Origin of the sequence: Tistrella mobilis (assembly GCF_041468085.1) — a bacterium.
Classification (GTDB): Bacteria; Pseudomonadota; Alphaproteobacteria; order Tistrellales; family Tistrellaceae; genus Tistrella; species Tistrella mobilis_A.
Genome location: NZ_CP121017.1, coordinates 3,657,501 through 4,117,500 on the forward strand (window position 1 = coordinate 3,657,501; position 460,000 = coordinate 4,117,500).

General features: G+C 67.7%; 400 protein-coding genes, 1 tRNA gene, 2 pseudogenes and 2 riboswitches (1 of these 405 running past the window's edge). Of the genes and pseudogenes, 185 read left to right on the top strand and 218 right to left on the bottom strand.

Annotated features, from left to right (window positions below; all coding sequences use genetic code 11):
• The first annotated feature begins 503 nt into the window (after positions 1-503).
• Entirely contained in the window at positions 504-929 is a 426-nt protein-coding gene (locus tag P7L68_RS22065) for a hypothetical protein (protein ID WP_372001689.1), read from the top strand.
• A gap of 122 nt (positions 930-1,051) precedes the next feature.
• Entirely contained in the window at positions 1,052-1,606 is a 555-nt protein-coding gene (locus P7L68_RS22070) for a DUF924 family protein (protein WP_372006922.1), read from the top strand.
• A 26-nt stretch (positions 1,607-1,632) separates the two neighbouring features.
• Here P7L68_RS22070 and P7L68_RS22075 read toward each other — a convergent pair whose 3' ends face one another.
• The 5 genes from P7L68_RS22075 to miaA form a co-directional block, all read right to left on the bottom strand.
• Positions 1,633-2,658, bottom strand: coding sequence for a YihY/virulence factor BrkB family protein (locus P7L68_RS22075; protein WP_372001691.1), 1,026 nt, complete (start codon positions 2,656-2,658; stop codon positions 1,633-1,635).
• A gap of 198 nt (positions 2,659-2,856) precedes the next feature.
• Positions 2,857-3,873, bottom strand: coding sequence for a ketol-acid reductoisomerase (ilvC, locus tag P7L68_RS22080; RefSeq protein WP_372001692.1), 1,017 nt, complete (start codon positions 3,871-3,873; stop codon positions 2,857-2,859).
• 173 nt (positions 3,874-4,046) lie between these two features.
• Positions 4,047-4,583 carry an acetolactate synthase small subunit gene (ilvN, locus tag P7L68_RS22085; protein ID WP_372001694.1) on the bottom strand — a complete coding sequence of 179 codons (537 nt, stop codon included), beginning with the start codon at positions 4,581-4,583 and terminating at the stop codon, positions 4,047-4,049.
• A gap of 134 nt (positions 4,584-4,717) precedes the next feature.
• Complete coding sequence (locus P7L68_RS22090; protein WP_372001696.1) at positions 4,718-6,469, bottom strand: acetolactate synthase 3 large subunit; 1,752 nt, start codon at positions 6,467-6,469, stop codon at positions 4,718-4,720.
• Positions 6,470-6,709: 240 nt separating this feature from the next.
• Positions 6,710-7,678 (bottom strand): tRNA (adenosine(37)-N6)-dimethylallyltransferase MiaA, encoded by a 969-nt coding sequence (miaA, locus tag P7L68_RS22095; protein ID WP_372001698.1) that lies wholly within the window; start codon positions 7,676-7,678, stop codon positions 6,710-6,712.
• 62 nt (positions 7,679-7,740) lie between these two features.
• Between miaA and serB the strand changes: the two genes are divergently transcribed.
• Positions 7,741-8,667, top strand: coding sequence for a phosphoserine phosphatase SerB (serB, locus tag P7L68_RS22100; RefSeq protein WP_372001700.1), 927 nt, complete (start codon positions 7,741-7,743; stop codon positions 8,665-8,667).
• Between the two features lie 88 nt (positions 8,668-8,755).
• Here the strand turns inward: serB and P7L68_RS22105 are convergent, their stop codons facing one another.
• Both P7L68_RS22105 and P7L68_RS22110 read right to left on the bottom strand, forming a co-directional pair.
• Positions 8,756-10,228 (bottom strand): DegQ family serine endoprotease, encoded by a 1,473-nt coding sequence (locus P7L68_RS22105; protein ID WP_372001701.1) that lies wholly within the window; start codon positions 10,226-10,228, stop codon positions 8,756-8,758.
• Positions 10,229-10,319: 91 nt separating this feature from the next.
• Positions 10,320-10,505: a DUF2065 domain-containing protein gene (locus P7L68_RS22110; protein ID WP_372001702.1), complete on the bottom strand. Its 186-nt coding sequence runs from the start codon at positions 10,503-10,505 to the stop codon at positions 10,320-10,322.
• 170 nt (positions 10,506-10,675) lie between these two features.
• Between P7L68_RS22110 and P7L68_RS22115 the strand changes: the two genes are divergently transcribed.
• Positions 10,676-11,686, top strand: coding sequence for an aldo/keto reductase (locus tag P7L68_RS22115; RefSeq protein ID WP_372001704.1), 1,011 nt, complete (start codon positions 10,676-10,678; stop codon positions 11,684-11,686).
• Between the two features lie 102 nt (positions 11,687-11,788).
• On the opposite strand, the gene hflC is transcribed toward P7L68_RS22115, so the two are convergent.
• Both hflC and hflK read right to left on the bottom strand, forming a co-directional pair.
• Positions 11,789-12,691, bottom strand: a complete 903-nt coding sequence (hflC, locus tag P7L68_RS22120; protein ID WP_372001706.1) for a protease modulator HflC — start codon at positions 12,689-12,691, stop codon at positions 11,789-11,791.
• 18 nt (positions 12,692-12,709) lie between these two features.
• Positions 12,710-13,906, bottom strand: a complete 1,197-nt coding sequence (hflK, locus tag P7L68_RS22125) for an FtsH protease activity modulator HflK (RefSeq protein ID WP_372001708.1) — start codon at positions 13,904-13,906, stop codon at positions 12,710-12,712.
• Between the two features lie 333 nt (positions 13,907-14,239).
• On the opposite strand from hflK, the gene P7L68_RS22130 reads away from it, so the two are divergent.
• Positions 14,240-15,412 carry an Mrp/NBP35 family ATP-binding protein gene (locus P7L68_RS22130; RefSeq protein ID WP_372001710.1) on the top strand — a complete coding sequence of 391 codons (1,173 nt, stop codon included), beginning with the start codon at positions 14,240-14,242 and terminating at the stop codon, positions 15,410-15,412.
• Between the two features lie 66 nt (positions 15,413-15,478).
• Here the strand turns inward: P7L68_RS22130 and P7L68_RS22135 are convergent, their stop codons facing one another.
• Entirely contained in the window at positions 15,479-16,828 is a 1,350-nt protein-coding gene (locus tag P7L68_RS22135; RefSeq protein ID WP_372001712.1) for an acyl-CoA thioesterase, read from the bottom strand.
• A 693-nt stretch (positions 16,829-17,521) separates the two neighbouring features.
• On the opposite strand from P7L68_RS22135, the gene P7L68_RS22140 reads away from it, so the two are divergent.
• From P7L68_RS22140 to P7L68_RS22185, 10 genes are all read left to right on the top strand, one after another.
• On the top strand, positions 17,522-17,860 hold the full coding sequence (locus P7L68_RS22140) for an Mpo1-like protein (RefSeq protein ID WP_372001714.1): 339 nt from the start codon (positions 17,522-17,524) through the stop codon (positions 17,858-17,860).
• Positions 17,861-18,070: 210 nt separating this feature from the next.
• Positions 18,071-18,586, top strand: coding sequence for an RNA polymerase sigma factor (locus tag P7L68_RS22145; protein WP_372001716.1), 516 nt, complete (start codon positions 18,071-18,073; stop codon positions 18,584-18,586).
• A 91-nt stretch (positions 18,587-18,677) separates the two neighbouring features.
• Positions 18,678-19,661 (top strand): FecR domain-containing protein, encoded by a 984-nt coding sequence (locus tag P7L68_RS22150; RefSeq protein WP_372001718.1) that lies wholly within the window; start codon positions 18,678-18,680, stop codon positions 19,659-19,661.
• A gap of 108 nt (positions 19,662-19,769) precedes the next feature.
• Entirely contained in the window at positions 19,770-22,268 is a 2,499-nt protein-coding gene (locus P7L68_RS22155) for a TonB-dependent siderophore receptor (RefSeq protein ID WP_372001720.1), read from the top strand.
• Positions 22,269-22,270: 2 nt separating this feature from the next.
• Positions 22,271-23,161, top strand: coding sequence for an ABC transporter substrate-binding protein (locus P7L68_RS22160; RefSeq protein WP_372006923.1), 891 nt, complete (start codon positions 22,271-22,273; stop codon positions 23,159-23,161).
• Positions 23,158-25,137, top strand: coding sequence for a Fe(3+)-hydroxamate ABC transporter permease FhuB (gene fhuB / locus P7L68_RS22165; RefSeq protein ID WP_372001722.1), 1,980 nt, complete (start codon positions 23,158-23,160; stop codon positions 25,135-25,137). The genes P7L68_RS22160 and fhuB overlap by 4 nt, the downstream gene beginning before the upstream one ends.
• The gene (locus P7L68_RS22170; RefSeq protein WP_372001724.1) at positions 25,134-25,892 is read left to right on the top strand and encodes a siderophore-interacting protein; all 759 of its coding nucleotides are present in this window, start codon (positions 25,134-25,136) and stop codon (positions 25,890-25,892) included. Before fhuB ends, P7L68_RS22170 begins: the two co-directional genes overlap by 4 nt.
• Positions 25,889-27,529 (top strand): cyclic peptide export ABC transporter, encoded by a 1,641-nt coding sequence (locus tag P7L68_RS22175; RefSeq protein ID WP_372001726.1) that lies wholly within the window; start codon positions 25,889-25,891, stop codon positions 27,527-27,529. Before P7L68_RS22170 ends, P7L68_RS22175 begins: the two co-directional genes overlap by 4 nt.
• Positions 27,529-28,311 (top strand): ABC transporter ATP-binding protein, encoded by a 783-nt coding sequence (locus P7L68_RS22180; protein WP_372001727.1) that lies wholly within the window; start codon positions 27,529-27,531, stop codon positions 28,309-28,311. Before P7L68_RS22175 ends, P7L68_RS22180 begins: the two co-directional genes overlap by 1 nt.
• A gap of 44 nt (positions 28,312-28,355) precedes the next feature.
• A complete protein-coding gene (locus P7L68_RS22185; protein ID WP_372001728.1) occupies positions 28,356-28,715 on the top strand; it encodes a bleomycin resistance protein in 360 nt (119 codons plus the stop codon).
• On the opposite strand, the gene P7L68_RS22190 is transcribed toward P7L68_RS22185, so the two are convergent.
• From P7L68_RS22190 to P7L68_RS22205, 4 genes are all read right to left on the bottom strand, one after another.
• Positions 28,716-29,987, bottom strand: a complete 1,272-nt coding sequence (locus P7L68_RS22190) for an NAD(P)/FAD-dependent oxidoreductase (RefSeq protein ID WP_372001729.1) — start codon at positions 29,985-29,987, stop codon at positions 28,716-28,718. It abuts the gene before it with no gap.
• 31 nt (positions 29,988-30,018) lie between these two features.
• Complete coding sequence (locus tag P7L68_RS22195) at positions 30,019-30,750, bottom strand: amino acid ABC transporter ATP-binding protein (RefSeq protein ID WP_372001731.1); 732 nt, start codon at positions 30,748-30,750, stop codon at positions 30,019-30,021.
• Positions 30,747-31,403, bottom strand: coding sequence for an amino acid ABC transporter permease (locus P7L68_RS22200; RefSeq protein WP_372001733.1), 657 nt, complete (start codon positions 31,401-31,403; stop codon positions 30,747-30,749). The genes P7L68_RS22195 and P7L68_RS22200 overlap by 4 nt, the downstream gene beginning before the upstream one ends.
• Before the next feature lie 125 nt (positions 31,404-31,528).
• A complete protein-coding gene (locus P7L68_RS22205) occupies positions 31,529-32,275 on the bottom strand; it encodes an ABC transporter substrate-binding protein (RefSeq protein ID WP_372001735.1) in 747 nt (248 codons plus the stop codon).
• 357 nt (positions 32,276-32,632) lie between these two features.
• Here P7L68_RS22205 and P7L68_RS22210 point away from each other — a divergent pair, with 357 nt between their 5' ends.
• The 3 genes from P7L68_RS22210 to P7L68_RS22220 all read left to right on the top strand — a co-directional run bounded on the left by P7L68_RS22210 (position 32,633) and on the right by P7L68_RS22220 (position 35,413).
• Positions 32,633-33,265 (top strand): helix-turn-helix domain-containing protein, encoded by a 633-nt coding sequence (locus P7L68_RS22210; protein ID WP_372001737.1) that lies wholly within the window; start codon positions 32,633-32,635, stop codon positions 33,263-33,265.
• Positions 33,266-33,358: 93 nt separating this feature from the next.
• Entirely contained in the window at positions 33,359-34,237 is an 879-nt protein-coding gene (locus P7L68_RS22215) for a CoA ester lyase (RefSeq protein ID WP_372001739.1), read from the top strand.
• A 300-nt stretch (positions 34,238-34,537) separates the two neighbouring features.
• Entirely contained in the window at positions 34,538-35,413 is an 876-nt protein-coding gene (locus tag P7L68_RS22220) for a DMT family transporter (RefSeq protein WP_372001740.1), read from the top strand.
• On the opposite strand, the gene P7L68_RS22225 is transcribed toward P7L68_RS22220, so the two are convergent.
• From P7L68_RS22225 to P7L68_RS22235, 3 genes are read right to left on the bottom strand one after another with little or no spacing between them, the layout of a single operon-like run.
• Complete coding sequence (locus tag P7L68_RS22225) at positions 35,389-36,819, bottom strand: FGGY family carbohydrate kinase (RefSeq protein WP_372001742.1); 1,431 nt, start codon at positions 36,817-36,819, stop codon at positions 35,389-35,391. The two genes, P7L68_RS22220 and P7L68_RS22225, sit on opposite strands and share 25 nt — an antisense overlap.
• Positions 36,816-38,066, bottom strand: a complete 1,251-nt coding sequence (locus P7L68_RS22230) for an NAD(P)/FAD-dependent oxidoreductase (RefSeq protein ID WP_372001744.1) — start codon at positions 38,064-38,066, stop codon at positions 36,816-36,818. Before P7L68_RS22230 ends, P7L68_RS22225 begins: the two co-directional genes overlap by 4 nt.
• Complete coding sequence (locus P7L68_RS22235; protein WP_372001746.1) at positions 38,063-39,511, bottom strand: NAD(P)/FAD-dependent oxidoreductase; 1,449 nt, start codon at positions 39,509-39,511, stop codon at positions 38,063-38,065. The genes P7L68_RS22230 and P7L68_RS22235 overlap by 4 nt, the downstream gene beginning before the upstream one ends.
• A 168-nt stretch (positions 39,512-39,679) precedes the next feature.
• On the opposite strand from P7L68_RS22235, the gene P7L68_RS22240 reads away from it, so the two are divergent.
• A complete protein-coding gene (locus tag P7L68_RS22240; RefSeq protein WP_372001748.1) occupies positions 39,680-40,435 on the top strand; it encodes a DeoR/GlpR family DNA-binding transcription regulator in 756 nt (251 codons plus the stop codon).
• A gap of 68 nt (positions 40,436-40,503) precedes the next feature.
• A complete protein-coding gene (locus P7L68_RS22245) occupies positions 40,504-41,016 on the top strand; it encodes a TRAP transporter small permease subunit (protein WP_372001750.1) in 513 nt (170 codons plus the stop codon).
• A 29-nt stretch (positions 41,017-41,045) separates the two neighbouring features.
• On the opposite strand, the gene P7L68_RS22250 is transcribed toward P7L68_RS22245, so the two are convergent.
• Positions 41,046-42,278: an IS110 family transposase gene (locus P7L68_RS22250; RefSeq protein WP_372000016.1), complete on the bottom strand. Its 1,233-nt coding sequence runs from the start codon at positions 42,276-42,278 to the stop codon at positions 41,046-41,048.
• Positions 42,279-42,460: 182 nt separating this feature from the next.
• Between P7L68_RS22250 and P7L68_RS22255 the strand changes: the two genes are divergently transcribed.
• Positions 42,461-43,798, top strand: a complete 1,338-nt coding sequence (locus P7L68_RS22255; protein ID WP_372001752.1) for a TRAP transporter large permease subunit — start codon at positions 42,461-42,463, stop codon at positions 43,796-43,798.
• Positions 43,799-43,874: 76 nt separating this feature from the next.
• Positions 43,875-44,963 (top strand): TRAP transporter substrate-binding protein, encoded by a 1,089-nt coding sequence (locus P7L68_RS22260; RefSeq protein WP_372001754.1) that lies wholly within the window; start codon positions 43,875-43,877, stop codon positions 44,961-44,963.
• A 39-nt stretch (positions 44,964-45,002) separates the two neighbouring features.
• On the opposite strand, the gene P7L68_RS22265 is transcribed toward P7L68_RS22260, so the two are convergent.
• From P7L68_RS22265 to P7L68_RS22285, 5 genes are all read right to left on the bottom strand, one after another.
• A complete protein-coding gene (locus P7L68_RS22265; protein WP_372001756.1) occupies positions 45,003-45,824 on the bottom strand; it encodes an ABC transporter permease in 822 nt (273 codons plus the stop codon).
• Positions 45,825-45,925: 101 nt separating this feature from the next.
• On the bottom strand, positions 45,926-47,023 hold the full coding sequence (locus tag P7L68_RS22270) for an extracellular solute-binding protein (protein WP_372006925.1): 1,098 nt from the start codon (positions 47,021-47,023) through the stop codon (positions 45,926-45,928).
• Positions 47,024-47,099: 76 nt separating this feature from the next.
• Positions 47,100-48,149 (bottom strand): ABC transporter ATP-binding protein, encoded by a 1,050-nt coding sequence (locus tag P7L68_RS22275; RefSeq protein ID WP_372001757.1) that lies wholly within the window; start codon positions 48,147-48,149, stop codon positions 47,100-47,102.
• 4 nt (positions 48,150-48,153) lie between these two features.
• Positions 48,154-48,936 carry an ABC transporter permease gene (locus tag P7L68_RS22280; RefSeq protein ID WP_372001759.1) on the bottom strand — a complete coding sequence of 261 codons (783 nt, stop codon included), beginning with the start codon at positions 48,934-48,936 and terminating at the stop codon, positions 48,154-48,156.
• 170 nt (positions 48,937-49,106) lie between these two features.
• On the bottom strand, positions 49,107-49,751 hold the full coding sequence (locus tag P7L68_RS22285; protein WP_372001762.1) for a DNA-binding protein: 645 nt from the start codon (positions 49,749-49,751) through the stop codon (positions 49,107-49,109).
• 100 nt (positions 49,752-49,851) lie between these two features.
• On the opposite strand from P7L68_RS22285, the gene P7L68_RS22290 reads away from it, so the two are divergent.
• Entirely contained in the window at positions 49,852-50,682 is an 831-nt protein-coding gene (locus P7L68_RS22290) for a DeoR/GlpR family DNA-binding transcription regulator (RefSeq protein ID WP_372001764.1), read from the top strand.
• Positions 50,683-50,705: 23 nt separating this feature from the next.
• Here the strand turns inward: P7L68_RS22290 and P7L68_RS22295 are convergent, their stop codons facing one another.
• Complete coding sequence (locus P7L68_RS22295) at positions 50,706-51,521, bottom strand: thioesterase family protein (protein ID WP_372001766.1); 816 nt, start codon at positions 51,519-51,521, stop codon at positions 50,706-50,708.
• A gap of 318 nt (positions 51,522-51,839) precedes the next feature.
• On the opposite strand from P7L68_RS22295, the gene P7L68_RS22300 reads away from it, so the two are divergent.
• Positions 51,840-52,478 carry a TetR/AcrR family transcriptional regulator gene (locus tag P7L68_RS22300; protein WP_372001768.1) on the top strand — a complete coding sequence of 213 codons (639 nt, stop codon included), beginning with the start codon at positions 51,840-51,842 and terminating at the stop codon, positions 52,476-52,478.
• Positions 52,479-52,560: 82 nt separating this feature from the next.
• Positions 52,561-54,054: a class I adenylate-forming enzyme family protein gene (locus tag P7L68_RS22305; protein ID WP_372001770.1), complete on the top strand. Its 1,494-nt coding sequence runs from the start codon at positions 52,561-52,563 to the stop codon at positions 54,052-54,054.
• Between the two features lie 372 nt (positions 54,055-54,426).
• Here P7L68_RS22305 and P7L68_RS22310 read toward each other — a convergent pair whose 3' ends face one another.
• Genes P7L68_RS22310 through queE form a run of 4 tightly spaced genes read right to left on the bottom strand, consistent with a single transcriptional unit; the run spans position 54,427 to position 56,717 of the window.
• Positions 54,427-54,927 (bottom strand): TrmH family RNA methyltransferase, encoded by a 501-nt coding sequence (locus P7L68_RS22310; protein WP_372001772.1) that lies wholly within the window; start codon positions 54,925-54,927, stop codon positions 54,427-54,429.
• A gap of 31 nt (positions 54,928-54,958) precedes the next feature.
• Positions 54,959-55,702: a 7-cyano-7-deazaguanine synthase QueC gene (gene queC / locus P7L68_RS22315; protein WP_372001774.1), complete on the bottom strand. Its 744-nt coding sequence runs from the start codon at positions 55,700-55,702 to the stop codon at positions 54,959-54,961.
• Positions 55,699-56,085, bottom strand: coding sequence for a 6-pyruvoyl tetrahydropterin synthase family protein (locus P7L68_RS22320; protein WP_372001776.1), 387 nt, complete (start codon positions 56,083-56,085; stop codon positions 55,699-55,701). Before P7L68_RS22320 ends, queC begins: the two co-directional genes overlap by 4 nt.
• Positions 56,085-56,717, bottom strand: a complete 633-nt coding sequence (queE, locus tag P7L68_RS22325; protein WP_372001778.1) for a 7-carboxy-7-deazaguanine synthase — start codon at positions 56,715-56,717, stop codon at positions 56,085-56,087. The genes P7L68_RS22320 and queE overlap by 1 nt, the downstream gene beginning before the upstream one ends.
• Before the next feature lie 363 nt (positions 56,718-57,080).
• On the opposite strand from queE, the gene P7L68_RS22330 reads away from it, so the two are divergent.
• Both P7L68_RS22330 and P7L68_RS22335 read left to right on the top strand, forming a co-directional pair.
• On the top strand, positions 57,081-58,133 hold the full coding sequence (locus tag P7L68_RS22330; RefSeq protein ID WP_372006926.1) for a methionine ABC transporter ATP-binding protein: 1,053 nt from the start codon (positions 57,081-57,083) through the stop codon (positions 58,131-58,133).
• On the top strand, positions 58,117-58,800 hold the full coding sequence (locus P7L68_RS22335; RefSeq protein ID WP_062764631.1) for a methionine ABC transporter permease: 684 nt from the start codon (positions 58,117-58,119) through the stop codon (positions 58,798-58,800). Before P7L68_RS22330 ends, P7L68_RS22335 begins: the two co-directional genes overlap by 17 nt.
• A gap of 85 nt (positions 58,801-58,885) precedes the next feature.
• On the opposite strand, the gene P7L68_RS22340 is transcribed toward P7L68_RS22335, so the two are convergent.
• From P7L68_RS22340 to gatC, 6 genes are all read right to left on the bottom strand, one after another.
• Positions 58,886-59,158: a type II toxin-antitoxin system HicB family antitoxin gene (locus P7L68_RS22340; RefSeq protein ID WP_372001781.1), complete on the bottom strand. Its 273-nt coding sequence runs from the start codon at positions 59,156-59,158 to the stop codon at positions 58,886-58,888.
• Between the two features lie 395 nt (positions 59,159-59,553).
• Positions 59,554-60,063 (bottom strand): copper chaperone PCu(A)C, encoded by a 510-nt coding sequence (locus P7L68_RS22345; RefSeq protein ID WP_372001783.1) that lies wholly within the window; start codon positions 60,061-60,063, stop codon positions 59,554-59,556.
• 54 nt (positions 60,064-60,117) lie between these two features.
• A complete protein-coding gene (locus P7L68_RS22350; RefSeq protein WP_372001785.1) occupies positions 60,118-60,513 on the bottom strand; it encodes a hypothetical protein in 396 nt (131 codons plus the stop codon).
• 171 nt (positions 60,514-60,684) lie between these two features.
• The gene (gatB, locus tag P7L68_RS22355; RefSeq protein WP_372001787.1) at positions 60,685-62,136 is read right to left on the bottom strand and encodes an Asp-tRNA(Asn)/Glu-tRNA(Gln) amidotransferase subunit GatB; all 1,452 of its coding nucleotides are present in this window, start codon (positions 62,134-62,136) and stop codon (positions 60,685-60,687) included.
• On the bottom strand, positions 62,133-63,626 hold the full coding sequence (gene gatA / locus P7L68_RS22360) for an Asp-tRNA(Asn)/Glu-tRNA(Gln) amidotransferase subunit GatA (protein WP_372001788.1): 1,494 nt from the start codon (positions 63,624-63,626) through the stop codon (positions 62,133-62,135). The genes gatB and gatA overlap by 4 nt, the downstream gene beginning before the upstream one ends.
• A gap of 5 nt (positions 63,627-63,631) precedes the next feature.
• Positions 63,632-63,919 (bottom strand): Asp-tRNA(Asn)/Glu-tRNA(Gln) amidotransferase subunit GatC, encoded by a 288-nt coding sequence (gene gatC, locus P7L68_RS22365; protein WP_014748549.1) that lies wholly within the window; start codon positions 63,917-63,919, stop codon positions 63,632-63,634.
• Between the two features lie 215 nt (positions 63,920-64,134).
• Between gatC and ruvX the strand changes: the two genes are divergently transcribed.
• Both ruvX and P7L68_RS22375 read left to right on the top strand, forming a co-directional pair.
• Positions 64,135-64,743, top strand: coding sequence for a Holliday junction resolvase RuvX (gene ruvX, locus P7L68_RS22370; protein WP_372001790.1), 609 nt, complete (start codon positions 64,135-64,137; stop codon positions 64,741-64,743).
• Between the two features lie 142 nt (positions 64,744-64,885).
• The gene (locus tag P7L68_RS22375) at positions 64,886-66,916 is read left to right on the top strand and encodes an ATP-binding protein (RefSeq protein WP_372001791.1); all 2,031 of its coding nucleotides are present in this window, start codon (positions 64,886-64,888) and stop codon (positions 66,914-66,916) included.
• A 207-nt stretch (positions 66,917-67,123) separates the two neighbouring features.
• Here P7L68_RS22375 and P7L68_RS22380 read toward each other — a convergent pair whose 3' ends face one another.
• The 19 genes from P7L68_RS22380 to P7L68_RS22470 all read right to left on the bottom strand — a co-directional run bounded on the left by P7L68_RS22380 (position 67,124) and on the right by P7L68_RS22470 (position 92,351).
• On the bottom strand, positions 67,124-68,041 hold the full coding sequence (locus P7L68_RS22380) for a phytanoyl-CoA dioxygenase family protein (protein WP_372001793.1): 918 nt from the start codon (positions 68,039-68,041) through the stop codon (positions 67,124-67,126).
• Positions 68,042-68,152: 111 nt separating this feature from the next.
• Positions 68,153-69,433, bottom strand: a complete 1,281-nt coding sequence (locus P7L68_RS22385) for a polysaccharide pyruvyl transferase family protein (RefSeq protein ID WP_372001795.1) — start codon at positions 69,431-69,433, stop codon at positions 68,153-68,155.
• 132 nt (positions 69,434-69,565) lie between these two features.
• Positions 69,566-70,447, bottom strand: a complete 882-nt coding sequence (locus tag P7L68_RS22390) for a glycosyltransferase family 52 (RefSeq protein ID WP_372001797.1) — start codon at positions 70,445-70,447, stop codon at positions 69,566-69,568.
• A gap of 160 nt (positions 70,448-70,607) precedes the next feature.
• Positions 70,608-71,864 carry a hypothetical protein gene (locus P7L68_RS22395; RefSeq protein WP_372001799.1) on the bottom strand — a complete coding sequence of 419 codons (1,257 nt, stop codon included), beginning with the start codon at positions 71,862-71,864 and terminating at the stop codon, positions 70,608-70,610.
• 18 nt (positions 71,865-71,882) lie between these two features.
• A complete protein-coding gene (locus P7L68_RS22400) occupies positions 71,883-73,295 on the bottom strand; it encodes a hypothetical protein (protein ID WP_372001801.1) in 1,413 nt (470 codons plus the stop codon).
• Positions 73,292-74,089, bottom strand: coding sequence for a hypothetical protein (locus tag P7L68_RS22405; protein WP_372001803.1), 798 nt, complete (start codon positions 74,087-74,089; stop codon positions 73,292-73,294). Before P7L68_RS22405 ends, P7L68_RS22400 begins: the two co-directional genes overlap by 4 nt.
• 47 nt (positions 74,090-74,136) lie before the next feature.
• Complete coding sequence (locus tag P7L68_RS22410; RefSeq protein ID WP_372001805.1) at positions 74,137-75,558, bottom strand: mannose-1-phosphate guanylyltransferase/mannose-6-phosphate isomerase; 1,422 nt, start codon at positions 75,556-75,558, stop codon at positions 74,137-74,139.
• 95 nt (positions 75,559-75,653) lie between these two features.
• On the bottom strand, positions 75,654-77,906 hold the full coding sequence (locus tag P7L68_RS22415) for an N-acetylneuraminate synthase family protein (RefSeq protein ID WP_372001807.1): 2,253 nt from the start codon (positions 77,904-77,906) through the stop codon (positions 75,654-75,656).
• A gap of 115 nt (positions 77,907-78,021) precedes the next feature.
• Entirely contained in the window at positions 78,022-78,699 is a 678-nt protein-coding gene (locus P7L68_RS22420) for a cytidylyltransferase domain-containing protein (RefSeq protein ID WP_372001809.1), read from the bottom strand.
• A gap of 77 nt (positions 78,700-78,776) precedes the next feature.
• Positions 78,777-79,802 (bottom strand): glycosyltransferase family 2 protein, encoded by a 1,026-nt coding sequence (locus tag P7L68_RS22425; protein ID WP_372001810.1) that lies wholly within the window; start codon positions 79,800-79,802, stop codon positions 78,777-78,779.
• Positions 79,803-79,807: 5 nt separating this feature from the next.
• Complete coding sequence (locus tag P7L68_RS22430) at positions 79,808-80,806, bottom strand: NAD-dependent epimerase/dehydratase family protein (RefSeq protein WP_372001812.1); 999 nt, start codon at positions 80,804-80,806, stop codon at positions 79,808-79,810.
• 10 nt (positions 80,807-80,816) lie between these two features.
• Entirely contained in the window at positions 80,817-81,362 is a 546-nt protein-coding gene (gene rfbC / locus P7L68_RS22435) for a dTDP-4-dehydrorhamnose 3,5-epimerase (protein WP_372001814.1), read from the bottom strand.
• Positions 81,359-82,459, bottom strand: a complete 1,101-nt coding sequence (gene rfbG / locus P7L68_RS22440) for a CDP-glucose 4,6-dehydratase (protein WP_372001816.1) — start codon at positions 82,457-82,459, stop codon at positions 81,359-81,361. Before rfbG ends, rfbC begins: the two co-directional genes overlap by 4 nt.
• A 102-nt stretch (positions 82,460-82,561) precedes the next feature.
• The gene (gene rfbF / locus P7L68_RS22445) at positions 82,562-83,359 is read right to left on the bottom strand and encodes a glucose-1-phosphate cytidylyltransferase (protein ID WP_062769514.1); all 798 of its coding nucleotides are present in this window, start codon (positions 83,357-83,359) and stop codon (positions 82,562-82,564) included.
• Between the two features lie 293 nt (positions 83,360-83,652).
• Positions 83,653-86,190, bottom strand: a complete 2,538-nt coding sequence (locus P7L68_RS22450) for a YjbH domain-containing protein (protein ID WP_372001818.1) — start codon at positions 86,188-86,190, stop codon at positions 83,653-83,655.
• Between the two features lie 36 nt (positions 86,191-86,226).
• Positions 86,227-88,932 (bottom strand): SLBB domain-containing protein, encoded by a 2,706-nt coding sequence (locus P7L68_RS22455; protein WP_372001820.1) that lies wholly within the window; start codon positions 88,930-88,932, stop codon positions 86,227-86,229.
• 214 nt (positions 88,933-89,146) lie between these two features.
• Entirely contained in the window at positions 89,147-90,499 is a 1,353-nt protein-coding gene (locus P7L68_RS22460; protein ID WP_372001822.1) for a nucleotide sugar dehydrogenase, read from the bottom strand.
• 5 nt (positions 90,500-90,504) lie between these two features.
• Positions 90,505-91,491 (bottom strand): NAD-dependent epimerase/dehydratase family protein, encoded by a 987-nt coding sequence (locus tag P7L68_RS22465; protein WP_372001824.1) that lies wholly within the window; start codon positions 91,489-91,491, stop codon positions 90,505-90,507.
• Positions 91,492-91,667: 176 nt separating this feature from the next.
• On the bottom strand, positions 91,668-92,351 hold the full coding sequence (locus P7L68_RS22470) for a sugar transferase (protein WP_372001826.1): 684 nt from the start codon (positions 92,349-92,351) through the stop codon (positions 91,668-91,670).
• 431 nt (positions 92,352-92,782) lie between these two features.
• Between P7L68_RS22470 and P7L68_RS22475 the strand changes: the two genes are divergently transcribed.
• The 8 genes from P7L68_RS22475 to P7L68_RS22510 all read left to right on the top strand — a co-directional run bounded on the left by P7L68_RS22475 (position 92,783) and on the right by P7L68_RS22510 (position 100,865).
• A complete protein-coding gene (locus P7L68_RS22475) occupies positions 92,783-93,637 on the top strand; it encodes an NAD-dependent epimerase/dehydratase family protein (protein WP_372001828.1) in 855 nt (284 codons plus the stop codon).
• Positions 93,637-94,659, top strand: a complete 1,023-nt coding sequence (locus P7L68_RS22480; RefSeq protein WP_372001831.1) for a dTDP-glucose 4,6-dehydratase — start codon at positions 93,637-93,639, stop codon at positions 94,657-94,659. The genes P7L68_RS22475 and P7L68_RS22480 overlap by 1 nt, the downstream gene beginning before the upstream one ends.
• Before the next feature lie 253 nt (positions 94,660-94,912).
• Entirely contained in the window at positions 94,913-95,959 is a 1,047-nt protein-coding gene (locus tag P7L68_RS22485; protein ID WP_372001833.1) for a sulfate ABC transporter substrate-binding protein, read from the top strand.
• 5 nt (positions 95,960-95,964) lie between these two features.
• Positions 95,965-96,813 carry a sulfate ABC transporter permease subunit CysT gene (gene cysT / locus P7L68_RS22490; protein ID WP_372001835.1) on the top strand — a complete coding sequence of 283 codons (849 nt, stop codon included), beginning with the start codon at positions 95,965-95,967 and terminating at the stop codon, positions 96,811-96,813.
• A 4-nt stretch (positions 96,814-96,817) separates the two neighbouring features.
• Complete coding sequence (cysW, locus tag P7L68_RS22495; RefSeq protein ID WP_372001837.1) at positions 96,818-97,672, top strand: sulfate ABC transporter permease subunit CysW; 855 nt, start codon at positions 96,818-96,820, stop codon at positions 97,670-97,672.
• Between the two features lie 204 nt (positions 97,673-97,876).
• The gene (locus tag P7L68_RS22500) at positions 97,877-98,935 is read left to right on the top strand and encodes a C4-dicarboxylate TRAP transporter substrate-binding protein (protein WP_372001839.1); all 1,059 of its coding nucleotides are present in this window, start codon (positions 97,877-97,879) and stop codon (positions 98,933-98,935) included.
• Between the two features lie 78 nt (positions 98,936-99,013).
• Positions 99,014-99,520, top strand: coding sequence for a TRAP transporter small permease (locus P7L68_RS22505; RefSeq protein WP_372001841.1), 507 nt, complete (start codon positions 99,014-99,016; stop codon positions 99,518-99,520).
• 4 nt (positions 99,521-99,524) lie between these two features.
• Positions 99,525-100,865: a TRAP transporter large permease gene (locus P7L68_RS22510; RefSeq protein ID WP_372001844.1), complete on the top strand. Its 1,341-nt coding sequence runs from the start codon at positions 99,525-99,527 to the stop codon at positions 100,863-100,865.
• A gap of 70 nt (positions 100,866-100,935) precedes the next feature.
• Here the strand turns inward: P7L68_RS22510 and P7L68_RS22515 are convergent, their stop codons facing one another.
• From P7L68_RS22515 to P7L68_RS22525, 3 genes are read right to left on the bottom strand one after another with little or no spacing between them, the layout of a single operon-like run.
• Complete coding sequence (locus P7L68_RS22515) at positions 100,936-101,739, bottom strand: enoyl-CoA hydratase/isomerase family protein (RefSeq protein ID WP_372001846.1); 804 nt, start codon at positions 101,737-101,739, stop codon at positions 100,936-100,938.
• A complete protein-coding gene (locus tag P7L68_RS22520; protein WP_372001848.1) occupies positions 101,736-103,319 on the bottom strand; it encodes a class I adenylate-forming enzyme family protein in 1,584 nt (527 codons plus the stop codon). Before P7L68_RS22520 ends, P7L68_RS22515 begins: the two co-directional genes overlap by 4 nt.
• Positions 103,316-104,467, bottom strand: coding sequence for an acyl-CoA dehydrogenase family protein (locus P7L68_RS22525; RefSeq protein WP_372001850.1), 1,152 nt, complete (start codon positions 104,465-104,467; stop codon positions 103,316-103,318). Before P7L68_RS22525 ends, P7L68_RS22520 begins: the two co-directional genes overlap by 4 nt.
• A gap of 168 nt (positions 104,468-104,635) precedes the next feature.
• On the opposite strand from P7L68_RS22525, the gene P7L68_RS22530 reads away from it, so the two are divergent.
• The 8 genes from P7L68_RS22530 (at position 104,636) to P7L68_RS22565 (ending at position 112,254) form a co-directional block, all read left to right on the top strand.
• Complete coding sequence (locus P7L68_RS22530) at positions 104,636-105,541, top strand: SDR family NAD(P)-dependent oxidoreductase (protein ID WP_372001853.1); 906 nt, start codon at positions 104,636-104,638, stop codon at positions 105,539-105,541.
• Positions 105,542-105,681: 140 nt separating this feature from the next.
• On the top strand, positions 105,682-106,131 hold the full coding sequence (locus P7L68_RS22535; protein WP_372001854.1) for a MarR family winged helix-turn-helix transcriptional regulator: 450 nt from the start codon (positions 105,682-105,684) through the stop codon (positions 106,129-106,131).
• 25 nt (positions 106,132-106,156) lie between these two features.
• Positions 106,157-107,305 (top strand): CaiB/BaiF CoA transferase family protein, encoded by a 1,149-nt coding sequence (locus P7L68_RS22540; RefSeq protein WP_372001855.1) that lies wholly within the window; start codon positions 106,157-106,159, stop codon positions 107,303-107,305.
• Positions 107,306-107,397: 92 nt separating this feature from the next.
• The gene (locus tag P7L68_RS22545; RefSeq protein WP_372001857.1) at positions 107,398-108,330 is read left to right on the top strand and encodes a MaoC/PaaZ C-terminal domain-containing protein; all 933 of its coding nucleotides are present in this window, start codon (positions 107,398-107,400) and stop codon (positions 108,328-108,330) included.
• Positions 108,327-108,746 carry a Zn-ribbon domain-containing OB-fold protein gene (locus tag P7L68_RS22550; RefSeq protein ID WP_372001859.1) on the top strand — a complete coding sequence of 140 codons (420 nt, stop codon included), beginning with the start codon at positions 108,327-108,329 and terminating at the stop codon, positions 108,744-108,746. The genes P7L68_RS22545 and P7L68_RS22550 overlap by 4 nt, the downstream gene beginning before the upstream one ends.
• Complete coding sequence (locus tag P7L68_RS22555) at positions 108,743-109,888, top strand: thiolase (RefSeq protein ID WP_372001861.1); 1,146 nt, start codon at positions 108,743-108,745, stop codon at positions 109,886-109,888. The genes P7L68_RS22550 and P7L68_RS22555 overlap by 4 nt, the downstream gene beginning before the upstream one ends.
• Positions 109,885-110,676 (top strand): SDR family oxidoreductase, encoded by a 792-nt coding sequence (locus tag P7L68_RS22560; RefSeq protein ID WP_372001863.1) that lies wholly within the window; start codon positions 109,885-109,887, stop codon positions 110,674-110,676. The genes P7L68_RS22555 and P7L68_RS22560 overlap by 4 nt, the downstream gene beginning before the upstream one ends.
• 36 nt (positions 110,677-110,712) lie before the next feature.
• Positions 110,713-112,254, top strand: a complete 1,542-nt coding sequence (locus tag P7L68_RS22565) for a class I adenylate-forming enzyme family protein (protein WP_372001865.1) — start codon at positions 110,713-110,715, stop codon at positions 112,252-112,254.
• Between the two features lie 74 nt (positions 112,255-112,328).
• On the opposite strand, the gene cysC is transcribed toward P7L68_RS22565, so the two are convergent.
• Positions 112,329-114,188: an adenylyl-sulfate kinase gene (cysC, locus tag P7L68_RS22570; protein ID WP_372006927.1), complete on the bottom strand. Its 1,860-nt coding sequence runs from the start codon at positions 114,186-114,188 to the stop codon at positions 112,329-112,331.
• Between the two features lie 91 nt (positions 114,189-114,279).
• Entirely contained in the window at positions 114,280-115,083 is an 804-nt protein-coding gene (cysD, locus tag P7L68_RS22575) for a sulfate adenylyltransferase subunit CysD (protein ID WP_296708070.1), read from the bottom strand.
• A gap of 283 nt (positions 115,084-115,366) precedes the next feature.
• On the opposite strand from cysD, the gene P7L68_RS22580 reads away from it, so the two are divergent.
• Positions 115,367-116,032: a YjbF family lipoprotein gene (locus P7L68_RS22580; RefSeq protein WP_372001867.1), complete on the top strand. Its 666-nt coding sequence runs from the start codon at positions 115,367-115,369 to the stop codon at positions 116,030-116,032.
• A gap of 90 nt (positions 116,033-116,122) precedes the next feature.
• Here P7L68_RS22580 and P7L68_RS22585 read toward each other — a convergent pair whose 3' ends face one another.
• On the bottom strand, positions 116,123-116,374 hold the full coding sequence (locus tag P7L68_RS22585) for a hypothetical protein (RefSeq protein ID WP_372001868.1): 252 nt from the start codon (positions 116,372-116,374) through the stop codon (positions 116,123-116,125).
• Between the two features lie 265 nt (positions 116,375-116,639).
• On the opposite strand from P7L68_RS22585, the gene rfaD reads away from it, so the two are divergent.
• Positions 116,640-117,626, top strand: coding sequence for an ADP-glyceromanno-heptose 6-epimerase (gene rfaD, locus P7L68_RS22590; RefSeq protein WP_372001869.1), 987 nt, complete (start codon positions 116,640-116,642; stop codon positions 117,624-117,626).
• An 8-nt stretch (positions 117,627-117,634) separates the two neighbouring features.
• On the opposite strand, the gene P7L68_RS22595 is transcribed toward rfaD, so the two are convergent.
• A complete protein-coding gene (locus P7L68_RS22595; RefSeq protein WP_372001871.1) occupies positions 117,635-118,048 on the bottom strand; it encodes a cupin domain-containing protein in 414 nt (137 codons plus the stop codon).
• A gap of 187 nt (positions 118,049-118,235) precedes the next feature.
• On the opposite strand from P7L68_RS22595, the gene P7L68_RS22600 reads away from it, so the two are divergent.
• Entirely contained in the window at positions 118,236-118,850 is a 615-nt protein-coding gene (locus P7L68_RS22600) for an SIS domain-containing protein (protein WP_372001873.1), read from the top strand.
• 40 nt (positions 118,851-118,890) lie between these two features.
• Positions 118,891-120,405 (top strand): D-glycero-beta-D-manno-heptose-7-phosphate kinase, encoded by a 1,515-nt coding sequence (rfaE1, locus tag P7L68_RS22605; protein WP_372001875.1) that lies wholly within the window; start codon positions 118,891-118,893, stop codon positions 120,403-120,405.
• Between the two features lie 4 nt (positions 120,406-120,409).
• On the opposite strand, the gene P7L68_RS22610 is transcribed toward rfaE1, so the two are convergent.
• Entirely contained in the window at positions 120,410-121,297 is an 888-nt protein-coding gene (locus tag P7L68_RS22610) for an alpha/beta hydrolase (protein WP_372001877.1), read from the bottom strand.
• Positions 121,298-121,465: 168 nt separating this feature from the next.
• Here P7L68_RS22610 and P7L68_RS22615 point away from each other — a divergent pair, with 168 nt between their 5' ends.
• The 9 genes from P7L68_RS22615 (at position 121,466) to P7L68_RS22655 (ending at position 130,151) form a co-directional block, all read left to right on the top strand.
• Positions 121,466-122,059: a DedA family protein gene (locus P7L68_RS22615; protein WP_372001879.1), complete on the top strand. Its 594-nt coding sequence runs from the start codon at positions 121,466-121,468 to the stop codon at positions 122,057-122,059.
• Positions 122,060-122,177: 118 nt separating this feature from the next.
• Positions 122,178-123,086 carry an alpha/beta fold hydrolase gene (locus P7L68_RS22620; RefSeq protein ID WP_372001882.1) on the top strand — a complete coding sequence of 303 codons (909 nt, stop codon included), beginning with the start codon at positions 122,178-122,180 and terminating at the stop codon, positions 123,084-123,086.
• A 221-nt stretch (positions 123,087-123,307) separates the two neighbouring features.
• Complete coding sequence (locus tag P7L68_RS22625; protein ID WP_372001884.1) at positions 123,308-124,303, top strand: BMP family protein; 996 nt, start codon at positions 123,308-123,310, stop codon at positions 124,301-124,303.
• 133 nt (positions 124,304-124,436) lie between these two features.
• The gene (locus P7L68_RS22630; RefSeq protein ID WP_372001886.1) at positions 124,437-126,047 is read left to right on the top strand and encodes an ABC transporter ATP-binding protein; all 1,611 of its coding nucleotides are present in this window, start codon (positions 124,437-124,439) and stop codon (positions 126,045-126,047) included.
• Positions 126,037-127,086, top strand: a complete 1,050-nt coding sequence (locus P7L68_RS22635) for an ABC transporter permease (RefSeq protein ID WP_372001888.1) — start codon at positions 126,037-126,039, stop codon at positions 127,084-127,086. Before P7L68_RS22630 ends, P7L68_RS22635 begins: the two co-directional genes overlap by 11 nt.
• A 19-nt stretch (positions 127,087-127,105) precedes the next feature.
• Positions 127,106-128,047 carry an ABC transporter permease gene (locus P7L68_RS22640; RefSeq protein ID WP_372001890.1) on the top strand — a complete coding sequence of 314 codons (942 nt, stop codon included), beginning with the start codon at positions 127,106-127,108 and terminating at the stop codon, positions 128,045-128,047.
• A 3-nt stretch (positions 128,048-128,050) separates the two neighbouring features.
• Positions 128,051-129,343 carry an amidohydrolase family protein gene (locus P7L68_RS22645; RefSeq protein WP_372001892.1) on the top strand — a complete coding sequence of 431 codons (1,293 nt, stop codon included), beginning with the start codon at positions 128,051-128,053 and terminating at the stop codon, positions 129,341-129,343.
• 116 nt (positions 129,344-129,459) lie between these two features.
• Positions 129,460-129,771, top strand: a complete 312-nt coding sequence (locus P7L68_RS22650; protein WP_014744190.1) for an AbrB/MazE/SpoVT family DNA-binding domain-containing protein — start codon at positions 129,460-129,462, stop codon at positions 129,769-129,771.
• The gene (locus P7L68_RS22655; RefSeq protein ID WP_372001894.1) at positions 129,768-130,151 is read left to right on the top strand and encodes a type II toxin-antitoxin system VapC family toxin; all 384 of its coding nucleotides are present in this window, start codon (positions 129,768-129,770) and stop codon (positions 130,149-130,151) included. Before P7L68_RS22650 ends, P7L68_RS22655 begins: the two co-directional genes overlap by 4 nt.
• A gap of 4 nt (positions 130,152-130,155) precedes the next feature.
• Here P7L68_RS22655 and P7L68_RS22660 read toward each other — a convergent pair whose 3' ends face one another.
• Both P7L68_RS22660 and P7L68_RS22665 read right to left on the bottom strand, forming a co-directional pair.
• Complete coding sequence (locus P7L68_RS22660; RefSeq protein ID WP_372001896.1) at positions 130,156-132,681, bottom strand: cation:proton antiporter; 2,526 nt, start codon at positions 132,679-132,681, stop codon at positions 130,156-130,158.
• Between the two features lie 116 nt (positions 132,682-132,797).
• Positions 132,798-133,379, bottom strand: coding sequence for a hypothetical protein (locus P7L68_RS22665; protein WP_372001898.1), 582 nt, complete (start codon positions 133,377-133,379; stop codon positions 132,798-132,800).
• A gap of 257 nt (positions 133,380-133,636) precedes the next feature.
• Here P7L68_RS22665 and P7L68_RS22670 point away from each other — a divergent pair, with 257 nt between their 5' ends.
• Positions 133,637-134,479 carry a class I SAM-dependent methyltransferase gene (locus tag P7L68_RS22670; RefSeq protein ID WP_372001900.1) on the top strand — a complete coding sequence of 281 codons (843 nt, stop codon included), beginning with the start codon at positions 133,637-133,639 and terminating at the stop codon, positions 134,477-134,479.
• 21 nt (positions 134,480-134,500) lie between these two features.
• Here P7L68_RS22670 and P7L68_RS22675 read toward each other — a convergent pair whose 3' ends face one another.
• The 4 genes from P7L68_RS22675 to P7L68_RS22690 form a co-directional block, all read right to left on the bottom strand.
• Positions 134,501-135,769 carry a TRAP transporter large permease gene (locus P7L68_RS22675; protein ID WP_372001902.1) on the bottom strand — a complete coding sequence of 423 codons (1,269 nt, stop codon included), beginning with the start codon at positions 135,767-135,769 and terminating at the stop codon, positions 134,501-134,503.
• Entirely contained in the window at positions 135,766-136,377 is a 612-nt protein-coding gene (locus tag P7L68_RS22680; RefSeq protein WP_372001903.1) for a TRAP transporter small permease, read from the bottom strand. Before P7L68_RS22680 ends, P7L68_RS22675 begins: the two co-directional genes overlap by 4 nt.
• A 29-nt stretch (positions 136,378-136,406) precedes the next feature.
• Positions 136,407-137,453: a TRAP transporter substrate-binding protein DctP gene (gene dctP / locus P7L68_RS22685; protein WP_372001906.1), complete on the bottom strand. Its 1,047-nt coding sequence runs from the start codon at positions 137,451-137,453 to the stop codon at positions 136,407-136,409.
• Positions 137,454-137,550: 97 nt separating this feature from the next.
• Complete coding sequence (locus tag P7L68_RS22690) at positions 137,551-138,258, bottom strand: GntR family transcriptional regulator (protein WP_014744182.1); 708 nt, start codon at positions 138,256-138,258, stop codon at positions 137,551-137,553.
• A gap of 116 nt (positions 138,259-138,374) precedes the next feature.
• On the opposite strand from P7L68_RS22690, the gene P7L68_RS22695 reads away from it, so the two are divergent.
• On the top strand, positions 138,375-139,454 hold the full coding sequence (locus P7L68_RS22695; RefSeq protein ID WP_372001908.1) for a malate/lactate/ureidoglycolate dehydrogenase: 1,080 nt from the start codon (positions 138,375-138,377) through the stop codon (positions 139,452-139,454).
• Here the strand turns inward: P7L68_RS22695 and P7L68_RS22700 are convergent.
• The 3 genes from P7L68_RS22700 to P7L68_RS22710 all read right to left on the bottom strand — a co-directional run bounded on the left by P7L68_RS22700 (position 139,445) and on the right by P7L68_RS22710 (position 140,522).
• Entirely contained in the window at positions 139,445-139,876 is a 432-nt protein-coding gene (locus P7L68_RS22700) for a hypothetical protein (RefSeq protein ID WP_372001910.1), read from the bottom strand. The two genes, P7L68_RS22695 and P7L68_RS22700, sit on opposite strands and share 10 nt — an antisense overlap.
• Positions 139,877-139,938: 62 nt before the next feature.
• The gene (locus P7L68_RS22705) at positions 139,939-140,286 is read right to left on the bottom strand and encodes a DUF6152 family protein (protein WP_372001911.1); all 348 of its coding nucleotides are present in this window, start codon (positions 140,284-140,286) and stop codon (positions 139,939-139,941) included.
• Between the two features lie 161 nt (positions 140,287-140,447).
• Positions 140,448-140,522: transfer RNA gene (locus P7L68_RS22710), tRNA-Val, on the bottom strand.
• Between the two features lie 318 nt (positions 140,523-140,840).
• Between P7L68_RS22710 and P7L68_RS22715 the strand changes: the two genes are divergently transcribed.
• The 4 genes from P7L68_RS22715 to P7L68_RS22730 all read left to right on the top strand — a co-directional run bounded on the left by P7L68_RS22715 (position 140,841) and on the right by P7L68_RS22730 (position 145,291).
• Positions 140,841-141,797, top strand: coding sequence for an N-formylglutamate amidohydrolase (locus tag P7L68_RS22715; protein ID WP_372001913.1), 957 nt, complete (start codon positions 140,841-140,843; stop codon positions 141,795-141,797).
• Positions 141,798-141,933: 136 nt separating this feature from the next.
• Positions 141,934-142,509: an N-acetyltransferase family protein gene (locus tag P7L68_RS22720; protein ID WP_372001914.1), complete on the top strand. Its 576-nt coding sequence runs from the start codon at positions 141,934-141,936 to the stop codon at positions 142,507-142,509.
• A 121-nt stretch (positions 142,510-142,630) separates the two neighbouring features.
• Positions 142,631-143,479: a phenylalanine 4-monooxygenase gene (gene phhA, locus P7L68_RS22725; protein WP_372001915.1), complete on the top strand. Its 849-nt coding sequence runs from the start codon at positions 142,631-142,633 to the stop codon at positions 143,477-143,479.
• 840 nt (positions 143,480-144,319) lie between these two features.
• Entirely contained in the window at positions 144,320-145,291 is a 972-nt protein-coding gene (locus P7L68_RS22730; RefSeq protein WP_372001917.1) for a transglycosylase SLT domain-containing protein, read from the top strand.
• A gap of 73 nt (positions 145,292-145,364) precedes the next feature.
• Here P7L68_RS22730 and rpoH read toward each other — a convergent pair whose 3' ends face one another.
• Positions 145,365-146,291, bottom strand: coding sequence for an RNA polymerase sigma factor RpoH (gene rpoH / locus P7L68_RS22735; RefSeq protein WP_372006928.1), 927 nt, complete (start codon positions 146,289-146,291; stop codon positions 145,365-145,367).
• A gap of 502 nt (positions 146,292-146,793) precedes the next feature.
• Between rpoH and P7L68_RS22740 the strand changes: the two genes are divergently transcribed.
• Positions 146,794-147,378, top strand: coding sequence for a helix-turn-helix domain-containing protein (locus tag P7L68_RS22740; RefSeq protein WP_372001919.1), 585 nt, complete (start codon positions 146,794-146,796; stop codon positions 147,376-147,378).
• Between the two features lie 10 nt (positions 147,379-147,388).
• Here P7L68_RS22740 and chrA read toward each other — a convergent pair whose 3' ends face one another.
• Positions 147,389-148,588, bottom strand: coding sequence for a chromate efflux transporter (chrA, locus tag P7L68_RS22745; protein WP_372001921.1), 1,200 nt, complete (start codon positions 148,586-148,588; stop codon positions 147,389-147,391).
• Between the two features lie 232 nt (positions 148,589-148,820).
• Between chrA and P7L68_RS22750 the strand changes: the two genes are divergently transcribed.
• On the top strand, positions 148,821-151,142 hold the full coding sequence (locus tag P7L68_RS22750; protein WP_372001923.1) for a xanthine dehydrogenase family protein molybdopterin-binding subunit: 2,322 nt from the start codon (positions 148,821-148,823) through the stop codon (positions 151,140-151,142).
• A gap of 79 nt (positions 151,143-151,221) precedes the next feature.
• Here the strand turns inward: P7L68_RS22750 and P7L68_RS22755 are convergent, their stop codons facing one another.
• The 4 genes from P7L68_RS22755 to P7L68_RS22770 all read right to left on the bottom strand — a co-directional run bounded on the left by P7L68_RS22755 (position 151,222) and on the right by P7L68_RS22770 (position 156,158).
• On the bottom strand, positions 151,222-151,803 hold the full coding sequence (locus P7L68_RS22755) for a YqaA family protein (protein WP_372001925.1): 582 nt from the start codon (positions 151,801-151,803) through the stop codon (positions 151,222-151,224).
• Between the two features lie 160 nt (positions 151,804-151,963).
• Positions 151,964-154,117 carry a methyl-accepting chemotaxis protein gene (locus tag P7L68_RS22760; protein ID WP_372001927.1) on the bottom strand — a complete coding sequence of 718 codons (2,154 nt, stop codon included), beginning with the start codon at positions 154,115-154,117 and terminating at the stop codon, positions 151,964-151,966.
• 281 nt (positions 154,118-154,398) lie between these two features.
• The gene (locus P7L68_RS22765; RefSeq protein WP_372006929.1) at positions 154,399-155,370 is read right to left on the bottom strand and encodes an NADPH:quinone oxidoreductase family protein; all 972 of its coding nucleotides are present in this window, start codon (positions 155,368-155,370) and stop codon (positions 154,399-154,401) included.
• A 59-nt stretch (positions 155,371-155,429) separates the two neighbouring features.
• Complete coding sequence (locus P7L68_RS22770; protein WP_372001928.1) at positions 155,430-156,158, bottom strand: TetR/AcrR family transcriptional regulator; 729 nt, start codon at positions 156,156-156,158, stop codon at positions 155,430-155,432.
• 358 nt (positions 156,159-156,516) lie between these two features.
• Between P7L68_RS22770 and P7L68_RS22775 the strand changes: the two genes are divergently transcribed.
• The 6 genes from P7L68_RS22775 to P7L68_RS22800 all read left to right on the top strand — a co-directional run bounded on the left by P7L68_RS22775 (position 156,517) and on the right by P7L68_RS22800 (position 161,753).
• Entirely contained in the window at positions 156,517-157,728 is a 1,212-nt protein-coding gene (locus P7L68_RS22775) for an acyl-CoA dehydrogenase (RefSeq protein WP_372001930.1), read from the top strand.
• Between the two features lie 310 nt (positions 157,729-158,038).
• Positions 158,039-158,332 carry a DUF4258 domain-containing protein gene (locus P7L68_RS22780; protein WP_296707991.1) on the top strand — a complete coding sequence of 98 codons (294 nt, stop codon included), beginning with the start codon at positions 158,039-158,041 and terminating at the stop codon, positions 158,330-158,332.
• An 81-nt stretch (positions 158,333-158,413) separates the two neighbouring features.
• Positions 158,414-158,872, top strand: coding sequence for a helix-turn-helix domain-containing protein (locus P7L68_RS22785; RefSeq protein ID WP_372001932.1), 459 nt, complete (start codon positions 158,414-158,416; stop codon positions 158,870-158,872).
• A 125-nt stretch (positions 158,873-158,997) separates the two neighbouring features.
• Positions 158,998-159,408, top strand: coding sequence for a hypothetical protein (locus tag P7L68_RS22790; protein WP_372001934.1), 411 nt, complete (start codon positions 158,998-159,000; stop codon positions 159,406-159,408).
• Positions 159,408-159,698, top strand: a complete 291-nt coding sequence (locus P7L68_RS22795) for a type II toxin-antitoxin system RelE/ParE family toxin (protein ID WP_372001935.1) — start codon at positions 159,408-159,410, stop codon at positions 159,696-159,698. The genes P7L68_RS22790 and P7L68_RS22795 overlap by 1 nt, the downstream gene beginning before the upstream one ends.
• 123 nt (positions 159,699-159,821) lie before the next feature.
• On the top strand, positions 159,822-161,753 hold the full coding sequence (locus tag P7L68_RS22800) for a PhoX family phosphatase (protein ID WP_372001937.1): 1,932 nt from the start codon (positions 159,822-159,824) through the stop codon (positions 161,751-161,753).
• Positions 161,754-161,852: 99 nt separating this feature from the next.
• Here the strand turns inward: P7L68_RS22800 and P7L68_RS22805 are convergent, their stop codons facing one another.
• The 3 genes from P7L68_RS22805 to P7L68_RS22815 form a co-directional block, all read right to left on the bottom strand.
• Positions 161,853-162,899, bottom strand: a complete 1,047-nt coding sequence (locus P7L68_RS22805) for a phosphotransferase (RefSeq protein ID WP_372001939.1) — start codon at positions 162,897-162,899, stop codon at positions 161,853-161,855.
• Between the two features lie 138 nt (positions 162,900-163,037).
• The gene (locus P7L68_RS22810; protein WP_372001941.1) at positions 163,038-163,814 is read right to left on the bottom strand and encodes an SDR family NAD(P)-dependent oxidoreductase; all 777 of its coding nucleotides are present in this window, start codon (positions 163,812-163,814) and stop codon (positions 163,038-163,040) included.
• Between the two features lie 69 nt (positions 163,815-163,883).
• Positions 163,884-164,660: a glucose 1-dehydrogenase gene (locus tag P7L68_RS22815; RefSeq protein ID WP_372001943.1), complete on the bottom strand. Its 777-nt coding sequence runs from the start codon at positions 164,658-164,660 to the stop codon at positions 163,884-163,886.
• A gap of 168 nt (positions 164,661-164,828) precedes the next feature.
• On the opposite strand from P7L68_RS22815, the gene surE reads away from it, so the two are divergent.
• Complete coding sequence (surE, locus tag P7L68_RS22820; RefSeq protein WP_372001945.1) at positions 164,829-165,635, top strand: 5'/3'-nucleotidase SurE; 807 nt, start codon at positions 164,829-164,831, stop codon at positions 165,633-165,635.
• Between the two features lie 227 nt (positions 165,636-165,862).
• Positions 165,863-167,518, top strand: a complete 1,656-nt coding sequence (locus tag P7L68_RS22825) for a 3-(methylthio)propionyl-CoA ligase (RefSeq protein WP_372001947.1) — start codon at positions 165,863-165,865, stop codon at positions 167,516-167,518.
• Between the two features lie 48 nt (positions 167,519-167,566).
• Here P7L68_RS22825 and P7L68_RS22830 read toward each other — a convergent pair whose 3' ends face one another.
• Positions 167,567-168,028 (bottom strand): MaoC family dehydratase, encoded by a 462-nt coding sequence (locus tag P7L68_RS22830; RefSeq protein WP_372001949.1) that lies wholly within the window; start codon positions 168,026-168,028, stop codon positions 167,567-167,569.
• 375 nt (positions 168,029-168,403) lie between these two features.
• On the opposite strand from P7L68_RS22830, the gene P7L68_RS22835 reads away from it, so the two are divergent.
• The 16 genes from P7L68_RS22835 to bfr all read left to right on the top strand — a co-directional run bounded on the left by P7L68_RS22835 (position 168,404) and on the right by bfr (position 187,134).
• The gene (locus tag P7L68_RS22835) at positions 168,404-169,669 is read left to right on the top strand and encodes a branched-chain amino acid ABC transporter substrate-binding protein (protein ID WP_372001951.1); all 1,266 of its coding nucleotides are present in this window, start codon (positions 168,404-168,406) and stop codon (positions 169,667-169,669) included.
• A 261-nt stretch (positions 169,670-169,930) separates the two neighbouring features.
• Entirely contained in the window at positions 169,931-170,881 is a 951-nt protein-coding gene (locus P7L68_RS22840; protein WP_372001953.1) for a branched-chain amino acid ABC transporter permease, read from the top strand.
• Entirely contained in the window at positions 170,878-172,197 is a 1,320-nt protein-coding gene (locus P7L68_RS22845) for a branched-chain amino acid ABC transporter permease (RefSeq protein WP_372001955.1), read from the top strand. Before P7L68_RS22840 ends, P7L68_RS22845 begins: the two co-directional genes overlap by 4 nt.
• On the top strand, positions 172,197-172,949 hold the full coding sequence (locus tag P7L68_RS22850) for an ABC transporter ATP-binding protein (protein ID WP_372001957.1): 753 nt from the start codon (positions 172,197-172,199) through the stop codon (positions 172,947-172,949). Before P7L68_RS22845 ends, P7L68_RS22850 begins: the two co-directional genes overlap by 1 nt.
• 5 nt (positions 172,950-172,954) lie before the next feature.
• Positions 172,955-173,650, top strand: coding sequence for an ABC transporter ATP-binding protein (locus tag P7L68_RS22855; RefSeq protein WP_372006930.1), 696 nt, complete (start codon positions 172,955-172,957; stop codon positions 173,648-173,650).
• 176 nt (positions 173,651-173,826) lie between these two features.
• Complete coding sequence (locus tag P7L68_RS22860) at positions 173,827-175,926, top strand: 3-hydroxyacyl-CoA dehydrogenase NAD-binding domain-containing protein (RefSeq protein WP_372001959.1); 2,100 nt, start codon at positions 173,827-173,829, stop codon at positions 175,924-175,926.
• A gap of 244 nt (positions 175,927-176,170) precedes the next feature.
• Positions 176,171-177,367 carry an acyl-CoA dehydrogenase family protein gene (locus P7L68_RS22865; RefSeq protein ID WP_372001961.1) on the top strand — a complete coding sequence of 399 codons (1,197 nt, stop codon included), beginning with the start codon at positions 176,171-176,173 and terminating at the stop codon, positions 177,365-177,367.
• A gap of 29 nt (positions 177,368-177,396) precedes the next feature.
• A complete protein-coding gene (locus tag P7L68_RS22870) occupies positions 177,397-178,545 on the top strand; it encodes an acyl-CoA dehydrogenase family protein (protein ID WP_372001963.1) in 1,149 nt (382 codons plus the stop codon).
• Positions 178,546-178,711: 166 nt separating this feature from the next.
• Positions 178,712-180,523: an acyl-CoA dehydrogenase gene (locus tag P7L68_RS22875; RefSeq protein ID WP_372001965.1), complete on the top strand. Its 1,812-nt coding sequence runs from the start codon at positions 178,712-178,714 to the stop codon at positions 180,521-180,523.
• A 59-nt stretch (positions 180,524-180,582) separates the two neighbouring features.
• Entirely contained in the window at positions 180,583-181,440 is an 858-nt protein-coding gene (locus P7L68_RS22880) for a 3-hydroxyacyl-CoA dehydrogenase family protein (RefSeq protein WP_372001967.1), read from the top strand.
• Positions 181,441-181,515: 75 nt separating this feature from the next.
• Positions 181,516-183,741: a YdbH domain-containing protein gene (locus tag P7L68_RS22885; RefSeq protein ID WP_372001969.1), complete on the top strand. Its 2,226-nt coding sequence runs from the start codon at positions 181,516-181,518 to the stop codon at positions 183,739-183,741.
• 32 nt (positions 183,742-183,773) lie between these two features.
• Entirely contained in the window at positions 183,774-183,968 is a 195-nt protein-coding gene (locus P7L68_RS22890) for a YnbE family lipoprotein (protein ID WP_372001971.1), read from the top strand.
• Positions 183,968-184,363: a YdbL family protein gene (locus tag P7L68_RS22895; protein WP_372001973.1), complete on the top strand. Its 396-nt coding sequence runs from the start codon at positions 183,968-183,970 to the stop codon at positions 184,361-184,363. Before P7L68_RS22890 ends, P7L68_RS22895 begins: the two co-directional genes overlap by 1 nt.
• Before the next feature lie 109 nt (positions 184,364-184,472).
• A complete protein-coding gene (locus P7L68_RS22900; protein ID WP_372001975.1) occupies positions 184,473-186,122 on the top strand; it encodes an acyl-CoA synthetase in 1,650 nt (549 codons plus the stop codon).
• A 107-nt stretch (positions 186,123-186,229) separates the two neighbouring features.
• The gene (locus tag P7L68_RS22905) at positions 186,230-186,439 is read left to right on the top strand and encodes a bacterioferritin-associated ferredoxin (RefSeq protein ID WP_372001976.1); all 210 of its coding nucleotides are present in this window, start codon (positions 186,230-186,232) and stop codon (positions 186,437-186,439) included.
• A 212-nt stretch (positions 186,440-186,651) separates the two neighbouring features.
• The gene (bfr, locus tag P7L68_RS22910; protein WP_296707934.1) at positions 186,652-187,134 is read left to right on the top strand and encodes a bacterioferritin; all 483 of its coding nucleotides are present in this window, start codon (positions 186,652-186,654) and stop codon (positions 187,132-187,134) included.
• Between the two features lie 159 nt (positions 187,135-187,293).
• Here the strand turns inward: bfr and P7L68_RS22915 are convergent, their stop codons facing one another.
• The 3 genes from P7L68_RS22915 to P7L68_RS22925 form a co-directional block, all read right to left on the bottom strand.
• On the bottom strand, positions 187,294-187,677 hold the full coding sequence (locus P7L68_RS22915; protein ID WP_372001978.1) for a hypothetical protein: 384 nt from the start codon (positions 187,675-187,677) through the stop codon (positions 187,294-187,296).
• A 168-nt stretch (positions 187,678-187,845) separates the two neighbouring features.
• Positions 187,846-190,107, bottom strand: a complete 2,262-nt coding sequence (locus P7L68_RS22920; RefSeq protein WP_372001980.1) for a methyl-accepting chemotaxis protein — start codon at positions 190,105-190,107, stop codon at positions 187,846-187,848.
• 156 nt (positions 190,108-190,263) lie between these two features.
• Positions 190,264-191,271 carry a nucleoside hydrolase gene (locus P7L68_RS22925; RefSeq protein ID WP_372001982.1) on the bottom strand — a complete coding sequence of 336 codons (1,008 nt, stop codon included), beginning with the start codon at positions 191,269-191,271 and terminating at the stop codon, positions 190,264-190,266.
• Positions 191,272-191,451: 180 nt separating this feature from the next.
• On the opposite strand from P7L68_RS22925, the gene P7L68_RS22930 reads away from it, so the two are divergent.
• The 6 genes from P7L68_RS22930 (at position 191,452) to P7L68_RS22955 (ending at position 196,474) form a co-directional block, all read left to right on the top strand.
• The gene (locus tag P7L68_RS22930; protein ID WP_372001983.1) at positions 191,452-192,672 is read left to right on the top strand and encodes an MFS transporter; all 1,221 of its coding nucleotides are present in this window, start codon (positions 191,452-191,454) and stop codon (positions 192,670-192,672) included.
• Between the two features lie 185 nt (positions 192,673-192,857).
• The gene (locus P7L68_RS22935) at positions 192,858-193,604 is read left to right on the top strand and encodes a methyltransferase domain-containing protein (protein WP_372001985.1); all 747 of its coding nucleotides are present in this window, start codon (positions 192,858-192,860) and stop codon (positions 193,602-193,604) included.
• Between the two features lie 5 nt (positions 193,605-193,609).
• Positions 193,610-194,410: an FkbM family methyltransferase gene (locus tag P7L68_RS22940; protein ID WP_372001987.1), complete on the top strand. Its 801-nt coding sequence runs from the start codon at positions 193,610-193,612 to the stop codon at positions 194,408-194,410.
• Positions 194,407-195,066 carry a LysE family translocator gene (locus P7L68_RS22945; RefSeq protein WP_372001989.1) on the top strand — a complete coding sequence of 220 codons (660 nt, stop codon included), beginning with the start codon at positions 194,407-194,409 and terminating at the stop codon, positions 195,064-195,066. The genes P7L68_RS22940 and P7L68_RS22945 overlap by 4 nt, the downstream gene beginning before the upstream one ends.
• Positions 195,063-195,647, top strand: a complete 585-nt coding sequence (locus tag P7L68_RS22950; protein ID WP_372001991.1) for a peroxiredoxin — start codon at positions 195,063-195,065, stop codon at positions 195,645-195,647. Before P7L68_RS22945 ends, P7L68_RS22950 begins: the two co-directional genes overlap by 4 nt.
• A 242-nt stretch (positions 195,648-195,889) precedes the next feature.
• A complete protein-coding gene (locus tag P7L68_RS22955; RefSeq protein ID WP_372001993.1) occupies positions 195,890-196,474 on the top strand; it encodes a TetR/AcrR family transcriptional regulator in 585 nt (194 codons plus the stop codon).
• Positions 196,475-196,480: 6 nt separating this feature from the next.
• Here the strand turns inward: P7L68_RS22955 and metA are convergent, their stop codons facing one another.
• Positions 196,481-197,422 (bottom strand): homoserine O-succinyltransferase, encoded by a 942-nt coding sequence (gene metA / locus P7L68_RS22960; protein WP_372001994.1) that lies wholly within the window; start codon positions 197,420-197,422, stop codon positions 196,481-196,483.
• Between the two features lie 40 nt (positions 197,423-197,462).
• A riboswitch (SAM-I-IV-variant riboswitch) is annotated at positions 197,463-197,583 on the bottom strand.
• Between the two features lie 78 nt (positions 197,584-197,661).
• On the bottom strand, positions 197,662-200,844 hold the full coding sequence (gene putA, locus P7L68_RS22965) for a bifunctional proline dehydrogenase/L-glutamate gamma-semialdehyde dehydrogenase PutA (RefSeq protein WP_372001996.1): 3,183 nt from the start codon (positions 200,842-200,844) through the stop codon (positions 197,662-197,664).
• Between the two features lie 181 nt (positions 200,845-201,025).
• Here putA and P7L68_RS22970 point away from each other — a divergent pair, with 181 nt between their 5' ends.
• The 19 genes from P7L68_RS22970 (at position 201,026) to P7L68_RS23060 (ending at position 222,077) form a co-directional block, all read left to right on the top strand.
• The gene (locus tag P7L68_RS22970) at positions 201,026-201,508 is read left to right on the top strand and encodes an Lrp/AsnC ligand binding domain-containing protein (protein WP_372001997.1); all 483 of its coding nucleotides are present in this window, start codon (positions 201,026-201,028) and stop codon (positions 201,506-201,508) included.
• 198 nt (positions 201,509-201,706) lie between these two features.
• Complete coding sequence (locus P7L68_RS22975) at positions 201,707-202,822, top strand: alkene reductase (RefSeq protein ID WP_372001999.1); 1,116 nt, start codon at positions 201,707-201,709, stop codon at positions 202,820-202,822.
• Positions 202,823-203,129: 307 nt separating this feature from the next.
• A complete protein-coding gene (locus P7L68_RS22980) occupies positions 203,130-204,608 on the top strand; it encodes an aldehyde dehydrogenase family protein (RefSeq protein ID WP_372002001.1) in 1,479 nt (492 codons plus the stop codon).
• Positions 204,609-204,653: 45 nt separating this feature from the next.
• A complete protein-coding gene (locus tag P7L68_RS22985) occupies positions 204,654-205,121 on the top strand; it encodes a RidA family protein (protein ID WP_014744123.1) in 468 nt (155 codons plus the stop codon).
• A gap of 75 nt (positions 205,122-205,196) precedes the next feature.
• Positions 205,197-206,921 carry a thiamine pyrophosphate-dependent enzyme gene (locus P7L68_RS22990; RefSeq protein ID WP_372002003.1) on the top strand — a complete coding sequence of 575 codons (1,725 nt, stop codon included), beginning with the start codon at positions 205,197-205,199 and terminating at the stop codon, positions 206,919-206,921.
• Between the two features lie 122 nt (positions 206,922-207,043).
• Positions 207,044-208,180: a DUF898 family protein gene (locus tag P7L68_RS22995; protein ID WP_372002005.1), complete on the top strand. Its 1,137-nt coding sequence runs from the start codon at positions 207,044-207,046 to the stop codon at positions 208,178-208,180.
• Between the two features lie 2 nt (positions 208,181-208,182).
• The gene (locus tag P7L68_RS23000; protein WP_372002006.1) at positions 208,183-209,331 is read left to right on the top strand and encodes a M48 family metallopeptidase; all 1,149 of its coding nucleotides are present in this window, start codon (positions 208,183-208,185) and stop codon (positions 209,329-209,331) included.
• Positions 209,332-209,551: 220 nt separating this feature from the next.
• The gene (locus P7L68_RS23005; RefSeq protein WP_372002008.1) at positions 209,552-210,370 is read left to right on the top strand and encodes an SDR family NAD(P)-dependent oxidoreductase; all 819 of its coding nucleotides are present in this window, start codon (positions 209,552-209,554) and stop codon (positions 210,368-210,370) included.
• Positions 210,367-211,743: a fatty acid--CoA ligase family protein gene (locus P7L68_RS23010; RefSeq protein WP_372002010.1), complete on the top strand. Its 1,377-nt coding sequence runs from the start codon at positions 210,367-210,369 to the stop codon at positions 211,741-211,743. Before P7L68_RS23005 ends, P7L68_RS23010 begins: the two co-directional genes overlap by 4 nt.
• Positions 211,740-212,447, top strand: coding sequence for an acetyltransferase (locus tag P7L68_RS23015; RefSeq protein ID WP_372002012.1), 708 nt, complete (start codon positions 211,740-211,742; stop codon positions 212,445-212,447). Before P7L68_RS23010 ends, P7L68_RS23015 begins: the two co-directional genes overlap by 4 nt.
• Positions 212,444-214,168, top strand: a complete 1,725-nt coding sequence (locus tag P7L68_RS23020; protein ID WP_372002014.1) for an NAD(P)/FAD-dependent oxidoreductase — start codon at positions 212,444-212,446, stop codon at positions 214,166-214,168. Before P7L68_RS23015 ends, P7L68_RS23020 begins: the two co-directional genes overlap by 4 nt.
• A 20-nt stretch (positions 214,169-214,188) precedes the next feature.
• Entirely contained in the window at positions 214,189-214,737 is a 549-nt protein-coding gene (locus tag P7L68_RS23025; RefSeq protein WP_372002015.1) for an RBBP9/YdeN family alpha/beta hydrolase, read from the top strand.
• A gap of 93 nt (positions 214,738-214,830) precedes the next feature.
• Positions 214,831-218,670: an amino acid adenylation domain-containing protein gene (locus P7L68_RS23030; protein WP_372002017.1), complete on the top strand. Its 3,840-nt coding sequence runs from the start codon at positions 214,831-214,833 to the stop codon at positions 218,668-218,670.
• A 42-nt stretch (positions 218,671-218,712) separates the two neighbouring features.
• Positions 218,713-219,048 (top strand): hypothetical protein, encoded by a 336-nt coding sequence (locus tag P7L68_RS23035; RefSeq protein ID WP_372002018.1) that lies wholly within the window; start codon positions 218,713-218,715, stop codon positions 219,046-219,048.
• Positions 219,045-219,443: a hypothetical protein gene (locus P7L68_RS23040; protein ID WP_372002020.1), complete on the top strand. Its 399-nt coding sequence runs from the start codon at positions 219,045-219,047 to the stop codon at positions 219,441-219,443. Before P7L68_RS23035 ends, P7L68_RS23040 begins: the two co-directional genes overlap by 4 nt.
• A 39-nt stretch (positions 219,444-219,482) precedes the next feature.
• Positions 219,483-220,655: a GNAT family N-acetyltransferase gene (locus P7L68_RS23045; protein ID WP_372002021.1), complete on the top strand. Its 1,173-nt coding sequence runs from the start codon at positions 219,483-219,485 to the stop codon at positions 220,653-220,655.
• Between the two features lie 113 nt (positions 220,656-220,768).
• Entirely contained in the window at positions 220,769-221,047 is a 279-nt protein-coding gene (locus P7L68_RS23050; RefSeq protein WP_372002023.1) for a hypothetical protein, read from the top strand.
• A gap of 18 nt (positions 221,048-221,065) precedes the next feature.
• Positions 221,066-221,335 carry a hypothetical protein gene (locus tag P7L68_RS23055; protein ID WP_372002025.1) on the top strand — a complete coding sequence of 90 codons (270 nt, stop codon included), beginning with the start codon at positions 221,066-221,068 and terminating at the stop codon, positions 221,333-221,335.
• Positions 221,336-221,408: 73 nt separating this feature from the next.
• Positions 221,409-222,077, top strand: coding sequence for a DUF6445 family protein (locus tag P7L68_RS23060; protein WP_372002027.1), 669 nt, complete (start codon positions 221,409-221,411; stop codon positions 222,075-222,077).
• Here the strand turns inward: P7L68_RS23060 and P7L68_RS23065 are convergent.
• The 5 genes from P7L68_RS23065 to P7L68_RS23085 all read right to left on the bottom strand — a co-directional run bounded on the left by P7L68_RS23065 (position 222,010) and on the right by P7L68_RS23085 (position 227,770).
• Positions 222,010-222,651: a hypothetical protein gene (locus tag P7L68_RS23065; protein ID WP_372002029.1), complete on the bottom strand. Its 642-nt coding sequence runs from the start codon at positions 222,649-222,651 to the stop codon at positions 222,010-222,012. The two genes, P7L68_RS23060 and P7L68_RS23065, sit on opposite strands and share 68 nt — an antisense overlap.
• Before the next feature lie 240 nt (positions 222,652-222,891).
• A complete protein-coding gene (gene clpA / locus P7L68_RS23070) occupies positions 222,892-225,303 on the bottom strand; it encodes an ATP-dependent Clp protease ATP-binding subunit ClpA (RefSeq protein ID WP_372002031.1) in 2,412 nt (803 codons plus the stop codon).
• Positions 225,303-225,647 (bottom strand): ATP-dependent Clp protease adapter ClpS, encoded by a 345-nt coding sequence (clpS, locus tag P7L68_RS23075; protein ID WP_014744106.1) that lies wholly within the window; start codon positions 225,645-225,647, stop codon positions 225,303-225,305. The genes clpA and clpS overlap by 1 nt, the downstream gene beginning before the upstream one ends.
• Before the next feature lie 278 nt (positions 225,648-225,925).
• Positions 225,926-226,780: a phasin family protein gene (locus P7L68_RS23080; RefSeq protein ID WP_372002032.1), complete on the bottom strand. Its 855-nt coding sequence runs from the start codon at positions 226,778-226,780 to the stop codon at positions 225,926-225,928.
• Positions 226,781-227,014: 234 nt separating this feature from the next.
• Complete coding sequence (locus P7L68_RS23085; RefSeq protein ID WP_372002034.1) at positions 227,015-227,770, bottom strand: hypothetical protein; 756 nt, start codon at positions 227,768-227,770, stop codon at positions 227,015-227,017.
• 377 nt (positions 227,771-228,147) lie between these two features.
• Between P7L68_RS23085 and P7L68_RS23090 the strand changes: the two genes are divergently transcribed.
• From P7L68_RS23090 to P7L68_RS23100, 3 genes are all read left to right on the top strand, one after another.
• Positions 228,148-229,728: a D-alanyl-D-alanine carboxypeptidase gene (locus P7L68_RS23090; protein ID WP_372002035.1), complete on the top strand. Its 1,581-nt coding sequence runs from the start codon at positions 228,148-228,150 to the stop codon at positions 229,726-229,728.
• A gap of 206 nt (positions 229,729-229,934) precedes the next feature.
• Positions 229,935-230,090, top strand: a complete 156-nt coding sequence (locus P7L68_RS23095; RefSeq protein ID WP_372002037.1) for a hypothetical protein — start codon at positions 229,935-229,937, stop codon at positions 230,088-230,090.
• A gap of 53 nt (positions 230,091-230,143) precedes the next feature.
• Entirely contained in the window at positions 230,144-231,163 is a 1,020-nt protein-coding gene (locus P7L68_RS23100; RefSeq protein ID WP_372002039.1) for a PfkB family carbohydrate kinase, read from the top strand.
• A gap of 16 nt (positions 231,164-231,179) precedes the next feature.
• Here P7L68_RS23100 and P7L68_RS23105 read toward each other — a convergent pair whose 3' ends face one another.
• Complete coding sequence (locus P7L68_RS23105; protein WP_372002041.1) at positions 231,180-232,604, bottom strand: methyl-accepting chemotaxis protein; 1,425 nt, start codon at positions 232,602-232,604, stop codon at positions 231,180-231,182.
• 294 nt (positions 232,605-232,898) lie between these two features.
• Between P7L68_RS23105 and P7L68_RS23110 the strand changes: the two genes are divergently transcribed.
• Entirely contained in the window at positions 232,899-233,579 is a 681-nt protein-coding gene (locus P7L68_RS23110) for a TerC family protein (RefSeq protein WP_372002042.1), read from the top strand.
• 86 nt (positions 233,580-233,665) lie between these two features.
• Here P7L68_RS23110 and pgmG read toward each other — a convergent pair whose 3' ends face one another.
• The 13 genes from pgmG to P7L68_RS23175 all read right to left on the bottom strand — a co-directional run bounded on the left by pgmG (position 233,666) and on the right by P7L68_RS23175 (position 247,440).
• A complete protein-coding gene (gene pgmG, locus P7L68_RS23115; RefSeq protein WP_372002044.1) occupies positions 233,666-235,075 on the bottom strand; it encodes a phosphoglucomutase/phosphomannomutase PgmG in 1,410 nt (469 codons plus the stop codon).
• 64 nt (positions 235,076-235,139) lie between these two features.
• A complete protein-coding gene (locus P7L68_RS23120) occupies positions 235,140-236,459 on the bottom strand; it encodes a UDP-glucose/GDP-mannose dehydrogenase family protein (protein WP_372002046.1) in 1,320 nt (439 codons plus the stop codon).
• Positions 236,460-236,558: 99 nt separating this feature from the next.
• Positions 236,559-237,458: a UTP--glucose-1-phosphate uridylyltransferase GalU gene (gene galU, locus P7L68_RS23125; protein WP_372002048.1), complete on the bottom strand. Its 900-nt coding sequence runs from the start codon at positions 237,456-237,458 to the stop codon at positions 236,559-236,561.
• A gap of 350 nt (positions 237,459-237,808) precedes the next feature.
• Positions 237,809-238,591, bottom strand: a complete 783-nt coding sequence (locus P7L68_RS23130) for a molecular chaperone DnaJ (protein ID WP_372002050.1) — start codon at positions 238,589-238,591, stop codon at positions 237,809-237,811.
• A gap of 21 nt (positions 238,592-238,612) precedes the next feature.
• Positions 238,613-239,341, bottom strand: a complete 729-nt coding sequence (locus tag P7L68_RS23135) for a VWA domain-containing protein (RefSeq protein ID WP_372002052.1) — start codon at positions 239,339-239,341, stop codon at positions 238,613-238,615.
• 109 nt (positions 239,342-239,450) lie between these two features.
• Positions 239,451-240,287 carry a division plane positioning ATPase MipZ gene (locus P7L68_RS23140; protein ID WP_014744093.1) on the bottom strand — a complete coding sequence of 279 codons (837 nt, stop codon included), beginning with the start codon at positions 240,285-240,287 and terminating at the stop codon, positions 239,451-239,453.
• An 848-nt stretch (positions 240,288-241,135) separates the two neighbouring features.
• Positions 241,136-241,891, bottom strand: a complete 756-nt coding sequence (locus tag P7L68_RS23145; protein ID WP_372002054.1) for a Phenylacetic acid catabolic protein — start codon at positions 241,889-241,891, stop codon at positions 241,136-241,138.
• 94 nt (positions 241,892-241,985) lie between these two features.
• On the bottom strand, positions 241,986-242,426 hold the full coding sequence (locus tag P7L68_RS23150) for a PaaI family thioesterase (protein WP_372002056.1): 441 nt from the start codon (positions 242,424-242,426) through the stop codon (positions 241,986-241,988).
• A 40-nt stretch (positions 242,427-242,466) separates the two neighbouring features.
• Positions 242,467-243,693, bottom strand: a complete 1,227-nt coding sequence (locus tag P7L68_RS23155) for a radical SAM protein (RefSeq protein WP_372002058.1) — start codon at positions 243,691-243,693, stop codon at positions 242,467-242,469.
• 466 nt (positions 243,694-244,159) lie between these two features.
• Positions 244,160-245,581 (bottom strand): amidase, encoded by a 1,422-nt coding sequence (locus P7L68_RS23160; RefSeq protein ID WP_372002059.1) that lies wholly within the window; start codon positions 245,579-245,581, stop codon positions 244,160-244,162.
• 89 nt (positions 245,582-245,670) lie between these two features.
• Complete coding sequence (locus P7L68_RS23165; protein ID WP_372002061.1) at positions 245,671-246,057, bottom strand: OsmC family protein; 387 nt, start codon at positions 246,055-246,057, stop codon at positions 245,671-245,673.
• Positions 246,058-246,180: 123 nt separating this feature from the next.
• Positions 246,181-246,972: an aldolase gene (locus P7L68_RS23170; RefSeq protein WP_372002062.1), complete on the bottom strand. Its 792-nt coding sequence runs from the start codon at positions 246,970-246,972 to the stop codon at positions 246,181-246,183.
• Positions 246,973-247,008: 36 nt separating this feature from the next.
• Positions 247,009-247,440 carry a SufE family protein gene (locus tag P7L68_RS23175; protein ID WP_298650616.1) on the bottom strand — a complete coding sequence of 144 codons (432 nt, stop codon included), beginning with the start codon at positions 247,438-247,440 and terminating at the stop codon, positions 247,009-247,011.
• Positions 247,441-247,642: 202 nt separating this feature from the next.
• Here P7L68_RS23175 and katG point away from each other — a divergent pair, with 202 nt between their 5' ends.
• From katG to P7L68_RS23190, 3 genes are all read left to right on the top strand, one after another.
• Entirely contained in the window at positions 247,643-249,796 is a 2,154-nt protein-coding gene (katG, locus tag P7L68_RS23180; RefSeq protein ID WP_372006931.1) for a catalase/peroxidase HPI, read from the top strand.
• Positions 249,797-249,889: 93 nt separating this feature from the next.
• The gene (locus tag P7L68_RS23185; RefSeq protein WP_372002064.1) at positions 249,890-250,237 is read left to right on the top strand and encodes a thermonuclease family protein; all 348 of its coding nucleotides are present in this window, start codon (positions 249,890-249,892) and stop codon (positions 250,235-250,237) included.
• Between the two features lie 41 nt (positions 250,238-250,278).
• Positions 250,279-251,097, top strand: coding sequence for an alpha/beta family hydrolase (locus P7L68_RS23190; protein WP_372002066.1), 819 nt, complete (start codon positions 250,279-250,281; stop codon positions 251,095-251,097).
• A 52-nt stretch (positions 251,098-251,149) separates the two neighbouring features.
• On the opposite strand, the gene P7L68_RS23195 is transcribed toward P7L68_RS23190, so the two are convergent.
• Complete coding sequence (locus P7L68_RS23195) at positions 251,150-251,554, bottom strand: type II toxin-antitoxin system VapC family toxin (protein ID WP_296714223.1); 405 nt, start codon at positions 251,552-251,554, stop codon at positions 251,150-251,152.
• Positions 251,555-251,800, bottom strand: coding sequence for an antitoxin (locus P7L68_RS23200; protein WP_296714221.1), 246 nt, complete (start codon positions 251,798-251,800; stop codon positions 251,555-251,557). It abuts the gene before it with no gap.
• Positions 251,801-252,089: 289 nt separating this feature from the next.
• On the opposite strand from P7L68_RS23200, the gene P7L68_RS23205 reads away from it, so the two are divergent.
• Complete coding sequence (locus P7L68_RS23205) at positions 252,090-253,691, top strand: peptide chain release factor 3 (RefSeq protein WP_372002068.1); 1,602 nt, start codon at positions 252,090-252,092, stop codon at positions 253,689-253,691.
• A gap of 177 nt (positions 253,692-253,868) precedes the next feature.
• On the opposite strand, the gene P7L68_RS23210 is transcribed toward P7L68_RS23205, so the two are convergent.
• The 7 genes from P7L68_RS23210 to P7L68_RS23240 form a co-directional block, all read right to left on the bottom strand.
• Complete coding sequence (locus tag P7L68_RS23210) at positions 253,869-254,456, bottom strand: AAA family ATPase (protein ID WP_372002070.1); 588 nt, start codon at positions 254,454-254,456, stop codon at positions 253,869-253,871.
• 113 nt (positions 254,457-254,569) lie between these two features.
• On the bottom strand, positions 254,570-256,342 hold the full coding sequence (locus tag P7L68_RS23215; RefSeq protein ID WP_372002072.1) for a thiamine pyrophosphate-binding protein: 1,773 nt from the start codon (positions 256,340-256,342) through the stop codon (positions 254,570-254,572).
• Between the two features lie 151 nt (positions 256,343-256,493).
• Positions 256,494-257,798, bottom strand: a complete 1,305-nt coding sequence (locus P7L68_RS23220; protein WP_372006932.1) for a TRAP transporter large permease — start codon at positions 257,796-257,798, stop codon at positions 256,494-256,496.
• A gap of 2 nt (positions 257,799-257,800) precedes the next feature.
• On the bottom strand, positions 257,801-258,412 hold the full coding sequence (locus tag P7L68_RS23225; RefSeq protein ID WP_372002074.1) for a TRAP transporter small permease: 612 nt from the start codon (positions 258,410-258,412) through the stop codon (positions 257,801-257,803).
• Between the two features lie 112 nt (positions 258,413-258,524).
• Positions 258,525-259,565: a DctP family TRAP transporter solute-binding subunit gene (locus P7L68_RS23230; RefSeq protein ID WP_372002075.1), complete on the bottom strand. Its 1,041-nt coding sequence runs from the start codon at positions 259,563-259,565 to the stop codon at positions 258,525-258,527.
• A gap of 164 nt (positions 259,566-259,729) precedes the next feature.
• Positions 259,730-260,704, bottom strand: a complete 975-nt coding sequence (locus P7L68_RS23235; protein ID WP_372002076.1) for an alpha-ketoacid dehydrogenase subunit beta — start codon at positions 260,702-260,704, stop codon at positions 259,730-259,732.
• Between the two features lie 5 nt (positions 260,705-260,709).
• The gene (locus P7L68_RS23240) at positions 260,710-261,741 is read right to left on the bottom strand and encodes a thiamine pyrophosphate-dependent dehydrogenase E1 component subunit alpha (protein ID WP_372002078.1); all 1,032 of its coding nucleotides are present in this window, start codon (positions 261,739-261,741) and stop codon (positions 260,710-260,712) included.
• 416 nt (positions 261,742-262,157) lie between these two features.
• On the opposite strand from P7L68_RS23240, the gene P7L68_RS23245 reads away from it, so the two are divergent.
• Positions 262,158-263,015: a hypothetical protein gene (locus P7L68_RS23245; protein ID WP_372002079.1), complete on the top strand. Its 858-nt coding sequence runs from the start codon at positions 262,158-262,160 to the stop codon at positions 263,013-263,015.
• Here the strand turns inward: P7L68_RS23245 and P7L68_RS23250 are convergent, their stop codons facing one another.
• The 6 genes and pseudogenes from P7L68_RS23250 to P7L68_RS23275 form a co-directional block, all read right to left on the bottom strand.
• Positions 263,016-264,698 carry a methyl-accepting chemotaxis protein gene (locus P7L68_RS23250; RefSeq protein WP_372002081.1) on the bottom strand — a complete coding sequence of 561 codons (1,683 nt, stop codon included), beginning with the start codon at positions 264,696-264,698 and terminating at the stop codon, positions 263,016-263,018.
• Between the two features lie 145 nt (positions 264,699-264,843).
• On the bottom strand, positions 264,844-266,454 hold the full coding sequence (locus tag P7L68_RS23255) for a class I adenylate-forming enzyme family protein (protein ID WP_372006933.1): 1,611 nt from the start codon (positions 266,452-266,454) through the stop codon (positions 264,844-264,846).
• 81 nt (positions 266,455-266,535) lie between these two features.
• A pseudogene (locus tag P7L68_RS23260) lies at positions 266,536-267,026 on the bottom strand (YcgN family cysteine cluster protein); the annotation flags it as partial.
• A complete protein-coding gene (locus P7L68_RS23265; RefSeq protein WP_372002083.1) occupies positions 267,026-267,463 on the bottom strand; it encodes an acyl-CoA thioesterase in 438 nt (145 codons plus the stop codon). The gene P7L68_RS23265 and the pseudogene P7L68_RS23260, both read right to left, overlap by 1 nt.
• Positions 267,460-268,161: a glutathione S-transferase family protein gene (locus P7L68_RS23270; RefSeq protein WP_372002085.1), complete on the bottom strand. Its 702-nt coding sequence runs from the start codon at positions 268,159-268,161 to the stop codon at positions 267,460-267,462. Before P7L68_RS23270 ends, P7L68_RS23265 begins: the two co-directional genes overlap by 4 nt.
• Before the next feature lies 1 nt (position 268,162).
• Positions 268,163-269,341, bottom strand: a complete 1,179-nt coding sequence (locus P7L68_RS23275) for an iron-containing alcohol dehydrogenase (RefSeq protein ID WP_372002086.1) — start codon at positions 269,339-269,341, stop codon at positions 268,163-268,165.
• A gap of 458 nt (positions 269,342-269,799) precedes the next feature.
• On the opposite strand from P7L68_RS23275, the gene P7L68_RS23280 reads away from it, so the two are divergent.
• Complete coding sequence (locus P7L68_RS23280; protein WP_372002088.1) at positions 269,800-273,408, top strand: indolepyruvate ferredoxin oxidoreductase family protein; 3,609 nt, start codon at positions 269,800-269,802, stop codon at positions 273,406-273,408.
• 133 nt (positions 273,409-273,541) lie between these two features.
• Here P7L68_RS23280 and P7L68_RS23285 read toward each other — a convergent pair whose 3' ends face one another.
• Entirely contained in the window at positions 273,542-273,952 is a 411-nt protein-coding gene (locus P7L68_RS23285; protein WP_372002090.1) for a GntR family transcriptional regulator, read from the bottom strand.
• 140 nt (positions 273,953-274,092) lie between these two features.
• Between P7L68_RS23285 and P7L68_RS23290 the strand changes: the two genes are divergently transcribed.
• Positions 274,093-274,884: a helix-turn-helix domain-containing protein gene (locus P7L68_RS23290; protein WP_372002091.1), complete on the top strand. Its 792-nt coding sequence runs from the start codon at positions 274,093-274,095 to the stop codon at positions 274,882-274,884.
• On the opposite strand, the gene P7L68_RS23295 is transcribed toward P7L68_RS23290, so the two are convergent.
• Together P7L68_RS23295 and P7L68_RS23300 are read right to left on the bottom strand one after the other, a co-directional pair.
• Positions 274,854-275,444, bottom strand: coding sequence for an intradiol ring-cleavage dioxygenase (locus P7L68_RS23295; protein WP_372002093.1), 591 nt, complete (start codon positions 275,442-275,444; stop codon positions 274,854-274,856). The genes P7L68_RS23290 and P7L68_RS23295 overlap by 31 nt on opposite strands.
• A 62-nt stretch (positions 275,445-275,506) precedes the next feature.
• Positions 275,507-276,409 carry a LysR family transcriptional regulator gene (locus P7L68_RS23300; RefSeq protein ID WP_372002095.1) on the bottom strand — a complete coding sequence of 301 codons (903 nt, stop codon included), beginning with the start codon at positions 276,407-276,409 and terminating at the stop codon, positions 275,507-275,509.
• A gap of 141 nt (positions 276,410-276,550) precedes the next feature.
• Here P7L68_RS23300 and P7L68_RS23305 point away from each other — a divergent pair, with 141 nt between their 5' ends.
• Positions 276,551-277,543 (top strand): quinone oxidoreductase, encoded by a 993-nt coding sequence (locus P7L68_RS23305; RefSeq protein WP_372002097.1) that lies wholly within the window; start codon positions 276,551-276,553, stop codon positions 277,541-277,543.
• 117 nt (positions 277,544-277,660) lie between these two features.
• Here P7L68_RS23305 and P7L68_RS23310 read toward each other — a convergent pair whose 3' ends face one another.
• Positions 277,661-278,506 carry a universal stress protein gene (locus tag P7L68_RS23310; protein ID WP_345958667.1) on the bottom strand — a complete coding sequence of 282 codons (846 nt, stop codon included), beginning with the start codon at positions 278,504-278,506 and terminating at the stop codon, positions 277,661-277,663.
• A 129-nt stretch (positions 278,507-278,635) separates the two neighbouring features.
• The gene (locus tag P7L68_RS23315; protein ID WP_372002100.1) at positions 278,636-280,816 is read right to left on the bottom strand and encodes a chorismate-binding protein; all 2,181 of its coding nucleotides are present in this window, start codon (positions 280,814-280,816) and stop codon (positions 278,636-278,638) included.
• A gap of 204 nt (positions 280,817-281,020) precedes the next feature.
• Between P7L68_RS23315 and P7L68_RS23320 the strand changes: the two genes are divergently transcribed.
• Together P7L68_RS23320 and P7L68_RS23325 are read left to right on the top strand one after the other, a co-directional pair.
• On the top strand, positions 281,021-282,277 hold the full coding sequence (locus P7L68_RS23320; RefSeq protein ID WP_372002102.1) for a thiolase family protein: 1,257 nt from the start codon (positions 281,021-281,023) through the stop codon (positions 282,275-282,277).
• Positions 282,278-282,459: 182 nt separating this feature from the next.
• A complete protein-coding gene (locus P7L68_RS23325; protein WP_372002104.1) occupies positions 282,460-282,924 on the top strand; it encodes an N-acetyltransferase family protein in 465 nt (154 codons plus the stop codon).
• A 28-nt stretch (positions 282,925-282,952) separates the two neighbouring features.
• On the opposite strand, the gene P7L68_RS23330 is transcribed toward P7L68_RS23325, so the two are convergent.
• The 3 genes from P7L68_RS23330 to P7L68_RS23340 all read right to left on the bottom strand — a co-directional run bounded on the left by P7L68_RS23330 (position 282,953) and on the right by P7L68_RS23340 (position 285,850).
• Complete coding sequence (locus P7L68_RS23330) at positions 282,953-283,597, bottom strand: alanyl-tRNA editing protein (protein WP_372002106.1); 645 nt, start codon at positions 283,595-283,597, stop codon at positions 282,953-282,955.
• Between the two features lie 64 nt (positions 283,598-283,661).
• A complete protein-coding gene (locus P7L68_RS23335) occupies positions 283,662-284,564 on the bottom strand; it encodes an enoyl-CoA hydratase/isomerase family protein (protein ID WP_372002108.1) in 903 nt (300 codons plus the stop codon).
• Positions 284,565-284,614: 50 nt separating this feature from the next.
• Positions 284,615-285,850, bottom strand: a complete 1,236-nt coding sequence (locus tag P7L68_RS23340) for a cytochrome P450 (RefSeq protein ID WP_372002109.1) — start codon at positions 285,848-285,850, stop codon at positions 284,615-284,617.
• Positions 285,851-286,100: 250 nt separating this feature from the next.
• Between P7L68_RS23340 and P7L68_RS23345 the strand changes: the two genes are divergently transcribed.
• Entirely contained in the window at positions 286,101-286,691 is a 591-nt protein-coding gene (locus P7L68_RS23345) for a TetR/AcrR family transcriptional regulator (RefSeq protein WP_372002111.1), read from the top strand.
• On the opposite strand, the gene P7L68_RS23350 is transcribed toward P7L68_RS23345, so the two are convergent.
• The 8 genes from P7L68_RS23350 to P7L68_RS23385 all read right to left on the bottom strand — a co-directional run bounded on the left by P7L68_RS23350 (position 286,669) and on the right by P7L68_RS23385 (position 295,889).
• Complete coding sequence (locus tag P7L68_RS23350; RefSeq protein ID WP_372002113.1) at positions 286,669-288,024, bottom strand: dihydroorotase; 1,356 nt, start codon at positions 288,022-288,024, stop codon at positions 286,669-286,671. The two genes, P7L68_RS23345 and P7L68_RS23350, sit on opposite strands and share 23 nt — an antisense overlap.
• A complete protein-coding gene (gene thrS / locus P7L68_RS23355; protein ID WP_372002115.1) occupies positions 288,021-290,000 on the bottom strand; it encodes a threonine--tRNA ligase in 1,980 nt (659 codons plus the stop codon). The genes P7L68_RS23350 and thrS overlap by 4 nt, the downstream gene beginning before the upstream one ends.
• A 6-nt stretch (positions 290,001-290,006) precedes the next feature.
• The gene (locus P7L68_RS23360; protein ID WP_372002117.1) at positions 290,007-290,567 is read right to left on the bottom strand and encodes a carbonate dehydratase; all 561 of its coding nucleotides are present in this window, start codon (positions 290,565-290,567) and stop codon (positions 290,007-290,009) included.
• A 7-nt stretch (positions 290,568-290,574) separates the two neighbouring features.
• Positions 290,575-291,819 (bottom strand): zinc metallochaperone GTPase ZigA, encoded by a 1,245-nt coding sequence (gene zigA / locus P7L68_RS23365; RefSeq protein WP_372002119.1) that lies wholly within the window; start codon positions 291,817-291,819, stop codon positions 290,575-290,577.
• Positions 291,820-292,019: 200 nt separating this feature from the next.
• On the bottom strand, positions 292,020-292,880 hold the full coding sequence (locus P7L68_RS23370) for a MaoC family dehydratase N-terminal domain-containing protein (RefSeq protein ID WP_372002121.1): 861 nt from the start codon (positions 292,878-292,880) through the stop codon (positions 292,020-292,022).
• The gene (locus P7L68_RS23375; protein WP_372002123.1) at positions 292,877-294,001 is read right to left on the bottom strand and encodes a CaiB/BaiF CoA transferase family protein; all 1,125 of its coding nucleotides are present in this window, start codon (positions 293,999-294,001) and stop codon (positions 292,877-292,879) included. The genes P7L68_RS23370 and P7L68_RS23375 overlap by 4 nt, the downstream gene beginning before the upstream one ends.
• A gap of 12 nt (positions 294,002-294,013) precedes the next feature.
• Entirely contained in the window at positions 294,014-295,177 is a 1,164-nt protein-coding gene (locus P7L68_RS23380) for an acyl-CoA dehydrogenase family protein (RefSeq protein WP_372002125.1), read from the bottom strand.
• A gap of 40 nt (positions 295,178-295,217) precedes the next feature.
• The gene (locus tag P7L68_RS23385; RefSeq protein WP_372002127.1) at positions 295,218-295,889 is read right to left on the bottom strand and encodes a TetR/AcrR family transcriptional regulator; all 672 of its coding nucleotides are present in this window, start codon (positions 295,887-295,889) and stop codon (positions 295,218-295,220) included.
• 139 nt (positions 295,890-296,028) lie between these two features.
• Here P7L68_RS23385 and P7L68_RS23390 point away from each other — a divergent pair, with 139 nt between their 5' ends.
• The 4 genes from P7L68_RS23390 (at position 296,029) to P7L68_RS23405 (ending at position 300,350) form a co-directional block, all read left to right on the top strand.
• Complete coding sequence (locus P7L68_RS23390; protein WP_372002129.1) at positions 296,029-297,006, top strand: NAD-dependent epimerase/dehydratase family protein; 978 nt, start codon at positions 296,029-296,031, stop codon at positions 297,004-297,006.
• Positions 296,993-298,339, top strand: a complete 1,347-nt coding sequence (locus tag P7L68_RS23395) for a flavin-containing monooxygenase (protein ID WP_372002131.1) — start codon at positions 296,993-296,995, stop codon at positions 298,337-298,339. The genes P7L68_RS23390 and P7L68_RS23395 overlap by 14 nt, the downstream gene beginning before the upstream one ends.
• A 287-nt stretch (positions 298,340-298,626) precedes the next feature.
• Positions 298,627-299,733, top strand: a complete 1,107-nt coding sequence (locus tag P7L68_RS23400) for an NAD(P)/FAD-dependent oxidoreductase (RefSeq protein WP_372002133.1) — start codon at positions 298,627-298,629, stop codon at positions 299,731-299,733.
• Positions 299,730-300,350 carry an alpha/beta hydrolase gene (locus P7L68_RS23405; RefSeq protein ID WP_372002135.1) on the top strand — a complete coding sequence of 207 codons (621 nt, stop codon included), beginning with the start codon at positions 299,730-299,732 and terminating at the stop codon, positions 300,348-300,350. Before P7L68_RS23400 ends, P7L68_RS23405 begins: the two co-directional genes overlap by 4 nt.
• A gap of 20 nt (positions 300,351-300,370) precedes the next feature.
• Here P7L68_RS23405 and ybaK read toward each other — a convergent pair whose 3' ends face one another.
• Positions 300,371-300,862: a Cys-tRNA(Pro) deacylase gene (ybaK, locus tag P7L68_RS23410; protein WP_372002137.1), complete on the bottom strand. Its 492-nt coding sequence runs from the start codon at positions 300,860-300,862 to the stop codon at positions 300,371-300,373.
• A 62-nt stretch (positions 300,863-300,924) separates the two neighbouring features.
• Positions 300,925-301,833 (bottom strand): LysR family transcriptional regulator, encoded by a 909-nt coding sequence (locus tag P7L68_RS23415; RefSeq protein ID WP_372002139.1) that lies wholly within the window; start codon positions 301,831-301,833, stop codon positions 300,925-300,927.
• Positions 301,834-301,972: 139 nt separating this feature from the next.
• Between P7L68_RS23415 and P7L68_RS23420 the strand changes: the two genes are divergently transcribed.
• Positions 301,973-303,157, top strand: coding sequence for an MFS transporter (locus tag P7L68_RS23420; protein WP_372002141.1), 1,185 nt, complete (start codon positions 301,973-301,975; stop codon positions 303,155-303,157).
• A gap of 23 nt (positions 303,158-303,180) precedes the next feature.
• On the opposite strand, the gene P7L68_RS23425 is transcribed toward P7L68_RS23420, so the two are convergent.
• The gene (locus P7L68_RS23425; RefSeq protein WP_372002142.1) at positions 303,181-304,812 is read right to left on the bottom strand and encodes a class I adenylate-forming enzyme family protein; all 1,632 of its coding nucleotides are present in this window, start codon (positions 304,810-304,812) and stop codon (positions 303,181-303,183) included.
• Positions 304,813-305,057: 245 nt separating this feature from the next.
• On the opposite strand from P7L68_RS23425, the gene P7L68_RS23430 reads away from it, so the two are divergent.
• Positions 305,058-306,287: an ABC transporter substrate-binding protein gene (locus P7L68_RS23430; protein ID WP_372006934.1), complete on the top strand. Its 1,230-nt coding sequence runs from the start codon at positions 305,058-305,060 to the stop codon at positions 306,285-306,287.
• A gap of 46 nt (positions 306,288-306,333) precedes the next feature.
• Here P7L68_RS23430 and P7L68_RS23435 read toward each other — a convergent pair whose 3' ends face one another.
• A complete protein-coding gene (locus P7L68_RS23435; protein ID WP_372002144.1) occupies positions 306,334-307,002 on the bottom strand; it encodes a nitroreductase family protein in 669 nt (222 codons plus the stop codon).
• A 157-nt stretch (positions 307,003-307,159) separates the two neighbouring features.
• On the opposite strand from P7L68_RS23435, the gene P7L68_RS23440 reads away from it, so the two are divergent.
• Positions 307,160-308,353 (top strand): acyl-CoA dehydrogenase, encoded by a 1,194-nt coding sequence (locus P7L68_RS23440; protein WP_372006935.1) that lies wholly within the window; start codon positions 307,160-307,162, stop codon positions 308,351-308,353.
• A gap of 5 nt (positions 308,354-308,358) precedes the next feature.
• Here the strand turns inward: P7L68_RS23440 and P7L68_RS23445 are convergent, their stop codons facing one another.
• The 5 genes from P7L68_RS23445 to P7L68_RS23465 form a co-directional block, all read right to left on the bottom strand.
• Positions 308,359-309,855, bottom strand: a complete 1,497-nt coding sequence (locus P7L68_RS23445; RefSeq protein ID WP_372002146.1) for a PAS domain S-box protein — start codon at positions 309,853-309,855, stop codon at positions 308,359-308,361.
• A 124-nt stretch (positions 309,856-309,979) separates the two neighbouring features.
• Positions 309,980-310,513, bottom strand: a complete 534-nt coding sequence (locus tag P7L68_RS23450; protein ID WP_372002148.1) for a TspO/MBR family protein — start codon at positions 310,511-310,513, stop codon at positions 309,980-309,982.
• Between the two features lie 42 nt (positions 310,514-310,555).
• Positions 310,556-311,137: a histidine phosphatase family protein gene (locus P7L68_RS23455; RefSeq protein ID WP_372002149.1), complete on the bottom strand. Its 582-nt coding sequence runs from the start codon at positions 311,135-311,137 to the stop codon at positions 310,556-310,558.
• A 144-nt stretch (positions 311,138-311,281) separates the two neighbouring features.
• Positions 311,282-312,403 (bottom strand): nickel/cobalt transporter, encoded by a 1,122-nt coding sequence (locus tag P7L68_RS23460; RefSeq protein ID WP_372002150.1) that lies wholly within the window; start codon positions 312,401-312,403, stop codon positions 311,282-311,284.
• Entirely contained in the window at positions 312,381-312,998 is a 618-nt protein-coding gene (locus P7L68_RS23465) for a DUF1007 family protein (RefSeq protein ID WP_372002152.1), read from the bottom strand. Before P7L68_RS23465 ends, P7L68_RS23460 begins: the two co-directional genes overlap by 23 nt.
• A gap of 348 nt (positions 312,999-313,346) precedes the next feature.
• Between P7L68_RS23465 and P7L68_RS23470 the strand changes: the two genes are divergently transcribed.
• Positions 313,347-314,000 (top strand): exopolysaccharide biosynthesis protein, encoded by a 654-nt coding sequence (locus P7L68_RS23470; protein ID WP_372002153.1) that lies wholly within the window; start codon positions 313,347-313,349, stop codon positions 313,998-314,000.
• Positions 314,001-314,010: 10 nt separating this feature from the next.
• Here the strand turns inward: P7L68_RS23470 and P7L68_RS23475 are convergent, their stop codons facing one another.
• Complete coding sequence (locus P7L68_RS23475; RefSeq protein WP_372002155.1) at positions 314,011-315,198, bottom strand: YbfB/YjiJ family MFS transporter; 1,188 nt, start codon at positions 315,196-315,198, stop codon at positions 314,011-314,013.
• A 273-nt stretch (positions 315,199-315,471) separates the two neighbouring features.
• Here P7L68_RS23475 and P7L68_RS23480 point away from each other — a divergent pair, with 273 nt between their 5' ends.
• From P7L68_RS23480 to P7L68_RS23515, 8 genes are all read left to right on the top strand, one after another.
• Positions 315,472-316,635: a transporter substrate-binding domain-containing protein gene (locus P7L68_RS23480; protein ID WP_372002156.1), complete on the top strand. Its 1,164-nt coding sequence runs from the start codon at positions 315,472-315,474 to the stop codon at positions 316,633-316,635.
• Between the two features lie 26 nt (positions 316,636-316,661).
• Positions 316,662-317,270 carry an ANTAR domain-containing response regulator gene (locus P7L68_RS23485; RefSeq protein WP_372002157.1) on the top strand — a complete coding sequence of 203 codons (609 nt, stop codon included), beginning with the start codon at positions 316,662-316,664 and terminating at the stop codon, positions 317,268-317,270.
• A gap of 449 nt (positions 317,271-317,719) precedes the next feature.
• The gene (locus P7L68_RS23490; RefSeq protein WP_372002158.1) at positions 317,720-318,973 is read left to right on the top strand and encodes a transporter substrate-binding domain-containing protein; all 1,254 of its coding nucleotides are present in this window, start codon (positions 317,720-317,722) and stop codon (positions 318,971-318,973) included.
• A 92-nt stretch (positions 318,974-319,065) separates the two neighbouring features.
• Complete coding sequence (gene urtB, locus P7L68_RS23495) at positions 319,066-319,959, top strand: urea ABC transporter permease subunit UrtB (protein WP_372002159.1); 894 nt, start codon at positions 319,066-319,068, stop codon at positions 319,957-319,959.
• A 9-nt stretch (positions 319,960-319,968) separates the two neighbouring features.
• Complete coding sequence (urtC, locus tag P7L68_RS23500; protein WP_372006936.1) at positions 319,969-321,081, top strand: urea ABC transporter permease subunit UrtC; 1,113 nt, start codon at positions 319,969-319,971, stop codon at positions 321,079-321,081.
• Positions 321,078-321,842, top strand: coding sequence for an urea ABC transporter ATP-binding protein UrtD (urtD, locus tag P7L68_RS23505; RefSeq protein ID WP_372002160.1), 765 nt, complete (start codon positions 321,078-321,080; stop codon positions 321,840-321,842). The genes urtC and urtD overlap by 4 nt, the downstream gene beginning before the upstream one ends.
• The gene (gene urtE / locus P7L68_RS23510; RefSeq protein WP_372002162.1) at positions 321,842-322,537 is read left to right on the top strand and encodes an urea ABC transporter ATP-binding subunit UrtE; all 696 of its coding nucleotides are present in this window, start codon (positions 321,842-321,844) and stop codon (positions 322,535-322,537) included. Before urtD ends, urtE begins: the two co-directional genes overlap by 1 nt.
• Positions 322,538-322,595: 58 nt before the next feature.
• A complete protein-coding gene (locus tag P7L68_RS23515; protein ID WP_372002164.1) occupies positions 322,596-324,323 on the top strand; it encodes a nitrilase-related carbon-nitrogen hydrolase in 1,728 nt (575 codons plus the stop codon).
• Positions 324,324-324,328: 5 nt separating this feature from the next.
• Here the strand turns inward: P7L68_RS23515 and P7L68_RS23520 are convergent, their stop codons facing one another.
• The 7 genes from P7L68_RS23520 to P7L68_RS23550 form a co-directional block, all read right to left on the bottom strand.
• Positions 324,329-325,663: a beta-ketoacyl synthase gene (locus tag P7L68_RS23520; RefSeq protein WP_372002167.1), complete on the bottom strand. Its 1,335-nt coding sequence runs from the start codon at positions 325,661-325,663 to the stop codon at positions 324,329-324,331.
• A gap of 17 nt (positions 325,664-325,680) precedes the next feature.
• Entirely contained in the window at positions 325,681-325,932 is a 252-nt protein-coding gene (locus tag P7L68_RS23525) for an acyl carrier protein (protein WP_372002169.1), read from the bottom strand.
• Positions 325,933-326,002: 70 nt separating this feature from the next.
• The gene (locus tag P7L68_RS23530; protein WP_296714097.1) at positions 326,003-326,437 is read right to left on the bottom strand and encodes a PaaI family thioesterase; all 435 of its coding nucleotides are present in this window, start codon (positions 326,435-326,437) and stop codon (positions 326,003-326,005) included.
• Between the two features lie 52 nt (positions 326,438-326,489).
• Complete coding sequence (locus P7L68_RS23535; protein WP_372002171.1) at positions 326,490-334,106, bottom strand: SDR family NAD(P)-dependent oxidoreductase; 7,617 nt, start codon at positions 334,104-334,106, stop codon at positions 326,490-326,492.
• Positions 334,103-335,893, bottom strand: coding sequence for an AMP-binding protein (locus P7L68_RS23540; RefSeq protein ID WP_372002173.1), 1,791 nt, complete (start codon positions 335,891-335,893; stop codon positions 334,103-334,105). Before P7L68_RS23540 ends, P7L68_RS23535 begins: the two co-directional genes overlap by 4 nt.
• A gap of 26 nt (positions 335,894-335,919) precedes the next feature.
• Positions 335,920-337,455 carry a radical SAM protein gene (locus tag P7L68_RS23545; RefSeq protein WP_372002175.1) on the bottom strand — a complete coding sequence of 512 codons (1,536 nt, stop codon included), beginning with the start codon at positions 337,453-337,455 and terminating at the stop codon, positions 335,920-335,922.
• Positions 337,456-337,569: 114 nt separating this feature from the next.
• The gene (locus P7L68_RS23550; RefSeq protein ID WP_014744003.1) at positions 337,570-338,919 is read right to left on the bottom strand and encodes a B12-binding domain-containing radical SAM protein; all 1,350 of its coding nucleotides are present in this window, start codon (positions 338,917-338,919) and stop codon (positions 337,570-337,572) included.
• 402 nt (positions 338,920-339,321) lie between these two features.
• On the opposite strand from P7L68_RS23550, the gene P7L68_RS23555 reads away from it, so the two are divergent.
• Complete coding sequence (locus P7L68_RS23555; protein WP_372002177.1) at positions 339,322-340,116, top strand: enoyl-CoA hydratase-related protein; 795 nt, start codon at positions 339,322-339,324, stop codon at positions 340,114-340,116.
• 2 nt (positions 340,117-340,118) lie between these two features.
• Here P7L68_RS23555 and P7L68_RS23560 read toward each other — a convergent pair whose 3' ends face one another.
• On the bottom strand, positions 340,119-340,670 hold the full coding sequence (locus tag P7L68_RS23560; protein ID WP_372002179.1) for a D-glycero-alpha-D-manno-heptose-1,7-bisphosphate 7-phosphatase: 552 nt from the start codon (positions 340,668-340,670) through the stop codon (positions 340,119-340,121).
• Between the two features lie 103 nt (positions 340,671-340,773).
• Positions 340,774-340,955: riboswitch (FMN riboswitch) on the top strand.
• 122 nt (positions 340,956-341,077) lie between these two features.
• Here P7L68_RS23560 and P7L68_RS23565 point away from each other — a divergent pair.
• Together P7L68_RS23565 and P7L68_RS23570 are read left to right on the top strand one after the other, a co-directional pair.
• The gene (locus tag P7L68_RS23565; RefSeq protein ID WP_372002181.1) at positions 341,078-341,644 is read left to right on the top strand and encodes a 6,7-dimethyl-8-ribityllumazine synthase; all 567 of its coding nucleotides are present in this window, start codon (positions 341,078-341,080) and stop codon (positions 341,642-341,644) included.
• Positions 341,645-341,700: 56 nt separating this feature from the next.
• Positions 341,701-342,105 (top strand): hypothetical protein, encoded by a 405-nt coding sequence (locus tag P7L68_RS23570; RefSeq protein ID WP_372002183.1) that lies wholly within the window; start codon positions 341,701-341,703, stop codon positions 342,103-342,105.
• A 3-nt stretch (positions 342,106-342,108) separates the two neighbouring features.
• On the opposite strand, the gene P7L68_RS23575 is transcribed toward P7L68_RS23570, so the two are convergent.
• Entirely contained in the window at positions 342,109-343,359 is a 1,251-nt protein-coding gene (locus P7L68_RS23575) for an MFS transporter (RefSeq protein ID WP_372002185.1), read from the bottom strand.
• A 239-nt stretch (positions 343,360-343,598) separates the two neighbouring features.
• Between P7L68_RS23575 and panC the strand changes: the two genes are divergently transcribed.
• The 3 genes from panC to P7L68_RS23590 all read left to right on the top strand — a co-directional run bounded on the left by panC (position 343,599) and on the right by P7L68_RS23590 (position 346,852).
• The gene (panC, locus tag P7L68_RS23580) at positions 343,599-344,501 is read left to right on the top strand and encodes a pantoate--beta-alanine ligase (protein WP_372002187.1); all 903 of its coding nucleotides are present in this window, start codon (positions 343,599-343,601) and stop codon (positions 344,499-344,501) included.
• A 149-nt stretch (positions 344,502-344,650) separates the two neighbouring features.
• Entirely contained in the window at positions 344,651-346,063 is a 1,413-nt protein-coding gene (locus P7L68_RS23585) for a hypothetical protein (protein WP_372002189.1), read from the top strand.
• Between the two features lie 81 nt (positions 346,064-346,144).
• The gene (locus P7L68_RS23590) at positions 346,145-346,852 is read left to right on the top strand and encodes an extensin family protein (protein WP_372002192.1); all 708 of its coding nucleotides are present in this window, start codon (positions 346,145-346,147) and stop codon (positions 346,850-346,852) included.
• Between the two features lie 7 nt (positions 346,853-346,859).
• On the opposite strand, the gene P7L68_RS23595 is transcribed toward P7L68_RS23590, so the two are convergent.
• Positions 346,860-347,408, bottom strand: coding sequence for a MarR family winged helix-turn-helix transcriptional regulator (locus P7L68_RS23595; protein ID WP_372002194.1), 549 nt, complete (start codon positions 347,406-347,408; stop codon positions 346,860-346,862).
• 189 nt (positions 347,409-347,597) lie between these two features.
• Here P7L68_RS23595 and P7L68_RS23600 point away from each other — a divergent pair, with 189 nt between their 5' ends.
• On the top strand, positions 347,598-348,827 hold the full coding sequence (locus P7L68_RS23600; RefSeq protein ID WP_372002195.1) for an ABC transporter substrate-binding protein: 1,230 nt from the start codon (positions 347,598-347,600) through the stop codon (positions 348,825-348,827).
• 58 nt (positions 348,828-348,885) lie between these two features.
• Positions 348,886-350,451 carry an AMP-binding protein gene (locus P7L68_RS23605; protein ID WP_372002196.1) on the top strand — a complete coding sequence of 522 codons (1,566 nt, stop codon included), beginning with the start codon at positions 348,886-348,888 and terminating at the stop codon, positions 350,449-350,451.
• Positions 350,452-350,455: 4 nt separating this feature from the next.
• Here P7L68_RS23605 and P7L68_RS23610 read toward each other — a convergent pair whose 3' ends face one another.
• From P7L68_RS23610 to P7L68_RS23620, 3 genes are read right to left on the bottom strand one after another with little or no spacing between them, the layout of a single operon-like run.
• Positions 350,456-351,883, bottom strand: coding sequence for a sensor histidine kinase (locus P7L68_RS23610; RefSeq protein WP_372002197.1), 1,428 nt, complete (start codon positions 351,881-351,883; stop codon positions 350,456-350,458).
• A complete protein-coding gene (locus P7L68_RS23615) occupies positions 351,880-352,545 on the bottom strand; it encodes a response regulator transcription factor (protein WP_372002198.1) in 666 nt (221 codons plus the stop codon). The genes P7L68_RS23610 and P7L68_RS23615 overlap by 4 nt, the downstream gene beginning before the upstream one ends.
• On the bottom strand, positions 352,542-352,919 hold the full coding sequence (locus P7L68_RS23620; RefSeq protein WP_372002199.1) for a PepSY domain-containing protein: 378 nt from the start codon (positions 352,917-352,919) through the stop codon (positions 352,542-352,544). Before P7L68_RS23620 ends, P7L68_RS23615 begins: the two co-directional genes overlap by 4 nt.
• 137 nt (positions 352,920-353,056) lie before the next feature.
• On the opposite strand from P7L68_RS23620, the gene P7L68_RS23625 reads away from it, so the two are divergent.
• Both P7L68_RS23625 and P7L68_RS23630 read left to right on the top strand, forming a co-directional pair.
• A complete protein-coding gene (locus P7L68_RS23625; RefSeq protein ID WP_372002201.1) occupies positions 353,057-353,908 on the top strand; it encodes a PepSY domain-containing protein in 852 nt (283 codons plus the stop codon).
• A gap of 54 nt (positions 353,909-353,962) precedes the next feature.
• Entirely contained in the window at positions 353,963-354,352 is a 390-nt protein-coding gene (locus P7L68_RS23630; RefSeq protein ID WP_372002203.1) for a hypothetical protein, read from the top strand.
• Between the two features lie 6 nt (positions 354,353-354,358).
• On the opposite strand, the gene P7L68_RS23635 is transcribed toward P7L68_RS23630, so the two are convergent.
• From P7L68_RS23635 to P7L68_RS23650, 4 genes are all read right to left on the bottom strand, one after another.
• On the bottom strand, positions 354,359-355,585 hold the full coding sequence (locus P7L68_RS23635; RefSeq protein WP_372002205.1) for an ABC transporter substrate-binding protein: 1,227 nt from the start codon (positions 355,583-355,585) through the stop codon (positions 354,359-354,361).
• A 154-nt stretch (positions 355,586-355,739) separates the two neighbouring features.
• Positions 355,740-356,096: a hypothetical protein gene (locus P7L68_RS23640; protein ID WP_372002207.1), complete on the bottom strand. Its 357-nt coding sequence runs from the start codon at positions 356,094-356,096 to the stop codon at positions 355,740-355,742.
• A complete protein-coding gene (locus P7L68_RS23645) occupies positions 356,093-357,010 on the bottom strand; it encodes an oxaloacetate decarboxylase (RefSeq protein WP_372002209.1) in 918 nt (305 codons plus the stop codon). The genes P7L68_RS23640 and P7L68_RS23645 overlap by 4 nt, the downstream gene beginning before the upstream one ends.
• Before the next feature lie 102 nt (positions 357,011-357,112).
• On the bottom strand, positions 357,113-358,264 hold the full coding sequence (locus P7L68_RS23650) for an alpha-hydroxy acid oxidase (RefSeq protein WP_372002211.1): 1,152 nt from the start codon (positions 358,262-358,264) through the stop codon (positions 357,113-357,115).
• A gap of 129 nt (positions 358,265-358,393) precedes the next feature.
• Between P7L68_RS23650 and P7L68_RS23655 the strand changes: the two genes are divergently transcribed.
• The gene (locus P7L68_RS23655; protein ID WP_372002212.1) at positions 358,394-359,170 is read left to right on the top strand and encodes an FCD domain-containing protein; all 777 of its coding nucleotides are present in this window, start codon (positions 358,394-358,396) and stop codon (positions 359,168-359,170) included.
• Positions 359,171-359,193: 23 nt separating this feature from the next.
• Here P7L68_RS23655 and P7L68_RS23660 read toward each other — a convergent pair whose 3' ends face one another.
• The 3 genes from P7L68_RS23660 to P7L68_RS23670 all read right to left on the bottom strand — a co-directional run bounded on the left by P7L68_RS23660 (position 359,194) and on the right by P7L68_RS23670 (position 361,337).
• A complete protein-coding gene (locus P7L68_RS23660) occupies positions 359,194-359,712 on the bottom strand; it encodes an arsenate reductase ArsC (protein WP_372002214.1) in 519 nt (172 codons plus the stop codon).
• A gap of 129 nt (positions 359,713-359,841) precedes the next feature.
• A complete protein-coding gene (locus P7L68_RS23665; protein WP_372002216.1) occupies positions 359,842-360,666 on the bottom strand; it encodes a DUF2272 domain-containing protein in 825 nt (274 codons plus the stop codon).
• A gap of 8 nt (positions 360,667-360,674) precedes the next feature.
• Positions 360,675-361,337: a murein L,D-transpeptidase family protein gene (locus tag P7L68_RS23670; RefSeq protein WP_372002218.1), complete on the bottom strand. Its 663-nt coding sequence runs from the start codon at positions 361,335-361,337 to the stop codon at positions 360,675-360,677.
• Between the two features lie 119 nt (positions 361,338-361,456).
• Between P7L68_RS23670 and P7L68_RS23675 the strand changes: the two genes are divergently transcribed.
• The 6 genes and pseudogenes from P7L68_RS23675 to P7L68_RS23700 form a co-directional block, all read left to right on the top strand.
• Positions 361,457-361,897, top strand: coding sequence for a group III truncated hemoglobin (locus P7L68_RS23675; RefSeq protein ID WP_372002220.1), 441 nt, complete (start codon positions 361,457-361,459; stop codon positions 361,895-361,897).
• Positions 361,898-362,032: 135 nt separating this feature from the next.
• The gene (locus P7L68_RS23680; RefSeq protein WP_372002222.1) at positions 362,033-362,383 is read left to right on the top strand and encodes a hypothetical protein; all 351 of its coding nucleotides are present in this window, start codon (positions 362,033-362,035) and stop codon (positions 362,381-362,383) included.
• Positions 362,384-362,647: 264 nt separating this feature from the next.
• Positions 362,648-363,601 carry a LysR substrate-binding domain-containing protein gene (locus P7L68_RS23685; RefSeq protein ID WP_372002224.1) on the top strand — a complete coding sequence of 318 codons (954 nt, stop codon included), beginning with the start codon at positions 362,648-362,650 and terminating at the stop codon, positions 363,599-363,601.
• A 39-nt stretch (positions 363,602-363,640) separates the two neighbouring features.
• Positions 363,641-364,315, top strand: coding sequence for a nitrile hydratase subunit alpha (gene nthA, locus P7L68_RS23690; protein WP_372002226.1), 675 nt, complete (start codon positions 363,641-363,643; stop codon positions 364,313-364,315).
• Positions 364,312-364,986, top strand: coding sequence for a nitrile hydratase subunit beta (gene nthB / locus P7L68_RS23695; RefSeq protein WP_372002228.1), 675 nt, complete (start codon positions 364,312-364,314; stop codon positions 364,984-364,986). Before nthA ends, nthB begins: the two co-directional genes overlap by 4 nt.
• Positions 364,987-365,093: 107 nt before the next feature.
• Positions 365,094-365,375: pseudogene (locus P7L68_RS23700) on the top strand (nitrile hydratase accessory protein); the annotation flags it as partial.
• 63 nt (positions 365,376-365,438) lie between these two features.
• Here P7L68_RS23700 and P7L68_RS23705 read toward each other — a convergent pair.
• From P7L68_RS23705 to glpD, 9 genes are all read right to left on the bottom strand, one after another.
• Positions 365,439-366,170, bottom strand: a complete 732-nt coding sequence (locus P7L68_RS23705; RefSeq protein WP_372002230.1) for a response regulator — start codon at positions 366,168-366,170, stop codon at positions 365,439-365,441.
• 21 nt (positions 366,171-366,191) lie between these two features.
• A complete protein-coding gene (locus P7L68_RS23710) occupies positions 366,192-368,933 on the bottom strand; it encodes a DUF4118 domain-containing protein (protein ID WP_372002232.1) in 2,742 nt (913 codons plus the stop codon).
• Positions 368,934-368,962: 29 nt separating this feature from the next.
• Positions 368,963-369,541 (bottom strand): potassium-transporting ATPase subunit KdpC, encoded by a 579-nt coding sequence (gene kdpC / locus P7L68_RS23715; protein ID WP_372006937.1) that lies wholly within the window; start codon positions 369,539-369,541, stop codon positions 368,963-368,965.
• A 29-nt stretch (positions 369,542-369,570) separates the two neighbouring features.
• The gene (gene kdpB, locus P7L68_RS23720) at positions 369,571-371,619 is read right to left on the bottom strand and encodes a potassium-transporting ATPase subunit KdpB (RefSeq protein ID WP_372002234.1); all 2,049 of its coding nucleotides are present in this window, start codon (positions 371,617-371,619) and stop codon (positions 369,571-369,573) included.
• Between the two features lie 14 nt (positions 371,620-371,633).
• Positions 371,634-373,334: a potassium-transporting ATPase subunit KdpA gene (gene kdpA, locus P7L68_RS23725; RefSeq protein ID WP_372002236.1), complete on the bottom strand. Its 1,701-nt coding sequence runs from the start codon at positions 373,332-373,334 to the stop codon at positions 371,634-371,636.
• 376 nt (positions 373,335-373,710) lie between these two features.
• The gene (locus tag P7L68_RS23730) at positions 373,711-374,352 is read right to left on the bottom strand and encodes a DUF6655 family protein (RefSeq protein ID WP_372002238.1); all 642 of its coding nucleotides are present in this window, start codon (positions 374,350-374,352) and stop codon (positions 373,711-373,713) included.
• A gap of 130 nt (positions 374,353-374,482) precedes the next feature.
• The gene (locus tag P7L68_RS23735) at positions 374,483-375,025 is read right to left on the bottom strand and encodes a tetratricopeptide repeat protein (RefSeq protein WP_372002239.1); all 543 of its coding nucleotides are present in this window, start codon (positions 375,023-375,025) and stop codon (positions 374,483-374,485) included.
• Positions 375,026-375,148: 123 nt separating this feature from the next.
• Entirely contained in the window at positions 375,149-376,693 is a 1,545-nt protein-coding gene (gene glpK / locus P7L68_RS23740; RefSeq protein ID WP_372002240.1) for a glycerol kinase GlpK, read from the bottom strand.
• A gap of 178 nt (positions 376,694-376,871) precedes the next feature.
• Positions 376,872-378,416: a glycerol-3-phosphate dehydrogenase gene (gene glpD / locus P7L68_RS23745; protein ID WP_372002241.1), complete on the bottom strand. Its 1,545-nt coding sequence runs from the start codon at positions 378,414-378,416 to the stop codon at positions 376,872-376,874.
• Between the two features lie 454 nt (positions 378,417-378,870).
• Here glpD and P7L68_RS23750 point away from each other — a divergent pair, with 454 nt between their 5' ends.
• The gene (locus tag P7L68_RS23750) at positions 378,871-379,500 is read left to right on the top strand and encodes a LysE/ArgO family amino acid transporter (RefSeq protein WP_372002243.1); all 630 of its coding nucleotides are present in this window, start codon (positions 378,871-378,873) and stop codon (positions 379,498-379,500) included.
• 114 nt (positions 379,501-379,614) lie between these two features.
• The gene (locus P7L68_RS23755; protein ID WP_372002245.1) at positions 379,615-380,532 is read left to right on the top strand and encodes a haloalkane dehalogenase; all 918 of its coding nucleotides are present in this window, start codon (positions 379,615-379,617) and stop codon (positions 380,530-380,532) included.
• Between the two features lie 32 nt (positions 380,533-380,564).
• On the opposite strand, the gene hemN is transcribed toward P7L68_RS23755, so the two are convergent.
• Positions 380,565-381,974 (bottom strand): oxygen-independent coproporphyrinogen III oxidase, encoded by a 1,410-nt coding sequence (gene hemN / locus P7L68_RS23760; RefSeq protein ID WP_372002246.1) that lies wholly within the window; start codon positions 381,972-381,974, stop codon positions 380,565-380,567.
• 303 nt (positions 381,975-382,277) lie between these two features.
• Here hemN and P7L68_RS23765 point away from each other — a divergent pair, with 303 nt between their 5' ends.
• Together P7L68_RS23765 and P7L68_RS23770 are read left to right on the top strand one after the other, a co-directional pair.
• Entirely contained in the window at positions 382,278-382,943 is a 666-nt protein-coding gene (locus P7L68_RS23765) for an OmpW family protein (RefSeq protein ID WP_372002248.1), read from the top strand.
• A gap of 398 nt (positions 382,944-383,341) precedes the next feature.
• A complete protein-coding gene (locus tag P7L68_RS23770) occupies positions 383,342-384,307 on the top strand; it encodes a helix-turn-helix domain-containing protein (protein WP_372002249.1) in 966 nt (321 codons plus the stop codon).
• 19 nt (positions 384,308-384,326) lie between these two features.
• On the opposite strand, the gene hisD is transcribed toward P7L68_RS23770, so the two are convergent.
• The 6 genes from hisD to P7L68_RS23800 form a co-directional block, all read right to left on the bottom strand.
• The gene (gene hisD / locus P7L68_RS23775) at positions 384,327-385,649 is read right to left on the bottom strand and encodes a histidinol dehydrogenase (protein WP_372002251.1); all 1,323 of its coding nucleotides are present in this window, start codon (positions 385,647-385,649) and stop codon (positions 384,327-384,329) included.
• Positions 385,650-385,678: 29 nt separating this feature from the next.
• Positions 385,679-386,491, bottom strand: a complete 813-nt coding sequence (locus P7L68_RS23780; protein WP_298643410.1) for an ABC transporter permease — start codon at positions 386,489-386,491, stop codon at positions 385,679-385,681.
• On the bottom strand, positions 386,488-387,468 hold the full coding sequence (locus P7L68_RS23785) for an ABC transporter permease (RefSeq protein WP_372002253.1): 981 nt from the start codon (positions 387,466-387,468) through the stop codon (positions 386,488-386,490). Before P7L68_RS23785 ends, P7L68_RS23780 begins: the two co-directional genes overlap by 4 nt.
• Positions 387,469-387,596: 128 nt before the next feature.
• A complete protein-coding gene (locus P7L68_RS23790) occupies positions 387,597-388,703 on the bottom strand; it encodes a PotD/PotF family extracellular solute-binding protein (protein WP_372006938.1) in 1,107 nt (368 codons plus the stop codon).
• 98 nt (positions 388,704-388,801) lie between these two features.
• On the bottom strand, positions 388,802-389,899 hold the full coding sequence (locus P7L68_RS23795) for an ABC transporter ATP-binding protein (protein ID WP_372006940.1): 1,098 nt from the start codon (positions 389,897-389,899) through the stop codon (positions 388,802-388,804).
• Between the two features lie 138 nt (positions 389,900-390,037).
• Positions 390,038-391,306, bottom strand: coding sequence for a hypothetical protein (locus P7L68_RS23800; RefSeq protein WP_372006941.1), 1,269 nt, complete (start codon positions 391,304-391,306; stop codon positions 390,038-390,040).
• A gap of 232 nt (positions 391,307-391,538) precedes the next feature.
• Here P7L68_RS23800 and P7L68_RS23805 point away from each other — a divergent pair, with 232 nt between their 5' ends.
• Positions 391,539-392,324, top strand: a complete 786-nt coding sequence (locus P7L68_RS23805) for an SDR family NAD(P)-dependent oxidoreductase (RefSeq protein WP_372002255.1) — start codon at positions 391,539-391,541, stop codon at positions 392,322-392,324.
• Here P7L68_RS23805 and P7L68_RS23810 read toward each other — a convergent pair.
• The 4 genes from P7L68_RS23810 to P7L68_RS23825 form a co-directional block, all read right to left on the bottom strand.
• Entirely contained in the window at positions 392,306-392,917 is a 612-nt protein-coding gene (locus P7L68_RS23810) for a TetR/AcrR family transcriptional regulator (RefSeq protein ID WP_372002257.1), read from the bottom strand. The genes P7L68_RS23805 and P7L68_RS23810 overlap by 19 nt on opposite strands.
• A 22-nt stretch (positions 392,918-392,939) precedes the next feature.
• Complete coding sequence (locus P7L68_RS23815; RefSeq protein WP_372002259.1) at positions 392,940-393,383, bottom strand: isoprenylcysteine carboxylmethyltransferase family protein; 444 nt, start codon at positions 393,381-393,383, stop codon at positions 392,940-392,942.
• 88 nt (positions 393,384-393,471) lie between these two features.
• Positions 393,472-395,811, bottom strand: coding sequence for an FdhF/YdeP family oxidoreductase (locus P7L68_RS23820; RefSeq protein ID WP_372002260.1), 2,340 nt, complete (start codon positions 395,809-395,811; stop codon positions 393,472-393,474).
• Between the two features lie 82 nt (positions 395,812-395,893).
• A complete protein-coding gene (locus P7L68_RS23825) occupies positions 395,894-396,535 on the bottom strand; it encodes a GntR family transcriptional regulator (protein WP_372002262.1) in 642 nt (213 codons plus the stop codon).
• A gap of 153 nt (positions 396,536-396,688) precedes the next feature.
• Here P7L68_RS23825 and bioB point away from each other — a divergent pair, with 153 nt between their 5' ends.
• From bioB to P7L68_RS23845, 4 genes are read left to right on the top strand one after another with little or no spacing between them, the layout of a single operon-like run.
• Complete coding sequence (gene bioB, locus P7L68_RS23830; protein WP_372002264.1) at positions 396,689-397,675, top strand: biotin synthase BioB; 987 nt, start codon at positions 396,689-396,691, stop codon at positions 397,673-397,675.
• The gene (locus P7L68_RS23835; protein WP_372002267.1) at positions 397,672-398,808 is read left to right on the top strand and encodes an 8-amino-7-oxononanoate synthase; all 1,137 of its coding nucleotides are present in this window, start codon (positions 397,672-397,674) and stop codon (positions 398,806-398,808) included. Before bioB ends, P7L68_RS23835 begins: the two co-directional genes overlap by 4 nt.
• Positions 398,805-399,443 (top strand): dethiobiotin synthase, encoded by a 639-nt coding sequence (gene bioD / locus P7L68_RS23840; RefSeq protein WP_372002268.1) that lies wholly within the window; start codon positions 398,805-398,807, stop codon positions 399,441-399,443. The genes P7L68_RS23835 and bioD overlap by 4 nt, the downstream gene beginning before the upstream one ends.
• Positions 399,440-400,774 carry an adenosylmethionine--8-amino-7-oxononanoate transaminase gene (locus P7L68_RS23845; RefSeq protein WP_372002270.1) on the top strand — a complete coding sequence of 445 codons (1,335 nt, stop codon included), beginning with the start codon at positions 399,440-399,442 and terminating at the stop codon, positions 400,772-400,774. Before bioD ends, P7L68_RS23845 begins: the two co-directional genes overlap by 4 nt.
• Here the strand turns inward: P7L68_RS23845 and P7L68_RS23850 are convergent.
• Positions 400,713-401,948, bottom strand: a complete 1,236-nt coding sequence (locus P7L68_RS23850) for an MFS transporter (RefSeq protein ID WP_372002271.1) — start codon at positions 401,946-401,948, stop codon at positions 400,713-400,715. The genes P7L68_RS23845 and P7L68_RS23850 overlap by 62 nt on opposite strands.
• Complete coding sequence (locus P7L68_RS23855; protein WP_372002273.1) at positions 401,948-404,017, bottom strand: TonB-dependent siderophore receptor; 2,070 nt, start codon at positions 404,015-404,017, stop codon at positions 401,948-401,950. The genes P7L68_RS23850 and P7L68_RS23855 overlap by 1 nt, the downstream gene beginning before the upstream one ends.
• 283 nt (positions 404,018-404,300) lie before the next feature.
• Between P7L68_RS23855 and P7L68_RS23860 the strand changes: the two genes are divergently transcribed.
• Positions 404,301-405,002, top strand: coding sequence for an isochorismatase family cysteine hydrolase (locus P7L68_RS23860; protein WP_372002274.1), 702 nt, complete (start codon positions 404,301-404,303; stop codon positions 405,000-405,002).
• Positions 405,003-405,045: 43 nt separating this feature from the next.
• On the opposite strand, the gene P7L68_RS23865 is transcribed toward P7L68_RS23860, so the two are convergent.
• From P7L68_RS23865 to ptsP, 3 genes are read right to left on the bottom strand one after another with little or no spacing between them, the layout of a single operon-like run.
• Entirely contained in the window at positions 405,046-406,821 is a 1,776-nt protein-coding gene (locus P7L68_RS23865; protein WP_372002276.1) for a fructose-specific PTS transporter subunit EIIC, read from the bottom strand.
• Between the two features lie 34 nt (positions 406,822-406,855).
• The gene (pfkB, locus tag P7L68_RS23870) at positions 406,856-407,836 is read right to left on the bottom strand and encodes a 1-phosphofructokinase (RefSeq protein WP_372002278.1); all 981 of its coding nucleotides are present in this window, start codon (positions 407,834-407,836) and stop codon (positions 406,856-406,858) included.
• On the bottom strand, positions 407,833-410,376 hold the full coding sequence (gene ptsP, locus P7L68_RS23875; RefSeq protein ID WP_372002279.1) for a phosphoenolpyruvate--protein phosphotransferase: 2,544 nt from the start codon (positions 410,374-410,376) through the stop codon (positions 407,833-407,835). Before ptsP ends, pfkB begins: the two co-directional genes overlap by 4 nt.
• 280 nt (positions 410,377-410,656) lie before the next feature.
• On the opposite strand from ptsP, the gene P7L68_RS23880 reads away from it, so the two are divergent.
• The 3 genes from P7L68_RS23880 to P7L68_RS23890 all read left to right on the top strand — a co-directional run bounded on the left by P7L68_RS23880 (position 410,657) and on the right by P7L68_RS23890 (position 413,378).
• Positions 410,657-411,667 carry a LacI family DNA-binding transcriptional regulator gene (locus P7L68_RS23880; RefSeq protein ID WP_372002281.1) on the top strand — a complete coding sequence of 337 codons (1,011 nt, stop codon included), beginning with the start codon at positions 410,657-410,659 and terminating at the stop codon, positions 411,665-411,667.
• A 72-nt stretch (positions 411,668-411,739) separates the two neighbouring features.
• Complete coding sequence (locus P7L68_RS23885; RefSeq protein ID WP_372002282.1) at positions 411,740-412,021, top strand: metal-sensing transcriptional repressor; 282 nt, start codon at positions 411,740-411,742, stop codon at positions 412,019-412,021.
• Positions 412,022-412,058: 37 nt separating this feature from the next.
• Positions 412,059-413,378, top strand: coding sequence for an MFS transporter (locus tag P7L68_RS23890; protein WP_372002284.1), 1,320 nt, complete (start codon positions 412,059-412,061; stop codon positions 413,376-413,378).
• A gap of 44 nt (positions 413,379-413,422) precedes the next feature.
• Here the strand turns inward: P7L68_RS23890 and P7L68_RS23895 are convergent, their stop codons facing one another.
• From P7L68_RS23895 to aceB, 3 genes are read right to left on the bottom strand one after another with little or no spacing between them, the layout of a single operon-like run.
• Positions 413,423-413,653: a hypothetical protein gene (locus P7L68_RS23895; RefSeq protein ID WP_372002285.1), complete on the bottom strand. Its 231-nt coding sequence runs from the start codon at positions 413,651-413,653 to the stop codon at positions 413,423-413,425.
• 13 nt (positions 413,654-413,666) lie between these two features.
• The gene (aceA, locus tag P7L68_RS23900) at positions 413,667-414,965 is read right to left on the bottom strand and encodes an isocitrate lyase (RefSeq protein WP_372002288.1); all 1,299 of its coding nucleotides are present in this window, start codon (positions 414,963-414,965) and stop codon (positions 413,667-413,669) included.
• A 40-nt stretch (positions 414,966-415,005) separates the two neighbouring features.
• On the bottom strand, positions 415,006-416,610 hold the full coding sequence (gene aceB / locus P7L68_RS23905) for a malate synthase A (protein ID WP_372006943.1): 1,605 nt from the start codon (positions 416,608-416,610) through the stop codon (positions 415,006-415,008).
• A gap of 145 nt (positions 416,611-416,755) precedes the next feature.
• Between aceB and P7L68_RS23910 the strand changes: the two genes are divergently transcribed.
• Positions 416,756-418,192: a short-chain fatty acyl-CoA regulator family protein gene (locus P7L68_RS23910; protein ID WP_372002290.1), complete on the top strand. Its 1,437-nt coding sequence runs from the start codon at positions 416,756-416,758 to the stop codon at positions 418,190-418,192.
• A 17-nt stretch (positions 418,193-418,209) separates the two neighbouring features.
• Here the strand turns inward: P7L68_RS23910 and P7L68_RS23915 are convergent, their stop codons facing one another.
• The 5 genes from P7L68_RS23915 to ppc all read right to left on the bottom strand — a co-directional run bounded on the left by P7L68_RS23915 (position 418,210) and on the right by ppc (position 426,335).
• Positions 418,210-418,566 (bottom strand): P-II family nitrogen regulator, encoded by a 357-nt coding sequence (locus tag P7L68_RS23915; protein ID WP_372002292.1) that lies wholly within the window; start codon positions 418,564-418,566, stop codon positions 418,210-418,212.
• A 36-nt stretch (positions 418,567-418,602) separates the two neighbouring features.
• Complete coding sequence (locus P7L68_RS23920) at positions 418,603-421,080, bottom strand: DUF2309 domain-containing protein (protein WP_372002294.1); 2,478 nt, start codon at positions 421,078-421,080, stop codon at positions 418,603-418,605.
• Entirely contained in the window at positions 421,073-422,545 is a 1,473-nt protein-coding gene (locus P7L68_RS23925; protein ID WP_372002296.1) for a proton-conducting transporter membrane subunit, read from the bottom strand. Before P7L68_RS23925 ends, P7L68_RS23920 begins: the two co-directional genes overlap by 8 nt.
• Positions 422,546-422,637: 92 nt before the next feature.
• A complete protein-coding gene (locus tag P7L68_RS23930; protein WP_372002298.1) occupies positions 422,638-423,537 on the bottom strand; it encodes a LysR family transcriptional regulator in 900 nt (299 codons plus the stop codon).
• Positions 423,538-423,557: 20 nt separating this feature from the next.
• The gene (gene ppc, locus P7L68_RS23935; protein ID WP_372006944.1) at positions 423,558-426,335 is read right to left on the bottom strand and encodes a phosphoenolpyruvate carboxylase; all 2,778 of its coding nucleotides are present in this window, start codon (positions 426,333-426,335) and stop codon (positions 423,558-423,560) included.
• A gap of 145 nt (positions 426,336-426,480) precedes the next feature.
• Here ppc and P7L68_RS23940 point away from each other — a divergent pair, with 145 nt between their 5' ends.
• Both P7L68_RS23940 and P7L68_RS23945 read left to right on the top strand, forming a co-directional pair.
• Positions 426,481-426,984, top strand: a complete 504-nt coding sequence (locus P7L68_RS23940) for a low molecular weight protein-tyrosine-phosphatase (RefSeq protein WP_372002300.1) — start codon at positions 426,481-426,483, stop codon at positions 426,982-426,984.
• 128 nt (positions 426,985-427,112) lie between these two features.
• Entirely contained in the window at positions 427,113-428,138 is a 1,026-nt protein-coding gene (locus tag P7L68_RS23945) for an aldo/keto reductase (protein WP_372002302.1), read from the top strand.
• A gap of 12 nt (positions 428,139-428,150) precedes the next feature.
• Here the strand turns inward: P7L68_RS23945 and P7L68_RS23950 are convergent, their stop codons facing one another.
• From P7L68_RS23950 to P7L68_RS23970, 5 genes are all read right to left on the bottom strand, one after another.
• On the bottom strand, positions 428,151-428,753 hold the full coding sequence (locus P7L68_RS23950) for a potassium channel family protein (RefSeq protein ID WP_372002303.1): 603 nt from the start codon (positions 428,751-428,753) through the stop codon (positions 428,151-428,153).
• A gap of 187 nt (positions 428,754-428,940) precedes the next feature.
• Positions 428,941-429,498, bottom strand: a complete 558-nt coding sequence (locus P7L68_RS23955; RefSeq protein ID WP_372002305.1) for a cytochrome b/b6 domain-containing protein — start codon at positions 429,496-429,498, stop codon at positions 428,941-428,943.
• Positions 429,499-429,501: 3 nt separating this feature from the next.
• On the bottom strand, positions 429,502-429,792 hold the full coding sequence (locus P7L68_RS23960) for a PepSY domain-containing protein (protein ID WP_372002307.1): 291 nt from the start codon (positions 429,790-429,792) through the stop codon (positions 429,502-429,504).
• Positions 429,793-429,944: 152 nt separating this feature from the next.
• Positions 429,945-431,930, bottom strand: coding sequence for an AsmA family protein (locus tag P7L68_RS23965; RefSeq protein ID WP_372002308.1), 1,986 nt, complete (start codon positions 431,928-431,930; stop codon positions 429,945-429,947).
• A 259-nt stretch (positions 431,931-432,189) separates the two neighbouring features.
• Entirely contained in the window at positions 432,190-433,035 is an 846-nt protein-coding gene (locus tag P7L68_RS23970) for an OmpA family protein (RefSeq protein ID WP_372002310.1), read from the bottom strand.
• A gap of 516 nt (positions 433,036-433,551) precedes the next feature.
• On the opposite strand from P7L68_RS23970, the gene P7L68_RS23975 reads away from it, so the two are divergent.
• Together P7L68_RS23975 and P7L68_RS23980 are read left to right on the top strand one after the other, a co-directional pair.
• On the top strand, positions 433,552-434,469 hold the full coding sequence (locus P7L68_RS23975; RefSeq protein ID WP_372002312.1) for a histone deacetylase: 918 nt from the start codon (positions 433,552-433,554) through the stop codon (positions 434,467-434,469).
• Complete coding sequence (locus P7L68_RS23980; protein ID WP_372002314.1) at positions 434,469-434,939, top strand: MmcB family DNA repair protein; 471 nt, start codon at positions 434,469-434,471, stop codon at positions 434,937-434,939. The genes P7L68_RS23975 and P7L68_RS23980 overlap by 1 nt, the downstream gene beginning before the upstream one ends.
• Before the next feature lie 7 nt (positions 434,940-434,946).
• On the opposite strand, the gene P7L68_RS23985 is transcribed toward P7L68_RS23980, so the two are convergent.
• From P7L68_RS23985 to P7L68_RS24005, 5 genes are all read right to left on the bottom strand, one after another.
• Entirely contained in the window at positions 434,947-435,588 is a 642-nt protein-coding gene (locus tag P7L68_RS23985) for a glutathione peroxidase (RefSeq protein ID WP_372002316.1), read from the bottom strand.
• 144 nt (positions 435,589-435,732) lie between these two features.
• Positions 435,733-438,189 (bottom strand): DNA translocase FtsK, encoded by a 2,457-nt coding sequence (locus P7L68_RS23990; RefSeq protein WP_372002318.1) that lies wholly within the window; start codon positions 438,187-438,189, stop codon positions 435,733-435,735.
• Positions 438,186-438,632, bottom strand: a complete 447-nt coding sequence (locus P7L68_RS23995) for a PAS domain-containing protein (protein WP_041604788.1) — start codon at positions 438,630-438,632, stop codon at positions 438,186-438,188. Before P7L68_RS23995 ends, P7L68_RS23990 begins: the two co-directional genes overlap by 4 nt.
• A 112-nt stretch (positions 438,633-438,744) precedes the next feature.
• On the bottom strand, positions 438,745-439,533 hold the full coding sequence (locus tag P7L68_RS24000; RefSeq protein ID WP_372002320.1) for an ABC transporter permease: 789 nt from the start codon (positions 439,531-439,533) through the stop codon (positions 438,745-438,747).
• A gap of 153 nt (positions 439,534-439,686) precedes the next feature.
• Positions 439,687-442,302 carry a mechanosensitive ion channel family protein gene (locus P7L68_RS24005; protein WP_372002322.1) on the bottom strand — a complete coding sequence of 872 codons (2,616 nt, stop codon included), beginning with the start codon at positions 442,300-442,302 and terminating at the stop codon, positions 439,687-439,689.
• A 354-nt stretch (positions 442,303-442,656) separates the two neighbouring features.
• On the opposite strand from P7L68_RS24005, the gene P7L68_RS24010 reads away from it, so the two are divergent.
• Both P7L68_RS24010 and P7L68_RS24015 read left to right on the top strand, forming a co-directional pair.
• Entirely contained in the window at positions 442,657-443,724 is a 1,068-nt protein-coding gene (locus tag P7L68_RS24010; RefSeq protein WP_372002325.1) for a TAXI family TRAP transporter solute-binding subunit, read from the top strand.
• A 134-nt stretch (positions 443,725-443,858) separates the two neighbouring features.
• Positions 443,859-445,820: a TRAP transporter permease gene (locus P7L68_RS24015; RefSeq protein WP_372002326.1), complete on the top strand. Its 1,962-nt coding sequence runs from the start codon at positions 443,859-443,861 to the stop codon at positions 445,818-445,820.
• A gap of 26 nt (positions 445,821-445,846) precedes the next feature.
• On the opposite strand, the gene P7L68_RS24020 is transcribed toward P7L68_RS24015, so the two are convergent.
• From P7L68_RS24020 to P7L68_RS24035, 4 genes are all read right to left on the bottom strand, one after another.
• Positions 445,847-447,160 carry an NAD(P)/FAD-dependent oxidoreductase gene (locus P7L68_RS24020; RefSeq protein WP_372002328.1) on the bottom strand — a complete coding sequence of 438 codons (1,314 nt, stop codon included), beginning with the start codon at positions 447,158-447,160 and terminating at the stop codon, positions 445,847-445,849.
• 122 nt (positions 447,161-447,282) lie between these two features.
• Positions 447,283-448,242 carry a DMT family transporter gene (locus tag P7L68_RS24025; protein WP_372002330.1) on the bottom strand — a complete coding sequence of 320 codons (960 nt, stop codon included), beginning with the start codon at positions 448,240-448,242 and terminating at the stop codon, positions 447,283-447,285.
• Between the two features lie 63 nt (positions 448,243-448,305).
• Positions 448,306-449,214, bottom strand: a complete 909-nt coding sequence (locus P7L68_RS24030) for a LysR family transcriptional regulator (RefSeq protein ID WP_372002332.1) — start codon at positions 449,212-449,214, stop codon at positions 448,306-448,308.
• Positions 449,211-450,107 carry a LysR substrate-binding domain-containing protein gene (locus P7L68_RS24035; RefSeq protein ID WP_372002334.1) on the bottom strand — a complete coding sequence of 299 codons (897 nt, stop codon included), beginning with the start codon at positions 450,105-450,107 and terminating at the stop codon, positions 449,211-449,213. Before P7L68_RS24035 ends, P7L68_RS24030 begins: the two co-directional genes overlap by 4 nt.
• 109 nt (positions 450,108-450,216) lie before the next feature.
• On the opposite strand from P7L68_RS24035, the gene P7L68_RS24040 reads away from it, so the two are divergent.
• Positions 450,217-450,900 (top strand): FMN-dependent NADH-azoreductase, encoded by a 684-nt coding sequence (locus tag P7L68_RS24040; protein WP_372002336.1) that lies wholly within the window; start codon positions 450,217-450,219, stop codon positions 450,898-450,900.
• Here the strand turns inward: P7L68_RS24040 and P7L68_RS24045 are convergent.
• The 4 genes from P7L68_RS24045 to P7L68_RS24060 all read right to left on the bottom strand — a co-directional run bounded on the left by P7L68_RS24045 (position 450,872) and on the right by P7L68_RS24060 (position 456,321).
• The gene (locus tag P7L68_RS24045) at positions 450,872-451,951 is read right to left on the bottom strand and encodes a PepSY-associated TM helix domain-containing protein (RefSeq protein WP_372002338.1); all 1,080 of its coding nucleotides are present in this window, start codon (positions 451,949-451,951) and stop codon (positions 450,872-450,874) included. The genes P7L68_RS24040 and P7L68_RS24045 overlap by 29 nt on opposite strands.
• Complete coding sequence (locus P7L68_RS24050) at positions 451,951-453,213, bottom strand: RhtX/FptX family siderophore transporter (RefSeq protein WP_372002340.1); 1,263 nt, start codon at positions 453,211-453,213, stop codon at positions 451,951-451,953. The genes P7L68_RS24045 and P7L68_RS24050 overlap by 1 nt, the downstream gene beginning before the upstream one ends.
• A gap of 4 nt (positions 453,214-453,217) precedes the next feature.
• Complete coding sequence (locus P7L68_RS24055; RefSeq protein WP_372002342.1) at positions 453,218-455,365, bottom strand: TonB-dependent siderophore receptor; 2,148 nt, start codon at positions 455,363-455,365, stop codon at positions 453,218-453,220.
• A gap of 143 nt (positions 455,366-455,508) precedes the next feature.
• Complete coding sequence (locus tag P7L68_RS24060) at positions 455,509-456,321, bottom strand: helix-turn-helix transcriptional regulator (protein ID WP_372002344.1); 813 nt, start codon at positions 456,319-456,321, stop codon at positions 455,509-455,511.
• 190 nt (positions 456,322-456,511) lie between these two features.
• Between P7L68_RS24060 and P7L68_RS24065 the strand changes: the two genes are divergently transcribed.
• Positions 456,512-457,897, top strand: coding sequence for a multicopper oxidase family protein (locus tag P7L68_RS24065; RefSeq protein ID WP_372002346.1), 1,386 nt, complete (start codon positions 456,512-456,514; stop codon positions 457,895-457,897).
• Between the two features lie 2 nt (positions 457,898-457,899).
• Here P7L68_RS24065 and P7L68_RS24070 read toward each other — a convergent pair whose 3' ends face one another.
• On the bottom strand, positions 457,900-458,679 hold the full coding sequence (locus P7L68_RS24070; protein WP_372002348.1) for a DeoR/GlpR family DNA-binding transcription regulator: 780 nt from the start codon (positions 458,677-458,679) through the stop codon (positions 457,900-457,902).
• Between the two features lie 107 nt (positions 458,680-458,786).
• Positions 458,787-460,000: the 3' end of an autotransporter domain-containing protein gene (locus P7L68_RS24075; protein WP_372002350.1), read on the bottom strand. Its footprint extends 2,146 nt past the window's final position; only the last 1,214 of its 3,360 coding nucleotides appear in the window; the start codon falls outside the window, past its right edge; its stop codon occupies positions 458,787-458,789.

A 460,000-nucleotide genomic window follows, 5' to 3' on the forward strand; every position in this document is an offset into this window, starting at 1 on the left:
CTTCGCTGCGTGATCACTCACACAACAAGGCCTCAACCGAAGTCGTCCCGGCATCTCTCTAGGCACAAGGTCATATCGAGATGCCAAGGCGCTCATCGGTCAGTCGTTCTTAAAGTCCTAAGATCGACGACCGCCGCCCTCGCATCCCTTCCGATCCGTTTCACAATGTCAAAGATCCGGCCGAGGCGTCTCCGCCCCAGGGCACCCTCAGGCGCCGGCTCATTTAAGAGCCTGTATTCTCTGGCTTTTCAGCCCCGCCGGCGCCGCGTCGTCCGCGGTGCCCGTCGGTGTGGGGCGGTTTATACGGGCCAACGCAGACCCTGGCAACACCTTTTTTGACGGTTTTTTTGACGGCGGACGATTCCGTCGGCAAGCCGTTGATCCGACACGAAAGATTCTTGAGCCGATCCCAGAGGCCTTTCGCCCCGATCCGGGTGGCGGCATCGCCGCGGATGCCGCAGGCTGGTTTTTTTGCCGTTCCCCCCTTCGGAAAGACCCGATCGATGACCATCGCCCCACCGGACGCTCCCATCCTCGAAACCGCCGGCTTCGATCTCTCCTGCTGGCCGGTCGTGCGCGGCCGCTCCCCCGCCGGCGAGCTTGCCATGGTCCAGGCCTGGATCGAGGCTCTCACCCTGATCCTGGACACCGGGCAGCGCTTCGCCGTGGTGATGGACATGCCAGGCACGATCACTGCCGACGCCGCCACACTGACCGAGGGCCGCAAGAGGGTGATCCTGTGGATGAAGCAGCGCCGCGAAGATCTCGCCGCGCGCTGCGGCGGGTTCGTCTATCTGCCGGCCGATCCGGCGGAGCTGGAGGATCTGGCAGCCAGGACCGCCCAGGTGGCGGCCGCCTTCCCCTTCCCGCTGCATGTGGCACCCGACGAAGCCGCGGCATTCGAGAGGGCGCGCAGCCTCACCCATTGATCCGGCCGGTAGTCGAGAGTTGAGCCCGGGCGGGTTTCGCGAGACCATGGATAACAGTCCCCCCTCCGGAGCCCGCCCCCATGCTCACCGACCTCGCCACGGCGCTGCGCGCCGAGGAAGCCATGATCGCCGACGGCGCCACGCTCGACCGGGTGCTCGATTTCTGGTTCGGAGAACTCGGGCCCGCCGACTGGTTCGGCGCGGGAGAACGCCTGGACGAGGTGATCGGCGACCGCTTCGGCCGGGTTCTGGCCGCTGCCCGCCGCGGCTGCTGTGCCCCCTGGCGCAGCACGCCCCGCGGCCGGCTGGCGGAGATCCTGGTGCTCGACCAGTTCTCCCGCCACATCCATCGCGGCACGCCGGACGCCTTCGCCGCCGACGGCATGGCACTCGCCCTGGCTCAGGAAGCGGTCGCCGGCGGCCACGACCTGAAGCTGACCGTCACCGAGCGGAAGTTCCTCTATCTGCCCTTCGAACATTCCGAAAGCCTGAGCGTGCATGTCCAGGCGGTGGCCCTGTTCACGGCCCTGGGCGATGCCGATGCGCTCGACTGGGAACGCCGCCATCTGGCGGTGCTGGAACGTTTCGGCCGCTACCCCCATCGCAACGAGGTGCTGGGCCGGATCTCGACGCCCGAGGAGCAGGTCTATCTGGAAGAGCCCGGGGCGGGCTTCTGACGGGTCTGCCGGCGCGAGGCGGGGGATCAGGGCAGCTTGCCCAGCGTGTCGGCGACATAGGCCCCACGCCGCCCCATCGGCTTGGGCCGGCCTTCGGTCGAGTCGCAGGCGGTCTGGTGTTCCAGCTCGGCATTCAGCTCGGCGCCGACCAGCACGATCATCACCGAGATCCAGATCCAGGTCATGAACACCACCACCGCCCCCAGCGGGCCATACATCCGGTCATAACCGGCGAGGTTCGCCACGTACCACGAGAAGGCCATCGAGGCGATCAGCCAGACCACGGCCGCCAGACAGCCGCCGGGGGTGACCCAGCGCCAGCGGGCGGTCCTGCGGCTGGGGGCATAGCGATAGAGCACACTGGTGCCCAGAACGACGATCGCCACCAGCAATGGCCAGCGGCCGATATCGAGCAGCCGTTCGGCCGAGGTGCCGGGCGGCAGCACATCCAGCACCACCGGCAGGATGGCGAGGGCCGCCAGCACCAGCGCCGTCGACAGGATGGCGGCCAGCGTGAAGCCCAGGGTGACCAGGGTGAAGAGCAGGAAGGAGCGCGACTGCCGCTCGCCATAGGCGACGTCGAGCGCATCGAACATCGCCTTCATGCCCTGATTGGCGCTCCAGAGGGCAATGGCGAGGCTGAACAGCGCCCCGAAGCCCAGCTGCCCCTGGGGCTGGCGGGACACCCGCATCATCTGTTCGGACATCAGCTGCACGGGGCCTGCGGGCAGCACATCGCCCAGCAGGGTCATATGCTCCACCACCGCCGCCGGATCGGCGAACAGGCCGTAGATCGAGATCAGCGCGGTGATGCCGGGGAAGATGGCGAGCAGGGTGTAGAAGGCGACCCCCGCCGCCACGGCCTCCACCCGATCCTCGATCACCTGCCGGACGGTGCGCCAGAGAACATCCTTCCAGCCGCGCACCGGCATCTCGCCCGGCCCGCGGGCATGGCGGCCACGGGCCTCGTGTTCGGCCGGCGCGCCATCCGGATCGAGCCGGTGTTCGGCCTGGCCGCGCAGCGTGCCCGTCCGGCCGTCCTCTGCCGTCATCCTCCGCCTCCCTTGCAGCACCGACCGGACAACCGGCAGAGCCGCAGCAGGTTCCGGTGCCGGAAACGCGGACGGGCGGCACCCCCCCGGGGAGTGCCGCCCGTCCGCATCCGGTCCCGAAGGATCAGATGCGCCAGATCAGGTCTTACCCGATCAGGTCTGGCCCGATCAGGTCTGGCCCGATCAGGTCTGGCCCGATCAGTTCTTCGTCTTGTCGACCAGGCGGTTGGCCGCGATCCAGGGCATCATGGCGCGCAGCTTCTCACCGACCTCTTCGATCTGGTGCTCGGCATTGCGACGGCGCATGGCCTTGAAGCTCGACTGACGGGCGGCGTTCTCCAGCACCCAGTCGCGGGTGAAGCGGCCACCCTGGATGTCCTCCAGGATCTTCTTCATCTCGGCCTTCACGGCCGGGGTGATCACCCGCGGGCCCGACACGTAGTCGCCATATTCGGCGGTGTTCGAGATCGAGTAGCGCATGTTGGCGATGCCGCCCTCATACATGAGGTCGACGATCAGCTTCATCTCGTGCAGGCACTCGAAATAGGCCATCTCGGGGGCATAACCCGCCTCGACCAGGGTCTCGAAGCCGGCGGTGATCAGATGGGTCACGCCGCCGCAGAGCACGGCCTGCTCACCGAACAGGTCGGTCTCGCACTCTTCCTTGAAGCTGGTCTCGATGATGCCGGCGCGGCCGGCACCCAGGCCGCAGGCATAGGAGAGCGCGGTCTCAAGCGCATTGCCCGACACGTCCTGCGCCACGGCGACCAGGCTCGGCACGCCGCCGCCCTTCAGGTATTCGCTGCGCACCGTATGGCCGGGACCCTTGGGCGCCACCATGAACACGTCGATATCGGCGCGCGGCTGGATCAGGCCGAAATGGATCGACAGGCCATGGGCGACGACGAGGGCGGCACCCTCCTTCAGGTTGTCGCGCAGATCCTGCTCGTAGAGGTCGGCATGCAGCTCGTCCGGGGTGAGCACCATCACCACATCGGCCAGCTTCGCGGCCTCGTCGGGGGTGTGGACGGTGAAGCCGGCGCCCTCGGCCTTGGCGCGGGTCGCGGAGCCCGCACGCAGGCCCACGATCACGTTGACGCCGCTGTCGCGGAGGTTCGCCGCATGGGCATGGCCCTGGCTGCCATAGCCGATGATCGCGACCGTCTTGGTCTTGATCAGGTTCAGGTCGGCATCGCGATCGTAGTAGACGCGCATGGTTCGGTTGCTTCCTCTGATGATGTCAATGGACGGCCTGTTCTGCATCCTGCCGCCCTTGACCTTGTCGTCGCACGCCTCGCGATCAATTTCGACCACGTACGACGCCATATGGACCTAAGGTGTCGAATGGTGGACCTCCGGCATCACCGGAGATCCGAAAGCAGGTCGGATCAGAAACGGCCCCGCTCGGAGGCGAGCGGCGCCGCTCCGCGCGACAGGGCCGCGATGCCGGTGCGCGCCACATCGGCAAGCCCCAGCGGCCGCATCAGATTGATGAAGGCCTCGATCTTTTCGGTCGAGCCGGTCATCTCGAAGATGAAGCTCTCATGGGTGCTGTCGACCACGCGGGCGCGGAAGATATCGGCGATGCGCAGCGACTCGACCCGGCGCTCCCCGGTGCAGGCGACCTTGACCAGCGCCAGTTCGCGGCCGACGAAGGGGCCGCTCTGGGTCAGGTCGGTCACCGCATGCACCGGCACCAGCCGGGTGAGCTGGGCCTTGATCTGCTCGATGATCATCGGCGTGCCCGAGGTCACGATGGTGATGCGCGAACGGGTGCGCGTCTCGTTCACCTCGGCGACGGTCAGGCTGTCGATATTGTAGCCGCGGCCCGAGAACAGGCCGATGACGCGGGCGAGCACGCCGCTTTCGTTGTCGACCAGCACCGAGATCGTGTGCTGGGTGATGGGTTCGTTCTTGATGACCATGGAAGCTGTCTCGCGCCTGGAGCGGATCTTGACCTGGACGGCAGGTCCGGCCGGAAGAAGGCCCGCGGGGGCCCGGCAGGCATGGCTTACGCCTGCCGGAAACCGGTACGGGCCGCTGCGATATCGCCGGCGGCTCAGACCAGTACCATGCCGTCCTCGCTCTTGCAGGCGTCCAGCTCCTGGCCGGGGCCGAGGATGATTTCGTGATGCGCGGCACCGGCCGGGATCATCGGATAGACGTTCTCGCCCTTGTCGACACGCACATCGACCACGACCGGGCCGTCATGGGCCAGCATCTCGCGGATCACGTCGTCCAGGTCGTCGGGCGAATGAGCGCGCAGGCCCTTGGCACCGAAGGCCTCGGCCAGCTTCACGAAATCGGGCAGCGCCGCCGAATAGCTTTCGGAGTAGCGGCCGCCATGGAACAGCTCCTGCCACTGGCGGACCATGCCCATCCATTCGTTGTTGAGGATGAACACCTTCACCGGCAGCCGGTGCTGGATCAGGCTCGACAGCTCCTGAATGTTCATCATCGTCGAGGCTTCGCCGGCGATGTCGATGACCAGCGCATCCGGATGCGCCACCTGCACGCCCATCGCCGCCGGCAGGCCGTAACCCATGGTGCCGAGACCGCCCGAGGTCATCCAGTGGTTCGGCTGATCGAAGCCGAAATGCTGGGCCGCCCACATCTGATGCTGGCCGACTTCGGTGGTGATATAGGGATTGCGGTCGCGGACCATCTCCCACAGCCGGCGGATGGCATATTGCGGCTTGATGATCTGGGCGCTGTTCTGGAAGCCCAGAGAATTCTGCGCCCGCCAGCCTGCGATCTTCTCCCACCAGGCGCCGATACGCGCGGGGTCATGCCCGGCCTTGCGACGATCCCACGCCTCCAGCAGGGCGCGGATGGTGTTGCCGGCATCGCCCACGATCGGCAGATCGACCGCGACGTTCTTGTTGATCGAAGACGGGTCGATATCGGCATGGATCTTGATGCTGTCGGGCGAGAAGCCGTCGAGCCGCCCGGTCACCCGGTCGTCGAAACGGGCGCCCAGATTGATCATCAGATCGCTGCCGTGCATCGCCAGATTGGCTTCCAGCGTGCCGTGCATGCCCAGCATGCCCAGCGACTGCCGGTCGCTTGCCGGATAGGCGCCAAGCCCCATCAGGGTCATGGTGATCGGGAAGCCGGTCGCACGGACCAGGCGGACCAGATTGTCGCAGGCCTCGGTGCCGGCATTGATCACGCCGCCGCCGACATAGAACACCGGGCGCTCGGCCTTCAGCATCAGATCGACCGCGCGCTCGATCGCCGCCTGGTCGGGCGTGACCTGGGGGCGGTAGGTCGGTGCCGGCAGGGCATCGGGGGCCGTATAGGCGGCCAGCGTGTTCAGCACGTCCTTGGGCAGGTCGATCACGACCGGGCCGGGCCGGCCCGAGCGCGCGACATGGAAGGCCTCGTGAACCTTCGCCGCCAGCACGTTCACGTCGCGGATCAGATAGTTGTGCTTGGTGCAGGGCCGGGTGATGCCGACGGTATCCGCCTCCTGGAAGGCGTCGTTGCCGATCATGTGGGTCGGCACCTGGCCGGTCAGACAGACGATCGGAATGCTGTCCATCAGCGCATCCGTCAGGCCGGTGACCGCATTGGTCGCCCCGGGGCCCGAGGTCACGAGTACCACGCCGACCTTGCCGGTCGAGCGCGCATACCCCTCCGCCGCATGGACCGCCGCCTGTTCGTGGCGGACCAGGTAATGACGCACGCTGTTCTGCTTGTAGAGCGCGTCATAGATCGGAAGTACCGCGCCACCGGGATAGCCGAAAATGACCTCCACACCCTGGTCGGCCAGGGCTTTGATCAGGATTTCCGCACCGGTGAACTGCATCGTTCGGTCGCTCCGCGTAACAACTGGTTCGGGGGGACATGCGCAGCGCAGGGCCCGCCCCTGCCCGGATCACCGGCGGGACATCCGCCGGCCTTCGCCGAAAAAGAACCGCCGGCGGACATCTCCGTCGGCGGGTTCCGCCCCTCACCTCGATGCGGGGCCCGGTCCGGCCCCGCCCATGGCATACGGGCAATGGGGGCGTCGACCGGTCTCTGATCCGAGCCTGTGGAACCTAGCGGCTCAATGACCCAGGGTCAACAGGAAGCGATCAATTTCCAAAAAGATTCTTGAACCCAAACATTCCGAATATTGCTCATGTGCGCCCAGGTTGATTTTTGCCTGGTTTCGTATCCAGGTCATCTGACGCTTGGCATATTGGCGGGTGGCGATGCGTCCCCGCTCCAGCATCTCGTCGCGCGAGACGTCCCCCGCCAGCCAGGCGGCGATCTCGGGCACGCCCACCGCCTTCATCAACGGCACCGCCTGCGGATCCAGGCCGCGGGCAAGGAACGCCGCCACCTCGTCGGCGGCCCCCATCTTCAGCATCGTCGCGAAGCGGCCGGCGATCGCCCGGTCGCGGGTTCCGGCATCCGGCATCAGCGCGATGGTGAAGATCGGGCCCGCATAGCCACCTGCGGGCGGATGGTCGCGCTGCCAGTCCGCCAGGCTGCGGCCGGTCGCACGCACCACCTCCAGCGCCCGGGCCAGACGCTGCGGGTCCGCCAGCCGCTGCGCCGCCTCGGGGTCGAGCGGTGCCAGCGCCGCCTTCAGTACCGGCACGCCGCCGGCCAAGCCCAGCGCGCGGACCTCGTCGCGCAGCGCCTGCGGGATCGCCGGCAGATCCGACAGCCCGTCGACAAGCGCGCGGATGTAAAGACCGGTCCCGCCGGTGATCAGCGGCAGGCGTCCGGCCCCGTGCGCAGCCGCAATTTCGGCCCGGGCCGCCGCCGCCCAATCGGCGGCCGACCACACGGCTTCGGCCGGCCGCACGCCGTAGAGCCGATGGGGGACGGCCGCCTCGTCGGCCTCGGACGGGCGGGCGGTCACGATCCGCAGATCGGCATAGACCTGCATGGCATCGGCATTGATCACCACGCCGTCCCGGGCCCGCGCAAGGTCGAGCGCCAGCTGCGACTTGCCCGAGGCGGTGGGGCCCATCACCACGATCAGGGGGCCGGCGCCGGCCGGGGCCGGATTGCTCCGCTGCATGCTTGCTCCTGCGCGGTCCCGCGCCTTTAATGCGCCCGGTGTTTGGATGAAGGGACGATCCCATGGGAACCGTGTTGACGCTGATCGGCGATCCCGTCAAGGCCGGCAGCGGCGAAACCGTGCTCGACCAGGGCACGATCGATCTGGTGCGCCGGGCGGTCGAGGCCGCGGGCCATGCCACGGGCACGGTCGCGGTGCTGCATGACGGCGTGGCCGTCGACATCGCGGTCGACGGCGAGGCCGCAGCGGTGCGCGATGCCGCGGAAGCCGCCCTCGCCGGCGCCCGGCTGCCGGTCGATGCGGCGGCACAGGCAGACGGCCCGGCGCGCCGCCGCCGGCTGCTGGTGTCCGACATGGACAGCACCATGATCACCTGCGAATGCATCGACGAACTGGCCGATTTCGCCGGGGTGAAGGCCGAGGTCTCGGCCGTGACCGAGCGGGCGATGCGCGGCGAGCTGGATTTCGCCGAAGCACTGACCGCCCGGGTTTCGACCCTGACCGGGCTCTCCGACGGCGTTCTGGCCCGCGCCTTCGGCGAGCGGGTGCGGCTGATGCCGGGGGCCCGCACCCTGGTTGCCACCATGCGCAGCCACGGCGCCCGCGCGGTGCTGGTCTCGGGCGGGTTCACCTATTTCACCGCCCGGGTGGCAGCGCTTTGCGGCTTCGACGACCATCGCGCCAATATCCTTGAAATCGAGGACGGGCGGCTGACCGGCCGGGTGATCCCGCCGATCCTGGGCGCCGATGCCAAGGTCGAGGCGCTGGATCACTATGCCGGGCTCTGGGCCGGCGGGCTCGGCGGCGCGCTGGCTGTGGGCGACGGCGCCAACGACCTGCCGATGATCGTACAGGCCGGCCTCGGCGTCGCCTATCACGCCAAGCCGCGGGTTGCAGCGGCAGCACCCGTGCGGATCAATCACGGCGATCTGACCGCCCTGCTCTACCTGCAGGGCTATGCCCGCGACGAATTCCTGATCGCCGACTGATCCATCGCCGGCATCCGACAGAAAGCCCCGCCCGGATTGCGCCGGGCGGGGCTTTTCTCGTCGGGGGATGGAGGGGGCCTGCGCGCCCTCAATCCTTCAGGCGGATCGCGACGAAGCGGCTGTCGTCGCCGGTGCGGACCAGCAGCAGCACCGATTTGCGGCCGGCATCGCGGGCTTCCTTGATCGCCGCCTCGATGTCGGCAACCTTCTCCACCTTGCGCTGACCGATATCGACGATCACGTCGCCCACGCGGATCGGCTTGTCGTCGGCCGGGCCGTTGGCGTCGATCTCGGTGATCACCACGCCGTTCACATCGGCGCCCAGGCCGAAGCGGTCGCGCACCGCGGCATCCGCCTGGGCGACGGTCAGACCCAGCGCCGCCATCTTGGTGCCGGTGCCCTGCGGCGCCTGATCCTGTCCGGGCTCCTCGGTCGCCTGGGCGACGTCGCTTTCGTCAAGCTCACCCACGGTGACCTTGACGTCGATCTTGCGGCCGTTGCGCCACACCTCGACCGGCACCGAGCGGTTGATCTCGGTCTCGGCGACGATGCGGGGCAGTTCACGCATCTCGGTGACGTCCTTGCCGTCGAAGCGCAGCACCACGTCGCCGACCTCGATCCCGGCCTTGGCGGCGGGGCTGTCGGGCATGACACGGGCAACCAGCGCACCGGTGGCCCGGTCGAGCGACAGGCTTTCGGCGATGTCGGGCGTGACCGGCTGGATCTGCACGCCCAGCCATCCGCGGCGGGTACGGCCGTATTCAACCAGCTGCTCGATCACCGGGCGGGCCAGTTCCGACGGCACGGCAAAGCCGATGCCGACCGAGCCGCCGGTGGGCGAAAAGATCGCGGTGTTGATGCCGATGACCTCGCCCGCCATGTTGAACATCGGGCCGCCCGAATTGCCGCGGTTGATGGCGGCATCGGTCTGCAGGAAGTCGTCGAAGGGGCCGACATTGATGTCGCGGGCCCTGGCCGAGATGATGCCGGCGGTGACCGAGCCGCCCAGGCCGAAGGGGTTGCCGACGGCGATCACCCAGTCACCCACCCGCGATTTCGCGCTGTCGCCCCAGGCGACCGCCGGCAGCGGCTTCGGCGACTTGACCCGGAGCACCGCCAGATCGGTCTTGGGATCGGTGCCGACCACTTCCGCCGGCAGTTCGGTGTTGTCGGTCAGGATCACCGAAATCTCGTCGGCATCCTTGATGACATGGTTGTTGGTCACGACCAGGCCGGCGGGGTCGATCACGAAACCGGATCCCAGTGCCGTCACCTTGCGGGTGCCGCCACCCGGGCCGCCCCGATCGCCGAAGAAGTCACGGAACAGGTCTTCAAAGGGCGATCCCGGGGGAAACTGGGGGATCGGGATCTGCGGGCCCTGCACTTCGACGCTCTGGGTGGTCGAGATGTTGACCACCGCCGGGGTCAGCTTCTCCACCAGATCGGCGAAGCTTTCGGGCGCCGGGCGCGCATCCGCCGGACCGGCACCGAGCGCCACACAGGTGGCGATGGTGAGCGCCGCCAGACCCGAGAAGATCCGGTGCGGAAGGGAAGCTGGCACGTGATTGTCTCCCTGATACGTTGCCGGCAGGCTACGAAGATCCGATGTAGGCTGGGGGCCGGGGTGGATCAAGCGCGGATGCACCCGAGCATCATCCGCGCAGCCACCATACGATGCCGACGCCGATGGCCGCGATCACCGCGCCGCCCACGCGGAGGCGGTCCTCCGGTTCGGCGAGCACCGCGACGATCATCCGCTTCATCCCCCGCGGAAACAATGCGTAGACGGCGCCCTCGAACACCAGCACGAGGCCGATGGCGGTGAGCAGGTCGTTCATGCCAGGCTCCTCGAGACAGTGGTCTGCGGGCGGAGTTGGACCACGGATGCGGCAGCGTCGTCGGCGGAACCGGTCGGCGGAGGCATGGTGGACAGTCCCTATCACCTGTAGCAAGCTTGCGCCCGCCCGGCAACGGGCGCAGTCCATGCCCATCCGTGACGGAGCATTTCATGCGATATCGGCGCCTCGGCCGGAGCGGCCTTCTGGTTTCGGAAATCTCGCTCGGCACCATGACCTTCGGCGCGCAGCTCGACGAGCGCACGGCCGTGCGGATCATGGCCGAAGCCTTCGAAGCCGGCGTGAACCTGTTCGATACCGCCGAAATGTATGCCGTGCCCCAGACGCCCGAGACCCAGGGCGCCAGCGAACGGATCCTCGGCGCCTTCCTGAAGACGGTGCCGCGCGACCGGGTGATCGTGGCAACCAAGGTCTCCGGCCCGGGCGACGGGCCGGGCCGCGGCATCGTCGGCCATATCCGCGGCGGGCTCTGTGCGCTCGACCGCTTCCACATCGAACGCGCGGTGGAGGAGAGCCTGAAACGGCTCGGCACCGATGTCATCGATCTCTACCAGACCCATTGGCCCGACCGCGTGACGCCGATGGACGAGCAGCTCGAAGCGCTCGACCGGCTGGTGCGGGCCGGCAAGGTCCGCTATCCCGGCGTCAGCAACGAAACGCCCTGGGGCCTCACCCGGCTCGCGGCACGGGCCGAAGCGCTCGGCACCGCGCGGATCGTGTCGCTGCAGAACGTCTACCACCTGCTGAAGCGGGTCTATGACGACGGCATGTCGGAAGTCTGCGTGAACGAGGGCATCGGCATGCTCGCCTTCTCGCCCATCGCCATGGGGGTTCTGACCGGCAAGTACGGTGCCGCCGGCGGTGCCGGCCCCGAGGACCGGCTCAACGCCTTCCCGCCGCGCTTCCAGGCCCGCTACGGCCATGCCCGCGCCATCACCGCCGCCGACCGCTATGTGGCCCTCGCCCGCGAGCACGGGCTGCACCCGGCGACGATGGCCGTCGCCTGGACCATCGGCCGCCCGGGCATCGCCTCGGCCCTGCCCGGCGTCTCCCGCCCCGACCAGCTGGCCCCGATCCTCGCCGCGGCCGATCTCGACCTTGCCCCCGACCTGCTCCAGGCGATCGAGACGGTGCATCGCGAGATGCCCAACCCGGTGGTGTGACGGCCCGCGATGCTCCCGAACGACCAACGGCCGCCCCGGTTGCCCGGGACGGCCGTTGGTTGGTTCGTCTTTAGGTCGTCTTCGCATGCGGCACGGGCCGGGTCAGTTGCCGGCAGCGGGCGTCCCGCCCGGCAGGCGGAGCTGGCCGTCGGCACCGAAATAACGGAAGAAGTCGCCTTCGGGCGTCAGCACCATGGTGGTGTCGGCATTGCCGAGCGCCGTCCGGTAGGCCTGAAGGCTGCGGTAGAAGTCGAAGAAGGCCGCGTCCTTGCCGAAGCTTTCGGCGAAGATCCGGCTGGCCTGGGCATCGCCTTCACCGCGGGCGATCTGCGCTTCGCGGCGCGCTTCCGCCAGCAGCACCGTGCGTTCGCGATCGGCGCGCGAGCGGATGCGCTGGGCAAGCTCGGCACCCTGGGCGCGGAGTTCGGTCGCCTCGCGTTCGCGTTCCGTGCGCATGCGGTTGAAGATCGCCTGGCTGTTGGCCTCGGGCAGATCCACGCGGCGCATGCGCACATCCAGAACCTCGATGCCGAAATTCTTGGCCTCGTTGTTCACGATGGCGGCCGTCTGGCTCATCAGCTGGGCGCGCTGACTGGTCAGCACGGTGCCGAGCGGCACCGAACCCAGCACGTTACGCAGGCTGGCGTTGACGATGCTGTCCAGCCGTGCCCTGACCACGGCCTCCGATCCGACCGCCTGATAGAAGCGCAGCGGATCGGTGATGCGGAAGCGGGCAAAGCTGTCGACCACCAGACGCTTCTGGTCGGATGCGATCAGCTCCTGGACGTCGGCATCGAAATCCAGCACGCGGTTGTCGTAATAGACCACGTTCTGGACGAAAGGCAGCTTGAAGTGCAGCCCGGGTTCCTGAACCACCTTGCGGGGTTCACCGAACTGCAGCACCAGCGCCTGTTCGGTCTGGTGGACGACATAGGTCGACGAAATGCCGACCACGGCGGCGGCGGCGACGACGATCGCACCGATGGTGAGAAGACCCTTCCTCATGGTTCAGCCTCCTCTCCGTCAGCGCGGCGTGGCCGTGCCGTTGCCCTGTGCCGCGGGTGCGGCACCGGACGACGACGACGACGACATGTCTGCACCTTCACCGGTGCGCGGGGCGGGTTCGCGGATCAGGCGGTCGAGCGGCAGATAGGGCACGACCGACTGGCCGCCGCCCTGCCCGCCGGCAACGCCCGGCTCGATCAGCACCTTGCTCATGCCGGCCATCACCTCCTCCATGGTCTCCAGATAGAGACGCCGGGCGGTGACGTCCTTGGATTCGTTATAGGCGGTCAGGATCGAGGTGAACCGTTCCGCCGAACCCTGGGCATCGGCCACGACCTGTTCGCGATAGGCCTGGGCTTCCTGGATCAGGCGCTCGGCCTCACCGCGGGCGCGGGGCAGGATGCTGTTGCGATAGGCTTCGGCCTCGTTCTGCAGGCGCTCCTGGTCGGCGCGGGCCGCCTGGACGTCGCGGAAGGCGTCGATCACCTGCTGCGGCGGATCGACCTTCTGCAGCTGAACCTGGGTGACCTCGACGCCCGACTTGTAGCTGTCGAGCGTGGCCTGCATCAGTTCGCGGGTCTGCTGCTCGATCCGGGCGCGGCCTTCGGTCAGCACGAACTGCAGCGGCGTCTGGCCGACCACTTCGCGCATCGCGCTTTCCGCGACCGACTTGATGGTGGTGTCGGGACGCTGGATCTCGAACAGATAGGCGCCCGCATCCTTGATCCGCCACAGCACCGTCACGTCGATGTCGATGATGTTCTCGTCGCCGGTCAGCATCAGGCTTTCGGCATTGACCTCGCGCACGCCTGCGGCCCGGCCGAAATCGGTCCCCGACCGGAAACCGATCTCCACACGGTTCACGCGGGTGACGGCGGGCTTGTAGACCTCGCCGACCGGCGCCGGCCAGTTGTAATGCAGGCCCGGCGTGGTGGTGTTCACCCACCGGCCGAAGACCAGCTCCACGCCCTGCTCGTCGGGCTGCACGCGATAGAAGCCGGTGCCGAGCCAGATTGCGACGCCGACGGCCGCAACCAGCGCGATCAGGCGGCCTCCGCCGCTGCCTCCGCCGCCGCCGGGCAGAACCCGGCGCATCTTTTCCTGGCTTCTGCGCAGCAGCTCATCCAGGTCCGGTGGCTGCGGTCCATTGGGGCCACGCCCCCATGGGCCCTGGGGCCCGCCACCCTGTCCACCGCCCGGCGTGTTCCACGGCATGCTTGACTGATCTCCGCTTCTTGTCGTGGTCGAACCCGTCGCGCGACGGACGGGCCTGCGACCATCGGTCGCGCCGCCGCCGGCGTGCCCGGCCATGCGATACCACTGCCGCATGTCCGGAAGTAAATGGGGGGAAGATCGACGTTACGCCACCCGCGCCGTTTCCGGCGCGCCTTGTCGGCACCACATGTGGCGCCGGACACGGAGTTGCGCTTATATCGCCGGTGCCGCCGGTTTCCCGTCGGCCGCCGCGACCCGGCGGATCTCCGAACCGCCGGCCGTCCAACTGCCCGATCCACGGGCTATATCGCAATGAACTCGGAGTTTTCAACCATGTCACGGACCGTCAGGGACCAGATTCTGTCGAGGCTCGCCGGGATACGGGATCCGGAGCGCGGCCGCGACGTGGTCGCCTCGGGCCGGATCTCGGGTCTGACCGTCGACGAGGCCGGCATCGCACGCATCATGGTCGAGACCACGCCCGACCGCGCATCCGCCACCGAGCCGCTCCGCCGCGAGATCGAACAGGCCGCCGCAGGCGTGGCCGGCGTCACCCGCGCCGCCGCAGTGCTCACCGCCGAACGTGCGCCGGAACGCGGCCCTGCCCGCGGCCCGGGCCAGGCGCCGCGGGGCGGGGCCGGCCATAGTCACAACCATGGTCATGGCCACAGCCACGCGCCCGCCGCCGGCCAGCGCCCCTCCGTGCCGGTGGTGCCGGGGGTGACCGCGATCATTGCCGTCGCCTCGGGCAAGGGCGGCGTCGGCAAGTCGACGCTGGCGGTCAACCTGGCGCTGGCACTCCAGGCCCGGGGGTTGAAGACCGGCATTCTGGACGCCGATGTCTACGGCCCCTCCATTCCGCGCATGCTGGGGCTTCAGGGCCGGCCCGACAGCCCCGACGGCAAGCGGATCACGCCCAAGATCGGCTGGGGGCTCAAGGCCATGTCGATCGGGCTGATGGTCGAGGAAGACACGCCGCTGATCTGGCGCGGGCCGATGGTTCAGGGTGCGCTCGACCAGTTCCTGCGCGAAACCGACTGGGCGCCGCTCGACGTGCTGGTGCTCGACATGCCGCCCGGCACCGGCGACGTGCAGCTCTCGATCGCCCAGCGCGTGCCGCTGGCAGGGGCCGTCATCGTCTCCACGCCTCAGGACATCGCCCTGCTGGATGCCCGCAAGGGGCTGGCCATGTTCCGCAAGGTCGAGGTGCCGATCCTGGGTCTGGTCGAGAATATGAGCTGGTTCACCTGCCCGCATTGCGGCGGGCGGTCCGACATCTTCGGCCATGGCGGGGCGCGCGACGAGGCGCTGAAGCTGGGCCTGCCTTTCCTGGGCGCCGTGCCTCTGGATCTCGACGTCCGGATCATGTCCGACGAGGGCCGGCCGGTGGTTGCCGTCGCCCCCGAAAGCGAGGCCGCCGCCCCCTATCACGCCATCGCCGCGGGCGTGGTCGAGAGCCTGGGCCGGATGCGCCGCGAACCGCCGCGGATCATCATCGAAGACTGATGCCGCAGACAGAACCGGCCCCGGCAGCGCTGCCGGGGCCGGTTTCGCATCGTAGAGATCGTACCGTCAGACGGCGGCGTCATCCTCGATCAGCAGCTCGCGCGCCCGTGCCGCCACATCGGCCGGCACCTGAGTGGCGCGGCGGCGTTCCAGATCCAGCATCACCGCGATCACGTCGATCTCAAGCAGCGGCGTCGCCTCTTCGCCCGGGCGGCTCAGCCGGTGGCGCAGCACCAGCACCTTGTCGCGCACCCCGGCGATCTGGCTGCGCAGGGTCAGCGCATCGCCATTGCGGGCCGGGCCCTCATAGCGGATGCGGTATTCGACCGCCGCGGTGCCGATCCGGTCGCGGCGGATCCGCTCGCCGCTCAACCCCACGCTGTCGAGGAGCTGGCCTGCCGCGCAGGACACGCGGTCGATCAGCGACTGCTCGCCGACCAGCCCGTGCTCGTCGCAGTGCCAGGGGTCGACCGAGCCGCGATAGGTTTCGAAACTGGTGCCCTGGCCCTCGGTGGGCCCGGGGCCGATATCGATGCCGCCCACGACCTCGGCCCCCAGCATCGCGGCAGTCTCCATCGTCGCGTCGTCGAAGGGGCGGAGCGAGCCGTCCCCGGCCAGGATCGGCCGCAGCACGTAATCGACCGAGGCCGAGAGGGTGCCGGTTTCCAGATTATGCAGTTCGTGGGTCACCGCGATCGCATCGGGGGCCACCATGGTCGGGCGCGAGGTCACCTGGAAGGCGTCACCCAGGCGCTGTTCGGCCTTGAAGCGGATGACGGAGCGCACCGGCTTCAGCACCACGCCCTCGGCAAGGCCCAGCCCCACACCCAGCAGCCGGCACGCCTGATCGAAGGCGGCGCCGTAGAACTGCACGTTCATGTGGCCCATGATGTCGCAATGGCGGTTGCCGACCACGCCGGCGCCTGCCGGCAGCGCATCGGCCGGGCCGGCACTTTCGATCGCCGCCTCGGCCAGACGCTCGGCGATGTCGTCGGGAAAGGCGGCATGAACGCCGTTCGCATCCTCGGGCACCACCTCGACGATGCCGCGGGCGAAAACATCGCCCATCAACGGATCCGAGAGCTCCGCGGCAAAGCCGATGCCCTCTTCGACCGGCACCGGGGTCAGCCCCACCCGCCAGGCCTCGCCGATCGCCGGCGCCCGCTCCACCTCGACGGCAGAGGCCAGGACCTTGAGCGACAGCCCCTGCTCCGCCATGGCATGGCGGCCGAAACCGGCCGCCGACAGCGCCACCACCACACCATCGGCGAAGCGGTCGGCGATCGCCGCGGCGCTCATCCGGCCGCGGGCATCGGCCTCGGCCGCCATCACCACACCGCGGCCGCCTTCGATCGCTTCGAAGCCGATATCCGCGCCGGCGACCATCTCCTCATCCGCCTGATCGTTCATCTGCATTCCTGGACGTCCTCCGGTCGTGCCTGCCGGTGCCGGACGGCCCGCCGGGGAGCGCGGACCGTCCGCCGGGCGCACGTTATGATCCCTCGGGGGGCCGGCGCCCGGGCGCCGCCCTCTCGGTTCGCAAAATGGCTCGACATGTGCAAAACCTGCCGGACCCGGCCACCCCACCCCGGGCGGCGGATCACGCGGCACACAGGATGGCACGCCACGGCAGGCGGGTTCCAGCCTTTCGCGCAGGGCCGCTGACAACTACCTGACAGGCGACGACCAGGTCAGGTCGCGGACAACGCCCGTTCGACCGCTTCCGGTTCAGGCTTTGCGTCTGCATCGGGAGGATTGTGTACGCAATAATCTGCCTCACTGGCCGTGCCGCAGGCATAGGCCAGAGCCTCCCTCGCCCCCTGAAGGATACGCGATCCTGCTTTCACATTTTCCTCCTGCGATAACGAGTTGCCCGGAGCGCGGCGTCACATCATCGGATCCATGATATCCCCATTTGTCCAACTGCGCCCCATGCACATCCCAATGCGGCCGGCCATGCGGTTCCGATCGTGAGGCACGTTCCCGGGAACCGGATGCCGCCCCCTCGGCAAGCCCGGCGCCCCATGGTAGAATGCGCCTCACGACCCGCGCGTCAGGGCCCCGTCAAGAAGCCGCCCGCCGCGCCGCGAGAGGGAGGTTCCGCAGCCCATGCCCGCCACCGATCAGCCGCGGCGCTATGCCGAGTTCTGGCCCTATTACCTGCGAGAACATGCCGATCCGCGCTGCCGGGCGCTGCATTACGCCGGCAGCACGGCGGCCCTGCTCTGCCTTCTGGCCCTGATCTTTACCGGATCCTGGTGGTGGCTGGCCGGCGCGCTCGTCTCGGGCTACGGCTTTGCCTGGATCGGGCATTTCTTCATCGAGAAGAACCGCCCCGCCACCTTCAGCTACCCGCTCTGGTCGCTGGCCAGCGACTGGCGGATGTACGGGCTGTGGCTGGCGGGGCGGCTTCGCCCGGAACTCCGCGGGGCCGGCCTGCCCGTCTGACCGCACCTGTCAGCATCTGACCGCACCTGTCACCGTCCGACCACACCCCATCGCCAAAGCCTCATCTGCGAATGCGACGCCTTCGCAATTGAACTATGACAGCCCGTCAGGGGCCGGCTATGCTGACCGGGCCGGGCGGATCTGCCCGTCTCCACCCCGCCGGGCCGCCATCGCGGCCCCGAGGATGCGCGCACGGGTAAGCCACCGCGGATGACCACCACCCTCACCGAGATCTTCCTGCACAGCCGGCAAAGGCTGATCCGGCGGGTGCGGCGCATCGTCTGGGATCCGCAGATCGCGGAAGACCTCGCCCAGGAGACCTATATCCGCGCCGCCCATGCCGCAGAAACCGGCACGGTGGAGCAGGTGGAGGCCTATCTCAATCGCACCGCCCGCAATCTGGCGCTGGATCATCTGCGCCGGCGGCAGACCCGGGCGGCGGTGGAACGGCCAGAGACAGCCGACCGGGACATCCGCGACATCGCCGACGATCAGCCGGCCGCCGACCACCGGCTGGCGGCACGGGAAGAGCTGGACCATGTCCGCGCCGCCCTGTCCGGCCTGCCCGAGCGTGCGCAGAAGGTTGTGGTGCTGGCGCGGATCGAGGGCTGGAGCAATGCCCGCATCGCCCGCCATCTCGACATCTCGGAACGCACGGTGTTCAACGATCTGAAACTCGCCCTCGGCCATTGCCGCGATGCCCTCGCGCGGCTGGAGCGAAAATGAAGCTGACCGCCGACGATCTTTTTTCCAGAATTGGGCCGCTCGAACGTCTCATCAAAAGGGACGGCGAAAGACGGCAGACTGGAACCCCCGCGTGAGACGAGATACCCCCTCCCCGGATGCGACCGGCGACAGCGACGACGACCCGGTGGTCGATCAGGCGCTCGACTGGTTTCTGACCCTGCGCGACGGCACCGCCGATGCCGCGACGCGGGCGGAATTCGCGCGCTGGCAGGCCCGGGATCCGCGCCATGCGGCCGAGTTCCGGCGGGTCACGGCCGCCTGGGGTGCCGAGAGTTTCGCAGCCGCCGTGCAGGAGCTGCCGGCCGCCGCAACCGCCGCCGCACCACATCGCCGGCCGATGCTGCGCCGGATGGCCGGCCTTGCCATGGCCGCCGGCTTTGCCGCCCTCGCCCTCTGGCAGGGGCCGGCGCTGATGATAAGGCTGGAGGCCGATCACCGCACGGCGACGGGGGAGCGCGCCACCATCACCCTGCCCGACGGCTCGACCATGATGCTCGACACGGCCTCTGCCGTGACGGTGGATTTCGACGGCGGCCGGCGCCTGGTCACCCTGCTCAAGGGGGAAGCCTGGTTCGATGTCCGCCACGACCCGGATCATCCGTTCAGGGTGACCGGCGGCTTTACCACCGTCACCGTGCTCGGCACCGCCTTCGCGGTCGAGGCCCGCGACGACCGGGACGAGATCGTGCTGGAGCGCGGCCGGGTGGAGGTCGCCCGGCGCGACGGGCTGGGCCGGCCGGTGGTGATGGTGCCGGGCCAGCAGGTCATTGCCTCGGCGGCCGGCCTCGACCCCGCGCGCACGGTCGATACCCGCCGCGCCCTCGCCTGGCGCGAGGGCCGGCTGGTCTTCCACGACCGCCCGCTGGGAGAGGTGGTCGACAGCCTGGCCCGCTATCACCCGGGCTATGTGATCCTGGCCGACCGCAAGGCCGCAGATCTCGCCGTTTCGGGCAGCTACCGGCTCGACGATGTCGGCGCCGGCTTCGCCGGGCTGGCCGATGCCGCCGGTCTCTCGCTGCGCACACTGCCCGGCGGGATTCTCGTCCTGGAGTGAAATCTTCACTTTTTTTGCCGGATCCCGATCCCTGCCGCGTCCAACCGGTCAGAAGGCCCGCAACACGAAACGCCGGGCCGCTGACCAGAGACGAAGAAAGGGTTGGGCATGGCACTCCGGATGGCGGCATCGCCTGTGGCATCACGACGGCGCGGGGTCGCCGGTCTCACCCGGCTGCTGCTGACCACCAGCATGCTCGGTTGTGCAGTCCTGGTGCCGGCCGGCGCCGGCGCGCAGCAGACGGCACCCGCCACGGCGACCGAGACCCGGGCGTTCGCGATCCCCGCCCAGCCGCTCGCCGCCGCGATCGACGCCTTCATCGGCGCCTCGGGCTGGCAGATCAGCTATTCCTCGGCCCTGGTGGCGGGCAAGACCTCGGCTGCGGTTTCGGGCAGCATGACGGCCGAAGAGGCCCTGCGTCGCCTGGTTTCGGGAAGCGGAATTTCAGTGCGGATCAGCGCCCCCGGCTCCGCCGCCCTCTTCGCCGAAGCCGGCGCCGCTGCCGGCGAGACGGTGCTCGACCCGCTGATGGTGGAGGCGGGGCGGCGGGGTGGTCGCAACGACCCGGCCGTCGCCACCACCGGCTATGTCGCCCACAACGGCTCGCTCGCAACCAAGACCGACACACCGGTGATCGAGGTGCCGCAGTCGCTCAGCATCGTCACCCGCCAGGAGATGGACGATCGCGGCGTCACCGACCTGAACGATGCCATCGCCTATGCCCCCGGCATCCGTGCCATCGACTACCCCGGCGGCCAGGGCATGCCGCTCATGTATCTGCGCGGCTTCCGGGCCCAGAGCCAGCGCGACTTCTATCGCGACGGCCTGCGCAACGGCTACAACCCCTATGACTCCTTCGTCGAGCCCTATGGGCTGGAAAGCGTGGCCGTGCTGCGCGGCCCCGCCTCGGTGCTCTATGGCGATGCCGCCCCCGGCGGCCTGGTCTCGATGACCAGCAAGCGCCCGACCGAGGATCCCTTTGGCGAAATCCGGCTCGAATACGGCAGCTTCGACCGCAAGCAGGTCGCGATCGATCTGGGCGGGCCGCTGGACGAGGATCGCCACATCCTCTACCGGCTGACCGCGCTCAAGCGCGATGCCGACACCCAGATCGATCACTCCAGGGATGATTCGGTCTATATCGCCCCCGCCCTCACCCTCGACAGCCGCGAAGGCACCCGGCTCACTCTGCTCACCCAGTACCAGAACTGGACCCAGGGCGGATCGGAACAGAGCCTGCCGCTCGACAACAGCGTTTATGCCAACGGTATCAAGATCCCGAGCGACTTCTACATGGGTATCCCCGGCCTCACGGACTGGGACGTCGAGTCGAGCAGCGTCGGCTACGCCTTCGAGCAGGAGATCGACGACACCTGGACCTTTCGCAACAACCTCCGCTACACCCATGCGGAACTCGACTATGTCAGCGCCTTCATCTGGGATTGGCCGATCGCAGTGGTCGACGGTCATTACGTCAACATCGGCGTCCAGCAGCGGCCGCGGACCTCGGACACGCTGGTGGCCGACGCCAATGTCAACGGGACCGTCGAAACCGGACCGCTTGTCCATGACCTGACCGTCGGCGTCAATTACGGCTATTCCCGCATCCGCGAAACCCGGACGAATTCGACCAACGCCGCCCGGATCGACATCCTGAACCCCGACTATGATTTCGACTTCGCATACGGTGCGCCCTGGACCGACAGCAAGTCGATCATCCGGCAGATCGGCGTCTATGCCCAGGATCAGATCCGGATCGACAACTGGGTTCTGACCCTGAACGGCCGGCAGGACTGGGCGGAGGGCTCGGAATACGAATACGCAGGTGCCGCGGACACGGTCGACAAGGCGCGCAGCCACGCCTTCACCGGCCGGATCGGGGCGGCCTATCTCTTCGATAGCGGCCTCGCCCCCTATATCGCCTATTCCACCTCGTTCGAGCCGCTGGCTGGCCGCGACAGCACCGGCAAGAGCTTCGAGCCGACCACCGGCGAACAGTATGAAGCCGGCATCAAATACCAGCCGCAGGGTCTGAACCTGCTGGTCACGGCGTCGGTCTTCGAGCTTACCCAGCAGAACGTCCTGACCACCGATCCCGAGAATCTCGGCTTCTCGGTCCAGCAGGGCGAAGTGCGCGCCCGTGGTGTCGAACTGGAGGCCAAGGGAGATATCGGCGACGGATGGAGCGTGGTCGCCAGCTATGCCTATACCGATTCCGAGGTCACGAAGGACAATAACGCCCGCCTGGTCGGCACCCGCACCCAGGCGGTGCCCTATCACACCGCCGGTCTCTGGGTGAACCACGACTTCCAGACTGCCGCCCTGGCAGGGCTGCGCATCGGCGCGGGGCTGCGCTATGTCGGCAGCTCGCTGACCGCAGTAGATACGGGGACGGGCACCCAGGCCGAGATCGACGGCTACACCCTGTTCGATGCCTCGGCGAGCTACGACCTGTCGGAGGTCCATCCCGGTCTTGCCGGCCTGTCTCTGGGGGTGAGCGGCACCAACCTGACCGACGAGGAATATTACACCCCCGGCTTCTATTCGAACTCGGTCATCGCCGGCAAGCGGCGGGCGATCAAGGGCAATCTGACCTATCGGTGGTGAGCATGACGCCCTGTGCGCCAAGCCGCCGCACGGTGCTGGGCGGCCTCGTCGCCACCGCGCTGACCGCCCCGGTTCCGGCTTTTGCCGGGGCCGGGGCGCCGCGCATCGTGGCGCTGGACTGGGTGAGTGCCGCCAATCTGGCGGCGCTGGGGGTGATGCCGGTCGCCGCCCCAGAGCTGCCGCGCTACGCCCGGATCGTGGTCGGGCCGGCGCTGGCGCCCGGGGTGCAGGATATCGGCCTGCGTGCCGAGCCCAATCTGGAACGGATCGCGCGGCTCAGGCCCGACGCGATCCTGACCGATGGTGAGCTGGCGCCGCTGGAGGCCCGGCTCCGCCGGATCGCGCCGCTCCACCGCTTCCAGCCCCATGCCTTCGACGGCCGCAACCAGATCGCGGCCGGGATGGCGGCGCTCGATGATCTGGGCCGTGCCCTCGGGCTGGAGGATCAAGTGCAGGACTATCTGGCCCGGGCGCAGGCCGCCTTCGATGGCGCGGCCCGCCTGCCGGATATCGACCGGCGGCCGGCCTATGTGATCAGCCTGATCGATGGCCGGCGCTGCCTGGTCTTCACGGCGGACGGCCTGTTCCAGGCGGTGCTGGACCGGCTGGGCATCGCCAATGCCTGGCCGGGCACGGGATCGGCCTTCGGCCATCTGACCGTCACCATCGACCAGCTGGCGGCACGGCCCGAGGCGCGGCTGATCAATATCGGCCATGTCCCCCTGGTGCGCGCGGCGCTTTCCATGCGCCAGCCGGTGCTGTCCAGCCTGCCCGCCATCCGGGCGGGGCGCATCGCCCTGCTGCCCGATGTGCTGTTCTATGGCGGCATCCCGGCGGCGCTGCGCTTCCTGCATCTGCTGACCGATGCCCTGCAGGCGGAGCATGCCGCATGACCGCCGCCCGCCGCCCGCCGCCGATCCTGCTTCCACTCGCCATCGCCGGCTTTGCGATCGCGGCGCTGCTGCTGATCGTAACCAATCTTGCAGCCCTGGTGCCCCCCGCGCTCTGGCCCGATGCGCTCCTCACCCCCGACCCCGCCGACACGGTGCAGGTTCTGGCCCATTACGCCTTCCTGCCGCGGGTGAGCGTGGCGCTGCTGGCCGGCGGCGGGCTGGCGCTGGCCGGGGCGATGCTGCAATACGTGCTGCGCAACCCGCTGGCGGAACCCGCCACCCTCGGCATTTCCGCCGGGGCGCAACTGGCGCTGACCATCGCCACCCTTCAGGCGCCCTGGGCCTTCGGGATCGGGTCCGAGGGCGTGGCGCTGCTGGGTGCCGCCCTCGCCTTCTGCCTGGTGCTGGGGCTGTCTGCCGCGCGCGGGCTCTCGCCCGTTTCGGTCACGCTTGCCGGGCTGATCGTCAGCCTGTTCTGCGGCATGGCCGCAGCGGTGGTCACGCTGTTCAACCATGATCTGCTGATCGGCCTGTTCCTCTGGGGGGCCGGCTATCTGGATCAGGGCGACTGGCAGACCACGCAGACCCTGCTTGCCCGGGTGCTGCCGCTGGCCCTGCTGTCCCTGCTGCTGATCCGGCCGATCACCCTGCTCGGGCTGGATGACCGCGCCGCGCGCGGGCTGGGGCTGAACGTCGCCGGGTTCCGACTGGCAGCGATGGGGGCGGCCGTGGCACTGACCGCGGTGATCGTGGCCGCGGTCGGTATCATCAGCTTCATCGGCCTCGCCGCCCCGGCAATCGCCCGTCTGGCCGGCGCCCGGCGCCCGGTCGCGCAGCTGCTGGCGGCCCCGGTGATCGGCGCCCTGCTGCTGCTGATCACCGATCAGCTGGTGCTGCTTCTGCCCACCACCTATCGCGCCTTTCCGACCGGCGCCATGACCGCGATCCTGGGTGCGCCGCTGCTGCTGATCCTGCTGCCCCGACTGGCGGCGGCCGAGCCGCCGGTGCTGCGCCGGCATGCGCCCGTCCACCGGGCCGCCCATCCCTGGCGTCTGGTCGCCCTGATCGCCGGCCTGACCCTGATCGTCTTTGCCGGCGCACTGCTGATCACCGGCGATGCCACAGGGCCGGTTGCCGGCCATGCCGACGAGATCATCGCCTACCGCCTGCCGCGGGCGCTCGCCGCCTTCGCGGGCGGGCTGTCGCTGGCCATCGCCGGCACCATCCTCCAGCGCATGACCGGCAACCCGCTCGCCGCCCCGGAAGTGCTCGGCATTTCCTCGGGGGCCATGCTCGGCATCATCGCGGTGATGTTGCTGGCGGCAAGCCCCACCCGCCCCCTGCAGATCGCCGGCGGGGCCGCGGGCGCCGTCCTGATGCTGGGACTGATCCTGGCGCTGACCCGCCGTCAGGCTTTTTCGGGGCTGCGCCTGCTGCTGGCCGGCATCGCCATGAGCTCGATCACCGGCCTCGTGGTCGCGGTGCTCCAGACCTTTCAGGACCCGCGCCTCGGCCAGTTGCTCGCCTGGCTGTCGGGCTCGACCTATGCCACCTCGCTGACCGAAGCCCTGCTGGCACTGGGCCTCGGCCTTGCGGCGCTGGCCTTCACCCCCCTGATGCTGCGCTGGCTGCAACTGCTGCCGCTGGGCGGCCGGTTCGCCCGCACGCTCGGCATGCCGGTCGCCCGGGCCAATATCGCGCTGCTGCTCCTGGTCGCGCTGCTGTCCGCCAGCGCCACCATCCTGGTCGGCCCGCTCGCCTTCGTCGGCATCATGGGGCCGCATTTCGCCCGTCTGAGCGGGCTGGTCCGGCCGGCGGAACAGCTGGCCGGTGCCGCCCTCTTCGGCGGGCTCATCCTGCTTGCCGCCGACTGGGCCGGGCGGGTGGTCATCTTCCCCTACCAGATCCCCGCAGGCCTGCTCGCCGCCCTGATCGGCGGGCCGGTGCTGCTGCTGCTGATCGGACGCCGTTCATGACCGACACCCCCGATGACGGTTACCGCCTGCTCCGGGTGACCGCGATCACCGATCCCGGGCCGCATCTGCGCCGCCTCAGGCTGGAAGGTCCGGATCTCGCCCGCTTCGCGACGGATGACGATCTCCATGTCCGGCTCTGGCTTCCGGACGAGGCCGGCGGTCCGCCGCCGCGCCCGATGCTCGGCCCCGACGGCCGGCCGCTGGGGGCGGCCCGCGGCATGGCGGGTGCCATGCGCTATTACACCATCCGCCGGATCGATCCGTCGGCCGGCTGGCTGGAGGTCGATTTCGTCCTGCACGAGGCCTCGGGCCCCGGGGCGGATTTCGCCCGCCGGGCCGTGCCCGGTGCCGCCTGCGGCATGTCGGGCCCCTGCGGCCGCGGCGTATCGTCTGCACGCCGCTACCTGCTCGGCGGCGACGAGACCGCCCTGCCCGCCATCGCCCGCATCGCCGAAGGGCTCGGCGCCGATACCACCGGCCTCGCCCTGATCGAGGTCGACGGCCCCGAGGACGTCCTGCCCTTCGATCACCCGCCGGGGCTTGCGGTCAGCTGGATCTTCCGCCGCGATGGCGTCCGCGATCCGCTGGCCGCCGCCCTCGGGCCCCTGCTGCCCGGCTTCGGCGGTGCCGATGATTTCGTCTGGATCGCGGGCGAATTCGACCAGCTCCAGACCCTCAAACCCCGGCTCGCCGCCCTGCCGCGCAGCCGTCAGCTCTGCGTGCCCTACTGGCGCCGATCCGAGACCCGCTCATGACCTCTGGAAGCCTGTTTGCCAGCCTGGTCGCCAGTCACTGGCGCCGCCTCGCCCTCGCCATCCTGGCGGGCGGCCTGTCCGCGGCGGGGACCATCCTGCTGCTCCACCGGGTGAACGACGCCATCGCCCGGGATTTCGTGCTGCCGGCGGGCTTCGTCGCCGGCTTCCTCGTGCTCTCAGCCGTCACCTTCGCGGCCCGCGCCGCCTCTGATCTCGCCACCAATGCCGCCGGCCAGGCAGTGGTGGCGGATCTGCGCGCCCGGCTTGCCCGGCGGATCATCGACGCCCCGGTGCCGGCGCTGGAAGGCTGGGGCCGCAACCGGATCCTGCCGGTGCTGAACCACGATGTCGACATGATCAGCGACGTGGCCTTCATCGCCGCCCCGCTCGCGATCTCGGCCATCACCGTGATCGGCGCCTTCGCCTATCTGATCTGGCTGTCACCCGCGCTCTCTGCCGCGGTGATCCTGGTGCTGGCCGCCGGCGGCTGGCTTCAGTACCGCGCCCGCCGCCGGGCGGTGCGCGGCTTCGATGACGCGCGAGAGGGCGAGGACCGGCTGCATGCCGCCTATGCCACCATCACCGGCGGCGCCAAGGAACTGAAGATCTACAAGCCCCGGCGCGAAAAGATCCATCGCGACATCCTGGCGACCATCGCCGATATCCGCCGCATCAACGGCCGGGCGATCGCGATCTTCGTCATCGCCAATGCGCTGGGCTCGGCGCTGGTCTTCGCGGTGATCGGGGTGCTGCTGGCCTGGGCCGCCTTCAGCGCCGAGGATCCCGCCGTCTATTCGGGCTTCCTGATCCTGCTTCTGTTCCTGCGCGGGCCGGTGGAGCAGATCATGACCTCGATGCCGGCGATCACCCGCATGCAGATCGCGCTCCGCCGGATCGACGAGCTGTCGGGCCGCTTCGCCACCGCCGAGCCAGGTGCCACCGCATCGGCCGCAATACCGGCCGTGCCGGCCGACATCCGCCTCGACGGTCTCGCTTTCGCCTTTCCCGCCACCGAAGACGGCCCCGGCTTCCGTCTGGGCCCGCTCGATCTCAGCTTCGCGCCCGGCCGGATCACCATGATCGTGGGTGATAACGGCTCGGGTAAGACCACGCTGATCAAGCTGCTGCTCGGCCTCTATCGCCCGGATACCGGCCGGATCATCGTCGGCGGCCGGGCCGTGGACGATGCAACGCGCGACGGCTACCGGCAGATGTTCTCGGCCATCCTCACCGATTATCACCTCTTCGACGAGGTGATGCCCGGTGCCGGGATCAGCGACGACGAGCTGCGCGTCCATCTCGACCGCCTGCGCCTCGGCACCAGGGTCGAGGTCACGGACGGCCGGTTCTCGACCACCGATCTCTCCACCGGCCAGCGCAAGCGGCTGGCGCTGATCCATGCCTGGGTCGACCGCCGGCCGGTGGTGGTGTTCGACGAATGGACCGCCGATCAGGATCCGGGCTTCCGTCATGTCTTCCACACCCGGCTGCTGCCGGCGCTGAAGGCCGAGGGCCGGACCCTGATCGTGATCTCCCATGACGACCGCTATTTCGACACCGCCGACCGGATCATCCGCATGAAGGACGGCCAGGTGACGGAGACGATCGACCTCGCCGCCATGCAGGAGATGATGTGATGGGCGCCAAGGCGGACGGCTTCACCCTGGAAGAGGTCGGCATCACCGCCGGCGGGCGGCCGATTCTGACCGATATCACCCTCGATCTGGCCGATACCGGGCTGACCGCGCTGATCGGCCATAACGGATCCGGCAAATCCACCCTGCTCGACATCCTTTCGGGCCAGGCGACACCGACCACCGGACAGGTGCATTTCGCGGGCCGGCCGATCGGCCGCTGGCCGGCCCGCGACCTCGCCCGACGGCTGGCCCTGCTGCCGCAGGCGACCCCGGCCGCCCCGGGCATGCTGGTGCGCGAACTGGTTGCCCTCGGCCGCTTCCCCTGGCATGGCGCTCTTGGTCGGTTTTCCGCCGCCGATCGCCGGGCGGTGGACGAGGCCATCGCACTTACCGGCATCGGTGGCTTCGTCGATCGCCAGGTTGACACGCTGTCGGGTGGCGAGCGTCAGCGGGTCTGGGTGGCGATGATGATCGCCCAGGATGCAGGCTGCTGGCTGCTCGACGAGCCGACATCGGCGCTCGACATCGCCCATCAGACAGAGGTGCTGGGGCTGATCCGCGATCTGGCCCGGTCCCGCGGTTTCGCCGCGGTGCTGGTGCTGCACGACGTCAACATGGCCGCCGACCATGCCGACCGGATCGTAGCACTCCAGTCCGGCCGGGTGATCGCCGACGACACGCCCGCGCGGATCATGACCCCGGAACGGCTGCGGGCGATCTATGGCATCGACATGGAGGTCACCCGATCGGCCGCAGGCAGGATCCGGGCCTTCGCGGCATGACTGCACGCCGCTATCATGTCCGCTCATCCCCGTGAGGACGCAAGATGACCGACGCCGCGATCTGCATTCCCGTCCTGGCCTCGCTCGACATCGCCGAAAGCCAGAGCTTCTATCAGGACCAGCTGGGCTTTTCTGCCGAGCGCCACGGCGACTATCTGCTCGTCCGCCGCAACCGGATGGAGATACATTTCTGGCTGGCCGATGACCGCCGCTATCCGGAACACACCTCCTGCTATATCCGCGGCGGCGAGATCCTGGACCTGCATGCCGAATTCAGCGCCCGCGGGGTGCCGGGCCTGTCCGCCATCGAGGACAAGCCCTGGGGGATGACCGAATTCCACATCCATGATCCCCATGGCAACCTGCTGCGCTTCGGCGGCTCGACCCGCGAGCTGCGTGGCTGATCAGCGCTCCAGCATGTCCCGCACCCGGTAAGCCTCGATCATCGCGGTGGCATAAAGCGGGTGCAGGCCGTGCACCGGCATCGGCTTGATGGCCGAGAGCGCCAGCGGCAGCGGGTTGGCGGCATCCAGCAGATGCACGCCGATCGCCCGGCCCATGGCGCTCGCCAGCGCCACGCCGCGGCCGTTATAGCCGAGCGCCATGGTCACGCCCGCCGCCGGCTGGTGGATATGCGGCAGGTGATCGCGGGTCATCGCCACCCGTCCGGCCCAGCGAAAACCCACCGGCAGGCGCGCGGCTTCGGGATAGAAGGCGGCGAGCGCCGCCTCGATCCGGCGATAGTCGGTGGCATCCCGCGGCTCGCGGAAGGCGCCGCGCCCGCCCATCATCAGCCGGCCCTCGGGGCCGATGCGGAAGTAGTTCGCGATCCGCCGGCTGTCGGAAACCACCGGCCGCCCCGGCAGGATGCGGGCCAGCAGATCCTGGGGCAGCGGCGCCGTCGCCACCTGAATGCTGTTGGCGGGGATCACCGTCGCCTTCAGCCCGGGCCAGAGCCGGCCGGTATAGCCGTTGGTCGCGATCACCACCTGGCCCGCCGTCAGCCGGCCGCCATCGGCGAAGCCCAGCACCCAGCCGCCGGTGCCTCTGGCGATCGAGACCGCCTCGGCGTCGCGGAAAATCTCCGCCCCGGCCTCTAGCGCCGCCCGGGCCAGGCCGCGGGCATAGGCGAGCGGATGCACGCTGCCGCCGCGGCGATCGATCCAGCCGCCGACGAAGCCCCGCCCGCCGGTTGCAGCCGCCATGCCCGCGGCATCGAGCATGTCGACCGCGGCCCCGCGCGCCCGCCACTGCGCCATGCGGCTTTCCAGCCGCGGCAGGTGCAGATGTTTCACGCTGGCCTGGATCCAGCCGCCACGCACCGGATCGCAGTCGATGCCAAGCTCGTCGATCAGCGAGAACACCAGATCGGCGGTGCCGCCGGCAAAGGCGGTGGTCGCCTCGCCGAACACCCGGTCGAGCGTATCCGGATCGTCCTTCAGCCCCGGGATCACCTGGCCGCCATTGCGGCCGCTGGCGCCGAAGCCGGGTTCGACCGTATCGACCACGATCACCGAAGCCCCGCCCCGGGCAAGGGTCAGCGCCGCGACCAGCCCGGTGAACCCGGCCCCCACGATCGCGACATCGGCCCGTCGCTCGCCGGTAAAGGCAGGCAGATCAGGCCCCGGCGCCGCAGTGGCAGCCCAGACGGAAGCGGCAGGAGAGAAGGATGGCATGGATGCCCCCCGGAGAATGACGATCTTAAACCTAAACAGGGTGGGTGACGCGGCGGAGGAAGTCCTGCGTGCGCTCGTGGCGCGGATTGCGCAGCACCTCGGCCGCCGGGCCCTGTTCGACGATCCGGCCGCCATCCAGGAACAGCACGGCGTCGGCGACCTCGCGGGCGAACTGGATCTCGTGGGTCACGACCAGCATGGTCATGTCTTCATCGGCCAGAGAGCGCATCACCTGCAGCACCTCGCCGACCATTTCGGGGTCGAGCGCCGAGGTCGGTTCGTCGAACAGGATTGCGTCGGGCCGCATGGCCAGCGACCGGGCGATGGCCACCCGCTGCTGCTGCCCGCCCGACAGCGCGCCCGGATAGGCATGGAACTTGTCGGCCAGCCCCACCCGCGCCAGCAGCGCCTCGGCGCGGGCGCGGACCTCGGTTGCAGGCTCCCGCAGCACGTGGATCGGGCCTTCCATCACGTTTTCCAGCGCCGTGCGATGGGGAAACAGGTTGAAGCGCTGGAAAACCATCGACACCCGGGTGCGCAGCGCATGGATGGCCGGGCCATCGGCATCGACCAGGGCGCCGTCGATGGTGATCCGGCCGCGCTGATAGGTCTCCAGCCCGTTCACGCAGCGCAGCAGGGTCGATTTGCCGGAGCCCGAGGGGCCGATCAGACAGACCACCTGGCCTTTGCCCACCTCGGCATCGATGCCTTTCAGCACCTCGTGGCTGCCATAGGATTTGTGCACGTCCTGGAAGCGGATCATCGCGCCTTCCCCATCCGAAGTTCGACCCGGCGCATGACCATGTTCAACGGGATGGTCAGGCACAGATAGAGCAGCGCCACCAGGGTGAAGACCGTCATGTTGTCGAAGGTGGACGAGGCCAGCATCTTGCCCTGCATGGTCAGCTCCGCCACCGAGATGACCGAGACCTGCGAACTGTCCTTCAGCAGCATGACCAGGTTGTTGGCATAGGGCGGCACCACGATCCGGAAGGCCTGGGGCAGCACCACCCGGCGCATCATCAGCGGCCGGCGCATGCCGATCGATTTCGCAGCCTCGATCTGGCCCTTGTCCACCGCCTCGATACCGGCGCGGAAGGTCTCGCCGATATAGCAGGAATAGGTCAGCGCCAGCCCGATCACCCCGGCCTGAAAGGCGGTGAGATCCAGGCCGATCTCGGGCATCACGAAATAGATGTAGAACAGGATGACCAGGATCGGGATGCCGCGCACGAACTCGACCAGGATCCGGGTCGGCACCGCCAGGGCCTGAACGCCCGACGTCCGCAGCAGCGCCCAGACCAGACCGAGCAGGGTGGCGAGGCACAGCGCCAGCAGGGTCACCGCCACGGTCCGCCACATGCCTTCGAACAGCAGCGGCATGTATTCGGCGGATCGGGTGAGGAAGTCGCTCATCGAAGATCCCCGGGTGGTGGTAAGCCGGTTGTCGGAGCGGGGGGCGTCAGGCGGGCGGGCTCCCCGTCCCGCCGCCCGATGCCCGCCCGGATCGCGTTTGCGAAGATCTTCGCAAATCGGGGATCTTACAGCCCGTATTTTGCGAAGATCTTCGCAAGCTCGCCGCTCTCCTTCAGCTTCGCGATCGCGGCGTTGACCTTCTCCAGCAGGGCCGGGTTCTCCTTCGACACCGCCAGCGCCACATCGCCCGCCTTCAGCGGCTGATAACCCTCGACCAGGCGCAGGCCGATCTTGGGGTTCTGGGCGATCTGATAGGCCACGATCGGTTTGTCGCCGAAGCCGGCCTTGATCCGGCCCAGCTTCACGTCGCGCATGATGTCGGCGATGCTGTCATAGAGTTTCACCTCGCCGAAGGTACCGCGGGCGTTGAGCGCATCGGCGAAGGTGGTGCCGACCTGGGCGCCGATGGTGGCGCCCTTCAGATCGTCCAGCGTGTAGTTCGCCGGCTCGTCCGCCGGCACGAACATCGCCTCGCCATAGGTGTAGACCGGGGCCGAGAAGTCCACGACCTCGCGCCGCTTGTCGGTGGCGAGCATGCCGGCCGAGATCAGGTCGATCTTGCCGGTGGTCAGCGACGGGATCAGCGCCGAGAAGGCGACCACCTCGAATTCGGTGGCAAGACCCGCCTCGGCCCCGATCGCCTGGGCCAGATCGACCATCGCGCCGGTCGGCTGCTGGCTCGACGTGTCGACGAAGGTGAAGGGCACGCCCGTCGTGGTCACGCCCACCTTCACCGTGTCCGCCGCGAAAGCCGGCGCCACCGCGCCGATGGCCAGTGCCGTGATCGCGGCGGCAAGCGTCTTCAGCCTCATGAAATGTCCCCTGTTCGTTGTCCTGCCGACCATCGCAGGGCGCCGCGGCGCCGGGCTCCCCCCGACGACCGCCCATGCCACCGGCAGTCCCGTGCTGGTGGCGCAGACCCCCGCCCTGCGATGCGGATCGGCTTCGGCGTTGACTGATTTTCATCGTAGTGAAATTATCGAGGGGCGCAATGAAATTGGTCAGCCGATTTCATTTTCGTGAAAAGACCTGCACGACAGGCGATTCCGTTCGCCTGCCGCGGTGATTACCGGCGGCCGGGGCGCCGCGGAACGCATGGTCGGGCTGGAAATTCGTGAAAAAATATGGCCCTCCTTTCAACGAAGTGAACCTGAAGGTATCCGCCACCGATGACACCCCCTGAGTCGCCCCCGGCGCCCGTCCCAGAGCCGGCCCCTGTTGCAGAGCCGCAGACCGAAGAGGACGATCTCAGCCTCGGCCTTGCCGTGCGCCGGGCGCGTCAGGCGCGGGGTCTGTCGCTGAAACAGGTGGCCGATGCCGCGAATGTCTCGGTGGGCTTTCTCAGCCAGATCGAGCGCGGGATCTCTTCGCCCTCGGTCCGCGCGCTCAGGGCGATCTGCGCCATTCTGGACGTGCCGGTGCTGGAACTGCTGGGCGGCGGCGAGGCCGACCCGAACAACGAGGCCCGGCGCATCGTTCGCGCCGGCCAGCGCCGCCGGGTCGATTTCGGCGACAAGGGCATGGTGAAGGAGTTCCTGACCGTCCACGATCAGGGCCTGCTTCAGGTGATGGAGCTGACCCTCGACCCCGATGGCGGCTCGGGCGAGGACGCCTATACCCATGAAGGCGAGGAATGCGGCGTGGTGCTGGAGGGCCGGCTGGAGCTGTATGTCGACGGCGCGGTCTACCGCCTGGGCGAGGGCGACGCCTTCCATTTCGAAAGCGCCTCGCCGCACAAATTCCGCAACCTCGCCAATGGCCGCACCCGGATTCTGTGGATCACCACCCCGCCGGTCTGGTGATCCGGAGCACGGGTGGTTCACGTCACGGACCGCCGGTTTGCGATGGTCTGCGCCGGCGCCTATGATCGCCCGACCATCCCGTCAGGAGCCGCCATGTCCCCCGCCCGTATCCAGTCCCCCGCCCGCATCCAGTCGCGCCGCAGCTTCATCTTCACCCCCGGCACCCGGCCGGACATGTTCCCCAAGGCGCTGGCCTCGGGCACCGATATCGTCTGCGTCGATCTTGAGGATGCTGTGGCGCCGAAGGACAAGCCCGAGGCGCGCGACAAGGCCTTTGCCTATGTGCCGGTGACCGAGGGCGACCCGCGGGTGGAGCGGATCATCCGCATCAACTGCCTGCGCACGCCCGAAGGCATGGCCGACGTCAAGGCGCTGATCGAGGCGGAGCGCCCGGCACCGGCCGTGATGCTGCCCAAGGTGAAGGGGCCGGAAGAGGTCCGCAACCTTGCCGACCTGCTGGACGAGTATCAGCGCCCCACCCGGCTGCATGTGATCATCGAGACCAATGAGGGCCTGGAAGCCGCGGTCGAGATCGCGACATCCAGCGACCGGATCGAGGCGTTGTTCTTCGGCGGCGTCGACATGGCCGCCGATCTGCGCTGCCGCAATGTCTGGAACGCCCTGCTCTACGCCCGCTCGCGCGTCGTCCATGCGGCGGCCACGGCCGGTGTCGACGTGATCGACGTGCCCTGGCTCGACCTGGAAGACGAGGCCGGCATGATCCGCGAGGCCGAGGCCGCGGCCGAACTCGGCTTTTCGGGCAAGGGCACCATCCATCCGAAGCAGATCCCGCATATCAACCGGGTCTTCACCCCCGACGACGCCACCGTCGCCCATGCCCGCAAGGTGCTGGATGCCTTCGCCGCCGCCGATAGCGGCCTGCTGGTGGTCGACGGCAAGCTGATCGAAAAGCCGGTGCTGCGCAGCATGACCCGGATCGTCAACACCTGGGAAGCCGCGCAGCGGGGTTGATACGTCCCGCGCAGGCAGCCATACTCGGCCGATACGTTCAACCGTCCAGGGGACGACCGATCATGACCGCCGTGGTGCCGCACATGATGTCCTGCGTCGTCCCCCCGCCGGCCATTGCCCGGGCCGGCACGCCGCCGCCGCCCGCCGGCCGCGCCGCCGCCTGACCGGCGGCCGCCCCTTTCACGACCCTGCCCGCCAGATCCTGAGCCATCCGCTCGGGTCACAGCCGGCTGCATGTTGATGCAGGCCGGGCCGACAGGGTTGTCGTGACATCCGGCAAAGACGGTTTTTCCAGATCCGATGACCGGTTTCCTTCGTGCCGCGGGCCGTTTCGGCCCGACGGCGGCGTTCGTCTGCCTGTGGAGCAGCGGCGCCATCTTCATCCGGCTCGGGCTCGATCACGCGAGCCCGCTTGCCTTCCTGAGCCTGCGCTTTGCGCTCGCCCTGCTGGCCATCACGGTGATCCTGCGCCTCCAGGGGCGGCGCTGGCCGCGCCTCGATGCCTGGCCGCGGCTGCTCGCCACCGGCCTGCTGCTGGTCGGCGCCTATGCCGTCTGCTACATGGCGGCGATGGATCAGGGCATGACGCCCGGTGCCGTCGCCACGATCATGGGGCTTCAGCCGGTGCTGACCCTGGTGGTGACCGGCGGCGCGCGCAGTCGGCGCCGGGTTGCGGGGCTCGCACTCGCCCTCGCAGGGCTCGTCGCCGTGGTCTGGCAGAGCCTGGCCGCCGCCAGCCTCACCCCGGCAGGCGCCGGCCTCGCTCTCGCGGCACTGGCCGCGATGACCGCAGGCGCCCTGCTCCAGAAGCGTTCCACCATCGACCCGCTCACGGCCATGCCGGTGCAGTATCTGGCCGCCCTCGCACTCTGCCTGATCGTCCTGCCGGCAGAAGCGGTGCGGTTCGACGCCGTGCCGGCCGTGGTACTGCCGCTGCTCTGGCTCGCTCTGGTGATCTCGGTCGGTGCCCAGCTGCTGTTCTACCGGCTGATCCGGGCGGGCGATCTCGTCAACGTCACCAGCCTGTTCTATCTGGTGCCGGCCGGGACCGTGCTGCTCGATTTCGCGGTCTTCGGCACGGTGCCGGCCCCGCTCGCCCTTTGCGGCATGGCGGCGATCCTGGGCGGGATCGGGCTGGTCTTCGGTCGCGGTCAGCCGGCGGCGGCGAAGGCCTGAACCGCCGCGCGGGCGGCATCGAAGCGCGCGCGCAGGCCGGGCGGCAGCGGCCGGGGGTCGATCCTCCGGCCGCGACGCGGGGTGGCGATCGTCACCCCCGCCGCCTCGCCGGCCAATGCGGCGGTGCCGACGGCGGTCAGCTCCGGCTCGTCGGAGACGATCACCGGCCGTTCCAGGCAATCGGCCAGCATCCGGCAGAAATAGCCGTTGGCGGCCATGCCGCCATCGATCGGGATCGGGTCGGCAATCGGCTGATGGCGCGCGATCACCGCCACCACCCCGGCCATGCTGAGGGCGATACCTTCCAGCAGCGCCTGCATCATCCGCCGCGGCCCGGTATCGAGGCCAAGCCCCAGCCAGGCGCCGCGGGCCCGCCGATCCCAATGCGGGCAGGCGAGCCCCGCCAGCGCCGGCACGAAGACCGGGCCGTCGAGCGTGGCCGGGGCACCGTCGAAGGCGCCGATATCGCCATGATCGGCAAACAGCCCCAGCCCCTGCGCCCAGTTCACCGCCGAGGCGGCGCAATAAACCCCGCCTTCCAGCGCATGAACCGGCGCCTCCCCCGCCTTCTGCCAGGCGATGGTGGGCAGTGGCCCGTCCCGCCCCGTCGCCATCCGCCGGCCGGTCACCACCAGGGCGAAGCCGCCGGTGCCGAAGGTGATCTTGGCATCCCCCGCCCGACGGCAGCCATGGCCGTAGAGCGATGCCTGCTGGTCGACCAGGCTTGCGGTCAGCTGAAGGCCGGTGCCGGCGATGGTGCCGAAATCGCCGGTGCTGGCCCCGATCGGCGGCAGCGACTCGATCGGCACGCCGAACAGCCGGCAGAGTTCGGGATCCCAGTCGCAGGTGCCGAGATTCATGAGCGCGGTGCGCGAGGCGGTGGTGACGTCGGTTTCGAACCGCCCGGTCAGCCGGTCGCGAAAGAAGGCATCGGTGGTGCCGAGCCTGAGCCGCCCCCGCCCCGCCAGACGCCGCGCCGCGGGAATCTCGCGCAGGATCCAGGCGAGTTTCGAGGCCGAGAAATAGGGATCGAGCGGCAGGCCCGCACGGGCCAGAACCTCGTCTTCCGCCCCCTCGGCGCGCAGCCCTTCGACGACGTCGCGGGTCCGGTCGTCCTGCCAGACCAGGACCGGGGAGATGGCGTCACCGGTTGCCGCATCCCAGGCAAGACAGCTTTCCCCCTGATTGTCGATGCCGACGGCGAGCGGCGCATCGGCCGACCGGGCTGCATCGAGGCAGGTGCGGAGGTTCCGGATCAGCTCTTCGGGATCGTGCTCGACATGGCCGGCGGCAGGGTGGATCTGGCGATGCGGCAGGCTGGCCACGATGCGGGTGTCGCCCGCGGGCCCGACCAGCATGGCGCGGGTGGTGGTGGTGCCCTGGTCGATGGCAAGGATGGTCGTCATCTGGCGTCCCAGCCGAAGGTGTAGCGGCCCGACCGCACCGCCGGCAGGGCGTCGATCGGCACCAGGATCCGCCGTTCCGGCCGGCTGCGCAGACGCCTCGACCAGATCTCCCGCCCATCATCGGTCAGGACCAGCCGCCCCGCCACCGGGCTGTCGACCCGGAACTGGATATGGTCGTGGACGCGCAGGCCCGGCTTGCCACCTGCGATCAGCTGCGGCAGGGCGAAGCGCAGCGGCGCGCCCGCGACGGCCACCGCGAGCCCGCCGGCCGCCGGCAGCCGGCCGGCCAGGTCGAGCGCGATCGCCCGTCCGGTGCGGCGGCCCTCCTTCCAGCTCCAGCCCGCGGTTTCCACCGGGCGCAGCAGATTGCCGGCGGCGAAGACGGTCGGGTCCGAGCAGCGGCCGAACTCGTCGATCACCGGCCCGCCGGTCTGAGGATCGCGGGTCAGGTGGCTGCCGGCGAAGAGCGTCGCCTCGGGCCGGAAGCCGCCGGTCACGATGACGCCATCGGTCTCGATCACCCGCTCGACGCCATCGGCATCGCGCAGGGTGACGGCCGAGACCCGATCGCGCCCCTCGATGGTCAGAAGGTCGGTTCCGGTCAGCAGTTTCACCCCCAGAAGCCGGGGCAGCAGGGCGGCCGGCCAGCGGGCGACGGTGCCCGGGCCGGGCGTGATCATCGCCACCGGCCGGATGCCCGCCTGGCGGCAGGTGAGCAGGGCCGAGAACGAGACCAGTTCGGTGCCCAGCACCACCGGCCGGCTGAAGGGTTTCAGCCGGTCCAGATGTACCAGCCCCTGAAGGGCGCCGGTCGAGAGCACGCCGCCGGGCTTCGTGCCGCCGATCAGCCGCTGGGCGCGGCTGGTTTCGCGCACGCCGGTCGCCACCAGCACACGCCGGGCCCGGATCACCCCCAGCCCCGCCTCGGGCGTCGAGACGTCGAGTTCCGGCCCCCCCGCCCCGGCCCCCGGGCGGATCGCGGCGACGGTCACGCGGGTGCGGATCTCGACCCCCGCGGCCTCGGCGGTCCGGACCAGCCGGCGGGCATAGGCGGGGCCGGTCAGCAGCCGGCGGAATTCGCGCAGGCCGAAGGGCGAATGGGCGCAATGGCGGGGAATGCCCCCGGCCTCGGCCTCGCGGTCCACCACCAGCACCCGGGCGACCCCCTGGCGGCGCAGCTCGGTCGCGGCGGCGAGCCCGGCCGGGCCCGCACCGATCACCACCACATCCCAATGCTCCGCGGTCATGCCTCGCCTCCCGCAGCTGCCGGCGGGGCGGTCGTCGGGTCGGCCGTCATCGGCACCGCCAGCCGGCCGGCGGTGATCGCCGCCAGTTCCTGCGAACAATAAAAACCCTGGCAGCGGCCCATGGTCACGCGGGTGCGCCGCTTCAGCCCCGCCAGGCTGCGGGCGCCGGTCGGGCCATCGAGGGCCGCCTCGATCTCGCGCCGCGTCACCCGCTCGCAATGGCAGACGACGCCGCCATTGCCGGGGCATTGCCAGTCGCGGGTCTCGTCCTCGGCCAGCATCGGCATGCGCGGCCAGACCGGATCGGCAACCGGCCGGTGACCCGCCAGCAGGCCGGCCGTCAGCCGGTGGACATGGGCGGCGGTGCCGAGTGCGGAACTCAAGCCCGTCGAGCGGATGCCACCGACGGTGACATAGCGTTGCGCCGCCTCTACCCGGATCCGGTAGTCCTTGAACTCGGTGGCGGGGCGCAGCCCGGCATAGATCGCGGTCACCTCGTGATCCTTCAGCGCCGGCAGGATTTCGGTGCCGCGGCGGATCAATGCGTTCAGGGTTTCGGGCACCAGCCCGGCGCGCTCACGATCCTCCTGCTCCTCGGCGGTGGGGCCGACCAGAAGATTGCCGAAGGCCGTGCGGCAGACGACGATGCCCTTGGTCACCTTGTTCGGCACCGGCAGCAGAATGTGGCGGGCAAGGGCCGCCGCCGGCTTGTCATAGACCACGAACTGGCCCGTGCGCGGCCGGATGGTGAAGTCGGTGCTCCCGATCAGCAGCGCGTCCAGCCGATCGCCCCAGAGGCCGGCGGCATTGATCACCAGCCCCGCCCGCACGGTGCCTCGCGGCGTTTCCACGCGCCAGATACGGCCGTCGAACGCCCCGGCGGTGACGGGAGCCGACGTCATCAGCCGGGCGCCGTTCTCCACCGCCTGACGCAGATAGGCATGCGGGGCGGACCAGGGGTCGATCACATATTCCCGCGGCACCCGAAACGCGGCGCGCACCCCCGGCCCCAGCGCCGGCTCCAGCCGGCGGGCTTCGGCTTCCGTCAGCGGCGCGACGTCGTCGACGCCGTTCTCCCGCGCCTGGGCGATCAGATCGGGCAGCGTCGCCGCCTCGTCATCCGTCCAGGCCACGACCAGGGCACCGGTCTTCAGCAGCGGCAGGTTCAGCCGCGCGCGGATCTCCAGATACTCCCGATAGCCCTCGGCGATGCAGGCGGCCTCCACCGATCCGGGCGGGGCGTCGAAGCCGGTATGCAGGATGGCGCTGTTGCCCTTCGACGCGCCGTCGAGCACATCGGCCGCCTTCTCGATCAGCACCACGCGGGCACCTTCCAGCGTGAAGCGGCGGGCAAGCGCGCAGCCGATCACCCCGGCGCCGATGATCGCGACGTCGAAGATTTCACCCGCATCTCCATCGGGGAATGCGTCGCCAGCCGGAGCCATGCCTGTCCTCCTGCGGTTCGAGGCCGTCTTCCCTGCCCTCAGCATGCCCTGAAATGCCCGAACGGTCAACTTTGCCACATAAATATGACCATTCGGGCATTCATGCCGGCACATGCACCTTGACTCGGGCATTCGCCGATGTCCTACTTCGATGAACGGAGGACGGGAATGCGACGCAGGGAACGGCAGGCGCGGATCGCGGATATGATCTGGCAGCAGGGCGAGATGTCGGTCGACACCCTGGCCCGGCTGTTCGGGGTGTCGGCGGAAACCATCCGCCGCGATCTGGCCGGGCTTGCCAGTGACGGGGTGCTCCAGAAGATCCATGGCGGCGCGCGCCGGCCCAAGCTGCATGCCGAAGGCAGCTTCAAGGATCGCATGGCCGAAGAGGCCGAGGCGAAGCAGGTGATCGCAGGCCGGCTGGTGCCGCTGATCGAACCCGGCGACACCCTGTTCATCGACACCGGCTCCACAACCCTCGCCTGCGCCGAGGCGCTGGCGGGCATCGGTGGGCTGACCGTGATCACCAATTCGCTGCGCATCGCCCGGGTCTTCGGCGCGGCCCCGCAGCCGGGCCGGGTTTATCTGCTGGGCGGCACCTTCGTGGGCGACAACGACCAGACCGTCGGGCCGCTGGTGATCGAGCAGATCCGCGACTTCCAGGCCGATCACGCCATCCTGACGGTGGCGGCGATCGATGCCGAGGTGGGTGCGATGGATTCCAATTTCGACGAGGCCCAGGTGGCGCGCGCCATGATCGGCAATGCGCGCAGCCTGATCCTGGTGGCGGCACGGGCCAAGTTCGGCCGCAAGGCGGCGTTCCGGGTCTGCGGCCTGGACGAGGTGGATGCCGTCGTCACCGATGCGCCGCCCGGCGCGATACATGAAGCCGCCCTGAGAGCGGCGGGAGCCGAGCTGATCTAGACAAAAACCGGGCAGCCGGCCACTGGGGAGGGGCCGGCCGCCCGACGAGACGGGGGACGGACTGGCCGATGCCGGCTGCAATCAGATGGTATGTGCGGGTCGTCGACCGATTGTCCGACTATGTCGGCATCGTCGCGATGGCTCTGGTCTTCGTGATGATCGGCGTCCTGCTGCTGGACGCGATCACCCGCAACGCGCTCGACATCCCGCTGCACTGGTGTGTCGAAGTCGCCCAGTTCACGCTGCTCGCCTATTTCTTCATGGGCGGCGCGATGACGCTGAAGAACGACGATCACGTCCGCATGGACCTGATCTATCAGCATCTTTCCACACGCGGCAAGGCGATCCTGGACCTGATCACCTCCGCCTGTCTGATGTTCTACCTGGTGGTCATGACCATCGGCTCGGTGTCGAGCCTGCAATATGCCATAGAGACCAATGAGCGCCGGTTCTCGATGTGGAACCCGTCGATGATCCCGATCAAGGCGCTGCTTGTGGTCTGCCTGGTGATCATGCTGCTCCAGACACTGTCGCTGGTGTTCAAACACATCGCGACGATCCGCCGGGTGGATGCCGCATGAGATACCGTCACGCTGAGCAAGCGCTTTTTTCAGTCGGCGAGCTTTGGCACGAAGGGTTTTCGAGCCTTGGCGACGGCGTAGACGGCGACGAGGAGTTTTCGCATGGCGGCGACGAGGGCGAGCTTTGGTGGCTTTCCCTGTGCGCGCAGTCGGTCGTAGAAGGCTTTGAGCCACGGGTTTCGGCGGACAGCGGTGAGGGTTGGCATCCACAAGGCGGTGCGCAGGCGCGCGTTGCCGATCGGGGTGATGCCGGCGCGGGTGGGGCGGCGCTTTCCGGAGTGGCGCAGGGCTGGGATGACGCCGACGTAGGCTGCCAGGGCTGCGGGGCTGTCGAAGCGGGCCGGATCGCCGAGTTCGGCGATGAGGCGTGCTGCGGTGCTGGGACCGATTCCGTCGATGGAGGTCAGCAGCGAGCCGACCTCGTGCTCGTCGAGCAGACGGGTGATGTCGTCGTCACGGTCGGCCAAGCGGCGGCGCCACAGATCGAGATCCTGACAGATGTCGCGGACCTGGACGCGGTAGGCGGGGCCGTGGTGCTGGCCGACCGAGCGCTTGGCCGCGGCGATGATCTGGTCGGCCAGTTCGCTTCCGACGGCGTGGCGGCCATCGTAGCGCAGCTTGGCGAGCCGGCGTGGCGTGGCTTTGGCGACGGCCTCGGCGGTGGGGTATTCCGCCAGGATGGCGGTGGCCAGCATGCTGTCGAGCGTGCGGACATAGCGTCGGAATTCCGGGAAGCCGAGATCGACCAGCCGGCGGAGCTGGCGGACGCGGTCGTCGAAATCCTGGCGCAGCCGGTCGCGGTGGCGAACCAGTTCGCGCAGCTCCTCGCTGGCCCGGCTGCCCAGCCGGGTCGGGGAGGGGCGCTTTTCCCGCCCGAAGCGGGCCAGGCCGAGGGCGTCGATGGCGTCGGTCTTGGTGCGCTCCAGGCTCTCGCCCTGGAAGCGGTGGGTGCGCAGCGGGTTGATCAGGGCGACCTCGTAGCCCTTGGCCGCCAGCACGGCGAACAGGTTCTTCCAGTAATGCCCGGTCGCCTCCATGACCACCAGCGCCTCACCCGGCGGGGCCAGCGCGGCCAGCAACGCGCCGTGCCCGGCCGCGTCTTCGGTGAACGGCTTGGGTTTGGCCAGGACCGTGCCGTCCGCATCAAGGATGGCGAAGACATGGGTTTCCGACGCGATGTCGATGCCGACGAATTGCATGGCGCCTCCCGTGCGGATGAGCCGGAAGCCTCGGAGCCGGTGCTCGTGCCCCTGCTTGTCCATGCGCGGATGACCGCCCCGATCGGGGCGGTCATCCGCCCCCTCGCCACGACACCGCCGGATACCGTTCGGGCAAAAAGCACCGGGCGAGGGCGCCAATCTCATGCACGAAGATCATCCTTCGAGCGCAACGCGGCGACCCTCTCCCGGCTATCAGGCCAAACATCCTACCAGGAGACGGCCCGATGAGTGGAATTCATACAAGCTATGAACTGATCGCGATCCTGATGTTCGCGACGATGGCCCTGATGCTGCTCACCGGGCAGCGGGTTTTCGGCGCGATCGGCTTCGTGGCGGCAGGCGCCGCCCTGCTTCTCTACGGCAACGGCGCCGTCGAGATGCCGTTCAATGCCACGTTGAAGCTGTTCAACTGGTTCCCGATGCTCACGCTGCCCCTGTTCATCTACATGGGCTACATCCTGTCGGAAGCGGGCATCGCAGAAGATCTCTACAAGGCCTTTCACGTCTGGTTCGGCCGGCTGCGGGGCGGGCTCGCCATCGGCACCATCGTGCTGATGGTGGTCATTTCGGCAATGAACGGCCTGTCGGTAGCCGGATTGGCGATCGGCGCCACCATCGCCCTGCCCGAGATGCTGCGCCGGGGCTATGATAAGGTACTGATCACCGGCGTCATCCAGGGCGGATCCTCGCTCGGCATCCTGATCCCGCCGAGCGTGGTGCTGGTGCTCTACGGCATGATCGCCCGGGCGCCGGTGGGCCAGCTCTGGCTGGCGGGCATGGTGCCGGGCCTGATGATGGCGGCGATGTTCGCGGCCTATGTGGTGGTGCGCTGCCGGCTGAACCCGTCGCTTGCCCCCACCGTCACCGATGACGAGCTGAACATGCCGATCGGGCAGAAGCTGAAGCTGCTGCGCGCCGGGCTCATTCCCTTCGTGATCTTCTTCACGATGATGGGGCTGTTCGTGATGGGCTATACCAGCCTGGTCGAAAGCTCGGCGATCGGCGCCACCGGTGCCACCATCGCCGCCGCGCTGAAGGGCCGGCTGAACTGGCGCCTGATCAAAGAGACGTCGAAGAAGACGCTGTCGATCTCGTGCATGTTCATGTGGCTGATCCTGGCCGCCCTGGCCTTCGGGGCGGTGTTCGACGGCATCGGCGCGGCGCGGGCGATCGAATCGCTGTTCATCACCAACTGGGAACTGACCCGCTGGCAGGTGATGGCGATGATGATGGCGTCCTTCATCCTGATGGGCATGTTCCTGGACGACACCGCCATGCTGGTGATCGTGGCGCCGCTTTACGTCCCCCTGGTCAAGGCGCTGGAATTCAATCTGATCTGGTTCGGCGTGCTCTACACCATCACCTGCCAGATCGCCTATATCACGCCGCCCTTCGGCTACAACCTGTTCCTGATGCGGGCGATGGCACCGAAGGAAATCACCCTGATCGACATCTACAAGTCGATCATCCCCTTCGTGATCATGATGGTGATCACCATCGCCCTGCTGATGGTCTTCCCCGGGATCGCGCTCTGGCTGCCGAACCTCGTCTACGGAAAGTAGTCTTCACCCTCACCCCCGACACGGCCATGGCGGGCGCATGGGGAGACATGCGCACCGCTTCCAGGAGACGAACGACATGAGCGACATCGAGAAGAAGACGTCCTCGGCCGATCCGGTCGCGGGAAGCCGGCGTCAGTTCCTGAAGACCGCCGGCATCGGCGGCGCGGCGCTGGCGGCCGGCACCACCTTCGCCGCCCCGGCGGTGCATGCCCAGTCGAAGATCCGCTGGCGGCTGCAGACCTATTCGGGGGCGCCGCTGGGCGCCCATGTGATCAAGCCGCAGATCGAGGCCTTCAACGCCGCGGCCAATGGCGAGATGGAGATCGAACTCTATTACGCCGACCAGCTGGTGCCGACGGCCGAGCTGTTCCGCGCGCTGCAGAACGGCACCATCGACGCGGTGCAGTCGGATGACGCGACCATGGCCTCGCCCGCCGATGTGGCGGTGTTCGGCGGCTATTTCCCCTTCTCCTGCCGCTTCAGCCTGGACCTGCCGGTGCTGTTCCAGCGCTATGGGCTGAACGAGATCTGGAAGGAGGCCTATGCCGAGATCGACGGCGTGGAGTGGCTGTCGGCCGGCGCCTGGGACCCGCTGCATGTCTTCACCAAGGATCCGATCCGCTCGCTGGCCGATATGCGCGGCAAGCGCGTCTTCGGCGTGCCCACCGCCGGCAGGTTCCTGTCGCGCTACGGCCTGATCCCGGTCACCGTGCCCTGGGACGATGTCGAAGTGGCGATCCAGACCGGCCAGCTGGACGGTGTCGCCTGGTGCGGCTTCACCGAGGCCTATGAGGTGGGCTGGGCGGATGTCTGCAATTATGCGCTGACCAACAATATCTGCGGCGCCTGGTGCGGATCCTATTTCGCCAACAGCAAGAGCTGGGAAAAGGTGCCGCCGCATCTGAAGCAGCTGTTCCTGACCACGATCGACCAGTCGCATTATTATCGCCAGGTCTGGTACTGGGGCGGCGAGGCCGATCTGCGCGTCAACGGCAAGAAGATGGAGCTGACCTCGATCCCGCGCGAAGAATGGTCGCAGGTCGAAAAGGATGCCGAGCAGTTCTGGGACGAAATCGCCGCGACCAGCCCGCGTGCCGGCAAGGTGGTCAAGATCTTCAAGGACTATTCGGCCCTGATGGAGAAGGCCGGCTTCCCCTATCGCTGATCGTTCCGCCGACCGGGGGAGGAAGCCTCGCCTCCCCCCTCACCCCCTGCGCCGGAGCCCGCCCAGGGCTTCGGCCAGGCCCATGACCGCACAGCAGACCGCCATCAGCACCACCGAGGCCGCGGCCGCCGCCGGCAGGTCGGCACCGGTTTCCGAGATCTTCGAGAACAGCAGCAGCGGCAGGATCTGCACCTGGGTCCCGACCAGGGCCAGCGCCGTGCCATAGGCACCGATGGCCACCGCCGCGGTCAGGCAGAAGGCGGCGATCAGCGCCGGGGTCACCTGGGGCAGCAGCACGTCGCGGAAGGCGGCGAACCGGCCGGCACCAAGGCTTTCGGCCGCATCCATCTGGCGCGTGTCGAAATTGACCAGCACCGGCAGCATCACCAGCACCACGCGCGGGATCAGATAGTAGCAATAGGCGAAGCCGAGCCCGGCCGGCGTGAAGATCATCGCCCCCACCACCGCCGGATCGGCGCCCAGTTCGGCCAGCAGCAGGGTGAAGAAGCCGGCGCGGCCGAAGACCAGGATGAAGCCGTAGGCGACGATGAGCCCTGAGAAGGTGAGCGGCAGGGACAGCAGGAACAGCAGCCCCTGACGCCGGGCTTCGGGCAGCCGCGCCAGATGCAACGCCACGCAGAAGCCGACCACGACCGAGAGCGCCGGGGCGACCGTGCCCAGCACCAGCGTGCCCTTCAGCCCCTGCCAGAAGACCGGATCGTCGACGAGCCTGAGATAGGCGGCCCCGCCGCCCTCGCCCGTCTCCCCCACCAGCACGGCGAGCGGCAGCACGAAAAACACCGCCATCGTGACGAGCGCCGGCAGCGACAGCAGGATCAGGAGCCGGGGCGGCAGGGTCATGGGGGCTGGTCCTGAAGATGGAGAGACGGTTGAAAACGCCGGCGGGCACGGCACCGGATCGGCCGGCGCCGTGCCGCAGCAGGCGTGAGGACGCGGGCGGATTACTGGCCGAGCACGGCCTTCGCCCAGCCGGCATCGATCGCGGGCTTGGCATCACGCGCCCTGGCGACGTCCACCGGGCGGATCTGCGGCGCCTCGGGCAGCTTGGCCAGCACCTCGGCGGGCAGCTTCACGCCCGGCACCGACGGGCGCACGAAGCCCTCGGCAAAGGTGGTCTGGCCCTTGTCGGTCATGATGTAGTTCAGCCAGAGCTTGCCGGCATTCGGGTTCGGGCCGTCCTTGACCAGGCTGATCGCATAGGGTGCCGCGGCCGAGGCCTCGGCGGGGATCACCACCGCGACGTCATCGCCCATGCCGTCGACATATTTCGCCTTCAGACCGTCATTCTCGTAGCCGATCCAGATCGGGATCTCGCCCTTCACGAACTGGGCGTAAGGCGTGGTGCCGACGGTGCGCAGCACATTGCCGGCCTTGTGCAACCTGCCCAGATAGTCGATGCCCGGCTGGACGTCGTCCATGCTGCCGCCATTGCCGAAGGCGGCGGCGATGGTCACCACCTGACCCTGACCGGCCGTGCGCGGATCCAGATAGACCACCGAATTGCGATAGGTCTCGCCCAGCAGATCGGCCCAGCTCCGGGGGACCTGCTTGACCAGCTTCGTATTCACCAGGAAGGCCACGTTCAGGCTGTGGATGGTGAACCACTGGCCGGAGGGATGGCGGAAGGGCTCGGGCAGACGGTCGAAATTCACCGGCTTGAAATCGGCGACCACGCCCTTCTCGGCGGCATCGAGGGCCGAGCCCGCGAAGTAATAGGCGGTGTCCGCCTGCGGCCGGTTGCGCGACTTGTCGAGCGCCACCACGGTCGCGGCCGAGCCCAGATCGTTATAGACGATCTCCACACCCGGATAGCGCGCCTTGAAGGCCTTGAACTGCGCCGCCCAGTTCGCCCAGGTGGGGCCGGTGTCGAAGGAGACCACCAGCCCCTCTTCGCGCGCGGCATCGTAGAGGGCCTGTTCGCCCTGATAAAGCTCGCCGCCCTCAAGCGGCTGGGCCTGGGCCGGGGTCAGGGCGGTGGTGGCGGCGAAGGTGCCGGCCGCCATCATCAGGGCGGCGGCCGTCTTCTTCCAGAGGCTCATGGTCATCGGATCGGTCCCGTTCGACTGGTGCTGTGGGCGGATGCTGGGGGATCAGCGTGCAGGGAGACGGCGACGGTCAGAGACCGGCCGGCAGCAGCCGGACGGCCTCGGGCGGGATGGCGACCGCATCGATCGCATCGCGACGGCGGGTCTCGACCTTCACCAGCCCGCCCGGAACCTCAAGATCCAGGCGGCGGAGATTGCCGAGGAAACGATCGGCCGCGATCCGGCCGGTGAAGCGGTTGGGGGCGTCGGCAGCGGGTTCGGCCGACACCTCTTCCGGGCGGACCATCACGGTCACGGCATCACCCGGGGCAAAGCGGCCCGTCGCGGTGCGGATCGGCCCGATCGCGGTCTCGACCAGATCGTCGGCCGCCACCCGGCCGGACCAGAGATTGGCATGGCCGACGAAACCCGCGACGGTCGCATCCACCGGCCGTTCATAAAGTCCGCGGGGCGTGTCGACCTGAAGCAGGCGACCATCCTTCAGCACGGCGACCCGGTCGGCCATCGACAGCGCCTCTTCCTGATCATGGGTCACGAACAGGGTGGCGATGCCGGCGGCCCGCTGGACGCGCAGGATCTCGTCGCGCATGCCGGCCCGAAGCCCGGCATCCAGGGCCGAGAGCGGCTCGTCGAGCAGCAGCGCCCGCGGCCCGAAGACCAGCGCCCGGGCCAGCGCCACGCGCTGCTGCTGGCCACCCGAGAGCGAGGCCGGCTGGCGGTTCGCGAAACCGCCGAGCCCCACCTTCTCCAGCGCCCCGGCGGCGCGGGCCATGCGGGTGGCACGGTCCACCCCGCGCAGCTTCAGCGGATAGGCGACGTTTTCGGCCGCGGTCATATGCGGAAACAGCGCATAGGCCTGGAAGACCACACCCAGCGCCCGGTCCTTGACCGGCACCCGGGCGACATCGCGGCCGTCGATCAGGATCCGGCCCCGATCGGGCACCACGAAGCCCGAGAGCAGGCGGAGCAGAGTGGTCTTGCCCGAGCCGGAGGGCCCGATCACCGCCAGCAGTTCACCATCACCGATCTCCAGATCGATGTCCGAGACGCCGGCACCACCTGAGGACCCGGCACCGCCCGAGGGATAGCGGAAGGAAACCGCATCGAAATGCACGCTCATGGGTTCAACCTCCCGTCCGGGCGCGCCGGCCGCCGGCGGCGGCAAGTGCCGAGGCACCGGCGGCCAGCGTCGCCAGCGCCAGAAGCACGACGGTCGCGGCGCAGGCAAAGCCGGTGGCGCCATAGAAAGCCTGGAGCAGGACGATCGGATAGGTCCGGTCCAGGAAGCCGGCGACCAGGTTGGAGAGCTGGAATTCACCGATCGAGAGGGCGGCGACCATCACCAGCCCCGAGGTCAGGCTGTGGCGCAGCGACGGCAGCACGATGTCGACGAAACGCTGGCGGAAACCGGCGCCGAGCGTTGCCGCCGCAGCCTCGATCCGGGCAAGGCCCAGCGTCTGCATGTCGGCGAGAAGCGTGTTCATGAGATAGGGCAGGGTCAGGACCACATGGGCCGCCACCAGCAGCTCGAAGGTGCCGAGCCATGGCAGGGTCGAAGAGGAGAACACCAGGATGAAGCCGAAGCCCAGCACCAGTTCCGGCACCGCCACCGGCATCAGCGAGGCGATGCGCGCCGCAGTGCGCACGCCGCGGCTGGCGGCGGCATGAATGGCATAGGCGGCAGGCACGGCGATCAGCGCATCGATCACGGCCGTTGCCGCCAGAACCTTCAGGCTGGTGAAGAAGGCGCGGCGGAAGCTGGCATCGGCGAGCAGATCTTCATACCAGCGGGTGGTGAAACCCGAGGGCAGCAGCGTGCCGGTCCAGCTGTCGCCGAACGAGCCCAGCACCAGCAGCGCGATCGGCGCCGCCAGATAGAACAGATAGCATGCGGTGACGAGCGCCATGGAAACCGTCCGGTGCCGGGAACCCCCGCCACGCCCGGGTCACCGGACACGAGACCGGCGGGGCGAGACCGGCGCATTATCGTTTTCTTCCATTCCGGCGGCCAATGATCGTTTGATTACAGATCAGGCGACGGAACGACGACGGAAGGGCGACGCGGCGGGCCGGCCGGTCAGAGCGCCGCATCGAGGGCGAGCATGCGCCGGGCAACCCGGGCACGGATCTCGGCCACATCGCGGCAGATGACCGCCCCCTCCACCACCGGGGCATCGGCGATGGTCAGCACCAGCTTGTCGAAATGCAGACCATAGGCGATCTCGGACAGCGTGCCATAGCCGCCCCCCACCGCGATCAGCACCGGGCAGGCGCGGGCGATCAGCGCGTTGCGCACCGGGCCGATGCCGGTGGCAAGCGGCACGGCGACATGGGGATTGGCCATCCGCCAGTCTTCATCCGGCACGTAACCCAGCACCAGACCGCCGGATTCCGCGGCACCACGACTGGCGGCGGCCATCACGCCCCCCTTGCCGCCGGTGAGCAGGACCAGCCCCAGAGAGGCGATCGCCGCACCGACGGCGGCGGCGGTGGCTTCCTGATCGCCCACCGGTTCCCGCGGGCCGATCACCGCGACCGGCAGGCGACGGATGCGGTTGGCGGCCGCCAGATCGGAAAGCGCCGCCTCGGCCGCAACCGGCCGGGCCGCCGCCGGCACGGCATCGGCCGGCTGCCAGATCAGGGACCAGGGGTCGAACACCCGGCACTGCGCATCGTCATTGCGCCACAGCCTGCCTTCTGCCACGAAGAGCGACGGTTCCATGAAGATCTCCGGTCGGAACGGAACCGGGCTCGCGGCCCGGCGGGGGTGCGTGTAAATTATCTTCCAATTCTGTCGCCGTCCAGTGCCGGCGACGCCATCGGTGACGAAGGATGCACGGCAGGTGCCGACCGGAGAGAACGTGATCCTGGACAGCGGCGAGGCGGTGAGCCAGCGCCAGTACGACATTCTGCGCATCGTCCGCGAGCAGGGCTTCGCGACGATCGATGCGCTGGCGCGGCAGTTCGACGTCTCGGCCCAGACCATACGGCGCGAGATCATCCGGCTGGATGCGCTGAAGCTGCTGCAACGCTTTCATGGCGGCGCGGGCGTGGTGGAGCCGGCGGTCCGCCCGGCCTATGCCGAAAAGCGGCTGAGCCAGACCGATGCCAAGGATGCGATCGGCCGGCGGGCGGCGGAGCTGGTGCCCGACGGCGCCGCGGTGTTTCTGGATGTGGGCACCACGGTGGAAGCGGTGGCGCGCGCGCTGGCGGCGCGTGGCGGGCTGACCATCGTGACCAACAGCCTGCCCGCAGCGATGCTGCTGGCGGCGGGCCGGCCGGAAAACGGTCCATATTCCGAAATCTTCGTCACCGGCGGCAGCATCCACGGCCCCGACGGATCCCTGGTCGGCGACACGACACAGACGGGGCTTGCACGCTTCCGCTGCGATGTCGCGGTCATCGGGTTCTCCGGGATCGACGAGACCGGTGCGCTGATGGATTTCGACCTGCACAAGGTCGCCGCCAAACAGGCGATGATCCGCGCCGCCCGCATGGTGGTGGCGGTGGGGGCGGCATCGAAATTCATCCGCAGTGCGCCGGTGCGGATTGCGGATCTGCCCGAAATCGACCGGCTGGTCACCGACCGCATGCCCCCCCGCCATCTGAGCGAAGCCGCGGAACAGGCCGGAACCCGGATCGTGCTGGCCTGACGTCAGGCCCGAAGTGCCGGTTGTCAGGCCGCCGCCGCGGCCCGCTGGCGAACCACCAGCCCCTGCATGGCGATGCCGATCTCCCCCGCCTCGTCGACCAGACGCGAGGTGGTGAGCCCCACCCCATGGGGCTGCATGACGGTGGTCGCATCCACCCCCACCCATTCCCCCACCGGCGCGCGGTGAAGATGCACGGTCAGATCCGTGTTCACGAAGGTGAAACGGTCGGGCGGCAGCACCCAGCTGATGCCGTTGCCGAAATCGGCCGCCGCCATCACCCGCATCGCCGGTGAGTTCGCAGCGCCACCGACCAGCGGCACCGCCAGACGGAACCAGACCGCCGCCGGGCCGGGACGGACAACCGAACCTGCCGCCACCCGCGATTCCATGGCCGTGTAGTGGAAGGACCGGGCTTCCGGCATGCCCGGGATCCGCACCGGCTCGGTGCAGGCTGCCGGCAGTGGCAGCCCCGGGCCATGAACCGCCGGATCTCCCAGTTCTATGGCTTCCTCGCGCATCAGCACCGCCACACCGTGCGCGACCTCGCAGTCATCAGCGATCAGCACCATCTCGGCCCGACGCACCGACCGGCCGCGCCGGCTGCGGATCACCACGCGCAGCGGCGCGACCGGCACCGGGCGCAACAATTCCAGCGTCATGCGGCTGAGCAGCCATCCCGGCTCTCCCACGGCCTTTTCGGCGGCGTGAGCCAGCAGGGCGGCCGGGGCGCCCCCATGCTGAGCCGTCTCGCTCCAGGGACCACGGGCGAGGATGGTGGGCTGTACCTCGCCTTCCGCACGCCACAGGAAGACACTCTCCCCATCGGCTGATTCGAGCATGTCGACGATGTCCATGACTTTTGACGACGGCATGCCGTGCCCAGGCCCGCAGCCGTCGCGGGCCTGGCCGGATCGCGGGAGACACCCCTTTGCCCCAGATCGTGTCGGGCCACACCCTCGACGACCGTCAGATGGGACAGCAGGCACGCCTCCCGCGCGACACACCATCCGTACATACCGGATTCGACTTGATTGCATACGAGCGCGAACGGTTCGTCAACTCGTAGGTTTTTCTTCTTTTCGTTATATCTTCATCAACCATAAGACATGGCTTCAGGGGCTTGCAATAAGAAATGAAAGGTGGTTCAATTTTTGACAATGGCATACCGACGCACAAAAAAGATGGAGGAGCGGCTTGCCCGCACCCGGGAGGAGATCGTGACCGCGGCACTCGCGCTGGTCGCGTCGGGCGGTTATGCCGCCGCCAGCATGCCGGCGATCGCCGCCAGGGCGGAGGTGTCGACCGGCCTGCTCTACCGCTATTTCCCGTCGAAGGCCGATCTGTTCGAAGAGGTGTTCCGCAGAGCCAGCCAGCGGGAAATCGATGCCTGTGCACGGCGTGCGGCCGAACCGGGAAGCGCGCGCGAGCGACTGGCCGGCGTGGTGGAGACCTTTGCCCGGCGCGCCCTGAAGGGACCGCGCCTCGCCTGGGCACTGCTCGCCGAGCCGGTGGACCCGGCGATCGAGGCCGAACGGCTGCGCTATCGCCAGCCCTATCGCGACATCTTCACGCGTCTGGTGCGCGAAGGGATCGCCGCCGGTGAGATTGCCCCTCAAGAGGCCGACATCGTGGCTGCGGCCATTGTCGGGGCGATCGCCGAGGCCATGGCCGGCCCGCTGACACAGCCCCCGGAGACATCGGCCGCGGACCCGGAAAGAGACGCGCGGCTGAGTGCCGCAATCGCGCGCTTCTGCGTGCAGGCACTGGGCCCCGACCCGCGCGGCGGGGCCTTCTGACGCCGCGCAGCCGCACCTCCCGCCTGACGACCTCGTCCCCAAGATCACGGCCCGATGGCCGCCCAGTGGAGGAACCGGAAGAATGTGGACACTGGACGATGTGCTGCGCAGTTCTGCCCGCAAATTCGCCGGCCGCGAAGCGCTGGTCGGTGGCGGGCGGCGGCTGAGTTTCGCCGATCTCGACGCCGCAGCCGATGATGCCGCGGCCCGGCTGCAGGCGGCGGGCATCACCAGCGGGGATGCGGTCGCGATCCACGGTCGCAATACGGTGGACTGGGTGGTGGCCTTCTTCGGCGCGGTGCGGGCCGGGGCCGTCACCGTGCCGGTCAACCACAAGCTGGCGGCACCAGAGACCGCCTATATCCTGGAGCATTCGGGCGCGAAGCTCTGGCTGGTGGATCGCGATCTGGCCGGCGACGGCTCGGCGGCGGGGGCTGCCCGCATGCTGATGCTCGATGACGGCGAAGGCGGGCTGTTTGCCGGCCCGGCGCCCGCGACGGCACCGGTGCCCGTCGCCCTCGACGCCGATGAACCGGTCGAGATCCTGTACACCTCGGGCACCACCGGCCGGCCCAAGGGCTGCCTGCATTCGCATGCGAACGTGCTGCTGGCGGGCACAGGATCCAGCCTGGTCTACGGGCTGGGACCGACCGACCGGGTGCTGCTGGCCATGCCGGTCTGGCACAGCTTCCCGCTCAACAACATGCTGATCAATGCGATCTATACCGGTGCGGCCGTGGTGCTGCTGCCCGAATACCATCCGCTGCATTTCGTCCAGACCATGCAGGATGAGCGCTGCACCCTGTTCTTCGGCGCCCCGATCGCCTTCCTGATGCCGCCGCGCATGCTGCCGCATTTCGACAGCTTCGATCTCTCCCATGTCCGGGCCTGGATCTATGGCGGCGGGCCGATCGATGCGGTCACCGCCCGGATGCTGGCGGAGCGTTACCGGTCGGACCGGTTCTACCAGGTTTTCGGCATGACCGAGACCGGCCCGACCGGCACGGCGCTCTACCCTGAGGAACAGGTCGCCAAGGCCGGGTCGATCGGCCGTTACGCCGTGGCGGGTGCCGATCTCAAGGTCATGCGCGACGAGACCACCGAGGCCGGCCCCGGCGAGACCGGCGAAATCTGGATGCGCTGCCAGTCGATGATGCTGGGTTATCACAACGATCCGGAGGCGACGGCCGCCGCTTTCCATGACGGCTGGTACCGGTCGGGCGATCTGGCCCGGATCGACGCGGACGGCTATCTGTTCATCGTCGACCGGCTGAAGGACATGATCGTGACCGGCGGCGAGAACGTCTATTCCAAGGAAGTCGAGGATGTGCTGGCGGCCCACCCGGCCGTCGCCGAGGCGGCGGTGATCGGCACCCCCCACGAGGAATGGGGCGAGACGGTGACCGCCTTCATCGTGCCCAGGGCCGATGCCAGCCTCGACGAGGCGGCGATAACCGCCCACTGCACCGCCGCCCTCGCCCGCTACAAGATCCCGCGGATCATCCGCCTGGTCGACAGCCTGCCGCGGACGCCGACGGGCAAGCTGCAGAAGTTTCTGTTGCGGCAGGGGGTGTGAGAGAGGGGCGCGCAGCGATCATGGCGTCGTAGCGCGCCAGCAATTCCTCAAGAACCTCCTCGATATCGTACAACCGGCCGAGGCGCTCATCCTCCAACCCCTCTTCGATGGCAGTTGCCAATCTGGCGCGGCAGTCCTTCACCGCTGCCCTGTGCCGTTCCGCTTCCGACATGGCGACACCCTCGGATGAATGAACGCCTGACGTTAGAGTGAAAACATATCAAGAACATCAGTGGGATGGAAAGAGGGGAGCGAGGGCGCTCGCCGCCTCGCATGCCTCGAAGGCACAGAACCGGATCTTGCCGACACTTCGCGCGATCGGTCAGGCCCGCATGCCCGCCACAGCCGACGCCCCCTCCTAGGGGCCGACCGTCAGCCGTTCCGCCCGTGCCGCCCCGGCACCGCGCTCGATGCCACCGGGCGGGGGGCCGAGCGGCCGTGGATCAGCATCCGGTCGTACATCACCAGCGCGCCGGCCATGGCCGGGTTGAGGGCGAGGCGGCCGGGCAGGCGGATCACGGCCGAGGCGCGGCTGCGCGCAGCCGCCGAGAGCCCGTCCGCTTCCGGGGCGATCAGATAGACCGCCTGATCGGGGTGGGGGATATAGGGCATGGTGTCGAGCGCATCATCGATCTCGATCCCGATCAGCAGGGCACCTTCAGGCATCGGCAGGGCGTCGATCGACGGGAAACGGAAAAAGGGCAGATGGCGGGCCGAGGCCGAGGTATCGGCCTGGGCGGCCCGCCGGCCCAGACGGTCGTCGGAAAGGGCGAAGGCATAGGAGGCGCCGAAGGCATAGGCGGCGCGGAACAGCGTGCCGGCATTCATCGGCCGCGTCACCGCCTCCAGCCCGATCGCGAAGAAGCCCCGCATCTCCATCTCCGTCACCCTTTCCGTCGCCCAGTCATCCCGCAGCCGGCATCCGGCCATCCGCACCCCGGGCCTCCCGATACCGCGCATGGCCATCGGCACGCAAGCGGCAAGCCGGGCAGCTGCCGCAGCCATGGCCCCAGTCATGCAGCTCGCCGCGCGTGCCCAGATAGCAGGTATGGCTTTCGGCGACGATCAGATCGACCAGCGCCGCACCCCCCAGCCGTTCGGCCAGGGCCCAGGTTTCGGCCTTGTCCAGCCACATCAGCGGCGTGTGCAGGACGAATTGTTTCGCCATGCCCAGATTCAGCGCCACCTGCAGGGCCTTGATCGTGTCGTCGCGACAGTCGGGATAGCCCGAATAATCGGTTTCGCACATGCCGCCCACGACATGGTCGAGCCCGCGACGGAAACCGAGGGCTGCCGCGAAGGTGAGGAAGACCAGGTTGCGGCCGGGCACGAAGGTATCGGGCAGACCGTCATCGCGCAGGCCGATCGCCACCTCGCGGGTCAGGCTGGTTTCGGACATCGCCCCCAGCACGCCCAGATCCAGGGTGTGATCGGGGCCGAGCCGCGCCGCCCAGCACGGATCGAGCGCCGCCATCCGCGCACGCAGAGTGCTGCGGCAATCGAGTTCGACCCGATGGCGCTGGCCATAGTCGAAGCCCAGCGTCTCCACCCGCTCGAACCGGTCGAGCGCCCAGGCGAGGCATGTGGCGCTGTCCTGCCCGCCCGAGAACAGGACCAGCGCGCCGGAGGTCCGCGGGGAGCCGGTCATGCCGCCACCCCGCTGCCGGCATCCATGCCGAAACAGGTGCAGATGTCGCCGGTGCTGTCGCGGTGGACGACGACGCGGGCGAGGCCGGGCAGCTGATCCGCCAGCCGGCGCCAGATCCAGGCGGCCAGATTCTCCATGGTCGCCGGCCCCAGATCCGGCACCTCGTCGAGCAGGCGATGGTCCAGCCCGTCACGGGTTCCGGCCAGGGCACGTTCGAACAGGCCAAGATCCAGCACCATGCCGGTGACGGGGTCGGGACGGCCGCGGATGACCACTTCGGCGCGATAGGAATGGCCGTGGATGCGGCGGCTGGGCTCGGTGTCGACCACGCGATGCAGGGTGTGCGCCGCCTCGAAGCGGAACTGTTTGGAAAGCTCGAACATCACGGGATTCCGATGAGCTTGTGGGTCTGAAGGCTGAGGCGCCAGCGCGGATGGGCCAGGCACCAGGCGACCGCGGCTTCGGTGTTCACCACGCGGTCGGGCCCGTCCATGGGCTGTACCCACATCACCCCGAAATCGAGCGCCTCCAGCGCCGCGGGGTCGAGCCCGTCCTGCGGATGGACCAGCTTCAGCTCGTGGCCGCGGCGCTGGACCAGCTCCGTGCCCGCCTTGGGGCTGACGCAGATCCAGTCGATGCCGTCGGGGGCGGCGATGGTGCCGTTGGTCTCCACCGCGATCTCAAAGCCCCGCGCCTTGACTGCGCGGATCAGCGCATCGTCCAGTTGCAGCAGCGGCTCACCGCCGGTGAAGACGACATAGCGGCGCGCCCGGCCACCACCCCAGCGGCTCTCGATCGCCGCCGCCAGATCCTGTGCGTCGCGGAAGCGCCCGCCCCCGTCGCCGTCGGTTCCCACGAAATCGGTGTCGCAGAACCGGCAGAGGGCCCCTGCCCTGTCCCGTTCCCGCCCCGACCACAGATTGCACCCCGCGAAGCGGCAGAACACGGCGGTCCGGCCCGCCTGTGCGCCTTCGCCCTGCAGGGTCAGGAACAACTCCTTGACCGTGTAGCTCATCTTATCCTCGTTGCTGCGGGCGTCAGCGATGCGACCGGCAAGGGTCGCGCGCCGGTGACTCCGGCTGCCCATGGGCAGAGTTGAAGCATATCCGGCACCGGCGGTCCACCATGCGGCATTCACATGCCGCTCATGCGTATTCTTTCCTTTCAACATCGGGCACCGCTGATTATCCTCCCCCCAATGGCGCCGATTTGAGGCTTCAGCTTGCGGGGCGCCCATACAAATGCCGCTAAAGAGAGGCGGATCGACCCGCCGGCAGCCGCTTCGCCCGCGGGTTTTCCGTATCCTGTCGCGGGCATTGCGGCCGCCTGCCGTCGATCCGCGCAACGGATGACGGAAGGACATGCGCGCATGACCGCCATGGTCACGCTGGAAGCTGTCGCGAAGACCTATGCCGCCCGCGGCACCGCGACCGCCGTTTCGGCCCTGGACGGGATCGATCTTCGGGTCGAGCCCGGGGAAATCTTCGGCATCATCGGGCGCAGCGGCGCCGGCAAAAGCACGCTGGTGCGCTGCATCAATCTGCTGGAGCGGCCGAGCACGGGCCGGGTGACGGTCGACGGCACCGATATGACCGCGCTCGACGATGCCGGGCTGATCAAGGCCCGGCGCCGGATCGGCATGGTCTTCCAGCATTTCAACCTGCTCTCGTCGCGCACCGTGTTCGACAATGTGGCGCTGCCGCTGGAACTGGCCGGGGTCGGCCGGGCCGAACGGCGCCGCAAGGTGGAGCCGCTGCTGGAGCTGGTGGGCCTGGCCGACAAGGCCGGGCGCTATCCATCGGAGCTGTCGGGCGGGCAGAAGCAGCGGGTGGGCATCGCCCGGGCGCTGTCGAACGAGCCCCGACTGCTGCTCTGCGACGAGATCACTTCGGCGCTCGACCCGGAGACCACGCAGCAGATCCTGACCCTGATCGCCGATCTGAAGCGGCGGCTGGGGCTGACGGTGGTGGCGATCACCCATGAAATGGGCGTGATCCGCGAAATCTGCGACCGGGTGGCGGTGATGGAAGCCGGCCGGGTGATCGAACAGGGCCCGGTCTACGACGTGTTCACCGCGCCCGAACACCCCACCACCCGCAGCTTCGTATCGAGCGAAGTGGACCTTGCCATCCCCTCGGGGCTGAAGCGCCGCTTCGAAGAAGGCGCAGCCAGGGGTGGCGACCGCAATGCGGTGGTGCGGATCGTGTTCAAGGGAGCCGCCGCCTTCGAGCCGGCGATCGCCCGGCTCGCCACCGAACGCGGCGTCGCGGTCAACATCCTCCATGGCCGCATCGAATACATCCAGGGCAAGCCCTTCGGCCTGATGCTGGTCGAGGTGCCCGGCGGCGAGGCCGCCGGCGCCTCGGTGGTGGATTTCATCAACGGTCTCGGCCTCGACGCACGGATTACGGCTCATGTTCCAGTGGCTTGATCAGCTCTTTCCGCCCCAGCTCATCGACCTGCTGCTGCGCGCAACCGGAGAGACCGCCTATATGGTGGCGGTCGCGACCCTGATCGGCACCGCCATCGGCCTGCCGATCGGCGTGTCGGTGGCGGTTACCGGCCGGGGCGAACTTTACGGCGCGCCGGCCTGGAACCGGATCGCGGGCGCGGTGGTCAACGCCACCCGGTCGATCCCGTTCATCATTCTGGCGGTCGCCATCATCCCCTTCACCCGGCTGGTCGCCGGCACCTCGATCGGCACCTCGGCTGCGATCGTGCCGCTGACGGTGGCCGCCATCCCCTTCATCGCCCGGCTGGTCGAGGGCGCGATCCGCGAGGTCGACCGCGGCCTGATCGAGGCGGCGCAGGCAATGGGGGCGAAGCCGATCCAGATCGTGCTGAAGGTGCTGCTGCCCGAAGCCATGCCCGGCATCGTTCACGGGCTGACGCTGGCGGTGGTGTCGCTGATCGGCTATTCGGCCATGGTCGGCGCGGTCGGCGGCGGCGGGCTCGGCGATCTGGGCATCCGCTACGGCTATCAGCGCTTCATGCCCGAGATGATGATCGCGGTGGTGGTGCTGCTGATCGTGCTGGTCCAGCTGGTCCAGTCGGCGGGTGACCGGATCGCGCGGGCGGTGAACAAGCGGCATCGGTAAGGGCCGCGCGCCGTGCGGAGAGTGGTCCTTCAGATCACTCTCCGCTGAGGGCGCGTAGCAGGCCGGCTCCAACGCCGGCCTTTTTTCAGGCACCGTCGTCAGGCCGGTCGAGATCGATCAGGTGAAGCATCCAGACATTGCCGTCCGGCAGATTCCGAACGTCACCAGGGCCGGAGGGCGCCGGGATGGCGGTACCCGCCTCCACCGCCGCATCGATCCAGGCTGCCGCCGCCTCCCTCGCCGCCAGCAGGGCGGCCTCCAGCGTGTCCCCGGCCGAAAAGCAGCCGGGCAGATCCGGAAACACGACACCGAAGGCCGTGGTCTCCGAACCGTTTTCGATCAGAACCGGATACTGCATGGCACGCCTTTCCGGGGAGGATGGACGGCCTACGTATTACAGGTACCGCTCCCCTCACCACAACAAACAAACGCCCTACGGAGGGTATCCGCAGGGCATTTGCTCGTCAGGGCCTCATCAACTCTTCCAAGCGTCTTACGACACGTAAAACGAGCTCAGCAAGCCTAAGGAGATCGCGCAGGATCTCCACCCATTTCCTTCTGCTCATCATGTGCCCCTCGCATTTCATCCGAAATGTAATTTCGTCCGAAGTACCTGGGACACAGCGCCTTTGACTGGTGGATCTCCATCATCCTCGTACGGTAGGCTAATGTGATGGGATGTCCACCATTCCCGGCGCACGAGCCGTACGACGAAGATCTAAGAACGGAGTGTCGTAGCTTCAAGGCTGACGCTCAATGCGCCGAATGATCCATCTTCTTCATGTCATGGCCCATATCGGCACCGGCGCCCGGCTTTTCGATCGCCAGTTCGACATCGATGGTGCCGGCCTTTTCGAAGGTCAGGGTGGCGGGGACCTTCTCGCCCGGCATGATCGCCTGCTTCAGCTTGATCAGCATGATGTGATAGCCGCCGGGGGCGAGCTTTGCCTCGCCGCCGGCCGGGATCTCGACGCCCTCGACCCGGCGCATGCGCATCACGCCCTTGTCCTCGAAGCTCTCGTGGATCTCGGCCACCTCGGCGACGGGGGTCGAGACCGCGACCAGGCGGTCGGGGGCGCTGCCATGGTTCTCGACGGTCAGGAAGGCGCCGGCGGTGCCGCCGACATTGACCGAGGCACGGGCCCAGGGATGGCCGATATGCAGCTCGCCCAGCTTGTATTCATGGGCGGAGGCGGTGCCGACGGCAATGATCAGGGCGGCGGTGGCAAGGCCGGCGCGGAGCGTGCGCGAGATGATCGACATGGAGATTGGTCCTTGTTCGAAAGCGTAGAATCCTGTGGGGGAAGCCTGTCGGGATCAGCTTTCGGACAGGGGCGGTGCCCGGGCCGGCACCGGCGAGACGGCGGCCGGCACGGCGGGCAGGCCCGCCGGCGGCAGCATGGAGGGCAGGATGAAGCTGCCGATGCGCAGCGGCACCGGTGGGGCATCGGCCGGCGGCATCGCCATCTGCGCCGCCAGGCAATCGTGACAGACCATGCCGGGCAGGGGCCCGCGATCATCCGGCCGGGTGTCGGGGGCGGTGGGCGAGCAGATCTCCAGCACCTGCCCCGGCGCCAGCTCCATGGCGATCGCCATGGGCAGATGCACGATCAGCCCCAGCACCTGGGCCAGCGCCGCACAGAGCAGCACCGTCACCGCCGCCGCTCTGCGGCGCGATCCACGGGGGGCTGTACGGGGCGAATGGCGGAGCATCGGGGGCGGTGCCCTGCGGTTGGGATGGCCAGGATCAGGACCATCGCCCGTCACGACGGCGTTGGCAAGCGGCAGTGCCGCCCCGCGCGCATCGGTCGCGCAGAAGAAAGGCCCGGCCTCCCTTGGGAGACCGGGCCCCGATCATGCGTCGGCGTGCCAGACGTCCTGTGTTCAGGCGTTCAGCTTCTCGTCCAGCAGCCTGTTGACCACCTGCGGATTGGCCTTGCCGCCGGTCGCCTTCATCACCTGGCCGACGAAGAAGCCGGCCAGCTTGGTCTTGCCGCCCTTGTACTCGGCCAGCTTGTCGGGGTTGGCGGCGATCACCTGATCGATGGCGGCGGCGATCGCGCCCTCGTCCGAGACCTGCTTCAGACCCTTGCGCTCGACCACCTGGCCGGCGGTCTCGCCCGTCTCAAGCATTTCGGCGAAGACTTCCTTGGCGATACGGCCCGAAATGGTGCCGTCCTGGATCAGATCGACCAGGCCGCCCAGCGCCTCGGCAGAAACCGGGCTTTCCTCGATGCCCTTCGACAGCCGGTTGAGCGCGCCGAACAGCTCGGTGCTCATCCAGTTGGCGACCAGCTTGGCATCCCGGCCCTTCGCCGCCGTCTCGAAGAAGTCGGCCGAGACCTGCTCGCCCACCAGCACGCCGGCATCATAGGCCGACAGCCCGTACTGATCCTGGAAGCGGGCCTTCTTGGCGTCGGGCAGTTCCGGCAGGGCGGCACGCTGGGCCTCGACGAAGGCCTCGTCGAATTTCAGCGGCAGCAGATCCGGATCCGGGAAATAGCGGTAGTCATGCGCCTCTTCCTTGGAGCGCATGGTCCGGGTCTCGCCCTTGTTGACGTCGTAGAGCCGCGTCTCCTGCGAGATGGCGCCGCCATCCTCGATGATCGCGATCTGGCGATGCGCCTCGAACTCGATCGCCCGCATGATGTGGCGGATCGAGTTCAGGTTCTTGATCTCGCAGCGCGTGCCGAGCGGCCCGCCCGGGCGGCGCACCGAGACATTGGCGTCGCAGCGCAGCGACCCCTCTTCCATGTTGCCGTCGCAGGAGCCGATATAGCGCAGGATCGTGCGCAGCTTGCGCATATAGGCGCCGGCCTGCTCGGGCGAGCGCATGTCGGGCTTGGACACGATCTCCATCAGCGCGACCCCCGACCGGTTGAGGTCGATCAGGGTTTCGCCGGGGCGCTGATCGTGCATCGACTTGCCGGCATCCTGTTCCAGATGCAGGCGTTCGATGCCGACGGTCATGGTCTCGCCATCGTCGAGATCGATGACCATCGCACCCTCGCCAACGATCGGCTGCTTGAACTGCGAGATCTGATAGCCCTGCGGCAGGTCCGGATAGAAATAGTTCTTCCGGTCGAAAACGGAGTGCCGGTTGATCTGCGCGTTCAGTGCAATGCCGGTGCGCACGGCCTGGGCCACGCACCATTCGTTGATCACCGGCAGCATGCCCGGCATGGCCGCATCGATCAGCGAAACCTGGGTGTTCGGCTCGGCGCCATAGGCCGTGGCAGCGCCCGAGAACAGCTTGGCATTGCTCGACACCTGGGCATGGACCTCAAGACCGATCACGATCTCCCAGTCGCCCGTGTTGCCGCGGATCAGGCTCATCCCCGCATCTCCCGCACCATGGCCGGCACGCCGTCGAAGCCCGAGGCTTCCTCGATCGCGCGGCCGACGGCCAGCACCGTCTCTTCGTCGAAGGACCGGCCGATCACCTGCAGACCAAGCGGCAGCCCGCTCTCGCCGATGCCGCCGGGGACCGAGATCGCCGGCAGACCGGCAAGGCTCGCCGGCACGGTGAACACGTCGGTCAGGTACATCTGCACCGGATCGTCCATCTTCTCGCCGAAGCGGAAAGCGGCAGAGGGCGCAGTCGGCGCCAGGATCGCATCCACCTGCTCGAACGCCGCGGCAAAATCCGCCGCGATGCGCGTGCGGACCTGCTGGGCCTTCAGGTAATAGGCATCGTAATAGCCGGCCGAGAGCACATAGGTGCCGATCATGATCCGGCGCTTGACCTCGCGGCCGAAGCCCTCGGCGCGGGTCTTTTCATACATCTCGGCCAGGCTCGACACATTGGCCTTGGTGCGGTGGCCATAGCGCACGCCGTCATAGCGGGCGAGGTTCGACGAGGCCTCGGCCGGCGCCACGATGTAATAGGTGGCGAGCGCGTATTTCGTGTGCGGCAGGCTGATGTCGACGATCCGGGCACCGGCCGCCTTCAGCATGGCGACGCCGTCGGCCCAGAGCTTCTCGATCTCGGCCGGCATGCCGTCGACCCGGTATTCTTTCGGGATGCCGATCTTCAGCCCCTTCACGCCCCGGTTCACCGCGGCGCGGAAATCCGGCACGGCGATATCGGCCGAGGTCGAATCCTTTGGATCATGGCCGGCCATGGCGCCCAGCATGATCGCCGCATCCTCGACCGTGCGGGTGATCGGCCCCGCCTGATCGAGCGAGCTTGCAAAGGCGATCATGCCCCAGCGCGAGCAGCGGCCATAGGTGGGCTTCAGGCCCACCAGGCCGCAATAGGCGGCCGGCTGGCGGATGGAGCCGCCGGTGTCGGAGCCGGTGGCCGCGATCGCGCTGCGGGCGGCGACGGCCGCGGCCGAACCGCCCGACGAGCCGCCCGGCACCAGGAAAGCATCGCCGTCCGGCCCCCAGGGGTTGCGCACCGGGCCGGTCGCGGCGGTGATGTTGGCCGAGCCCATCGCGAACTCGTCCATGCTGGTCTTGCCCAGCATCACCGCGCCCGCGGCCTTGAGGTTCGCGCTGACGGTCGATTCATAGGGCGGCACGAAGCCGTCGAGGATCTTCGAGGACGCGGTGGTGGCGACACCCTCGGTGCAGAACAGATCCTTGATCGCGACCGGCACGCCGTCCATCGGGCCCCGGGCCTCGCCGCGTGCCCGGCGGGCATCGGCCTCGTCGGCCCGGGCGAGCGCGATCTCGGGCGTCTCGACGACGAAGGCGTTGAGCGAACGGGTCGCCGCCATCGCATCCAGATGCGCCTGGGTCAGTTCGCGCGAAGAGATGTCGCCCTTCGCCAGCGCCTCGGCCGCGCCGGCAATGGTGAAATCCGTCGGTCTGGTGGTCATGTCGATCACTCCACGACCTTGGGGACGACGAAGAAGACGGGGTCGCCGGCCGGATTATTGGCCATCACCTTGTCGCGGCAATTCCCGTCGGTCACGACGTCGGGACGCTGCGGCAGCCCCTTGTCGGCGGCACCGGTCATCGGCGCCACCCCTTGCGTGTCGACTTCGCGCAGCTGCTCCACCCAGTCGAGAATGCCGCCCAGCTCGCGGGCATAGCCGTCGAGCTCGTCTTCGGGCACATCCAGACGGGCGAGGGTGGCGATCTTCCTGACGGCGGCTCGATCGAGCGTCATCGTCGCTGCCCCACTCCAATGGTTCCGGCGGCCGGTTTCGCGAGAACCGGCGGTCAATCTGACGACGGCCGCTTCCCGGGCCGGTCGACGGGCACCCGATGCACCTTCGCGCAGGCACAGGTCCCCGTGCTTGACATTCCTGGCGGAAAAGCGGCCAGATGGCGGCTCTCGACACACCCGTTCAGCGGCAGCGAGGCCGCAAGGTAACACCCGCCATGACGAACCGCAACCCCGCCTCAGAGGCCGATTCCGGGGCAGATTCGGGGGCGCCGTCCAAGGCCCCCCCGAAGGTCGACCTCACCCCCTGGCAGCTGGCCCGGATGCTGCCCGCGAAGGGCCGGATCATGGGGCTGGATGTCGGCACCAAAACGGTCGGCATCGCGGTCTCGGACGAGCTGCGCCGGGTGGCGACGCCGATCGAGCTGATCCGCCGCACCAAGTTCCGCGTCGATGCCGCCCGCATGGCCGAGATCGTGCGCGAGCGCGGCGTGGTCGCGGTGGTGCTGGGCCTGCCGGTCAACATGGACGGCACCGAGGGCCCGCGCTGCCAGTCGATCCGCCAGTTCCGCGAGAATCTGGCCCAGTTCCTCACCGCGGACGGCATCGACCTGCCGATGATGTTCTGGGACGAGCGCTGGTCGACCGCCGCCGTGCAGCGCTACATGATCGATGCCGACATGTCGCGCAAGCGCCGCGCCGAACTGGTCGACAAGGCGGCCGCCGGCTACATCCTGGACGGCGCGCTCGACGCCATGAACCGCCCGCCGCCGATCTGGGCGCGCGAGGAAGAAGAGGATGCCGGCGAACCGGCAGACGAGCGGTGAGCGCCTGACTGCGGCAGCATTACGACACCCGGCCCGGGAAGTTGCGTGCCGGCACAGATCCCGGCCGGTTCCCGCCATTTCTCATGACGTGGTCACAGACCTCGTGTAGCGTCTCCGCATGGCGAGCGAGACGTCCAGCGATATGGATCCGCCGGCGGACGGGCCGGCCATCCCACCCATCCGGCGGCTGCGCCGGCCGATGGCCGGCTGGCTCGCCCTGCTTTTCTATGGCGCAATGCTGGGTGCCGCCGGCACCGGGCTGATGCTGCAGTATCAAGACCGCCTGGAGCATCAGATCGACCTGCGCGAGACCCGTCTGCGGACCGGGGGCGACGTGATCGCGACCATGGCACGGGTCGCTGCCGCTGAAATCGATGCCCTGGGCACGGCCGCGTCGCTGGCCATGGACCGCCCGCCGGCACTCCGCCTGCCCTTCCTGCGCGAAAACGACCGTTTCGAGGTACCGCCTGGCACCGGCATGACCGGGCGGCTGACCGGCCGCCTGCCCGACGATCCGTCGACCATGCCCGCCCTGCTCGACGAAATGTCGGCCGTGGCGACGATCGAGCCTTTCGTGCTCGGCGCCCTGCGCCAGCTGCCGGAAAGCGCCTGGATCTATTACATGTCGGCGCGGGGCTTCCTGCTGCTCTATCCCTTCGATGCGGGAGAAGCGGCACGGTACAGCGATGCGATGATGTCCGCCGAGCTGATGAGCCGCGCCCGCCCCGACACCAACCCGACCGGGCGCACCTTCTGGACCGCCCCTTACGAGGACATGGCCGGCAAGGGGCGGATCGTGTCGATCGTCAAACCGGTGATCGAGGCCGGCGCCCTCCCGCCTGCGGGTTTCCGCGGGGTGATCGGCATCGATCTCACCGAACAGGCGCTCGCACGCATGCTCGACGAAATGGGCCTGCCGGACGGCCTGCGGATGCTGATCGACGAGGCCGGCAATGTGATTGCCCTGTCGACCGGCGCCGGACCATTGCCCGCCGTCGGCGATACCGGCCTGCCTGACCGGATCTGGCAGGCGGCCGGCGGCACGGGTGCCCTGGGCGAGCGCATATCGACGCAGGCGCGCGGCGTTCTTCGGCCGATGGGCGATGCCGCACTCTTCCATTCCCGCATCGCCGGCACGCCCTGGTCGCTGATTCATATCGACCGGATGTCGGGCCTGAAGACCACCGTGCTGATGTCCATGTGGCCCGAGGCGATCGCAGCCCTGCTGCTGATGATGATCCTGGGCGCCTTCGAATCGCATCGCCGGATGCTCCGCCGGTTGAGCCGCCACCGCACCGCGCTGGCGCTCCGCGTCGAAGAACTGGACCGGGCACGCCGGGATCTGGCCGCAGCACGCGACGAGGCCGAAGCCGCCAACCTGGCCAAGACCGCCTTCCTTGCGCATATGAGCCACGAGCTGCGCACGCCGCTGAATGCGGTGATCGGCATGGCCGAAACGCTGAAAGCCGAAGTGTTCGGCCCGCTTGGCCCCAAGCAGATGGAATATGCCGGCGACATCGCAAGCGCCGGCGGCCACCTGCTGGAGCTGATCAACGACCTGTTGGATCTGGCCCGGATCGAGGCCGGCGAAGCGACGCTCGATGAAGAGATCGTATCGGTGGACGACATCGTGCGCCCGGCCATCTCGATCGTCTCGGCCCGGGCCCGCAAGGCCGGCCATGTGCTTCACCTGATGACGCCGTCGCGGCCGGTATCGGTATCCTGCGACAGCCGCAAGATGCGCCAGGTGCTGATCAACCTGCTGGGCAATGCGGTCAAGTTCACGCCCGATGGCGGCCGCATCTCTCTGGTGGTGCGGCTGATGCCCGACCGGTCGCTGACCTTCACGGTCACCGACAATGGCCGTGGCATGGATCCAGCTGAAATTCCCCGGGCCCTGGAGCCGTTCAAGCGGCTCGATATCGACCCACTGGTCCGTCGGCAAGAGGGAGCAGGACTGGGTCTGTCCATCGTCGCATCGTTCGTAAAGCTTCATCGCGGCAGGCTCGAGATCCGTAGCGCTCTGAAGTCTGGAACCTCGGTTGTGGTCACCCTCCCCACTGACTGCGTCCTGACAACGCCGTCTCCAAAGGACCTTAGGGCATCGGAAGGATGTAGGGGCGCGAAGAAGTCAGAAGTCGATGCTCCGCCCCGAGAATCTCCGGAGAACTGACAAATAGCAACCAGAGTTGTACTGACAATACCTCGCCCCTAAGCCGGCAAGGCAGCGTCAAGAGTGAAGATCGGAGGGATCCACTTCTATACCTGCCAAAAGCCCAACTTCGAGACAGGTTTCGGCGCGATCAGAAGCAATGACATTGTCGCAGCATACGAAGAATGGAGGGTACCGGACGACTGCCGATACCCTGAACCTGAGGCGTCAGGCAAGACCAGTGAAGTCAGGCAGCCCGATCCCAGCAGCTGACAGCCGCTCCCGTAGCTCTACAGGAAAGTCTATTTTTGCCCGATCTCCGGCCAACCGCACCTGTTCCATTTGGCGCTGCATGTTTGTTCTGGAGAAATCAGACGTGAAAATATTATCCATGCCGAAAGTGAAGAAGATGGACATTTTTTGCTCATCTCTCCGCATTTTAACATAAGCCTCTCGAATTTTCACGAAGAGATCAGGATCCTGACGCTGAGCGTGACGCCCTTTCAACACCCGAGACACCTTCTGCATGACTTTTTCAACGCCATCCGGCAAATCACCACAATGGCTGATTCTCACATCAAAAATCACGATATCGCCGAGCCCGGAATACAAAGTCACCAACTCCCCCTCGGAGAGATTAGCAACTTTATGCGAACCACGTCGAACTTTTAGCCCCGTATTATTGTTGGAATGGTCCTGCAGATATATCCCGATCTTATAAACGCGGCAACTCTCCGCGCCAATGCAGGGTTTGGAGAAGTAGCTACCGTACCTCGTCTCGCTATCTTTGTGCCAACCGGCAACCATATTCATATGGGCATCGCTATGGCCGGTGAAGACAACCTTTGACTGATCAAGCGACCAATTGATTGCCTGGATGATCCGATCGTGCCCGAATACCCATGCCAGGGCCTTCTCATCAGCTGCCACATTCGAACGAGTACGCCCGAGACCAAGCCGGAGCCCCCGCGCCTCCAGATAGCCACGGGCCTGTTCGCGCATGCGCGCTATCTCTGCCGGCGAGAAAACCTCTTTCAGCACAACAAAACCATTGGCTTCGATCGACTGCCGCAACGCATCGCCGGATACGACTCCGTTAGCAACATCCTGGTAGCGATATGTATCACCAACCACAAAGGAGGACATGGCTGTTCCCATGATCAGTTGAGCACACAACATATGCATGGCCAAACCGCGATGACATTCGACAAACCACGCCAGTCACCGGATTGCCACGCAGAACGGACCAAGACCTCGTCACACAGACGGCTGCAGGCACCGAATGTTCTTTTCCGCAAGTTTGGCATGCCCGGCAACGCGCGCCAAGATGTCACGTCTCCGGTCGTCCCCTTCGTCCAGAAAGCGTTGAGTCATTTGGAGGATGGCGGGGGTAGCCGCCCCCAGCTGCTTCGCATCGATCGATGCATCTGGCAGCCCAAGCAATCGTCCTAGCCCAGCAATCTTATGGGTATTGCCCGAGAACAAAACTGATGGTGTCCCACCAGTAGAAGCAAGGATCGACGGATGCCAACGCCCCGAAATAAAGGCACGAGCATTGGCAAGAATGTCCAACCCCATCCCCATCGGCGTGTTCGCCGGCAAAAACGGCAATGAAAGTTTCCGGGCGACTGGCGCCAGCAGGACTTCGTCCGTCGCGTCAGGTGCGACAACCAAGACCTGATCGCAGAGTTTACCCAATTCGCCGCAGAGGGTCACGAACGGGGATCGATCGACCGCCGATTGGTCTTCTGCCCGCAGCAATGCAGAACTACCCGTGATGCAGATATACGGCCGGGATGGATCAAATGTTGATGAGTCAAACGGGAAGACCGTACATGCGCCTTTTCGGCCGTACGCATCCAGAAATGCCTGCCCCGTCAGCGGCTTCCACCGGAAAGCTGCATCTGCGGACAAAGCATCTTCAGTGTACGGCAAAATGCGTGCAGCCTCATCAAAAGAGGCCGGCTCACGGAAAACAACATCATCAAGCATCGGATAGACCGCCTGAACGAGCGCGCGCATCCGCTCATCATTCAACTGGACAGTATGATTGACAATGACACATTTTTTGCCCGCGTGGCGCTTCGCATAATACATCCAGAAGAGCGACATCCGCCCTTTCTTTTCAAAATTGTAGATACTCCCCTCACCATTTACCATCACCAGGTCGGCTGCTTCAATCGCCTGCCGGGTGACCGGGAAAAGGCGCCCCGCCTTCACTTCCCGGGCCGTCACTTCGAAATCCTCCATGGTTTGAGGGTCTGCGATACGCCCCTGTCGACGACGCCTCAACGCGTTCTGTGCAACGCGGAGGCCAGCGCGAAGTTTTGGGCGTTCATAAGAATATTCTTTGAGAAGGGAAATAGCCCGGGTCTTGATGTTATAGGGGTCCGACCCCACACCATTCAAAGCGCCCAGTTTGACGATGCTAACCACTTCTGCATCTGTTTTCTGAATCAAATCGTACATCGCATAGGTCGTGGCCCTGCATCCCCAGTTGTTCTGACTGGTGCTGTCATTCACAAAGCAAATCTTCATGCCATCTCTCTTGGAAGAATGACGCCTGTTTTTGGCTGGCCTGTCATGGCGGTGCAGCGCAGCACCATCATACGAAGCCTCCATCAAACCACAAGCCGGTTCTCAAGACTTTATGTCGCAGCGCAACATAATCTATTCGTGATCTTGGGAATCTGGAGAAACAATCTGTATCCCCTGCGATCGGAAAGATGCTTCGATATCCGCAAAAAATGCAGCAGCCCGCCCCTTGCGAGATACGGGCAGAATAGAGCTGACTTTCGCGCCGGTCTCCCGTCTGAGCGATACCAGTGCCGTGCTGTAGAAGGAAACGAATTCCCCCACGTTCAGCTCCGCTGTCACTTCCTCGATTGGCATCGCACCCGGCAGCACCTCGACATCACGCGACAAAGCCTTTGCCATGTCCTCCGCACGTGAGACACCTTTCGGATGAGGCTTATAGAACAAAGTGCGCGGAGCTTTATGTCGGAAATAGCTTGCGACCCGCGCCCTGAGGACGCGCTCTTCTTCGGGATCGAGGAGTTCTGACACTTCCTGATCAAGGAAAACGATCCGCTCCGGATCTCCCGCCGGGCTCTGCCTACTGTTTGCAATGTCCAGTACGATCACCTCACCACCGCGCGAAACGAGGCCCTGCCGGTTAAAGGTAAAGGTGGCATCGTAGAGGTCCCGGTCGTACCCGGTGATGTGCCTAAGGCCAGAGATCGGCCAGTACGATACACCATATCTTGCCCCGACGAAAATTTTGGCCAGGTTCTTCAGTCGCTCAGATGGGCCCGGGCGCCGATCGGCATAGTTGATCATCCCGTCAGGCAGCAAGCCCAACCAAGCATGTCGCCGGCTGGACACAAAATAGTTGGCAGCAAAATGCATGACATGAGGAATGAAGATCGCACAATTGCGGCGAACAATGGGATGGCGTTTCAGGAATGCCGCAAATTCCCGAACAATAGAGCCGTAAGGCCTGGTGCCTGGTCCAGGGAAGCACTCGACATGCACCCCGCTCCGCTCTGGCAACCAGCGAGGTTCCCCCCCTCCAAACCAGAGTAGAAATGCCTGCTTCCTGGGTTCCAACATCCTCAGAAGAACGCCCGCCGCTCTCAAAGACTCGAAACCTGTGCAAACGAAGACGTACGCCGAAACTTTATCGGGGATTGTCAACAGATTACTCACGTCCTCACTCCCCCTGCTCCAGCAAGGAGCGCCGCCGACGCACGCGAAGCTCCGCCACGACAGTCAACACAATTGATTGTACAAGCATCGTGACCGCCGAAGACCATAGCAATCCAGGCACTCCCCAGGAGATCCAGAAGGATACCAGAACAATATAGCTCGCGGCTGCACTCATCGTAATGGCTGCCAACCACCAGGTTTCCTTCAAGCCGCCGAATATCCAAAAGCTACGATTAAACATTACAGCAGACACGCAATAGATAAATGCCGGAATCATCCAGATTATTTCAAGATGATAATCGCCCGGCAGGATATATTCCTTCATCATCAGAGCCCCAAGGGCAATAACAAAGGCTATGACAACAAGAATCATGTTCCGAAAGGAAACGCGCCTGATAATTTTTAGCCCAGCAGTCAGTCGCCCCGCCGAAAACGCCTCCATAAACGGAATGCGCTGGCTCTCCGAATAGGCGTTCACCAGAACCCCGAGAACAACCATGCCATACGACACGAGTGTGTATCCCGCAGCCAGGGAATCTGGAAGGGCAACTCCTCCCACCCATCGGCCGGCCTGCGCGACAACCCATACCGACACTACGTAGATCGTTGTACCGCTCGCATACGCAAAGGCCGGCCTGATATGCGAGAAATTTAAACTTCCATGTGCCAGAGCATAGCGATACACCGGCCACGTTGCCAGCCAGGCGATGACCTGCGCGAATATGTAACCATAAATCAGAACCTCCACCTTATCAGATATAAACGGCTGGAACAGGAGATAGCCTGCCAGGAGCCCGAAGCCGGCGCACATTGACGACAAGGCAAAAAGGTTGGCCCGATCTCGCACACGGGCGAAGATGCTGCCGCTCTGGCTAAGGACCAAAAGCAGGCCGCATACCAAAATCTCAAGCTGAAGCCTCAAGCTGCCTGCGGTGAGAGGATCCTCAATGCCTGACAACATCGCTCCGAGTATCAGCAGCAAACCACCCGACAGCAGCCCAGCGACACCAGCTACAAGATTGGTAAGAAAAGCAGTTCCTTTACTCCGATCGTCCGGCTGATCGAAATACATACGGCCTATAGCCATATGCAAATTTGCTGTGAGTGCTGGAACCGCGACAGCTACGACACTCGTGAAAAGTCCGAATCGGGTAAATTCAGAAGCAGACATCGTCGCGACAACGAGCGGCAGCAAAAGTATGTTGCCGAGCTTCTGAGACATTGTTCCGCCGACGATCAGCAGCGTTCTCGCACGTCGCATGAGTTCTCTCCTCGCGCTCTACTGCGCCGCTGACACCCGAGACGCTAGCTTATCCGACCCGGAATCTGGCTGCTCTGAAGCGAGAGCCACCTTCCGAGCAACAACTGTACGGTGGTAGCGTACCTGCTCTAGGGTGACGATGATTGTCGCCCAGATGATAATGTAAAAGGCTTCATTTACCGTACTGTAAAACATCGACGAAATAAAGAGCCCACCGATAAATATCGGCGCATCAAATGCCCGCAACGCAAAACCAAGCATAAAATAATATAGAATAACTACCATAACTATTAGAGAAACAACAAAACTCGTCTCGACAAATATGGACGCCCACACGGAGTGGGTCGGCATATAACCCACATAGAACTCCCCAAGCAGCGATTTATACTTAGCAATATGAACGAATCCTCCGCTCTCAATGAGAGAATACTGAAAATTCCCCAAACCAACACCAAAAATCATATTAAAAACTGTATGGACCTTTGCCTCGATTGCCAATCGAATCAGCATGACATGAGAGGCAAAAGAGTCATCCTCCATCAACTTACTCAGCTTGGCGACGCGATTGAAGAAGGAGTTATCGATCTCATCGAAAGCCCCCGTCGCCCAGGCGAGGAACACAGCGAAGCTCGAGACAAGAATCAACAAGTTAATCGCAAGCAAACGCGATCCGCCTGGAGATATCCTGGCTTGAAAATTCAGCCGGAGTAGATAGTAGAGGATGAACAAAATCAGTGGAAAAAAGAGAACGCCCAAGCGCGACAAAGTCGTCGTCGACACAAAAAGCGCGACCCCCATAATAGTCAATGCAAAAAGAGAGAACGCAGCTCGCTTTTTCCAGGTCCACTGGGCATTATCTGCCCTCACAACTGTAACACGAACATAATTACTGAGACAGAACATGAAGAAACCCAAATACACACTAAAATGAGACTTATCGTCAAAAAAGAATGAATATCTAATGTCCTGATACATTGCCGCGCTTCCCAAGAAAACCAGAAAATAATGCAGAATCGCCAGCACCGAAACCGCGCTCATTGCGATAATAACTGCGCGCATGTATCTATAGTAATCAAAAAGCGGCGTCCTCGCGAATATCACGTAAAATCCCAAAAATAGAAAAGAACTCGCATAATATATGTTAAATACAGCCGACCTTATCCCGTGAGACATAAAAGAAGAAATCAGCACACTGACCAGGAGAGCAATAATGACCCTCTGGACCTGAGGCGATCGAAACGACTTCATCCACAGCGGCACAATGAAGAGGGTCGCCGCTATGATCATGGGAATCGTCAGAGGTGCCTTGGAAACGACACCGGTCACAGCATTAAGAAAGAGAACAGCAGCAGGCAACAGGTGGAGCGACAGGAGTATCCACCTGTGGCTCGCCCTGAATGCCTCCACCTGAGCCGCACTCGTCACTGTCATTCCCCTGTCGGACGCGCAATTTCGCTACGGAGCATCTTCAGGAAGGTCAGCGTATAATAGATGAAGGCGCCAGCCATAATTGCAATTATTGCGATGATAACAGGGGACGTATTAACTATACCCCGCGGCGCGTACACCTGATCGATCACCCGAATACCATACGAGAGGTCTGCGCGAACAATAACTTCTCGCGTCATAAGGCGAGTGATCTGACCAGAAATAGCGTTCGACACCTGCGATGCAGAAAGCTGTGCAAGGTCATCGGACAGCACATCCATTTGAGCCTTGATAGTACGGATCTCATCTTCGCGGCGCCAGCTGATATAATAGCGCAAGATTTCCTTGATAATATTCTCGCTAACGGCACGATCGGACGTTGTCATGTCGATCTTGACAATGCCATTCTGATCGAGCGTATCCAACTGAACGGATTTATTTATAAATCCGCGAACATCTTCAACTTGAATATCCTGGAACTCCGGCTTCATCAAACGGGCCATCATTTGACCTCGTCGCCACTTGTCGACCTCGGCCTTTACAAAATCAAACTGCAGCAGGTGTTCAGCCAGGGTAATGCCGTTGACGACCTCAAAGAACTCCGTGATCCGCTTTCCCTGGCCGCCGCCGAACAGCGGCAACGCCGATTGCTGCTGTGCTTCGCTCCCTGGCTGTTCGACCGAAATGATCGTAGACGCCATATAAATATCATACGGCGATTGCGTTCCATAGATCACTGTAAATACCAGCACAGAAAACGCCATTGATATAAGAAGATGCAGCCGACGGCGAAACATGCAGAGGCCTCCAGATAAAGTGAAGTGGATTTACGGACGCTGGTATATCATGCTCTACCGAATTCATCCGCAATTCTCACAATGTCATCTTCACCAAGATATCCACCCGATTGGACCTCAATCAAATGAAGCGGAATTCTTCCGGGATTACCCAACCGGTGAACCGCCCCCTGCGAAATATATGTTGACTGGTTTTCGTGGAGTAGAAATGTCCTGTCGCCACAGGTAACCTCTGCGGTTCCGCTGACCACTATCCAGTGCTCAGCCCGATGATGATGCATCTGAAGCGATAGTTTACGTCCTGGTTTGACTACGATACGCTTCACCTGAAAGCGATCACCGAGATCAATACACTGATAACTGCCCCAGGGTCGATAGGTCAGGGCCCCCGTTTCGGCCTCCGGCCGGCGCGCGACACGCAGGCGTTCAACAATGGTCTTCACCGCCTGGGCCTCATGCTTGGGGGCCACCAGCACGGCATCATTGGTCGCCACCACGATCAGGTCGCGGACACCGACGGCGGCGACCAGCGGTCCTTCGCTGCGCAGATAGCTGTCGGCGACGTTCTCGGCGACGACATCGCCGATCGCCACCACACCGGCGGCATCCCGATCGCCGATCGCCCACAGCGCATCCCAGGCCCCGACATCCGACCAGCCGAGATCGGCCGGCACCACGGCACCATGGGCGGTCTTTTCCATCACGCCGACATCGATCGACAGATCCGGTGCACTGGCGAAGATCTCCTTCGGCAGCCGGACGAAATCGAGATCGGCCGACCGGCCCGCATAGGCGGCGGCCACGGCCTCGGCCACGGCCGGAGCCGAGGCTTCGAGTTCAGCCAGCACCACCCGGGCCGGGAACAGGAACATACCGCTGTTCCAGAAGAACCGGCCTTCGGCCAGATAGCGCTCCGCCGTCTCACGCGCGGGTTTTTCGTGGAAGCGGCTGATGCGGAAAGCCCGCTCGTCAAGCGCCGCGCCCGCCTCGATATAGCCATAGCCGGTTTCGGGCCGGGTGGGCTTCACGCCGAAGGTGACGAGATCGCCGGCCACTGCACGACGGGCCGCAGCAGCCACCGCCTCGCGGAAGGCAGGCGTGTCGCCGATCACATGATCCGACGGCAGCACCAGCATCAGCGCTTCGGGATCATGAGCAAGAGCCGCATGCGCCGCCGCTGCAACGGCCGGCGCGGTGTTCCGCCCCACCGGTTCCAGCAGAATGGCCGCCGGCTCGATGCCGGCGGCACGCGCCTGCTCGGCCACCAGGAAACGATGGTCTTCGTTGCACACCAGAATGGGCGCCCCGAACCCCGCTTCGGGCGAGACCCGCTTCAGGGTCGCCTGCAGCATGGTGTCGCTGCCCGCCAGCGCCAGAAACTGCTTGGGCAGCGCCTTGCGCGAGAGCGGCCAGAGGCGGGTTCCGCCGCCGCCACACAGGATCACGGGCGTGATGATGCTGGAGCTCATGAAATCGGTCTCGTTTCGCTGTCGGCTGAGCGGCTGTCAGGATTGCGGGGTGCGAAGGATCACGTTCTCCGGAGAGACGCGCGACGTCCGCGGTCTCAGGCCGCGAACGCCTTCTCCAGACGCTCCAGAGCGATCCAGAAGCCCTCGCCGTCGTTTTTGTGGCCCTGCCAGATTTCGGGGATGAAGCTCGCGCCGGGCTGGGTGCGGTCGATCACATGCCCGAAGGCGCGGAAATCGATGTCGCCGTCGCCGACCTGAAGGCCTTCGCCGTCGACCCCCTTGCTGTCCGCCAGGTGCATATGGGCCGTGACCGGAGCCACCGCCTCGCAGAAGGCTTCGAACGACCACTTGTAGTGGTTGCAGGCCAGCTTGGAATGCGAGATGTCGAGGCAGATCCGCATCTTCTCGGCATCGCAGAACGACCGGATCGTCTCGGCGTCGACGAACAGGTTGTGGAAACTCTGTCCGCCGAAATGCCAGGGGAAGGGCGGCATCGTCTGCGGGATCACCTCGACCCCGTCGCGGCTGAGCAGCCGGAGCGTCTCGGACAGCCGCTCGTAGAGGGCGGTGCACTCGGCAGGATGCAGATGGCGATCGGTGGTGAAGCCGCCCACATTGGTCACGATGAGCGGGTCGGTCGGCTGATCGAAATACTCGCGCAGCCGCCGGGTCACGTCGATCACCCGCTGCATCTCTTTCACCGAATGCGCCCGATAGTCGGCATCGTCGGAGACGAGGTTCAGCGTGTGGTCGTGGGCGAACAGCTCAGGCGCGTGCACCACATAGCCGATCGGATAGCGGCCGCTCAGATATTTCGACAGCTCGATCTCCAGATCCTTGTAGCTGAGGTGGAATTCCACCAGCGACAGGTTGGTCTTGTCGAGCAGGCGCTGGAAGTCATGATAGCGCACCGGCACCCCCCAGGGCCGCGAGAAGGCATAGGGCCGCGGTTCGATGACGCCGTCCGCCAGATCAGAGGGGTAGAAGAAATCGCCGGCCTTGACCTCGCGGCGCATCGTGCGCCCGACCAGCTCGGCCAGGCGGTTGGGCTGAATGCCCTTGCCCGGGCTCTTGACATCGACCATGTCGGCGGTGACGACGGTGCCGATCGCAAGCGTGGTCTTCGCAACCAGGCTCTTGGCCAGGGTCTCGCGGTTCATCAGCTCACCCTGGGAGAGCTGGCGCGAGCCGCCCTCGCCCATGGCTTCTTCGACCTGGCGGATGCCGTCGACCATGCGACGGAATTCCTCGGGCAGCAGGCTGACCTTGTGGTCGTTGCCTTCCAGACCCTTGTCGATGGTGAAGTGCTTCTCGATGACCTTGGCACCCAGCGCCACCGCCGCGACCGAGACATTGATGTCGCGCTCATGCCCCGAATAGCCGACGACGCAGTCGCCGATCTCGGCCAGGCGCTTCATATAGCGCAGGTTGACGTCCTTGAAGGGCGCCGGATAGGTCGAATTGCAGTGCAGCAGGACGAAGGGGGCGCCCAGGCGGTGCAGCACACCGGCCGACTGCTTGATCTCCGCATCGGTCGACATGCCGGTCGACACGATCAGCGGCTTGCCGGTCGCTGCCATCGCCGACAGCAGATCCAGATTGGTCATGTCGGCGGACGCGACCTTGAAGCCCTCGAGCCCGTATTCGTCGAGCAGCCGCACGCTCTCATGGTCCCAGGGCGTGCAGAGCGGGGTCATGCCGCGGGCGCGCACATGATCGAACGCCCGGAACAGATCGTCATTCGACAGCGAGAAGCGTGCCAGCAGGTCCAGCGTGTACTGCGAGCCAAGATCCTCGCTGGCATCGTTGTTGTCGCCGGCATTGCGATAGAGCCGGTCGAGCTGCCGCATCTGGAACTTGGCGCATTCGGCCCCGGATTCCGCAGCCAGATCGATCAGCCGCTTTGCCAGATCCAGATCGCCCTGATGATTGTTGCCGATCTCGGCAATGACATAGGCCGGGTGATCCGGGCCGATCTCGCGATCGCCGATCCGGACAACCGCCGCCCCGATCCGGGCAACCGCCACCACCCGGCCCTGCTCGTCCAGCAGCGGCAGGGCGGTGATCCGCTCGGAAAGTTCGGCGGCGATCCGCTCAGGGGCGGCATCGCGCGGCAGGGCGCGGAAGCTGCGGTTCATCGCCTCCGAGACCGGCCGGTCCAGATCGATGGTCGGCTGCTCCACAACCCAGCGCCGGAAGTCGCCGTCGGTCAGCACACCTTCGAGCCGGCCGGCCTCCGACACGGCGAAGACGATGCCGTGCTTGTTCTCGCTGATCTTGCGAAGCGCGGTCGCGATCGTCTCCTCGACGAAGGTGAGGTAGGGAACGATCCTGGTTTCGATGATCATCGGCGTCCGATCGGCTCTAGCTGGGGGTCGGCGGTCTGGAAATGGCGCGCCGCCGGACCCGATCGTCAAACTCGCAAGGGCTCGCCCAGCCCATAGATCCTGATGGTAGCGCGACTTACCGCGAATGCGTAAGCAGCGTCTCGATCACGACCATATCGACTTCGCTGTCGATCTCATAGGCCGTCTCTTCCGCCATCTCGTGCAGCGCGATCCGGCCGCCGAGGCGGTTGTTCCGGGTCCGCAGCATCTCGGGCGGGAACAGGTAGATCGAGCCGTTCTCCACATATTGCGGCGTCATGTCCTGACGCCGCGGACGGCTGGCCGGGTCGTAATTGATCGCCTGTGCCCCATCGGCCCCCCGCCGCCACAGGAAGCGGTGCGAGGCAACGACCGACAGAAGTGTATCGGCCCCCTCGGCTTCCAGGGTGACGATGGCACGATCGATGTCGTCGGCGGCACGGATGGGAGAGGTGCACTGCAGGAACACCACCAGATCCACCTTGCCCTCGCGGGCCTCGATCTCGTCGACGGCATGCCTGAGCGCGGCCTCGGAACTTGCCGTGTCAGAGGCGAGATCGGCCGGGCGCCGCACGATCTTCGCGCCGTATTGCGCAGAGACGGCTGCGATCTCGTCATCATCGGTCGAGACCCACACGCTGTCGACCCGGGCCGAATTCAGCGCCTGTTCGATCGAATGTGCAATCAGTGGCTTGCCCGCCACCGGACGCACGTTCTTGCGTGGAATGCCTTTCGATCCCCCGCGCGCGGGGATGATCGCAATCGTCGAACCCATTTCCGTCTCCGCAATCGGCGCGGCCTCGCCGCCCCTGCGTCACTCTGTCCGCCTGCATCACTCTGCCCGGGGCAGGTTCAGCCGGCAACCCGCCCGCCGGAGCTGCCCCATTCACGCCCTTCGCGCAGATCGAAGGCTTCGCTCGTCCAATAGAAATCCTGGCCGCTCACCTTCGGGATCCAGTGTCGCGGCAACCGGGTTGCGTTGTAGCCGAGCTTATAGCCGACATATTTCGCACCCGTCTGCACCACGGCATAGGGGATGAGGTGCGGACGTTCGCGCAGCAGGCGCCCCATCAGCGCCTTCACATAGCTGCCGCCGCGCTTTTCGTCACCGCCACTGTCCAGCAGCAGTTCCTTCTGACGGCGCCGTTCATAGCCCACATCGAACATGCGCCGGAATTCCTGTTCCAGCGTGTAGGTATGGGAATGATGCACGACCGCCTCGGCGACATAGGCGATGCGATGCCCACGCCGCAGCAACTTAGCAGTGTTGATCGCATCCTCCATCGTCAGGGTCGGGCCGATCCCGCCGATCGCTTCCAGCGCCGGATTGGACCAGGCCGCACAGCTGTCGGAGCAGAAATAGAGGAAGCTGCCCCATTTCGACCGCTCGTCGTAAGACCGGACATGGCTCTGCGGCGGATAGTTGAACTCGCGGGCGAAGCTCTCGAAAAAGCCGGCACCCGTATGCGGGATCTGCCGTGCATAGGTGACCGCCGCCGTGCCGTCGACGATCGGCGTCACCAGATGCCCGATCATATCGGCAGAGGTCGCATAGGCATCGGGCGTGATCATCACCACGATATCGGTACCCAGCGCCTGACGCGCCCGTTCCCGGGTCATGCCGTGATTGAACGAGCGGCGGGGCACGACCAGCGTTTCGGCCCCCATCTCTTCGGCCAGTTCCACCGTGCCGTCATTCGACGACGAGTTGACCACCAGCACCCGCGGCTTCAGCGGCGAGGCGAGCAGCGGCGGCAGGCAGTGCGGCAGCATCTTCTTTGCGGTGTAGGTGATCACCGCGACGCCGATGGTGGGCTCGCGTCCCTCGGCGATCCACGGAGCCGCTTCACTGACGACGCTGGCAGGTGCGGGGGTCATGGCTTTCAGGCTCCCTCTCCGGCAGAAGGGTCTCCGGCAGCCTCGCGCAGAGGCAGGTTAAGGCGATCGGCATAGAAGCGGGCAATACCGTCCCAGGCGGCCGCCTCGCTCCAGCCCAGACGATCCGCATCCACCCGATCGGTGTTGATCCGGATCGGCGGCTCGGCGAAGACCGCCTGATGGGCCAGCTCCAGCGGGCAATCCAGCACCAGCCGCGCCGCCATTTCACGGGCGAACCGCCGGGCGAAATCCCCCTGGCTCTCAACGTACCCGCTGGGGCGGCAGACGTGGAAGCCCCCATCCGAGGGCATGGCTGCGACAAAACCGGCATAGGCCGCCGCCAGCAGCGAGACCTGGATGTTGTCGCGGATATAGGCGGGGGTTCCGACCGTGGGGCAGCGCCCCTCGGCCCAGCTCTTCATCAGATAGGCGGTGAAGCGAGGTTCCTCGAACGCCCCGAAGGGGTTGGGAATGACCACCTTGCCCAGGGTCACACCTTCACGTGCGGCGTAAAAGGCATAGAGATCGGCGGTCAGGCCCTTGGACAGACCATAGGGGCTGAAAGCGACGGCCGGTTGCGTGCCGGCCCCTTCCCGCTGCTCGAAGACCGACCCGGTCAGCACCAGCCGATCACAGCCGGCGCCACGCATCACCCGCAGCGTCTCCACCAGACCGAAGGCGTTGTCCGCCAGGGCCTTCACCGGATCGAAGTCGGGGCTCTTATAGTCCCGCACATCGGCAGCATGATGGCACAGAACATCGAAACGCTCGTCGTCGGCGAACAGCGCCTGAAAACGCTCCGAGCCGAAAGTGACCGCCTCGACAAGTCGCAGACGCGGCGCCAATGCCTCAAGCCGCCGGACACGCAGCTCCCGCAACGGATCGGCGGCATAATCGGCACGCTGGCGATAGAGGGTTGCGACCACGTCATGGCCGGCCGCAACCAGCGCCTCGGCATACCACATGCCGGTGAAGGAACTCGCGCCCGTCAGCAGGATGCGCATAATCAGCCCCTCATCGCAGATGCAGATCGGGATCGAAATCCGGATGAGCCTGATCGCGCGCCGAGATCACGGTGGGTTCGATGGGCCAGCCCACCTGGAAACGGGGGTCGTTCCAGCGCACCCCGCGCTCCCGCGCCTTGTCGTAGAAATCCGACACCATGTAGACCAGTTCGGTGTCGTCGACCAACGTGATGAAGCCGTGCGCAAAGCCGCGCGGCACATACATCGCCCGCCGGTTCTCGGCGGTGATCTCGGCACCGAACCACTGCCCGAAGGTCGGCTGATCCTCGCGAAGATCCAGGATCACGTCCCAGGCCGCACCGCGGATGCACCGCACGACCTTCACCTCGGCCGACGGCGCCAGCTGATAATGCAGCCCACGCAGGGTGCCGCGGGTGGCGCTGTAGCTGTCGTTCATCTGCACGAAACGGGTTTCGAGGCCGGCTGCACCGAATTCCTTTTCGCAGAACATCCGACTGAAGAAGCCGCGCTCGTCCCCGATCGGTTCAATCTCGATGACGAAGCCGCCCGGAATGGGGGCAGGGATGAACTTCATACGGCCTCCGGCACATTGGCTGCGCGAAACGCGCCTTCATAGGCGGCGATCTGGTCCATCGTGATGTCCCAGACCGGCCTGCCTTCCGACCAGGCCTTGTACCAGCCGACGGTCTCACGCATCGTGTCTTCGAAGCGCCAGGCCGGCCACCAGCCCAGAATATTGTTGGACTTGTCGCAATTGAGCCGCAGCAGATGGGCTTCATGCTTCGCATCGGTCGCCGGCGCCACCTCGACCGATCCCTTGCCCCAATGCGCCACAACCGCCTCTGCAAGCCGGATCACCGGCTGACAGTCGCGCGCCGACGGGCCGAAATTCCAGCCCTCACCGGTCTCGATCCCGCGGGCGCCGGTCATCAGCTTCGAGGCAACCATCATGTAACCGCCCAGCGGCTCCAGCACGTGCTGCCAGGGGCGCACGGCGGTGGGGTTGCGCAGGAAGACCGGCTCGCCCCGCTCGATCGCCCGGATGCAGTCCGGGATGATCCGGTCCGCCGCCCAGTCGCCGCCACCGACCACATTGCCGGCACGCACCGACGCCGACAGAATGCCTGCCGGGTTCAGGAAGGACTGGGCATAGGCGTGGAACACCAGCTCGGCCGCCCCCTTGGAGGCGCTGTAAGGATCGCGGCCGCCCATCGGGTCGTTCTCGCGATACCCCCAGATCCATTCCTTGTTGTCGTAGGCCTTGTCGGAGGTGATGTTGATCACGACCTTCACGCCGCCGACGCGCCGCACGGCATCCAGCACATGGACCGTGCCCATGACATTGGTGTCGAAGGTCTCGACCGGCTCGTCATAGGAATAGCGGACCAGAGCCTGGGCAGCCATGTGGAACACGATCTCGGGCTTCGCCGCCTCGACCGCCGCCATCACGGCTGCGGGGTCGCGCAGATCACCGACGATGTGCCGCATCCGCCCTTCCAGCCCCAGAAGGTCGAAATGGCAGGGGCTGGTCGCCGGTGGCAGCGCGAAGCCGGTGACATCGGCCCCGAGCTTCAGCAGCCAGGCACAGAGCCAGCTTCCCTTGAAGCCGGTATGGCCGGTCACCAGCACGCGGCGCCCGGCAAACACATTCTCGAACGGCAGATCGCTCATCTCGCTTCCATCACCTGCAGTCGGAGACGGATGTCGCAGATCCGCCCCATCCGATGCACCGCATGACACGGCCGGTGCCCCGGGGCCCGGCCGCATCCCGGGTCAATCCTTATAGGCCCAGGGCGCCTTGCCCTGTTCCCACAATGCGGTCAGATGCTCGCGGTCACGCTGCGTATCCATGCACTGCCAGAAGCCCGGGTGCTTGTAGACATGCAGACCACCATCGGCGGCCAGCCGCGACAGCGGCGCCTGCTCCAGCACCAGCGAGGGATCGGTCGACAGGTAGTTGCGGAAGTCGCGATTGAAGAAGAAGAACCCGCCATTGATCCAGGCATGGGTGATCTCGGGCTTCTCCGCGAAGGAGAGCAGACGATCGCCTTCCATGTTGAACTCGCCGAAGCGGGAGGGCGGGTTCACGCCAAGCACCGTGCCGGTCTTGCCATGCGCCTGATGGAAGGCCAGCTCCGCCGCCAGATCGACATCGGTCACGCCGTCGCCATAGGTGACGGCGAAGGTCTTGGCATCGCCGATATACCGATCGAAAGCCATGGCGATGCGCGCGCCGGTCATCGTCTTCTCGCCGGTATAGGCCAGCGTCACTTCCCAATCACAATCGTGATTGATCTGGTGATAAGAAACGCTGTTATCGACGAGATTGACCGTCGCGTCGCTATTCATGGAATAAAAGTTCAGGAAGTAATTCCGGATCACTTCCGACTTGTAGCCCATGCACAGCACAAATTTACGGAAGCCGAAATGCGAATAGGTCCGCATGATGTGCCAGATGATCGGCTTGTCGCCCACCGGAACCATCGGTTTCGGTCGGAATTCGGTTTCTTCCTTGATGCGCGTGCCAAGCCCGCCACAAAGGATGAAAACAGGAACTGAAGAAGGAGTCATGATAGCGGTCTTGTCGCCTCTATGAAGCCGCACATGCGCGTATCTCGTCCGGCAGGGGCCGGACCCATCGGCATTGGCGGTCGTTCGCTCCGATCGTGCCTGTTCCGTATACCATGCCAACGGCGCTGTCACAAGCCGCACGCATGACAACGCAGTTGCGGGATCTCTTTGATATTTCAGAATGTTTACGGCCGGAGATCAACAGATTTCGATCTCCGGCCGTGGCAAATTGCGGGCACAGATGCAATGTATGATTAACAGCCCGGGCCCTAAAGGCCCAAGATGCTGAGGGGTCAGTCCATCAGACCAGGCCAGTACCGAGAGGTGTTCTCCGCGTCATACCCCCCAACCCGGCCAATGAGAGCGCTGGAGCGGTTGAGCTGAGCGCCGCCATCACGGGTGACCGGCCGATAGGTCAGACCGAACCGGGTTTTGGTCGGTCGGGTCGAATAGATGTCCAGCGGGATGCTCAGGAAAAATCCCTTGTCGAAGCTGCCTTCACCGAATTCCGCGGCTGATACGTCAGTAACGGTCGCAAAAACGCCTGCACGGATGCCACTGTCGAATTCACGCGACAGCTCGAAGGTCGCCCCCCAATCCTTCGCCAGATATCGCCCGGCCCGCACTGATCCGTTCAGGTTCCAGAACGGTAGCTCATAATAAACGCCTACATGTCCCGTGACTGTACTGTAGTCCAGGAAGCTGAACATCCCATCATAGTCACGCTGCTTGACCCAATTAACATCAATGCCGTAAGCCCATGGCGATCCCACCTCCTTGTAAAGCATCTCGCCACCGACACCACCGAACATTTCTTCCAACAAACCGGCATAGGCTGTGGCATAAAGTCCAGGTGCGAAGGATGTATAATAAGCTCCCTGCAACCGACCTATCCAGGCCTCACCTTCTTTGAGGTAATCCTTAATAGCACTACGTACATGTGGCAGCTGGCTATCGGACTCGAGTGTCAGATCATCATAATTATTAGTAATATTCAGCCCCGCATATCCATCAATTTCGGTGTTAGGAGAGGGGCGGATGGATGCCTGGGCACGCATGTAGAGCTGATAGATCAGGAAGGCGTCCGGCCCGCCGATCTGCTGCCTCGTTCTTGGGGCAATTGACCAGTCGAACCCCGGATACTGCGACTGATTCAGAACAGCATCATCCCGTGGCGGCGCCGCCTGCGCGACGGTGCTCTGATGCCAGATTTCTTCAGGAGTCGCCTCATCTTCCGACAGCCGCTCGATATGAGTCCGCAGGACAGTGAGTTCCAGAACCGGCAAGCCGTCGTCGCCGAGTACCATGGTCAGACGTTCTACTCGCGGCGGCATCACCTGGGTTGCCACACGAGCAGCCCGACCGGCTGATGTCACAAAATTTCGGAAAGGCATATTTCCTATAAAGAGGCGAACAGTGTCCCCCTGTAGCTCCATCCGATCGATTACGACGTCATTCTCCTCTGCGGCCGCGAACAGGCGCCGGGCCAACGCTTCGGTTTCCGCAGACTCTTGCTGCGGGGTTGTGGCAGCGTATGGCCGGTCGACCGGCCTGGCATCAGCTTGTACAGCCCCGTTCCGGAGAAGCTCAGAACGCGAAGCCGTCCACGTGACCAGAGGGCGCCCGGCCGCCGAGAGAAGCCGCACCTCAACCGTCACAACATCCGCCGGCACAGCGCGCGCTGCCACCGCCGCGACATCCAGCGCATCGGCCATATCATGTCCGGGAAGCCCTCCCGTGAGATCAACCGATGCCCGATCATTCACAACGTCAAAACGCTGCACGACCATCTGCCGATCAGCCGCCGCCGCCCTGACACTCGCCTCCGCAAGCTCAGGAAGCCAGACGGCAGCCGTCGGCGCGGGATCGACTGGCCTGTCCGCGGGCACTCCTTCAGGTCCCTGGCGTCCCCGGAGGGCGACCTCAGGCGGGACCCCTTTGTCGAGCAGTGGATTAAAGCCGTTGTTAAAATCGGCGAACAGTGAAACACGCGCCATCGCTGTGGTTCCACGTTCGAAACCTGCCGCGAGCTGGACCCAACTCGCGGGCTGCCAAGTGATCCCAAAGTTGAGCGGAATTTTAGGATCAAGATCCGACGTAGCCGGATCATTAGCATAATTGTTCGGGTCGTATTCAACGATAAAACGCAAATCATCGCCGAGCAGGGGAACATCCCGCCAGAGGTAGCTTACACTGCCAAACAGAGCAATGGGGCCGGTGAAGAAGGCTGTACCGACCCCACCCGGGGCATCTGCCCCGCCAACCCTGTTGTCGAAGCGATCAAAGAATACCCCTAGCGGATTGTCGAGATGCGCCCTTGTGCCCATGGCGCCAAATCCCAAGCCTCCACTGAGGTCAAAATCCCCGATACGCTTGGATGCCACAAAATATTCGGCGCCAAACAGGCCAGTACCACCGAGGTCACGGAAACCAACGGCAATTTCTGGCCAGCTTTCGCTTTCCTGTGAGAGCCTTACCTTTAGATCAACACTTCGGTCTTTATAATCTTGCCCGTCTGCAAACCCATCAACCGGGCTGTAGGCACGGTCTGTAATACGCGTATATCGGAAAGTCCCTTCAAGCCAAGGCAGCGCCTGCAAATTAATGAAATAGCGATGGTAGGGAGAAACGATCGAAATGCCCGCCAGAAACTGGCCATCCTTACCGAAGCGGGCGGTTGGCGTCTGCACTGCACCGATGCCACCATAGTCAGACACGTTCGGCAGAACGATCTTCTCCCATGGCTTCGGCTGCTCGCCAGCTTGCTGCGCGGCAGCCGGTTCCACGCTGACATTCGTAAGGATGGCGACCAACAGGACGTTGGCCGCCATCACGTATGCCTTTTGGCTCCTCACCGCCGTGCGGCCTCAATCCTGGATGGCGTTCAGAGAGGCTGCGGTCAAAGCCAAGCCGCTCAGGATACGGGTGACATCCGTGGTCACAGCAAGGAAGTCGAAAGGCGCCAGATCACGAGGTATCACAATCATAGAGCCTGGAGGAACGTTAGCTTCGGTGGTTGACCACGAGCCCAAATCGACCGGCTGTGCCGCACCATTCGGCAAGACGATGAAGGCGCGCCCCTCGTCAGAGTCAAGCGAGTATCCCCCCGCCAGATTGACGTAGTCACTCGCACGCTGTCCGCTACGGAACTGCTGGGCGCCCGGATTGAGCACCTCACCAACGACGAGTACATAGTTGGGCCGCTTGGGAATGTTGATGGCGTCGCCTCCCTCCAGAACCGTATCCAGCTCAGGACGAGCGGCAAGTACCGCCGGATCAGCCTCGACAACGACGCGGCCATAGGGCTCGACAGTGGCCAGATCCTTGACCAGATCCCTCATCACGCCCATCGCATCTGCCATGCCAGAGCTTGAGCCGGAGCGCTGCGACTGACGCGCAAGAAGGGAGACGATGCCCTTCTGAAGCTCGTCAGCGGTGCGTCGATTGGCTTGCCTTTCGAGATCGCGAACCCGATCACGCGTGAAAACCGCGCCGAAGGGATAGGCCTCGGAGGTCAATCCACCGGCGCGAGCCAGAAGCTCGGACAGGCGCTCGCCACGGGTGATGTCATATGCGCCTGGGCGAAGAACTTCCCCCCGGATGGAAACCAGCCCTTGCTCTCGCGTGGTGATCCGCGTCGCAACCCGGACGGTATCGCCGGGCCGAACCATGATGGAATCAAGGCTGACACGAGTCAGGTCGAGGAGTTCGCGGCGAATCTGGGTCGTCGTCGCCGCCACATCCGCATCGTAGCGGCTGATTTCCACTTGGGAGATGTCGGCCGACCGCCCCAGTCCGCCGGCAGCATTGAGCATCATACGAAGCGTGACGGGCTGGGCGATCGGATACAGCCCGGGCTTGCGCACATCGCCTGTCACCGCCGTCACATTTTCCAACAACAGCGGCAACAGAGTCGGGTACTGATCAAAAATGGGCGGACAATTAACCGAGCCAGGCGCGTTCGTGGAGGTTCCGCCCTGAACCAGAAATTGCCGGGCACTAAGGAAACTGTCTGCACGGGTCTTACGAACCAGACTGGACAGGGATGCCAGAGCGGGGCATGCGCCGCCAGAGTTGGCAAGTGCTTCCGCAACCGGTGGCGTCGAAAGGAACGTGATATCGCCAGCGCCCAGAACAATAAAGCGATCGCCGGAGGCAAGCGTCATATCCTGGTTGCCATTGATGACATTGACGAGATCAACTGGCGTGAACAGGGGCAAAAGAGTACTTGGATCGCGCGTGCGAATAACGGCGAAAGGCAAATAGGGCGACCCACTCAGCAGGTCGAGGTTCGACAGGAGGGACTTCAGGCTTCCCTTGTCGTCAAGCGCCCTTGGTCCAGGTGTCGAAACACTGCCCTCGACCACAATCGTTCCGCCGACGACGTTACGGTCGATAAAGACCTGCAGAATTTCACCGCGCTGCAAGGTGCCGGACCGCGCATCCGCGCTCGTCACCGACTGGACGCCCTCACTATCAAACGCAATGCGCATAATGCGGTTGCCAGCAGGACGCAGAGGCCCACCGGCCAACTTCATTGCTTCACTGACCGCCATTGACGAGCGACCAGGCGCAGTCTCGAAAATCGCCGGACGAGCCACATCGCCATCGACGGCCACCGTCGGACCGAGCAGAGGCACAACGATCCGGTCGCCGTCCTGGAGAGGCAGCGTAGCGCCGCCACCAGCCCCGATCAGATAGTCGTACAGATCAACCGGGATGCGTTCGCCATTCGCCCGGACCAGTTCGATGCGACGAAGGGATCCGGAACGCAGTACGCCGCCCGCGGCACCAATTGCATCGACCACGGTCCCGAAGCTGTTCACCGGCCGCAGTCCCGGGCGGAACACTTCGCCAAGCACGGAAATGCTGATCAGACGTACGCTGCCGACAGTGACGAAGACCCGACTGCCCACCATGCTTTCGCCAGTCACCTGCTGCAGCCGGTTGCGAAGATCCGCCACGGTCGAGCCGACGGCCTTGATCGGTGGCGTTTCGGGAAGAACGATGTCGCCATCGCGATTCACCTGAACGCTGACTGTCCGTGAAATCTGGCCGCGATAGGTGACAATGAGTTCGTCGCCAATACCCAGAACATAGTCGGGGCTGATCTCTCCGGAGGTGATCGGAGCCCGCTGCGACTGACGAAACACGCGGTATCCATACTGGCTGATCGCGCGCCCGGTGCGAAGCGCATAGTCCCGTTCGATAGATGACGGGTTACCCGCAAGACCCAGACGCTGATCGTCCGCATCTTCCTCAGTGGCACTTCGCCGTTTGGTGTCTTCGTCTTCGTCTGCCTCTTCTGATCGATCTCCGGCTTCCGGATCTAGAGAGGTGTCAGCCGTCCCGTCGGAGGGATCAACATTGGAGCCGCCGCTGTTCTGCAGCGCCTGCGTCGCCGATTCGATCTGACTTTGCAGATCCAGCAGCGTTTGTGCACCAGACTGCCCGGGAGCGAGGAGCGTCAAGGCTCCAACTGCCACCACAGCCACCGCATTAGCAAGGTGCCGGACGGCGTGGCCAGATCTCACACGGAGGATTTCGCGAAGCGAAGCGGAGTCGAGGATCATGCTACGTCCCGTGGCAGATTCGATGCTATGTTATGGATTTCTATTACTCAAGTCGTGAGGGGGGTCCGTCGATGCTGCCTGGGCACCCTCGAACGTGACACCTCGCCGGCTGCACGTGAGCGCTGACACCCTAGCATATGCTGGCGGATCAGCAATGTGGTAAAAGATCACTATTGTGCAGCGCAGCAGAAATTCGGCGACAGGCTTTGATCTCCTACAGGCTCCAGTAGTTGACAGACGGATCACGCTGTGCAGTTCGGTAGAGCCCTTTTGGATCCGCCATCATTCCTCCAGGAGAGACGAGACGGAAGATCGCTTCTGACGATCGGTCAAGAAAAACCCGATGTCCGACTGCCATTATTACAAGATCAAACGTCTCTTCCGGCCAGCCTATTGCCTCAACAGCCTGTCTAGACGCCAACTCCTGAGGTGCGAACCACGGATCGTGTACCTTGACATCAAAACCATGGCGAGAGAGCCGATGGATTAGCTGGGGAATCCGCGAATTTCGCAGATCCGGAACATCTTCCTTAAACGTGGCCCCGAGAACCAGAACCGTCGGACGAAGGATTGGCCGGACGACCTCGCGGAAGCGGAAGGCAATGCGATCAGCCATCTCATCTGCCATGTGATCGTTAAGGCGGCGGCCGGCGAGTATAACCTCGGGCTGATGACCGATCATTTGCGACAGGTGGCTGAGATAGTAGGGATCGACACCGATGCAGTGCCCTCCGACCAGGCCCGGCTTGAAATCGAGGAAGTTCCACTTCGTACGGGCCGCATCGAGCACATCATGGACCGACAAACCGATCCGCTCGCAGATCAGCGCCACTTCGTTCACGAAAGCGATGTTGATGTCACGCTGGGCATTCTCAATCGCTTTCGCCGCTTCTGCCGCCCGGATTGATGGAGCGACATGGATCAACCCGCCGTTGAGCAAGCCATACAAGCGGCTGAGCGCCTCGGTGAGCGCCCTCCCCTGCCCGGACACGACTTTCACGATTGTATCAACGCGATGTGACCGATCTCCGGGATTGATCCGTTCCGGGGAGTAGCCGAGCATCACGTCGCGGCCCACCACCAGTCCCGAAGCCGTAGCCAGGGCGGGACCGCATATGTCTTCAGTCACGCCGGGATAAACCGTGCTCTCAAACACGACCACGCTCCCGGCTCGCAACCGCGGCCCCAGAATCGCACACGCCGAGAGCAACGGGCCGAGATCAGGCCGCCTGTCCGGTGTGATTGGAGTGGGGACGCACACCATGATAATCCGGGCCTCCGAAAGACGATCCGGATCAGCCGTCGGCGTCAGCCCGCATGTCAATGCCCGCTGCAGGTCGGGGGGCGAAACCTCGCCGGTCTCATCCGTCCCGGACCGAATACGAGCAATCCGATGGGCATCCAGGTCATATCCGATAACGCGCCGACCGTGCAGAGCAAACGCCACGGCCAGAGGCAGCCCGACATAACCGAGACCAATCACCCCCAGAACTGCCGTTTCAGGGTCCGCCTGTTCGAAGATCGGGAGCAGGAACGGATCGTCCGCCGTCGATTCGCCAACATCCATCTTGATCAGATCTCGTGATAGGCCCGAAACCAAGCGACGAAACGGGGTATACCATCGTCAATCGGAGTGCGCGGCGCAAAGCCCAAAAGCGTACGCGCCTGATCGATGTCAGCATAGGTCGCCGGTACATCGCCTGGCTGCATCGGCTCCATGATCTTCACCGCCTCACGCCCGGTGGCCACCTCTATCGCCCGAATGAAATCGTCGAGGGCCACAGGTGCGTTATTGCCCAGATTGAAGACGCGGTGCAGCACGCGACCCTCTCCGGCTTCAAAAGCCGGAGGCGCATCCAGGGCGGCCACGACCCCCTGGGCGATGTCATCGACATAAGTGAAATCGCGCCGCATCCGCCCCTCGTTGAAGACCCGGATCGGACGCCCCTTCAGGATGGCATCGGTAAACAGCCAGGCCGACATGTCGGGCCGCCCCCAGGGGCCATAGACGGTAAAGAACCGCAGTCCGGTCAGCGGCAGAGCATAGAGATGGGCGTAGGTATGGGCCATCAGCTCCCCCGCCCGCTTGGTGGCAGCATAGAGCGACAGCGGGGTATCGACCCGATCCGCTTCGGAAAAGGGCAGCTGACGATTGGCGCCGTAAACCGACGAAGAGGAGGCATAGACCATGTGCACCAGGCCGGGCAGATGGCGGGCAAGCTCCAGAAGACAGAGATGCCCCTCGACATTCGCCCGCGTATAGCTGTGCGGCGCCTCGATCGAATAGCGCACCCCGGCCTGGGCTGCCAGATGGATGATGCGATCGATCCGCGGCAGATGATCGCGCAGGGCCTCGATCGCGGCACGATCCGCGATGTCCAGCCGGCGGAAGGCAAAGCCGGCGCGCCCCTCCAGCCGGGCCAGCCGGGCCCGCTTCAGGGCCGGATCGTAATAGTCGTTCAGGTCGTCGATGCCGAGAACCTCTTCCCCGCGATCGAGCAGCAGGGATGCCACGTGCGAGCCGATGAAGCCGGCGGCACCGGTGATGAGGACGGTCATGGCATGCGGCTCCGGCAATGGAGATCATCGCGAGGCAAGGTAGCGATGCGGATCCCGGATGTGAAGCATGTCGGGAAATCAAAAAGGCCCGCCCCGGTCATCCGGCGCAGGCCTCTGAAAAGTCGGCGGCGTAGCAGCCGGCGGCAGACGATGGCCAACGAACGTCCCGGAGCGGGTCAGTACGCGCCGCTGTTGGGCGAGAAGACCACCCGCACGGTCTGGAACAGCAGCTTCAGGTCCAGAAGCGGCGTCCAGTTCTCGAGATAGGTGCGGTTGAAGGCGATGCGCGAGTCATAGTCGCTGTCGGTCCGGCCGTTGATCTGCCAGAGACCGGTGATACCCGGACGCAGCGACGTATACTCCACCAGGGTCGCCCCCCAGCGGGAAGTCTCATGCAGAGCCATGGGGCGCGGCCCCACAAGGCTCATGTCACCGCGCAGCACATTCCACAGCTGCGGGAGTTCGTCCAAGCTGGTCTTGCGCAGGATTCGGCCGATGCCAGTGATACGCGGATCCTTGCGCAGCTTTTCGAACTGCTCCCACTCGGCGCGTGCCTCGGCGTCGCGGGCGAGCAGATCCTTGAGCAGCTTGTCCGCATTCGGGACCATCGAGCGGAATTTGTAGCACTTGAAACGGTTACCACGATAACCGAGCCGCTCATGACCGTAGAAGATCGGCCCCTTCGTGGTCGCGACGCACAGCCCGAGGATCAGGAAGAGCGGCGACAGAAGCAGCAGCAGCGTCGCGGCGCCCACGATATCGAATGCACGCTTGAAGATACGAGCCCCGGTCGTGGTCGCCGGAACCACGCCGCGATCAAGGCTCGCCTCGAACACGTGGCTGGTGTTGACATCCGTCATGATGCTTGCCCGCTTGACGTTAATTATGCTCACCCGACTGCCGGACCGTACAACGCATTCCGTCGACGTCGCCCTTGAAGCGAAGACAGTCCGTGGTTCCAGTCGGGGCGGTCGTTTCCGGGGGCTTGATCCATCGTCGGATGCACCGCCCGGCCCGCACTGCATTGATTGCTTAACTTATACCGCGCATGTCCCCTATAGCCAACCCGGATTCCGCAGCGCACAAATCCCCTGAACGGGGGATCGGCGGAAGCCCGATCGACGGCCGGGGCCATCACGTCGGCGACGGTAGCAGATTGTTAACCATACGCCTAGACGACCCAGACGCGATGATCGTGCGGAAAATGAACGGACTGCGGCATGGCAGCCATGCATTCTCCCACCTTGATGGCGGATTTCCCGTTGGAGAGGGCCGCCCCGGGTGTTAATCATTGGACCGGTTTGACCGTCCGCATTTTCAGGGCCTGGAGCAACGACTTCGCATGCGCATTCTCGTCTTTGGCGGCGGAAGCCTGCTCGCCCGCGCCTTCACCGGGAGAGTCATATCCGGCGGGTCGCTCCGGATCGCCCGGCATGACGACATCGATGCCCCCGACCTGATGGACGGGATCGACGTCGTGGTGAATTTCGCCCGCCACCCCGACGACATGCGCCTGCCCCACGCCCCGGAACGGGACGTCGATCTCCGCCTGGCCCGACGCATGGCCGGAACGCGGGCGCGCTATGTGATGCTGAGTTCCCGCAAGGTCTATGCCGCCGACGCACAGCAGGACGCGACCGAAGACGCTCCGCTGTCCGGGCTCGACGTCTATGGTCGCAACAAGGTTGCAGCGGAAGCCGCCCTGCGGGACCTGCTGCCCCCGGATCGGCTCACGGTGTTGCGTATCGGCAACGTCATCGGCCCGGAGCGCATTCCCGGACGCCGCAGCTTCATGGGGTTCATGCTGAACACACTTGCCGACACGGGTGAAATCGTGTTCGACATGAGCCCGTTCGTCTCGCGCGACTTTGTGACGGTGGAACATTTCGCGGCCCAGCTTGGCAGAGTCGTCGAACTCGGTCTGACCGGCACGTACAATCTGTCCTCGGGAACAGGCATCATGTGTGGCGAGCTTGCCCTTGCCGTGATCCGCGGACATGGCAGGGGGCAGCTGCGGATCATCGATCCGCGCCATGCCGACGCCTTCCGCCTGGACGTCTCGCGCCTCGTTCGTGAAACCGGCCTCAGACAGACGGCCGACGAAATCATCAGCTACTGTTACAATCTGGGAAGGGCTCTTGGATAATGCCGAAGATCGTCATCACCGGCGGCGCAGGCTTCATCGGGTCGCATATCACCGACCACATCTGCGAGCAGTTCCCAGATCATGACGTGGTCGTCTTCGACAAGATGACCTATGCGGCCGATTTCCGGAACATCCAGACGCTGGCGACCAGCGAGCGCATCGAGCTTGTGGTCGGCGACATCTGCGATTTCGACCTGGCCTGCCGGGTGGTCGACGGCGCGGATTATGTGATCCATGCCGCAGCCGAAAGCCATGTCGACAATTCCTTCGGCAACTCTCTGCTCTTCACCATGACCAATGTCTACGGCACCCATGCCATGATGGAGGCCTGCCGGCGGATGGGCGTGAAGCGCATCGTTCACGTCTCCACCGACGAGGTCTATGGCGAGGTTCTGGACGGGGCGGCCGACGAGAGCACGGTGCTGAACCCCACCAACCCCTATTCGGCATCGAAGGCCGGCGCCGAGATGATCATCTCGGGCTATCTGCATTCGTACAAAATGCCGATCGTCACCGTGCGCGGGAACAACATCTACGGCATCCGTCAGTACCCCGAGAAGATCATCCCGCGCTTCTCGCTGCTGCTGGAATGCGGCAAGAAGCTGACGATCCACGGCACGGGCAACAATCGCCGCCACTTCCTGGCCGCACAGGATTTCGCCGCCGCCATCGCCCTGCTGATGCGCAAGGGCGAGATCGGCGAGATCTACAATATCGGTTCTGAAGACGAATTCGAGAACATTGTCGTCGCGCGCATGATTGCCGAAAACTTCGGTTACAAGCTGGACGACGTGGTCGATTTCGTGCCGGACCGCCCGTTCAACGACCGGCGGTATGCGATCAACAGCACCAAGATCCGCGAACTCGGCTGGGCGCCCAGGCGCAGCCTGCTCGACGATCTGCCGACGGTCGTGCGCTGGTATCGCGACAACGCCCCCCGCTTCCGCCGGCTGATGAGCACCTTCGAAAGCCATAGCGCCGACATCGACATCGATCTGCGCGCCATCACTCACGGCGCCTGATCCGGCATCAACCTGCGGCCTCCGATGCCCGCCGGTCTCCGGCGGGCATTCTCCTGCGTACAAACAACATAAATTAATTGTTGAAATTTTATTTTCATTTAGTCTATATGAAAAATAGACTTGATTCCCTTTTGACGCTGCGGCCTCATGGAAATCGCAAGGCAGGCATCCGTACCGCGGACGGGTCCGGCCATCGCCCTCGCCCCCGATCAAGTCCGGGACCCCTGTCCCGCCTCTACCGGAGCCCCGATCGATGACCCGGAACCATGACATTCGTCCGGCACGGCATCTGCGATACATCGCAAGCGCAGCCCTGATTGCAGCCACCATCCTCGCCTCCTCGGTGATCGCCCCCGCAAAGGCCGCAGACGTCGAATTGCTCAACGTCTCCTACGACCCCACCCGGGAGCTGTACAAAGACGTCAACAGGGCCTTTGCCGCAAAATGGCAGGCGGAAACCGGCGATACCCTCACCATCCGCCAGAGCCATGGCGGATCGGGCAAGCAGGCACGCAGCGTGATCGACGGGCTGGAGGCGGATGTCGTGACCCTGGCACTTGCCTATGACATCGATGCCATCGCCGACAATGGCGGCGCTCTCCGCCAGGACTGGCAGACGGCATTGCCCGACAATTCGGCCCCCTACACCTCGACCATCGTGCTTCTGGTCCGCAAGGGCAACCCCAAGGGGATCAAGGACTGGGACGATCTGCTCAAGCCCGGGGTGCAGGTGATCACCCCCAACCCCAAAACCTCGGGCGGCGCGCGCTGGAACTACCTTGCGGCCTGGGGCTATGCGCTCGATCAGGGCCGCGATGCGGCCGGCGCCCGCGACTTCGTGAAGGCGCTGTTCGCCAATGTACCGGTGCTCGACAGCGGCGCCCGCGGCTCGACCACGACCTTCGTCCAGCGCGGCATCGGCGATGTTCTGCTGGCCTGGGAAAACGAAGCCCTGCTGGCGGTGAACGAACTCGGCCCCGATGCCTTCGATATCGTCGTGCCCTCGCTCTCGATCCTGGCGGAGCCGCCGGTGGCCGTGGTCGACCGGTTCGTCGACGCCCACGGCACCCGCAAGGTTGCCGAGGCCTATCTGAATTTCCTCTACACGGTCGAGGGCCAGGAACTGGCAGCAAAGCACTTCTATCGCCCGCGTAACGCCGAGGTGGCTGCCCGCCATGCCGCCACCTTCCCTGAGGTGAAACTGTTCACCATTGATGCGGTGTTCGGTGGCTGGCGCAAGGTCCAGGCCGAGCACTTCAACGATGGCGGCATTTTCGACCAGATCGTCGCGAAGAAGTGAACCATATGCGTGCCATCATGGGCCGCAGCGTCCGCGCCGGTGCCGGCCCCCTGCCGGGGTTCGGGCCGGCGCTTGGCCTGACGCTGACCTGGTTGTCGCTGATCGTGCTGATCCCGCTTGCCGCCGTGTTCGTCCGCGCCTCGGGGCTGGGGGCGGACGAAATCCTGGCCAAGACCTTCTCGGATCGCGCCCTTGCCGCTTATCGGCTCAGTTTCGGCGGCGCATTGATCGCCGCGGCCGTCTCCAGCCTTGCCGGGCTGCTGATCGCCTGGGTGCTGGTGCGTTACGACTTTCCCGGCCGGCGCCTTGCCGATGCGGTCGTCGACCTGCCCTTCGCCCTGCCGACGGCGGTTGCCGGTATTGCGCTGACGGCCCTGACGGCGCCCAACGGCCTGATCGGGGCACCGCTTGCCGCCGTCGGCATCCGGATCGCCTTCACGCCGGTGGGCGTGATCGTGGCCATGGTGTTCATCGGCCTGCCCTTCGTGGTCCGCACCGTGCAGCCGGTGCTGGAAGATCTGGATCGTGAGGTCGAAGAGGCGGCAGCCTCGCTCGGCGCGGGCCGCCGCCAGATCCTGTGGCGGGTGATCCTGCCGGCCCTGGCACCCGGCCTCTCTGCCGGTTTCGCCCTCGCCTTCGCGCGGGCGGTGGGGGAATACGGCTCGGTGATCTTCATCGCCGGCAACATGCCGGGGGTAAGCGAAATCGCACCACTCCTCATCGTGATCAGCCTGGAGCAGTACGACTATGCCGGCGCCTCGGCGATCGCCGCCGTGATGCTGATCGCGTCGTTCATCCTGCTGCTGATCGTCAACGGCCTGGATGCCCGCCGCCGTCGGGCCATGGAGGGGTGAGCCGATGACGAAGATCCCTCCCCTCCGGCAACAGTCGGTGCCGCTGACCGAAAGCCGGCCGGTGCGCATCCTCGCCGTCGCAGCCGCACTCTCGATCCTGGTCGCCTTCCTGGTTCTGCCGCTCTTCAGCGTTTTCGCCCAGGCCATGGCCAAGGGCGCCGGCGCGTTTCTGGAAGCGATCCGCGAGCCCGACGCCCTGGCAGCAATCCGGCTGACCCTGATGGTGGCCGCAATCGCCGTCCCCGCCAACCTGATCTTCGGCATCGCTGCCGCCTGGGCGATCACCCGCTTCGACTTCCGCGGCCGCAACCTGCTGATCTCGCTGATCGACCTGCCCTTCTCGGTCTCGCCGGTGATTTCGGGCCTGGTCTGGGTGCTGCTGTTCGGCGCCCATGGCTGGTTCGGTCCCTGGCTGGCAGCCCATGGGCTCAAGATCGTGTTCGCGGTGCCGGGGCTGGTCCTGGCGACGATCTTCGTCACTTTCCCCTTCGTCGCGCGCGAGCTGATCCCGCTGATGCTGGCCCAGGGCCGCGACGAGGAAGAGGCGGCGCTGACGCTCGGCGCCGGGTGGTTCACCATCATGCGCCGGGTGACGCTGCCCAATGTCCGCAACGGCCTGCTTGCCGGCATCCTGCTGTGCAATGCGCGGGCGATGGGCGAGTTCGGCGCAGTATCGGTGGTCTCGGGCCATATCCGCGGCCTGACCAATACCATGCCGCTGCATGTGGAAATCCTCTACAACGAGTATGACTATGTCGGCGCCTTCGCCGTGGCATCGCTGCTTGCCCTGCTGGCACTCGTCACCCTGGTCGTGAAAACCCTGCTGGAACGCGGCCATCGCCGGACCGGCGCCCACTGACCGTACGGCCTCGCCGAACCCGACATTCCATGCCCCCGCCGGCCCGCCCGGCGGGGGTTTTTCATGCGTACCCGGCCCGTCGCCCACCGGCGTGCCAGAGACAATTTATGTTGCTAGATGATAATTAGCTTAATATCTTTCTTCGATCCGACGTGCGGATAACCATCTGACGCGACGGCCTAAAAAAAATGAGGGAGGAAACAGATGAAACGCCTTGCCGGACCGTTTCTGGCAGCAGCCTGCGCGCTTGCGGCAGCCCTGCCCGCCGCAGCCGAGACCCGTCTGATTCATGCCGAACCCGGGCCGAACCGCGGTGTGCGTGCCGAAGCCACCGAATGGTGGATCGGCGAGGCCGCGCGCCGCAGCGGCGGCGAGCTGGCCTTCGACATCCATTGGGGCGGGGCGCTGTTCGGGGCCAATGCCGCGCTGACCTCGATCACAAACGGGGTGGCCGATAGCGGGCTGATCGTCGGATCCTATCTCGAATCCGAATTTCCCGAGCTGTATATGGGCGACCTGCCGCTGTCGGAGCGCGATCCCTGGGTCACCATGCATGCGATGAACGAGATCCTGTCGTCCTATCCCGCCGTTCAGACGGCGCTGGCGGACAAGAACCTCGCCTATCTCGGCATCTATGCGACCTCGCCGCTGCAGATCGGCTGCCGCAACGACGCGCTGACCACGGTCGACGACGTCAAGGGCATGAAGATGCGCTATGGCGGGGTCTATGGGCCGGTCTTTTCGGCACTGGGAGGCAACATGGTCGAGATGTCGATCTACGACACCTTCCAGGGCATGGAGACCGGGCTGATCGACTGCACGCCCACCTATGCCTATTTCGCGGTCGCGACCAAGCTGGACGAAATGCTCGACAGCCTGACCCCGATCAAGCTGAGCCCGGCGAGCAGCGTTGCCACCTTCATGAACCGCGACGTGTTCGAAGATCTGTCGCCCGAGCATCGCAAGGTGCTGGAGGGGCTGCGCGCCGAGGTGATCGACCATTTCGCCGAACGGCTGAGCAAGGCCGATGCGGATGCGATGAAGAAGATGACCACCCGCGAGAAGCCGGTGGTGGTCTACAACCTCACCCCCGAAGACGATGCCAGGATCCTTGAGGCCGCCCAGCCGGTGATCACACAGTGGAAGGCCTCCGCCACCGCCAAAGGCTTCGATGCCGAGGCGCTGCTCGCCGAATACAAGCGGCTGCTCGACAAATGGGCGAAGATCCGCGACACGCAGGGCTATCCCTGGGAGCGCGGCTGAGACCGGCGCCCGGCGCCCTGGGGGAGCATGGCGCTTCCCCGGGCGACGGGCGGCCGGCCCGGCACGGAGGCCCCACGGATGATGACCCGCATTGAAACCCTGATGAACACGATCGCCACGCTTTCGGTCGTGGCGCTGTGCCTGCTGATCGCCGCCAATGTCGCCGGCCGGATCTTCTTCGGCGCCGGCGTGCCCGACGCCATGGTGCTGGTGCGCGAGCTGATGGTGCCGGCGATCCTCTTCCCCCTCGCCTCGGCCACCGCCGCGCGCGCCCATGTCGCGATCGAGGTGGTGGCCCAGTTCTTCCCCCCGGCGCTGGCGCGCTGGATGGCGGTGCTGGCGGCCCTGATCGGCCTGGTGATCGTGCTGCCGCTGCTCTGGGCGGGCTGGCGCGAATTCACCGATGCCTTCGGCAGCGGCGCCTTGTTCACCGGCGATCTCGGCCTGCCGAAATGGCCCGGACGGGCGCTGTTCGTGATCGCGCTCGCCATGTTCGCACTGCGCCTGCTGCATGTCGCCGCAACCGATCTGGCCGCGGCCCTGCGCGGCCAGGATACCCCCCGCCCCGATCCGCAGGGGAGCTGAGCCCATGGAGCTCTGGATCTACGGCATCATCGCCTTCGGCGCGATGCTCTCTCTGCTTGCCCTGCGCGTGCCGATCTCGTTCGCGCTGGGTGGCGTCGCGGTGACCGCGATCTTCCTGCTGTTCGCCTGGCGGACCGGCAGCTTCATGCCCGAACGCGCGATCCGCGCCACCCTGTCGCTGATCTTCGCCAGCACCTACGATCTGGTGCACAGCTACGACCTGTCGATGATCCCGCTGTTCATCGCGCTGGGTCACGTCGCCCACAGGGCGGGGATCACCACCGAAATCTACGAAGCCGCCAGGGTCTGGCTGGTCCGCCTGCCGGGCGGTGTCGCCATCGCCTCGGTCGCCGGCTGCGGCGGGTTCTCGGCCATCTCGGGCTCGTCGATCGCCTGCGCCTCGACCATGGGGCGGATCTGCACGCCCGAAATGCTGCGCCTGAACTATGACCCGCGCCTGGCCACCGCCAGCGTGGCGGCGGGCGGCACGCTGGGCTCGCTGATCCCGCCCTCGGTGCTGTTCATCATCTACGGCATCTTCACCGAAACCTCGATCAATCAGCTGTTTCTGGCGGGCATCCTGCCGGGGCTGCTGTCGATGGCGGGCTATGCCGCCGCGATCATGATCTGGGTGCGGCGGGATCCGTCGATCGCGCCGGTGCCGGCCGAAACCATCCCGCTCCGCGACAAGCTGGTGGCCGCCGCCCGATCCTGGCCGGCGGTGGTGATGTTCGCGATCGTGGTCGGCGGCATCTATGGCGGCATCTTCACCGCCACCGAGGCCGCCGCCCTCACCCTGCTCTTCGCCACCCTGGTCGGGTTGGGGCGGGGCCGGATGCGGCTGGCCGATATCGTGCCGACCATGCGCGAGACTGCCAAGACCACGGCCGCGATCTTCTTCATCGCCGCCTGCGCCAAGACCTTCGTCGCCTTCATCTCGCTGACCGGCCTGTCGAACCAGATGGTCACTGCGGTGGGTGCGGCCGATTTCGGCCCCTGGGCCTTCATCGCAGCCGTGGTGGTGATCTATCTGGTGCTCGGCATGTTCCTCGACCCCGTGGGCATCATGGTGCTGACCCTGCCGCTGATGATCCCGATGGTCGAAAGCTACGGCATGGATCTGATCTGGTTCGGTGTGGTGATCGTGAAGCTGCTGGAAATCGGCCTGATCACGCCCCCGGTCGGCCTCAACGTCTTCGTGCTCGCCGCCGTGATCGAGGACAAGGTGCAGATCGGGCGGATCTTCGCCGGCATCACCCGCTTCCTGGCCATGGATCTGGTGGTTCTGGCCCTGCTGATCGCCATCCCGTCGATCTCGCTGATCGTGCCTCTGACCATGCACTGACCATACCCCGCAAGAAAAGGGCCGCTCCCCGCGCCGGGGAGCGGCCCTTTTTCGTGGAGGCGACGAGCCGTCAGGCGCCGGGAAACAGCGGCGGCAGCTTGCGGGTGAACCGGTCCAGCGCGTCCAGATGATAGGCGCTGGTCAGGCAGTCGGCCTGGGCCTCCGCTTCGGCCGCAAGCAGAGCCTCGCCGTCCAGATCGAAGGCCCGGCCGGTCACCTGCTTGGTCCAGCGCACCGCCCGGGGCGAGGCCAGCGCCAGGGCCTCGGCCATGGCGATCGCCCGCTCTTCCAGGGTCGCGGCCGGAATCACCTCCATGACGATGCCCCAGGCCTCGGCCTCACGCGCGCCGATCTCGCGGCCGGTCAGGAACATCATCCGGGCGCGCTGTACCCCCGCCATCCGCGGCAGGGTACAGAACAGGTTGAAATCCGGTACCGCGCCCAGCTTGCAGAACGAGGCACAGAACCGGGCCTCTTCCGAGGCCAGCACGATGTCGGCGGTGAGCGCCAGACCGAAGCCTGCGCCATAGGCGACACCGTTCACCGCCGAAATCACCGGCACCGGCAGATCTCTCAGCCGGCGGAGCCAGCCATGCAGCACCTCGAACCGCCCGGCGATGCTCTCGGCGCTCTCTCCCGCACCGCCGGCCGCGCGGTGGCGGGCGAGCATGCCTTTCAGATCGCCGCCGGAGCTGAAGGCGGCCCCGGTGCCGGTCAGCACCACCGCCCTCAGCTCCGGATCCGCCTCCAGCCCGGCCACCGCCTCGGCGAGTGCGGCCTTCATGGCATCGGTCAGGGCATTGCGGGTGGCCGGGTCCTGCATGCGCAGGATCGCGACGGCCCCCCGACGCTCGATCGCAAGCGGCTGTGTCATACCCTCTCCTTCGACGCCAGAGCCTGGCTGCGCAACAAAGTCTTGTCGATCTTGTTGGTGGGCGAGAGCGGCAGCGGCTCGCGGAAAATGTCGATGCTGCGCGGCGACTTGAAGTCGGCGATCTGACTGCGGCACCAGGCGATCAGCTCCGCCGCATCGGCCTCGGCGCCCTCGTGCAGGGCCACGGCCGCATGGACCCGTTCGCCCCACAGCTCGTCGGGCAGGCCGAAGACGGCACATTGGGCCACGGCCGGATGGCGCGACAGGCAGTTCTCGGTCTCGATCGGATAGACGTTCTCGCCGCCCGAGATGATCATCTCCTTGGTGCGGCCGGCGAGGAACAGATAGCCGTCTTCGTCCAGATAGCCCGCATCACCGGTGTGGTAGAAGCCGTTCCGGATGGCGCGCGCGGTCTCGTCGGGGCGGTTCCAGTAACCGGTCATGACCTGGGGGCCGCGGATGACGATTTCCCCCACCTCTCCCGTCGGCAGTGGCCGGCCATCGGCATCGACGATGCGCAGATCACCGTAATGGATCGGCCGGCCGACCGAGCCCAGCTTGTCGAAAAAGCGGCTGCCCGGCACATGATCCTTCCAGGTCAGCACCGACAGCACCGGCGAGGCCTCGGTCATGCCATAGCCCTGGCAGAAGGTGACGCCCGGCACCTTCTCGATCGCGCGCTCCATCAGCCTGACCGGCATGGGCGCCGCGCCATAGGTGAAACAACGGATCGACGAAAAGTCGAACCGGTCGAACTCGGGATGGTCCAGGATCATCCGCAGCATGGTCGGCACCAGGGTGACGGTGGTGACCCGGCAGTCCTGGACCAGCTGCATGGTCTCTTCCACCCGGAAGCGCGGCTGGACGACCATGCCGGCGCCGAAGACCAGGGCGGTGAAAACCCGCGATCCCGTGCCCAGATGGAAGAGCGGGCCCGAGAGCAGCAGCACGTCTTCCGACGAAAACTCGTAGAGCGGCCCGGTGCCGGCGGCATTGGCGAAAAGGTTCAGATGCGACAGCATCACCCCCTTCGGCACACCGGTGGTACCCGAGGTGTAATAGAGGATCAGCGTATCGCCGTCGCAGGAGGCGAGATGGTCGAAGCGATCCTCGGCGACCGGCGGCCCGGCGGCGATCAGCGCATCGTAAGAGAGGGTGCCGGGCGGCAAGGCCGGGTGGGTGGCATCCCAGTCGGCGAAGATCAGCCGGTCGAGCGCCGGACAGGCCGCCATCAGCCGGGCGCCGGTCTCGGCCATATGGCGATCGACGAGCAGGATCTTCGGCGTGCAGTCGGCGATCAGCCCGACCAGTTCGGGGAAACCCAGCCGGTGGTTCAGGGGCACCGGGATGGCACCGATCACCGGGGGCGAGAGATAGGTCTCGACCAGCCAGTGGGAATTCCAGCCCAGGAAGGCGACCCGGTCACCGGGTCCGACGCCGAAGCCGTGCAGCACGGACGCCATGCGGTGCACCCGGTCGTTGGTCTGGGCCCAGGTGAAGTCGCGGCCTTCGAAATGCAGGGCACGGCGATCGGGAGCTGAGGCCGCGTATTTGCGCAGCAGGTCGGGGATGCGGATCATTCCGACCTCCCCACCAGGGCGCGGCCGATGATCTCGCGCATGATCTCGCCCGTGCCGCCGGCAATGCGGCCGACGCGGGAATCGGCCCAGGCGCGGGCAATGGGATATTCCCACATATAGCCGTAGCCACCATGCATCTGCATGCAGACATCGAGGCACTGGAACAGGGTTTCGGAACTGACCATCTTGGCGAGCGCGGCATCGACCGCGTCCAGCTCTCCCTTCAGATGCATCTGAAGACAGCGGTCGACGAAGACCCGCATCACCACCGCCTGAGCCTTGACCTCGGCCAGCTTGAAGCGGGTGTTCTGGAACTGCGCGATCGGCCGGCCAAAGGCCTTGCGGTCGGTGGTATGGGCGACCGTCCAGTCGAGCGCCGCCTCCAGCGCCGCCGCGGCCCGAACCGCCTGGAGCAGACGTTCCTGCGGCAGCTGCTCCATCAGCTGCACGAAGCCGCGGCCTTCGCGGCCCAGCAGATTGCCGACGGGCACGCGCACATCCTCGAAGAACAGCTCGGCCGTGTCCTGGGCCTTCCAGCCGACCTTGTCGAGCAGCCGGCCCCTGGTGAAGCCCGGCCGGTCGGCCTCGACCAGGATCAGGCTCACGCCCCTGGCACCGGCCGCAGGGTCGGTCTTGCAGGCCAGCACGATCAGATCGCAATTGCCGCCATTGGTGATGAACACCTTCTGGCCGTTGATCACCCAGTCGCCGCCGTCGCGAACCGCCGTGGTGCGGATGCCCTGCAGGTCGGATCCGGCGGCAGGTTCGGTCATGCCCACGGCGCCGATCGCCTCTCCGCGCGCCATGAGCGGCAGCCAGTGCCGCTTCAGCGCGTCCGAGCCGTAATGGAGGATGTAGGGAGCGACGATGTCGGAATGCAGCGAAAAGCCGGGGCCCATCGCCCCTGCCCGTGCCAGTTCCTCCATCACCACCATCGAGAACAGGAAATCGGCCCCGGCCCCGCCATAGATCTCGGGCATGGCGGCACAAAGCAGCCCCGCCTCGCCCGCCTTCCTCCAGGCGTCGCGGTCGACGGCACCGGCCTTCTCCCAGGCGGCGTGGTTTGGGGTGATCTCCCGCTCGACGAAACGGCGCACCTGCTCGCGGAAAAGCTCATGCTCTTCCGTGAAAATCTGTCTGGTGAACATCCCAGACGTCCTCCCTGGCGATTTTTCTCCGGCGGTCGTGTCTGCCTGCCGGGCAAGGTCGAGGTTAGGCAGCTTGAAAATCATAATCAAGCATATTATAAACCTGCTAATGGAATGCCGGAAATGGCGGTATTCCGCCGAAAAACCAGACAGTCAGGGAGGAAACACATGCTCGAAGGCAAATCCGTCGTCGTCACCGGCGCCGGTCGCGGCATCGGCCGCGACATCGCACTTCTGCTCGCCGCAAAGGGGGCCAGAGTGGTGGTCAACGACCTCGGCGGCTCCGACAAGGGCGATGGGGCCGACGATGCCCCGGCGCGCGAGGTGGTGCGCGAGATCGAGGCCGCGGGTGGCGAAGCGGTCGCCGATTTCGGCGACGTCTCGCAGCTGGACGATGCCGAGGCGATGATCGAGACCGCCGTCCGGCAATTCGGCCGGATCGACGGCGTGGTCAACAATGCCGGCATCCTGCGCGACATGATCTTCCACAAGATGACCCCCGAGGCCTGGCAGGCGGTGATCTCGGTGCATCTGAACGGCTCGTTCAACACCTCCTATGCCGCCGCCCGCCATTTCCGCGAGCAGGGCTCGGGCCGCTTCGTGCACTTCACCTCGACCTCGGGGCTGATCGGCAATTACGGCCAGGCGAATTATGCCGCCGCCAAGCTCGGCATCGTCGGCCTGTCGCGGTCGATCGCGCTCGACATGGCGCGGTTCGGCGTCACCTCGAACTGCATCGCCCCCTTCGCCTGGAGCCGGCTGATCGGCACCATCCCGGTGACCAACGAGGCCGAGATGGCGCGGGTGCAGCGGATCAAGGAGATGACCCCGAACAAGATCGCGCCCCTGGTCGCGGCCCTGCTCTCGGACCAGTCGGCCGACGTCACCGGCCAGATCTTCACCGTGCGCAACAACGAGATCTTCCTGATGAGCCAGCCGCGCCCGGTGCGCTCTGCCCATCGCTCGGAAGGCTGGACGGCCGAAACCGTGCTCTCGCACGCCCTGCCGGCCATGCGCGCCGGTTTCACCCCGCTCGAACGCTCGGGCGACGTCTTCTCGTGGGATCCGGTCTGAGCCTCGGCCCAACCTGATCCTCCACCCCACCCGATCCAACCCGGTCTGCAACATCGGGGGCCGGTCGCTTGCCGCCCCCGCCGCCGCGCCATAGATTGGGAACCGCTCCTCTCCGAAAGCCCTCTGCCGGAATGACACGCATGTCGAAGGCTCGCGCCAAAGCAGACAAGGACAATCCCGTTTTCCAGGACATCGCACGCTTCCGTGCGCTGATCTTCGACCGGCTGCTGAAGCCGCATGATCTGACCATGTCCCAGGGCTGGGTTCTGGTGCATCTGCTGCGCGAGAACGGGCTCAGCCAGTCGGAGCTGGCCAACCGGCTGGAGATTGCGACCGTCACCACCGGCAAGCTGATCGACCGGCTGGAGGAACGCGGCTTCGTGGAACGCCGCCCCCATCCCGAGGATCGCCGGGCGAAGCTGGTCTTCGCCACGGACCTCGCCAAGCCGGCCGTCAAATTCATGACCCGCTGCATCGGCGAGGTCGACAAGATCGCCTTCGCAGGCATGAGCGACGAGGACATCGCCTTCATGCGCGACCGTCTCGACCTTGTGCGCGAGAACCTGCTGAAGGCGTGCAACCGGGGCTGAACCGGCCCCCGCACGGGTATCACACATGACCGAAGCTGATCCGGGCGCGCCCCCTCTTGCGGGGCTGCGCGTGGTGGAGTTCGCCGGTATCGGACCCGGCCCCTTCGCGGGCATGATGCTCGCCGACATGGGGGCCGAGATGCTCCGGGTCGAGCGCACGGGCGACACGCGGCCAGGGGCCGCGACCGACGTGCTCGCCCGCGGCCGCCGCTCCGTCGCCCTCGACCTCAAGACCGACGCCGGCCGCGCGGCGGCGCTTGCCCTCATCGACCGCGCGGATGCGGTGATGGAGGGCTACCGTCCCGGCGTGATGGAACGTCTGGGCCTGGGTCCCGACATCTGCCGGGCCCGCAATCCCCGGCTGGTTTATGGCCGGATGACCGGCTGGGGCCAGACCGGACCGGCCGCGGCCGCCGCGGGCCACGACCTCAACTACATCGCACTCTCGGGCGCGCTCTGGGCGATGGGCGATGCCGACCGGCCGCCGCCGGTGCCGCTCAACATCGTCGGCGATTTCGGCGGCGGCGGCATGCTGCTGGCCTTCGGCATGGTGACGGCCCTGCTGAAGGCGGCCCGCACCGGCCGGGGCGATGTGGTCGATGCGGCGATCTGCGACGGCACCGCCGCACTGATGGCGATGACCTATTCGATGCGCGCCGCCGGCCTCTGGTCGGATCGGCGCGCCGACAACAAGCTGGATGGCGGCGCCCCCTGGTACGGCGTCTATCGCTGCGCCGATGACGGCTGGATCACCATCGGCGCGCTGGAGCCCAAATTCTGGAGCCTGCTGCTGGACCGGCTGGGCCTCGATCCCGCCGGGCTCGGCGATCGGGACCGGCGCGAGGACTGGCCGCGGATGCGCCGCATCCTGGCCGAGACCTTCGCAGGCCGGCCCCGCGCCCATTGGCAGGCGCTGCTTGAGAACACCGATGTCTGCTTCGCGCCGGTGCTCTCGCCCATGGAAGCACCGGACCACCCCCACAACCGTGCCCGCGGTATCTTCGTCACCCGTGACGGCGTGGTCCAGCCCGCGCCGGCCCCGCGCTTCGCCGAGGCCCGCACCCCCCTGCCCGCCCCGCCGCCGGTGCCGGGGGCAGATACCGCAACCGCCCTTGCCGACTGGGGCCTGGATCCGGCCCTGCTGGCGCAGCTGGGCCTGCCCGACGCCGGCTGATGCGGCCAGCCCGCCGCCGGCGGCTTGCGCCGGCATGATGAGCTTGCTCAAATTGAGCCTGATAAGACGGATCAACCGTCCGGGAGGAAACGATGATCGATCACGACCGCCTGCTCGCGCGGGCGTTCCCGCCGGTCGAACAGGTCTATGACCATCGCGACAGCATTCTCTATGCGCTGGGTCTCGGCATCGGCAGCGACCCGCTCGACCCGGCCGCGCTGAGGGTCACCTATGAGCGCGCGCCGGATTTCGCCGCCCTGCCGACCATGGTGGTGGTGCTGGGCTCGTCCGGTTTCTGGGCGATGGAGCCCGATACCGGCATCACCTGGCAGCAGCTGCTGCATGGCGAGCAGGCGATCACCCTGCATGCCCCCCTGCCGCCCGCCGGCCGGCTGACCGGCCGCACCCGGATCACCGGCATCGTCGACAAGGGGCCGGGGCGGGGCGCGCTGATCTATTCCGAGCGCAGCCTGACCGATACCGCCACCGGCCGGCTGATCGCGACCATCGAGGTCACGAGCTTCGCCCGCGCCGATGGCGGCTTCGGCGGCCCGGCCGGACCGGTGAAGACCCCGCAGGCGACGCCGGAGCGGGCACCGGATGCCGTGTACGAACACGCCACCCTGCCGCAATCGGCCCTGATCTACCGGCTGTCGGGCGATCCCAACCCGCTGCATGCCGACCCGGGCGTGGCGCGGGGCGCCGGTTTCGACCGGCCGATCCTGCACGGGCTGTGCAGCTATGGCGTCGCCGGCTGGTCGATCCTGCAGGCCACCGGCGGCGGCGGCGATCCGGCCCGACTGACCGCGCTGTCGGCCCGGTTCTCGTCCCCGGTTTTCCCGGGCGAGACGCTCCGCACCGAGATCTGGCGCCAGGGACCAGGGGGTGAAGGAGCTGAAGATTACGCCTTCCGCACCCGCGTGCCCGCCCGCGACGTCACCGTGCTCAGCCATGGCCGCGCCCGCCTTGCCGTACCACCACGCCGCACCGAACCCGGCCGCCCGACCGAAGGATCCGCCCGATGAGCCTGGCCGACCGCCCCCTGCCCAAGCCGACCCCCGAAACCCGGCATTACTGGGAGGGCGCCCGCGAAGGCCGGCTGGTCCTCCAGTCCTGCCAGGCCTGCACCACCGCCTATTTCCCGCCGCGCCCCTTCTGCCCGCAATGCGGGTCCCGCGACGTGAAAACCTTCGACGCCAGCGGCCGCGGCCGGCTGCACAGCTTCATCATCAACCACCTGCCCGCCCCCGGCTATGACGGGCCGTTCATCGTGGCGGCGGTGGAGCTGGAGGAAGGGCCGCGGATGATGGCCAATATCCTCGACTGCCCGGTCGACCCCGCCGCACTCACCATCGACATGCCGCTTGAGGTGACGTTCGAGCGGCGCACCGACGAGATCACCGTGCCGCAGTTCCGGCCCGTTCGGGGAGATGCCCGATGACCCGCGCCCGCATCGCCATCGTCGGCGCCGCCGAAACCACCCGCCTCGGCAAGATCCCCGACCTCAGCCAGACCGGGCTGCATGCCGATGCCGCCCTGAACGCGCTGGCCGATTGCGGCCTCACCCTTCGCGATGTCGACGGCATCGCCACCGCCGGCCATGACGCGGCCGAGATCGCCCAGTATCTTGGCATCATCCCCACCTGGCTCGACGGCACCTCGGTCGGCGGCTGCAGCTTCATCGCCCATCTCCGCCATGCCGCGGCCGCGATCGAGGCCGGGCTGTGCCGCACGGTGCTGATCACCCATGGCGAAAGCGGCCGCAGCAACCATCGCAGCCACCGGCCGATCTTCCCGGCCATGCAGCAGCAGGAATTCGAAACGCCCTATGGCGTCACCCTGCCGCCGACCCGCTTCACCCTGCCGGTCGCGCGCAAGATGGCGAAGGACGGGCTGACGGAAGACCAGCTGGCGGCGGTGGCGGTGGCCCAGCGGGACTGGGCGTCGAAGCATCCGCGCGCCGGCTTCCGCGATCCCATCGGCATCGACGACGTGCTCGGCAGCCGGATGATCGCCTGGCCCTTCCGCCTGCTGATGTGCTGCCTGGTCTCGGACGGCGGCGGTGCATTGGTGTTGACCTCGGCCGATCGGGCGAAGGATTTCCCGACGAAGCCGGTCTATCTGCGCGGCACCGGCGGTGAAAGCGCCGAAGGGCCGATGGTGTCGCAGATGGAGGATTTCACCTCGTCGCGCGCCTTCCGCACCTCAGGCCGGCTGGCGTTCGAAAGCGCCGGCATCACCCATGCCGATGTCGACCATCTGATGATCTACGACGCCTTCGCCCATCTGCCGATCTACGGTCTGGAAGATCTGGGCTTCGTCGGCCGCGGCGAGGGGGGGGCCTTCATCGCCGAGGGCCATACCCGCCCGGGCGGCAGGCTGCCGATGAACACCAATGGCGGCGGGTTGAGCTACGCCCATTCGGGCATGTACGGCATGTTCGCCCTGCAGGAAGGCGTGCGCCAGGTCCGCGGCACCTCGCCCGCCCAGGCCGGCGAGGTGAAGGTCTCGGTCGTCCATGGCGTGGGTGGCATGTTCTCGGCCGCGGCAACCGCGGTGCTGACCTCGGAGGATCGGTGGTGAGCAGGGATTTCGACGGCCGCACGGTGGTGGTCTCAGGGGGAACCAGCGGCATCAATCTGGGCATCGCCCGTCATTTCGCCGCGGAAGGGGCGCGGGTCTTCGTGTTCTCGCGCAGCGCCGACAAGGTCCGGGCAGCCGTGGCGGAACTCACCGGCACCGGCGCCGAGGCCCGGGGCATTGCCGCAGATGTCCGCGATGCGGCGGCGGTCGAGGCGGCGCTCGCCGCCGCGGCCGACCGCTTCGGGCCGATCGACGTGCTGGTCTCGGGCGCTGCGGGGAATTTCGTCGCCCGCGCCGCCGATATCAGCTCCAACGGCTTCCGGGCGGTGCTGGAGATCGACCTGCTCGGCACCCATCACGTGATGCGGGCGGCCTGGCCGCATCTGAGGAAGCCGGGGGCCGTGGTCATCAATGTCTCGGCCGCGCAGGCGAGCGTCGCCATGATCGGCCAGGCCCATGTCTGCGCCGCCAAGGCCGGGGTCGACATGATCACTCGGACGCTGGCGCTGGAATGGGGCCCGGCGGGGGTGCGGGTGAATTCGGTGGTCCCGGGGCCGATCGCCGATACCGAGGGCGTGCGCCGGCTGATGCCCGACGCCGCGAGCGCGCGCGCCAAGATGGACGCCATCCCGCTTCGGCGCATGGGCACCACACGGGATGTCGCCGAGCTTTGCGGCTTCCTCGCCTCGGACCGCGCCTCGTGGATCACCGGCGCGGTGATCCCGGTGGATGGCGGGGCGATCCTGAACCCGATGCCCGGCCGACTTGCCGACGTCGTCGGGGTCTGATCTGAACTCAACTGACAAGACCAGGGAAACGCCACCATGCCTCAGCCACAGTTGATTCCGCCCGAGATTCCGGGCGAAGCCTTCATCGGCTTTGCCCGTCGTCTGGCAACCAATGCCGCCCGCTTCCCGGGCGCACCGGCGGTGATCGACGAAAATCGCCGCCTCGACTGGGGCAGTTTCGCAGAACTGGTCGCCCGCATTGCCGGCGGGCTGACGATGCACGGCATCGGCCGTGGCGACATGGTGGCAACTCTCGCCTCGAACTCGGTTGAACATATCGCGGTCTATTGCGCGATCATCCACGCCGGCGCCTGCGTGGTGCCGCTGCCCTGGAGCGCCACCGAGGCGGCGCTGCAACTGATGCTCAAGGATTGCGGCGCCCGCATCCTGTTCGCCTCGGCCGCCCATGCCGAAACGGCCGGCCGGCTCGGTGCCGACGAACTGGTGATGGTCGACGCGCTGGAAGACTGGATCGGCGGGGCCCCGGCCATCCCGCCGGTCGAGGTTCTGCCGACCGATCCGATCAACATGATCTATTCCTCGGGCACGACCGGCGCGCCCAAGGGCATCGTGCACGACCAGCGCTTCCGGGCGCGCCAGGCCGGGCGGGTCGCGCAATATGGCGTGAGGCCGGGCGCACGGTCGCTGATCTCGACGCCACTCTATTCCAACACCACGCTGTTCCTGGCCCTGCCGACCCTCGCGAGCGGGGCCACCCTGATCTCGATGAGCAGGTTCGACACGACGCGCTTCCTGGAGGTCGCCCAAGTCGAACATGTGACCCATGCCGTGCTGGTGCCGGTGCAATACATGCGGCTGATGGACACGCCCGGCTTCGATACGGCCGATCTTTCCGCTTTCGTCTGCAAATTCTCCACCTCGGCGCCGCTGCCGGCCGCGATGAAGGCGCAGGTGATGGCGCGCTGGCCCGGCAATCTGATCGAGCTCTATGGCATGACCGAAGGCGGGGTGTCGGTGATGCTGGACTGTGCCGCCCATCCCGACAAGCTCGACACCGTCGGCCGACCGTCTCCCGGTGCCGATATCCGGATCATCGACGAGGACGGCAACGAGCTGCCGCCGGGGGCCTTCGGCGAGATCGTCGGCCGCTCCGGCGCGATGATGCAGCGCTATCACAACCAGCCGGAGAAAACCGCCGAGATCATCTGGCGGAGCCCGGAGGGGCTGGATTTCATACGCTCGGGCGATATGGGCCGTTTCGACGCCGACGGCTTCCTGCAGCTGCTCGACCGCAAGAAGGACATGATCATCTCGGGTGGCTTCAACATCTATGCGACCGACCTGGAGGCAGCGCTGCGCAGCCACCCGGCCGTGGCCGATGTGGCGGTGATCGGCGTGCCGAGCGATGCCTGGGGCGAAACCCCGCTCGGCCTGGTGGTGCTGCGGCCGGGCCATGATGCCACGCCCCAGGCGCTTTGCGACCACGCGAATGCGCAGCTGGGCAAGACCCAGCGGCTGTCGGCGGTGGAACTGCGCGACAGCCTGCCGCGCAGCGAGATCGGCAAGGTGCTGAAGCGGGAACTGCGCGCGCCCTATTGGGCGAAGACGACCGCCTGAACGCAGAACGCCCCGGCCCGCATGAGCAGGCCGGGGCGTCGGTCTTCGGCGGCACGGATGGCCAGCCGCGGCGGTCAGCGCGTGATGGTGAAGCGTCGCTCGATATAGTCCATCACCGACTGCACCGCCTCTTCGATCGACAGGCGGCCGGTGTCGACCACCAGCTCGGGCGCCGCCGGCGGCTCGTAAGGGGCGTCGATGCCGGTGAAGTCGCGGATCTCGCCGCGCCGCGCCTTGGCATAGAGCCCCTTCGGGTCGCGGCCCTCGCAGACATCCAGATCGGCGCGGACATGGACCTCGTGGAAGCCCGCCCCGGCCGCAGCCCGGGCCCGCTCGCGATCGGCCCTGTAGGGCGAGATGAAGGCGGTCAGCACCAGGAAGCCGGCTTCGGCGAAGAGCGCCGCGACCTCACCCACCCGGCGGATGTTTTCGGTGCGATCCTCGGGGCTGAAGCCCAGATTGGCGTTCAGGCCGTGGCGGACATTGTCGCCGTCGAGCACGAAGACCTGATACCCCTTGGCGAAGAGCCGCTGCTCCAGCTCGATCGCCAGCGTCGACTTGCCGGCGCCCGACAGGCCGGTCAGCCAGAGCACGCCGCCGGTATGGCCGTTGCGCCGCGCCCGCGCCTCGGCGGTCACCCGGTGTTCGACCGCGGTGATGTTGGTCGATTTGCGGGTCACGGCACTACGCTGATCGGGATAACCGTCCATCGAGATGATGCCGCCGCCGACGGTGTCGTAATCCTCGATCAGCACGAAGCGGCCGGTATTGGGCAGGTCGCGGAACTCGTCGAGCGCCAGCAGGCCGCGCGACCGCAGCACCACCTCGGCGACGGCGTTGCGCTCCACCGCCTGGTGCCGATCGCCCTGATCGGCACCGGCCAGACTGCCGGCATCGATCACCTTCTCGATCCGGTCGACCGTCACCCGCACCTGGCGGGTGGCGAGCTTCATCAGATAGCCGGCCCCGACGGTGAGCGGGGTACGCCCCAGCCAGAACAGCCGGGCGCGGAACACGTCGGTCTCGACCGGCGGGTTCTCTGCATGGCTGATCACGTCGCCGCGTTCGATGAAGATCTGCTCGTCGAAGGTGATGCCGACACTGCGGCCGGTCCCGGCCGCCACGGGCGGCACGCCCTTGCCCCAATGCTCGATCGAGCGCACCCGCACGGTCTTGTTGGCGGGGGAGACCATGATCGTGTCGCCGACCGCCAGCCGGCCGCTTTCGATCCGGCCGACGATGATCCGGCGCTCGTCGAATTTGTAGACATCTTGCACCGGCAGGCGCAGCGGCCGGTCGTCGAGCGCCGGGGACGGCACGAAGCCGTCCAGCGCCTCCAGCACGGTGGGACCGCCATACCATGGCATGGTTCCGGTCGCACGGTCGACGATGTTGCCGCCCTCGCGCGCCGCCACCGGCACGAAATGGGTGGCCGTCACCCCGATCCCGGCCAGATAGTCGGTGTATTCGGCGACCACCGCGTCATAGCGGGCCTGGTCATAGCCGACCAGATCCATCTTGTTGACGACCACCGCGATCTGGCGAAGCCCCAGCAGGTGCAGCAGATAGCCGTGGCGGCGCGACTGCTCGCGCACGCCTTCGGCGGCATCGATCACCAGCACCGCGGCCTCGGCCGCGGCGGCGCCGGTGATCATGTTCTTCAGGAATTCCTTGTGCCCCGGCGCGTCGATGATGACGTAGTCGCGCAGCGCGGACTTGAACCAGATCTGGGCCGAATCGATGGTGATGCCCTGGTCGCGCTCGGCCTTGAGCGCGTCCATGACGAAGGACCATTCGAAAGGCATGCCCCGGCGCTCGCTCATCGCGCGGATCGCATCGACCCGGCCTTCGGGCAGCGAGCCGCTGTCGTTGAGCAGGCGGCCGACCAGGGTCGACTTGCCATGATCGACATGGCCGACGATCACGATGCGCATCAGCCGGCGTTCGGTCGCAATACGCAGATCCTCGTCTTGCGCCAGGACGGGCTGGAGGGTATCGGCAGTCATGGGCTGGGCTCCGTCCCGATCACATATAGCCTTCGGCGCGCAGGCGCTCGAAGGCATCTTCGGATTCCTTGTCCTGGGCACGGCCGGCGCGCTCGGAGGTGCGGGTGGTTTCAAGCTCCGCCACGATCTCGGCCACGGTCGATGCCGTGCTGCGGATCGGCAGGGTGCAGGGCGCGCAGCCGAGCGAGCGGTAGCGCAGCCCTTCCTGATTGGCGAAATAGAGGTTCACCACCGGGATCTCCTCGCGCTGGATGTAGCGCCAGATGTCGACCTCGGTCCAGTGCAGCAACGGGTGGATGCGTACCGAGGTGCCGGCCGGGAATTCGGTCTTGAACTGGTCCCAGAACTCCGGCGGCTGGTCCTTGACGTTCCAGGCATTGTCCTGGCCGCGCGGGCTGAACACGCGCTCCTTCGCGCGCGTACCCTCTTCGTCGCGGCGGATGCCGGCGATGACGCCGGTGAAGCCGTGGGTGTCGAGCAGCGACTTCAGCCCCTCGGTCTTCAGCGCCGAGCAGCAGACCACGCGGCCGCGGGTGTGGTTCATGCCCGCGTCCAGCGCCGCACGGTTCTGGCCGACGATCAGGTTCAGCCCCCATTCCCGCGCCATCCGGTCGCGAAATTCGATCATCTCGGGGATCTTGTACGAGGTGTCGACGTGGAGCACGGGGAAAGGCACATGGCCGAAGAAGGCCTTGCGGGCCAGCCAGACCATGACATTGCTGTCCTTGCCGATCGACCACAGCATGGCGAGCCTGTCGATGCGGTTGAACGCCTCGCGCAGGATGTAGATGCTCTGCGCCTCAAGACGGTCGAGATGATCCATGGAATCCTTCGCTCCTCATGCCCAGGCTGGCGTCGGCGAACGAGGCTGGCGGACAGGCGGGCGGGGTTCGGGTGCGGACGGGTGGATGTGGTTTCCGGCCCCACAGAAATCATGTTCCCGGCAGATTGTCCAGGCCCTAATCGGGTATTGATTTATTTAACCAGAAATATTTGTGTTTTTGATGCCGGGGGCGGATGCTGCATCGCGGGCGCGGATGCTGTAGCTTTGGCGCGCTTTCCATGCGATGCGACCAGAGGGCCCGCCTGACATGAGCCGTTCTGCCATGAGCCACGTCCGTTCGATCCTGCTCCTGCTGCCGGCCCTGCTGCTCGCCGCCTGCACGGATAAGGGGGAGCTGCCTGCCCCCTTCGACACATTGGATGCGGTGTTCTTCCCCCAGTCGGCACCGTCTGCCGACGAGATCGATGTCGACAAGCTGCCGGTGGCGGCGATCCTGGTGGAATTCGGCCGCGGGTCGGCCCGAGTGGCCTTGGCCGACACCCGTGACGGCACGCTGATCTGGCGCGCCCGCGACCGGGCCGAGATCCATACCCGCAACGGCATCCTGGTGCGCACGGTGGGCCTGCCAGACGATGTGCGGGTGATCCGCTTCGACGGCCTGCCGCCTGGCGCCCGCACGCCGGTGCCCGCCGCCGCCGGTGCCGGTACCTATGTCCGGATCTTCGACATGCCCGACCGGCGCCTTTACGGCGCACGGGCCGATTGCAGCCTGGCGGAGGTCGGCCAGGAGCCGGTGAAAGTGGGCAAGTACGAATTCGGCACCGTGGTCTATGACGAAAGCTGCACGGTCGAGGCACTCGGCTGGCAATACACCAACCGCTACTGGTACGAGCCCGACAGCAAGCGGATCTGGCGGAGCACCCAGCGCCTGTCCCGCGAGTTGGGCGATATGGAGATCACCCTGCTGCGGCCGGCGCAGATCCCGTAACACCGCACTCCGCACAGGCATCGTTGACCGGCAACAAGAAAGGGCGGTCCCTTGCGGGACCGCCCTTTCCGTCGTCGCGTCGACAGGCAATCAGCGGGTGCTGGTCGCCGTCGAGGTCGAGGTCGACGAGCCGCTGTCGTCGTCGTCCGAAGCGATCACGGCGATCGCCACGGCGGCGGCAGCGCCACCACCGACGGCCAGGCCGGTCAGCTCGTCGTCGAACAGATAGCCCGCCTCATCGTCGTTGTTGTTCGCCGGCGGCGGAGTCTGCGCCAGCGCAATGCCGGCCGAACCCGCCAGAGCGAGTGCGACCGCAAGAGCGCGGATCGAGGTCTTGATCATGATATGATCTCCGATATTCCCCATGGGGTAGGTGCTAGCGTTAACAGTTATACGGCACGCGCGTGCCGCCGGGCAACCCGATACCGTGTCGCAATACCCATGCTGCATTGCACCGTAAGGTGGAGTCTACCCCCGGTGCGGGCCGGAGAGTGTGAGTTTTCCGCGGCACGGGCCGATTGATTGCAGAGATGCAACAGGTTATGCAGAAACGCCGACCGGCGCAGGGCCGGTATGACAGATGGCGCAGCAGTGCAGGAGAAATGCCATGATCGTCGTGACCGGCGGCGCCGGCTTCATCGGCTCCAACATCCTGGCCGGGCTTGAAGCCCGCGGCCATGACGACTTGGTCGTGGTCGATACCCTGGGCACCGACGAGAAGTGGCGCAACATCGCCAAGCGTGCACTCGCCGATGTCGTCCGGCCGGAACGGATCTTCGATTTCCTGAACGCACGGGCAGGCGAGATCGAGGCCGTGGTGCATATGGGCGCCATTTCGTCGACCGAAGAGCGCGATGCCGATGTCATCGTCGCCAACAATATCCGCCTGACACTCGATCTGGTCGACTGGTGCGCGCGCCATGGCGTGCGGCTGATCTACGCCTCATCGGCCGCCACCTATGGCGACGGCGCGCTGGGCTTCGACGACGACGGCGAAGCGGGCGCCCTGGCGGGGCTGCAGCCGCTGAATGCCTATGGCTGGTCGAAGCATATGGTCGACCGGCGGATCACCGCGCTTCGCGCGCGGGGTGCCGACCTGCCGCCGCAATGGGCCGGCCTTAAATTCTTCAACGTCTACGGGCCGAACGAATACCACAAGGGCGGCCAGCGCAGCGTCGCCCATCAGGTGTTCTGCCGGATCCGCGACGGCGGCCATGCCCGGCTGTTCCGCAGCCACCGCCCCGACTACCCCCATGGCGGGCAGCTGCGCGACTTCGTCTGGGTGGGCGACTGCGTGGCCGTGGTGGAATGGCTGCTGGAAACCCCCCAGGCCAGCGGCCTGTTCAATGTCGGCTCGGGCAAGGCACGCAGCTTTGCCGACCTTGCCCGTGCAGTCTATGCCGCGATGAACCTGGCGCCCCAGATCGAGTTCGTCGACATGCCGGAACATCTGCGCGAGAAGTACCAGTATTTCACCGAAGCAAAGATCGACCGGCTGCGCGCCGCAGGCTTCACCCGCCCCGCAACCGAGCTTGAGGACGGCATTGCCTCTTATGTCCGGGATTATCTGCTGAACGCCGATCCCTATGTCTGACCGCATGGTCAGACGGCGGTGGTCGAGAACTCCGCCGGGGAGGTGATCTCAAGCATTTCGAGATCGTCCGAACCGGCCTCCAGCTCATGGGCAATGCCGGGCGGCTGATAGACGCAGTCGCCGGCGGTGAGCGTCACCTGGCCGGTGCCTTCGTACCAGAACCGCACCCAGCCCTTCAGCACATAGACCATCTGAAAGTCCAGCCCATGGGCATGGCGGCCGGTGCCGGCCGTGACGGCCTCCGATGCCCGGATGACATGGGCATGAAAGCGCCCCCGGGTGGCGGTGCCGATCGCAAGATCGCGATACGTAAAAAAGGCCCTGAGGCCATCGCCCTCGAAGGATCCTTCGGACGCCCGGGCGATGGTGACGGTTGCACGGGCGTCGTCCGCATCGGCAGGCATGGTCGTGGCGGTGGTCATGGGACGGTCGTCCTCCCTGGCAGCCGCTTCGTCCGGCGGCATGTTCCCTCATCCCCCGATCATCCGACGGAGGGCGATCGGCGTCAAACGAGCGTTCGAGCGATGGCCGTGTCTTGTCACCCGTGATCCCGCCCCCTATCGTGGCCGCAGCCGGCGGATGGCCGGCCGATCAGCCAGGACCGGGCTCATGGATCTCGACGCCGCCTTTGATGCCGAAGCCTTCTTCGATGCAGAACTGGAGGAACATGCACAGGTTGCCGCCCGCACCCGCGCGGCCCTGAAGCAGCCCTTCATCCGCTGGGTGGAGATGGCGCTGGCCACGATCCGCGGCGGCGGCAAGATCATGTTCTTCGGCAATGGCGGCTCGGCCTCCGACGCCCAGCATCTGGCGACCGAGCTGGCGGTGCGCTACCGCCGCGATCGCGCCCCGATCGCCGGCCTTGCGCTGACCACCGACAGCTCGGCACTCACCGCCATCGGCAACGACATGGGCTTCGATCAGCTTTTTGCCCGCCAGATCCTGGCCCTTGGCCGGCCGGGCGACATGGCGGTGGGCATCACCACCTCGGGCCGCAGCCCCAATGTGCTGATCGGCCTGGATGCCGCACGCAGCACCGGCATCACCACCATTGCCCTCACCGGCCGCGACGGCGGCGACACGCTGAGCCGCGCCGATCTGGCCCTGGTGGTGCCGAGCGAGACCACCGCCCGGATCCAGGAGATGCACATCATGCTGGGCCAGATGCTCTGCGGCGCGCTCGAAATCGGCCTCGGTCTCGTGGCTGAAGAGCCGCGCGCCTGACCGGCACATTGCCCCACTTTTCAGACCGGACCCCACCCCGATGACGCTCCGCCCCGCCCGTGCCGATTTCCTCGATCTCGACCGCAGCTTCGCTGCCGTGAAGGTGGCGGTGATCGGCGATGTGATGCTCGACCGGTTCGTCTACGGCAAGGTGGAACGCATCTCCCCCGAGGCGCCGATCCCGGTGCTCCGCGTCGAACGGCGCAGCACCATGATCGGCGGTGCCGGCAATGCCGCCCGCAATGTCGCCTCGCTCGGTGCCACCGCGCGGCTGGTGGCCGTGGTCGGCCCCGATACCGCGGCCGACGAGCTGCGCGGCCTGTTCGATGCCGAGGCCCGGATCACCGGCCATCTGGCGGTCGACCCCGAAGGCGGGACCATCGTCAAGACCCGCTATGTCGCGCAAAGCCAGCAGCTGCTGCGGTCAGATGAAGACGGCACCGGCCGGCTGTCGCCCACGGCCCGCGCCGGGCTGCTGGCCGCCGTCGATACGGCGATCGCCGATGCCGGCATCGTGCTGCTGTCGGATTACGGCAAGGGCGTGCTGGCCCCCGACATCCTGACCGCGATCATGGAGCGCTGTGCCGCCGCGGGCCGGCCGGTGGTGGTCGATCCCAAAGCCCGGGATCTCGGCCGCTATCGGGGCGCCATGGTGCTGACGCCCAATGCGGTGGAGCTTGCCGCCGCTGCGGGCGAGCCGGTCGATCCGGCCGATGATCATGCCGTCACCCGCGCCGCCCTGGGGCTGGTGCGCGCCAACGGCTTTCCCTATCTGGTCGCCACCCGCGGTGCCCATGGCGTCAGCATCGTGGGGACCGACGGATCGGCGGTGCATCTGCCGGCCCGGGCACGCGAGGTGTTCGACGTCTCGGGCGCCGGCGATACGCTGGTGGCGGCCCTGGCCTGCGGCCTTGCCGCCGGCGGATCGATCGTCGACGCGGTTCAGTACGCCAATGCCGCAGCCGGCGTGGTCGTCGGCAAGCTGGGCACCGCCACCGTGACCCCCACCGAGGTGCGCGCCGCCGTTGCAGGCGATGCCGAAGCAAAATCGGTCGCGGCGGGCGGTGCCGCCCGCCATGCGCCGATTTTCGAGAACGCCGCCGCAGCAGCGCGGCTCACCGCAACCTGGCAGGCCGAAGGGCTGAAGGTCGGTGTCACCAATGGCTGTTTCGACCTGCTGCACCGCGGCCATCTGGACGTGATCGCCAGGGCGCGGGCGGCCTGTGACCGGCTGGTCGTGGCGGTCAATGCCGATGCCTCGGTCAGGCGGCTGAAGGGCCCGAACCGGCCGGTTCAGGATCAGGACACCCGCGCCGCGGTGCTGGCAGCGCTGGCCGATGTGGATCTGGTGCTGATCTTCGCCGAGGAAACCCCGGCTGAACTCATCGCCGCGATCGGCCCCGACCTGCTGGTCAAGGGTGGCGACTATACGCCCGAAACCGTGGTGGGGGCCGATCTGGTGACCGCACGCGGCGGCCGGGTCATGATCGTGCCGATCCTGCCCGGCCATTCCACCACGGCAACCGTTGCCCGCATCGCCGCCGGCACCGACTGACGCCTCAGCCGATCCCCATCAGCGCAAGCGTCGCCCCGACCAGCGGATGGCCGTCTTCTCCCAGGGCCTCGACCGCGCTCATATGATGGCGGCCCGGCAGATCGACGGTGCCGATACGGGCCCCCGCAGCCGACCAGCGGCGGGCGAAATCCCGGCTCTGGCGATGGAATTCGGCCGATTCATCCCCGCCCACTGCCAGAACCAGCCGGGTATCCGGGCCCGGCACGGCAAAATGCGGGCTGGCAGCCCGTGCCGTGGCGGGGGTCAGGCCCAGCCGGGCGTTGATGGTGGTGCCGATCAGCGGCTCCAGGTCGAAGACGCCGCTGACCGCAACCCCGCCGGCGATCGGGGCGCCTTCGATTTCAGGGGCCTGCATGTGCCAGGGGGTCGCCGCCAGCTGGCCGACGATCTGCCCGCCCGCCGAATGGCCGGTGACCACGATCCGCCTGCGGTCGATGCCAAACACCGGGGCCAGACGCCAGAGCAGCAGCACCGCCTCTCGCGCTTCCACCGTGATGCCGGCAACCGTGGTCGCCGGGCAGAGCGTGTAGTCGACGACCGCCACCGCGGCACCACGGGCGATATAGGGCCGGGCCAGATGGGTGAAATCATCCCGCCCCATCGCCTGCCAATAGCCGCCATGGAAGAAGACCATCAGCGGCACAGGCGCCGCGCCCGGGTCTGACGCAGGCAGGATCAGATCCAGCAGCTGATCCGCCCGCCGGCCATAGACCAGCCCCCGCCGCAGAAGGCCCGCCCGTTCGAAATCCTGCCGCGCCGCTGCGGCCTCCGCCGCCCAGCGGGCGAAGATCCGGGCATGATCGGGCACGGCGGCACGGGCGTTGTATTCGCGTTCGGCATCGATGGCGGGGCGGGGTTCGAAATCGGTCATGGCTGCGGGAACATTCCAGGCGGTTCAACGGTATCGATCTACGATAACGTCCCGCGCGGCCGCTGGCTGCGGCGAAGTGGCACCAGAGGCTTTTCGGTGACCGGCCTTGCCGCTCCCGTCACCTGCGCCCATCTGACGCGGGCTCGCCTCATCAATGACGGAGCCTTCATGTTCGAGTGGATCGTGTCGACGGTATCGTCCGCCGGCTATGTCGGTGTCTTCCTGCTGATGGCGGCAGAGAACATCTTCCCCCCGATCCCCTCGGAGCTGATCATGCCGCTGGCAGGCTTCGTGGCGGCGCGCGGCGAGCTGGACATCATCGGCGTGATCGCCGCCGGTACGGCGGGATCGGTGGCCGGGACGATGCCCTGGTACTGGCTTGGCCGCGCCTTCGGCCTGGCCCGCATCCGTCACCTGGCCGGGCGCTGGGGGCGCTGGGCAACGGTTTCGCCAGACGAGGTGGACAAGGCCAATGGCTGGTTCGAGCGTCACGGCGGCAGCGCGGTTTTCTTCGGCCGGCTGATCCCGGCCATCCGCACCCTGATCTCGGTACCGGCCGGCATCGCCCGGATGCCGCTGCCCCGCTACCTGGCCTGGTCGATCGCGGGCTCCGCCATCTGGACATCGCTGCTGGCAGGCGCCGGCTATGCGCTGGAAAGCCAGTACAAGCTCGTCGCCGGCTACATGGATCCCGCCTCGAAGGTGATCATCGCGGCCATGGTGCTGTTCTATGTCTACCGCGTGGTAACCCGGCGGGGGTGATCCGCCGTCGCCTGCCGGTGCTGGCCACGGCCTCATCCCGGCTCTATCCTGCCCCTGCGTGAGAACAGGCGCGGGTCTGCCGCAGGCAGCCACGCAGCCGCATGAGGAGGATACGCGGATGGACGGGATCGGGGGGCGTTTTGTCGCCAACGGGCCGGTCAGGCTGCATGTGATCGAGGCAGGCCGGGGTGCGCCGGTGATCTTCGTGCATGAATTCGCCGGCGACCGGCGGAGCTGGGAGCCGCAGATGCGGCGTTTCGCCCGCAGCCACCGCGTCGTCGCCTATGACGCCCGCGGCTATCCGCCCTCCGATGTGCCCGAGGATCCTGAAGCCTATGGTCAGGAGATGGCCGTCGACGACATCCGGGCGGTGATGGATGGCCTTGGCATCGATCGCGCCCATCTGGTGGGATGCAGCATGGGCGGCTTCGCCGTGCTGCATTTCGGCCTGACCCACCCGGATCGCGCCCTGTCGATCACCGCGATCGGCGCGGGCTATGGCGCCGAGCCGGAGCTGCGCGAAAGTTTTGCGGCCAATTGCGAGGCAACGGCCGACCGGATCCTGACCGACGGGCTGGACGCGGCGGGGCGGAGCTATATGAACTCCCCCGGCCGGCGCCCCTTCGCCACCAAGGATCCGCGCGGCGCCGATGAAGCCTTCCGGGTGTTCCTGGACCATTCGCCGCTGGGCGCGGCGCTGACCCTGCGGCGCTATCAGGCGCGCCGGCCTTCGCTCTTCGCCCTGGAAGACCGTTTCCGGAACATGACGGTGCCGGTGCTGCTGATCGTGGGCGATACCGATACGCCCGCGATCCGCGCCAATCTGTTCCTGAAGGAAACGCTGCCCTCGGCCGGGCTGACCGTGCTGCCGATGACCGGCCATGCCGCCAATCTGGAAGAGCCGGAACTGGTCAATCGCCTGCTGGCCGATTTCTTTGCCGCCACGGAACATGGCCGGTGGCCGATCCGGGATGCGGCACAACCAGCCGATGACGGGGATCTCCTGGGCATGGGCGGCGGCCGCTGAACAGCCGCAGCCGGGCCCAGGCATTTCGCCCTTTCATTTGCATACCATTTGGTCAAAATTCGAGCGGTCCGGCGCGGCCGCTGCACATGCCGCGGGCAGGCACCGCCGATCACGCCCCGGGTCGCTTGAATTCCACGCGGCGGCCTGCGGTTTCGGCGGTACTGGCCCGGTCCTTGCGTTATCATGCAAGTTCCGCGACACCCTTCGGAGATCGCTCGTCCATGTTGCTCGCAAAGCTCAAGGCCGCGGCCGTTGCCGCTTCCGTCGCCCTGGCGGCCCTGACCGCGGCCGAGGCCTCGGCCGCCGACAAGATCAAGGTCGCCAGCGTCTACACCGTGCCGATCGAGCAGCAGTGGGTGAGCCGCATCCACATCGCCCTCGATGCCGCGGCCAAGCGCGGCGACATCGACTATGAATGGTCGGAATCGGTGTCGAATGCCGATTATGAGCGCGTGATGCGCGAATATGCCGAAAAGGGCGTCGACATGGTGGTCGGCGAGGCCTTCGCCGTGGAGCAGGCCGCCCGCCGCGTTGCCCGCGACTATCCGGAAACCGCCTTCCTGATGGGCTCGTCCTTCAAGCCGCAGGCCCCGAACTTCTCGGTCTTCGACAACTATATTCAGGAGCCGGCCTATCTGACCGGCATGATCGCGGGCGGCATGACGACGTCGAACGTGATCGGCGTGGTCGGCGGCTTCCCGATCCCCGAGGTCAACCGGCTGATGAACGCCTTCATGGCCGGCGCGCTGGAGGTCAATCCGGACGTCAAGTTCATGGTCAGCTTCATCGGCTCGTGGTTCGATCCGCCGAAGGCCAAGGAAGCCGCCTTCGCGATGATCGAGCGCAAGGCCGACGTGCTCTATGCCGAACGCTTCGGCGTGTCGGACGCCGCCAAGGAGCGCGGCGTTCTGGCGATCGGCAATGTGATCGACACCCAGGCCCAGTACCCCGACACCGTCGTTGCCTCGGCACTCTGGCACATGGAACCCACCATCGACGCGGCGATCGCAGCGGTGAAGGCCAAGAGCTTCAAGGCCGAGGATTACGGCCATTATTCCAACATGAAGCCGGGCGGCGCCTCGCTTGCCCCCTATGGCACCTTCGCGGACAAGATCCCCGCGGAGCTGAAGGCCAAGGTCGAGGCGAAGAAGGCGGCGATCCTGGATGGCAGCTTCACCGTCGAGGTGAACGACGCCGAGCCGAAGCCCACGATGTGAACCGCGACGCCCAGGCATGAACCATCTCGGGAGGGGCGGGCAACCGCCCCTCTCGCCATCCGGGATCACGGCGGCGACGTGCCTGAAACGCCACGGGCCGGAAACGCCACGGATCAGAAACGCGAAGGGCCTCATGACCAGACCTGCCGACCCGCCCCGGGCGGAGCTGCCCCCGACGGAACCATCCGGGGCGGCGCGGGCGCCGGAAACCGTGCTCCGGCTCTCGGGTATCACCAAGCGGTTCGGCGCGCTGACCGCCAATGACGCGATCGACCTGGATCTTCGCCGCGGCGAGATTCTGGCCCTGTTGGGCGAGAACGGCGCCGGCAAGACCACGCTGATGAGCATCCTGTTCGGCCATTACGTCGCCGATGAGGGAGCCATCGAGGTCTTCGGTCATCCTCTGGCCGCAGGCTCTCCCAAGGCGGCGATCGCGGCCGGTCTCGGCATGGTCCACCAGCATTTCACCCTGGCCGAGAACCTGTCGGTGCTCGACAACGTCACCATCGGCACCGAGGCGCTGTGGAAGCCCGGCCGCGACCGTGCCGGCGCCCGCCGCCGGATCGCGGAGCTGGGGCAGCGCTTCGGCCTGACGGTCGATCCCGATGCCCGGGTTGGCGCGCTGTCGGTGGGCGAGCGGCAGAAGGTCGAAATTCTGAAGGCGCTCTATCGTGACGCCCGGATCCTGATCCTGGACGAGCCTACCGCGGTGCTGACCCCGCAGGAAAGCGAACGCCTGTTCGTGACGCTCCGGGCCATGGTCACCGACGGGCTGTCGATCATCTTCATCAGCCACAAGCTGCCCGAGGTGATGGCGGTGAGCGACCGGGTCGCGGTGCTGCGCGCCGGCCGGATGATCGATCAGCGCCCGGCAGCCGGTCTCGACCGGGCGACGCTTGCCGAGCTGATGGTCGGCCGCAAGGTTGCCGGCCCCCGTCATACCGACGCGACGCCGGGCGCACCGGCCCTGATTTTCGACCGGATCACCGCCACCGGTGCCGGCGGCAAGCCGAAGCTGCACGAGGTGTCGCTCACCGTTCATGCCGGCGAGATCGTCGGCATCGCCGGCGTCTCGGGCAATGGCCAGTCTCTGCTGGCCGATCTGGTCGCCGGCATGGCCCGTGCAGAGGGCGGCCGGCTCACCGTTCTGGATCACGAGACGCGCAAGGCCGATCCGGCGGCGATGGTCCGACTGGGCGTCGGCCGCATCCCGGAAGACCGACATGCCGAGGGGCTGGTCGGCGACATGAATGTCTGGGAAAACGTCATCGCCGAACGGCGCAACCGTCCGGCCTTCTCGCGCTGGGGCTTCCTGCGCCGCGGCAAAGCCCGCGCCCATGCCGCCGATCTGGTGCGCGATTTCGAGGTGCGTTGCCCCTCGGTCGATGCAACCGTGCGTCAGCTTTCGGGCGGCAACATGCAGAAGCTGATCCTGGGCCGGGCACTCGCCCTGCATCCGGGGCTGATCCTGGCCAACCAGCCGACCCGCGGCCTGGATATCGGCGCGGTCGCCTATGTCCATCAGCGCCTGCTCGAAGCCCGTGACGGTGGCGCCGCGATCCTGCTGATTTCCGAGGATCTGGACGAGATCCTGGCCCTTTCCGACCGGGTGGCGGTCATCCATGCCGGCCACCTGACCCCCGCCCGCCCCAGGGCCGAGGTCACCGTCTCCGGTCTCGGCCTGCTGATGGCCGGCGCCGGCGATCCCCATCCGACCACGCCAGAGGCCGCCCATGCGTCTTGAACGCCGCGCCGAGACCCCGGCCGTCCTGTCGATGGCGGTGCCGGTGCTGGCACTGCTCGCCGCCTTCATCATCGGCGCCCTGCTGATCCTGATCTCGGGCGCCTCGGTGCCCGCCGCCTATGCCGCGATGGTCGACGGCGCCTTCGGCAGCCGGTTCGCGCTGACCGAAACCCTGACCCGCGCCGCACCGCTGATGCTGACCGGGCTTGCCGCCGCGGTCGCCTTCCGTGCCCGGCTGTGGAATATCGGCGCCGAGGGCCAGCTTTATGGCGGCGCGCTGGCGGCCGTCTGGATCGGCACGGCCCCGCTCGGCATTCCCGACGCCCTGCTGCTGCCGGCGGTGATCCTGGCCGGTGCCGTCGCGGGTGGCCTGCTGCTGCTGGGCCCCGCGGTGCTCAAGACCCGTTTCGGCGTCGACGAGGTGGTGACGACCCTGCTGCTCAACTTCATCGTGCTGCTCTTCGTCTCGATGATGATCGAAGGGCCGATGAAGGATCCGATGGCCATGGGCTGGCCGCAGAGCGAGACGCTGCCGATGGCGGCGGAACTGCCCCGGCTGATCCCGCGCACCCGCCTGCATGCCGGGCTGATCATGGCGCTGGTCGCGGCCGGGCTGATCTATGTGATGATGACCCGCACCGTGCTGGGCTTCGAGATGCGGGCGGTGGGCGCCAGCCCGCGGGCGGCCCGCTTCGCCGGCATGGGGGTCGGGCGGGTGATGCTGCTGGTCGCGCTGATCTCGGGCGGTCTCGCCGGCCTTGCGGGCGTGAGCGAGGTTGCCGGGCGCACGGGTTATCTGACGCTCGACATGTCGCCGGGCTATGGCACCGGCGGGGTGGTGGTCGCCATGCTGGCCCAGCTGCACCCGCTGGGTGTGGTGCTGGGCGCGCTGATGGTGGCCAGCATCTTCGTCGGCGCCGATGCGATGAGCCGGGCGGTGGGGGTGCCGACCTATATCGCCGACGTTCTGGTCGCCGTGTCGCTGCTCTGCATGCTGACCGCCATGCTCTTCGCCCGTTACCGCCTGCGCCGCGGCTGATCCGGAGGGTCACGATCCCATGGAATTCATCGACCTTCTGATCTCAGCCGGCCTCTGGGCCACGGTGCTGCGCATCGCCACCCCCCTGATCTTCGGCACGCTGGGCGAGTTGATCTGCGAACGGGCCGGCGTGCTCAATCTGGGCATCGAGGGCATCATGACCATGGGCGCCATGGTCGGCTGGATGGCGGTTTTCCAGGGGGCCGATCTCTGGACCGGCATCGCGGTCGCGGCTGCGGCCGGCCTGCTGGTCGGCCTGCTCCACGGCCTGCTGACCGTACCGCTCGGCCTGTCGCAGCATGTCACCGGCCTTGGCATCACCATGCTCGCAACCAGCCTGTCCTATTTCGCCTATCGCCTGCTGCTGCCCGAGACCACGACCCCGCCCTCGATCACCCCCTTCGCGCCGCTGGGCGACGGCTGGTGGCAGGCTGTGCCCTGGCTGGGCGAGGTGATCGGCCAGCAGACCGCCCCCACCCTGCTGGCGCTGGCCCTGGTTGCGCTGGTCGCCTGGGTGCTCTATCGCACCCCTGCCGGCCTTGCGGTGCGGATGGTGGGCGAAAACCCGGCGGCGGCCGATGCCCAGGGCATTTCGGTCACCGGCGTGCGGCTGATGGCGGTGATGGTCGGCTCGGCCCTGATGGCGGTGGGCGGCGCCTTCCTGACGCTGTCCGCCTTCAACGCCTTCTTCTTCAACATGATGGGCGGGCGCGGCTGGATCTGCATCGCGCTGGTGGTCTTCGCCTCGTGGCGGCCGGGCAAGGCCCTGCTCGGCGCGCTGCTCTTCGCCTTCTTCGACGCCCTGCAGACCCGCCTGCAGCAGATGACCGGTGGCGCCCTGCCCTATCAGCTGTTCCTGATGCTGCCCTATCTGCTCAGCATCCTGGCGCTGGTGGTGATGTCGCGCCGTGCCGCCTATCCCCAGGCACTGATGGTGCCCTTCCGCAAGGGAGAACGTTGAGCCATGTCCCTCGACCTGCTGATCCTGAATGCCCGCCTGCCCCAGGGCGGCACACCCGTCGACATCGCAGTCCGGGACGGGCGGATCGTCGAGGTGGCGCCCGGCATCGCGGCCCGCGGCACCCAGGCGGCCGAGACGATCGACGCGGCCGGCAATCTGGTCTCTCCGCCCTTCGTCGACGCCCATTTCCACATGGATTCGACCCTCTCCTACGGCATGCCGCGGGTGAACCGGTCGGGCACGCTGCTGGAGGGCATCGCCCTCTGGAACGAGCTGAAGCCGCATCTGACCCATGAAGCACTGGTCGAGCGGGCGCTCGTCTATTGCGACTGGGCCATCGCCCGCGGCCTGCTCGCCATCCGCAGCCATGTCGACGTCTGCGATCCGCGCCTGCTCGCGGTCGACGCGTTGCTGGAGGTGAAGGCGAAGGTCGCCCCCTATATCGACCTGCAGCTGGTCGCCTTCCCCCAGGACGGACTCTATCGCCGGCCGGGATCGGAAGCGCTGCTGATCGCGGCGCTGGACCGGGGTGTGGACGTGGTCGGCGGCATCCCGCATTTCGAGCGCACCATGGCCGAAGGTGCCGCAAGCGTGCGCCGGCTCTGCGAGATTGCAGCGGAACGTGGGCTCAGGGTCGACATGCATTGCGACGAAAGCGACGACCCGCTCTCGCGCCATGTCGAGACACTGGCCTATGAAACCCAGCGGCTGGGGCTGCACGGCCGGGTGACCGGCTCGCACCTCACCTCCATGCATTCGATGGACAATTACTACGTCTCGAAGCTGATCGCGCTGATGGCCGAGGCGGATCTGGGGGCGATCGCCAACCCGCTGATCAACATCACGCTTCAGGGCCGCCACGATACCTATCCCAAGCGCCGGGGCATGACCCGGGTGCCGGAACTGATGGCGGCCGGGCTGACCGTCGCCTTCGGCCAGGACTGTGCCATGGACCCCTGGTATCCGCTGGGCTCGGGCGACATGCTCAACGTCGCCGCCATGGGTCTGCATGTCGCCCAGATGACCGGGCTCGACCAGATGCGGAGCTGCTTCGACGCCGTCACCACCAACCCGGCCCGGCTGCTGGGTCTGGAGGGCTATGGCCTGGCCGCCGGCTGCCGCGCCGATATGGTGATCCTGGATGCGGGCGACCCGGTGGAGGCGCTGCGCCTCAGCGCCACCCGCCTCTCTGTGATCCGGGCCGGCCGCGTCATCGCCCGCACGGCCCCCGCCGAGACCATGCTGATGCTGGGCGACGAGACCCGGACCACGCGGTGCCGGCTGGGGCGGGGCTGACGCTACCGGCCTGATCTGCGCCCTTCGGATGCCGTCTTCACCGGCGGCATGGCATGCGCAGGGGGACCGCTCTATATTGTGAGATGACGGCGACAGACAGGGAGTCTCAGGGTTTCATGGTCGCATCCCGCAAGCAGAGTTCGGCTCCGCCGTCCGAGACGACCGGCCTGCGCGGCCATGTGAGTGAGACGGGGCGGCTCCAGCTTCCCGCAGAACTGCGTCGTGCCGTCGGCCTCGAACGGGGCGGGCCCGTACGGCTTGAAATCGTCGATGGTTCGATCAGGATCCAGACCATGAAGGACGTGAAGGAGCACATCCGGGCCCTGGCACGCGACAGCGGCCTGAGCGACAAAGCCAGCGTTGCCGATTTCCTGAACTGGCGAGAGAAGGAGCGTCAGCAAGAAACGGGCGAGGCGGACGACGCGTGATCGTCGTCGACGCCTCCGCAATCCTGGCCGCCATTCTCGGCGAGACGGGTGGCGATCGTGTTTTCGATCATCTGGACGCCGCGCTGGTCAGTTCTGTCAATGTCGCCGAGGTCTATACCTATGCGACGGTCAATCGTCTTCCCGTCAGCGCAATCGACGCGTTTTTCACGGAAACCGGGATCAACGTCGTCGCCTTCGATCACGCCCAGGCCGTGCTGAGCGGGCAGCTGGCGGACATCACCCGCAAGAGCGGACTGTCGCTCGGCGACCGGTCCTGTCTCGCCCTCGCAAAAATGCAGGCGGCCGAGGTACTGACCGCCGATCGGGCTTGGCAGCGATGTGCCGGCGCGCTCGGGCTGACGATCACGCTCCTCAGGTGACGTCTCAGGTCGCCGCACTCCGGTTCTGCGCCGCGCGGGCCCGGGCGATGCTCTCGAAGGTCTCAAGCAGGTCGGGGTCGCGGCGCATCAGCCGGCGGAAATCGTCGGCATCCAGAAACAGCAGCTGGCAATAGCCGAGGGCGGCGATTTCGGCACTGCGCGGACGGTTGTCGAGCAGGGCCATCTCGCCGAAGAAGTCGCCACGGCCCAGTCGGATGCGGCGATCCTCGATCCGGACCTCGACGGCACCCGACGAGATGAAGTAGACGCCGTCGCCCTTATCCCCCTGTCGGAAGATGATCGTGCGCGGCAGCACGAAAACCGGCCGGAGCAGCTGGCGGACCCGCGCCCGCAGCTCGTCGCCCAGATCGCCGAACAGCGGCAGGCGGCGCATCAGCTCGTCGGTGTCGAGGCCCAGATCCAGCCGGGGCAGATCGTCCCGGCGCGACTGGGCCTGGGTGACGCCGCGATAGAGATCGTCGTAAAGCTCGGCATCGAGCAGGCCTTCCTGGGCGAGCGTGTCATAGCGCGCAAGCTCGTGCCGCTCGGCCATCCGGGCCAGAAAACGCCGCTCCAGCGCCTCGGCATAATCGGGATACTGCAGACGCATGGCATCCAGCGCACCCGCCACCTGCCGGGCGCGGCCGTCGAGCATGTCGGCGATCAACTCGGCAATGCGCCGGCCCAGCATCGGCCGGATCCGCTCGTCGACATAGGGCCGCAACTCCTGGATCGCCAGGCGGAAGGCGAGCAGCATTTCGAAACGGTTGGCGAGCCGGCGGGCGAGCGGCCGGTCCATGCGCAACCGGCGGTGCAGCCAATAGGCGAAGCGGAAGCCGCGTTCGAAATCGAGCGCGGTACGCACCACGCGCATGTAGCCGAGACGGCCCTCGTTGCGCCCGCCTTCGAGCAGGGCCTCGGTCAATCGCAGCAGCCGGTCGACGGTGGCGGTGGACAGGGTCCGCCGATCGTGCAGGTCCAGGATCAGGCCGCGCTCGCGCACCGCCAGCGCCACCAGCCCCACCCCCAGCCGCTCGCGATCGGCGATCTCGGCTTCGACATCGGTGTCGCTGGTCACCTGATCGGCCCGGCGGGCATAGGATTGGGCGATCTCGCGCACCACGCTGGGGCTGACGTCATAGCGCCGACCGGCCTCTTCGACCGCGCCACGAACATCGGTCAGCGACAGGGCCAGCACCTGACGGCGCAGCACCTCGCCCACCGGCGACAGCCGGTCGAGCCCCAGCCACGAGATCAGCGGCCGGAGCGTGGTGCCGTTCACGAACAGGGTGAAGAGCACATAGCCGGTGGCGGTGACCGCCACGAAGCGCTTGAGACCATCGGAAAGCCCCGGCGCCTCGACCACACCCAGTGCCAGAACCAGGGTCAGCGCACCGCGCAACCCACCCCAGAGGATCACCGCCCTGTAGCGATGGGTCACCCGGGTGGACAGCTTCAGCATGCTGAGCACCGGCAGCAGCAGCCAGAGCGTGATCGCCCGGCCGATCAGGGCAAAGATCGCCAGCGCCAGAATGGTCAGCACGTCGTAGACGTCGACATCGGCCATCAGCCGGGGAACGACCAGGGCTGCCAGGACGAAGATCATCGATCCGGCCCAGAATGCGATCTGATCCCAGACCGCGAGCAGGTGGCGCCAGTTCTCGGGAGAGATATGTGCCCGCCCCTGGGCCGAGACGACCAGCCCTGCCACCACGGCCGCGACCACACCCGAAACCCCGATGCCGTATTCGCCGGTGACGAAGATGATATAGGCTGCCGCCACGGTCAGCGTCGCCTCGGCCGGCTTGATGTCATCGAGCAGCGGCAGCAGCACCACCACCAGCCGGCCGGTTGCAAGCCCGAACAGGGCACCGCCGATCAGGCCGATGCCGAGATCGCTCAGGGCCTGCCAGGCCATGTCGGCATTGGGTTCTTCGATGCCGGTGGCACGGGCGGTCACCAGCGCGCCCATCAGCACGGTGAAGAGGGCGATGGCAGTGGCGTCGTTGAGAATGCTCTCCCCCTCGACCAGCCGGGTGAGGCGGCCGGGGGCACCGATGTCGCGGAAGATGGCGACCACCGCCGCCGGATCGGTGGTGGCGACGATCGCACCAAGCAGCAGACAGCCCAGGATGGGAACGCCGAACACCGCGGAAAGCCCGAGACCGATCGAGGCGGTGGTCAACACCACCGCCACCACGGCGAGAAGCAGGATCGGTGCAATGTCTTCCACCAGCCGCCGCACATCGATGGTAAGGGCTGTCTGGAACAGGAGCAGCGGCAGGAAGATGGTGATGACCGTCTGACTCTCGATCCTGAGATAGACGACGGCCCGGGCGGCTTCGTTAAAGACGTCGGTGAAGGATGTGAAGAGAAGGAACGCGGCCAGGGCACCGATCGCCACACCGACGGCCGCCAGCAGAACGTTCGAAGCCACGCCCAGGCGACGGGCGAGCGGTTGTATACCTGCAATGATGACCAGCAAAACGGCGAGCGTCAGTACCAGTCCCGTAATTCCGCCCGTCGTCACCCGTCTCTCTCCCGCATCGGCCGTCCGAACATTGCCGGATCATAGCAGAAACCGACCGGCATCGCGGTAACCAGTCTGTGACGGCTCGTGCATCACGTCGTCCGACGGGTGTTCCGTCAGGATGCGGTCCCGATGCCATAGGCAATGATCCCGCCGAGCGTCAGCCAGGTGGAGGCGCCGGCCATGCTGCCCGGATCGGGCGGGGACGTGCCGCCCGCCACGAGATCCAGATCCTCGTCGTCGAATTCGAGGTCTTCGACGGCCTGCCTCCGCGTGACGGTCGCCGACGCCGGATCGGGCAGAATGAGATCGATCAGGCCCGGTTCGGCGTCGATCACATCGACGATGAGGCCGGCAGCAATATCAACGCCCTGGCCTCTCAACATCGCGACCGGCGCCACCCGCAGATCGGCCCGGAAGACCGGATCCGTTGCCGCACGCCACATCGCGGTCTCAAGCGGCCCCAGCCCCCCCGGCACGGGTGCATCGGTGAAGGGCGGCAGCGTCAGCAGCAGACGCCCGCGCCGCGGCCTGTGGACCCTCAGCCGGGCGCCGGCGGGCAGCACGACCCCCATGGTGGCCAGCGCTGCGGCGGGGTCCGACAGGAACAGGTCGTGATAGCCGTCATCGGTCGCCGCACGCGCCAGGGCGGCGCGCAGCACGTCCGGATCGGGCAGGACGAATGGCTGGACGGTCATGCGGCACCCCGGCGCGGGTGGTGATGGCGAGTACGACGGCAGGCGAAGAATGAGACACCGGCCGGAAGAGCGGCCCCCGTACGGATATGTGACCATGACAGCGCATGGCCGGGTACGACCAGTGATCCCGCGCCGCCGATCAATCGCGGTTGATCGCGTCGCACGGTATCCCTGGCTTCTGCACGTGCAGGGGCAGGAGAAGACCTGCATCGTCGTCTGCACGACAGATGGTTCCTATGCGTCCCGAGGTGACCCGCATGCCAGGTCCGCGCCGCTATCCGGAGGCCGCTCTCTCCCGCTATCTCTCCAGCGGAATCCATGCGGTGCACGGCTGGCTTGACGACTTCAGCGCCGAAGCGATCGCAAAGCTCGGCGAGGCCCAGACCGATCACGGCCTGTCGGGGGCCGTGGCCGAAATCGGCGTGCATCACGGCAAGCTCTTTCTGCTGCTGCAGCTGGTCACCCGGACCGACGAGAAGGGCCTGGCGATCGATCTGTTCGAACAGCAGGAGCTGAACATCGACCGGTCCGGCCAGGGCGACCGCGGGCGGTTCATCGAAAATCTGCGCAAGCACTGCGGCGGCGAGGACGGGATGGTCATCCGGGCTGCCAGCTCCACCGACGTGACCGCCGGCGAGATCAGGGCCACCGTCGGTCCCGTGCGCCTGTTCAGTGTCGATGGCGGCCATACCGAAGCGCTGACCGCCAATGATCTGAAGCTGGCCGCAGGGTCTCTGGTCGAGGGCGGCATCGTGGTCCTCGACGACCACTTCAACCCCTACTGGCCCGATGTGGCCGCCGGGCTCGGCCGCCACATCTTCGTCGACCAGTCACCGCTCAGGCCCTTTGCGATCACGCCCGGCAAGGTGTTCCTCTGCCATCCGGACTGGTCGGCCACCTGGCGCGATGCCCTCGTCAAAGCTTTCCCGACCGCCCATGAAAAGCAGAGCGAAATGTACGGCGCCCCGGTCGAGATTCTGGGCATCGGGCGGTTTTCGCTGCGGGCCGAGGCCGACCGCCATCTCTGGCAGGTCAAGGCCTATGTGAAGGCGCGGCCGGCGCTGGCGTCGCTTGCCCGCAAGCTGACCGGCCGCAATTGAAGACGCCGCCCCCGGCTGCCGTCACCGCATGGTCGATGGCAGCCAGAGGGCGATGTCGGGCCAGATCATGACCAGGACCAGACCGATCACCATCAGGAACACATAAGGGCCGACGCCGCGGATCACCTCTCCCATCGGCGCCTTGGCAATCGCCTTGATGGTGAACAGGTTCATGCCCACCGGCGGCGTGATCAGCGCCAGTTCCAGGTTGATGGTCAACAGAATGCCGTACCAGATCGGGTTGATGCCCAGATGGGCCATCACCGGCAGGACGACCGGCGTGGTGATCAGGATGATCGAGATCGTCTCCAGGAACATGCCGAGGAGCGCGATCAGCACCATCATCGCGATCAGGAAACCGGCGACGCCCACATCCCAATGGACCACCAGTTCGACGATCTGCTGCGGCACGCGCATCTTGGTCAGCACATGGCCGAAGACGCCGGCAGCCGCCAGAATCATGAACAGCATGGCCGAGGTGCGGACCGCATCCATCGCCGAGGCCCAGAGGTCGCGCAGGCCGAAATTGCGATAGATGACGGCCGAGACGACCAGCGCCGCCAGCGCACCGGCCGCCGCCGCCTCGGTGGCCGTGAAGACGCCCGCATACATGCCGCCCAGCACGAAGACCGGCAGCGACAGGGCCCAGCCCGATTTGCGCAGCGCCCGACCCATCTCTCCCAGCGACGCCCGCGGCTGGCGGAGCGTGCCGCGATCATTGACCGCGCACCAGACGGCGAAGAGCACCGCGATCATCAGCCCGGGCAGGATGCCGGCCATGAACAGGCCGCCGATCGAGGTGTCGCTGATCACGCCATAAAGCACCATCGGCCCCGAGGGCGGGATCAGGATGCCGAGCGTGCCGCCGGCAGCCACCACGCCATAAGCGACGCGCGGTTTGTAGCCGTAATGGATCATCTGCGGGATGGCCACGGCGCCCACGGTCAGCGCAGTGGCGATGCTGGAGCCCGAAATGGCCGCGAAGATGGTGCAGGCGAAGACCGTGGCGATACCGATGCCGCCGGGCAGATGCCGGAGCAGGGTATGGGCGGTGCCGTAGAGATCGTCCACCACCCGGCCGCGGATCATGATATGGGCCATCAGGGTGAAGAGCGGGATCGCGACCAGCAGATAGCTGTCCAGCTGGCCGAACACCACTTCGCCCAGCGCGCCGAGGTCGCCCTGGGTCACCAGCAGCAGCCCGCCGGCGAACAGGCCGAGCCCGGTGAAGACCGGCAGACCGGTCAGCAGCACCAGCACCACACCGGTCAGGATGAGCAGGAAGGTCATGGACGCGGGCCTCCCTCTGCCGATGCCGCGGGCTCACCCGCCTCGTCGACCGGGGACAGCCCGGCCGCCATGCGGGCAAGACCACCAAGTGCCCCCAGCAGCAGCAGGATGCCGCCGATCCCGACGAAAGCCTGAGGATATTCCATCGGCATGGCGAGATAGCCGGTCGAGACGATGCCGATCATCCGCGTGAAAGAGACCATCTCCCAGGCTTCGATGATCAGGATCACGCCGACGATGCCGACCGCGACCAGCCCCGCCGCCGCAACCGCGGCGCCGGCCCGGCGCCCCAGCCGCTGGGTCAGCACGTCGACCGAGATGTGTTCGCCGCGGCGCAGCGCATCGAGTGCACCGAGCATGACGATCGCCACCAGCCCGTAGCCGACCAGTTCGTCGGTCCAGACCACAGGCCGGCCGGCGAAATAGCGCTGAATGATCGACCAGCAGATCAGCACGAAGGCCGTCAGCAGCATCACCGCCGCGATCCCGGCGGCCAGAAGCGAGATCACGCGCACCACCCGGTCGAAACCGAGCAGCAGGCGGGCGAGACCACCCGCGACCACCGGGGACGGTGGCGGCGGGCGGTGACCGGTCGGTTCGTGCGACATCGGCCGGGACGGTCCCCTGTCGTCTCCGCTCAGAGCGCGTTGACGAGGTCGACGAGCTTCGCCGCGTCGGGGCTGGACGCCTTGAAGGCCTCCATCACCGGCGGCAGCATCACGGCTTCGAAAGCAGCCGCCTCTTCCGGGGTCTGGACATGAATGGTCATGCCCTTCTCCTGAAGATCGCGGATGGCGGCTTCGGCCGTCTTCTCGGTCAGCGGAATCGAGGCCGCCTCGGCCGACTTCGCGGCATCGTCGACCACCTTGCGCAGCTCCGGCGCCAGGCCGTCATGCCAGGACGGGTTGACGTAGAGATGGAAGTAGACGCTGAAGAAGGGCGAGACCGTGCCGTATTTCTGCACCTCGTAGAACCGGCGGCTGAAGGCGGCCGACACGTCGGTCAGGCCGGCATCGATCACGCCGGTCTGCAGCGCCTGATAGACTTCCGAGCCCGGCATCGCCGCCGGTGCAGCACCAGCGGCGATCAGCCCCTCGTCGACCAGCTTGTTCAGGCCGCGGATCTTCACGCCCTTGAAATCATCGACCGCGATCAACGGCTTGGAGGCCGAGGTGAAAATCGACTGGCGGGTGGTATAGAACCAGGCGATGTTGCGCACGCCCTTTTCGAGCAGCTTCTCATTCAGCAGCGCCTCGGCAGGCGAGCCTGGAAACTTCTCGATCCGCTCCAGCTTCGTGAAGAAGTAGGGCAGCGTGACGACATTCATTTCCGGGATGGTGTTGCCCCACTGGAAATTGGTCGACACCGCCGCCTCGACCTGGCCGCGCGCCACCGCCGGATGATTCTGATTGGCCTTGTAGGCCTGCTCGGCGCCGAAGATCTGGACGTCGATGGCCCCCTGACTCTTCGCCTCAACATCGGCCGCGAACTGGTCGATCAGCTGCGCGATGTGATGCGCGGGCGGCAGCTGGTGGCTGATCCGCATCACCACCGGATCGGCGGCCTCGGCACCCTGGCCGGCGACCAGTGCCACGGCGAAGGCCGCAGCCGAAAGAAGGCCCGCGAAATGCTTGCGCAGCAGCCGCTTTGCGGCCGGCGACCGGGTGTCGGCAGGCATGGTCATGGCGTTTCGTCTCCCCTTGGATCGTCTCGTTGATCGTCTGAAATAAGGGCCGGTCACGGGTCCGGCCGCAGGCGGGCCGGTTACCGCAGCCCCGTCGTCAATCCGCCTCGGTCCCATCGAGGACGGCAAACCCGCGCACCGCGAAGCCGCGGCGCTGTGTCTTCAGGGCATCGAGCAGCCGGTCGCGGCCATGGCGGACATGCGACTGGATGGCGGCGGCCGCCGCCTCTCCGTCCCCGGCCTTCACCAGTTCCACGATGCGTTCATGCTCGATGAAGGCGCGCTCGCGCCCGCCGGTCGACCAGATCTCCAGCCAGCGACCGCGCGCGATGCGGGTCATCACATCGTCGATCGCGCGCACGAAGAAGGCATTGCCGGCAAGCCGCGCCAGTTCGACATGGAAGGCGATGCCGATATCGAACCACTCGTCGCTGGAGGTGTCCCGGACCTCGGGCAGGATCAGCGGTTCGATGCCCGACAGGTCGAGCGCATCGGCACGCGCGGCGGCAAGCCGGACGACCGTGGTCTCGATGGTCTCGCGGAAGACATAGGCCTGCTCGATTTCGCCGATATCGATCGGCGTCACCACATAGCCGCGGCCCTGTCGCTGCACCAGCCCCTCGCCCTCCAGCCGGACCAGGGCCGAGCGCACCGGCGTGCGCGACGCCGCCAGCCGCCCTTCCAGCCAGCGCTCCGAAATCGCCTCGCCGGGCCGCAACTCCACGCCCAGGATCGCATCGCGCAGCGACTGGTACACGGATTGGGTCTGGGTGAGGCTGGGGCTGCGGTCGCGTGTCGCGGTCATCGGAGTCCGGCTTCGCTGGGGGCGTTGCTCAGAGAGTGGTATACCATCTGCCGGTCGCGCAAGGGAATTCGCCGGAGAACCGGCAATCCCTCGCCCGCGCAAAGGAGCAGAAAGCGATGCGGATCATCGATCACGAGGTCTTGCGTGCCGCCGCAGCGGCATTGATCGAGGCAGGCGGCAGCACGCCCGAGGAGGCAAGCATCGTCGCCGGCCATCTGGTCGAGGCGAACCTGGCCGGCCATGACAGCCATGGTGTGGGCATGATCCCGCGCTATCTGCAGAACGCCGCCGCAGGCGTCCTCCGCCCGGGCCGCACGGGGCGGGTCGTGGCCGATGCCGGCCCGATGATCGTGATCGACGGCGAGCAGGGATATGGCCAGGTGATCGCGAAAGCCGCCACCGAGACGGCGATCGCCCGCGCCCGCGAGACCGGGGCTGCGGTGCTGGCACTGCGCAACTGCCACCATATGGGCCGGATCGGCAGCTATGGCGAGCAGGTGGCTGCCGCGGGCCAGGTGGGGCTGATGTTCGTCAACGTCACCGGGTCACCGTCGCTGGTGGCGCCGCATGCAGGCTTCGACCCGCGCTTTTCCACCAACCCGATCTGCCTGTCCTTCCCCGGCCCCGATGGTGCGCCGCCGGTGATCTTCGACGCCGCCACCAGCGGCGTGGCGCTCGGCAAATGCCGGGTGGCGATGAACAAGGGCGAGCCGATGGCAGAGGGGCTGCTGATCGATGCCGAGGGCCGGCCGACCACCGATCCGGGGGTGATGTTCGCCGACCCCCAGGGCGCGCTGCTGCCCATGGCCGGCCACAAGGGCTATGGGCTGGCCCTGTTCTGCGAACTTCTGGCCGGCGCCCTTGCCGGTGCCGGAACCTCTCAGCCCGGCAATCCGCGCTCCGACGCCATCCTGAACAGCATGTTCGCGATCGTGATCGAGCCCGGCCGGCTTGTCGACACCGCCTGGCTCGCGGCCGAGACCCGCGCCCTGCTCGACCACATGCGATCCTCCCGCTCCGCCCCGGGGCAGCCGGTGCTGATCCCGGGCGAGCCCGAAATCGCCGCCCGCGCCGCCCGGCGGGCCGGGGGCATCCCGATCGACGACACCACCTTCGGCCAGCTGCGCACGGCCGGGCTGGCGGCGGGGATCGCCGCAGCACGGCTCGATGCGCTTGGCCTCGGCCTTCAGCCATAGGCGATCATCCGTCCCTCGACGGCGATCCAGCACCAGAGAGCGAGCGATACCGCCGCCTGAATACGGAGCCCGGAGGGCACCTGCCCTCCGGGCTCCGGCCGGGCAAGCCGATGCTTCCAGAAGATATGCACCAGGCCGGCATTCAAGATACCGGCCAGGATGAGCAGAAGCTTCAGCCGGAAGCCGTCATGCACCGCAAGCGCCCTCGCATCGGCCGCAAACATGGCGATGCCCGAGACGATCAACAGAAACAGTCCCCCTGCGGCGGCCGGCACCATATAGCGGACCACCGCCGACAGCGGCAGGGCGCGCAGCGCCCCCAGCAAGCGGAGATCGAGCAGGCCGATGCCACCCAGGAGCAGGACAAGCCCCGCCAGATGAGCAAGATTGGCGACCGGATAGGCGAGAACGGAGCCACGCATGAACGTTCCCGCCGCCGAGGCCTCGACAGCCGCCGCGGCGAGCTCCGTCAGGGCCGCCGCCATCAGCGCAGTTCGACGGTTTTACCATCGGCCGTAATGCGCTCGGCCCGGATTTCAGGTGTCCCGTCCCGGCGCGGATAGCCCTCCACCGTCACTTCGCGCCCTTCGGCAATCATCTCAGCCGAAAGTCCACGGGCGGTCATGCGCGAGGGGGGCGCCAGAACAACACTCCAGAGCGCGCCTTCATGCCGGATTTCGAGCGAACCGTGCGGGTTGCCATAGTTCGACGAGATCACGGGCCCGGTGACGACAAGGGGCCTGGAGGCATCGTAACTGCTCCAGCCATGGTGAGCATAGGCGACGGCGGGAATGGCGAGCGCAAGGGCGGCGGCCGCAGTGGCGATGCGCATGAAACGTCTCCCCGGTTGTGCGGCACGAGGTGTCGTGGCGCGTTGCACTGCCCGGGATGTAGCTGGCGCGGTCCGTGATGCCCAGCGTCGACATGAACGGCCTGTGGCGTTTCCCACAGCCGAAAAACGACGAAACCCCCTGGTTTCCCAGGGGGTTTCGATGGTGGACGCGACAAGGATTGAACTTGTGACCCCCACGATGTCAACGTGGTGCTCTACCGCTGAGCTACGCGTCCATGTCCGCACCGCATCGGGCTTTTCTGTACCCGGTGTCGGTGTGGGCGTTCATATAACGCAGCCCGAAAGGCCGTGCAAGCCCGGAAATGCATGCCCGTGACGGTTCCGTGTCGCCGCCCCGGGAATGCGCTGCCGCCGCAAGGTGTTGCCCATGCGACGCGGACATGACCGCCCTGTGCCGCGCGGGCCGGTCGGGGGGACCGAATGGCATGACATAGGGGGCGGAATGCCGTATTCATGTGGGCCTGGATCGATGCGGCACCCGGATGGGACCGGGCAGCGGGCATCGGCGGCAGATCGGGGGACAAGACCGACCGATGGCCGATTTGGGCTTCGATACGGAAGACCGCCTGGAGATGGCGGGGGCAGCGACGGCCGGCGCCGGGTTCGACGAATGGGTCGATCCGGCGGTGGAAGTGCTGCGCCCGGCCGACCTCCGGCTGCCCTTCGTCTTCGCTTCGCCCCATTCCGGGAGCTGCTATCCCGACGGCTTCCGGGCATCGTCCAATCTCGATCCGCTGACGCTGCGCAATTCGGAAGATGCGTTCGTCGACCGGCTGTGGGCCGCCGCCCCGGCGCTGGGGGCGCCGCTGATCCGTGCGCGTTTCCCCAGGGCCTATGTCGACGTCAACCGCGAGCCCTATGAAATCGACCCGCAGATGTTCGCCGACCAGGTGCCGTCTTTCGTCAACGCCGGTTCACGGCGGGTGATGGGCGGGCTCGGCACCATCGCGCGCGTGGTGACCAACGGCCTGGAGATCTATGGCCGCAAGCTGTTCTGGGCCGAGGCGGAGCTGCGCATCGCCCGCTACTACTTCCCCTATCATGCGGCGCTGAAGGCGACGATCGACGAGGTGCGCAGCCGGTTCGGCGGCGTGCTGCTGGTCGATTGCCACTCCATGCCTTCGGTGGGCGGGCCGATGGATCACGATCCGGGCGACCGGCGGGTGGATTTCGTGCTGGGCGACCGTTTCGGTGCCGCCTGCGCCCCCCGGGTGATCGATGCCGCCCAGCAGATGCTGGAGGGGATGGGCTACAATGTGGCCCGCAACCGGCCCTATGCCGGCGGCTATGTGACGGAACATTACGGCCGCCCGGTGACCGGCGTGCACGCCCTGCAGATCGAGATCAACCGCGCTCTTTATATGGATGAGAGCGTGGTCGAGCCGCTGCCGGAGCTGACGCGGATTGCCGCCGATCTCACCCTGCTGATCGAGACATTGGGTCGCGACAGCGCCCTGCTCGCCGCCCTCGGCGTGGAACGACGAGGCTGACCGCCGCGGTTCGCCGGCCTTTGCCGCCGTCCCGGCACCCCGGCATCCCTTGCGGATGCCCGCTCATGGGTCCGACCGTCGCCCGCGGTCGGCTCCGCTGCCAGCCTCGACGCATTTCGAAGGGCGCCCCGATCCGATGGCCGTGCTCACCATGCCCAAACCCGATCGTCATCCGCTTCCCCAACCCGGGGTCGTCGTCCGCGACGCCACCGAGGCCGACATGGCCCAGGTGCATGCGATCTACAGCTATTATGTCGCCAACACCACGGTCAGCTTCGAACTGGTGGCGCCGGATCTGAACGAGATGCGGGCCCGGCGACTGGCCGCGCTCGATCGCGGCCTGCCCTTTCTGGTCGCGGTGGAAGCGGGCGAGGTGAAGGCCTTCGCCTATGCATCGCCTTTCCGGATGCGTGCCGCCTATCGGTTCACGGTCGAGAACTCGGTCTATGTCGGCCGTGGCCAGACCGGGCGGGGCCTGGGACGGGCCGTGCTGGCCGAACTGGTCCGGCGCTGCACGGCGGCGGGTTTCCGGCAGATGGTGGCGGTGATCGGCCATCCGGGCAACCCCGCCTCGTTGGCCCTGCATCAGGGGCTGGGCTTCACCCATGCGGGCGAATTCAAGGCGATCGGCTACAAATTCGGCCGCTGGATCGACGCGATCATGCTGCAGCGCAGCCTGGGCGAAGGATCTTCTACCGCACCGGAAGATTGAGCGCCTTTCTCAACCCCTAATTCGTTTCACTTGAAACTTTCCCGGCTTGAAAAAGCCGCGGGACGCACGCAGACTCCCCCTCAAACGCTCCCTTCAACGGTGCGACGAGGATTTTGCGACCATGACCAAGGGGTATCGCGACCACGCGGCAGAGATCCGGGACGACTTCACCAGGGATCAGCATTGGGAGAAGCTGACCCAGGAGGAGCACGCGATCTGGCGCTTCCTGTTCGAGCGCCAGGCCCGGATCCTGCGGAACCGGGCCGTTCCGGCCTTTATTGACGGGCTTTCGGGCCTGGGCATCGCGGCCGACGGGGTGCCGGAATTCGAGCGCCTGTCCGACGTTCTGGAAAAGACCACCGGCTGGCGGATCGTCTGCGTACCGGGGCTGGTGCCGGATGATGTTTTCTTCCGGCACCTGTCGGAACGCCGCTTCCCTTCGACCAGCTTCATCCGCACCCGCGAGCAGCTGGACTATCTGCAGGAACCGGACGTCTTCCACGACATCTACGGCCACGTACCGCTGCTGATGAACCCGGTTTTTGCCGATTACATGCAGGCCTATGGTCAGGCAGGACTTCGCGCCGATGCCCGCCACTGCCTGCACAATCTGGCGCGGCTCTACTGGTACACGGTGGAGTTCGGGCTGATCGCCACGGATGACGGCCTGCGCATCTACGGATCGGGCATTGCGTCGTCGAAGGGGGAATCGATCTATGCGCTGGAGGACCGGCGCCCCAATCGGCTGGGCTTCGACCTGCGACGGGTGATGCGCACCCGCTATCGCATCGACGATTTCCAGGAGACCTATTTCGTCATCCGATCCTTCGAAGAGCTGTTCGAAGAGACCGCGCAGGACTTCCAGCCGATCTATGACGAGATAGCCAGCGCTACCGACTATGCCCCCGGCGACGTCCTGCCCGAGGACCGGCTTTACCAGCCCAACCCGCCGGGCGCCGAAGCCGCCTGACCATCCGTCGATCGGCCGCTCTTCACCCCGCCATTCCCTGAATGGCGGGGTTTTGCATGAGCATTTTTCGCAGATGCAGCACGAATCAGAGAGCCTGGCCGCGGTGCTGATCCGGACAAAAAAAAGGCCGTATCAGCAATCTGATACGGCCCAAGTCTAGGGAGGAAACGCCCAAGAAGATGGGCAGCATCACCAGACGCACAGCGTCTTATGACGCATTGCAATATATACGCTGCGACGCAGCAGAGGTCAAGAGGGGAACTGTAATCGGTTTCATACCCGTTATATGGGTATTCGCGTGTGCAAAATCTGACAACGGACCCATCCCGCAACGCAGCATCCGGCCACAAAAAAAAGGCCGTACCAGCAATCGGTACGGCCCAAAGTCTAGGGAGGAAACGCCCAAAACTGGGCTGCAACAGCGGCGCCGCCAAGCGCCCGTTACAGGTATGAAGATACGTTGCGCCGCACAAACGGTCAAGGCCCCGTCGGGCAGAATGGACAAAAAAATCCGAAGAGGTCCAGGAATTCCGCGGAGTTATGCCGGCGCCGCATGCTCTGCATGCCGGTTGAGCATCTGTGCAGATGCAGCACGAACATCTTCCAGCCTGTTACGCGTCTGATGCCGCCGTAAAAAAAAGGCCGCGCCAGCAAACTGACACGGCCCTAAGTCTAGGGAGGAAACGCCCAAGGATCTGGGCAACGGCCGCGAACGCCGGAGCGTTCACCTGCCGCGCTGCAACATATAGAGGGTGCCCGAGAATGAGGCAAGAGAATTTCATGCCTTGATAATGAGCAACAGCTCTGCGGCAGCTCCGCAGCATTTGGCATGAGATTTGAATGACCGATGGCCGCACCTGGTCCCTCGAACGCCACCCGGATCCGCAGGCCATGCCCCATACCCCCCGCCCGATGACGTCGCGCCGCCCCCGCCATTCCGCACGCCGCGGCACGGCACTCGCCACCATGCTTCTGGCGGGACTGGCGGTTTTCCTGGCATCCGGCCCGGCCAGGGCCGGCGGCGACCCCGACGGAAACGCCCGGGACTGGACCGTGTGCGATCAGGCGATCTCGGCGGCGGAAACCCGCCACGGCCTGCCCGACGGACTTCTGGCGGCGATCGCACTGGCGGAATCGGGACGCTGGAGCAAAGAGCGCTCGGCAAGAACTGCCTGGCCCTGGACCATCTATGCCGAGGGCCGCGGCCGCTACCTGCCGAGCAAGGCGGCTGCCCTGGCGGAAATCCGGAGCCTGCGCGCCAAAGGGGTCCGGAATATCGACATCGGCTGCATGCAGGTGAACTTCCACTTCCATGGCGAGCAGTTCGACGACATCACCCAGATGATCGATCCCGCCTACAATGCCGACTATGCCGCCCGCTTCCTGAAAGATCTGCAGGGCGAGACCGCGACCTGGACCGAGGCGGTCGGCTTCTATCACAGCCGCACGCCCTCCAACTCTAAGCCCTATCGCAACCGGGTGCTGGATTTCTGGCTGGAGCGCAACGGCCATGCGCCGACCGGTTCCGCCTCGGGCAAGCGCACGCCGGCGATCACGACCGCCGCCGAGGATGCCGCGCAGCGCCAGGCACCGGCGGCTGACGAGACGCAGCTTGCCGCCGCCGATCCCGCCCCCGAAGACGCAAGCCCTGGCGCAATCACGCCGCAGCCGGCAGCACGGGTGCACATGCCGTCGGCCGCCCGCGGCGCCACGCTCGGCCCCGTCACCAGTTCGACCCGCGGGGTCTATCGCGCCCCCAGCGGCCAGGTTCTGCGCATGATGCGCCCCAGCGGCAGCATCGGGCTGAACTGATCTGCCCGCATGAAAAAACCCGCACCCGCCGGACGGCAGGTGCGGGCGCATCCCCGCGGCGGACGCTGCCGGATCAGTTCGGCTGGGTGCTGCCGCGCAGCTGACGATGGCCGCCGGCCGCACGGGCGGCGATCATCTGATCCTCGTTGACGACGCCGTCGGCGATGGCCAGTTCAAGCGTCTTCTTCTGCACCTTCTCGAAGGCCCTCACCTCGATCTGCCGCACCCGCTCGCGGCTGATGCCGTAGACCTGGGCCAGATCCTCCAGCGTCGCGGCCGGTTCCTTCAGGCAGCGCTCGGTGAAGATGTGGCGCTCGCGCTCGTTCAGGTCTTCCAGCGCCGACTGCATCAGCCCCATGCGCTTGGACTGCTCCTCGTCCTCGGCAACCGTGGTCTCCTGGCTGGGCCGGCTGTCGGTCAGCCAGTCCTGCCATTCGGCGTCGCCCTCGGCCGAGACCGGTGCGTTCAGCGACTGGTCGGGGCCGGCGAAGCGGCGGTTCATCTCCACCACCTCGTGCTCGCCGACATCCAGCTCGGTCGCGATCTTCTTCACCACCTCGGGCGGCAGGTCGCCGGCCTCGATGGCGTTCATCTGATTCTTCAGCCGGCGCAGGTTGAAGAACAGCTTCTTCTGGGCAGCGGTGGTCCCCATCTTCACCAGCGACCACGAGCGCAGGATGAACTCCTGGATCGAGGCGCGGACCCACCACATGGCATAGGTCGACAGCCGGAAGCCGCGGTCGGGATCGAAGCGCTTGACCGCCTGCATCAGGCCGACATTGCCTTCGGCAATGACGTCCTCCAGCGGCAGGCCATAGCCACGATAGCCCAGCGCGATCTTGGCGACGAGACGCAGATGGCTGGTGATCAGCCGGCGCGCCGCGTCGGCATCGGCATGGTCCCGCCACCGGCAGGCGAGCATGAACTCTTCGTCGGCAGTCAGGATCGGGTACTTCTGAATCTCGTTCAGATAGGTCGACAGATTGCTGCCGCCCGTCATGGCGGGAAGTTGAGCGACCAAGACCTTCTCCTTTCGTCGTCGAGACCGAAATGCGGCCGGACCCGGCGGTCGGCATCCGGACGGCATGTATCACGTCAAAATGGGGTGTCGCGAAGGCAAGGGCAAGGGACCCGCCCGTGACCGTTGCATGTCTGACCATGGGCGGAGCCGGGTTCGTCGGCGCTGCATCCATCCGGCTCACCGACGGCGTAGAGAGGTCGAGGGTGCGCACCCGTCCCCTCGCGGACCATGCGGTGTGTTGCCGCGCCCCCTGTCGCCACGCCCCCTGTTTGCGGGGGATGGGGTGGCACGCGACTTGCGCTATCAGCCTGATCAATGCCGGACATGGCTGGTGGGGCCGGATTTCTGCAGCCCGCCTCGCGGAATGCGAAGCGTATCGCAGCGATCGTTGCAAGTTGCGTCTCGACGGGGGGAGGCGCGACACCCGCCGCCATCCGCCTGCCCGCAGTCCGGGGTTCTGCCCTTGAAAGACGAGATACCGATGAACCGTATGTCACCTGTCACCGATCGCCGCCCCGCCCTGCTGCTCGTCGGCCGTGGCGACAGCTTTCCGGTGTTCGATCAGGCCTCGGGTTCCCTGATGCGAATGCCGCGCACGGCCGTACCCGATGCGCAGCGCGCGCTTGCCGCCATCCGGGTCTCCCATCCCCCTGTGGTGATCGTGGGGCGCTTCGACGACATGCCCCGCGCGGGGCTGATCCAGCGGCTGATCGCCATCGTTCCGGACATCCGGCCGATCTTCGTGCGGCTGCCCGAGGATGACGACGAGGTGGTGGTTGGCGCCATGCGGGCCGGCGCCATCGACGTGGTGCCACAGGATGCCTCGCCCGGGCGGATCGCCCATGCAGTGACCATGGCCATGACCTGGCGGGCCGGATCCCTCGCCCTGCCCGAGGACGATCCGGCACAGCTGATCCGGCCACTGGACGACGTGATCGACGAGACGATCGAACGCGCGATCCTGCTCTGCCAGGGCAACGTTACCCGGGCCGCCCAACTGCTGGGCATCAGCAGCTCCACCATCTATCGGCGCCGGGAGCGCAGGGCCGGCGCCGAGGGCGATTGACCGGCCCCCGTCAGCCGAGGGCGGCCATCGCCATGCCGGCGGCAGCCGCCGCCGGCACCAGCGCCCAGACCGGCAGCCGCCAGACCAGCAGCGCCAGCAGGACCAGAATGGCGAGCGCGGCGTCCCGCGGGCCCGACACGGCCGTGACGAAGACCGGATCGTAGAGCGCTGCCGCAAGCAGCCCCAGCACCGCGGCATTGACCCCGGCCACCGCCCGCCGGGCCCCCGGATGGCCGGCGATACGGTCCCAGAAGGGCAGCGCGGCCACCACCAGCAAAGCTGCCGGCACGAAGATCGCGATCAGGGCGATGACCCCCGCCAGCCATCCCGGCAGTCCGCCCCAGCTGCCGGCCGCCCCCAGAAAGGCCGAGAAGGTGAACAGCGGCCCCGGCACCGCCTGCGCCAGGCCATAGCCGGCCAGGAAGGCTTGCCCGTCGACATGGCCGCCGGTTTCCGCGGCCAGCAGCGGCAGAACCACATGGCCACCGCCGAAAACCAGACTGCCGGCCCGGTACATGCCGTCGACCAGGCGGCCGGTTGCATCACCCGTTGCCGCCCAGAGCGGCAGCAGGACCAGGCCGGCCAGAAAGATCAGCAGTGCTGCCGCGCCGGTCCGCCGCAGCGGGCGTCGGCCGACGGGGACCGCGGTGGCGGGCGCCGCAGGCGGATTCAGAAGCAGAGCGGCCAGAAGCCCGATCAGGATGGCACCAAGCTGCCCGACCACCCCGGGCAGGGTCAGGGCGACCACGGCCGCGAGGGCGGCCACGCTTCGCCGGGCGCGATCGGGCGCCAGATTACCCGCCATGCCGGCCACCGCCTGAACCACCACGGCCAGTGCCGCGATCTTGAGCCCGGTTGTCAGCCCGTCCGGCAGCTGCCCCGCCCGGGCACCGGCACCGATCGCAAGCCCGGCCAGGATCATCAGCAGGGCCGACGGCAGGGTGAAGCCGGCCCAGGCGGCGGCGGCCCCGGCCCAGCCGGCACGGCCGAAGCCGAGGGCGATGCCGACCTGGCTGCTCGCAGGCCCCGGCAGAAACTGGCACAGCGCCACGATCCGCGCATAGGCCTCGTCATCCAGCCAGCCGCGACGGGCGACGAATTCCGTGCGGAAAAAGCCCAGATGCGCCACAGGCCCGCCGAAGGCGGTGACGCCAAGCTTCAGAAAAGCCCGGAAGACCTCGCCCGCACTGCCGTTGCTGCCTGTGCCCATTACCCGCCCCCTCGCCGCCGTCATCCGCGGCGACGATATCGTTCGACCTCGCGCCCGGGCAATGCCGGTCGCGGGCGTCATGAAATCATCATGATCGCCGGGCGACACCTGAAAACCCTGCCCCTGGTTCCGCGACGTGGACCCCGGCACCGGCAGCATTGCGCCGCCGCGCCGGGATCGGCTACCGTTCCGGAGTGACCCGCCGGACAGATACGTCAGGGAAGACCGCCCCATGCTGAAATTCGGAATCGGCCAGGCCGTGCGTCGCGTCGAAGACCGGCGCTTTCTGACCGGCCATGGACGCTATACCGACGACATCTCCTTCGAAGGCCAGCTGCATGTGGCCTTCGTGCGCAGCCCGCATGCGGCAGCCCGCATCCTTGCGGTCGACACCGCCGATGCGGCGGCGGCAGAGGGCGTGGTTGCCGTCTTCACCGGGGCCGATCTGGATGCCGACGGCATCGGCGGCGTGCCGGCGGTCGCACGGGTGAAGAACGCCGACGGCAGCGGGATGCAGGCACCGAAACGCCCGGCGATCGCCTCGGATGCCGTGCATTTTGCAGGCGAAGCCGTGGCCATGGTCGTCGCGACCGATCCGGTCGCCGCCCGCGACGCCGCCGAACTGGTGGTGGTGGATTATGACGAGCGCCCGGCGGTGGTCGACCCGCTGAAGGCGGTTGAGGCCGATGCCGTGGTCGTCCATGACGGCACCCCTTCGAACCTCTGTTTCGACTGGCGCCAGGGCAAGGCGGCCGACGTGGACGCGGCGATGGCCGCCGCCCACCAGGTGGTCGAGATCGACATCGTCAACAACCGGGTCTCGGCCAATCCGCTGGAGCCACGGGCGGTGAACGCGACCATCGATGCGGAAACCGGCCAGACCGTGGTCTACACCAACGGTCAGGGCGTGCATGGGCTGCGCGGCATCCTGGCCGATGCCGTCTTCAAGGTGCCGGCGGACGAGTTCCGGGTGGTCATGCCCGATGTCGGCGGCGGCTTCGGCATGAAAATCTTCCTCTATCCTGAACATGTCGCCGTGGTCTATGCCGCCCGCAAGCTGCGCCGGCCGGTGAAATGGACCGGCGACCGCTCGGAAAGCCTGCTGACCGATGCCCATGGCCGCGATCTGCGCACCCATGCCCGGCTGGGGCTGGATGCCGATGGCCGTTTCACGGCCTTCGAGGTATCGACGGTCGCCAATCTGGGCGCCTATGCCTCGCAGTTCGGCGCGATGATCCCGACCTCCGCCGCAGCCGGGCTTGCCACCACGGTCTATGCAATCCCCGTGGCCGCACTGCATGTGAAGGGCGTGTTCACCAACACCGCCCCGGTCGATGCCTATCGCGGTGCCGGCCGGCCCGAAGCGAATTATCTGATCGAGCGGCTGATCGATACCGCCGCCCGCGCCACCGGCCGCAGCCCGGCGGAGCTGCGCCGGATCAACTATATCCCGACCACGGCGATGCCCTATACCAACGCCATGGGCACGACCTATGACTGCGGCGATTTTGCACTGATGCAGTCGCGCGCGCTGGAAGCGGCCGACATGGCCGGCTTCGCCGAGCGTCGCCGGCAGTCGGCGGCGAAGGGCCGCCTGCGCGGCATCGGCATGGCCAGCTATATCGAATGGACCCAGGGCAACCCCAAGGAAGAGGTCAGGATCCGTTTCGAAGCCGATGGCAGCGCCACGGTCCTGGTCGGCACCCAGTCGAACGGCCAGGGCCACGAGACATCCTTCGCCCAGGTGGCGGCAGAGCTGCTCGGCATGCCGTTCGACAAGGTGCGGGTGATGATGGGCGACACGGCGCAGGTCAGGACCGGCGGCGGCACCGGCGGCTCGCGGTCGCTGCAGATGGCGGGGTCGGCGATCCGTCTGGCATCGGAAGCGGTGGTAGAGCGGGCACGGTCGATTGCCGCCGAAAAGCTTGAAGCCGCCGCACAGGATCTGGTGTTCGAAGACGGCCGCTTCACCGTGGCCGGCACCGATCTCGGCATCGATATGGAGGCGGTGGCGAAGATTGCGCTGGACGCCGGCGCACCGCTCGATGAAAGCCGGACCTTCGATCGCCCTGCCCCGACCTTCCCCAATGGCTGCCATGTCGCCGAAGTCGAAATCGACCCCGAGACCGGCCGGGTCGAACCGGTGCGCTATGTGGTCGCCGACGATTTCGGCAAGGTGGTCAACCCGATGATCGTGATGGGCCAGGTTCAGGGCGGCGTGGCCCAGGGGCTGGGTCAGGCGCTGATGGAACATGCGGTCTATGACGACGACAGCGGCCAGCTGCTCACCGGCAGCTTCATGGATTACGGCATGCCCCGCGCCGAGGACATGATCTTCCTCGACATCCGGCTCTACGAGGATCTGCCGACGGCGTCGAGCGGCCTCGGCTCCAAGGGCTGCGGTGAAGCCGGCACCATCGGCGCCTGCCCGGCGATCATGAACGCGATCAACGATGCCCTGATCGCGGCCGGCGCGGACGAGATCGACATGCCGGCGACGCCGGCCCGGGTCTGGGCGGCTTTGGGGGCCGCGCGGCGCACCGCTGCGGCCTGACGCCGCCCCCGCATCGAACGGAAACGGGCCCTGCGCTTCGCCGCAGGGCCCGTTTCACGTCCGGAGATGAGCCGTCGGGTCAGAGGATGTAGCGCATCAACACGAAACCGCCGACCAGCAGAATGCAGAACAGGGCGGTGAACAGGCCCAGGCGCTTCTCGACGATGGCAAGGGTTTTCGGCCCGAACCAGTAGACGATCGCGGTCACGGCATAAAAACGAATGCCACGGGCAACGATCGCCGACAGGATGAAAGTGACGACGTTCATGGCCGTCACACCGCTGGTGATGGTGATCACCTTGAACGGGATCGGCGTGATGCCGGCCAGCAGCACCATCACCCAGCCGAGCTCGTTGTAGCGCTCGGCCGCCGCCGAGAAATCCTCGCGCAGCCCGTAGATGTCGAGGATCGCCTGGCCGATGCTTTCGAACAGCAGATAGCCGATCAGATAGCCCAGCACCGCCCCCGCAACGGAGGTGAGGGTGCAGATGAGCGCGAACCGCCAGGCCTTGGAGCGCTGCGCCAGCACCATGGGGGCGAGGATCACATCCGGCGGGATCGGGAAGAACGAGCTTTCGGCGAAGCTGACGACACCGAGAGCGCGTTCGGCGTGACGATGGCCGGCGAGCGCCATGGTCCGGTCGTAGAGGCGGCGGAGCATCGGGACCTTTCGGGATGGATCGGCGAAGCCTGGAGACTAGCACCGGCCCTGCTCCCCGGCATCCCCAATTCAGGGCGGCGGGTCCCGCATCGCCACATGAACGCGCCCCGGACGGTTACCCGCCCGGGGCGCGTTCGCGGTCAGGCCTGTGGCGACGGGCTCAGCCGGCGCGCACGGCTTCCAGGAAGCTGCGGACCTCACTGTCCAGATCGGTCGCCTGGCGGGCGAGTTCACCGGCCGAAGACAGGATCTGCTGCGAGGCGCTGCCGGTGGCCTGGGCAGCGTCGCGCATGTCGTCGACGCTGCGGCTGACCTGCTCGGTGCCGCGGGCTGCCGCCTGAACGTTCGACGCGATCTCCTGGGTCGCCGCACTCTGCTGCTCGACCGCGCTGGCGATCGAGGTGGCGATGTCGTTGATCTCGACGATGATCTTGCGGATGCCCTCGATCGCACCGATGGCCTGGTTGGTCTCGCCGCGCACCGCCGCGATCTGGGTCGAGATTTCCTCGGTCGCCCGCGCCGTCTGATTTGCCAGGCTCTTGACCTCGGAGGCCACGACCGCGAAGCCCTTGCCCGCTTCGCCCGCCCGGGCCGCCTCGATCGTGGCGTTGAGCGCCAGCAGGTTGGTCTGCTCGGCGATGTCGGTGATCAGCCGCACCACATCGCCGATCTTCTCGGCCGCTGCCGCCAGGCCATAGACGGTCTGGTTGGTACGCTCGGCCTCGTCGACCGCGCGGCCGGCGATGGTCGAGGATTTGTGGACCTGCCGGCCGATCTCGGCGATCGAATGCGACAGCTCTTCGGCGGCCGCGGCCACCGTCTGCACATTCTCGGTCGCCTGGGCGGTGGCATGGGCCACCTCGTCCGACTGATGGCGGGCACCATCGGCGGTGGAGGACATCGAGCGCGCGGTGGCATCCAGTTCGGTCGCGGCCGCCGTCACGCCGCGCAGCACGCCGCTGACCCGGTCGTCGAAGCCGCGGGTGAGACGCACCAGCTCCTCGGCGCGCTTCGACTTCTCTTCCTGATCAAGCCGCTGGGCTTCGGCCAGGCGCTGGCTTTCGACCATGGCGTCCTTGAAGACCTGCACGGAGGCCGCCATTTCGCCGATCTCGTCGCTGCGGTCGCGATCGGGAATGTCGATCGAGAGGTTGCCGTTCGAGAGTTCCTTCATCGCCCCGGTCATCCGGCCGAGCGGGCGGGTGACGCCGCGGGCGACCAGCATGCCGATGGAGCCGACGATCACGATCAGGCCGACCGCCACGGCGGCGATCATGTTGCGCATGTCGACGACCGGCGCCAGGATCTCCTCCTCGGCCACGTCGGCGATCACCGCCCAACGCTGCCCCAGGAATTCGAGCGGCTGATAGGCGCTCAGCACGGCGTAGCCCCCGGGCCCGACATCCCGCACGGCACCGCTCTTGCCGGCCAGCGCCGCCGCGACGGCATCGGTGTTGACCTGGCGCTCCAGGACGGTGGTATCGGCCGACAGCCGCGAATTGGACCGCATATAGCCGTCGGAACCGACCAGATAGGTTTCGCCGGTCTGCCCCAGGCCCTGGGCACTGCGCATGACGTTGTCGACGCCCGTGACCGCAAGGCGCACCACCACCGCCCCGACATAGCCGCCATCACCGAAGACCGGCACCGACAGGAAGGCGCTGACCTCGTTGTTCGCCTGGGGGTGATAGGTGAAGTCGATCAGCGACACCGTTCCCGGTTCGGTCGTCGCCTGCGCAGCGGCGACGGCACGGCCGAGACCGCTCTGCCCCACATCGCTGTCTTCGAGTTTGACGGCGAAGTCCCGGTTCTTTTCGACCGAGTAGACCACCCAGCCGTTCTTGTCGACCAGGTAGAGATCGGCATACCCCTTGGAGCGTGAGGCTGCGCGCAGCCAGGGATGATAGCGCTCGTGGCTGTCGCTGAAGAAGGTGCCGTCACCGGCCTTGTTCAGCACGGCCCGGTCGGTCTCGGGATTGTCGGTGATGTACGACTTCTGAAGGATCTCGTCGGGCTTGTCGTCCATCAGCGAGATCAGCTCGAAGGCGTAAGTGAAGTCGATCAGGGTCTGGCGCAGCACCGAATTGTCGGCCAGCACCGCCACATCGGACCGCACCCGTTCCAGATAGTCGTTCAGACGGGCCTTGCGGCCCTCGGTGATCGCTTCCAGCTTGGTTTCCGATGCCTCCACCAGCTCCCGCGACGACACCAGATAGGCGACGACGCCGAGTACGATGGATGTGATCGCGACCGCAGCCACGATGGCACCGGGAATTTTATGAACGATGCGCAGCCCACGCGCCGCAGCCGCCATATCGGTGTCCCTCTTCCCAAGATGTCCCGTGAGCGGGTCTCTCGCTGCCAGCCCGGACCCGCCATGCCCACTGTTCAATATCCCGAAACTCCCCCCGGTCGGAAGTTATCGCAGGGGAAAAGTTAATCATTTGTTAGGATCGGCGGGCAAATTGCCACGATGCGCACGAAAATGCGTCGCAATTCGCATCTGCAATACATTTTAGATAAATGAAACCGGTCGCGGACCATGATCCACGACCGGTCATGCTTCGAGATGCAACCGAAGCGGACGGTCGCGGGTCAGTTCAGATCGATGACCACCTTGCCGGTCGACCGCCGCTCCATCAAAGCCCTGAGAGCTTTGGGGGCCTCGATCATGGGGAAGGTCTCCGACACATGCGGCTTCAACTTGCCCTCGACATACCAGCCGAGCAGGGTCTTCAGGCTGTCGCCCAGAACCTTGGGGTCCTTGTGCATGTAAGCGCCCCAGAAGGTGCCCACCACCGACACGTTCTTGACCAGCAGCAGGTTGGCGGGGATCTGCGGGATGGTCCCGCTGGCGAAGCCGATCACCAGGATGCGGCCTTCCCAGTTGATGCAACGCAACGAGGCATCGAAGGCGGCACCGCCGACCGGGTCGTAGACGACGTCGACGCCGCCGACCAGGTCCTTCACCTTCTCGCGCAGATCATCCTTCGAATAGTCGATCAGATGGGTGGCGCCATGGGCGCGGGCGATCTCCAGCTTCTCGGGGCTGCTCGCCACCGCGACGACCTCGGCGCCCATGGCGGCACCGATCTCGACCGCAGTCAGGCCGACGCCGCCGGCGGCGCCCAGAACCAGCAGCTTTTCGCCCGCCTTCAGCCGTGCGCGGTGATCGAGCGCCACATGCGAGGTGCCATAGGCGACGGGGAAGGCGGCGGCACTCGCGAAATCCATCATATCCGGGATCGGCACCACCGCGGCTGCGGGCAGCACCACCTCCTGGGTATAGGCGCCGCTCTGCGCCATGCCCATCACCCGCTGGCCGGGCTTCAGATGGGTGACGTCCGCCGCCACTTCCGTCACCTCGCCCGCAAGTTCAATGCCGGGCGAGAAGGGCAGTTCGGGCCGCACCTGGTACTTGCCCTGGATGATCAGCGTATCGGCGAAGTTCACACCCGCCGCCCGCACCCGCACCCGCACATGGCCGGGCTTCATCTCGGGCGCCTGGATCTCTTTGATCTCAAGATCCTCGGGCCCACCCAGCTTCGTGCACAGAACCGCCTTGATCACGTCTTTCCTCCGTTCGACCGGTTTCGATCCGTATCCGTTTCAGTCTTGGGCGCCCGTCAGGACGCCGCTTCCACCGTATCATCCTCTTCCGCCTGCGCGCGCGGCGATGCCGCCGGGGCGTTCTGGCCGAGGGTGAAGACGGGTACCTGGCTCAGCGGCGGTGCATTGCGGAAGCCCGCCGCGGCGAAGGCCACCATCCGCCGGATCAGCGCGTCGTAATCATCCAGATCGCAGGCGCCCTGCGAAATCGCCTCCAGACGGCTGAGATCGGTGATGGTGTAGTGCATCATGCCCAGAGAGAAATGCAGCCGCCAATAAATCTCCTCGGCCGCAAGATCGGGCAGCGCCCGCTGAAGGGCCGGCACGAAGCGGTGCAGATGCCGCACATCACGGTCCAGCAGCGCCTTCATCTCAGGGGTGCCGTCGGCGCGGCAGCGGGCCAGGAACTGCACGAAGACCGACAGCCCGCGTCCGGGATCCGACATCCAGCGCATCGGTGGCGCCAGCAGGGCGTAGAGCACGTCCTCCAGCGGCAGCGGACGATCGCCGGCCTTGGACTCGATCTCGGCCAGAAGCGCCACACGCTCGCGGTTGAGGTCCCGCGCCCGGCGGTGAAACACCGCCTGCAGCAATGCGTCCTTGGATCCGAAATGATAGTTCACCGCCGCCAGATTGACGTTCGCTTCGGCCGTGATGGTGCGGAGCGACACACCGGCATAGGTGTGCTCGGCGAACAGACGCTCGGCCGCGTCCAGAATCCTCTCCTTGGTGTCGGTGCCCGCCATCGATGCGTTCCCATCCGATGCTGTTCGCCCGTTGCGGCGGCCCGTCCGGCTGTGCGAATGCGGGGGCATCACATGCCGGGCCTGCGGCCAATCGTTTCAGGCGACGTTTTAAATCAACGTTCGTTCGAATATCGATGACACAGGCGTGACGGCGCGACAATGTAAAACATGCATGTCCGGACAGGGGCGCACCCGACCCCCGGCCGCACCCCCTGCCGGCCTGACCTTCCCTGCGGTTTCTCCATCGACAAACCCCGGAGCCCTGTGGTATCACAGCCTAGATAAAACGTTTGTTTGATACAAGTGTTGGCAAGCCAGCCGGACCCCGAAGGCCCGGCAAGATCAGGAGGAAGCCCCCATGGAGTTCGGCATCAGTCCGCGGGCGCAGGAAATCCGCGAACGGCTGATCGAGTTCATGGACGCCTACGTCTATCCGGCGGAGGCCGTCTTTGAAGAACAGCACCGGGCGTCGCCCGACCGCTGGGTCACGCCCCCGATCATCGAGGAGCTGAAGGCCAAGGCCCGCGCTGCCGGCCTCTGGAACCTGTTCCTGCCGCACAGCGAGCGCGGTGCCGGCCTCAACAACCTCGACTACGCGCCGCTGTGCGAGGTGATGGGCCGTTCCGAGATCGCGCCGGAGGTGTTCAACTGCAACGCCCCCGACACCGGCAACATGGAAGTGCTGGAGCGCTACGGCACCGAAGAGCACAAGCGGCAGTGGCTGGAGCCGCTGCTGGACGGCAAGATCCGTTCCGCCTTCGCCATGACCGAGCCGCTGGTCGCCTCGTCGGACGCGACCAATATCGAGAGCCGGATCGAGCGCGATGGTGACGAGTATGTCATCAACGGCCGCAAGTGGTGGACCAGCGGCGCGCCGGATCCGCGCTGCAAGATCCTGATCTTCATGGGCAAGACCCGCTTCGACGGTCCGCGCCACAGCCAGCAGTCGATGGTGCTGGTGCCGATGGACACCCCGGGTGTCACGGTTCTGCGTCCGCTGAAGGTGTTCGGCTACGACGACGCCCCGCACGGCCATGCCGAGGTGCTGTTCGAGAACGTCCGCGTGCCGGTCGAGAACATCCTTCTGGGCGAAGGCCGCGGGTTCGAGATCGCCCAGGGTCGCCTTGGGCCGGGCCGCATCCATCACTGCATGCGCCTGATCGGTCTGGCCGAGCGTGCGCTTGAGCTGATGTGCAAGCGCGCCCAGCAGCGCACGGCCTTCGGCAAGACGCTGGCCGATCATGGCATGACCCGCCACTACATCGCCCAGTCGCGCATGGAAATCGACCAGGCCCGCCTGCTGACCCTGAAGGCGGCCTGGATGATGGACACGGTCGGCAACAAGAATGCCAAGTCCGAGATCGCGGCCATCAAGGTCGTGGCCCCGAACATGGCGACCCGCGTGATCGACCGCGCGATCCAGGTCCATGGCGGCGGCGGCGTCTGCCAGGACTTCTTCCTGGCCAAGGCCTATGCCGGCGCCCGTACGCTGCGCCTGGCCGACGGCCCGGACGAGGTCCATCAGGAGACCATCGCCAAGCTTGAGCTGGCCAAGCACGCGCTCGGCTGATCCTCGATCAGACCACCGGCCCCGCTTGCACCGCGGGCGATGCCGGACTGCCTTCGGAACCCCCCGTCCGGCTGCGGACGGGGGGTTTTCGCGTGTCGCGGCCTGTTTCGAAAAACACAATCATCTACGCGCTAATCGCGCACGATCCCACTGACTATGCACTTGCCGCACGCCTCCATTTCTTCCTCAAATCCATCACTTGAGTAGCAGTCCATAGTGGCAATCCTCCCTCGCGACCCATCCTGCCCCACCACGAATCTGCCATTGACCGACAATCAAAAAGTATCATATTGATATCCAGAGAACGCGGATGAACCTGCTGTCCAGATCCCAGGCCACGACCATCATCCGGCAAGACGCGCTGGACTCATCTCGAATTCACTTCACGCGCCACGTCCGCGAGAGGATGAAAGAGCGACAAATCACCGACCGGCAGGTCGTGAGCGCCCTTCGGACCGGCGTTGTAGTCGACGACGGCTTCATGTCAATCCATGGAGATCCGAGCTACCGGGTGTCTGGGCGAGGTGCAGGCGACAACATCTGCGTGGTCGTCGCGATCAATCTTGAAGGATTGATCATCGTAACGACCTTCGAGGAGCGTTGATGACGCCGCAATAGCGGCAATCGCACCTTTTGCAGGTGCGTGAACAGATAGGGTCGCACCCCGTGCGGTGCGTGAGCCGTGATGATCGATGATCTTTATCACTATACCGAATGCGGGCTGGACAACGTCTATCTCGTAAACGGCTACACCCTGCGCGAGACACCCTATGGCGAGACGCTCGCCATCCACGACATCGACCGCCTGCATCGGGCGATCGGTCTTGCCCTGGTTCGCAGGCCAGGCGGGCTGAGCGGTGCCGAACTCAGGTTTCTGAGGGTCGAACTCGGCTGGTCGCAGGAAGAGCTCGCCCGGCTGCTTGGCCGCGACAAGCAGACCGTCGGTCGATGGGAACGGGGTGAGAGCAACATCGATCCGCTCGCCGAACGGGTCCTGAAGCTGATCTTCACCGAACATGCCGGCGAAGAGAACACACCACGCCTGACCGAGCGGCTGTCGGCCTTCGCGGCAGAGACGGCCGGCGGAGGCCGGATGGATGTGGTGATGGAAGAGCGTGGCGGATGGCAGAGCCGGGCGGCCTGACGCCTTTGCGTTCGGCCTCAAGCTGATCCTGTTCATCGGTGTCGCGAAAAATGCCTGGCAGATATTGCGAACCCCCCCGGCGGCGGCCAGATTCATGGTCGGGCAATCCTCTGGCGGAGACTGAGATGCGCGGCATGACGGCTGAAGAATTGCAGGCCGCATATGATGCCGGTGCGGTGTCTGACGTCACGCTCAAGGGTGATGGCGGCGACTTTCTGATCGAGATCACGACGCGCAGCGGCGCAGGTCTGCTGACCACGGCCGGGCGCGCCGACATACGCCGCTTCGACGATCCGACCACCGCCCTGGCCTTGCTTCACGAGATGGGCATCACCATCGGCCACTTCGATGCCCGCCGATGGAAACCGCATACGCGCGAAGAGACCCCTGAGGCCTATGGCCACTGGCTGTTGTCCGAAATCGATGCGGCCCTGGCCGACCCCACCCCCAGTCTGCCGCATGACGAGGTGATGGCAGACATGGACAGAGAACTCCATCAGGTCTTTGCCAGAGCGGGCAGGCAGCCGCCCCGGTAATGCGGCCGGCGTTCGACATCGTCTGGCGTCCGCGCGCCAGAGCCGACCTTATCGCCGTTATCCGCCATATCGCGCAAGACAGCCCCCTCCATGCCGAAGCCTTCGGCGCCATGATCCGGCAACAGACCGACAGGCTCTCGGCTCATCCTCATTTAGGCCGGCCCGGACGCTATGGCGCGTACCGGGAACTGGTGGTGCACCGGAATTATCTCGTGCTGTATCGGATTATCAAGGAGACCGGGATCGTTGAGATCCTGGCGGTCAAGCACGCCAGACGTCGCCACCCCTGACAGGTCGTGCGCCGTCATCCATCCACCTTACGCATGGCACCAGAACCGTAACATACCAGGAATAGGATCTGCGCCCGGCCGGCCCCACGACCGACCATGTCCCGGATGTTCGGAGATCTGTCCATGTCCACTCTGCCCGAGGCTTCGCGCCGTACGGTTCTCCGCCTGCTGGCGGGCATGCCGCTTCTGCCCGTGGCGGGGCTTGCCGCCGGTTCCGCGGCGACCGCCTTCGGCCGCACCGCTTTTGCCGCCACCGGTGGCGCCGCCGCGGCGCCCAGGTCGGTGGAATTCGTCGCCATGGCTGCGCCCAAGACCGCGGCGGCACAGGCGACCACCACGGTCGGCTCGTCCATGGTGGTGACCTATGCCGACGGCAAGACCCAGACCTTCGCGCTGGGCTACGAGCCCCTGTTCATCACCGGCGATCAGGTGCCGGACGGCAAGGGCGGCAAGGTGGTGGCCGGCGGCTATGTCGACATCAACGGCAAGCCGATCATGGATGCCTCGGGCGAGAAGCCGGTGCAGTTCTTCTCCGACTGCCCCGATGGCTGCAACATGCTGATGCCGATGGAGGCGAAGGTCGCGGGCGTGAAGGGCAACACCGTGTTCGCGGTGGTGCAGTTCGAATACGCCACCCGTGATGCCGCCGACAACGACATGTATGGCCGCCTGCCCTCGCCGATCGCGGTGCTGACGCTGGACCAGGATCCGGCAACCGGCGCGCTGAAGCTCGTGCAGTACCACACCGTCGACACCAGCCCGGTGCACGGCCTGTGGATCACCTGCGGCGCCAGCCTGTCGCCCTGGAACACCCATCTGTCGAGCGAAGAATACGAGCCCGACGCGCCCTTCGCCAAGACCGACGAGCAGTTCCGCGCCTTCAGCCAGAACCTGTTCGGCGATCCGGACAAGGCCAACCCCTATCACTACGGCCATATGCCCGAGGTAAAGGTGAACGCCGACGGCACCGGCACCATCACCAAGCACTACTGCATGGGCCGCATCTCGCACGAGCTGGTGCAGGTGATGCCCGACCAGCGCACCGTGCTGATGGGTGACGACACCACCAATGGCGGCCTGTTCATGTTCATCGCCGACAAGCCCGCCGATCTTTCGGCCGGCACGCTTTATGCGGCGAAGCTGGAACAGCGCCCGGGCGTCGACATCGACAAGGGCGGCTCGTTCGACCTGACCTGGGTGAAGCTCGGCCACGCGACCAGCGACGAGATCCGCAAGCTGGCCGACACGCTCACCGCCGCCGACATCGTCGAGGTGGCGAAGGAGGATCCGAAGGATGCCTCGTTCACCCGGATCGGCTTCAACGGCAAGGCGCAGTGGGTGCGTTTCAAGCCGGGGATGGAGAAGGCGGCGGCCTTCCTCGAAACCCATCGCTGGGCGCCGCTGCAGGGTGCCACGCTGGCGCTGAGCAAGCTGGAAGGCGTGACGGTCAACGCGAAGGACAAGACCGCCTATATGGCCGTGTCCTACATCTACAAGTCGATGAGCGACGGCAAGAGCGGCATCAAGGTCGACAAGATCGATGCCGGCGCGGTCTATCAGCTGCCGATGGAAGGCGGTCGCAAGGACGCCGCCGGCGCTGCCATCGACAGCGACTGGGTGCCGGTGCACTTCTCGGCCGTGCCCGCCCTGGTCGGCCGTGACCTGGCGGAGCCGGACGCCATCGGCAACACCGCCGATGCCGAGCTGATCGCCAACCCCGACAACGTGAAGTTCTCGGAGCGGCTGCGCACCCTGTTCATCGGCGAGGACAGCGGCACCCACGTCAACAACTTCCTGTGGGCCTATGAGGTCGACACCGGCCGGCTGTCGCGGCTGCTCTCCTGCCCGGCCGGCGCCGAGTCGACCGGTCTGCAGGCGGTCGACGACGTCAACGGCTTCGCCTACATCATGAGCAACTTCCAGCACCCGGGCGACTGGGGCAAGGGGCTGCACGACAAGGTGAAGGCCGAGGTCGCACCGCTGATCGACGCCAACTACCGCAACCGCCGCAGCGGCGGCGTCGGCTATATCGCCGGCATGCCCAAGCCGGTCTGAGCACGGCCCGGCCGGTCGATCGATCGGTCGATCATCCGACGACAAACGGCCGCCCGGAGCTTCCGGGCGGCCGTTTTCCGTAGGCGACAGCCGGTTCGGTTACGACACCTGCTGCCAGCCCAGTTCGGCGAGCAGCGAGGCGCGGGCACCGACCACCTTGGCGCGTTCGGAGCTGGCATTGCCGGTGATGCCGCGGTGATAGACACCCTGAAGGATGGCGGCCAGGCGGAACATGGCGAAGGCCTTGTAGAACGGCCAGTTGTCGATGCCGTCGCGGCCGGTGCGGCGGCAATAGGCGGCGACGTATTCCTCTTCGGTCGGCACGCCCAGCGGTTCGAGGTCGATCCCGCCGAGGCCGGGGAAGCCCTCGTCGCCCGCGGGCAGGCTGTAGAACATGGCGTTGTAGGCGAAATCGGCCAGGGGATGGCCGATCGTCGCCAGTTCCCAATCCAGCACGGCCAGGATCTTCGGCTCGGTCGGATGGTAGATCACATTGGCGATGCGATAGTCGCCATGGGCGATCGACACGCTGTCATCGGCCGGGATATTGGCCGGCAGCCAGGCGATCAGCTGATCCATCGCCGGGATCTCGTGGGTTTTGGTCGCCTCGTACTGCTTCGACCAGCGTCCGATCTGGCGGGCCATGTAGTCGGTGGCCTTGCCCATGTCGGCCAGACCCGCCGCCGTAAAGTCGACGCTGTGCAGCGCCGCCATCACCCGGTTGAGCTCGTCATAGGTGGCGCGGCGCTCGTCGGGGCCAAGCCCGGGCAGGGTCGGATCGGTCAGCACCCGGCCTTCGACATAGTCCATGACATAGAAGGCCGTGCCGATGATCCCTGCCTCTTCGCAAAGCAGCCGCGCCGGCGCGACCGGGACATCGGTGTCGGCGAGCCCTGCGATGAAGCGGTATTCCCGCTCCACCATATGCGCCGAGGGCAGCAGCTTGCCCGGGGGCTTCTTGCGCAGCACATAGCGGCGCCCCGCGCTCTTCAGCATATAGGTCGGGTTCGACTGCCCGCCCTCGAATTGCAGGATCTCGAGGTCGGCGGGGTCGAAATCGGGCAGACGGTCGGCCAGATAAGCCGAAAGCGCCGCCTCGTCGAGGCGATGGGCCTCGCGGACCGGAACGAGATTGGGGCCGGACATGTGGCGCAGGATCTCCGGAGGTTCAGTGGTGGATGCAGGCGGCCTCGGCCGGACATGACGAAACGGAAGGGCCGGCCCTGCGGCCCGCCCTTCCGTTTCATTGTCCCGGCCCGGCCGGTCTCGGACAGGTCTGCCGGCTCAGAGCGTATCGCCGACGGTGACGCCACCATCGATCACCAGCAGCTGGCCGGTGATGAAGCGGGCGGCGTTCGAGGCCAGGAACACGGCGGCGCCGCCGATGTCGTCAGGCTCACCGATCCGGTGGAGGGGCGCCGACTTCTCGACCTTCTCGCGCATCTTGGGATTTTCCCACAATGCGCGGGCGAAATCGGTCTTGATCAGGCCCGGGGCGATGGCGTTGATGCGGATGTTGTGCGGCCCGTATTCGATCGCGAGGTTGCGCACCATCTGCGCCTCGGCCGCCTTCGACGCCGCATAGGCGCCCAGCACCGGCGTGCCGCGGATGGCGGCGATCGACGAGATCAGCACGATCGCGCCGTCGCGGCGCTCTTTCATCTCGGGCACCACCTGATTGCAGAGCCAGAGATTGGAGAGCACGTTGTTCGACATGATCTTGACGAAGGCCTCGTCGGGCATCTCCGCCGCCGGGCCGTAATAGGGATTGCTGGCGGCATTGCCGACCAGGATGTCGACCCGGCCGAAGGCCTTGCGGGTCTCGGCGATCAGGTTCTCGCAATCATCCTTGCTGCTGATGTTGCAGGGAACGTCGATCGCCTCGGCGCCCCTGGCCACCAGTTCCGCACGCACCTCGGCGCAGGGCTCGGGCTTGCGGCTTGAGATCACCACCTTCGCGCCGGCCGCCGCCATCTGCTCGGCGATCGACTTGCCGATGCCGCGGGTGGAGCCGGTGATGACCGCGACCTTGCCGGTCAGGTCGAACATCGGATTGGTCATGGGTCGGGAACCTCCCTCAGGATCTGTCATGGTCCGGCCTCTCTGGCGGGCCGGCTGGATGGGCGGCGATCAGGCGGCGGTGTTGCCGCCGTCGACCGCAAGCTCGGTGCCGGTCACGAAGCTGCTCTCGTCGCTGGCGAGGTACAGCGCTGCATAGGCGACCTCTTCAGGCCGCCCCATGCGCCCCATCGGTGCCGCGGTGGAAAGCGCCGCCTCCATCTTGTCCGGGTTGCGCGCAGCGGTGATCATGTCACGCACCATCGGGGTCTCGGTGAAGGACGGATGGATGGAGTTCACCCGGATGTTGTAGCCGCGCCGGGCGCAATGCAATGCCGCCGCCTTCGTGAACAGGCGCACGGCCCCCTTGCTGGAGCAATAAGCGGCAAGATTGACCGCGCCGATCAGGCCGGCGATCGACGAGATGTTGACGATCGAGCCACCACCCGTGGTCTTCATCACCTTGATCGCCTTGCGGGTACCGAGGAAGGGGCCTTCGGAATTCACCGCATGGACGCGCTTCCACTCGGCAAGCGTGGTCTCTTCCAGATCGGCCATATAGCCGATGCCGGCATTGTTGATCAGCACGTCCAGCCGGCCGAATTCGGCGACACCGGCATCGACCACCTCTTCCCAGCGGGCTTCGTCGGTGACGTCCTGCTCCGCGACCATCACCCGGTCATGGCCGCCGGCCGCCAGCTCCGCCTTCAGCGCCTCCAGCCGGTCGGCCCCCATATCGGTCAGGATCAGCCGGGCACCCTCGGCCGCGAACAGATGGGCCATCGCCCGGCCCAGGCCGCCGGCGGCCCCCGTAATCAGAACCACCTTCTCCGAAAGCCGTCCGCCCATGTCCGGGGCCTCCTCCGCTGAAATGCGCCGCCGGTGGGGCCGGTCTCGCTGCGGCCCCTTCCCGCTTGATCTCGGGCAGTGTTTCCGGTTTCATCGCCTACGTCAAACGTTCGTTTGAACGAGACATCATCTCCACCCGTCTCGATCTGCCTGAGGATGCCGCCGACGATGACCCCTGCGACCGCAGCCACACGCCGGATGCCCGCCCGCATCCTGCTGACCAATGACGACGGCATCGACGGCGAGGGCCTGGCGGTGCTGGAGCAGATTGCGCGCGAGCTGGCGCCCGAGGTCTGGGTGGTCGCCCCCAGCCGCGACAGCAGCGGCGGCTCTACCGCGCTCACCATCCGCCGGCCGTTGCGGGTGCATGCACTCGGCCCGCGGCGCTACAAGGTCGACGGCACGCCGGCCGACTGCGTGGCCGTGGCCCTGTCTTACCTGATGCCCGAGGCAAAGCCCGATCTGGTGCTTTCAGGCATCAATCGGGGCGCCAATCTGGCCGAAGAGGTGATCTATTCGGGAACCGTGGGTGCGGCGACCACCGCCCAGCTGATGGGCATTCCGGCCATCGCCCTCAGCCAGACCTTCCGCGACCCGGCCTTCATTCCCTGGGACACACCGCGAGCGCTTGCCCCGGACATGCTCCGCCGCCTGATCGAGGCCGGCTGGCCCGCAGATGTGACGCTCAGCCTGAACTTCCCCGACTGCGCCGCCGACGAGGTTCGCGGCGCCCGGCTGACCCGCCAGGGCCGCGGCATGATCGGCGGCATCCGGATCGAATCCACCGTCGACCACCATGGCGACACCGATCTCTGGCTGCGCTTCGACCGGGCAGGTCTGGACCGGACGGAAGATTGCGACATCCAGGCGCTGCGCGATCGCCATGTCTCGGTCACGCCACTCGGCGTCGACCGCAGCTGGACGGGTGACCGGGCACCGCTCGCCGACCTCGCCCGGGGGCTGATCGACCGCTGAGCCTGTTGCCGCAACCGGTTCGCCAACATGCCATCGCACGGCCCGCAGAGATTTGTGCGGAGGGGATGCAAATGCGTGAGACAAACGTTTGACCTGTCGCGCAAGACCAGCCACGATAACGGCGACCGGCCGATCAAGAGCCGGCGTTCAACGATAAACGGCGCCGCACGCCGGGGGTGTGCGAAGCGGTGCCGGCCGTGCTGCTGCTAGGGAGGAATATCCGTATCATGTCCCGTCCTCTGCCGCTTCTGGGGCAGATGATGGACAGGCCGCTGTCCATCATCGCGCTGCTGCAATATGCAGCCCGCTGCCACGCCACGACAGAGATCGTGTCGCGCAATTGCGAAGGCACCATCCACCGCTACGGCTATGGCGATGCCTATGCCCGGGTGCAGAAACTGGCCCATGCCCTGGCATCACTGGGGGTGACGCCCGGCGACCGCGTCGCCACGCTGGCCTGGAACAACCACCGGCATTTCGAGCTGTACTTCGCGATTTCGGGGATGGGGGCAGTCTGCCACACCATCAACCCGCGCCTCGCCGCCGACCAGATGGCCTACATCCTCAACCACGCCGAGGACAAGGTTCTGTTCGTCGACCCCACTTTCGTGCCGCTGGTCGCCCGGCTGGCGGGCCAGCTGCCCAGGCTGCAGGCCGTGGTGGTCATGACTGATCGGGCGCATATGCCCGAGGCTCCCGCCGGTTTCGAGACGCTCTGCTATGAAGAGCTGATCGAGGCCCAGCCCGAAAGCTATGACTGGCCGGAGCTGGACGAACGCACGGCATCGTCGCTCTGCTACACCTCGGGCACGACCGGCAAGCCCAAGGGCGTGATGTACAGCCACCGCTCCACGGTGCTCCATGCCATGGCAGCGGGTTCGGCGGAAGGCGTCGGCATCTCGGGCCGCGAATGCGTGCTGCCGGTGGTGCCGCTGTTCCATGTGAACGCCTGGGGCATTCCCTATGCCTGCGCCATGTTCGGCGCCAAGCTGGTGATGCCCGGCCCGCGTCTGGACGGCGAAGGCCTGCACGAGATGTTCGAGGCCGAGAAGGTCACGATCACCGCGGGCGTGCCCACGGTCTGGCTGAACCTGATCAATTACCTCCGCCAGTCGGGCAAGCGTCTCGACATGCTGAAGCAGCTGATCATCGGCGGCTCGGCGGCGCCGCTCGCCATGATCCGGACCTTCGAGGAAGAATTCGGCGTGCCGGTGGCCCATGCCTGGGGCATGACCGAGATGAGCCCGATCGGCACGGTCGGAACGCTGAAGCTGGCGGACGAGGCGAAGCCGGCCGAAGAGCGCTGGCTGCTCAAGACCTCTCAGGGCCGGATGATCTGCATGGTCGACATGAAGATCGTCGACCCGATGGGCAACCGCCTGCCCCATGACGGCAAGGCCTTCGGCGAACTGCTGGTCGCCGGCCCCTGGATCACCAACGGCTATTACGAGAACGCCGATGCCAACGCCTCGGCCTTCGACGACGAAGGCTGGTTCCGCACCGGCGACGTCGCGACCATCGATCCCGACGGCTATATGCGCATCGTCGACCGGGCGAAGGACGTGATCAAGTCGGGCGGCGAGTGGATCAGCTCCATCGACCTCGAAAATGCGGTGATGGGCCACCCCAAAGTGGCAGAGGCCGCGGTGATCGGCGTCAGCCATCCGAAATGGGATGAACGGCCGCTGCTGATCGTGGTGCCGAAGCCGGGCGAGACGCCGTCGAAGGACGAAATCCTGTCCTGGCTGTCGAGCCGCGTGGCCAAGCTCTGGCTGCCAGACGACATGGTGCTGGTCGACGAACTGCCCCATAGCGGTACCGGCAAGGTGCTGAAGGCGCAGTTGCGCCAGACCTTCCGCGACTACACCCTGCCCACGGTCTGACCGGGCAGGAACACCCCCGGCCCGCCGTTGCGGACCGGGGGTGGCCGATCAGGCGAAGTTCACGATCGACAGGGTTTCGGCGACGCAGACCGGCCGCTCCTGGCCCTCCCGTTCCACCGTGATCTCCACGGTCAGACGCAGCGAGCCGGGGCCCTGCTCGTCAACCGCCTTCAGGACACCGCGGCCGCGCACGCGGCTGCCCGCCGGAACCGGCGCCGTGAAGCGGACCTTGTTGGAGCCGTAGTTGATCGAGGAGGCAACACCGTCGATCTTCCAGATACCGGCCATGATCATCGGGACCAGCGACAGGGTCAGATAGCCATGGGCGATGGTGGATTTCCACGGGGTTTCACGGGCGGCACGCTCGACATCCAGATGAATCCACTGGAAATCACCGGTCGCCTCGGCAAACTTGTTGATCCGGTCCTGATCGACCAGAATCCAGTCACTGACCCCCAGCTCGGATCCCACGGCAGACTTCAGCTCTTCGGCTCCGCTGATAACGCGCATGAGTTTAAGGTCTCCTCTTTCATTGCGCCTTTTAGTGGATTTTAAATATTGTTTATCCACCTGAAATTATATGGACGTATCGACGGGTTTTCAAAGAATTTGGTCTGAATTCTGCACTGCGAAATGATATTTCGCTGTTTTTGATCCCCGGGATCGATTAGGTTATAAGCAATTGTGGTGCAAGGCCCCAGGGAGGCTGCATCGCCAAGAACATCCCGGCCGCTTAATGGCCGGTTCGGGCGCCGGTCCGCCAGGGACGGGCACCCGTCAGGAACAGGCACCGCCGATGGCGGCGCGCGCCCCCGGGAGGGCGCCCGTGTCCCCGTCAGCAGACGTGCCGCTACGCAACGACGTAGGATGCCAAGGGAGGCTGCGTTGACGCCCAAGACCACTCTGACCGCCATGACCAGCGCGATCGCGCTTGCTGTGGCCGCTTTCGGCATGGCCGGTGCCGCTTACGCCGAGGACACCATCAAGATCGCGTATATCGACCCGCTGTCGGGGCCGTTCGCGAATGTCGGTGACGCCGGTGCGAAGCACTTCTCGTACTTCATCGACTATTTCAACGCCAATGGTGGCTTCAACGGCAAGAAGCTTGAGCTGATTGCGATCGACAACAAGTCGAGCCCGAAGGACAGCCTGGTGGCGCTGAAGAGCGCGATCGATCAGGGCGCCCATTTCATCACCCAGGGCAACGGCAGCCATGTCGGCGCGGCGTTGAGCGAGGCGGTCGCCAAGCACAATGAGCGCAACCCCGACAACCGCGTGCTCTATTTGAATTATGCGGCGGTCGACCCGGCGCTGACCAATGATGCCTGCAACTTCTGGCACTTCCGATTCGACGCCAACAGCGACATGAAGCTGGAAGCCATCACGAATTACATCAAGGATCAGCCGGCAGTCAAAAAGGTCTACCTGATCAATATGGACTATTCGCACGGCCAGTCCGTGTCGAAAATCGCCCGCAAGCTCCTGAACGAGAAGCGTCCCGACATCGAGGTCGTCGGTGACGACCTGCACCCGGTCGGCAAGGTGAAGGACTTCTCGCCCTATATCTCGAAGATCAAGGCTTCGGGCGCCGATACCGTGATCACCGGCAACTGGGGCGCCGATCTTTCGCTGCTGGTCAAGGCCAGCGCGTCGGCAGGGCTGGATGTTCAGTACTACACCTATTACGGCGGTGGTCTGGGCACGCCGGTCGCGATCGGCGCGGCCGGCGAAGGCAAGGTGAAGCAGGTCACCGAATGGCATGCCAACCTGCCGGTCGAGACCCCGTCGGATCAGGGCAAGGTCCTGGAGGACGCCTATGTCGCGTTCCTGCAGAAGTATGACCTCGACTTCTACTATGGTCGTATCCGGACCATGCTCGGCATGCTTCAGGAAGCGATGAACCAGGCGAAGAGCGACGAGCCGGTTGCCGTTGCAAAGGCGCTGGAAGGCATGACCTATCAGACCGCCATGGGCCCGGTCACCATGCGCGCCGACGACCACCAGCTTGCCCAGCCGCTCTTCATCTCGACCTTCGTGAAGGGCGTCAAGTACGACACCGAGCATACGGGCCTCGGCTGGAAGACCGACGCGAAGATCGACGGGCCGGCCACCGAGACCTCGACGACCTGCAAGATGCAGCGCCCGAGCTGACGACACCCGGCGGGCCGGTGGTGATGCCATCGGCCCGCCGACGACCTCGTCCGTCGCCCGTCCGTCCGGCTCCCGCCCGCAGGACCGACGGCTGGCCGGTGAGACAGCCCGACACCGGACGCCGGGATGCCCCTTCCCGGGACCGTAACTTCCGGAACCACGACAAGGTTCCGGGACGGCCTCGGACCGGCCCCCGACCGCGCGCCATCGACGCGCAGGCCGATGCCGGCCGCGCCACACCTCGCAATGACGAAGGGCGAGATGCTGGAAATCCTCGTCTTCTCCCTCCTCAACGGCGTGCTCTTCGGCATGCTGTTGTTCATGCTGTCGAGCGGGCTCACGCTCATCTTCAGCATGATGGGTGTCCTCAATTTCGCGCATGCCAGCTTCTTCATGCTGGGTGCGTATTTCGCCTACCAGATCAGCACGGTTACCGGCTTCTGGATCGCCCTGATCCTGGCCCCTCTGCTGGTCGGTGGCATCGGCATGCTGATCGAACGCTACGGCCTCCGGCGTGTGCACAAATACGGCCACGTCGCGGAGCTGCTGTTCACCTTCGGCCTCGCCTTCCTGATCGAAGAGATCGTGGTGATGATCTGGGGCCGCATCCCGGTCGATTACGGGGTGCCTGCGGATCTGAACTTCACCTTCTTCACGCTCCTGGGCACGAACTTCCCGGCCTATCGCGCCTTCATCCTGCTGATCGCGGTGATGATGTTCGCGGCCCTGTTCCTCACCATCACCCGGACCCGCATCGGCCTGATCATTCAGGCGGCGCTGACCCATCCCGACATGGTGGCGGCCCTTGGCCATAACGTGCCGCGGGTGTTCATGATGGTGTTCGGCGGCGGCACGGCCCTTGCCGCACTGGCCGGCGTGATCGGTGGCCCGATTCTGGTGACGGAACCCGGCATGGCCTTCCTGCTCGGCCCCATCATCTTCGTCGTGGTGGTGTTCGGCGGCATGGGCTCGCTCGGCGGCGCCTTCGTGGCCTCGCTGCTGATCGGCGTGATCCAGACGCTTGCGGTGGCGCTTGACTGGTCGCTGGGCGGCACGCTCGCCGCTATCGGCATCAACCTGCCCGTCGATGGCTTCATCGGTACGTTCTCGCGGATCACCGTTTCGCAGACGGCACCGATCCTGCCCTATCTGATGCTGGTGCTGATGCTGATCTTCCGCCCGAAGGGCCTGATGGGGACGCGCGAATCATGACCGACCGCACCCTTCCCACCGGCAAGACCGCCGCCGCGGCGATGCGCGGCGGCGCCCGCCCCGGGGGCCCCGGCTTCCTGGCCCGCTACGGGCTGTGGATCTTCGCCATCGTCGTGATGGTCGCCGCCCCTCAGTTCATGACCTCGGGCTTCTCGCGCTCGATGCTGAGCCAGATCGGCATCGCGATCATCTTCGCACTCTCCTACAACATGCTGCTCGGCCAGGGGGGCATGCTGTCCTTCGGCCATGCGGTGTTCTATGGCCTGGGCGGCTTCGCGGCCATCCACCTGCTGAACGAGATCTCGCCCGACGGCTTGCCGCTGCCGCTGGAACTGCTGCCACTTGCCGGCGGCATCGGCGCCATGGTCTTCGGCGTGATCTTCGGCTGGATCTCCACCGCCCGTGCCGGCACGACCTTTGCCATGATCTCACTCGGCATCGGCGAGCTGGTCTATGCGGGCACCTCGATGTTCCCGGACCAGTTCGGCGGAGAGAGCGGCATTTCGGGCAACCGGGTCACCGACACCAGCCTGTTCTTCGGCTACGGCCCCCAGGTCGAGGTCTACTATCTGATCGCCTTCTGGTGCCTGATCTCGACCATCGTCATGTACCTGCTCACCCGCACCCCGCTCGGCCGCATGGCGAATGCCGTGCGTGACAACGAAGAGCGGGTGCGCTTCGTCGGCTACGATCCGCGCATCGTGCGCTTCGTGCAGTATGTTCTCGCCAGCTTCTTCGCCGGCATCGCCGGCGGCCTGACCGCGATCAACTACGAGATCGTGACGGCCGAGAATGTCAGCGCGGTTACCTCCGGCTCCGTGCTGCTGATGACCTTCATCGGCGGGGTCGGCAACTTCGCAGGCCCGATCCTCGGCGCGATCCTGGTCACCATCCTGCAGCTCAGCCTGTCATCGGTCACCGAGACCTGGCAGCTCTATTTCGGCCTGCTGTTCGTGGTGATGGTGATGTTTGCCCCCATGGGTCTGGCCGGCGTCATCATGGCTCATCAGCCGATCTGGCAGGCGGGGCGCATGGGACGGCTGGTGGTTCCCTATGCGATCGGCCTCGTCACCTTCCTGATCATGGGGACGGGTCTCGTCGCCCTGATCGAGATGAACTACTACATGTCGACCACCTACGACGCCTCCATCCCGATGGTGCTGTTCGGTCAGGATGTCTCGGTGCATGAGGCTCTGCCCTGGGCACTGGCGGTGGCCGCCACCGTGGTCGGCGGCTATCTCTTCCGTCTGGCGATCCGCCGGATCGTCCGCGCCTGGGATGCCGTGGTCGCCGAGATCAAGCAGGGAGGGGCCTGATGTCGACGCTTGCACTCGAACTCACCGATGTCCGCAAGAGCTTCGGGCCCACCGAGATCATCCGTGGTCTGAACCTCCAGGTCCACCAGGGCCACCGCCATGCGGTGATCGGCCCCAACGGTGCCGGCAAGTCGACGCTGTTTCACCTGATCAGCGGCCGCTTCCCGCTCACCTCGGGTTCGATCAAGCTCAATGGTGAAGAAATCACCGGCCTGCCGGCACAGCAGATCAACCGGCGCGGGCTCAGCCGCAGCTTCCAGGTTACGAACATCTTCCCGAAGATGAGCGTGTTCGAGAACATCCGCTGCTCGCTGCTCTGGTCGCGGGGCTACAAGTACTCGTTCTGGCAGATGGTGGCGAAGCAGCGGCAGCTGAACGAGGATGCCGAACGGATCCTGGAGCGCATCCATCTCCAGTCCCGCCGCAACGTGCTTGCGGGCTTCCTCTCTTATGCCGAGCAGCGGGCGCTGGAGATCGGGTTGACCATCGCGGGCGACCCCGATGTCATCCTGCTCGACGAACCGACCGCGGGCATGAGCAATACCGAGACCGAACAGGCGGTGGAGCTGATCCGCGAGGTGACCGTGGGCAAGACCCTGGTCATGGTGGAGCACGACATGGGCGTGGTCTTCGGCCTGGCCGACCGCATCTCGGTGCTGGTCTATGGCGAGGTGATCGCCACCGACACGCCCCAGGACATCCGCAAGAACCGTGCCGTGCAGCAGGCCTATCTCGGCGAGGAAGCCGCATGACCACGATGCTCGACGTCCGCGACCTGCACGCCTATTACGGCAAGAGCCACATCCTGCAGGGGGTGAGCTTCGACGTGAAGGAGGGCGAGATCGTCAGCCTTCTGGGCCGGAACGGCGTCGGCCGGTCGACCACCATCAAGGCGATCATGGGGCTGGTGCCGCCGCACGGCACGGTGAACTACCGCGGCCGCAACATCGCCGGCATGACCCCGCACGAGATCGCCCATCAGGGGCTGGGCTATGTGCCGGAAGACCGGTCGATCTTCCCGACCCTGACCGTGCGCCAGAACCTGCTGCTGGGCCAGAAGAGCACCCGCAAGCAGGGCCGCTGGTCGATCGACGACATGTACAAGCTGTTCCCGCGCCTTCAGGAACGGGCCGACACCCTGGCCGGCGTGCTCTCGGGCGGCGAACAGCAGATGCTGACCATGTGCCGCACTCTGCTCGGCGATCCGGATCTGATCATGGTCGACGAGCCGACCGAGGGGCTTGCGCCGAAGATCACCGAACAGGTGGGTGATCTGCTGTCGGAAATCGCCCGGCGCGGCGTCAGCGTGCTGCTGGTCGAACAGAAGCTGACGATCGCGCTGCGCATCTCGCAGCGCCTCTATGTCATGGGCCATGGCCATATCGTCTACGAGGGCACGCCGGATGCTCTGGCGAAGGACGAGGCCGTGCGCAAGGAATGGCTGGAGGTCTGACGCGCGGGGCGTAGTCTGATACACGCCCGGGTAGCCAAACCGGGCACATTCGCGACGCGGCCGGCACCGGCCTTCCGGTGACGGCCGCGTCGTCCGGTCCAAAACCCGCATCCGGCCGCGCAACGCGCTCCCTCCCCGGGCAGATGCCGGATCCGACAGTCGAGGTGACCAGTTTCATGAGCACGAGTGTCCGCTACGAACGCCAGGGCGATGTCGGCGTCATCACGGTCGATAATCCGCCGGTCAATGCCCTCAGCCAGCATGTCCGTCAGGGGCTGCTCGACTGCCTCGCCGAAGGCCTGGCCGATGACGAGGCGAAGGCACTGGTTCTGGTCGGCGCGGGCCGCACCTTCATCGCCGGCGCCGATATCCGCGAATTCGGCAAGCCCCTGGCCGAGCCCGATCTCAACGGCGTGATTGCAGCCTACGAGAATGCGACCAAGCCGGTCGTGGCCGCGATCCACGGCACCGCCCTCGGCGGCGGCCTGGAAGTGGCGCTCGGCTGCCACTATCGCGTCGCCGTCGCGCAGGGCAAGGTGGGCCTGCCCGAGGTGAAGCTCGGCATCCTGCCGGGCGCCGGCGGCACCCAGCGTCTGCCCCGTGTGGCGGGTGTGGAAGCCGCCATCGACATGATCACCACCGGCAAGTTCGTGCCGGCCGGCAAGGCCCTGCAGCTCGGCATCATCGATGCCGTGGTCGACGAGCTGGTCCCCGGCGCCGTCGCCTTCGCCCGCAAGCTGGTCGAAGAGGGCGCGCCGCTGCGCCGGGTGCGCGACATCGACGAGAAGGTGAAGGCCTTCGATGCCGCGAAGCTGCCCGAGATCCGCAAGCAGGTGGCCAAGGCCGCCCGCGGCCAGATGTCGCCGGTCGGCTGCTTCGACGCCGTCGCCGGCGCGGTCACCCTGCCCTTCGACGAGGGGCTGAAGAACGAGCGCGAGATCTTTGCCGGGCTGATGGCCTCGGACCAGTCCAAGGCGTTGCGCCATATCTTCTTCGCCGAGCGTGAGGCGCTGAAGATCCCCGACGTGCCGGGCGACACCCCCACCCTGCCGATCCGTCAGGCCGCCATCATCGGCGCCGGCACCATGGGCGGCGGCATTGCGATGAATTTCGCCAATGCCGGCATCCCGGTGAAGGTGCTGGAGATGAGCGCCGAGGCGCTGGAGCGCGGGCTCGGCATCATCCGGTCGAACTATGCCGCGACGGTCTCCAAGGGCCGCCTGACCCAGGATGCCATGGACAAGCGCATGGGCCTGATCGAAGGCGTGCTCGACTACGACGACCTCAAGGACGCCGACATCATCATCGAGGCGGTCTTCGAGGAAATGGACATCAAGAAGAAGGTCTTCTCGACCCTCGACGCGGTGGCCAAGCCGGGAGCCGTGCTCGCCTCCAACACCTCGACGCTCGACATCGACGAGATCGCCGCCACCACCTCGCGGCCGGAATTCGTCATCGGCACCCATTTCTTCAGCCCGGCCAATGTCATGCCGCTGCTGGAGCTGGTGCGTGGGGCGAAAACCTCGAACCAGGTCATCTCGACCTCGATGAAGCTCGCCAAGACCATCGGCAAGGTGCCGGTGCTGGTCGGCAATTGCGACGGCTTCGTCGGCAACCGCATGCTGGAGCCCTATGTCCAGCAGGGCGAATTGATGCTGGTCGAAGGCGCCCTGCCCGCCCAGGTCGACGGCGTGCTGCAGCGCTGGGGCCTGGCCATGGGCCCGTTCACCATGGGCGACATGGCCGGTCTGGACGTCAGCTGGCGGATCCGCAAGCGCCGCGCTGCCACCCGCCGCAACGACCTGTTCTGGCCGACCGTTTCGGACCAGATCTGCGAGATGGGTCGCTTCGGCCAGAAGACCAAGGCCGGCTACTATCTCTATGAGGATGGCAGCCGCACGCCGGTGACCGATTCCAAGATCGAGCAGCTGATCGTCGAGGCCTCGAAGGCGGCCGGCGTCGAGCGCCGCGAGATTTCGGAAGACGAGATCCTGAAGCGTTCGCTCTATGCCCTGATCAATGAAGGCGCCAAGTGCCTGGAAGAGGGCATGGCGATCCGGGCGAGCGATATCGACGTGATCTACTGCTTCGGCTACGGCTTCCCGGCCTGGCGCGGCGGCCCGATGTTCCAGGCGGACCTGATCGGTCTGGACAAGGTTCTGGCCGATATCAAGCAGTTCCATGCCGATCTCGACGACCGCTGGAAGCCGGCGAAGCTGATCGAGACCCTGGTCGCCGAAGGCAAGTCCTTCGCCGATTACGACCGCAGCCGGTGATCCGGCAGACCGGCTGTCACGTTTGACGTGGCGGCCGGTCGTCCACGATCCGCAGCCGGGCCGTGAGGCTCTCCCCTCTTCCGCGCCGATGCGGGACATGCTGACGAAATGTCCCGTCGACGCGGTTTTCACTGGCCACGGCGTAAAACAGTCGTATGTTTCAATGATGGATCGACCTTGAGGGGGGGGACGATCCTGAACCAGGGGTCCGGGGACCCCGCAGATTTCAGGGAGCAGGGGCGCGATGAAGCTTACCCTCAGCGCCGAAGATCAGGCGTTCCGCGAGGAGGTCCGCGAGTTCATGCGGACGTCCCTCCCGGAGGACATCAAGGCGCGCTTCGAGCGCAGCATTCATCTGCCGAAGGAAGATTTCGTCCGCTGGCAGAAGATCCTCTACAACAAGGGCTGGATTGCCCCGGCCTGGCCGAAGGAATATGGCGGCACCGGCTGGGATCCGATCAAGCGCTACATCTTCGATCAGGAGATGAACGCAGTCGGCGCGCCGCCGCCGATCGCCTTCGCGTTCAGCATGGTCGGCCCGGTGCTGTACACCTTCGGCAATCAGGCGCAGAAGGATCACTTCCTGCCGCGGATCCTGTCGTCGGAGGATTTCTGGTGCCAGGGCTTTTCCGAGCCCGGTTCGGGTTCCGACCTCGCCTCGCTCAAGACCCGCGCGGTGCGCGAGGGCGACGAATACGTCGTCAACGGTTCCAAGATCTGGACGACGCTCGGCCAGTATGCCGACTGGATCTTCTGCCTGGTGCGCACCGACGGCACGGTCAAAAAGCAGGAAGGCATCTCGTTCCTGCTGATCGACATGAAGACCCCGGGCATCTCGGTTACCCCGATCATCACCATCGATGGCGGCCACGAGGTCAACCAGGTCTTCTTCGAGGATGTCCGCGTCCCGGCCGAGAATCTGGTCGGTGAGGAAGGCAAGGGCTGGACCTATGCCAAGTTCCTGCTGAGCCACGAGCGCACCGGCATCGCCGGCGTCGGTCGCTCGCGTCACCAGCTGCGCAAGCTGAAGACGCTGGCCGCAAAGGAAGTGGACGACGAGGGGCGCCCGCTGATCGAGAATGCCCGCTTCATGGAGCGGCTGGCCGCGGTCGAGATTGAGCTGATGGCGCTGGACGCCACCGTCATGCGCATGATCACCACCTCGAAGAGCGGCCGTCCGGGGCCTGAATCCTCGCTGCTCAAGATCAAAGGCACCGAGATCCAGCAGGCGATCACCGAGCTGCTGCTTGAGGCCGTCGGTCCCTATGCGCAGCCCTATCTGCCCGAGAGCCAGCATCCCGGCTGGAATGGCGAGCCGATTTCGAGCCTTGAGGCCAATCTGGCCGCGCCCTACTACCTCAACTGGCGCAAGAGCTCGATCTACGGCGGCTCGAACGAGATCCAGAAGAACATCATCGCCAAGGCCTTCCTGGGCCTCTGACGCACGACCGGGACAAGGATCCGAGTTTCATGGACTTCTCACTCAGCGACGAACAGCAGCTCCTGGTCGAGAGCGTCGAGCGCTTCGTGCGCAACGAATATCCCTTCGACGCCCGCCGCAAGCTGGCCGAGAGCGAAGACGGCATCTCGGCGAAGAACTGGGGCACGCTGGCCGAAATGGGCCTGCTGGCGGTGATGGTGCCCGAAGACCAGGGCGGCATCGGCGGCAGCATGGTCGATGCCGCGCTCATCCTCGAAAAGCTGGGCGCGGGCCTGGTGCTCGAACCCTTCATGTCGACGGCCGTGCTGGGCGTGCGAGCCCTCACCGTCGGTGCGACCGGCGATGTCCGCGACAACCTGCTCGGCCAGGTCGCGGAAGGCGCGCTCAAATTCGGCTTTGCTCATTACGAGCCGCGCGGCCGCTATGCCCGCACCCGGGTCACCACCCGTGCGGAACGCTCGGGCGAGGGTTTCACCCTCTCGGGCGTCAAGGCGGTGGTGCGCAATGCCCAGCATGCCGACAAGCTGATCGTCAGCGCCCGCACCGCAGGTGGCGAGCGTGACGCCCAGGGCATCACGCTGTTCCTGGTCGATGCCGGCGCCGCGGGTGTCTCGCTCAAATCCTACATGACCGTCGATGGCGGCCGGGCGGCTGACGTGACGTTCGAAGGTGTCGAGGTCGGCCCCGAGGCCGTGCTGGGCGCAGTCGACGGCGGCGCCGACCTGCTGTCGGACCTGCTCGACCACGGCGCAGTTGCGGTCTCGGCCGAGGCGGTCGGTGCCATGAAGGCGCTGCACATGCTGACCGTCGACTATCTGAAGACCCGCGAGCAGTTCGGTGTGGCGATCGCGAACTTCCAGGTGCTGCAGCATGCCGCGGTCGACATGATGAACCACATGGAGCAGAGCCGTTCTCTGGCCTATGCCGCCGCCATGGCCCTGGCCGAAGAGGATGATGCCACCGCCCGCGCCCGTGCGGCCGCGGCCTGCAAGGCGCATACCTCGCGCTCGGGCCGTCTGGTCGGCCAGGCCGCGATCCAGCTGCATGGCGGCATCGGCATGACCGAGGAATATGCCGCCGGTCACTACTTCAAGCGGCTGACCATGATCGAGGGCGAGTTCGGCGATCACGATCACCATCTCGACCGCATGGTGGCGATGATCCGTCGCGCCGCCTGATCGGATCCCGACTGATCCGATCCCGTCGGGCCGGATAAGAGAGGGGGCGGCGGCCGCTTGCGGCGCCGCCCCTTTTGTATAGGTGTCCGGCCAATCAAGCGTTTGGCCTGCATGCTCCAAGCGGCGGCAGCCTTGGAATGAGAAGCTTCAGGGAGGATCGAGGCTCATGGACTCGAAGATCATCAACCGGCGCGACCTCGACTTCATGCTCTACGACATGCTCGACGTCGAAAGCCTGACCGCGCGTCCGCGCTTCGCCGACCACAGCCGCGACACCTTCGACGCGGCGATCGACCTGTCGATGAAGATCGCGACCGACCATTACCTGCCGCATCTGCGCAAGAACGACACCCACGAGCCGCGCTTCGAGAACGGCCGGGTGGTGATGATCCCCGAGGTGAAGGCCGCGGTCGATCAGTTCATCGAGGCCGGCCTGCTGGCCGCAGCGCAGGAAGAGGAATGGGGCGGCATGCAGTTGCCGACCACCGTCGCCCATGCCTGCTACGCCCTGTTCGACGGCGCCAATGTCGCCACCGCCTCATACACCTTCCTGACCATCGGTGCCTCGAACCTGATCAAGAGCTTCGGCTCCGACGCGCAGCGCGAACGCTATCTGCGCCCGATGCTGGCCGGCCGCTTCTTCGGTACCATGGCACTGACCGAGCCGCAGGCCGGATCGGGCCTGGCCGATGTCCGCACCCGCGCCGTGCCGCAGGACGACGGGACCTACCGGATCACCGGCAACAAGATCTTCATCTCGGCCGGCGATCACGAACTGTCCGAGAACATCATCCACATGGTGCTGGCCCGGATCGAGGGCGCACCGGCCGGGGTGAAGGGCATCTCGCTGTTCATCGTGCCCAAGGTGCTGGTCAACGAGGACGGCAGCCTGGGCGCACGCAACGACGTGGCGCTGGGCGGGCTGATCCACAAGATGGGCTGGCGCGGCACCACCTCCACCATGCTGAATTTCGGCGAGAATGGCGGCGCAGTCGGCTATCTGGTGGGCGAGCCCCACAAGGGCCTGAGTTACATGTTCCAGATGATGAACGAGGCCCGGATCGGCGTCGGCCGCTGCGCGGTGATGCTGGGCTATGCCGGCTATCTCCACTCTCTGGACTATGCCCGCAACCGTCCGCAGGGGCGGCTGCCGACCGACAAGGACCCCTCCAGCCCGCAGGTCCCCATCGTCAACCATGCCGATGTGAAGCGCATGCTGCTGGCCCAGAAAGCTGCGGTCGAAGGCGGGCTGGCGCTCACCCTCACCTGCGCCCGGCTGGTCGATGAACAGGAAACCGGCGAGACCGATGCCGCGCGGGCCGAGGCGCAGCTGCTGCTCGACATCCTGACCCCGATCGCCAAGGCCTGGCCGTCGGATTACTGTCTGGAAGCCAATGTCCACGCCATCCAGATCCATGGCGGCTATGGCTTCACCCGGGAATATCAGGTCGAGCAGTATTACCGCGACAACCGGCTGAACCCGATCCACGAGGGCACCAACGGCATCCAGGCGATCGATCTTCTGGGCCGCAAGGTGACGATGATGAACGGCGCCGCCCTGCAGGCCCTGGGCAAGCGCTATGCCCAGGCAATCGCCGAGGCCCGGGCCTCGGGCGATGATCGGGTTCTGTGGCTGGCCGACCGGTTCGAAGAGGCGGTTGCACGCCTGCGCAAGACCACCGAGACCCTGGTGCCGATGGGGGCCGAGGGCAAGGTCGAACTGCTGCTCGCCAATGCCACGGCCTATCTGCATCAGTTCGGCCATACCGTGCTGGCCTGGATCTGGCTGCGCCAGGCGACCACCGCCGCCCGGCTTGCCGCCGCGGCTCCGCATGATGCGGAACAGGCCTTCCTCGACGGCAAGTTCGCGGCCGCCCGGTACTTCTATGTCTGGGAACTGCCCAAGACCGCCGTCTGGGCCGGGATCCTGGAATCGAAGGACGACACCCTGCTCGCCACCGCCGACGCCTCGTTCTGAGGCGCCGGCGGCGCGAGAAATCGATCGACAAGAAGACTCCAACGGAAGGAAACGCCACCATGACCACCCGCATCGGTGTCGTCGGCGCCGGCATGATGGGCTCGGAGATTGCTCTGGTCTTCGCGCTTGCCGGCCACGACGTGCTCCTGACCGATCAGAACGTCGAAGCGGCTCAGGCCGCGATCGGCAGGCTTGAGGGCGTGCTCGACCGCGGCATCGGGCGCGGGCTGTTCTCGGAGGCCGACAAGGGCCGCGCCCTCGGCCATCTTCGCGCGGCGGAAAGCCTGGAGGCCTTCGCCGATCGCGAGCTGGTCGTGGAGGCGGTGTTCGAGGATCAGGAGGTCAAGCAGGCCGTCTTCCGCCGCCTCGACGGCATTCTGGGGGCGGAGGCGATCATCGCCAGCAACACCTCGACCATCCCGATCTCCACGCTCGCCTCGGCGGTCCAGGCGGAACGGCAGACCCGGTTCCTGGGCACGCATTTCTTCTCGCCCGTGCATCGCATGAAGCTGGTCGAGGTGATCCCCGGCTTCGACACCACCGACGAGGTGATCGCGCAGGTGATGGACCTCTGCCGGAGCGCCGGGAAAGAGCCGATCCGGGTGAAGGACGTACCGGGTTTCGCGGTCAACCGCGTGCTCCACGCCTTCCTGATCGAGGCGGTGAAGCTGGTCGAGGAAGGTGTCGCAACGCCTGAGGACATCGACAAGGCCTGCCGGCTGGGCCTGGGTCACCCCATGGGGCCGTTCGAACTGATGGATGTGGTGACCAACAGCCTCAGCCTTCAGGCACAGGAAATCATGCACGACGCCTATGGCGAGCGCTTCCGTCCGGCATCGCTGCTGAAGCAGAAGGTTGCCGCCGGCCATATCGGGCGGAAGACCGGCCGTGGCTGGAAGGTCTATCCGAAAGCATAGTGGGCACCTGCGGATGGATGCGACCTGGCACTTCGGCTAGACTGTCCGCGCACTGGTTCACGCGGGAGAGACGGGATGGCCGGTCGGCGGCGGACGATCATCCTGGTGGCATCCATCGCCGCAGTTGCGGCTCTGGGCGTCGGGATCTGGCGCTACGGCCCGGTTCTGGCCGTCGACCTGGCGGCAGATGCGCTCACCCGTCGCGGACTCGGACCAGTGACCGTGGCCGATCGCCACTTCGCCGATGGCGCACTGGTTCTGCAAGACGTGATGCTCGGCCAGCCTGCCGACGGCACATCTCCGGCCTCGGGTGCCCGTGCCCGCCGGGTCACCCTCGCCTTCACACTCGATGCGCTTCTCGACGGCCGGCTGGCGGACCTCAGGGTCGAGAACCTGACGCTGCGGCTGGTCGACGGGCAGGCCGGGCCCTTCGCGCCGCTTCTGGAGCCGGCCTCCGGCACGGACGAGACCCCGCCTGCCCCGCTGACCCTGCCGATCGACATGGCCGCGATCGACGGTATCGACGCAGCCTGGCTCGCAGCCGACGGCACGCCCCTGCTGCGCTTTCAGGGGAGCGCCAGCGCCGATCGCCTGTCCTCGGATCCGGACCTCACCCTCACCGGCCGCATCGCCTGGTCGGCGGCCGACGGCGCCACCGACGCAGCTGCGGATCTGGCCCTTTCTGCCGGCCTGTCACGCGACGACGGCCGCGAACGCATCGAACTCAGCGGCGATGTGGTGCCGGCCGGTGGCGGCCCCGGCTGGCATGTCGATCGAGACCGGCCGCTCCCGGTCTCATTCACCCTGACCCGCAGCCTGGTCGATGGCGGTGTGCGGATCGACCTCGCCGACTGTCTCGACCTGCCGACCCTGACCCTGGACGAGGGGGAGGCCGCGCTTCGCCTGACCGGGGGACGGCTCTGTCCCGTCGAGGGCCAGCCGCTGCTCGACCTGACCGAGGGCGCCAGATCGGTCCAGGGAGTGCTGGCCGAAGCCCGGGTCGACGGAGACGAAGTGACCGGCCGGCTGCCGACCATCACGCTGGCCGGCGACCCGCTGCACGGCCCCCTGCAGATGACCGCGTCGGGCGGGGATCTCCGGCTGCCGGGTGCCGGTCTCACGGTCTCGGAGCTGACGATCGAAGCCGGTATCGAGACGCCGGATGCGCCGGAGCCGGTGCTCACCATCGGCCGGCTGTCCGCCCGTCTGACGGATATCGCCAGCCCGCTGCGCTTCGCGCCGCTCGACATCGCGCTGTCGGGCCGGGCGGCCGATCAGGGCATCGAGCTGGCAGGCCAGATGCGCGATCCCCGGCAGCGGGTCCGGGCCGACATCACCCTCTCTCACGACCCCGTCACCGGGCGCGGCAGTGCGGCGGTCAGGGTGCCCGCCGTCACCTGGGCGCGCGAGCGGCTGCAACCGGCTGACCTGATACCGGCGGCAGGTGGCATCGTCACCGGGGTCGCCGGCCAGACGGCCGCCACCGCCACGATCCGCTGGGGCGGCGGCCCGCTGCGGCTGCGGCTGGTGGCGAGCCTCGCCGATACCGGCTTCACCGCCGAGGCGGCGACCGTCTCGGGCCTGACCGGCCAGCTGGTGCTGACGGGCCCCGATCCCTGGGTCACCGACGGGCCGCAGACCCTCGACATCGGCCGGATCGAGGCGGGGCTGCCCCTGACCGACGGCCGGATGACCGCGATCCTGACCCCCACCACCTTCGACATCGTCAACGCCGAATGGCCCTTCGCCGGCGGCCGCCTGTCGGTGGAACCGGTGCGGGTGCCGCTGGGCGCGGGCGACCGGCGGGTGATCCTGCGGGCCGAGAACCTGGAGCTGGGCCTGCTCGCCGCCTTTGCGGAACAGCCGGCGCTGAATGCCGACGGCCGCATCTCCGGCTTCGTGCCGGTGGTGCTGGGGGACGAGGGCATCCGCATCGACCACGCCGAATTTACGGGCCTGGCCGGCCGGCTGAGCTGGGCATCGGATACGGCCGAGGCGGCGGCCGGCGGCGCCGGCGAAGGGGCCGATCTGCTGGCGCGTGCGCTGGAAGACTTCCGCATGCGGCATCTGCGCCTCACCCTCGACGGTCCGCTGGAAGGCGAGTTGACCGCGGGATTGTCGCTCGCCGGATCGAGCCCGGCGGTGTATGACGGGTATCCGATGGAGATCAATCTCGACGTCCGCGGGCCGCTCGCCCAGTTGCTCTCCGTTGAAGGACGGCTGTTCGATTCCGGTGCGGAGGGTTTCGGCCAGTCCCTCGTGAAAGACCGGTCGCTGATGAAGAGCCGGTCGTCCGAATAGCGACCGGAGACCGCAGGCCGGGGAGGACAGGAATGGCCGGACCGATACGTTTGCTGCCGCTGGCCGGCATGCTGGTGCTGCTGGCGGCCTGCCAGCCGACCGTCAGGGTCGAGGCACCGGAAAAGCCGATCGTCATCAACGTCAACGTCAAGATCGAGCATGAGGTCCGGGTCCGGGTTGAGAAGGACATCGAGGATCTGCTCGCCGAAGAGCCGGAGCTGTTCTGATGCCGACCCTGCCCGCCCGCCGCCGCATCGCCACCCGGCTTGCCGCCATTCTGCTGGCCGCCAGCCTGCCCGCCGCGGTGACCATCCTGCCATTGGCCCTGCCCCGTGTCGCCATGGCCCAGGAAACCGGCCTTGATGCGCTGAAAGCGCAGGGGCTGGTGGGCGAACGCTTCGACGGCTATGTGGGCGCGGTCAAGTCCGGCGTCGATGCGGCAACGCAGCAGGTGATCGACCGGATCAACCTGCAGCGCAAGGACCGCTACCGGGCCATCGCCGCCAAGCGCGGCGCCGCACTCTCGGCCGTTGAACGCATTGCCGGCGCACAGGTGATCGAGCGCGCCCCCTCCGGAACCTGGGTGATGCCGGAAGGCAGCGGCTGGGTGCAGAAGCCCTGACCCTGCCCCGGCCGGCGGGAACCTTGCCGGCCCCGGACAGACGCGGCAGGATCGGCAGACCCCGGCAGGCCGTCGAACGAGCCTGCGGGCCAACCGGAGGACCCGCCCCATGCTCGACGCTCCCCGTCCGGACGAGACCATTGCCGAATGGCGCGCCCGGTTCCGCTGGCAGATCCCGGCGCGGCTGAACATCGCCGCCCAGACCGCGGGTCGCTGGGCGCATGAGGCGCCGGATCGCACCGCCCTGATCCATGTCGAGGAAGACGGCAGCCGCAAGGTCTTCAGCTTTGCCGAAATCGACCGGCTGGCGGGGCGCCTGGCTGCGGGACTTCTGCATCTGGGGGTCGAGCGCGGCGATCGGGTCGGCATCTGCCTGTCGCAGGGGCCCGAGGCCGCGATCGCCCATATGGCGATCTACCGGATCGGCGCCATCGCCCTGCCGCTCTTCACCCTGTTCGGGCCGGAAGCCCTCGCCTATCGTCTGGCCGACAGCGGCACGCGCGCGGTGATCGTCGATCCGGGCCGGCTGGAGGCATTGATGTCGGTGCGGGCAGACTGCCCCGAGCTTGCCCGGGTGATCGTAACCGGCCCCGAGCCGGTCCCTGCCGGTACCATCGCCTTCGAGCGGCTGATCCGCGATGCCACCGGCACGCCGCCCGCGATCCTCGACACCGCGGCCGAGGACCCTGCCGTCATCATCTATACCTCCGGCACCACCGGCAATCCCAAGGGTGCGCTGCACGCCCACCGGGTGCTGTCGGGCCATCTGCCGGGCGTGCAGATGCCGCATGATTTCCCGCCGCAGCCGGACGATCTGTTCTGGACGCCGGCGGACTGGGCCTGGATCGGCGGGCTGTTCGACGTTCTGCTGCCGGCCTGGGCCATGGGGATCGGCGTCGTGTCGCAACGGATGCGCAAATTCGATCCCGAGGCGGCCCTCCGGCTGATGGCGACGGAGCGGGTGCGCAACACCTTCCTGCCACCGACCGCGCTGAAGCTGATGCGCGGCGTGCCCCGCGACCGGGTGCCGGCCGATCTGGCGCTCCGCTCCGTCGGCAGCGGCGGCGAGAGCCTGGGCTCCGAACTGCTCGACTGGGGCCGCGAGGTCCTGGGCGTGCCGATCAACGAATTCTACGGCCAGACCGAATGCAATCTGACCGTGTCGTGCAACCAGCGGATCGAGCCGTCGCCCCCCGGCGCCATGGGCCGCGCGGTCCCCGGCCATGAGGTGCTGATCGTCGACGAGGCCGGCGAGACCCTTCCCGATGGCGAGACCGGCGAGATCGCGGTCAGTGCCCCCGACCCGGTGATGTTCCTGCGCTACTGGAACAACCCCTCGGCCACGGAGGCCAAGTTCCGCAATGGCCGGCTGCTGACCGGCGATATGGGCCGGCGCGATGCCGACGGCCTGTTCCACTTCATGGGCCGGGCCGACGACGTGATCACCAGCGGCGGCTACCGCATCGGCCCGGCCGAGATCGAGGACTGCCTGATCCGCCATCCGGCGGTGGCCATGGCCGCCGTGATCGGCAAACCCGATCCGGTGCGCACCGAGATCGTGAAGGCTTTCGTGGTCACGGCACCAGGTGTCGAACCGTCGGATGATCTTGCCCGCGCGCTCGGCGCCCATGTCCGTGACCGGCTGGCCGCCCATGAATACCCGCGCGAGATCGCCTTCGTTACCGAACTGCCGATGACTGCAACCGGGAAGATCATGCGGCGCGTCCTGAAGCAACGCGAGGCGACAATAGGCGATTGACAATCATTCTCAGCATTGCCACTCTATCCATGCGAACGGTTCGCAGTAGCGGCGAAGCACCCCTTCCCGCCGCTGCGAGCAGCCCCCGGATCGGAGTGCGGCTCAGCATGTATGTCTGCATCTGCAACGGATTGACGGAACGGCGTGTGCGCGAGGCCGCCGCCGGCGCGCGGAGTGTTTCGGGTGTCTACCGCGCCCTTGGAACCCGCCCGCAATGCGGCAAATGTGTCGACTGTGTGCGTGCGATGCTGCCCGGCTGCGGCGGGGCTGGTGCCGAGGCTGCGAATGCTGCGGTTCCGGCGTCGATCCGCGCCTGACAGTCAATTTCAGACCCCGGGCACGCAGTTGCGACGCAAACTCAAGAAAAGCTCGAAGTTGCGACGCAAACTCAAGTAATTCCTCGATTTTTTGAAGATTTTCGACCTGTCCCGACTGGTCGCGGGGCAGAGTTGTGGCTATAGTCTCGTTCAAAGCCGGTGCGCTTTCCCCGCAGCCGGCAGAGGGTCACGAGAACGAGGACGAGACGGCCATGAAGGGCGATCCGAAGATCATTAAGCATCTCAACACGGTGCTGAAGAACGAGCTCACCGCCATCAACCAGTACTTCCTTCATGCCCGGATGCTGAAGGACTGGGGCTATCGCAAGCTCGGTCACGTCGAGTACCACGAGTCGATCGACGAGATGAAGCATGCCGATAAGGTGATCGAGCGGATCCTGTTCCTGGAAGGCCTCCCCAACCTTCAGGATCTCGGCAAGCTGCACATCGGCGAGACGGTGCCGGAGATGCTCCAGGCCGATCTGGATCTGGAGATGAAGGCCGTGGTCGACCTGCGCGTCGCCATCGCCGATTGCGAGACCAAGGCCGACTTCGTGACCCGCGATCTGCTGCGCGAGATCCTGAAGAGCGAGGAAGAGCATATCGACTGGCTGGAGACCCAGCTGGGTCTGGTCGATCAGCTCGGCCTGCAGAACTACCTTCAGACGGCCGCCGGCGAGATCGAAGAGCCCTGATCGGAACCCGACGGCGCCATGCGGGCGAGCGATCGCCGGCAGAGGCCATCGTCAAAAGAAGACGTTATCGTCAAAAGAAGACATCTTTGTCAAAAGAACGGGCCGGCAGTGAAAACTGCCGGCCCTTCTGTTTGAACCCTCGCGGAATATCCGACCGGCTCATCCCTTCGGATCGTGCCACGTCCCTTCGTTGACCATGGCGATCGCGCGGTCGGTCTCGGCCTCGATCTCACGCAGGCGCGCCGCGCGACGGTTCAGATCCTCGGCAATGCCGCCCAGCTTTTCGACATGGCGGGCCAGCTGGCCCCGCTGGTCATCAAGGCGCCGATGCTGATGGTCGAGCGCGCCTCGGGCCGCAGCCAGATCGGCACCGGCGGCATCGATCGCCGCCAGGGCTCGCGACAGCCTGTCGACGGCGCGCTGACGTCGATCGAACGCCACCACGACCGGCGCCTTCGCCTCTGCGACATCCCTGGGCGGCGCCGTTACCCGCCGGCTCCGATGTCGTCCGAATTCAACGATCTTCGCGCCATCCTCCGCCATCTGGGCCTCCCTTTCCGGTGGATCTGCCGGCCCCGGATGCGGAAGGGCCATGTCGAAAGAGGTGGGGCGACGGTCGCATGACGGAAAGGCGTCAATGACGGGAAAGAGGCCGCCGGATGCGCACGTCAGACGACATCTGCCCGCCCCACTCCCGGTTCAGCCCCCGGTTCAGGCCCGCCGCAAACGGTCCAGGAAGCCGCTCATCGACCCGTCGAGATTGCGCGAGGCCGCCCCCAGCGCATCTGCGGCATGCCGCACCTGATCCGCGCCGTCCGAGGTGCGCCGGCTGGCGTCGGCGACGTCGGCGATGGATGCCGACACCTCGCGTGAGCCCGTGCTCAGCTCGGCGACGCTGCGGGCAATTTCCCGGGTGGAGCTGCCCTGCTGCTCGACCGCTGCCGCGATGGCACTCGCAATCTCGTTCAGCCTCAGGATGGTGTCCCGCACATCGCGGATCGCCTGTACCGCCTCTCCGGTGCGGCTCTGGATCGCCTCCACCCGCTGGCTGATCCGTCCGGTCGCCTTGGCGGTTTCGGCCGCCAGGGTCTTCACCTCGCCCGCCACCACCGCGAAGCCCTTTCCGGCCTCACCGGCCCGTGCCGCCTCGATGGTCGCGTTCAGGGCCAGCAGATTGGTCTGGCCGGCGATCTCGCCGATCAGCCGCACCACCTCGCTGATCTCCTCACTGGCCTTGCCCAGCTCCTCGACCGTCGTATCGGTACGCTCCACCTGGGCGACCGCTCCCCGGGCGATGGTCGATGCCTCCTGGACCTGATTGCCGATCTCGGCAACCGCACCCGAGAGCTGCCGGGTGGCATCGGAAACCGTCTCGGCATTGCGCTCCGCCTCTTCACTCGCCGCCGCCACGGTCTGGGCGCGCTCATTGCCGCGGGCTGCCGCAGCGGTCAGTTCGGACGAGCTGGCCCCCAGGGCCGAGACCGCCTCTGCCAGCTGATCGACCACGCCCTTGACCTCGGCTTCGAAGGTGGCCGCCAGATCAAGCATCTCGCGACGGCGGATCTCACGCTGCCGTTCTTCCTCTGCGGCGGCGCGGGCCTTGGCGGCCTCGACCTCGGCGGTCGTGTCACGGAAGACCCGCAGCGCTTCGGTCATCCGGCCGATTTCATCGCCGCCCGCCGGCGGCAGTTCGACCGTCAGATCACCGGCCGCCACCGAGCGCATCGCACGTTCCAGACGCCGCAACCGCCCGATGACCCGCCGGCCGACATAGCCGAGCGCGATCAGCAGCGAGACCGCGACGCTGGCACCGGCCAGTACGATCAGCACCGTACGGCTGCGGGTCAGGTCTTCCGTGGTGCGGCTGCGCACCTCGGCAATGGCAGCCGAGGTCTGGAAGACCAGGCCGTCGACATCTTCCGCCAGAAGCTGGCCGGCATCGCGGGCCGCCTGAAGGCGCTGGTCGACCTGGGTCAGTGCCGTGATTTCGGCCACACGGATCTCGAAGACGTTGTTTTTGTCGCCGGGCGTCGCCGCCTGGGAATAACGGGCCACCGCTTCGAGCAGGGGGCCCTTGTTCACCCGCTCGTCCAGCGCCTTGGTATCACGATCGAGCGCATAGGCGGCCGCCTGAAGCCGCTGACGCAGACGCTCCAGATGGCCGGCATTGGTGATCGTCGCGGTCTCGGCGACGATGCCCTGAGCGGCCGCAATGTCGCCGCGCAGCTGGATGCTGTGCTGAAGGGCCGGAAGCTGCCGGCTGGTCAGATCATAGACCGCCTCCTGCAGCATGCCGAATTCGAACATGCCCGCGGTCGCCTCCGCCTTGTTGCGGAAGTCCTGGGCGATCCGCTGCGCCCCCGGCGAGATGGCGGCCAGATAGGTGTCACGCGCCCCGGCCAGTTCGCGGATCGCGGCCTCGCGCCGCGCGGTCAGGGCGTAGCGGTCCTCCACCGCCTTGAGCAGCTCGTCGAGCCGGGCGATCAGGGCGTCGACATCCTCAGTGACCATGCCGATCAGACCGGCATCCAGCCCGGCCGATTGCAGGGCAGCCAGATCGCCACGCATGCCACCGATCGCCGCCGTGATCGCCTGACGTTCACTGTCGAGCGCCTCGGCCGAGCCGGCACTGGCGACGGCCGGCGCCGAGGCTGCCAGAACCTCGGCCTGCCGCGCCAGACGCAGGGCGGCGGTCAGCGGCCGCACGCCCTGTTCCTGCACCTCTTCGAAGCCGCGCTCCACCCGGCCGTAAGAGATCCAGGCGACGCCGCTTGCCACCACAGCCAGCACGGCCACCACGGCAAAGGCCAGAAACAGCTTAGGGCCGAGCCCGATCCGGCCCAGCCTGCCCGGACGGCCCGCTTCTGCGCGGCTGTCACGTCGGCGGCGCCGGAAGCGGCGACCGCCGGCTTCAGATGCCGTCACCGGCGGATCGGCCTCCGCAACGGGTGCCCGCTGGTCGTTGTCACTCATGACGGCCCAACCTCCCCTGGTCATTCTTCTTCGTCATTCCCGCGTCCTGCCCGCGGCACGCAACGGTCGGAGCCCCCCCGGCCCGGCCGCCCGTGGATCTTCATCCATACATCAATAGAGGATGAAACTTATATGTCCGTTAACGTCTGGCGATGATCACGCCCGGCTCAGGCCGGCAACGGCGCTCAGAAGCGCCGCCCGCAACCGGCCGGCATCGCCCTCCACCATCCAGATCGCACGTGGCCCGGCCTCGGGGCCGGTACCGAACGAGGCGAGCGTCTGCCCGCGCGCGGGACCGTGAAGAACCACCCGCAGCCGCCCCGGCACGGCCCGCACGGCACCGGGTGCCAGCAGATCGGCGATCACGCAGGGATCATGCAGCGGCGCCTCGTCGGCGGGCGCCCCGCCCATGCCGGGCAGAGGCACCACACGGTGCCGGTCCAGATATGTCGTCAGCATGCCCGCCACGGCCTGTCCCGCCCGGCTGCCGAGGGCCGCATAGCCTGCGATCTCGGCATGATCGGCGGTCACGGTATGTGTCAGCGTCAGCCCGTAGACGAAGAAGGGCACACCATCGGTGCCGGCCGCATCCAGGGTCGTTGCCACCCGGTCCAGGGCTTCGGGATCAACATAGGCGTTGAATTCGGCCGCGGGCGTGATGTTGCCCCGCCCGGCACTGCCGATCATCGAGCGCACCTCCAGCAGGCCGTCGGCAATGTCGGGGGCCATGACCAGCGCCGTCGCCAGATTGGTCAGCGGCCCCAGCGTCACCAGCCGGACCCGGCGCCTCTCCGCAGCCGCCCGCCGCAACCGCTCGATCAGAAAGGCCACGGCATGAACCGGTTCCACCTCGCCCCGCGGCTCAGGCAGGCCGGCACCATCCAGGCCGTCGGCCCCATGGACATCGGCAGCATCGGTCAGGGGGCCGATCATGGGGCCCGGGCATCCGGCATAAACCGGAAGCGCCGCCGCATCCAGCCCGGCCGCCTCGCGGATCCGCAATGCGTTGCGCCGGGTATGGCGGAGCGCCACATTGCCCGCAACGACCGTCACCGCCTCCAGACCGCTTGTCTCCCGGGCACCGATCGCCGCGAACAGGGCATGGGCATCATCGACGCCCGGGTCGCAGTCGATAATGGTGGGCGGCACGGCAGAGGTGGTCATGGGGGCAACTTTCAAATGACGTTCGGGGCCGACAGAGTGACATGTCCGGCGCCTGACGGGAAAGAGGTCCGATACACGATATGGACGCGGCGGTTTCAACAGGTCAGGATGGTGAAAACAAACCGGGCCCGCGGATGATGCCGGGCACGCCCCGGACCAGGAAGATGCGGAGTTCCCCCCATGACCGCCACCGTCACCGACCCGGCCCATGCGCCGGGCGGCAGCCGCCGTGCCATTGCCCTGCTGTCGCTGTCGCAGGGCTTCTACACCATCATGACCATGCTGCTGGTGACGGTGTCGGCCCTGGCCGGCCATATGCTGGCCGAAGACAAGAGCCTGGCCACCCTGCCTTTCGCGCTGACCTTCATCGCCAACACCGCGACCACCATCCCGGCATCCATGCTGATGGCGCGGCACGGCCGGCGGGCGGGGTTCGCATTCGGCGCCTGCCTGGGCGTCGCCGGGGCATTGCTGGCCGCCCTCGCCATCGCCATGGCCAGCTTCCTGCTGCTCTGTGCGGCCATGGTGCTGGTCGGCATGTCGAACGGCTTCAGCGTCTTCCTGCGCCACGCGGCGGGTGAGGCCGCCCCACGCGGCGGCGAGGCGCGGGCGATCGCCCTCGTCATCTCGGGCGGGCTGCTGGCCGCCCTGGTCGGCCCCACGCTGGCGGGCGCATCCCGCGATGCGATTGCCCCCTACCCGTTCCTCGGCACCTACCTGGTGATCGCCGGCGCCGCGGTTCTGATGCTGATCGCCGCCCTGGCCCTGGACCTGCGCAAGCCGGCCGGCACGGTCAAATCGCTCTCGGGCGGGCTGGGCGCCGCCTTCCGGCGGCCGCGCTTCGTGATCGCCATCCTGGCCGGCATCACCGCCTATACGGTGATGAACCTGCTGATGACCGCAACCCCCCTCGCGATGATTGCCTGCGGCCTCGACTTCACCTCAACCGCCCAGGTCATTCAATGGCATGTGCTCGGCATGTTCGCCCCGGCGCTGATCGTCGGGCGGCTGATCGAACGTTTCGGTCTGATGCCCATCATGCTGGTCGGTTGTCTTCTGATGGCGATGGCGATCGGCGTCGGCGCATCGGGCGTGGGCGTCTGGCATTTCCGGATCAGCCTCACCCTGCTCGGCCTCGGCTGGTCGGCCCTGTTCGTCGGGGCCACGACCCTGGTGTCGCTGTCGCTGCTGCCGGCGGAACGCGGCCCGGGGCAGGCTGCCAATGATTTCCTGGTCTTCGGGTTGGTGGCGCTCTCGGCCTTCTTCTCAGGCCAGCTGATCGAGCGCTTCGACTGGGCGACCCTCACCCTTGCGGCCCTGCCGCCGGTCGCGCTCACGGCCTGTGCGCTCGCCTGGCTCTGGGCCATGGAAGGCTCCCGCCCGCGCGCCGTTGGTGTCTGACCCTGATGCCTTGCAACGCCCGGATGAAGCTTCCGGGCGTTTTTTCTTCCTGAAAAGAAATTCAGGGTAGAATTTCAGATTGAAAAAGAAACATCTCCGTGGAATCTTCTGCTGGCGAAAAGGCAGGGGGCAGTTCCATCCGCCGCGCGGCCACGCCACCGGTCCGCGCCGCACGGAGACCACTGATGACCGCGATACCGGAGACATCCCGGATCGTGGAGCTGGCCGCTGGTGACGGCATCGCCGTTGCACCGGCCCGTTGGAGTTTTGCCGGCGACGTCGCCGGCAAGTTCGACGGCCATGTCTCCCGATCCGTGCCGCTTTACGACAGCGGCCATGACCTGACCGTCAGACTCTCAGACTATTTCATCCGGGCCGGATCCACGGTCTACGAGATCGGCACCTCCACCGGCACCCTGCTGCGCCGGCTGGCGGCACGCCATCGCGACCTTGCCGACACCCGCTTCATCGGACTGGATGTCGAGCCCGACATGATCGCCCATGCCCGGCAGGTCCATGGCGACATGCCGAACATGTTCTTCCAGACGGCGCGGGCCGAGAGCTACGCCTTCGAGCGCTCGGATCTGATCACCGCCCATTACACCGTGCAGTTCATCCCGCCCAAACACCGCCAGGCATTGTTCGACCGGATCTGGGATGCCCTCGACTGGGGCGGTGCCTTCATCCTGTTCGAGAAGGTGCGGGCCAATGATGCCCGTTTCCAGGATGCCTTCACCACGCTCTACAACGAATTCAAACTCGCCAATGGTTACGACCACCATGAAATCCTGGCCAAGACTTTAAGCCTGAAGGGCAAGATGGAGCCCTTCACCTCCGAGGCGAATGTCGACTTCATGCGCCGCGCCGGATTCACCGACATCATCACGGTCCAGAAATATCTCTGCTTCGAAGGGTGGCTCGCGATCAAATGAATGACATGTCCCTCTCCCTGACCAGGTTCGACGTCCGCGGCACCACCTTCACCCTGTACGACCCGGGCGATACGGTTGCGCATGAAACCTTCTCGGCGCTCGGCTATGAACCCGCGGTGGTCGATCTGCTCGACCGGATCGCGGCCGGGGTGCCGGCCGCGACCTTCTGCGATGTGGGCGCGCTGCACGGCTACTACCCCTGCCTCGTTGCCGCCCGCTATCCCGGCTGGCGGGTGGAGGCCTTCGAGCCGAACCCGCAGGCCTTCGAGGTGCTGGCCGGCAACATCCGTCGGGCCGGCCATGCCCAGGGCAATGCCCATTGCCTGGCCCTGAACGAAACCGGCGACAGCCTGCATTTCCGTGGCCGGACCATCGTCACCCCCGGCACGCCGGATGCGATCATCGTGCCCGGCCGGCGCTTCGACGATGTAGCCGCACGGCTGCCCGCCGGGCCGCTGGTGGTCAAGATCGACGTGCACGGCGCCGAGGGCGTGGTTCTGGCCGGCATGACGTCCTGTCTGGCCGGGACCCTTCCCGGAATCGACCTGCACGCCGTGCTGATCGAGGTGCATGCCCATCATCTTCTGGTCGGCGACCACGATTATGAAGGCATGCTGGGACGGCTGGAAGGCGCCGGCCTGGAGGTGTTCGAGATCCGGGATTTCCGGGACACCGACACCAGCCTGCTGGTGCCCTTGAAGGGAGAAACCCGGCGGCGCTTCGTGGATCCGGCTCTCTGGACGCAGGCCCAGATCGACCGCGAGCGGCTGATCGTGGCCGGCCGCCCCGGGATCTTCCAGCCTTGACCGCACAGCTGTTGGGGTCGGTGATGCTGCTGGCGGTGGTGCATCTCGCCGCCATGCTCTCTCCGGGGCCGACCGCGCTGATCGTGCTGCGCCATGGCGCCGAACCCCGCATGGGGCCGATGGCGCCGCTGGTCTCGGGTATCGTCGGGGCCACGGCCACCAATGTCGCGCTGATGATGGCGGGTGTGGCGGCGGTGATCGCCGCCTCGCCGGCCCTCGGCCTGGCCCTGGCCCTTGGCGGTGCCGCCTATCTGGTCTGGCTCGGCATCCGCAATCTGATGGTTGCGGTGGCCAAGATGCGGCACCGGCGCGCGGCAGGGCATGCCACGGCCCCGGCCTCGGCCCCGCCGCAGCGCCGCTCGCCGGCCGCGCTGTTTCGCGACGGCTATCTGGTCAACCTGCTGAACCCCAAGATCGCGATCTTCTATGTCAGCATCTTCTCTCAGGTCGCCACCCCCGACCTGCCGCGTGCAGCCCTTGCGGTCTTCGGCGGCCAGCTGATTCTGCAATCGGCCCTGTTCTGGTCGTGTTTTGCGATCCTCGCCCGATCGGGCGTGATCGCCCGGGCGGTCGATGCCTCCAATGGCTGGGTCGATTTCGTCTTCGGCGGCGCGCTGATCGGCTTTGCCACCACACTTGCATGGAGCGCCCTGTGACCGCCCCCTCCCCCGCCAACCAGCCCTCTTTGACCCATGTCGACTGGAGCAGCATCCCGGCGCCTGCCGATGACGGCGGCGCCGGCCATCTGGCCGATGCCCGTCTGCCGGACCTGTCCCTGCCCTCGACGGCGGGTGGCACCGTCCGTCTGGCGGATCTCTCCGGCTGGACGGTGCTCTATTTCTATCCGATGACCGGCCGGCCGGATCAGCCCCTGCCCGAAGGCTGGGACATGATCCCCGGCGCACGCGGCTGCACGCCCCAGTCCTGCGCCTTCCGGGACCATGCCGCAGAGCTGGCGGAAGCCGGCGTCTCGGCCATCTTCGGCATCTCCACCCAGGACACGGCCTGGCAACGCGAAGCGGCAGAGCGGCTGCACCTGCCCTTCCCGCTGCTGTCGGATGCCGATCTGCAGCTGACCCGGGCCCTGAACCTGCCGGTGATGGAGGTCGAGGGGCGGAGACTGATCCGCCGGCTGACCCTGATCACCCGGGACGGGCAGGTGCGCCGGGTGTTCTATCCGGTCTTCCCGCCAGACCGGAATGCGGGTGACGTGCTGGACTGGATGCGCCGGCGCTGACCCCTCCGCCGTATACCGGCGGCAGCAGAGGCGGTGGGCAGGCCAGAGACGAGGCCCGGCCAGCCCGGAAGGCGGCACGCACGCCCGGCGCCCCTGCTGCCACCACTCGCCGCATTGCCGCCCAACCTCGTCCGATTTATGATGATGATCGTCATGTTTTTTTGATGATGAAGATCATGTCCATCGTCAGGGACAGATCGCTGCATGTGCCGCCGCCGGCATCGCAAAAGAGGTTCTGAACGGTGAAGGTAACCAGGGAACAGGCGGCCGCCAACCGGGCGGCCATCGTCAAGGCTGCCGGCCGGTTGTTCCGCGAACGCGGCTTCGACGGTGTCGGCGTGGCCGAGATCATGAAGGCCGCCGGGCTCACCCATGGCGGCTTCTATGGCCATTTCGCCTCGAAGGACGCGCTTGCCGCCGAAGCCTGCGGCAAGGTCTTCGACGATACGATCGAGCGGCTGGAAACCGGGCGCGACCAGGCAGGGCAGGATCTTGGCCGCTATGCCGGGAACTATCTGTCCGAGGTGCATCGCACGCGCCGCGATGTCGGCTGCCCGATCGCCGCTCTGGCAACCGATGTTCCCCGGCAGGAGGCCGGCGTACAGGCGAGCTATGCCCAAGGTGTCGATCGGTTCATCGACACGCTGGCGGCACGCTTCCCGGCGCTTGCCGGCGGTGAAGGCGACCGCAGCCGCGCCATTCTGGTGATGTCGGCCCTGGTCGGCGGCCTTGCCCTCGCCCGCGCGACCGAGGCCAGCGATCGCGCCCTGTCGGACGAGATCCTGACCGCGGTCCGCGAGGAAATCACCAGGCTTCCCGGGAGCTGACGGTCTTCAGCGGCCGGACGGCACGTGATCCTCGATCCCGACCCGGTCCAGGTCGAAGGGCGTGGTCTGGTAGATCTCGTTGATCCAGTTGCCGACCAGCAGATGGGCATGGCCGCGCCAGAGATTGTCGGGCAGACGGCTGGGGTCGTCGCCGGGGAAGTAACCGACCGGCAGGGCGACCGGAACCTCGGCCGCGACGTCCCGGTGATATTCCTCGGCCAGCGAGACCGTGTCGTATTCCAGATGGTTGAACATGTGCAGCGCCCGGTGCGCCGGATCGTCGAGCAGGCAGAGGCCGGTCTGCTCGCTTTCGGCCAGCACGGTCATGCCGCTTGCGGCCGGCACGTCCTCGCGGCGCACCTCGGTCCAGCGCGAGACGGGCGTGGTGAAGAGATCCGGAAAACCGCGCAGCCAGGGCGAGGCCGGTGCCAGCACCCGATGGGTATAGAGCCCGAAGGCCTTGGCCGGCAGATCATATTTGGCCATGCCGTGGAAATGATGCACCGCCGCCTGCGCACCCCAGCAGATGGTCAGGTTGCGATGGACATTGGTCTGGGTCCAGTCGAGGATCCGGCGCAGCTCGTCCCAGTAGGTGACGTCTTCGAAGCGCAGCCGTTCGACCGGCGCGCCGGTGATCACGAACCCGTCGAAACGCTCGGTCGCAACTTCGGCCCAGGGCCGGTAGAAGGCCGACATATGGTCGGTTGCGGTGTGGCGCGACACGTGATCGGTAATCTTGACCAGGGTCAGCTCCAGCTGCAGCGGCGTGGAGCCGAGCAGCCGGGCAAACTGGGTCTCGGTCCGGATCTTGTTGGGCATGAGGTTGAGCAGGCCGATGCGCAGCGGACGGATATCCTGGCGGACCGCATCGGTCTCACCCATCACCATAACCCCTTCCGCTTCCAGTGTGCGGCGGGCAGGCAAATCGTCAGGAATTTTGATCGGCATCGGCGCGTCCCCACTCGGCATTTCGGGGCGGACGCGGTGGCGTGATCCGTTGAATTGCCGGCTCGGCCACATCTTCCCGATCACACGGATCACCGGGAGTGCCACCTTGCCCGGATGCGGCAGGTTGGCGTTGGGCGTCGCCCCAACTCTTGATGTGGCGCGGATCATAAGGCCATCGCCCCCGCTCCGCAATGGCCGCCATGCGCGTCCCTGCGGAGCGGGTGGCAGGGTTTGACCGTTCAGTCGCCGCCATCGGCGATGGTGGTCATCAGCCGGGTATCGCCGCCGGCCGCGGCGGTGTTGACCGACAGCACACGCTCGACGGCAAACCGATGCAGATAGCGCGGGCCCCCGGCCTTGGGGCCGGTGCCCGACAGCCCCTCGCCGCCGAAGGGCTGGGTGCCGACGACAGCGCCGATCATGCTGCGGTTGACGTAGAGATTGCCCACCCGGGCGAGCTCCGCCACGCGGCGCACCGTCCGGTCGATGCGGCTGTGCACGCCCATGGTCAGGCCATAACCATAGGCATTGATCCGCTGCACCACGGCCTCAAGATCCCGCGCCTCGTAACGCCAGACATGGAGCACCGGCCCGAAGACCTCGCGGGTCAGCCGGTCGGGGCCGTCGATCCGCCAGGCGGTCGGGGCGAGGAAGGTCCCGGCTTCGGCCCTGGCCGGCAGCGGTGCCTCGGCGATCTTGGTCTGGCCGGCCGCCTTCAGCGCCGCCAGATGGGCCTTCAGCCCGTCCAGCGCCTCGGCATCGATCACCGGCCCGACATCGGTCGCAAGCCGCATCGGGTCGCCCACCTCCATTACCGCCATGGCGCCGGCCAGCATGGTCTCGATCCGGTCGGCGACATCCTTCTGCACACACAGCAGGCGCAGCGCCGAACAGCGCTGGCCGGCAGAGCCGAAGGCCGAGGTCAGCACATCGGCCACCACCTGTTCGGGCAGCGCCGAACTGTCGACGATCATGGCGTTGAGCCCGCCGGTCTCGGCGATCAGCGGCACGATCGGCCCCTCGCGGCCCGCAAGGCCGCGGTTGATCAGCTTCGCGGTCTCGGTCGAGCCGGTAAAGGCAATGCCGGCGATCCGGTCGTCGGCGACCAGCTTCGCGCCCACCCGCGCGCCATCGCCGGGCAGCAGGGCGATCGCCCCCGCCGGCACGCCCGCCGCCAGCATGTGGCGCACGGCCCAGGCGGCGATCAGCGGCGTCTGCTCGGCGGGCTTGGCCAGCACCGCATTGCCGGCAGCCAGCGCCGCAGAGACCTGGCCCGTGAAGATCGCGAGGGGGAAGTTCCAGGGCGAGATGCAGGCAAAGACGCCGCGCCCCGAAAGCCGGATCTCGTTGCTCTCGCCCACCGGCCCGGGCAGGGTGACGGGACCGGCGAAATCGGCGCGCGCCCGGGCGGCGTAGTAGCGCAGGAAATCGATCGCCTCGCGGATCTCGGCCAGGGCATCCGGCCAGGTCTTGCCGGCCTCGCGGATCAGGATCGCGAAGGCACGATGGCGGTCGGCCCAGTAGCGATCGGCGATCGCCTCCAGCACGGTGGCGCGGGCGGGCCCACCCAGTGCATCCCAGCGTCCCCAGGCGGTCGAGGCGGCGATGATCGCCGCCTCGACCGCGGCATCATCGGCCTCGGCCACACGGCCCACCACCACCGCGCGGTCGGCGGGGTTGCGGATCTCTGCAAAGCGACCGCCGCGCTCGCGGCCGTCCACGATCGCCGATGCCTCGGCGGGCGTGGCTGCGGCAGTGGCGACGGCAGCGTCCAGCTCCATCACCACCAGCGGATCGGTCAGATCCAGCCCCTGGCTGTTCGGCCGCTCGGGGGCATAGATCGCGCCCGGCAGCGGGATCGACGGGTTGGGCCGCGAGACCCGGCCGGCCAGCTTCGTCACCGGATCGGCGACCAGATCGCCGATCGCCACGCTCTCATCGGCCAGGCGATGTACGAAAGAGGTGTTGGCGCCATTCTCCAGCAGCCGCCGGACCAGATAGGGCAGAAGGTCTTCATGTGCGCCGACCGGCGCATAGATCCGGCAGCTGACACCGCCCTTCGACGGCGCATCGCCCAGCGCCGCCTCGTAGAGCGGCTCGCCCATGCCATGAAGCCGCTGATATTCAAAGCGGCGATCATTGCCGGCCATCACGTCGATTGCCGCCACCGTATGGGCGTTATGGGTGGCAAACATCGGATAGAGCCGGTCGCGCGCCGCCAGCATCCGGCGGGCGCAGGCCAGATAGGAAACGTCGGTCGCCTCCTTGCGGGTGAAGACGGGGAAGGAACTGAGGCCGCGTTCCTGCGCCCGCTTGATCTCGGTGTCCCAATAGGCGCCCTTGACCAGACGGGTGGGGATGATGCGGCCGGTGCGCCCGGCCAGGTCCACCACATGGTCGATCACCGCATGGGCGCGCTTCTGATAGGCCTGAACCGCCAGCCCCAGCCCGTTCCAGCCGGCAAGCGCCGGATCGGCCGCGGCAGCCTCCAGAAGGTCGAGCGAGATGTCGAGCCGGTCGGCCTCTTCGGCATCGATGGTCAGCCCGATGCCCACCGCTTTCGCCTCGCGGGCCAGCTCGGCCAGCCGGCCGCCCAGCGCCCGCAGCATGCGGCCGTCCTTGGCCGCCTCGTAGCGCGGATGCAGCGCCGACAGCTTCACCGACACGCTGGGGCGGGTGATCTCGTCCAACTCCCGCGGGGCCGCCTTGCCGACCGCGCGGATCGCCGTCAGATAGGCCTCGTGATAGCGGCTGGCATCGGCCTCGGTGCGGGCGGCCTCGCCCAGCATGTCGAAAGAATGGCGCCAGCCCTTCGCCCAGCCGGCGCGGGCGCGATCCAGCGCTTCCTGAATGTTGCGTCCCTGGACGAACTGCTTGCCCATCATGCGCATCGCGGCATGCAGGGCCTGGCGGATCACCGGCGCGCCGGAGCGCGACACCAGCCGGCCGATGGCCGAAGAGGCACCGCCGGCCACATCCTCGGGCGCCAGCCGGATCACCCGGCCGGTCAGCATCAACCCCCAGGTTGATGCATTCACGAACAGGCTGTCGGCCCGGCCCAGATGCGCATCCCAGTCGGCCTCGCCCAGCTTGTCGCGGATCAGCCGGTCGGCGGTCGCGGCATCGGGCACGCGCAGCAGGCTTTCGGCCAGGCACATCAGCACCACACCTTCGCGGGTGCCGAGCCCGTATTCCTTGAGAAAGGCCTCGACGCCGCGCGCCGGCTCGTCCCCCGCGCGGACCTTGGCGACCAGCGCCTCGGCACGGCTGCGGATCGTCGCAGCCATGGGTTCGGGCAGGCGGGCATCCTCGATCAGCTGCGCGGTGATCTCGGCCTCGGGGGCGAGGTTCAGCTCCGCGATCCGGCGGCGGCCGGCATCGGTGGTGAGAGCGAAGGGGCGGGCGTCGGTATCGCGGATCATGTTGTGTCGTCTCCGGAGGGGCGGCACGCGGTTGAGCGCCGGGGCCGGACCGGAAGAGACCGGGCAGGCGGGGCGCAATCTCCGGAGATTACCGGTGACCAGGCCGAATGTGCGGCTGTTCTGGCGGTTCCGGCGTTATATTCTCTGCCTGAACCCCGAATTGACAGCATGAGATACGCCGATGACCGATGATGCCACACCACGCCCGCTCGACCGCATCGACCGGCGCATCCTGGCCGAACTCCAGGGCGACGGCCGGCTGACCAATGTCGAGCTGTCGCGCCGGGTGCATCTGTCCCCCACACCCTGTCTTGAACGGGTCCGGCGGCTGGAGCGCGAGGGCTATATCCGCGGCTATCGCGCCGAACTCGACCCGGCACGGCTGGATCGCGCCCTGCTTGTCTATATCGAGGTCAGCCTGGATCGCACGGACGAGACGGTGTTCGAGGCCTTCAAGGTGGCGATCCGCCAGCAGCCTGATGTGCTGGAATGCCATATGGTCGCCGGTGGATTCGACTATCTGGTCAAGGCGAGGCTCGCCGACATGGCGGCCTATCGCCGCTTCCTGGGCGACTGTCTGGTCAGCCTGCCGGGGGTGCGCAGCACGCATACTTACGTGGTCATGGAAGAGGTGAAGACCGACGCCCGACTGCCGGTCGACTGAGCCCGGACCGGGCAGATGTGACGACGGTCGTCACGCCCTGGAAACGGCCTGTTCACGACCGCGACCACTTCCGCACCGCAACAGGCCGCCCCATCTGCACCGATGCATGCCCGCGGCATCTGACGGGTGCGCCCCGGCGCCTCGGCCGGCGGCAGGCCCGCCGCTCCGCATCTTCTTCGTCCGAGGATACCCGACCCGATGACCGACCAGATTTCCGATGCCCGCCTGTTCCTGCCGGTGACGCTGGGCTCGCTGACCCTCGCCAATCGCATCGCCATGGCACCGCTGACCCGCTCGCGCGCCGGCGCCGACGGCGTGCCCTCGCCGCTTGCCGCCACCTATTACGCCCAGCGCGCCTCGGCCGGCCTGCTGATCACCGAGGCAACCAATATCAGCGCCGAGGGCCGCGGCTATGCCTGGACCCCGGGCATCTTCACGCCCGGGCAGGTGAGCGGCTGGAAGGCCGTCACCGATGCGGTTCATGCCCGCGGCGGCCGGATCTTCATGCAGCTCTGGCATACCGGCCGGATCTCGCACCCCAGCCTGCAACCGGGCGGCGTTCCGCCGGTGGCGCCCTCGGCCATACGCCCCGAAGGCCAGGCCTTCACCGAAGCCGGCTTCGTGCCCTTCGAAACCCCGCGCGCGCTCTCTGCCGACGAAATGCCGCGGCTGATCGAGGATTATCGCAAGGCGGCCGAGAATGCCAAAGCCGCCGGGCTCGACGGTGTCGAGATCCACGGCGCCAACGGCTATCTGCTGGAACAGTTCCTGCGGGATGCCACCAACACCCGCACCGACGACTGGGGCGGCAGCATCGAGAACCGCGCCCGGCTGCTGCTGGCGGCAACCGATGCCGCGATCTCGGTGTTCGGCGCCGACCGGGTAGGCGTGCGGCTCTCGCCGGTGACGCCGGCCAACGATGCCGGCCAGGATTCCGATCCCGCCGCGCTCTACGGTTACGTCGCCGCAGAACTCGGCCGGCGCGGCATCGCCTTCATTCATGTGATCGAAGGCGCGACCGGCGGCCCGCGCGACAACCAGCCCTTCGACTATGCCGCCCTGCGCAAGGCCTTCGGCCGCCAGGGCTGGATCGTGAACAACGGCTATGATCGCGAAGCCGCGATCGCCGCCGTCGATGAAGGCCGGGCCGACATGGTCGCCTTCGGCCGGCCGTTCATCTCCAACCCCGATCTTGTCGACCGGCTGCGCCGCAATGCGCCGCTGGCGCCGCTCGATCGCGACACGCTCTATGGCGGCGGCGCGAAGGGTTATGTCGACTATCCCACGCTTGATGGTCGGTTCGCCGCCGCGTGACCTGAGACATCCCTCTGAAGACGTCTCTCAGACGGGCCGGGTGCCGCCTGCAATTGCAGGCGGCACCCGGCCCGTTCGCATGTCGATGACCGCTGGACGTCCCCCTTGATGGACATGGGTTTCCGCCCGGTGGACGGCAGTGGAAATCTGCCAGGGCCACGGCTTGCGGGAATTGTGCGGCCGCTCCGGGGCTGGCATGCTGCCCGGCGCGCCGGCCCCCGCAATGACGACCCCCGTGGTGACGACCATTGTAACGACCCGGGAGGGGCCCGGATGGCGCAACGACCACCAGGGAGGCAAGGAACCCATGAGCGGCGCGAACGAGATCAAGCGGAGCTGGCAGCACTATATCGACGGCCGCTTCGTCGACAGCCTGGACGGCACCCGCATCCCGGTGGTCAACCCGGCGACCGGTGAGGTCATCGCCGACATCGCCTGCGCAAAGGCCGCCGATGTCGACATGGCGGTGGCCGCCGCGCGCAAGGCCTTCAACGCCCGCCTGCTGCAGAACATGAAGCCGGTGGAGCGGTCGCGGATGATGCACCGCATCGCCCGGATCCTGCTGGAGCGGACCGAGGAGATCGCGCTGGTCGAAACGCTCGACAACGGCAAGCGGCTGTCGGCTGCCCGTGGCGACGTCGCCGCCGCCGCGCGCTATTTCGAATATTACGCCGGCATGGCCGACAAGCTGGAAGGCAAGTCGATCCCGCTCGGCCCCGACTATATCGACTACACCGTGCACGCGCCCTTCGGCGTGTCGGCGCAGATCGTGCCGTGGAACTTCCCGCTCCAGATCGGTGCCCGCTCGATCGCCTGCGCGCTCGCCACCTGCAACACCGTGGTGATGAAGACCCCGGAGCTTTCGGCCCTGTCGCTGGCGGCACTCGCCCAGGCGGTCCACGATGCCGGCGTGCCCGCCGGTGTCGTCAACATCCTGACCGGTTTCGGCCACGAGGCGGGCGCCGCCCTCGCCGGCCATGGCGATATCGACCATCTGGTCTTCACCGGCTCGGTGCAGACCGGCAGCCGGATCCTCCATGCCCTGGCCGACCGGGTCGTGCCGGCGGTGATGGAGCTGGGCGGCAAGTCGGCCGGCGTGGTGTTCAGGGACGCCGATATCGATCAGGTCATCACCTCGACCCGCGGCGGCATTTTCACCAATGCGGGCCAGGTCTGCTCGGCCTCGTCCAGGCTGGTGGTGGAACGGCCGGTTTATGACCAGGTGGTGGAGCGCATGGCCGCCGCCGCCTCGGCGCTGAAGATCGGCCCGGGGATCGAGGATGCCGAGCTGACCCCGGTGATTTCGGACGGCCAGCTCGACAAGATTGAGGCCATGTGCCTGCGCGCGGTCCAGGCCGGTGCCACCGCGGCGGCCGGCGGCCGCCGGGTCGACCGGCCGGGCTATTTCATGGCGCCGACCGTCATCGCCGGCACCACGCCCGACTCGGAAATCGCGCAGCACGAGGTCTTCGGTCCCGTGTTGACCATCCTGCCCTTCGACGATGCAGAAGAAGCACTCGCCATCGCGAACGGCACCGATTACGGTCTCTGTGCGGGTGTCTACACCCGCGATCTGGCCCGGGCGCATCTGGTGGCGGACCGCCTGATCGCCGGTCAGGTCTTCGTGAACGAGTGGTTCGCCGGCGGCATCGAAACGCCGTTCGGCGGCATGAAGCGGTCGGGTTATGGCCGGGAGAAGGGCGTCGAAGCCCTGCTCGGCTATGTCCAGACCAAGAATGTCGCGATCCGGCTGACCGCCGGCGCGACCGGCCGTCCGGGCGCCTGACAGGGTCCGGGCGTCCTCCCCACGACCGAAGGAGCAAGCTGAGCCATGTCGGGCAAGATCGAGGCGCGTCTCGCAGAACTGGGCATCACCCTGCCGGTGCCCGCCGTCCCCGTCGCGAATTACGTGCCTTACGCCGTGACCGGCAATCTGGTCTACACCTCCGGCCAGGTCCCGGTCGCCGATGGTGCGGTCGTCTGGAAGGGCAAGGTCGGCGGCGAGCGTTCGATCGAAGACGGCGCCGCCGCCGCGCGGCTCTGCGCACTGAACTGCATCGCGCAGCTCAAGGCCGCCTGCGGCGGTGATCTCGACCGCGTGAAGCGGATCGTGAAGGTGGTGATCTTCGTGTCCTCCGCCGCCGGCTTCAACGGTCAGCCGCAGGTGGGCAACGGCGCATCGGACGTGCTGGTCGACATCTTCGGCGATGCCGGCAAGCATGCCCGCTCGGCGGTGGGGGTGAACGAACTGCCCCTGGACGTGACGGCGGAAGTCGAGATCGTCGCCGAGATCGCCTGATCCGGATCCGAACCGCCGCAGCCCCCCGGGGCTGCGGCGGTTTCGCTTGTGCCCCCCGCTGCAGGATCACCGCCCATGACCGGAACCGACGCACCCGCGACGACACCGCCCTCGGGCGGGGAAGCCATCATCCGCACCCTGATCGCCCACGGCATCGACACCGCCTTCTGCGTGCCGGGCGAAAGCTATCTTGCCGTACTGGAAGCGCTGCGCGTCCATGCCGACCGCATCCGCCTGCTGGTCCATCGCCACGAGACCGGCGCCGCCTGCGCCGCCGAAGCCTGGGCACGGGCCCGCCGCCTGCCCGGCATCGCCATGGTCACCCGCGGGCCCGGCGCCTCCAACGCCGCCCATGGCGTGCATGTGGCAGCCCAGGATTCCACGCCGCTGGTGCTGATGGTCGGCCAGGTCGCAACCCGCGAGCACGGGCTGGAAGCCTTCCAGGAAGTCGATTACGGCGCCATGTTCGGCCATGCGGTCAAGGCGGTGATCGAGCCGCGCACCGCCGCCGACTGTGCCGGCGCCACCGCCCGTGCCCTGCGAATCGCCATGGCCGGGCGTCCCGGTCCGGTGATCCTGGTCCTGCCCGAGGATGTGACCGAAGGCGCGGTCGCCGCAGATACCCTGCCCGATATCGCCGGCGGCGTGCGGGCCAACGGCCCCGATCTCGGCCGGCTGCGTGCCGCCGCCGGCCTGCCCGGCACCGCCCAGACCATTGCCGCCGCAGAGGCGCTTGCCGCAGCGGCCCGCCCGATCGTAATCGCAGGCGAGATCGCGGCCTTCGACCGCGCCCATGCCGCCCTGGACCGGCTGGCGCGGGTCAGCGGCTGCGGCCTCGCCACCGCCTTCCGCCGCCAGGATCTGGTGCCGGCAGACCATCCGGCCTGGTTCGGCCATCTGGGGCTGGGCCGCAGCCCGGCACAGAAGCGTGCCTTTGCCGAGGCCGATCTGATCCTGGTTGCCGGCAGCCGGCTCGATGACGTGACCAGCGAGGGCTGGACGCTTCCCGCCCCGCATCAGACCGTCATCCATCTCTATCCCGATGCCGGAGAGATCGCCCGTGCCGCCGGCCGCGGCGCCCGCCTGCCGGAGCACATGCTGGTGGCGGATGTGGCCGCCGGGCTCGACGCCCTGGCCGAACACCTGGCCGACCGGCAGCCGCCGGCCGATCGGATCAACTGGCGTGATGCGATCCATGCGGGCGTCGCCGATTTCGCGGCCCGGCCGGTCACGCCGGTACTGGGTGCGGTCGACATGGCCGCGGTGGTGACGATGGCCGCAGAGATGGCCGGCCCCGAGGCCGCGGTTGCGATCGATGCCGGCAATTTCGCCGGCTTCGTCCACCGCTACTGGCCCTTCCGCCGTCCCGACACCCAGTTCGCCACCCAGGCCGGCGCCATGGGCTATGGCCTGCCGGCAGGGCTTGGAGCCGCCACGGCCGATCGCGATCGCCCGGTGGTGGTCTTTGCCGGCGATGGCGGCTTCCTGATGACCGGACAGGAACTGGCGACCGCCGTGCTCGAAGATCTGCCGGTCAAGGTGGTGGTGGTCGACAACGGCGTCTACGGCACCATCCTGATGCACCAGACCCGGCGCATCGGCCGCGACCGCGGCCACGGTATTGCCCTGTCGCGCCCCGATTTCGCCCTGCTCGCCCGGGCCTATGGTGCCGCAGGCTTTACCGTGGAGCGGACGGAGGATTTCGCCGAGGCCTTCCGGGCGGCGCTTGCCCATGACGGACCGGCGCTGGTGCATGTGAAGACCGACCCCAGAGACATCTCGGCCTACGGGCCGCTCTGACCGCCCCCACCAGAGGGCGATGAGAACCGCTCGCATGAACACAGGGTTGCACGGAGTGCCATACCCGGCTATCTGAGAAGATCGCCGCGTGCGGCACCCCCGACCTTTCCGAGCCGCGCCCCATGGACCAGACCCCGCTTGCCCCTGTCTCACCCACCCGCTGGACGCGGTTCCACGGCGTGCGGCGGGCCTTCCGCAACCTGGTCCTCCGGGGTGCGCTGCTTGAACTCGTCACCTTCGGCTTCTACCGCTTCTGGCTGGCCACCGACATCCGCCGGCATCTCTGGTCCCATACCCTGGTCGACGGCGATCCACTGGAATATGTCGGGCGTGCCCGCGAACTGCTGATCGGCTTCCTGATCGCGACCGCGATCCTGATGCCGGCCTATCTGCTGTATTTTCTGGTCGGCATAGAAGCCGAGCGGGTCCAGGCCTTCGCCAGCCTGCCGCTCTCTCTCTTCCTCTATCTCTTTGCCCGGTTCGCGATCTATCGCGCCCACCGCTACCGGGTGACCCGGACCGTCTGGCGGGGGCTGCGCTTCACCATGACCGGGTCCGGCATCGGCTATGCCTGGCGCGCGGCACTCTGGGATCTGGCGGTGCTGCTGAGCCTGGGGGCCGCCCTGCCCTGGCGGCAGGTGGCGCTGGAGCGCTATCGCATGCGCCACACCGCCTATGGCGACATCGGGGGCGGTTTCGACGGCACCGGACGGGAGCTGTTCCGCCGCGGCTGGCCTCTCTGGCTGCTGACCCTGCCGGCCCTGCTGACCGTCATCCCCCTGCCCTTCCTGATCGCGGCCTGGCGGGCGACCATGCTGCAGTGGTGGGTGTCCAATGTCCGGTTCGGCGAGGTCCGCTTCCACAGCTATCTTGAGCGCCGGGCGCTTTTCGGCACCTATTGGAAGGCGACCGGCTGGTGGGTGCTGCTGGGCGTTCTGCTGGGCCTCTGGGTCTCCGGCATTTTCGGTCTTGCCGCCGTCCTGGCGGAGCCCGCCGCCGACGGCACGCCGGACTATGCCGCCGCCTTCGCCCATCCCCTGGCGCTGGCGGGTCTGGGTCTCGGCTATCTGTTGATGGCGCTGGCCGCGGGGGTGGTGGTGCGGATCTATCTGACCCGCGACATCTGGGCGCGGATCGTCGAGACCACCGCGGTCTACGGGCTGGAGGCGGCCGATCACGCAACCGGTCAGGGCGAGGCGGTAGACGCGATCGGCGAAGGTTTCGCCGGCGGGCTCGATCTCAACATCGGGGGTCTCTGACGATGACCGAGGCGTCCGGAACCGATGCCCGCGCGATTTTCTTCGACGGCCGGCGCGCGCGCCGACGACAGGTCACGATCATCATCGGCCCGGTGCTGGAGATCCTCGAAGAGGACACGCCGCTCGCCCGCTGGGCCTGGGACGACATCCGCCGGGCCGACGGCCACGGCCGGCTGCGCCTGAAGACCCTGGCGGGGAGCAACCCGCTGGCACGGCTGGAGATCGCCGACCCCGAGCTTGCGCGGATTGTCGAAACACGCTGCACGGCCCTCGACCACGGTCAGGGCCGCGGGCGGACCCGCCAGATCCTGGGCTGGTCTGCGGCCGCCTGCGTCTCGATCGTGCTGCTGGCGGTTTACGGCATTCCCTTCGCCGCCGACCGGATCACGCCGCTGGTGCCGCGTTCGGTCGAAGCCAGGCTGGGGGATGCCACCGACCGGCAGGTGCGGGCGCTGCTGGGAGGCGAGACCTGCGCCCGGCCCCAGGGCCAGGCGGCGCTGGACCGGATGGTCATGGCCCTGCTCGATGCCGGCCTGCCGCCCGAGGACGACGAGACCGTCGTCGACGTGGTGGTGCTGTCGTCGGATGTGGTCAACGCCATCGCCCTGCCCGGCGGGCGGATCTACGTCTTCGACGGCCTGTTGCAGAAGGCCGAAACCCCCGACGAACTGGCCGGGGTCATCGCCCACGAGATCGGCCATGTCCATCATCGCGACGGGCTCCGGATGGTGATCCGGGCCGGCAGCACCTCTTTCGTGATCGGGCTGCTGTTCGGCGATGTGGCAGGTGGCGCGGCGATCGTCACCGCCGCCGATGCCGTGCTGAATGCCGCCTATTCCCGCGATGCGGAAACCGCCGCCGACGACTTTTCGGCCGCGGCCATGACCAGGCTGGGCCGCTCTCCCGCGGCCTTCGGTGAGCTTCTGGTCCGGGTGACGGGGGAAAGCGAAGGGCATGGCACCCTGCTCGACAGCCACCCCTTCGGCGCAGACCGGCTGGCCCGTCTCGCCGCCGCAGGGAGGGCAGCGGACGGTCCCGCTCTGCTGAACACGACGGAATGGCAGGCTCTCAAGAGCATCTGCGGCTCGGCCGAAAGGCCCGGCCCGAAGCGCGAGGCGCTGAAGAACAGCGACAGGCCGGCCCGCTTCTGATCTGCCGGCGGGTCCGTCGCCGTTTCGCCGTTCAATACATTATCGTCCGCGAGAACCACAACCCAAAATAAGGTTGGATATCCATAGAACGTGGGTCTAACCTGATTGAAGCAACCATAGCGTTATTTCGTTTCCCGCACGCCAGCCCCCGCTCGGCGAGAGGCGATGATACCGGGCAAATCCCAACCCCAGGGTAATTTCCTCGCCGAGGTTACGCCCCATGGATGAACACGCCCTCGTTCCGGCTGAGGATGAGCTGTCAGGGCCCGCCGCCCGTGCCGGTGGGCGGGCCGGTGCGGTACCGGGGCGGATTGTGCTGGTGACCGGGGCAAGCAAGGGGATCGGCCGGCGCACGGCCGCCCATTTTCTCGACCGGGGTGATCTGGTGCATGGCTGTGCCCGCAGCCCCTCGCCCATTGAGCATCCCGCCTATGTCCATCACCAGCTGGACGTTGCCGATGAAGGGGCCGTGAAGGCGATGATGACGACCATCCGCCGCACCCATGGCCGCATCGACGTGCTGATCAACGCCGCCGGCGAAGCCTCGATGAACCACGCGCTGCTGACCCCGGCCGAAACGCTGGAGACCCTGCTGCGGACCAATGTGATCGGCAGCTTCGTCTGCGCCCGGGAGGCCGCGCGGCTGATGCGCCCCGATGCGCGCCGCCGGGATCAGGATCCGCCGGACATCCCCGCGGCCGGCCGCATCGTCAACCTGACCAGCGTCGCCGTCCCCCTGAAGCTCGCCGGTGCGGCGGCCTATGCAGCCGCCAAGGCTGCGGTCGAAAGCCTGACCCAGACACTGGCGCGGGAACTCGCCCCCATGGGCATCACGGTCAATGCCGTCGGCCCGGGGCCGGTGCGCACCCGCATGACCCGGACCGTGCCGTCCGAGACCATCGACCGGCTGCTCGCCGCCCAGACCGTGTCGCGGCTGGCCACCGCCGACGAGGTGGTGCGGGTGATCGATTTTCTGGCCGACCCGGCGGCCGCGATGGTCACCGGCCAGATCATCTATCTGGGAGGGGTGTCCCGATGACCGAAAGCCTGCTCGACCGGATCGCCGGGCTCGGCGATGCGGTCGCCCTCATCGACGATGCGACCGGCATCGAGACCTCTTTCGCAGCGCTCGCCGGGCAGGCCCGGGGCGCGACGGATCTGTTGCGGACCGCTGGAATTTCCACCGGCGATGTGGTCAAGCTGGACGGCGAGGCCGGCGCCCGGACGCTCGCCCTGCTGCTGGCCCTGCAGGCGCTGGGCGCGGTCGTGGCGCTCGACACCTCGACCGTGACAGCGGAACGCGTCGACAAGGCCGTCCTTGCCCGCGCGGTCTGGCAGCTGCGCCCCGAGACCGGCCATCGGCCGGAAGCGATCGCCCCCGACGGTGACGAGGCAGCGCTGGTCGCGCAACTCCGCGAGGCAGGCAGGGCCGGGCTGATCCTGTTCAGCAGCGGCACCACCGGCAGGCCCAAGGCGATGCTGCACGACCTGGACCGGCTGAGCGCGAGCTATCTGGGCGGCGCCCCCCGTGCCAAGCCCCTGCGCCTGCTGCTCTTTCTGATGTTCGACCATATCGGTGGCATCAACACGATCTTTTCGAGCCTCGCCCAGGGAACCACCCTGGTACTGCCGGCGGAGCGCACGCCGATGGCGGTGGCCGGCGCCATCGCCCGGCATCGGGTCCAGGTGCTGCCCGCATCGCCCACCTTTCTCAATCTGATGCTCATGAGCGGCGCGATCGACGCCCACGACCTTTCGACCCTGCGGATGATCACCTACGGCACCGAACCCATGCCCGAAGGGCTGCTCGGCCTGCTGCGCAGCCGCCTGCCCCGCGCCCGGCTGCTCCAGACCTTCGGCACCTCTGAAACCGGCATCGTCTCCACCGTCAGCCGCGCCTCCACCAGCCTCGCCATGCGCTTCGACGACGAGGCGGTCGAACATCGCATCGTCGACGGCGAACTCTGGCTGCGCAGCCGGCGGCGGATCGTCGGCTATCTCAACCACCCGATGGATGCCTTCACCGATGACGGCTGGTTCCGGACCGGCGATCTGGTCGAGGAAACGCCCGACGGCTTCCTGACGGTGAAGGGACGCGCCAAGGAGATCATCAATGTCGGCGGCGAGAAGGTATTCCCGGCCGAGGTCGAGGGCGTGCTGATGGCCTCGGGCCTGGTCGCCGACTGCAAGGTGTTCGGCCAGCCCAACGCGATCACCGGTCAGGCGGTGATGGCCGAGATCGTGCCGGCCCCCGATGCGGTGCCCGCCGATCCCGCCGCGCTGGTCAAGGCGGTGAAGGCCCATGCCCGGGGGCGGCTCGACCCGTTCAAGGTACCGGTCCGGGTGAAGATCGTGGCCGATATCCCCTATTCGGCCCGGTTCAAGAAACTCATTTCGCGGGAGGCATCATGATGGATCTGGTCATCTTCGGGTCGGGCGGCTTCGCCCGCGAAGTCGCCGCCTATGCCGTCGATGCCGGCTTCACGCTCCGCGGCTTCCTCGACCTGTCCCGTACGGCCTGGGAAGAGCATGGCGCACCGGCCCCCGCCTGGCTGGGGCGGCCCGAGGACTATCAGCCGGCGCCGGGCGAGGTGTTCGCGCTCGGCATGGCCGAGATCGCGGTGCGCGCCGAGATGATCGCCCGCTGGTTCGACGACGCCGGCTGGCCCGCCGCGACCATCATCCACCCCACCGCGACCGTCATGCCGGGCGCGGAGATCGGCCCGGGCTCGGTGCTCGGCCCCCGGGTGCATATCGGCGTCAACGCCCGGCCCGGCCCCTTCACCGTGATGAATTACGGCTGTTCCTTCGGCCATGACGGCGTCTCGGGCCGCAACAACGTGTTCTCGTCGGGCGTGCAGCTTGCGGGCTATGTCACGCTCGGCGCCAACAACTTCTTCGGGATTGCCGCCTCGGTTCAGCCGCGGCTGACGCTGGGCGACGGCAACCGCATCCAGGCGGGCGTGTCGGTCGCGGCCAATGTCTCGTCCGGTGCCTTCGTCTTCCGCAAGGACCAGCCAAAAACCGCCTTCCTGTTCGCTCCCCAGCCCGCAGCCCCCCAATCCGCCACGCCCACCCCGTCGCCAACCCCGTCCATCGAGGTCACGACCCCATGAGCGATCCCGTGCTGATCATCGGCGCCGGCCCGGCCGGCTGCGTTGCCGCCCTCACCCTGCGTCGCCGCGGCCGCGACGTCGTCCTGCTCGAACGCGCCACCGAACCCGCCTATAAGATCGGCGAGAGCCTGCTGCCCGGCACCCTGTCGCTGCTCGACCGGCTGGGGCTGATGGACCGGATCATGGAGCGCGGCTTCGTACGCAAGCCGTCGGCCACCTTCGTCTGGGGGCTGGGCCAGGCGCCCTGGACCTTCTCCTTCGCCACGCCGCGGCCCGAGCCCTGGATCTACGACCATGCGATCCAGGTCTACCGCCAGGAATTCGACGGGCTGCTGCTGGATGCCGCGCGCGATGCCGGGGTGGATATCCGCATGGGGCATGCCGTCACCTCGGTCGATTACGACCATGGCGACGGCGTGCTGGTCCGCGCAAGGCGGGTGGCCGATGATGCCGAGATTGTGCTGCCCGGATCCTATGTGGTCGATGCCACCGGCCAGAACGGGCTGATCGCCCGCGAGCTGGGGCTTCGCCGGTATGATGAGTTCTATCGCTCGCTCGCGGTGTGGAACTACTACCCCTCGATCCGCAAATTCACCGGCGACCTGGACGGCACCACCTTCTCGATCACCTTCGAGAAGGGCTGGGTATGGATGATCCCGCTCAAGGACGGCACCTATTCCGTGGGCGCGGTGGTCGATGTCGACAATGCCGCCGAGATCAACGCCCGCGGCCGGCAGGCCTTCCTGGAAGACTGCCTGCGCGCCGCCCCGGAAGTTGCGTCCATCGTCGACCTGGACGATCCCCGCGCCGAGGCCCGGATCATCCGCGAATGGTCGTATAATGCCGAACGCATGTCGATGGGCCGGGCCTTCCTGGCCGGCGACAGTGCCTGCTTCACCGACCCGCTGTTCTCGCAGGGCGTGCATCTCGCCACCCAGTCCGGTGTCTATGCCGGGGCGGCGATCGACTTCCTGATCGACCATCCCGACCGGGCCGACGACGTCCATGCCTGGTATGATGCCGCCTATCGCGAAAGCTATTCGCAGTATCACGAGTTCCTGGCCTCGTTCTACAGCTATGCCTCGGAAGTGATGCCGGCATCGAGCTTCTGGTCGAAGCGTCGGGTGCAGGGGCTGGAAGACAAGCGCTTCTCGGACAAGACCTGGTTCGCCCGCCTGACCGGCCAGGCCGAAGAGGTGGACGAGGACGAACTGCTGCGCAAATTCGTCAACCGTTCCGGCAACATGATCAGCCTCGGCCAGCATCTGCGCACCGAACTCACCGACGATTTCACCGAGGAGGAACTCGCCGCCAAACGGGTGCAGTGGATCGGGGCGCTGACCCGCAATCTGAACGCGATCAAGCGCTTCGAATGGACCGGGGGCGAGGTTGCGCTGGTGCCGACCTTCAAGGTCGACCCGATGGATTTCGGCCTGGTCGAGCGCCAGCTGGTCGCCGACGGGCGTGGCCGGCGGATGATGAAATACGCCATGACCGAAGCCCATCGTGACGTCCTGGCGGGGCTCTCGCACGAGACCGTCGGCTATCGCGAGCTGGTCAAGCGGCTGAAACACGCCGATGACGGCCCCGACCTGTCGTCGCAGATCGTGATCCGCCTGATCGAGGCCGGGATGCTGAAGGGTTATGACGGCGACGACCAGCCGGTCGAGATCCAGCACCGGCTGCGCTTCGACGGCGTCGGCGCGGAATACGAGGTCTGAGCGTCGAGGCAGGAGATCCCATGGTGACCCCAACCGTTCTGATCGTGCCGGGGCTGGGTGGATCCGGCCCCGATCATTGGCAAAGCCTGTGGCTGGAAGAAAACCCCGCCTGGCGGCGGGTGGAACAGCGCGACTGGGACCACCCGGTCGCGTCGGAATGGCTTGCAGCGCTGGACGAGGCGGTGGCGCTGGCACCCGGACCGGTGGTGCTGGTGGCGCACAGCCTGTCCTGCGCGCTGGTGGTGCGCTGGGCGGAAACCTCCGCCCGCGCCGGCCGGGTGAGGGGCGCCCTGCTCGTCTCTCCGGCCGATGTCGACAGCCCCGATCACACACCGGAAGAGGCAAGGGTCTTCGCCCCGATGCCGACCCTGGTTCTGCCCTTCCGCACGCTGGTGGTGGCGAGCGACGACGACCCCTATGTCGCGCCCGAGCGGGCCGCCGGCTTCGCGGCCGCCTGGGGCGCCGATCTCACCATCATTCCCGGTGCCGGCCACATCAACGCCGATTCGGGCTTCGGCCATTGGCCGCTCGGCCAGGATCTGCTGAGAGAACTGACGGAGGACATCTGAGCGGCCCCGCACATCAACATCCCTCCCCCCTGCCTGCAGCTCCCCCGCACATTCCCTCAACGGGCGCAGATGCCCCGTCCGGGAGGCAGCCACATGCTGCATCACCTCAATCTCGCCCAGCGCGACATATTCTTCGATCGCACGCTCAACCCCGACCGGCTGTACCTGGTCGGGGGCGAGATGCAGGTGGACGGCGCCTTCGACGATGGGGTGGCGGCAGCGGCCTATCGGACGGTGATGGGCGACGTGGCGGCGATGCGGGCCCGGCTGGTGGTGCAGGATCATCAGCCGATGCTGGCGGTGGCACCACCGGACGACACCACCCCTGCCCCCTTCCGGCTGGAAGATTTCAGCGCCGGACCGGACCCCGCGATGAGCGTCGCCGCCCGGGCCGCCGCCCTCTGGGCCGAACCGATCCGACCCGAGGACGGCCGGGTCATGCACGACATGTGGGTCCTGAAGGCGGCGCAGGACCGGCGGACCATTCTGTTCCGCTGCCATCATCTGATCGCCGACGGCTGGGCAGGGCTTGCCCTTTTCGATCGGTTCCGCCGGGCCTATGACGCCATCCTGACCGGCGGGATACCGGTACCGGAGCCGGCACCGCTGCCCGATCCTGCGGTCGAGCTTGCCTGGATCCAGGGGCCGAAAGCCGCAGAGGACGGTGCCTTCTGGGCCCGTGAGCTGGCCGATCTGCCCGCCCGGGCCTTTCTGCGCCGCCCGCCCTTCGGACCGTCGCTCAAGGCCCGGATCACCCGCGACCGGGCGGCCTTTGCCCGGATCGAGGCGGTCGCCACCGCCGCCGGCGTTCCTCTGCCGGCCCTGCTGCTCACCCTGTTCGCGACCCTGGTCCACGAGTTGACCGGCCGGGTGGCGATGATCGTCGCCACCCCGGTTCGCAACCGGATGACCGCGGCCGAACGCGCGGCCATCGCCCCCTTCGTCCGGCTGATGCCGCTTGGCCTGCAGATCGACCCGGCCGGACGGCTGGGCGAGGCCGCAGCCGCGGTTCAGGCGGCGATGCGTCGTGGCTTCCGCCATCAGCGCCTGCCCATGGGCGCGATCGGCAAGGCGCTCGGCCGCAGACCCGGGGCCGGTGATGCCATGCTCGGCGATGTGCTGTTCTCCTTCGAGACCCGGCCGGCCACACAGGGCTTCGCCGGCTGCCGCACCCTGCTCCACCCGGTCAGTCACGAGGGCGACAAATACGCCCTCGCCCTCCATGTCCGCGATCTGGGGGGTGAGGGGCCGGTCGATTTCGATCTGGCACTGGATGCCGCCCATTGGGGACCACTTGGGGCGGCGCCGGTGGTGGAGCGGCTGGGGCCGATGCTGGATGCTCTGGAACAGGCGACACCCGACACACCGCTCGCGCGACTGATCCCGCCCATGCCTGCGGCCGAACGGGCCTTGATCGCGCGGGTGAACGATACCGCCCGACCATTGCCGGGCCGGGCCGGCGGCGCGGCGAGCGTGGTGGAGCTGATCCGCGAGACCGCGCGTCTCAGATCTGCCGAGCCCGCCCTGGTGACCGCAGCGGGCGAGGTCACGAGCTTCGCGGCCCTCGACCTCTGGTCCGACAGGGTCGCCCGGGTCCTCGTCGCGCTGGGCGCCGGCCCCGACCGGATCATCGGGGTGATGATCGACCGGCGGCCCGAAATGATTGCCGCGGTTCTGGGGGTGCTCAAATCCGGTGCGGCCTTCCTGCCGCTCGATCCCGCCCTGCCGCCGGCGCGGCTGGCCGAGCTGGCGGCGGATGGCGGGGCGATGACCGTGATCACCTGCCGGGACTTCGCGACAATCGCGACGGGCCGGCCGCTGCTGGTGATGGATGATGCAGGCGCGCTCGACGCACCGGAGGTGGCGCTGCCGGCCCCGGCCCCCGACCATCTGGCCTATCTGCTCTACACCTCCGGCACCACCGGCCGGCCGAAGGGGGTAATGGTCGACCATGCCGCCCTGCTCAACCGGCTGGTCTGGCAGTGGCACGCACTTGGCCATCGACAGCACGAACCGATCCTGCACCGCACGACCGCAAGCTTCGACGTCTCGGTCTGGGAGATGCTGATGCCGCCGGCCATGGGCGCGCCCATGGTGCTCTGCCCCGCGGTCACCGCCCATGATCCGCAGGCATTGGCCAGGCTGATCGAGGCGCGGGACATTGCCTGCCTGCATTTCGTGCCCGGCGCCCTGGATGCCATGCTGGCCGGTCTGCCCGCAGCCGATGACGAACGCCTGTCGCGGCTGCGGCTGATCGTGACCAGCGGCGAAGCCTTGCGGTCGGAAACCGTGCGCCGGGTCGCAGCCCGCTGGCCGGGTGTCCGGATCGTCAATCTCTACGGGCCGACCGAGGCCGCGATCGACGTCGCCCGCCATGATGCCGATCCCGAAGAGACGGTGGTGCCGATCGGCCGGCCGGTCTGGAACACCCGGCTGCTGGTGGTCGACCCCGATACCCTGCGACCGGTCGCGGTGGGTCGGCCGGGGGAGCTGGTGATCGGTGGCGTTCAGCTTGCCCGCGGCTATCTGGGCCGGCCGGACCTGTCGGCCGACCGTTTTCCCGAAGATCCGGCAAGCCCGGGGGCCCGACTCTACCGCACCGGTGACGAGGCTTTGCTGACGCCGGACGGGGTCTTCCTCTATCTGGGCCGGCTGGATGATCAGGTGAAGATCGATGGCGCGCGGGTGGAGCCGGGCGAGGTCGCAGCACGACTGGCCAGCCATCCCGCCGTACAGGAGGCGGCGGTCAGGGCCATCATCGGCCCCCGCGGCCCAAGGCTCGCCGGCTGGTATGTCGGCGAGACCGTCTCCGCGGCCGAGCTGCGGAGCTGGGCCGCCGGGCGCCTGCCGGGCTGGATGGTTCCGGCGGTGCTCACCCGCATGGATCACCTGCCCCGCCGCCCCAACGGCAAGCTCGATGCCGCCGCCCTGCCGGCGCCGGCCCTCGCCGAGGGGCCGGTCCGCACCGCCCCGGCCACCGCCCTTGAAGCCGCCATCGCCGGCGCCTTCGCCCGGGTGCTGGACGGGGTAGCGGTGGATGCGGCCACCGATTTCTTCCTGGCAGGCGGACATTCGCTGACCGCGCTCCGGCTCACCGGCGAGATCCGGGCGGCGACCGGGCTTGAGACAGATCTGAAGCAGCTGTTCCTCAACCCGACGCCGCGGCTGCTGGCCGCGGCCCTGGATCAGGCCCGCATCACCGCCGGTGATCACGAGGATGACGGGCCGCTGCCGCTGTTCCGGCCGGCGACGGGGCGGACGGCACCGGTCTTCCTGATCCCGCCGGTCGCCGGAGAGCCGGCCATCTTCCTGGATCTTGCAGCACGGCTCGGCCACACCGCCTGGGGGCTGCGCTTCCCGGCGCATCCGGCGGCGGGCCTGCCGGAATTCGCCCGCCATCTTGCCCGGACGGTGCTGGAGATCGCCCCCCGGGGACCGTGGTATCTGATCGGCTATTCGCTCGGCGGCATGGCTGGCTTCGATGCTGCGCGGCTGATCGAGGCGGAGACCGGCGGCCGGGTGGACCTGGTGCTGCTCGACGTCTCGGCCGCACCGGTCCCCCTGCATCCCGACGCGGTCGCGGCAAAATTCGAGCGTGAATTCGCCCGTATCGCGGCGGGCGGCAACGACGCCATGGGCCGCCTCGCCGCCGGTCTCGGCCGGCCGGCGATCGCCCGGCTGAAGGCCCGGGTGCTGCGCAACGCCCGGGCGACGACCGGATGGCAGGCGCGCGGCGCCATCCGCGGCGACATCACCATGATCACCGCCCTGCGTGATCCGGCCGAGCGCCGCCCCGAATGCTGGGCCGCCCATACCACCGGCCGCTTCCGGCTGATCGGACTGGATGCCGGCCATTTCGACCTGCTGTCGGACCGGATGATACCGGATCTGCTCCGGGCGCTGTCGCCAATGCCCGAACCGGTCCCCGCCTGACCCTTCGCCACAGACCCCGCCCAAGACAGAGGAGGCCCGAAGATGGCCGATGAAGCAGCAATCCGGGACATGATCCTGGCCACCCTCGCCGAGGTGAACGAGGAACGCGAGGAACCCTTCGACCTTGCCCCTGGTCCCGCGCTCATCCTCTATGGCAGCGGCGGCGTGTTCGACAGCATGGGGTTGGTCAATTTTCTGACCACGGTCGAGGAAAAGCTCGACGACGATTTCGGTGTCACCGTGTCGCTGACCTCCGAGAAGGCGGTGTCGCGCAAGGTGAGCCCGTTTGCGAGCGTCGAGGCGCTCACCGCCTTCGTGATGGAAGAAATTTCCGAGGCCGACGGTGCCGACACCCCGCTGCAGGCGGCCGCCTCTTGAACCGCCGGGCGCTCATCCTGGGCACCGCCTCCGGCCTGCTCTATGGCGGCTGGGCCTTCTTCGCCAATCACGGCGCAGGAATGCCGGCGGGGCTCAGGGCCGCCGCGGTTCAATTCCTGCTGAGTTTCGGCGCGACCGCCGTGCTCACGCTCGCCATGGATGCGATCCTGGCGCGACGGCTTCGGGCCGGCGCAATCGTGGCGGCGGTGGTACCGATCACCCTGCTCGCCCTGGTCTTTGCCACGGCACATGCCCTGGCAGGCACACCCCATGTGCTGGCCACCATCGCCCCCTCCTATGGCATCGGGCTCATCTTCTGCACCGTCTATGTCCGGGCGCGGCGGGCGGCGGTGGCGCGAGAGGCTTGCCCATCGCCGGCCGGGCGCCAAGTATAGGAGGCCTGCCGCCCACCCGATCCGCCGGAACCGGAGCCGATGACCGACCAGGACCAGCGCCTGACCCTGACCACTGCTGAAAGTATGGCGGAGATCGCCCCCGAAGCGTGGAATGCCCTTGCAGGCGCCGACAATCCGTTTCTGTCTCACGCCTTTCTGCACGCGCTGGAGGTTTCCGGTTCCGTCTCGGAACGCACCGGCTGGCTGCCGCGCCATCTGCTGCTCAACACCGCCGACGGACGGCTGATCGGGGCGGTGCCGCTTTATCTCAAAGCCCATTCCTGGGGCGAATACGTCTTCGATCAGGCCTGGGCGCGCGCCTATGAACAGGCCGGCGGCGCCTATTATCCCAAGCTTCAGGCGGCCGTGCCCTTCACACCCGTGCCCGGCCCGCGCCTGCTGGCCGGCAACGGCCCCGAGGCGCCGGCAATCCGCCGCACCCTGGCCGACGGGCTGGCTGCGGTGGCCGGCAGCCTCGGCGTCTCGGGCGTGCATGTCACCTTCCTGACGCCGGAAGACATGGCACCGCTCGCCATGGCCGGCTTCATGCCCCGACATGACGTTCAATTCCACTGGCACAATCGCGGCTATGGCAGTTTCGATGACTTCCTGGCCGCACTCTCGGCTCGCAAGCGCAAGATGATCCGCAAAGAGCGGGAAAAAGTGCGCGAGAGCGGCCTGATCTTCCGCGCGCTTTCGGGCGATGCCCTCACGCCAGTCACCTGGGATGCCTTTCACCGCTTCTACCGCGCCACGGTCGACCGCAAATGGGGCGAGGCCTATCTCACCCGCAGCTTTTTCGACCGGCTGGGCGAAACCATGCCCGACCGGGTGGTGCTGATCATGGCCTATGACGGCGACCGGCCGGTGGCCGGTGCGCTCAACCTCGTCGGCAACGACACCCTCTACGGCCGCAATTGGGGGGCTGTGGTCGATTTGCCCTTCCTGCATTTCGAAACCTGCTACTACCAGGCCATGGAGGTCGCCATCGACCGTGGTCTGGCGCGGGTCGAGGCCGGCGCGCAGGGTGGCCACAAGCTGCTGCGCGGCTACGAACCCGTCACCACCCGCTCGGCCCACTGGCTGGCGGATCCGCGACTTGCCCATGCGGTCAGGGACTTCCTGGACCGCGAGCGCGCCGCGGTCGACGCCGAGGCCGAGGCGCTGGGCGAGCATCTGCCCTTCCGTCGGGATCAGAGCGGCCCGGAATAGGGACCGCGCCGGATAAACGACGGGCAACGCGGCACGACGGACGGGCTGGGCAGAAACAAGGATCGGGCGCATGCTCGGCTCCACGATCCGCCACCGCCGATGGAGCCGCCGCCATGGTGCCCACCTCTCACCTGCTGATGCTGACCTCAGATCCGACCGTCGCCTGGGCACTTGCCTCTGCCATCTCTGCCGAAGAGGCCGCCAAGGTGCTGGGCGATGCCGGTGAAGCCAAGGGCTTCAAGTTCGACTGGCGCTCGCTGATCCCCCGGCTCAAGCGGCGGTCGGAAGACACCGAGATCGACGATGCGGCGCTGGAAGGCGTGGCCGGCGGCGTCGCGGTGAACAGCGCCTATATGCCGCTGGGTGGCGGCTGGATGATTTCCGGCAACTGAGCGGCGGAGCCCGACGATATGATCTCGACCTCGCAGCTGATGGCACTTGCCAGCGACCCGGCCACCGCCGCGGCGCTGATCGCCGCCATGACCCCGGAAGAGGCCGCCCGCATCCTGGGGGAAACCGGTGATGCCCGGGGCTTCAGGTTCGACTGGCGTGCCCTGATCCCGCGGCTGAAGCGCCGGACGGATGATGCCGCACTCGACGACGCCGCCCTGGAAGGCGTCGCCGGCGGGGCTGCCTCGGCAGCAATGATCCTGCCGGGCGGCTGGACGTTCGGCGGTTGAGCGAGCGGGTTGAAGCCGGTTCGCGGGCATGGTGGAATGCGCGCGAACCGGAGGCTTCAGCGGAGCGCGTGCCATGCATCAGTCGATGATCGTCGTCGACGACTTCTACGAGAACCCGCTCGAAGTGCGGGCACAGGCGCTGAAGCTCGATTATCCGCATCTGTCGGGGCCCGAGATTTATTATCCGGGCCGCAATTCGAAACAGTTCATGCTGCCGCCCGACAGCGATCGCATGTTCAGCTACATCGTCCGCGAGCCGGTGATCGGCAATCGCGAGATGGCACATGGCAAATGCCGGCTGTCCTTCGCCTCGGACACCCGCGCGGGCGTGGTCCATATCGATCCGGGCTGCGCCTGGGCCGGGATTGTGTTCCTCAGCCTTGATGAACACGCACAGGGCGGCACTGAATTCTTCCGCCACAAAGAGAGCGGTACCGATCGTGCGCCCCTGACCGATCAGGAGGCGCAGGAGAAATTCGGCCTTCCTACCCGTGAAGCCGTCCTGGACACGGTGTTGAAGCGCGATGGCGGCGACCGGTCCAAATGGGACCAGATCACGGTCCTGCCAATGAAGTTCAACCGGCTGATCCTGTTCCGTCCCTGGCTGTGGCACACCAGCGGCGTGGATTTCGGCGACGCCCCCGAAAACGGCCGGCTTGTCCAGATCCTGTTCTTCAAGCCCGGCCCGACGCCGGCCCCGTCAACCCGCCCGACCGTGATGCCGCCGTCACGGCAACGCTGACCGGACGGCGCCAGGCGGGATTTCGGGCCGCCGTCAGGGTCTCACGCAACACGTTCTCGACAAAGGGGCCAAGTCCGCCCTCCATGGCCGGGCCGATGACCAGCAGGGTCAGGCCAAGCGCCGCCCGGAGCGTCTCGGAGGCCATCGCCACCTCAGGCCCGGACATGCCGTCGAGGCGCAGCAGGATGCCGGCGATGGGCAGGCTGAGCCGCACCATGCTGGCAACGAGCAGCCCCTCGCTGCAGAGCGCGGCGCCCCCGGCCGGCGGCATCTGATCGACCCCCTCCGGATCCAGCACCGCCGAGACCCGGTCGAGTTCCGTCGCCAGCCTGGCCAGCTTGAGATCCAGCGGGATCGGCGCACAGGGCAGCGCACAGGCCCGGATCTGATGTGCCAGATACCGCACCTCCTCCGCCGCCCAGATGAGTGCGGCGGCCCGGCTGTCATGGGCCGGAACGAGCACCGGTGCGGGTGTCCCGGCCGCAATGGCCGCCCGGACGACGGCGCGGCGATAGGGCCCTGGCGGCAGAGGATCGCCAAGTCGCGGATCTTCGGCGGTGATCGCAGGAATCATGGGGTGTGCCGATCTGACGACGGTCCCGGCGGTCTGGCCCGGCATGCCCCGCCGGCGATCGGGCATGCCGTTGTCACAACGTTCATCCGTGCGGACATTTTTCTACTATAGGTTATTCGGGAATTGACCATCCGGTCAAGAGCTTCCCCATGACCCGACGCCGATGGCCCTCCCGGACGCAAACACGGCCGCATGCATCGCATGCGGCCGTGCAGGGAGACGTACGGGCTGTGCAGAAGGTCAGGCGACAGGTTCCGGCAGTTCGTCGCGGCTGGGATCCAGCTTGTGCCCGTCTTCCGGCCCGGCATCGGGGCCGGAACCGCCGCCGCCACCGCTCTTGCGACCGCCCCGCGGCTTCGGCTCATTGACTTCGAAGCGGAAGACCGGCTTGTCCTCTTCGACGTCGATCACGACGTGGCCGCCATCGACCAGATGACCGAACAGAACCTCTTCGGCCAGCGGCTGCTTGATCTTCTCCTGGATGACCCGGGCCAGCGGCCGGGCGCCCATCGCCTCGTCATAGCCGGCATTCGCCAGCCAGCGACGCGCCTCTTCGGTGAGCGAGATCGTGATCTTGCGATCGGCGAGCTGGGCCTCCAGCTGGTTGACGAACTTGTCGACCACCAGCTCCACCACATCGATCGGCAGGCGGCCAAAGGGAATGGTCGCGTCCAGGCGGTTGCGGAACTCAGGCGTGAACATCCGCTTCACCACATCCTGATCCTCACCTGCCCGGTCGACCCGGCCGAAGCCGATCGGCGCCTTGGCGATTTCAGCCGCACCGGCATTGGAGGTCATGATCAGCACGACATTGCGGAAATCGACCGTCTTGCCGTTATGATCGGTGAGCTTGCCGTAGTCCATGACCTGCAACAGAACATTGAACAGGTCGGGATGGGCCTTCTCGATCTCGTCCAGCAGCAGCACTGCATGGGGGTTCTGATCGATCGCATCGGTCAGCATGCCGCCCTGGTCAAAACCGACATAGCCCGGAGGGGCGCCGATCAGCCGCGACACCGAATGCCGCTCCATGTATTCCGACATGTCGAAGCGGATCAGCTTGATGCCCAGGATCTCTGCCAGCCGCTTGGCGACTTCGGTCTTGCCGACACCGGTGGGGCCGGTGAAGAGATACGAGCCGATCGGCTTCTCGGGGTCGCGCAGGCCGGCCCGGGCAAGCTTGATCGCGTTGGCGAGCGCACTGATCGCCTGATCCTGACCATAGACCACGGTCTTCAGATTGTCGGCCAGGTTGCGCAGGCTGTCCTTGTCGCGCGCCGAAACGCTCTTCTCGGGGATCCGGGCGATCCGGGCGACGATGCCCTCGATCTCCTTGACGCTGATCTGCTTGCGCCGGCGTGAAGGCGGCAGCAGCCGCTGGGCGGCCCCCACCTCGTCGATCAGGTCGATCGCCTTGTCGGGCAGCTTGCGCTCGTGGATATAGCGCACCGACAGATCGACCGCAGCCTTCAGCGCAGCCTCGGTGTACTGAACGTCGTGGAATTTTTCGTAATAGGGCTTCAGACCCTTCAGGATCTTGACCGCATCCTCAGGGGTCGGCTCCGACACGTCGATCTTCTGGAACCGGCGCAGCAGCGCGCGGTCCTTTTCGATGTAATTGCGGAACTCCTTGTAGGTGGTCGAGCCCATGCACCGGATGGTGCCGGCCTGAAGCGCAGGCTTCAGCAGGTTCGACGCATCCATGGCCCCGCCCGAGGTGGCACCGGCACCGATCACGGTGTGGATTTCGTCGATGAACAGGACCGCATGGTCCTGGGCCTCAAGTTCCGTCACCACCGCCTTCAGGCGCTCCTCGAAGTCGCCGCGATAGCGGGTACCCGCCAGCAGCGCGCCCATATCGAGCGCGTAGATGGTGGCATCCTTCAGCACTTCGGGCACGTCGCCGGTCACGATCCGGCGCGCGAGGCCTTCGGCGATGGCGGTCTTGCCGACGCCGGGATCGCCCACCAGCAGCGGATTGTTCTTGGTCCGGCGGCACAGCACCTGGATCGCGCGCTCGACCTCGCCGTCACGGCCGACCAGCACGTCGATCTTGCCGGCCCGGGCCTTGTCGTTCAGGTTCACGCAATAGCTGGTCAGCGCCTTGGCGGCCCCCTTCTGGGCGCCCTTCTGCGCCTCGCGCTGGGCCTCTTCCTCCTGGGCGGAGCCGGTCACCGGCGCGCCGCGGACGCTGCGGTTCTCGGTCATGCCAGGCGCCTTGGCGATGCCGTGGCTGATATAATTGACCGCATCCAGCCGCGACATGTCCTGGGTCTGCAGGAAATAGACCGCATGGCTCTCGCGTTCCGAGAACAGCGCGACCAGGACATTGGCACCGGTCACTTCGGCGCGGCCGGAGCTCTGCACATGGATGGCCGCGCGCTGGATGACGCGCTGAAAGCTGATCGTGGGCTTCGCCTCGACCCCGCTGTCGGTCACGAGGCTCGCCAGCTCGTTGTCCAGGAAATCGTTCAGGTCGACACGCAGGCGGTCGACATCGACGTCGCAGGCCTTCAGCACGGCCACGGCGTCCTGATCGTCCAGCATCGCGAGCAGCAGGTGTTCGAGCGTCGCGTATTCGTGACGCCGCGCGTTCGCGATGGCGAAGGCGCGGTGCAGGCTCTGCTCGAGGTTCTTGGAAAGAATCGACATCAGTCCTTTTCCATCGTGCACTGGAGCGGATGCTGGTTGCGGCGGGCGTAATCCATCACCTGGTTGACCTTGGTCTCGGCCACCTCGAACGGAAACACGCCGCAGACACCGACGCCGTGGTTGTGAACATGCAGCATGATGCGGGTCGCTTCCTCCGCACCCTTGCTGAAGAAGCGCTGCAGAACGTCGATCACGAACTCCATCGGCGTGTAATCGTCATTCAGCAGCAAAACCTTGTACATCGACGGCTTTCGGGTTGCCGCCTTCGGTCGGGTCGCGACCTCCGTCACCGTCCCGAAGCCGGGGCGGTCGTCATCGGATCTGCGTTCGCCGCTCATGCCCATTCCGTCGTGTTCGGCCATTCCGTCGCAATCGATCAAGGTTCCGGCACCCTTCCTCGGAATGAGGATATTGGATTCGCCCCGGGCAGGAAAAGACCTTGAAAACAGTGATGCGTCGCCCTATCGGCGCAATGGGGCCCGAGAAATTTTCAAGGGGCCGCTCCGGATGTCGCTTCCCTGCAACGACGAAGACCCGCAACCGGGCAAGCCGGCTGCGGGTCTGGTCGGCGGAGCACCGGGATCTGTCGCCCGGTACCCGATCCTTCAAAGGCTGAAAACGGTCAGACCCGCGGCCGGGCCGACGGCGGGGTGAAGGCGTTCTGCCACTGCCGGTTCAGCGGGGCCAGCGCCGCGCCGGCCAGGCGGATGCCCACCTCGGACATCTTGGCCGCGTGCTCGACATAAAGATCGACCAGCCCGCGGGCATAGCGTTCCTGCACCGCGGCCATCTCTTCGAAAGACTGCGCGGCAAAAGCCTCGCGGGCGGTGTTGACGCCGAAATCGATCCGGGCCTGGGTGAAGGCGATGATGCCGTCCGTGGCATCGCTCAGCGCCTTGGCGGTCTCGTTGGAGGCCTCCATCAGATCCTCGACCGCGCGCTCGCGGAGCCGGTTGGCCTCGTCGAGCATCACGGTGCCGTCGGCCATGCCTTCGGGGGCAACCGACTTCTTCACGCCGTCGAACACTTCCATGGCCGCCTTGGCCGACCGTTCGGCGATCGCGCTGGCGGTGCGCACCGCCTCGGCGGCGATATCGGCCGCGGTGGTGGCGGCGGCCATCGCCGCCATCTCTTCCATCAGCGCGGCGCCGCTCTTCATCGCCGGTACGGCCGGGGCCGCCGACGCCGGAGCCGGCGTCTCCGCCGCGGCCTCAGTCACGGCCGGCGCAGCCTCGGCCGCCGCCTCGGCGGTGGCCTCGACCGTCTCGGCGGCGGTCTCGGTTGCCGCCGTCACCGTCTCGGCGGCGGTCTCGGCCACGTTCTGCGTCGCTTCGGCTGCGGTCTCGACGGCTGCGGGCTCGGCGGGCGCAGCCTTGGTGGCGGCGACCTTGGGCGTCGCGGTACCGGTCGCGTCGGACGCGGTGCCGCGGGTGGTCCGGCCACGGGTGCCGGTGCCGGGAGTCTTGCGGGTGGTCATGCGTCTCTCTCCGTTCGGTTCCGCGTAGAGCGGGCTGCCGATCCTGGGCGGCAAAGCGCGGGTCCCTGTATCCGGTCGGCCCCGGGCGAACGGCCGGGGCGGTGGGGCTGCGGAACAATGAAACCGGACAGCGAGGCCGAGGCATGCAGTTACCCAAGCCATGCTGCGCTGCAACATAACTTAACGCCTTCATACCACTCAGGTCAAGCCGGCGTGGTTGTCGCGGTGCAGCCGTCAGCGGCCGTAATCGACCCCCGCAATGCCGTTTTCCACCACCGTCAGGGTGAAGGGCGAATGGCCGTTGACCAGCCCGCCATCCTGCGACCGTGTGGGCGGGTTGGTCACGGTCGGCCGCGGTTCCTGCGGCGGCACGGGATTTCCATCCACCGAAAACAGGATCTGCGGATGGAAGGCCCGGAACGCAGGATCGGGATATTCGGCGGCCCAGAAACCGAACCGCCCATCCACACAGCGTGCCACCGTCCAGTAGAAGCCGAGGGAATGCAGCCGCTCGCCCGCAGGTGCAGGCTCGAAAGCCCCGCCAGCCGCCAGCCGGTCCAGGATCGCGGCGGTCTGTGCGGCATCCAGGCGCACCCGCGCCTCGACCGGCGCCCAGGGTGCCCCCAGCTGCGGGACCCGGATCCGGGTCAGGTCGGCCCGCTGCCAGACATTGGTGGTGAGTTCGGATCCGGAGATGCGGGCCCGGCCATCGCGGATGACGACCAGATCATAGGTTCGGACCTGCTCGGGGAAGACGGCGTTGTAGACCAGCCGGTAGCGGTCCGGCGCCCCGATCATGCAGCTGCGGGCAAGTTCGCCGCCGCCGACATAATCGAACCAGGTGAAGCTGCGGGTGATCGGATCGCCCGCGGGCCCGGTGGCGGCACAACCGGTGGTGACAAGCGCCACCACCGTCGCAGCGAACCAGGCGAACCGCCGGGGCCGCGTTGCGCGGCCGGCGGCGGGGTTCGGGGGCATCTTTCCTGACATGCGCGCTCCTTCGGTCACACCCTGGGCGAGGAAACAGAATTAAGCCCATACACAACAAGAATTTTCGGGTTGCCGCAACCACCCGGGCATGGCTAGGATGCAAGTCCACGGATCAACAGCCGTTCATCCACCGCATCACGCCGGGTTGCTCCTTTCCGCTGATGGAACGGGTCCGGGTGCGGCGGATGCGGATGGGTTGCGCGCGGATGTTCCACCATTCGCGTGAAACCTGCGGTCGTGCCTTCGTGCAGAGCGACCGGCCGACGGGAGGCCGGGCCTTCTGCCTGCAGGACAAGGTCGGGATCCGGGGCGCGGAGATCAATGGTTCCAGCCCGGCCGGGATGCACGGCCGGGCGAAAACGACGGGGACGGACGCTATGATATTCGGTCGCAACAGCCGGCTGCGGATTGCCCTGCCCGACGGATGCGCCCGGTCTGGCGCGTCCGCCCGCGGGTCCGCCGCCCTGCCCGCATCCGGCCTGGTCCGGCTGATGATGGTGCTGCTGGTGGCGCTGATCGCCGGCACCGGCTTCGCCCGCACGGCTGCCGCCGGCTATGCCGCATTGATCGTCGAGGCAGAGACCGGCCGCGTGCTCTATGCGAAGAACGCCGACGTGCGCAACTACCCGGCGTCGCTCACCAAGATGATGACGCTGTACATGACCTTCGAGGCGCTGAAGGCAAAGCGGCTGACCATGGACCAGGCGCTGCCGGTCTCGGCCCGCGCGGCCGGCATGGCGCCCACCAAGCTGGGCCTGCGCGCCGGCCAGACCATCAAGGTCGAGGATGCGATCTATGGCCTGATCACCAAATCGGCCAATGACGCGGCCGTGGTGCTGGCCGAGGCTCTGGGCGGCAGTGAAATCGCCTTCGCCCGGATGATGACCGCCAAGGCCCGCAAGCTGGGGATGGACAAGACCACGTTCCAGAACGCCAACGGCCTGCCCAACCGGCACCAGTTTTCCACCGCCCGCGACATGGCGACGCTGGCCGTGCACCTGATGAACGACTTCCCCCGGGAATACGCGATGTTCTCGACCAAGTCGTACAACTACAAAGGGCAGCCGCTTCGCAACCACAACCGGATGCTCAGCTCCTATACCGGCACGGACGGGATCAAGACCGGCTACACCCGCGCCTCGGGCTTCAACATCGTGGTCTCGGCCGTGCGCAACGACCACCGCCTGATCGGTGTCATCTTCGGCGGGTCCAGCGCCGCATCCCGCGACCAGACGGTTGCCGGGCTTCTGGACAAGGCCTTCGTGCGTCTCGCGGCGGAAAGCCCGGCCGAACGGCAGCGCGCCATCGCCCAGGCGCGCGCCCGCGGGGAGCTGCAGATCGCCAGGCTGGACCGTGATCTGGATGATATCGGCGGAGCCTCGGTCAAGGTCGCCTCGATCAGCGCCGCCCAGATCGCCGCCGCCGAGCGTGACATGACCGGAGAGGCCGCAATCGCCGCGGTGGATGAAGACGATGCCGAGTTCGGCAATGATGCGGCACCGCAGGCCATCGTCCAGACCGCCGCACTCGACGTGCCCGCCGCAACGCCAGTCGCCGCAGCCCCAGTCGCCGCAGCACCCGTCGCAACCGCGCCAGTGGCCGCGGCCCCTGCACCGCAGCCCGTCGCCCAGGGCGACACCCAGTACGCCGCCATTGCGCCGAAGCCGCGGGTTTTCGATACGCAGGGCCGCTGGGGCATTCAGTTCGGCGCCTTCGGTCGCGTCGATGCAGCCCAGGGGCTGGTGACCCGCGCCCAGGATCTGCTGCCGGCTGATCTGCGCGCCGGTGCTCAGACGGCCGTGGAGCCGCATTCGGTCGGCGGCCGTTACATCTATCGTGCCCGCATGATGGGCTTCGAGGGCGAGCGCCCGGCCCGCCAGGCCTGCGCCTTGCTCGACAAGCGCGGCATCGCCTGCATTCTGGTGCCGCCGATCACGGCGCTGTCGGCCGCCGGCTGATCCATCTGCATCTTCACACGCAGGGGCGCCCGCCTTCCGGCCGGGCGCCTTTTTCATGGAGGATGCCGGGTTTCATGGGGTGCGTCGAGCCGGATACAGCGAGCCGCCCGCCCCTTGACCGGCGCAGCGGCAGACGCCACCCTTGACCCCTCATTCACGCCCGCCGGCCCCGCCCGGAGGGCACCGGCCGACGGGACCCGCATCGCATGAAAACCTATCTGATCGTCATGGCCCCGGTGCTGCTCGGCATCCTGTTGCTGGGGCTTTCGGTGGGGGCGGTCGACTGGCTGTCGGTGATCGTGGTCGTGGCGATCATGACCGTGCTCTTCGCCTTCACCATGTGGTACCGGCCCCGCCGCTGAGGCTTATACGCCGCTCGGATACATACCTCGCCGACCTGCGGAGACCATGTCCCGTGAACACTCCCTCCGCCACTCCGAAGGGCCAGCGGCCAGATGGCCGTGTGCTGGTTTTCGGTTCGGTCAATCAGGATCTGGTGCTCGCCTGCCGGCATCTGCCGGCGGCAGGGGAAACCGTGGCCGCGGGCGATCCCCTGCAATTGCCGGGCGGCAAGGGCGGCAATCAGGCTTTCGCCGCAGCCCGCGCCGGCGCCCGCACCTCCCTGGTCGCCGCAGTCGGCGATGATGCGGCGGCAGATACGGCCCTTGCCGGCCTTGCTGCTGCCGGCTGCGACATCTCGGGCGTGATCCGCACACACCGCCCCACCGGTCTCGCCATCGTCGCCGTGGGACCGCGCCGGGCGGGTGATGACCGCACCGACAACCAGATCATCGTCTCCCCCGGCGCCAATGACGACCTGGACGATATGGCGGTGGAGGGCGCGCTGCTTGCAGGCGCCGTGCTGGTCACCCAGAATGAGACCCCCGCCGCTGGCATCGCCCGGCTCCAGGCCCGCGCCGCCGCATGCGGCGCCGTGGTGATCCACAACGCCGCCCCGGCCCGTGGGGCGGATGAACTGCCGCTGGCTCCGGTGGATCATCTGGTGGTGAACGAGACCGAATGGGCGGCCTTCGCTGGTGACGCCCCGGATCCCGACGCCCCCGATGCGGTCCTGGCCGCCGCCATCCGGTCCGGCCGTCGCGCCGCGGGGCTCCGCCCCGAACAGGTGGTGGTGATGACGCTGGGGGCAGCCGGCGCCCTGATTGCCGACGACACCGCACTGGTGCGCCAGCCATCGGCCCCCGTGCCGGTGGTGGACAGCACCGGGGCGGGTGATGCCTTCGTGGGCGCCTATGCGGCCGCTCTCGCCCGCGGTGCGGATGCGGCCCGGGCCCTGGCCGAAGGGGTTGCGGCCGGCGGACTTGCCTGTGCCGCACTGGGGGCACGTGCCGCAACCCCGGATATCCTGGCGATCCGGGCAGCAGCGGCGGCCCTGCCCGCCGCGCGCCACATCGCCCTCAATCGGATCGGCTGACCATCCGGCCGCCCGCTTATTCCGCCCGATAGGCCAGACGCATCGCCCCCCAATGGCGGCCGCGAATCGTGATCGGCACGGCCAGATCCTTCATCAGCGTAAACTGCCCGCCTCCCATGTCGCGACGATAGGTCTGCAGCAGGAACCGCTTGGTGCTGCGGGCCGCACGCAACCCCGTGCGGTCGTCGAACTTCCGTCGGTTGCGGGAATTGGCCGCGTTCCACATCGGATCGCGCCCCTGGGGCTTCGAGAACTTCGCATTATGGGTGGGCAGATAGCCGTTGCGATCCACAGCGGCGCAGAACACCACCCTGGGATCGATTGCCAGAACCGGTTCCTGAATCGCCGGAAGGACCCGATCACAAAGCTCGGTGAACCGGGTGGTGTACTGCACCGGATCCGATCCCGGGACCGGCCGGTAGCTTTCGTCGAACACATCCGCGATATCGATCCGCCCGGCAGCCAGTGCCGTTTCGAACGCCTCGATCGCCTGTGCCGCAGCCCGGGTTGCGGCGGCGATGAACGGTGTGTCGACGGTCTCGGCTCCGGCACCGGCCGTCAGCTCGATCAGGTTCTCGGACAGATCGAGCAGCTCCACCAGACGCGCATCGGCCTCGTCGAGCCGGGCGCGCGACTGGGCGACGCCCGTGTTCAGCTCGCGCATTTCCGCGCTGACCTGATTGCAGACGGTGGTGTTGGATGCCGCCTGGCCGGCGATACGGCCGACCTCGCCGCCGATCATGCCCACGGCATCCGCCAGCCCGTCGATGACACCGCCGATCCGCCCGGTGCCCTCACGCACATGCTCCGCCTTGCCGAGTGTCCGCCCGCTGGCATCGACCAGCGCCCTGACCTCCAGGCCCAGCTCGCCCAGGGTCTGCGAGATCTGGGCGGTGGCTTCCTGGGTGGACCGGGCGAGGCTTTTGACCTCTCCGGCCACCACGGCAAAGCCGCGGCCGGCCTCTCCGGCCCGCGCCGCTTCGATCGTGGCATTGAGGGCCAGCAGGTTTGTCTGTTTGGCGATGCCGTCGATCTGGCTTGAGACCTTGCCCACCCGGTCAAGCGCCTGGGCCAGCACATCAAGCCTGCGGGCGATGTCGGCTACGCTGCCCGTCAGCTCGCGGATCTCGTCCAGCGTCTGTGCCGCTTCGGCGCGGGAGCTGGCGGCCTGACGAGCCGCTTGCGCCGCCCGCTCATCGGCGGTCCGGGCCGCCTGATCGATCGCGCGGTTGTCTTCGGCCATGCGGTCGACCAGGCCGGTCAGTCCGCCAAGGCCGTCAGACTGGCCACGCAGGGCGCGGGTCACCTCGTCAACCTTGCCGACGATGTCGGCAATCCGCACCCCCAGCCCTCCGGCCCGATCGGCCAGCCGGGCGATCGTGTCGCTCATCGACAGGCCGTCACCACGGGCAGAGTGATCCATCATGGTCATTGTGGTCATCTATCCTCCCCAGGATTCGGCGCCCCCATACGGCTTGATGCGCTTCGCACGCATTCTTTCCGTCATGATGTCGCAACTGTACCGTTCGTGCCAGCCTGCCGGCCCGGAAGCCAAGGACCCCGGGACCAAGGTCGGGGGTGACAGAGGGGCCGGGCAGGTACCTGGCCTGTGGAGCAGGGCTTGTGAAGGCCGCCGGGCAGGCATAGAACAGGGGCGCGCGCCCCTCCCTGCACCCGAGGGACGCCCGTCTCCCGCGGCCCAAGTCGTCCGGGCCGCTGCACGAAGGTTGGGATCTTGCCCGAATTCCTCGTCTCCGCCGACGGCCTCGGCGCGCTTCTGACCGTCATCATGATCGACGTCGTGATGTCGGGCGACAATGCGGTGATCATCGGCATGGCCGCCGCCGGCCTGCCCGCAGCCCTTCGCCGCAAGGCGATCATCTACGGCATCCTGGCAGCCACGATCCTGCGCATCACTTTCGCGGCGGTCACGGTCGAACTGCTGGCGATCATCGGCCTGACGCTGGCCGGCGGCATTCTTCTGCTCTGGGTCGCCTGGAAAATGTGGCAGGAACTGCGCCACGCCCGCAGGGCTGCGGCCGCCGAAGCCGCCGCTGCGGCAACCGCCCCAGGCTCAGCCCCCGCCGATGGCGTGGACGACCTTCCGGCAGAGACGGCGGCAGCGCCCAAGACCATGCGTCAGGCGTTGACGGCCATCATCATCGCCGACGTATCGATGTCGCTCGACAACGTTTTGGCGGTGGCTGGTGCCGCGCGTCATCACATGGAGGTTCTGGTCATCGGCCTGGTGCTGTCGATCGCGCTGATGGGCCTTGCCGCGAACTATGTCGCCAAGCTGCTGGAACGCCATCACTGGCTGGCCTATGTCGGCCTCGCCATCATCAGCTATGTGGCGCTCGACATGATCTGGCGCGGCAGCAACGAGGTGATGCACGCGGCCGGCGCCGGCTTCTGACCGCCACCATCCCTGCCGACGCAAAGAAAAAGGGCCGCCCCTGACCGGGAGCGGCCCTTTCCATGTCGGATCAGGCGGCAGGCGGATCAGGCGGCGAGAGCCGCCGGCACCTCGACGCCGGCCGCCGTCAGCACCCGGGCCAGCTCACCCTTCAGCGCCGCCAGCCGGGCATCATCGGCCGCCTCGGCCCGGGCCACCAGCACCGCCTGGGTGTTGGAGGCGCGCAGCAGCCACCAGCCGCCGTCGACCTTCACACGCACACCGTCGGTCCGGTCGACCAGGGCACCCTCGGCGGCAAGTGTCGCGGCAATCTCGGTGACCACCTGGAACTTGCGATCGTCGGCGCAGGGGATGCGGATCTCGGGCGTGTTGACCATGTCGGGCAGGCCATCGCGGATGGCGGTGATGCTCTCGCCCGTGGTCGCCAGCTGGTCCAGCAGGCGGACGGCGGCATAGAGCGCGTCGTCATAGCCGTAATAGCCATCGGCGAAGAAGACATGGCCGCTCATCTCGCCGGCGAGCGGGCTTGCCGTCTCCTTCATCTTGGTCTTGATCAGCGAATGGCCGGTCTTCCACATCACCGGCGTGCCGCCCAGACGGGCGATCTCGTCGAACAGGGCCTGGCTCGCCTTCACGTCGGCGATGATGGTCGCGCCGGGGATGCGGTCGATGATCGGGCGGGCCAGGATCATCAGCAGCTGATCGCCCCAGAGGATACGCCCCTTGCCGTCGACCACGCCGATGCGGTCGCCGTCGCCGTCGAAGGCGATGCCCAGATCGGCACCTTCCTCGGCCACCTTCGCGATCAGATCGACCAGGGTGTGCGGCTCGGTCGGGTCGGGGTGATGGTTCGGGAAGGTGCCGTCGATATCGGCATAGAGCAGCACATGGCGGCCGGGAAGGTTGCGCACCACCATGGTCAGCGCCTCACCCGCGGCGCCGTTGCCGGCATCCCAGACCACCACGGGTTCGCGGGCGACCGTCTTGAACAGCCCCTCGGTCAGCCGGGCGACATAGGCCGACAGCACATCGGGCGCATCATTGTCGGCCCCCGTCGCCGGTGCCGGCAGAAGCCCGCCCTCGGCCGCGATCCGGCCCATCTCGCGGATATCTTCTCCGAAGAAGGGCTTGCCGAGCATGACCATCTTGAAACCGTTCTGGTCCGGCGGATTGTGCGAGCCGGTAACCATGATGCCGCCGTCGACGCCACGGGTCTGGGCGGCGTAGTAGAGCATCGGGGTGGGGCCCAGACCCACACGGATCACATCGACGCCGCCTTCGGTCAGCCCGCGCACCAGCGCCGCTTCCAGGTCGGGCGAGCTTACCCGGCCATCACGACCGACGGCGGCGGACGCGCCGCCGCGGGCCTTCAGCATATAGGCGAAGACCCGCCCGATGGCATAGGCGTCCTCGGTCCCCAGGGTCTCGCCGATGATGCCGCGGATGTCGTATTCGCGCAGCACGGTCGGATGGAAGCGGTGGACGAGCTTGGTCACGAACGGCCTCTCAGGGTCGGTTGGAAGAATGGCTCGGGGGGGTAGAATGGCAGCAGCAACCGGTTCAGCCAAGGCCCGGGGCCGGGCGGCCGATCGAGCTGTAGTCGAAGCCGCGGGCGGCCATCTCTTCCGGCTTGTAGACATTGCGCAGATCGACCATCACCGGAGCCTTCATCACCGCCTTCACCCGATCAAGATCAAGGGCGCGGAACTGGTTCCATTCGGTGACCAGCACGGCGACATCGGCTCCGGTGACGGCATCATAGGCATCCTCGGCCCAGACCACACGGTCGAGCAGGCGGCGCGCCTCGGTCATGCCCTCGGGATCATAGGCCCGGACGGTGGCGCCGGCGCGGGTCAGGGCCGGCACGATGTCCAGGCTCGGCGCCTCGCGCATGTCGTCGGTATTGGGCTTGAAGGTCAGGCCCAGCACACCCACGGTCTTGCCGGCAAGGCTGCCGCCGGCGGCCGCGATCACCCGGTCGGCCATGCGGCGCTTGCGGGCCTCGTTGGAGACGACGACCTGCTCCACCAGCGAGAGCGGCGCGTTGTATTCCTGGGCCGTCGAGACCAGGGCGCGGGTGTCCTTGGGAAAGCAGGATCCGCCGAAGCCCGGGCCGGCATGCAGGAACTTGCGACCGATGCGACCGTCCAGGCCGATGCCGCGGGCGATATCCTGTACGTTTGCGCCCACCTTCTCGCACAGATCCGCCACCTCGTTGATGAAGGTGATCTTGGTGGCGAGGAAGGCGTTGGCCGCATATTTGATCAGCTCGGCGCTCTCGATCGTGGTGTGGACGATCGGCGTCTCCATCAGGAAGAGCGGCCGGTAGAGCTCGGTCATCATTTCGCGCGCCCGCGCCGTCTCGGTCCCCACCACCACGCGGTCGGGGTGCATGAAGTCTTCGATCGCCGAACCTTCCCGAAGGAATTCCGGGTTCGAGGCCACATCGAAGGACAGATCCGGGCGGGTTTCGGCCAGAAGGGCCTTCACCTTGGCACCTGTGCCGACCGGCACGGTAGACTTGGTCACCACCAGCCGGTAGCCGTCGGCAGCCATGGCCACCTGGCGCACGGCCTCGAAAACATAGCTGAGATCGGCATGGCCGTCACCGCGGCGACTGGGCGTGCCGACCGCGATGAACACGACCTCTGCATCGCGTACCGCCTGGGCCAGATCGGCGGTGAAACCCAGATGGCCCGAGCGCACATTGCGGGCGACCAGATCGTCGAGCCCGGGCTCGTAAATCGGGATCTCACCACCGAGCAGCCGCTCAATCTTCGGCCGGTCATGGTCGACACAGACGACCGAATGGCCGAATTCGGAGAAGCAGGTGCCCGACACGAGGCCGACATAGCCCGTGCCGATCATCGCGACGCGCATGGAAGTCAATTCCTTTGCCAGTGAGCGCGAACGGCGCGCAGGGCCCCCGATCCCGTCCCGAAAAACGTGACCGCGGGCCCTGCGCGCCGAACTATAGCCTTACTGGGCGGCGTCGCGGTAGGCCGAAAGGCGCTCGGCCAGGAAGTCCTTCACCTGGTCGCGCAGATCGACGCGAGCCAGCGAGAAGGCGATATTGGCCTGGATGAAACCGGCCTTATCGCCGCAATCGAAGCGTTCGCCGTCGAAGCGCACCGCATGGAAGGGGTGGCTTTCGACCATGGCGCGGATCGCGTCGGTCAGCTGGATCTCGCCACCCGAACCGCGCTCGTGGCGGCCCAGATGATCGAAGATCTCAGGCTGCAGGATGTAGCGGCCGATCACCGCGGTGCGCGACGGCGCCTCGTCGGATTTCGGCTTCTCCACCATGCCCCGGGCGGTGACCAGACGGCCATCGTCCTGAGCGATGTCGATGATGCCATAGCGGGAAGTATGCTCGGGCGAGACATCCATCGCGGCCACGACATTGCCACCCTTCTGCTCGTAGACCTCGACCATCTGGCTGAGGCACGGGCGGTCGGCAAGCACCAGATCGTCCGCCAGCAGCACGGCAAAAGGCTCGTTGCCGACAAGATGGCGGGCGCACCACACGGCATGGCCCAGGCCCATCGGCTCCTGCTGACGGGTATAGGACACGTTGCCAGCCTTCGGCAGCCAGCGACGCAGCTGGGTCAGCTGGTCGTGCTTGCCGCGCTCCTGCAACGTCCACTCCAGTTCAAAAGACTGGTCGAAATGGTCTTCAATGGCGGTCTTGTTCCGGCCGGTGACGAAGATCAGCTCTTCGATGCCGGCGGCGCGCGCTTCTTCCACAGCGTACTGGATCAGCGGCTTGTCGACGACCGGCAGCATTTCCTTGGGCATGGCCTTCGTGGCCGGAAGGAAGCGCGTGCCCAGGCCACCGACGGGGAAGACGGCTTTGCGAACGGGCTTGGTGTTGCTCATGGACCTAATCGCTGGATCGAATTCTTGAGGCGTTCTTCGGAACGATCGTCCGACCGGTCACGTGTCATTCGATATCGCGGCCCATGCTGCCCACATGGTCCGCAGCGGATGCACGGCACTTCCTCGCCTCGGGCAGGCGTGCCGTCGATCCGCCGATCGACCCGACATATATTGCATCGCAGCAGAACACGATGCGACGCCTTTTTTGACCTGCCCCCATTTTGTCACCAGAGGCAATCATACGGCATCAAAGGTCACATGTCTGACCGACGAACGGCACAACTTATAGCCTTGAACGGCCGCCAACGCAAATGAGGCCCTGAGCGCAGGGGGCGACGGCCGCGTTCAGATCATGCGCGCGAACGCGATCCGAGAAGGCGGTCACGGGCTGCATTTACCCGCGCCGCAAGCGCTGCACTGCCCCCATGATCGGGATGAACCCGGGCCATCATCCGCCGCCAGGCGGCGGTGATTTCGGCGGCCCCTGCACCGGGCTCCACCCCCAGGATGGCGCACGCCTCGGCCTCGGACAGCTCGTCCGCAACCCCGGCATCGGCCCGGGCCCCGCCATTGCCCGCAGGTTGGTCGGACCAGCCCGGCCCATAGGTCCGTTCCCCCCAGTTTTCCAGCAGGCGGGCACCGTCGACATCCTCCACCCGCAAGCGTCGCAGCAGCGCGGTGAGGGTATCGACATCCAGTTCCTCAAGGTCGCGCCCCCGCTCCGGCCCGTCGAGCACCACGCCCGACATCATGCCGGTATCGGGATCGAGCGTCATGCGCAGGCTGCGGGTCTCGATCGTACGCGGACGGCTGCGGGCTGTACCAGCCGCCCCCAGACCGGATGCAGATCCGGCCCGCTGATTCCGGGCTCTGCGCAACAGGTGCCAGACCGGCATCAGCCCAAGGGCCGTGCGGGCCAGGCGCGCGGCCAGTGGCAGGGCGGCCGCCACCACGGCAGCCACGGCCGGCCATTTGCCGGTCACGGCAAGCAGCACGGCAGCGATCGCCGCCATCACCACCAGCCCCCACAGGCCGGCACGCTTCAGCACAGCCCGATCCAGCCGTCCAAGACGTCCACCCAGGATCAGGGCGGCGATCAGGCTGGCGAGACCGGCAAGAAGGGCCCAGATCACACGCTCATCCCCATCATGCGCTCAACGCCCGCCCATGCGCCCGACCAGCAGACGCAGGGCCGCAGGGTCGGCCCGACCGGGACGATCCAGGGCGGCCGGGCCGTGGGTCGCCACCGCGGCAACCGCGCCCAGCAGGGCCCGCAGGCGGTCGGGGGCAGCCGGATCGAAGGGCAGCAGCGCGCCGCCGGTGATCCGGGCGATATGCCCGAAGGCGGCGGCGACCTCGGGATTGCGCCCTTCCTGGAACATGAAGGCCCGCACCCCGAGCATGGCCAGGTCTGCCGCCCCCGCCTCCAGCGCCGCCATCGGTTCCTCCACGGCATCTCCCACGAAGATCAGCCCGCGGACGGGGACAGCCCGCGCTTCGGCCACGGCATGGACGAGGACACGGGCCAGCTGGGTCCGGCCCGCCCGACAATCGATCCGCGACATCACGCGCGCCAGCGCCAGTGCGTCGCCGGCCCATCGGCTGGCGCGGCATTCATCGATGCCCCGGTAATAGACCAGCTGGACCGTAAGCCCGCCATCACCGGCGACACGGAACATCTCTCCCTGCAACCCCTGGGCAAGATCCCAACCGGGCTGTCGGCTCTGGGTCGCATCCATTGCCAGAATCAGGCGCGCCGCGGCACCGCCGGAGGCAGCCGGTCGGGCCGGCACGCTTCGCCGCGCCTCGGCCAGAAAGCCTTCGACCTCGGCAGAGGTGGCCGGCGGGCGCGCGGAGCCGCCAGGACGAAGGTCTCGGGTCATGCCGGTCTCCCGCAGGTCTTACGGCGCATGAAGCGGATCTCCACACGCTCGTTTCCTACATGGGGAGTCAGAGCGCCGCGGAAAGGGGCCGTATGCAGAGAGGCGGGGCTCAGAGGATCAGGTCGCGGCCGTCCAGCATCGGCAGACGCAGGGCCTCGATCAGGCCGCGCACCTCGTGCCGGGCGGCGATGTGCGACATGGAGAGCGAGATGTTCGCATCCACGTCACGCAGGTCGAGCATGGTGAGCCCGCGCAGGAACAGCTCGCGATAGATGACCCGATCGCCGAAACCCGGTGCGACGCGGAAGCCGACCCGGCGCGACAGCTGCTCCACCACCCGGCTCATATCGCGCTTGTTCCGGCTTTCCGTCGACGACAGGCGATTGCGCATGACCACCCAGTCGATGGTGCCGCGATCGCGGATCGCACGGGTCTTCTTCTCGTTCCAGACCATCTCGGCATAGACGCTGGGGCCCAACACCTTCAGCGTTTCCGGGTCCACCCGGGCCAGCACGTCCAGATCGATGAAGCTGTCATTGATCGGGGTGATCAGGGTGTCGGCGAAGGAATGGGCCAGGCGGGCGAGAAAGTGGTCACTGCCGGGGCTGTCGATGATGACGACGTCGTTGTCGCGGGCCAGACGCGCGAGGGCGCCGACGAAGGCCTCCCGCTCATCCGCCTCCATCTCGGCCCGGCTCGGCTTGTCGGATCGCGGGATGACCGCGCTTTCCGGCACCGGCATCCAGGCCTGCTGCTCACGGGCGAAAGCGGCACGATTCTCGATATAGCGGCTGATGGTGCGCTGGCGGCTGTCGATATCGATCACACCCACCTTCTGGCCAAGCTTCATCAGCCCCACTGCCAGATGCATGGCCGTGGTCGACTTGCCGGAGCCACCCTTCTCGTTGCCCAGCACGATGATATGCGCAGGGATCTGACCGCCCATGCCTCGCTTCCCCTCAGCCCGCGCGAACCCGGTCCTTCCGGCCGCCTCCGCCCCGTCCGGACGTCATCATGACCTGAAACGTCCTGCCCCAGAAGAGGCCGCCGCACGATAGCCGGGTGAGACGGCGGGTCAAGCGCGCGTTGGCCGCATCGTTCAGGAAAATCCCTGCCCTGACAGAGGAATATGGCGGGCCGGGCGGCAGCAGCCGGCACCGACAAAGAAACGGCCGGCGGATCACATGATCCGACCGGCCGTAAAGTCGACAGTGTGGAGAGGTAACCGAAGAGCCTAAGCAGAAGATGGATGAAGAGGCACCAAAACTTCGAGAGTCGATCCGGGTTGAGGGTCGAGCGGAAAGCACTCACCCCCGCTTCAAGCACTCCGTCCGTGCCCTCAACCCGGCCAGTCCTGCCTTTCGGAAGGACATTCAGTCTCGTGAAGCCGTCCCTTCGAGGTGATTAGACCAACTTTACTTCCGTCGGTCAAATCTTTTTTTCGCCCTCTTGGTTTTGATACCATTTCGTCTTCATAAGACCAGCAGGCGACACATCGAATACTGATGATGCGCTGTGCATCATCAGAACCCGATCGGGGCGCTCCCCGCCCCGCCACCTGCGTCGGGGATATTATTAGCAATGGCCGTGCCAAATCCCCCAAAGCCCGGAATCGCAGGGGTTTGGGTGCTACATCCGGCCCCTTGTTCCAGCCTCGGCCTCGTTTCTGCACATTTTTAAGGCGATACATGCATGTCCGACGGAGTATCGCCCATTCATTGTGCAATGCACCCTCGCAATAGCGAAGGGGCGCCGCCCTCGCAGGCGACGCCCCTTCCGATGCAGACGGACGAATCAGAGGAACTTGCGGCCCCGGGTCCAGTCGTCCGGCACGTCGAGGCCCAGTTCACGCAGCTGCGGCACGATATGGGCGCAGTAGCGCTGGCGGGCTTCCTCGTTGGTGTATTTGCGCAGGCCCCACTTCACGTAGAGCTTCGAGCGCTCGCTCTCGGAGCGGCCGAAGAGGTCGAGCATCGTCGACCACCACACACCTTCCAGCTCGGCCTGCACCAGGGCGCGACCTTCGGGCGTGGCGCAGAACTGCTTCACGATGCGGCGGCCCTGGGCGACATGGTTGTATTCGTCCATGACGATCGAGATGCACATGTCGGCGATCGGCTTGTACGAGGACTGGGCCATTTCCTCGATCATGGCCAGCACCGCGCCTTCGCCGATCATCGAGAACAGGCCGCGCTGCACCCAGTTGTCGATCTTGCGCACCGCATCGGTGCGATAGTGCTGCCGCTCCTGGAAGTGCTGATCCATCATATAGTAGACGTCGATGCCCAGATCCTTGAGCACCTCGGCACCGCGGATGAAGTGGTCGACCTCTTCGGCGGCGCGCTCGCAGCACATCTTGCGCTCATACGGATCCGGCGCCATCGGATAAAGCAACTGGGTGTAGTCGTCGGCACCGGTCAGCTCGCCCTCGGTATGGGCCCGGAGCTGATGGATGACCAGCTCCTGATACTCCTTGGGCATCTTGTAGAACTGCTCGGGCCCCTCGACGACCAGGGGGGCTTCGGCGGCGCTTGCAACGGACTCGTTCATGTCCTGTCTCCGGATTTACCTGTGATTGAGAATATGGCCACAGTTTCCCCCTGAGGCCGATCGGCTGGCGGTGCATGGCCGCCGGCTCGTTGGATCAGATCCGGGCGACCAGCCCCGTGGCGGTCGCACCGATCCGGCCCTGATCATCGACGACCGTCACCTCGACCGTGAACAGGTCGCCCTGCCGGCCGACCACCCGCCCCCGTCCCTGGAAGGGGCCGGGGCTGAGTGGTTCCGCCAGCTTGATGGCGCTTTCGAGCGTGGCACACCGCGCTCCGCCGGCCGCCAGAATGGCAGGCACGGCAAGGGCGCAATCGGCCACCCCCATGATCATGACCACGTTGATCGCCGGCCCCGCCGCCCCCGGCTCGACATGCTCGGGCCCCGGATCCGCCACCCGAGCCACCACTGCCCCATCGGGGCCGGCGGTCACCCGGATGCCGGAATGGACCAGCACATCAAGCGCGTTCAGGCGGCTGAGCACGGCATCCAGGGTTTCCCCCTCCGGACCCGCGGCCAGATCTGCAGCCGTCATACCCTCCCCTCCCCGCAAGGTGCGTCCCGCAGGATGGCGATCAGTGTCCGACACCCTGGAACTGAGCAGAGACGGGGATCGCCGGTGCATGTGGCACACGCGCCGGCACGTCACTGTTGTCCTCGGCCTCTTCCATGGGGCCGGCACGCTCCGCCTTCATCGCCTGATGCGCCACGGCATAGGGGTTGAAGGGTGTCCAGATGAACTGGTTCCAGTACCCCTCGGCGATGCCGATCCAGGTCTCCAGCATCTCGCGGCTGTCCAGGAAACGGTCCATGCTGACCATCAGCCAGGAATTGACCGCCTGGCTGTCGCGGCAGCCGTCGCAATGGCCCGAGGTGCAGCAGAACTTCACCGTCTTGAGGTCCGCCGCCCAGGTGTTGAAGAAGGGCAGCACCGGGTTGCCGTTCTCCAGCCGTTCGGCATGATCCGGATGGTCGATGCTGATCGACGGGCAGACGTCGTAGCCGAAATCGGCGCCCCAATGTGTCCGGCCGGTGATCATCGCCTCGATATAATAGGGATGGCTCAGCACCACATCCGGATAGAGCGCCTTGACCCTCAGCGCCTCGGCCAGCAGGGCATCCTGATGGGCCTGGGCGGTTGGATCGTCGGTCCCGTATTTGCTGTAGAAGTTGAACGACAGCCGGTTGCCGTTCGCCGCGATGCGCCGGACGGTCTCCTCGATGTATTCGATGCCGTCCTCGGTCAGCGCATAAACGAAATTCGCCCGCGGATCCTGGTGATAATTTTCGAGCACCGTCTCGAACAGACCGGTGAACTGCCGGCCGCTCGGCTTGATCGCGCGCAGTTCGTCATCGAGCTTGCCGCCGCCAAACAGGGTCAGCATCACGTTGACGTCCTCGAAGCCCTCCCAGGGCAGACGCCGGAGGCCGTTCGACGAGACCGTCACATAGCGCAGGTGCTTCACGAACAGCCGCAGACGATCCGGGAACAGCGTCGGCTCGCCACCGATCACCAGCGCGGCGTTCACCCGCCGGCGCTTCGTCTCGTCGATGAGGAACGTCTCCAGCGTCGCCAGGTCCTTGACCTCGCGGGTCGCGGTATCGTGGCCGTATTCGAAGAACCAGCAGCCCTTGCAGCGGATGTTGCAGGCGTTGGTCAGATGATACTCAGTGACCCTGACATTCCGGGCATGAGTCAGGATGCGGTTGAGACGGGCCCCGAGGACGGGGTCGTCCGCCGTCAGAGCCTGGACGCGCGCCACACGTTCACGCGACCGGGCCTTTCGCAGCTCGGATTTCATCGTCGTCCCCCTTTTCTCCGCCGTCGCCGGCAATGGCTGTGCCGGCCGTGCCGATGCGGCGGTTCATGTCGTCCCGATCAAAAAGGGTCGGGTGCCCCGCGCGGGTTGGGTCCGGTATCGGCCCGCTGTCGCTTTCATTGAGGGCGTCTACATCCCTGGCGTGTATTAGAGCAACTTCCAGGATGTATTCTCAACACAAAAAGCGATTGGATTTCGCATCATGAACGCAGAAGGGGAGTTGGATCTGTACACAGCCTGGCGCGTTTCATATCGCGCAACGCGCGCGCCCATCCGAAAAATCAAGAATGAGAACCGGTAATTATCTGATTTAAATACAAAAAGGCGAGGCATCCGCATGCTGGAGCGGCCCTCGCCTGATGGTCTATGAAATGGAAGAATTGCATTCCAATGCATTCAATAAACATGCAATAGAATGCAGAGTACCGACCTGCCCGGATAGGCAGTCTCAGCCCGGAACCCGAGGATCCACGGGCACTTCCCGTACAGGTGTGAAGATCGTCTCCATCCAGGATGCATGGGTCAGCAGTGCTGCCTCATCCGCCGGCCGGCCGACCAGTTGCAGACCGAAGGGCAGATCGCCCGCCATGCGTCCGGCCGGCAGCGACATCGCCGGCGTGCCGGTCAGCGTGATCGCGAAGGTGAGCGCCAGCCACGAGACATAGGTCTCGAACCGATGGCCTTCGATTTCCTCCAGCGCCCGGATGGTGTGGGGGAAGGGCGGCGTCAGCACGGTGGGGGTCAGCACCAGATCGACGCGGGAAAGCTCGTCGATCAGATCCAGCGTCATCTTCGCCCGCGCCCGCTCGGCCCGGCCCAGGGTTGCCGCATCCAACCCCAGCCCGTGTTCGATGTTCCAGACCAGGTCCGGCTTCAACCGGTCGCGATGGGTATGCAGCATGTCCTCGTGCAGGGTGGCCATCAGCCCGGCGCGCAATGCCTTGAAGGCGCTCTCTGCCTCGGCGAAGCTGGTCTTGAGCGGCACGATCTCGACCCCCTCGGCCGCCAGCCGGTCGATGGCGCGGCCGAAGGCGGCGCGCACCTCCGCCGCCACCGGCACGATGCCCAGATCGACCGAAACCGCCACCCGCCGCGGCTTGCGCGGTGCAGCCGCGGCTGCCTCGAACTGCCCCGCCCCGGCCTCACGCGACAGCGGATCGCGCGGATGAACGCCGGCCATGGCATCGAGCATCAGCCCCAGATCGGCCACATCACGCGCCATCGGCCCTTCGACCGACAGCGTCGAGAAGGGAGAAACCGAGGGGCCGTGCGGCACGCGGCCCGGCGTCGGGCGCAGGCCCACCACCCCGGTAAAGGCCGCGGGAATGCGCAGCGAGCCGCCCAGATCCGAACCCTGCGCCAGCCAGGCCGTACCGCTGGCCAGCGCCACCGCCGAGCCGCCCGATGATCCGCCGGGGGTCAGGCTGGTGTTCCACGGATTGGTGGTGGTACCGAAGACCTCGTTGAAGGTCTGGGCGCCGGCGCCGAATTCGGGCGTATTGGTCTTGGCGTAGATGATGCCGCCACGCTCTTCCAGCCGGGCAGCGACATTGTCGGACTGCGTCGGCACATTCCCGGCGAAGATCGGTGAGCCATAGGTGGTTCGGATGCCGGCGGTCGCGGTCAGATCCTTGATCGCCACCGGCAGGCCGTGCAACCGGCCGGGCTGGCGGCGGCGATCGGCGGTCGGCATCCAGTGGCGGGCGGCTGCGCGGGCCTGATCGAAGGCGCGGGTGACGACGGCGTTGACGGCGCCATCCACCGCCTCGACCCGTCGCTCCAGCGCCTCCAGCAGGTCGTTCGGGGTCACCTCGCCGCGCGCCAGCCGCGCGACCAGATCGCGGGCGGTCGCCCTGATCAGCTCGTCCATGGGAATTTCCTCAGGCATCGGTTGCAGATCCCGGCCTCTTGCGGGCCGGGTTGTCGGAGGGGCCGGTCGTCGGATCGCAACGCCCCCGATCAGGCCAGGCTGGTGGATATCGCGAGGCCGGATTTGAGCGTCAGCGTCACCGGCGTGCGCTCGGCGATATCGGCGAGGCGCGCGCGCTGATCAGCGTCGAGCGGGCCGTCGAGCGTCAGCACCCGCTCGATCCGGCCGGTGCCGTTCTCGACCAGATAGTGCAGCGCGACCCTCGCCTCGGCGAGCGGCCACTGCTTGCGCTCGGCATACATCTTGAGGGTGATCGCGGTGCAGGCACCCAGGCTCGCCAGCAGCAGGTCATAGGGCGCCGGGCCGGCATCGCCGCCGCCCAGTTTCTGCGGTTCGTCGGCAACGAGTTGATGATTGCCGGTCCGGATCGAGACGGCATAGCGTGCGGCACCGATTGCCGCCTCTGCTCTGGCCATGGGTCGGGGTCTCCTGCACGTCGGTCGGTGCCCCCATCAGACCCCCACAGGCGGCCGACTGCAAGCCGGACGGAGGTGGCGCGAGCATGCGCTCTCTCCCCCGGGCCCTCCCCCGGGCCGATCTCAATCGGCGTAGTCGGGCTCGCTGCGTGCCAGGATCCGCTTCACGCTTTCCAGATGCAGCCGGGCGCTTTCGGCATCCTCGCTGCGCATCTGGGCGGCGGTCATGGCGGCAACAGCCGCCGGCACCGGGATCAGCGGCCGGCCGGTCTGCAAAGCGCGGATCTGCACCTCGGCGGCACGCTCCAGATAATACAGATCGTCCCAGGCCTCGGCGATCGAGGGGGCGGTCACCATCACGCCATGGCTGCGCATGAACAGGATGTCGGCATCGCCCATCGCCGCGGCGATCCGGTCGCCTTCGGCCGCATCCAGCGCCAGCCCGTTATAGACCGGGTCTACCGCCGTCCGGCCGAGGAATTTGAGGGCGGTCTGCCCGGCATGAGAGAGCGGCTCGCCCTCGATCATGGTGAGCGCGGTGGCATTGGGCATATGGGTATGAAAGGCGGCGCGTGCACCCGGCTTCTTCATGTGCAGCCGGGCGTGGATGTAGAAGGCCGTCGCCTCGGGCCGGCCCTCACCCTCGACGACATTGCCGTGGAAATCGCAGACCAGCAGGCTGGAGGCGGTCACCTCGGCGAAGGCCAGGCCATAGGGGTTGACCAGGAACAGGTCATCCCGCCCGGGGACCAGCGCCGAGAAATGATTGCAGATCCCTTCGGCGAAGCCCAGCCGCGCCGCCATGCGCAGGCTGGCGGCCAGATCGATGCGTGCCTGAGCCAGCGCCGCCCGGTCGATGGAGGAATTGCGCAGCACCGCGGGTGCTGCGCCGGTGGCGGTCAGTTCATGGGCCATGATCGGGCAGCACTCCGCAAAAGGGCTTGGCGGGTATCAGGACGAGGCCTTCATGGCCCGGGCGGCGGTGTCCGAGATCCGCTGCACCATGGCGTAGAAGCCGTTGCGGCGGTTGGGGCTCAGATGCCGGTCCAGGCCGATGCGGTTGAAGATGTCGTTGATGTCGGTGGCGATGATCCGGTCGGCGGTCTCGCCGGAATAGGCGGTCATCAGCACCGCGATCAGCCCGCGGACGATCTGGCTGTCGCTGTCGGCGCGATAGCGGATCACCGGCGGATTGCCCGGCTCCACCTCGCTCAGCAGCCAGACCTGGCTCATGCAGCCTTCGACCTTGCTCTCTGGCGTACGTTCGGCTTCGGGCAGATCCGGCAGCTTGCGACCCAGATCGATCAGATAGGCGTAGCGCTCCTCCCAGTCGTCGAACAGGGAGAAGTTCTCGATCAGCTCTTCCGTCGCGGCATTGGCCATGGGGCACAGGTCTCCGGACCGGTCTCGGGTGAGGTGCGGTGGGCAACATATCGAGCCGGGCGGGAGAAGCGCAAGACGGCGGTCATCCGATCCCACAATTCGGCTCGTACATCCGTCATTCGGGCGCCATATGCTTCTTCTTCATCAACATCAACAAGACCAGCCCGACAGCGGAGCACGGCAGGAGGACGACGTGAACGACATGAACCCTCAAGGCGGCAAATGCCCCGTCATGCATGGCGGCAATACCACCGCCGACAGTTCGGTGACGGCCTGGTGGCCCAAATCGCTGAAGCTGGAGATCCTGTCCCAGCACGACAGCAAGACCAACCCGCTCGGCCGCGGCTACAGCTATCGCGAGGCGCTGAAGACGCTGGATTTCGAGGCGCTGAAGCAGGATATGCGGGCGCTGATGACCGACAGCCAGCCCTGGTGGCCGGCCGATTGGGGCCATTACGGCGGGCTGATGATCCGCCTGTCCTGGCATGCCGCCGGCAGCTACCGCATCTCCGATGGCCGCGGCGGCGGCGGCACCGGCAACCAGCGCTTCGCGCCGCTGAACAGCTGGCCGGACAATGTCAGCCTCGACAAGGCGCGGCGCCTGCTCTGGCCGATCAAGAAGAAATACGGCAACAGGGTCAGCTGGGCCGATCTGATCGTGCTGGCCGGCACCGTCGCCTACGAGACCATGGGCCTCAAGACCTTCGGCTTCGCCTTCGGCCGCGAGGATATCTGGCATCCGGAACTCGATGTCTATTGGGGCCCCGAGACCACCTGGCTCGGGCGGGAGCGCTATGCGAGCGAGGCCGAAAGCTCGCTTGAGAACCCGCTCGCGGCGGTCCAGATGGGGCTGATCTATGTGAACCCGGAAGGCGTCGCCGGCCAGCCCGACCCGCTGAGGACCGCCCAGGCGATCCGCGAGACCTTCGCCCGCATGGCGATGAACGACGAGGAAACCGTGGCGCTGACCGCCGGCGGTCATACCGTCGGCAAGACCCATGGCAATGGCGATGCCGGCCTGCTCGGCCCCGAGCCCGAGGGCGCACCGGTCGAGGCGCAGGGCCTGGGCTGGGCCAATCCCACCGGCCGCGGCATGGGCCGCGACACGATCACCAGCGGCATCGAGGGCGCCTGGACCACCCATCCGACCCGCTGGGACAACGGCTACTTCCACATGCTGTTCAACCACGAGTGGGAGTTGCGCAAGAGCCCGGCCGGTGCCTGGCAGTGGGAGCCGGTCAATATCCGCGAGGAAGACAAGCCGGTCGATGTCGAGGACCCCTCGATCCGCTGCATGCCGATCATGACCGACGCCGACATGGCGATGATCAAAGACCCGGCCTATCGCGCGATTTCCGAGAAGTTCTACGCCGACCAGGCATATTTCTCCGAAGTCTTCGCCCGCGCCTGGTTCAAGCTCACCCATCGCGACATGGGCCCCAAAATCCGCTATGTCGGCCCCGACGTGCCGGCGGAAGACCTGATCTGGCAGGATCCGGTGCCGGCCGGCCCGACCGGCTGGGATGTCGACGCGGTGAAGGCCAAGATCGCCGCCGCCGGGCTCACGATCGCCGAGATGGTCAGCACCGCCTGGGACAGCGCCCGCACCTATCGCGGCTCCGACATGCGCGGCGGCGCCAATGGCGCGCGCATCCGGCTCGCCCCGCAGAAGGATTGGGAGGGCAACGAGCCGGCCCGCCTCGCCCGGGTGCTGGGCGTGCTGGGCCCGATCGCGGCGGAAAGCGGCGCCAGCCTCGCCGATATCATCGTGCTCGCCGGCAATCTCGGCGTCGAACAGGCAGCCAAGGCGGCCGGGTTCGACATCACCGTCCCCTTCCACCCCGGCCGCGGCGATGCCACCGACGAGATGACCGACGCCGACAGCTTCGCCCCGCTGGAGCCGATCCACGACGGCTACCGCAACTGGCTGAAGGCCGACTACGCCGTCAGCCCGGCCGAGCTGATGCTCGACCGCACCCAGCTCATGGGCCTGACCGCCCCTGAAATGACCGTGCTGGTCGGCGGCATGCGCGTGCTCGGCACCAATCACGGCGGCACGAAACACGGCGTCTTCACCAGCCGCGAGGGCGTGCTCTCCACCGACTTCTTCGTCACCCTGACCGACATGTCCCTGACCTGGACCCCGACCGGCGGCGGCCTCTACGACCTCCGCGACCGCGCCACCGGCACCACAAGATGGACCGCCACCGAACTGGACCTGACCTTCGGCTCAAACTCGATCCTGCGGGCCTATGCGGAACTCTATGCGCAGGACGACGCGCAGGAGAAATTCGTCACGGATTTCGTGGCGGCCTGGACGAAGGTGATGGACGCGGATCGGTTTGATCTGATGTGATTGAGCCCCAGGAAGCGCCGAGAAGCAAAGGCGAATTTCGGCGCTTCCTGGTTTTAATCAATGGTCACGTCCCGCCGAATGGTGTAACAGCGTTTGTCTGGGGATGATGTCGCAGGGCGCGACCGCTATAGGCGCGCCCTCGCCCTCTGCCAGGCGAACGGCGAGGATCTGGGCGCCCGGCTGGTGCGCGACGGGCTGGCGCTGGCCTATCGTCGCTATTCCGGCCTTTACCTCACACCGGAAGCCGACGCCCGCGGCGCGCGGTTCCTGCGCATGGGCAAGGCGGCCGCGCTCCAGGGCGGCATCGATTGCGGCATCGGTCAGGTCGGCCATGGATCGGTCTCCCGCAGGTCGGAACACGCCTCGGGCTCTCATGCGCCTGCCCCCGCACGGAATTGGCGCACGCCCGCTTGTGAGGCAATCATCACCCGCTTACACTAAAACAGGCTGCCAGATGCAGTAACGCACAGAGTGAACCACCGATGCCGATCTCCCCCTTTTTCGCGAGGCCGGGCATCGAGCCGGTTCGCCATCTGGGTACGCCCGATGCCGACACACTGCTGATCGTCATGGGCCGGAACAATTATCGGCAGCCCTCCTCCATGATCGAGCGGATCATCGGCGCGATCCACGACCGGGGCATTCCGGTCTGCTGGCTGGAGACACGCACCACCCGGACCTTCAAGCTGCTCGACCACCGCTTCGAGACCCTGGCCGGCCCGCGGGTCAGAGCGCTGCGCCGCCGGTGGCCGGCCCTCGGGCGGGTCGTCGAACGGCTGATCAAGTCGATGATCCTGCTCACCCGTCCCGACCGCTGGGACTATGCCGTCCGGCCACGAAAGCGGGCGAATCTCGTCGCGGCCCGCGATCTGCGGGACTTCCTCGACAGGCTGCCGGCAAGGCGGATCTGGTGCCTCGCCCATTCCGCGGGCGGGATCGTGACCTCGTTGGCCAGTGCGGACCCCAGGATCACGCGGCTCGTCTGCTTCGGCTATCCCTTCAGGCATCCGTTGCAGGATGAAGACCCGGCCCGCACCGATCACCTCGCCCGGCTCGACACGCCCTTTCTGATCATCCAGGGCGATCAGGATCCCTATGGCACGGCGATGGATGCCGGGCGCTACGCCCTCTCCGAAACCATCCGCATTCTGCCGGTGCCAGGCGGACATGATTACGCCGATCTGCCGGACCAGGACGAGGCCGCCGTCCTCTCGGCCATCCTCGCCTTCCTCGACCTCGCCCCGGACATGGCGGCCGGGGCATCCGCGGCACCGCCCCGGGTCGTGGCGGTCGGGGGGTGATGCGACGTACAATAGCGACCATCGGGGACATACTCGCCGAAGGCACTTTGGCTCAGTCGAGCCAATTCTCGACCATGAGCCCCTTTACGCGACTGAACTCCCGCACGTTTGCCGTCACCATAACAGCCCCGAGTGCCAGACAGTGCGCGGCAATCAGCAGATCATTCGGGCCGATCGGCGTACCCGCCTGTTCAAGGTCCCGCCGGATCCGGGCATAAGCTGCGTCCGATGGCTCATCGAATGGCAGAATCGGCACTGCACCCAAAATGAGTTCAACCTGTTGCGTGATTCGAGGAGAGCCCCGCTTCAAGCAACCATAGCGCAGCTCCGCAGCCGTCACGATGCTGACGGCGATCTGCGCCTCCCCGACATCGGCAATCCTCGCCGCCACCTTTCCCTGCGGGTTGCGAACAAGGTCAGACACGATATTGGTGTCCAAGAGATGCAGGTCGGCCATTCAGAGGTCGATATCGTCAAGGGCGCGCAGACCTTCGTCCACGTCGGGAAATGCTTCGTCAATCGGCTCCAATGTCGCCAGAAGCGCGAGCAGCCCCGGCCTGGCGACGGGTTCGATGACCAGACGGTCGCCCTCGCGATGAATGATCACCTCGTCGCCCGGCAGTTCAAAACCCTTCGGGATCCGCACGGCCTGATCAGGGCCGGCGCGGAACAGTCTGGCGTGACGCATATCCATCTTCGACATCACCGCGTCTCCCTTAGCTGCTCCCCCGAGCACCCCCTTCTGTCCGCTCCCCTTCGGCCTGCTGCTTTCGAAAGGGCGGTTTCCCGTCCGTCAAACGGCGCGGACGGGGCACAGCCGTGGCATCGGCTGCAGGGGAGGCTTGCCCGATTATGCCGCCCGATCCGACCGAAGTCCCTGGAAAATCGCGCCCGGACGCGCTACCTATCGCCCCGGGAAACCGAGACCTTTCCCGAAACGAAGCCCGTTCCCGAAACCAAGCCCTTCCCTTCCTCCGAACCCGTCCGAGCGCATGACCGACATCACCGACATCGGCGCCGAGATCGCGCGTCGCCGTACCTTCGCGATCATCTCGCATCCCGACGCCGGCAAGACCACGCTGACCGAGAAGCTGCTGCTGTTCTCCGGCGCCATCCAGATGGCCGGTGCGGTGAAGGCGCGCGGCGAGCAGCGGCGTGCGCGCTCGGACTGGCTGAAGGTGGAGCGCGAGCGCGGCATTTCGGTGTCGGCCTCGGTGATGAGCTTCGAGCATGACGGCTTCGCCTTCAACCTGCTCGACACGCCGGGCCATGAGGATTTCTCGGAAGACACCTACCGCACGCTGACCGCGGTCGACAGCGCGATCATGGTCATCGACGCCGCGAAGGGTATCGAGGAACAGACCCGCAAGCTGTTCGAGGTCTGCCGCCTGCGCGACGTGCCGATCATCACCTTCGTCAACAAGATGGACCGCGAGGCCCGCGACCCGCTGGAGCTGATCGACGAGATCGAACAGACCCTGGCGCTGGACGTGACCCCGGCCGCCTGGCCGATCGGCATGGGCCGCCATTTCCGCGGCTGCTATCACGTGCTCGACGACCGCATGGTGCTGATGGATCGCGGCGACCGGTCGAGCATCAACGACGTTTCGTTCTCGGTCAGCGGCCTCGACGACCCGGCCATCGGCGAGCACCTGCCCCGTGACCAGTGGCAGGAGCTGAAGGACCAGGTGACCATGGTCCGCGAGCTGTGCCCGGCCTTCGACATCCAGGCCTATCGCGAAGGCCACATGACGCCGGTCTTCTTCGGCAGCGCGCTCAACAATTTCGGCGTGCGCGAGCTTCTGGAAGGCGTCGGCCGGCTCGCCCCCTCGCCGCGCCGCCAGCCGGCGACGCCGCGCGACGTGGCCCCCGACGAGGACAAGGTCACCGGCTTCGTGTTCAAGATCCAGGCGAATATGGATCTGAAGCACCGCGACCGCATCGCCTTCGTGCGGCTGTGCTCGGGCCATTTCAAGCGCGGCATGCGCCTGCTGCCGGTGGGCTCCACCAAGGCGGTCAATGTCAGCGCGCCGGTCATGTTCCTGGCCCAGGATCGCGAGATCGCCGACGAGGCGGTCGCCGGCGACATCATCGGCATCCCCAATCACGGCACGCTGCGCATCGGCGACAGCCTGACCGAGGGCGAGGAGATCCGCTTCACCGGCATTCCGTCCTTCGCCCCGGAACTGCTGCGCCGCATTCGCCCGGAAGACCCGATGAAGGCCAAGCATCTGGGCCGGGCGCTGGAACAGCTGGCCGAGGAAGGCGTCGCAGCCGTGATGAAGCCGCGCATCACCTCCTCCGCCTGGGTGGTGGGCGTGGTGGGCGCTCTGCAGTTCGACGTGCTCGCCGACCGCATCCGCACCGAATACGGCATCCCCGTGTCTTACGAGACGGTCGAGGCCTATGCGGCGCGCTGGGTGTCGGGCGATCCGGCCGAAATGAAGCGCTTCGCCGAGAACAACGTCTCGGCGCTGTCCGACGACCATACCGGCCGGCCGGTCTTCCTGGCCCGCAACGCCTGGCACCTGAACCGCACGGTCGAAGACTGGCCGAAGCTGAAATTCGACAAGGTCAAAAACCAGGTCAACTAAGTGTTTTCAGTCCCTCGGCCCAAGCGGGCGCTGACGCGCCCTTGGCCGCCGCCTCAATGGCGGCTGTCGTATCTATGCCCCTCGCCGGGCGGGCGCTGACGCGCCCTTGGCCGCCGCCTCAATGGCGGCTTGCACCCGCACATAACCGTGCGGGTGCGGGTCTTGGGGGGGTGTGGGTCAGCGCACCCCCTCGGGCAGGGCCGCCAGCACCGCGTCGATGCGGGCCTGGGGGTCGAGCACGTCGACGGGCATGCGCAGCACCGGCACGCCGGGGGCGAAGCGTTCGAGCAGGCCCTCGATCAGGATCTGAAACTTGATCTGAAGCCAGCGATTGGGCGAACGGACACCGTCGGCGACGAAGGGGATGGCGCCGGCGGGCAGGATCACCACCAGATCGAGCGGCGTCATATGGGCGACGGCATCCGCCGCGAGCGCATCGGTTTCGGCCTCGTCGGAGCCGAAGCCGTAATGCAGCCAGAAGCCCAGCGTGTCCAGCGGACAGCGATCGGTGACGGCGCCGCCGGTTTCGGCGATCGCGGCATCACGCGCCGCCAGATGCTCGTCGTAAAGCTCGCGGATCAGCGCGCGGAACTGCGGCCATTCCAGCTTGTGCAGGTCGAGCCCGGCCTCGATCCGGCTGCGCATGTGCTCAGGCACCACCGGCAGGCCGAAATGGCGGCCAAGCGCATCGACCAGCGTGGTCTTGCCGGTGCCGGCACTGCCGGTGACGGCGATCCGCGGGCGCCGGGGCGTGGTCTCGGTCATGATGGGGGCTCCGTACACGTGACGATGGGATGACACCACGTCAGATTAGCACGGAGCCCCGTCCGGATCAGGTGTTCTCCTGCCCCGGTTTTCGCAGGCCGGGCGTTCCCTGATCAGGCGACGCGGTCGCCCTTCTTCGCCTTCACCGCCCGGCTGTCGACACCCGGCAGCATGTTGGCCGGATCGCGGGTGACCACCACGTCGAGCACGGTCGGCCGGCCGCGCTCGGCCATCGCCGTCGCCAGCGCGCCCGGCAGATCGTCCGGGTTCTCGACCCGGATGCCCCTGGCGCCCATGGTCTCGGCGATCGCCGCATAATTCATCTCGCGCAGATCGCTCGACTGGTAATTGCCGGTGCCGTACATCAGGTGCTGCAGCGCCTTGACGTAACCCGATGCCGCATTGTTGACGATGATCAGGGTGAAGGCCAGGTTCATGCGCAACGCGGTCTCAAGCTCGCCCAGCGTCATGTTGAAGCCGCCATCACCGGTCAGCGCCATCACCGGCCGGCCCGGAGCCGCCAGCGCGCAGCCCATCGCACCGGGCAGGCCATAGCCGATCGAGGCGAAGCCGCGATCGGGCACGAAGCCGCGGCCGGCACGCTTGGTGTCGAACAGCAGCCCGCCCCAATGGGCCGCGAAGCCGCCATCTGCGACCAGAAGACCATCGGCCGGCAGGGCCTTGGTCACCTCGGTCATCAGCCGGGCCATGGTGATCGGCCGTTCGTCGGAGCTGAGCTTCGGCGCCACCTCGGCCCGCCATTTGGCCATGCGCTCACCGATCTCGGCGGCATAGCCCGCACGCGCGGCCCGGGCCGCTTCGGCGGTGGGGCTGAGCTTTTCCGTCAGCGCCTCGATGCCTTCGCGCGCATCGCCCCAGAGCCGGACGGTCGCCGGATAGCAGCGGTCGAATTCCTCGGCCAGGATGTCGAGATGGATCAGCGTCTTGCCCGCAGGCGGCACGCTGTAGCGCTTGGTCGCGATCTCACCCAGCTTGCAGCCGATGGCGAGGATCACATCCGCGGTCTCGATCACGTCATTGGCGATGCGGCTGTACCGGCCGAAAATGCCGAGCGACAGCGGATCGGTGCAGGCGATCGCGCCCTTGCCCGACAGGGTATGGGCAACCGGAATGCCGAAAGCATGGGCAAAGGCTTCCAGCGCCGGAGCCGCCTGCGACAGATGCACGCCGCCACCGGCGAGGATCACCGGGCGCTCGGCCTTGGCCAGCAGATCGGCCGCACGGGCCAGATCGGCCGAGGCCGGGCGGCAGCGCAGCGAGGGCGCCGCCTCGGCGGCCGGGTCGGCATAGAAGTCCGAGGCCTGGAAGACGATCTCGTCATGGGCGACGTCTTCCGGCACGTCGAGCAGCACCGGGCCGGGGCGGCCCGAGGTCGCGACGGCGAAGGCGCGGCGGACGAGTTCGGGGATGCGGTGGGTGCGCTCCACCCGGATCACTTCCTTGACCACCGGCCGCAGGATGTCGAGCTGGCGGGTCTCCTGGGTCATGTTCTTCCAGGAGTGGTCGCGATGGGTGTCGCCGACGATGGCGACGATCGGCACGCCGGCATTGTAGCTCTCGACCAGTGCCGTCACCAGATTGGTGGCACCCGGCCCGAGCGTCGCATCGCAGACGCCGACCCGGCCGGTGACGCGGGCATAGGCGTCGGCCGCGAAGGCGCCGCAGCGCTCGTCATTGATCAGGGCATGCGAGAGGCCCAGCCGCCGGCAGGCATCGTAGAACGGCAGCAGCTGGAAGCCGCCCATGCCGAAGAGCGGGCCGATGCCATGGGCGAGCAGCATGCGGGCGAGCGCTTCACCGCCGGTGATCGGGCCGTCGGGCAGTGCATTGGCACCGGCTGCGGTGCCTGCGTCGCGCGTCGTCATTGTCGGGACATCCTTATGGATCAGGGAAGGTCGGGAAAAACCGATGGGATCGGTGGGGATCAGAGCACACCCCAGCCGTCGGGCCGCGCCTGGGGAGGCGCAGCCCGTGGGCCGGAGGTGTCGGAAGGGTTCGTGATTCAGACGGACCGCGTCAGACGACGTAGCCCAGGGTTTTCGGCAGCCAGAGGGCGAGGTCCGGCACCGCCATCAGCAGGGCGAGCAGCACCACCATGGCCAGCACCATCCAGATCACCCAGGGCACCGTCTCTTCGATCGGCACCTTGGCGATGCGGGCGGTCACGATCAGGTTCACGGCAACCGGCGGCGTGAACTGGCCGATCGCGATGTTCATCGCCATCAGCACGCCCAGCCAGGTGAGGTTCCAGTCATAGGTCTGGGCGATCGGCACGATCAGCGGCAGGGTGATCAGATAGATCGACACGCCGTCGAGCACCATGCCCGCGAAGAGCAGGATCACCATGATCAGGGCCAGAATGACCCAGCCGTTGTCGGTGAAATCGAGCAGTGCGCGGGCCGCGCTGTCGAAGGCGCCGAGCGTGCCGCCGGCCCAGGCGAAGATGCCGGCGAGCGCGATGATCAGCATGATCACCGCCGAGGTTTCGGCACTTTCGGCGAGCGCCTTGTAGATGTCGCGGAACCTGAGTTCCCGGTAGACGAAGAGGCCGATGAAGATGCCGTAGAAGACGGCGACGACTGCGGTCTCGGTGGGCGTGAACAGGCCGGTGCGCAGGCCGCCCAGGATGATCACCGGTGCCATCAGGCCCGGCAGCGCCTGGATGAACACGTCCAGGAAGCGGCGGCGTGGCCCCTGCTCGCCCGCCTCGGCCGCACCGAAACCCTGACGGCGCGAGATGATCAGCGTGGGCACGGCGATGAACAGCCCCGCGAGGATGCCCGGGATCAGGCCGGCCGCGAACAGGGCGCGGATATCGGTGCCGGGCACCATCACGCCATAGACGATCAGCGCGATCGAGGGCGGAATGAGGATGGCGGTAGAGGCGGCCGAGGCGATGACGCTGGCCGAGAAGGCGGCCGGATAGCCGACGCGCCGCATGCTGGGGATCATCACCGTCGCGACCGCGGCCGCATCCGCAGGGCCCGACCCCGCCATGCCGCCCATGATCATGCAGACCACGATGGCGACGACGGCAAGGCCACCCCGGCGGGGGCCGACGAAATAGGCGGCGAATTCGACCAGGCGCCGGGCGACGCCCGAGCGTTCAAAGATCACGCCCGTCAGCACGAAGAGCGGGATCGCGATCAGCGGGTATTTCGCGATGCTGTTGTAGGTGTTGGTGCCGACGGTGCCGAGGGCATAAACGTCGAGCCCGGTGAGGATGCCGGCGACGCCCGAGAGGCCGAGCGCCACGGCGATCGGCGTGCCCAGCAGCAGCAGCAGCAGGAAGGCGCCGATGAGGAAGACGTTGGCGGTCAGCATCAGAGGCTCGTCCCCCGCTTGGGCCCGGCGAGGTCGGCATCGTCACCCGGCAGGGCATCATCACCGGTGGCGATGTCGACCACCGTCTCGTGGGTGCTGAAAGCACGCCATTCCCGGTGGGCACGCCCGATGACGCGCAGGATGATCGCGATGGAGACCAGCGGCAGCCAGATGGTGTAGATCCAGCTCGGATAGCCGAGGGCGGGGGAAGTCTCGCCGTATTCCATCTCGTCCAGCGTCAGCAGCCCGCCATACCAGGCGACCAGGGCGAACATGATCACGGTCAGCAGATGGGTCGCCATGATCAGCCCCATGCGCGGCCGGCGGGGCAGGCGGTCGACGATGGCGGTGATCCGGATATGCCCGCCGCGGATGAAGGCCAGCGAAGCGCCGACCATGGTCATCACCACCAGCAGGAAGATTGACAGTTCCTCGGTGGCGGCAAAAGAGGCGTTGGTGATGTAGCGCACCACGACATTGCCGAAACTGATCACGCAGATCCCGGCCATCGCAAGGGCGGCAATGAATTCCTCGATACGACCGCTGACGACCGGACGGTCGACCTCGCGGACCGCTTCCGGCGCGTCGTCATGCTCGGGGCTGGAGGCCACGGCAGTCGTTCCCCGGTTGAAGGCTGTGAGGGGCGGGCGCCCAGGACGCCCGCTTCGGCAGATGGCCGCCGGGTGAGGCCCGGGGCGGCAGCGAGGCCGCCCCGGAAGAGGCTCACTTCTTGCGGTTGGCGATCGACTCTTCCGCCGTCTTCACCAGCTCCGGACCGATCTCCTTCGCCCACTTCTCGTAGACGCCGCGGGTGGCATCGACGAAGGCCTGACGCTCGGCATCCGACAGCCGGGTGATGGTCACGCCCAGGCCCTCGATCTCCTTCAGGGTCGAATCGTCCTGGGCGGTGATGCCCTTGCGCGCGACCTGAACGCCGTAGACACCGGCATCCTGAGCGGCCTTGCGCAGCAGGTCCTGATCCTCAGGGGTGAAGGTGTCCCAGACACGCTTGCTGACGCCGAAGATCAGCGGGTCGGCGACATAGCCCCAGAGGGTGACGTGCTTCTGGCCGACATTCTGCAGCTTGGCGACGGTGAAGATGCTGAGCGGGTTCTCCTGGCCGTCGACCGCACCGGTCGCCAGCGCCGGCTGGGCATCCGCCCAGCTCATCTGGGTCGGGTTGGCACCGAGGGCGGTGAAGGTATCCAGATAGAGCGGCGAGCCGACCACGCGGATCTTCAGGCCGTTCAGGTCCGCGGGAGTCTTGATGTCACGCTTCGAGTTCGTAATCTCGCGGAAGCCGTTTTCGGCCCAGCCGAGCGGCACCACGCCGCGCTTCTCGATGATGTCGAACAGCTCCTTGCCGACCGGTCCCTGGGTCAGGGCGTCGAGCGCGGCGTGATCCGGCATCAGGAAGGGCATCGAGAAGATGTTCAGCTCCTTGACCTGCGGCGACCAGTTGATGGTCGAGCCGACGGCCATGTCGATGATGCCCTGGCGCATCGCCGAGAATTCTTTGGTCTGATCGCCCGACACCAGCTGCGCGCCGGGATAGACCTTCATGTTGATCCGGCCGTTCGAGCGCTCGCGGACCAGCTCAACCCACTTCTCGGCAGCGAGACCCCACGGGAACGGCGCCGGCACGACGGTCGAGACCTTGTATTCTTCCTTGTAGTCAGCCGCCTGGGCGCCACTCAGGGCCGTGGCCAGCAGCGCTGCAGCCGCGACCGCACCGGCAGCCGCCTTGAAGACACGCATCATCATCGCTTCGTTTCCTCCCTAGGATCTTTATCGGTCGCGGGTGCGGATCCCGGCCGCACCCGCCACGGTCTCCATTCTCGGCGTTCTTTGCGCCTTTGGGAAAGCCGCAACGTGTGACGCGCGTCGCGTTTTCCGATCGGTGGTCGTCATGGGTACCGACCCGGGGCTCAGCGCCCCAGGGCCACCTTGACCGCCTTGCAGACATCGCCGGCGGTGATCTTGAGTTCGGATTCCATCGGCGGGGCATAGGGCACCGGCGCGCGCGGCGCACCCAGGCGCCGGACCGGCCCCTCCAGACGGTGATGCAGTTCCTCGGCGATCGTCGCCGCAATTTCGGCACCGAAACCGCCGGCCTGAACCGCCTCGTGCACCACCAGGGCACGGCGGGTGCGCGATACGCTCTCCAGCACCAGCTCCCGATCCCAGGGCCAGAGGGTGCGCAGGTCGATCACCTCGACATTGATCCCCTCCACCCCCAGCGCCGCGGCGGCATCCAGCGCCGTCCAGACCGTCGCCGACCAGGTCACCAGGGTGATGTCGGCACCGGCCCGGCGCACGACACCCCGGCCGAATTCGGCCGGCGCATCGCTTTCCGCCGCGGGGCCGCTCAGCGCCCAGAGGTTCTTGTGCTCCATGTGCACGACCGGATCGTCGGAGCGGATCGCGGCCTTGAGCAGGGCGTAGTTGTCGGCCGGCGTCGCCGGCACGGTGACCACCAGCCCGGGGATATGGGCGTACCAGGCTTCCAGCGACTGCGAATGCTGGGCGGCCGACGACCGCCACATGCCGATCGGCTCGCGCACCACCAGCGGCACACGGGTCTGGCCGCCGAACATGTAGCGGGCCTTGGCCGCCTGATTGACCAGTTCGTCGACGGCGCAGAGCGCAAAATCGGAGAAGCGCATCTCGACCACCGGCCGGGTGCCGCTCATCGCCGCACCGACCGCGGCACCCATGATGGTCGATTCCGAGATCGGCGTGTCGACGATGCGGTTCGCGCCGAAGCGGGCCTGCAGGCCGTCATACTGCTTGAACACGCCACCGCGGCCGAGATCCTCGCCCAGCGCCCAGACCAGCGGATCACGGTCCATTTCCTCGGCAAGCGCCAGCCGGCCGGCTTCGAGATAGGTGATGTCGGCCATGGGTCTCAGCCTTCCCGGGTCCAGAACCGCGCCGGCGCACCGGCATCCTGCACATCTTCAAGCGCCAGTGCAGCCGGCGCCCAGGGGGCCGCCTCGGCCGCGTCCAGCGCTGCGGTCATCTCGTCCGTGGCCGCCTGTTCCAGCGCATCAAGCTCGGCGGCCGGCACGCCGGCGGCTTCCAGCAGAGCGCGGTTGCGGCGCATCGGGTCCCCCGACCAGCGTTCTTCGGCCTCGCCCGCCGGGCGATAGCCGGCCGGATCGGAGGCTGTGTGACCGAGAAGCCGATAGGTCCGCGCATGGATCAGGATCGGGCCCTCGCCGGCACGCAGCCGAGCCACGGCCTCACGCGTCGCCTCGTCCACCGCCACCAGATCATTGCCATCGATCTCGATCGCGGTCACATCCATGGACCGCGCCCGGGCTGCCGCTCCCTCACCGGCGGTGAGGGTCGAGGTGCGGGTGGTCGCAGACCATCCATTGTCCTCGCACACGAACAGCACCGGCAGGTTGAAGACCTTCGCCCAGTTCAGCCCTTCCATGAACGGCCCGCGATTGATCGCACCATCGCCGAACAGGCACGCCACGACCTGATCACTGCCCTTCAGACGGATCGCCTGGGCGGCGCCCACCGCAATCGGAATATTGGCGGAGACGACACCGTTCGCGCCCAGCATGCCGACCGAGAAGTCGGCGATGTGCATCGATCCGCCGCGGCCGTCGGAGGTGCCGCCGGCCTTGCCCAGCAGTTCCAGCATCATGGCGCGGGCATCGGCGCCCTTCGCCAGGGTATGGCCATGGCCGCGATGGGTGGAGAGCAGCAGATCGTCACGGCGCAGCTGTGCGCAGACGCCGGCGGCCACCGCCTCCTGCCCGATCGACAGATGAACCGCGCCGAGCACCAGGCCGCGGCTCTGCCCCGTCTCGGCCGCGCGTTCGAAGGCACGGATGCGGGCCATCAGCCCGTGGAGCGCCGTCAGGCGCGGAATGTCGTGATTGCTCGCGGTCGCCGCTGTGGCGCCGTTCTGCCCGCCGGTCATGAGCCGACCTTTCCTCCCTGTCCCGCCGTCGGTTGCGTCTTGCCCGGCCTCGGATGGCCCGGGCTCGCATTCTTGGATCGCGGCACCGCTGGTGCCACGCCGACGCAACGACGATAACGGCGGTAATCGAGGCCTGTCAAATCCAGGTCCAATATTTGGACCCGTTCATGCCGTTTCTTTCAACGCCGCCCAAATCAGGCGTCAGATGGATTGCTCTGGCAGCACAAGAGGTCAGACCCGATATTCCATATTATAGACCTGTATCGGTGCCGGTGAGGGCGGGCACCCGCTGCACCGGGTCCGCATCATGGTGCCCCGACCTCGACGGATGCATGACCGCCGGGCATGATGACCAAAGTGAAGATCACGAAGCCGGGCGCGTCGCGACACCGGCCGGACGACAGGGAGACACCTGAATGGCCGACACGACCACACCGCCTTCTGCCGCCACCCGGCCCATCGTGGCAGACAGCGTCACCCGCCTGGGGCCCGAGGCGGAAGGGGCGGTGCTGGTGGCTGCCAGCCATGGCGGCATTTATGCCGCCTATCTGGCGGCGGTGTCGAAGGTGCGGGGGGTGATCCTGAACGATGCCGGGCTCGGCCTGGACCGCGCCGGGATCGGCGGGCTGGATCTGGCCCAGAAGATCGGCCTGGCCGCCGCCACCGTGTCGCATAACAGCGCCCGGATCGGCGACGGCCGCGACATGATCACCCGCGGCCGCATCTCTCATGCCAATGTCGCCGCGATCGCCGCCGGCGTCGAGCCCGGCCAGAGCTGTGCCGAGGCGGCAGAACGCCTGGCAGCCGCCACCATGCCCTTCGACCGGCCGGCCCCCTATGCGGAAGCACGCCGGGAACTGAGCCCGCGCGGGCCGCTGGGGCCGCGGATCGTGCTGATCGACAGCGCGGCACTCGTGAAGGCCGAAGACGCAGGCCAGGTGGTCATCACCGGCAGCCATGGCGGGCTGATCGGCGGCGACACCTGGAACGCGCTCAAGACCGATGCCTTCGCCGCCGCCTATAACGACGCCGGGATCGGCATCGACGAGGCCGGCACCACCCGACTGCCTGCGCTCGATGCCCGGGCCATCGCCGGCTTCGTGGTCGACTGCACCACCGCCCGGATCGGCGAGGCCGCCTCTACCTATGAAGACGGCCTCGTCAGCCGGGTCAACCGCCGCGCCTATGCGCTGGGCCTGCGCGAAGGCCAGTCGGCGCGAGAGGCGGTGGAGATCCTGATGGATGCCATGGAAGGCCGGATCGAGCGCGGCTGATCACCCGGCCCGGATCTGTCTCAGGAACCCGTCGACCTCGTCGCGCAGCCGGCTGGCCTGCCCGTCCACCTCGCGCGCGCCGTCGAGCAGGGCTGCGGCGCTGGTGCCGGTTTCAGTGGCATCGCGGCCGACACCTCGGGCATTGGTCGAAACGTCGCCGGCCGCCCGGGCGGCCTCGACGACCGTACGTGTGATGTCCGCCGTGGCGGCAGCCTGCTCTTCGGCCGCGGCGGCCACGGCGGCCGACATGCCCTGAATGTCGCGGATCACGCCGCCGATGCGATGCATCGCATCGACCATGGCTGTGGCGGCAGCCTGGATCGCCCCGATCTGGCCGCCGATCTCTTCGGTTGCCTGCGCGGTCTGATTGGCAAGCGCCTTGACTTCACCCGCCACGACAGCGAAGCCCTTGCCCGCCTCGCCGGCCCGTGCTGCCTCGATGGTCGCGTTGAGGGCCAGCAGATTGGTGCGTGCCGCGATATCCGAGATCAGGGCGACGACATCGTCGATGCGTGCAGAGGCTTCAACCAGGGCGCGTACGCGGGCCTCGGTGGCATCGGCTTCGGTGACCGCCTGTGCGGCGGTCACCGCGGCACGGCCGACCTGCCCCGCGACCTCCCGGATCGAGGCCGACAGTTCCTCGGCGGCCGCAGCCGCCGTTTCAACATGGTTGGCTGCCCGCTCCGCCCCCGCCGAGGCCGCCCCGGCCTGGGCATCGGTGCGGCGGGCCGCTTCGGCCACGTTGCCTGCAACCACGGTCATGCGCGATGCGGCACCGGCGACGACCTCCATCGCCCCGCCGACGCTCGCTTCAAACCGTGCGGCCAGATCGGCAAGTTCGGCCCGCCGTTCCCGTTCGGCCTGATGGCGGCGACGCTCCTGCTCGGCTCGCAGCCCTGCGGCCTCGGCGCTGCCGTTCCGCAGTACCAGAACCGCACGGGCCAGGGCGCCGATTTCATCGCGTCGGGTGGTGGCCGGCACCTCGGCATCAAGCGCGCCGCCGGCAATGGCTGCGACCGTGCCGGTCAGTCGGTTGAAGGGACGGATCACCCGGTAAGTCACCAGCAGCATGCCGGCAAAGGTCGAGCCGATCGCCACCGCGATCAGCGCCAGCGACAATATCTCGGCAGCCGCCTGTGCATCATGTGCCTGGCGGTAGACGGCTGCTGCGGAGGCGACTTGAACGCCGATCAGACGGTCGATCGAGACCGTTACCGGATCGATCGCTGCATACAAGGTTTCGCGCACGAAGAGGTCGAGCCCGGCCGTGTCGCCGGCCGCCACGATGGCCGCCAGACGGCCGACCTCCACATCTGCGGCGCGCATCAGCCGTTCGGATGCCCCGGCCAGTTCCACTTCCTCTCCGCCGCGAACGCCCGCCCGATACTCCGCCCATCGCGCGGCAATCTGCGCACGCGCCGCGTCGATCGACGTGGCTGTCGTTGCACGGTCCGCATTGCCGTTCCGGAACTTATGCGCCGCATCGACAATGGACACCGCATAGGCGTCCGAGATCGCCTTCAGTGCCTGCAACGGCACCACCCTGTCGACATAAACCCGTTCGAGTGCGGCGTCCGCCCGAACCAGGGCTCGCTGCCCGTTCATCGCCACCAGGACCGCGACCACCCCCAGCAGGCAAAGCACGGCAAACAGCGTGCCCCTGACTGTCAACACCCTCCGCATGCACCATCTCCATCCGAGTGGCGGCGCCGTATCGCTCCCCCTCCCATCGAGAGCGATCGCCCGATGACAGGATGATGACTCAACGGACGCCCCCACCAAAACAACCGTAAAGAGAGAGGCGCATATTGCGGGAAAGGGGGCCGGGTCAGACGGTGGCGCGGGCCTCAAATGCCTGTTTATAGGGTTCGCGCAGCTCGCGCTTCAGCACCTTGCCGATGGGACTGCGCGGCAGCTCGTCGCGCAACTCCACGGCAGACAGTCTCTGCGCCTTGCCCAGCCGCTCATTGGCCCAGGCCCGGATCTCGTCGCCCTCCGCCTGCATGCCCGGCTTCAGAACCACCAGCCCGAGCGGGGTTTCGCCCCAGTCCCGGCTGGGCACGCCGATCACCGCGGCATCGGCCACGGCCGGATGGGCGAAGAGCACCGCCTCCAGATCGACCGCATAGATGTTGAAGCCGCCCGAGATGATCATGTCCTTGCGCCGGTCGAGCAGGCGGACGAAGCCGTCCTCGTCGATCGCACCCATGTCGCCCGAGCGGAAGAAGACCCGGCCCTCGGCGTCATGCCAGAGCATTTCCTCAGTCTTCTCGTCCAGGTTGTGGTACCCGCTCATCATCGCGGGGCCACGGCCGACCAGCTCGCCGATCTGTCCCGGCGGCAGTTCGCGTCCCTCTTCGTCGATCACCAGGATTTCGGCGCCGGCCGAGGGTCGGCCCACCGTGTCGAGCTTGTCGGGATAGGCGATGACGTCGAGCAGGCACGAGATGCCGCCCTCGGTCAGGCCATAGATCTCGATCATGCCGCCGGGCCAGCGCCGGGCGATCTCGCGCTTCACCTCGGCTCTGAGCGGCGCACTGGTCGACAGCTTCATCTGGAAGGACGACAGGTCGCGGCGGTCGAAATCCGGATGGTCGAGGATACGGGTGTACTGCACCGGCACCAACATGGCGTGGGTCGCCCGCTTCGCCTCGGCAAGCTCCAGGAAGCGGCCGGCGTCGAATTTGGCCATCAATACCGCATGGCCGCCGAACAGCACGGTCGGCAGCAGGGCGGCCAGCGTGGTGTTGGAATAGATCGGAGTCGAGACGATCGACACGGTGTCGGGCCCGAAGCCCATGGTCTGAATGCGCCGGGTCTGCGCACCGCGCATCTGATGGCTGTGGACGATGCCCTTGGGCACACCGGTGGTGCCCGAGCTGTAGATGATGTTGAAGAGATCGAGCGCCTCGATCACCACCGGGGCAGGCGTGGCGGGGGCAGACGCCAGCCAGTCGGCAAAGCCGGTCCACGTGCCGCGGGGCCAGTTCCCGCCGGGCGCCATGTCGAAGCCGATCAGCCGGACATCGCCCAGCCGGTCCAGGGCCGGCTCGATCAGCGGCAGCGAGTAGGCATCGACCGCAAGCAGCCGGGCGCCCGAATCCTGTACCATCGCCGCCAGCTGTTCGGCGCTCGCCAGCGTCGAAAGCGGCACGGCACAAGCGCCGGCGCGCAGGGTCGCCATGTAGAGCGCCAGGACGTCGACGGCATTGCGGGCCAGCATCGCGACCTTGTCGCCGCGACCGATCCCGTCCTGCTGAAGGGCGGCGGTGATGGCGTCGATCCGGGCGTTGAACCCCTGCCAGTCGAGGACGGTGGTCTCGTCTTCGACGGCCGGTGCCGTCGGCCGTTCCGCGGCATGGGTCCGGATGGCGTCGCTGATGTTCTGGAAGGCGTCGGCGTTCTCGCGGATATGGTCGGTCAGGGTCTGGCGGCGCATGGTCTGGTGGTCCTCCGGTGCCGCGTTCTGCGCGGCGTCATGGTTGAGACCATCGAACGCCCCTGCATCGCAGCGGTCAAGACGCCGGCCCTGACGTCCGCGCTGCGGAATTAATCCGGCCAGGACGCCACCCGATCGAACAGCCGGTCTTCATCCACCGTCTCTTCCGACACCACCCGGCCATGGGCCCCCACCCCTGCGCGGCGGACGGATCCCGGATCGCCCGAGACCAGCGGATGCCACCAGGGCAGATCGCGGCCTTCCGCCACCAGCCGGTAGGCGCAGGTGGCCGGCATCCAGTCGAGCGCGCCCAGATTGTCGGGCGTCAGCACCACGCAATCGGGAACGATCGCCTTGCGGTTGGGATAGTCGCGGCAGCGGCAGCTGTCGCAGTCGAGCAGCCGGCAGGCGACGTCGGTCGAAAGCACCGCGCCGGTATCCTCGTCCTCCATCTTGACCAGACAGCATTTGCCGCAGCCGTCGCAGAGGGCATCCCATTCCTCGCCGCTCAACCGGTCGAGCGGCTTCGCCTTCCAGAATGGGATGCCGCTGCCGGCTGCACTTGCCGACATCAGCCCACCACCAGCGGTTCGAGGGCGGCCCTGAGCGCCGCAGGCAGCGGCACCGGCCTGCGGGTCTTGCGGTCGACATAGACATGCACGAACCGGCCTTCGGCCGCGGCCAGATCGGCATCGCCGTCGAACAGGGCAATCTCGTAGGCGACCGAGCTGTTGCCAAGCCGGCCGACGCGCAGGCCGGCGGTCACCGGCTCGGGGAAGGCGAGCGAGGCCATGTAGCGGCAGGCGCTTTCCACGACCAGGCCGATGACGCCACCGCCATGGATATCGAGCGCGTCGCGGCGGATCAGGTACTCGTTCACCACAGTGTCGAAATAGCTGTAATAGACCACATTGTTGACGTGGCCATAGACGTCGTTGTCCATCCACCGGGTGGTGATCGGCAGGAAATGGCGGTAGTCGGCGCGGGTGCCGCGGGCCGGCGTGGTCATGCGGTCTCTCCGTCCTGGAGCGGGTCTTCGATATCGTCATGGCGGGCAAGAACGGCCGCGACCCGGGGCAAGGCCCGGGCCCGGCCGGCGATGGCCCCCAGATGCGGGGTTACCCGGGCGAAACGGGCACGCCCGCCGGCCCAGCCACTCATCACGGCCAGATAAAGGTCGATGGCAGAAAAGCGGCTGCCCAGGAACCAGGGTCCGACGGGGTCGGCCGCGGCTTCGAGCATCCGCCACAGCCCGTCGCGCCGGACTTGCATGCCGGCGCGGAAACCGGCGAGCGGCGCCCCCGCCAGCCCGGTATCGTCGGCATGTTCGGGCACGGTGATCGCCGGATAGATTTCGGCCACCAGGAAGACCAGCCAGCGCAGGAAGACGGGCCGGAGCGGATCGCCCGCCGCCGGCACCAGGTCCGCCCCGCGCGGGCCTGCCAGATCGGTCAGATGCAGCAGGATGGCGACGCTTTCGGTCATCACCAGATCGCGCCCATCCGGGGCAGCACCCGGAACCACAAGCACCGGCACCTTGCCGGTGGGGTTGAGCGCCAGCAGCCGGTCGCGGCCGGGCCCAGGTTCCCGATAGGGCAGATCCTCCAGCACATGCGGCAGCCCCAGCAGATCGAGCGCCATCTCGACGATCGCCGAGCCGCAGCCCGGCGATCCGATCAGGGTAAGCGGGGCCGCCCCATATGTCATGTCAGAGCGCTGCCTCGTAGATCGCGCGGGCATCGTCGAGCGTCACCTCGCGCGGGTTGTTGACCAGCAGCCGGGTCTGCTTCATCGCATCCTCGGCCAGCAGCGGCAGATGATTGTGGCCGACACCGACCTGGGCAAGCCGGGTCTCCAGGCCAAGCTCCTCGGTCAGCCCGGCCAGTGCATCGGCAAAGCGCGCCGAGACCGCCTTGTCCCCGCCCGTCCGGTCCAGATCCGGAAAGACGATCGGCGCCAGCTCGCCATAGGCGCGCGCCGCCCTGTCGCTTTCCAGATTGAAGCGCAGCACATGCGGCAGCACCAGCGAGTTCGACAGGCCGTGCGGCACATGGAAATGGCCGCCCAGCGGATAGGCGAGCGCATGGACCGCGGCGACCGGGGCATTGGCGAAGGCCTGGCCGGCAAGCAGCGCCCCCAGCATCATGTCGGCACGGGCGGCGCGGTCACGGCCATCGGTGCAGGCACGGCGGATGGCGCCGCCCAGCAGGCGCAGCGCCTCGCGCGCCAGCACGTCCGACAGCGGGTTCTTCTTGTGCGCGCTGGTATAGGCCTCGATCGCGTGAACCATGGCGTCGACACCGGTCGCCGCGGTCACGTTCTTCGGCAGGCCGAGGGTGAGGTCGGCATCCAGCAGCGCCACATCGGGCAGCAGCAGGGGCGAGACCACACCCTTCTTCTCGGCAGCCCCGGTGGTGACGATCGAGATCGGCGTCACTTCGGAACCGGTGCCGGCCGTGGTCGGGATCTGGACCAGCGGCAGGCGGCGCCCCTTTGCATTGCCGACGCCATAAATCGTGTCCAGCGCCACGGGGGTGGCGACCAGGAAGGCCACCAGCTTGGCCACATCCATCGAGCTGCCGCCGCCAAGGCCGACGACGCCGTCGACGCCGGCATCGCGGGCCTCCGCCGATGCGGTCTCGACCACTTCGGCCGGCGGGTCGGCGACGACGCGGTCGAAGATCACGGGCTCCAGCCCGGCCGCGGTCAGGCTTTCGAGCGCGGCATCCGTCAGGCCGAATTTCCGCACACCGGGGTCAGTGACCACCAGCACCCGCGTCGCCCCGAGATCACGCATGATCTGGCCCAGCCTGGCGCAGGCTCCCGGCTCGCTCACGATGCTGCGGGTGGTCTCGAAGACGAAGGACGGTACGGGCTGCGGCGACATGGCGGGCGACCTCCCAGGGGTGACCGGCATCGGGGCCGGTGGTTCATTCCTTGATGCGGAGCCGGCTGGCGCCTCCGGTCCGGCGGTCAGGATGAGAGCCCCGGCCCCCCGGGTCAAGTCGCTGCCGCACACGCCACCATGGCATGCATATCCTGCGCAGGGGATCACTCTACGGTGTATGCCGGTCCACATGGCGTTCGAACGGTGTCTGGTACTTGACGCATCGGCCGGCTGCGCATCACCATGGCATGTATGGACCGGTCGCGAGCTGTCCGTGGTGGGGATATCCGTTCCAGAGGTCTTCCCGCCCGCCGCTACCGAAGAGGCAGTGCACCGGCACCCGGTGCCGGGCCGGTCCCGTGCCAGTGGTCGCGAGGGAGAGGTTGAGGTGGCGGTTTCCGCCGCCCGTCCTGTCGTTTCCCGGACGGCCGCAAGCTCCCAGGGAGGACGGGTCGACGATGGCGACCAGCGATACCGGAACCGCAGAGGCCCGGTCCGAGACCAAGACCACCGCCGACGCGACCGCCGCGCCGAAGGTGACGCTCGACGACAAGTACACGCTGCCCCAGGGTCGCATCTATGTGACCGGCACCCAGGCGCTGGTGCGCGCCCTGCTGCTGCAGGCGGAACGCGACCGTGCGGCCGGGCTGAACACCGGCGGCTTCGTCTCGGGCTATCGCGGATCACCGCTCGGCGGCGTCGATCAGGCGCTCTGGCAGGCTCGCAAACATGTCGACAAGGCCGGGATCGTCTTCAATCCCGGTGTGAATGAAGATCTGGCCGCGACCTCGATCTGGGGCACGCAACAGCTTCATGTCGGCGGCGGCACATCCGACAAGGATGGCGTCTTCGGCCTCTGGTACGGCAAGGGCCCGGGCGTCGACCGCTCGGGCGATGCCATCAAGCACGCCAATCTTGCCGGCACGGCGCCCACCGGCGGTGTGGTCGCGGTGTTCGGTGACGACCACACCGCCAAATCATCGACCGTCGCCCATCAGTCGGAGCCGGGGCTGATCGCAGCCCATGTGCCGGTGCTGAACCCGGCCACCATCGGCGAACTGGTCGACTACATCCTGGCGGGCTTCGCCCTCTCACGCGCCTCGGGCTGCTGGGTGGGCGTGAAGGCGCTCGCCGATACCGTCGAAGGCTCGGCCTCGATCGAGATCGATCCGGCGCGCCATGTTTTCCGCCTGCCCGACGATGTGACCCCGCCGCCGGGCGGCTATCACATCCGCTGGCCCGATCCGCCGGTCGACCAGGAGGCCCGGCAGTTCCGCCACAAGCTGCCCATGGTCCAGGCCTGGGTGCGGGCCAACGGCCTCGACCGCGTCACCCATGATGCCCCCCGGCGCCGTTTCGGCATCGTCGCGGTCGGCAAGGCCTGGGGCGACGTTCTGGAAGCGCTCGACCTTCTGGGTGTCGACGAGGGCCGCCTTGCCGCCCACGGCATTGCCATCTACAAGCCGGCCCTGGTCTGGCCGCTGGAACCGGTCAACGCGGTGCGCTTCGCAAGCGGCCTCGATGAAGTTCTGGTGGTCGAAGAGAAGAAAGCGATCGTCGAGGAACAGCTCGCCCGCCTGCTCTACGGCCTGCCCGATGCCGAACGTCCGCGGCTTTCGGGCAAGACCGATGCGGAAGGCCGGCCTCTCTTCCCGCAGGACGGGGCGCTCGACCCGCTCGCCATCGCCCGTGCGATCGCCGTGCGCTTCGGTCTCGACGATGCCTCCAGGGCGCTCGCTTCGGCCTGCGGCGGTGCCGCCGCGGGGACGGCCGCCTCTGCCGGCAACGAGCCGCCGCTGCCCGGCCGCTCGCCCTGGTTCTGCTCGGGCTGCCCCCATAACAGCTCGACGAAACTGCCCGAGGGCAGCCGCGCGCTGGCCGGCATCGGCTGCCACGGCATGGCGATCTACATGCCCAATCGCCGTACCACGCTCTGGAGCCATATGGGCGCCGAAGGGGCGGCCTGGATCGGCCAGGCTCCGTTCTCGAAGGACGGCCACATCTTCCAGAATCTGGGCGACGGCACCTATTTCCATTCCGGCCTGCTCGCCATCCGCGCGGCGATCGCGGCCAAGGTGAACATCACCTACAAGATCCTCTACAACGATGCCGTCGCCATGACGGGCGGCCAGCCGGTCGACGGCCAGCTGCTGCCCTGGCAGATCACCCGCCAGGTCTCGGCCGAAGGGGCCGCCCGGGTGGTGGTGGTGACCGACGAGCCCGACAAGTATCCGGCCGGCACGCCCTGGGCCGAGGGCGTGACCATCCGTCCGCGCGACGAGCTGGACCAGGTTCAGCGCGAGCTGCGCGAGACGCCGGGCGTGACCGTGCTGCTCTACGACCAGACCTGCGCCGCCGAAAAGCGCCGGCGCCGCAAGCGCGGCACCATGGCCGATCCGGATCTGCGCGCCTTCATCAATCCCAGGGTCTGCGAGGGCTGCGGCGATTGCGGCACCACCTCCAACTGCGTGTCGGTGAAACCGCTTGAGACCGCGTTCGGCCGCAAGCGCCAGATCGACCAGTCGAGCTGCAACAAGGATTTCTCCTGCGTCGAAGGCTTCTGCCCAAGCTTCGTGACCGTCACCGGGGCGAAACCGGCAAAGCGCGCGGCGGCCCCGAAGCCGGCAGCGGCCGGCACCGACGGCCCGGCACCGGATGACGGCCTGCCGCTGCCCAAGGTGCCGCCGGTCGCAAGCGGCAAGGCCAATATCCTGGTCACCGGCATCGGCGGGACCGGTATCGTCACCATCGGCGCGCTGATCGGCATGGCCGCCCATATCGAGGGTCGGGCGGTTTCCGTGCTCGACCAGACCGGCCTGGCTCAGAAGAACGGCGCCGTCACCTCGCATGTCCGGGTGGCGCCGGTCACCACCCCGCCCCCGGGCGGGCGGGTGCCGCCGGCCTCTCTCGATGCCCTGATCGCCGCCGACATGGTGGTGGCCGCCGGCGCGGAAGCCCGTGCCACCTATGCCGCCGGCCGCACCCGCGGCGTTGCCAACACCCATGTCGTGCCGCTGGCCTCTTTCGCGATCCAGCCGGACATGAAGCTCGGCGACGGCGCGACGGCGATGGCGGTCGAAGCCTCGATCGGCCGTGATGCGCTGGAGCGGATCGATGCGACCCGCATCGCCCGCGCCCTGTTCGGTGACAGCCTCTACGCCAATCCCTTCCTGCTCGGCCTCGCCTGGCAGAAAGGCCTGGTGCCGGTGGGGCTGGAGGCGCTGCGCGAGGCGATCCGGCTGAACGGCCAGGCGGTGGCGATGAACCTGCAGGCCTTCGGCTGGGGCCGCAAGGCCGCCGTCGACCGGGCCGCGGTGCTGCGCGCCGCAGGGCTCGATCAGCCGGCCACCGAAACCGCCCTGCCGCGTGTGGCCGAAGGGCCGGATCCGGAGACGGCGCCCCTGCCCGAACTCGTCGCCTTCTATGCCGACGAGCTGGTGCGCTATCAGGACACCGCCTATGCCGCCCGCTACCGCTCGGTGGTGGAGCGGGTGGAAGCGGCGGAGCGTGCGCTTCTGCCCGGTGGTGGTGATCTCCGCCTCAGCAGGGCCGTCGCCCGTGCCCTCTACAAGCTGATGGCCTATAAGGACGAATACGAGGTCGCCCGGCTCTACACCGACGGCAGCTTCGCGAAGGCGCTCAAGGCCGAACTGGACGGCGGCCGCAGGATCACCCTGCATCTGGCGCCGCCGATCCTGTCGAAACCCGATCCGGTGACGGGCAAGCCGCGCAAGACCAGTTTCGGGCCGTGGATGTTCAGCGCCATGCGCCTGCTCGCCCGGATGAAGCGGCTGCGCGGCACCGCCCTCGACCCCTTCGGCCGCACGGCAGAGCGCCGGGCCGAACGGGCGCTGATCGAAGCCTATATCAGCCGGATCGACGGGCTGCTGCCCCGGCTGACCCAGGCCAATCGCGACCTGATCCGCGACATCGCCGCCGTGCCCGAGAAGATCCGCGGCTATGGCCATATCAAGGAAAGCGCCATGCGCACGGCCGAGGTCGAGGAGAAGCGCCTCCTCGCCCGCCTCGATGCCGGGCCGGAGGCAAGCCGCGCCGCCGCGGAGTGACTGCCTTCAATCTCCGGGATCATCCTCGCCGCCGGCTTGGGCGGGGATGATCCCGGTTGCCGTTTCGCACCTTCGCAAACTTCGCAACTCTTCCGCCGTCATCTTCGCAAACATCGCAAGACGGCCGCCCGCATCAGCCGCGGGCGAGGAGATCGCGCGCCGCCTCTTCGACCCCGGCTTCCGAGGCCACCACCCGGGCCGGGACACCGAAGGCCTTCTCGGCCATCAGCGCCTGAGCCTCCATCACCAGTCGCCGGCTACGGCTCTCCTCGACGACGATCATGCCCTTGCAGATGAGGCCCAGCACCTCGCGGCTGCGCTTGAGCCAGAGCGCCCGGCGCCTGCGGTCCTCGTGCGTCTCTTCCGGCTGCGGGCCTGAGAAGATCACGACGAAAGGCGTGCCGCGGTCGAGCAGGGCCTGCATCTCTTCTTCCCAGGCGACGGCATAGCCGGGCTGCACGGCATCGGGCCGGGCGCGGACCAGTGGGAAGGCAGACATGTCGTGAACGATGAACCGGAGATCGGCGCCGGGGATAGCAGACATGACGGTAGGGTCTCCTCTGACGGATCGGGGCACGGATGCGCCCTGACGATCACGCTAGACGCCCGGGCGCTTGCAGCGGTAACCGCATCCGGACAATAAATGTTGAAAAGCTGCCAGATCGCAGGGGAGATGCGCCGCGCATGGATCTGTTCGACCGCCCGGACGGGCCGCCGGTCATCGCGCTGGCGAGCGGTGCCGGGCTGGAGAACGACTTCCCGCTCGGCAGCCAGGAAGTGGACTGGCATGCCCACCGCCGCGGCCAGTTGATCTGTATCGAGACCGGGCTGATGCACAGCCGCACGCCCCATGGTTCATGGCTGCGGCCGCCCCACCGGGCGGGATGGATGCCGCCCGGCATACCCCATTGGGGGGCGATGACCGGCGTCACCTCCGGCTGGACCGTACTGATTGCACCCGAAGCCTGTGCCGGGCTGCCGGCCGGACCGCAGGTGCTGGCGGTGAGCGAGGTGATGCGGGCGTTGGTCCGCCGTGCCGCCGGCTGGTGGCAGGCCGACCGACTGGATGCCCGCCAGGAACGGCTGACCGCCGTGCTGCTGGACGAAATTGCCGCCGCCCCGGCCGAACCGCTGCACCTGCCCATGCCGACGGAGCGGCGGCTGGCCCGGATCGCGACCGCCCTCGCGGCCGATCCGGCCGATGACCGGACCCTGGAGGATTGGGCAGACGCGGTGGGGTTGTCGCCCCGCACGGCCCGCCGGGCCTTTATAGCCCAGACCGGCATGACCTTCGGAGAATGGCGCCGGCAGGCGCGGCTGGTCCGGGCGCTGGAGATGCTCGCGGCCGGCGAGCCGGTGGCGATCGTCTCGGACGCGCTGGGCTATGCGGGGCCGAGCAATTTCATCGCCATGTTCCGGCGGTGCTTCGGCACCTCGCCCGCCCGCTATTTCGCCACCACGAAATCGAAGCCGTAGCCGCCATCTGCCCCCTGGGCCATCACCAGCTCGGGCCGGAAGATCCGGTCGCGATCATTGCCGGGCTCGTCCGCGAAATAGAGCTGGGTGGTCAACACCGGCCCGCCCGGGGCCTGGACCCGGATGTGGATATGGCGGGTGCGGCCGGGATAGAGGCCGGGCCTGAGCGTCGTCAGGCGGTAGCGCCCGGCATCGTCGGCGAACTGATGGCCGCGCATGCGGAAGCCCTGATTGTCGTAGGCACCCGTCGGATCGGCATGCCAGATGTCGAGCAGCGCCCCCGCGACCGGCCGGCAGTCGGTATCCAGCACCCGCCCCGTCAGCTGCATGCCCTCGCCATCAGGCGCATCGCCGGTGAAATCGGCCCTCTGCGGCGATCCCGGGCTGAAATAGGGGCCGGCGGTCTGCCGGGGTGTGGGATCCGCTGCCCCGCAGGCCGGCGTCGCGGCACGCGTCATGCCCGGCCGGACCAGGCCCGCAAAGGGCAGCAGGACGGCCGCGCCGGCCGAGAGATGCAGCAGGCGCCGCCGTGACGGCAGCCGGTCCCGGATATCGGCCATGACCTCTCCCCTCCCCATCGATGGTCTGAGACAGGGCATATCGGGTCTCTGGCGCCGGCAGATCAGGGGGCGGCGGGCGCCCCCGTGGGCTTTGCCACGCCGGAGCCGTCGAGCAGGGCCCGGTCGCGGGCACAGGCGTCGATCACCGCATCCATCACCGCCCGCACCCGGGGGGAGCGGCGCAGATCGGCATGGACCAGCAGCCAGATGTCGCGCCCTGCCTCATCATCGGCATCTTCCACCACCCTGACCAGCCGGGGATCGGGATCGGCGAGGAAATGCGGCAGGGCGGCAAGCGCCAGACCCGTCGCCGCATATTCGGCCAGCGCCGCCAGATCATTGGCCCGCAGCCGGACCGGCCGGCCGGCAGCCTGGCGGATCAGCCAGCGCTGCTGCGCCACCCCGGCCAGACGGTCGTCATAACCGGCGAATTCCCAGCGCACCGGCGGGCGGGCGGCATGTTCGGGCGTGCCGTAGAGGGCGAAGCCCATCCGGCCCAGATGCCGGCCGATCAGCTCGCCATCCCCCGTGCGGTCCAGCCGGACCGCCAGATCCGCGTCCCGGCGCAGCAGGCTGACCGCGCCGATATCCCCCGCCAGTTCCAGTTCAAGCTCGGGATGGGCAAGAGCCAGCGGCGCCAGCCTCGGCGCCAGGAAATGCGCTCCGAAGACCGGCGGCACGGCCACCCGCACCGTGCCGGCAAGCCCCCCTGCCGCAGCGCCGGCGCGGCCAAGGGCGATCACCCCCTCTTCCACCCGTTCCGCCGCCGGCAGCAGACGCTCACCGTCGGCCGTCGGCACCCAACCGCGCGGCAGCCGGTCGAAAAGCCTGAGCCCCAGCGCCGTCTCCAGGGCATCCACCCGCCGGGCAACCGTGGTGTGGTCGACCTTGAGCACCCGCGCCGCCCCCAGCAGAGAGCCGCTGCGCTGCAGCGCCAGGAAATAGCGCAGATCGTCCCAGTTCATCAGCCGTACGCGTCCACTTATGTGGATAATTCCACAGATATTGCGCAAACCTGCCAGCTGTTTGCGTAGATGTCCACAGATCTATCCTCAGGGCCGATACGCGGCATCCTGCCGCGGCAGGGCCTGAAGGAGATCCGATCCATGTCCGCTGTCGTCACCGCCCGCGCCGTCCGCCTTTATGCGGCCGGCGGGACCGAAGGTTTCCGTGTCGAGGAGCTGCCGGTGCCGGCCCCCGGACCGGGCGAGATCCTGATCCGCCAGACGGTCGCCGGGCTGAACTTCCTCGACATCTATCACCGCCGCGGGCTCTACCCGCTGCCGGCCCTGCCGACGGTGATCGGCGCCGAGGCCGCCGGCCTGATCGAGGCGGTGGGTCCCGATGTCGCGGGGCTGGCGCCGGGCGACCGGATCGCCTGGGCCGGCGCCCCCTGGGGCGGCTATGCCACCCATCGCCTGCTGCCGGCCTGGCGGGCCCTGAAGCTGCCGGATGCCGTCAGCGACGACATGGCCGCCGCCTCCCTGTTGCGCGCGCTGACGGTCGAGATGCTGTTCACGCGGGTGCGGGTGATGCAGGCGGGCGAGACCGTGGTGGTTCACGCCGCAGCGGGCGGGCTCGGCAGGATGGCGATCGCCCATGGCCGGCGGCTGGGGCTGCGGATGATCGGCATTGCCGGCGGGGCCGAAAAAGCGGCGCTTGCCCGCGAGGCCGGGGCCGATCTGGTGATCGACCGCCGGGCGGAAGATCCGGTGGCCGCGGTACAGGCGGCAACCGGTGGCGGCGCCCATCTGGTGATCGACGGCATCGGCGGCGAGACGCTCGCCCGAAGCCTCGGCATGGCCCGCCGCTTCGGCATGGTCGCCAGCCTGGGCGAGGCCGCAGGGCGGATCCCGCCGGTCTCCGTCTACGATCTGGGCCCGGCGCGATCCATCGCCCTCGCCCGGCCGAGCGTGATCGGCTTCATCTCCGATGCGGAAACCTATCGCAGCGCCGGTGCCGCGGTGATCGCGCGCATGGCGGAGGGGCTGATCGTGCCGACCGGCGATCGCCTGCCGCTCGACCGGGTCGCCGAGGCGCATGAGCGGCTGGAATCCGGTGCCGGCACCGGCGCCCTGCTGCTCGATACCGGCGCCTGATCGCGCGAAGAACGCCCCAAACGCGTAACGGCCCGCCGAGGGGGGCTTCCCCGGCGGGCCGTCACGGCACCCGGAACCTCGGCGGTTCCGGGTCTGATCGGTATGGGCAGTGGCCGGTCAGTGCGACATCAGCACCGGCACGGTCATATGACCCATGATGTGGCGGGTAACGCCACCCAGCACCAGTTCGCGCAGGCGGCTGTGGCCATAGGCGCCCATCACCAGCAGGTCGATATCGTTCTCGGCCACATGGTTCAGCACCGCATCGCCGATGCCGACATCGCTGGTCGACATCTTTTCGACCGCCACCTCGACTTTCACGCCGTGGCGGGCCAGATAGCGGGCCATGTCGTGGCCGGGCGCCTCGCCATGGCGGCCGGGCTTGGGATTGATCACCAGCAGCTTTACGGTATCCGCGGTCTTCAGCATCGGCAGGGCGTCGACCAGGGCGCGGGTGGCCTCGCGGCCGCCGTCATAGGCGGCGAGCACCTTGCTGCCGACCTTGCCCGCCTTGGGCAGGCCGATATAGGGGACGACCAGCACCGGCCGGCCGGCGCCGAACATGGTCTCCTCGATCAGCAGATCGCCGGCATCGTCGGTGCCGGGCTCGGGCTGGCCCAGGATGGTCAGATCGGCATAGCGGGCATGCAGGGCGACGCGGTCGATGTAATCGGTGGCGATCACGCTCTCGGAGCGCATCTCGACGGTCATATGCCGCCGCTTCAGCATCGTGTCGATCTCGGCCAGACGCTGCTTCGCCTGCTTCTTGCGCTCTTCCGCCGCGGCTTCCAGCACGCTGGAGGGAACATGCTCCATCATGTAGCCGGGCATCACCACATCGACCGAAAGGTAGACGGCGGTGAGATGCGCGTCGAAGCGTTCCTGCAACATGCGCGCGACATCGAGGCGGGCTTCGGTCGACGGACGGTCGTCGACATGGACGAGCAGGCTCTTGTAAGACATGACCGGACCTCCTTGGGGGGACTGCGCGAAAGCTCCACCGGCGACCGCCGGTGCGGCACCGGGCGGGGCTGGCATCCCGTCCGATGGCCATCACTCTAAACCCTGGATGCGTCCGATCCTTGATCCGGATCAAGCCTTCGCAGAATGCGGCGGAAAAAGCGCCGCCAATGGTGCCGACGCCTTGAGCGCGACTTCATCGATCTCGGCATCCGGGTCCGAGAGATGCGTGATGGCCCCTCCCGCTCCGACAAGGGCGCCATCGCGGTCGATCACGACAGTGCGGATCACCATGGACAGGCGCATGGATCCGTCGAGGCCGATGCGGCCGATGGCGCCGGAATAGATGCCCCGCGCCTCCCCCTCCAGGCGGTGAATGATCTCAAGCGTGCGACGTTTGGGCGCACCGGTCATCGATCCGCCCGGAAAGCAGGCCCGCAGCAGACCGGCGGCCCGGCGGCCCGGCGGCCCGGATGCCAGCCGTGCCGTCACCGTGCTCACCAGCTGGTGCACGGTGGCGAAGCTTTCGATCCCGAACAACACCGGCACCGCAACCCCGTCGGGACGCGCAACCCGGCCCAGATCGTTGCGCATCAGGTCGACGATCATCAGGTTTTCCGCCCGCTCCTTCTCGCTTGCGGTCAGCGAGGCGGCGAGTGCGGCATCTTCGGCCGGGTCGGCGGCCCGACGGACGGTTCCCTTGATCGGCTTGGCGGTGGCGACACCCGTCACCGGGTCCAGATCCAGAAAGAGTTCGGGCGATCCCGACAGCACCGACATGTCGCCGAATCCCAGCCAGGCCATCAGTGGCGCCTGTGCCGTGCGGCGCAGCCGGCGATAACTCTGCCAGGGATCGATCGCCCGGCGCACCCGGAAGCGGGTGGTCAGACAGATCTCGAAGGACTGGCCCATGCGGATCAGCCGCTGGGCGGCGCGGATGCGGCGGCGATAGGCGGCGCGGTCGTGGCTCGCCTCCACCGGCAGGGCGGCAGCCGTCATATCCGGTTGCGGCAGGGGGTGGACAGGCGCAAGACGGCCAGCCCAGGCCTCCGCCCAGGCATGGGCCGCAGCCGATGCCACGGCATCACCCGCCGGCACCAGCATCACCGCCTCGATCATGTGACGCCCTGCCGCGTCGGGCCGCGCCACCAGCAGCCGATCGGCGAGGATCAGGCGCAGATCATCCCGGCAGGAGGGGTGGTGGGCAACGCCGGTGGACAGCTCCGCCAGTTCATAGCCCAGATAGCCGTAGAAGCCGGGCCCCGGCAGCGTGCCGCCGGCACCGTCCGGGAGTGGTGCCAGCGGGCCGAGCCGGTCGATCGCAGCCCCCAGCAGATCGAACGCATCTCCGGTGACCTGCCCCAAATGCCGGCCTGCCCCGTCCTCGACGGTCATCCGACGGCCGGGTACGCGATAGGACAGGCGCCGCGCCAGCGGCCCCTGATCCGGTATCAGCACCGGGAACGCCGCCGGATCGCCGTCGGCCGGATCCAGCCAGACCGACCAGCCACTCAGCCGACGGACAAGATCCGCCACCGCCTCGATATCGACGCCATGTGCCAATGACCGGCGCAGCACCGCCCAACCCTCCGGCCTGGCCTCGGGCAGCAGCCCTGCCGGCCAGAGACCCGCCGGCGGCGGCGTCATGACCGGCGGGAACCCACCCGCCACGGCGACGGTCCCGACACCCGCAAGTCCGGCACCCGCAAGCCCGGCACCCGCAAGTCCGGCACCCGCAAGTCCGGCAAAATTCGCCAGCAGCCGCGCGCCATCGGGCGTCAGGATCGATTCCGGATGGAACTGAAGGCCGTAGACCGGTGCCGAGGCATGGCCGAGCGCCATGACCGCATCGTCGTCGCCGGCACGGGCCAGAACGGCAAGCCCTTGGGGCAGCGGTTCGGCCGCGACCAGCGAATGATAACGCACCGCCTCGAAAGGTGACGCAACGCCCTGAAACAGCGGATGGCCCTGATGATACACGGGGCTGGTCCGGCCATGACGTGGCTCCCCCGCCCGTACCACCTGCCCGCCCGCCGCCGCGGCGATGCCCTGATGGCCAAGGCAGATGCCGAGCACCGGCAGCCGGGCACCGGGACCGAGGGCCACCTGCAGCACCTCGGCACCCAGCCGGAAATCTGCCGGCGTGTCGGGCCGCCCGGGTCCGGGAGAGATCAGCACCGCATCGAAGCCTTCCCCGGCCAGATCCGCCCAGCGCGCGGCATCATGCGGCACCACCAGCGGCAGCCGGCCGGTCACCTGCCACCACAGCCGGGCAAGATTGCCGGTGAAGCTGTCATGGTTGTCGATGAGCAAGGCCCGCATCGCTCGCCGTCATGCCCCCCTTTCGCGTGCCGTCGGCGATTTTCCATGCCGCCGGCCCCTTCCCGCAGCAGCATATAGCTGGCGCGCCGGCCGCTGGCGACGGGGAGTTGGCGGATCACGGCGCTTGCACACCAAATGACCCATTGGTAAGTTCCTATCCCAAGAGACGATCCCCTCGCCGGAGCTGCCCCGACCATGCGCGACGTCTATATCATCGGTGCCTTCTCGACCGCCTTCGGCAAGAAGCCCGAGACCGGCTTCAAGGCACTGACCCGCGAAGCCTATGCCGGCCTGCTCGCCGATGCCGGGCTTGAGACGGGGGCCGAGATCGAAACCGGCTGGTTCAGCAATTGCGGCATGGGCAGCTGGGGCCAGCGCAACATCCGCGGTCAGGTCTGCTTCACGCCGCTGGTCCGTGACGGCCTGTTCCCCGAGCGGGTGCCGATGGTCAATGTCGAAGGCGGCTGCGCCTCGGCGATGATGGCGCTGTCGGGGGCGTTCAAGGATGTCGCCTCGGGCGAGGTCGAGCTTTCAATGGCCATGGGCGTGGAGAAGACCTTCGTGCCCGGCGATGCGGAGCGCACGAAAGAGATCTTCGAAGGCGGCATCGACCAGATCGACCCGGAGGAATGGCGGCAGTATTACGCCGCGGCAGGCGAGACGGCCAACAAGCCCTTCGAATACGGCCCCGACCGGACGGTGTTCATGGACACCTATGCCATGCAGGCCTGCTATCACATGGCGAAATGGGGCACGACCCAGCGCCAGATCGCCATCGCCGCCTCGAAGAACCACTGGCATGGCAGCCTCAATCCCAAGGCCCAGTACCGGTTCGAGGTCTCACCCGACGAGGTGCTGGCCGACCGGCCGGTGAGCTTCCCCCTCACCCGGTCGATGTGCGCCCCCATCGGCGACGGTGCCGCCGGCGTGCTGGTCTGCTCGAAGGATTATCTCGACGGTCAGCCGGCTCATGTCCGCGAGCGTGCGATCCGCATCGCCGGCCTCGCCATGTCGGGCGGCAAGTATCGCGATCTCGACGAGCCGGGCCTGAGTTCGGTGGCAGCCAAGAAGGCCTATGCCCGCGCCGGGCTCACCCCCGCCGACATCGATCTGGTCGAACTGCACGACGCCACCTCGTTCTGTGAACTCTACCAGCTCGAAATGCTGGGCTTCTGCGAGCCCGGCACCAGCGGCCGCTTCATCGAAGCGGGCGAGACCCGGCTGGGGGGGCGGCTGCCGGTCAACACCTCGGGCGGCCTGGTCTCCAAGGGCCATCCGGTGGGGGCGACCGGCCTGTCGATGATCTCGGAACTGGCCGCACAGCTCCGCCACGAGGCGGGCGACCGCCAGGTGGCGGATGCGAAGATCGCCCTTGCCGAGAATGGCGGCGGGGTGGTCGGCTTCGACGAAGCCGCCTGCGCGGTCGCCATCCTGGCCCGGGCCGACGCCTGACCGGTACCACGAGGGTTCGGCGCCACACGATCTTTCCGGCCGCGCTCGCACGTCCCTGGCAGCAGCGGCTCTCTTGCGGGGCGGTCCTTCATCCCCCGGGCCGTCCCGCATTTTTGTCACCGGATCTGGACGAGCAGGCACAGGCATGACAGCCTCGGGCATACGCCCGGAGGACATGCCTGATGACCGCCCCCGCCCTTGTCATCCGCCCCGCCGTCGAAGCCGATCTCTCCGCCATCGTCGCCCTGCTCGCCGACGATGTGCTGGGCCGGACCCGCGAAGATCCGCGCCTGCCGCTTGATCCGGCCTATCTCTCGGCCTTCCGGGCGATGGCTGCCGATCCGAACCAGATCCAGCTGGTCGCAGAAGGGGCCGGCCAGATCCTCGGCACGCTTCAGCTCACCATCATCCCCGGCCTCTCCCGCAAGGGCCGCATCCGTGGCCAGATCGAGGGCGTGCGCATCGCCGGCGCCGCCCGCGGCCAGGGCCTGGGAGAAACCCTCATCCGCCACGCGATCGGCCTGGCCGCCGATCGCGGCTGCAGCCTGGTCCAGCTGACCACCGACCTCACCCGCAAGGACGCCCACCGCTTCTACGAAAGGCTGGGCTTCACCGGCAGTCATCTGGGGATGAAGCTGGAGATTTGATCACCTCCGGCTGTCACAGCCGCGCCATTCACGGCGCCACAAGCCGCATCTCGATCCGCTCCTTGCCCTTGCCGACATTCACCCGCCTGAGAGTGATCGCGCCCACTTCGCCGGTCCGCCGGAGATGGGTGCCGCCGCAGGGGACCCGGGCGACGCCTTCGACCTCCCAATAGCGGCGGCCGGCCGCCTGATCCGAAAAGGCCGAAATGATCGGGAGGTCGGCGGCGACAAGCTCTGCCACATCGGCCAGGAAGGCCGGGAGCAGCGGCGTCACGGGGGTGGGCCAGAGGAAATCGATCCGCGCCTTGTCCTCGGCGATATGCGCGCCGATCTTGGCCGCGCCCGGCATGTGCCGGTCGGCAAGTTCCAGCACCAGTTCGGCAGCAAAATGCAGCCGCATCAGCCGGTAGCGGCGGGTCATGTCGATCTCGGCCGTGACCGGGGCCCCCGGTTCAAGGCCGTGATCGGGGGCGAGACGGTAGCGGATCCCGGGTCCGTCGGCGACCGCTTCGAGCACCTCGTGGCCGCCGATCCGGCCGCGATCGCTCTCCTGACCGCCCGAGACGGCAAAAAAGATCGTCCGGTCGAGCGTGATCCAGTCGCCGTCGACCGCCGCAACCCTGCTGTCCAGCCGGTCGAGATAGGGATCTTCCCAGAAAAATCGCTCGGTCATCAAATCCCTCCGGACCGGTGGTGCGACATGCCATAGCGGCGGGCGACAAATATGACCCGGGACATCATTCCGTGCCAGTGTCCGGAGCCCGGACCGGCGCCTGAGCGGCAGCCAGGGCCGCCTCGTCGATCCGTCCGTCGGCATCTCTCGCCATGCGGCCCACCAGGGCGCGGGTGTCGGGATCGGTCAGCGTGTCGACGAAGAGCGTGCGCTCGGCCGCAAGCCCCTGTTCCAGCGTGCCGTCGAGGGCGGTGCGGACGAGCCGCTTGGCATGGGCGATCCCCAGCCGCGGCAGGGCGGCGAGGTCTGCGGCGAGTGCCACCGCCGCACCGGCGACATCGCCGCCTTCGGGCACCAGCGCCGAAAGCAACCCCAGCCGCTCGGCCTCGGCCGGGGAGACGATGCGGCCGCGGAGGACGAAATCCAGCGCCCGCGCCTCGCCCAGCAGACGGGTCAGGCGCTGGGTGCCACCACCGCCCGGCAGCAGCCCGGCACGCACCTCGGGCAGACCGAACTTCCACGGCCCGTCGAGCGCCACCCGCAGGTCGCAGGCCAGTGCCAGCTCGAAGCCGCCGCCCATCGCCCAGCCGTTGAGTGCCGCGATCCAGGGCCTGGCGCTTGCCTGGATCCGGTCGAGGCAGGCATTGAACGGCGCGGGCTTCACCGGCCGGGAGAGATCGTTGAAGCGCCGGCCGGAGGCGGCGACCTTCTCCGCCGTCGCCCCGAGTTCGATCAGGCTGTAATGGCGCACGAACATACCCGGCACGGCGCCGGTCAGCACCACGGCGCGCACGCCCGGATCGGCATCGAGTGCCGTGACCGCACCGGCAAGCGCATCGGCGGCGGCGGCATCCATCAGCCCCGCGGGGCCAGGATCGATGCGCACCAGTGCCACGCCCGGTGCCGGACGGTCGATCTCGATCAGGGGAGTCTCGGGGGTTTCGGCGGCTTCGGCGTCACGGGTCATCGGGCGGGCGTCTCCTGGGGATCGGCTTTTGATTGAGCCCCCAGCTTACCTCAGGCCGCCGCCGATTTGATCGGCCGGAAGTGCACCGGCAGCGAGGTGATGCCGCGCATGATCAGCGAATCATGCCAGTCGGGCGCGGTGGTGCCGAGGGTGAGGTCGGGAATACGCCGGGCGATCTCGCGATAGGCGATCTCGGCTTCCAGCCGGGCGAGCGGCGCGCCCAGGCAGAAATGGATGCCCTGGCCGAAGGTCAGATGGCGGTTGGGGCTGCGATCGATGATGAAGTCGTCCGGCGCATCGAAGACCCGCGGGTCGCGATTGGCGGCGTTCAGCATGGCGAAGACCCGGTCGCCCTCTTTCAGCTCCCGGCCCTCGATCTCGTGCGTCACCCGCACCACCCGGGCGATGCCGCCCGAGGGGCCGTCATAGCGCAGGCATTCCTCCACCGCCGTCGCCAGCAGCCCGGGCGACGGATCGGCCACCAGCCGCGCCCAGGCATCGGCATGCATCCGCATCGAGTAAATGCCGTTGGAGATGAGGTTGGTTGTGGTCTCGTGGCCGGCGAACAGGAACAGCATCGCGGCGGCGATCAACTCGTCCTCGGTCAGCCGCTCATCGGGCGCGCCGGCTGTGATCAGGGCGCTCAACACATCCTCGCCCGGACGGCGGCGGCGATCGGCGATCACCTCGCGGAAATAGGACGACATCTCAAGGGCACCCCGGCGGGCGCGCTCATACTTGTCGGGGACATCGCGGGCGCTGCCCAGGAACAGCGCAAGATCGTCGGACCAGTCCTTGAACCGGTCCAGCTGGTCATGCGGCACGCCCAGCATGTCCATGATCACCGTCGCCGGCAGGGGATAGGCGAAATCCCGCACCAGATCCATCCGGCCCTGCGGCAGCAGATCGTCGAGCAACCGGCCGACGATCCGCTCGACATTCGGCCGCAGCCGCTCCACCGCCTTGGGCGTGAAGGCCTCGTTCATCAGCCGCCGCAGCCTTGTGTGCTCGGGCGGGTCGCGGAACACCATCCACAGGTTCAGGTAGCGGATCAACTCTCCGACCACGCCCCGCCGCGCCTCGGGCAGGCTGTCATAGAACGGCGTCAGGCGGTCCGGCGACATCTGCTTGTTCAGGGCCACCTTGCGGACATCGGCATAGCGGGTGATGACCCAGGCGCGCAGATGCGGGTTCCATTGCACCGGATCCTCGTCCTGCAGGCGGCGGAAGGACGGGAACGGGTCATTGCGGATCTGCGGATCCCTGGGGTCGTAGTCGACGGTCATCTTGTCGCGGCCTCGGTCCCGTTTGAGATTGGGGATTGAGCGAACGAATGTTTGGTGGCATTGCTCCGACGTTAGCAGGTCGACTATCACCAAACAATCGTTTGTTAAATGCCGAACCGCCGGCTGCGCGGATCCGCCGGCTTGCCGCCACGAGCGGGGCTGCCTATACAGGATCGCGGAAATTCAATCGGCGTTGGAATTCCAGCGGCCTGACAATGGGCCGGCTTCAGTGCAGGGACGAGAAACGGGCATGGCGATCGAGACCGAAGGCAGCGAGGCGCAGCGCCAGAACAACCGCCGGGACAAGCTGCTGGAAGCGGCGGCCCAGCTGTTTTCGAGCCAGGGCTATGAAGCGACCTCGATGCGCGACATCGCCGGCGCGGTGGGCATGCTGCCCGGCTCGGTCTATTACCACTTCCCCTCGAAAGAGGATCTGTTCGTCGCCGTCCATGACGAAGGCGTGCGCCAGATCACGGACTCGGTCCGCGACGCGGTCAAGGGTGTGACCGATCCCTGGGAGCGGCTGGAAGCCGCCGCCGCCGGCCATATGGACGCCCTGCTCGCCGATAACGGCTTCGCCTCGGTGGTGACGCCGGAATACTCCACCAAACTCGGCCAGGCAACCGAACGGCTGATCGCCCAGCGCGACGCTTATGAGCGGATGTTCGCAACCTTCGTCGACGCCCTGCCCCTGCCCGCAGACGCCGACCGGCGGATGTTCCGGCTGGGCCTGCTCGGCATGCTCAACTGGGCGCGCACCTGGTACCGCCCGGGCCGCAAGACCCCGGCCGAGATCGGTCGCGAGATGGTCCGGTTGCTCAGGCAGGGGCCGATGGGCTGACGGGCACGTCGAGAAAGCGGACCGGCTGTCCGCGCGGCACCCCCGGCACCTCGCCCTCGCGCATCACCACCCGTCCGCGCAACACCGTGGCCACCGGCCAGCCGGTCACCTCCATTCCGTCATAAGGCGTCCAGCCGGCCAGGCTCGCGATATCGGCGTCGGTGATCCGGCGGCGCGCCCCCAGATCGACCAGCACCAGATCCGCGTCCCAGCCCACGGCGATCCGCCCCTTGCCGGCGATGCCGAAGATCCGCGCCGGGCCGGCCGCGGTCAGATCGACCAGCCGCTCCAGGCTCAGCCGGCCGGCAGCGACATGGTGCAGCATCACCGGCAGCAGGGTCTGCACCCCGGTCATGCCGCTTGGACAGGATGGATAGGGGCGTGCCTTCTCGGCACGGCTATGGGGGGCATGGTCGCTGCCCAGCACATCGACCACGCCCTCCTGCACGGCACGCCAGAGCGCATCGCGGTGGCCGGCATCACGGACCGGCGGATTCATCTGGGCCAGGCTGCCCAGCCGTTCGTAACAGGCGGGCGCTTCAAGGGTCAGGTGATGAGGGGTTACCTCGACACTCACCCGCGATTTCTGACCGGCAAGGAAAGCCATTTCTTCGGCGGTCGACACGTGCAGCACATGCAGCAGCCGCCCGGTCTCTTCCGCCAGCCGGACGATGCGGCGGGTGGCGAGCAGGGCGCTCTCGGGATCGCGCCACACCGGGTGCAGGCGCACATCACCCGCAGCCTCGGCGATCGCGCGGCGCTGGCGAAGCCGGGCCTCGTCTTCGGCATGCACCGCCATCCGGCGCCGGCCATTGGCCAGGATCCGGCGCAGCACCGTTTCGTCATCGGCCAGCAGATCGCCGAAAGAACTGCCCATGAAGACCTTCACCCCGGCACAGCCGGGCAGCGCCTCCAGACGTGCCAGATCCTCGGCATTGGTGGCGCCGCCGCCGATATAGAAGGCGTGATCGCACCAGGCATCACGGGCTGCGATTGCAAGCTTGGCGTCCAGATCCGCCGCAGTCAGGGTCGGCGGGCTGGTGTTGGGCATCTCGAAGATGGTGGTCACCCCGCCCAGAACGGCGCCGCGGGTGCCGGCACCGATCGTCTCCTTGTGGGTGAGACCGGGTTCGCGGAAATGCACCTGGCTGTCGATCACCCCCGGCAACACATGCAGCCCGGCGGCATCGATCACCGTCTCCGCCGTCCGGGGCCCGGCAAGGTCGCCGATGGCCACGATCCGGCCGTCCCGGCAGGCGATATCGGCGCGGATGCGACCGCCCGGGGTGACGACGACCCCGCCCCGCACCAGAAGATCGGCCGGCCCCGTCATACCGGCACCAGCCCGCGCAGAAGCGCGTCCTGCGCCGCCCTCCCGGCCGCCAGATCCGGCGCCCGGCCGCGCTCAGCCAGCATCGCCATCGCCTCGGCCAGCGGCAATGTGCCCGGATCCTCGCCGTCGCGGGCCGTGATCGTGACCTGCCCCGCCGCCATTTCCGCATCCCCGATCACCAGCAGGAATGGGATTCGCTGCAGGCGCTGATCCCTGATCCGCCAGCCCAGGCGATGGTTGCGCAGATCCGCCTCGGCCCGGATCCCGGCCCCGATCAGGGCCTGCGCCACCGCCGCAGCATGGGCGGCATGGCGATCCGATACCGGCAGCACCGCCGCCTGCACCGGGGCGAGCCAGGCCGGCAGGCGGCCGGCGTAATGCTCGATCAGAATGCCGATGAACCGCTCCAGCGAACCGAACAGTGCCCGGTGCAGCATGACCGGCCGACGCCGCATGCCGTCGGTGTCGACATAGTCGATGTCGAAACGTTCCGGCAGGTTCATATCGACCTGCAATGTCCCGCATTGCCAGTCGCGGCCGATGGCATCATGCAGCACGAATTCAAGCTTGGGTCCGTAGAATGCCCCCTCGCCCGGATTTGTCTGCCAGCCGAGGCCCAGAGCTTCGAGCGCGCGGCCAAGAGCCCCTTCCAGCACATCCCAGTCGGCGTCCGATCCCATCCGGCTCTCGGGCCGGGTCGACAGCTTGATGGTGACATCCCCGAAGCCGAAGGCGCGGTAGACGTCGAGCACCAGAGCGATGACCGCGCGGCATTCGTCATCCACCTGCGCCGGCGTGCAATAGATATGCGCATCGTCCTGGGTGAAGTGCCGCACCCGCATCAACCCGTGCAGCGCGCCCGACGGCTCGTAGCGGTGTACCTTGCCGAACTCGCCCATGCGCAGCGGCAGGTCGCGATGGCTTTTCAGGGCATGGCGATAGAGCAGCACGCTGCCCGGGCAGTTCATCGGCTTCAGCGCGAAGACGCGGCCGTCACCGGTTTCGGTGGTGTACATGTGCCGCCGGTAGTTCTGCCAGTGGCCCGACGTCTCCCACAGGCCGCGATCCATCACATCGGGCGTGTTGACCTCGACATAACCGGCAGCCGCCTGACGGCGGCGCATGAAGGCAAGCAGCGCCTGGAAGAGCGTCCAGCCGCGCGGGTGCCAGAACACCGCCCCCGGCGCCTCGTCCCGGAAGTGGTAGAGGTCCAGCTCCCGGCCCAGCCGGCGATGATCGCGCGCCTCGGCTTCGGCGAGGCGGGTGATATGGGCATCGAGCGCCGCCCGATCGGCCCAGGCGGTGCCGTAGATCCGCTGCAGCTGGGGATTGCGGGCATCGCCGCGCCAATAGGCGCCAGAGATCCGGGTCAGCCGGAAGGCCTTGAGGAACCGGGTGTTCGGCACATGCGGGCCGCGGCACATGTCGACATAGTCGTCATGGAAATAGAGGCCGAGTTCGGCCTCGTCGGGCATGTCCGCGATCAGCCTGAGCTTGTAGTCCTCGCCACGCGCCGTGAAGATCCGGATCGCCTCGTCCCGCGGCAGTATGCGCTTCACCACCGGCCGCTCGCGGGCGATCAGCTCAGCCATGCGCGCCTCGATCGCCGCCAGATCCTCGGGCGTGAAGCTGCGTTCCGCGGCGATGTCGTAATAGAATCCGTCCTCGATCACCGGGCCGATCACCATCCGCGCCGCCGGATGAAGCTGCTTGACCGCCTGCCCCAGCAGATGGGCGCAGGAATGGCGGATGATCCCGACGCCTTCCGGATCGGCGGGGGTGATGATCCTGACCGCCGCGTCATGCCCGATCAGATCCGAGGCATCGACGGCACGGCCGTCGATGATGCCGGCAAGGGTTCTGCGGGCCAGGCCCGGGCCGATGGCGGCAGCCAGCTCCATCACCGTGACAGGGTGGGGAAAACTGCGGCGCGCCCCGTCGGGCAGGGTGACGGTGATGGGCGTGGTCTGGGTCATCGGGTCTCAGAACTCGTTCTGGATGGTCTTGTAGCCCCGGACCAGCGCATTGTTGGTGCGCGCCACGTCCTCGGAGAACTCGCTCGCATCGGCGGATACCCGCGGCAGCCGGGCAAGATCGGTCGCAGGTCCGATGCGCTGGGTAGAGGTGACGTAGAAGCCCGCCGGCAGATGGCAGCCGTCGACCACGGCGTTGTGCCGGACCACGCAGCCATCCTCGACCGTACAGTTGAACAACACGCTGTTGAAACCGATGAACACGCCATTCCCCACCCGGCAGGGGCCATGGACGATGGCCCGGTGGGCGATCGACGTCCGCTCACCGATGGTGACCGCAGCGCCTGATTTGGAGTGAATCACCACCCCGTCCTGGATGTTGGAATGCGCCCCGATCACGATCGGCTCGATCTGACCGTCCGCATCCATCTCGTCGGCACGGATCACCGCATAGGGACCGATGAAGACATCGGCCTCGATGATCACCCGGCCGCAAAGGATGGCGGTCGGGTCGACAAAGGCATCAGGGTGGACTCGCGGCAGGTCGCCGCGCGGGTTCTTGCGAATCACGAGCGCATCATCCTCGGACGCCGTCGGTACGGTCGGGCCACCCCGGGAACGGGTTGTTCATGGCGATCCAGGCGACGGGGCCCGCCGCCATCTCGGCATCGGTCAGCAGGCAGGCATCGAAACCGGCGCGCAGACGGGCCTCGTCCATCGTAATGCCGATCAGCACCAGCTCCTGACGGGCATCGCCGGTTTGCGGATCCCAGCTCTTCAGGATGGTGTCGACATGGGCGGGATCTTCGGGCCAGTCCTCGGGCGGCAGGGCGGCCCACCAATGGCCGGCGACGCCATGGCGGGCCACGGCGCCCGCCTGCGACCAGGATCCGGCAAGGGCGGGGTGGCTCGCCAGCCAGAAGAAGCCTTTGGAGCGGACCACCCCCGGCCATTCGCGGCCGATCCAGGCGAAGAACCGGCCCGGATGGAAGGGCCGCCGGGCACGATAGACGAAGCTGCCGATGCCATAGGCCTCGGTCTCGGGGATATGCGTGCCGTGCAGTTCGCCCAGCCAGCCTGGCGCCTCGGCCGCCGCTGCAAAATCGAACAGACCGGTCCCGAGAACGCGGTCCAGCGGCACCCGGCCGAAGGCTGCGGCCTCGATCCGCGCGCGCGGATTCAGGCTGCGCAGAATGCCGGTCAACCGGCCCAGATCCGCCGGCGTGATCAGATCGGTCTTGTTGAGCACGATCACGTCGCAGAATTCGACCTGCTCGATCAGCAGATCGACCACCTTGCGGCGATCCTCTGGGCCCATGGATTCACCACGATCCTGAAGATCGTCTCGCGAGGCGTAATCGCGCAGGAAATTGCAGGCATCGACCACGGTCACCATGGTGTCGAGCCGGGCGACATCGCCCAGGCTGCGGCCCTCTTCATCGGCGAAAGTGAAGGTCTCGGCCACCGGCATGGGTTCCGAGATGCCGGTCGATTCGATCACCAGCTGATCGAACCGCCCCTCGCGCGCCAGTCGTCCGACCTCTACCAGCAGATCTTCGCGCAGCGTGCAGCAGATGCAGCCATTGCTCATCTCCACCAGCTTTGCATCGGTGCGCGTCAGCCCGGCGACACCGGCACGGATCAGGGCCGCATCGATGTTCACCTCGGACATGTCGTTGACGATCACCGCCACCCGCCGCCCCTCGCGATTGCCGAGGATGTGGTTGAGCAGCGTGGTCTTGCCCGCCCCCAGAAAGCCGGAGAGCACGGTGACCGGCAGACGCGGGTCGGCGGGCGGGTGCGTGGGGGAAGGGGCGGGCATGGATCCGTTTCCTGTGTCGTTCGGATCGAAATGATATGTTATATTATAACATAATCAAACCCTGTTTCTCTCTGCCCTGCGGCTTTCAAGACCGGGCTCCTCACACACGATCCCGCAAGGGGCGTACCTCCGGCTGCGTGAGGATGACCTCCCCCTGAATATCCAGGCCGGGTGTGGCAGGCTGGGGTGCCGACAAGATTCTAATCCCACCCCGCCTCTGCCGTCATCGCCACCGGCCCGCCCTCGCGTGCGGTCCAGAGCGTCAACCCGTCTTCGGTCTCGGCGGCATGGAGACGCACCGGGTCGTCATCGAAGAGCGGCGACAGGCTGCGGAAGCTGAACCGATCGGGGGCGCGGCCGTCGAGGCCGGCTGCGTAGTTGAACAGCAGGGTGGCCTGAAGGGGGCCATGCACCACCAGGCCGGGATAACCCTCGACACCGGTTGCATAGGGCCGGTCATAGTGAATCCGGTGGCCGTTGAAGGTGAGCGCGGAATAACGGAACAGCAGCGCCGGCCCGATATCGACCGGACGAAGATGGCGGCCGGCCGGAGCAGGTTTGAGTGGGGCCGGCTTGCCGACAGGCACCGCCGCCGGAACGGCCGCCGCGCGATAGACGATGTCCTGGCGTTCGGTCGCAACCACCCGGCCGGCGGCCGAGATCAGATGCTCGACCGTCACGAAACACAGGCTGCCGCTCCGCCCCTCGCGCAGGGTGACGTCGGCGATACGCGACAGGCGTTCCATCATCTGGCCCACCCGCAGATCGCCGGTGAAGCGGACCGCGCCGCCCGCCCACATCCTACGGGGCAGCGGCACCGGTGGCAGGAAGCCGCCGCGGGCCGGATGGCCGTCGGGTCCGAGGGCGGCGGTGGTCGCAGCCGGCTGCCCCAGACACCAGTGGATCAGCCGGGGGGCCGCCTCCCCCGGTTGCACAGGCGGGCCCCCGATGTCGAAGGTGGCGCGGAAGCGCCGGACCAGATCGGGTGTCACCGCTTCGGTCGTGGTCTCCTGACGACCGATCCAGCCGCGCAGATGATCGAGATCGATGCCGGTCGTCATGTCGCCTCCGGATCGAGAGGGAGATGGTCACCCAGCGCCGGCACCGCCCCATAGCGCCGGGCCGGGCCGTCGAAGACCGGGGCCGGGGCCGGCATGGCGACCGGCCCCGAGGGCGTGTCGACGGTGATCCGGCGCAGATGCGGATGGGCAGCCAGACCGGCCATATCGTTGAGGTCGGCAAATGCGATGCCGGCGTGCTGAAGCCGTTCCCGCATCGTCGCCCCGTCGCCGGCACCGATTGCTGCGGCCACCACGGCATCAGCTTCGGCACGATGGGCCACCCGGCCGCGATTGCCGGCAAAGCGCGGATCGGCCGCAAGACCGGGCTGCTCCGCGATCTCGCGCACGAAGGCCGCCCATTCCCGGTCGCTCTGGATCGCGACCAGCAGGACGGCACCGTCGCGGGTGCGGAAGGTGCCATAGGGGGCGATGGAGGGGTGGGACAGCCCCACTCGCTGCGGCGGCCGGCCGCCTTCCTGGTGGAGCAGCGGCACCGTCAGCCAGTCGGCGGCGACATCGAACATCGACACGCCGATCGCCGCACCCTGGCCGTTGATCCCCCGTGCGATCAGCGCTTCGAGGATCGCGGCATGGGCGGTCGCGCCGGTCGCGATATCGACGATGGAGGTGCCGACCCGTGCCGGCGCGTCCGGCCCGCCGGTGACGGAACACAATCCGGATTCCGCCTGAACCAGCATGTCATAAGCCTTGCGGTCGGCAAGCGGTCCGGTTTCGCCATAGCCGCTGATCGAGCAGATGATCAGCCGAGGGAAGTCGCGCCGCAGATCCGCGACCGCACAGCCCATCCGGGCCAGCGCGCCGGGCTTGAGGTTCTGGACCAGCACGTCGGCACGGGTCAGAAGCTCGCGGAATGCCGCCCGCCCCGCCGCCACCGCAAGATTGAGCACCAGGCTTTCCTTGCCCCGGTTCAGCCAGACGAAATAGCTGCTCTCACCCCGGGCGACGTCATCATAGCCGCGGGCGAAATCGCCCTCCGGACGCTCGATCTTGATCACCCGTGCCCCGGCATCGGCCAGACGCACGGTGCAGAACGGGGCCGAGACCGCCTGTTCCAGGGCGATCACGGTCAGGCCGGCAAGCGGCCGTGCCAGCGGATCCATCAGCCACCCCCGTCAGAACGACCGCGGCAGGCCGAGCACATGCTCGGCCACATAGGCGAGGATCAGATTGGTCGAGATCGGCGCCACCTGATAGAGCCGGGTTTCGCGGAATTTGCGCTCGACATCGTATTCGGCCGCGAAGCCGAAACCGCCATGGAACTGGATGCAGGCATTGGCCGCTTCCCACGACGCCTTGGCGGCCAGATACTTCGCCATATTGGCCTGGGATCCGCAGGGGCGGCCGGCATCATAGAGCCGACAGGCTTCCCAGCGCATCAGATTGGCGGCCTCGACCTCTATGAAGCTTTCCGCAATCGGGAACTGCACGCCCTGATTCTGGCCGATCGGCCGGCCGAAGACCCGGCGCTCCGAGGCATAGGCCGACACCTTGTCGATGAACCAGTAGCCGTCGCCGATACATTCGGCCGCGATCAGCACCCGTTCGGCATTCAGCCCGGTCAGGATGTAGCGGAAGCCCTGGCCTTCCTCGCCGATCAGGTTCTCTGCCGGAATCTCCAGCTCGTCGAAGAACAGCTCGTTGGTTTCGTGATTGACCATGTTGGCGATCGGCCTGACGGTAAGCCCGCGGCCGATCGCGTCGCGCAGATCGACGATGAAGATCGACAGCCCCTCGGATTTCTTCGCCACCTGATCGAGCGGCGTGGTCCGGGCCAGCAGGATCATCAGGTCGGAATGCTGAATGCGCGAGATCCAGACCTTCTGACCGTTGATCACCCAGCGGTCACCACGCCGGACCGCCGTGGTCCGGATCCGGGTGGTGTCGGTACCGGCGCCGGGTTCGGTGACGCCCATCGACTGGAGCCTGAGTTCACCTGCCGCGATCGCCGGCAGATAGCGCCGGCGCTGATCCTCGGATCCATGCCGCACCAGCGTCGTCATATTGTACATCTGGCCATGGCAGGCCCCGGAATTGCCACCCGACCGGTTGATCTCCTCCATGATCACCGATGCCTCGGCAAGACCGAGGCCGGCACCGCCATAGGCCTCGGGGATCAGCGCCGCCATCCAGCCGGCACGGGTCAGGGCCTCGACGAAGGCCTCGGGATAGGCGCGATCCGCATCAATCTTGCGGTGGTATTCGGGTGGAAAGCCGGCGCAGAGCGCCCGCACGGCCTCCCGGATCTCGGGATGAGCCTCATCGCCGACCGTCTGCATCCTCCGGAACCTCCCTGGATCTTATCTTTCTCCAGGCAGTCTACCCCGCAGCGGGCCGCGCGCGCAGGCCATCGATGATCGTCCGGACCATTTCCTCCGCCAGACGGTCGCGCGCGCCCTCGCCGGCATCGGCTTCGGGCCGGTACCAGAAGATCGACCATTGCAGGGCGCCCAGCATCATCTTGACCGCGATCGACGGATCGACCGGACCCAGCAGCCCGGCTTCGGCCGCGCGCCGGGTCTGCGCCTTGAACAGGGCCTCGAAGCGGTCGCGGCTGGCGATCAGCTCGTCGAGGGTACGGCGCTGGTCGGGGGTGGTCGCGCCGAACCGGTGGATCTGCACCCCCTGGGCAACCACGGTCTCGAAGGCGTGGTGATCCATCATCGCCCGGGCATGGGCCGCCAGCATGGCGCGGAGCACCGCCAGCGCGTCGCCCGGGGCTGCCATCGCCGGCTCCACGGCCGCGAACAGCCGCCGCATGCCCTCGCGATGAACATCGAAGAACAGATCGGTCTTGGTGGCGTGGTAGTGGTAGATGAAGCCCTTGGTACAGCCCATCGACCGGGCGACGTCGTCGATGCTGGTGGCATGATAGCCGGTGCGCATGAAGCACAGCGCCGCCGCCTCCAGCAGCTCCATCCGGCGGGTTGCCGCCTCGGCCTCGTCGATCTTCCGTCCGCGTCGTGCCACGCCGTCCTCCGCGATCTTCATCGCCGGGCATCCTACGGCAAGCCCCCCGGCGGGGCCAGATCGCCGGCCCCGGCTTGCCCGATAACATCCTACTCAGTAGTATGTTATTCATAATGAGCCGGATCAACCGGTTCACAGGGAACGGGAGGAAAGGGTCATCATGACACGCGTCCTGATCACCGGCGCCGGTGGGTTCCTGGGTCGCCGTCTGGCACGGGCGATCGCCGCCGGGGCCCCGCTGGCCGGGCCCGATGGCCGCATCGGGCCGGCCAGCCAGCTGGAGCTGGTCGATCTGAGGGTCCCCGAGATGCCGGCCGGGGCCCTTGTACCGGTGGCCCGCATGGCGGCAGATCTCGCCGACCCGGCGGTGGCGGCGGCCCTCGGCTGCCGGGGGGCCGATGTCATCTTCCATCTGGCCGCCAGCCTGACGCTCGACGCCGAACGCGCGCCGGATGCTGCCTGGGCCGTGAATGTCGAGGCGCTGCGCCGCATGGCCGAAGCGGCGGAAGGCCGCCCCCGTGTCATCTTCACCAGCTCGATCGCGGTCTTCGGCGGCAGTCTGCCGGCTGAAACCGGCGACGATCTCCGGCCGCTGCCCGCCACCGGTTACGGCACCCATAAGGCGATTGCGGAACTGATGCTGGCCGATCTGTCGCGCCGCGGCCGCATCGACGGCCGCTCCCTGCGCCTGCCGATCGTGGTCACCCGTCCGGGCGCGCCGACGCCTGCGATTTCGGACCGGATTGCCGCACTGATCCGCGCGCCTCTGGCCGGCCGCGACGTCGTCTCGCCGCTGCCGCCCGGGGCCTCCGTGCCGCTTGCCTCGGCGGGGGCGGTGGTGGCGGGTCTGCTGCGCCTGCAGGCGGTGGCGGAAGACGATCTGCCGCCGGGCCGGGCACTGAACCTGCCGGCCGTCACCACGACCATCGACGCGCTTGCAGGCGCGGTGGCGGCACATGGCGCCGCCGGCCGGATCAGCTTTGCGCCGGAGCCGGACCTCACCCGCATCGTCGGCGGCTGGCCGCAACGCTTCGTCTCGGCCCGGGCGGAGCCCCTGGGCATCCGCCCGGATGGCGGTCTCGACGCCATCATCGCGGATTATCTGGCGCATGAGGGAGCCGGCCATGTCAGGCACTGAGAAGCGGAGCGTCGAAGGCATCGCCGGCTGCGCCCAGATCTGCATCATCGGTGCCGGCTCGTCGGGCGTTGCCGTCGCCAAGGCGCTGAAGGATCGCGGCATCGCTTTCGCCTGCTACGAAACCGGCTCGGATATCGGCGGCATGTGGCGCTACCGCAACGACAACGGCATGTCGTCGGCCTATGCGGCGCTGCATATCGACACCAGCCGCGACAATCTGGGCTATCCGGACTTCCCGATTCCGAAGCACCTGCCGGATTTCCTGTCCCATGCGCAGTTTCTGGCACATCTGGAAGCCTATGCCGATCATTTCGGCATCCGGCCGCTGATCACCTTCCGCACCTCGGTAACGGAGGTGAGCCCGATGGAGGACGGGCGATGGCGTGTATCACTGTCCGACGGCCGCGTGATCCCCTATCGGCATGTGATCATTGCCAACGGCCATCTCTGGGATCCGCGCCTGCCCGAATTTCCGGGCCGGTTCGACGGCACGACGCTGCACGCCCATCACTATCGCACCCCTGATCCTTTCGACGGACGGCGGGTACTGGTGGTGGGCCTCGGCAATTCGGCCGTCGACATTGCGGTCGACCTTTGCCGGCGCGCTGCCCATGTCACGATCTCCACCCGCCGGGGCGCCTGGATCATGCCCAAATACCTGATGGGTATACCGGTGGACCGCTGGTCGGCCACGCTTTCGCGCCGCCTGCGCCTGCCGACGCGGGTAACCCGCATGATCATGTCCCGGCTGATCAGGCTGGGCGTCGGCGATCAGCGGCGCTTCGGCCTGCCGCGCCCGGCCCATCCGATGTGGCGGGAACACGCGACGCTCAGCCAGGATCTGCTGCCGGCCATCGGCCATGGAAGGATCACCGTGCGCCCCGACATCGCCCGGCTGGACGGCGACGGCGTGGTCTTCACCGACGGCGCCCGGGCCCCCTTCGATGCCATCATTTACGCCACCGGCTACCGGACCAGCTTCCCCTTCCTGGAGGCCGGCCTCGCCCGGCAGGCGCTCGGTGACGAGAGCCGGCCGGCGCTCTATCGCCGCATGCTTTCCCCCACCTGCCCCGGCCTCGCCTTCGCCGGGCTGGTTCAGCCGATCGGGCCGACAATTCCGCTGGTCGAGATCCAGGCCCGCTGGCTCGCCAGCCTGCTGTCGGGTGCGATGGCACCGGCCAGCCCAGAGGACCAGCGGCATGAAATCCGTCGCCATCACGACATCCAGCGCCGCACCTGGCTCGACAGCCCGCGCTATGCGCTGGAGGTCGACTACCGGAGCTATGCCCGGCAGATGACACGCGACATGGCCCGCGGCCGGGCCGGCAACTGACACCGCCCCGGCGAGCAGCTTCGTTTCACCTGGAGATATCTTTGATGAAAAACCGGCAACACCTTGCGGAATGGATGCGACATTCAACTTTTGCGTGATAAATTCCCGATCCGTGGGCCGTCCGATGCCCGGTGGTCCGATATCGGCGGGTCGATCCGGCCTGTCCGGATCGTATTGTGGTTGCCGAGCCGGATGGACTAGTCACAAGATCGCCCCTATCTGGGGAACGGGCGGCGCCTGGCGCCGGTCCGCATCCATTGTCGACCTGATACGGAAACCGGAGTCCGATGACCGCGACCTCGACCACCTTCGATCCTGCTGCCTATGGCATTGCGCCGGGTGCCGCCGGCGACATCGTCGCAACCCAGCCCGGCGGGCGGCACGAGACCGACATTGCCGTGATCGGGGCCGGCCCCGTCGGCCTGTTCTCGGTGTTCGAGGCTGGCATGCTGAAGCTGAAGACGCATGTCATCGATGCGCTGCCGCATGTCGGGGGCCAGTGCAGCGCGATGTATCCGGAAAAGCCGATCTACGATATCCCGGGCTGGCCGAAGATCGAGGCGCAGGCCCTGATCGACCAGCTGGCCGCCCAGGCCGCCCCCTTCGATCCGGCCTGGCATCTGGGCCAGCAGGTCACCGGCCTTGCCCGCGACGAGGCATCGGGCGACTGGACCGTCACCACCGACAAGGGGACCGCGATCCGGGCCAAGGCGGTGCTGATCGCCGCCGGTGTCGGCGCCTTCGGGCCGAACCGGCCGCCGCTGGCCGGCATCGAGGCCTATGAAGAACGCTCGGTCTTCTATCGCGTCGCCCGCAAGGAAGCCTTCCGCGGCAAGCGGGTGGTGATCGCCGGCGGCGGCGACAGCGCGCTCGACTGGGCGATCGAACTTGCCGACATCGCCGCGGCGATCATGGTCATCCATCGCCGCCCGAAATTCCGCGGTGCGCCGGAAAGCGTGGCGAAGCTCCATGCCCTGGCGGCCCAGGGCAAGATCGAGCTGGTCGTGCCCTACCAGCTCCACGGCCTGGAGGGCGATCCGGAAACCGGCCGGCTGGATGTCGTGACGGTCGCCGATCTGGACGGCAATATCCGCCGGCTGGAGGCCGATGTGCTGCTGCCCTTCTTCGGCCTGTCGATGAATCTGGGGCCGATCCTGACCTGGGGCCTGGCCCTGGACCAGAACCACATCACGGTCGAGCAGGCGACCATGTCGACCAGCCTGCCCGGCATCTTCGCCATCGGCGACATCGCCCGCTATCCGCACAAGCTGAAGCTGATCCTCTCGGGCTTCGCCGAGGCCGCCTCGGCAACCCATGCCGCCCGCGAGATCTGCCGCCCGGGCGAGGTGATGCATTTCGAATATTCCACCACCAAGGGCGTGCCGGGGGCATGACCGCCACCGCCCTCGTCATCCTGCTCCATGGGGTCGGCAGCAATGGCGCCGATCTGGAGCCGCTCGGGCGTTTCTGGCAGGGGGCGCTGCCGGGGGCGGTGTTCGTGTCGCCGGATGCGCCGCATCGTTTCGATCAGGCGCCGGCCGGCTTTCAGTGGTTCTCGATCGGGGCGATCACGGCCGCCGACCGGGCAGCCAGGATTGCCGCGGCGCGGGCGGATTTCGATGCGCTCGTCGACCGGATCGTGACCGGGCAGGGCTTTCGCGACCGGCTGGACCGGGTGGCCCTGGTCGGGTTCTCGCAGGGCTCGATGATGCTGCTGGACGGCATCGCCCGCGGCCGCTGGCCGGTGGCGGCGGGCGTCGCCTTCTCGGGGCGGCTTGGCACGGCGGACCCGCTGACGCCGGCGCATCTGACGCCGCTGCTGCTGATCCACGGCCTGGCGGATCCGGTGGTGCCGGCGGAAGAGAGCCGGCTGGCCGCCGAACGGCTGGCCGCGGCCGGGGTGGATGTCGAGGCACGGTTCGAGCCGGGGCTCGGCCACACCATCTCTCAGGCCGGCGCCATGGAGGCCGGGCGGTTCCTGGCCGACAGGCTGGGCTTCGGACCCGCCTGACCAGGCCGGGAACAGGCGGGTCAGACGATCAGCGGCGCGGTCACCGCCGCCAGTGCCCGGACCAGATCGGCCGGCGCGAGCTTCGCCTGAAGCCCGCGCTGACCGCCATTCACGAAGACGTAGGGCTCTGCCATCGCGGCCACCTCGACCGCGGTCGGCACCCGCTTCTTCTGGCCGAAGGGGCTGATGCCGCCGACATGATAGCCGGTGATGCGCTCGGCATCGGTCGGGCGCATCATCACCGCCGCCTTGCCGCCGAAAGCCTGGGCGAGCTTCTTCATGCTCACCTCGTGATCCGACGGCACCACCACGCAGACCGCGCGGCCGTCGACCTCGGCCATCAGGGTCTTCAGCACCCGCTGCGGCGGCTCCCCGATCGCCTCGGCCGCCTGCAGGCCGATGCGCCCGGCATCGGGATCATAGTCATAGGTCAGCGTCTCGAAAGCGATCCCGGCCCTGGCGAGGGTCTGGGTGGCGCGGGTGGATGCCGTGGTTTTCCCGGATTTCGCCATGACGGGGCCGCCTTCCTGCACGAATGTGACGGCGGAGATATAGCACGCCGGGGCCGAAGCGGTCACAGATGCAGCGCCTGGATCTCTCGGCGCAGCCAGCAGATCTTGGGGTCGCGGTCCCGGCGTGGATGCCAGGCCAGATGGATGGTGAAACCCGGCACCGCAACCGGCGGTTCGAAGATGTCGAGATCGCGCGCACAGGCCATGGCCAGACGTTCCGGGGCCATGGCGATCAGGTCGGTGCGGGCCAGCAGCGGCGGCAGCTGCAGGAAGCTCGATACCGAGGCCGCGATCCGGCGCGCCCGCCCCACCGCCGCCAGCGCCTCGTCGGTCACCCCGCGAAGCGCGCCGCCCACCGGCGAGACCAGGACATGAGGCAGGCGACAGAATTCATCCAGATCGAGGGGCGCAGTGCCCCGCGGATGACCGCGCCGCTGCACGGCCACGAAGCGTTCGTCGAACAGCCGGCTGCGGATCGCCCCCTGGGGCAGCAGCGGCTCTGACGCGATGATCAGATCAGCGCGCCCCTCTTCCAGATCCTGGCGGCTGCGCTGCGGATCATGGGCCATCATCACCACCCTGGTATCCGGAGCGGGGCCACCGTCGCGCCGCTCGAAAGCGGTCACCAGCCGGCCGGTCACCGCCGCGTGGATGTAGTCGGTGGCGACCACCCGCACCGTCACCGGCCCGGCCATGGGATCGAAGGGCAGTTCCGCCGCGACCAGGGACTGAAGTTCATCGAGCAGACGATTGAGCGGCTGGCGCAGCGCCTCCGCGCGGCTGGTCGGCACCAGGCCGCGGCCCGAGCGGACCAGAAGCGGGTCGTCGAACAGGTCACGCAAGCGGGCAAGCTGGGCCGACAGCGCCGGCTGGCTGATCCCCAGCCGGCGGGCGGCGCGGGTGACGCTGCGTTCCGCCAACAGCACGTCCAGCGACAGCAGCAGGCCCAGATCATGCCGCGGCAAATCCATACAGCTTATCTTTCCTATACGAAACATCGATTTGAATTATGTCAGGACTGCGGGCAGCTTCAACGGCCCGAGTCGTCCGATCTCGGCTCCCGCATCCCATCGCAACCGCCCGCGCCTTGCGGGCGCACAGGACGTCCGCATGCCCCGTCACTTCCGCGCCACGAGCCGTCTTCCAGCCCTTCTGGCACTGGCCGGCGGCTATTTCATCGTGGGCGTCGCCTCCATGTCGGTGATCGGCTTCGCCCAGCCGCTCACCGCCGATCTGGGCCTCCCCCCCTCTGCGGTGGGCGGGCTGGTCACGGCCTTCGCCATCACCTATGCGCTCGCCGCGCCGGCCATGCAGATCCTGTTCGGCGACCGGGACCGGCGGCGGATGGTGGTCACGGGCCTGGCCGGCGTGTGCCTGGGTGCCGTGCTGTGCGCGCTTGCGCAAAGCTATGGGATGCTGGTTGCCGGCCGCACGGTGATGGCGCTGGGGGCCGGCCTGGTCGGCCCCACCGTCTCGGCCACCGGTGCCACGCTGGTCGATGAAGACCGCAGGGCCTCGGCACTCGCCACCGTCTTCGGCGGCATGACGGCGGCCGTCGTGGTCGGCGTGCCGATCTGCAGCATGGCCGGCATCGCGATCGGCTGGCGCGGCGTCACCTGGGGGATCGCGGCGCTCGCCATCCTGGTTGCCCTGGCGGTGCGCGCCACCGTGCCCGGAGGGCTGCGCGGCTCCAGGTCGGGGGCGCGGGTGCTGCTGCGCATGATGATCGACCGGCGGATCGGCATGGCGCTGATGGTGCCGCTGATGCAGATGTCCGGGATCTTCGTCACCTACGCCCTGCTTGCCCCGTGGATGGCCGCCGTCGCCGAAGCCGGCGGCCATGTGCTCCCCGAAAGTGCCGTGCCGACCGCCATGTTCATCTATGGTGCCGGCGGGCTGATCGGCAATGCGCTGGGCGCCGTGCTGGAACGCCGCTTCGGCGCCGTCGGCACGCTGCGCATCACCCTCACCGCCCTTGGGCTGGGCTTCGCGGCGGCGCTGGTGGTGCCGGGCGGGCTGATCCCGCTTTATCTGCTGATGTCGGTCTGGGCGGTCACCGCCATGTCGTTCATGGCCCCGCAGCAGAAGCGCCTGGTCGATCTGGCCGGTGATCGCGCCGGTCTGGCCCTGGCTCTCAATGCCTCGGCACTCTATGCCGGCATGTCGCTGGGTTCGGGCGTGGGCGTGGCGGTGCATGGCGGGGCGGGACCGCTGCTGCTGCCCGCCGCCTCGCTCGCCTTCGTGGTGGTGGCCATGCTCGCCCTCGAAATCTCCAGGCGGCCGGCGCGGGCATGATCGACGCAGGGGCCGGTCGGCGATCAGATCACCCGCCCCTCCGCTGCCCAATAGGGGGCCCGCAATTCGCGCTTCAGTACCTTGCCCAGGGCGTTGCGCGGAAACTCGTGGCGAAACTCCACGCCGACCAGACGCTGGGTCTTGGCCAGCCGGTCATTCGCCCAGGCCTTGAGATCCGCCTCGGTGACCCGAGCGCCGTCGCGCGGGATCACCAGCGCCAGAGCCGCCTCGCCCCATTTTTCATGCGGCACGCCGATGACCGTCACGTCGAGCACATCGGGATGGCCGCCAAGCACGGTCTCGACATCGGTCGGGAAGACGTTGAACCCGCCTGAGACGATCATGTCCTTCTTGCGGTCGAGGATATAGAGGAAGCCGTCCTCGTCGAGCCTGCCGACGTCGCCGGTGCGGATGAAGCTGCGGCCGCGCTCGTCGCGCCAGATGGCCGCGGCGGTGGCCTCGGGGCGGCCGTGATAGCCGGTCATCATCCCGGCACCGTACCCGGCAATCTCGCCCGCGTCTCCCGCCGGCAGCTCGCGGCCCTCATCGTCGATGATCCGGACCTCGAAGCCCAGCACCGGGGTTCCGACCGAGGCCAGCCTGGTCGCGTGGAATTCGGGCTTGAGCATGGTCGCAAAGCCTTCGGTCAGGCCGTACAGCTCGTAAAGCCCCGGCCCCATCCGCGCCAGCACCGCCCGTTTGGTATCGGGCCTGAGCGGCGAGCCGGCGGAAAGCATGGTCTTCAGGCTTGAGAGATCCGCATGGTCGAGCGCCGGGCAGGCCAGGGTCAGGATGTATTGGGTCGGCACCATGAAGGTGTGGGTGATCCGCTCCCGCGCCACCGTCTCCAGGAAGGCCGCAGGGTCGAATTGCGGCAGGATATGGAGCGTGCCGCCGGCGAACAGCACCGGCAGCACCATCAGCCAGGTGCCGTTGGAATAAAGCGCGGTGGTGGTCAGCGCCCGCGAGGTCTGGTCGAACCGCATCTCGATCGCGTTGGAGAACGACCAGTGCTGCCGCGCCCGATGGGTCTGGACGATCCCCTTGGGCAGCCCCGTGGTGCCCGAGCTGTAGATGATGTTGAACGGGTCATCCAGGGCATAGCGCACGGGCGGCTGGGAGTCCGGTGCATCTCCCAGAAAGTCGTCGTAAGCGGTCCAGCCGGGCTGTTCGCGGCCCAGCACCACGAAACGATCCGGCGCCACCCGGTCGAGCCGCTCCCGGACCGGCGCGATCCGGTCGATCAGTCCGGGGGCGACGATCAGGGTCGTCGCCCCGGAATCGATGATCAGATGGGCAAGCTGGTCGGGCGTCAGCATGGCCGAGAGCGGCACCAGACAGGCCCGCGCCTTGACCACGCCGAACATCACCGGAATGGTCATGACCTCGTTGCCGAGCAGCACCGCAACCTTGTCGCCACGGCCGAGCCCGCGGGCATGAAGGGCATTGGCAAGCCGGTTCATCGCCTGGTCGAAACCGCGCCAGCTGAGCCGGTCTGCGCCACAGACGATGGCGTCCTTCCCGGGGAAATGGCGGGCATGAACCGCCCAGATCTCGGGCAGATAGACATGGATGTCGTCGGGCCGGTCCCAGGCACCCCCACCCCCCTCGGATCCGGTCCGGTCAGAAAGGGCCGGCTGCGTCACCACGGTCATGTCCTGCGTGTCCTCCGTCTGGCTCTTCCCGCACCGGACAAGCCGCGCGGGCGGCATATTAAACAAACCATTGTTTGGCTCCTTATGCCGACTTTGGCTTGCATCCTCCGGCCTGTCCAGGCGGAAAGCGGCAGCAGATAGAACTACCAAACACTTGTTTTTTTAAAACCCGGACCTCTGCTAAGCTCACCTCCAAACGATCAACGAGTCCGGCCCCGAGCCGGACCGACGGGAGGAAGATGACGATGACGGAACGGGTGACGCGGGGCGCCATGCGCACCGTGCTGGCGGCCGGCCTTCTCTGCGGTGTTGCGGGCATGGCGTCGGCTGCGGAAATCAGCGGCGAGGTGGTCCGGATCGGGGTGATGAACGACCAGTCGGGTGCCTATGCCGATACGTCCGGGCCCGGCTCGGCGGCCGCAGCCCGGCTGGCGGTGGAAGATTTCGGCGGCACCGTACTCGGCAAGCCGATCGAGATCGTCTCGGCCGACCATCAGAACAAGCCGGATATCGGCGCCGGCACCGCGCGGCGCTGGTATGACCAGGATGGTGTCGACGGCATCTTCGACATCGCCAATTCGGCGGTCTCGCTGGCCGTGCAGGAACTCGCCAAGAGCGACGGGCGGCTGGTGGTCCATGTCGGCTCGGCCAATGACCGGATCTATGGCCAGGATTGCGCCGCGACCGGCTTCCTCTGGCTTTACGACACCTTCTCGATCGCCCAGGCGATCGGCAAGGCGGTGGTCGCCCAGGGCGGAGACAGCTGGTATTACATCTCGGCCGACTACGCCTTCGCCAAGGCGATGGAAGGGGCGCTGACCCCGGTGGTGGAAGCGGCCGGTGGCAGGGTGCTGGGGGCTGCACGCCACCCGATCGGCACCACCGACTATTCCTCTTACGTGCTTCAGGCCCAGGCTTCGGGCGCCAAGGTGGTGGCGCTCGCCAATGCCGGCGTCGATACCATCAACACCATCAAGCAGGCCTCGGAATTCGGCCTCACCCAGGGCGGACAGAAACTGGCGGCCACGGTGTTCTATCTGCACACCGTTCATGGGCTGGGGCTGGAGGTCGCCCAGGGGCTGCAGGTGGTGACCGGCTTCTACTGGAACATGGACGACGGCACCCGCGCCTTCGCGAAACGCTTCGAGGCCGCAACCAACGGCAACATGCCGTCCCAGATCCATGCCGGTACCTATTCGGCGGTGCTGCACTATCTGAAAGCGGTCGATGCCGCCGGCACCGACGAGCCGCGGGCGGTGGCGGCGAAAATGCGCGACCTCCGGGTGAACGATTTCTTCACCAGGGATGCGGAGGTCCGCAGGGATGGGCGGCTGATGCGGGATTATCACCTGGTGGAGGTGAAGACCCCCGCCGAGTCGACGGGTCCGTGGGACTATTACAAGGTACTCGACCGGGTGCCGGCAGCCGACGTCATCCGGCCCATGGACCCGGCGCTCTGCCCGATCCTCAAGTGAGACGGCCGCAGCCGACCCGCCCGGGCCGGCTGCGGACAGCCCGGGGTCAGCCGCGGAAGCGACCGGGATGGACGAAATCGGCGCGGGGCCTGCGCTCCCGCGCCGAGATTTCCCGGCCGCGCAGATCCTCGGGCAGCTCGGCGGCGTCACCGATCGGGCCGATCGCGATCATCGCCACCGGCTGCACATCTTCCGGCAGGCCGAGGGTGCCGGTCGCGACTCCGGCATCGAAACCGGCCATCTGGTGCAGCCACAGCCCCTCGGCGGTGGCCTGCACCGTCATCATCCCGACGGCCAGGCCCAGATCATAAAGAGCGGTCCCGATCGGCTTGCCGTCGGGACGCAGCGTGCGCGCCGCCGCCAGCATCAGCACCGGCGCCTTCGGTGCCCAGCGCCGGTTGCCCGGCAGAAGACAATCGGCCAGACGCCCGAAGCCCTCGGGATCCTCGGACCGGCTCGCCGCGACAAAGACCCAGGGCTGCTGGTTGTTCGCCGAGGGTGCCCAGCGTGCCGCCTCGAAGACCGTTGCCAGATCGTCGAGGGACAGATCGACATCGGCGAAGGCGCGCGGGCTCCAGCGTGCCGAGAGCAGCGGCAGGATCTCAGGCTCTGCCGAGGCGCGCTTGATCCCGGCCAGATCGGGCGCCCAGTCTTGGGGCGCATGTCCGTTCCAGCCATAGGGGGCCAGATCCTCGCCGGTCAGGGCTTCGCTCATGCTCCGTCTCCGCTGATTTTATTCCGCGTGGCAGTCCTATATTTCGCAAAGCGGACCTTGCCGATTTTTCGGCCACGCCGCCCTGTCGTCTCCTTATATTCGACGGCAGGAGACGCTCCACAAGACCCGCGACAAGGCCCGAACACCGATGAGCCATATGGAAACCTCGCCCAAAGCCGCCGCCGCCTTCGACTGGTCCGACCCGCTGCTGTTCGACGACCAGTTGACCGAAGACGAGCGGATGATCCGCGATTCAGCCCGCGACTTCGCGCGCGACCGGCTGCTGACCCGGGTGATCGAAGGCACCCGCCGCGAGAATTTCGACCGCGAGATCATGAACGAGATGGGCGCGCTGGGCCTGCTGGGCCCGACCCTGCCCGAGGAATACGGCTGTCCGGGCGTCTCGCATGTCGCCTATGGCCTGATCGCCCGCGAGGTGGAGCGGGTCGACAGCGGCTACCGCTCGGCGATGAGCGTGCAGTCCTCGCTGGTCATGCACCCGATCTATGCCTATGGCTCGGAAGAACAGCGCCGGAAATATCTGCCGAAGCTCGCCACCGGCGAGATGATCGGCTGCTTCGGCCTGACCGAACCCGATCACGGCTCGGATCCGGGGGGCATGAAGACCCGGGCCACCAGGGTCGATGGCGGCTGGCGGCTGAACGGCGCCAAGATGTGGATCACCAACTCGCCCATCGCCGATATCGCGGTGGTCTGGGCCAAGACCGATGACGACGTGATCCGCGGCTTCGTGGTCGAACGGGGCATGGAGGGTTTCTCCACGCCCAAGATCCAGGGCAAGATGTCGCTCCGCGCCTCGATCACCGGCGAGATCGTGCTCGACGACGTCTTCGTGCCCGAGGAAAACCTTCTGCCGAACGTGAAGGGGCTGAAGGGCCCGTTCGGCTGCCTGAACAAGGCCCGCTACGGCATCGCCTGGGGGGCGATGGGGGCGGCCGAGTTCTGCTGGCATCAGGCCCGGCAGTATGTGATCGACCGCAAGCAGTTCGGCCGGCCGCTGGCCGCCAACCAGCTGATCCAGAAAAAGCTCGCCGACATGCAGACCGAGATCACGCTGGGCCTGCAGGGCGTGCTGCGCCTGGGCCGTCTGATGGACGAGGGCCGTGCTGCGCCCGAGGCGATCTCGCTGTTCAAGCGCAACAATGTCGGCAAGGCGCTCGATATCGCCCGGCTCGCCCGCGACATGCATGGCGGCAACGGCATCTCGGACGAATTCCACGTCATCCGCCATCTGGTGAACCTGGAAACGGTCAACACCTACGAAGGCACCCATGACATCCACGCCCTGATCCTGGGCCGTGCCCAGACCGGCATCCAGGCCTTTTTCTGACCGGATCAGGCGGCCCGATCGTCGGCCTGCCGGTCCGGCAGGTCGACGAGCACGACGGCACCTCCCATGCGGCCGGTCTCGACCCGGATCCGGCCGCCCATCAGGGTGACCAGCCGGCGAACGATGGCGAGGCCGAGCCCTGCCCCGCCATGATTGCGCGACAGCACGCCGCCACCGGTCTCGAAGGGGCGGCCGATATCGCGGGCCAGCGCATCTGGCATGCCCGGGCCATCATCCTCGACCCGGACCACGACCCCGGTCTTTCCGGGCATCGCCTCGATGCGGACCCGGCCGTGGGGGCGCGCGAACTTGATCGCGTTCGAGGCCAGATTGGCGATGATGCGCACGATCGCGGTCGCATCGCCGGCAAGTGCTGCATCGGGCGCGATCGCCACATCGACCGTGACATCCGGCCGGCCTTCCGCCGCCGCCGCCCGTTCCAGCCCCTGACGCACGATCTGACCAAGATCCACGGCCTCGGCCGCCAGCAGCGACGGATCGTCGAGGCGGGTGAGATCCAGGATGTCGTCGACGATCGCAAGCAGGCGTCGCCCGGCCTGATGAATGGCGGTGACGTAATCCCGCTGGCGCTGCGGCAACGGCCCGTGCAGCCCCGAGATCAGCAGTTCGGCAAAGCCGATGACGGCGTTGAGCGGCGTGCGCAGCTCGTGATTCATATGGGCCAGAAAGGCGGATTTGGCCGCGCTCGCGGTCTCGGCGGCGGCGAGTGCCCGGGTCAGACGGCGCTCCGCCTCGACCAGCGGGGTCACATCGGCGAACTGGGTGATGCAATGGGCGGGATTGCCGTCGGCATCGCGGATCACGGCACCGGCGACGCGGAACCAGACGACATGGCCATCGGCATGAATATAGCGGCGCATGCCGTCGAGCGGCCGGCCGTCGATCCGGGCAGCCGCCAGCCAGCGTTCGGCCGCAGCCAGATCATCCGGATGGATCAGGCTGCGGAAATCCGCCCCGGCCAGGGCTGCGGCGTCGCGGCCCAGGCTGCGCGCCAGCGCCAGATTGACCCGCAGCATCCGCCCGTCCAGACCCACCACCGCCTGACCGACGCCGGTGCTTTCGAAGGACAGTCTCAGGCTTTCTTCCGCCAGTCGCCGGTCGGACAGATCACGGATCGTGCCGATGTAAAGCCGGGCATCATTGCTGCGGGTCAGCATGCTGACGACCAGATCGATCGGCACTGGTGTGCCATCGCGGCGTCGGCCGGTCAGCTGCCGGCCCCGGCCGATGATCCGCTGGCGGATGTCGGGATCGGCCGTACGGAGGTGGCGGTCATGGCCCGCCGCCTCTTCGGGGCGCATCAGCAGATTGATGCTCCGCCCGACCAGTTCGGCCGGGGTATAGCCGAAGATCAGCTCGGTGGCACGGTTTGCAAACTGCACGATGCCATGATCGTCGATGACCACGATCGCGTCGTGCGTTGCATCCACGATATCGGCGAACAGCTCGGGATCGTGGGAAATTGCAGGTCCGGTCTGCATGGCAGGGGCAGGCTTCCGCAGGGCAGCAATTCGGAGGAGCCGCAATCTACGGAGGCTTGCGCCCTGCGTCTACGCACCGGAATCGAAGACCACCCGCCCGATCCCTGCAACGTTACGCGCTTCGTCACAGTCCGGGGCTGAGATTGAGCCAGATCGAGGTGTTGAGCGCCGTGGCGAAGGCGCCCCAGGCCAGATAGGGCAGCATCAGCAGGCCGGCCACGCGATCGTGACGACCGAAGGCGATGGCCGTGGCGGCAACGGCGACCAGCAGCACCAGGATATCGACCAGCGCCAGCCCCACCTGATGCAGGCCGAAGAACAGCACCGACCAGGCAAGGTTGAGCGCCAGCTGCACGAGATGCAGGCCCAGAGCACCCCGTGCCCCGGCAATGCCGGCCTTGCGCCAGACCCGCCAGGCCGCAACGGCCATCAGGACGTAGAGCGTGGTCCAGACCGGCGCGAAGACCCAGTCGGGCGGGGTGAAACCGGGCTTGGGCAGGGTGCGGTACCAGCCGTCGATTTCGGGCGTAGTGACCGCACCGCCAAGCCCAGAGACCACGGCAGAGAGGACAAGAAAGCTCAGCAGAGCCAGCAGCGACCGCCCCGAAAAGACGGGCGGGCGGGCGGTATGGCCGACGCGGGCAGAGGGGGAGGTCATGATGAGCATCCTGATGAGGCTGAGGGGGTACCGGTCAGGCGGTCACGGGGAGAGGCGCGCCCGGACGGCAGCGGTTCCATCCTGCAGCACCTCGACCACGACGATCTCTCCCGAGGCCGGGAAGATGCCGGTGACGGCGGTGATGTTGACCTGATGGCTGACCATGATCAGCGGCGGATCACCGGCCTTGCGGTCGGCGATCCGCGCCAGGATGTCGCGCCGTGCCGCATCTTCCCGGCTGCGGTCACGGAAGAAACTGTCGAGCGGGGGAAACGGCTCCACCTTGCCCAGATCCATCTCGCGTGCCGTATCTGCCGCCCGGCACCAGCGGCTGGTCAGGACGGCGGCATCGGCCAGTCCGGCCGCCCGGAGCAGCCGGCCGGTCTCGCGCGCCTCGGCACGCCCCGCCTCAGACAGGTTGCGCTGGGTGGTGCAGTCGTCGAGGCGGAAATGATCGGGATCACCGGTACCCGGAGCGGTGGCATGGCGCATCAACGCGGCATGGCGCGGAAGATCCAGCAGCTGAACCACCTGACCGGCATCCGCCGCCTCTGCCGGCCGCGGGGCGGCAACCGCCAGGAGCAGAGCCAGAAAACCAAGGCGGAGGAAGGCGGATGCATGCATGGCGAAGCCTCCGGCAGAGCAGAATTCCGTCTCACCGTTTTACGCATCGCGGCCGGCAACGGATCAGGCCGTGTGCCCCGACCGCTGCCGGCACGGCTGGGATCAGCTCCGCCGCCCGCTCGCCTCCTCTCTGCCGGTGGCACGTCAGATGCCGGTGGAGATGCGGATCCAGGTCGCCCAGGCCATCAGCACGCCGAAGACAAGGATCATCGCCGGCGCCACGAAGCCCAGGCCACGATCCAGCAGCCGGGCCGTACGCGACCCGCCGCCCGACGCCAGCGCCAGCAGTGACCGTCGGACCCCGACGACCCCCAGGCCGATCAGCACCACGGTTATGGCCGACCCCAGGCTCATCGCCACGACGCCCGTGATCCCCAGCAGAAAAGCCCCCTGGCTCATCGAAAACAGCAGCAGCAGGATCGCGCCGGAACAGGGGCGGATACCGGCTGCGACGATCATCCCCCAGAAGGCATCCGGGTGACGCCGGACCGGCGGAGCGCGGTGGCCGTGGTCATGATCATGGTGATGGTCGTGGTGATGATCGGCCGCGCAGCCTGCGCAACCGTGCTGGTGGTCGTGGCCGTGACGGGCATGGTGGTCGTGCCCGCCGTGACTGTGCCCATCATGCGCGGCATGATCGTGCGCGCCGTGATCATGCTCGCCATGGCCATGGCCGCAGGCCGCGCGGCCACGCAGCAGGTTCAGGATCATCCAGCCGCCCATGGCCGCGATCAGGGCATAGCTCGCCAGCTCCAGCGCCAGAGGATCGGTCATCCGGCCCAGCCCCTGCCGCCCCAGGATCAGGGCAAGGCCGCCGATCACCAGAATGGCCACCGCCCCCTGCATCAGGCTGATGGCAATCCCCATCACCATGCTGGTCCGCGCATCGGCCGGCCGGCCGGCCAGATAGCCCGCCACCGCCACCTTGCCATGGCCGGGACCGGCGGCATGCAGCACGCCGTAGACGAAGGCGAGGCCGATCACGGTCAGGGCCGGCAGGATGGTTCCCTCGCGCACGGCCTCGCCCAGTCGGCCCGAGATCAGCGCGTTGAGTTCACCCTGCCAGGCGATGATCTGCATCAGCACCGGCCCCAGGATGCCGGCCCCCACGGCCGCCTCGGTCACCGGTGCCGCAGGCGGGGTTGCACCACCGCCCCGCCCCAGATAGCTGGACGCCGTCGCCATCGTGGGCAGCAGGGTCGCGGCAAGGACGAACACCGCCGCCCGGATCCTCCGCATCCGGTCAGCGTGCAGGGCAGACGACATCGATCACCTCGGGGTTCACATAGCCGAAATAGATGGGGTTGAGCGTGTCCTCGCGCGCAACCGGGCGGCAGAGGTCGAGCGGCGGTGCGTTGAGATGCAGCGACGCCGCCGGCAGATCGAAGGCGATGTAGTATTCCGGATCATAAACCCCGATGGTGATCCGGTGCTTCCGCGGATCGACCGGCTCGGTCAGGCGGGCGCGGAAGGTCATGGTCACGACCTTGTCGCCGATCTCGGCGGCCATGCCGTCCACGCCGGCCAGCTCGACGAAGGACGCATCGACCTGGACATGGGTGAAGTAGCCGTATTCCGACATGTTCTTGAGCAGCTCGGCGGTCAGGGCCGCCTGCTCGTCGGCGTCGTAACGGCCGTCGGCATTCCTGTCGAAATCCTGGATCAGCACCGCGCTCAGCATCGGGTCGAAAGCCCAGCGCAGCTGGATCGCCGTCACCCGGTCGTCGACCGTCTCGGGCGTCGCCTCGGCGGTCACCCAGACATGCGGGTGCGCGCGAGCCGGCATCGGCTGAAGCAGGGGGATGAGCGCGACCACGACCGCAGCGGCGACGTGGACGATGCGGAAGCGCATCCGGATCATGGGCAGCGGAGCCTCGGCTTCGGGGTGGGCGATCCGACGGTAACGCCGCAGCCCGCCCGCGTGCAACCAGGACACAATTCACCGATCGGAATCCGACGGCCCGGCACGAGTGTCACACATGGACATGGTCGTTCTGAATGGCGAGAGGCCGCCATGCAAATTTTATGAAATTCTGCGCCTCCCTCCATCCGAAAGCATTGGTTAATATGCGGGCCGCATGCTTGACCCATGGCCGCCCGAAGGGCGGTTCCGGGAGGACCGCCCGAGAGAATGGCGGCAACAGGCAGCAGCTTCCACGCCGGAAGCGAGCCATACAGGAACGGGACGAGCCGCGTGACGGATGGTATGATGACGCTTCACGAGGATGCTGCTACGGACGGCAGCCATCCGCCTCGTCCTGAAAGGACGTCGGACGTCCTCAAGCGGCTGATCCGGGACTGGCCGGGCGAGCGCATCAGCCTGCATGACCTGACATCGGTGATGGGTGATCGTGCCTTTGCCGCCCTCATCCTGCTGTTCGGCCTGCCCAACTGCCTGCCGCTGGGCATTCCCGGCCTCTCGGCCGTGCTGGGCGCGCCGATCGTTCCCTTCGCCATCGGCCTTATGCTCGGCCAGCGCAGCCCCTGGCTGCCGGCCTTTCTGGGGCGCCGGTCGTTCCGCAAGACCGACTTCATGATGGTCTTCAACAAGGCCCTGCCCTGGCTCGAAAAGGTGGAACGCCTGCTGAAGCCGCGTTGCGCCTGGGTGATCGAGGGTAAGGCCGAACGGCTGCTCGGCCTGATCCTGGTGATCCTGTCGATCGTGCTGGTGCTGCCCATTCCCTTCGGCAACAACCCGCCGGCGATCGCGATCTCGGTGATCGCCCTCGGCCTGATCGAACGCGACGGGCTCACGGTGCTCATCGGCTATCTGCTGGGCCTGATCAGCTGCGCCGTCGCCGCCGCGGTCGTGGTCGCCCTGTTCAAGGCGCTGGTTTACGCCCTGGTGCACTTCCTGACCTGACTGCGGCCGTTCAGCGACGGCGGAGGGTGAGTGCCGCCGCGATCGCCCCCAGGAACAGCGCTCCTGCTCCGGCGATGAACAGTGGCCGGTGTTCGCCGAACACCGCATACCATTCCGTCATCGCGAAACCCGACAGGCTTTGTGCCACAGCGAAGCTCACGGTCATCGCCGCCCAGGCCTGGCGCTGGCGATGCGGGCTCGCGATTTCGGTGATCCGCCCGGCGACCATCGTCCCCATGCCCGGCGTCAGCAGCCCGACCACCGCAGCACTTGCCGCGAGCGCCCAGGGGGCGGTGGTAAAGGCGGCGAGGCCGATGGCGGCACCCTTGATGACCAGGCCACCCACCAGGGTGCGTCCGAAACCGATCCGCTCGGCGACCAGCCCGACGGTGATGGGGCCGAAAGCGGCACCCAGGCCGAACAGGCTCCAGGATGCGCCGGCTGCCGCGAGGCCGAGCCCCAGGGTGCGGGCGACGTAATCCGCCCAGAACAGGGTATGGGGCACGAAGCCGAAGGCATCGAGAGCATAGGCAAGGCCGACCAGGGCGAGCGCGGCCCCGGTCGCCGCGGGCGGCACGCCCAGATGCCCGCCCCCGACGGCCGGCCCCGCGGCCTCGCGCGGCCAGCCGTTCCAGCCGACCACGCCCAGCACCAGGGCGAAGACGGTGAGCATGGCCCAGGCCTCGACCACGCCGAAACCGGCCGCGATCGGCACCAGCTGGCCCGAGACCACCACGCCCAGTCCCACACCGGTAAAGACCAGCCCGGCCACCCGGCCGCGCCGACGGATCGGGGTTGCCGACAGGGCCGCCGGCACCGCGACGATCATCAGGATGGCGCCGGTGATGCCGCCGATCGCGCGCCAGACCGCCAGCCAGCCATAGCCCAGATGGACGGCCGAGGCCGCGAAGGAGATCACGGTCAGGGCGATCGCAATCCGGATCAGCATGGCCACCGGCACCCGGCGGGCCAGCGGTGCCGCCGCCAGGGCCCCGGCCAGATAGCCGCCCAGATTGACCGCCCCGAGACTTGCCGCCGCCGCGCCGTCATACCACCCGCCCTGGACCAGGGCCGGGATCATCGGCGTATAGGCGAAGCGGGCAAGCCCCAGACCGATCAGCACCGAGGCGAAGGCTGCCGCGGCTGCCCGCCAGGGGATCCGGTCCTCGTCCGGCGTTGCAGGGTCGCTCGCACTCATCATCCGGTCTCCCACACCCAGGCGCGCCGGTACGGTGCCGCGCGCGCGTTTCGTTGGCCGGGATTATGGCCGGCGCCCGGGGGCCGGTGTCGAGCCCGCGATACGGCCCGCTCCGCATGGCTGCCATGCGATCCCGGTGCCGAGCATGTTGCAACGCACCGTCATTGGGCGTAGCTTGTTTCCAACGCGGACGACCTCCGCAGTGTGATTGTGAGCAGGGCAGCTCCCGTCGGCATCTCGTGCCGGCCGGGGGCTTTTTTTATGTGCAGGGCCATGGGCAAGAGATCGATACCGGATAGCTGGCGCGTGGGCGTGCTGTTCTCCGACACCGGCGTCACCGCCGCGGTGGAACGTACCCAGCGCCATGGCACGCTGCTCGCGATCGAGGAGATCAACGCCTCGGGCGGCATCGCCGGCCGGCTGATCGAGCCGGTGGTTCTGGATCCCGCCTCCACGCCCCGGCTCTATCGCGACCAGGCAGAACATCTGCTGGATGTGGAGCGGGTGCAGGTGATCTTCGGCTGCTACATGTCCAGCACGCGCAAGGCCGTGCTGCCGGTGGTGGAGGCCCGCAAGGCGCTGCTGTTCTACCCCACCCTCTACGAGGGCTTCGAATATTCCCGCAGCTGCATCTACACCGGCGCCTGCCCCAATCAGAACTCGGTCCAGCTGGTGAATTATCTGACGGCCCATTACGGCAAGCGACTTTTCATCGTGGGGTCGAACTACGTCTATCCTTACGAATCCAACCGCATCATCGCCGATCTCTATCTGCAGTCCGGCGGTACCCTGCTGCACGAGATGTATGTGCCGCTGGCGGTGGACGAGATCGATATGAACGAGGTCATCGCCCAGATCCGTCGCACCCGGCCGGATGTGATCTACTCGACCGTGGTCGGCGACGGCATCGCCCGGTTCTACGAGGCCTATCGTGCCGCAGGCTTCGACCCGGCCACCATGCCCATCGCGAGCCAGTCGACCAGCGAGGCCGAGATCGCCCAGATGGCCCCGGGCATCGCTGAAGGCCATATCGGCGTCTCGCCTTATTTCGCCGCGATCGACACCCCCGCCAACCACAGGTTCGTGGCCGCCTTCCGGCGCCGCTTCGGTGCCGATGCGGTGATTGCGGCGGCGGCCGAAGCGGCGTATTTCCAGGTCCATCTCTATGCAGCCGCCCTCGCCCGGGCCGAAAGCGACCGGGCGCAGGATCTGCTGCCCCAGCTCTACGAGGTCGAGGTGGATGCCCCGCAGGGCCGGATCCGGATCGAGCGCGACAACAACCACACCCATCTCTGGCCGAAAGTCGGCCGGGTGACGGCCGCCGGTCAGTTCGACGTGGTCTACGACCCGAAGACCCGGGTCCGCCCCGATCCGTACATGCTGGAATATCGTCTCGACGCCCCGGCGGCCCATGGCCTGCCGGTGGCAGGCCTCTGACCCTCCTTCACGGGAGCGCCCCCCACGTGTCGGTCGCCCTGCTGCGTGATCTTCTCGGCCTCAAGGTTCTGGTGGTCCATCCACCGGACGAGGAGGGCGCCTTTCTGGTCGATCATCTCCGGCGCATCGGCTGCATGGTCACCACGCTCTGGCCGGTGCCGGCGGAGCTGCCGGCCAATGCCGAAGTGGTTCTGCTGACCATCGCGGTGGAATACCGGGCCGAGATCGAACGCCTGCTCAAGGCCATGGGACCGGTACCGCCCACCATCATCGCCATCGTCGGCTACGAGGATCCGGGCACGCTCCAGATCGTGCTGGAAAGCGGCGCCTTCGCGGTGCTTGAAAAGCCGCTCAAGCCCTTCGGTCTGCTCACCAACCTCGCCATCGCCCGCAGCCTGTGGCTGGAACGCCAGCGGCTGCTGAAAGAGGCCCGCAAGCTGCGGCGCAAGATGGTCGGCGAACAGACGCTCGCCCGCGCCAAGGCGATCCTGATGGCGTCGAAGAGCCTGAGCGAGAACGAGGCGCATCAGTTCATCCGCCGCCAGGCCATGGCACGCCGGGCACCGATGGAAGAGATCGCGGCCGCGATCGTGAAGACCGAGGACCTCTTGACCCTGCCCCGCAAAGCTGATTAACATTCGCGCATGCTCAAGATCTGAGCAGCAGTCGGCGTCCTCTGAAATCGGGTCACCCGGTATAAATTCAGGCCACGCCGTGCTGCAGCCGGAAGAACGGGGATGTTCGACCGGCACGTGGCAAGGATGCCTCGCAACCCCTCCTTCCGGGGTCTGCGAGGTTTTTTTATGCCCACGCCGACAGGGCTGTCGGCATTCACCCTCGACCAGAAAACGAGGCAGACACCCCTGCGTTCCACTTGAACGCAGCACGGGAGAAATTTGCCTCATGCTCTGCCCGACAGGCGTGAGATCCCTCCACCGACGGCCTTCCTCCCCCCGGATGCCGACCGGACATCCCGGTCTTCCGGCGCTTTTTCGACAACGGCTCCGACCCGCGCCACGCGCGCCAAACATCACGGGCAAAAACGCCCGAGGCTTCACCTCACCGTCATCGGGAGACCGACCCCATGAGCATCACCCGACGCTCGCTGCTGAAATCCACCGCTGCCGCCTCACTTGCCGCCGTCGCCGCCCCCTCGCTGATCGGCCGGGCGCTGGCCGCCGACACGATCAAGGTCGGCGCGCTCTATTCCCAGACCGGTGGTCTCTCGATCGTCGAGAAGATGCTGGCCGATGCCGTGATGATGGCGGTCTCGGAAGTCAACGCCCAGGGCGGCGTGCTCGGCCGCCAGGTCGAGGTGATCGTCGAGGACGGCGCCTCGGATCCGAAGACCTTCAGCGAAAAGGCCTCGAAGCTGCTGGTCCGCGACCGCGTGAACGCGGTCTTCGGCTGCCACACCTCCGCCAGCCGCAAGGCGGTGCTGCCGCTGTTCGAGCGCCGCGACGGCATGCTGTTCTACCAGACCCATTACGAGGGCTTCGAGTGCTCGAAGAATGTGGTCTATACCGGCGCGGTGCCGAACCAGCAGCTGGGCAACTACATCCCCTGGATCGTCAAGACCCTGGGTAAGAAGAAGTTCTTCATCGTCGGCTCGAACTATGTCTACCCGCGTGAGATGGCCAAGGTCAGCAAGAAGCTGATCGAAGAGGCCGGTGCCGAATGGGTGGCGGACGAGTATCTGGAACTCGGCCATTCCGAATGGGCGACCATGGTCCGCAAGATCAAGGAGTCCGGCGCGGATGTGGTGCTCTCGAACGTGGTCGGCGACTCGATCGTCGCCTTCTATCGCGAATACAAGAACCAGGGCATGTCCCAGGCCGATGTGCCGATCTGCGCGACCGTGACCTCCGAGATCGAGATCGCGGCCATGGGCGCCGAATACGCCGCCGGCAGCTACACCTCCTTCCCCTATTTCATGTCGCTCGACACCCCGGCCAACAAGGGCTTCATCGAACGCTACCGCACCTTCGTGAAGGACCCGGCGGCGCTCACCTATCACTCGCTCGAAGCCGCCTATTTCCAGGTCTTCCTGTGGAAGCAGGCCGCCGAGAAGGCGGGGTCGGTCAAGGCCGCCGACATCCGCGCCGCGATCGGCGGCCAGAGCTATGACGCACCGGGCGGCAAGGTCACCATCGATGGCGACAATCTGCACGCCTATCTGACCCCGCGCATCGGCCAGTGGCAGGCCGACGGCCAGAGCAAGGTGGTCAACGCCTATCCTGAGCCGATCCGCCCGCTGCCCTATGCCGCCTATGGCGAGACCGCGGACAATCTGTTCTGCACCGCCAAGGGCCTCGACAGCGCCAAGCTGAAGGGCTGACGCCCAATTCCGGCCGCTGCAAAGGCTCCTGCCTTTCCCCTGTGTCCCACAGGTCTTTTGCGGCGGCCGACAACGGGTGGAGTCCGTCCCACATGCTCGACATCCTCTTCATCGGCCTCAGCCTGGGCTCGATCCTGCTGCTGGTCGCACTCGGCCTCGCCATCACCTACGGCGCCATGGGGGTCATCAACATGGCCCATGGCGAACTGGTGATGATCGGGGCTTATACCGCCGTGCTCTCCGGCATCTGGCTTGATCTGGGGCTGTTCGCGGCCCTGCCGCTCGGCTTCCTGTCGGCGGCAGCCATCGGCTGGGCGATCGAGCGGGTGGTGGTGCGCCGGCTCTACGGCCGGCTGCTCGACACCCTGCTCGCCACCTGGGGCATCGCAATCCTGCTGCAGCAGGCGGTGCGCCTGGAATTCGGCCTCAGCTTCTTCGGCATTCACATCCAGGGCCTGGGCCCCGGCCTGCAGAACGTCGCCGTGCCCGAGATCCTGCAGACCACGATCACCATCGCCGGCAGCTCGATCAACGCCTACCGGGTGTTCATCGTGGCGGTCACCCTGGTGCTGACCCTGCTCACCTGGGCGATCATGTACCGCACCCGCATCGGCATGCAGGTCCGCGCGATCATCCGCAACCCGCGCATGGCGGCCGCCTCGGGCATCGACGTCGCCCGGGTCAATGCCCTCACCTTCGCCTTCGGCTCGGGCCTCGCCGGGGTCGCGGGCGTGATGATGTCGGGCTTCAAGACCGTCTTCCCCGACATGGGCAGTTCCATGGTGGTCGACGGCTTCCTGGTCGTGGTGGCCGGCGGCGTCGGCAGCCTGCTGGGCTCGGTTCTCTCGGCCGGCATGCTGGGCGAGATCAACGCGGTCGCGGCCGCGGTCACCAATGACATCCTGGCGCGCGCCATCGTCTTCGGAGTGGTGATCCTGATCATCATCGTGAAGCCGGCCGGCCTCTTCTCGTTCAAGGGGCGCTGAGCCATGCGGATGCGTCTCTCGACCACCACCACCCTCCTCGCCTATCTGGCCTTCGCCGGCCTGGTTCTGGTGGCCCCGGCCTTCCTCGACGATTTCTGGCTGAACCGCATGGCCAAGTATCTGGTCTTCGGCATGCTGGGCGTCGCCATCTCTCTCTCCTGGGGCTATGCCGGCATCCTCAATCTCGGCCAGGGCCTGTTCTTCGGCTTCGGCGCCTATATGCTCGCCATGTCGCTGAAGCTCGCGAGCCCGACCAGCCTTGCCCAGGGCTCGGACACGCCGGTGCCGGACTTCATGCTCTGGAATGCCGAGCCCGGTGCACAGACCGATCTCTGCTGCATCACCGGCTCGTCCTTCCTGTGGCAGCCCTTCATCTCTCAGGGCTTCGGCATCTTCATGGGGCTGGCCCTGCCGGTGACGGTCGCCTTCCTGCTGGGAATGGTGGTGTTCCGCAAGCGCATCGCCGGGGTGTTCGTTTCGATCATCACGCTCGCGCTGGTGCTGCTGGTCCGGCTGCTGGTCATCGACGCCCAGCCCTTCACCAACGGCTTCAACGGTCTGACCGATCTCGGCTGGCTCACCATCGGCGGCTTCGAATTCGATCCCTACTCGCAGGCCACCTATTATCTGGTCGCCATCACCCTGCTGGTGGTGCTGGCCGCCGCCCGGCTGCTGGTCGAAACCCGCGCCGGCCTGGTGCTTCAGGCGATCCGCGACGATGCCACCCGCGCCCGCTATCTGGGCTTCGACGTGCCGGCCTATCAGATCTTCTTCTTCGCAGTCTCGGCCGGGATCGCGGGGCTTGCCGGCATGCTCTATGTGGTGGTGGCCGAGTTCGCCTCCCCCACCTTCATGGACCTCGCCTTCTCGATCACCATGGTGGTCTGGGCGGCGGTCGGCGGTCGCTCCAGCCTGCTCGGCGCCTGCATCGGCGCCATCGTCATCAACATGATCGAGGCCGGCGCCAGCGAGACCGAAGCCCTGGTCGAGGCCTGGAAGGCGGTGATCGGCCTGATCTTCGTCCTGGTGGTGCTGTTCATGCCGCGCGGCCTGGGCGGTCTTGCCCATGACCTGATCGACCGGGTGAGCGGTGCGACCCGCAAGGCGGAGGGCCGGAAATGACCGCCGGAACCAGACACGGCATCGCCCTGACCCTCGACGGGCTCGGCGTCTCCTTCGGCGGCTTCAGGGCCGTGGACGAGGTGAACCTCACGGTCGCCGACGGCGAACTCAGGGTGCTGCTCGGCGCCAACGGTGCCGGCAAGACCACGCTGATGGACCTGATCTCGGGCCGTACCCGGGCCAGTCGGGGCCGCGTGCATCTGCACGAGACCGACATCACCAACTGGCCCGAACACCGCATCGCCCGCGCCGGGCTGGGGCGCAAATTCCAGATCCCGAGCGTGTTCCGCGAGCTGACCGTGCGCCGCAATCTGGAGGTCGCCGCCTTCCGCGCGCCCACCGTCCGGGCAAATCTGGGCTTCGGCCTGGATGCTGCGGGCCGCAGACGCGTGGACGAGGTGCTGGAGCTGACCGGCCTTACACAAGAGGCCGATACCGTCGCGGGTTTCCTCAGCCACGGCCAGACCCAGTGGCTGGAGCTGGGCCTGCTGGTGGTGCGCAGCCCGCGCGTGATCCTGCTCGACGAGCCGACCGCGGGCATGACCCAGGCCGAGACGCTCAAGACCGCGCGGATCATCAACGACCTCAAGGGCAGCCACACCCTGCTGGTGGTCGAGCACGACATGGCCTTCGTCCGCGAGATCGCGACCCGGATCACCGTGCTGCATCTGGGCCGGGTTCTGGCCGAAGGCACGGTCGCCGAGATCGAGACCAATGCGGATGTGCGCGCCGCCTATCTCGGCACGAAGGGGATCGGCTGATGCTGCAGATGTCCGCGATCGACAGCTATTACGGCCGCAGCCATGTGCTGCAGGGTGTGGCGCTGCAGGCGCCCGCCGGCCGGATCACCGCGGTGCTGGGCCGCAACGGCACCGGCAAGACCACGCTCATGAAGACCATCATGGGCCTTACCGACCGCATGTCCGGCAGCATCCGGCTCGACGGCATCGAGATCGGCCACGAGCCGACCTTCCGCCGGGCACGGGCCGGGATCGGCTATGTGCCCCAGGGCCGCGAGATCATCCCCGACTTCACGATCCACGAGAACATCCTGATGGGCGCCTTCGCCCGCACCGACGGGCGCATCGAGGTGCCGGCGCTGGTGCCCGAGCTGTTCCCCTATCTGCCCGAGAATTACGACCGCCGCGGCGGCGTGCTCTCGGGCGGGCAGCAGCAGCAGCTCGCCATCGCCCGGGCGCTGGCCGCCAACCCCAAGCTGCTGCTGCTCGACGAGCCGAGCGAGGGCATCCAGCCCTCGATCGTGGAAGAGATCCACGCGGTGATCGCGCGGCTCAACCGCGAACACGGGCTCACCGTGATCCTGGTCGAACAGAACATCGACTTCGTCCGCGCGGTCGCCCACGGCTTCGTGATGCTCGAAAAGGGCCGCATCGCCGCAGGCGGCCCGATCGAGACGCTGACCGACGAGCTGGTCCACCGCCACATGGCGGTGTGACCGGCCGGCCCGGCCATTCCCCCGCCTCAGAATTTCCGGTTACAGAGAGTTCCGCATCATGACCGAGACGTCCTACAAGGTCGCCGCCGTCCAGTTCGAGCCGACGCTCTACGAGAAGGAGCGCAACATCACCCGCCTCCTCGCCCTGGTGGAGACGGCCGCACAGGGCGGCGCGAAGCTGATCGTGACGCCCGAGATGGGGACGACCGGCTATTGCTGGTACGACCGCGCCGAAGTCGCCCCCTTCGTCGAGCCGGTGCCCGGCCCCACCACCGACCGCTTTGCGGTGCTGGCCCATGCCTATGACTGCTACATCGTCATCGGCATGCCCGAGGTCGACCCTGAAACGAACCTCTATCACAACACCGCCGTGCTGATCGGCCCCGACGGCGTGATCGGCCGCCACCGCAAGAGCCATTCCTATATCGCCGAGCCCAAATGGGCGGTGGCCGGCGACGAGCATGCGGTGTTCGAAACCCCGATCGGCCGCATCGCCATGCTGGTCTGCATGGACATCCATTTCATCGAGACCGCCCGCCTCGACGCGCTGGGCGGGGCGGACGTGATCTGCCATATCAGCAACTGGCTGGCCGAGCGCTGCCCGGCGCCCTATTGGATCACCCGCGCCTTCGAGAACGGCTGCTATGTGATCGAGGCCAATCGCTGGGGGCTGGAGCGGACGGTCGAATTCTCGGGCGGCAGCTGCATCCTCGGCCCCGACGGCACCATGGAGGCGGTGCTCGACTGCGGTGACGGCGTCGTCTACGGCACGGTCGATCTGGCCCGCGCCCGGGCGCGCAAGGTGCTGGGCGAGCCGGTCTTCACCCAGCGCCGGCCCGCGCTTTATGCCGAGCTGATGACCAACACCTTCCTCTGGAACCCGCTCGACTTCTTCCGCCTCTACGGCTATCGCGCCCTGCCCCAGGGCGGCGTGTTCGAGGTTGCGGCGGCGCAGTTCACGCCGGGCGACGACACCGCCGCCAATCTGGAGCGGGCAGCCTGGCACGCGGCCGAGGCATCGGCCAAGGGCGCCGTGCTGCTGGTCCTGCCGGAATATGCGCTGACCGGCACCGCGCCCGCCAATGCCGTCGGGCTCGACGGGCCGGAGATCGCGCGGCTGGTCAACATCGCCATCCGCCACCGCCTCCACATCGTCGCCGGCCTGATCGAGGCCGAGGGCGAGGCCCGCTATTCGACCGCGGTTCTGGTCGGCCCCGAGGGCATCGTCGGCCGCTACCGCAAGATCCACCTCACCACCGCCGAGGCCGGCTGGGCGACGGCCGGTGACGAGTGGGCGGTGTTCGACCTGCCTTTCGGGCGGCTGGGTCTGCTGATCGGCCATGACCTCGCCTTCCCCGAGGCCGGCCGCGTCCTGGCGCTGCGCGGGGTCGACGTGATCGCGGCACCGGCCGCCATCGCCGGGCGGATCTCCTTCGGCCATCCGGGCAGCAAAGTGGCGCAGAACCCGCCGATCCCGACCGGCGCCGATCCGCATCACTGGCTGCTGTTCCGGGTGCGGGCGGGTGAGAACAATGTCTGGCTGGTGGCCGCCAACCATATCGACGAGGCCGCAGGCTTTGCCGGCAAGAGCGGCATCTTCGGCCCCGACAGCTTCGCCTTCCCCCGCCGCGAAGCCTTCATTCCCGAAGGCGAAGGCCTGGTGACCGCGACCATCGATACCGGCACCCTGCCAGGCTCGCCCTATCCCACCAATGTCGTGCGCCGCAAGGATCTGGTCGCCATGCGCCAGGTTCATCACTACCTGCCGCTGGTCCGGCAGGGCTGATCGGCTCAGCGCGTGACCACCAGCGAGGCATTGATCCCGCCGAAGCCGAAGCTGTTGACCAGCACCGGCCGGCCGGGATCGATGTCCCGCGGTGCGCCTGCCACCACGTCGATGCAGGCGGTGTCCTCCGATGGGGCCCGGAATCCCGCAACCGGCGGCAGCCGCCGGCGCGACAGGGCGCCCAGCGCCGCCACCGTGCTGACCGGCCCGTTGGCGGCGAAGACATAACCGGTGGCCCCCTTGATCGAGGTGACCGGTGGCCGATGGCTGCCGGTCAGCTCCGCGATCGCCGCCGCTTCGATCGCATCACCGGTGATCATGCCCGAGGCCTGGGCCAGCACCGCGCCGAGATCATGTGAATCGACAGCCGCATCCCTGAGCGCGAGGCGCATGCAGGCGAGCCCTTCACGGTCGGGAATGCGGGTCAGATCGGGCGCGCCGGAATTGGTGGCATAGCCCAGAATCCGGCCCAGCACCGTCCGGCCCTCACAGGTATCCGCCCGGTGCAGCAGCAGCATGGCGGCGGCCTCGCCGCAGATCATGCCGTCACGCGCGCCGTCGAAGGGCCGCGCCGCCGGCCCCTCACCCCCCGCCGCCCCATCGCCAGCACCCCCGCGCGAAAGCGCATGCATCGCCTCGAAGCCCGACCAGGTGATGGGGGTGGTGACGGCTTCGGAGCCCCCGGCCAGCGCCCAGTCGATCCGTCCGGCGCGCAGCTCGGCCAGCGCATGGCCGATGGCCTGGGTACCGCTGGCACAGGCGCCGGCCAGCGTCACCTGCGGGCCCTCGAAGCCGAGCCTGAGTGCGGTCATGCTCGCCGCCATGTTCGGGATCAGCGAGGGGATCAGGAAGGGCGTGGTCTTGCGGGGGCCGGACCGCTCCTGCTTCAACACACCCTGCTCGATATGGGGCAGGCCGCCCATGGCGACCCCCATGGCGATCAGCCCGCGGCCTTCGGGCAGGCGTGGCCGGCCGGTCACCGCCGGATCCGCACCGAGTGCGGCCATGGACGCATGGACCGCGAGCCGGACGAACAGGCTCATCCGCTCCAGCTCGTGCGAAAGATGATCGCGGGCGAAGCGCAGGGAGGGTTCCGGCACTTCGGCCGCGATCCGGCAGGCAAATCGGGCGGGATCGAACCGGGTGACGGGTGCTGCCGCCACCCGCCCCGCGGCCAGGGCGTCGTCGAGACTGTCCCGCCCCAGGCCGAAGGCGGTGACGCAGCCGATGCCGGTCACCGCGACGGCGCGGGTCCCGGCCGTGATACGGGCCGGATCGCCGGACGGCAGCGGGTCGTCTCCGGCGGCCGTCCGTCGCCAGGGCCAACGCATCGGCTTCATGGCTGAGGCTGCCTCCGTCAGGCCGCCGCGGCGCGCTGTTCACGGATATGGTCGACGAGCCCGCCCAGGGTGTCGATCCGATCCATCACCGCCTCGTCGAATTCGACCCCGAAACAATCCTCCAGATAGAGGATCATTTCGAACATCTTGAGCGAGTTGAGCCCGTCGATCGAGGTGGCGAGCTTGGAGTCGGGCGTGAGGTGGCTCACATCGGTTTCCAGATACTCGCCGATGCGGGTCACGACATCGTCGAACAGCGTATCGGTCATGGGGGATCTCCTCCTTCCGGCCGCCGGCTCCGCCGGTCGGCAGTTTTCGGGCGGGCCCGCAGGCAGCGGCTCAGCGCCGCTGCAGCACCGCCAGCGACACCACCGCCTTGGACACCCGCACCGGCGTGTCGTCCCTGACGGCGAAGACTTCGGATTCGCACACCACCAGCCGGCGCCCCGCCTGCAGCACCGTCGCCCGGCAGCGCAGCTCCGTGCCCAGCGCCGCCTTCAGGAGGCTGGTGGTGAAGCTGGTGGTCAGCACGAATTCATCGGCGGCGATGGTGGTGAAGGCCGCCGCCCCCGCGGTGTGGTCGGCGATGGTCATCTGCACGCCGGCATGGATCACGCCGTCATGCTGCATGTGCCGCGGATGGATGGTCACACGGCTTTCGACCAGCCCCGGCTCGACCACCACCGGCTCGATGCCGAGATCGGTGATGAAACCGGCCTGACCGAAGATGGCACGGGCGGCTTCGGCGAAAGCGGGGTTGCGGGGTTCGAACATCGGCGTCTCTCTCCGGCTTGGGAAAAGGCTCGTCTGCGGAGCCCTGGATGGGTCAGGGTGCGATCGCGGGCAGCAACCGCTCCGCCAGCTTGGAGAGCGACGGGCTCTGGGTCAATTCTATCGCAGGTGTCTTCACGCCCAGATCGTCCTCGATCAGGCAGCTGAGTTCGACGGCCATGAGCGAATCGAGCCCGAGTTCGGCCAGCGGCTGACCGGTATCGAGCGTTTCGGCACTGGTGCCGAGCACGGTGGCGAGCCGTGCGGCCAGCGCCGCCTCGACCATGGCCTGGCGATCCTCGGCCGCCGCCTCGCGGATCCGGGCCAGGACCTGATCACCCTCTCCGCCGCCACCGCCGGTGCCACCGGCGCCTTCGGTCAGCGGCAGATCGGCATAGCGCGGGTTGCGCGCCAGTTCCGGCATGTAGCGGGCCCAGACCGCCCAGTCGATGTCGATCACGCCCGAGGCGACCGCTCCCGTACCAAGCAGGGCTTCAAGCGAAGCCAGCGCATCCGGTGCCTGAACGGGGGTGAGGCCGTGGCGTTCGAAATGCCGGGCGATCTCGTCATGGGCCGCGACATAGCCCACGCCCCCGATCGCCCCCCAGTCGACCGCCAGCGCCGGCAGCCCCTGCGCCCGGCGGCGTTCGGCCAGTGCCACCAGATACTGGTTGGCGGCAACGTAATTGGCCTGGCCGGGATTGCCGACCATCGCCGCGAAGGACGAGAACATCACGAACATCTCGACCGGGTCATCGCGGGTCGCCAGATGCAGGTTGAGCGCACCTTCGATCTTGGGCGCCGTCACCCGGTGCAGGCGATCGCGATCGAGCTTCAGCACGAAATCGTCGTCCAGCACCATGGCCGCATGCAGCACGCCCCTGAGCGGCGGCAATTCGGCCCGGATCCGGCCGAGCATGGCCTCCACCGCCGCCCGGTCGGTGACGTCGCAGCGTTCCACCCGGACCCGGGTGCCGCCGGCGCGCAGCCGGTCGACCGCGGCCTGGGCCTCGGGCGTGGCGGCGCCGGACCGGCCGGCCAGCACCACCGTCCCTGCACCTTTGGCCACCAGCCATTCGGCGACGGCGAGGCCGAAGCCACCCAGACCGCCGGTCATCAGATAGGTGCCGTCGGATTTGAGCGGCAGCGGCTTCGGCAACGGCCGGGCGATGCGTGCCGCCTCGTCTTCCATGGCGAGCACGATCTTGCCGATATGGCGCGCCTGGGCCATGTGGCGGAAGGCCTGTTCGGCCCTGGACACCGGCCAGACCCGCCGCGGCAGCGGCTGAAGCCCGCCTTCGGCGAAGGCATCGGCCACCTCGGTCATCAGCCGTGCGGCCAGCTTCGGCCGCTCGCGGAACACCCGGTCGAGGTCGATGGCGAAATAGGAGAGGTTGTTGCGGAACGGCCGGAGACCGATGCGGGAATTGCCGTAGATGTCGGTCTTGCCGATTTCAAGGAAACGGCCATAAGCCCTGAGCAGGCCGAGCGATTTCGGGATGGCCTCGCCCGCCAGCGAGTTCAGCACCATGTCGACGCCTTCGCCATCGGTCGCCGCCATGATCTGGTCGGCGAAGTCGAGGCTGCGGCTGTCATAGACATGGGTGACGCCCAGGCTGCGGACGAAATCGCGTTTCTCGGGCGAGCCGGCCGTGGCATGGATCTCCAGCCCCGCCCGCTGCGCAACCTGGATCGCGGTCAGGCCGACACCGCCGGCGGCGGCATGGATCAGGATCCGCTCTCCGGCCTCGGCGCGGGCCAGATGATGCAGCGCATACCAGACCGTGACGAAGGTGATCGGGATGGTGGCGCCCCCTTCCAGCGGCACCCCGTCGGGCAGCTTCGCCACGAAGCCGCGGCCGACCACGGTGCGGCTGGCGAAGCCGGGCGCGATCGCCATCACCCGGTCGCCGGGCGCCAGATCATCCACCCCCGGCCCCACCCGACGGACGGTGCCGGCGACCTCGTCGCCCAGCACCAGGGGCTCGTCGCCCTCGGTCGGGTAGATGCCCATCACCTTCATCACGTCGCGGAAATTGAGCCCGGTGAAGGCGACGTCGATTTCGACCTCCCCCGGCCCCGGCTCGCGCAGCCGCGCCTCGGTCAGCATCAGATTGTCGAGCGCGCCGGTCTTGAGGGCATCGAGCCGGAAGGCGGTTCCGGCCGCCGCCGGCCTGGGGTCGAGCGCCCGGCGGCGAAGCCCGTCGAGCGTCTCGGCCCGGATGCGGCCGACATGGGTCCGCGCGCCGCGGAGCGCGATTTCCGTCTCGTCGCCGGCCCCCTCGGCGCAGATCCGGGCCAGCGCTTCGATTTCGTCGGTTCTGTCGGTCGAGACGGCGGCCGGCAGGTCGACCATCACCGTGCCCAGTTCCGGATGTTCGTTGGTCAGCACCCGGGCAAAGCCCCAGGCCGGTGCCTGTGCGGCCTCGGGGGCCGGATCGTCGGGCCGCACCCGCCGGGCACCGGCGGTCGCCAGCACCAGCCGCGGCGGGTTGCCGAAGCTCGGATCGGTCACCGTCTGGACCAGTTCCATCAGCACCGCGGCCCCCGTCGCCTCCACGGCCGTCATGTCGGCCGCTTCGGTCGGCCCGGCATCGAGCGACCAGAGATGCAGAATGCCGCCCACCTCGGGCAGATCCATCAGTGCCCGGTCCACCAGGCTACGGACATCGGCCACCTCGCCGGCCGTCACGGTGCTCACGGGATGGCCGCGCGCCTCAAGTGCTGCGGCAACCGCCGCACCGACACCACGACCATCGGCCAGCACCAACCAGCCGGGCTTCGCCCGGGTGATGGTGCTGAGACCGAGCAGGGCATCCAGCTCGTCGGCCCCGGCCGCCGGCGGCTCGTCGGTGGTCCGGGCGGTCTCGGTGGTCGACCGCCGGGCCAGGATGACGCTGTGAACGGTCGCCCCGCCATCCTCGCGGTCGTCAAGCGCCGCCACCGCCGGGCAGCCGGCGCGCATGAGCGCGGCTTCCCAGGCCGGCAGGGTCATGCAGGCATGATCGGGGCGGGTCCCGGCGTCGTCGAAGGCCCACCAGCCCTTGAGCATGCCGAAGACCAGATCGAACCAGGGCGGCGGCGCGGTCAGCTCAACCAGCGCCATCAACCCGCCCGGACGGAGCAGACCGGCGGCATGGGCGATTGCGGTGTCGATCGCCCGGGTCGCGTGAAGCGCGTCGGTCGCCACCACCAGATCGAAGCTCGCCGGCGCGAAGCCCTGGGCCGCCGGCTCCTTCTCGATGTCGAGCAGGCGGTAGCGGACGAAATCGAAGGCGCGGAACTTCTGCTCGGCCTTGGTGGTGAAGGCGGTGGAGATATCGGTGAAGACATAATCGGTCCGGCTGGCCGGCAGCACCGGCAGCAGATGGGCGGCGGTGGCGCCGGTGCCGGCACCGATCTCCAGGATCCGCAGCGGCCGGTCGGCGGGCAGCCGGTCGACCAGGGCGCGGACCGCCTGTTCCAGGATCCGGTTATAGGTGCCGAAGCTCGGGCTGTCGCGATAGACCCGCTCGGCATCGACCTGCGACCCGTCGGGGAAGATCAGATCCAGCGGATCCTGCGCCCCGGTCAGCACCCGGGCCAGCGCCTCGCCGCAGCGGCGGATCAGCACCATTTCAGGTGCCAAGCCGGGATGACGGCGGTCGATCTCGGCACCCGGCACCTCGGGTTCGGGCAGCGGACCCGTGGCCGTCTCGGTCCTGACCACCTGGGCCAGCCGCGCCAGCAGCCGATGATGGACGGGATCGACCCGCGCCGGATCGGGCGTATCGGCATCGATGCCCAGTTCGGCGAAGGCGCGGGCGGCATAGGCGGCCGTCAGCCGGTCGAGCAGCGGCTGCGCCTCGGCATAATAGCCGGCGCGGTCGAGCTTGCGGATCAGCGGCAGCACCATCGGCCGGGTCTCGGCCACAAGATCGGCCGGATCTGGCAGATCCGCCGCCACCACACCCGCCGCCTGCTCCACCCAATGTTCGGCAAAGAGCCTGCGATCGATCTCGCGGCCGGCACCGCGGCCGCCTTCGGCCTGATCCAGCGCCATGCACGAGAAGCCCTGCACCTCGGCCAGCACCCGGCCTGCGGCATCGGTCAGGCGGATATCGGCATCCAGCTGCTTGGAATTGAGCGTCAGCAGCCGGGCATGGGCATGAAGTTCGGCACCGTCATCGATCCGCCCCGACAGCCTGAGCCGCTCCACCGCCACCGGCAGATAGGCACCAGCGGCCGCGCTGCGGCTGTCGATCGCGCCAAGCACCGCCTGGAAACAGGCATCCAGCAGCGAGGGATGGAAGAGATAGCCGCCGGCAGCATCCGGCGCGCCATCGCCCGCCCGTGCTGCGGCCGGCAGGGCCAGCCGGGCCAGCGCCTCGGCCGGCCCCCGCGACAGGGCCGCGATACCCTGGAAGGCCGGGCCGTAATTCAGCCCGCGCGCCGCGAAGGCGCCATAGCCACGATCGGCCACCGCCTCGGTGCAGCGCCCGGCCGCGGCCTCCAGATCCACCGCCTGGGCCGGCAGCGCGCCCTGGGGCTTCAGCGTCATCGCGGCATGCAGCGTCCACGGCGCCTCGTCCTCGCCGAGCGGCCGGGAGAGCACGCGGGCGCCGCCGCTCGCGGGATCGAGCGCCACCTGCAGCTTCACCGCGCGGTCGGCGCCCAGGATCAGGGCCTTCAGAAAGCGCACATCCTCGACCGCGGCCGGGACGGCGCCCATGGCCACGGTCCAGGCGGCGAGCGCCGCCTCGATGAAACCGGCGCCGGGGAACAGAACCGAGCCGCCGACGGCATGGTCGGCCAGATAGGGCAGCCGTTCCAGATCGATGCGGATCTCGTAGAGCGGCAGACCGGCCGCAATCCGCCGGCCGATGAAGGGATGGGCCGGCATACCGGCGCGGCCGTCCAGGCTTTCCGCTGCCTCCTGCCAGTAGCGCTTGTCCTGCCAGGGATAGGCGGGCAGCCGGACCGGCCGCAGCCGGCCGGCGCCCGAAACCGCCTGCCAGTCGACCTGGTGGCCGGCCGCATAAAGCTGGCCCAGATTGCCGAGCAGAACCGCACGCTCTTCCGTCTGGCGGCGGAGCGAGTGCACCGTCATCACCCGCTCGCCCAACTCGCCCGCGGTATCGTCGATCGACGACGAGATCACCGGATGCGGCCCGACCTCCAGGAAGGTCCGATGGCCGTCGCGGATCAGGCTGCGGATCGCGTCGGCGAACCGCACCGGCTGGCGGACATTACGCCACCAATAGGCGGCGTCATAGGGCAGATCCTCCGCCAGATCGCCGGTGACGGTGGAATAGAGCGGCAGACTGGCCGCAGCCGGGCGGATCGCGGCGAGCGAGGCTTCCAGATCCTCGCGCAGCGGATCCATATGGTGGCTGTGGAAGGGCACGGCCACGGTCAGGAAGCGGTTGAACCGGCCCTCCCCGGCCAGGCCGGCGGCGATCGCCTCCAGCGGTTCGGCGTCGCCCGCAAGCGTCAGGATGCCGGGGCCGTTCATGGCCGCGATCGACACCCGATCGGCCACGGGGGCGATGCGCTCCAGCGCCTCGGCCTCGGTCAGGGCCGCCGCCAGCATGCGGCCCTTGCCGCTTGCCCGCTGCTGCACACGCGATCGGTGATAGATCACGGTGCAGGCGGTGGCGAGGTCCAGCTGGCCGGCGACATGAGCGGCCGCCGCCTCGCCGGTCGAATGGCCGACGATGGCCGCAGGACGGATGCCCCAATGGCTCCAGAGCCGGGCGAGCCCGACCTGAAGGGCGAAGTTCGACGGCTGCGAGATATAGGTCTCGGCCATCAGGCTCTGCGCCTCGTCGCGGCACATCTCGTCCATCAGCGACCAGGGCGCGCCGGCCGCACGCAGATGGGCGTCGCATTCCTCGATCGCGGCCCGGAACAGGGGCTCGCGTTCGATCAGCTGGCGGCCCATCGCCCACCATTGCGGCCCCATGCCCGAGAACACATAGACCGGGTTGCCCGGCGCGGAACGGACCCGGCCGCGGCCGGCGATGATACCGGGGCCGGCCGTGCCGGCGGCGGCATCGCGCAGCCGTTCCGCCGCTTCGGCATGGTCGGCCGCCACGACCGCCAGCCGGTGGTCATGCTGACTGCGCCGGGTGCCCGCCCAGGCGGCGACCTCGGCGAGGGGCCGGTGCGCAGCCGCCTGCCCGCCATCGGTCAGCGCCTCCGCCAGACGGCGGGCGGCCTCGGCCAGCGCCTCGGCACTGCGGGCGGAAACGGGAATCAGGACGGGTGCGCCGGTCCTGCCGGCATCAGGGGCGATGCCAGGCGCCCCCTCGTCCGACAGGGCCGGGCGCACGGCTTCGGCGGGTGCCGCTTCCAGCACCGCATGGGCGTTGGTGCCGCCGAATCCAAAGGAATTGACGCCCGCGCGGGGCGGATGACCGTTGTCCGGCCAGGGCCGATCGCCGACGGCGACTTCAAGCTTCAACCCCTCGAAATCGATCTCGGGGTTCGGCCGCTCGAAATTGAGGTTGGAGGGAACATGCCGGTGATGGATGGCAAGCGTCGCCTTGATCAGCCCCGCAATGCCCGCCGCTGCCTCCAGATGGCCGATATTTGTCTTCACCGAGCCCACCAGGCAGCGATCTCCATCCGGCCGTCCCTGCGACAGCACCCGGCCGAGCGCGCGGGCCTCGATCGGGTCGCCGACCGGCGTGCCGGTGCCATGGGCTTCCATGTATTGCAACGTGCCGGGCACGATGCCGGCCCGGGCATAGGCGGTCTCCAGCATGCGCGCCTGGGCATCCTCGCCCGGCACGGTCATACCGTTGGTATGGCCGTCCTGGTTGACGACCGTGGCCTTGATCACGCCATAGACCGGATCGCCATCGGCAAGCGCGGCCGAAAGCGGCTTCAGCACGACGATGCCGGCGCCCTCGCCGCGGGTATAGCCGTTGGCGCGGGCATCGAAGGTCTTGCAGCGGCCGTCGGGGGCCAGCATCGAGGCGCGGCTGAAGCCGATGGTCGGCTCCGGCTTCAGGATCGCATTGACCCCGCCCACGATCGCCGCCCGGCTTTCGCCTGATCGCAGCGACTGACAGGCGAGGTGGAGGGCGACCAGAGACGAGGAACAGGCGGTGTCGACCGCCACACTCGGCCCTTTGAGATTAAGGAGGTACGAGATGCGGTTGGCTGCGATCGACAGCGCGAGCCCGGTATTGGTATGGCCGGAAATCAGCTCGCGATTAGCCATGCCATGCTGAATTTCGGCATAGTCATAGGCCGCGATGCCGATGAACACGCCGACATCCGTGCCGTCGATGTCTTCAAGCTTCAGCCCGGCATCGTCGATGGCGTCGACGGCCGATTCGAGCAGCAGGCGCTGCTGGGGGTCCATCAGCTGCGCCTCGCGCGGCGAGATGCCGAAGAAGCCCGGGTCGAAGCGGTCGATCCCGTCCAGGAACCCGCCCATGCGGGTGCCGATGGTGCCTGGACGCGAGGCCGGATCGGGATGGTGGAACAGGGCCGCGTTCCAGCGATCGGCCGGCACCTCGCGGATGGCATCCACCCGGTTGCGGAGCAGCGACCAGAAGGCCGCGGGGCTGGAGGCACCACCCGGCAGACGACAGCCGATGCCGATGATGGCGACCGGCTCGGCCACGGAGGAAACCACGGCAGCGGCCTCTGAGGCCGCCATATCCTTGGGCGCATTCATCCGGTGATCCTCCCTGGGGCGGGTGTCGTCTTGTTTTTTGAGGCCGCGGCCTGACGGTCCGCCAGGCGCGCAGCCACGATCTCGCGGCAGCGGAAGCGCTGGACCTTGCCGCTGGGGGTGCGCGGCACCAGGCCGGCCGCGATCCAGTGCGTGCCGATGCCGGTCAGGCCGAAGGCCTCGGCCAGGGCGTCGCGGATGCGCTGGGCAATGGCGGCACGCGCCTCTTCGGGGCCGAGGCGGGTGTCGAGCAGCAGATGCAGGGTCTCGGTGCCCAACGTCTCGTCGGTAAGACCAACGGCAATGACCGCGGGCGTGATCGCGGCATCCGCCGCAGCTTCGGCCACATCCTCGATCTGGGCGGGCGTGAAATTGCGTCCGCCCAGGATCAGCAGATCCTTGGCCCGGCCGGTGACATGCAGCCGGCCATCGGCCAGATAGCCCAGATCGCCGGTGCGTAGCCAGCCATCGGGTCGGGTCAGCCGGGCGCTTTCGGCCGGATCCTGCCAATAGCCGCCGACGGTCGCGGGGCTGGCGACCTCGATCTCTCCCACCCGGCGTTCGGGCAGTTCGGTGCCGTCGGGCGCGGTGATGCGGATCGCGGCCCCGGGCACGGCCGGGCCCAGGGTCACGGCATGCAGGCGGCGTTCCGCATCGTCGCCGGCGGGTGCCGCCAGCCCTTCGGCCGCCAGTCGGTCGGCATCGACCGGGTCGGTCACGCAGCCCCCGACAGGCGGGATTGCCACCGCCAGCGTCGCCTCGGCCAGGCCATAGACCGGGCGGAGGGTCTGCGGAGCAAAGCCGTGACTGCCGAAGGCGGTGCTGAAATCCTGCAAGGTGCGGGCATGGACCGGTTCCGCCCCGCACAGCGCCACCCGCCAGGCCGAGAGGTCGAGCCCGCGCGGCGGCCTCAGCCGGGCCAGGCGCGCGCACATCTGGAAGGCGCTGTTGGGGGCAGGCGACAGCGTGCCCTTGTGCCGCGACATCCAGGCCGGCCAGTTCATCGGGTTGCGGACGAATTCGCCGGTATCGGCCAGCACCATCGGCACGCCCCAGCGGAGCGCATAATTGAGCCCGACCAGCCCCATATCGTGGGAAAGCGGCAGCCACGACACCAGAACGTCGCCGCCCACACCCTGGGGTGTCGCACAGATCGCAGCCGCGATCTGGGCCAGATTGGCCGAAAGCCGGTCGTGATGGACCACCGCCAGCTTGGGCGCTCCGGTCGACCCCGATGTCTGCTGAAGATGCGAGATGCCCTGGGGATCTGCGGTCATCGCCGGCAGGGCTGCGCGCAGCCCCGCCGCCAGCAGCCGGTCGGCCGCGGCGACCGAAAGCCCGGTCACCTGCGCATTCAGACCATCGAGCGCGGCGGCAGGTTCCGCCTCGGCGACCAGCAGCCGGGCCCCCGCTCGGCGGGCGATATCGGCCAGATGGGCGCGCGCCGGATCCGGCACCGGCACGGCGGGAGGTGCCACTACCACCGGCAGGGCGCCGATGGCCCCTGCACCCAGGTGCAGCGCCAGAAACAGCCGCGAGGCCGGCAGCGCCAGCACGATCCGGTCACCGGCCGCGATACCGGCAGCCGCAAGGGCGCGGGCACCTGCCGCCGCCAGGGTGGCGAGGTCACCGCGGGTCAGCACCGCCTCGGCGCCGCCACGTTCGATCACGCGCAGGGCGAAGGCATGCGGTGCGGTTTCCGCCCCACGGGCCACCGCCTCCCAGGTGGTTGCGGCGGGCAGCGCATCGCGGAAGCTGCGGAAATGCTGGTCCGCAGGAGAGGTCGCCATGGTCATTTCCGGCACGCCTCCCCGGCTCAGCGGGCATAGGCCTTGGCGAAGGCCGGCTCGGCCCCGCGGGCCGACCGGGCCAGCCAGTCACGGGTGGCACCGTGCCGGGCCTCGAAATCCCCCAGCAGCAGATCCTCTTTCAGCGTGCCCTCGCGGGTGTAGTAGGGCGCCTCCAGCGTCTCAAGGAAGCCGATATGGCGTTCCATGCCACCACGGCTCTGGGCGACGCTGCGCTGATAGGATTTCAGCCGCATCCGCCGCTGCGGCCGGGTCTCGACCTCGAAGGCGCGCTCGAAGAACACGTCATAGCTGTCCAGGATCGACCGCTGCAGGTCGGAGGGCCGCATGTGGCGCGGGAAGATGCCGACGAAGGAATAGTGCTGATAGGTCGGGACCTCCATGATGATCCGGTGGTCCTCGATGTCCTGGCGCGCGCCGAACAGCAGGTTCTGGAAGGGGTATTCCGCCAGACAGACGAAGGTCGGATGCACGATCCGGGCATCGGCGCACCAGCGGGCCGTGCGGCGGATGGCCCCCTGGTCCTGGGCTTCCAGACCGAAGATGATCGCCGAATGGATGTAGACGTCGTTTTCGGCGAAGCGCCAGAGACGCTCGGTCTGTTCGCTGGCATCGACCTTCTTGTTGAAGGCGCGCAGCACGCCCGGATCTTCGGATTCCACGCCCAGGCAGTATTCGTCGAAGCCCGAGGCCTTCATCTCCAGCACCAGATCCATGTCATCGGCATGGTTGATCCGGCTCATCGAGATGAATTTGTACGGCCGGTCGCGCACCGCCTGCGCCACCTGCTGGCAGAAATCGCGACGGGTGGTGAAGTTGAGATCCGTGACATAGAACCGGGTACAGCCGGTCTGGGCATGGATGCCGTCCAGCTCGGCCACGATATCGGGCACGGTCTTGGTCCGGAACCGCCGGCCCAGCAGGCGGATGGCGTAGCAGAACGAGCAGTCGAAGGGGCAGCCGCGCGACATCGACACCGTCGCCCAGTGCAGCCGCGGCGCCCGCGCCAGCAGTTCCGGGCGGATGGCGGTCGAGACCTTCTCGAAGCGCTTCACGTCGGAAATGGCAAGCCGGCCGTCCTCGCCGATCCAGGCGATGTTGGGGATGTCGTCGATCGGCCCGCCCACACCGCCGACCGCACGGCGTGCAATCAGCTCCAGCGTCGGCAGCTCCCCCTCGCCGATCACCGCGACATCGGCGTATCTCAGCGCCTCATGCGGGGCGAAGGCCGCATGCGGCCCGCCCATGATCATGAGCGAGTCCTTGCGCCGCCGCCGGGCGATCGTCTCAAGGGTCGGGATGTTGGACCAGAAATGGGTGGCGAGCGCCGAGACCAGGATGACGTCGTAGCTCTCCAGCGGGAAGTCGGCCGGGTTCTCCCCCCAGAACATCTGGCACATGTCCAGCTGTGCCTCGGGGAGCTGATCGGCGACGAAGGAGGCGACGTAATAGATGCCGTCATTGTAGGTGGTGGCGAGCGTCGACACATCCGGATAGTCGGGATGGAAGCCGAGCTGAATGGCCAGGATCTTGAGCGCGCTCATCGGACGGTCCCTCGGACAGGCCCCCCGTCGCCGCCCGCCCTTGCGGCGGGCGGGCGGCAGACGGATGGTACCGGGCGTTTCGGCAGCAGACGGAACAGGTGGTCCGGGCGCCGGTCAGCGCTCGGGGGCCGCGAAGGCGCCGGCAGCCATGCCACCGCCCAGCCGCGACGGCCGGCTGCCGATCGGCAGCTGCCCGCGCTTCGCCGCCATCTCGCGGCGCAGCTTTTCCTTCATGTCCTGCTTGATCTTCTGCGCCACGACGCCGGGGTCGTTCACCTTGCGCTGGGCCCAGGCCATCAGGTCGCGGGCCTCTGACGGCGACATCTTGGGGTGCTTCCAGACCAGGTTGTAGAGGTCGAATTTCGACAGGTCCGGCTCGTTCACCAGATGCTCCATCTGCTTCCACAGCTTGGTGCCGTGGAAGGGCGTGAGCAGGGTCAGCTGGCAGGCGAACAGCCCCTCATCAGCCAGCTGGGTGATGTCGTATTCCATGTCCTCGATACTGTCGTCCTGGAAGCCGACCATGAAGGTGCCGAGGGCTCGGCGGCCGTTCTTGATCAGCTCGCGGACGGTGGCGCGGACGTTGTAGACGTCGTCGCGCTTCTGCACATCGGCGATGTTCTTGTCGCGGTAGCTCTCGATGCCGATGATCGCACCATCCATGCAGCGATCGGTGAGTTCGGAGATCCGGCCGCGCAGCAGATCGGCACGGGTCAGGCAGATCCAGCCGAGACCGCGTTTGGCAAGCCCGTCCACCACCCGTTCGGCGATGTCGTTCTTCAGGAAAAACGACTCGTCATAGATGATGACATGAGCGACGCTGTTCTCCTTGTAGGTGTCGAGCGCGTACTCCATGTCCTCCATGAAGATCGCGTCTTCCTTGGGGTTGAAGACCGGTGTCGAGCAGAAGGTGCAGCCGATGTTGCAGCCGCGCTTGCTGTACAGATAGCCGACCTTCGAACTCACGCCGCGGAAGCTCGACTCGCCCATCATCGGCGGATGGGTGACGTGCTCCAGCGGCCGGCCATAAACGTACTGATGCAGCACGTATTCGCCCGGTCCCTTGATCAGCCGGTCGAAATGCGGCTGGATTCCGGGCGTGATCGCGCCGTAATTGCCGCCCCAGACTTCTTTCACACCGTAGTCACGAGCCAGTTTCGCCATCTGGATCGCGACCGGCACCGACCAGGTGTAGAAGCTGATGCCCACCATGTCCCACTGCTCGGAGCCGAGCGCCTTTTCGTATTCGGCCCAGGTGGGATATTCCAGAACCTCGACATCCGGCACATTGGCCTTCAGGAAGTTCAGACCGGTGGGGGGGCAGGTCACCGACAGGCGGTCGGCAAGGTCGTTGGCGCAGGTCCAGGCCATGTAAGTATCGGTACGATCGTACCAATTGCCGCCGATACCGTTCATCTCCACCAGCGCCTCCTTGGGCGCCGTGGTGAGAAGTACCCGTTTCATGGAACATCCTCCCTGGCGGATCTCCGGCGGGAGCCGGTCGAACCATCTCGGGCGCCTCATGCGTCAGAGAATGGCTCGGGGGGAACCTCCCAGCCCCGCGCCGGGGGCTGGCGGAAGTCGGCACCTCGCTACCATCCGTCTCGTTCTGCAGCACTTCTTATCCATATACGATAGTCGAAGGACCACCCTGGCGCATCATGATTCTATAATAATCGCGGAACGGTTTAGTAACACCGTTATTGCATCGGTATGTGTGCGGCCATACTTCGCATGGCGGACCCCGGCGGCCCGGCCATGTCGCGTCGCGCGGCGCCGGGCTAAACTCGCCCCGGCGCATCGCGAAGATCATCATGACCGGCATGCGGGCCAGCTGCGCCGGCCCGGCCGGCGGAGGAAGACCCCATGTCGGAACTGCTCGAACATATCGAAAACGGCGTTGCCTGGCTGACGCTCAACCGGCCCGAACGGCGCAATGCCATGTCGCGGCCGATGCTGGCCGCGCTGGTCTCGGCCCTGACCCGGCTTGCTGCGGATGACGAAGTCCGCGTGGTGGTCCTGACCGGCGCCGGCGGCGCCTTCTGCGCCGGCGGCGACGTCAAGCGCATGGCGGAAACCGCCGAGGCCGAGGCCGCGAAGTCGAGCGAGCGCCGGGCCACGGAGTTGCGCCAGGTGATGGAGGCCTCGCGCTGGCTTCACGAAATGGGCAAGCCGACCATCGCCGCCCTGCCCGGGCCCGCGGCCGGGGCGGGCCTGTCATTGGCGCTCGCCTGCGACATGCGCATCGCCGCCCGCTCGGCCGTGATGACGACGGCCTTCGCCAAGGTGGCGCTGTCGGGCGATTTCGGTGGCAGCTGGTTCCTGACCCGGCTCGTCGGCCCCGCCAAGGCGCGTGAGCTTTACCTGACCGCCGAACTGCTCGACATGGCCGCGGCCGAGAAGCTGGGCCTGGTCAACCGGGTGGTCGATGCCGAGGCCCTGGAGGCCGAGACCCGCATGATCGCCGAGACGCTTGCCCGTGGGCCGGCCCTGACCTACGCCGCCATCAAGCGCAACATGAACCTGGCGCTGACCGGCACGCTGTCGGAGGTGATGGATCTGGAGGCGATCCAGCACACCCGCTGTTCGGAAAGTGTCGATCACCGAGAGGCCGCCCAGGCCTTCGTCGAGAAGCGGGCGCCACGGTTCATCGGCCGCTGACGTCAGACCGGCCGCGCGTTTTCAATCACGAGACGCGCCGCCGCATCCAGATCCGGCGCCCAGAGATCGGGTGCCGGATCCGACGCCCCGGCCGCCGCCTCGTCTCCGATCAGCACGGCCATGGCCCCCACCGCGCGGGCCAGGCCCATATCCGACGGCTTGTCGCCGAAAACCACCGCCCGGGCCGGATCGAACCCCAGCCGGGCCGCCGCACGCCGCACCATGCCGGGCAACGGCTTGCGGCAGTCGCAGCCCGCGTCGGGCCCGTGGGGGCAGATCTCGATCGCGTCGAAGCGAATGCCGTGCGGCGCCAGCAGATCACACATCCGGGCATGGATCGCCTCCAGCGCTTCGGGGCGGATCAGGCCGCGGGCGATGCCGGACTGGTTGGTCACCACCACCAGGCCGAAACCGGCGGCGACAAGCCGCTTCAGGCCCGCCAGCGCCCCGGGCAGCAGCTCGAAACCGGCCGGATCGGCCAGATAGCCGGTGTCGCGATTGATGGTACCGTCGCGGTCGAGCAGGGCATAGCGACGGGGGGAAGTCTCCGGCATGGGGAAGCGTCTCCGGCGGCGTGATCGGAGGGGGTTGCCGTAAGCGGCAGGGCGCGCGTATGGTGAGGCGGTCCGCGCCCTTCCGCAAGGCTGGCGGCGGACGATACGTTCTCGGGGCGGGGTGGAAGTCCCCACCGGCGGTATGCAGACGGGCCCAGGTCCGGCTGCGAGCCCGCGAGCGCCCGCCAGAGGTTTGCGGCCGGTCGGCCGGAACCGATGGCGGGGTCAGCAGATCCGGTGCGAAGCCGGAGCCGACGGTCACAGTCCGGATGGAAGAGAACGGAGAGGCGCGTCCCCGGCGGGACGGGCGGCGGCGTGTCTACATGCCCGGGCCGCCCGTGCGGCCGAAGGGGCGTTTCCCCGTGCGCCCTGATTCTGGCAAACCGGTATCCTGAATGAGGACCGCCATGAATCAGATCAGTCAGACCACCCCCACCACGATCGGCCAGAACGACGAGATCACGCCGCGTTTCGCCGTGCTGCGCGCGCGCTGGCATGCCGATCTGGTCGATCGCGCCGTCGACGGCTTTACGGACCGCATGGCCGAACGCGGCATCCCCGCTGCGGCCATCGACGTGATCGACCTGCCCGGCGCCTTCGAAATCCCGCTGGAGGCCAAGCGCATCGCGGAAGCCGGCCGGCATGTGGCCGTCATCGCGGTGGGCTTCGTGGTCGATGGCGGCATCTACCGCCACGACTTCGTCGCCCGCGCAGTGATCGAGGGGCTGATGCGCGTCCAGCTCGACACCGGCATGCCGGTGTTTTCGGTGGTGCTGACACCACATCACTTCCACGAGCATGATGTCCATCAGGCCTTCTTCACCGGCCATATGACCACCAAGGGGCAAGAGGCCGCCGAGGCCTGCCTTGCCACCCCGGCCGTGCGCGACCGGCTGGGCGACCACGCCGCCAGGCCGGACGCCGCCCGGCCAGACGCCCCCCGGGCCGACGCCCCCCGGGCCGACGCCGCCTGACCTGCCGGCCCGCCCCGGAGACGGGGCGGGCCCTGTCGAACCATTGCGGAGATCCCATGCGCCACAAACCGTTCGTCCTGCGCCAGGCCGCCATGGCCGCAGGTGTCGCCACCACCCTGCTCGCCCTCACGAGCGGGGTTCAGGCCGCCGATCCGGTCTGCTGGGTGGATGTGGATCGCACCAATGCGCTCGCCACACGGGGCGCTGCGCAGGATGGCGACTTCGCCGCCGCCGTCCGCAAGCTTCTGGCGCGGACCTGCAAGGCCGGCCATCCCCTGCGTGGCTATGTTCCCTATGCCGCAAACGCCCCGGCCGGCGCCGCCAAGGCCGACCGGACCTATGCCGCCTATCCCGACTGGACGGCTGCCGGCAATATTGCAGCCGCGGCCTGCGACATCGATGCCACCATCGCCTTCACGCCCGAGGTGCCGGGATTCGTCTGCCGCTTCGTGGGGGAATAGGGTTCAGGACGGGCGGGACGGCAGGCGCCAGCCCGCAATGACGGCCACCAGCAGTGCCGCCAGCGCAACGCCGAAGGGCAGCTCCGCCCCCAGGGCGTAGAGACCGCCCACGGCCGATCCTGCGGCATAGCCCGCGGTCTGGGCCGAATTCAACAACCCGGCTCGGGTGCCGCGCAGGCGGGGATCGGCAGTGACCCGGGCGAAGAGCATCGCCACCACCACCGCCATGCCGGCGCCGGTCAGCATCGCAGAGGCGACGAAGGCCCACCACGCCCCGCCCCACCAGCCGAGCGCGATCGACACCGGCAGCAGCACCAGCCCGACAGCCCAGGCGCGTGCCGCCAGCGCCGGCCGGGTACCGAGCCGCGGCAGCACCAGGGTCTGTACCCCCAGCATCACCACGGCTGCCGCCGCCATGACGATGGCCACCAGCTGCGATGCCACGGGCGCCGCCATGTCGAGCCGGGCCATGGCATGCAGGCCGAAGACGAACTGCATCATGGCCATGGCGAAGGTGCCGATGCCGATCACCAGGAAAGGCCGCATCATGCCGTCCGCCGCACGTGGCGGACGCCCGGCTGCGGCGGCAACACCGCCGCGTCCGGCCGCGGCAGCGGCACCGCCCAGCCCCACCACCACCAGCACGGCCGATGCGGCACCGATCGCCGACAGCCCCCAGAGCGGTGCCACCGGCCCGACCATCAGCAGGGCCAGCGCCACCGCCGGCCCGGCCAGACGACCGACGCTCAACCCCGCGGCCAGGGCACCGGCTGCCGCCAGGCGTCGTTCGGGCCCCGCCAGATCCACGGCCCAGGCCTGACCAACCGGATAGATTGCCGAACCTGCCACACCGAAGATCAGGCGCGACACCACCATCATCGCAATCCCGGTACCGTGGCTGATATGCCCCGCCGCCAGCAGATCGGCCGCGGCTGCGAACAGGGCATGGGCAAGGGCGGCACCCGCGAGCCCCGCCAGCAGCACCGGCCTGCGGCCGAAACGATCACTCAGCCGCCCCCAGAGCGGTGCTCCGACCATGAAAGGCAGCACGCCCAGGGCCACCAGAAGACCAAGCGTGGCGGCGTCGACGCCGGTGGCGGCGATCAGCCCGGGCACGATGGCGACCTGGATGGCCTGCCCCGCCCCGATCACCGCCACCGCCGCCCCCAGCAGCCGAAGGACATGGCGCGGAACGGCCCCTGAGGGCGGGGACGCAGAGGCCGATGTGGAAGCGGCGGAGGATGGTCCCGGCATGGAGGATCCCCTGATCACCTGAGGACGATAATCAACCCATGATAAATTTTATGCTGACGTCATTACGCCGTTCGCGCAATAGCCCTCGCATCCGCAGCCGGGTTCCCCGGTGGTGGACCATACTTCCCTCATGATGGAAAAGACTCGCGTGCTGCACCGCAACAGGCTAGCTTGCCGGTCACGCGCCTCCACCAAAGAAGAGGCGCCCGCCGTGATCGCCAGAGGAGACCGCAGCCGCCATGTCATCCCTCCCCCTCGCCGCCACCTCTCGACAGGCCGTCGATGTCGTCCATGATCGCGCCGACCTGCGCGGCCGGGTGCTGCGCTGGCGCGCCCAGGGCGCCCGCATCGCCCTGGTGCCGACCATGGGCGCCCTGCATGACGGCCATCTGAGCCTGATCGACATCGCACGCGCCCGGGCCGACCGCGTGGTGGTCAGCATCTTCGTCAACCCTACCCAGTTTGCCCCCGGGGAAGATTTCGACCGCTATCCCCGCGACGAGGCCGGTGATCTGGCCCGGCTGGCGGAGCGGGGCGTCGACCTTGCCTGGATGCCGGCCGTCAGCGACATGTATCGCCCCGACGCCGCCACCACCGTCCATGTCGCCCGGCTGACCGAGGGGTTGTGCGGCCCCTGGCGCCCGGGCCATTTCGACGGCATGGCGACCGTGGTCGCCAAGCTGCTGATCGGCTGCGGCCCTGATGTGGCCGTGTTCGGCGAGAAGGACTGGCAGCAATTGCAGGTGATCCGCCGGATGGTGACGGATCTCGACATCCCGGTGGAGATCGTGGGCGCCCCCACCAGCCGCGAGCCCTCGGGCCTCGCCCGGTCGTCACGCAATGTCTATCTCGACGCCCGCGAGCGCCCGGCCGCCGAAGCGTTGAACCGGGTCCTGCACGATACGGCCGCAGCAATTCTGGCAGCAGGCCCCGAGGATACCGGCGCGGTGAGTGACGCCCTCGCCCGCGGCCGTGCAGAGCTGGCCGATCTCGGTTATGGCCGGGTGGAATATCTGGATCTGGTCGACGCCGAAACCCTGGCCCCGCTGGACCGGGCACCGGCAGCGGACCGCCCGGGCCGGCTGCTGGTGGCCGCCCGGCTGGGCAACACCCGGCTGATCGACAACATCCCGGTCACATAGATAAAGTGATTAATACATAACAATTATCCGGCATTGTTGGTATCTTTTCCTTCTTATGACAACGGCGGTGCAATTACACTCGCGCTAGATCCGCTCACAGCAGGGATGAGTCGGAAACAAGAATAAGCCTCGCTAGCGGAGGTAAGCCCATGCGCGTCACAGGACTGTCTCAGATTGCCCTAAGGTTGAAACGCCTGCTTTCTTCTGAAGATTATTCTCAGGTTGAAGAAGCATCGTCACAGGCAGCGGATGAAGAGGCTCGGATATCGTCCCCATACGATGATAGAACATTTAATCTGGTCACGACGGAACTGGTGAAACTGGTCAAGCGGGGCGGCCCCGACATGGCCGCCCGAATCATGCGGTTCGACCTCGGCCCAATACGTGCAGAATTCGGAACGGACTGGCCGGCACATGCCCGCAGGATCCGCGAAGGATGCCAGACCACCCTGCGGCGCTCTCTGGGAGACGGCGCGCTGATTATTTCGCACGGGCCGGAGGTGTTCCTGATCGTCGCCCCAGGACTGTCACCCGATGCCGCATGGCTCGCCCTGAGACGGGCAGCGGCCGATGCCACCAGGTTCGTCTTCGGTGACGGTGCCATCGCTCCGGCACCGGAACTGAGTCATCTGTCTCAGACCACGGACGGTTCTCTCACCTTCCGGCCGCTGCCATCAGCCGATCCCGCCGACGACCCGCAGCCGGCGGACAATGCCCCGCCCGGAATATCCGAAGCCCCCCGGCCCCGGATCGCCATGCGGTGGTGGACCACGACGGCGGATCGCGCCGTCCCTGATTTCGATGTGTTCGAGATCCCCGATCTGCCGGCCCTGAAGCCGGTGGTACGATACCTGCCGGTGGTCGCCCTCCGCAGTTCAACGATCGCCGCTGGCCTGCTGCGCATCGAGCACACCGATCCATTGGGTACGATGACGGATCATGGTCTTCTGGGACCGAACCCACCGGCACAACTTGTCGCCGAATATGACCACCGGCTCCTCAGTCGTGCTGCTCGTGATCTCGCCCTGCGGCTGCATCAGGCCATGAGCACCATCGTGGTCGCCCCCCTTCATTTCGACACCGTCGCTGCCGCCGGCCGGCGAAGCCTCTATGCAGCCCATCTGAGACAACTGCCGGCCGCCGTGCAGCGCGCCCTGATGATCAAGATCATCAATTGCCCGTCCGACGTCTCACCAGGACTGCTGTCCGAGATCACCCTGGCCCTGCGAACCGGCGCGCGGGGCGTGATTGCCGCCATTCCCGTGAATACCATCGACGTCCAGCGCTTCGCCGACGCCGGCGTGGCGGGCATCTGCCAGAGTTTCGACCCGCGTCCGGCGGAAACGGCACTGGCAGCCATGTCTGCCAGAATCCAGCGCGCGCGCCTCACCCTTCAGGTCTCGGACGTGACCGACGGCAACCGTCTCGACGAGGCCCGCCGGATCAAGGCGCACACGGTCTGTGGTGAGGCCGTGGGACGGGGCGATGCAATCCCTCCAAGCCTTGGCATCCCCCATCACCTCCCCGAGCCGGGTCTCAGCCACACCATCCGCACGGCCTGAACCTGTCGGCCGGGACTTCCCGGCGTGAGCAATCGGTGTCGCGACTTGGCACCGGCTGCCACCCGGTCTATGTCACGCCCCATGCGCCGCCTCTGTGTACATCCGCTGCCGCTCATCCTCGGCCTGGGGCTGGCCGGTGCCGGCCTCGCTCTGGCCGCCGGGCTGATCCGCATTCCGGATCGCTGGAACCCTTTCGCTCCGCCGGTCATCGCCGACGCCCCGAACCTGCTGACCGGCTGGAAGATCGCCCGGCTGAAGGACGCACCGGACCAGTGCCTGACGGTGCTTAAGACCGGGCCGCTGTCCTTCACGCCGGTGCCCGACCGGCAGACCGCCGAAACCTGCGGGTTCGAAAACGCCGTCCGCGTCGGTAACGCCGGAGATCCGCGCTTCTCGTCGGGTTTCACCGCCAGCTGTCCGCTGATGGTCGCCTGGTCGATCTTCGAGCGTCACGTTCTGCAACCCGCCGCCCGCCGCCATTTCGCGAGCCGGGTCACCCGGATCGATCATCTGGGCACCTATGCCTGCCGCCCGGTCCGGGGCGGCAGCACCCCCAGCCAGCATGCCACCGCCAATGCGATCGACATTGCCGGCATGGTGCTCGCCGACGGAACCCGCATCAGCCTGACGCACGACTGGTCGGGCGACGATGCGCGCAAGCGTGCCTTCCTGCGTGACCTGCGCGACGGCGCCTGCGAGGTCTTTCGCGGCGTGCTCGGCCCAGACTACAACGCGGCCCATCGCGACCACTTCCATCTGGACATGGGGCGCTGGACCATCTGCCGTTGACCGGCGCTCAGCTGCCGCCGTCGCCTTCGCCGATTGCCGCCATCACCCGCGCCAGAAGCGGCCGGTCCTCGGGCCGGGCCAGCGCCATCATGATGGTCGAGAAGTCGTCGGCATGTCCCGGCCCCGCCGCCCGGATCGCGGCCGAGATCACCGCTTCCTGACAGGCGAAGGCGGCACGTTCCATCCGGACGCCGGCATCGGTGAGATACAGCCGCCGGCGCCGGCGGTCGCCGCGGTCGGTTTCCTGGCGCAACAGCCCGTCATCAAGCAGCCGGTTCAACACCCGCGCCACGCCCTGCGCCGTGATCCCCAGGATGTCCAGCAGCTCCCCCACCGTGATGCCCGGCAGCCGGGCCGCGAAATACAGCACCCGGTAATGAGCGCGGCCGAGCCCGTGCTCGCGCAGGAAGCTGTCGGCATCGCCGGTGAAACCACGATGGGCGAAAAAGAACAGCTGCGCGACCCGATGGGCGGCGGCGGTCGTATCCGACAGGTCACCGAGGGGCGCGCGCTCGGGCAGGTCCGGTCTGAACGGGTCTCGCGGGATGTCTGACATCGGGGCTCCGGCTGGGGGCTTTGAAACATCCTGCGTCCCGCCGGGTGCCGGGGTCAAGCGACCCATGTTTCAATCCTAATAGCACAATATTATTGTGTTACTATGATCAGCTGATAGTCTCTCATCCCAGAACCGACTGATGCGGCGCGCAAGACCGCATGCGTCACCGACCCCGGGAGGATCCCAAGGATGATCGCGCTCAAGACCCCGCTGACCCGCCTGATGGCTGCGGCCCTGCTGGCCGGTACCGCCGGCCTCGCCCTCACCGCCCCGGCCATGGCCGGTGCCGATGGTGCCGTGAAGATCGGCATCCTCAACGACCGCTCCGGCCCCTATTCCGACGCCACCGGTGAAGGCGCCGTGGTCGCGGCCCGCATGGCGGTGGAAGATTTCGGCGGCAAGGCGTTGGGCAAGCCGGTCGAGGTCGTCTCGGCCGATCACCAGAACAAGGCCGACATCGGCTCGTCGACCGTGAACCGCTGGCTGGATGTCGAGGGTGTCGACGCCATCTTCGACGTGCCGAATTCGGGCGTGCTGCTGGCGCTGCAGGAAATCGTCCGCAACAAGGACGGCATCCTGGTCTCCTCGGGCGGCGGCGTGTCGAAGTTCACCGGCGACGCCTGCTCTCCCTACGGCTTCCAGTGGAGCTATGACACCTATTCGGTCGCCAACGCGCTGGGCCGTGCCACGGTCGCGGAAGGCGGCGACAACTGGTTCCTGGTTCAGGTCGACTATGCCTTCGGCGAGGCCCTGGCCGGCGATCTGACCAAGGCGATCACCGAGGCCGGCGGCAAGATCGCAGGCTCGGTCAAGCATCCGCTGAACACGCCCGACTTCTCGTCCTATCTGCTGCAGGCCCAGGGCTCGGGCGCCAACACCGTGGCGCTGATCAATGCCGGCGGCGACACGGTCAACGCGCTCAAGCAGGCGAAGGAATTCGGCCTCGCCGACTCGGGCCAGAAGATGGTCGCCATGCTGTTCTTCAATACCGACGTGCTGGCGATCGGCGCCGACGACCTCAAGGGCCTGACCGCGATCAACGGCTATGAGGCGAGCCTGAATGCCGAAACCCAGGCCTTCGGCGAGCGCTTCGCGAAGCTGCACGGCACCTGGCCGACCTCGCTGCAGATCGGTGTCTATTCGGCGGTGAACCACTATCTGAAGGCGGTCGAAGCTGCCGGCACCGATGCCCGCGATCAGGTCGCGGCCAGGATGCGCGACATGCCGGTCGAGGATCTGTTCGTGAAGGGCGGCAAGGTCCGCGCCGACGGGCTGATGATCCACGACATGCTGCTGACCGAGGTGAAGCCGTCGTCGGAGTCGAAGGCCCGCGGCGACGTGTTCAAGGTGGTTCGCGCCATTCCGGGCGACGAGGCCTTCCGCCCCCTCGACAAGGGCGGCTGCCCTCTGGTCAAGTGATCCCGGTTCCGCAGCAGGAACCAGGCCCACAATAAGAAACCGGGAAGGAACCGCCCCCATGCGCATCATCGATTTTTTCGATCGGGGGGCGGCCATCGCTCCCGATCGTGAGGCCCTGGTTTCGGCGGGGCACAGCCTCACCTATGCCGAAGCCCGGGACCTCACCCGCCGGATCGCCGCCGCCCTCGCTGCCCGGGCGGGCGGCGATCCGGCAGCGGTCGGCACCGTCGCGGTCTGGAGCCCCAATCATGCGCTCGCCTTCGCCTGTCTGCTCGGCGGCGTTCGTGCGGGCGGGGTCTGGGCACCGATCAATGCCCGCGGCCATGCCGACGACAATATCGACTTCCTCGGCACCGCCGACTGCCGGACGCTGTTCATCCATTCGAGCTTCGCCGGATACCTGCCGCGGATCCGCGAGACGGTCCCGACGCTGGAAGACGTGATCTGCATCGACGGCCCGCTTGAGGGTGCCCTCTCACTCGATGATCTGCTGGCCCGGGCGGAGGGGTTGCCGGTCCCGGATCTGCGCCCCGATCCGAACCGCCTGGCCGCCCTTTTCCCCACCGGCGGCACCACCGGCCGCTCCAAGGCCGTGCGGCTGACCGAGGGGGTGTGGACGGCCCTGATCGCGATCACCCACACCGCCATGCCGCCGGTCGAGCGTCCGGTCTATCTGGTCGCAGCCCCGATGACCCATGCCGCCGGCGCCATGGCCTTCCCCGCCCTTGCCGCCGGTGCCCGGGTGGTGATCATCGAGCGCGCCGATCCGCTGGAGGTGATGGAGGCGATCGATCGCGAGAAGGTTACCGATCTCTTCCTGCCGCCGACCGTGATCTACGGCATGCTCGGCCATCCGCGACTGCGCGATTTCGACTACAGCTCCCTCCGCCACTTCATCTATGCCGCCTCGCCCATGGCGCCCGACAAACTCGCCGAGGCGATCAGGGTCTTCGGCCCGGTGATGGCCCAGACCTATGGCCAGGCCGAAGCACCGATGCTCTGCACCTTCCTGTCACCCGCCGACCATGCGGCGGCGGCAGCCGATCCCGCCCTCGTCCATCGCCTCGCCTCCTGCGGACGTCCGACCCTGCTGACCCGGGTCGAGATCATGGATGACGACGGCAATATCGTGCCCAGGGGCGAGCGCGGTGAGATCGTGGTCCGCGGTGATCTGGTCATGGCCGGCTATCACAAGCGTCCCGAGGCGACGGAGGAGGTCAGCCAGTTCGGCTGGCACCATACCGGCGATGTCGGCTGGATGGATGCGGACGGCTTCGTCTACATCGTCGACCGCAAGAAGGACATGATCATCACCGGCGGCTTCAACGTCTATTCGGCCGAGGTGGAGAACGTGATCCAGGGCCATGCCGCGGTGCAAAACTGCGTGGTGATCGGTGTTCCCGACCCGAAATGGGGCGAGGCGGTGACCGCAGTGGTCGAGCCCGTTCCCGGCGCCGCAGTGACGGCGGAAGAGCTGATCGCCCTCTGCCGGTCGAAGCTCGGCCCGGTCAAGACGCCAAAATCGGTGCTGTTCGAAGACGCGCTGCCGCGCAGCCCGGTGGGCAAGATCCTGAAACGGGCGGTCCGCGACCGCTTCTGGAGCGGGCGCGACCGGCTGGTCTGACCATCTAGCGGCGGCGCCGGCCGGTCTCTTCCGCCCGGGGCAGCGTCACCCAGGCGGCGAGACCGCCCAGCCCGTCGCTTGCCGTCAGCACCAGCGTGCCGCCATAGATCTCGACCACATCCGAGACGATGGAGAGCCCCAGCCCCGATCCGGGCACCCGCTCATCCAGCCGCCGCCCGCGCTGAAGGGCGGCGGTGGCCTGATCGGGGGTCAGCCCCGGGCCGTCATCCTCGATCGCGACCAGAACCATGCCGTCGCCGATCGCCGCACCACTCACCCGGACGCGGCCGGCAGCCCATTTGCAGGCGTTCTCCATCAGATTGCCCAGGATTTCCTCCAGATCCTGACGCTCACCGCGGAAATCGAGATCCGGCGCCAGATCGACCGCAATGGTGACGGACGGGGCGCGGCGGGCGAACATCCGCTCCAGACTGCGGGCAATGTCCGCAGCCACCGGGGCGATCGGCGTCCGTGCTCCGATCACCGCGGCATTGGCGGCGGCGGAGGCGCGGGTCAGATGCCGCTCGACGATCAGCCGCATGGCATCGATCTGCCGGCGCGCCGCCGCACGCCGCTCCTCCGGCAGATCGGCGATATCGGCCGAAAGCAGGGTCAGCGGGGTCTTGAGCCCATGGGCGAGATTGCCGGCCTGGGCGCGGGCCCGACGCACCACCTCGGCATCATGGTCGAGCACGCCGTTCATCGCCCGGACCAGGGGAAGCACCTCGCGCGGGCGCTGTTCATCGAGCCGGGCGGCCCGGCCGGCACGGATCGCATCCAGATCGCCCGAGAGCCGCCGGAGCGGCGCCAGCCCCCAGCGCAGTTGAACCAGCGTCAGCAGCGTCGCGACCAGCACCAGCCCGCCCAGCATCAGGATCAGCAACCGGTCGAAGCGCCGGGTCTCCAGTCCGATTTCGGCCGCATCGGCGGCCACCGCAACCACTAGCGGGCCATTGTGATCAGGCAGGGTGATGGTCCGGGCCACCAGACGCAGCGGCACACCCTCGGTGGGGCCGTCGACGATCTGGCGCACCGCCACCGGGCCCGAACCCGGTGTGCCGGCGACGTCGAGTGTCTGATCCCAGAGCGAGCGCGAGGCGAGCACCACCTCGTCGGTCATGCCCTCCTGGCCGACATCCTCGACCTGCCAGTACCAGCCCGAGAAGATCTGATCGAAGCGCGGATCGCCGAGCCCGCGGTCGAGGCCGATGCTGCCGTCACGGCCCACCCTGAGCGCGGCGACCAGCGCCCGGTGCAGGGCTTCCAGCCGCTGATCGAACGCCGCCTCGACCGAGCGATGGAAGGCATGGGAGAGCGCAAATCCGCCGGCGGTGACGGCGATGAGCGTCGAGACCAGGGCCGCCGCAGCCAGGCGGAGCGCGATTGAGCCGGCGCGACGGGGCGGGGGCGCGAAGGCCGGATCCTCGCTCAACTGGCGCCCGCCTCCAGCACCCAGCCACGCCCGCGCACGGTACGGATCAGCGGCTGGTCGAGCTTGCGGCGGATGCGGGCCAGCAGCACGTCGACGACATTGGAATCCGGGTCGGCATCGCGTTCATAGACATGCTCGACGATTTCGCTCCGGCCGACCACCCGGCCCTGATTGTGCATCAGATAGGCAAGCAACCGGTATTCCTGGGCCGTGAGATCCAGCCCGGCACCGTCGATCCGGAATCGACCGGCACGGGTATCGAGCACCAGCGGTCCGCAACGCAGATCCGCCGCGGCATGGCCGGAAGCCCGGCGGATCAGGGCATGAAGGCGCAGCACCACCTCGCCCATCTCGAAGGGCTTGGTCATGTAGTCATCGGCACCGGCATGGAAGCCGGCCTGTTTTTCCGACCAGCGGCCGCGCGCCGTCAGGATCAGCACCGGCATGTCCAGCCCGTCCTCTCGCCAGCGCTGCAGCACGCTGACCCCATTCATGCCCGGCAGGCCCAGATCCAGCACCACCGCATCATAGGTTTCGGTCTGGCCCAGATATTCGGCGAGCGTCCCATCGACCGCGATGTCGACCGTGAAACCCGCCTCGACCAGCACCTTCTTCAGCCGGTCGGCAAGTTCGGCGTCGTCTTCGGCGAGCAGAATTCTCATCGGATCCTCGCAGCCTCGATCCCCCGGCCGGCAACCTCCAGGAAGGCGCCATCCGAGGCCCGGAAGCGGAATTTCAGCACGGTTCCGGCCTCGGTCAACAGGTCGACGACATAGATCATGTCGTCGTCGTCATCGTCATCGCGTTCGAGTTCCGCCTCGATCACCCGGCCGCGATAGCGCTCGCCGATCCAGGCGATGATGCGCGAGAGCGGCACCACCCGGCCTTCACGCACGGCTTCGCGCAACGCCCTGCGATCGCCGGGCGGGTCGGCAAGGCCGGGAGACGGGCCTGCAAGGGTCAGCGCCACGGGCACGGCAAGAACCAGGGCGGCACAGACGCGGCGCAGGTGGTGAAGAAGACGGGTCACGCGCATGCGCGGGATCCTGCCTGATCTTCCATGAACGGCGCATGAACGGACCGTTCAGTTTCCGGCGAGGGCCATCCTGCCATGATGCAGCCATCGAGACACGCCGCAGCCGGGCGTGTGGAGAGAACCAGAGGAGTGACGACATGACCGCCAGGACGACGCGACGCCGCCCGATCGCCGCAGCCACCTTCGGGGCCGCGGCACTGGGGTTGATCGCGGCCACCCTGCCCGCCGCCCCGGCCCGGGCGCTCGACACCCCGATCGGCCAGCTCGACCAGTACCGCGACATCACGATTTCGGGCACGGTCAGCGGGGTCTGGGGCAATGATTTCGTGCTGGAGGATCCGAGCGGCAAGGTGCTGGTCCATGCCGGCCCCCACTGGTACCACGATGTGGGCGTGAAGGAAGGCGACCGGCTGACGGTCACCGGCCGGGTCGACGGTCCGAATTTCGAGGCCAGCACCATCACCTGGGATGACGGCCGCAGCTTCACCGTTCGCCCTGCCGACGGCCCGCCGCCCTGGGGCGGCAAGGAACGCGAAAAGGCCGAACGGGATCGCGATCACGGCCCCCGCCACGACCGGGCCCATGACGGCCCCGGCCCGCGTCCGGTCGCCGAACTGGATCTCCGGGTCCTGGGCGAGCGGCTGGCAGCCGCCGGATATACCCGGATCACCGATGTCGACCTGGAGCGCCGCCACATCTCGGCCGAAGCCGTCTCTCGCGACGGGCTGCAGGTGGAGCTGCACATCGATCCGCGCGGCTACGACATCATCCGTGAACGCCGCGACGAGGATGACCGCCGCCCCGACATCGCGCTTGATCTGCCGGCCCTTGCCGGGATGCTCAGCGACCGGGGATACGCGACCATCACCGATGTCAGCATCGATGACGGGCTGATCGAGGTCGACGCCGTCGCCCGCGGCAATCAGCGCGTCGAGCTTGAGATCGACCCTCTGACCCTGAACATCCTGCGTGAACGCCGCGACGACTGATCCGGCGCCCGCAAGCCCCTGCCCCCGCAAGTCCCTGCCCGAGGAGGCAATCCCATGTCGGACCCACACCCTGCCCGTCCGGCATCCCACAGACGCCGTCCGGCTGCCGTCGCGATCACCATCGCGGCGGCAGCCCTGCTGCTCGGCGCCTGCGTTCCCCACGAACGACGCAGCTGGGGATATGGCGATCCGCCGCCGCGGGTCTACCATGCGCCCCGCTACGGCTATGCGCCGCCACCACCACCGCGGGTGATCTACGTGCCCCGGCCACCGGTGCGGGCGGTAACGCCACCCCGGCATCACGGGCCCCGGCCCGGCGAGTACCACCACCATCGCCGGGATCGCGATGGCTGGGACAGAGGCGGTCACCGCCGGGATGACGACCGGCGCCACCACCGCGATCGGGACCGGGATCGCGACGGCTGGGGCCGGGGCAGATCCTGAGCAGACTCAGCCGGCCCTGGCGCCATCCACCAGGGGGCACCCACCCTGGTCGAGCGGCCGGAAGGCCTGGTCGCCCGGCACCGTGCGGATCAGCTTCAGATAATCCCAGGGCCGGGTGGACTCGGCCGGCGCCTTCACTTCCAGCACATACAGATCATGGACCATGCGACCGTCGGGCCGGATATGGCCGTTCTTCGCAAACATGTCGTTCACGGGCGTCGCACGCATCTGCGCGTTCACCGCATCGGTCGCATCGGTGCCGGCGTCCTTCACCGCCTGAAGATAGTGGCGGACCGCGGAATAGGTACCGGCCTGACCCATGGTCGGCATGGCGCCGTGGCGGGCAAAGAACCGTTCTGACCAGGCACGGGTCTCGTCGTTCAGATCCCAATAGAAGGCCTGGGTCATGATCAGACCCCGGGCGGTCTCCAGCCCGATCGCATGGATATCGGTGATGTGGAGATAAAGCCCGGCAAGCTTGATGCCCGATGCCGACAGGCCGAACTCCGCCGCCTGCTTGATCGCGTTCACCGAATCGGCGCCGGCATTGGCAAGGCCGATCATCCGCGCACCCGATCCTTGCGCCTGCAACAGGAAGGACGAAAAATCCGACGTTCCCTGCGGGTGACGCACCCCGCCTGCGACCTTACCGCCCGCAGCCTCGATGGCGGCCGTGGTGTCGCGCTCCAGCGCATGGCCGAAAGCGTAATCGGCGGTCAGGAAATACCAGGGGCCCTGATCGGCCAGCGGCAGGCCCGTACCCACCGCAAGACCATAGGTGTCGTAGGTCCAGTGGATGCCGGTGGGCGCACAGGCCTTGCCGGTGAAATCCGACGAGCCGCCGGTCGAGGCCAGCACCAGCCGGTTCTTCTGACGGCCGATCTCCTGCACCGCCAGCAGAACGGACGAGGTCGGGATGTCGGCGATGACATCGACCTGTTCCTCGTCGATCCAGCGATTGACCAGGGTGACGCCGACATCCGGCTTGTTCTGATGATCGCCCGAGACGATCACGATCGGCTTGCCCCGGATCGCGCCGCCGAACTCTTCGGCAGCCATTTCAGCGGCAATCACCGATCCGCGGCCGGCCATGTCGGCATAGATGCCGGACATGTCGTTCAGCACACCGATCTTGATCACCCCGTCGGAGATTGCGTCATCCCCGGCGGCCACTGCCGGCACCGCCGCCACCAGCGCGGCCGTCACTGCCGCACGCACGCCGAAATTCGTCATGACCATGTACCCCCGCATGCGTCCGGACCCGCTCCGGAATTCCGCAGGGCGGTTCATACGATTTCACGTCGATGTCCGTCAAATCAATATTTATTCAACTAATAAAACTTGTAAATTATGGCACGAAGCATGCCGGGGCGGCCCGGGAGGTCTTTCACCCCCGGGCGGTGTCCTCGCCCCGTTCCGATGCCGGCAGCGCCGAAATGCTGTCGGGGCCGAGCCTGGTGCCGCATAGCGGGCAGTCCATCAGCGCCAGCGCCTGTTCGATGCGCTCGGGCGTGGCACCCTGGCGGACCATCTCGGCGCGCACTTCCGCACGGAACGCCAGATGTCGACGCTGTTCGGCCAGCGCATTTTCCAGCACCGCCCCTGCCGTGCCGGTGGCGGGCTCCACGGTGAAGGCTGCGGCCGGGCGGCCCGCCGCCAGCATTGCCGCGCCGACGGCCCCGGCTCCGATCCCGGCAAGGAAACGCCGCCGTCCCGTCGACGGCTTGTCCGAATGACCGGTCATTCTCCGCTCTCCTGATCCGGATATGGGCGGTTCGCGACCACCCGCGCCGCCTGGTCGAGATAGGCCTGTTCGCGCGCCCGAAGATCGGGCAGCCCGACCAGCTGATTGAAGCCGTCGAAATCGAGCATGCGATCGGCAAAGGCCGTGGTGATGCCGTCGCGGCGCAAGGTCGCAAACAGGTCGCGCGCGGCCTTGGCAACCGCATAGGTCAGGGCAACCGGATGGGTGACCACGGCATAGCCGATCTCCTGAAGCTCGGTCGCGGTCAGCATCGGGGTCAGCCCGCCCTCGATGTTGTTGGCAAGCAGCGGCGCCTGAACCGCAGCGCAGATCCGGCGCATCTGCTCCACCGTGCGCGGCGCTTCGACGAAAACCATGTCGGCACCCAGCTCGCGATAAAGGCAGGCGCGGTCGATCGCAGCCTCGATCCCTTCCACGGCAAGCGCGTCGGTCCGGGCCATGATCACCAGATCGGGGTCGCGCCGTGCGTCCAGTGCCGCCTGCAGCTTGGCGACCATGTCCTCGACCGGCACCACCGCCTTGCCGGCCATGTGACCGCAGCGCTTGGGGAAGACCTGATCTTCGATGAACAGTCCGGCAACCCCCGCCTGCTCATAGGCCCGTACCGCCCGGCGGGTGTTGGTGACATTGCCGAAGCCGGTATCGGCATCGGCAAAAACCGGCACATCGACCGCGTCGCAGATCCGGGCGTAGTGATCCGCCAGTTCACGCATCGACAGCTGCGAGGTGTCGGGCTCCCCGATCAGCGCCGCCGTGGAGGCATAGCCACCACAGGTCACCGCCTCGAAGCCGGCCTCGGCAGCGATGCGCGCGGTCAGCGCATCCTGCACGCCGGGCATTTCCAGGATCTCCGGGGCCTCGACGAGGGCCCGGAAGCGTGAGGTACGACGCATATGGGTACCGCCAGTCGGTTCTGTTTCGACGCTCCTTCAACGGTATAGCGCAGGAGGGCGGCACCTGCCAGCGATCAGGCCCGGGCAATTCGTTCCCCGTGGTCAGATCCGGCGAAAGCGCAGGCTGTCGCGGCCCAGCTGATCGACCGAGGTGCAGCCCATCAGCTTCATGTCGCGCTCGATCTCGATCCGCATCAACTCCAGCGCCCGTTCCACCCCGGCCTGCCCGGCGGCTGCCAGCGGAAAGAGGTAATAGCGGCCCAGCCCCACCGCCTTCGCCCCCAGCGCCAGGGCCTTCAGCACATGAGTGCCGCGCTGAACACCGCCATCCATCATCACGTCGATCCGGTCACCCACGGCATCGACGATCTCGGCCAGCTGGTCGAAGCCGGTCCGCGATCCGTCGAGCTGACGGCCGCCATGATTGGAAAGCACGATGCCGGTGCAGCCGATCTCGACCGCCCGCTTCGCATCCTCGACCGACATGATGCCCTTCAGGCAGAACTGCCCGCCCCACTCGCGCACCATGCCGGCGACATCCTCCCAGGTCATCGACGGGTCGAGCATCTCGGTGAAATAGCGGCTGATCGACATGGTGCCGCCACCCATGTCGACATGGGCGTCCAGCTGGGGCAGCCGGAAGCGCTCATGGGTGAAGTGCTCGATCGCCCAGCGCGGCTTGACGGCGAACTGCGTGATCCCGGCCAGGTTCAACCGGAAGGGAATGGCGAAACCGGTGCGCTTGTCGCGTTCGCGATTGCCGCCGGTGATGCTGTCGACCGTCAGCATCATCACCTGGACACCGGCATCGCGGGCACGTTGCATCATCGCCCGGTTCAGGCCGCGATCCTTGTGGAAATAGAACTGATAGACCTGCGGGCCGCTGGAGATGCGCCGCGCCTCTTCCAGGCTGACGGTGCCGAGCGAGGACACGCCGAACATGGTGCCGAACTTCCCCGCCGCGGCGGCAACCGCGCGCTCCCCCTGATGATGGAACAACCGCTGCAGCGCCGTGGGCGAACAATAGACCGGCATCGCCAGCTTCTGGCCCATCACCGTCACCGACATGTCGACCTCGCCCACGCCACGCAACACCCGGGGCACCAGATCGCAGTCATCGAAAGCGGCGGTATTGCGGCGCAGCGTCACCTCGTCATCGGCGGCGCCATCGATATAGTCGAAGATCGGCCCCGGCAGGCGGCGGCGGGCCATGCGACGGAAATCGTGGAAATTATGGCAGTCGGCAAGGCGCATCGCACTCTCCACGGGGTGACGGCCGGGCCTGCCGGTCGTATAAGAGAACCAGAACCGATATCTTGGTAAACTCATTTTACCAAAAACGCAACGACAAGAGCCGCCGCCTGGCGCGAGAGGACGGACGTGATGGAACAGGACGAGGGGAAGCCGGCCGCCGACGGCGCCGCGGCACGGACCGCCCGGCAGATCGAGACGCTGATCCTGGAGGGGGCCCTCACCCCCGGCGATCCGTTGCTGCCGGAGCGGGAGCTGGCCGAGCGGCTGGGCGTCTCGCGCCCGACTCTGCGCCAGGCGCTGAAACTGCTGGAAGCCCGCGGCCTGATCCTCACCGATCAGGGGCGGCGGCTGGTGGCACCGCTGGGCAGCGGTTTCATCGATCCCCTGATCGCGCTGATGGCCGATCATGGCGAGGTGGTCGACGATTATCTGGAATTCCGGGTGACGGTGGAGCGTATGGCTGCAGGCCTGGCGGCGCAGCGGGCGAATGGCGTCGACCGCGCACGGATCAGCGAGGCGATGGCCGCGATCGATCGTGCCCATGAAACCGGCCCCGAACCGGCGGAGGCGGCGGCGGATGTCGCCCTGCATCTGGCGCTGTACGACGCCTCGCACAATCTGGTGCTGATGCAGGTGATGCGCGCGCTGACCGGTCTTCTGCGCCGGGGGGTGATGGAAAATCGCGAGACGATGTTCCGCCGGCCTGAAACCCGCGAGGCGCTGCGCGCCCAGCATCATGCGATCCATGATGCGGTGCTTGCGGGTGATGCGGCCGCGGCCGAAGCCGCGGCAGAGGCCCATATCCGCTATGTCCATCGGGCGCTTCGCGAGATCGCCGCGGCAGAGGCACGGCTCGCCACCTCGCTGCGCCGGCTGGACGGCGGCGGGATCACCCGGCGCGGTTGACGCCGCGCCGGGTGATCTGCCCGTCAGGCCGCGGCAGTGTCGCCGATATCGTCGATGCGCTTCTGCAGCGACAGACGGTCGAGAGCTGCGATCGAGAGGTTGGCGAAGATGCCGATGCGGGTATTGAGCATGCGGAAGGCCTCGGCCACCGCCAGGGCGCGCTCGGCATCGGTGCCTTCGACGGCCGACGGATCGGGCACGCCCCAATGGGCCGTCATCGGCTGGCCGGGCCAGGCCGGGCAGACCTCGCGCGCCTGATCGCAGACGGTGAACACGAAATCGAAACGCGGCGCGTCGGGGCCACGGAACTCGTCCCAGCTCTTGGACCGCAGCCCTTCGGTCGGAATGCGCGACCGTTCGAGCAGGGCCAGCGCCAGCGGATCGGGGGCACCGGCCGGATGGCTGCCGGCGCTGTAGGCCCGGAAACGCCCCCTGCCCAGATGATTGAGCAGGGCCTCGGCCATAAGGCTGCGCACGGCATTGCCGGTGCAGAGGAACAGAACGTTGTGAATGCGGTCAGCAGTGGGCGCAGCGTCGCTCATCAGAAACCTCGGATCCGCTGGAGCATCGCGGGCCCTTCGGGCCCGCAGATCCGCAGATCCTGCCGCTCGGGCCCGGACCAGTCCGTGACCGTATGGTGACTGCTGGATGAAACTGCAACAGATATGCGGTCAGTGATCCACCGCCGCCAGGGTCACGAACCAATGCGGCGTCCCCTTGACCGGAATCGGCCGTCCCGCGGCATCGGCCGGAAACAGGCTCATCGCCACCCGGTCGCGGACATTGCCGCCGATGGCCGCGATCGTGCCGGGTGCAACCCTGACCACCAGGTCGCAATGCATGCCACGCGGCCGCGTATCCCAACCGCGGGCGCGGGCGTCCAGCACCTCGCGGGCGCGCTGCTGCCAGTCATCGAGTTCCGGCTCGCCTTCCGATCGGCCACGATCGGCGCAAAGCAGATCGCCGGGCCGTATCGAGGTCTGATGCGGGTCGGCCGGCACGAAACGGGCGGTGAGATCGCCCTGCCGGCCCAGCGCGCGGAAGATCACATGATCGACATAATCGAGATGCCGCGAGGCCGGCGGCAGATCGGCGGGTGAAATGCCCGCCATGCAGGCGACATAGGAGATGAAGGCGGCCGACCAGGGCGAAAGCTCGGGCACGTCGGACGCCCCCATCTTCAGGCCGTGATCGTCGGCAGCGGCACGCCAATAGAGCTGCAGCCGGCCGCGCACACGGCTGTCGGTCTCGTCCAGGCCGGGGGGGTTCAGCGACGGGGCACCGCCACGGAAGTCGATCACCGGGCTGCCGAAGGCCCGCCATTCGCCTTCGGCCACGCCGACCATGGCCGCAACCATACCGCCGGGCGGCGGCTCCGCCGCACAGACCAGAGGCGCCGCCCGCGGCGCATCCGGCCCCGGAATGTCGCCGCCCGCGCAGGCCGCAAGCGCGAGGCTGGCGATCAGGCCGGGCAGGATCCGCAGCCGCCGGTCCATGGCCGGGCTCAGGCCCGCATGTCGATCGGGAACGGGCGGCGGCCGTTATACGAGATCATTTCGCGGATCTCGTCGATTTCCTGATTGGTGACCGCCAGGCAACCGAGCGTCCAGCTGCGGTCGCCGCGGGCATGGATGCTCTCCCACGGGCCGTCGCCGGTACCGTGCAGACCGATCGCGCCCCCCAGCTTCAGCCGCCCGCCGGCCGCGGCGGCGCGCGCCTTGTCCTCGGCATTGGGATAGCTGATCGGGATGAACCAGCGGAAGCCGTCGAGCGATTCGCGGCCCGGCGGCATCATGTGATAGCGGCCCTCGGGGGTCAGGGCGTCGCCTTCCTCCCGCTTCGGCCCCGGACCGCCGCGGCCGATGGCGACCGAATAGCGCTTCACCTCGCGGTCGCCGTCGAAGAAGACCAGCGTCCGCTCCATCTTGCTGAGCACCGCCCGGGTCGGGAAGAGCGGCATGCCCGGCACCACCTCCTGCGGCGGGAGGGTTTCGGGCATCGGCGCCGGCTCGATCACCGTCATCTGGCGGGGTGCGCGCGCCTCGCAACCGGCCAGCAGCCCGGTGCCCGCCACGATTCCGGCCACACCGAAGCGCAGGAAACGCCGCCGTCCCTGCACGTCCGGCGCGGGCCGGACACCATGCTTCTGATCCTTCAGATCCGTCATCGGGTTTTCCGTCTGTCCCCTTGGCCCCACAATGGTTTACGTTGCAACGCGACAGGGGGCAAGGCCCCAATCGCATGCCGCCGTCCCACGCCTCTTCCGCAGCCCTCGCGAGCCCGTCCATGACCATGCCCCCGCCCATCCGCCAGCGCCCGGCCGTCACCGACAGCCCGGTCGATCCCGCCACCCTGGAACGGCTGGTCGCCGCCTTTTATGACCGGGCCCGGCATGACGAGATGCTGGCACCGGTTTTCGCCCGGGTCGCAGATGATGCCTGGCCCGGGCATATCGCGCGGGTGGTGGGGTTCTGGCGCTCGGTGCTGTTCCATGACGGCAGCTACAAAGGCAATCCGATGCGCACCCATGCGGCGATGCCCGAGCTGACGCCGGGCCATTTCCACCGCTGGCTGGCGATCTGGCGCGAGACCGCGATCCGCACCTGCCCGCCGGTGGCGGCGGTACTGATGATCGACAAGGCCGAACGGATGGCTGCCGCCCTTGCCGGCGGCCACCCGACCGTGGGGGCGGCACGCGACCCCGAGGACACAGCAGGCCGGGCATAAGGATCAAATCGCCGCAGGATCAACGGATTCGGGGTTGGATTGCGCGACATTTCGGCGCATCCTTTGCCCGGCTCTAGCCGCACCCCGGCCCGGACACTTCGTCCCGGCCCGCGTGCCGATACGGAGATCGCCGACATGTCCGCCCTGATCGCCGCCGCTTCGCCCGCTCGCACCGCCACCGCCACCAGCGTGACCGCGACCACCATCGCGACCGTCGCCCTTGGTGCCGCCGTGACCGTGATGACCGTGCAGGCCGCCCGCAATCAGGGTCGCGACCGCAATTGGTTTGGCGGCTGGCAGGCCGACCATGCCGATGGAGGCTCCATTTCGCGCCGCCAGTTCGACCTCGACGGTCGCCGCGGCAAAGATGACAAGCGACCGGGTGGTACCGTGATGCATCCGCAGCACGCTGCCACCCCGATCGCCCGGCATGGCGCCATCACGCCGCCGGCCTCCGCCCGTTCCGGAGTACCCCGCGCCGCCTGAGTGCGGTCGGTTCCGGCCCAAGCTCCCCTTATCCGTCAGTCAGACCGCCTTCGACCCGGCATCCGCCTGAGGCCGCTGGTCCGGTTATCCCGTTTCCCTTGATGGAGAGACGGATTGCCGGGCCGGCCGCGGATGGTACGGACAGGCTGGCCGGACCATCATCGTGATCCCACGATGCGGACCGCACGCCCCTGCCCGCCCCGCGCTGCCCCAGAGGCCCAGCGGATGCCGCCTGGTCGACGCCAGATCCGGAGCGTCCTGCCAATGTCACGCCGTCGCCTTCCCCCCCTGGGTGCCCTGCACGCCTTCGAGGCTGCCGCCCGCCATCAGAGTTTCGCCCGCGCCGCCGAGGAACTGCACCTCACCGACGGCGCCATCAGCCACCGGATCCGCGATCTGGAAGACCGGTTGGGCATGCGGCTGTTCCGCCGGCTGCACCGCAAGGTGGTGCTGACCGAGCATGGGCGGCGGCTTTATGCCACCTCTCGCGAAATGTTCGACCTGCTCGCCCGCGGACTGGTGGAGCTGGACGGCCTGCCGGCCGAGCCGGTTCGCATCGCGGCACCTGCGGTGATCGCCACCCGCTGGCTGCTGCCACGCATGGACGAGTTGGAAACCGCCGTCCCCGGCATCGAGCCGCATCTGATGGTGGAGGGCGCCCCCGATGGCGATGCCCCGCCGCCCGACCTGATCCTGAGGATCGGGGCGCGGCCGCGCAGCAGCGAGCGGGTCGACCGGCTGGCCGGCGACATGCTGGTGCCGGTCGCCGCCCCGGTCTATCTGGCCCGGGCCGGCCGGCCGGCGGCGCCCGAAGCCCTGCTGCGCTACCGGCTGTTGCGCGGCCCTGACGATGCCTGGGATCTGTGGTTCCGCAGCGCCGGCATTTCGCGGGCCGAACCGCCGCGCGGCCCGGTTCTGGGCGATCACGACCATCTGATCGGCGCGGCCATCGCCGGTCATGGCGTGGCGCTGGCGCCGAACCGCATGGTCGCAACCGATATCGCCGCCGGCCGTCTGGCCCGGCTGTTCGCCACCGCCGTGCCCTGGACCGACGCCTATTGGCTGATCCACGGGGAAAGTGCGGCCGACCGGCCCGAGATCGAGCGCGTCGCCGCCTGGCTTGAACAGGCGATGACGGCCGATGACGGGCTGCCCGGCCGGTCCACACTGCCGGGCAGCGACTTGCGCCGCATACCGGAGCGGCCTACCGTCGACTGAACGGAACCGCGCACGGAAACGACGCCCAGGGAGGACAGGATGGCAGGCGATCATCATGACCATGCCCATGATCATGACCATGATCACGGACATGACGGGCGGGGGCACGCGCATGCGGCCCCCACCTCGCCCATGGCGGAACGGGTGAAAGCGATCGAGGCCCTGGCAGTGGCCAAGGGGCTGGTCGATCCGGCGGCGCTCGACCTGATCGTCGACACCTATGAAAGCAGGGTCGGGCCGCGCAACGGTGCCCGCGTGGTCGCCCGCGCCTGGACCGATCCCGCCTACAAGGCCCGGCTGCTGAGCGATGCCACGGCCGCCATCGCCGAGTTCGGCTTCACCGGCCGCCAGGGCGAGGACATGGTGGTGCTGGAGAACACCGACCAGGTCCACAATATGGTCGTGTGCACGCTCTGCTCCTGCTACCCCTGGACGGTGCTGGGCCTGCCGCCGGTCTGGTACAAATCCGCCCCCTACCGGTCGCGTGCGGTGCTGGACCCGCGCGGCGTGCTGGCCGAATTCGGCTGCACCATCGGCGACGAGGTCGAACTCCGGGTCTGGGACAGCACCGCCGAACTCCGCTATCTGGTCCTGCCCCAGCGCCCCGCCGGCACCGAGGGCTGGGACGAGGAGCGGCTGGCCGCGATCGTCACCCGCGATTCGATGATCGGCGTCACCCGTCTGGCCGATCAGCCCGCGGAGCTGCGGCCATGAACGGGGCACAGGATCTGGGCGGCATGATGGGCTTCGGCCCGATCGGCATCGAAGCGAACGAGCCGGTCTTCCATGCCCCCTGGGAAGCGCGCGCCCTGGCGGTGACGCTGGCCGTCGGCTTCCTGGGCCGCTGGTCGATCGACGAGGCCCGCCATGCCCGCGAAAGCCTGCCGCCGCCGGTCTATCTGACCAGCAGCTACTACGAGATCTGGCTGCGCGGGCTGGAAAGGTTGATGGTCCGCCATGGCCTCGCCATCGACGCTGAATTTGAAACGGGGGTGCCTGATCCGGCCGCCCCGGCCCTGCCCGCGGACCTCAAACCCGCCCCTGATGCGGCCCAGGCGGCCGCCATCCTGGCGCGTGGCGCCAGCGCCCGCCGGGACGGCAGCGGCCGCCCTGCCCGCTTCACGGCCGGCGACCGGGTGAAAGTCCGGGATATCAATACGCTGGCCCACACCAGGGCGCCGCGCTATGTGCGCGGCCGTGTGGGCACGATCGAGCGCCTGCACGGCGATTTCGTGCTGCCGGATGCCGCCGCCGCCCGCCGCGGCGAGGATCCCCAGCCCTGTTATGCGGTGCGCTTCGCCGCTCGCGACCTCTGGGGCGAAACCGCCCATCCCAATGACTGCGTCCATGCGGATCTGTGGGACGACTATCTGGAGCCGGCATGATGGCGATGGAGCATCAACCCCCCTCAACCCCGCGCCCGATCACCGTGGTCCCGGCCGGCGCCGCCCGCCCCGCGACAGCCGGCACCCCGGATGTCGACGCCCATGGCATCACCTGCACACCGCCCGCGGCCAGGCCGGTACCGCCCCTGCTGCTGGGCCAGCCGGCCGATGCCGGGGGGCCGGTCTTCCGCGAGCCCTGGGAAGCCCAGGCTTTCGCCCTGGTGGTGTCGCTGCACGAGGCCGGCCTGTTCAGCTGGAATGAATGGGCGGCGACCCTGTCGGCGCGGATCGTCACCGCCCAGCTGGGTGGCGATCCGGATATCGGCACCACCTATTACCATCACTGGCTGGCCGCACTGGAAGACATCACCCGCGCCAAGGGCCTGGCCTGATCTGCCCCACCATCAACCCGGTGGGTTGATGGTGGGGTTGATTCCGCAACGCCCCTCGACTCAGCCTCCCTCCAGCCGGTAGCCGACGCCGGGTTCGTTGACGATCAGCTTCGGATCGGCGGGGTCGTCGCCCAGCTTCTGGCGCAGATGGCCGACATAGATCCGCAGATAATGGGTATCGGCCTCGTGCGCCGGCCCCCAGACCTCGCGCAGCAGCTGGGCATGGGTCATCATCCGGCCGCGATTGCGGGCCAGGATGCGCAGCAGGTCGTATTCCCGCCGGCTGAGCTTCACCGGCTGACCGTCGAGCGTCACTTCATGGCGCGGCTGATCAATGGTGATCCGGGTGCCGATGCGGATCAGCGCCTCGTCATCAGGCGCGGCCGGGATCTGGCCCGGCTGGACCGGTGCGGTGCCGCGCGCCCGCAGCGTCGCCCGGATGCGGGCGGTGAGTTCGGCGATGCCGAAGGGCTTGGTGACGTAATCATCCGCCCCCCGATCCAGCGCCGCCACCTTGCCCGCCTCGTCGGCCCGCACCGAAAGGACCAGGATCGGTACGCCCGACCAGTCGCGGATCCGGCCGATCACCTCGGTGCCGTCGATATCGGGCAGGCCCAGATCCAGCACGATCATCGCCGGCGCCCGGGTCGCCGCGGCCCGGACCGCCTCCTCCCCCGTCGCCGCCTCGATCACCTCGAAGCCCGCGGCGCCGAGCGCGATCTTGAGAAAGCGGCGGATCTGGGGTTCGTCATCGACCACCAGAATGCGGGCGGTGTTCATGTCGACGGGCATCGTCTCTCCGATGAGGGGGCGTCACTCGGCATCTTCGGGCGGCGGGGCCGGCGGCTCCGCGACGGTCAGGCGGATCACGATCCGGGTGCCCTGGCCACCGGCATCGGCACGGATCGTGCCGCCATGAGCCTCGACGAAGCCGCGACAGATCGCAAGCCCGAGCCCGGTGCCGGCGGGCTGGCTGTCGCCAGCCTTCACCCGGTGGAACATGTCGAACACGGCCTCCCGATCCGCTTCGGGGATGCCCGGCCCGTCATCCTCCACCCGGATGTCGATGCTGCGGCCGCGATCGGCAAGGGCGGCGGCGATGGTGATCCGGCCATCCGGCCCGCCATGCTTGACCGCGTTGTCGACCAGATTGACCAGCACCTGCTCCATCAGCACCGCATCGACATGTAGCAGCGGCAGGCCTTCGGGCACCACCACGTCCAGCTGCCGCCCGCCCAGCTGCCGGGCCAGCCGGCCGCGCACCCGCCCGGCCAGTTCCGTCAGATCCACCCAGTCGCGACGCAGCGCCAGCGCGCCATGGCCGAGCCGGGTCATGTCGAGCAGGTTCTGGACATAGGCATCCAGCCGCCTCGCCTCGTCGTGGATGGTGTCGGCCAGCTCGCCGCGGGCGCCGGGATCCAGCGCCTCCCCCAGGCTCTTCAGGCTGGAGGCGGCGCCGATGATCGAGACCAGCGGCGTGCGCAGATCATGGCTGATGGATGAGAGCAGGGCCGCCCGCAGGGCATCCGCCTCGCCCTTCAGCCGTTCCCGCTCGATATCGGCAGCAAGCAGGGTACGGTCGACGGCAAGCGCCGCCTGATCGACCACCGCCTCCAGCAGCCGGCGCTGTTCGGGGCCCAGCTGTTTCGGCCGGCCGTCGCGTCCGCCGAACGAGACGCCGACCAGCCCCACGGGCCCCCGCGCGGCCTTCATCGGCACGAACAGCCAGTCAGATGCCGGCAGCGTGTCCGAAGACCAGCCCGCCGGCCGCTCGTGCCGCCAGGCCCATTCCGCCGCCGCCCGGTTGGCGGGGGTCAGCCGGTCCTCAGGGGGAAAGCCGGCGCCGATCCTGAGCCCGCCATCGGGTTCCGGCAGCAGCAGCACCGCATCGCATTGCAGCGTGCGCGCGACATGGGAGACCACCGCCCAGGCGACATCGTCGACATCCGCCGCCCCGGCGGCCTTGCGGGCGAAATCATACAGATTGCCGACCCGCCGCGCCGCCTGCCGCTCTGCCTGCACCCGCTCCCGCAGCCGGCCGGCGAGATTGCCGGTCAGCGCCGCCGCGATCAGGAAGAAGACGATGGTCAGGATGTCCTCGGTCCGCGACACCTGAAACGTGTGGTGGGGCACGGTGAAGAAGAAATTGTAGGCGAAGAAGCTGAGCACGCTGGCCGCGATCGAGGGCCAGAGCCCGCCGCGCACCGCCACCACCAGCACCGCGATCAGGAAGACCAGCGACACATTGGGCAAGGGCAGGATCATCTCGACCAGGGTCGAGACCAGGGCGGCGGCGGCCACCGACACGCCGATCAGCGCCAGTTCCCGCGGCCCGAAATGCGGACCCGGGGCCTCCGCCTGCAGACGGCCGGGTTCGGCGGCGGCGGCGGTCGTCTCCGCCTCGGCGGCGATGACGGTCAATTCGAAGCCGGTCGCCCGGCTGACCAGCGCCTCGGCCAGCCCGCCGCCTGCCCCCAGGCGCCGCCACCAGGGCCGACGGGGTGCCCGGCCGATCACGATCCGGCTGACATTGCGCTCCCGCGCCAGCGCCACCAGCTCGTCGGCCAGCCGCCGGGCATGGACCGGACGCGGCAGCACGGTCACCTCCGCCCCCAGCCGCTCGGCCAGCCTCAGTGCCCGGTTGGCGCGGTCCTGGGGGGTGTAATCACCGGCAGACGCGGCACCGGCCCCGGTCTCGACATGAACCGCGATCCAGGGCAGCCGCGCGCGGTCGGCCATGCGCCGGCCGGCGCGGACCACCGCCTCGGCCTCTGCCCCCGTGCCGATACAGACCATCAGCCGCTCCCGCGCCGGCCAGGGGCCGGGCACGGCATGGGCGCGCATATAGCGGATCATCTCTTCATCGACCCGCTCGGCGGCCGCGCGCAGCGCCAGCTCGCGCAGCGCCGTCAGATTGCCGCGGCTGAAGAAATGCAGCACCGCCCGCCGCGCCTGGTCGCCCAGATAGACCTTGCCCTCGCGCAGGCGCCGGATCAGATCGTCGGGCGGCAGATCGATCAGCTCGATCTCGTCGGCCATCGCCAGCACGTCGTCGGGCAGGGTCTCGCGCACCCGGATGCGGGTGATGCGCTGGACGATGTCGTTCAGGCTTTCCAGATGCTGGACGTTGAGCGTGGTCAGCACGTCGATGCCGGCATCGATCAGCTCGGCCACATCCTGGAAGCGCTTTTCGTGGCGCGCCCCCGGCACGTTGGTATGGGCGAACTCGTCGACCAGGGCCAGGGCGGGGCGGCGGGCCAGCACCGCATCCAGATCCATCTCGGGGAAGGCCCGGCCGCGATGGGTCAGGATCCGGCGCGGGATCACCTCCAGACCGCGGAGCAGCGCCTCGGTTTCGGCCCGGCCATGGGTCTCCACCACCGCCACGACGACATCGGTCCCCTCCGCCCGGCGGCGCTGCGCCTCTTCCAGCATCGCATAGGTCTTGCCCACGCCGGGTGCGGCGCCCAGGAAGATCTTGAGCCGGCCGCGGCGCTCGCGCTTCGCATCCTCGATCAGCGCCTCGGGGGCGGGTCTGTCGGCGTCTCTGGTCATCCGGGCTCTCCGCGCGCGGGGCTCAAGGATCAGCCTGCCCCGGGGCCGGCCATGGCGTCGAGCGCCATGTTGAGCCGCAGCAGGTTGACCCGCGGCCAGCCGATCAGCCCGGCCACGGGCCGCTCGACATGGGCGGCGACCAGAGCCTCCACCGCATCAGGCGCCATCTGCCGGGCGGCCGCCACCCGCGGGACCTGCAGCCGCACCGCTTCGGGCGAGAGATCGGGGTCGAGCCCCGAGCCCGAGGCCGTCACCAGATCGGCAGGGATCGCGCCGCCCGCCCCCGTCTCCGCCCGAACCGCGGCGATACGGTCGCCGATCTGTGCCGCCAGCGCAGCCGAGGTCGGCCCCAGATTGGAGGCGCCGGCGGCCGCCGCATCATAGCCCACCGCCGACGGCCGGCCGTGGAAGTAGCCGGGCGAGGTGAAATCCTGGCCGACCAGCGCCGAACCGACCACCCGGCCCGCCGCATCGGTGACCGGGCTGCCCGCGGCCTGCCGGGGTGCGATCGCCCCGGCAAGACCGGTCATGGCCAGCGGATAGGCGAGGCCGAGCAGGCCTGAAAACAGCGCGAGCGGCACCACCGCCCGGCGGATGTTGCGCAACATGGGGTGCAGCATAAGACTGTCTCCCTCGCTCAGACCAGACCGAGGCCCGAGACGATCATGTCGATCGCCTTGATGCCGATGAAGGGCGCGATCAGCCCGCCCAGACCATAGACCAGCAGGTTCCGGCGCAGCAGCGCCGCAGCAGAGGCGGCCCGCGCCGTAACGCCTTTGAGCGCCAGCGGCACCAGCGCCACGATGATCAGGGCGTTGAAGATGACCGCCGAGAGGATCGCGCTTTCGGGGCTTGAAAGCTGCATGACGTCGAGCGCCCCCAGCGCCGGATAGACGCCCGCGAACAGCGCCGGGACGATGGCGAAATATTTCGCCACGTCATTGGCGATCGAGAAGGTGGTGAGGGCGCCGCGGCTGACCAGCAGCTGCTTGCCGACCATCACCACCTCGATCAGCTTGGTGGGGTCGCTGTCGAGATCGATCAGATTGGCCGCCTCCTTGGCGGCCGGCGTGCCCTCGTTCATCGCAACACCGACATCGGCCTGGGCAAGGGCCGGCGCATCATTGGAACCGTCGCCGCACATCGCGACCATGCGGCCCTTCGCCTGTTCGGCGCGGATCAGCTCCAGCTTGCGTTCAGGCGTCGCCTCGGCCAGAACGTCGTCGACGCCGGCCTCGGCCGCGATCGCCGCCGCCGTGATCGGGTTGTCGCCGGTGATCATCACCGTGCGGATGCCCATCCGGCGCAGCTCGGAAAAGCGTTCGCGGATGCCCGGCTTGATCACATCCTTCAGATGGATGACACCCAGCGGCCGGTCGTCTTCCGCCACCACCAGCGGCGTGCCGCCGCTGCGCGCGACCTGATCGACCAGATGGCCGAGCTGCGGGGGCACGCTGCCCTTCGCCTGTTTCAGGATGGCATCGCCCGCCCCCTTGCGGACCCGGCGGCCATCGGTGAGGTCGGCCCCCGAGATCCGGGTCTGGGCGGTGAAGGCCACCAGGCGCGCCACCTCCGCCACCTCGGCACGGAAGCCGTGGGCCTTGCGGGCGAGGTCGAGGATGGAACGGCCTTCCGGCGTCTCGTCGCCCAGACTGGCGAGCGCCGCAATCTCGGCCAGCCTTGCCTCTCCCACGCCGGGCAGGGGCAGGAAGGCGTCGGCCATACGATTGCCGAAGGTGATGGTACCGGTCTTGTCGAGCAGCAGCACATCGACGTCGCCCGCCGCTTCGACCGCACGGCCCGATCGGGCGACCACGCCTGCGCGGATCAGCCGGTCCATGCCGGCGATACCGATCGCCGACAACAGACCACCGATGGTGGTGGGGATCAGGGTGACCAGCAACGCGATCAGGAAGCCGACCGGAAGCAGCGTGCCCGAGAAAGCGGCGAAGGCTTCAAGGCTGGCGACCACGATCAGGAAGATGAGCGTCAGCGAGACCAGCAGAATGGTGAGCGCAATCTCGTTCGGCGTCTTGCGCCGCGTCGCCCCCTCGACCAGACCGATCATCCGGTCGAGGAAGCTCTCTCCCGGCCGCTGGGTGACCCGGACCACGATCGCATCCGACACCACCCGGGTGCCGCCGGTGACGGCGGAGCGGTCGCCGCCGCTCTCGCGGATCACCGGCGCGCTTTCGCCCGTGATGGCGCTTTCATCGACCGAGGCGATGCCGGCGACGACCTCGCCATCGGCGGGCACGATATCGCCCGCCTCGACATAGACCAGATCGTCGAGGCCGAGATCGCGGGAGGATACCTCACGCCAGTCGTGGATGCGGGCATCGCCACGGGGCATACCCGGCAGCAGTTTGGCCAGCGTCTCGGACTGGGTGGCGCGCAGGCTGTCAGCACGGGCCCGGCCGCGCCCCTCGGCCAGTGCCTCGGCGAAGTTGCCGAACAGCACCGTGGCCCAGAGCCAGAGACAGATCTGCGCCAGTACCGGACCATGCGGGCCGCCGGTTGCGAGCTCCAGCCCGGCAAGGACGGTTGCGACGGCGGCGACCACCGCGGTGGTCAGCATGACCGGGTTGCCGGCAAGAGCCTGCGGCGACAGTTTGGTGAAGGCCTCGCGGGCGGCGCGCGACAGCAGCGCCGGGTCGACGAGGCGGATGTCCTCGGATGTACGCATGGGAGCGGGTTCCGTCAGAACGTCCGGCCGAGGAGCATGGACAGATGCTCCGCGACGGGGCCGAGCGCGAGCGCCGGGAAATAGGTGAGGCCGCCGATGATCGCGACCGTGCCGATCAGCAGGCCGATGAAGAGCGGGCCGTGGGTCGGCAGGGTGCCGGCGGTGGCCGGGATCTTCTTCTTGGCCGCAAGGCTGCCGGCGATCGCCAGCACGACCACCACCGGCAGATAGCGACCGATCATCATCGCGATGCCGACGGCAATGGCATGGAAGGTCCGGGTGGCGCCAAAGCCCGCGAAGGCCGAGCCGTTATTTCCGGCCGCCGAGGCATAGGCGTAGAGGATCTCGGACAGGCCGTGCGGACCGGCATCCTGCACGGCCGCCCGGCCGGCGGGCAGCACGGCCGACAGGGCGGCGGGCACCAGCATGGCGACCGCAAGGCCGATCAGCGCCAGCATCGCCAGCGTCATCTCGCGCGCCTCGATCTTCTTGCCCATGTATTCGGGTGTCCGGCCGACCATCAGCCCGGCGGCAAACACCGCGATCACGGCGAAGATGATCAGCCCGTAGAGCCCGCTGCCGACGCCGCCGAAGATCACCTCGCCCAGCATCATGCCGATCATGGCGACCATGCCGCCGAGCGGGGTGAAGCTGTCATGCATGGCATTGACCGAGCCGTTGGATGCGGCCGTGGTCGCCGCCGCCCAGATCGCACTGTCGGTCGCCCCGAAGCGGACCTCCTTGCCTTCCATGTTGGGGCCGGCGAGGCCCAGCGCGTGGTGGATCGGGTTGCCGGTCGTCTCCGCCCAGACGGTCAGCCCCACGAACAGCGCGAAGGGGATCAGCATGGCCAGGAACAGCGCCCGACCCTGGCGCGGGTCGCCGGCAAGGCGACCGAAGGCGAAGGGCATCGCCGCCGGCAGGGCCAGGATCGCCACCACCTCGATCAGGTTCGACCAGGCGGTCGGGTTTTCCAGCGGATGGGCGGAGTTGACGCCGTAGAAGCCGCCGCCATTGGTACCGAGCTGCTTGATCGCCACCTGCGAGGCCACGGGCCCGAGCGGAATGGTCTGGGCATGGCCGTCGAGGCCGATGGAGGCGAGCGTGCCCGACATCACCTGCGGCACACCCTGCAGCACCAGCAGGATGGTCACTGCGATCGCCAGCGGCAGCAGCAGGCGCAGCGTGATGCGGGTGACGTCGGTGGTCAGGCAGCCGATGGTCGGCGTCTCGGCACGGGCGAACCCGCGCGCCAGCGCCACCATCACCGCAATGCCGGTGGCCGCCGACAGGAAGTTCTGCACCCCCAGCCCGAAAGCCTGCGAGAAGGAAGACAGCTGCGCCTCCCCCGAATAGGCCTGCCAGTTGGTGTTGGTGACGAAGCTGATCGCGGTGTTGAAGGCGAGTGCCGGATCGAGCGGCGGAATGCCGGCCGGGTTCCAGGGCAGGACGCCCTGCAGGCGCAGCACCCCGTAGAGCAGCAGGAAGCCCGCATAGTTGAAGGCGATCAGCCCCAGCGCATAGCCGAGCCAGCTGCTCTCGCGGCCGGCACGCACGCCCGACAGGTTGAGGATGCCGGCCTCGACCGGCGCGAAGATGCGGCCCAAACGGCCGGAAGGAGATGCGGCGGCGACCGTCCAGCGGCCGAGCGGCACCGCGATCAGGGCCAGGATCGCGAGATAGAGCGCGATCCGCCCGAAATCCAGGGATGTCATGGGGTGGCAGGATCCGTGTCTGGGCGGGATCAGCGATCGGGGCGCATCAGCACGGCGGCAAGCCAGGCAGCCAGCGCCGCCACGGCCAGGCCGCCCAGGATCAGCCCGATCAGATCGACCAGCCCCGGTTCAGGCAGGGGGGTCATAGCCGTGCGATCCCGACGGCCGCGAGAGCTGCCAGGCCGAACAGCCCGGATCCCAGCGCCAGCATCAGAAGGTCCATCATGGCTCCGGTCCTTGATGTGCGGAGCGACCATCACAGGACGCTCCCGTCAGGATGGAGTGTCGGCCCGACGGCCGTAAAATCGCGATGGCGATCCTGGTCGGACTGCATAAACGGGGCGTAAAAATTCCCTGGAAGGCCCGCCGGCGGGGGCTATTCTCCCGGCGCACTCGCCAGGCCGAAATCCCGGAGGCTGGCGGTGATCGCCGGCACGTGTTCCTCTTCCGGCAGGATGTCGCTGCTGGTCCACGAGAACACCAGAACCGTCCAGTCGGTGATGTGGGAATAGCCATAGACCGGGCCGGTGGCATCGACGAACCGTCCGTCATGGGCATCATAGGCGATGGCGGCCAGCTTGACCGTGCCACGGCGTTCGTCGCGCTTCACCAGGGCCAGTTCGGGGGTGCTGACATCGCTCATCGGCACCGGAATGTCGATCGCAGGCAGGCCGAGCAGCGAGCTTTCGTCATCGATCGACAGCGCGCCCGAGCGGATCTCGATCACGACATCGGCAAGCGCCCGATCCGGCATCAGCCGGGCGCCGCGGCGCAGCAGCTGTTCGCGCACGGCCCCGATCGCATACTTGCCGTCGATCGCTTCGAAATTGGTGGTGTCGAGGAAAACCGGCGCATCCTGCGGCAGGTCCAGGGTCAATTCCTGCGCCGCCCTGTCAACCGCCGAAGACAACAGAAGCTGCTCGGTCGCCGTCCTGGCCGGCAGGCTCTCGCGTGAGGATGAACAGGCTGCCAGCGCAAGGGCTGCGATCAGGGAGGCAACAAGGCTGCCGACGCGCATACCGGTCCTTCCGGATGATTGGCCACAGGGCGGGGGCGAGAAGAAACCTCGCCCATCTGCGCATCATCTTCAAGTATTGCCCATTCGATCGCGTGCAGGCGGCGCGTCTTTTCACCGATTGATCACGGTGTCAGTTCACCGTGCGCGGCAGATCCTCGGCCAGAGCCTCGACCATCTGGCGGACATTGGCAAGATAGGGGTTGAGCCGCAGCGCCGTTTCGAAGGCAGCGAGCGCCGCGGTGCGGTCGCCGCGGCGCATGCAGATCTGACCAAAGCCACAGATCGCGCCGAAATGGCGGGGTTCCAGCTCAAGTGCCGTGCGGATGTCTTCCAGGCTCTCCTGGTCGCGTTCCTGCATGTAATAGAGCGTGGCGCGACGGTTCCAGGCTTCGGCGAAATCGGGCCAGCGCAGCACGGTGCGGTCCAGCACGCCTTCCGCGACCACCAGCCGGCCGGCGACCATGGCATCGATGGCGCGCGACAGCGCACGGGTCGCATCCGGGTCGTGATGCTCGCACCACAACGCCCAGATCATGGCCTGGATGTCTTCGGGATCGCGATCGTCGGTGGGCGCCTGCAAGGCGCGGAACAAGGCATCCAGGCGCCGGGACATCACCGGCGACGGTCGTCTTTCGGCCCCGCTCAGGACCAGCTTCAGAACGTCGTTGACCATCGTCAGGTATCACCCCGTCAGGCAACGTGAACGGGCGGATCCGCACCTTCATCAGAATAGGGCGGATCCCCCGTTCGCGCCACCCCGCCGGGCGGTCGGATATGCGCGCCGATGCGCCCCGCGTCAGCTGCGGGTCAGGGTGCGGCGCACGGCATCCTGCCAGCCACCATAGAGCCGCTCACGCTCCGCCTCTGCCATGCCCGGCTCGAAGCGCCGGTCCAGCGCCCAGCCTTCGGCGAAGACATCCGGCTCAGGATAGACGCCGGTGGCGAGGCCGGCCAGGTAGGCCGCCCCCATGGCCGTGGTCTCGCGCAGCTTCGGCCGATCGACCGGGGTCGCCAGCATGTCGGCCAGACGCTGCATCAGCCAGTCGCTGGCGACCATGCCGCCGTCGACGCGCAGCACGGTTTCGGAAAACCCGGCACCTTCCCAATCACCGCGCATCGCCTCGACCAGATCGCGGGTCTGATAGGCGACCGAATCCAGCACCGCGCGCGCAATCTCGCGCGGGCCGGTGGCCCGGGTCAGGCCGAACATCGCACCACGGGCATCGGCATCCCAATGCGGCGCGCCAAGGCCGGTGAAGGCCGGCACCAGATAGACGCTCTGCGCCGGATCGGCCTCTGCCGCCAGCACCTCGGTCTGGGCGGAGGTCTCGATCAGCCCAAGCCCGTCGCGCAGCCACTGCACTGCGGCACCGGCCACGAAGATCGACCCTTCCAGCGCATAGCTGCGCCGGCCGTTCAGCTGCAGCGCCACCGTGGTCAGCAGCCGGTTGCGGGACCGCACCGACTGATTGCCCGTGACCAGCAGGGCGAAGCAGCCGGTGCCATAGGTCGCCTTGACCATGCCCGGCTTGAAACAGGCCTGGCCGGTGGTGGCCGCCTGCTGGTCGCCGGCGACACCGCGGATCGGCACCGATACACCCAGCAGGTCGGGCAGGGTTTCGCCGAAATCGCCGGCGCTGTCGCGCACCTCGGGCAGCATGCCCATCGGCACCCCGAAGACCTTGCACAGATCCGGGCACCAGGCGCCGCGATGGATGTCGTAGAGCATGGTGCGCGAGGCATTGGTCGCGTCGGTCGCATGCACCCGGCCGCCGGTCATCCGCCAGATCAGGAAGGCATCGACCGTGCCGAAGGCGAGTTTGCCCGCCTCCGCCGCCGCCCTGGCGCCCGGCACCTTGTCCAGGATCCACGAGGCCTTGGTCGCCGAAAAATACGGGTCGAGCAGCAGGCCCGAGCGGTCGCGGACCAGCTGTTCATGCCCGTCGCGCTTCAGATCGGCGCAGATCCGCGCCGTGCGCCGGTCCTGCCAGACGATCGCCGGGTGGATGGCCCGCCCGGTCTCGCGATCCCAGACCACCGTGGTTTCGCGCTGATTGGTGATGCCGATACCGGCAAGCGCCGCAGCGCCGACACCAGCCTTCGCCAGCGCGCCACGCATGGTCTCGACGCTGGTCCGCCACAGATCCTCGGCGTCGTGTTCGACATGGCCCGAGGCGGGAAAGTGCTGGGGAAACTCCTGCTGGTCGGTCGCGACCACCTGCATGGCGCGATTGAACAGCATGGCGCGCGTCGAGGTGGTTCCCTGGTCGAGTGCCAGGATCAGACCTTCACGGGCAACATCATCCTTGCGGGCGACATCATCTTTGCGGGTGGCGGGCATGGGGACGGCGATCCTCCTCGGAAGCTGTGCCGGCCATGCGAATGCTCCCCCGCACGCCCGGCACGCCGGGGCTTGGGCCGCCCCGGTCGTTTCAGGCGTCAGTTTGGGCCGGGGAACGGGGCCCCGGCAAGTCCGGCGGTGCCCGCTGGCCGGACACCGCTATGCTTCAAAGGCACGCTCACGCGGCAAGACGTGCTGCGCGGCGGGCCTGCATCCAGGCGTCGAGCCGGCGGGCACCCGCTTCATCGATCCTGAGACCCAGTTTGGTGCGCCGCCAGAGCACATCCTCTGCCGTGCGCGCCCATTCATGATCCATCAGCCAGGCGATCTCACGAGCGTAGAGCCCGGCTCCGAAATGCTCTCCCAGCGCCGACGGGTCGGCCGCGGCATCACCGATGACGCGGTACACCCGGCCGCCATGGGCACGGGCCAGGCGGCGGCGGGTCCGCTCGTCCAGCACCGGGTGGCTGAGCGCCAGGCTCCGGACCAGCGCCTCCACGCCACCCTCGGGCAGGCGCCCGCCGGGCAGCGGCGCATCCGCGGTCCAGGGACCGCGCAGCACGCGACCATCGCCGCGCGCGGGCAGAAGCGGCCCCAGCTTCGCCAGAACCGCCTCGGCCAGGCGGCGATAGGTGGTGATCTTGCCGCCAAAGGCGCTGATCACCGGCGCCGCCGCGGTATCGACCGTCAGCACGTAGTCGCGGGTCGCCTTCTGCGCCTTGCTCGCCCCGTCGTCATAGAGCGGGCGGACGCCGGAATAGGTCCACACCACCATATCGGGCGTGACCGGGCGCCGGAAATAGCCCGAAACGGCGCGACAGAGATAGTCGACCTCTTCGGGCGTGATCGCGACCCGGCCGGGGTCCCCCTTGTGGTCGGCATCGGTGGTGCCGATCAGGGTGAAGTCGTCCTCGTAGGGGATGGCGAAGACGATGCGGCTGTCGGCATTCTGGAAGATATAGGCGCGGTCGTGATCGAACAGTTTCGGCACCACGATATGGCTGCCCCGCACCAGGCGCACCCGCTCGGGCGTCTTCACCTTCAGCCGGTCGACCAGGGTTTCGGCGACCCAGGGGCCGGCGGCATTGACCACGGCCCGGGCACGGATGGCCGAGATCCGGCCCGTTTCAACATCGCGCAGCGACAGCGTCCAGAGGTCGGCACCGCGATCGGCCGCGGTGAATTCGGTGCGGGTCAGAATGCGGGCCCCGCATTCCTGTGCATCGATCGCGTTCAGCACCACCAGCCGGGCATCATCGACCCAGGCATCGGAGTATTCGAAAGCGGTGCGATACGCGTCCTTCAGCGGCAGACCGGCCGGATCCCGCAACAGGTCCAGGCGGCGGGTTCCCGGCAGCTTGGGCCGCCCGCCATTGGCCCCCGCCAGATGGTCATAGATGAACAGCCCCAGCCGGATCATCCAGCGCGGCCGCAGGCCCCGATGATGGGGCAGCACGAACCGCAGCGGCCAGGCGATGTGCGGCAGCGCATCCAGCAGCACCGCCCGTTCCTGCAGGGCTTCGCGCACCAGCCGGAATTCACGATGCTCCAGATAGCGCAACCCGCCATGGATCAGCTTGGTGCTGGCCGACGAGGTGGCACCGGCAAGATCGCCCTTTTCCACCACCACCACATCCAGCCCGCGGCCGGCGGCATCGCGGGCGATGCCGCAGCCATTCACGCCACCGCCGATCACCGCAAGATCGTACACATGCCCGGACATCGTCGAAGCCCCTCTGCAACCGGTCGGGTCGCTCTGGGCAAGCCGCGGATCACCCGCGCCGCCCCGTCAAACGAAATATGTTCGCACCGAAGTGAAACTTCAAACGAAACAGAACGGAAGATCTCCGGGGGCTGCCCTGCACGGCCTGCAAGCCCGTCCGGCACGGGCCGATGCGATCGCCGCCGGTGCGGCCACATCCCCCTGTTGCGGCCCCCGCCCCTGCCGGGCATAGTGGCGCTCCCTGGACATCATGACCGGAACTCATCCCGCCATGGCCCTGCTCGTCTCGGCTTATCTCGAAAAAATCAGCCGCCGGAAGGTCTGACGCCCGCACGGCCCGCAATGCCGTGCCTGCGCCTCCCGCCGCCTGCCTCGCCCCGCCTGCCGGGTGCGAGTGCCTTGCTTTGCGTCAGCAGGCGGCCCGGACCATCCCCGCAGACGGGTTTCGTTTTCCATGTCCATTATCGTCGAAACCGCACTCGAAGGCTTCGCGCTGGGTGCCGGCTTGATCATCGCCATCGGCGCCCAGAATGCCTTCGTGCTCCGCCAGGGCCTGATCCGTGCCCATGTCCTGCCGATCGTCGCCTTCTGTGCAGCCTCGGATGCGCTGCTCATCATGGCCGGGGCCCTTGGTCTCGGCTCGCTGATCGCAGGCCATGACCTCCTGCTCGGCTGGGTATCCGTCGCCGGCGCCCTGTTTCTCGGCGTCTATGGCCTGATGGCCGCCCGCCGCGCCCTGCATCCGGGCAGCCTGCTCCCGTCGGATGCGGCGCCGGCCCCGCTCCTCGCCACGCTCGGCACCGTCGCTGCCGTTACCCTGCTCAACCCGCATGTCTATCTGGATACGGTCGTCCTGCTGGGCAGCATTTCGGGCCGCCATCCGATGCCGGAGCGGCTGTGGTTCGTGGGCGGTGCCGCCCTCGCCTCGATCGCCTGGTTTTCGGCGCTGGGCTGGGGCGCGCGGCTGCTGGTCCCGGTTTTCCGCCGCCCGGCCGCCTGGCGGGTGCTGGACGGGATCATTGCGCTGGTGATGTGGGCGATCGCCGCCCGTCTGGTCGGGGACGCAATCACGCTCCTCGGCTGATCTCCGGAACCGGATGGCCTATGCTGGATTGCGGGACGAACCCCGTCCTGCAACCGGCCCTGCCGCCGCCGCATCAGGCGGCGGCATGAGAAGCCATTCCGGAGACAACGCCCGATGACCCAGATCCTGCGCACACCCGATGCGCGCTTCCTGGACCTGCCCGGCTGGTCCTACGTGCCGCATTACGCCGACGACCTGCCCGGCTATGAAGGCATCCGCATCGCCTGGATCGACGAGCCGGCAGCCGTCGCCGATGCGGGGGCCGACGCGCCCACCTTTCTCTGCCTGCACGGCCAGCCGAGCTGGAGCTATCTCTACCGCCGCATGATCCCCCAGCTGGTCGCCCGCGGCCGGGTGGTGGCGCCGGATCTGATCGGCTTCGGCCGCTCCGACAAACTCACCGATGATCGCGCCTATGGTTTCCTGTTCCACCGCGGCATGCTGGTGGAGCTGATCAAGCGGCTGGACCTCGACAACGTGATCCTGGTGGTTCAGGACTGGGGCGGGCTGCTGGGCCTGACCCTGCCGCCCGAGATGCCGGAACGCTTTCAAGGGCTTCTGGTCATGAACACCGCGCTCGGCACCGGCGACCGGCCGCTGGGCAAGGGTTTCGAGGCCTGGCGTGATTTCGTCGCCAAAAGCCCGGATTTCTCGATCTCGAAGCTCTTCCAGCGCGGCTGTCCGCATCTGACGCCGGAAGAGGCGGCCGCCTATGACGCCCCCTATCCCGACGACAGCTACCGGGCGGGTGCGCGGGTCTTCCCGTCGCTGGTTCCGGATCATCCCGATGCCGAGGGGGCGCCATTGTCGCGTGCCGCCCGCGACTGGTGGCGCTCCGACTGGTCCGGCCGCTCTTCGATGGTGATCGGCATGGCAGATCCGGTCTTGGGCAAGGCGGCCATGACCTCGCTGCATCAGGTGATCCGCGGCTGTCCGCCCCCGATCGAGGTCGAGGATGGCGGGCATTTCGTCCAGGAATGGGCGGACGCCTTCATGCCGCAGGCGCTCGACCCGCTCTTGCCGCCGAAGTGATGCCGCATGGCGCGGCCGGAGAGGGCTGAGCCCTATTCGGCCGCGACCATCTCCCGCACTGCGGGGTTGAGATAGGTATCGAAGCAGGTGGCGACACGCTGCACGTCCGGGGTCATGCCCGCCGGCACCGTCAGCCGCCAGCCGTCACGCACCACCACACCCCGCGCCTCCAGCGGTGCCAGCTTTTCAAAGGCATCGGCAAGCTCCGCCGGGTCGCGGCCCCGGGCGGCGGCAACCGCCGCCACATCGACCGCGTGGTCGCACATCAGCCGCTCGATCACCGCCCGCCGCAACAGATCATCCGCGGTGACGGCGACGCCGCGCACCGTGCCGAGCCGCCCGGCAGCAATCGCCTCGCGCCAGGCACGGACATCGGTGGTGTTCTGCACATAGCCGCCCGGCAGATCGCCGATCGCGGAAGGGCCGAAGCCCAGAATGGCGGTCGCGCTGTCGGTGGTGTAGCCCTGGAAATTGCGCCGCAGCCGGCCGGCCCGCTGTGCCACGGCCAGCGGATCCCCGGGCCGCGCGAAATGGTCGAGGCCGATGCCGGCATAGCCGGCGGTCATCAGACGCAAAGCGGCGGCCTCGGCCTGCTCCAGCCGCTCGACAGCGCCAGGCAGGGCCTGTTCCGGCACCAGCCGCTGGTGCGGCTTCATGGTCGGCACATGGGCATAGCCGAACAGCGCCACCCGGTCGGGGGCCAGGGTCAGCACCTGATCGACCGTGGCGATGACACCCTCGACGGTCTGGTGGGGCAGGCCGTGGACGAGATCGATATTGATGGCATGGATCCCGCGCGCCCGCAGCTCCCGAACCGCCTGCGCCGTCGCCTCTGCCGGCTGGATGCGGTTGATCGCTTTCTGAACCGCGGGGTCCAGATCCTGCACACCCAGACTCGCCCGGTTCACGCCGGCCGTCGCCCAGGCATCCAGCCGGGCGGGATCCAGATCGCGCGGATCGATTTCCAGGGCGATCTCGGCATCGGCACCGATGTCGAAGGCGCGGGCCAGCGTCCGGAAGATCAGATCGATGTCGGCGGGCTCCAGAATGGTCGGGCTGCCGCCGCCGAAATGCAGATGGCTGACCCGATGCCGCCGGCCAAGCATCTCGGCCACCATCTCGATCTCGGCCACCAGGCTGCGGACATAGGCCTCGATCGGCCCGCGCACATTCACCACCCGGGTATGGCAACCGCAGAACCAGCACAGTGTGTCGCAGAACGGAACATGGACATAGATCGAAACCGGCTCCTCCGCCGGCACCGCCCGCATCCAGGCCGCCGCCTGATCGGGCCCGACCGCCGCATCGAACTGCAATGCCGTGGGATAGCTGGTATAGCGCGGCAGGCGCGCGGCACGCAGGGCCGTCCGTGTGGCCTCGTCACCGCGCGGCGCGGCATGGGATGTCTGCGCGGCAGGGCGAAGTTCGACGACAGTTGCCATGGGCGTTGACCTCTCCGGGCGTGACCTCGATTGCCATGATCCTGCCCGGACCCGTCCGCCGCTTCCTTGCGCAAGATCAAAAACGCGGATTCCGGACTGCAGGCCGGGCCTTCCGCCGCGACATCCGGTCGCACCCGCCCGCCGGTTGATCCAGATCAACGCCTGAAAAAGGACACAGGCGCCTCATCACGCCATCGACCGGTGACGTATCGGAGAGTTCCGGACCACCGGCTGCAGGGCGGGCCGCCTGACATGCGGCCGCCGCAGCCCGGCCGGTGACCGCTGCCAACGAAGGCCAGATCAATGACGACCACGCTCAACAAAGCCCCCCGTGCCCTGAAGGCCGCCGGCCTCGCCGCCCTCGTCGCCGCCGGCACCCTTGCCGGCGCTCTCGCCGGTGCGGCACCTGCCGCCGCGGAAGAAAAGAGCCCCTGGATGCTGCGCGTCCGCGGCGTGGCCGTGGTCCCCGACGAGGGTGCCTCAATCAGCCCGATCGGCGGTGACGTGTCGATCGACAACTCGGTCATCCCCGAGCTGGACATCACCTATTTCGCCACCCAGAACATCGCCTTCGAGCTGATTCTCGGCACCACCAAGCATGACGTCAGCGCCAAGGGCACCTCGGTCGGCGGCGTCGATCTCGGCAGCGTCTGGCTGCTGCCCCCCACCCTGACCGCGCAGTACCACTTCATTCCGGACGGCAAGATCCGTCCCTATGTCGGCGCCGGCGTGAACTACACCATCTTCTATAACGAAGACACTCCGCAGGGCATCGACATCGACTATGACAACGGTTTCGGCCTGGCTCTTCAGGCCGGTGTCGACTTCGCGATCGACGACCATTGGGTCGCCAATATCGACGTGAAGAAGCTGTTCCTGAACACCGACGTCACGATCAACAACTCGATCAAGGCCGACGTCGACATCGACCCGTGGCTGTTCGGCGTGGGTGTCGGCTACCGGTTCTGAACCACCCGCCGGCCGACCATCACGACGAACCGCGTGCGGCCCCGACACTGCCCTGTCGGGACCGCACGCGGACCCGCCCCAGACCCGCTCCGCCGGCACAAGGGGATGTGCTGCTGCGGGATGTCGGCACGACGCCATCCGCAGCCCGGAACGGGCCGGTGCATCGACCGGTACGGCAACAGGCCACCGGCTGATACCCGACCAGCATAAGGCTACGGTCGGACCGACGTCTTGCCATCTGGTATACAAAAGCTTTCGCCACAGTGACCTGAAAGGCGAGGCTCTTCGCTCGTATGATGCAATACGCATCACGACGGCGTTTGCCATTGCATGCATTCTTCTCCACGACATCCAATGTGCCGTTGGCACTTGTCCGGTTCGTGGAGCGCGAAGTCATCATGGGGATACGGGTCCTCGACATCCGGTGCCGGTCGCTGCCAGGTGTTGAGCGCTGGCGCGACGCGCTGACCGACATTTACTGCGCCTTTGATGTCATTCCCGATCGACAACCCTTTCATGCCCGTATCGTCGAAAGACGGATCGGCTCGCTGTCGCTCACCAGATTTTCCTGTGACGACTGCACCTTGATCCGCAGCACGCCGCATATCGGGCAGGACGGGGTGGCAGGATTTTCGGTGTCGATCCCGGTGTCTGGCCGGATGGTGCACTGTCATGGCGACAGGTCCGGCTGTATCCGCCCCGGAGAAGCGCTGGTCACCGACCTCTCCCGGCCCTACGGCTTCCGCTGCATCGACGGTCTGGCGAGTGTCTGTGTGAAGATCCCCGCGAACGCGGCGCTGTCGGGCGGCAGCTTCGCCATCGCCCCCGCCGTGACGGACGGGCGGCGAGCCGCGGATCCGGCCCTGCTGAAGGGCGTCACCGCGATGATCGAGGCGTTGCTTCAGACGCCGCAACCCGTCGATCAGAGGCGCGCCGGCCATGCCGCCGGCCGCTTGCTCGACCTCATCGCGCTGATGTTCGCGGCCCCTCCGGACGAGACGCCGCCGACACCCGGGCTGGCGGCGCTCCGCCGGCGGGCCGAGGCCCTGATCCAGGCGGAGGGCACCGACCCGGGCCTGACACCACAGACGGTGGCGGAGCGGCTGGGCGTCAGCCGCGGCTATCTGCACCGGGCGATGCGCGGCAGCGGCCATACCCTTCAGGGGTTGATCCGCGAAACCCGGATCGCCGCCGGCATCAACATGCTGATGGATCCGGAAAAGAGCGACCTGACCATCGCCCGGATCGCCTATGACGCCGGTTTCGCCAGCCATGCCAGCTTTACCGACGCCATCCGCCGTCGTCACGGCCGCACCCCGCGCGAGGTTCGCGATCAGGCGCTGCGCCGTGACGATGACGGTTGAGCGGAGGCGGAAACGGCGATCAGCGCTTCAGCAGCGCGTCGCGCACCTCCGAGACCGCCGCGGCATGGGCCTCGAAGCCCTCGTAACGGGCGAGCACGCCGGCATGGCGGGCAAGCTCCGGATAGGCCCGGGCAGTGACATAGCCCACCGACGACCGCTTCATGTAGTCGAACACCGACAGCGGCGAGAAGGTGCGGGCGGCGGCATTGGTCGGCAACACGGCATTGGGGCCGAGCACGAAATTGCCGAGCGTCACCGGGGTGCGGTTGCCGAGCAGGATCTCGCCCGCATTCACCAGCCGGCCCAGATGGGCAAAAGGCTCGTCGCCCAGCACTTCCAGATGTTCCGGCGCATAGTCGTTGACGAAGGCATAGGCCGCTTCCAGATCCGGCGCCAGCACCACGCCGCCGCGCGGACCGGTGAGCACGGTGGTCGAGAAGCCGCGGCGCTGCTCGCCCATCTTCGCCCAGTAGCCGTCGAGGGCCGCGATCGCATCCTCGGCGACCTTGCGGCTGGTGGTGACCAGATAGGCCGAGCTGTCGGGGCCGTGCTCCGCCTCGACCAGCAGGTCGAGCGCCGCAAGCCGGCCGTCGGCAGTGTCATCGGCGAAGATGATCGCCTCGCTGGGGCCCGCCGGGATGCCCGGGTCGATCACATCCGACAGCAGGCGCTTGGCCGCCACCACCCAGGGACTGCCGGGGCCCACGATCTTCACCGCCTTGCGGACGGTTTCGGTGCCATAGGCCACCGCCGCGACGCCCTGGGCGCCGCCGCATTTGTAGACGGTCTCGACACCGGCAAGCCGTGCTGCAACCAGCGTCGCCGCGTCGACCTCGCCATCGGGACCGGGCGGCGTGATGATCGAAATCTCGGGCACCCCCGCCACCACCGCCGGCACGGTGGTCATCATCACCACGCTCGGGAACGAGCCCTTGCCGCGCGGCACATAGCAGGCGACCGAGGGGATGGGCAGGAAGCGGTCACCGGCGAAGGCGCCGGGGCGAACCTCATGCAGCCACATCTCTTCGGGCTTCTGGTCCTGGTGGAAGCGACGGATGTTGTCGACCGCAAAGCGGATCGCCTCGATCACCTCGGGCTCGACCTGGTCGAAAGCCCGGTCGAAGGCTTCCGGCTCGACCCGGATCCGCGCGGGATCGACGGGCGCCCTGTCGAAATCGCGGGCGAAGCGGGCGAGTGCCGCATCACCCTCGGTGCGCACCGCCTCGATGATCGGCCGGACCTTGTCGAGGAAGGGGCCGAGATCGCTTTCGGCACGCTTGAGCAGGTCGGCGCGGGCGGCGGCGTCGAGGGTCGAGAGGTCGTGGAGGTTGACGGCCGGCATGGCGCAGGACTCCTCAGGGAGGTAGATGCTCATTTTGAGCGCAGGAACAGGTCGAGCCCGACCAGCTTGTCGAGAGCCCGGATGGCGAGGGCGGCGACCAGGATATAGACCACCGACACCGCCGCGAGATCCGGCGTGATCACGCTGCGGATCGAATTGTAGATCTGCACCGGCAGGGTCACGATGCGCGCATCGACCAGCAGCAGGCTGACCAGGAACTCGTTGAAGGCGAGCACGAACATCAGCAAAGCGCCGGTGATCACCCCCGGCATCACGGCGGGCAGGGTGACGGTCAGGAAAGTCTGCACCGGCGGCGCGCCACAATTGGCCGCCGCATTCTCAAGATCAGGGTCGAGCGCATTCACCGAGGCCCCCACCGCCCAGATCATGAAGGGCAGATTGATCACCGCACAGGCAAGCCCCACCGGCCAGAGCTGGCCCAGAATGCCGATCCGCCCGAAGAGCAGCATCATGCCGATGCCCGAGGCGATCAGCGGCACGGTGAAGGGCAGCAACAGATAAACCTGGAGCGTGCGCCCGAAGGCGATCCGCCAGCGGGCGAGTGCGATGGCGGCAAGCGTGCCCGCCGGCAGGCTGATCAGGGTGCAGACCACCGCCACCCAGAGCGACCGCCAGAAGGCCTGGCGCAGCTCGTAGGCGCCGACCACCTTTTCGTACCATTGCAGCGACAGACCGTCGGGCGGAAAGGTCACGATATTGCCGGCGGTGAACGAGGCGCCGAGCACGATCAGCGTCGGCAGGGCCAGGATCAGCAGGTCGAAACCGATCACCGACCAGAGCAGCAGCCGCTTGGAGCGGGGGGTGGTGCCGGCGGCGCTCATGCTCCGCCTCCCTTTGCGGATGCGCGCCCGCCCATGCCGAGCGTACCGGCACCGGCGATCGCCAGGATGATGCCGACGATGGTGCTGCCGAGGAAGGTCAGCACGATGGCGAGAGCCGCCCCCAGGCCGCTGTCCGAGATCCGGAAGAAGGCGTCGTAGATGGCGTTGGCCGCAAAGTCGTTGGTGCCGCCGCCCAGGATATTGGGGATGGCGAAATCGGTGAGGGTCAGCGTGAAGACCACCACCCCGGCCGCAATCAGCCCGGGGCGGGCCATGGGCAGCACCACGGTCGCAAAGCCCCGCCACCAGTTGGCGCCAAGCGAGGAGGCCGCCATCTCCACCTCCTCGCCGATCGCGGTGATCGCGGGCGCGATCAGCAGCACGGCGAAAGGCAGCATGTACTGCACCAGGCCGAACAGGATGGTCTCGTAGGTGTAGATCAGCTTCAGCGGCTCGAAGCCGAGCCCGGTGATCGCGCCGTTCACGATGCCCTTGGCACCCAGGATGATCAGCCAGCCATAGGCGCGGACCACCTGGCCGATGAAGAAGGGCAGGAACAGGCTGATGAGCAGCACCCGCCGCACCACCGGCGACGACGTGCGCACCATCACATAGGCATAGGGGAAGGCGAGCAGCAGGGTCGCCGCGGTGACGATCACGCCCGCCAGCAGGCTGCGCCAGATGACGGTCGCATAGATCGGCCGGTCGATCAGCTGGGCATAGTTGCCGAGGCTCATCGCCTCGGCCGGCAGGAAGGTCGCCGTGTCGAGGACGTGCAGGCTGTCGGACGCCATGTCGACCAGCCCCCAGACCAGCACCGCGACCAGCAGGATGGCAGGGGCAAGAAACAGGGCCGGCACGACCAGCTCGGGCCGTTTCGGACGGATCAGCCCCACGGCCGCCTCGGCCGCATCGAGCAGCCGCCAGGACAGCGGATAGGCGCGTTTCGACGGGCGGAGCATAACGGCGACCGGCATCCTCGGAAGATTTGTCACGGATCGGGCGGCACCGGATTGCGCCGGTGCCGCCCGCAGGGCGTCAGCCCTGCATGACCTTGGAAAGTACAGGGCGTCAGCCCTGCACGACCCTCATACCGCGCAGGGCATCAGCCCTGCATGATCTCCTTGAAGGTCTGGAACCATTCGCGCTCGTGCTCGACCAGCACCGGGGTCGGCACGCTGATCAGCCGGGCGAAATCCTCAGGCGTGGTCGGATAGGCCGGGTCGCCCGCCAGATCGGCCGGCGGCGTCAGGCCGGGCTGAACGCCGGGAAGGCCCAGCTTCTCGGTCCAGGCCTGCTGCGCGCCCTTGGAAAGGGCGTGGTTCACATACTGCTTGGCCCAGTACAGCTCGCTTTCAGGCAGGCCCTTGGGCACCCAGAGCGCATCGGTATCGACCTTCGCACCCTCTTCCGGCACGGTCCAGTCCACCTTGATGCCGTTCTGCTTCGCTTCGCGGGCATTGGAAATGATCGTGCAGGCGATGTCGATCTCGCCCTGCTGGAACCAGTTGGTGAAATCCGGATCCTCGCCCAGCAGCGGCTGCTGCGCCTTCAGCTTGCGGATGAACTCCCAGGCCGGCTCCATATTGGCCGGAATGTCGGAAACCTTGCCGCCGCCTGCGACCTGGGCCGACGGATGGAAGCCGATGCCGTCATTGTAGAGGGCGACCCGACCCTTGAACTTCGGGTCGAGCATGACCTTCCAGCTCTTCGGCGCGCCGTCGGGGAAGGCCTCGGTCCGGTAGGCCAGGACATAGACATAGGAATAGGTGTTGACGATCGGCCAGCCCTCCAGCCCGATCGGCTTCGCCACCGGCAGCAGCTGCGACAGGTTGGACAGATCCGACAGATCCTCGGTCACGCCGCGCAGCGCCGACTTGGTGGCGTTGGTCGAGGTGTCCCAGTTGACATGGATCGGCGGCACCCGCTTCTGCGCCACGGCGGCCCAGATCTTGGGCTGAATCTCGTTGTCCTCGGTCAGATCGTGGCGGACCCGGATGCCGGTCGCCTCGGTGAAGCTCTGCGACACGCCTTTGTCCAGCGCCTCGACCCAGACGCCGCCCCAGGCGCGGACGATGATCTCGGCCGGCTTGGCCGGCTCGGCGGCAAAGGCCCGGCGGCCCAGAACCAGCGCCGGAGTGCCGGTCAATGCCGCCCCGGCCGCGGCCATCACACCGCCCTTCAGCACCTGACGGCGGCTGGCGCCGCGCATCGCGTCGTCATGCTTGCTCATCGCCCTGTTCCCTGTTTTTGCGGGCCGCATCCGGCGGCCGTCCCTGGATCGTGAAGTCGTAGGCCGGGGGTGATCGCTCACGCCGGATAGACCAGCAGGTCGCGTGCGGTCCAGCCCAGATGCACCGACTGGCCCGGTGTCCAGGCGCGATGGGCCGCCGGATCATGATCGAAGACCCTGAGCACCGCATTGCCCAGCGCCGGAACCCGGGCCGCATAGACCGACCGCTCGCCCTCGAAGATCGCCTCGGTAATGGTCGCCCGCACGATCACCTCCAGCCCGCCGCCGGTACCATCGGTGTCGAGTGCATCGGCATCATCGGCGATACGCAGCTGCTCGGCGCGGATCGACACCGTCACCGGCGCGCCGGCCGCGATGCCGCCCGTCCCCGCCGGCGTTGCCTGGCATTCCAGATTGCCGAAGGCGACCATCTGGCCGCCGGCGGTGAGCGCACGGCCCTCCAGCAGATTGGTCACGCCGATGAAACCGGCGACGAAGGGGTTAGCCGGGCGGCGATAGGTCTCGACCGGCGCCGCCAGCTGCTGGGTCCGGCCGCCATCCATCACCAGGATCTCGTCCGACATCACCAGCGCTTCGCGCTGATCATGGGTGACGTTGATGGTGGTGACGCCCAGTTCGCGCTGAATGCGGCGGAATTCCAGCTGCATCTCCTCCCGCAGCTTCTTGTCCAGCGCCGCCAGCGGCTCGTCGAGCAGCAGCAGATCGGGTTCGAAGACCAGCGCGCGGGCGATCGCCACCCGCTGCTGCTGCCCGCCCGACAGTTCGTGGATCCGCCGGCCGCCATAGCCGCCCAGCCGGACCAGTTCCAGATAGCGCTCCACCCGATCCGGAATGGTGCGGGCGTCGAAGCGGCGCATGCGCAACGGATAGGCGACGTTCTCGGCCGCGGTCATATGCGGGAACAGCGCCAGTTTCTGGAACACCATGCCGATCGAGCGGCGATGCGGCGGCTCGGCCGAAACCGGCCGTCCGGCCAGCACGATCTCGCCGCCGGTGGGGGCAAGAAAGCCCGCGATCATGCGCAGCAGCGTGGTCTTGCCCGACCCGCTGGGGCCGAGGATGGTGAGAAAATGCCCACGCGCCAGCGTGAAGGACACCTCGTCCACCGCCTTGGTGCCGTTGAAGCTCCGGCTGACCCGGTCGACGCGCACCATCTCGGGCGTCGCCGCTGCATCTGCGGACATCGATACTCTGCTCCAGGGAAGGGTTCGGCGGCCAGTCCACCGGATCGTCGGAAAACTGTCAAGATCGCCCGCCCGGCCTGCCGCAGCATGCGGCGCGGGCGGTTTCCGTCAGGGGGTGACCGCGTCCAGCATGGTGGAGAGCGGATCGGTGGCGCCACCTGCGGGCTCGGCCCCCATGGCGACCGCGATCGCAAGCCCCAGCGCCGAGGCGGCGGGGCCGTGACCGCCGCCATCGGGGCCGGCGCGCAGGTTCATCACCAGGGTCGGGCAGCAGAACAGCGCCAGTTTCACCACCCGTCGCCAGTCTGCATCAAGCTGCCCGCGTGCCGCCAGGGCCTGCAACAGCGGCCGCCAGAGCAGGTCCCCCTTGGCTGCCAGGAAGGCCCGACGCAGGGGACCCGGATCATGATCATGGTCGATGGTGATCCCCCGCCCGTCGGCATCGAGCCGCGCCCGTACGGTGTAGAGCCCCTCCGCCGCCTTGGCGTCGTAGAGCCAGAAGGGATGGGCGAAGATGTTGTGGAAGGTGGTCTTCACCTCGGCCAGCAGGGCCGGCACATGCGCGCCGGCGAAGGCCGGATCGAAAAAGACCAGCCGGTCGGCCATGCCGTCCGTCCCGGTTTCGAACCAGACATTGGCATTATGGGCGTCACCATGGGCAACGACGCCGGCCCCGGCGCAGCGGGCCGGCAGCAGCCGTGCCCGGGCCTCGTCGAACAGCGTCCCCAGGCCGCGGTCATAGGTGATATCGCCCACCGTCCAGCGCAGATCCTTGAGCTGATGCCACGAGAGGGTGAGGTCCGGTGCCTCGGCCCGGCCGCCCAGATGGAAGACGCGCCCCTCGTAGAACCGTGCCATCCGCCCGCCCGGCCGGTCCGGCGCGCCGTGATCGACCAACCGGTCATGGAACAGCCGGTGCAGCGGCTCGGCGGCAGCCTCGTCTGCCGTGATGTCGTGAAGCGTCGCCAGATAGCGGTCGGCGACCAGCCGGTCGGCATCGGCCTGGGCTGCGATCAGCCGGTCGGCCGCAACCGGCGCCGGCCCGCCGATACCGGCCGCCTCCGCCTCGACCGCACGCGCAAGATCCGCCAGCCGCGGCTGATCGCGCCGGGCATAGATCAGGATCTGGCGGCCGACCGCACCCGACGCGACCACCGGCCGATCGACGGGGAAGCCTGCGCCGGCCAGAAGCTCCGCACGATAGTACTCCCCCACCGTCTCGGCCTCGTCCTCCTCCTGGTGGAATTTGAAGAAGAAGGACCGGCCGTCGGCTGCCTCGATGAAGCCGTTGACCGAATTCAGGCTGTAGCCGTCGCGGTTGATGGTCACCCGTGACGGCGTGAAGTCCGCCACCTCGGCCACCAGGCCGGCGATCACCGCCTCGGCCTCTGCAATCCGGCCGGCCCGCGCCAGATTGCGGGCCAGCGCGGTGGGAGCCAGGGCGGTGGAGGACGGAGTGGCGGCGGTCGCGGTCATCGGGCAGGCCTCGGGCTTATGGACGATACCGGCGATTGCCGCCGGCACGCGATGGAAGGATTGATACCGCATCGCCCGCATCCGATCATCACCCGAACGCCGCCCTGTCCTCCAGAGCCCGGGATTGTCTCCCATGTCCGATACCACCGCCTCCGTTCTCTCCCGCTTCTCCCTGGCCGGCCGCAAGGCCCTGGTCACCGGTGCCAGTCGCGGCATCGGCCGGGCCCTCGCCACGGGCCTCGCCGGGGCCGGGGCCGCGGTCGCCGTCTCCGGCCGCGACGAGGCCGCACTCGAAGCGGTGATCGCCCGGATCATCGGCGCCGGCGGCCGCGCGGTCGCGGTACCCTTCGACGTGTCCTCGGTGGAAGAAACGCGCGCCGGCGTGGCCCGGGCTGCCGAAAAGCTCGGCGGGCTCGACATCCTGGTCAACAATGCCGGCATGGAACAGGTCTGCCCCTCACTCGATGTCGACGAGGCCTTGTGGGACAGGATCCAGGACACCAATCTGAAGGGCGCCTTCTTCTGCGCCCAGGCGGCCGCCCGGATCATGAGCGGCGCCGGCGGCGGTGCGATCATCAACCTCTGCTCGCTCACATCGGAAGTGGGCGTGCCGACAGCTGCCGCCTATGGCGCCTCCAAAAGCGGTCTTCTGGGCCTCACCCGCACGCTTGCAACCGAATGGGCGTGCCACGGTATCCGGGTCAACGGCATCGGCCCCGGCTATTTCCGCACCGACATGACCGAAATCTTCTTTGAAGACCAGGCCTGGGCCGACCGCATGCGCGCCGGCATCCCCGCCGGGCGTTTCGGAGAGGTCGACGACCTGATCGGCGCCGCGATCTTCCTCGCCTCCCCGGCCGCGGCCTATGTGACCGGCACCCTGCTCTATGTCGACGGCGGCTACATGGCCGCGATCTGAGGCGCGAGACCGCGGAAGATCACCGTCATCACCTCGTCCAGCGCGGCGGGCGTGCAGCCGGCAGGATGGCTGCGGATCGACCAGGGGTCGCGGAAGCGGGTGGTCATCACCTCGACCAGGGCCGCAACCCGGTCGGGGTCGTCCCGGGCGATGACACCTGCCGCCATCGCCTCGCCGACCGCGCGGGCGAGCATGGCGCGCATGCGGACGAGATGCCCTTCGACCACCGAGAGATCGCGGGCGGCAAGGTCCAGGCAGGCATCGAAGAAGCCCGGATCACGCTCCAGGCGCTGGCGCTTCATGTCCATCTGACATCGGATCAGCCGGGTGATGCGGCCTGCCGGATCGAGACCCGGATCGACCAGGATCGCGGCCATGCCGGTCTCGATGTCCTGGAACCAGTGGTCGGCAACCGCCACCAGCAGCGCATGGCGGCTGGCGAAAAAGCGATAGGCGCCGGATTGCGACATGCCGCAGGCGGCGGCGACATCGGACATCGTCACCTTGTCGGGGCCGTGGCGCCTGAGCAGTGCCTCGGTTTCCGCCACCATGCGCGCGCGCACCGCCTCCGCATCGATCCTGGGTCTCGCCAAGGTGTCCTGTCCCTCCCAGCCGTCAGAGCCACCGCCGCGTGCGCCGGCGATAATCGTCGTAGGCGGCGCCGAACTGCGCCGACATGCGCGCCTCTTCGAACGGAATGTACCAGCGATCGGTGATGAGCACGAAAGCCAGAGCCGGCAGCAGGGCCACCGCCGCACCGGACAACAGGGCCGCACCAAGCAGGATCAGGGCGAAGCCCAGATAGATCGGGTTGCGGGAGATGCGGAACGGCCCGTCGGCCACCATCACATCCGGGTCACGAAAGGTGTTGATGTTGGTCCGGACCCGCCGGAAGAGACGGGAGACCATCAGGGGCAGAGCGATGCCGGCCAGCAGGAGCACCAGGCCCAACAGGTGCCAGGGATCGGACAGCAGCCCCGGCTCCGGCCAGAGCCGCGCCAGAACCGCCATCAGGATCAGCAGGATCAGGACCAGGATCGGGGGCAGCAGCCATGTCATCGCCGTCACCTTCGGGAACGGGGCCTCATGCCCCGGAGGATCTGGCGTCAGTATATTGATAAATTTTTTATTTTATCAATTATCATTTTTATAGGGCCCGAGATCCGTCTCGCGGGCCCGTGGGTGCCGCTTCCGACCCGACTGCCACCTCGGCGGCGATCCTGACCGGCACCGATTTGGCGGCCGGCGTCAGGCTGTCGCGCTCGTGATGCGAGAGCGGCACCAGCACGTTGCATTCAGGGTAATAGGCGGCGAGGCAGCCCTTCGGCACGTCATAGGCCAGCACGGTGAGCCCGGCCTTGCGGCGCGGGATGCCGTCTTCGGCAACGGTGGTCAGGACCACCCGCGCGCCGGAGACCAGGCCCATCCGCTCGATATCCTCGCGGTTCATCATCACCACCATCCGCGATCCGTCGATGCCGCGGAAACGGTCGCGATAGCCATAGATCGTGGTGTTGAACTGGTCGTTGGACCTGAGCGTGATCAGCCGGAAGATCGTGTCGTCGTCATCGGGGTCGAAGCTGGCGTTGAGCGCGGCGGGCGTGCGGAAATTGGCCTTGCCCGTCTCGGTGGTCCAGCGCCGGTCGCGCGCCGCCAATGGCCGGGCGAAGCCGCCGGGGGTGAACATGCGCGCATTCATGTCGTGGAAGTCCTCGGGGAAGGTTCGGGCGATGGCATCGCGGATGCGGCCGTAATCCGCCACCCAGTCATCCCAGGGTACCCGCGCGGTTCCGGACAGCGTCGCCTTGGCCAGTTCGGCGACGATCCGGATTTCAGAGAGCAGATCGGGGCTCGCCGGCCGCGCCCGCCCGCGCGAGGCGTGGATATGGGCGGTCGAATCCTCCATCGTCACCACCTGCGGACCGCCGGCCTGAACATCCTCTTCCAGCCGGCCCAGGCAGGGCAGAAGATAGGTTTCATCCGCCGTCACCAGATGGCTGCGGTTCAGCTTTGTCGCCACATGGACCGCCAGCTTCAGCCGGCTCCAGGCCGGTTCCATCCGCGCATGATCGGGCACCGCCCGCAGGAAGTTGCCGCCAAGACCGATGAAGGCGTCGACGCCGTCCTCCAGCATGGCTTCGCAGGCCTCGACCGTCGTGAAGCCCTTCTTCCGCGGCGGCACGAACCCGTACATCTTGCCCAGCCGGTCGATCGGCACCAGTGCCGGATCGTCGGCGATGCCGACGGTGCGCTGCCCCTGGACGTTGGAATGGCCGCGCACCGGCAGGATCCCGGCGCCGATGCGGCCGATCTGCCCGCGCATCAGCAGCAGGTTGACCAGCATGCCGACGCTGTCGGATCCCAGCCTGTGCTGGGTCAGCCCCATGCCGTAGATCGCGATCGCACGTTCGGCACGGGCATAGATGCGGCCGGCATCCTCAATCGCCGCACGGGTCAGGCCGGCATTGCGTTCGATCTCGTCCCAGCCGGTCCTGCGGACCATCTGCTCGAAGTCCTCGAACCCGTGGCAATGCTCGTCGATGAAAGCCTGGTCGAGCACGCGCGGCTCCCCCGCCGCCTGGGCCGCATCGTCCAACGCCAGCAGCGTCTTGGCCATGCCCGTCATGACGGCGATGTCACCCGCCGGCCGCGGTTGATGATAGCGCGAGGCGAGCCGCGTCGGGCGCCCCGACAGCATCTGTCCCGGGTTCTGCGGATCGACGAAGGTCAGCCAGCCCCGCTCGCGCATCGGATTGAAGACCAGCATCGACACGCCGCGCTCCGCTGCGCGCTGCAATGGGTGCAGCATCCGCGGCGCGTTGGATCCCACATTCTGCCCGAAGGCCAGGATGCAGTCGGTGTGCTCGAAATCATCCAGGTCCACGGTACCGACCGGCACGCCGATGCTCTTCGGCAGCGCCTTCGAGGTCGTCTCGTGGCACATGTTGGAACTGTCGGGCAGGTTGTTGGTGCCGTAGATCCGCGCGAAAAGCTGGTACATGTACGAGGCTTCGAGCGAGGCGCGCCCCGAGGCATAGAACACCACCCGGTCGGGATCGAAGGTCTTCAGCCGGCGGCCGATCGCGGCGAAGGCCTCCTCCCACGAGACCGGCAGGTAGCGGTCGGTTTCGGGGTCGTGGCGCATCGGGCAGGTCAGCCGACCCTCGTTCTCCAGGTCGAAATCTTCCCGGCCCCGCAGCTCCTTCGTGGTATGGCGGGCGAAAAAGTCGGGTGTCGCCCGTTTCGAGGTCAGCTCCCAAAAGGTCGCCTTGGCGCCGTTCTCGCAGAACTCCGCCGGATGCGGCTCGGCCGGCTTGGCCCAGGCGCAGCTGACGCACATGAAGCCGTCGGGCTTGTTCTGGCGCGGCAGTTCCCCGAGCGCACTGCCCCAGACCTGCTGGCGGCTGGCATGGCGGACAAGCGACTGCATTGATCCCCAGCCGCCTGACGGCGCGTCATACGGGTGGTGGCGGAGCGGGCGGGACATGGGCGGAACCTCCATCCGGTTGTCAGACCGCGAGGCCGGCGCTGACCTCTCCGGCGAACCGGTGCCCGCGTCGATGGTTCCGTCAACCCGGAGGTACCGCCTTTGTCACCGGTGCCGCCGCCCGCTCCAGCACCCGGATATGCTGATCGAGCAGAGTGACGGCGCGGGCGCCGTCGCGCGCCTTCAGCGCCTCGAAGATCTGCCGATGGGCAAGATTGGATCCGGGCCGCCAGCCGGCGCCGCGATTGGCCGACAGGATGATCCGCGCATTGGCCAGCTGCAGATCCTCGATCATCGCGATCAGCCGCGGCATCCGGCAGGGGGCGGCCAGTTCGCGGTGAAAGGCGCGGTTGGCCAGTTCCCACTCGGCCATGGTCCGGGCCTCGTCGCCCGCGATCAACGCCCGCTCGATCCGCTCCAGCGCGGCGGCATTCAGCTTCGGCACGGCGTATTTCAGCGCCAGCACCTCCAGCGATGCCCGGATCTCGGTCATTTCCTGCACCGCCGCCGCATCCAGCGGCGCGACCCGCATGCCGCGCCGGGGCTCCGAGACCAGCAGCCCCTGAGCCTTCAGCATCTGAAAGGCCTCGCGCGCCGGCACATGGCTCGCCTCGAATTCCTCGGCAATCCGGTCCTGCCGCACCGGTGTGCCGGGTGCCAGTTCTCCCGAGACGATCCTGTCCCCCAACACCCGGGCGATACGTTCCGCCGTGGTCTCTGCCATGACCTCTCTCATAGATTATCTATGATAATAACGGATGCCTCCGCAAATGCGATTGATATAGTAATCCCAGGAACGGTTCAATAATAGATTATCTATAATCTGACCCTTGGAAGTTTATGTCTCTCTCCACTGGGTCGGATCAAGGAGGATGCCATGCCTGCACAAGTCATCCCTGCCCCGGCAACTGACAGACGGCGCACGGACTGCTGGACGTATGAGGCTGCACGTGAAATTCACGACATGGCCTTCGCCGATCTGATGTTCCGGGCCCAATCGGTGCATCGGGCACATTTCGACCCGAATCGGCTGCAGCTCAGCCGGCTGCTCAACATCAAGACCGGCGGCTGCCCCGAAGACTGCGGCTATTGCAGCCAGTCGGTGCGCAATGCCACGGGGCTGAAAGCCGGACGGTTGATGGCCGTGGAGCAGGTGGTCCGCGAAGCCCGCAAGGCGCGCGACGGCGGCGCCACCCGCTATTGCATGGGGGCTGCCTGGCGGGGGCCCAAGGATCGCGACATGGAAACCCTGGTCGCCATGGTGCAGGAGGTGAAGGCCCTGGGGCTGGAAACCTGCATGACGCTGGGCATGCTCTCCGACGATCAGGCGGATACCCTCGCCGCCGCCGGGCTCGACTACTACAACCACAATCTCGACACGTCGGAGCGTTTCTACCCCGAAATCGTGACCACCCGCAGCTATGCCGACCGGCTGGACACCCTGGCGCGGGTGCGCGCGGCCGGCATCAAGGTCTGTGCGGGCGGGATTCTGGGCCTCGGGGAAACGACAGCCGACCGCATCGACATGATCGTGACGCTCGCCAACCTGCCTGAACCGCCGGAAAGCGTGCCGATCAACATGCTGATCCGCATTCCGGGGGCGAAGCTCGCCGATGCTGATCCGGTCGATCCGTTCGATTTCGTGCGCAGCATCGCGCTCACCCGGATCGTGATGCCGCGATCCCATGTCCGGCTGACGGCGGGGCGCAGCATGATGAGCGACGAGCTTCAGGCGCTGTGCTTCCTGGCCGGGGCCAATTCGATTTTCGTGGGCGACACCCTGCTCACCGCCGCCAATCCGGGCGAAGACCGCGATGCCGCCCTGCTCCGCCGGCTGGGCATGACGGCAGAGACAGCGGGATGATCCTCGCCCGCCATGCCGGCCGGCTGGAGCAGCTGGCAGAGGGCAGCCGCCGCCGGACGCTGATGCCCCGCGGCGGGCTCGATTTCACCTCCAACGACTATCTGGGCCTTGCGGCCGCAGAGCGGATGGCAGCCGCGGTCGCCGAGGCCCTGGCCCGGGGCGTGCCGGTCGGCGCCGGCGGCTCGCGTCTGCTGCGCGGCAATCACGCGGAACACGAAGCACTCGAAGCCGAGGCCGCCCGGTTTTTCGGCGCCGACCGGATGCTGTTCTTCGGCGCCGGCTATGCCGCCAATCAGGCAGTGCTCGCCACCCTGCCCCAGGATGGCGACCTGGTGGTCCATGACAGGCTGATCCATGCCAGCGCCCATAGCGGCCTGCGGCTGGGTCGGGCCGCATCCGTCGCCGTCCCGCACAACGATGCCGGGGCGGTGGACGATGCCATCCGCCACTGGCGCCGGGCCGGCGGCACCGGCCATCCCTGGATCGTGGCCGAAAGCCTCTATTCCATGGATGGCGATACCGCACCGCTCGCCGATCTGGCGGCGATCGCCCGCGCCCATGACGGTTTCCTGTTCATCGACGAGGCCCATGCGACCGGCGTCCACGGGCCGGACGGGCGCGGTCTCGCCGCCGGGCTGGAGGGCCGGCCCGAGGTGATCGTGCTGCACACCTGCGGCAAGGCGTTGGGGGCGGCCGGTGCCCTGGTCGGCGCCGACGCCATCCTCTGCGACTATCTGATCAACCGTGCGAAGCCGTTCATCTACGCAACCGCGCCCTCTCCGCTTCAGGCAGCCGCGGTGCGGGCGGCGCTCCGGATCCTGACCGACGAGCCGGAACGCCGCAGCCGTCTGCATGGCCTGATCGCCACCGCCCATGCCGCCGCCGCCCGGCACGGCTTTGCGACCGGCACCACCCAGATCCTGCCGGTGATCCTGGGCGATGATGCCCGCACGGTCCGCGTCGCCCGACGGATGCAGACCGCCGGCTTCGACCTCCGCGCCATCCGTCCGCCGACCGTCCCCCCGGGCACCGCCAGGCTGCGGATCTCGATCACCCTCAACATCGATGCCGCCGCGATCGAGGCGCTGTTCGCCGCCCTCACCGTCGCGGTGGCAGAGGAGACCACGCCATGACCGGCCATCTGGTCGTCACCGGCACCGATACCGGCATCGGCAAGACCGTGGTCGCAGCCGGTCTCGCCGCCGCCCTCGGCGCCGGCTATTGGAAGCCGGTCCAGTCGGGCCTGGAGGGCGAGACCGATGCGGAGGCCGCAGCCCGGCTCGGCCGACTGTCGCCCGAACGGGTTCTGCCCGAAGCCTGGCGGCTGGCCACCCCGGCCTCGCCGCATCTGGCAGCCGATATCGACGGCGTGGCCATCGATCCGGACGCCATCGACCCGCCGCCGACGGCCGGTCCGCTGGTGATCGAAGGGGCCGGTGGCGTGCTCGTGCCGCTGACCCGGCAGGTGGTCTTCGCCGATCTCTTCGCCCGCTGGCAATGGCCGGTGGTGCTCTGTGCCCGCACCGGGCTCGGCACCATCAATCACAGCCTGCTCTCGCTCGAAGCCCTGCGGGCCCGCCGCGTGCCGGTTGCCGGCATCGTCTTCATCGGCGAGGCCCGGCCCGACAGCGAAGCCGTCATCACGGCCCTCGGCCGGGTTCCGCATCTGGGCCGCCTGCCCCGGCTGGATCCGCTCACCGCGGAAGCCCTGGCGGCCGCCATCCGCCGCGGGATCGATCTCGCCCGCATTGAAAGGATCAGAGGATGACCGCGCCTGCCCCCAACTCGCCGGGCCCCGCCTCTCCTGTCTGGCATCCGTTCCGCCAGCACCTGACCGAACCCGTGATCCGCGCCATCGCCCGCACCGAGGGTGCCCGGTTGATCGATGCCGATGGCCGGTCGATCTTCGATGCGATCTCATCCTGGTGGGTGATCACCCATGGCCATCGCCCGCCCGCGATCATGGCCGCGATCCGCGACGCCACGCTTCGGCTGGACCAGGTGATCTTCGCCGAATTCACCCATCAGCCGGCCGAGGATCTGGCCCGGGGGTTGATCGAGCTTGCCCCGCCCGGCCTTGCCCATGTCTTCTATTCCGACAGCGGCTCGACCTCGGTCGAAGTCGCATTGAAGATGGCGCTGGGCACGTTCCACAACCGCGGCGCGCCGCGATCACGGATCGTGGTCATGGACCACGGCTATCATGGCGATACCATCGGCACCATGTCGGCCGGCGCCCGCGGCGTGTTCAATGCCGCCTATGCGCCGCTGCTCTTCGATGTCGATACCATCCCCTTCCCCGAACCCGGCCGGGAACAGGCGACGCTGGACGCGCTGGAGGGCTTCTGCCGGACCGGCCGCGCCGCAGCGCTGCTGATCGAGCCGCTGGTTCTGGGGGCGGGCGGCATGAAGATGTACCCGCCGCATCTGCTGGCAGACTTCCGCCGGATCACCGAACGCCATGGCACGCTGATGATCGCCGACGAGGTGATGACCGGCTGGGGGCGCACCGGCACGCTCTTCGCCTGCGACCAGGCCGGTATCACCCCGGACATCATGTGCGTGTCCAAAGGCATCACCGGCGGCACCCTGCCGCTGGCGGCAACACTGTGCACCGGCCCGGTTTTCGAGGCGCATCTGTCCACCGACCGCGCCCGGACCTTTTTCCACTCCAGCTCCTACACCGCCAACCCGATCGCCTGTGCGGCAGCACTCGCCAATCTCCGGATCTGGCAGGAGGAACCGGTGGTGGCCCGCATCGCCGCCCTCGCCCGCCGGCAGGAGGCCTGGGTCACCCGCTTCCGCCAGAACCCGCGCTTCCGCAATGTCCGCCGGACGGGCACGATCGCCGCACTCGACCTCGACGTGGCGGAAGCCGGCTACCTCTCGGACGTCGGGCCGAGGCTGCGCACCTTCTTCCGCGACCGCGACCTGCTGATCCGACCGCTCGGCAATGTGATCTATCTGATGCCGCCCTATTGCAGCACGGCAGACGACATCGATCGCGCCTGGGAGGCGATCGCCGAGGCGGCGGAGGTCATTCTGCCCCGGATCCCACAGGCCCCGACCGCAGGGGCCCGCGCCCGAGCCGCCGGATGAGCGGCAGGGCTCCGAGCGCCAGGGCCGCCGCCAGCGCGAAGAACACGCCATAGCCCAGATGCTGCGCCACCACCCCCGCCGTCAGGCCGGCGAGCATGCTCACCGAGGCGTCCATGCACTGGAACAGGGTGAAGTCGACCCCCGCCTGACGGGGATCGGACCAGCGCATGAACTGGGCGTAGAGGGCCACGAAGCCGATCGGCATCACGAAGCAGGCGCCGGCCAGCGCCAACCCCATCGCCGCCTCGCGCGGCAGCAGGGCGGTGCTGGCCTGGACGGCGAACCCCGCCAGTACCAGGGCCTGGAGCAGAACCGCCAGGATCATTACCCGGCCGATCCCCAGCCCGCGGACCAGCGCCCCGCCGGCCAGCGCGCCGGTGAAGCCCAGGACCAGACTGCCCAGCCCGTTGAGCACCCCCACTTCGTCGAGGCCGATGCCCTGGTCGATCAGGAAGGGGCCGACCATGCCCATCGCCGTCTTCTGGGCGATGACGAACAGGGCGGTCAAGATCAACCCGCGCCGCACCTCCGGCCGCCGGAGCGTGACGCGAAGCGACGGTGCATGATCGTTACCCGGCGCCATCCGCCCGGACCGGCGGCGGGCATGGGCAAGGAAGGGCAGGCCAAGCAGGGCCACCAGGGCGGCCATGGTCCAGAGTCCCGCCTGCCACCCGGCCCGGTCGACGATCACCAGCAGCAGCCCGCCGCCGAGTGCTGCCCCGACATAGGCGCCCCCGACCTGGGCGGCATTGCCCCAGCCGAGTTCGGCCTCGCGCAGGCTTTCGACCGCATAGCCGTCGCAGGCGATGTCGACGGTGGCGGTGGCGAAGGCGACCGCCAGCAGCACGGCCAGAACCGGCAGCACCGGGGCCGGCCCGATCACCCCGACCAATGCCAGGCCCGCCACCGAAAAGCCGCCACCGGCCGCGACCATCAGCGCGGAGCGGTCACCGCCGGTTCGCGGCAGGCGCCAGCGCTCTGCCGCCGGGGACCACAGCACCTTCAGCGCCCAGGGCAGTACCAGCAGCGAGAGCAGCCCGACATGATCGAGCGGCAGCCCCTCTGACCTGAGGATCGCCGGCAACCCTGTCCAGGTGACGCCGCCGATCACGCTCTGCGCGACATAGAGCCCGCCGATCGATCCGATCAGCGACCAGAGGCCGCGACGCGCCATCAGAAGCGATAGCGCAGCGAGGTGGTGACGACCCGCCCCTCGTCGCGATAGCAGTAACCGGCGCTGCAGCTCTGGTCGTCGCTGTCGAAGAGATTGCGGGCGTTGAGCTGGATCTCCGCCCCCGGCTGGCCCAGGCTGGCGAGATTGTAGGAGATGGCGGCATCCAGGAAGGCGCGGTCGTCATTCTTGAAGCTGTTGACGTCGTCGCCCCAGCTCTCGCCGAAGTAACGCAGACCTGCGCCCAGGCCCAGACCGTCCAGGGCACCGCCTGCGATGTCGTAATGCACCCAGAGCGAGGCGATATCGTTGGGGGTGGCCGACAGCTCCTTGCCTTCTGCGCCGACGATGCCCTTCTCGATCTTCACCCGCTGATGGGTATAGGCGGCAACCACGCTCCAGCCGTCATCCAGCGACACCACGGCTTCGAGTTCGATGCCGCGGGAATTCATGTCGAGCTGACGCTGCCTGTTGACGCCGGTGGTGGCGTCGAAGACCACCCCGTCTTCCTGGTCGATATCGAACAGCGCCGCCGAAAGCAGGCTGTTGGTGCCGGGGATCTGGTATTTGACGCCGACCTCCTTCTGCACCGCCCGGGTCGGCTCCGCCGCCCGGCCGGTGCCGGCATAGGGGTCGTCATAGACCAGGCCGATATTGGGCGAGAACGAGCTGGAGACGTTGGCATAGGGGGTGAGGCCGTTCTCGAAGGCGTAGGACACGCCCAGCCGGCCCGAGAAGGCCTGGTCTTCCTGATCCGAAACGCTGCGGTCGGCCGCGATGACGCTGGTATCGACCCGGTCGTATCGGCCGCTGGCGAAAACGGTCCAGCCCCCGAACACCATCTGGTCGTGCAGATAGATACCGTACTGGTCGGTCTCCTGCCCGCCACCATAGCCGAGCCGCGCCGCAGCCGCGGCGGCCGACGAGACGGTACTGCCGGCAGACCAGGCATCATAGCTCGCCCGGGTGTAATCGAAGCCGGTGACCAGTTCATGGGTCACGTTGCCGGTGTCGAACACCATCTTGGCCAGGGTATCGACCGTCACGCCATCCATCGCCTCGCGGTAATGCCCCCAATAGGGAAAGGCGAGCCCGCCGACCTGATAGCTTCGGTATTCGAGGTCGGAGGAGACGTCGGTATAGCGCAGCTTCTGCTCCAGGGTCAGCACGTCGTCGACCCGATGGCTGAACTCATAGCCGGCCCGCCACTGGGTCTGGTCGAAATCATTGTAGTCGGGATCGCCGGCATAGCGGTGAGAGGCGACCCCATAGCTGGGATTGTAGAAGACCGCGGTCCCGCCCACCGTCGCATCCGAATATTCCCCAAGAAGGGTGAGCTGCGTGTCCTCGTCGAAGCGGATGGTCGCGGCCGGCGCGATCAGGGTCTTGTCGTCGGGATAGCCGTCGAGCGTGGTGTCGCTCTCGCGGGCGAGCCCGGTGAGACGATAGAGGACACGCCCCTCGTCATCGACCGGCCCCGACAGGTCGAAGGCCGCCTGGCGCCGGTCATCGGTGCCGCCCAGCAGTTCGATCTCGTGGAAGGGCTGATCCTTCGGCCGCTTGGTGACCAGATTGACCAGCCCGCCCGGACCGCTGACGCCATAGAGCGACGAGGCCGGCCCCTTGAGGATGGCGACGCCTTCCACCGTATAGGGATCGTTGCGGAACCAGGCCGACGGACCGTTATATTGCCGCAACCCGTCACGGAACATGCCGGTGTAATGGGCGGGGAAGCCGCGCAGCTTGAAGGCGTCATAGCGCGTGTCGAAACCGAAGGTGCCGGTATCGACCCCGGCGGAATAGCTGATCGCCTCGTTCAGCGTCCGCGGCTTCTGATCCTCCATCTGCGCCTGGGTGACGGTCGAGACCGCCTGCGGAATCCGGGCGATCGGCGCATCGACCTTGGTCGCCTGCTGGCCCTGGATCGCGACATAACCGTCCTGCCGCAGCGTCTCACCGCTTTCGGATTCCACCATCAGCGGCGCCAGCATCGTGGCGCCGTTTTCCGCAGCGACGGAAAGAGACGGGGCGATCAGTGAAATCGCGGCGGAGGCAAAAAGAAGGCGGTGCATCGTCATATCCCGATACCATTGCATGACCCGTCCCGCAGGCGGAACGTCGTCCTGGCTCCTGAATGCCATCGGATCGCCTTTATTTGCAATTCATTTTCATTCTCAAAATATGTGACCCCATATATCCGCCGCCCGTCAGACTGCCACTCTGCGGACCCCGTGTATGACGGTGCAGCTCGGGACTGGATGTCCCGCCCCACCCCATCTACCATCGCCTTCACCCCTGCACATGTTGGCGTGACGGCCGGACCGTCGCGCCACGACGGGGGAGTGTCTGCACGTGATGCATGTCTACATCGATGGCAGCCGGCAGCCGCTGGGCGCCGGGTTCGACGACTATCTGAACCCCACCCGCACGGCAGTGGTGTCGATCGATCTGCATCGGGGACATCTGGAGGATGATCCCGATTGCCCCTGCCCCGCCCCCAGGGCGCGGGCGATCGTCGAGGGCGTGAACCGGTTTCACGCCGCGGCGCGCGCAGCCGGCGTGCCGGTGATCCATGTCCGCAGCACGCTGCGCAAGGGCGGCGTCGACGACATCGCCGGCATTCCATCGGCCTGGCGGCGGGTGTTCCCGCTCCATGTCGGCCCGATCCCCAATTCCGACGGCCATGCCATCGAAGGATCGCGCTGGACGGAGTTCGTGACCGCGGTCGACGATCGCGATCTGGTGGTTTCGGGCAAGAAGCGGCTTTCGGCCTTCTACCCCACCGATCTCGACTTCCTGCTGCGCAATATGGGCGTCGAGGCGCTGATCCTGAACGGCTGCCTGGCCGATTGCTGCGTACTCAACACCGCCTTCGACGGCTCGAACATGGGCTATCGGGTCACGGTGCTGCGCGATCTGGTGGCCGGCACGACCGAGGATCTGGAAGCCGCATCGCTGAAGATCGTCGCCATGCATCTGGGCCTGGTCGCCGATGCGGACGATCTGCTCGGCGCCTGGCGCGAGATGCAGCCCGCCACAAAAAAACGGGCGGGATGAGAACCATCCCGCCCGTCTGCCGCTCTTGCGGATCAGCCCCGGCTCAGGCCGCAGCCGATGCCGCGGGTTTCGCCAGCGGCTTCTTCAGGATCCGCAGCATGATCGCCGTCACCACGGTGCCGGCGATCAGGGCGACCAGATAGCCGCCGAGCGAGACCACGGCATTGGGGATCGGCAGCACGAAGATGCCGCCATGGGGCACCTTGAGCTGGGCGCCCACCGCCATCGAAATCGCACCGGCAAGGGCCGATCCGACCATCAGCGACGGGATCACCCGGAACGGATCGCGGGCCGCGAAGGGGATGGCCCCCTCGCTGATGAAGGCAAGGCCGAGCACGGCCGCGGCATTGCCCGCCTCACGCTCGTCGCCCGTGAACCGGCCGGGGAAGAGCTTGGTCGCAAGCGCGATGCCGAGCGGCGGGGTCATGCCGGCCGCCATGGCCGCCGCCATCGGCCCGTAGATTTCAGAGGCGATCAGGCCGGTGGAGAAGGCATAGGCCGCCTTGTTGACCGGGCCACCCATGTCGAAGGCCATCATCAGCCCGATGATCAGGCCGAGCAGGACGGCGCTGCCGCCCTGCATGTTGCGCAGCCAGTCGCTGAGCGTCGCCAGGAGCTGCGCCACCGGCTCGCCCACCACGAACAGCATCAGCAGCCCGGTGAGCAGCGAGCCCAGGATCGGCAGGATCAGGACCGGCTTCAGCCCCTCCAGATTCCTGTGCAGGCGGATGTTGCGGTTGAGCCAGGCGGTGCCGTAGCCGGCGATGAAGCCGGCGACGATCCCGCCCAGGAAGCCGGCGCCGATCTGGGTGGCGATCATGCCGCCGATCATGCCCGGCGCGATACCCGGCCGGTCGGCCACCGAATAGGCGATGTAGCCGGCCAGCGCCGGCACCATCAGCGCAAAGGCACCCTTGGCGCCGATCTGGAACAGGGCATAGGCGAGCGTGCCCTGATTGGCGTCCTCATAGGCATAGATGCCGCCCAGGGCAAAGGCGATCGCGATCAGCAGGCCGCCCGTGGTGACGAAGGGCAGCATGAAGGAAACGCCGGTCATCAGATGGCGATAGGGGCCCGTGCGGCCGGATCCCTGTCCGCCCGCCGTCTTCGCCGCAGCCGGTGCCGTATCATCCGGGGCCGCGGCGCCCCTGCCCTGAACCTTCGCATCGGCGAAGGCGCGGTTGATCAGCCCCTGACCGTCATTGATCGCGGGCTTGGTGCCCGAAAGATAGACCCGCTTGCCGTCGAAGCGCGACAGGTCGACCTGGGTGTCGGCGGCGATGATCACCAGATCGGCGGCGCGGATCTCGTCGGCCGTCAGCCCGTCCCGCGCGCCCACCGAGCCTTGCGTCTCCACCCGAGCCTCGTGCCCCAGCGCCTTCGCCGCCTGAAGGATGCCCTCGGCAGCCATGAAGGTATGGGCGATGCCGGTCGGGCACGAGGTGATGGCGACGATCCGCCGGCCGCCTTCCGGTGCCGCGGCTGCGGCCCTGGCGGGCGCAGCCTTGCCCGCCAGGGCGCGGCCGAGCACCGCCGCCGGATCCCGCAGCACGTCATCGACGGTTGCGGCCGTCACGGCCTTGCCGGCAAAGCGCGGATCATTGCCGCTGCCGCCGACCGCCAGCACCGCATCGGCGCCGGCGATGGCGGCGGCTTCCAGCACGTCGCGCGCCGTCTCGCCGTCGTGGAATTCGATCGCGATCGCATGACCGCCGTCATGGGCGTGCTTGCGCAGCGCTTCCGCCGCCAGCACCGCCCTTGTGCCGAGCCGTTCGGTCCCGGCCTCTTCGGCCGTGATCACGGCCACCAGTTTCGACATGTTTCCCCCTTCTGCCGCGCAATGCGGCAGCGGATCAGTTCCGGACCTGAAGACGGTCGGCGATATCGGCCTCGGCCAGATGCACGCGGGCCATGGCCGCCTCGACCACGCCCCGTGGCGGCAGATGCGGCCCCACAAGGCCAAGCTTGGTCGCGGCGAAGGCGGTGCCGGCGCGGGCGATCCGCTCCAGATCCCCCCCCTCTGCCTGAGCGGCGACGATGCCGGCGACCATGGCATCACCCGCCCCCACCGTACTCAGCACCCGCTCGGGCGGCAGGCCGGCATGGATCGCGCGGGTGGCGGTCACGAACAGGGCCCCCTCCGCCCCCATCGAGACCACCACCAGCGCGATCCCCCGCGCAACGAGGCCCTGCGCCGCCGCCAGCAGATCGGCCCTGGTTTCAAGCCGCCGGCCGGCCCAGGCGGCAAGCTCGTCCCGGTTGGGCTTCACGCAGTCGGGCAGCGCATCCTCGTCGGCACCCAGGGCGGCGGCGAGCGGCGCGCCGCTCGTATCCAGCACCACCCGGGCGCCGCGGGCGCGGAGCCTGCGGCAGAGATCGGGATAGATGTCCACCGCCACCCCTGACGGCAGGCTGCCGGCCAGCACCACCACCGATTCCGGCCCCGCCACCTCGTCGAGCACGCTGCGAAGCCGGCCGAGATCGGCCGCCCCGACGCCAAGCCCGGGCAGGTTGATGTCGGTGGTATCCGCAGCCGCCAGATCCGCCAGCTTCACATTGACCCGGGTCTCCCCCGGAACCCTGAGGAAGCGGTCAGCGATGCGCCCGGCGGCGAACAGCCCGTCGAAGGCCGCGGCATTGTCGCGCCCCAGGATGCCGGTCGCGGTGACCCGGAACCCCCAATCGGCCAGACAGCTTGCGACATTGACGCCCTTGCCGCCGGGGCTGCGTTCCACCCGCTTCGCCCGATGAACCTCTCCCGGCACCAGATGGTCGATCACGATCGTCTGGTCGATCGCCGGGTTGAGGGTGACGGTGATGATTGCCGCCGTCATGCGCCGAGCCTCGCCTCCAGCGCCCGGACGTCGGCGGCGGTGCCGGCGGCGAGGGCCTCGTCGGCCAGCGCCTTCAGCGCCCCGTGGTCCAGACCGCGCAGCCGGGCCTTGACCGCCGGAATGTCCCGCGGGGTCATCGACAGCTCGCGCACGCCAAGGCCTGCAAGCAGCGCCGCGCCGAAGGGATCGCCGGCGATACCGCCGCAGACGCCGACCCAGCGGCCGGCACGGGCGGCGCCGTCGACCGTCATCCGGATCAGACGCAGCACGGCCGGGTGCAGGCTGTCCGCCTCGGCGGCCAGCTCCGGATGCTGGCGGTCGATCGCCAGGCCGTACTGGGTGAGATCATTGGTGCCGATCGAAAAGAAATCGACATGGGGTGCAAAGACATCCGCCTGCACGGCCGTCGACGGCACCTCGACCATGATGCCGAGCGGTACCTCGGGTGCATCGAGATCGGCGCGGATACGGTCGGCGATCCGGCGCAGTTCCAGCACCTCGCCCAGCGAGGTGATCATGGGGAACATGATCGAGAGCCTTGCGCCGTCGCGGGCCGCGCGATAGAGCGCGCGCAGCTGCGGCTCCAGCAGATCGGGCCGGCGCAGCAGCAGCCGGGCGCCGCGCACGCCAAGGAACGGGTTCTCTTCATGCGGCAGATGCAGATGCGCCACCTGCTTGTCGCCGCCGATATCGAGCGCCCGCACGATCAGCGGCCGGCCGTCGAGGGCAGCCGCCATGTCGCGATAGAAGGCGTATTGTTCGTCTTCGTCCGGCGTGCGGTCGCGTTCGAGGAACAGGAATTCCGTCCGCATCAGTCCGACGCCTTCAGCCCCCTGATCGAGCGCCAGCGGCACCTGGTCGGGACGGTTGACATTGGCACCGATCTCGACGGTGTGGCCGTCGGTTGTCCGGGCCGGCAGGCCGCGTTCCTCCGCCTCCCGCGCCCGCAGGGCCGCCTGCTCGTCGGCCCAGGTCCGGGCGGCGGCGAGGGCCGCCTCGGACGGGTCGACATAGAGCCGCCCGGCCTGGCCGTCCAGGATCACCTGCGTGCCGGGGGCGAGGTCGAGCAGCGCGCCACCCGCGGCCACCATCGCCGGCAGGCCGAGCGTGCGCGCCAGAATCGCGGTATGGGAGGTGGGGCCGCCCTGGGCGGTGGCGAGACCGATCACCTTGCCCGTATCCAGCCCGGCCGTGTCGGAGGGGGAGAGATCGGCGGCCAGCAGGATCACCGGCCCCTCGGGCAGGTCGCCGATGCCGCCCTGGGCCAGGCCCGGTTCGATCCGCAGCAGAACCCGCCGGCCGACATCGCGCAGATCCGCAGCCCGGGCCGCGAGCACCGGATTGTCGGAGGCCGCCAGCCGGCCGGCCAGCCGCTCCACCGCCTCGTGCCACGACCAGGCGACGCCATGGCCTTCGACCATCAGCTGACAGGCGAGCGTCACCAGATCGGCATCGTTCAGCAGTTCGGCCTGGGCCTCGAAGATCTTCGCTTCGGCAGCCCCCAGCCGGCGGGAGGTGTCGTCCGCCAGAACCTTGAGCTGTTCGCGGGTCAATTGCAGCGCGCCATGGAGCGCATCGCCGCCCTCGATCAGCGGCACCGGCCGGTCCGGCACGGTGATCGGGCCGGATGCCAGCACATGAACGCGGCCGATGGCGAGGCCGGGGGAAGCGGGCAGGCCCGCCACCGGCACCAGCCCGGCATCGGCGGGCGGGGTCCAGCCGGCAACCGGTGCGGCGGCCCGCTCGGCCGCTCGGGCGGCTGCCGCCCGCTCCTCCTGCCCCAGGCGGTCCATCACCGCCTTCATCTGCTGCAGCGCCCGGGCGGCATCGGCCCCGTCGGCCGAAACCCGGACGCTGTCGCCCTGCTTCAGGCCAAGCTGGAGCAGGGGGATCATGTTTTTGGCGTCCGCCGCCTCGCCGCCATGACGGATGCGGATCCGGGCCTGGAACCGCCGGGCCGTATCGGCCCAGACAGAGGCGGGGCGGGCATGAAGGCCGGTCGGGTAGTCGACCGTCCAGTCGAAACCTTCGGCGAAGTCGGCCACGTCGCCGGCCGCGGCAGCCGGCCCGTCTTCGCCGGCCAGTGCCCCGATGATGTCTTCGACCCGGGTGGTGCGGGTAAGCCGGGCAAGCCGCGCCTCGTCGTTCAGCAGCCGGGTCAGACGGCGCAGAATCGCGATATGGGCATCGGATTTTGCCGCGATCGCCACCACCAGACGGGCCGTCTGGCCGTCATTCCAGGTCACGCCGTCGGGCACCTGCAGCACCGCGACGGCATTGCCGTGGACCAGTGCCCGGTCGTCGACCATGCCATGGGGGATGGCCACGCCCGCCCCCAGAAAGGTGTTCGCCACCGCCTCGCGCTTCAGCATGCTCTCGACATAGGCCGGCGCGCAGATGCCGGCGGCGACCAGCATCTGCGCCGCCTCGCGAATGGCTGTCGGCTTGTCGGCCGGGGCAGCCCCCAGCCGGATGAGATCACGACGGATGGCGGCGGCGCCATCAGCCGGCGGCGCGAAGGGCTCGGGGGCTGGCGTCATCGTCTGGTCTTCCTCCCCTGCCCGGCCATCTGCATCGGGCCCCTGTTTTCGGGACCACCGGGCGTGTCGACAGGCACGCAGCCGGGGCGGCCCGCCTGGCCGATCTCGGGGCGTGCGGAATTTTCGTGCCGGATGGCACCTCGGGGTGAATTGAAATCGATTACACAAACACTGTCAAGACAGCACCCTTTCACACATATGCTGCACCGCAGCAAATGCTTGCATTCCGCCAGCCGATGGGCGAAAATTCAGCCTACGAAGCTGAAAACGATTTCAGGTCATGTCCACGCTCAAGGCCAGAATCAAGGATGTCGCCCGCGAAGCCGGGGTCTCGGTCGCAACCGTATCCCGGGTGCTGACCGGCGGCCCGGTCAGCACGCAGTTGCGCGACAAGGTCGATGCGGCGATCCGCGCCACCGGCTACCGGCCCAATCTCTCGGCGCGCCGGCTGCGCTCTCAGCACAGCCGGACGATCGGCCTGATCGTGTCCGACATCCGCAACCCCTTCTTCACCGCGGTCAGCCGTGCCGTCGAAGATGCCGCCTACGAGGCCGGCATGCGGGTCATCCTGTGCAACACCGACGAAAACCCTGAAAAGGAGGCGATGTATCTGCGCCTCATGCAGGAAGAGCGGGTGACCGGGCTGATCTTCGCGCCCACCCGCACCTCGGCCGAAGCCCTGTCGCAGACCGCGCTGGATTTCCCGGCGGTGCTGATCGATCGCGTCGGCCCGCCGGGCCTGCACGATGCGGTGGTGCTCGACAACGCCGCCGCCGCCCATACCCTGGTCTCGCATCTGATGGAACAGGGCTATCGCCGGATCGGCGGCCTGTTCGGCAATACGAGTACGACGGGCATCGAGCGCCATGCCGGCTTTGCCGCAGCCCTGGCCGCCCGGGGCCTGGCGGCACCCGCCCGTTTCATCCCGCCCACCGCAGATGCGGGCGAGGCAGAGTTGCTGGACTGGATGCAGTCGTCCGATCGCCCGGATGCACTGATCGCAAGCAACGGCCAGCTGCTGCTGGGCGTCGCCCGGGCCATCCGCCGCCTGGGGCTCAGCATGCCCCACGATCTGGCGGTTGCCGGTTTCGATAACGAGACCTGGACCAGCCTGGTCGGCCCCGGCCTGACCGTCATCGAACAGCCGGTTCACGAGATCGGCACCACTGCCATGTCGCTGCTGTTCGATCGGCTGCAGCGCCCCGGCGGCCCTGCCCGCAAGATGGTGCTCTCGGGCCGGCCGATCCTGCGCGGCTCCACCGGCGCACGGCTGCGCGCCGTCGCAAACTGATCCACCCGGCCCGGCCCTGCCGGGCTGTTTTCTGCCTCGACTCATCCCCTCCAGGGGGATAGGATCCAGGTCATGACAGAGCATCCGCATCTCCATGCCAGCCATCCGGACGTGATCAAGCGCCTGAAGCGCGCCGAGGGCCATCTGCGCAGCGTCGTGCAGATGATCGAGGCCGGGCGCCCCTGCCTCGACGTCGCCCAGCAGCTCCATGCGGTCGAAAAGGCGGTGGCACAGGCCAAACGCACCCTGATCCAGGATCATCTGGACCACTGCCTCGACGATGTCGCGGCACCGCTGGATGGGGCGCGGCGGCAGGTGCTCACCGACTTCAAGGCAATCGCAAAGTATCTCTGACCTCCCGGAATCCCCGACCTCCCGGAGAACCCGTTCCATGGCGGTACTGCCCGCGAACCGTGTCTGGCGTCGCCTGTTCCTGGCGCAGATCGTGGCGCTGTCGGGCACGGGGCTTGCCACTGTGGCGCTCGGCCTGCTGGCCTGGGATCTGGCGGGGCCTCAGGCGGGCACCGTGCTCGGCACCGCGCTCGCGATCAAGATGGTCGCCTATGTCGGCGTGGCGCCGGTTGCAGCCGCATTTGCCGAACGGCTGCCAAGACGGCGGCTGCTGGTCGGGCTGGATCTCGTCCGGGCGGCGATGGCGGCCTGCCTGCCTTTCGTGACCGAGATCTGGCAGGTCTATCTGCTGATCTTCCTGCTGCAATCGGCCTCCGCCGCCTTCACACCGACCGTGCAGGCCCTGATCCCCGACATTCTGACGGACGAGGCCGCGTATACCAGGGCACTGTCCGCCTCACGCCTCGCCTACGACCTTGAGGCGGTGGCAAGTCCGGCCCTCGCCGCCGCCCTGCTCAGCGTCACGGGCTTTCACGCCCTGTTCGGTGGAACCGCCCTGGGCTTCCTGGTCTCGGCAGGGCTGATCGCCGGCCTCGCCCTCCCGGCGTTCCGGGCGGCCGGTCCGCGACCGCCTCTCGGCCGGCGAAGCCTCGACGGCCTGCACATCATCCTGGCCACCCCCCGGCTGCGGGCGCTGGCAGCCATCGATCTGGCCCTGGCCGCGGCCGGCGCCATGGTGATCGTCAACACGGTGGTGATCGTGCAGGGCCGGCTTGGCCTGAACGAAAGCCGGACGGCACTCCTGCTCGCGATCAACGGCGCAGGCTCGATGCTCGCCGCCCTTACCCTGCCGCGCCTGCTCGACCGGTTGCCGGAACGACGGGTCATGCTGACGGGCACGGCGCTGCTCGCCCCCTGCCTTCTGGCCGGGCTGACGACCCCCACCCCCCTGACCCTCGCCGCCCTCTGGTTCACGCTGGGGCTGGCATCGGCATATGCCCAGACGCCGGCGGGCCGGCTCCTCCGCCGGTCGGCAGCCCCCGAGGACCGCCCGGCCCTGTTCGCGGCGCAGTTCGCGGTCTCTCATGCCTGCTGGCTGCTTGCCTATCCGCTGGCCGGCTGGGGCGGTGCGGTCCTCGGCACGGATGCGGCATTCGCGATGATGGCCGTGATCGCCGGCATCGCCGCCACCGCGGCCATGCTGTTCTGGCACAGCCATGATCCGGCGGTCGTGGAGCACGTGCACGCGGCCCTGCCAGAGGGACATCCGCATCTCGCCGATGCCCGCCCCGGCCCCCGGGGCCACGTGCACGCCCATGCCTTCGTGATCGACCGTCACCATCGCCACTGGCCCCGGTGACGGGAGGGCGCGATCGCGACCGCATGGAAGCGGAAGCCGCGCGTTCAGTCGGGAAGCTTCACCACCGGCACCAGCTGATCACCCCAATGGCCGACACCGTCGTGGATGCGGCTGACGCGATGCAGCTCGACCGTCGCCCCCGCCTGAACCGCTGCCGAGACGGCATGGTTCAGGCGATGAACATGGTCGGCAAGACGGCGGATGGCGGTGTCGCGATCCGGGGGATGCGGACAGGAACCGCTGCCCGGAATGGCGATCATCTCGGCGTCGTACATGGGAACAGCCTCCTCACTCGGCCGCGGATTTGTCGACGGATTTGTCGAATTGTGCGGCCTCGGTCGATTCCGCCATGGCGGTGGTCGACGACCGGCCGCCGGTGATGGCCAGGGACACGGCGTCGAAATAGCCGGTGCCGACCTCGCGCTGATGGCGGGTGGCCGTGTAGCCGGCGGCCTCCGCGGCGAATTCGGCCTGCTGCAGCTCGGCATAGGCCGCCATGCCCCGATCGCGGTAGCCGCGGGCCAGTTCGAACATGCCGTGATTGAGCTGATGGAAGCCGGCCAGCGTCACGAACTGGAAGCGGTAACCCATCGCCCCCAGCTCCCGCTGAAAGCGGGCGATATCAGCGTCCGACAGCTTCGCCCGCCAATTGAACGACGGTGAACAGTTATAGGCGAGCAGCTTGCCCGGATACTGCGCCTGCACCGCTTCGGCAAACCGGCGCGCATCGGCCAGATCCGGATGCGACGTTTCCCACCACAGCAGATCGGCATAGGGCGCATAGGCGAGGCCACGGGCGATACAGGCATCGACACCATTGCGGAAGGCGTGGAAGCCTTCGGACGTGCGCTCGCCCGGCTCGATGAACGGCCGGTCGCGCTCGTCGATGTCCGAGGTGATCAGCTTTGCCGCCTCGGCATCGGTACGGGCCACGATCAGCGTCGGCACCCCCATCACATCGGCTGCGAGGCGGGCCGCCGTCAGGTTGCGGATATGGGCCGCGATCGGAATCAGGACCTTGCCGCCCAGATGGCCGCATTTCTTTTCCGACGCCAGCTGGTCTTCAAAGTGAACGCCGGCCGCTCCGGCCTCGATATAGGCCTTCATGATCTCGAAGGCGTTGAGCGGGCCGCCGAAGCCGGCCTCGGCATCCGCCACGATCGGCGCGAACCAGTCATCCACACTGCGCCGGCCTTCGGCATGCTCGATCTGGTCGGCGCGCTGCAATGTACGGTTGATTCGCCGGGCGAGTTCCGGTCCCGAATTGGCCGGGTAGAGGCTCTGATCCGGATACATGGCGCCGGCCTGGTTGGCATCCGCGGCCACCTGCCAGCCCGAGAGATAGATCGCCTTCAGCCCGGCGCGCACCATCTGCATGGCCTGATTGCCCGAAAGCGCACCCAGGGCATTGATGTAGGGCTCGTCCTGAAGCAGTTGCCAGAGGCGGTTGGCGCCGCGCTCGGCCAGGCTGTGGGCGATGCGCACCGATCCGCGCAACCGCTCGACATCGGCCGCAGAATAGCTGCGGGTGATGCCGTCGAAACGGCCGGCGGGCGCGCCGGGCACAAGGGTGGCGAAGCTGGTCATGGGGAGGGGGCTCCTCGTCGATCGTCGGTGGAGGACGTCGTCAGGCCGCCGCGGCGGTGATCGCGCGACAGGCCGGCAGGGTCAGGAAGGGCAGCGGCCGGTCGCCGCCGCAGAGGGTGAGGAACAGCGCCTCCGCCTCGGCGCCACGCGGCAGCATCGCCCAGCCGGCGCGCAGGCCGGCTGCTTCCGCGGCCAGCCTGGCCGGGGTAACGGTGATGCCGTCTTCGGTGCACACCCGGTGGCGGGCCCATTGCCAGAGCTGAACGCGGCAGATTTCGGCGGTGGCCGCATCCTCCATCAGCCCGTCGAGAGCGACGCAGCCGCGACCGTCCAGCCAATGGGCCAGATAGCGGATGCCGACCGAGAGATTGGTGCGCAGCCCCGCCGTGGTGATCGTCCCGTCCGGGCGCCGCAGAAGATCGGCGGCAGTGATCCCGGGACCGTCATCGGGCCGGTCGATCTGGTTGGGACCGGTCATCACGGCATCGAAGGCCGCACGGGCCTCGGCGATCAGCCCCGGATGGGCCACCCAGGTACCGTCATGGCCAAGCCCGGCCTCACGCGTCTTGTCCGCCCGCACCCGGGCCAATGCGCGGGCATTACCCTCGGCATCGTCGCGCAGCGGGATCTGGGCCGCCATGCCGCCCATGGCATGGGCACCGCGACGATGGCAGGTGCGGATCAGCAACCGGGCATAATCGGCCAGGGCCGGCGCGGTCATGGTCACCTGCGCCCGGTCGGGCAGGATGAAATCCGGCCGCGTGCCCAGCGTCTTGATCATCGAGAACACATAGTCCCACCGGCCGCAATTGAGCCCGGTGATGTGATCGCGCAGCGCGTAGAGGATCTCGTCCATCTCGAAGGCGGCAGGCAGGGTCTCGATCAGCACGGTCACCCGGATCGTGCCGCGGGCCAGACCGAGACGGTCCTCCACCCATTCCAGCACATCGCGCCAGAGTGCCGCCTCGTGCCGGCTTTCCAGCTTGGGCAGGTAAAGATAGGGGCCCGTACCGCGAGCGACCGTCTCGGCTGCATTGTGGAAGAGGAACAGCCCGGCGTCGAACAGCGTGGCCGCAATCGCCGTTCCGTCGACCTTCAGATGCGCCTCTTCCATATGCCAGCCACGCGGCCGCACGATCAGCACCGCCGGTGTCGGGGAGAGCGCCGTCTCGCGGCCAGTCGCCGGGTCACGATGGGCAAGCGTGCGGCGCACGGCCCGGTACAACACCGCCTGACCGGTGAGCAATGCCGCCCAGAGCGGTGTCGTCGCATCCTCGAAATCGGCCATGAAGGCGTTGGCGCCGGAGTTCAGGGCAGAGATCGCCAGCTTTTCCGTCACCGGCCCGGTGATCTCGACCCGCCGGTCGACAAGATCGGCGGGCGCCGGGCGCACCCGCCAGTCCGCGGCACGGATTGCCGCGGTCTCTGCCGGAAAATCCAGAACTTCGGCACCGGTGGCGATCCGGACGGCGCGGGCCGTGCGCATCGCCAGCAACTCGCGGCGCCGGGCGCCGAAACGCCGCTCCAGCCCGGCCAGGAAGGCAAGCGCATCCGCCCCCAGCAGGGCGGCGGTTTCCATATCCGGGGCCGGTGTCGCCTGCACCACGCCTGCCCCGTCGATCCTGGTCATCACCGTCATGGCCATGTCTCCGGTCGTCATTTCCTCGTGTCACAGGATTGACAGACCGGCGGCGCACGTTCACCACTGAAATACCGAAAAAGGTTTGCAAGTCAAAGTTTTGACCTTGCCTGTCGCCATCATGTAAAGTTTGTGAAAGTCGCCGCGGCATATGGACAGGAAAATCTTCGCCGGCGCACGCATGCGCCATCTCCGCGAGAGCCGCGGCCTCACCCAGAGCGCCATGGCCCGCGATCTCGGCGTCTCGGCAAGCTATCTCAATCTCGTCGAGCACAATCAACGGCCGCTGACTGCACAATTGCTGCTGAAGCTGGCGACGACCTATGCCATCGACCTGCGCGATCTCGGCGGCGAGAACGAAGCCAGGATGGCCTCGGAACTGGCGGAAGCACTGGCAGACCCGGTGGTCGCCGATCCGCGGGATCCGGCCGGCCGGCCGGGCCCCGCCGAAATCAACGACGCCGTCACCTCAAGCCCGCGCATCGCCCGCGCCCTCGTGACCCTCTACCGCGCCTGGCGGCGCAATGCCCGGCAGGCCGACGACCTCGCCTCGCTGGCGCTCGGCCGCGATCGCCGGCCGGTTGCCGATGACGACCGTTTTCCGATCGAAGAAGTGCGGGACTATTTTCACGCCCGCGGCAACCATGTCGCCGAACTGGATACCGCAGCCGAGGAACTGGCCGCCGCGCTGCCCGGTCCCGATCGTATGGCCGGACTGATCGAGCGCCTGCGCGAACGTCACGGGCTGGCGGTCACCATCCTGCCCGTGCATGTGATGCCGGACATGCAGCGGCGCCATGATCACCACACCCGCCGCCTGTTCCTTTCGGAACTGCTGCCGCGTCCCAGCCGCTGTTTCCAGGTGGCGGTGCAGATCGCACTCATGGAACATGGCGAACTGATGGACCAGCTGGTCGCCGGGGCCGGGTTTCGAACCGCGGAAGCACGCAGCCTCTGCCGGATCGGCCTCGCCAACTATTTCGCCGGGGCGGTGATGATGCCATATGCCGGCTTCCTGGAAGCGGCCAGGCGCTGCCGTTATGACGTCACGGTGCTTGCCGCCCGCTTCGATGCCAGCATCGAACAGGTGGCCCACCGCCTGACGACGCTCCAGCGGCCGGACGCCCGCGGGATTCCGTTCTTCCTGCTCCGCGTCGACAATGCCGGCAATGTGTCGAAGCGTTTTGCTGCCGGCGGCTTTCATTTCGCCCGCCATGGCGGCACCTGCCCGCGCTGGCGGGTCCACGATGCCTTCGCAACCCCGGGGCAGACCATCATCCAGCCGGTGGAGATGCCCGACGGCACGGTCTATCTCACCGTCTCGCGAACCGTCGATACCCTGCCGGTGCCGCATCCCGGCAGCCCGAGGCGGCTTGCGATCAGCCTCGGCTGCGAGATCGGCCATGCCCCGAACGTGGCCTATGGCGACGGGCTCGACCTGTCGAGCCCTGCGGCGGTGACGCCGATCGGCGCCACCTGCCGGCTTTGCGAGCGCCCCAACTGCACCGCTCGCGCCTTCCCGCCGATGACCCGGCCGCTGGTCATCGACGGCAGCCGCAAGAACCTCTCGGCCTTCGAATTCGGCTGACAGGTCCCCGGCCGCGGTCACCCGGCCTCGGGCCGGGTGAAGTGCTCCAGCCGCACCACCTGCACGTCCGAGATGAACATCACCCCCGACTGCTTGCGGAAGAGCGGCGCCAGGCCGGCGGCGATCCGGCGGATGGCGGTCTCGGGCGCAACGGCGAGCAGCATCACCAGGCTGGCCTGATCGTTGAACAGCAGCCGCCCCTCCTGGAAGCGGTGATGCCCCTTGCCGGCGACATCGCGGATGAGGGTGTAGCCCGAGACGCCCGAATCGTCGAGCAGGCGCCGGACGAAGGGTTCGGTCTCGCCGGTGACGATGATCTCGATCTTCTTGAGCGGGTGGAACAGGATCTGATCGGAAGCAGCTGCGTCGGTCATGGAGTACGTCTCCTCGGGATCGGATCAGCAGTCGGTTCAGGCCGGAATCGGGGTCGCGGAGGCAAGGGCGCCGGTCTCGGACATCACGTCGGGCAGCCGTTCGGGCAGCGCCTGAAGCCAGGCGCCGCTACGGTCGCGCCGCCAGCTGCATCCGGTTTCGGGGTCGAGCACCGCCAGCGCGACCCAGCCGTTGTCGAACAGGGTGGAGAGCACGGCATGGCGTTCGATGGCCGCCTCCACCCGGGCGCGCGGCGCCTGAACCACGGCCATCAGCCGAAGCGGCTCGTGCCGGATCTGCCCGTCCGCCACCATCACCGACTGGAGCGGCAGACCGACGGCGAGATCGGGGCCGTTGCCCTTCAGCACGCCCAGCCCCGCCACCGGATCGTGGATGGTCTTCGATCCCGCCCCCCAGATGTCGTTGTCGAGCGTCGAGAACAGATACTGGGTGTTGATCCACTCCGCGACCACCATCGGCGCGGTCAGGATCACCTCCAGAAGCCGGCCGTCGGCATCCGCCTGCCAGTCATAAGAATGCAGGAAGGTCCGCCCGCCAAGGTCGAGATGACGGGTGAGCGCCCGATCGCCGACGATGAAGGCGGCATTGCCGGCCAGTGCCCATTCGGGTCGGACTTCGGACCAGTCGGCGGCCCGCTTTTCCACCGCCCGGACCGGATCGGCCGGATCGGCATCGGTCAGGTGCGACACCCGCTCGGCAGCCGCCGCCCGCCGCGCCCGGTCCAGATCGGCCTGAAGCCGCCGGAAGCTCTGCCGGGACGCCGCCACCGGATCCGGATCGAGGGAGACCCGATCGGTGGTGGTGTCATGCTCGGCCGACAGGAAGCGGGTGGTCTTGGGGATCAGAATGCCCCGCTCCGCCAGCGCCGCCCGCACCGCCGGCGCATTCAGCAGCGCCGCCAGGATCCGGGCGTTGGGTCCGCCCCGGTTGCCACCGCAGGCACCGCAATCCAGGCCCGAGGCGAAGACGTTGTTGACCGTATGGCCGCCATGGCCGCAGAAAACCACCAGCTCGGCGAAGCCCTTCGTCAGGCCCATCACCCGCAGCGCGCCCTCGGCGAAGAAGGCCTGCTCGGCAGGCGACAGCCCCAGGATCAGATCCTCCGCGTCGTCATGGTGGTGGTGGTGATGATCATGGCCGTGATCACGATCGTGATGCAGATCCAGGCCCGGCGCGACCGGCACCTTGGGCATGACGGCCCGGCCGAAACCGGTCGACAGCCGCTCCGCCAGCCGGGGGGTCAGCGTGCGCAGCATCATGGCCGCACCATGGGCAAGGCCCGTCGCCTCGATATAGCCGAAGCTGCCGGCAACGCCCGCCTTCAGCTCCTTGACCAGAGACTTCAGCCCGCCCAGCCGCCGCCGGCCGGCGAGGTGCCGCGCCGCCAGATCCGCCGCCTCGGGCAGCGGGTGTTCGTCGACCAGATGACGGGGCCGGAGCAGCACCGGGCAGGAGGCATGGGGGTCATCCTCGCCGAAGGGCCGCACCGCGACCGGCACGCCGAAGAAGCCGGCGAAGCCGAGCGTCTCCCAGGGGCCCGTCGCCTCCAGATGCCGCCGCAGCACTTCCGAGCGCACGTCGATGCACAGGACGATCTGGCCGAGGGGCCGGTCCGTCCCGGCAGCATCCGCCGCGGGCGGGGTGGCAGTCAGCATGGTCAGCAGCCGCTGGCGGTGGCTTTCCTCCCAGGCTTCCAGCGCCACCAGACCGGCCGGCGCGCGCAGCCGCTTATCCGTCGTCCCGGCCGGCGCTGCAACCGGCGGCAGGGTCACCCCCAGCAGATCCGCGAGCGCCAGCCGCACCGCCACATAGTCGAGCAGAGAGGCGGGGGCAACGGCATTCCAGGGATGATGCCCCCCTTCGGCCACCCGCCAGCGCAGATGCGCAACCCAACCCGGCAGGGCGACCAGATGGGCCCGGATGATCCCCTCCCGGGTGGCAACGTCCAGCCCGGCCAGACGCTGGTGGACCAGCACCGCCGGATCGTCCGGAAGCCCGTCGATCCGCCGCCGCTCGGGGATCGCCCGATCATGGCGTGCCAGCCGCCGCCAGGCCCGGTAGAAGCCCAGCTCCCGGTCCGGCATCGGCCAGCTCGCCTGCCCCTGGTCGAGGAAGGCCGCAAGCCAGAAGCCGGTCAGCCGGTCGAGTTCGGCGGCGGCGGCGGTGGCCGCCCGCCGGCCGGGCAGGACCTCGTGCCGCAGCGCCTTGATCAGGCGGTCGGGATCGGCCAGCTCCGGCCGACCATGGCGCAGCGCGGCAACCGTCAGCACCGGGGCAGAGATCCGGCCATCGGCCAGGGCCGGGGCCACCATCCCGGCATCGGGCCAGGGCCGACCGCCGAACAGCCGGGCCGCCTCGGCGGTCGCCGCCTCGAAGGGCAGATCCTCCAGCCCCTGAAGAGGGTTGATGGCGATCATGGTGTGGAGGGGCCGCCAGGGAGCGATGCAGGCAGCAGCGGCTTCGATTTCGGCCAGGAGCCGTGCAGTCTCAGGCATGGGAAGCACCCTTCGTGACGGAGAACGTGGTGGCGGCGGGCCGTCCCGCCGTGGCAAAGAAGGTCCAGGCAGCGGCGGCCCGACGATCGAGGCCAAGGGCGGTTGCGCCCCAGCCCATGAGCAGGGCCACCGGCAGCAGAAGATGATGCAGAGCGAGCGGCTGCGGTGCCGCCCCGACACCCGTCAGGGCATCGACGATCAGGATGACGGCGCCGTAGAGACCGCCGGCGATCAGGGCCGCCACCGGCAGCGCCAGCACCACCACCATGGTCCGGGCTCCGGTGCGCAGGACACCGGTTGCGAGCTGCAGCCCGGCCAGGCCCGCGATCGCCACCAGGATGGCGCCGGTGTCGGCCCGGCCCCCGAGCGTTGCGTCGAGCTTGCCGGTCACCAGGGCGAAGCCGGCGCCGGCGGCGATGGCCGCAGGCCAGGCGAGCATCAGGCGGGACGCCGTCGCCGGCACCGACGCCCGGGGTGCATGGGCACCGGCCAGCGCCGAGCCCGCCCCCAGGAAGAGGCTCGCCTTGTAGAGCCCGTGCAGCACCAGATGGGCAAGGGCGGCGCCGGGGAAGCCCAGAGCGGCCTGGACCGTCATATAGCCCATCTGCGCGCTGGTGGAGGCCGCCAGCCCCCGCTTCACGCCCGTCTGGGCCCGCGACGCGGCCGCCCCGATCAGCATCGCAAGGCTGCCCATGGCGAAGGCCGCAACGGTTGCCGCCGGCACCGCCTCGAAGACCGGCAGGGTCCGCAGCATCAGGATGCCGCCGGCATTGACCAGGCCTGCATGCATGAAGGCGGAGACGGGGGTGGGCGCGGTCATCGAGGCCATCAGCCAGCCATGGGCGGGTGGCAGGGCACACTGCACCACCACCACGGCCACGAAGGCCAGCGCCGCCAGGGTGATCATCATGGGATCCGCAGCGGCCAGCCCGCCGGCCGCAAGCGCAGAGAACCGGTGCCCGCCCGTGGCAAGCCAGAGCAGCAGCAATCCGGCCGCCAGGAAGACGGTCCCGCCGATCAGGCTGCGCCGCGCCAGGGCGGCTGCGGCATCGGCCGCCCCCCAGCCCCGGGCGTGGCCGATCGCCCGCGGCAGCACCAGTGCCACCACCACCCAGGCGCCGAGGAAGGCCAGCATGTGGTCGGCGGCCGCCAGAACCAGGGCCGCGAGCGTCAGGATGCCGAGCCGGCGATCGAAACCGCTGCGGTCGCGGTCACCGTCCATGTACCGCCAGGCGAAGCCCTGGACCAGGGCGGACAGGCCCAACACCGCCGTGGCCAGGAAGAGCGCCGCCCTGTCGATGGTGAGCGGGCCGAGGACGATGCCATCCCCGACCGGCAGCGCCACAAGCGCAGCCGCGGCCGCCAGCGCGGCGGCGCCGGTCAGATGGCGAAGCCCCGGGCGGTGACGACCGGTGGCCTGCGGCAGAGGCTGAACGCTGCGCGTCGCTGTCTGAAAACCGGTCATCTGCGGACACCTCCGTTGCGTGGGGACGTGACCGCTTTTCGCATACGCAGAAAAATCCGTGAAACGGATTTATTTAATCGATCTTATCAGTTTTATCGATAAGTCTGGACCCGGTCGCGGATGAAACCGGCCAGCGCCGCAGTCGCCGGATCCGGCCGCGGCACCGACAGAAGACAGATCTCCGCATCACTCAGCATGGGCCAGCCGCGACGGGAATCGAACCCGACCAGCCCCTCGGGCACCATGGTCCGGGGCAGTACGGTGAACCCCAGCCCGGCCTTCACCGCCGCCACGGCGCCGGCGAAACTCGGGCTGGAATAGGCCACCGTCCAGGGCAGGCCGATCTCCGCCAGCGCGCGGGTCGCACGCGCCCGATAGACGCAGGGCGGCGGCGACAGCACCAGCGGCAACGGGGCCGAGGCCGCGCCATCCGCCACCTCGGCAAAGGGCGTTTCCGGATCCAGATCCGGCCCGCCGACCCAGACCAGATGTTCCCGCCAGAGCCGGATGCTGTCGGCATGCAGGTCGTCGGGATCCTGCTTGATCACGATCAGGTCATAGCGCCCGGCCTTCAGACCGTCGATCAGATGCAGGGTCAGATCGCAGTTCACATCCAGCCGGATGCGGGGATGGGCGGCGGCGAAGGCCGCCAGGATTTCGGGCAGATAGCGCGTGGCGAAGTCCTCGGGTGAGCCGAAGCGGACCTCGCCCGCGATCTCGGGCGTGCGGAACCGGTCGAGCATCGTATCCGACAGCCGGATCATCTGTCGGGCATAGCCCAGCAGCACCTCGCCCTCGCGGGTCAGGCGGACATTGCGCTTGTCCCGGTCGAACAGGGTACAACCGACCAGATCCTCCAGCTTGCGGATCTGGGTGCTGACCGCCGATTGCGACCGCCCGACCCGTTCGGCCGTGCGGGAGAAGCTGCGTGTTTCAGCCAAAGAGACGAAACTCCGCAGCAGCGCCGTATCGATATCATGCACCGCAGACATGCCTCCCCAGCTCTGCAGGCTCAGCCACTGTTGCGCAGACCGGCCGAGATCCCGTTGATGGTGAGATGGATACCGGAAAGATGGCGGTCGCTGCCCGCCTCCGACCGGTGCTGGCGCAGCATTTCGACCTGAACATGGTTCAGCGGGTCCAGATAGGGAAAGCGATCACGGATGGAGCGCGCCAGCTGCGGCGTCCGCTCCAGCACCATCGTCTGACCGGTGATCGCCAGAAGCGCCGCCTCGGACGACTGCCATTCGGCACGGATCCGGCCGAACACGGCCTCGCGCAGCGCCTCGTCGGGCACAAGTTCCGCATAGCGGGATGCAATCGCCATGCTGGTCTTGGCCAGCACCATCTCCATGTTCGACAGCAGCGTGGTGAAGAAGGGCCAGTCGCGATACATGCGCCGCAACCGGTCGAGCCCGGCATCGCCATGACGGTCGCGCCAGGCAGTCACCGCCGCTCCGAATCCGTACCAGCCGGGCAGCATGGCCCGGCATTGCGACCACGAGAACACCCAGGGGATCGCGCGCAGATCCTCGATCCGCCGGGTGCGGCTGCGCGAGGCGGGCCGGCTGCCGATATTGAGCGAGGCGATCTCGGTGATGACGGTCGATGCCCAGAAATAATCCTCGAAGCCCGGCGTTTCGTAGACCAGGTCCCGATAGGCCGCAAAGGCGGTTCCGGACAGCTCTTCCATCGCCGCCATGTCGGCCTCGATATCGGCACAGGCCGGCTGGGGCAGAAGGCTCGCTTCCAGCGTCGCCGCGACGAAGGTTTCGAGATTGCGCCGGCCGAGCCCGGGATTGGCGTATTTGCTGGAAATGATCTCGCCCTGTTCGGTGACGCGGATCCGGCCGCCCACGGCACCGGCCGGCTGGGCCAGGATCGCGTCATAGGCCGACCCGCCGCCCCGACCGACCGAGCCGCCGCGACCATGGAACAGGCGCAGCGCCACCCCGGCCTCGCGGAAGCAGGCGACCAGCTCGGTCTCGGCCTTGTAGAGTTCCCAGCGCGAGGTGACGAAGCCGCCATCCTTGTTGCTGTCCGAATACCCCAGCATCACTTCCTGCATCTCCCCGCGCGATGCGACGAGGCGGCGATAGGCCGGGCAGGCAAAGGCGCGACGCATGATCCCGGGTGCGGCACGCAGATCGGCAATGGTCTCGAACAGCGGAACGATATTCACGGCGGCGCCGCCGTCGGGCCGCACCATGCCGACTTCCTTGAGCAACAGCGCCAGCTCCAGCAGATCGGAGGCGCTATCGGTCTTCGAAATGATCACGTTCTCGATCGCCTGCGGCCCGAGGCGACGGTGGATCGCGGCGGCTTCTGCGAAGATTGCGAATTCCGATGCCGTTTCTTCGCAATATTTTGCGAAGGGTGACACCAGCGGTCGGGCGGTGACGAGTTCGCGTTCGAGCAGGGCGATGCGTGCCTCCTCGTCCAGCGACAGATAGTCGGTGCCGGGGGCGGCCACCTCCAGCAGCTCGGCCACCGTGCGCTCATGCACGGCCGAGTTCTGACGCAGGTCGAGCACTGCCAGATGGAAGCCGAAGCAATCCGCCGCCCGCCGCAGCCGCCGCAGCCGGCCGCGGGCGAGCAGCACCGATCCGTTGGCGACCAGACTGGCGTGGATGATATCGAGATCCCGCGCGAATTCGGCGGGATCGGCATAACGCGGCGCCTCGGGCACCGCCCGGATCACGGCATCGGCCGCATCCAGGGCCACGGCTGTCGCCGCCATCCGCGCGTGAACCCCGGCAACCGCCAGGCGATAGGGCTCCTGGCGCTGATGTTCGGGGGTCACCGGCGAGGCCGCCGCCAGGGCCGCCAGATCGTCGGTCACCGGCACCAGCGTCGCCGAGAGCGAAAGTTCGGCCCCCAGCTCATGCAGTTCGGCAAGGTAGAATTTCATCGCCTGGCGGGTGTGCAGCCGCATGGTCGTGCGCAGCACATCCGCCGTCACGAAGGGATTGCCGTCCCGGTCCCCGCCGATCCAGCTGCCCATCTTCAGGAACGACGCGAGTCCGGGCCGCGCCTCGGCCGTGCTGCCGGCGCGGCGGGCGAGCATATCCTCCACCCGGGCATGAACGGCCGGCACCTCGGTGAGGAAGGTTTCGTCGTAATAGCTCAACCCGTTGACCACCTCGTCGATGACGGTGAGGCGGGTGCGGCGCAGCATGGCGGTCTGCCAGAGGGTGAGCACCGCGCGGGTAACCTCTTCCTCGATCGCCGCCGCCTCTTCACCCTGCGGCCGCTCACGGTCCCGGCGGTCGAGCAGACGGGCGATTTCCGCCTCGCGGGTCAATGTGCTTTTCCGGCGGACCTCGGTCGGATGCGCGGTCAGCACCGGCCCCACCCGCGCGCCGTCGAAGAAGGCGGCAAGGACGTCGGGATCCAACCCTTCGGTTGCGGCGCGTGCCATCGCGTAATCGAGCGTCCCCGCCGCCGGCCCGTCGCCGTCGGGCATGCCCGCGCGCGACTGGCGCAACCGGTCCTGGTCCTCCGCGATATTGGCCAGGTGAGAGAAGTAGCTGAAGGCACGGACGATCTTCAGCCCTTGTACCGTATCCATGCCGCCGAGCAGGGCATCGAGTTCGTCATGGGCTGCACGATCTTCGTCACGATGGAAGCGGATCGAAGTCTGGCGGATCCGCTCCACCAGATCAAAGACCTCCGCCCCCTCGTGAAGGCGGACGATGTCGCCCAGGATCCGGCCGAGGAAGCGGATGTCGTCCTTGAGCGCCGCGTCGGACCCGTTGCCATTGCCGCCCCTGGCGACACCGCGCGTCATGCCTTCGTCCTCGCTCACGCCCTGCTCCCTGCGTCTCTGGCGGCCATGCCATCTGCTGCCGCACCCCTCTATTGGTAAGGCCGAGGGCGCGGCACCACAAGGCGAAGACTTGCTCCTTTCGCCGCAATGCGGCAGAGAAAGCCTCATGCCAGCCACCCGTCACCGGAACCCGATCATGGCCACCACGCCGCCCGCGATTCTCTTCGTCTGCCTGGGGAATATCTGCCGTTCGCCACTCGCGGAAGCCGCCATGCACCGGGCAGCCGCCGCTGCGGATCTGGAGGTGGTGATCGATTCCGCCGGCATCGGCGGCTGGCACGCAGGCGACATGCCCGATGGCCGCGCCCGGGCGGTGGCCGCCCGCCACGGCATCGACATCAGCGGCTATCGGGCCCGCCAGGTGACCCGGTCCGACTTCACCCGCTTTACCCATCTGGTCGCCATGGACCACGAGAACCTGGAGGCGCTCCGCCGTCTGGCCCCCGCCGGAGCCACGGCCGCCCTGTCCCTGATGCTGGATCACGTCCCCGGCCGGGCGGGACAGGCGGTGGCCGATCCCTATTACGGCGCCGATGCCGGCTTCGACCGCACCTGGGCCGAGGTGTCCGCCGGCGCCGAGGGGCTGGTTGCATTGCTGCGCCAGGGCTGATCATCCCCGGCAGGACGAATTCCGCTCAGGCTGCCCCCCGGCCGATTTGGGGGTGACCCCGGGTCCCGCTTCCGCTCTGCTGCATGTCGCAGGCCTTGCGCGACAGAACGCAAAGGGGAGGAAGATCCATGGACTACCGCACGCTCGGCGGCTCGGGGCTCAAGGTTCCGGCGCTGATCCTGGGCACCGCCACCTTCGGCGGCAGCACCGAATTCTTCCGCAAATGGGGGGAGACCGGGGTGGCGGAAGCCAGCCGGCTGGTCGATATGGCGCTGGATGCCGGCTGCACCATGTTCGACACCGCCGACAGCTACTCGCTCGGCCGGTCGGAAGAGATCCTGGGCGAAGCGATCCGCGGCCGACGCGACCGGCTGCTGATCGCAACCAAGACCGGCATGGCGCTGGGCCCCGGCCCCAACGATCTCGGCACCTCGCGCAGCCGGATCATCGCCTCATGCGAGGCAAGCCTGAAGCGGCTCGGCACCGATCGGATCGACCTTTACCAGCTCCACGCCTTCGACGCGGTGACGCCGGTGGAAGAAATGCTGCAGGCGCTGGACATACTGATCCGCGACGGCAAGATCCGCTATGCCGGGGTCTCGAACTATTCCGGCTGGCATCTGATGAAGATGCTGGCCGCAGCCGACCGCCTGGGCCTGCCCCGGCCGGTGGCACACCAGGTCTACTACTCCCTCGTCGCCCGGGACGTCGAGTGGGAACTGATGCCCCTCGGGCTCGACCAGAAGGTCGGCACCCTGGTCTGGAGCCCCCTCGGCGGGGCGCAGCTGTCGGGCCGGATCGGACGCAACCGACCGGCACCGGCCGACAGCCGGGCTGCGACCGATGCCAGCTGGCAGGTGCCGGAAGAGCGGCTCTATGCGATCACCGACGTGCTTGATGCCCTGGCGGCCGAGACAGGACACAGCGTTCCTCAACTCGCCCTCGCCTGGCTGCTGGGCCGGCCGGGGGTTTCAGGGCTGGTGATCGGCGCCCGCACCCCGGAACAGCTGGCGGCAAATCTGACGGCCGGGGAAATCATGCTCGACGCGGATCAGATCGCCCGGCTCGATGCGGCAAGTGCAGCCCGTCCACCCTATCCCTATTGGCACCAGCAGCGGACCATGGCCGTCCGCAATCCCTCGCCGGTGCGCTGAGCCCGGCTGCGGTCAGTCACCGGCCCCGCCGTCGCGATCCTGCCGGTGGCGCACCTCCTGAATATGAGGCCGCCACGGCGCATGCGGATGCCAGGGCTGCCAGGCGGCATGCGGGACCGGCTGACCGTCGCGCGCCTTGCGCGCAGACCGACGCTCGTCATGACGCTCGATGGCGCTGGTCAGCACCGCCACCACCACCGCGGTGGTCCAGCCGAACAGAATGATGCCGTTGACCGAGGCCATCGCACCCAGCAGCCGCCATTGGTTGTCGAGCACGATGTCGCCATAGCCAAGGGTGCTGAAGGTCACCACCGAGAAGTAGAGTGCGGATTCGAGGTGCGAGAATTCGCCGAGCCAGAGCAGCATCACCGCCCAGCCCCAGATCTCCAGCGTATGGGCAACGAGCATTCCGAGGGTCGCCGCCGCGACCATCATCGGGACCGCGATGAACGCGTCGCCCAGAAGCTTCGACATCGCCGGCTCGAAGCGTCTGAGCCCGGCGATCACCGCGACCGTTGCGATGGTATGCAGTGCGATATTGCCGAGGATCGCTGCCGTGGCAACCACGAGCTGGAGGCTGACGCCAATATCGGGGGCGATGTCGACTTCGGTCATGAAGGGCGGCTCCGGAAGCGGGCATCAAGCGCCCGCAGGGTACGCCGTCAGCCTAACGCCGCCACCGCCACCGGCAAAGCGCCGGTGACAGCGATCTCCATGCCACAGAGCCCGGTACGAAACACCGCACCGCCGCGGAAGGCGGCGATGCGGTCGTCAAGCTCGGGGCAGGGTTTGGGTGGATGCCTCAGCGGCGCCAGCGCTTGCGGCCGGTGACCATGGCGGCGACCAGATTCACCCGGCCGAACAGGCTCTCCAGGATCGCGACCGCAGCATGGACCAGGGCGAGCGGAATGATCGCCTCGGCCGCGGCCTCATGCAGCCCTTCCACCCACGCGACGCCCCAGAAGGTATCGGTGGTCGTCATGATGCCCGTCACCGCAACCACGGCCAGCAGGGCCATCAGCGCCAGCATCATGACCGCACCCGCCGGATTGTGTCCGACATAGTCGCGCGCCCGGCCGGCCGGAAGGTCCCGCAGATAGCCGGCAAGCCGGCGCGGCGCGGGGATGAAGTCGGCGAAGCGCGCATGACGCGTGCCCACGAATCCCCACAGGATCCGGATGGCCAGCACCGCCGCCAGCACATAGCCGACCAGACGATGCGGCGTTTCGCCTTCTTCAAGCAGACCCAGATCGAGCACGCAGCCCGCGACCGTGATCCAGTGGAAGGCGCGCACGACCGGATCCCAGACCCGGACCCCGGGCCCGCCCGGCCGTGCGGCCGCCTCGATCCCCGCAGCCATGGCTCAATCGATCTCCTGCTTCACGATATGGCCATCGGTCGGGTCGAAATAGACCTCGACCTTCCGGCCTTCCTTGTCGTGGCCGTAGATCTCGTAGCAATTGCCCTTGGTGGTCTTGAAGGTGCGGATGTCCTTGTAGCCCATCCCGGCGATCTTCGCCTTCATCTGGTCTTCGGACATCCACTTGTCCCTGGGGGCGCTGGTGCAGGTCGTGCTGGCCAGGGCCGGTGCGGCCAGGACGGTCAGAACCGCGGCGGGGGCCGCGACGGCGGCAAACAGACGGGCATACGACATGGGGAGAGACTCCAGAGGGCAGTGGGGAAGCTGATCCGATGTGGCGGCGCAGACGACCCCGTCCCGCGCCACGTCATCAGCCTACCCATGCGGGCTTTCACCCCGCTTACCCACGGCTTGCGCGATCCTTACGGCCCGCGCCCGAGACGATCTCAGCGCCCCAGAAGCCCCTTCAGCGCATCGCCGAAATTGCCCGAGCGGACGTCGTCGAGCGTCTTGCGCGCGGCGTCGGGATCTTCGAGCGTGCGCTTGACGGTTCCTTCCAGATCCGGCCGGAACGACAGGTTGTCCCACGGGCCCTGAACCAGAACCGGCACCAACACGCCAGCGAGCCCGGTCTGTCCGCCCTGGCCTTCCAGATTGGCCACGGCCTTGGGCTCGATGCGGTAATCGACCCGCCGTGCCGGCAGATCGACCCTGCCCTGGCCACCGACCCGCAGGAGCGGTGCCTGCATTTCGGCGTCGCGATTGGTCAGAATGCCCTTGTCGATGGTGTAGGTACCGGCAAGACGGGCGAAATCGGTCTTGCGCACATCGGTCGCCTCCCCACGCAACGCGCTGGCCGGGTCGCGGATCAGGGCGGCAATATTGATGCCGCGGATCGCACCATCGGTGAACTCGAAGAGCCCCTTGCCGCCAAGCGACCCGATCAGGGCACGCTGGCTGTTGCCGCGTGCCGTCAGATCGGCCTCCAGCCGGCCCTTGCCTTCCAGACGATCGAAATCGGCCGACGCCTTCAGCAGAGGCAGCATGTCGAGACCGCTGAAGGTGGCCTTGACGCTCATCGACGCAGGCGTCGCCCGGCCGTCCAGGCCGATGGTCGCCGATCCGCTGCCGCCATAAAGCGCGGTCTTCGGCACCTCGATCCGCGCCCGCCGGTCATCCAGGGCCAGGCGGAGTTCGGTCGCCCCCAGCTTCGTATCGCCGAGGCTGACCGAGGTCGCATTCAGCGTGACATCGGCATCGAACAGACCGAGGACAGAGAGATCGATCGGATCGTCGCTCCAGCCGCCCGCGGCCTTGTCGGTCCCGGTCGCACCGCTCCCGGCACCGGCCTCCGATGATCCGCCTGCGACATAGCGATCAAGCACCAGATCGCCGGTGGTCAGCCCGGCCGTGATCTTCGGGCGCGGCCCTGCGATATCGGCCGAGAGCGAGCCCGTGGCCTCGATATCGTCGACGCCCAGTTTCATGTCGGTGAGGGCGATCCGCGCCGCCGTGGCGTCGATCCGGCCATCGAGGTTGAGCCGGGTGGCGACACCCTCCGGCAGGGCCGGCCCGGGGGCGGCGGCGGCGATGATCGACCGCAGATCCGGCAGCGACAGCCCGGCCGTCCCCGTGAAGCCCGGAGAGGTCCCAAGGACCGCGTCACCGGCAAGGTGGATCTTCCCCTCACCCAGCGCGAGGTCCAGACTGACCGGCGTCTGTCCACCTTCGAGCACCGCCCGCGCCTGCCCTGCCTCGGCCGAAACCGTCAGCGCCTGGTCCCGCCAGCGGGCATCGCCCGCAAGCGTCAACCGGCTGTCCAGGTCGGGGGCGGCGATGGTCAGGTTCACGTCGTCGAGCCGCTCGTCGGTACCGGTCACCGCATCGGTGTAGACGACCGTGCCGTTGGCGATCTTCACCTCGCCGAGGCTGAGACCGGAAAGCCCACCGCCGGAAGATGAGGTCCCGGCCGGTGCGGCCGGCGCCGGGCCCGTGGTCGGGGGCGCCGCCGGCGTCAGGGTCCCGCTGCTGGTCTGCCCCCCGGCATTGATCTGCCAGTTGGCCGCGCCGTCGGCATTGCGCTCAAGCCGGATCACCGGCTCTTCCAGCACGAACCGCCGCACCTGAACATCGCCCGACAGAAGCGGCCAGAGCGCGAGTTCGACCTGAAGCTGGCCGATCCGCGCCATATCGCCGGCATCGGACCAGGGGGCATTGGCAAATCGGGCCCCGTCGACCCGGACCGCAAGATCGGGCAGCAGATCGAGACCGACATCTCCCTCGATCACCAGCTTGCGCCCGGTGCGGGCCTCGACCTCGGCGGTGACCCGCTGCACGATCGCCCCGGTCGGGATCAGGAAGGGTGCTGCGACGGCGGCTCCCACCAGCACGACCACCAGCACCGCCGCTGCGATCAGGATCTTCTTCACCATCCGCGCCTCTCTCCCCGGGGGATCAGGATCCAGTCAGATGTTCCACTCTTCACCATGCCTGATCCGGGCGCGCCTGTCCGGTGACAGAACTTGTCCGGTGCCGGAAACCACCCACGGACCCGATCGCCAGGCCGTCCCATGATGACCGGACCGCCCATGAAAAAAGGGCGGACCCGCCGGAGCGGAGCCACCCTTTTTGGTCGTCTTCGCGATCTGCGGGCCGGTTACCCGGCCCGGCGTCGGTCAGGATCGATCAGGATCACTGGGCCAGACGGATGATCACGACGCGGTTGCGCTGCTCACGCACGCCGTCGGCCGTCGGCACCGGCACCTCACGCTCGCCATGGGCGACCGCGGTGATGGCGTTGCGCGGCACGCCCAGCTTCACCAGCTCGGCGGTCACCGACTCGGCGCGGCGGGTCGACAGGCGGTCGTTGTACGGGATCGGGCCCGAACGGTCGGTATGGGCGTCGAGCCGCAGGGCGACCGACTTGCGCTCCTTATAGGCCTGGGCGGCATCACGGATGATGTCATAGGCCTGACCGTGCAGCTGGGCGCTGTCCCACGGGAAGAAGATCTGGAACTCGACCGGCTTCACCACGGCAATCGGCTGCGGCGCCGGGGCGGCCTTGGCTTCAAGCTCGGCCATCGCGTCCTCGAACATCTTGCGGCAGGCCGCGATGTCCTCGGGCTGATGGTTCTCTTCCTGCTCCTGGACCCAGCAGTCGAAGCCGGCCTGGGCCTTGGCGGCCGCAACGGGCTTCGCCGAGGTCGCGCCGCCGTTCAGCTGCGTCATCAGACGCTGGCGGGCCGAGGACAGGGCCGGAACCGACGCGGCCGGCAGGTACCAATCCGAGAGCTGCTCCGGCGGCACCATGGTGCCTTCGCGGGCCCACTCACCCTTCTGCGCAAAGACGTCGCCGTCGACCCAGTCGAACTCGGCGCGCTCGGCGCGGGCCAGCGCCAGATACTCGTCCGACAGGGCCGCGAGGAACGGGTCGGCCGGGGCCGGGGTCTGCGCGATGCTGTCGGGGTCGATCAGACCGCAGGCAGAGATGCTGCCGGCAACGAGGCCGACCACGGCAATGCGGTTCAGCGCGTTCATTATGGATTACCCTCCTTGGTGAAGCCGTTGGGGTGGTTGCCGGGCATCCTATCGAATACGGCACATGATGCCCGAGTCATCGTCGTGGCTTTTTCGTCACCCTTGATGCCCACCATAGAACACGGCCTGGATCAGGGTTTCTGGCACGTGATTTCCGGTGTTCGACCGGGTTCAGGACGGTCGGGCACCGCAGCTCACGCAGCCATTCGGAGATCATGCAACCCCCGCTGTGCTTCGCGAGCCTGCACCTCCTCCACGCCGCCCGGCGAGGGGATGGCGGCAGACTTCGCACGAAGGCGCGGTTTCGAGAATACTCCCGAAACCGGCCGGGAAAAACAGGCAACCGGCGCCATTCCAGCCGATCGGAGATCGCGGCGGCGGCCTCCGGCGTGCCCTTCGCCCCTCAACTCCGACGACCGTTTTACGATCCATGATGGGCGGACCGGATTGACGCCACATATTGTCACAGCATCCTTAATGTTTCGCGACACGGGTCCAGGTCAAGGGTTGCTTCGGATGAGTCTGACCTTGGTGCATCATTCCTGCTACACTGTGCCCTTCCCGCCACGGCACCGTTTCCCAATCGGCAAGTTCGCGGCCCTGAAGGCGCATCTGGACCGGGGGCCGTTCGCCGACAGGTTTTGTCATCTCGTGCCCGAGCCCGCCGATGCCGCCCTGCTGGAGCAGGCCCATACCCCCGATTACGTCGCCGACGTCCTTGCCTGCCGGCTGGACCAGACGGCGATCCGCCGCATCGGTGTACCCGTTACCCCACCTGTCGTGATGCGGGCGACGGCATCCGTGGGCGGCACGGTCGCCGCGGTCGAGGCGGCCCTCGCCCGCGGTATCGCCAGCAACACCGCCGGCGGCAGCCATCACGCCCATGCGGGCTACGGGGCGGGGTTCTGTGTGTTCAACGATGTCGCCGTAGCCGCCTGCCACGCGCATGCCACGGGCCGGGCGAAACGGGTGGTGATCATCGACCTCGACGTTCACCAGGGCGACGGGACTGCCCGGATTCTGGAAGAGCAATCCTGGGCCATCACCTTCTCGATGCATGGCGCGCGCAACTTCCCCGTGCGCAAGGCACGCAGCACCATCGATATCGAACTGCCCGACGGCACCGGCGATTCTGCCTATCTGGATCAGCTGGAAGAGGCCCTGCCCGGGTTGCTGGACGCTCCCCGGCCGGATCTGGTCATCTATCTGGCGGGGGTCGATCCGCATCAGGACGACCGGCTGGGGCGGCTGGCGCTCACCGATCGCGGCCTGGCGGCCCGCGAACATCTCGTGCTCGACCGGTGTCTCGCCCGTGGCATTCCGGTGGCGACCGTGCTGGGGGGCGGCTATGACGAGGATGTCGAGGCCCTGGCCCGCCGCCACGCGCTTGCGATCGAGACCGCCGTCAGACTTGCAGAGGCCTACAGATTGTGATGGACGACGAGTTGAAGACCGTCGGTGCCGGCCATTCGGTTGCAGGCATTGCCGCGATGGTGGCCGCGGGCACCCGGCGGATGCTGGAAGAGGCGATGGATATGGCGGTCCTGGCGGAATTTCCGCTCGCCTCGGGCCGGCGGGCGGACCTGATGGCCCTGGACGCGAAGGGGCAGTTCACGCTGATCGAAATCAAGAGCGGCGCCGCGGATTTCCGCACCGACCGGAAATGGCCGGAATATGCCGGCTGGGCGGATCGCTTCCTGTTCGCCGTCGCTCCGGATTTTCCGCAGCAGATCCTGCCCGAAGACGAGGGCCTGATCCTGTCCGACGGCTTCGAGGCGGCGATCCTGCGCGAGGCGAAACCACGCCCACCGCTCGCACCCGCCCGGCGCAAGGCGCTTACCCTGCGTTTCGCCCGCATTGCCGCACGGCGGCTTTCCGGCGGACCGGTCCCCTCAGGGTTCTGACGGTCGCTCAGTCCAGGGCCGCCTGCCGTTGCGGCAGAACGGCCTCGATCGCCGCGATGATCTCACGGTCGGTCGGCTCCACCCGCGAGGGCCAGCTCTTCACCGCATGCCCCTGAGCATCGATCAGGTATTTGTGAAAATTCCAGCGCGGAGCCGCGTCGTCGCCAAGTGACGTGGTCAGCCAGCGAAACAGCGGATGTGCATCGCTGCCACGTACCGTCTGCTTTTCCGCCAACGGAAAATCAACGCCGTAGGTCACGGTGCAGAACTCCTTCGTGCGGCCGGCATCGTCATATTCCTGGCCACCGAAATCGCCCGAGGGCACGCCGATCACGACCAGGCCGCGCTCCCGATAATCCTGCCAGAGCTTCACCAGCCCTTCATATTGCCGGGTAAAACCACAAAGCGAGGCGGTGTTGACGATCAGCAGCGGCCGGCCCCGCCAGGCCGCCATGTCGATCGTGCCGCCATCGATCGCCGGCAGGGAAAAATCATAGGCCGTCATGCCGGTCGCCTCCGCCGTCATATGTCTCAACGCCTCGCCGCCGGTGCTGCGCGGCAGTGCCGAGGCGGGCAGCACCGCCACGGCCCAGATCGTCGCCGCTGCGGTCGCAGCAATCCCCGCAGCCAGGATCCTGCCGATGGTCATGACGCGCACCCTCCCGGCTGAAAACAGCCGACCTGAAACGCCGAGGGCCGTCCTGCCCTCTCCCGTCTGGGGAGAGAATAGGACGGCCCGTCATCGGTTCAAGCCCGGAACCGGGGGTGCGGCCCTGTGGCGTGATCCCGGCGCTCAGCTTTGCTGACGGCGGTCTGCGAAGTAGTTGCGGGCATTCACCAGGATCTGGCGCCGGCCGACATGGTCGGGCGGGCTGACCATGCCCTCGGCCTCCATCCGCTCCACCAGCCGGGCGGCGCGGTTGTAGCCGATCTGCAGATGGCGCTGGATGAAGCTCACCGAGACCTTGTCTTCACGCAGGATGAGCGAAACGGCCTGGGCGAAAATGTCACCGTCATCCTCGCCCTCGGCGGTAACGTCATCCGAGGGCAGCCCCTCGACCGGACCGTCGCCGTCGTCCTCTTCGGTCACACTGTAGACATAGTCCGGCCGGCCCTGGCCGCGCAGATGCTCGACCACCTCCTCGACCTCGCGATCGCTCACGAAGGGCCCGTGAACGCGGGTGATGCGCCCGCCGGCCGCCATGAACAGCATGTCGCCCTGGCCGAGAAGCTGCTCGGCACCGGCCTCGCCCAGGATGGTGCGGCTGTCGATGCGACTGGTGACCTGGAAGGAAATCCGGGTCGGGAAATTGGCCTTGATCGTGCCGGTGATCACGTCCACCGACGGCCGCTGCGTGGCCATGATCAGATGGATGCCGGCGGCGCGGGCCATCTGGGCCAGCCGCTGGATCAGGGTCTCGATTTCCTTGCCCGCGACCAGCATCAGGTCGGCCATCTCGTCGACGACGACCACGATATAGGGCAGGTGTTCGAGGTCGACGATCTGCTCCTCGAAGATCGGCTCCTGCTTCGCCTTGTCGTAGCCGACCTGGACCCGCCGGGTCACCTGCTCGCCGCGCTCGGCAAGTTCGGCGACGCGGCCGTTATAGCCCTCGATGTTGCGCACCCCCAGCAGCGACATGGAGCGGTAGCGGCTCTCCATCTCGCGCACGACCCATTTCAGCGCCGCGACCGCCTTGTTGGGGTCGGTGACGACCGGGGTCAGCAGATGCGGGATCTCGTCATAGACCGACAGTTCCAGCATCTTGGGGTCGACCATGATCAGCCGGCACTGTTCCGGCGGCAGCCGGTAGAGCAGCGACAGGATCATGGCGTTGATGCCGACCGACTTGCCCGATCCCGTGGTACCGGCGATCAGCAGATGCGGCATGCGGGTCAGATCGACCACCACCGGCTCACCGCCGATGTTCTTGCCCAGCGCGAGCGGCAGGCGATGATGCGCCTGGGTATAGGCAGGCGAGGCCAGGATCTCGCGCAGATAGACGGTCGCCCGCGACTCGTTCGGCAGTTCGATGCCGATCACGCTGCGCCCGGGCACCACGGCGATGCGGGCGGTGATGGCGCTCATCGACCGGGCGATGTCGTCGGCCAGATTGATCACGGTCGAGGATTTGGTGCCGGGCACCGGCTCCAGCTCGAACAGGGTCACCAGCGGCCCGCGCCGGACCTCCATGATCTCGCCGCGCACGCGGAAGTTCCTGAGCACGGTTTCAAGCTTGCGGGTCTTGTCGGCAAGCACGCCCTCGTCCAGCGCCGGATCGTCTTCCGCCTCGGATGTCGCAAGCAGGGCAAGCGCCGGCAGGACGTAGCCGGGATCCTCTTCCACGTCTTCCCAGGCCGGCGTCTCGTCGGCCGGCCCGTCTTCGGCGGGCATCGACCCGGGCCCTGAAAGGACGTCGTCTTCATCTTCATCGCCGGCGGGCGTCGCCTCGTCGGCCATATCCTCGTCGGCCATGTCCTCGTCCGACGTGTCTTCGTCGACGAAGTCGTCATCAGGCATGTCGTCGTCGAGCACGTCGTCGACGAGATCTTCATCCATCGCGTCGCCGCCGCGCTCCGGCCCATCATCTTCCGCCATGCCGGCATCCACCGCCATGTCGGCCTCGACCGGATCCGGAACATCCTCTTCGGCCGCCTCGTCGGCATCGTCGACGACAGGCTCTGCCTCGGGCACGGACGGATCTTCCGCCATCGGCTCTCCGGCTGCGGCGGCCTCGATGTCCGGAACGTCTTCTCCGGCATCCGCGGCATTTGCCTCGGCCAGCGCCTGGAAATCGAAGACCGGTTCCTCGCCCGGGATGATCTCAGCCGTCAGCAGCTCGCCATCCATCAGCGGCGGCGGCAGGATCAGCGGTACGGACAGCGCCAGGGCCAGCGCCTCCGCCTCGTCGGGCCAGTCCTCGGCATCCTCGGGCTCCAGCGCCGGGGCAAGGGCCGCTTCCGACCATTCGACGCCGGCCAGAAAGCCGTAGGCCACGGCCAGCGCCTGGGCCTCGTCGACCGTGCCGGTGGCATAGATGATCGCCGCCTGCTCGGTGCCGGGATGGGCCTCGATGGCCCATTCCGGCTGGCCGCTCTCGTCCAGCGCCACCTTGATCAGACGGAAGGGGCGATCGGTCATCGCACACCACAGGCCGAATTCCTCGGCACGCGGTGGCATGGCGTTGTCCTGCTCGGGCTCGCGGCGCGGGTCCAGATCGGGCAGCGTATAGGGGCGCCGTGCGGTCATGCGTCCACCCTGTAGGCGGCGACGAGAAGCTTGCTCACCTCGCCGTCGAGATCGAAGAAGGGCAGCACCAGACGTTCCCAGGTCTGCTGCTCGCCGTCGAACATCGCCGTATACACCCGCGAGACCGGCAGCCGGTCGGCGCGCACCGCATCATATTCGGCAGCGAGCACGGCCGCGCGGTCGGCCGCGATCCGGGCAAGGGTGCAGCCGGTCAGGTCGCCGCCGAAGGCGGATGCATAAGCGGGGCTGTAGTAGCGATAGACGTAACCGCCGGTTTCGTCCAGACCCAGGATGGCCATGTTGTCGAGCCAGGGCCTGAGGTCGGCCGGCGACATGCCGTCGAGAGCAGGAAAGCTGCCGCCGGCGCACAGCCGGAGCCAGAGGCCATAGAGGGCCTTCAGCTTGGGATGCCGCACGACGAGCGCCAGAGTGGATGAGGACATCGCGGAACCGATTACGGTTGGAGAGACGGAACGGAACGAGGCCGACGGAACGCCGCAGCCAGCCGCATCCGGCAGGCTTGCCGGCCGCGGCCGTCGCGGAGGATCCGCCGGATCAGGCCTTGAGCTTCCAGCCGCGGGCGAGCGCCCGCCAGCAGGCGATGCCAAGCACCAGGTCGACGCCGGCCAGCACGGCCATACCCGCCAGCACCGACCCGTCGGCATGGCCGGTGATGCCATAGCGGAACCCGTCGATCATATAGAAAAACGGGTTCAGATGCGCCGCAAAGCTCCAGCCTTCGGGCAGGCGCTCAACCGAATAGAAGGTGCCCGACAGGAAAGAAAGCGGGGTGATCACGAAATTGGTGATCGCCGCCATCTGGTCGAACTTGTCCGCCCAGACGCCGACCAGAATGCCGATCAGCGCCATCATCGCCGAGGCCGCCACCAGGTGGTAGATCACGAAGCCCGGATGGGCGAATTCGAAATGCACGAAGGGGCTCATCGCCGCAATCAGCACCACGCCCACGACCACGCCACGCGTCACGGCACCCAACGCATAGCCCAGCGTCATCTCGACGGCCGAAAGCGGCGCCATCAGCACGTCGACGATATTGCCCTGCACCTTCGAGATCATCAGCGACGAGGACGAGTTCGCGAACGCGTTCTGCACCACCTGCATCATGATCAGGCCCGGTGCCAGGAACTCAAGATACGGCACGCCCCCCACCGTCTCGACCGCACGGCCGAGGGCGAGCGAGAAGATCGCGAGGAACAGCAGCCCCGTCACCACCGGCGCGGTCAGGGTCTGGCCTGCGACCTTCACGAAACGGCGCACCTCGCGCAAATAGAGGGTCGCGAAGCCCCGCCAGTTGACCGCTCCCATCTGTCGCGGTTCGCCCATGTCGTCACCTCGCTTCCACCGGAACCGACGGCACCCGCCGCCGCCCCTGTCTCCGGCCGTTCTGAGCCGGATGGGGCTGGCGGAGGATAAGCGCCATGGGCCGGAGGGGCAAGAGCGCGACGAGAACACCTCGCGTACGCCCCGCGCCCGGCTTCAGCGTGTGGGCTGGGCGTCGCCCCCCGCTTCGCCCGAGCCGTCGTCGATCCTGGGCGGGCGGCGGCTGTCCTCGTCGCCCGGCACAGCATGGACATCGCGCCGGTCCCGCGGATCTTCTGCGGGGGGCACCGTCCCGGGCAGCTGCTTCGGCGCCGAATGGCCCGTGGCGCCCGAGCGCCAGGACCCCTCGGTCTTGAGCACCTGCACCGGTGCCGCAGGCGCCTTGCCGTCCTTGCCCACGCCGAAATAGAGCGTGGTATGCGGGAAGGGGATCTCGACGCCCCGCTCGTCGAAGGCCTGCTTGATACGGGCGAAGAAGGCGCGCTTCACCGCCCATTGCTGGCCGGGCTTCGTCATGATCCGGCCGCGAACGATCACATCGCTCGGGCCGAAACGATCGAGGCCGAAGATCTCGATCGGCTGAAGGATCAGATCGCGGAACTCCGGATCCTGCCCCATGGCCAGGCCGACCTCGCGCATGATCTCGGCCACTTCCCCCACATTCTCGCGATAGGCGACACTGATATCGAGCAGGGCGTAGGAGAAGTCCTTGGTCAGGTTCTGGACGATATCGACGGCGCTGAACGGCACGGTGCGCACCACACCCTCCACGTCGCGCAGGCGGATGGTGCGCACGGTCATGCGCTCCACCGCACCCGTCTGGCCGGCGACGGTCACCACGTCACCGACCGAGATCGTATCCTCGAACAGGATGAAGGCGCCGGTGATGAAGTCCTTGACCAGGGTCTGGGCGCCGAAGCCGATGGCGAGGCCGACGACACCCGCACCAGCCAGCAGCGGCGCGATGTCGATGCCGATTTCCGAGAACACGGTCAACACCACCACCAGGGTGAGGACGATCATGATCACGTTGCGCAGCATCGGCAGCAGGGTCTTGGCGCGGGTGGTCGGCGCACGGTCGCCATCGGATTGCAGGCGCCTGGAGATGGCGCCGTCGACCATCTCCCAGATCACCGCGGCGCCAACCACGAAGACCACGATCTTGACCAGCGCCCCCACCACCCGGGCGCCGACGTCCGAGGCAAGCCAGGCAAGACCGCCCAGCCCCCAGACTTCAAGCAGCGCCAGCACGGCGAAGACGTGAATGAAGCCCACGATCGCCGTGCGCGTAATGGAAAGATAGCGGTTTACCCGGGTCTCGATACCGGGGTGGCGGAGAATGAACTCGTCCGAGACCGAGAACAGCCGCTCCAGAACCCGTTCCGCCGCCATCACGGCCACCCGGTCCAGCAGCAGGATCACGATGGTGGCACCGGTCGCCTGCGCCAGGAAGGTGAAGCCACCATCGACCCCCAGCAGCCATATCCCGGCAGCTACGGCCACATAGGCCAGTGCCAGCACATGCCAGACATCCGCAAGGCGGGCCCGCAGCGTCGCCATGCCCATGCGGGTGACCTCGCGCGCCCGGTCCGCCGCAGCGGCGGCAAGATCGGGCGGGACGTCGTTATCGGCGCTCCGGACATCGTCCCCGGCCGGTGCAGCGCCAAACGGCGCCGAGCCGTCGCCGGGATCGGCCATCGCAGCTTCGGTCCCCGGGGCGTCATCCGCAGCGAACCGCAGCTGCCGACGACCGGCGATCACATCGGCCACCTCCCGACGGTTCTGGAGCACCACGACCGCTGCCAGGCTGGCGACGAACAGGCCGAAGACCTTCGAGGCCACCAGCAGCACCGGTGCCGAGACCCCGAGGGTACGGGCGACATCATAGAGGAACCAGCCATACACCGTGATGCGCGCGAAGCGCTTCAGCCAGATGTAGAGATAGGCGGCGGTTTCATCCGAGAAAGGCAGCGGCCGCAGCCGGCGTATCTGCGGCCGCAGAGCGACCCGCCCCACGGCCAGCACGGCACGCACCGCGATGTTCGCCTGCACGACGGCAATGGCGATCATCGCCGCGTCGCCGGTGGGCCGGACCAGAGCCGTCGCCGCTGCGGCACCGCCGGCAAAGGCCGCAATGCCCAGAAGATCGATCACCAGCAGAGTGATGCCGCGGGCCGCCCGGCGCCAGCGCGAGGCCGGCGGATTGGTCGCAAGCCGCTGACGCGGGCGCGACAACAGCGCCTTGACGACCCATTCCAGCAGGAAGCCGGCAATGACCACGGCGGCAAGCCGCACGATCAGCTCCAGCCATTGCTCCCGCTTGCGCTCGTTGGCAAGGCCGCGGCCGATACGCTCCAGCTCGTCGGGCGTATGCGACAGCGCGACGGCCGCCTTCTGAAGATCACGCCCCAGCGCATCGAGGCGATTGGCGATCACGGTCGCCGGACCGTCCAGGAAGGGCATCACCAGTTCGGCTGCCAGTTCCTCCCCCGCGGGCGAGGCCGCATCCGTCCCGGCTGTCTTGAGGCGCTGGATCAGCTTGTCCCGACCTTCGGGATCCTCAAGCAGTTTGATCAGCGCATCGACTTCCGCCTGACCGTCGGCAGCGGCGGCATCAGCGGACGCGGAACTGCTGGAGGGGAGACCGGGCAATGTCTGTGCCTGCACCTGACCGGCAACGGCCGTCATCAGGGCGAACAGGCAGATCAGGATCACAGGTGCGATCCGAAGCAGGGATGCGGGGCGGGCGAAGGCGGTAAGGCGCGGCATCATCGTCTCGCTCGACACGTGGAACCGTGCCTGAACCGGCACGACCAGGGATGGCGAGACGGTATGGAGCCTGCATCGCCACGTCAATCACGACGCCGTGCGCCCCGGAATCGTCACGATGCCCGCCTCACCCCGGCAGCGCTGCACCCGTCGCCCGGACAACCGCAGCGCCGCCAAAATTCGCGTAATTCGGTATGGATCTGAGAAACTGATTCAATTAAAAGATAGAAAAACACGTATAAGGCGATTCATAAACGGTATCATATCTCGATACGAGAAAACGCCAAAGCAAGCCGGACCCGCATCCGCATCGACGCGCTCCTGGGGATGGAGCGATGAGGGGGAGAACAGGGGCAGATGAGGACGAGCACGGGCCGCGCATGGCGCGGCGGACTGGCAGCCACCCTGAAAGCGGCTGCCGGAACGATGGCGTTTTGCGCCTGGGTGGCAGCCGGTCTGTCGCTGATCGGGCCGGCCGCAGCCGCAGACCCGGTCGAGGTTAAATTCGCGACCATCAGCAATACCTCCGACGAATACGCGCTGGGAGTGACCTGGTCCACCCTGCTCGACAAAACCCGGTCGGGCGTCGCCATGGAAGTGGTGGCCCATGGTGGCACGCCGAAGCTGCTGCGCGGCGTGGTCGACAAGGACTGGGATATCGGCATCATCGCCTCGCCGCATCTGCTCTATGCCCGCGACGGGCTGTTCATGTTCAAGGGCAGGGCCGAGGACGGCAAATATTATGACGAGGTCCGCGTGCTGCTGACGCTGGAAAGCGGTGTCGCACATTATCTGGCACGCGCCGGATCGGGCATCCGCACCCTCGCCGATCTTCGCGACAAGTCCATCGCCGTCGGCACACCGGGCGGCTTCTCAGGGACAGTCAATCTGGCTCTTCTGGCGGCCCATGGCCTGGATCCGGCCAAAGGCGACGTCAAGGCGCAGTACCTCGAATATTCCACCGCCATGGACGAGCTGCGCAACGGCATGCTCGATGCGGTCTATCTCTGGGGCGGTCTGCCGCAAGGTGCCGTCGCCTCGGCGGCGCTGCAGAGCGATCTCGCCTATGTCGGCCTGGATCCGGTCGCCATGGAAAGCTGGCGCAAGACCTTTCCGGCCGCGGACTATTACGATCTGCTCACGCTGACCCCGGAGCGCATCTCGACTGCCTATGACGGCCATCTGAAGCCCGAGGCACCCGTCGTCAGCTGGACGACCCGCATGCAGATCATCGTCCACCGTGACATGCCCGACGATGTCGCCTACCGGCTGGTCAAGACGCTGTGGGAGAACATCGACGAAGTTCGCCAGGCCTCGCGCGAACTCTCGATCATGTCGCTCGATCAGGCGGTACAGAGCGCCAGCGGCATGATCCATCCGGGCGCGAAGCGCTTCTACGTCGAAGCCGGCGTCATGAAACCCTGATCCGGGGCGCGCCCCCCGCCGCCCGCCACAGACGCATCCCGAAGACATTCGACCGACCGGCCAGCCGCGTGACAGGCGCATGGCAGGCCGACAGGGGTCGTTGCGTCTTCCGACCAGAACCGAGGACACATCCCATGAGCGTCATCACCGACGGCCCCGGCCTCCGGCCGGCGGCCCGTTCCGACGGCTGGACGCGGACCACCCGCGGCCTCGCCGATGCCTGCGGCCTCGCCCTCATGATCTTCATCCTGGCGACCATCGCGTTGGGCGAACTGCCACTGCCGGTGCAGCGCGGCGCGGTGCTGCTGCTCGGCGCCGCGGCCATCCTGTTTTCGACCCCGACCCTGCCCGCCACCTGGCGCAGCAGCCGGGCCGGCCGTCTGGCCGATCGCGCCCTGACCATCATCTTTCTGGCCGCGATCCTGGCGGCGATGGTCTATGTGTTCGTCGACTGGTTCGAGATGTTCTCGTACCGCATGGGCTTTCCGCTGCCCGAAGACGTGATGGTGTTCTGCGCCACGCTGATCGTGACGCTGGAAATCACCCGCCGGGCCTGCGGCATGGGCATGGCGCTGCTGGTGGTCGGCTTCATGGGCTTCATCTGGGCCGGCCCCTGGCTTCCGGGCGTGCTGCACCATTCCAGTGTCCGGCTTGAAGTGGCACTTGAAGAGATGTTCGGCCAGGGCGGCATCCTGGGCTCGTCGCTGGGGCTGATGGCGTCGATGATCTATGTCTTCGTGCTTTACGGTGCCGTCCTGCAGGCCAGCGGTGCCGGCGACTCGATCATCCGCCTTGCCGGCCGCGCCACCCGGCGCGTCCCCGGTGGCCCTGCCCAGGCCGCGGTGGTCGCCAGCATGGGCTTCGGCTCCCTGTCCGGCTCGGGTCCGGCAAACGTGCTCGCCACAGGCTCGTTCACCATTCCCTTCATGATCCGGGCCGGGTATCGCCCCGCCTTCGCCGGCGCGGTCGAAGCCTGCGCCTCCACCATCGGTCAGATCACCCCGCCGGTCATGGGCATCGTCGCCTTTCTGATGGCCGACATCACCGGCATTCCCTATGTCACCATCGTCATCGCATCGATCCTGCCCTGCCTGCTGTTCTATGCCAGCATTTCGCTCAGGGTTCTGTTCGCCGCCCGGGCCGGCGGCATGGAGGCGGCCGATGCCCGTGCCGCCGCGGATCTGCCGCCGGTCGACCGCGGAGACGTGATCCAGGGCCTGACCGTCGCCGCTTCGGCCGGCGGTATCGTCGCCCTGCTCGCCTCGGGCTATTCGCCCGCCTATGCCTGCCTCGCCGGCATCGCGGTCATCTTTCTGGGCGGTATCTGGCATGCACCGATGCGGATGGGGCCGCGCGTCGTCGTCCGGGTGCTGATCGAAGCCGCACGCGATGGGCTCGGCCTGCTCGCCATGTGTGCGGCCGTCGGCATCATCCTGGCCGTGGTCAACATGACCGGCGTCGGCCTCGCCTTCAGCAAGCTGGTTCTGGCCGTGGGCGGCAACGACCTGTTCACGGCGCTGCTCGCCACGATGATCGCCTCTCTGGTGCTGGGCACCGGCCTGCCGACGACACCCGCCTATCTGCTGCTCGCCTTCACCGTGGTCCCGGCGCTCACACAGCTCGGGCTGTCGGTGATCACCGCGCATCTCTTCATCTTCTATTTCGGCATCATGTCGGCAATCACCCCGCCGGTGGCCTTGTCGGCCTTCTCTGCCGCTTCGATCTCGCGCGTGCATCCGATGCGGCAGGCCGTGGCGGCGGTCCGGCTGGGGGCGACCGGCTTCATCATCCCCTTCCTGATGGTCTACCATCCGGGGGTGCTGATCGTGGACCAGACCCCGCTCGCCATCCTGTCCTCCACCCTCGCCTGCCTGGTGGCGGTGACGGCGCTGGCGGCGGCCGATCAGGGCTGGCTGATCCGCCGGCTGCATCCGGGCTGGCGGCTGCTGCTGGCAGCGGCGGCTTTCGGCCTGATCCTGCCCGAAGCATTGTCGACGGTCGCGGCCGTGGCGGCCCTCGTGCTGGTGACCACGGTCCAGATCATCCTGGCCCGCCGCGAACGCGCAGCACGGCCGGCCGCACTGGCTGCGGAATAAGACGCCTCCTGGTTCCGGCTTTGCGACTACAGCATGTCCCGAAGCCGGAACCAGGCCATGGTCGCAACCAGCAGCGGTGTGCGCGCCCAGCCGCCGGGAAAATCGATATGGCGCAGGCCGTGGAACAGATCGAAACGGCTGCGGTCACCGGTCACGGCCTCGGCGGCCAGCCGCCCGGCCAGCGCCGTGGCGGCCAGGCCATGGCCTGAGAACCCCTGCAGCACCAGGATGTCGGGGGTTACCGCGGTAAAATGCGGCGTGCGGTCATGGGTGATGTCGACGAACCCGCCCCAGACCTCGGCGGTCGGCACATCGGCCAGATCGGGGAAGATGCCGATCATGGTCCGGCGCATTGCCGTGTCGAGGTTCAGCGGCTCCAGCGTCGAATAGCTGACCCGGCCGCCGAACAGCATGCGACGGTCGCCGGCCAGGCGGAAATAGTTGAGCGCGAACTTGCAGTCGGACACCGCCACCCTGCCGGGCAGCAGCCGCTCGGCAAGCGCCGGATCCAGCGGTTCGGTGGCCAGCACATAGGTGCCGACCGGCATCACCTTCCAGCGTATTTCGGGGATCAGCCGCCCGTTCTCGTGATTGGCGGCGGCGACCACCGCATCGGCGGTGACGGTGCCATGCGGCGTCTCGACCCGGGGCGGCCTGCCCCGATGAAGGGCCGTGGCGGAGGTTTCCTCGAAGATCCGCACACCCGCCTCTTCGGCCACACGGGCAAGGCCCAGCGCATAAGCCAGCGGATCCAGATGGCCGGCGCCCCGGTCCAGCATGCCGCCGATATAGCGCGGGCTGCCGACATACTCGCGGATACGGGCGGCGGGGATCAGCCCGGACCGGTCATAGCCCCAGGCGCGCTCGCGCGCCAGCTCCGCTTCCAGACCCCGCATATGACGGGGCTTCAACGCGGCCATCAGCACGCCTTCGGTGAAGTCGCAATCGATCCCGTGACGGGCGATACGGTCGCGGACCAGATCCAGCGCCTCGACGCTCATCCGCCACATGGTGCGGGCCTTTTCCTCCCCCACCTTGCCGATCAGCCGGTCGGCGCCGGCCGCAAAACCGTTCAGCAGCTGGCCGCCATTGCGGCCCGAGGCTCCCCAGCCGATCCGCCGCGCCTCGACGACCGCCACGCTGAGCCCGCGCTCCGCCGCCTCGATCGCCGTCGACAGCCCCGCCAGTCCGCCACCGATGACACAGAGATCGACCCTGAGATCCCCGTCGAGCGGCGGCCGTCGGCGCATCCGCCCCAGATTGTCTGCGGCATAGCGCGACCGGACATGCGGTTCGGGCGCAAGCGCCGGGACAGGGGCGGTGGTGACGTCGGCGCACATCGGGCAGGACCTTCCTTCTGGCGGCACGAAGACGCCCCCTTTCCCGGCCGGGAGATGACAGGGCGCCCGGCGAGAGTATCAGGCGGCCCCCGAGGGCGGTCAAGGAAGCCGGAAGCCGCAGGTCAGCGCCGCCCATGCCCGCGCATGACGGTCAGCAACAGCACGCCGGCCGTGATGAGAAGTGCCGCCACCAGATCGATCGGCCCGGGCACTTCGCCCAGCAGGGGGGCTGCAAGCCCCATGGTCACCACCGGGATCAACGCGCTCAGCGCCGCGCCTCCGCCAGCCCCAAGCCGCCGGACCGCCTGATTGAATGCATAGAGGCCGAGAACGGTGGCCCCCACGCCCTGATAGATCGCCTGAATCGCCATGTCGGCAAACGGAGCCGTCGCCAGTGCCGATGGCAGGAACAGCGCATAGACAGGCAGATAGCAGAGGGCGGACATCACCGCGGCAATCGCCGTGGCATGCAGGCCGTCAATGCCCGAGCGACGCAGCACCATCACATATCCGGTCCAGACCAGCGCCGCACACAGGAAAATCGCATGCCCCGGGGTCTGGCCGGGCCCGGCGGAAACCGCGGCAATGGTGATGCTGCCCGCCAGAACCGCCACGACGCCCGCCATGCGTCGCGGGGTAAGCGGTTCCCCCAATGCCCGGATACCGATCAAGGCCACCGCAGCGGTCATCAATCCAGGGATCAGCGCCGCGGCCTGTCCTGCGGGGGCGTATTGCAGACCGGCGGCCGACAGCAGGGCATAGGGCGCCCCACCCCCCACGACCAGCAGCGCAAGGCCCGGCGGCCCCAGCCGCCGCCAGGCAAGCCCGCGGCGCAGGATCACCGGGGCCAGCAACAGACCGGCGACGATGAAGCGGAGCGCAATGATGTCGAAAGGACCGAGAGTGGTCTGCACGCCGAAGCGGGTCAGGATGAAGGACCCGGACCACACCAGCACCCCCAGCAGCCCCCAGGCGATGCCGAGCGTGAAGGCCGCGCCCGACGGCGCGGCGGAGGTTGCGCCCCGGCGGGCGGTATCGGTCATCATGGTGTTGCGCGGAGGCATCGGCACAGGCCCTTTCATCGATGCCCCATCATCCCATCTTCCCCCGGCCCCGCTGCCATGGAATGCACGCATGAGCGGTCATCAGCCCGGCTTATGACCTTCAGCCGTCCACCCTTCCTCCTCCAGCACCCGGAGCAGCAGGTCCACGACGCCGCTCTCGACGGTCTCCGCACGGAACACCAGATGCAATCGGCGGGTCACGGGAGGGTCCAGCGGCCTGACGGTCAATCCGTCCACGTCATCGCGCGGAAAGGACGTCGCGGCAAAGAGAGTCACCCCCTGGCCCTGGCGAACCATCTCCAGCGCCGTGGTCAGCCCGGCCGTGGTGATGTCGCCCGGCCGCGGCACGGCGCCACCACCGAGCAGCGGTTCCACAACCGGCTCGCAGCCGCCGGCAAGCACAAGCGCCCGACCGGCCAGCAGGGCGACCGGCACCGAGGCCGCCTGAAGATCCGGGTCGTCCCGACGCCCCACCACCAGGAGCGCCTCGGGCCGGAGCGCGACCGATGGCAGTCCCTCTGGCACCACCGAGGTGACGGCGATATCGGCAAGGCCGCGGGCGACCCACGCGCCCACCTCGCCATGGCCGCCTTCGAACGCCCCCGTGACCAGGGTGGGGGCAAGCTGGCGCAATCGCCGGCACCAGGCGGACAGGGTTCGTTCTGCGATGCTGGGGATCGCGGCGATCCGCAACGGCCGCTCCTGGCGCCCCGCAGCCGCCCTGGCCCGGGCGGCGATGCGGTCGACCGCTGCAACCGCATCGGCCGCGTCGGCGAGCAGGGTTTCGGCAAGGGCAGTCGCGGTCACACCACCGCGGGTGCGCACCAGCAGCTCGACATCCAGTGTCTTTTCCAGCGCCGAAAGCGCCTGTGATGCGCCCGACTGCGTGAGGCCGAAGCGCCGGGCGGCTGCGCCGACGCTGCCGGTCTCGACCGCCGCGAGCAACAGTCTGAGCTGACCGAGGGTGATTTTGGGAGCCGCGCGGATCATGAGATCTTCCTGCCGGCAACGTCCAGCAGCCAGTCGCGCACCGCCATCACATCGGGGGCCGATCGTTCCGCAGGCGGGATCAGCAGATGATAGCCGTCCCCCGGCAGTTCCGGACCGAAGGGCGCTTCCAGCAGGCCGGCGGCAAGATCGTCGGCGACCAGGGTCAGGCTGGCGATCAGTGCACCATGTCCGGCGATCGCCGCCTGGATGGCATGGGCATCATCGGTGAAGCTGAGAACGGCCGTGCCCACGGGTTCCGGCCGGCCGGCCGCCATGGCCCAGGCCCGCCAGTCGGGCACCCGCTCCTGCCGCCGCCACTCCACCCTCAGCAGCGGCACACCGGCAAGATCCTCGGGCACATGCAGGCCAAGCCGCGGGCTCGCCACCACGCCGAAACGATCGGTCACCAGGGTTTCGGCGATGAGCCCCGGGAAGGGTCCCCGGCCGTAACGTACCGCCAGATCGGCGATGCCGGTGCCGAGGTCGACGACATCATCCGAAGCATGCAGACGAAGCTCGTGACCGGGGAACCGTTCCCGGAACCGACCAAGCGCCGGGATCAGCCGCTTTGCCGTGAACAGGCCCAGCGCCGTCAGGGTCACCGCACGCCGCGGAGCCGGCGGGCGAAGCGCCGCCACCGCTGCCGCCATGGCATCGAAGCCGTCGCGCAGCACCGGAAACAGCCGGTCGCCGGCCGGCGTGGTCACCACCTGCCGCACCCGCCGCTCGAACAGGGGCTGGCCCAGCGTCTCTTCCAGCAGGCGGATCTGATGGCTGACGGCCGTGGGCGTGACGCCCAGCTCCGCCGCCGCCAGCCGAAAGCTCTGATGGCGGGCGGCGGCTTCGAAGGTCTTCAGCGCCTGCAGCGGCGGCAGTTTTCGGGGGGGCAGCATGGATGAGCCAGACTTCATCATCACCTGAGGGATACGATTTTGTCAGACGGCAGCCTGCCGGGCAATTCTGTCGCCATCTTCAGCTTCGATGAATGAAGGAAATCACATCATGCTCCGGCTGTTGCAGATCGATGCCAGCGCCCGCCCCGGCCGCTCGGGCACGGACCCCCATGGCTCCCACACCCGCCGGCTGACCGCGCGCTTCGTCGAACGATGGCAGCAGCACCGGCAGGGCGACGCGATCCTGCGCCGCGATGTCGGCCTTGCGCCCCCGGCGCCCGTCGATGCGGACTGGGTCCGGGCCGCCTTCACCCGCCCGGACGCCCGGACCGGGGCCATGCAGGCGCGGCTTGCCGAAAGTGACCGGCTGACGGCGGAACTGCTTGCCGCCGACCTCGTGATCTTCGGTGCGCCCATGTACAATTTCGGCATGCCCGCACCGCTGAAGGCCTGGATCGACAACATCGTGCGGGTGGGCGTGACCTTCGGCTTCGACCGCAGCCGCGGTGACACGCCCTATTGGCCGATGCTGCCGGCGGGCAAGCGGGCGGTGATCATGACCGCGCGCGGCGATCTGGGGTACGGGCCGGGGGGCGTTCAGGCCCATAACGATCTGGTTGTGCCGGGGCTCGCGGCGCCCTTGCGCTATATCGGCCTGAACATGGTCGAGGTCGTGGCGATCGAGGGTGATGAATTCGGCGGCGACCGGCTCGCCGCCGCCATCGCCGCGGCTGAAACTGAGGCGGACCGGCTGGTCGACAGTCTCACCGCCGCCGCCGACGCAGCCAGGTGACGAGGCCGGTGACATAAAATCCCGGCAAGGCAAGCCCGGCCAGAAACACCACCACCTGTCCGGGCCATCCCAGCATCAGCCGGCCGTGCACCCCGTTCATCACAGCATGCAGATCCGGCCCGCCGGGCATGCCGCGCACGGAACCGCAGCCTGCATCGACCATCACCGTCCCGGCGGTGGTGGTGACGACCCAGCCCGGACCGGCCATCATGACCCCAAGGAAGCGGCCGCTGTCTGCTGCCTGAAGGCCCAGGCGTACCGCGGCGGCGGCATCCGGTACGGCTTCGCAGCTCCCGCCAGGGACCGGCAATGCCGCCACCGGCAGCGGTGCACGACGCCCCCCGCCGATCAGGTCGGGCCTTGCGAGCAGCGTGCCGGTCACGGCCAGCACGGCCAGCGGCAGCAGCAGCCAGATGCCTGCTGTCGCATGCATCACCCTGGCCTGCCGGTGCCAGGGCCCCCTGAATGACGGCAGCAGACGGCGGCGCCAGAAACCCGGGCGCGGTCGGTCCCCGACCCGCCCCGGCCACCAGAGATACGCCCCGCTTACAAGCGACAGGCACAGCACCATCCCGACAGCAGCCACCAGCCCCGCGCCCGTTCTGCCACCGAGCAGGGCCCGGTGCAGATCCAGCAGCCGTGCAAAAGCCAGATCGTCGAACGGGCGGATGCCGAGCACGGCCCCGGTCGCCGGATCGATGGTGCCCACGACAAAGCGCGGACCGCCGTTATCGGCCGGTTCGGTCAGCAGGGCGAGCACGGCTGCGACCGGCATCGGTCCGCTGCCGGGGGCGGCCACCGACACCAGACGGCGGGGTGCGGTCGCGATCGCTTCAGCCGCTTTCACCTGAAGATCGGGCGCAAGCGGCATCGCCGCAGGATCGGCAGGGTCGGCCATTGCCCCCAGTTCAAGGCGCAGCCAGGGTTCCTTCAGCACCAGAGCGGCACCGGTCAGACCGAGCAGGGCAGCCACCAGCCCGATGGTCAGCCCCAGCCAGAGATGCAGCCGCAACCAGATCCTGCGCCAGGACGGCCGGACGGATCGGGACATCACGGCGCCTCCCGCAGCCCGGCCTCGGCCAGACGGAGGGCTGCCGATCGTCGGGCCTGGTAAACGGCAGCAACGGCGAGACCGGCTGCCGCGGCCACCGCCAGGAAGGCACCGCCATAGCCGGCGGACGCGGCCAGAAGGGTCACCGCCGAGGACGTACCGATTTCACCCAGATCCCGGGTGCTCTGCACCGATGTCATGTCGGTGCCGGCCTGACCGGCAGATGCGGCGAAGCGCATGGCCAGCGCCATCGCCGCCACCGAGGCTGCCCCGGCGCCGAAGGCACCGAGCGCCGCGGCAAGAAAGGGCAGCGACAGAAGCGACGGGGTGGAGGCGAGAGGCAGAACCCCGACCGCCTGTGCGGACCAGGCGAGTGCCGCGCCCCCCGAAGCACCAAGCCCGGCAAACAGCGCCCGCCAGGCGCCGAAACGTGTCACCATCCACGCGCCGCCACCACAGCCCAGCAGAATGGTGACGGCACCGGCCGCGATGCCGAGCCGGCCGACCGCCGCGATCGTCCAGCCGGCATCGATCAGGAACAGCTTCCACAGACCAAAGCCGGCGCTGGCGGTGACGGCGGAAAGCAAGGCCACCGCCAGCAGGGGCAGTGCGCCGGGCCGGGTGGCGAAGGCTTTGAGGCTGGCCCGGCTGCGCGGCGCGTCGCCACGCTGCAGGGCCAGCCCCTCCCGCCAGAACAGGGCCAGCACCAGCCCGGCCGCAACCACCCCGGCCACCACCAGCAGCGCCCCGGTCAGACCGATCAGGCCCGCCATCACCAGCGTGCCGGAGCCGCCGAAGAAGAAGCCGATCATGGTCCCGGCCACCTGAATGCCGTTGGCTCGGGCCAGATCACGACCCTGGAAGTGTTCGGCCGCAAGCCCGTCGGTGGCGGTGTCCTGGGTGGCGCTGGCAAGCGAGGCAAGCGCGAAACCCGCCACCAGCCAGCCCGAGACGCTCTCGGACACCCCGGTCGCCACCACGGCCAGCAGGGTTGCCAGCACCAGCGACTGCATCGGCAGCACCCAACTCCGCCGACGGCCGATACGCGGCGACCAATGGTCGTCGATCAGAGGGGCCCAGAGGAATTTGAGCACCCAGGGCAGCCCGACCAGCGGCAGGAAGGCAAGCCGGTCGAGGGCGGCCCCCTGCTGGCGCAGCAGCCCCGGCAGCGCCTCCATCGCCAGCCCCAGCGGAATCCCCTGGGTCACGTAGAGGGCGGTGATCATCAGGAAGGCGACGGGACGGCCGGTTCTTCTGATCATGGCGTCACCAGCTGTAGCGCAGGCTGGCCACCACCGTGCGCTCATAGCCCAGGCTGCAATTGGCCTCGGACGAGCAGCCGGCGACGTAGTAGCGGTCGAAGAGATTGCTGGCATTCACCGCCACCCGCCAGTCGCCCAGCTGATAGCGCACCCCCAGATCGACGAGCGTGACATCTGGCACGGTGAAGCTGTTGCGGGCATCGCCGGCGCTTTCGCCGACATAGCGGACACCGGCCCCCAGCCCCAGCCCGGCCAGCGGGCCGGACCGAACCGTATAGTCGCCCCAGAGCGACGCCATGTGATCGGGAATGCCCGTGGGCTTCTTGTGCAGATCGACGCCCAGGCTGCGGGTCACCTCCGGGTCCTGCCAGGTATAGGCGCCGATCAGGCTGACCCCCCTGCCCAGCTCGGCCACCGCCTGCACTTCGATACCACGGCTACGAATCTCGCCGATCTGGTAACGGGCAGCCGGGTTGGTGGCGCTCGCCGTGACGACATTGGTCTGGGTCAGATCGAACCAGGCCAGGGTGAAAAAGCTGTCGAAGCCGTCGGGCTGGAATTTGGCCCCGACTTCCAGCTGCTCCGCCTCCGACGGCCGGAACGCCCGGCCATCGACATCCGTGCCCGAGACCGGCGAGAACGAGGTCGACCACGAGACATAGGGGGTCAGGCCAGTCTCGAAGGCCCAGGCCGCCCCCGCCCGCCAGGTGAAGGCATCATCCGACCGGCTGGTGCGGGCCTCGTTGTCCATATGGTCGGTGACCCGGCTGCGGGCCCAGTCCTGCCGGCCGCCCAGGCTCAGCACCAGCCCCTGGGGCAGGCGGATCTGCTGGTGGCTATAGACGCCGATCTGGTCGATCCGGGTGGTGTTGTCCGAAACCTTGAGCGACGGGTTGGCGATCGCCTGACCATAAACCGGATCATAGAGATCGATCGGCGTGGCCGCCCCCGTGAACTGGTAGAAATCCTCGGCGTTGTAGCGGTAATCGAGGCCGAAGAGCGAAGTGACAGACGCCGGCCCCGCCTGCCAGTCGGCCTGGAGCTGGGTGTCGGTGTTGAAGAGATCCGCATCGACACCGAAGCGATAGGCGCCCCGGTTGACCATGGTGCCGTCGGTCGCAAGCGGAGTGTAGGCGTAGACATTGGCCTGATCGAAATCGAGCCGGTCATAGCGGGTGTTCTGACGCAGCTGCCAGCGATCGTCGAAACGATGCTCGAAAGCCCAGCCGAAGGCGGTCTGGGTGCGGTCGAATTCGTTGAGCGACGGATCGCCGGAATAGCGGTTCATCGGGATCCGGCCATGGGTGTTGGGCAGCACCGTGCCCGAGGCGGGCAGCGGGCCCGGCGTTCCCGCCTCGTCCTGCTGACGGCTGGCGAGCAAAGTGAGGCTGGTATCCTCGCCCAGCGACAGGGTCAGCGCCGGGGCGACATAGATCCGGTCGTCGCGGTTATGGTCGATCTGGGTATCGGCATCGCGGGCAAGCGCCGTCAGCCGGAACAGGGCACGGCCGTCATCCACCAGCCGCCCGCCCAGATCCACGGCCGCCTGCATCCGGTCGTGGGTCCCGCCCGAGATGTCCACCATGTGCAGCGGATCGGCGGTCGGGCGCTTGGTGACCGCATTGACCAGCCCGCCCGGTGCCGCCTGACCATAGAGCACCGAGGCGGGGCCGCGCAGCACCTCGATCCGCTCCAGACCGAAGGGCTCGATCCGGGTGGTCATCTGGTTCGACATCTGCCGGAGCCCGTCGCGATAGAGGCCGAGCGTGGTGGCATTGAAGCCGCGGATGGTGAGCTGGTCGTAGCGATTGTCGGAATTGGCGAGGCCGGTGACGATGCCCGGCGTGTAGCGCAGTGCCTCCCCCAGGCTCTGAGCCTGCTGCATTTCCATCTGCTCGCGGGTCACCACCGACACCGATTGCGGCGTCTCTGACAGTGGCGCATCGGTCTTGGTGCCAATGGTCGCGGTCCGGGCGACCACGCCGCCGGCCGGCTTCCAGGCGGCGGGACGTGTCTCCTCTACCTGAAGGGCCGGCAGGGTTTCGGCCTCCTGCAGATCGGCAGCAAGAACCGGACAGGCGTTCGAGAGCAGCCCTGCGGCGATCAGGAGCGTGGACGACAGCCGGGCGGAGCCGGGGCGGGAGAGCGGCATGGGCAGGCCTCTGATGGCGGCGGGAACGGAAACGGACGGCACGCATTGCGCTGCGAATCAATCGCATCTGCAGCCGGTCCCCGAAACGCCGGAGGCCTACGATGGCAGGAGTCAGACCTCCGCTGACGGGCGGAGGGGCCGGATCAGCGCAGCCGGCCTGGCGATACGCCGAAGCGGCGCCGGAAGGCCGTGGACAGATGGTTGGGGCTGTAGCCCACCCGATAGGCCGCCTCGGCGACCCCCATCTCGCCGGTCGATATCAGGCGATAGGCCAGCTGCAACCGTTCCTCGGCGAGGAAATCGGCGATGCTGGTGCCGAACTGACGGCGGAAACCATCCGTCAGCTTACGGACATTCATCCCCACCCGCCTCGCCAGAACCGGCAGCGTCGGTGCATCGGCCGGCGCGGTCTTCAGGATGTGATATGCCTCTCGCAGCCGCTCCAGATCGCGACTGCTCAGACGCGCACTCCGGCCGTCGGTCTCAAGAAAGCCGGCTGCAACCGTCGCGACCAGTTCCAGCCCTTTGGCCGCCCGCCAGGCCCGGCCGATACCCCCCGAGAACGGGCAGGTCGCGATCTGCAGGGCCAAAGCGCAGGCCGTCCGCCCGGCCCGGGCCTGATGAATGCCCGGTGCGATGGATCCGGCGCCCAGCCGTTCCGCATCGCTGCCGAGCAGATCATCGCGAGAGGCGGGATCGAGGGCGATGGTCACGTAGCGCACACCATCCTGCGCCGTCATGCCGTGGCGGGTCTCGAAGGCCCGTTCGGCCACCAGCAGGCAGATCGCCGGCCCGGCGATGTCGAGATCCCTGCCGCCCTCGACCGTCAGGCCGAAACGGCCGTTCATGACAAGGCCCAGTTTCAGACCGGGCAGCACCGTCTCTGTCGGCAAGGCCGACGGATCAGCGCGGAAGACACCATCCGCAACCGCGATGCTGAACGATGAGACCGACATGCGCACACCTCCAGCCCCGTCGACGGGGCAGGGCAGGAATCACTTGCCGCGACCCTAGCATTTATTGAGAATCAGTCGCAACAGACCCCGGCCCGGTAGCTGCGGCGATTTGCGCGGGTCTGGCGGCTTGAAACTCGCGCAGGTCCTGCGAGGATCGGCCCGGTGGTTCCATGACAGAGGGCAGTCGAGAATGGCCGTGACCCGCCGCGAATTCCTGCTCGGCAGCGCCGCCGGCCTGGCCATCGCCGCCGGCACCAGCCTGATCACCCGCCGGGGTATGGCTGCGGCCGACATGACCCTGCCGGTGGGCGGGCTCGACCACCCGATCCTGCCCGGTACGGTCACCCGCGACATGATGAGCTTTGCCGCCGACGGGCCGCCGCCGGTGCTGCGCATGCACCGCGGCCGGCCGTTCACCGTCGATGTCGTCAACAATCTCGCCGAGACGACCGTGGTCCACTGGCATGGCCTGCGGATCGAGAACGCCATGGACGGCGTTCCCTATCTGACCCAGGCTCCGATCGATCCGGGGCAGAGCTTCCGTTACACCCTGACGCCGCCGGATGCGGGCACCTTCTGGTACCATCCCCATTGCAACACGCTGGAACAGATGGGCCGCGGCCTGACCGGCCTGCTGATCGTGGAAGAAGACGAGGATCCCGGCTTCGACCGGGACCTGCCGCTCAATATCCGGGATTTCCGCCTGGGCAAGGACGGCCAGTTCATCGAGTTCTTCCGCGCCCGCGCCGCGGCCCGGGGCGGCACGCTGGGCACGGTTTCGACCGTGAACTGGCAGGTGGAACCGATCTACGACCTGCCGGCAGGCGGGCTGATCCGGCTCAGACTGGCGGTCACCGACGTCACCCGGGTCGGTCTCTACGAGGTCACCGGCGGCGAGGCGCAGGTGATCGCACTCGATTCCAACCCGCTGCCCCGGCCGCTGCCGCCCCAGGGTGTGCTGCTGGCGCCCGGCCAGCGCGCCGATATCGCGCTGCGGATGCCCGACAGCGCGGATGAGATCGTCACCCTGGCCCTGCGCCTGCCCCAGGGGCCGCAGGCCATCGCCCGCTTCCGGCCGACCGGCAGCAGCGCCCGACGCAGCCTGATGGAACTGAAGCCGCTGGCCGCCAATCCGGTCGCAGAGCCGGATCTTGCCCAGGCTGACATTCTGGAATTCGTCTTCGGCTGGTCACCCGGCGGCAAGCCGCCGGTCGCCAGCATCTGCGGCACGCTGGGCTACACTTTCTGGTCGATCAACCGCATCGCCTGGGAAGGCGACACCCCCGACCCGATGGCGCCGCTCGCGGTCCTGAAACAGGGGAAGCCCTATGTGCTGCGGCTGCGGAACGAATCGCCAAACGACCATCCGATCCACCTCCACGGGCTGACCTTCCGGCTGTTGCGGTCGGACAAGCGCGAGATCCTGCCCCTGCTGACGGACACCGCCCTGCTGCAATCCGGCGAGACCATGGACGTGGCCCTGGTCGCCGACAATCCCGGCGACTGGGCCTTCCACTGCCATGTCATCGAACACCAGAAGACCGGGCTGACCGGCTATCTGCGCGTCGAAGCCTGACGTCAGCCGCCCGCCAGTTCCACCCCAACCCCCGCCACGGAGAGCAGGGCCGTGATGGCGGGGGGCGGCGGGGTATCGGTCACGACCAGATCGACCTCGGTGATGACCGCAAGCGAGACCAGGCCACGCCGGAAGAATTTGCTGCCATCCACCGCCAGGATGGTCCGCTTCGCCTGCTGCATGGCCGCCCGCACCGCCTGCACCTCGCCATGATCGTCATCGCCCATGATGCCGTGCTCGTCGATGCCGCTGACCGAGATCACCGCGGTATCGAAGCGGAAGGCGCCGATAAAATCGACGGTCTCGTGGCTGAAAACGCCGGCATCGACATGGCGGACGAAACCGCCCGGAACCGCGACGGTGGCGCTTTCCACCTCGCTCAGCAATGCGGCGCTGCGCAGGCTGTAGGTCACGACCCGCAGATTCTGCCGCCCGGTCAGCGCCTGCGCCACCGCTTCACAGGTGGTGCCGGTATCAAGGAAGACCGCCGATCCGTCCCCGACCAGTTCTGCAACCCGTGCACCGATCCGCGCCTTGCCGCCGGCATTCTCGACCCGGCGCTGACGATAGGTCGGCGGATCGATGGGCGGCGCCGCAAGCGTGCCGCCGCCGTGGAGCCGGCGGACCAGCCCCGCCTCTTCCAGATCGATGAGATCGCGGCGCGCCGTCTGGGTGGTCACCCCGAAGCGGGTCGAAATCTCGTCGAGCGAGATGAAGCGATGTTGCCGAAGATGCGCGACGAGCTGTGCCTGCCGTCGGCTCTTCTTGTCCGTATCGTCCATTCGTCCCTCGAAACCGGATGAGGTCTCGCACTGATGAGACCTCACTATATACGCAGACGGGGAGGGGGTGTCCCCCTCCCCGTCCGATCTGACCGCGGTCGGTGCGATCAGAACTGGATGCGCAACTTCGCCGTGACCGAGTGGTCGGTCGCATCGTTGCCGAACTGTCCGCCGTAACCGACCGACAGCGCGGTGTCGTCAGTGAGCCCGATGTCGAGGCCGGTGCGCAGAATGGCGGTGTTCTCTGCAATTGCGGCACCGGTTACGCCGAAGCCCGAGCCGCCGGCCGCGAAGCGCAGATCCGCATCGGGGTCCACGTCGCCGAAGGCATGACGCCAGCCAAGCTCCGCCCGGAAGGCCGCCGGGGTCTCGCCCAGGCCGAATTCCTGCACGGTGCGCAGACCGAGTGTCGTGAAGGTGGTGCGCATGTCGACGCCGTCGCTCGACAGGGCCGCAGCGCCGCCGGTCTCGGTGAAGTCGTCACCCGACAGACTGACATGCGCCACACCGGCGAAGGGTTCGAAAGCGCCATGGCTGGTGTCGAAGCGATAGTTCACTTCGCCGAAGACCTGGGCGGCATTCACGTCGTAATCCGCCGTCAGGGTCTCGGTGGTGCCGGCATAGGCGACATGGCGGGTGGTCTCGGCATCGTTCAGGCTGTAGGCAGCGCCCAGATGTGCGCCGAAGCCGCCCATACGGGTCGCGGCATAAAGACCGACATGATAGCTGTCGGCATCAAGCTTGCTCCCCGTGCCGTCCTGCTTGACCGAGGCCTGACCGAAGCCTGCGAAGGCGCCGATCCGCCAGCTTTCGCCGACCGCGGCATCCAGGCCGAACAGCGTACCCGAGGTGTTGCGGTCGATGGAGGCGACGTCGTCGCCGTCGTTGGAGCCCCAGGCGCCATAGGCCTGCAGCCACATCCGCCCGGCGCCGAAGGCCGCCGAGGCCGGGGCGTCGACAACCGCGCTGCCGGCGCTGAGCGCACCCTGGGCGGCAACTACGTCGCCCACCGCCATCGTGCCCTGCATCAGCGCACCGGCCGCCGAGGCATGCAGCTCACCGGACAGGCTCTCGAAGGCGGCGCCCGCGGTCTTCGCATCAGTCAGCACGACCGCGTCGTAGACGGCGTTGCCCATGGCCAGGCTTTCGACCGCAGCCGCCGTGGCACGCTGATTTGCCGTCCCGGCCACGCTCCGGAAAGACGTATCATTGCGCTCCAGGCGGAGCGTCACGTCCTTGGCGCCGTAGCGGAGCGTCGGGTCCAGGAAGGCCAGCGAGCTGGTCACGGTACCGAAGCTGCCGGTGACGCCCTCTTCCGCGG

Excerpts from the sequence above, each read along its gene's own strand:
- P7L68_RS23060 (WP_372002027.1), top strand. The coding sequence starts at position 221,409 with ATGCATCAGTCGATGATCGTCGTCGACGACTTCTACGAGAACCCGCTC.
- P7L68_RS24070 (WP_372002348.1), bottom strand. The coding sequence starts at position 458,679 with ATGGACGATACGGACAAGAAGAGCCGACGGCAGGCACAGCTCGTCGCG.
- P7L68_RS23000 (WP_372002006.1), top strand. The coding sequence starts at position 208,183 with ATGACCGAGGCGTCCGGAACCGATGCCCGCGCGATTTTCTTCGACGGC.
- P7L68_RS22595 (WP_372001871.1), bottom strand. The coding sequence starts at position 118,048 with ATGACCACCGCCACGACCATGCCTGCCGATGCGGACGACGCCCGTGCA.
- P7L68_RS23655 (WP_372002212.1), top strand. The coding sequence starts at position 358,394 with ATGGAACAGGACGAGGGGAAGCCGGCCGCCGACGGCGCCGCGGCACGG.
- P7L68_RS22740 (WP_372001919.1), top strand. The coding sequence starts at position 146,794 with ATGAACCGTATGTCACCTGTCACCGATCGCCGCCCCGCCCTGCTGCTC.
- P7L68_RS23120 (WP_372002046.1), bottom strand. The coding sequence starts at position 236,459 with ATGCGCGTCGCGATGATCGGCACGGGCTATGTCGGCCTCGTGTCGGGC.
- urtE (WP_372002162.1), top strand. The coding sequence starts at position 321,842 with ATGCTGCAGATGTCCGCGATCGACAGCTATTACGGCCGCAGCCATGTG.
- P7L68_RS22695 (WP_372001908.1), top strand. The coding sequence starts at position 138,375 with ATGCGGATCATCGATCACGAGGTCTTGCGTGCCGCCGCAGCGGCATTG.
- P7L68_RS23845 (WP_372002270.1), top strand. The coding sequence starts at position 399,440 with ATGACCGCGCCTGCCCCCAACTCGCCGGGCCCCGCCTCTCCTGTCTGG.
- P7L68_RS23200 (WP_296714221.1), bottom strand. The coding sequence starts at position 251,800 with ATGTCGAAGATGGATATGCGTCACGCCAGACTGTTCCGCGCCGGCCCT.
- P7L68_RS22930 (WP_372001983.1), top strand. The coding sequence starts at position 191,452 with ATGACCGCCACCGTCACCGACCCGGCCCATGCGCCGGGCGGCAGCCGC.
- P7L68_RS23550 (WP_014744003.1), bottom strand. The coding sequence starts at position 338,919 with ATGAAACGGGTACTTCTCACCACGGCGCCCAAGGAGGCGCTGGTGGAG.
- P7L68_RS23755 (WP_372002245.1), top strand. The coding sequence starts at position 379,615 with ATGACCCAGATCCTGCGCACACCCGATGCGCGCTTCCTGGACCTGCCC.
- P7L68_RS22330 (WP_372006926.1), top strand. The coding sequence starts at position 57,081 with ATGGTCACGCTGGAAGCTGTCGCGAAGACCTATGCCGCCCGCGGCACC.
- P7L68_RS23560 (WP_372002179.1), bottom strand. The coding sequence starts at position 340,670 with ATGCCGGAGACTTCCCCCCGTCGCTATGCCCTGCTCGACCGCGACGGT.
- P7L68_RS23440 (WP_372006935.1), top strand. The coding sequence starts at position 307,160 with ATGGAAACCTCGCCCAAAGCCGCCGCCGCCTTCGACTGGTCCGACCCG.
- P7L68_RS22295 (WP_372001766.1), bottom strand. The coding sequence starts at position 51,521 with ATGCTCGAATCAGCCGATGGGGAGAGTGTCTTCCTGTGGCGTGCGGAA.
- rfbC (WP_372001814.1), bottom strand. The coding sequence starts at position 81,362 with ATGAAGTTCATCCCTGCCCCCATTCCGGGCGGCTTCGTCATCGAGATT.
- P7L68_RS23915 (WP_372002292.1), bottom strand. The coding sequence starts at position 418,566 with ATGACCGACGCAGCTGCTTCCGATCAGATCCTGTTCCACCCGCTCAAG.
- P7L68_RS23400 (WP_372002133.1), top strand. The coding sequence starts at position 298,627 with ATGACCGCGACCTCGACCACCTTCGATCCTGCTGCCTATGGCATTGCG.
- urtD (WP_372002160.1), top strand. The coding sequence starts at position 321,078 with ATGACCGCCGGAACCAGACACGGCATCGCCCTGACCCTCGACGGGCTC.
- P7L68_RS23465 (WP_372002152.1), bottom strand. The coding sequence starts at position 312,998 with ATGATCCGGATGCGCTTCCGCATCGTCCACGTCGCCGCTGCGGTCGTG.
- miaA (WP_372001698.1), bottom strand. The coding sequence starts at position 7,678 with ATGCAGCGGAGCAATCCGGCCCCGGCCGGCGCCGGCCCCCTGATCGTG.
- P7L68_RS23965 (WP_372002308.1), bottom strand. The coding sequence starts at position 431,930 with ATGGTGAAGAAGATCCTGATCGCAGCGGCGGTGCTGGTGGTCGTGCTG.
- aceA (WP_372002288.1), bottom strand. The coding sequence starts at position 414,965 with ATGACCAGCTTCGCCACCCTTGTGCCCGGCGCGCCCGCCGGCCGTTTC.
- P7L68_RS22545 (WP_372001857.1), top strand. The coding sequence starts at position 107,398 with ATGATCGATCACGACCGCCTGCTCGCGCGGGCGTTCCCGCCGGTCGAA.
- P7L68_RS23910 (WP_372002290.1), top strand. The coding sequence starts at position 416,756 with ATGGACAGGAAAATCTTCGCCGGCGCACGCATGCGCCATCTCCGCGAG.
- P7L68_RS23165 (WP_372002061.1), bottom strand. The coding sequence starts at position 246,057 with ATGGCCAGAGCAGAGGCGGCAATCGGTGCCGCACGCTATGCCGTCTCG.
- P7L68_RS23590 (WP_372002192.1), top strand. The coding sequence starts at position 346,145 with ATGCGCCGCCTCTGTGTACATCCGCTGCCGCTCATCCTCGGCCTGGGG.
- P7L68_RS22220 (WP_372001740.1), top strand. The coding sequence starts at position 34,538 with ATGACCGGTTTCCTTCGTGCCGCGGGCCGTTTCGGCCCGACGGCGGCG.
- P7L68_RS23265 (WP_372002083.1), bottom strand. The coding sequence starts at position 267,463 with ATGACCACGCCGGCCCGCGGCACCCGCGCCGACTACCGCCATTTCCTG.
- P7L68_RS24015 (WP_372002326.1), top strand. The coding sequence starts at position 443,859 with ATGAGCGTCATCACCGACGGCCCCGGCCTCCGGCCGGCGGCCCGTTCC.
- P7L68_RS22555 (WP_372001861.1), top strand. The coding sequence starts at position 108,743 with ATGACCCGCGCCCGCATCGCCATCGTCGGCGCCGCCGAAACCACCCGC.
- P7L68_RS22130 (WP_372001710.1), top strand. The coding sequence starts at position 14,240 with ATGTCACGGACCGTCAGGGACCAGATTCTGTCGAGGCTCGCCGGGATA.
- P7L68_RS22700 (WP_372001910.1), bottom strand. The coding sequence starts at position 139,876 with ATGCGTGGCTCCGTTCTCGCCTATCCGGTCGCCAATCTTGCTCATCTG.
- P7L68_RS22905 (WP_372001976.1), top strand. The coding sequence starts at position 186,230 with ATGTATGTCTGCATCTGCAACGGATTGACGGAACGGCGTGTGCGCGAG.
- P7L68_RS23020 (WP_372002014.1), top strand. The coding sequence starts at position 212,444 with ATGAGCGATCCCGTGCTGATCATCGGCGCCGGCCCGGCCGGCTGCGTT.
- P7L68_RS22215 (WP_372001739.1), top strand. The coding sequence starts at position 33,359 with ATGTCCCCCGCCCGTATCCAGTCCCCCGCCCGCATCCAGTCGCGCCGC.
- clpS (WP_014744106.1), bottom strand. The coding sequence starts at position 225,647 with ATGGGCATGAGCGGCGAACGCAGATCCGATGACGACCGCCCCGGCTTC.
- P7L68_RS22255 (WP_372001752.1), top strand. The coding sequence starts at position 42,461 with ATGAGTGGAATTCATACAAGCTATGAACTGATCGCGATCCTGATGTTC.
- P7L68_RS23445 (WP_372002146.1), bottom strand. The coding sequence starts at position 309,855 with ATGCAGACCGGACCTGCAATTTCCCACGATCCCGAGCTGTTCGCCGAT.
- P7L68_RS23685 (WP_372002224.1), top strand. The coding sequence starts at position 362,648 with ATGTCACGCCGTCGCCTTCCCCCCCTGGGTGCCCTGCACGCCTTCGAG.
- P7L68_RS22585 (WP_372001868.1), bottom strand. The coding sequence starts at position 116,374 with ATGATCAAGACCTCGATCCGCGCTCTTGCGGTCGCACTCGCTCTGGCG.
- P7L68_RS22675 (WP_372001902.1), bottom strand. The coding sequence starts at position 135,769 with ATGACCTTCCTGCTCATCCTGACCGGTGTGGTGCTGGTGCTGCTGACC.
- P7L68_RS22940 (WP_372001987.1), top strand. The coding sequence starts at position 193,610 with ATGTCCCTCTCCCTGACCAGGTTCGACGTCCGCGGCACCACCTTCACC.
- P7L68_RS24000 (WP_372002320.1), bottom strand. The coding sequence starts at position 439,533 with ATGGGCGAACCGCGACAGATGGGAGCGGTCAACTGGCGGGGCTTCGCG.
- P7L68_RS23475 (WP_372002155.1), bottom strand. The coding sequence starts at position 315,198 with ATGAGTGCGAGCGACCCTGCAACGCCGGACGAGGACCGGATCCCCTGG.
- bioD (WP_372002268.1), top strand. The coding sequence starts at position 398,805 with ATGACCGGCCATCTGGTCGTCACCGGCACCGATACCGGCATCGGCAAG.
- rfbF (WP_062769514.1), bottom strand. The coding sequence starts at position 83,359 with ATGACTCCTTCTTCAGTTCCTGTTTTCATCCTTTGTGGCGGGCTTGGC.
- P7L68_RS22070 (WP_372006922.1), top strand. The coding sequence starts at position 1,052 with ATGATCGCCGACGGCGCCACGCTCGACCGGGTGCTCGATTTCTGGTTC.
- P7L68_RS22980 (WP_372002001.1), top strand. The coding sequence starts at position 203,130 with ATGAGCGGCGCGAACGAGATCAAGCGGAGCTGGCAGCACTATATCGAC.
- hflK (WP_372001708.1), bottom strand. The coding sequence starts at position 13,906 with ATGCCGTGGAACACGCCGGGCGGTGGACAGGGTGGCGGGCCCCAGGGC.
- P7L68_RS23270 (WP_372002085.1), bottom strand. The coding sequence starts at position 268,161 with ATGACATATGGGGCGGCCCCGCTTACCCTGATCGGATCGCCGGGCTGC.
- P7L68_RS23235 (WP_372002076.1), bottom strand. The coding sequence starts at position 260,704 with ATGGCCGACATCACCTATCTCGAAGCCGGCCGGCTGGCGCTTGCCGAG.
- P7L68_RS23890 (WP_372002284.1), top strand. The coding sequence starts at position 412,059 with ATGGCGGTACTGCCCGCGAACCGTGTCTGGCGTCGCCTGTTCCTGGCG.
- P7L68_RS22415 (WP_372001807.1), bottom strand. The coding sequence starts at position 77,906 with ATGATCATCGAAACCAGGATCGTTCCCTACCTCACCTTCGTCGAGGAG.
- glpK (WP_372002240.1), bottom strand. The coding sequence starts at position 376,693 with ATGCCCGCCACCCGCAAAGATGATGTCGCCCGCAAGGATGATGTTGCC.
- katG (WP_372006931.1), top strand. The coding sequence starts at position 247,643 with ATGAACCCTCAAGGCGGCAAATGCCCCGTCATGCATGGCGGCAATACC.
- P7L68_RS22670 (WP_372001900.1), top strand. The coding sequence starts at position 133,637 with ATGCCAGGTCCGCGCCGCTATCCGGAGGCCGCTCTCTCCCGCTATCTC.
- P7L68_RS24030 (WP_372002332.1), bottom strand. The coding sequence starts at position 449,214 with ATGATCCGCGCGGCTCCCAAAATCACCCTCGGTCAGCTCAGACTGTTG.
- P7L68_RS23285 (WP_372002090.1), bottom strand. The coding sequence starts at position 273,952 with ATGTCTGCTATCCCCGGCGCCGATCTCCGGTTCATCGTTCACGACATG.
- P7L68_RS23920 (WP_372002294.1), bottom strand. The coding sequence starts at position 421,080 with ATGCCTGAGACTGCACGGCTCCTGGCCGAAATCGAAGCCGCTGCTGCC.
- P7L68_RS23425 (WP_372002142.1), bottom strand. The coding sequence starts at position 304,812 with ATGACCGTGGTGACGCAGCCGGCCCTTTCTGACCGGACCGGATCCGAG.
- P7L68_RS22340 (WP_372001781.1), bottom strand. The coding sequence starts at position 59,158 with ATGCAGTATCCGGTTCTGATCGAAAACGGTTCGGAGACCACGGCCTTC.
- P7L68_RS22580 (WP_372001867.1), top strand. The coding sequence starts at position 115,367 with ATGAGCCACGTCCGTTCGATCCTGCTCCTGCTGCCGGCCCTGCTGCTC.
- P7L68_RS22525 (WP_372001850.1), bottom strand. The coding sequence starts at position 104,467 with ATGTTCACCAGACAGATTTTCACGGAAGAGCATGAGCTTTTCCGCGAG.
- gatC (WP_014748549.1), bottom strand. The coding sequence starts at position 63,919 with ATGACGCTCGATCGAGCCGCCGTCAGGAAGATCGCCACCCTCGCCCGT.
- P7L68_RS22430 (WP_372001812.1), bottom strand. The coding sequence starts at position 80,806 with ATGCGCATCCTGCTGACGGGCGCGAGTTCCTTCACCGGCATGTGGTAT.
- P7L68_RS22195 (WP_372001731.1), bottom strand. The coding sequence starts at position 30,750 with ATGATCCGCTTCCAGGACGTGCACAAATCCTATGGCAGCCACGAGGTG.
- P7L68_RS24050 (WP_372002340.1), bottom strand. The coding sequence starts at position 453,213 with ATGATCAGAAGAACCGGCCGTCCCGTCGCCTTCCTGATGATCACCGCC.
- P7L68_RS22260 (WP_372001754.1), top strand. The coding sequence starts at position 43,875 with ATGAGCGACATCGAGAAGAAGACGTCCTCGGCCGATCCGGTCGCGGGA.
- P7L68_RS22470 (WP_372001826.1), bottom strand. The coding sequence starts at position 92,351 with ATGACGGATGTCAACACCAGCCACGTGTTCGAGGCGAGCCTTGATCGC.
- P7L68_RS23525 (WP_372002169.1), bottom strand. The coding sequence starts at position 325,932 with ATGACCGATACGCTGTTCGACGATGTCGTGACCCGCATCGGCGAGTAT.
- P7L68_RS22625 (WP_372001884.1), top strand. The coding sequence starts at position 123,308 with ATGTTGCTCGCAAAGCTCAAGGCCGCGGCCGTTGCCGCTTCCGTCGCC.
- P7L68_RS23530 (WP_296714097.1), bottom strand. The coding sequence starts at position 326,437 with ATGTTCGAACCCCGCAACCCCGCTTTCGCCGAAGCCGCCCGTGCCATC.
- P7L68_RS23230 (WP_372002075.1), bottom strand. The coding sequence starts at position 259,565 with ATGATGATGCGTGTCTTCAAGGCGGCTGCCGGTGCGGTCGCGGCTGCA.
- P7L68_RS23630 (WP_372002203.1), top strand. The coding sequence starts at position 353,963 with ATGTCGGACCCACACCCTGCCCGTCCGGCATCCCACAGACGCCGTCCG.
- P7L68_RS22755 (WP_372001925.1), bottom strand. The coding sequence starts at position 151,803 with ATGCTCCGCCGCCTCTACGACCGGACCATGGCGCTCGCCGGCCATCGT.
- P7L68_RS23650 (WP_372002211.1), bottom strand. The coding sequence starts at position 358,264 with ATGCGCCTTGCCGACTGCCATAATTTCCACGATTTCCGTCGCATGGCC.
- P7L68_RS22405 (WP_372001803.1), bottom strand. The coding sequence starts at position 74,089 with ATGTTTCGCCGTCGGCTGCATCTTCTTATATCAATGGCGTTTTCTGTG.
- P7L68_RS22790 (WP_372001934.1), top strand. The coding sequence starts at position 158,998 with ATGCGCGGCATGACGGCTGAAGAATTGCAGGCCGCATATGATGCCGGT.
- P7L68_RS23045 (WP_372002021.1), top strand. The coding sequence starts at position 219,483 with ATGACCGACCAGGACCAGCGCCTGACCCTGACCACTGCTGAAAGTATG.
- P7L68_RS23190 (WP_372002066.1), top strand. The coding sequence starts at position 250,279 with ATGCCGATCTCCCCCTTTTTCGCGAGGCCGGGCATCGAGCCGGTTCGC.
- P7L68_RS22610 (WP_372001877.1), bottom strand. The coding sequence starts at position 121,297 with ATGACCGATTTCGAACCCCGCCCCGCCATCGATGCCGAACGCGAATAC.
- P7L68_RS22270 (WP_372006925.1), bottom strand. The coding sequence starts at position 47,023 with ATGAGCCTCTGGAAGAAGACGGCCGCCGCCCTGATGATGGCGGCCGGC.
- ppc (WP_372006944.1), bottom strand. The coding sequence starts at position 426,335 with ATGACGCGCGGTGTCGCCAGGGGCGGCAATGGCAACGGGTCCGACGCG.
- P7L68_RS24045 (WP_372002338.1), bottom strand. The coding sequence starts at position 451,951 with ATGTCCCGATCCGTCCGGCCGTCCTGGCGCAGGATCTGGTTGCGGCTG.
- P7L68_RS23095 (WP_372002037.1), top strand. The coding sequence starts at position 229,935 with ATGAAAACCTATCTGATCGTCATGGCCCCGGTGCTGCTCGGCATCCTG.
- P7L68_RS22925 (WP_372001982.1), bottom strand. The coding sequence starts at position 191,271 with ATGACCACCTCTGCCGTGCCGCCCACCATTATCGACTGCGACCCGGGC.
- P7L68_RS23835 (WP_372002267.1), top strand. The coding sequence starts at position 397,672 with ATGATCCTCGCCCGCCATGCCGGCCGGCTGGAGCAGCTGGCAGAGGGC.
- kdpB (WP_372002234.1), bottom strand. The coding sequence starts at position 371,619 with ATGCGTACATCCGAGGACATCCGCCTCGTCGACCCGGCGCTGCTGTCG.
- P7L68_RS23785 (WP_372002253.1), bottom strand. The coding sequence starts at position 387,468 with ATGCCGGTCGCCGTTATGCTCCGCCCGTCGAAACGCGCCTATCCGCTG.
- P7L68_RS22890 (WP_372001971.1), top strand. The coding sequence starts at position 183,774 with ATGGCCGGACCGATACGTTTGCTGCCGCTGGCCGGCATGCTGGTGCTG.
- pfkB (WP_372002278.1), bottom strand. The coding sequence starts at position 407,836 with ATGACGGCGGCAATCATCACCGTCACCCTCAACCCGGCGATCGACCAG.
- P7L68_RS23155 (WP_372002058.1), bottom strand. The coding sequence starts at position 243,693 with ATGAAATCCGAGCTGCGAAAGGCCCGGTCGCGTGAACGTGTGGCGCGC.
- P7L68_RS22875 (WP_372001965.1), top strand. The coding sequence starts at position 178,712 with ATGGACTCGAAGATCATCAACCGGCGCGACCTCGACTTCATGCTCTAC.
- P7L68_RS22770 (WP_372001928.1), bottom strand. The coding sequence starts at position 156,158 with ATGGCGGGCACCGACACCAAGGAGAGGATTCTGGACGCGGCCGAGCGT.
- P7L68_RS23250 (WP_372002081.1), bottom strand. The coding sequence starts at position 264,698 with ATGCGGAGGGTGTTGACAGTCAGGGGCACGCTGTTTGCCGTGCTTTGC.
- P7L68_RS23385 (WP_372002127.1), bottom strand. The coding sequence starts at position 295,889 with ATGAAGATCGCGGAGGACGGCGTGGCACGACGCGGACGGAAGATCGAC.
- P7L68_RS23555 (WP_372002177.1), top strand. The coding sequence starts at position 339,322 with ATGTCGGAACTGCTCGAACATATCGAAAACGGCGTTGCCTGGCTGACG.
- P7L68_RS23645 (WP_372002209.1), bottom strand. The coding sequence starts at position 357,010 with ATGCGTCGTACCTCACGCTTCCGGGCCCTCGTCGAGGCCCCGGAGATC.
- P7L68_RS22785 (WP_372001932.1), top strand. The coding sequence starts at position 158,414 with ATGATCGATGATCTTTATCACTATACCGAATGCGGGCTGGACAACGTC.
- P7L68_RS22715 (WP_372001913.1), top strand. The coding sequence starts at position 140,841 with ATGGCCGATTTGGGCTTCGATACGGAAGACCGCCTGGAGATGGCGGGG.
- P7L68_RS22375 (WP_372001791.1), top strand. The coding sequence starts at position 64,886 with ATGGATCCGCCGGCGGACGGGCCGGCCATCCCACCCATCCGGCGGCTG.
- P7L68_RS23295 (WP_372002093.1), bottom strand. The coding sequence starts at position 275,444 with ATGGCCGATATCCGGGACCGGCTGCCGTCACGGCGGCGCCTGCTGCAT.
- P7L68_RS22780 (WP_296707991.1), top strand. The coding sequence starts at position 158,039 with ATGAACCTGCTGTCCAGATCCCAGGCCACGACCATCATCCGGCAAGAC.
- queE (WP_372001778.1), bottom strand. The coding sequence starts at position 56,717 with ATGAGCTACACGGTCAAGGAGTTGTTCCTGACCCTGCAGGGCGAAGGC.
- P7L68_RS22175 (WP_372001726.1), top strand. The coding sequence starts at position 25,889 with ATGACCTCTGGAAGCCTGTTTGCCAGCCTGGTCGCCAGTCACTGGCGC.
- P7L68_RS23765 (WP_372002248.1), top strand. The coding sequence starts at position 382,278 with ATGACGACCACGCTCAACAAAGCCCCCCGTGCCCTGAAGGCCGCCGGC.
- P7L68_RS22885 (WP_372001969.1), top strand. The coding sequence starts at position 181,516 with ATGGCCGGTCGGCGGCGGACGATCATCCTGGTGGCATCCATCGCCGCA.
- aceB (WP_372006943.1), bottom strand. The coding sequence starts at position 416,610 with ATGGCCATGACGGTGATGACCAGGATCGACGGGGCAGGCGTGGTGCAG.
- P7L68_RS22970 (WP_372001997.1), top strand. The coding sequence starts at position 201,026 with ATGACCGATGATGCCACACCACGCCCGCTCGACCGCATCGACCGGCGC.
- hemN (WP_372002246.1), bottom strand. The coding sequence starts at position 381,974 with ATGGCAACTGTCGTCGAACTTCGCCCTGCCGCGCAGACATCCCATGCC.
- rpoH (WP_372006928.1), bottom strand. The coding sequence starts at position 146,291 with ATGACGGGCGGCAGCAATCTGTCGACCTATCTGAACGAGATTCAGAAG.
- P7L68_RS22380 (WP_372001793.1), bottom strand. The coding sequence starts at position 68,041 with ATGTCCTCCTTTGTGGTTGGTGATACATATCGCTACCAGGATGTTGCT.
- P7L68_RS22690 (WP_014744182.1), bottom strand. The coding sequence starts at position 138,258 with ATGACCGCGACACGCGACCGCAGCCCCAGCCTCACCCAGACCCAATCC.
- P7L68_RS22230 (WP_372001744.1), bottom strand. The coding sequence starts at position 38,066 with ATGACCGCGGAGCATTGGGATGTGGTGGTGATCGGTGCGGGCCCGGCC.
- P7L68_RS23620 (WP_372002199.1), bottom strand. The coding sequence starts at position 352,919 with ATGCGCGTGACCCGTCTTCTTCACCACCTGCGCCGCGTCTGTGCCGCC.
- P7L68_RS22535 (WP_372001854.1), top strand. The coding sequence starts at position 105,682 with ATGTCGAAGGCTCGCGCCAAAGCAGACAAGGACAATCCCGTTTTCCAG.
- P7L68_RS22565 (WP_372001865.1), top strand. The coding sequence starts at position 110,713 with ATGCCTCAGCCACAGTTGATTCCGCCCGAGATTCCGGGCGAAGCCTTC.
- kdpC (WP_372006937.1), bottom strand. The coding sequence starts at position 369,541 with ATGTTGCGCAACATCCGCCGGGCGGTGGTGCCGCTCGCGCTGTTTTCA.
- P7L68_RS22520 (WP_372001848.1), bottom strand. The coding sequence starts at position 103,319 with ATGATCCGCATCCCCGACCTGCTGCGCAAATACGCGGCCTCAGCTCCC.
- P7L68_RS22935 (WP_372001985.1), top strand. The coding sequence starts at position 192,858 with ATGACCGCGATACCGGAGACATCCCGGATCGTGGAGCTGGCCGCTGGT.
- zigA (WP_372002119.1), bottom strand. The coding sequence starts at position 291,819 with ATGCCCGCCCCTTCCCCCACGCACCCGCCCGCCGACCCGCGTCTGCCG.
- P7L68_RS23150 (WP_372002056.1), bottom strand. The coding sequence starts at position 242,426 with ATGACGGCTGCAGATCTGGCCGCGGGTCCGGAGGGGGAAACCCTGGAT.
- P7L68_RS22550 (WP_372001859.1), top strand. The coding sequence starts at position 108,327 with ATGAGCCTGGCCGACCGCCCCCTGCCCAAGCCGACCCCCGAAACCCGG.
- hisD (WP_372002251.1), bottom strand. The coding sequence starts at position 385,649 with ATGCCGGCCGTCAACCTCCACGACCTCTCGACCCTCGACGCCGCCGCC.
- P7L68_RS23575 (WP_372002185.1), bottom strand. The coding sequence starts at position 343,359 with ATGCCGGGACCATCCTCCGCCGCTTCCACATCGGCCTCTGCGTCCCCG.
- P7L68_RS22305 (WP_372001770.1), top strand. The coding sequence starts at position 52,561 with ATGTGGACACTGGACGATGTGCTGCGCAGTTCTGCCCGCAAATTCGCC.
- P7L68_RS22750 (WP_372001923.1), top strand. The coding sequence starts at position 148,821 with ATGCTGAAATTCGGAATCGGCCAGGCCGTGCGTCGCGTCGAAGACCGG.
- P7L68_RS23275 (WP_372002086.1), bottom strand. The coding sequence starts at position 269,341 with ATGTCGCCGCAGCCCGTACCGTCCTTCGTCTTCGAGACCACCCGCAGC.
- P7L68_RS22400 (WP_372001801.1), bottom strand. The coding sequence starts at position 73,295 with ATGACAGTGACGAGTGCGGCTCAGGTGGAGGCATTCAGGGCGAGCCAC.
- P7L68_RS24040 (WP_372002336.1), top strand. The coding sequence starts at position 450,217 with ATGCTCCGGCTGTTGCAGATCGATGCCAGCGCCCGCCCCGGCCGCTCG.
- P7L68_RS23895 (WP_372002285.1), bottom strand. The coding sequence starts at position 413,653 with ATGTACGACGCCGAGATGATCGCCATTCCGGGCAGCGGTTCCTGTCCG.
- P7L68_RS22795 (WP_372001935.1), top strand. The coding sequence starts at position 159,408 with ATGCGGCCGGCGTTCGACATCGTCTGGCGTCCGCGCGCCAGAGCCGAC.
- dctP (WP_372001906.1), bottom strand. The coding sequence starts at position 137,453 with ATGACCATGCCTGCCGACACCCGGTCGCCGGCCGCAAAGCGGCTGCTG.
- P7L68_RS23470 (WP_372002153.1), top strand. The coding sequence starts at position 313,347 with ATGACGCTTCACGAGGATGCTGCTACGGACGGCAGCCATCCGCCTCGT.
- kdpA (WP_372002236.1), bottom strand. The coding sequence starts at position 373,334 with ATGACATCCCTGGATTTCGGGCGGATCGCGCTCTATCTCGCGATCCTG.
- P7L68_RS22110 (WP_372001702.1), bottom strand. The coding sequence starts at position 10,505 with ATGAACGACCTGCTCACCGCCATCGGCCTCGTGCTGGTGTTCGAGGGC.
- P7L68_RS23885 (WP_372002282.1), top strand. The coding sequence starts at position 411,740 with ATGACAGAGCATCCGCATCTCCATGCCAGCCATCCGGACGTGATCAAG.
- rfbG (WP_372001816.1), bottom strand. The coding sequence starts at position 82,459 with ATGAGCGATCTGCCGTTCGAGAATGTGTTTGCCGGGCGCCGCGTGCTG.
- P7L68_RS23215 (WP_372002072.1), bottom strand. The coding sequence starts at position 256,342 with ATGACGACGCGCGACGCAGGCACCGCAGCCGGTGCCAATGCACTGCCC.
- P7L68_RS22480 (WP_372001831.1), top strand. The coding sequence starts at position 93,637 with ATGCCGAAGATCGTCATCACCGGCGGCGCAGGCTTCATCGGGTCGCAT.
- cysW (WP_372001837.1), top strand. The coding sequence starts at position 96,818 with ATGACGAAGATCCCTCCCCTCCGGCAACAGTCGGTGCCGCTGACCGAA.
- P7L68_RS23990 (WP_372002318.1), bottom strand. The coding sequence starts at position 438,189 with ATGACCGCACGGCGCCCCTATACGCTGCCCGATCTGGACCCGCGCCGC.
- P7L68_RS23925 (WP_372002296.1), bottom strand. The coding sequence starts at position 422,545 with ATGACCGGTTTTCAGACAGCGACGCGCAGCGTTCAGCCTCTGCCGCAG.
- P7L68_RS23395 (WP_372002131.1), top strand. The coding sequence starts at position 296,993 with ATGTCAGGCACTGAGAAGCGGAGCGTCGAAGGCATCGCCGGCTGCGCC.
- P7L68_RS23245 (WP_372002079.1), top strand. The coding sequence starts at position 262,158 with ATGGCCGACACGACCACACCGCCTTCTGCCGCCACCCGGCCCATCGTG.
- P7L68_RS22280 (WP_372001759.1), bottom strand. The coding sequence starts at position 48,936 with ATGGCGCTCGTCACCGCATGCTATCTGTTCTATCTGGCGGCGCCGATC.
- P7L68_RS22385 (WP_372001795.1), bottom strand. The coding sequence starts at position 69,433 with ATGAAGATTTGCTTTGTGAATGACAGCACCAGTCAGAACAACTGGGGA.
- P7L68_RS23455 (WP_372002149.1), bottom strand. The coding sequence starts at position 311,137 with ATGCATGCATCCGCCTTCCTCCGCCTTGGTTTTCTGGCTCTGCTCCTG.
- panC (WP_372002187.1), top strand. The coding sequence starts at position 343,599 with ATGTCATCCCTCCCCCTCGCCGCCACCTCTCGACAGGCCGTCGATGTC.
- P7L68_RS22210 (WP_372001737.1), top strand. The coding sequence starts at position 32,633 with ATGACACCCCCTGAGTCGCCCCCGGCGCCCGTCCCAGAGCCGGCCCCT.
- P7L68_RS22500 (WP_372001839.1), top strand. The coding sequence starts at position 97,877 with ATGAAACGCCTTGCCGGACCGTTTCTGGCAGCAGCCTGCGCGCTTGCG.
- P7L68_RS22640 (WP_372001890.1), top strand. The coding sequence starts at position 127,106 with ATGGAATTCATCGACCTTCTGATCTCAGCCGGCCTCTGGGCCACGGTG.
- P7L68_RS23665 (WP_372002216.1), bottom strand. The coding sequence starts at position 360,666 with ATGGACCGGCGGCTGCGGATCCTGCCCGGCCTGATCGCCAGCCTCGCG.
- P7L68_RS23985 (WP_372002316.1), bottom strand. The coding sequence starts at position 435,588 with ATGACCATCGGCAGGATCCTGGCTGCGGGGATTGCTGCGACCGCAGCG.
- P7L68_RS23205 (WP_372002068.1), top strand. The coding sequence starts at position 252,090 with ATGACCGACATCACCGACATCGGCGCCGAGATCGCGCGTCGCCGTACC.
- ruvX (WP_372001790.1), top strand. The coding sequence starts at position 64,135 with ATGACGAACCGCAACCCCGCCTCAGAGGCCGATTCCGGGGCAGATTCG.
- P7L68_RS23085 (WP_372002034.1), bottom strand. The coding sequence starts at position 227,770 with ATGTCAGGAAAGATGCCCCCGAACCCCGCCGCCGGCCGCGCAACGCGG.
- P7L68_RS23300 (WP_372002095.1), bottom strand. The coding sequence starts at position 276,409 with ATGAACTGGGACGATCTGCGCTATTTCCTGGCGCTGCAGCGCAGCGGC.
- P7L68_RS22450 (WP_372001818.1), bottom strand. The coding sequence starts at position 86,190 with ATGGCGGCCAACGTCCTGTTGGTCGCCATCCTTACGAATGTCAGCGTG.
- P7L68_RS22455 (WP_372001820.1), bottom strand. The coding sequence starts at position 88,932 with ATGATCCTCGACTCCGCTTCGCTTCGCGAAATCCTCCGTGTGAGATCT.
- P7L68_RS23035 (WP_372002018.1), top strand. The coding sequence starts at position 218,713 with ATGGCCGATGAAGCAGCAATCCGGGACATGATCCTGGCCACCCTCGCC.
- P7L68_RS23545 (WP_372002175.1), bottom strand. The coding sequence starts at position 337,455 with ATGAGCGCGCTCAAGATCCTGGCCATTCAGCTCGGCTTCCATCCCGAC.
- P7L68_RS23535 (WP_372002171.1), bottom strand. The coding sequence starts at position 334,106 with ATGAATGCGCCCAAGGATATGGCGGCCTCAGAGGCCGCTGCCGTGGTT.
- P7L68_RS22420 (WP_372001809.1), bottom strand. The coding sequence starts at position 78,699 with ATGGGTTCGACGATTGCGATCATCCCCGCGCGCGGGGGATCGAAAGGC.
- nthA (WP_372002226.1), top strand. The coding sequence starts at position 363,641 with ATGGCAGGCGATCATCATGACCATGCCCATGATCATGACCATGATCAC.
- P7L68_RS22720 (WP_372001914.1), top strand. The coding sequence starts at position 141,934 with ATGGCCGTGCTCACCATGCCCAAACCCGATCGTCATCCGCTTCCCCAA.
- P7L68_RS22615 (WP_372001879.1), top strand. The coding sequence starts at position 121,466 with ATGTTCGAGTGGATCGTGTCGACGGTATCGTCCGCCGGCTATGTCGGT.
- P7L68_RS23770 (WP_372002249.1), top strand. The coding sequence starts at position 383,342 with ATGGGGATACGGGTCCTCGACATCCGGTGCCGGTCGCTGCCAGGTGTT.
- P7L68_RS23805 (WP_372002255.1), top strand. The coding sequence starts at position 391,539 with ATGTCCGATACCACCGCCTCCGTTCTCTCCCGCTTCTCCCTGGCCGGC.
- P7L68_RS23025 (WP_372002015.1), top strand. The coding sequence starts at position 214,189 with ATGGTGACCCCAACCGTTCTGATCGTGCCGGGGCTGGGTGGATCCGGC.
- P7L68_RS23605 (WP_372002196.1), top strand. The coding sequence starts at position 348,886 with ATGCGCATCATCGATTTTTTCGATCGGGGGGCGGCCATCGCTCCCGAT.
- bfr (WP_296707934.1), top strand. The coding sequence starts at position 186,652 with ATGAAGGGCGATCCGAAGATCATTAAGCATCTCAACACGGTGCTGAAG.
- hflC (WP_372001706.1), bottom strand. The coding sequence starts at position 12,691 with ATGAGGAAGGGTCTTCTCACCATCGGTGCGATCGTCGTCGCCGCCGCC.
- P7L68_RS23975 (WP_372002312.1), top strand. The coding sequence starts at position 433,552 with ATGAGTCTGACCTTGGTGCATCATTCCTGCTACACTGTGCCCTTCCCG.
- P7L68_RS23170 (WP_372002062.1), bottom strand. The coding sequence starts at position 246,972 with ATGGCCCATGAACTGACCGCCACCGGCGCAGCACCCGCGGTGCTGCGC.
- P7L68_RS22920 (WP_372001980.1), bottom strand. The coding sequence starts at position 190,107 with ATGAGTGACAACGACCAGCGGGCACCCGTTGCGGAGGCCGATCCGCCG.
- P7L68_RS23005 (WP_372002008.1), top strand. The coding sequence starts at position 209,552 with ATGGATGAACACGCCCTCGTTCCGGCTGAGGATGAGCTGTCAGGGCCC.
- P7L68_RS23705 (WP_372002230.1), bottom strand. The coding sequence starts at position 366,170 with ATGCCCGTCGACATGAACACCGCCCGCATTCTGGTGGTCGATGACGAA.
- P7L68_RS23405 (WP_372002135.1), top strand. The coding sequence starts at position 299,730 with ATGACCGCCACCGCCCTCGTCATCCTGCTCCATGGGGTCGGCAGCAAT.
- P7L68_RS23955 (WP_372002305.1), bottom strand. The coding sequence starts at position 429,498 with ATGGCTGCGGGGATCGAGGCGGCCGCACGGCCGGGCGGGCCCGGGGTC.
- P7L68_RS22335 (WP_062764631.1), top strand. The coding sequence starts at position 58,117 with ATGTTCCAGTGGCTTGATCAGCTCTTTCCGCCCCAGCTCATCGACCTG.
- P7L68_RS23430 (WP_372006934.1), top strand. The coding sequence starts at position 305,058 with ATGACGGAACGGGTGACGCGGGGCGCCATGCGCACCGTGCTGGCGGCC.
- P7L68_RS22240 (WP_372001748.1), top strand. The coding sequence starts at position 39,680 with ATGCGACGCAGGGAACGGCAGGCGCGGATCGCGGATATGATCTGGCAG.
- P7L68_RS22460 (WP_372001822.1), bottom strand. The coding sequence starts at position 90,499 with ATGGATGTTGGCGAATCGACGGCGGACGATCCGTTCCTGCTCCCGATC.
- P7L68_RS23980 (WP_372002314.1), top strand. The coding sequence starts at position 434,469 with ATGGACGACGAGTTGAAGACCGTCGGTGCCGGCCATTCGGTTGCAGGC.
- P7L68_RS23090 (WP_372002035.1), top strand. The coding sequence starts at position 228,148 with ATGATATTCGGTCGCAACAGCCGGCTGCGGATTGCCCTGCCCGACGGA.
- P7L68_RS23945 (WP_372002302.1), top strand. The coding sequence starts at position 427,113 with ATGGACTACCGCACGCTCGGCGGCTCGGGGCTCAAGGTTCCGGCGCTG.
- metA (WP_372001994.1), bottom strand. The coding sequence starts at position 197,422 with ATGCCGATCAAAATTCCTGACGATTTGCCTGCCCGCCGCACACTGGAA.
- P7L68_RS22155 (WP_372001720.1), top strand. The coding sequence starts at position 19,770 with ATGGCACTCCGGATGGCGGCATCGCCTGTGGCATCACGACGGCGCGGG.
- P7L68_RS22860 (WP_372001959.1), top strand. The coding sequence starts at position 173,827 with ATGAGCACGAGTGTCCGCTACGAACGCCAGGGCGATGTCGGCGTCATC.
- P7L68_RS23855 (WP_372002273.1), bottom strand. The coding sequence starts at position 404,017 with ATGCACCGCCTTCTTTTTGCCTCCGCCGCGATTTCACTGATCGCCCCG.
- P7L68_RS22845 (WP_372001955.1), top strand. The coding sequence starts at position 170,878 with ATGACCGACCGCACCCTTCCCACCGGCAAGACCGCCGCCGCGGCGATG.
- gatB (WP_372001787.1), bottom strand. The coding sequence starts at position 62,136 with ATGAGCCTGATCCGCGGCAACACGGGCGACTGGGAGATCGTGATCGGT.
- P7L68_RS22145 (WP_372001716.1), top strand. The coding sequence starts at position 18,071 with ATGACCACCACCCTCACCGAGATCTTCCTGCACAGCCGGCAAAGGCTG.
- P7L68_RS23825 (WP_372002262.1), bottom strand. The coding sequence starts at position 396,535 with ATGGCAGAGACCACGGCGGAACGTATCGCCCGGGTGTTGGGGGACAGG.
- ilvC (WP_372001692.1), bottom strand. The coding sequence starts at position 3,873 with ATGCGCGTCTACTACGATCGCGATGCCGACCTGAACCTGATCAAGACC.
- P7L68_RS24060 (WP_372002344.1), bottom strand. The coding sequence starts at position 456,321 with ATGTCGGTCTCATCGTTCAGCATCGCGGTTGCGGATGGTGTCTTCCGC.
- P7L68_RS23335 (WP_372002108.1), bottom strand. The coding sequence starts at position 284,564 with ATGACCCGTGACGCCGAAGCCGCCGAAACCCCCGAGACTCCCCTGATC.
- P7L68_RS22975 (WP_372001999.1), top strand. The coding sequence starts at position 201,707 with ATGACCGACCAGATTTCCGATGCCCGCCTGTTCCTGCCGGTGACGCTG.
- P7L68_RS23080 (WP_372002032.1), bottom strand. The coding sequence starts at position 226,780 with ATGACCACCCGCAAGACTCCCGGCACCGGCACCCGTGGCCGGACCACC.
- P7L68_RS22680 (WP_372001903.1), bottom strand. The coding sequence starts at position 136,377 with ATGTCGCACGAACCGACCGGTCACCGCCCGCCGCCACCGTCCCCGGTG.
- P7L68_RS23370 (WP_372002121.1), bottom strand. The coding sequence starts at position 292,880 with ATGACGACCGGCATCGATCTCGATCATCTGCGCGGCTGGATCGGTCGT.
- P7L68_RS22170 (WP_372001724.1), top strand. The coding sequence starts at position 25,134 with ATGACCGACACCCCCGATGACGGTTACCGCCTGCTCCGGGTGACCGCG.
- P7L68_RS23950 (WP_372002303.1), bottom strand. The coding sequence starts at position 428,753 with ATGACCGAAGTCGACATCGCCCCCGATATTGGCGTCAGCCTCCAGCTC.
- P7L68_RS23565 (WP_372002181.1), top strand. The coding sequence starts at position 341,078 with ATGAATCAGATCAGTCAGACCACCCCCACCACGATCGGCCAGAACGAC.
- surE (WP_372001945.1), top strand. The coding sequence starts at position 164,829 with ATGACCCCTGCGACCGCAGCCACACGCCGGATGCCCGCCCGCATCCTG.
- P7L68_RS23615 (WP_372002198.1), bottom strand. The coding sequence starts at position 352,545 with ATGAGAATTCTGCTCGCCGAAGACGACGCCGAACTTGCCGACCGGCTG.
- P7L68_RS23670 (WP_372002218.1), bottom strand. The coding sequence starts at position 361,337 with ATGACGGATCTGAAGGATCAGAAGCATGGTGTCCGGCCCGCGCCGGAC.
- P7L68_RS22825 (WP_372001947.1), top strand. The coding sequence starts at position 165,863 with ATGTCCCGTCCTCTGCCGCTTCTGGGGCAGATGATGGACAGGCCGCTG.
- putA (WP_372001996.1), bottom strand. The coding sequence starts at position 200,844 with ATGATCCGCGATACCGACGCCCGCCCCTTCGCTCTCACCACCGATGCC.
- P7L68_RS23030 (WP_372002017.1), top strand. The coding sequence starts at position 214,831 with ATGCTGCATCACCTCAATCTCGCCCAGCGCGACATATTCTTCGATCGC.
- P7L68_RS23880 (WP_372002281.1), top strand. The coding sequence starts at position 410,657 with ATGTCCACGCTCAAGGCCAGAATCAAGGATGTCGCCCGCGAAGCCGGG.
- P7L68_RS22410 (WP_372001805.1), bottom strand. The coding sequence starts at position 75,558 with ATGAGCTCCAGCATCATCACGCCCGTGATCCTGTGTGGCGGCGGCGGA.
- chrA (WP_372001921.1), bottom strand. The coding sequence starts at position 148,588 with ATGGGCACAGGCAGCAACGGCAGTGCGGGCGAGGTCTTCCGGGCTTTT.
- P7L68_RS22465 (WP_372001824.1), bottom strand. The coding sequence starts at position 91,491 with ATGACCGTCCTCATCACCGGTGCCGCCGGCTTCATCGGCTCGCACGTG.
- P7L68_RS22915 (WP_372001978.1), bottom strand. The coding sequence starts at position 187,677 with ATGGCGGAGGATGGCGCGAAGATCGTTGAATTCGGACGACATCGGAGC.
- urtC (WP_372006936.1), top strand. The coding sequence starts at position 319,969 with ATGCGTCTCTCGACCACCACCACCCTCCTCGCCTATCTGGCCTTCGCC.
- P7L68_RS23970 (WP_372002310.1), bottom strand. The coding sequence starts at position 433,035 with ATGAACGCGCTGAACCGCATTGCCGTGGTCGGCCTCGTTGCCGGCAGC.
- P7L68_RS23795 (WP_372006940.1), bottom strand. The coding sequence starts at position 389,899 with ATGGTGCGCGTCGACCGGGTCAGCCGGAGCTTCAACGGCACCAAGGCG.
- serB (WP_372001700.1), top strand. The coding sequence starts at position 7,741 with ATGGGAACCGTGTTGACGCTGATCGGCGATCCCGTCAAGGCCGGCAGC.
- P7L68_RS22505 (WP_372001841.1), top strand. The coding sequence starts at position 99,014 with ATGATGACCCGCATTGAAACCCTGATGAACACGATCGCCACGCTTTCG.
- P7L68_RS22850 (WP_372001957.1), top strand. The coding sequence starts at position 172,197 with ATGTCGACGCTTGCACTCGAACTCACCGATGTCCGCAAGAGCTTCGGG.
- P7L68_RS23480 (WP_372002156.1), top strand. The coding sequence starts at position 315,472 with ATGGGCAAGAGATCGATACCGGATAGCTGGCGCGTGGGCGTGCTGTTC.
- P7L68_RS22600 (WP_372001873.1), top strand. The coding sequence starts at position 118,236 with ATGGATCTCGACGCCGCCTTTGATGCCGAAGCCTTCTTCGATGCAGAA.
- P7L68_RS24020 (WP_372002328.1), bottom strand. The coding sequence starts at position 447,160 with ATGTGCGCCGACGTCACCACCGCCCCTGTCCCGGCGCTTGCGCCCGAA.
- P7L68_RS23995 (WP_041604788.1), bottom strand. The coding sequence starts at position 438,632 with ATGTCCTCATCCACTCTGGCGCTCGTCGTGCGGCATCCCAAGCTGAAG.
- P7L68_RS23320 (WP_372002102.1), top strand. The coding sequence starts at position 281,021 with ATGCGCGACGTCTATATCATCGGTGCCTTCTCGACCGCCTTCGGCAAG.
- P7L68_RS23820 (WP_372002260.1), bottom strand. The coding sequence starts at position 395,811 with ATGTCCCGCCCGCTCCGCCACCACCCGTATGACGCGCCGTCAGGCGGC.
- P7L68_RS23860 (WP_372002274.1), top strand. The coding sequence starts at position 404,301 with ATGCATGTCTACATCGATGGCAGCCGGCAGCCGCTGGGCGCCGGGTTC.
- P7L68_RS22235 (WP_372001746.1), bottom strand. The coding sequence starts at position 39,511 with ATGGCTCCGGCTGGCGACGCATTCCCCGATGGAGATGCGGGTGAAATC.
- P7L68_RS22205 (WP_372001735.1), bottom strand. The coding sequence starts at position 32,275 with ATGAGGCTGAAGACGCTTGCCGCCGCGATCACGGCACTGGCCATCGGC.
- P7L68_RS23050 (WP_372002023.1), top strand. The coding sequence starts at position 220,769 with ATGGTGCCCACCTCTCACCTGCTGATGCTGACCTCAGATCCGACCGTC.
- P7L68_RS22180 (WP_372001727.1), top strand. The coding sequence starts at position 27,529 with ATGGGCGCCAAGGCGGACGGCTTCACCCTGGAAGAGGTCGGCATCACC.
- P7L68_RS22160 (WP_372006923.1), top strand. The coding sequence starts at position 22,271 with ATGACGCCCTGTGCGCCAAGCCGCCGCACGGTGCTGGGCGGCCTCGTC.
- P7L68_RS23390 (WP_372002129.1), top strand. The coding sequence starts at position 296,029 with ATGACACGCGTCCTGATCACCGGCGCCGGTGGGTTCCTGGGTCGCCGT.
- gatA (WP_372001788.1), bottom strand. The coding sequence starts at position 63,626 with ATGACCACCAGACCGACGGATTTCACCATTGCCGGCGCGGCCGAGGCG.
- P7L68_RS23010 (WP_372002010.1), top strand. The coding sequence starts at position 210,367 with ATGACCGAAAGCCTGCTCGACCGGATCGCCGGGCTCGGCGATGCGGTC.
- P7L68_RS23240 (WP_372002078.1), bottom strand. The coding sequence starts at position 261,741 with ATGACCGGCGGGCAGAACGGCGCCACAGCGGCGACCGCGAGCAATCAC.
- P7L68_RS22075 (WP_372001691.1), bottom strand. The coding sequence starts at position 2,658 with ATGACGGCAGAGGACGGCCGGACGGGCACGCTGCGCGGCCAGGCCGAA.
- P7L68_RS23730 (WP_372002238.1), bottom strand. The coding sequence starts at position 374,352 with ATGCGCGTCGGCAGCCTTGTTGCCTCCCTGATCGCAGCCCTTGCGCTG.
- P7L68_RS23195 (WP_296714223.1), bottom strand. The coding sequence starts at position 251,554 with ATGGCCGACCTGCATCTCTTGGACACCAATATCGTGTCTGACCTTGTT.
- galU (WP_372002048.1), bottom strand. The coding sequence starts at position 237,458 with ATGAGCAACACCAAGCCCGTTCGCAAAGCCGTCTTCCCCGTCGGTGGC.
- P7L68_RS22895 (WP_372001973.1), top strand. The coding sequence starts at position 183,968 with ATGCCGACCCTGCCCGCCCGCCGCCGCATCGCCACCCGGCTTGCCGCC.
- P7L68_RS23135 (WP_372002052.1), bottom strand. The coding sequence starts at position 239,341 with ATGACCCGAGACCTTCGTCCTGGCGGCTCCGCGCGCCCGCCGGCCACC.
- P7L68_RS22265 (WP_372001756.1), bottom strand. The coding sequence starts at position 45,824 with ATGACCCTGCCGCCCCGGCTCCTGATCCTGCTGTCGCTGCCGGCGCTC.
- P7L68_RS23625 (WP_372002201.1), top strand. The coding sequence starts at position 353,057 with ATGACCGCCAGGACGACGCGACGCCGCCCGATCGCCGCAGCCACCTTC.
- P7L68_RS22840 (WP_372001953.1), top strand. The coding sequence starts at position 169,931 with ATGCTGGAAATCCTCGTCTTCTCCCTCCTCAACGGCGTGCTCTTCGGC.
- P7L68_RS23865 (WP_372002276.1), bottom strand. The coding sequence starts at position 406,821 with ATGTCGAAACTGGTGGCCGTGATCACGGCCGAAGAGGCCGGGACCGAA.
- P7L68_RS22200 (WP_372001733.1), bottom strand. The coding sequence starts at position 31,403 with ATGAGCGACTTCCTCACCCGATCCGCCGAATACATGCCGCTGCTGTTC.
- P7L68_RS23570 (WP_372002183.1), top strand. The coding sequence starts at position 341,701 with ATGCGCCACAAACCGTTCGTCCTGCGCCAGGCCGCCATGGCCGCAGGT.
- P7L68_RS23735 (WP_372002239.1), bottom strand. The coding sequence starts at position 375,025 with ATGGTCAACGACGTTCTGAAGCTGGTCCTGAGCGGGGCCGAAAGACGA.
- P7L68_RS23600 (WP_372002195.1), top strand. The coding sequence starts at position 347,598 with ATGATCGCGCTCAAGACCCCGCTGACCCGCCTGATGGCTGCGGCCCTG.
- P7L68_RS23330 (WP_372002106.1), bottom strand. The coding sequence starts at position 283,597 with ATGACCGAGCGATTTTTCTGGGAAGATCCCTATCTCGACCGGCTGGAC.
- P7L68_RS22870 (WP_372001963.1), top strand. The coding sequence starts at position 177,397 with ATGGACTTCTCACTCAGCGACGAACAGCAGCTCCTGGTCGAGAGCGTC.
- P7L68_RS23515 (WP_372002164.1), top strand. The coding sequence starts at position 322,596 with ATGACCGAGACGTCCTACAAGGTCGCCGCCGTCCAGTTCGAGCCGACG.
- P7L68_RS23055 (WP_372002025.1), top strand. The coding sequence starts at position 221,066 with ATGATCTCGACCTCGCAGCTGATGGCACTTGCCAGCGACCCGGCCACC.
- P7L68_RS22225 (WP_372001742.1), bottom strand. The coding sequence starts at position 36,819 with ATGACGACCATCCTTGCCATCGACCAGGGCACCACCACCACCCGCGCC.
- ybaK (WP_372002137.1), bottom strand. The coding sequence starts at position 300,862 with ATGGCGAAATCCGGGAAAACCACGGCATCCACCCGCGCCACCCAGACC.
- P7L68_RS22620 (WP_372001882.1), top strand. The coding sequence starts at position 122,178 with ATGGACGGGATCGGGGGGCGTTTTGTCGCCAACGGGCCGGTCAGGCTG.
- rfaE1 (WP_372001875.1), top strand. The coding sequence starts at position 118,891 with ATGACGCTCCGCCCCGCCCGTGCCGATTTCCTCGATCTCGACCGCAGC.
- P7L68_RS24035 (WP_372002334.1), bottom strand. The coding sequence starts at position 450,107 with ATGCTGCCCCCCCGAAAACTGCCGCCGCTGCAGGCGCTGAAGACCTTC.
- P7L68_RS23340 (WP_372002109.1), bottom strand. The coding sequence starts at position 285,850 with ATGACCGTCGACTACGACCCCAGGGATCCGCAGATCCGCAATGACCCG.
- P7L68_RS22425 (WP_372001810.1), bottom strand. The coding sequence starts at position 79,802 with ATGACCCCCGCACCTGCCAGCGTCGTCAGTGAAGCGGCTCCGTGGATC.
- thrS (WP_372002115.1), bottom strand. The coding sequence starts at position 290,000 with ATGACCCAGACCACGCCCATCACCGTCACCCTGCCCGACGGGGCGCGC.
- P7L68_RS24005 (WP_372002322.1), bottom strand. The coding sequence starts at position 442,302 with ATGATGCCGCGCCTTACCGCCTTCGCCCGCCCCGCATCCCTGCTTCGG.
- clpA (WP_372002031.1), bottom strand. The coding sequence starts at position 225,303 with ATGTCGATTCTTTCCAAGAACCTCGAGCAGAGCCTGCACCGCGCCTTC.
- P7L68_RS23635 (WP_372002205.1), bottom strand. The coding sequence starts at position 355,585 with ATGACGAATTTCGGCGTGCGTGCGGCAGTGACGGCCGCGCTGGTGGCG.
- P7L68_RS23815 (WP_372002259.1), bottom strand. The coding sequence starts at position 393,383 with ATGACATGGCTGCTGCCCCCGATCCTGGTCCTGATCCTGCTGATCCTG.
- ptsP (WP_372002279.1), bottom strand. The coding sequence starts at position 410,376 with ATGACGCCAGCCCCCGAGCCCTTCGCGCCGCCGGCTGATGGCGCCGCC.
- glpD (WP_372002241.1), bottom strand. The coding sequence starts at position 378,416 with ATGTCCGGGCATGTGTACGATCTTGCGGTGATCGGCGGTGGCGTGAAT.
- nthB (WP_372002228.1), top strand. The coding sequence starts at position 364,312 with ATGAACGGGGCACAGGATCTGGGCGGCATGATGGGCTTCGGCCCGATC.
- P7L68_RS22300 (WP_372001768.1), top strand. The coding sequence starts at position 51,840 with ATGGCATACCGACGCACAAAAAAGATGGAGGAGCGGCTTGCCCGCACC.
- P7L68_RS23290 (WP_372002091.1), top strand. The coding sequence starts at position 274,093 with ATGGATCTGTTCGACCGCCCGGACGGGCCGCCGGTCATCGCGCTGGCG.
- rfaD (WP_372001869.1), top strand. The coding sequence starts at position 116,640 with ATGATCGTCGTGACCGGCGGCGCCGGCTTCATCGGCTCCAACATCCTG.
- P7L68_RS23930 (WP_372002298.1), bottom strand. The coding sequence starts at position 423,537 with ATGTCTGCGGTGCATGATATCGATACGGCGCTGCTGCGGAGTTTCGTC.
- P7L68_RS23675 (WP_372002220.1), top strand. The coding sequence starts at position 361,457 with ATGACCATGCCCCCGCCCATCCGCCAGCGCCCGGCCGTCACCGACAGC.
- P7L68_RS22510 (WP_372001844.1), top strand. The coding sequence starts at position 99,525 with ATGGAGCTCTGGATCTACGGCATCATCGCCTTCGGCGCGATGCTCTCT.
- P7L68_RS22665 (WP_372001898.1), bottom strand. The coding sequence starts at position 133,379 with ATGACCGTCCAGCCATTCGTCCTGCCCGATCCGGACGTGCTGCGCGCC.
- P7L68_RS22345 (WP_372001783.1), bottom strand. The coding sequence starts at position 60,063 with ATGTCGATCATCTCGCGCACGCTCCGCGCCGGCCTTGCCACCGCCGCC.
- P7L68_RS23325 (WP_372002104.1), top strand. The coding sequence starts at position 282,460 with ATGACCGCCCCCGCCCTTGTCATCCGCCCCGCCGTCGAAGCCGATCTC.
- P7L68_RS23305 (WP_372002097.1), top strand. The coding sequence starts at position 276,551 with ATGTCCGCTGTCGTCACCGCCCGCGCCGTCCGCCTTTATGCGGCCGGC.
- P7L68_RS23310 (WP_345958667.1), bottom strand. The coding sequence starts at position 278,506 with ATGTCTTACAAGAGCCTGCTCGTCCATGTCGACGACCGTCCGTCGACC.
- P7L68_RS23520 (WP_372002167.1), bottom strand. The coding sequence starts at position 325,663 with ATGAAGCCGATGCGTTGGCCCTGGCGACGGACGGCCGCCGGAGACGAC.
- phhA (WP_372001915.1), top strand. The coding sequence starts at position 142,631 with ATGACCAAGGGGTATCGCGACCACGCGGCAGAGATCCGGGACGACTTC.
- P7L68_RS23680 (WP_372002222.1), top strand. The coding sequence starts at position 362,033 with ATGTCCGCCCTGATCGCCGCCGCTTCGCCCGCTCGCACCGCCACCGCC.
- P7L68_RS23640 (WP_372002207.1), bottom strand. The coding sequence starts at position 356,096 with ATGACCGGTCATTCGGACAAGCCGTCGACGGGACGGCGGCGTTTCCTT.
- P7L68_RS22645 (WP_372001892.1), top strand. The coding sequence starts at position 128,051 with ATGTCCCTCGACCTGCTGATCCTGAATGCCCGCCTGCCCCAGGGCGGC.
- P7L68_RS23210 (WP_372002070.1), bottom strand. The coding sequence starts at position 254,456 with ATGACCGAGACCACGCCCCGGCGCCCGCGGATCGCCGTCACCGGCAGT.
- P7L68_RS22730 (WP_372001917.1), top strand. The coding sequence starts at position 144,320 with ATGACCGATGGCCGCACCTGGTCCCTCGAACGCCACCCGGATCCGCAG.
- P7L68_RS22805 (WP_372001939.1), bottom strand. The coding sequence starts at position 162,899 with ATGTCCGGCCCCAATCTCGTTCCGGTCCGCGAGGCCCATCGCCTCGAC.
- P7L68_RS22985 (WP_014744123.1), top strand. The coding sequence starts at position 204,654 with ATGTCGGGCAAGATCGAGGCGCGTCTCGCAGAACTGGGCATCACCCTG.
- P7L68_RS22515 (WP_372001846.1), bottom strand. The coding sequence starts at position 101,739 with ATGACACAGCCGCTTGCGATCGAGCGTCGGGGGGCCGTCGCGATCCTG.
- P7L68_RS23460 (WP_372002150.1), bottom strand. The coding sequence starts at position 312,403 with ATGTCGTCTGCCCTGCACGCTGACCGGATGCGGAGGATCCGGGCGGCG.
- P7L68_RS23375 (WP_372002123.1), bottom strand. The coding sequence starts at position 294,001 with ATGGATCCGCTGGCACGGCCGCTTGCCGGCCTGACCGTGATCGCCCTG.
- P7L68_RS22065 (WP_372001689.1), top strand. The coding sequence starts at position 504 with ATGACCATCGCCCCACCGGACGCTCCCATCCTCGAAACCGCCGGCTTC.
- P7L68_RS22285 (WP_372001762.1), bottom strand. The coding sequence starts at position 49,751 with ATGGAACCGTCGCTCTTCGTGGCAGAAGGCAGGCTGTGGCGCAATGAC.
- P7L68_RS22650 (WP_014744190.1), top strand. The coding sequence starts at position 129,460 with ATGGTCGCATCCCGCAAGCAGAGTTCGGCTCCGCCGTCCGAGACGACC.
- P7L68_RS23140 (WP_014744093.1), bottom strand. The coding sequence starts at position 240,287 with ATGGGCGGTCAGATCCCTGCGCATATCATCGTGCTGGGCAACGAGAAG.
- P7L68_RS22630 (WP_372001886.1), top strand. The coding sequence starts at position 124,437 with ATGACCAGACCTGCCGACCCGCCCCGGGCGGAGCTGCCCCCGACGGAA.
- P7L68_RS23065 (WP_372002029.1), bottom strand. The coding sequence starts at position 222,651 with ATGATTCCTGCGATCACCGCCGAAGATCCGCGACTTGGCGATCCTCTG.
- ilvN (WP_372001694.1), bottom strand. The coding sequence starts at position 4,583 with ATGGTCATCAAGAACGAACCCATCACCCAGCACACGATCTCGGTGCTG.
- P7L68_RS23380 (WP_372002125.1), bottom strand. The coding sequence starts at position 295,177 with ATGCAGACGGTCGGCGATGAGGCTCATCCCGAGATCCGGGAGGCCGTG.
- P7L68_RS22115 (WP_372001704.1), top strand. The coding sequence starts at position 10,676 with ATGCGATATCGGCGCCTCGGCCGGAGCGGCCTTCTGGTTTCGGAAATC.
- P7L68_RS22815 (WP_372001943.1), bottom strand. The coding sequence starts at position 164,660 with ATGGGCGGACGGCTTTCGGAGAAGGTGGTTCTGATTACGGGGGCCGCC.
- P7L68_RS22395 (WP_372001799.1), bottom strand. The coding sequence starts at position 71,864 with ATGCGACGTGCGAGAACGCTGCTGATCGTCGGCGGAACAATGTCTCAG.
- P7L68_RS22530 (WP_372001853.1), top strand. The coding sequence starts at position 104,636 with ATGCTCGAAGGCAAATCCGTCGTCGTCACCGGCGCCGGTCGCGGCATC.
- P7L68_RS23015 (WP_372002012.1), top strand. The coding sequence starts at position 211,740 with ATGATGGATCTGGTCATCTTCGGGTCGGGCGGCTTCGCCCGCGAAGTC.
- P7L68_RS23105 (WP_372002041.1), bottom strand. The coding sequence starts at position 232,604 with ATGACCACAATGACCATGATGGATCACTCTGCCCGTGGTGACGGCCTG.
- P7L68_RS23790 (WP_372006938.1), bottom strand. The coding sequence starts at position 388,703 with ATGCGCGGCGCCAGCCGCCGTCAGGTGCTGAAGGGCGGTGTGATGGCC.
- queC (WP_372001774.1), bottom strand. The coding sequence starts at position 55,702 with ATGACCGGCTCCCCGCGGACCTCCGGCGCGCTGGTCCTGTTCTCGGGC.
- P7L68_RS23280 (WP_372002088.1), top strand. The coding sequence starts at position 269,800 with ATGGCGACCAGCGATACCGGAACCGCAGAGGCCCGGTCCGAGACCAAG.
- P7L68_RS23850 (WP_372002271.1), bottom strand. The coding sequence starts at position 401,948 with ATGGCGCGTCGCGGCCTCTGGTCGCTGATCGGATCGATCGGCGGGCTC.
- P7L68_RS22090 (WP_372001696.1), bottom strand. The coding sequence starts at position 6,469 with ATGCAGTTCACCGGTGCGGAAATCCTGATCAAAGCCCTGGCCGACCAG.
- P7L68_RS23940 (WP_372002300.1), top strand. The coding sequence starts at position 426,481 with ATGCCAGCCACCCGTCACCGGAACCCGATCATGGCCACCACGCCGCCC.
- P7L68_RS23345 (WP_372002111.1), top strand. The coding sequence starts at position 286,101 with ATGGCGATCGAGACCGAAGGCAGCGAGGCGCAGCGCCAGAACAACCGC.
- P7L68_RS24065 (WP_372002346.1), top strand. The coding sequence starts at position 456,512 with ATGGCCGTGACCCGCCGCGAATTCCTGCTCGGCAGCGCCGCCGGCCTG.
- P7L68_RS22635 (WP_372001888.1), top strand. The coding sequence starts at position 126,037 with ATGCGTCTTGAACGCCGCGCCGAGACCCCGGCCGTCCTGTCGATGGCG.
- P7L68_RS22135 (WP_372001712.1), bottom strand. The coding sequence starts at position 16,828 with ATGCAGATGAACGATCAGGCGGATGAGGAGATGGTCGCCGGCGCGGAT.
- fhuB (WP_372001722.1), top strand. The coding sequence starts at position 23,158 with ATGACCGCCGCCCGCCGCCCGCCGCCGATCCTGCTTCCACTCGCCATC.
- P7L68_RS23710 (WP_372002232.1), bottom strand. The coding sequence starts at position 368,933 with ATGACCAGAGACGCCGACAGACCCGCCCCCGAGGCGCTGATCGAGGAT.
- urtB (WP_372002159.1), top strand. The coding sequence starts at position 319,066 with ATGCTCGACATCCTCTTCATCGGCCTCAGCCTGGGCTCGATCCTGCTG.
- cysC (WP_372006927.1), bottom strand. The coding sequence starts at position 114,188 with ATGCGCATCGTGATCGTCGGCCATGTCGATCATGGCAAGTCGACCCTG.
- P7L68_RS22320 (WP_372001776.1), bottom strand. The coding sequence starts at position 56,085 with ATGTTCGAGCTTTCCAAACAGTTCCGCTTCGAGGCGGCGCACACCCTG.
- P7L68_RS23540 (WP_372002173.1), bottom strand. The coding sequence starts at position 335,893 with ATGGCGACCTCTCCTGCGGACCAGCATTTCCGCAGCTTCCGCGATGCG.
- P7L68_RS23490 (WP_372002158.1), top strand. The coding sequence starts at position 317,720 with ATGAGCATCACCCGACGCTCGCTGCTGAAATCCACCGCTGCCGCCTCA.
- P7L68_RS23585 (WP_372002189.1), top strand. The coding sequence starts at position 344,651 with ATGCGCGTCACAGGACTGTCTCAGATTGCCCTAAGGTTGAAACGCCTG.
- P7L68_RS24055 (WP_372002342.1), bottom strand. The coding sequence starts at position 455,365 with ATGCCGCTCTCCCGCCCCGGCTCCGCCCGGCTGTCGTCCACGCTCCTG.
- P7L68_RS23780 (WP_298643410.1), bottom strand. The coding sequence starts at position 386,491 with ATGAGCGCCGCCGGCACCACCCCCCGCTCCAAGCGGCTGCTGCTCTGG.
- P7L68_RS23175 (WP_298650616.1), bottom strand. The coding sequence starts at position 247,440 with ATGGCCAATGCCGCGACGGAAGAGCTGATCGAGAACTTCTCCCTGTTC.
- P7L68_RS22350 (WP_372001785.1), bottom strand. The coding sequence starts at position 60,513 with ATGCTCCGCCATTCGCCCCGTACAGCCCCCCGTGGATCGCGCCGCAGA.
- P7L68_RS22810 (WP_372001941.1), bottom strand. The coding sequence starts at position 163,814 with ATGACCAATCCGATGTTCGACCTGACCGGCAAGGTCGCGGTCATCACC.
- bioB (WP_372002264.1), top strand. The coding sequence starts at position 396,689 with ATGCCTGCACAAGTCATCCCTGCCCCGGCAACTGACAGACGGCGCACG.
- P7L68_RS22310 (WP_372001772.1), bottom strand. The coding sequence starts at position 54,927 with ATGCGGGGCTTCTTCGCGATCGGGCTGGAGGCGGTGACGCGGCCGATG.
- P7L68_RS23595 (WP_372002194.1), bottom strand. The coding sequence starts at position 347,408 with ATGTCAGACATCCCGCGAGACCCGTTCAGACCGGACCTGCCCGAGCGC.
- P7L68_RS22140 (WP_372001714.1), top strand. The coding sequence starts at position 17,522 with ATGCCCGCCACCGATCAGCCGCGGCGCTATGCCGAGTTCTGGCCCTAT.
- P7L68_RS22865 (WP_372001961.1), top strand. The coding sequence starts at position 176,171 with ATGAAGCTTACCCTCAGCGCCGAAGATCAGGCGTTCCGCGAGGAGGTC.
- cysD (WP_296708070.1), bottom strand. The coding sequence starts at position 115,083 with ATGGATCATCTCGACCGTCTTGAGGCGCAGAGCATCTACATCCTGCGC.
- P7L68_RS24010 (WP_372002325.1), top strand. The coding sequence starts at position 442,657 with ATGAGGACGAGCACGGGCCGCGCATGGCGCGGCGGACTGGCAGCCACC.
- P7L68_RS22775 (WP_372001930.1), top strand. The coding sequence starts at position 156,517 with ATGGAGTTCGGCATCAGTCCGCGGGCGCAGGAAATCCGCGAACGGCTG.
- P7L68_RS22190 (WP_372001729.1), bottom strand. The coding sequence starts at position 29,987 with ATGCCATCCTTCTCTCCTGCCGCTTCCGTCTGGGCTGCCACTGCGGCG.
- P7L68_RS23420 (WP_372002141.1), top strand. The coding sequence starts at position 301,973 with ATGCCCCGTCACTTCCGCGCCACGAGCCGTCTTCCAGCCCTTCTGGCA.
- P7L68_RS24025 (WP_372002330.1), bottom strand. The coding sequence starts at position 448,242 with ATGAAAGGGCCTGTGCCGATGCCTCCGCGCAACACCATGATGACCGAT.
- P7L68_RS22830 (WP_372001949.1), bottom strand. The coding sequence starts at position 168,028 with ATGCGCGTTATCAGCGGAGCCGAAGAGCTGAAGTCTGCCGTGGGATCC.
- P7L68_RS22245 (WP_372001750.1), top strand. The coding sequence starts at position 40,504 with ATGCCGGCTGCAATCAGATGGTATGTGCGGGTCGTCGACCGATTGTCC.
- P7L68_RS22990 (WP_372002003.1), top strand. The coding sequence starts at position 205,197 with ATGACCGGAACCGACGCACCCGCGACGACACCGCCCTCGGGCGGGGAA.
- P7L68_RS23255 (WP_372006933.1), bottom strand. The coding sequence starts at position 266,454 with ATGCGCCGCCAGACCCTGACCGACCATATCCGCGAGAACGCCGACGCC.
- P7L68_RS23660 (WP_372002214.1), bottom strand. The coding sequence starts at position 359,712 with ATGAGCGACGCTGCGCCCACTGCTGACCGCATTCACAACGTTCTGTTC.
- P7L68_RS22900 (WP_372001975.1), top strand. The coding sequence starts at position 184,473 with ATGCTCGACGCTCCCCGTCCGGACGAGACCATTGCCGAATGGCGCGCC.
- P7L68_RS22185 (WP_372001728.1), top strand. The coding sequence starts at position 28,356 with ATGACCGACGCCGCGATCTGCATTCCCGTCCTGGCCTCGCTCGACATC.
- P7L68_RS22855 (WP_372006930.1), top strand. The coding sequence starts at position 172,955 with ATGCTCGACGTCCGCGACCTGCACGCCTATTACGGCAAGAGCCACATC.
- P7L68_RS22880 (WP_372001967.1), top strand. The coding sequence starts at position 180,583 with ATGACCACCCGCATCGGTGTCGTCGGCGCCGGCATGATGGGCTCGGAG.
- P7L68_RS23415 (WP_372002139.1), bottom strand. The coding sequence starts at position 301,833 with ATGGATTTGCCGCGGCATGATCTGGGCCTGCTGCTGTCGCTGGACGTG.
- P7L68_RS22995 (WP_372002005.1), top strand. The coding sequence starts at position 207,044 with ATGGACCAGACCCCGCTTGCCCCTGTCTCACCCACCCGCTGGACGCGG.
- P7L68_RS23750 (WP_372002243.1), top strand. The coding sequence starts at position 378,871 with ATGTCCATTATCGTCGAAACCGCACTCGAAGGCTTCGCGCTGGGTGCC.
- P7L68_RS23960 (WP_372002307.1), bottom strand. The coding sequence starts at position 429,792 with ATGTCGTATGCCCGTCTGTTTGCCGCCGTCGCGGCCCCCGCCGCGGTT.
- P7L68_RS22250 (WP_372000016.1), bottom strand. The coding sequence starts at position 42,278 with ATGGACAAGCAGGGGCACGAGCACCGGCTCCGAGGCTTCCGGCTCATC.
- P7L68_RS23435 (WP_372002144.1), bottom strand. The coding sequence starts at position 307,002 with ATGAGCGAAGCCCTGACCGGCGAGGATCTGGCCCCCTATGGCTGGAAC.
- P7L68_RS23450 (WP_372002148.1), bottom strand. The coding sequence starts at position 310,513 with ATGACCTCCCCCTCTGCCCGCGTCGGCCATACCGCCCGCCCGCCCGTC.
- P7L68_RS23145 (WP_372002054.1), bottom strand. The coding sequence starts at position 241,891 with ATGAACGAGTCCGTTGCAAGCGCCGCCGAAGCCCCCCTGGTCGTCGAG.
- P7L68_RS22760 (WP_372001927.1), bottom strand. The coding sequence starts at position 154,117 with ATGGCGGCTGCGGCGCGTGGGCTGCGCATCGTTCATAAAATTCCCGGT.
- P7L68_RS22485 (WP_372001833.1), top strand. The coding sequence starts at position 94,913 with ATGACCCGGAACCATGACATTCGTCCGGCACGGCATCTGCGATACATC.
- P7L68_RS23160 (WP_372002059.1), bottom strand. The coding sequence starts at position 245,581 with ATGGACGAGCTGATCAGGGCGACCGCCCGCGATCTGGTCGCGCGGCTG.
- P7L68_RS22800 (WP_372001937.1), top strand. The coding sequence starts at position 159,822 with ATGTCCACTCTGCCCGAGGCTTCGCGCCGTACGGTTCTCCGCCTGCTG.
- P7L68_RS22705 (WP_372001911.1), bottom strand. The coding sequence starts at position 140,286 with ATGCGCATCGCCACTGCGGCCGCCGCCCTTGCGCTCGCCATTCCCGCC.
- P7L68_RS23350 (WP_372002113.1), bottom strand. The coding sequence starts at position 288,024 with ATGACGGGGCCGGCCGATCTTCTGGTGCGGGGCGGGGTCGTCGTCACC.
- P7L68_RS22540 (WP_372001855.1), top strand. The coding sequence starts at position 106,157 with ATGACCGAAGCTGATCCGGGCGCGCCCCCTCTTGCGGGGCTGCGCGTG.
- P7L68_RS22275 (WP_372001757.1), bottom strand. The coding sequence starts at position 48,149 with ATGAGCGTGCATTTCGATGCGGTTTCCTTCCGCTATCCCTCGGGCGGT.
- cysT (WP_372001835.1), top strand. The coding sequence starts at position 95,965 with ATGCGTGCCATCATGGGCCGCAGCGTCCGCGCCGGTGCCGGCCCCCTG.